Here is a 461,373-nt window from a genome sequence, read left to right as displayed (position 1 = left end):
GCCGACCCCTACCTGCTCGGGATCTCCTCCGGCGCCTCGCTCGGCGCCGTCGCCGTGATCGTCCTCGGCAGCGGGCTCGGCCTCGAAATGGCCTTCGGGAGCGCCGTCGGCCTGACCATCTCGCTGGCCGCCTTCCTCGGCGCGCTCGCCGCCTTCTCCCTGGTCTGGCTGCTGGCCCGGCGCGGTGGCGGCTTCTCCCCGCTGCGCCTGGTGCTCGCCGGCATCGGCATCGGCCAGTTCCTCACCGGCTTCACCAGCTACCTCGTCCTGCAGACCGGCGACGAACAGCAGACCAGGGGCGTGCTGTTCTGGCTGATGGGCAGCCTCGGAGGTGCCGTCTGGAGCCAACTCGCCGTCCCCGCCCTTGCCGTGGCCCTCGGGCTGGGCCTGCTCCAGGCCCGCGCCCGGGGGCTCAACGCGCTCCTGATGGGCGACGAGACGGCGGCAGGGCTCGGCGTCGACGTCACCCGCCTGCGCCGCGAGATCTTCGTCGTCACCAGCGTGCTGACCGGCGTCCTGGTCGCCGTCTCCGGCGCGATCGGCTTCGTCGGCCTCATGGTGCCCCACGTCTGCCGGCTGCTGGCCGGCGGCGACCACCGCCGGCTGCTGCCGCTCTCCGCCCTGACCGGGGCGGTGCTGCTGGTGGTGGTCGACACCATCGCCCGCACCGCGCTGGACACCCAGGAACTGCCGATCGGCGTGGTCACCGCCCTGCTCGGCGCGCCCACCCTGCTCTACCTGCTGGACCGACGACTGGAGCGGAATTGAGGATCGCGGTCGAGGATCTGAGCGTCACCCTGTCCGGGCGGACGGTGGTGGCCGGCGTCCACCTGGTCGCCAAGGAGGGGGAGATCGCCGGGCTGGTCGGGCCGAACGGCAGCGGCAAGTCCAGCCTGCTGCGCACCGTCTACCGGCACCTGAAGCCGAGCGCCGGACGGGTCCTGCTGGCCGGCCGGGAGCTGGCCGGGCTGAGCCCGGCGGAGTCCGCCCGGCACATCGCCGCACTGCCCCAGGAGCGCGGCGGGGACTTCGAGCTGACCGTCCGTGAGGTGGTGGCGATGGGTCGCACCCCGTACAAGCGGGCGTTCGCGGCGGACGACGCCGAGGACCACCGGATCGTCGCCGGGGCGCTGGAGCGGGTCGGCATGACGGACGCGGGCGGGCGGCGGTTCGCCGAGCTCTCCGGCGGCGAGCGCCAACGCGTCCTGCTGGCCAGGGCGTTGGCCCAGCAACCGGACGTCCTGGTGTTGGACGAACCGACCAACCACCTGGACGTCCGGCACCAGGTCGAACTTCTCGCGTTGCTACGGGAGCAGCGCCGCACCACGTTGGTGGCGTTGCACGACCTCAACGCGGCGGCCTCGGTCTGCGACCGGCTGCACGTGCTGCACCGCGGCACCCTGGTGGCGTCCGGGGCGCCGCGGGACGTCCTGACCGCCGAGCTGCTCGCCGAGGTGTTCGGCGTGCGGGCGGCGGTGGTCGAGAATCCGCTCACCGGTGACCCGTTGATCGCGTTCGACCACCGCACGCCCGCGTCCTCGGGCGAGATGATGCAGCGTCAGGAGGTTTCGTAGTGGCTGGGGCGGCCGTTGCGCTCGACCAGGCGGCCGACCTTCGCGGCGTCCTCGCTGCGCAGCAGCTCCCAGCCGCCGTCGGCCCGGTGGAGCACCGAGGAGTGCCACGGCGTCATCCACGCGTCGGCGGCCTCCAGCAGCCGGATGCCGAACTTCGGCACGCCCGCCTTCTGCGGGTGGATGGAGAGCCGGAAGGAGCGCGGGTGCTGCTCGGCGACGAGGTCGCCCCAGGCCCGGCTGCGCTGGATGACGCCGTAGGCGCGCCGGCGGCATTCGCGCTGGAGGGCGGACTTGCTGCCCTCGAAGCCGAACGTGTCCTCGGTGAGGAAGCGGGTGATGCCGCGGTAGAGCTTCAGCGTCTCGTCGTCGGTCATCACCTGCTCGCGCAGCTCCTCCTTGGTGGGCGCGTACCGGGCGTGCACCCGGGCGCGCTTCTCGTCGAAGGGCAGGTCGCCGAGGACGGCGCGCAGGTCGAAGGTGGCGAGGTGGCTCAGGCCCTCGCGTTCGATCATGGCGGTCAGCTCGTCGGAGTACTGGTCGATGTGGTCGTCGGGGACGTGGATCAGGTCGCCGAAGATGTGGCCGTCGGAGCAGATCAGGATCTGCGCGCCGGGCTGGTAGAGCTTGCCGATCTCCTCGCAGAGACCGTTGAGGAAGGTGAGCGAGAGGCGCTCTCCCTCGTCTGGCAGGTGGCTGAGCACCTTGGCGAGGTTGGGCGACTTGCACGGGAAGCCGGGCAGGGTGAACAGGATCGGGTCGCCGCTGGAGAGGAAGTCCGCAAGCTGCTCCAGCTGGATCGGGAAGTCGGCGGGCGTGACGTGCACGCCGGGGTCGGAGGCCCGGCGGTGCGGCAACAGCAGATCGAGGATCCCGGCGGATATCCGGGCGATCTCCTGCGGGTCCGTGACGGCGCCGGGCGGTGTGGCGCCGGCCGGCGTGACGGTGGCGGACGGGGACGGGGACGTGGTCCGGGCGGTGGTGGTCGGGCCGGACGTGGTCCGGCCGGTGGTGCTCCGGTCGGCCGCGCTCTGATCGGCCGTGGTCTGGGAATCGCTGGAAACGGTGCCGGCGGGCGGCATGGTGGTCCTCCACGGAACGGTGTACGGGCTTCAGGGCAGGCGTAGCCACGCCCCGGCATCGGTCGCCGGGACGCTGAGGGGGGTGCCGGGGAGTGGTGGGGCCGGTCAGACCCGCTTGTCGTAGGCGACCGGCAGCCTGTTCACCCCCCGGGCGAGGACGGCGGGCACCCAGGCGAGCGAGTCGATCTCCTCGCCGGGCCCGGTGGCGGGCCGCAGGCCGGGCAGCCGGGTGAGCAGAGTGGCGAGGGCGACCTGGAGTTCGACCCGGGCCAGGGCGGCGCCGGGGCAGTAGTGGATGCCGTGCCCGAACGCCAGGTGGGCGTTGGGGGTGCGGTCGAAGTCGAGGACGTCGGCGTCCGGGAACTGCTCGTCGTCGCGGTTGGCCGCGCAGAGCGAGACGATCACGGAGTCGCCGGCCGGAACGGACGTCCCGTGCAGATCGCTGTCCTCGGCGAAGAAGCGCCAGGTGGTGAGCTCGAACGCGGCGTCGTGGCGCAGCAGTTCCTCCACCGAGCGGGTGAGCAGGCCCGGGTCGGCGGCGATGCCGTCGCGCAACCGGGCCAGCTGGTCGGGGCGGCGCAGCAGGGTGATCAGCATGGTGGTGATCTGGTTGGTCACCGGCTCCTGGCCGGCCACCAGCAGCTGGAACACCATCGAGTCGAGCTCCTCGCGGCTCAACTCGCCCGCATCGCACGCGGCGACGAGCCGGCCGAGCAGGTCGGCGTCCGGCCCGGCCGGGTCGTAGTGGGCGCGCTTGTGTGCCACGACGTCGGCGATGTAGGTCTGCAGGCCGCGCAGCCGGCCCTCGTAGGCCGGGCGGCCCGGGTCCAGCGGCCCGACCGGCTGGACGACCTTGCCCCAGTCCCGGTCGAAGCGGACGGCCAACTCCTGTGGCAGGCCGATCGCTTCGGCGAGTACCCGGAACGGGAAGTGCGCCGCGAAGCCGGCCACCAGGTCGGCGCCGCCGGTCTCCGGGAGCTCGTCGACCAGGGAGCCGGCCAGCTCCTCCAAGCGCGGGCGAAGGGTCTCCGCCCGGCGCGGGGTGAAGGCGTCCAGCACCAGCCGGCGCATCCGGGTGTGCTTCGGCGGGTCCTGGTGCAGCAGGTGGACCTGGAGCTGCGAGTGCTGCGGCTCCGGCATGATCGACGCGAGCTTGCGCCAACCCTCGTTGCCCAGCTCGTGGTTCTTGCCGAGACGGGGGTCGTTGAGGGTCTCGTGCGCGGCCTTGTAGCCGGTCACCAGCCAGGCGGTGATCCCGCTCGGGAACTTCACCCGGTGGACCGGGCCGGCCTCGCGCATCCGCCGGTAGAGCGGATAGGGGTCGCTCTTGTACTCCGGCCCGTACAGCGGTACCGGGTCGGGGAGTTCGTCGTATCCGAACGGGCAGCGCGGCGTGTCGTCGGCCGGCCTTCCCGCGGTCGGATCGTGGACGGTGTCGGTCATTGCGTCTGTTCCTCCGGTCGAGGTGTGGTGCGCGCGGGCGGGTCGTCAGGTGCCCGCGCGGTTGGTGCGGTGGTGCAGGGAGAGGAGGGCCACGGCCTGGACGGCGGCCAGCGTGGCGAGGACGAGCCCGGCCCGGACGCCCGCGGTGACGGAGTCGCCGAACAGCGTGGCGGCGGTGGCGAGGGCGGGTCCGAGGGCGAAGCCGAGGCTGCGGGCCAGTTGGACGGCGGAGCCGGCGGTGGCCAGTTGCTGCGGTTTGGCGGCGGTCATCACCAGGGCCTGGACCGGGCCGCCGTTGAGGCCCATGCCGGTCCCGGCGAGCGCGAGCCGCCACGCGATGTCGAGCGGCGACCAGTCGGTGTCCAGCGGGACGAGCAGCAGCATGCCGAGGGCGGTGACGGTCGCACCCGTCAGGGCGGTCGGCCGGGCGCCCCAGCGGTCGGCGAGCCGTCCGCCGAACCGGCCGGCCAGCACCATGCCGAGCGGGAAGGCCAGCATGGTCAGGGCGGTGGTGGTGGCGCTGATCCCGTCGTCCCGGCGCAGGTGCTGGGCGAGCAGGTAGTGGGTGGCGGCGAACCCGGCGGCCAGTGAGAGCACCGAGCCGTTGACCGCCGCGGTGCCGGACTCCCGCAGCACGGCGGCGACCGGCCGTCCGCCGGGGCGGCGCAGCCAGAGGACGACCAGCGGTGCGGCGGGCAGCGCGAGCAGCAGCCAGACCGGCGCGTCGGGCGCGAGGGTGAGGCCGAGCAGAACGGCGGCCACCGCGGAGCCGATCAGCGCGGCGTCGCCGAGGGAACCCCGGTCGGGCAGCCGCAGCCTGCCGCCGTGCGGCGCGTTGCGGTGGGCGATCACCAGGGCGGCCAGGCAGATCGGCAGCTTGACCAGGAAGATGGCCCGCCAGCCGACGTGGTCGAGCAGCAGGCCGCCGACCACCGGCCCGGTGACGGCGCCGAGCGGGCCGAGCGTGGCGGGCACGCTCATCGCCCGCCCGCGCAGCTCCGGCCGGACGGCCGTGGCGGCCAGCACCGGCATCAGCACGAACAGCACCGCGCCGAACGCGCCCTGCGCCAGCCGTGCGGCGACCAGCCAACTCGCCCACGGTGCCACGGCGGCGAGCACGCTGCAGAGCGCGAAGCAGCCGACCGCCAGCAGCAGGGCGGAGCGGGTGCCGACCTGGTCGAGCCAGCGCCCGGCGGGCAGCAGCAGGGCCACCAGCGGGAGCTGGTAGCCGAGGACGGCCCACTGCGCGGTGGTCGGGGAGACGTGCAGGCCGTCCGCGATGTCGGTGAGGGCCAGGTTGACCACGTTCATGTCGAGCATCGCCACGAACGAGAGCAGTCCCGCGGCCACGACCAGGATCCAGCGGTCCTCCGGCTGGGCCTGGTCCTTGGTCAGCCCACCGGTGGCCAGTGGCTGTTGCGCGGACATGGCGCTCCTCCGATTCCCCGTGCCGTCCCGGACGCCACCTCGGCGGCGGCGTCCGGTACAGCAGTCGGAGGCAGGAGGGGTCCAGTTCCGAACACTTGAAGGAATTTTCCCGGTCGGCCCGGAATACTGCGGTCGTGGCCGATCCGGACCGCGCGGCCGGCCCGGTCGCCGGGAACGTCGGCGCTCCGTTCCGGACATCGCCGCGGTCGGGAAATAGCCGCGCCCGGCCCGGGGTTGCAGTCAGGCACCACACGGCGTGACGCCGGCCCGACCCGACCCCCGGCAGGGGTCCGAAAGGACAACCATGAAGATCGGCATCATCGGCGCGGGCAACATCGGCGGCAATCTCACCCGGCGCCTCACCGCACTCGGCCACGAGGTCTCGGTGGCCAACTCGCGCGGCCCGCAGACCCTCGGCGCACTCGCCGAGGAGACCGGCGCCACCCCGGTCACCGTCGCCGAGGCGGCCCGCGGCGCGCAGGTCGTGGTGGTCACCGTGCCGCTGAAGAACGTGCCCGACCTCCCGTCCGGGCTGTTCGACGGGGCCGCCGAGGGCTTCGCCGTGATCGACACCGGCAACTACTACCCCAAGCGCGACGGCCGGATCGGGGGCATCGAGGACGACGGCCTGACCGAGAGCCGCTGGACGGAGCAGCACCTCGGCCACCCGGTCGTGAAGGCCTTCAACGGCACCTACGCCCAGGACCTCCTGGACCGGCCCCGCCCCGCGGGCGACCCGGAGCGGATGGCCCTGCCGGTCGCCGGGGACGACGAGGCGGCCAAGCGGATCGTCCGCGCCCTGATCGACGAGCTGGGCTTCGACACCGTCGACACCGGCGGTATCGACGAGTCCTGGCGCCAGCAGCCCGAGACCCCCGTCTACGGCCTCCGGGCCGGGGTGGAGGAGGTGGCCAAGGCCCTGGCGGCCGCCTCGCCGGAGCGGCCGCAGTCGTTCCGGGCGTAGCCGTACGCGGGCCCACCTGGCCCGCCTGTCGCGCCGGCCGGGGTACCGGCGGCCGGGGTGGCGGTGCGTCGGCGCCGCCACCCCGGCGCGGGCGTGCGTGATGCCGTCAGCAGGCCGCCGCCAGCTCGGCGGCCGGCCCCGGCGGGGGAGCCTCGCCGCGTTCGGCGGCGCGGAGCCGGGCTATCAGCTCCTCGCGGGCCCGGGCCACCCGGGAGCGGACGGTGCCGACCGGGCAGCCGGCCACCTCGGCGGCCTCGGCGTAGCTCAGCCCGACCACCTGGGTGAGCACGAAGGCCTCCCGGCGCTGCGCCGGCACCCGGTCGAGCAGGTCCCCGAGCGCGATCCCGTCCTCGAACCCGGCGGCGGGCAGCGTGCCCTGCCGCTCGGCGGCCTCCTGCCAGTCGGGCAGGGCGGCGCAGCGCGGCCGGGCGGCCGCCGTGCGGTAGCGGTCGATGACGGTCCGCCGGGCGATGGACAGCAGCCACGTCCGGGCCGAGGAGCGGCCGGCGAACCCGGGCAGGCTGCGGAGGGCGCGCAGGAAGGTCTCCTGGGCGAGGTCGTCGGCCGACTGCACGTCGGTGAGGTGGGCGACGAACCGCCACACGTCCCGCTGGGTGGCCCGGACGAAGGCCTCGACGTCGGCGGCCCGGCCCTCCCGGGCAGCCAGGGCCAGCGTGGTCAGCTGCTCGTCATCCACGGCGGCCTCCCGTGTGGTATCCCGTAGGACGTCCCGTGCGGGCGTTCCCGCCGGCGTCCGGGGCGGGTGGTGTGCCTGTGGTTCCTGCGGCGCCACCCACCCGGCCGGTCCGATGTGCCGGGTGATGCGGGACGATGGTCGGATGAGATGCGCCCAGTTCCGTACCGCTCTTTCCGCCCGCCTCGACGGTGAGGCGGCCGGTGTGCCGGACCGGCGGGTGGACAAGCACGTCGCCCGGTGCGAGGCCTGCCGGGAGTGGCTGGAGCGGGCGGAACGGCTGCGCGGCGCGGTGCCGGGGGCCGGTGCCGGGGGCCCGTCGGCGGACTGGTCGGCGAAGCTCCTCGCGAGGCTCGGCGAGGCCGGCGGCCTCGGCGGGAACGGCATCGGTGCGGACGGGCCCGGTGTGGGTGACCGTCCCCGGTAGGGAGACGACGGGCGGATCGACGAGGACGGTGGCGCCGGACGAGGCCGGTGCGCCGTCGTGGTCAGGCATGGAAGGTCCTGAGGGGAGGGCTGGGGAACGGCCGCCGCGGGCGGCACGCTCGGCGTCGGTGGGGCCCGGCCGGGTACGCCGCGGCGCCCCGGTGGGGCGGCGGCAGGCAGGCGCGGGCCCGGGCCCTGGCGGCGTGGCCGGTCGGCCACGGAACGGCGCAGGGCGACCTGCCCACCGCGCAGCGGACGCCGGGAGCGGCGTCGGGTGTCGGACGGTGGGCGCGTCAGCAGGCGGGGGCGGCGCACGGCGGGCCGCGCCGGATCAGGGCGTGCGAGAGCAGCACCAGCCGCGGCGGGCGGACCCGGTGGGCGGCGGGTCCGGGTGGGGCCGGCGGCCGGAAGCCGCTCGGCCGGCACCACAGGGCGAGCAGCGGCGCGAGCAGCGCACCCGCCAGGACGGCGCCCAGCGCGCCGAGCAGCTCGAACAGCCGGGCCAGCGCCGTCTCGCCGCGCCAGAGCAGCAGCGCGCAGGCGAGCGCGGCGAGCACATGGGCGGCGAGCATCCCGACCGACATGCCGTGCGCCGCCATGTCGTGCCCGGACATCCCCGAGCCACCGGACACCCCGGGCATCCCTGGCATCCCGGACATGCCCGAACCGCCGGAGCCTCCGGACATCCCGGGCATGCCGGCCGTCCCCGCCATGCTCTGGTCGGCCGTCCCGGCGGACACCGCCCCGCCGTGTGCGCCCAGGTGGTGCGACCCGGCGGGCGGCCGGAGGTTCCCGGGGGGCGGGACGTCGGGGTCGATCCCGGCCATCCGGGCCAGGTCGGCCGGCGAGATCCCGGCCGGCGCCCGTTCCGGGTTGCAGAGCAGCAGGCCCGCCCAGTCCGTCGAGCCGAGCCGCGCCAGCCCGCTGCCGGACGCGAGGGCCCCGGCCTGTTCGAAGGTCAGGTGCAGCGCGGTCTGCGCCGCCACCATCCAGACGCTGATCGGCCCCAGCCCGCGGCGGCCGCCGGCGAGCAGCCAGGTGAACCCGAGGGTGACCGCGAACGCGCCCGCGAGCACCGGCGCGGAGACCCCGGAGCCGGCCATGGCGACGTGCGCCGTGGCGGCCAGCGCCACGCAGAGCGCAGCGAAGACCACGGCGCGCAGCGAGCGGATCCGGTCGGTCATCACGATGACACTCATCGTCGCACCCGCCCCGCCCGGCCCGTACCGCCCCCTCGGTTATTGGCCGGTTCCGCCCCCGTGAGAGCATGCCCGGCCGCGCCGTTCGGGCACCGCGCGGCGCAGCGCCGGCGGTCGGACGACCGACACGGGGCCGGCGAGGACGGAGAGGCGGGCCCGGCCGGTGTACGGGTTGATTCTCCTGATCCTCCGACGTATGCCCCGGCCTTCGGGCCAGGGAGGAATTCGGGCTTCGGGAGCAGGGTTCGCCGGCACACGATCAGAGGCCTTGCTCATGGCTGGAGTTCCTGTAAGGCGACCACCACCGTGAGAATGGCGTACAAGTGCCGCGCTACCCGGACTCCGGGCAGGCGGCCGTGCTGCGCCGTACGTTCGGGTGTGTGCGCCTGGTATGGAACAGGACTCTTGCCGACCGGCATGCCCGGTACCACGGCGAGGGGAGGTCCACCTCGTACAAGGAGACCGACGCGGCGCTGACCGGTTGGAAGAAGACCGAGGAGCTGGCGTTCCTGTCCGAGGTGTCGTCGGTACCGTTGCAGCAGACGCTGCGCCACCAGCACGCCGCCTCGTTCGCGAGGGGGGAGGAAGTCGAGACTATCGCGAGGACGATCTCGCGGCGGTGGTCCACCTGACGGAAGCCACGGCCGGGCTCGGCCAGGAGCCGGTGTTCTCCCTCGGGAGTGAATCGGCGCGCTGACCTCCCGCCAGCCCGCTGTGGGCGGACGTGGACCTCGACGCGCTGGTCGGCGCGAGCGAGCTGTTCACCCCGGCCGACATCGAGTACGCCGCCCGGGTGGCCGCCCAGGCCGCCTTCGAGCGGGACCTCACCACGCCGGACGGCGTCGCCGACGGCGTCGAGGGTGCGAGCACCGCCGACTACCTGGCGGCCATCGGCCAGGCCCAGCCGACCGTCACCCCGCCGATGATCGGGAGTTCGGCGCGGACATCACGTCCCACGCCCGGGTGTGACTGCCGTTCCCGAGACGCGGCCGTTCCCGAGACGCGGCCGGTTCCGAAACGTTGCCATCCGCGAAAAGCCGGTAATCATAAGGTAATTGCGGTTTGACACCGTCCCTGTCGGTGCTGACTAGATGTGGGCCTCACCAGCACGCGGACTTCCGGAGCCACTTCCGGAGCCTTCCCGGTGGGCACCGACAGGACAGGAGGCCCGGCATGGGCACAGCGACCGCACCCGAAACCCCCGCGGCCGACCTCGCCGACCCCCGTTTCTGGCAGCTCTCCGCCCCCGACCGTGCCGCCGCCTTCGCCGAACTGCGCCGCCTCCCCGGCCCGGTCCACTTCGGCGAGCGGGCGGCCGGCCGGTCCGGCGGCCGGGGCTTCCACGCCCTCGTCCGGCACGCCGACGTCGTCGAGGCCAGCCGCACCCCCGCCGTCTTCCTCAGCGGTCCCGGCGTCACCACCCCCGAACCCGCCCGCTGGGTCCGGCTGCTCTTCGGCGACTCGATGGTCAACCTGGACGACCCCCGCCACGCCCAGCTGCGCCGGATCGTCTCCCGCGCCTTCACCCCGCGCCTGATCGCCAAGGTCGAGGACGACATCCGCGAGGTGGCCGCCCGCCTGGTCGACCGGGTGGAGCGCGACCGGCCCGAGGACTTCGTCGCGTCGGTCGCCGCCGAACTCCCCTTCCGGGTGATCTGCAACATGATGGGCATCCCCGAGGAGCCCCGCCGCGCCATCCTCGACCAGGTCAACCACGCCTCCGAGCACACCGGCGTGGCCCGCCCGCTGCGCAGCCGGCTCCGGATGCCCGGGCGCGGGCTGCGCGCGCTCGCCCGGATGCAGGGCATGGTCGCCGACCTCGGCCGCGAACGCCGCCGCCGCCCCGCGGACGACCTCATCTCCGCCCTGGTCACCGCCGATGTCGACGGCCGCCGGCTGACCGGGCGCGAGCTCGGCGCCTTCTTCTCCCTGCTGCTGGTGGCCGGCGTCGAGACCACCCGCAACGCGCTCGCCCACGGCCTGCACCTGCTCACCGCCCACCCCCGGCAGCGCGCCCTGCTGCTCGGCGACCCCGACCGCCACCTCGGCGGCGCGGTGGACGAGATCGTCCGCCACGCCACCCCGATCATCCAGTTCCGCCGCACCCTGGCCGTCGATCACCGCCTCGGCGGCCCCGACGGGACCCTGCTGCGCGCGGGGGAGAAGGCGGTGCTCTTCTTCGGCTCCGCCAACCGCGACGAGGCCGTCTTCACCGACCCGGACGCCTTCGACATCACCCGCACCCCCAACCCCCACCTCGGCTTCGGCGGCGGCGGCCCGCACTACTGCCTGGGCGCGTACCTGGCCCGGCAGGAGATGAAGGTGCTCTTCCGCGAACTGTTCACCCGCCTGCCGGAGGCCCGCTCGGTCGGCGGGCCGGAGCTGGTCCCGTCCACCTTCGACAACCGGGTGCGCGCACTGCGGTTCGCGTTCTAGGGGCGCGCCCCACGGCTACCCGGCCGGCTCCCAGACCGCGTTGTCGTGCGCGAACAGCACCCGGCTCGGCGCGAACTGCGCGAGCCGGTCGACCCAGGCCCGGTAGCCGGGCAGCGGCGGCGCGACGCCCTCGGCGGCCGCCTGCCGGGCCAGCACCGCCGAGCCGTACTCGGAGGCGAAGTCGTACGCCTGGCCGGCCAGCACCACCGGGCCGCCGTCCGGCCGCTCCACCACCAGCGACTGGTGCCCGGCGGTGTGCCCGGGGGTCGGCACCACCCGCACGCCCGGCCAGACCTCCGCCTCGCCGTCCAGCTCGCGGTAGGCCACGCCGGGGAAGTCCACCAGCGCGTCGACGGTGTAGTCGCCGCGCCGGGCCGTCGCCAGCTCCACCGCCTGCACCAGCACCGGCGTACCGGCCAGCAGCGGGTTGCCGCCGCAGTGGTCGAAGTGGAGGTGGCAGTTGACGACGAGGCCGATGTCGGCGAGCGCGACCCCGGCCGCCGCGAGCGCCGCCGGCAGCGGCCGCCGGACCGGCCGGTAGTGGGCCTCGGTCTCCGGGTCGGCGGTCTGCGGATCGCCGCCGCCCACCCCGGTGTCGAAGAGCAGCAGCCCCTCCGGCCGCCGCACCAGGTAGGCGAACACCGGCTCGACGCGCGGCTCGGGGCCGCCCGCGGTGGGCCCGCCCGCGTTCGGGCCGCCCGTCTCGGACGCGGGACGGACGAAGTAGCCGAGGTCGAGACGGCGGATCGTGCTCTGCATGGCGTGGCCCCCTGGAAACGGTCCGGGAGCTGCGGTCGGCCCCCGCCGTTCGCACCCTACCCGCCGGTCGGGATGCCCCGGTCGGCCTTCACCTGCTTCATCGTCAGGTGCGAGTTCACCTGGGCGATCCCGGGCAGCCCCGAGAGCACGTCGGTGATGAACCGCTCGTACGCCGTGATGTCCGCCACCGCGATCCGCAGCAGGTAGTCCGGCTCGCCGAACAGCCGGTGCGCCTCCACCACGTCCGGCAGCTCCGCCACCCGGCGCTCGAACTCCGCCACCGTGGCCCGGTCCTCGTGCCGCATGGTGATCGTCACGAAGGGCTGGAAGCCACGCCCCACCGCCGCGCCGTCCAGCAGCGCCCGGTAGCCGCGGATCACGCCGTCCTGCTCCAGCTGCCGCACCCGGCGCAGACAGGGGGAGGGGGTGAGGTCCACCCGGGCGGCCAGCTCGGCGTTGGTGAGCCGGCCGTCCTGCTGGAGCTCGTGGAGAATTCTGCGGTCGATGCGGTCCATGGCGCAATATTCTGCCAAAGAGTGGCCCTGACCAGCGCGAAGTGGCCATCGCGTGCCGCCCCGCTCCGGCTACCTTCAGTAACCGGAACGCCCGCGACGAACACGACAGGTCAGCACCATGGACACCCACGCCCTCCTCCTCTTCCTGGGGGTCGACCTGCTGCTGGTCTGCACCCCCGGCCCCGACTGGCTCTACATCGCCGCCCGCGGCCTCGGCCAGGGCCGCCGCGCGGCGTTCACCGGCGTCACCGGCGTCTGCGCCGGCTACGCCGTGCACACCCTGCTCTCCAGCGCCGGCCTCGCCGCCGCCCTGCGCGCAGTCCCCGCCGTCCTGCCCGTCCTGCGCCTCACCGGGGCCGCGTACCTGGTCTTCCTCGCCGCCACCATGCTGCTCGCGCTGCGCCGGGGCGGCTCGGCCGTCCTCGCCGAGTCCCGCCCGCAGCCCACCGCCATCGTGCTGCGCCAGAGCATGCTCACCGCCTTGCTCAACCCCAAGGGGCTGCTGCTCTACCTCTCCCTGGTGCCGCAGTTCGTCGACCCCGCCGCCGCCCTGCCGGTCGGCGGCCAGGTGCTCGCCCTCGGCTCGCTCAACGTGCTGGCCTGCGCAGTCGTGTACGGCCTGGTCGCCCATGCCAGCGGACGCCTCGGCGGCCGGTTCGGCTCCACCCCGCAGGCCGCGCGCCGGATGACCGTCGTCTCCGCGGTGCTGCTGATGCTGGTGGCGGGCGTCACTGCGGGCGCCTGAGAACGGGAGCAGAATGCGGGCATGACAGAGCGTCCGATGCCCCCGGTCGACCAGCCCGCCCCCCACGACGCGCCGACCGCGCACGCGTGGGACGCCCTCGGCGGGCCCGCCGGGCTGCTGGAGCGGGTCTCCTTCCACGGCCCCGACCGCGTCCTGCCCGCCCGGCTCCCCGTCCGCCGGCTGGCCCGGGCCACCGTCGCCGCCTGTTCGCTGGCCGCCGCCGAGCTGTCCGCCCTGCGGGCCGGCGGCGCCGTCCCGGAGGTGAGGATCGACCAGGGAGCCGTCGCCACCGCCTTCGTCAGCGAGCGCCATCTCCAGATCGACGGCCGCACCCCGGTCAGCTTCGCGCCGCTCTCAGGCTTCTGGCAGGCCGCCGACGGCTGGGTCCGCACCCATGCCAACTACCCGCACCACCGCGACCGGCTGCTCGGCGTCCTCGGACTGCCCGCCGACGCCGGGCCCGAGCAGCTCGCCGGGACGCTTCGGGAGCACCCGGCCGCCTGGATCCAGGACCGTGCCTACGCGGCGGGGGCGCTCGCCGTCGCCATCGCGCCGCCTGGTGACACCACGCACCCCCTCGTCGAGATCCGGGTGGCCGACGCCGCCGCCGCCCGCCCGCTGGCCGCCGCACCGCTGCCCGCCGCCGGCGTCCGCGTCCTCGACCTCACCCGGGTGATCGCCGGCCCCGTCGCCACCCGCACCCTCGCCCTGCTCGGCGCCGACGTCCTGCGCGTCGACTCGCCCCGGCTGCCCGAGGCCGAGGACGCCCACGCCGACACCGGCTTCGGCAAGCGCTCCACCCGCCTCGACCTCGCCGACCCGGCCGACCGCGCCGCGTTCGAAGTGCTGCTCGCCACCGCCGACGCCGTCGTCACGGGCTACCGCCCCGGCGCACTGGACGCCTACGGCCTCGCCCCCGACGCCCTGCTCGAACGCCGGCCCGGCCTGATCGTCGCCCAGCTCAACGCCTGGGGCTGGACGGGCCCCTGGGCCGGGCGCCGGGGCTTCGACAGCCTGGTCCAGGCCGGCGTCGGCATCGCGGCCGTGGAGGCGGGTGACGGTGCCGGGGCTCTCGGTCGCGCCGGGCGCCCCGGCGTGCTGCCCGCGCAGGCCCTCGACCACGGCACCGGCTACCTGATCGCGGCCGGCGTCCTGCGCGCCCTCACCGACCAGCGCACCGGCCGGCCCGGCGGCCGCCACCTGCGCTACTCCCTGGCAGGCACCGCCTCCTGGCTCCAGCACGGCATCATGCCCGCCCCGCCGCTGAACGACCTGCCCTACGAGCCCGAGCGCTGGCTCGCGGAGACCGACTCGCCGTACGGCCGGCTGCGCCACGCCCTCCCCCCGGTCTCCTACACCGGCGCACCCACCGACTGGACCCGCCCGCCCGGGCGCTGGGGGACGGACGCGCCGGCCTGGCGCTGACGAATCCGGTGCGGCGCCGACGGGTGGGCCCGGCGCGGACGAGGCGGTGCGGTGCGGACGAGGCGGTGCTGTGCGGTGCGGTGCTGATGCCGTCCCAGGTGCCCGGGTGTCGGAGGCATCTGGCAGCATCCCTCACATGCCTGCACACGCCACCGACTTCACCTGGTTCGAGGACCGCTACCCCGACCTCGCCGAGGCCTACTGCCTGACGCACGTCCAGGGGATCTCCGCCGACGATCTGCTGCGGCGGTTCGACGCCGCCCCGGGCCGTCGGGTCACCGGCCTGGCGGCGGTCGTGGAGGCCTGGGAGGAGTTCGACGACGGCGAGGACGAGCACGCCCCGGACGGCGACGAGGAGCTGATGCTCGTCGCCGTCACCGAACTCGACGGCTGGGCCGTCGCGGTCGAGGTCAACGGCTACCTGGGCTCCCTGTGGGACGTGCTGCCCAGGCTCGCCGAGGGCACCCGCCTGGTCTCGCACTTCCGCAACTGCAACGCGGTGGACAGCTTCCACTGGCAGGAGGGGGCGCTGAACCGGCTGCATTTCGAGCCGCTCTTCCCCACCCAGCGCGACGGCGAGGACGCCGAGGCCCCGGGGGTGGCGGAGCTGCTCGCGCACTGCGGCTTCGACCTCACCGACGCCGACCACGCCGGGCCCAGGCTGCACACCGAGGCGGCGTTCGCGCTCGCCGAGCGGCTGACGGACGTCCGCCTCACTCCGGAGCGCCTGGACGCGGCGGGCTTCCTGCTCGGCTACGCCCCGCAGCCGTAAGCGGCCGTAGCGGCCGTTTGCGGGCGCGCGCAGAGGTGGGTGGCCGGGGTCCCCGGCTTCGGGGTCAGACGCCGGAGGGAATCTGCTTGGCCCGGGAGCGGACCTGGAAGGCCGTCACGATCTCGATCAGGCCCAGGATCACCAGCCAGCACCCGGCCAGGACGGTGAGGGCGGTGATCGACCCGACCGGCCAGACCATCAGCAGCACGCCCGCCAGCGTGTTGGCCACGCCGGCGAAGGCCTGCCAGCCGCGGGCGGGCATGGCGTCGTCCGAGATCGCGGCGGCGAGCTGGGTGATGCCCCGGAACAGCCAGCCGATGCCGATCCAGATCGCCAGCAGCAGCAACGACTGCGCCGCGCTGCGGAAGCAGAGCAGGCCGAGCAGCACGCAGATGGCGCCGCTGATGAACGCCAGCACCCGCATGGCGGTACTGGCGTGCGTGCCGAAGGCGGCGACCAGCTGCACGATCCCGATGATCAGCAGGTAGAGGCCGAACAGCACGCCCACCACCAGGAGGGTCTGCTTGGGCCAGACGAAGACGACGATCCCGAGCGCGAGCGAGGCGAGCCCGGCGATCAGCAGCACCTGCCAGGCGGCCTTGGCGAGCAGCGCGAGCGGGCCCTGGACCGGGGAACCGTTGGGGGTGATGATCGGGGAGACCACGGTGGCGTACTCCTGACGGCGGGTGACGGGCGGGGGCGCCACGGGCCCGCATCGGCCTCTGCGGGCCGGTGCGCGCCTGTGACGGGCGGGCGCTCCTCATGATCGTCACGGGAGGGGTCGGCCGCCCGTCGGGTACGCCCGTTCGAGGGACGGCACGGGTCGGGCACGGGCGGGCACGGGGCTGGCCCCGGGCGCGGGGCCGCGGATCCGGTGACCCGGGGCGCGAACTGATCTCCCCTCAGTCATCCCGGGGCCACCTTCCGCTCACACGCGGTAGATATCATCCCTCGATATGACTTCTGCAGGGTGGGGGACCCTTCCGGTCGAGCCGGTCAGCCAGCACTACATCGTCTGTGGCGGCAACGCGCTCGCCCACCGCTTGATCGTCGAACTCGTCGAACACTACGAGGTCCCGGTGGTGGTGCTGGTCCCGGACCGCGCGCGCGAGCACGCGCCGCAGATCGAGCAGCTGCCCGGTGTCGCCGCCGTGGTCGAGTACAGCAGCCTCACCGAGGAGGCGCTGCGCGCCGTCCGGGTCGAGACCGCCCGAGGGATCGCCCTGGTCGACGGCAGCGACCAGGAGAACATCCACGCCGCGTTGAGCGCCCAGGAGCACAACCCCGACATCCGCATCGTGCTGCGGATGTTCAACCAGCGGCTCGGCGAGAACATCGAGCGGCTGCTGAAGAACGGCGCCGCGCTCTCCGGCTCCGCCACCGCGGCGCCCGCGTTCGCGGCAGCCGCCCTCTCCCGCCCCAACTCCGTCCAGGTCGGCGACCGCTTCCTGCACATCGCCTACGACGACGACATCGACTCCGGCCGGATCTGCATCGTCGCCGACCAGATCGACCGGCAGGACCTCACGCGGATCCGGCTGCTGCCCGAGCAGGAGGGCGACTCGGCCCCCTTCGTCCGGCTGGCCTCCGAGTTCGGCGACGAGGGACCGGTCCGGCGGGGTGGAGCCGTGGGCGGCCTCGGCGGAGCCGGCGGCGGGGGAGATGGGGGAGAGGGCAGGGGAGAGGGCGGGGGAGTTCCTGCGCAACGGGAGCCGGAGCCCGAGGAGACCGGCGGCGTGGCCGCGCTGCAGGCCCTGCCCAGCGAACCGCCGGTCCGGATCGCCTGGGCGCGCCGACTGCGCTGGCGGCTGCTCGACACCCTGCGCTACTTCACCAGCGCCCGGCTCCGGCTGGTGCTGATCACCGCGCTCGCCGCGGTGCTGATGGCCTTCGGCCTGCTCTGGTACCTCAACCGGGACTTCGGCTGGTCGCTCTACGTCTCGCTGCTCGACCTGGCCGGCGCGGCCCAGCCCGACCAGCCCGCCGACGCGGCCTCGGGCGCCGGCACCGGCGGCCTCTGGCAGCGGGTCGCCCAGGTGGTGATCACCTTCTGCGGCATCACCTTCGCGCCGGTCGCCACCGCCGTCATGGTCGAGGTGCTCGGTTCCGGCCGGCGCGGCCAGCACCGCAACCCCGGCGCCGGCACCCGGGACCACGTCATCGTGGCAGGCCTGGGCAACGTCGGCACCCGCGTCGTCGCCCAACTGCACGGTCTGGGCGTGCCGGTGGTGGGGCTGGAACGTGATCCGCAGGCGCGCGGCATCTCGGCGGTCCGCGCGCTCGGCGTGCCGGTGGTCGTCGACGACGGCCCGCTGGCGGAACAACTGCGCCGGGCCCGGCTCCAGCACAGCCGGGCGGTCGTCGCGGTCAGCGGGGACGACGCCACCAACCTGGAGGCGGCACTGGAGGCGCGTGCGGGGCGGCCGGACGTCCGGGTGGTCGTCCGGCTGTTCGACGACAACTTCGCGAGGCACGTCTACGCCACGCTGGACAACGCGGCCTCCCGCTCGACCTCCTACCTGGCCGCGCCCGCCTTCGCCGCCGCCCTGATGGGGCGGGAGGTGCTGGGCACCCTGTCGGTCTTCCGGCACGTGCTGCTCATCGCCGAACTGCGGGCCGAGGACGGCAGCGGCCTGATCGGCATGAACCGGCACGACCTGGAGGACCCGGGCGGCGTCCGTGTGGTCGCCGTCCGCCTGGCCCGCAGCCCGCACACCTACCAGTGGAACTACCCCGACCGCACCCAAGCCCTCGTCCCCGGCGACCGGATCGTGGTGGCCGCGACCCGTAGCGGCCTGGCCCGGCTCAACACGGCGCTGGCGAGTGAGGAGTGACGGGCCGGGCGTCGACGGGTCGCGGCCGGCAAGTCCCGGTGGACGGACGGCGGCTGACGGACTTCAGCATCCGTCAGCCGCCATCGGTGGCGCGTCACCCGACGGCGGCCGGCCGACGGCGGCCGGTCGCCGTCGCCGAACCGCTGCCGGTCGCCGCCGTTCCGGTCAGCGGTGGGTGAAGGAGGCGGGCCGCTTCTCGGCGAAGGCGGCCATGCCCTCCTTCTGGTCGGCCGTGGCGAACGCGGCGTGGAACAGGCGCCGCTCGAAGCGGACGCCCTCGGCGAGGGTGGTCTCGAAGGCGCGGTTGACGCTCTCCTTCAGCATCATGGCGGCCGGGGCCGACATCTCGGCGACCTTCTCGGCGACGGCCAGCGCCTCGGCCAGCAGCTGGTCGGCCGGGACGATCCGGGAGACCAGGCCGGCCCGCTCGGCCTCCTCGGCACCCATCATCCGGCCGGTCAGACAGAGCTCCATCGCCTTCGCCTTGCCGACCGCACGGGTCAGCCGCTGCGAGCCGCCGATGCCCGGGATGACACCGAGCTTGATCTCCGGCTGCCCGAACTTCGCGGTGTCCGCGGCGAGCAGGATGTCGCAGAGCATCGCCAGCTCGCAGCCGCCGCCCAGCGCGAAGCCGGCCACCGCCGCCACCACCGGCTTGCGCAGCTCGCCGAGCCGGTCCCACGGGCCCAGCCAGTCGTCCAGGTAGACGTCGGGGAACCGGTTGCCCTGCATCTCCTTGATGTCGGCGCCGGCCGCGAAGGCCTTCTCCGAGCCGGTGATCACCAGGGCGCCGATCTCCGGGTCCCGGTCGAAGGCGGTGGCGGCCGCGACGACCTCGTTCATCAGCCGGGTGTTCAGCGCGTTCAGCGCCTCCGGCCGGTTGAGCGTGATCAGCCCGACCCGGCCCTTGCGCTCGACCAGGATCGTCTCGTAGGTCTCGGTGGTCTCGGTCATCGCCGTTGACTCCCATGTCCGCTGCTCGGCACCGCTCAGGGGGCGCCCTGACCGCCCAACAATCTCCGAAGCACCCCTGCTCGCGCCAGTCTTGCCATGCGAGACGGTCGTCACGGATCGTGCCGCCCGCCGCCGTCGACCACGGGCGGACCCGCACGCGCCGTACGGCTCGGTGGCCGCACGCCGGAGCGCTCGGCGGCCCGCCGCGGCGCGAGCGGCGACGGTGACCGACCGCCCCCGGGGGCCCGGCCCCGCCCGATCAGGCCAGGCCCAGCTCGTCGCCCTCGAACGGCGCGAAGTGGCGGGCGACCTCCGCCTCCGAAACCCCGGCGAGGTCGGCGGGCGACCAGCGCGGGTTGCGGTCCTTGTCCACCACCTGCGCGCGGATGCCCTCGACCAGGTCGTGCCCGGCCAGGGCCGCACAGGAGATCCGGTACTCCTGGTCCAGCACCGCCTCCAGCGTGGGCAGCGTGCGGGCCCGCCGCAGCGCGGCCAGGGTGACCTTGACGGCCGTCGGCGAGTTCCCGAGCACCTGCTCGGCCGCCTCCTTGGCCTCCGGGAGCCCCGTGTCCAGCAGCCGCGCGACGATCTCCTCGACGGTGTCGGCGGCGTAGCAGGCATCGATCCACTCCCGCTGCGCCGCGAGCGCGGCGGTCGGCGCCGCCTCGGCATGAGCAGCGACGGCGGCGGCGACGGCGGTGGCGACGGACGCGGCCGGGTCCGCTGCGGTGGTCAGCTCCGCTAGCAGCGCGGGGACGGCCGCCGAGGGCACGAAGTGGTCCGCGAAGCCGCAGAGCAGCGCGTCCCCGGGCCCCATCGAGGCGGAGGTGAGCCCGACGTGCGTGCCCAACTCGCCGGGGGCGCGGGCCAGGAGCAGGCTGCCGCCGACATCCGGCACCAGGCCGATCCGGGTCTCCGGCATCGCCACGGTGGAGCGCTCCGTGACGATCCGCACCGCGCCGTGGGCGGAGAGACCGACGCCGCCGCCCATCGTGATGCCGTCCATCACGGCCACGTACGGCTTCGGGTACCGGGCGATCAGGGCGTTCAGCCGGTACTCGTCCCGGAAGAACGCCCGCGACCCGGCCCCGCCCGCCTTGGCGTCCTCGTGGATCGCCCGGATGTCCGCCCCCGCGCAGAGCCCGCGCCCGCCGGCCCCGGTCAGCACCACGACGCGCACGGCGTCGTCCGCCGCCCAGCCCTCCAGCGCCGCGTGGACGGCCGTGATCATGCCGTGCGTCAGCGAGTTGAGCGCCCGCGGCCGGTCGAGCACGATCCGCCCGACGCCGCCGTCCCGGTGGACCTGCACCTCTGCACTCATCGGGCCCGCTCCCGTTCCTCGTCGCCGCGTGTTCGAAGATCCTCGCCGCCCACGGTACAAGGTCCTGTCCGGACAGGGGCCGGGGTGGCGGGCGTGCGAAGGGCGGCACCGGGAGTCCGGCGCCGCCCTTCACCCACCGCGGCCCTTACGGCACGACCCGGCCGGTCACCTCGCCGAAGCCGACCACCGTGCCGTCGCGGCCGGGGGCGGTGGCGGTGATGGTGACCTCGTCCCCGTCCTCCAGGAAGGTGCGCGTGGTGCCGTCGGGGAGCTTGAGCGGCTCCTCGCCGTTCCAGGTGAGCTCGATCAGCGCGCCCCGGGTCTCGGGCGCGGGGCCGCTGACGGTGCCCGAGGCGAAGAGGTCGCCGGTGCGCAGCGAGGCGCCGTTCGCCGTCATGTGGGTGAGCTGCTGCGCCGCCGTCCAGTACATCGAGGCGAACGGCGGGCGCGAGACCGGGTGCCCGTTCAGGCGGATCTCCAGCCCGAGGTCCAGGCCCCAGGGTTCGCCGCCGCGGTCGTCCAGGTAGGGGAGCGGCTCGACGTCCCGGGCCGGCGGGGTGACCCGCGCGTGCTCCAGGGCGTCCAGCGGCACGATCCACGGCGAGACCGAGGTGGCGAAGGACTTGCCGAGGAACGGGCCGAGGGGCACGTACTCCCAGGCCTGGATGTCCCGTGCCGACCAGTCGTTGACCAGGCAGACGCCGAACACGTGCTCGCGGAATTCGTCCAGGGTGACGGGCGTGCCGAGCGTGGACGGGGCGCCGACCACGAAGCCGACCTCCGCCTCGATGTCCAGCCGGCGGGTCGGGCCGAAGGACGGCACCGCGTCGGCGGGCGCCTTGCGCTGCCCGTGCGGGCGGACCACCGGGGTGCCGGAGACCACGACCGTGCCGGCCCGGCCGTGGTAACCGATCGGCAGGTGCTTCCAGTTGGGGGTGAGCGGGTCCGAGCCCGGGCGGAAGATCCGGCCCAGGTTGGTGGCGTGGTGCTCGGAGGCGTAGAAGTCGACGTAGTCGGCGACCTCGAACGGCAGGTGCAGCCCGACCTCGGCCACCGGGACCAGCAGCGGCGAGAGAGCCTCCCGGAACGACTCGTCGGTGAGCCAGTGCGTCAGCGACGCGCGGACCTCCGACCAGACCGGACGGCCCGCACCCAGCAGCGGGTTGAGGGTGTCGGCGTCCAGCAGGGCGGACGGCGCCCCGGCGGCGCGGGCGGCGGCGCCGGCGTCGAGGACGAACTCCCCGATGCGCACGCCGATCCGCCGGCGGCCGGGCCGGTTGGCCGCCGTGAAGACGCCGTACGGCAGGTTGTGCACGCCGAACGGCGAGTCCTGGGCGCTGGCGAGCCAGCTGCGGGGCGTGGTCAACGGTCCTCCTGGGGCGTGGGGCTGGGGCCGGCCCCGGGCGACAGCAGGCCGAGGGCGGCCAGGTCGTCCAGGGGCTCGGCGATGCTGCAGGTGCCGAACGCGGTGAACGAGTTCCGGATCACCGTAACCTGACGGTCGGTCAGTTCGCGGACCGCCTTGGCCAGCACCTCGCCCGAGCGCTCCGCCAGCACCTCGGCCGCGGCCCGCCGGTCGGTCTCCAGCGCGGCCAGCAGGACGTTCAGGAAACCGTGGTGCTCGAAGCCGGTGACCGGGTCGGTGTGCCGGACGGCGTTGTGCAGCCCGGCCGTGCACTTGTACGGCAGGCCGCGTTGCGCGCAGCCGGTGAGGAAGCCGGCCAGCTCGTCCTCGTCCGGGAAGGCGCCGGCCAAGACCCCGCCGGTGCGGAACTTCGCCCGGTACGGGCTGTCGACCAGAACGTCCAGCACCTCGCCCAGGGCGTCACCGCCCAGCAGTTCGCGCGGCAGCTCGACGGCAGCCGGCACGTCCGGTGGCAGCAGCAGGTCGAGGGCGGCCACCGCCTCGTGGGCGTCCCGGGTGGCCAGCTCGACGCCGGCCAGTTCGAACGGCGCGGCGGCGGCGAGCGCGGGGCCGAGCTCGGCACTGCCCCCCGGCAGTACGAGCCCGATCCGGAGAGCGCCGCCCGCGCCGGCCGGGGCCGCCGCGGCCAGCTCGCCCAGCCGGCCCGCGCCGCAGAGCAGCGGGCCGACCGCCTCGGAGTACCACGCGGAGCGGTGCGCGCGGTGCGCCGGCACCGCCTCGGCGAGCGGCAGGTTCCCCGGCGGGAACACCGCCGCGTCGTCGAAGAGGCCCTGGAAGAGCGGGGGGACGGCGCCGTCGGATCCGGTGGGGGCGCCGCTCATCGCTGCGGCCCCCGGCCCGACCACGTCCAGGCGTAGTTGGAGTCCTCGCTCGCCCGGCCGCCCTCGCCGAGCTCCAGCGGGCGGAAGGTGTCCACCATGACGGCGAGCTCGTCGAAGAACTCCACGCCGATGCTGCGCTCGTACGCACCCGGCTGCGGGCCGTGGGTGTGGCCGCCGGGGTGCAGCGAGATCGAACCCTGGCCGATCCCCGAGCCCTTGCGGGCCGCGTAGTCGCCGCCGCAGTAGAACATGACCTCGTCGCTGTCCACGTTGGAGTGGTAGTACGGGACGGGGATCGACAACGGGTGGTAATCCACCTTGCGGGGTACGAAGTTGCAGATCACGAAGCCGTTGCCCTCGAACACCTGGTGCGCGGGCGGCGGTTGGTGGATCCGGCCGGTGATCGGCTCGTAGTCCCGGATGTTGAGCACGTACGGGTAGAGGCAGCCGTCCCAGCCGACCACGTCGAACGGGTGGTGCGGCACGGTGTACCGGGTGCCCGAAATGCCGTTCGCCCCCCGGTGCTTGACCAGCACGTCCACGTCCGTGCCCTCGACCAGCAGCGGGCCGGACGGGCCGCGGAGGTCCCGCTCGCAGTACGGGGCGTGCTCCAGCAGCTGGCCGTACTTGGAGAGGAAGCGCTTCACCGGGGTGATGTGGCTGTTCGCCTCGATGCAGTACGCGCGCAGCGGCTCGTCGCCGGACGGCACCCAGCGGTGGGTGGTCGCCCGGGGGATGACCACGTAGTCGCCCTGGCCGACCTCCAGCGTGCCGAACACCGTCTCGACCGTGCCCGTGCCGGACTCCACGTACACGCACTCGTCGCCGAGCCCGTTGCGGTACAGCTCGCTCGGGGCCCCGGCGGCGACGTACGAGATCCGCACGTCGGCGTTGCCGAGAACGAGGCGCCGGCTGCCGACGACGTCCGCGGACTTCCACTCCTGGCCCGCGAACAGCTCGTGCAGCTTGAGGTGGCGGGGGAGCAGGGGATGGTTGGCCACCGTGGACTGGTCCGGCAGCTCCCACGGCAGCGCGTCCACGACGGCCGAGGGGATGCCCCGGTGATAGAGCAGCGAGGAGTCCGAGGAGAACCCCTCCTCGCCCATCAACTCCTCGTAGTACAGCCCGCCCTCGGGTGTGCGGTGCTGGGTGTGCCGCTTGGGCGGGATGCTGCCCAGCTGCCGGTAGTACGCCATCGTCCTGCTCCTCCTGGCCCGTCCGTCGGTTCCTTGCCGGTCACCGCGTGACCGGCTCTGATCAGGGGTGGTGATCAGAGGTTGCCGCGACGGTCCTGCTCGCGCTCCAGGGATTCGAAGAGCGCCTTGAAGTTGCCCTTCCCGAAGCCGAGCGAGCCATGCCGTTCGATGAACTCGAAGAACACGGTCGGCCGGTCGCCCTGCGGCTTGGTGAAGATCTGCAGCAGGTAGCCGTCCTCGTCGCGGTCGACCAGGATGCCGCGCTTCTTCAGCTCCTCGACCTCGACGCGCACCTTGCCGATCCGGGCGCGCAGCTCCGGGTCGTCGTAGTACGAGTCGGGGGTGGAGAGGAACTCCACGCCGTTGGCACGCAGCTGGTCGACGGTGGAGAGGATGTCGTTGGTGGCGAGCGCCAGGTGCTGGCAGCCCGGGCCGCCGTAGAACTCCAGGTACTCGTCGATCTGCGACTTCTTCTTGGCGATGGCCGGCTCGTTGAGCGGGAACTTCACCCGGTGGTTGCCGCTGGCCACCACCTTGGACATCAGGGCCGAGTACTCGGTGGCGATGTCGTCGCCGACGAACTCCGCCATGTTCACGAAGCCCATCACCCGGTTGTAGAACGAGACCCACTCGTCCATCTTGCCGAGCTCGACGTTGCCGACCGCGTGGTCCAGCGCCTGGAACAGCCGCTTCGGGTGCCCGGCCGGGCGGGTCACCCTGGTCTGGGCGGCCACGAAGCCCGGCAGGTAGGGGCCGTGGTAGCGGGAGCGGTCGACCAGGGTGTGCCGGGTCTCGCCGTAGGTGGCGATCGCGGCGCGGCGCACGGTGCCGTGCTCGTCGGAGACGTCGTTCGGCTCCTCCAGCACCCTGGCGCCCTGGGCGCGGGCGTGCGCGATGCACTTGTCGACGTCCGGCACCTCCAGCGCCAGGTCGACGACGCCGTCGCCGTGCCGGCGGTGGTGGTCCAGCAGCGGGCTGTCCGGTGCGACACCGCCCTTGATGACGAAGCGGCAGGAGCCCGAGCGGAGGACGAAGGCCTTGCGGTCGCGCCGACCGGTCTCCGGACCGGAGTAGGCGACCAGCTCCATGCCGAACACGGCCTGGTAGAACTGCGCCGTCTGGGTGGCGTTGCCCACCACGAACACGATGGCGTCCTGCGCGATGACAGGGAACGGGTCCGTGGCGGGGTCGTGCTCGACGAGTCCGACGAGGCGGCGCAGCTGCTCGGCGTCGAGACCGGCCTCGCGTTCCTCGGGGGTGAGCTCAAGGGCGTGGGACTGCGGGGTCATCGGTCGTTCCTCCACATTGAGGCCTCGGCATTGAGGCATCCGCTTGAGGCGGCCGCGCCGCATAGGGTGGGCGGTGCGGCTGAGCGGAGAGCTTGCTCCTTGCGGGGTGGTTGGGCAACAGGTCGGCATTTCACTGTTCAATGTGTACAAGCTGATCAGGAAATCCTGGGTTCGGCTGGGCAAAATGTGCTGCTGATCGGGGTGACGGCGTAATCTGCCGACACCGGCTGGTCGGCCGGTCGGCCGGGACGGCGGTGCCGGCCCGGCGTGCCTGGTCAGGCGGGTCCGCCCGGTCAGGCCGGCCGGACCGGTGAGCCGGGTGGCAGGTGGCGCAGGAACCAGTCGCGGGCCAGCTCGGCGACCCGGTCCAGTGTGCCCGGTTCCTCGAACAGATGGCCCGCGTGCGGCACCACCGCCAGTTCACTCTCGCAGCGAAGCCGGGACCGCGCCTGCCGGTTCAGATCGATCACCGCGCCGTCCCGGGCGCCCACCACCAGCAGCGTCGGCGCGGTGACCGCGGCCAGCCGCCCGGGACCGGCGAGGTCCGGACGCCCGCCCCGGGAGACCACGGCGCGCACGTCGTCGCCCAGCCGGGCTGCCGTCCAGAGCGCGGCGGCGGCGCCGGTGCTGGCGCCGAAGAGGCCGAGCGGGAGCTCCTGCGTCTCCTCCTGGTCCGCGAGGCGTCCGGCGACGGCGGTCAGCCGGGCGCCGAGCAGGTCGACGTCGAAGACCTTCCGCCGGTCCGGCTCCTCGGCCTCGGTGAGCAGGTCGAACAGCAACGTCGCCAGGCCTGCCCGGTTGAGGTACGCGGCGACGAAACGGTTGCGCGGGCTGTGCCGGCTGCTGCCGCTGCCGTGCGCGAACACCACCACGCCCGCCGCCCGCGCCGGGACGGTCAGCCGCCCCGCCAGCAGGACGCCGGCGGCCGGTACGGTCAGCTCACGGTCCACCTCGACGGGCGCCGGCGGGTGGCCGCCACGCGCCTCGGCGAGCAGGCGCAGCACCTCGTCGTCCCCGGTCTGCGAGAAGTCGGCGTAGAACTCGCCGATCGCGAAGAACGGCGACGGCGTTCCGACACAGACCAGCTCGTCGGCCACGTCCGAGAGCCGGTCGGTCCAGTCCCCGGGTGCCACCGGGACGGCCAGGACCACCCGGTCCGCGCCCCTGGCCCGGACGATCCGGCAGGCCGCCCGGGCGGTGGAGCCGGTCGCGACACCGTCGTCGACCACGACCACGGTGCGACCGCGCAGGTCGGCGGGCGGGCGGTCGCCCCGGTAGCGGCGGGCACGGCGCTCCAGCTCGGCGCGCTCCGCCTGCTCCACCCGGGCGAGCTGCTCGGCACTGACCCCGGCGAGGCGCATCACCTGGTCGTTCAGCACCCGGACGCCGTCCTCGCCGATCGCGCCCATGCCCAGCTCCGGCTGGTAGGGCACGCCCAGCTTGCGGATCACGCAGATGTCGAGCGGGGCGCCGAGCGCTGCCGCCACCTCGGCGGCCACCGGCACACCGCCGCGCGGGAGGGCGACGACGACGGTGCCGGGGCCGCGCAGGTGGCCCAGGCGGGCGGCCAGCTTGCGGCCCGCGTCGGTGCGGTCGGTGAAGTGGGTATCGGTGACGTGCATGGCGCGGCCTCCGAGTTCCACCGTACGTCGGCGGGGCGGAGGTGGGGCGGGGGTGCAGGTGGGGCCGGCTGCGGTTGGGCGGGGGCCGGGCCGGGCGGGGCCGGGGTGGGCGGGGCCGGGGTGGGGCGCGGGTGGCCTTCGGCGCGGGCATGTCCCGTGCTCAGCCCGGGACGCGGATGGGCCCGGTCGCCCGTGCGCCCGGGACACCGGGCACCGGAATGTGGGGTCGGACCGGCCGTCCGGTGGGCGTCTCGCCCGGCCGGGCGGCCGCGTCCGAACCGGCTGCGCCCGCCCGCACCGAGGCGAGGCCCGAACGGACCGACGCGAGGCCCGGACGGACGTGTGCAGCCCGGACGGGACGCGCCCGAAGCAGCAGCCCGAGCAGAAGGAGTCACGCCGTGACCCTCCACCGTCCGCACCGACCGCCCGGCGACCCCGCCGCCGTGCACGACCCCGCCGCCGTGCACGGCCACGCCGACGGCCCGGTCCCCGCCCACGGCCCGGTCCTGCCGTACGGACCGCACGCCACCGGCGAGCCGGTCACCGGCCGGACGGTGGGCTCCGCGCTGCCCGTCCGCCACCAGGTCCGCTTCGTGCCCGGTGTGCTGGATCCGGGCAACCCCGCCCTGGCCCGGGTCGGCGGACCGCCCGGGCGGCGGCTGGTCGTCGTGGAGGCCCGGGTGCACGAGCTCTACGGCCACCACCTCCACCGTTACCTGGCCGCCCGGGGCGTCGAGTACGAGACGCTGGTCCTGCTCGCGCACGAGCAGGTGAAGACCATGGACTCCGTGTTCCGGGTCGCCGACCGGATGGACTCCTTCGGCACCTCCCGGCGGGGCGAGCCGGTGATCGCGATCGGCGGCGGCGCGCTGACCGACGCCGTCGGCCTCGCCTGCAGCCTCTACCGGCGCTCGACGCCGTTCGTCCGGGTGCCCACCACGCTGATCGGCCTCGTGGACACGGGTGCCGGCGCCGGGGCGGGCGTCGGCCACGGCCGGCACAGGAACCGGCTCGGCACCTACCGCCCCGCCGTCGACACCCTGCTCGACCCGGCCTTCCTCGCCACCCTCGACCGCCGGCACCTCGGGAACGGGCTCGCCGAGATCCTCAAGGTGGCGCTGATCAAGGACCGGCACCTCTTCGAGCTGCTCGAACGGCACGGCCGCGACCTCCTGGACGAACGGTTCCAGGGCAGCCCGCGCGCCGGCGCCCAGGTGCTCACCCGGGCCGTGCGCGGCATGCTCCGTGAGCTGCAGCCCAATGCCCGGGACCACCAGCCGGAACGGCTGACGGACTACGGCCACTCGTTCAGCCCGACGGTCGAGCTGCGCGCGCTGCCCGAACTGCTGCACGGCGAGGCGGTCTGCGTCGACATGGCGCTCACCACGGTGGTCGCCCAGCGGCGCGGGCTGCTCGGCACGGAGCAGGCCGAGCGGATCCTGAGGCTGATGCGCCGGCTCGGACTGCCGGTCTGGCACCCGCTGATCGAACCGGTCACGCTCGCCGAGGCGCTCGCCGACACCGTCCGCCGTCGTGACGGCCGGCAGCGGTTGCCACTGCCGGCGGGGATCGGGTCGGGCGTGTTCGTCGACGATCTGACGGGTCGTGAACTTGCTTGCGCTGCGTGGTGGTTGAGGGACCGGTCGACCGCAACCCCGGCCGGTGAGGAGTACCCGGAGACGGAGGGGTGTGAGGTCCGTGCGTAGCGCGGTCGTGGTCGCTGACACCGGCACACCGGCGGACGTCCACGGTGTGCCCGGCGCGGCCGGGGTCACGCGGTCGGCCTGCCTGGCCCGCCGCGCCGGGCTCGCCGGGGCCTGGGAGGCCGTCGAATGGGTGCGCATCCCGCCCGGCGGGGTCAGCGGGGAACACCTGCACACCCGCACCCGGGAGATCTCCGTCGTGCTCGCGGGCAACGGCGTGGTCACGCTCGACGGCCGCCCGTACGCCGTCGGCGCCGGAGACGCGGTGCTGACGGCGGTCGGCACCCGGCACTGCCTGCGCAACCTCGGAGCGGGGGCACTGGAGCGGCTGGTGATCGAACTCCCGGCGGAGTTGGACGGCGACGCTCTCGTGGGCAGCACGGTGATCCGGGACCTGCGGCGCACCGGCCCGGTGGACCCGTCCGCCCTCCTCGGCGGTCCGCTGCGCCTGCTGCAGTCCGCCCGCCTGGCTTCCAGGGAGCGGGCCGGCCACACCGCCGACGGGGTCGAGCACACGCTCTTCGTCACGGCGGGGAGCGGCCGGGCCGCAGCTGGGGACGTGCGGGTGCCGCTGCGGCCGGGGACGGCGCTCACCCTGCCGCTCGGCAGTTCGGCGGACCTGGCGGCCGGCCCGGACGGGCTGGAGTACGTCCATGCGGAGCTCGTGGCGGAAGGGGCGGCGGCCGCAGACGGCTGACGGATGTCAACCGGTCGATGCCGGACGACGGATCGCAACTCCCGCCGTCGGTCATCTGCCGGTTTCTGCGGGTGCCCGCTCCCGGTGCTTCCCGTCCGGTCGCTCCCGGCCGCCTCCGGCCCGTCCCGGCCGCCTGCCCTGTCCCGGTCGCTCCCGGCCGGGCCCGGGACCGGCCGGGACGGGAACGGCGGCTCAGGTGCCCGGGGCGCCGGGCGGCCCATGGTCGAGGTCACAGACCCCGTGGGAGGAGGACCATGATGGGCCGCACCGCCGAACTCGACCGCCGCATCCAGGCCGGACCCGCGAACTTCGCCCTCCTGGTGCGCGGCGGCGAAGCGTCCTGGACGGAACTCGCCGACCGCCTGGCCGAGTTCGAAGCCGATCGATTCATCCTGGTGACCGACGGCGCTGCTCCCGCCGACCATCTCGCCCGGGTCCGGACCATCGCCGAGGCGCAGGCCCCGTGCACCGTCCTCGCACCGTCCGATCGGCCGGCGGCGCGACCGGCGTCCGACGGCCGGACCGTGGTGATCGCGATCGGTGGCGAACGGGCCTGCGGCGTCCCGGCCGACGTCCGCCTGCCGACCACGCTCGCGGCAGCGTGCGGCCCCGCGCTCGCGCTGCTGCGCCCGCCCGCCGGCGGGCACCGGGCTCCCCGCACCGCGCCCGCGCTGGTCTGGGTCCGCAGCGATGTGCTGGCCGGCCGTCCCGCTCCGGAGACCCGGGCCGGCATGGTCGAGGTGATCCGCCACGTCCTCGCCGTCTGCCCGGCGCAGTACGAGGTGCTCGCCAAGGTGCTGCGCCCGGACGGCCGTTACTCGCCGCAGGCCATTGCCGCCTGCCTCGCCCTCTGTGCCGACGCCCGTGCCGCGCTGGTCTGCTTCGATCCGTTCGAGACCGGCCCGGCCCTCGCGCTCGACTACGGGCGGAGTCTCGGCACTGCGGTGCACGTCATCGCCGCCGCCGCCGGCGCCGGTGGTGCCGACGTCGGTGCCCCCGGTGCCGGCGTTGCCGCGCTCGCGCCCGGCGACGCCGAGGCCCTGGGGCTGCTCCTCGCCGCCCACATCGCCGTCCACCGCGGCCTGCTGGACGGTGCCGGGGCATGGGCCCACCACGCACTTCTCGCCCGCAACGGTTCGGCGACGGCCCTGCCTGCGCTCCCCGTCCGGTCCGCCGGGACCGGCGCCCGCACCCCGGCCGCCGTACTCGCCGCCACCGCCGGGCCCGGGCTGCTGCTGCTCGCCGGCCTGGGGCACCCGTACTGTGCGCGCGGCCGCCTGCTCACCCCGGTCGACGCCACCGAGCTCCGGGCAGCCGTCGAGGGCCTGGGCCGGACCGCCGTTCCGCACAGCCGCGTCCCCGCTCAGGAGCCGCTGGCCGCCGCCACCGGATGACCGGCGGGCGGGGAACGGGCGGCACACGGGGAGCAGGACGGGACCGGCTCCCCGTGTGGCCGGGACGGCGGGCGCGACACCGTGGAAACCAGAGGCGGACCGGCACGGACCGCCGGAGACCAGAAGGAGTCCCGTCATGACGGGAACGGTCATCACCGACCTCCGCCGCCGCGGCGCCGTCGACCCGAGCCGGGTCCTGACCGGCCCGCTGCGCGCGATCGGCCTGCAGTGGCTCGACCCGGGCCGCAGCACCGAGGTCGCCGCCGAGGGCGTCGAGCACGCCCTCTACATCACCGCGGGCTCGGGCACGGCCACCGCCCCGGACGCCGATGCGGAGGCGGGCCCCGATGCCGGAATCCCGCTGCTCGAGGGCACCGCGCTGACCCTCCCGCTCGGCGCCCGGACGGCCCTCACCGCCGGTACGGCGGGCCTGGAGTACTTCCACGCCGTCCTCGCCGTCACCGGGCTCCCGGCCGGCGCCGAGGCCCCCGGGCACTCCGAAGCCCCCGACCACCCCGACCACCCCGACCACCCCGAGCGTCCGAAAGGAGGCGAGCCCAGGTGATCGTCACCACCGCCTCGGCCGCCGCCGCCGTCATCCTCGGCCCGCACGGCGAACGGATCCGGCTGCGCTGCCTGGCCCGCCGTTCGATGCTCAGCAGCGCCTGCGAGTCCTTCGACCACCTGCGGCTGAGCCCCGGCGCCCACCACGTGATACCCGGGCAGGCCGAGGCCGAGACCGTCCTCTACCTGCTGCGTGGCTCCCTCCTCGTCGGCCAGGCGACCGACGAGCCGGACCACTTGGCCGTCGGCGGTGATCTGCTGCTGGCCCGCCGGGCAACGTCGCTGCACCTCGACGCCGGACCGCTCGGCGCCGAACTTCTGGCCCTCACCCTCGCCGCACCCCGCCGCGCCGCGGCTGCCAGGGACGCCCTGGCCCGCCGCCGCGCCGAACGACGGACCCGCCCGTGAACGCCCGGGCCTGAACTCCGGCCTCACCCGCCCAAACGCCCGCCGTCCCGACCGCCGCTCCCGCCCTGGGACCGGAACGGGACGGCGGGCTCATGTGCCCGGGCCGGGCCCCCGCGCACAGTGGTGGAAGAGCGGCCGATCGGCTCGACCACTCGGAAGATCTGGAGCTATCCCCATGACTGCAAACACCGCAACGAAGGCACTGCGCGTGGCGTCCCTGCTGGTGGGTGTCACTGCGGCGGGCGCGGCGATCAGGTGTGCTGTGACCGCTTCGTCGAGTACGTCCGACGCGACAGCCATCGGCAGCCAGCCGGCCAAGCCGCCGGATGCCACGGCCCTGCGCGCGGCCCGACAGTGCGGGCCCGGCGACAAGCCGCCCTGCTGACCGACCGAACATTCCCTCACGGGGCTGCCCCCGGTACCGGACCTGGTACCGGGGGCAGCCCCTGTGAAGCGGGCCGGGCCGTGGGCGTCGTGGTGGACCGGGCCCACGGTCCGCGTGCCCGCGCCCGGCCGAGCGGTTTCGTACAGCCGGCCGGACGCTCAGGCGGCCGCCCGCCGCCCGCCGCCCGCCGCCCGCCGCCCGCCGCCCGCCGCCCGGCCGGGCGGTCAGGGCGTGGTGGGGTAGCGGGGCAGTACCGCGAGCACCCGGGTGCCGTGGTTCAGCGGCGCGACGGTGCAGCAGCCACCGATCTCGGCGGCGCGGTCGGCCATGGACCGCAGCCCGACACCGCCACCCACCTCCGCCCCACCCACCTCCGTCCCACCCGCCGCAGCCACGGCCTGCGTAGCACCAGCGGCCGCAGCCCCGTCCGCCGCAGCCCCGTCCGTCGTGGCTTCGATCGTGGCGTCGTCGGTGCCACCCGGGCCGCCGGAATCCGCGCCGCCCGCCGGCGGCTCTCCGCCCGCGATGCCGACGCCGTCGTCCTGGACGGTGAGGGTCAGCTTCTCGCGGTCCACCGAGACGCAGACCTCGGCGGACCGCGCGCGGGCGTGCCGCAGCACGTTGTTGAGCGCCTCCGCCGCGATGCGGTACACGGCCACCTCGACCGCGGCGGGCAGCTCCGGCAGGGGGTCCGGCCGCACCGTGACGTTGATGGACAGGCCCGCGCCGCTGAACGTGGTACCCAGCTGCCGGACCGCCCGGGTCAGCCCGAACTCGCCGAGCTGCGCGGGCCCCAACCGGTCGGTGATCCGCCGGACCTCCTTGATGGTCATCGCCAGGTCGGACGAGATGCCGCGCAGGCTGCCCGCGAGCCGGTCGTCCTCATCGAGCCCGATGCCGGCGCTGTCGACCCGCAGCCGCAGCCCGGCCAGGGCGGGCCCGAGGCCGTCATGGATGTCCCGGCGCAGCCAGCGCCGCTCCTCCTCGCGTGCGGCGACGATCTGCTCCCGGCTGGCCTGGAGGTCCTCCAGCAGCCGGAGGGAGGCAACCGCCGGCGAGGCCTGGTCGGCGAGCGAGCGCAGGATGTCCACGTCGCTGCGGTCCAGCTGCTCCTCGCCCGCCCGGAGCCCGACGGTCAGCTCACCGATGACGGTGCCGTTGTGGACGAGCTCGAAGCCCTGCCTGGTCCCGTCCAGCCGCCCGACCGCGGCCAGCCGGCGCGAGCCTGCCCGCGTGCTGACCGTCAGGGCGACTCCGGGCAGTCTCAGCTCCTCGGCGACGGTCGAACAGAGCGCGACGGGTAGCCGCTCGGGGTCGACCACCTGCCGGACGCGTTCTGCAAGCGTCCGCAGCACCTGGTAGGGCTGGGCACGCTCGCCGTAGTACAGCCGGTCGACCAGCCCGCACGCCCACCGGGCCGCCCGTGGCAGACCGGAGCCCAGCGCGAAGACGAGAACGATCAGCAGCAGGGCCGCGGCGCCGCGCCCGGGCACCAGCCAGCTCGACAGCAGACCGGCGAACACCACGAACAGCGTGGTCAGCCCGGTGGCGAGCAGGAGCCCGCTGAGGATCCGGCGGGCGGCCCGGTCGAGCTTCCAGCCGCCGTCCTTGATGACCAGAACGGCGACGGCGACGACCCAGAACGCGCTGGCCGCGGCCCAGAGCACATAGGCGCGCCAGTAGTCCTCCGCGGCCGTCCGGGTGTAGAAGTCCTGCATGGCGGCCCACCACAGATAGGCGGTGAGCATCAGGCCGAGGTGCAGGCGGTTCCTCGGGGCCGATCTGAGCAGCCGGGCCAGCAGCACGGCCCCCGCGAAGGCGACCAGGGCGTAGAAGACCTGCTGGTCGTACGCGCCCACACGGTCGTAGAGCCACGCCAGCGCCCGGGCCGGCGGGGCGCCCGCCACCGGGTTGGCGCGGTCGAACATCCGGTCCTCGCCGATCTCCGACAGGTAGATCGTGATCTGCCAGAGTGCGACCGCACCGATGTACCAGTACCACCGGCGGTCCGTCAGCCGCCCGGAGGGGAGCCAGAGCGGCAGGACGAAGAACAGCGTCTCGCGGACCGTGTCGCAGACGGCGTCGAGCACGGTCACCGCGCCCACGATCCCGGGGTCGCCGACCTCGACCCAGACGGCCGCGGCCGCCGCGTCGGGGGCGATCGAGGCGAGCGCGTAGATCAGCATCACCCAGCCGAGCGGGCTGCCGGGCCGGTGCGCGTGCAGCAGCATGCCGGCCCCGGCGGTGGGCAGCGCGTAGGCCAGTACGAGCAGCTGGTTCCGGGGCACCACCACGGCCGGACTGCCCAGATGGGCGAGAACGTAACAGCTCCACAGGGTGGCGAGGGCCAGGCACAGGCACGTGACGGCGGCGGCCGCCGCGAGCTGCCGCTGGGCACCGGTGCGGCGGGCGGCGGGCCGGCGGGTGCGGGCGGGCGGCCGGGGCCGGGGAGAGATCACCGTGATCATGGCACCGCCTCGAAACGGGCTGGGGTGTGGTCCGCCGACGGCCGTTCGCCGGGCACTGGTGGCAGTCTCGTCGGCCCGCCGTCCCGGGCGCATGGGGCAGCGGTCTCGTCCTGCGTGCCGGAGGTCCGGACGGGCGGGCGACACTCCGAGCATGTCACGGAAAGTCACTCGACCATCGCTGGTAGTGTCGGCCAGGTGGACCAACAGCACCCCGCCGCCCAGCCCGCTCCGCAGCCGGCCCCCGGCCCCTGGGACGAGCCGCAGGACGCGCCACGGGACGAACCCGCGGAGCAGCCCGCCCACGCGGCCGTCCGGCAGCCCGGCGGCGAAGGGCCGGACGGGTACGACGGCTGGCCGGGCTCCGGGCCGACGGGTGCACAGGCCCGCGACCAGGCGGAGGACCCCTCCGGGAAGCCGTCAGGGGACCCGCCCGGGGAACCGGACGGCTCACCCGTCCGGGTGCTGATCGTCGACGACCACCCGCTGTTCCGCGAGGGCCTCAAGGCCGCACTGCAGAGCGCCGAGGGCATCGCCGTGGTGGCCGAGGCCGAGCGGGTCGGCGCGGTGCCGGACGCGGTCGCCCGGCACCGCCCGGACGTGGTGGTCATGGACCTCTCGCTGCCGGACGGCTCCGGGCTGGAGGCCGCCCGCCTGCTCGCCGCCCAGCCGCCCGCCCCGCCGGTGCTGATGCTCACCATGGCCGACGACGACGGCAGCCTGCTGGCCGCGCTCCAGGCGGGAGCGCGCGGCTACCTGGTGAAGGGCGCGGGCCGGGAGGAGGTGCTGCACGCGGTGCGGACGGTCGCGGCGGGTGGTGCCGTGTTCGGCGCGGACGTGGCGGGCCGGATCACCGCGCTGCTGGCGGGGGCCCGGCTGCGCGAGGCGGGCCAGCTGTTCCCCGCGCTGACCGCCCGCGAGGCGGAGGTGCTGGACCTGGTGGCGCGGGGGCTGGACAACCGGCGGATCGCCCGCGAGCTGGTGGTGGCGGAGAAGACGGTCCGCAACCACGTCACCCACATCTTCGAGAAGCTGCACGTGGCGACCCGCGCGGAGGCGGTGGCCCGGGCGCGCGACATGGGCCTCGGCGACAGCTGACCCGGCCCGGACACCCCGCTCGGCCGGCGCCCCGGACGGCGACCCGGGCGGGGACGCCGGCCGCGGCCCGGACGGCGCCCCGGACGGCGACCCGGTCGAAGCGCGGCCCGGAGCAGCGGCCGGGGCCACGACTGCACCGCAGGCCGGATCCGGGGCCGGGACCGGCCTGCCGTCCCGCGCGCCCGGGACGGCGGGCCGCCGAGGATGCGGGGAAGGGGACCCGTTCGGGTACCCCCGCAGGCGCCCGTACGGAGGCTCACACGGAGGCCCACATGAGCGAACCGGCCACGGCCACCATGAGCCGAGCCACCGCCGACCGGCCGGGTCAGGCCGGCCTGACCTGGGCCTACTGGGCCTGCGGGCTGACGCTGGCCAGCGGCCTCGGCTGGGTGGTGCTGGCCCTGACCCGCCAGGACGCCGCCTGGGCCGAGCCGTTCTTCCTCCACGACGGCGAGACGGTGCTGCTCGGGTTCGCCTTCGGGCTCTCCGGCCTGCTGATCCTCGCCCACCGCGCCGGGCCGGACGAACCGGCACTCGCCGCCGCACCCCCGCGCGCCGCCACCGCCGCACCCCCGCGCGCCACCGCCGCCGCACCAACCCCCGAAGCCGCCCGCCCCGCCCCCGGGGAGCCCCGCCCCATCGGCCGCAGCCTCGGCGTGACCATGCTCGCCGCCGGCCTCGGCGGCTGCCTCTCCCGCTTCTTCCTGCTCGCCACCGCGTCGGCCGGCGCCGGCCCCGTGCCGGAGGCCGTCGGCGCGGCGATGCTGCTCGCCTCGGTCACCCTGTTCATCTTCCTGTCCCTCGCGCTCCCCCTCTGGCTGCCCGAGGGCCGGCTTCCCGGCGGTTGGGGGCGCCTCTTCGTCGCCGCGATCGCGGTGTGGAGCGCCTGCCACGCCTGCGTGGTGCGGCTCGGCGTGCCCCTGCCCTACTTCGGGGACGTCCTGGTGCCCCAGGGGGAGGGGCTGCCGCTGGACGAGTGGCACGTCACCCTCGTCTCCTGGGCCGTCGTCACGGGCAGCCTGACGGTGGCCGCGGTGCGGTGGTGGCGCTCGGCCCGCCCGCACCGGACGGTCGCCCCGGTGCTCGTCCCATACCTGATCTGGCTGATCACCACCAACATCGCGCTCCGGATGGGAAGTTCGGAGAGTTTCGGTGCGTTCGCCTACTTCACCGGCTCCGCACTCTGGATGCTCGGCGCCGTCGGCTACGCCTTCACCCGCGACCGCTCCCGCTACCTCGACCGTGCCACCCGCCGGATGCTCAGCGTGCTCGCCCTCACCGCGATGCTGATCTCGGGCTACCTCGGCATCGGGCTGCTGCTGCGCCGCGCGCTGCCCCAGGCCAGCACCGCCGGTGCCCAGCTCCTCGCAGCCGGCGCGCTCGCCATCGGCGGACTTCTCGGCCCGACCACCCGCTGGGTGCTCCGCGCCGTCGACCGCTTCTACTACGGCGACCGGGCCCGCCCCTACCAGGTGGTGCGCGAGCTCGCCGAACGGCTCAGCCGGGCCGTCAGCCCGGCCGACGCGCCGCCGCTGCTCTGCGACACGGTGGTCAACGCCCTCGGCCTGCCCGGCGCCCGGGTCGTCCTGCACACCCGCAACGGCCCGCACGAAGTCGCCTCGGTCGGCACCGTCGCTCCCAACAGCCAGGTGTTCCCCCTCAGTTACGAGGGCGCCGTGATCGCCGACCTCTACGCGCCGCCGCGCGTCGGCCAGCCCGTACTGGACGCCCAGGACCACGAGGTGCTGCGCTTCCTCGCCGACCAGGCCGCGCCGGCCATCGCCTCGCTGCGCATGTACGAGGAACTCCAGGCCGGGCGACGGCAGATCGTGCTGGCCCGGGAGGAGGAACGCCGTCGGCTGCGGCACGACCTCCACGACGGGCTCGGCCCCACCCTCTCCGGGCTGCGGCTCGGCGTCGACACCGCGCGCGCGGCCGTTCCCGAGGACTCCCCGGCCGCCCGGTCGCTGCGCGCGGTCTCGGCCGGGATCGGCCAGGCGATCGTCGAGCTGCGCCGGATCACGGAGGGTCTGGCGCCGGCGGCGCTGGCGAGCGACGGGCTGGCGGGCGCGTTGCGCCGGCTGGTCGCCGGGCTGGACGGGGACCACGTCCGGCTCGCCCTGGTGCTCGACCCGGACCCGCCGCCCGCACTGCCGGCCGCCGTCGAGGTGGCGGTGCTGCGGATCAGCGGCGAGGCGCTGAACAACGTGCTGCGTCACTCGGGCGCCACGGAGGCCCGGTTGACGCTGCGGGTCCGCCCGGACGAGGTGGTGGTCGAGGCCCGCGACGACGGCCGCGGTTTCCCGGGCCCGGGCCGTGCCGGCGCCACCGACGGCCGGGCCGAGCCGTCGCCCCTCCCGGTGGCCGATGCAGCGCCCGGTCACCGGCCCGGCGACGGGCCCGGCGAAGCGTCCGGGGCGACGACCGACCACCGGGCGGGTTCCGGTCTCGGTCTGCGCTCGATGGCCGAGCGGGCCGAGGAATTGGGTGGCGGTTTCACCGCCGTCAACCACGACGGCGGCGCCATCGTCCGGGCGGTACTGCCGCGGACGCCGGCCGCCTCCGAGGTGGGTGCTCCGAGCGTGGGCGCGCGCAGCGCGTCGGAGTTCGGCTGACGGACGACGACTGCCGGATGTCACGATCCGTCAGCTGTTGTCCGTCATGCGCCTGCCGTCAACCGTGCCGCCGCCACGCCCGGCCCTCTTGACGGAACCGAGGGTTGCCTTAATCATCATGGTCGCGTCAACTTCGCGGGCGCGCCCCTGTTCTTGCTCTGCACATCGACCGGACCCCTACTCCGGCCGGCCCCTGACTCCACCCGTCGCCCGCGAGGTTCCGCACTTTCCGTTCTGCCCCACCAGAAACCGGAGCCTCCCTTGACCGAGCGCGCCTCGCGGCGATCCCGCCTGCGCCGATCCGCCCTGTCGACCGGGGCGGTCGTCACTCTCGCCGCCGCCCTGTTCGCCCCCGCCGCAGTCGCGGCCCCCACGGCGGCCCCCACGGCGGCCCCCGCCGCACCGGCCGCCGGCACGGCGGCTGCCGCCGCCCCCGACATCCCGGTCGCCAACGTGAAGGCGCACCTGGCCCAACTGCAGTCGATAGCCACCGCCAACGGCGGCAACCGCGCCCACGGGCGGGCCGGCTACAAGGCCTCGATCGACTACGTGAAGGGCAAGTTGGACGCGGCGGGCTTCACCACCACGCTGCAGACCTTCAGTTACAACGGCTCGACCGGCTACAACCTGGTCGCCGACTGGCCGGGCGGGGACACCTCGCACGTCGTGATGGCCGGAGCCCACCTGGACTCCGTCACCGGAGGCCCGGGCATCAACGACAACGGCTCCGGCTCGGCCGGCATCCTGGAGACCGCGCTGGCCGTCTCCCGGGCCGGGCTCAAGCCCGCCAAGCACCTGCGCTTCGGCTGGTGGGGCGCCGAGGAGTACGGCATGGTCGGCTCCAAGAACTACGTCAACAGCCTTCCCTCCGCCGAGCGTTCGAAGATCGACACCTACCTCAACTTCGACATGATCGGCTCGCCCAACCCGGGCTACTTCACCTACCGGTACGACACCGCGCTGGACGCGCTGTTCCGCGACTACTTCGCGGGCCTCGGCATCGCCACCGAGCAGGACTTCGAGGGCGACGGCCGCTCCGACCACGCCCCGTTCCAGGACGCCGGCATCCGGGTCGGAGGCCTCTTCAGCGGCGCCGACTACACCAAGACCAGTGCCCAGGCGGCCAAGTGGGGCGGGACGGCGGGCCAGCCGTTCGACCGCTGCTACCACTCCTCCTGTGACACCAGCGCCAACATCGACGACACGGCGCTTGACCGGATGAGCGACGCCATCGCCTACGCGGTCTGGACGCTCTCGGCCGGCGACACCACGCCGCCCACCGGCACCGTCTTCGAGAACACCGCCGACGTCCAGATCCCCGACTACGGCTCCGCGGTGACCTCCGACCTCGCGGTGACCGGGCAGACCGGCAATGCGCCCGCCGCCCTCAAGGTCGGCGTCGACATCAAGCACACCTGGCGCGGCGACCTCGTCGTCGACCTGGTCGCGCCGAACGGCACCACGTTCCGGCTGAAGAACTCCAGCGGCAACGACTCCGCGCCCAACGTCCAGACCACCTACACGGTCAACGCCTCCGCGGTGCCCGCCAACGGCACGTGGAAGCTGAAGGTCCAGGACGTGGCCCGGCAGGACACCGGCTACATCGACAGCTGGAAGCTCACCTTCTGACGCTCTCGCGGCAGGAGCGCGAAGCAAGCCGCACGAGGTGAAGGGGTGCCGGCCGCCGCCGGCACCCCCGCTCGCGGAGCCGCTCGAGCCGCCGAGGCCGTCGCGGCCACGGCGGCCGAAGCGGCCGTAGCGGCCAGGACGGCCGCTACGGCCACGACAGCCCTGTGACTGCTACGGCTGCATCTCGTAGGCGCCGGAGAGCGCCTCGACCCGGGCCCACACCTTCGCCGCCCGCTCGCCGTCCGCGACCGGGCGGCGGACGTGCGCCAGCGCCCAGGCGGCCTGCGCCTCGGTCGCGGACGCCTTGCCGTGCAGCTCGGTGGCGTGCGCGGAGAAGTCCCGCACCAGCGCGTCGAAGATCTGGTCCAGGACGTCCGCCTCCAGCCCGGTCAACTCGGCCTGCTCCAGCACCAGCTGGCCGTAGACGATCAGCGCGAACAGCTGGCCGATCTCGAGCAGGAAGTCCAGGTCCGCCTGCTGCTCCGCGCTCGGCGCGTGCTGGACGAGGAACTCGCAGAAGCCGTCGGCCTGTTCGCGGAACCGGGCGACGTTCGGGACGTGCGCGTGCGCGTCGTACGCGGTGCGCCAGTCGTGGAAGCGGATCGCGCCCAGACCGCGGGCCGGGCCCTGCTGGAACAGGAACTCGTCGTCGGCCGCGTCCAGCCGGCTCGGAACCGGCGCGTACTCGGCCGGGCTGAACAGGTAGTTGGCCATGAACTTGAGGATCAGCGCCAGGTTGACGTGGACGGTGCCCTCCAGCTTCGGAAGGCCGCGGATGTCCTTCGCCGCCTTGTCGAAGTAGGTGTCCGCCTCGAAGCCCTTGGCCGCGATGACGTCCCACATCAGGTCGATGACCTTCTCGCCCTCCGTGGTGACCTTCATCTTGGTCATCGGGTTGAAGAGCAGGTAGCGACGGTCCTCGGGTGAGGCGGTGCGGAAGTAGTCCACCGCGCGGTCGGAGAACAGCTTCATCGCCACCAGGCGGGCGTACGCGTCGGTCAGTTCACGCCGCACGTGCGGGAAGTCGGTGACCTTCTTGCCGTAGAGCACCCGGTTGTGGGCGTGCGTGACGGCCTCGTACATCGCGTGCTCGCAGATGCCGACGGAGGCGGTGCAGAGGTTGAACTTGCCGACGTTGACGGTGTTCAGCGCGGCGTCGAAGGCGGCCTTGCCGGTGTGCAGCACGTCCTCGGCGCGCACCGGGTAGTCCTCCAGCCGGAACTCGCTGACGTACATCTGGGCGTTCACGACGTTCTTGACCAGGTGGTACGCCTCGTGGCGGCTGTCGGCGGCGAAGAAGACGTAGCCCTCCGGGCCCTCGACGTCCGAGCGGCGGCCGAACACCGAGACCAGGCCGGCGACGTTGCCGTTGCCGATGTAGTACTTGGGGCCGGTGGCGGTGAAGCCGCCCTCGCCGTCGGGGGTGAGGATCATGTCCGTCGAGTAGATGTCGGCGCCGTGGCTGCGCTCGGAGAGGCCGAACGCCATCACGTGACCCTCCGCCAGCAGCTGGGCGGCACGGGCCCGGACGGCCTCGTTCTCGCTCTGCCAGACCGGGCCGAGGCCGAGGATGGTGACCTGCCAGGTGTACCAGTAGCCGAGGCCGTAGAAGCCGAGGATCTCGTTCAGCTCGGCGATCCGGGCGGTGTCCCAGCGCTTGGCCGGGTCGGCCGAGGACGGGGTCAGGAACTCCGCGAACAGGCCTTCCTTCGCGGCGAATTCGAGGAAGTCGGCGTACCAGGTGCGGTCGATGTAGGTGTCGATCAGCGCCTTCTTGCCGCGTGACTCGAACCAGTCCACGGTCGCGCGCAGCAGTCGGCGGGTCGGCTCGTCGAACTGCGCGGGGTCGTACGTACGCGGGTTGAAGAGCATCACGGGCTCCCGGGGGTCGAGGGATTCGAGGGGTGTGGGGACGGTGTGGGGTACGGGGTGCCCTGGGGCACGGGGCGGCCCGGGGCCTGGGCGGCCCGGGCCTACGGCCGGTGGTCGCCGGAGCCGCCGGGGCTGCCGGGGCTGCCGGGGCCTGCTTGGTCGGCGGCGAGGCGGTGCAGGGTGGCGAGCACGTCGTCCAGCCAGGCGAGGGTCATCCGCTCGTACTCGATGCCGCCGCGCAGCACCACGTGCTGGAGCTGCTGCCGGGGGTCGAGCACGGCGGGGGAGGGGAAGTCGCGCTGCTCGCCGTGCAGGTAGCGGGCGAGCAGGGCGGCGTGGCCCTCGCGGTGGCGTTCGACCTCGGCGATCAGCGCGGCCGGGTCGTCGAAGGCAGCGGCGCGGATCTTGACCGCCAGCTCGTGCCGGACGGTCTCCGGTTCGACCGGCTCGCGCAGCCAGCCGGCCAGGGCGGTGCGGCCCGGCTCGGCGGCCGAGTACACCTTCTTGTCCGGCCGGCCGTCCTGGGCGACCTCCTCGGCCGAGATCCAGCCGTCGGCCTCCATGCGTCGCAGCACCCGGTAGATCTGCTGGTGGGTGGCGGTCCAGAAGCGGCCGATCGAGCGGTCGAACCGCCGGGCCAGCTCGTAGCCCGAGCCGGGCTGCTCCAGCAGCGAGACGAGGATCGCGTGCTCCAGTGCCATGACCGGCATCCTGCTATGCAACGAGTTGCATACACAAGGGCGCCCCGCCCGGGTGAGACGCAGCTCACCGCTTCGTCGGCGCGGCGGGAAACCCGACAGGGTAGCTTCCGAGGCAAAAAGGTGCAAAACGGTAGATCGGCGCCAGAATGGGTAAGGGCGCGCTAGCGCCTTCCATGTTCCGGACGTAGGAGGTGGTATCGGTGTCTACCCAGATTCCGATGGGCATGGAGCACCATCCGGACATCGTCGAACTACGGGAGCACTACGAGCGGGTCACGCTGACCCCGCAGGCCCAGGGCATCGAGGCCCTGGCCGTTCTCGCCGGTCTCTTCCTGGCGGCCTCGCCATGGATCGTCGGCTTCACCGCCTTCAGCACGCTGACCGTCACCTGCCTGATCGTCGGCCTGGCGTACTGCCTGCTGATGGCCGGATACGGCTCGGCGTACGAGCGCACCCACGCACGGGCCTGGGCCGCGACCCTGCTCGGCGCGTGGACGATCATCTCTCCCTGGGTGGTGTCCGGTGAGGTGGACCGTGGCAAGAACATCGTCACCTGCCTGATCGCGGGCGGCGTGATGTTCCTGCTGGGGCTCGCCGCGATCTCGATGGCCACCATGACATCGAACGGAGCGTCGATGAGGCGCGGCCGGGCCGGCCGGGCCAGGAGCTGACCTCACGGGAAGCCCGGACGGGCAGCCCGGACCGGGGCGCGGAACGGCGAGGCCGCCGTCCGCGCCCCGGCACGTCCGCCCCTGCGGGGCGGCACTGCGGCCGCCCCGCCGCCTCGGGCTACGGCCGGGTCATCCGCAGCACGTCCAGCGCCTCGTCCAGCTGCTCCCGGGTGAGCAGCCCCTGCTCCAGGTAGCCCCGCTCCAGCACCACCTGACGGATCGTCTTCCGCTCGGCCAGCGCCTGCTTGGCGACCTTGGCGGCCTCCTCGTAGCCGATGTACCGGTTGAGCGGGGTGACCACCGACGGCGAGGACTCCGCGTACTCGCGGGCCCGTTCGGCGTTGGCGGTGATGCCGTCCACCGTCCGGTCGGCCAGCAGCCGGGCGCTGTTGGCGAGCAGCCGGACCGACTCCAGCACATTGCGGGCGATCACCGGGAGCATCACGTTCAGCTCGAAGTTGCCGCTCGCGCCCGCCACCGTGACGGTCGCGTCGTTGCCGATCACCTGCGCCGAGACCATCAGCACCACCTCGGGCAGCACCGGGTTCACCTTGCCGGGCATGATCGACGAACCCGGCTGGAGGTCGGGCAGGTTGATCTCCCCGAGACCGGTTCGCGGGCCCGAGCCCATCCAGCGCAGATCGTTGGCGATCTTGGTGAAGCCGACCGCGACGGTGCGCAGCTGGCCGCTCAGCTCGACCAGGCCGTCCCGCGCACCCTGCGCCTCGAAGTGGTCGCGGGCCTCCGTCAGCGGCAGGTCGGTGGCCCGGGCCACCTCCTCGATCACGGCCGCGGCGAACCCGGGCGGGGTGTTGATGCCGGTGCCCACCGCCGTGCCGCCGAGCGGCAGTTCGGCGACCCGGGGGAGCGTCGCCAGCAGCCGCTCCCGCCCGTGCCGCACCTGCGCCGCGTACCCGGCGAACTCCTGGCCCAGGGTGACCGGGGTGGCGTCCATCAGGTGCGTCCGGCCGGACTTCACCACCTGCGCGAACTCCGCCGCCTTGCGCTCCAGCGCCTCCGCCAGGTGCTCCAGTGCGGGGATCAGGTCGTGGGTGACGGCGGCGGTGGCCGCGATGTGGATCGAGGACGGGAACACGTCGTTCGAGGACTGGCTCGCGTTGACGTGGTCGTTCGGGTGGACGGGCCGGCCCAGCCGCTCCGAGGCCAGCGTCGCGATCACCTCGTTGGTGTTCATGTTGGACGAGGTGCCGGAGCCGGTCTGGAACACGTCCACCGGGAACTCGGCGTCCCAGCGGCCCTCCGCGACCTGCTCCGCGGCGGTCGCGATCGCCTCCGCCGTCTCGTCGTCCAGCACCCCGAGCCGGGCGTTCACCCGCGCGGCGGCCGCCTTGATCCGGGCCAGCGCCGCGATGTGGGCGCGCTCCAGCCGCTGGCCGGACACCGGGAAGTTCTCCACCGCCCGCTGCGTCTGCGCCTGCCACTTCGCCGCGGCCGGCACCCGGACCTCGCCCATCGAGTCGTGCTCGGTCCGGTACTCCTGCTCGTCGCCCATCGCGCGCTGCTCCTCCCGGCCGGCCCCGGGGGGCGGCCTTGGTCTCGGTCGTGCTGTCGGTACCGGTACCGGTACCGGATTCGGTCCCCGATCACGACAGCCGCGCGCGGTCCCCGGGTATTTCCGCCCCCGGGGCGGCGTCCGGCCCCGGCCGCCCCTGCGCTGCGGGGTCACCGCACCACGGCGCCACCGCTCCTGAGGGCCAGGACAGATCGTGGCGGACGACCGCGCCCGGCTCGGCCCCGGCCCGGGCGACGAGGGCGCCGCCCGGCGCCCAGAAGCCCGACCCGCCCGAGGTCCGCGGGTACTCGCCGCTGGCCCCGGCCGAGGTGGCCAGCACGCCCCACACCCTGTGCGCGGCGGCCCGGTCGCGGACCTGGCCGTCCCGCCGGGCGAGCGCCACCGGGTCGTCGCCGTACAGGGTGGAGGCGACGTAGACGGCGATGCCGAGCGCGGCCAGCTGCTCGGCGTGCTCGGGGAACGCGGCGTCCGCGCAGATCGCCAGGCCCAGCCGCCGGCCTTCCAGTTCCAGCACCGCGGGCTTCTCGCCGGGGGTGAAGCGGTCGCCCTCCGCTCCGTGCAGCCGGGTCTTCCGGCAGACGACCTCGGCGCAGACGGGCTGGGCGACGGCAACGGTCAGGGGCTCGGGCGCGGGCACGGTGGGGCATCCGAGGGGGTGATCAGGGGTGGAGATCACGATCAACCTAGGGGCCGTCGGGGAACCGGGCAAGCTTCATTCGAAAAGGTGAAGATCGCGAGCCGGAGGCCCATTGGCGGCGGCCCGGCCCGTCCGGCTTCGTACGCTCGTACGCGGATCGGGGGAACGGTCACGACGGCGCTCGCGTGCGGCGTGCGGCGCAGGACGCGCGGCCCGCGGCACCCGTCGCCACGCAGGGGGCGGGCATGACAGCACCAGGGCACCACCGCGGCGAGCACCACGGCGGCGGGCACCACGGCGGCGGGCACCACACCGGCGAACGCCACGACAGCGAACGCCACGGCGGCGGGCACCACACCGGCGAACGCCACGACGGCGAACGCCACGACGGCGCCGACGGCAACGGGCCCCGCAGGGATCGCAGGAGCAGCACCGGCCTGAGCCGGCGCGAACTGCTCGGCGCCTCGGCCGCGCTCGGCGGGGCCGCCTGGCTGCTGCGCGGCACGATCGGCCCGGACCACGCGCAGGCCGTCACCCCGGCGCCGCCCGGACTGCCCGCCGGTACCGAGCTGTACCAGCGGGTCTACCAGAACTGGTCCGGCGAGGTCCGCACCGACCAGCTCTGGACCTGCGCCCCGCGCACCCCCGAGGAGGTGCCCCTGCTCGCCGACTGGGCCCACGCCAACGGCTGGCGGCTGCGCGCCCAGGGACACCGGCACACCTGGGCCCCGCTCACCGTCGCCGACGGCACCCCCGAGAGCGCCCGCCTCCTGCTGCTCGACACCACCCGCCACCTCACCGCGATCACCGCCGACTCGCCGGACACCGTCCGGGTCCAGACCGGCGCCACCATGGAGGACCTGCTCGCCCACCTGGCCGGCCGCGGCCTCGGCGTCGCCAACTGCCCCGCGCCCGGCGAGCTGACCGTCGGCGGGGTGCTCGCCATCGGCGGCCACGGCACCGCCGCCCCGGCCGCCGGCGAGACCCGCCCGGACGGCCAGGGCTACGGCTCGCTGAGCAACCAGGTCACCCGGCTGACCGCCGTCGTCCACGACCCCGGCACCGGCCGCTACACCCTGCGCACCTTCGACCGCGCCGAGGCCGACAGCGCCGCGTTCCTCGTCCACCTCGGCCGGGCCTTCCTGACCGAGGTGGTGCTCCGGGCCGGCGCCGACCGGCAGCTGCGCTGCGTCAGCCGGCTGGACATCCCGGCGAGCGAACTCTTCGCCCGCCCGGGCACCTCCGGCCCCCTCGGCCGCCGACCGCGCACCTTCGCCGACTTCGTCGAGCGCGACGGCCGTGCCGAGGCGATCTGGTTCGCCTACACGGACCGCCCTTGGCTGAAGACCTGGAGCGTCGCCCCGGAGCGCCCGTTCGCCTCCCGTGCCGTCGAGGAACCGTACAACTACCCCTTCTCCGACAACATCCCGGAACCGGTCGCCCGGCTCGCCGGCCAACTCGTCGCCGGCTCCTGGTCGTCGGCCCCGCTCTTCGGCCAACTCCAATACCTGGTAGCCACGGTGGGGCTCACCGGGGACCTCACCGACGTCCTGCTCTCCGGCGGTCTGATCCGCGACCTGCTCACCGGCGAGGTGCTCACCCACCTGCTCGCCGGGGGCCTGCGCTCCGACCTCTGGGGCCCCTCCCGCACCCTGATGCAGTACGTCCGCCCCACCACCCTGCGGGTCACCGCCAACGGCTACGCCGTCCTCGCCCGGCGCGCCGACCTCCAGTGGGTGCTCGCCGAGTTCGCCGACCGCTACCGGCAGTTGCTCGCGGACTACCAGGCGCGCGGCGAGTTCCCGGTGAACGGCGCGGTCGAGATCCGGGTCACCGGCCTGGACGACCCCGCCGCCTGCGGTGTCCCCGGCGCCCGGCCGCCACTGCTCTCCGCGCTGCGCCCCCGGCCCGACCGGCCCGAATGGGACACCGCCGTCTGGCTCGACGTCCTCGCCTTCCCCGGCACGCCCGGGCTGCACAGCTTCGCCCGCGAGCTGGAACAGTTCCTGCTGCGCACCTTCGACGGCACCCGGGCCGGCCTGCGCGTCGAGTGGTCCAAGGGCTGGGCCTACACCTCCGACGCCGCCTGGGCCGACCCGGACGTGCTCGGCCGGGTCATCCCCGCCAGCCACCGCGACGGCGGCGGCCCCGGCTGGGACGAGGCGATCGCCGTACTGGATCGCCACGACCCGCACTGGGTCTTCGGAAACCCTTTCCTGGACCGGCTGTTGACGAACTGACGGTCGGTCCATCCGGCGCGGGCCGCCCGGCGGCGGGGAGCGCCGCTCCGGTCAGACGTGCTCCATCACGATCACGGCCAGTGTGCCGGGCTCCAGCGCGCGGAAGACGTGCGGGGCGTCGCCCGGGTAGCTCACGTAGTCGCCCGGGCCCAGCTCGACCGGCGCCTCCGACGGGCCGACCAGCGCACGCCCCGCGCCGATCAGGAGGTGCTCGACCGTGCCCGGCATGTGCGGATCGGAGGCGCGGGTCTCGCCCGGCTGCGCCTCGATCCGGTAGATGTCGCGGCGGGCGTTGGGCGGGCAGGAGGCCAGCAGGGTGGCGGCGTAGTCGGCCCGCTCGGAGTGGGTGACCGGCCCCTCGCCGGCCCGGATCACCCGCACCACCGGCCGCGGCGGGTCGACGAGCCGGCTGAACGGCACGTCCAGCGCGACGCCGAGCGCCCAGAGCGTCTCCACACTGGGGTTGCCGGCGCCGGACTCCAGCTGGGAGAGCGTGGACTTGGCGATCCCGGCCCGCCGGGCCAGCTCGGCCATCGAGAGTCCGACGCGCTCGCGCTCGCGCCGGATCGAGGCGGAGATCAGGCCGATCAGCTCCGAACCGGACGTGGACGGCCCGCCGTTGTCGCCCGAGCCGCCGCCCGGCCTGCTTGCGCCGCTCGCGCCGGTGGCCGTCCCCCGGGCGCCCGCCCCGCCGGCGCCGCTCGCTCCGCTGCCGCCGCCGGGGCCGGTTCCGCCGCTGCCCACACTCATCCGCGTTCGCTCCACAGGTCCATGTGTTCGCCTTGACGAACGACAGCCATCGGGTTCACTCTACTGGACATGCGTTCGCTCCTCCGAACACTCGACCGTTCCACGCTGCGTGACATCGCCCTGGTCTGCGTGGCCGACGCCCTGGTCGGTGCCTCCTTCGGTGCCATCAGCGTCTCCGGCGGCCTGCCGCCCTGGGTGCCGATCGCCATGTCCGTGCTGGTCTTCGCGGGCGGCTCCCAGTTCGCGGCCGTCGGCGTGGTCCTCTCCGGCGGCGGTGCGCTCGCCGCCGTCGCCACCGGCCTGGTCCTCAACGCCCGCCTGCTGCCGTTCGGCTTCACCGTCGCCGGCGTCCTCGACGGACCCTGGTGGCGGCGGCTGCTCGGCGCGCAGCTGCTGACCGACGAGTCGGTCGCCTTCGCCCTGCTCCAGCCCGACCGGCGCCGCCGTCGGGCCGCGTTCTGGCTCTGCGGGGTCGCCCTGTTCGTGGTCTGGAACGCCGCCGTCGTGCTCGGCGCCGCCGCCGGCGGCCTCATCGGTGACACCGACGCCCTCGGGCTCGACGCCGCCTTCCCCGCCGTCCTGCTCGCGCTCGTCCTGCCCTCGCTCACCGACCCGCGCACCCGCGCCGCCGCCCTGGCCGGCGCCGCCGTCGCGGTCGCCGCCACCCCGTTCTTGCCGGCCGGCCTGCCCGTCCTGCTCGCCCTCCTCGGCCTGGTCTTCGCCGGCCGGGGCCCGGCCCGCCCGGCCGGGGAGCAGCCCGCCGGTCAGGCACCCGTGCCGATCGCCGAAGAGGTCCGCTGATGCCCCTGCTCGCCGTCCTCCTGCTGGCCGCCGGCACCTACGCCTTCCGGATCGCCGGTCCCGCCCTCGGTCACCGGCTCACCCTCTCCGACCGGCTGCGCCACCTGCTCGCCGTGGCCGCCGCCGTGCTGCTGGTCGCCCTCGTCGCCACCGGCGCCCTCACCCGGGGTCACGACTTCGCCGGCTGGGCCCGGCCCGCCGGCGTACTGGTCGCCGGGCTGCTCGCGCTGCGCCGCGCGCCGTTCCCGGTCGTGGTGGTGGCGGGCGCAGCGACCACGGCGGTGCTCCGGCTCTGCGGGATCGCCTGACGCGGCGCCCACGGCCAGGGTGCGGCCCGCCGCCCTGGCCCGCCCTCGTGACGCACCGTCCCGCCCTGGCGGACCGCCTTGACCCGGCGCACCGTCCCGCCCTGGCGGACCGCCTTGACCTGGCGCACCGTCCCGGCCGCTGTCGGGCGGGGCGGCCCCTCGGGGCCGACCGCCTGGGCGCAGGCCCGGGTTCAGCCGGTGGCGCCTTCCGTCAGACGCTCCTGCTGGATCTCGGGCCGCTTGCTGTCCCAGAGCAGCTCCCAGACCTTGAACACGCAGTGGTAGTCCCGCATGCTGCCCTTGGAGATCAGCAGGTAGGTGTCGCCGTCCCGGAGCAGAGTGCGCTGGCGGCTGTTGAACGGGTGCTGCGGCGTGTACGTCGGCACGAGCCGCTTCAGCTCGGCGAGGGCCTCCTCGCGGGTGCCCTCGATCTCGGCGAGCACGTTGGTGCCCCAGATCCGGTCGTTGCCGGCGCCCTCGGTCTCCTGGACGACCAGTGCCCAGCGCGTCATGGCCCACCCCTCACTTCAGCTGCCGGAGCCTGCGAAAGCGATCATCCTATCGAGGTGGGGGAGGCCTTTCGGCGGGAAGTGCCGCCGGTGTGAGCGCCCTGACGAGGAGCGTGGTCGGGCGCGGGATGCCTCCGGTCCCGTGGCGTCCGCCGGTTCCGTGGCGTCCGACGGTTCCTCCGTGGTCAGCCGGTCGACTGTGGACATGCTCACTCCCTCGCCTCCGGCCGCCCGGAGCCCGGCCGCGTGCGGAATACTCGCCGGTACCCGCCGCGGCCGGTACCCCCGCCGGCCCCGGAGCGGGAGCGCGACCGGCCCGGACCGGTACCCGCCGAGACCACAAGGACGACAAGGAGCTTCGATGGCGAAGCAGCCCCGGATCGACCCGGCCGACCTCCTCGCCGTCGGTGACCTGCTCACCGACGAGGAACGACTGATCCGCGACACCGTACGGAAGTTCACCGAGGAGCGGATCCGCCCGCACCTGGCCGACTGGTTCGAGCGCGGCGTCTTCCCGGCCCGCGAACTCGCCCCCGAACTCGGCGCCCTCGGTGTGCTCGGCATGCACCTCGACGGCTACGGCTGCACCGGCTCCACCGCCGTCGCCTACGGGGTCGCCTGCATGGAGCTGGAGGCCGCCGACTCCGGGCTGCGCAGCTTCGTCTCCGTCCAGGGCTCGCTGGCGATGCGCTCGATCCACGCCTACGGCTCCGAGGAGCAGAAACAGCGCTGGCTGCCCGGCATGGCCGCCGGCGAACTCATCGGCTGCTTCGGCCTCACCGAGCCCGACTTCGGCTCCGACCCGGCCAACATGCGCACCCGCGCCCGCCGCAAGGGCGCCGGCGAGGGCGCCGACTGGGTGCTCTCCGGCTCCAAGATGTGGATCACCAACGGCAGCATCTCCGACGTCGCCGTCGTCTGGGCGCAGACCGAGGACGGCGTCCGCGGCTTCCTGGTCGAGCCCGGCACCCCCGGCTTCACCGCCACCGACGTGCACGGAAAGCTCTCGCTGCGCGCCTCGGTCACCAGCGAGCTGGCCTTCGACGAGGTCGTGCTGCCCGCCGACGCCGTCCTGCCCGGCGTGACCGGCCTGCGCGGACCGCTCTCCTCCCTCAACGAGGCCCGCTACGGCATCCTCTGGGGCACCGTCGGGGCCGCCCGCGACTGCTACACCGCCGCGCTCGACTACGCCAAGAGCCGCGTCCAGTTCGACCGCCCGATCGCAGGCTTCCAGCTCACCCAGCAGAAGCTGGTCGAGATGATGCTGGAGGTGGAGAAGGCCTACCTGGTCGCGCTGCGGATCGGCCGCCTGAAGGACGAGGGCGCGGCCCGCCCGGCCCACGTCAGCTTCGGCAAGCTCAACAACGTGCGCGCCGCGCTGGAGATCGCCCGCAGCGCCCGCACGGTGCTCGGCGCCAACGGCATCACCACCGAGTACCCGGTGCTGCGGCACGCCAACAACCTGGAGTCGGTGCTGACCTACGAGGGCACCAGCGAGATCCACACCCTTGTCCTCGGCGAGGCCATCACCGGCGAGTCGGCCTACCGCTGACCGCCGCTCCGCCCCCGAAAATCCGGTGGCCGGGCCGACGTCGGCCCGGCCACCGTCCCTCCCCATGACCAGCCGGACGCCCCTCACCTCCCCGACCACGACCCTCTGGCGCCCCACCGGGCCCGAGGAGTTGGCCCTGCCCAGCGCCGTCGCCCTCGACGTCGGCCCGCTGCTCGACCCGTACGACGCGGCCGAGCGCTGGGCCGTCGTCGAGGCCGACATGCCGTGGTTCGCCCACTCCTACGCGGCCGACCCGGCCCGCGTCCTGGACGTGGTCCTGCGCGCGGCCGGCCCGGTGGCCGCGCTGCGCCCCGCCGACCGGCGGTTCGTCCGGCTGACGGCTGACGGCTGACGGATGACAGACGCCGGCATCCGTCACCCGTTCGCTCGCCGTCGCCCGACGCTCCACCCGCCGCCGTCCGGACACCCGCCGTTCCCTCCGGTGACACCGGTCGGTACCCCGGGCAGTGCAGCATGTCGCGGTCGGCGGCGCCTGTGAGGGTGCGGCCGGGCGCACCGCGAAAGGAACCCCCACATGTCCATGCCTCCGCCGCCCCGACCCCGGGTCCTCGTCGTCGGGATCGACGGCGTCCGGTACGACCTGCTGGAGCAGGTCCCGATGCCGCGGCTGGCGGAGGTGGCCGAGGCCGGGTTCCTGGCCCCCGTCACGGTGGCGGAGTCCACGCCCACCATGTCCGGACCCTGCTGGGCCACCATCGTCACCGGCGTCGAGCCCGCCAAGCACGGCGTCTGGGGCAACCACCTGGCCGGCAACCGGCTCGACGTCTTCCCCGACTTCGCCACCCGCCTGGCCCGGCAGGACCGCCGCCGCACCTTCGTCGCCGCCGGCTGGGACCCGCTGATGATCAACGAGTCCGGCGGCCCGCTGTTCCGCGCCCCCGGCCGCCTCTCCTACGTCGCGCCCGCCGAGGACACCCCCGAGGCGTGGGAGGCCGTGGACGAGGAGGTCACCCGGGAGGCCGTGCACGTCCTCTCCACCGCCGACCCGGAGGCGTCCTTCGTCTACCTCGGCGCCGTCGACGAGACCGCCCACTTCCTCGGCTGCGGCGAGGAGTACCGGGCGTCCATGCGCACCGCCGACCAGCGCCTCGGCCGGCTGCTCGACGCCGTGCGCGGCCGGTCCGGCCACGCCGACGAGGCGTGGACGGTCATCGTCGTCACCGACCACGGCCACGTCGACCCCGGCGGCCACGGCGGCCGCACCCCCGAGGAGCGCACCGCCTGGGTGGCCTGCGCCGGTCCCGGCATCCCTGCGGCCCCGCCCGTCGGAGAGATCCGCCACCCGGACGTCGCCGCCCAGGTGTACGCGTCCCTCGGACGGCCCATCGACCCGCACTGGACGCTGGACGGCCGCCCGTTCCCGGTGGCCAGGCCCGTCCCGGCAGGTGCCTGAGAGCGCCCTCAACGGGCCCGCCGGGCGGATCGCCCGTCCCGGGGAACCCTGAGGCGGGGGCGCCGTGTGTCCCCCTGAAGGGGGAGACCGTCCCCCTACGGTCGGAGGGAGGGTCGCGACCTCCAGGTGACGCCCCGGCTGTCCACGGCGGGTCAGGATGGAGTCACCCCGACGGACCGGACGGCACCGCCGCCCGGCACGGGACCGCGAACACGCGGCGGACGGGCACGGCGCGGCCGGACGAGCGGCAGGCACTGCGGACACCGGCAGCGGTGGTACCGAACAGGAGAGGGCAGGGCGGGGCATGAACGGCATCGTGAGCAAGGTCGCACTCGGGATCGCGGGCACGGGCATGGCCGTCGCCGTCGCGGCCGTCGCGGTCGGCCCGCGGGTCTCCGAGTGGTACGACGGCCGCCACCAGGAGCAGGTCACCTACGCCACGGGCAGCGACGCCAAGGCCGGCCGGCACGCGACGCCGGCCTGGCTGCCCGACAACGCGTCCTCCGTCCGGTACCTGATGTCCACCACCGGCGACGACCGCCTGCTGAGCGCCACCCTTCCGGACGGCCGGCTGCCCGCCGGCTGCAACACCGTCGAGCCGGGCCGCAGCGCCCGGCCGGCGCCGGCCGCACTGAAGGCGGGCTGGTTCCCGGCGGGCGTCACCACGAAGGTCACCGGCACCTGCGGCCACTACAACGTCACCCTGACCGGCAACCAGCTGTACGCCTGGCAGGACGGCGCCGCCGTCCAGGCCGCCCAGCGCGCGGGGCGGCAGCCCAAGCACTGAGCCGGGCGACGGGCCGGGCGACGGGCCCGGCCGGGCGGCGGTGAGCCGCGCGGCCGTCCCCGGGTATCGCGAGCCCGGTCCGCCGGGGTAGGACGGAGCGAGGACAAACCCGCGCCCGCCCCGTGAGGAGCCCCATGCCTGGTCCGACCGCCGGCCCCGCCGGTGAGACGTCGACCGCCTCCACCAGCCCCGCCGGCTCCGGCCGCACCGGCAGTGCCCCCGGCCGCGCCACCGTCGCCGTCCTCGGCGGCCTCGTCGCCCTCGGCCCGCTCACCACCGACCTCTACCTGCCGGGCCTGCCCGCGATCGCCGAGGACCTCGCCGTCGAACCGGCCGCCGTCCAGCTCACCCTCACGGCCTCGATGTTCGGCGTCGCCGCCGGCCAGCTGATCTTCGGACCGCTCAGCGACCGCTTCGGCCGCCGCCCGCCGGTGCTCGCCGGACTCGCCGTCTACACCGTGGCCGGCGTCGTCTGCGTCATCGCCCCCACCCTGCCCGTCCTGGTCGCCGCCCGCTTCGTCCAGGGCGCCGCCGGCGCGGCGGGGCTGGTCATCGGCCGCGCCATCGCCCGGGACCGCTTCCAGGGCGTCGCCATGCTGCGCTTCCTCGCCTCGATCAGCCTGATATCCGGCCTCGCACCGATCCTCGCCCCGCTCTTCGGTGCGCAACTGCTCCGCGTCACCTCCTGGCGCGGCACCTTCGGCGCCCTCACCGCCCTCGGCCTGCTGCTCACCCTGATCGCCCTCGCCGCCCTGCGCGAGACCCTGCCGCACGCCGACCGCCACCGCGGCGGGCTCACCGGCACGCTGCGCACCATGGGCCGGCTGCTCGGCGATCCGCCGTTCCTCGGCCTCGTCCTGACCAGTACCTTCGCCTTCGGCTCGCTGTTCGGCTACATCAGCGGCTCCTCGGTGGTGCTCCAGCACGTCTACCACGTCTCGCCGCAGACCTACAGCCTGCTCTTCGGCCTCAACTCGCTGGCCATCGTGGGCGTCACCCAGCTCAACGGCCGCGTGCTGGCACGTCGCTTCACCGCCGGCGCCCTGATGCTCACGGGGCTCTGCGCGGCGGTCACCGCCGGGGTGGCCCTGGTCCTGGTCACCGCCGTCTGGGACGTCGGGCTGGCCGGGGTCTGCCCGGCCCTGTTCGTGCTGATGGGCAGCCTCGGCGTGATCCTCCCCAACACCGCCGCCCAGGCCCTCAGCCTCGTCCCGCCGCAGTCCGCCGGCTCGGCCTCGGCCCTCCTCGGCACCGGCAACTTCCTCTGCGGCGCGCTCGTGGCCCCGCTCAGCAGCCTGGGCGGCCGGCCGTCGGCGGTCCTGCTCGCCACGGTGGTCCTCGTCTGCGCCCTCCTCGCCGCCGGCTCCTGCCTCGTGCTCTGCCGCCGCGAGCCGGTGCCGGCCGGTGCGACGCCCGCGTCGGCGGGCTGAGGGGAGCGGCCGGCGCCGACGCGCCGCCGGGGGCGCCGCGACGGGTGGTCGCGGCACCCCCGGCGGGGTGGCCGGTCACTGCGGGACGGGCCCTACCGGCAGGGTCAGGCGATGGCGAAGTCGTCGCCGTAGACGTTGCCCTGGCCGTACCAGCCGTGCAGGTACACCGTGACGGTGCCGGAGGCGCCGGTGGTGAACGGGACGGCCAGCCTGGTCCAGCCCGAGGCGTTGGCCCAGGTGCCGGCGGTGGCGCCGCCGCTCACGCCGAGATAGGCGTAGTTGCCCTGCACCCAGCCGCTCAGCGTGTACGAGGTGTTGGGCTTGAGCGTCACGGTCTGCGCGCACTGGCCGGTCTGGCCGGCGCCGGCCGCCGCCTGGAGGGCGTAGGAGCCGGAGTGCGCCGGGGTGGAGACCGCCGCGCCGCCGCTCTGGCAGGTCCAGGGGGAGAGGCCGCCGGTCTCCAGGCCGCCGTTGACCAGGCCGCCGGGCGGGGTGCCGCCGGTGACGGTCAGGTTGTAGGTGCCGGTGTGGCTGCCGGAGGGGGCGTTGCCGGTGATCGTCAGCGGGTAACTTCCCGCTGCGGTGGCGGCGGTGGTGGTGATGTTGAGGGTGGCGGTGCCGCCGGCGGTGACGCTGCCGGGGGTGACGGTGGCGGTCACGCCGGAGGGGGCGCCGGTGACGGTGAGGTTGAGGCTCTGTGCGGATCCGGCCGCCACGGCGGTGGAGATGGTCGCGCTGGTGGACGAACCGGCGGTCACCGTACCGGAGTTCGGGTTCACGGCGACCGAGAAGTCGTTGCCGACCGGGGTGTTGCCGGTGAACGGCGCGAAGATGTGCGTGAAGTCCCAGGTGCCCTGGCCGATCCCGGAGCAGTCGTCCCGGCCGCCGGTGCCCGGGCAGCCGCCGTTGTCACGCTGGAGGGCCCAGAAGGAGAGCGTGTTGATGCCCTTCGAGACGGCCCAGTTGTACACCGTGGTGGCGTTGGCGACGGTGAAGGTCTCGGCCGCGCCGAAGTCGTCGATGCCGACCATCTCGGTGATGCCGATCGAACCCCACAGCTGGGCGGGGGTCTTGGCCGGGTAGAGCTTGGCCAGCTGGTTGTAGAGGCCGGTCGCCGCGGTCTGGGTGTCGGCGGCCATGTCGTGGGCGGCGTTGTCGTAGTAGTCGAAGGTCATCAGGTTGACGACGTCGATCCGGGCGTTGTTGCCGACCGCGTTCTTCAGCACCGCCAGGCCGCTGGGGGCCAGGCCGCCGGTGGTGGTCGGCAGCGTGTAGGAGAACCGGACCGAGCGGCCGTTGGCGGCGGCCCAGTCCTGCACCAGCTTGATCGCCTTGTTGCGGCGGTCGATGCCGGCGGTGTTGGTCAGCGAGTTGTCCTCGATGTCGAGGTCGATCCGGCTGATGTCGTAGGTGGTGATGACGTTCTCGAAGGCGGCCGCGATCTGGTTCACGTCCGTGCAGCTGTCGGCCAGTTCGGTGCCGGTGTTGTCGGCTGTGTAGCCGCCGAAGGACGGGATCACGTCGCCGCCGCCCGCCCGGATGGTGGCGATGTCGGTACCGAAGGAGGAGGGGGCGACGGGCAGCCCGGTGTCGCCGTTCCAGTACGGGGTGCACGAGCCCTTGGTGGCGGCCTGCAGGAACGCCATGGTCAGGTGCTTGGCGCCGGACTGGGCGGCCAGCGCGGCCGGGCTCTGGCCGGTCCAGGACTCGAAGTACGGGGCGAACACCCGGCTCGGCAGCGGGGTCGCGGCCTCGGCCGGTCCCGTGCCGGCGGCGGCCAGCCCGGCCGATGCGACCAGCGTGGCACAGGCGGTCAGGGCGGCCTGGATCGTTCTGCGTAGACGCATGGTTTCTCCGACAGACTTGGTGGGGCAGGACGTTGGTGAACTGCTGAACTGCGCTGCGGGAGTGCCGGTGCGCCGACTTTCCCGGTTGCCGACGTGCGGAGTCGCCGACGTGAGGTGCGGCCGGCATGCGGAATCGCCGACGTGCGGTCTCGCCGACGTGCGGAGGTGGGGGCGTGCGGGAGCCGTGGCGGGGCGGGCGTGCCGGTGCGCGGGCACGCGTACGCGTTCGGGGGCGGAGCAGGGCAGGGCAGGGCAGGGCCTCAGCCGCCGGTGGTCACACCCCCACAGTGCATCCCGGTCGGATCGACATGCATATGATTGGACTAGACCAGTCCCCTGTCAAGACTCCTGACAGTTCGTCAGCGGACAGCAGACGGGAGGCCTCCTGGAATCCAGGAGGCCTCCCGTTCGTCACTGCCGTGGTCGGAGCCCGTCGGCGGTGCACCCGTCCTTGTCGCCCCTGCAGGGGAGTTCGAACCCTGCGGGGGTGTGGTGTGCCGTGGCTGCGCGCAGGTCGTCGCGCGCGGCCACGGCCCGCCCGGCGCTCAGGACACCGGGCTGCACGAGGGGTGCGGATCCGGGCCGATCAGGCCGGAGGGCAGAGGGTGGCGCGCAGGGCATCGAGGATCTTTTCGGCCTTCTCGGCGCCGAAGCCCTGCGGGTGGTCCGGCGCGGTGAAGCGCTGGTTGGCCAGCTCGACCAGCTTGGCGCGGTCCTTGGGGAACTGGTACATCGACTGGCACTGGTTGCGGGCCCGGTCGACGGCCTGGTCGGGCTTGCCGCCGACGATCGCCGGGTCGATCGCGTTCAGTGCGGTGACCAGCTTGGCGGTGACGTCGTCGCCCGGCTTGGCGGGCAGTCCGGCGTCGGTCGGCGGGGCGGGCTTGGGCGGCGCCGGGGTCTCGGCGGCATCGGGGGCGCCGGGCGACGAGGCCGCTCCGGGCGACGATCCGTCGGGGGCGCCGGGGGTAGGGGTGGCCGGCGTGGTCGCGGTGGGCGGCGCGGTGGTGTCGCCGGTGGCCGGGGCGCTCGCGGCGCCGGAGGCGGGCGTGGTGGCGGCAGGGGCGGTGGGGGTGCCGCTCGCGGAGGCGCCGGTCGCGGTGGTGCCGGAGCCCGAGCTGGAGCAGGCGGCGAGGCTCACCGCGGCGAACGCCGTGAGGGTGGCGGCGAGGAGACGAGTGCGCATTCCGCCACACTGTCATGTTCGCGCCGCCCAAGGGAAGATCCTCAGACGTGGGAAAGGGGCCCGGGAAAGCAGGTGGGGGACGGGAGCGGACGGGGCAGGGGTCACGGGAGCGGGAGGCAGGCGCCGGTAGCGGCGTCGGGGAGCACGGGGGCGACGGCGCGGGCGGCGGAAGCGGGAGCGCGGCGGCCCGGGGGATCACCCCCGGAGCCGCCCCGCACCTGCCGGGCCCGGCCCGACCGGGCTCAGCCCAGCCCGTTGGTCTTCAGCCACTCCTTGGCCACCGCCGACGGGTCCTCCTTGTCGATGGCGACCTTCCGCATCAGTGACAGCAGCCCCGCCGTGTCCAGCTTGGCCGACACGGCGTTGAGCGCGGCCGTCGCGGTGGCGTCCACGCCCGCCTTGTTGACCAGCGGCGTGACGTTCTGCGCGCCGAACAGGCCCTTCGGGTCGGTCAGCGGCACGAGCTTCAGCTGGGCGATCTTCGGGTCGGTGGAGAACACGTTGCCGACCTGGATCGAGCCGTCCTTGACCGCGTTGGCGGTGGTCTCGCCGGTGGGCTTCCACTCCTTGAAGGTCAGCCCGTAGACGTCCTTGAGCGGCTGCTCCTGGCGGGACTTGAACTCCGGCGGGCCGCCGATGGTGAACTCGCCCGCCTTGGCGGCCAGGTCGGTGATGCTCTTCAGGTTGTACTTGTCGGCGCTCTCCTGGCTGATGCTCAGGGTGTCCTTGTCCTCGGCGGGCGAGGAGTCCAGGAGCCCCAGCGAGGCCGGCAGGGTCTTCGCCAGCGCGGCGTTGACGTCCTCCTTGGCCGGCGAGGACGCCGTGCCGCCCAGGTAGGTGAGGAGCGCGCCGTTGTACTCGGGCAGCACCGTCAGGCTGCCGTTCTGCAGCTGCCCGTAGAGCACCTCGCGGCTGCCGATGTTGAACTTCTCCTCGACCTTGACGCCCTTGGCCTTCAGCGCCTGCGAGTAGATCGAGCCGAGCAGCACGTTCTCGGGGAAGTTCGCCGAGCCGACCACCACGGTCGAGCCGGAGCCTGCGGAGCCGCCCGCGCCGGACGCGGCCGTCGACGAGGAGCCGCCGCCGAGCGGGTCGCCGCCGGAGGAGGAGCAGGCGGTGGCGCCGAGGGCGAGCGCGGCGAGGGTGGCGAGAGCCAGGGCCCGGCGGCCGCTTCTGCCGCGTGCGGAAGTCGACATGGTGATGTGTGTCCTTTCGAGTGCGTGAACGAGGATCAGTCGGCCCGGCGCTGGGCACGCAGCCCGGGCGGGAGTGCGTACCGGGCGAGCAGGGCGAAGAAGAGCTGGACGCCGACCGCGAGCAGCACCACCAGCAGTGCGCCGCCCGCCGTGACGGCGTAGTTCCGGGTGGCGAGCCCGTCGATGACGTAGCGGCCGAGGCCGCCGAGGCCGACGTACGCGGCGACCGTGGCCGTCGCGATCACCTGGACGGTCGCGGTCCGGAAGCCGGCCAGCAGGGTGGGCAGCGCGGAGGGCAGGCAGACCTGCCGGAGCACCTGCGGGTGCGTCAGCCCGACGCCGCGCGCCGCGTCCCGGACGTCCGGGTCGGTGCCGCGCACCCCCTCGACGGCGGCCACCAGCAGCGGCGGCGCGGCGAGCGCGACCAGCGGCACCAGGACGGCGGTGTCGCCGACCCCGGCCAGCAGAACCGCCAGCGTCACCAGCCCGAGCGTGGGCAGTGCGCGGGCGGCGCCGGCCAGCGAGGTCACGGCGGCCGCGCCGCGCCCGGTGTAACCGATCAGCAGGCCGAGCGGGACGGCCAGCAGGGCCGCCCAGAGCAGCGCCTCGCCGGAGAGCAGCAGGTGCTCGGTGACGCGGTGGGCGATGGAGTCCGGCCCGCTGCGGCGGTCCGGGGAGGAGAAGAAGTCCCCCAGCCAGGAGAACCAGTTCACCGGACGGCCCCCTTCTCCCGGACGGCCCACGGCGCGAGCAGCCGCCGGGCGCCCAGCAGCAGCAGGTCGACGGCCAGTGCCAGCAGGACGATCAGCACGATGCCGGCCACGATCGGGGTCGGGAAGGTGCGCTGGAAGCCGTCGATGAACAGGTAGCCCAGCCCGCCGCGGCCGATCAGCGCGCCGACGCTGGCCAGCGAGATGCTGGAGACCGCGGCCACCCGCAGCCCCGCCACCAGGTACGGCACGGCGGCGGGCAGTTCGACGGCGGCCAGCCGGTGCCACGGCCCGTAGCCCATCGCGGTCGCCGCCTGCCGGACCGGTTCGGGGACGGCGCGCAGCCCGTCCACCGTCGTCGGCAGCAGGACGGCCACGGCGTAGAAGGTGAGCGGGATCATCACGGTCGCCTGGGTGGCCAGCCCGGTGTAGGGGATGAGCAGCACGAAGACGGCCACCGAGGGCAGCGCGTAGACGACGTTGAAGACGGCGGCGAACGGCTGGTAGAGCCGGGGGAAGCGCGCGCAGAGCAGGCCGAGCGGGACGGCCAGCAGAAGGCCGATCAGCACCGGGAGCAGGGCGATCACCGCGTGGTCGGCGAGCAGGTCGCCGAGGTAGCCGAGGTGGTCGCCGATCCAGTACCAGCGGACGAGCGGTTCATCGTCCACCGCCGACTCCGTCCGTCGCGGTCCAGGTGGCTCCGTCCGGTGGGATCGAGGTGGTTCCGTCCGCCGGGGGCCGGGGGGCCGCCTTCGCGGGGGCGGGCGCCGCCGCCAGCGCGGTGAGGACGGCCTCGCGGCTCGCCGTCCCGGTGGCCCGGCCGTCGGTGTCCAGCGCGACGGCGACCCCGGCGGGGGAGAGGACGGTGGCGTCGAGCGCGCTGCGCAGGGTATCGGTCTCGGGCCGGTAGCCGGCCACCGGGTGCAGGGTGGCGGTGGCCGCGTCGCGGTCGATCCAGCCGATCGGGCGGCGCTCGTCGTCCAGTGCCAACTCCCAGCCGCCGTAGCGCAGTCCGTCGGACACCGGGCGGACGGTGACGGCGGTGGCGGGGCGCAGCCCGAGGCCGCGCAGGCCGCGGTCACGGCCGAGGAAGGCGGCCACGCCGTCGTCGGCGGGTGCGGTGAGCAGTGTGTGCGGGTCGGCGAGCTGGGCGATCCGGCCCTGTTCGCGCAGGACGACGACCTGGTCGCCGAGCCGCACGGCCTCCTCGATGTCGTGCGTCACGAACAGCACCGTCTTGTGCAGCTCGGACTGGAGCCGCAGCAACTCGTCCTGGAGCCCGGCGCGGACCACCGGGTCGACGGCGCTGAACGGCTCGTCCATCAGCAGGACCGGCGGGTCGGCGGCCAGGGCGCGGGCCACGCCGACGCGCTGCTGCTGGCCGCCGGAGAGTTGGAACGGGTACCGCTTGCCGGTCTCGGGCGCCAGCCCGACCAGCTCCAGCAGCTCGGCGGCCCGGGCGCGGGCCTTCTTGCGGTCCCAGCCGAGGAGGTAGGGGACGGTGGCGATGTTGTCGATCACCCTGCGGTGCGGGAAGAGCCCGGCCTGCTGGATCACGTACCCGATGCCGCGGCGCAGCTTGGCGGGCTCCAGCTGGGCGACGTCCGTGCCGTCCAGCAGCACCCGGCCCGAGGTCGGCTCGACCATCCGGTTGACCATGCGCAGCAGGGTCGTCTTGCCACAGCCGGAGGGGCCGACCAGCACGGTTATCCGGCCGGTGGGGACGTCGAGGTCCAGGCTCCCGACGGCGATGGTGCCGTCGGGGTGGCGCTTGCCGGCGCCGTCGAATCTGATCACGGGGAGTTTCCTCGTCTCGGTGCCCCGGGGTGGCGGCGCCGATGGTGGCGGTCTGTCGGTCGGTGGCGGTTTGTCGACACTTGACGGTGCGTAGCGCATCCGTCGGTCTGTCATATCAACTGCCCGGACGTTCTTCCGCCCGCGTGGCTGCCCAGCATCGGACCGGCGGAAACTCCGATCAGACTATGACCTGGATCATCTCCTGTCTCCGGCGTACCACTCGGGCGGGCCTCTCCGGCGCCGGACGACCGGCTGGTGAGGCTGGTGGGGCCGGTGGGGTGGGGCCGGCCGGTCCGGGGCCGACGGCCACGGTGGCCCCGGCCCCGCTCGGGCCGCGTCCGGCGGCCCCGCCGTGTCGAGCCCGGCTGAGCCCGGCCCCGTCCGGCCGGACCCGGGGCCTCAGCCGCCGGGCCGGGTCGGCAGCCCCGCGGCGGCCCAGCCGACGAAACCGCCGTCCAGGTCCGTCGCCCGGTGCAGCCCCAGCTCGCGCAGCGAGGCGGCGGCCAGACTGGAGGCGTAGCCCTCCGAGCAGACCACGACCACCTCCACGTCGTACCCCGCCGCCTCCGGGATCCGGTGGCTGCCGGTCGGATCGAGCCGCCACTCCAGCACATTGCGCTCGATCACCAGCGCCCCCGGGATCTCCCCCTCGGCCGCCCGCTGCGCCGCCGGCCGGATGTCCACCAGCAGCGCGCCGTCCAGCTGCGCCTGGTAGGCCTCCCGGGCCCGGGGCCGGTGGACGCCCTCGCGGGCACGCTCCACCAGGTCGTCAATCGTGGTCACCACTGCTCCGGTCCGTCCTGCGAGGTGCGGACCAGGCCGCCGGCCCGCAGGTCGTAGTGCGCCATCGAGCTCAGCGGCGGCGAGTAGGCGTGCAGGGTGACGGCCGGCCCTGAGGCCGTGTTGCGGACGTCGTGCACGTATTCGGGGCCGAACGCCCGGGCGGTGCCGGCCGGCACCCGGCGGATCAGCAGGCCCTGCTCGGGCCCGCGGAGCGAGAGCTCCTCCAACTCGCCGAGCGCGACGGTGAAAGCGCCGCGCGAGCCGCCGTGGTCGTGGAACCCGGTGGACTGGCCCGGCAGCCAGCTGATCAGCCAGACCTCGTGGTCCTCGTCGGCCGCCAGCCGCCGGTACCAGCGCTCGTCGGTGGAGAGCCGGACGTGCTGGATCCACCGGTCGGGCTGCTCGGCCAGCTCGCGGACGATCGTGCGCAGGGCGTTGGGCGTGAGCGGGGCGCGGGTCTCCTCGGCGGCGGCGGGCGCCGCCACCGCGGTCGCGGTGGTGGTGGACGTCGTGGTGTCTGCGATGTCGGCCGCGGCGTCGGCTGCGAGGTCCAGGCTCATGTGGGCGTCCTCGGGGAAGGCGGAGCGAGCGGAGGGCGGGTGGCCGTGCCCGGGCGCGGATGCAGGTGTGCCGCGGACGAGCGGGCGGGCACGGGTGCGCCGGGCGGGGCGCGTCAGGAATGCGGGTGCGGGTGCGCGGTGCGGGCCCTGGAAGACGTCACAGGGTGGGACCGGCGGGGAAAGGCAGGGTCAACAGGCACAGATGGAACTCGCCTGGCGTCGCAGATCGACGTGCAGGCGGCAGACCAGAGTGGTGCCGGAGTCCATGCGCCGGATCCTTCCCGACGGGAAGGGCACGAGTCAAGCGAGTCCGTCACCCCTGCGTGGCGCTCCGGGGTGCGGGCGGGGCCGGCGCCGGGACGTGCGGCGGGGCGTGGGGGTTGTTCGGCGGGGCGTTCTGCTCGGTGCCCGGCTGCACGGTGGGCGCCGCTGCGCCCGGGGGCGGCGGCGCGGGGGAGGGCGCACCGGGGCCGGTGCCGGCCAGTGCCGCCTTGATCAGGGGCGCGGCCTGCTCGCCCAGGTGGCGGCCCAGCGTCTGGTAGGCGTCGAACTGCCGGTGGTCGAACCACTGGTCGCTGGTGGAGTCGTTGGGGAAGGCCGGGTTGGCCACCGCGTACGAATGCAGCTCGTAGGGCATGTCGGCGGTCAGCACGGCCTGGACGACGATCAGCGTGCCGAGGTTCCCGCCGCCCCCGCTCCCGCCGCGGGAGCGCTCGCCGTCCTCGCCGCCCCCGCCGTTCTCGCCGTTCTCGTCCGGGACGGTGAGCGCGTCCGGGTAGTGGATGGACCCGGTGATCACCGTTCGTGCGGAGAGACGCTCGGCCAGGCGTGCCGCCAGGCCGTGCAGCGACTGCCCGTCCGCGCTGCCGGGGATCAGCAGTTCGGGTTCGTGGAGGGTGATGGTGATGCCCAGCTCCTCGCGGGCGAGCGTGATCGCCGCCGCCAGCGTGGCCGCGTAGGAGGTGTCCCCGCTGGCGTCGATGCAGACCGCGGTGCGGACGCCGTGCCGGAGCAGCTCGACCAGCCCGAGGTTCTCGTAGTGGCCGCCGTCGGTGGTGAGCAGGAACCGGCCGTCCATCGGGAACCGCCCGCACAGCTCGCGCAGTTGGTACGGGAGCCGGCGGACGGCGGGCTGCGGCGCGCGCCGCCAGTCGCGGTCGGGTGCCCAGAGCGGTCCGAGGACGGCCGGGTTGGGCAGCCAGCTGCCGAGCCGGGCGTTGGTGACCGCGAACAGGCCCTGGTAGGCGCGGGACTGACGCCCCATCGCCGAGGAGAACGCGGCGCCCGAGACGGCCATCGCGGACTGCACGGTGAGGTCCCGGGCGATGTGCCGCCGGGTGCGCCGCTCCAGCAGGTCGGTCCGGGCGTAGCCGACGTCCGGCCCGCCCACGTAGTCGTACGAGAAGGTGAACGAGACGGCCCGGCGCCCGGGCGGCGTACGGGAGTTGCCGGAGAGGTTGGCCGCCGCCGCGAACACCACCTGCGGGAAGCCGGGGTGCCGGGCGCCGTAGTGGCTGAGCCGGGTCTGCTCGCGGAAGAAGTGGTACGGCCGGGCCAGCACCTCGCCGTCCTCGGTGGAGCGGCGGACGGCGAACGCGGAGGCGAGCCGGCGCCGGTAGAACGGGTGCAGGCCCATCCAGGTCTGGTCGAGGTTGAGCCCGACCGATCCGAGCACGAGCGGCAGCAGCACCTGGGCGGCGGCCGGCCAGGCGTGCCCGGTGGCGACCGCCCAGCCGAGGGCGAGCAGCGCGCCCGCAGACAGCGTGGCCAGCGCCGACCAGACGAGCAGGTACTCGGCGATCCGGCTGCCGATCCCGCCGCCGATGCGGCCGGCGCCGTGCACCAGCCCGCCGAGCGCCGCCGCGCCCTGCTCGACGGCCCGGCGCCCGTGCCAGAGGATGCCGAGCAGCACCGCGAGGTAGCTGAGCAGGACGGTGAGGCTGATGCCCGCGCCGGTCTGCCGGGCGCCGACCGCGAGCGCCGCCTGGAGCCGGACCGCGCCCCAGGCGAGCCCGGGCACCACCAGGACGCCGGCGGCCAGCAGCGCCGCCAGCGCCAGCGCGCCGTGGGAGAGCCGGCGCAGCGCGCGCGGCAGCAGGGTGTTCCAGCCGAGCAGCGAGAAGGCCAGCAGCCAGAGCAGCCAGCAGGCGACGGCGGCCGCGAGCAGCCCGAGCAGCGCCAGTAGGGCCGGCGCCCGGACGGTGAGCGGGCCGGGCGCGCCGGCCCCGCCGGTGCGCAGGCCGGCGGCGGCCAGGCCGCCGAGGTCGGCCAGCGGCACGAGGTGGTAGAAGCGGCTGAGCCCGAGACCGATCACCAGGACGGTGGCGAGCAGCAGGGTGAGCGCCGCGACCAGGCCGCGCAGCAGCGTCCCGAGGGCGACCAGCCACTGCCCGGCGCCGTCCGCCAGGTACTTGGCGTGCCGGCGCAGGTGGTCCTCCTCCGGGGAGCCGGGCTCCAGGACGTCGTCCGCCGTCAGGCCGGAGACGGCGTGCACCGGGCCGCCGGGCGCCGCGTCGCTGAGCGCCAGTTGCAGCGCGCCGACGGTGTAGCCGCCGCCGGAGACGGACACCAGGTAGCGGGCCTGTTTCAGCCAGGGCCGCAGCTCCTGGAGGGCGCCGAGGGTGATGCAGGCGGAGCGGATGCCGCCGCCGGAGACGCAGAACCCCAGCCGGGCGTGCTCCCGGCCCGGCGGCACCACGGCGCCGTTGCGCCAGCGGGCGCGGTGGTCGAGCGGCGGGCCCGCGCGGCGGCCGGGCGGCCAGTGCCCGCCGCGGGCGGTGGCCACCGGCCAGGGCGGGACCAGTGCGGGCGCCCCGGGGGTCACGGGGGGATCGGGGGGATCGGCGGCGGCCTCGGCCGGGTGGCGCAGCAGCGCGCGCAGTGCACGGTGGAGGGTGACGCCGACGATGACCAGGGCGATCGCCGCGGCCGGCAGGAGCAGCAGCCACCTGACGGCGGCGAGCGCGGACGCGGCGGCGAAGAGGGCGTCGGAGCCGGCCGCGTCCACCCCGTCCAGCCCCGCGCCCAGCAGTGCGTTCCCGGTGAGGCCGCAGGCACCCGCGAGCAGCCCGGCGCCGCCGCAGGCGAGCGCGGTGAGCCGCCAGTGCGGCCGGGTGAGCACGTACCGGCCCAGCAGCCCGGCCGCGGCGAGTGTCAGGGTGCAGCCGCCGAGCAGCCACCAGCCGGCCGCCAGGGCCGAGCGGTACGCCGGGAGCTGCCCGCCGGCCACGGCCTCGGCGGCCGCCCGGGTGCCGGCCAGCTCCAGGGCCACGCCCCGTACGGCGGGGGCCCAGTGGCGGTACAGCAGCCACCCCAGTGCGAGCGGCACCGGCACGCCGAGCGCGAGCAGCAGGCCGGCCCAGGGCGGCACCGGGCGGCGCGGAACAGACGCGGAGAGCTCCTCGGACACCGCCACCACGACCACCTCCCCGTGCACCCCCCGGGACCCGGCCGCCCGGGGCGGCGCGGATCACTGTCGGCCACTGCCCGGTGACGTACCGGAGCAGCATCATGGCGCGTACTACCCCGATACGCAGTACCCCGCACAGGATTCACCCGGATGAGTAAGGAGAGTCCTAGCGGGGTAGATGACCGTTTCATCCCATCTACTCGACCCTGCGTGTCCGCGTGAGAAGACCGCCCCAGCCGCGATGCGTCCGACGTATTGTCAGGCCACCGAGGCCGGGCCTACGGTCTACGCACCACGTTCTACGCACGTAGATGCGTTGGCCGGCACACGTGTGAACCCGCAGCCAGAACCGCCCCGTCAACCCTCAGACCGCAGGCCCGACCCCCCCGGCCGGGCCACGGAGTTGCGGAGGTACCCATGTCGCAGATCGTCCGCGCCGCCCTCGTCCAGACCCGGTGGACCGGGGACCAGGAGACGATGATCGCCCTCCACGAGCGGTACGCCCGTGAGGCCGCCGCCCAGGGTGCGAAGATCATCGGATTTCAGGAGGTGTTCAACGCCCCCTACTTCTGTCAGGTCCAGGAGCCCGAGCACTACCGCTGGGCTGAGGCCGTGCCCGACGGCCCCACCGTCCGCCGGATGCAGGACCTCGCCCGCGAACTCGGCCTCGTCGTGGTCGTCCCCGTCTACGAGGAGGACCAGCCCGGCGTCTACTACAACACCGCCGCCGTGATCGACGCCGACGGCCGCTACCTCGGCAAATACCGCAAGCACCACATCCCCCAGGTCAAGGGCTTCTGGGAGAAGTACTACTTCAAGCCCGGCAACCTCGGCTGGCCCGTCTTCGACACCGCCGTCGGCAAGGTCGGCGTCTACATCTGCTACGACCGCCACTTCCCCGAGGGCTGGCGCGCCCTGGGTCTGGCCGGCGCCCAGATCGTCTACAACCCCTCCGCCACCAGCCGCGGCCTCTCCGCCTACCTGTGGCAGCTCGAACAGCCCGCCGCCGCCGTCGCCAACGAGTACTTCGTCGCCGCCATCAACCGGGTCGGCACCGAGGAGTACGGCGACAACGACTTCTACGGCACGTCCTACTTCGTCGACCCGCGCGGCCAGTTCGTCGGCGACGTCGCCTCCGACAAGGAGGAGGAGCTCGTCGTCCGCGACCTCGACCTCGACCTCATCGAAGAGGTCCGCCGGCAGTGGGCGTTCTACCGCGACCGCCGCCCCGAGGCCTACGGGCCCCTGACCGAGGCGTGAGAGGGGCCGCACCGTGACCACCCGTACCGTCATCCGTGGCGGCCTCGTCATCACCGCCGCCGACGAACTCCACGCCGACGTCCTGGTCGAGGGCGAACGCATCGTGGCCCTCGCCGCCACCGGCAGCGACGCCGCCCTCGCCTGGACCGCCGACACCGTCATCGACGCCACCGGCCACTACGTCATCCCCGGCGGCGTCGACGCCCACACCCACATGGAGCTGCCGTTCGGCGGCACCGCCGCCTCCGACACCTTCGAGACCGGCACCCGCGCTGCCGCCTGGGGCGGCACCACCACCATCGTCGACTTCGCCGTCCAGCCCGTCGGCGGCTCCCTGCGCGAGGGCCTCGACGCCTGGCACGCCAAGGCCGACGGGAACTGCGCCGTCGACTACGCCTTCCACACCATCGTCTCCGACGTCAACGACGGCGTCCTCAAGGAGATGGACGCCCTCGTCGACTCCGGCGAGTCCACCTCCTTCAAGCTCTTCATGGCCTACCCCGGCGTCTTCTACAGCGACGACGGACGCATCCTGCGCGCCATGCAGCGCGGCGCCGCCAACGGCGGGCTGATCATGATGCACGCCGAGAACGGCATCGCCATCGACGTGCTGGTCGAACAGGCCCTCGCCGCCGGCCGGACCGCCCCCCGGTACCACGGAGAAGTCCGCCGCGAACTCCTGGAGGCCGAGGCCACCCACCGCGCCATCAAGCTCGCCCAGGTCGCCGGCAGCCCCCTCTACGTCGTCCACGTCTCCGCCGCCTCCGCGCTCGCCGAACTCACCCGCGCCCGCGACGACGGCCACAACGTCTTCGGCGAGACCTGCCCCCAGTACCTCTTCCTCTCCACCGACAACCTCGCCGAGGAGGGCGCCGACGGCTTCGAGGGCGCCAAGTACGTGTGCAGCACCCCGCTGCGGCCCCGCGAACACCAGGCCGCACTCTGGCGCGGCCTGCGCACCAACGACCTCCAGGTGGTCTCCACCGACCACTGCCCGTTCTGCTACGTGGGCCAGAAGGAGCTCGGCCGCGGCGACTTCTCCAAGATCCCCAACGGCCTGCCCGGCGTGGAGAACCGCATGGACCTCCTCCACCAGGCCGTGGTCGACGGACACCTCACCCGCCGCCGCTGGATCGAGATCGCCTGCACCACCCCGGCCCGGATGTTCGGCCTCCACCCGCGCAAGGGCACCATCGCCCCCGGCGCCGACGCCGACCTGGTCGTCTACGACCCCACCGCCGTGCAGACCGTCTCCGCCGCCACCCACCACATGAACGTCGACTACTCGGCCTACGAAGGCCGTCGACTCACCGGCCGCGCCCGGACGGTGATCTCCCGAGGCGCCGTCGTCCTCGACGACGGCCGGTGGCTCGGCCGCGCCGGCCACGGCACCTTCCTGCGCCGCGACACCTGCCAGTACCTGGTCTGACCCCGGTCCGACCTCCGCCGCCGCCCGGGGCCGGGCTCTCCGGCCCCAGGCCCGGCACACCCGCCCGGTCCGGCAGACCCACCCGGCCCCGGCCGCACGCCCGCCCGGGCCCGGAGCCCGGCACCTCCCGGGCACACCTCCCCGCCCCCGAAGCCCCTGGAGCCCTCATGGACATCGGCCTCGTCCTGCAGACCGACCCGCCCGCCCGCCTGCTCATCGACCGCATGATCCGCGCCGAACGGGCCGGCTTCACCCACGGCTGGACCTTCGACTCCTGCGTCCTGTGGCAGGAACCCTTCGTCATCTACAGCCGTATCCTCGCCGAGACGACGAAGCTGACCGTCGGCACCATGGTCACCAACCCCTCCACCCGCACCTGGGAGGTCACCGCCTCCCTCTTCGCCACCCTCAACGACATGTACGGCAACCGCACCGTCTGCGGCATCGGCCGCGGCGACTCCGCCATGCGCGTCGCCGGCCGCCGCCCCGCCACTCTCGCCCGGCTCTCCGAAGCCATGCACGCCATCAAGGAACTGGCCGAAGGCCGCACCGTCGAGGTCGACGGCACCGACATGCACCTGCCCTGGGTCCGCCCCGGCGCCCGGCTGCCCGTCTGGATGGGTGCGTACGGACCGAAGGCGCTCAACCTGACGGGGCACCAGGCCGACGGGTTCATCCTCCAACTCGCCGACCCCTACCTCACCGAGTTCATGATCAAGGCCGTGCGCAACGCCGCCGCCGAAGCCGGCCGCGACCCCGACGGAATCACCATCTGCGTCGCCGCCCCCGCCTACGTCACCCCCGACGACTCCCCGCAGGCCCTCGCCCACGCCCGCGAACAGTGCCGCTGGTTCGGCGGCATGGTCGGCAACCACGTCGCCGACCTCGTCACCCACTACGGCGAGCACTCCGACCTCGTCCCCGACGCCCTCACCGACTACATCAAGGGCCGCCAGGGCTACGACTACAGTCACCACGGCCGGGCCGGGAACCCCGACACCGCCTTCGTCCCCGACGAGATCGTCGACCGCTTCTGCCTCATCGGCCCGGTCGAGGCCCAACGCGAACGCCTCCACCAGCTCCGCGCCCTCGGCGTCGACCAGTTCGCCGTCTACGCCATGCACGACGCCGTCGAAGCCACCATCGACGCCTACGGCACCGACGTCATCCCCCAGTTGCGCGAAGACACCCGTCAGTGACCGGCGCCGCCGCGATAGGGGGCGGCTCCGCGCAGCCGGCACGCCAGCTCCAGCACGCCGACGGCCGGGTCGAGTTGGACCCGGCCGCCCCGGCCCTGCCCGCCAACGGCTACACCAACGACGACCTGCGCCCCGTCCCCGTCGGCCGCCGCACCTGGACCACCTACAACTTCCTCGCCCTCTGGGTCGGCATGGCCCACAACATCCCGTCCTGGACCCTCGCCTCGGGCCTCGTCGCCCTCGGCATGGACTGGAAACAGGCCGTCCTCACCATCGCCCTCGCCAACCTCATCGTGCTCGCGCCGATGCTGCTCACCGGCCATGCGGGCACCAAGTACGGCATCCCCTTCCCGGTCTTCGCCCGAGCCTCCTTCGGCCTGCGCGGCGCCAACCTGCCCGCCCTCCTGCGGGCCGCCGTCGCCTGCGCCTGGTTCGGCATCCAGACCTGGATCGGCGGCGAGGGAATCTTCCTGCTCGCCGGCAAGCTCTTCGGTGAATCCTGGCGCACCGCCGCAGAGTTCGGCGGCTACCCGTGGACGCAGTGGCTCTCCTTCCTGCTGTTCTGGCTGGTCGAGATGGCCGTCATCGCCCGCGGCATGGAGACCCTGCGCCGCTTCGAGAACTGGGCCGCGCCCTTCGTCATCGTCGGCGCCCTCGCCCTGCTCGTCTGGATCACCGTCAAGGCGGGCGGCTTCGGCCCGCTGCTCGACCAGCCCTCCCGGCTCGGCTGGGACGGCGACTTCTGGAAGGTCTTCTTCCCCGCCCTCATGGGCATGATCGGGTTCTGGTCGACCCTCTCCCTCAACATCCCCGACTTCACCCGCTTCGGCGGCAGCCAGCGCGCGCAGATCCGCGGCCAGGCCCTCGGCCTGCCCACCACCATGACCCTCTTCGCGCTGCTCTCCGTCCTCGTCACCTCCGGCTCGCAGGCCGTCTACGGCGAACCCGTCTGGGATCCGATCGCGCTCGCCGCCAGGATGGAGAACCCGGTCGGCATCCTGTTCGCCCTGCTGACCGTCCTCGTCGCGACCCTCTCCGTCAACATCGCCGCCAACGTGGTCTCGCCCGCCTACGACCTCGCCAACCTGATGCCGCGCCTCGTCAACTTCCGTACCGGGGCGCTGATCACGGGTGTCATCGGGATCGCCGTCCTCCCCTGGAAGCTGATCTCCGACCCGCACGTCTACATCTTCACCTGGCTCGGCGTCGTCGGCGGCCTGCTCGGCACCGTCGCCGGTGTCCTCATCGCCGACTACTGGCTCCTGCGTCGCACCCGCCTCCACCTCGCCGACCTCTACCGCCCGCACGGCGCCTACTGGTACACCGCCGGCTGGAACTGGCGCGCCGTCACCGCCCTGCTGGCCGGCGGCCTCCTCGCCGTCGGCGGCTCCCACGGCGGCCCCTTCCCGGCGGACGGTCTCGTCCCGTTCCTCGAACCCCTCGCGGACTACGGCTGGGCCGTCGGTCTGACCTCGTCCCTGGCCCTCTACACGGCACTCACCGTGACGACGGGGCGCGGCACCCGCGCGTGACCACGGGCGCCGCCGCCCGCCGGGCGGCGCCACCGGTGGCGCGTCCTCCGTGGGGGGTGGCCTCCGGTTTCGTGGGGTGCCGTCGGTCCGGCGGGGGTGGTGGCATCCGGTTCGGCGGGGTTCGGCGGGGTGCCGTCCGTTCGGCGGGGCGCCGTCGCGGGAGGCCCGGCGGGCTCAGCCGCCGAGCCGCTCGACGGCGGCGAGGACCTTCGCCGTGCCGCCCTCGCTCGCGAGAGTGGCGGCGACCGAGCGGGCGCGGGTGCGGTAGCGGGGATCGTCGACGGCCTGCCGGACCGCGCCGGCCAGGCGGGCCGTCGTGAGCGCGGGGAGGGGGACGGGCCCCGGCGTGGTGCCCAGGCGGGCGAGACGGGCGGACCAGAACGGGGCGTCCAGCTGGGCCGGGACGGGGACGGCCGGTGTGCCGGCGCGGAGCGTGGCGGCGGTGCTGCCGGCCCCGGCGTGGTGGACGACGACGGCCGCGCGGGGGAAGAGCCACTCGTGCGGGGCGCCGTCGATGGTGAGGACGGTGTCGCTGTCCGGTGCGCCGAGGCCGCTCCAGCCGGACTGCAGGACGACACGGACGCGGGTCGCCCGGGCGGCGGCGAGGACGGTGGCGGTGACGCGCTCGGGGTCGGGGACGACCAGGCTCCCGAAGCCGACGAAGACGGGCGGCGGCCCGGCGGCGAGGAAGTCGGCGAGCCGGGGCGGGGGTTGCCAGCCGGGGTCGGGTCGCGGCCACCCGTAGCCGGCGACGTCGAGGCCGGGACGCCAGTCGGCGGGGCGCGGGACGACGGCGGGGGAGAAGCCGTGCAGGACGGGGTGGTGGCGCCGGGCGCGTGCGATGCTGCGCGCCGGCAGGCCCAGCCGGCGCCGGAGCCGGCGCACCGCGGGGGCGAAGAGGCGGTCGGTGGTGGCCTGGACGGCGTGGCCGGCGAGCAGGTTCCCGGTGCGGCCCAGCGACCGGGTGCCCGTCACGGCTGGGGCGAACTCCCGGGTGGGGAAAAGGGGTTGGAGGCAGAGGCCGAGGGTGGGGATGCCGGCGGCCTCGGCGGCGACGTGGCCGAGAGCGGAGGTGGTGCTGGTGGTGAGGAGGAGGTCGGCGCCCAGCTCGGTGGCGGCGGCGATGCCGTCGCCGAGGGCGGGCATGAAAGCGCGTCCGAGGCGCAGGAGTTGGAGGACGGCGAGCGGTCCGGCGCCGGCCTGGAGGAGGCGCCGGCCGCGGGTGGAGGCGAGTTCGGCGCGCGGGTCGACGGGGAGGGCGCGGAACTCCAGCCCGGCCGCGCGGACGGAGTCGGCGAAGGTGGTGTGGGTCGCGACGGCGACCTGATGGCCGGGCGCGTGGAGCCGGTCGCCGAGTCCGGTGACGGGGGTGACGTCGCCGGGGAGCCGGCGGTGGCGATCAGGATGCGCCTGGCCGCAGTATCGCGGCCCGGGCCGCCCAGGGGGGCGGGTGCCACGCCCGGCGCACCGGAACCGCAGGGGCGCACCGGTGCGTCCTTCGCAGCAGGAGCGGCCCGGACGGGACCGCCGTCGTGGTGCCGTGGAGGGTGGGAGGACGCATGGGTATCGTCGCTTGGATCGTGCTGGGCCTGGTGGCCGGGGCCCTGGCCAAGTTGCTGCTGCCGGGGAGGGACCCGGGAGGCCTGGTCGTGACCACCCTGATCGGCATCGCCGGGTCCTTCGTCGGCGGCTGGATCTCCTCGCACTTCCTGCACCGGCCGGTGGCCGCGCACTTCTTCGACCTGGCCACCTGGGCGTCGGCGATCGGCGGGGCGCTGGTGCTGCTGATCCTGTACCGGATCCTCTTCGGCAACTCCCGCCGCTGACGCCGCCCGCGGGCAGGGTGCGGAGGCCTCGGCCGGGTGCGTCGGTGCGGTGGCCTCTCGGTGCGCTGGCCTCGGCCGGGTTCGGAGGCCACGGGCCGGATGTGGTGGGTCGGATGCGGGGCGAGCGCGCCCGCGGGTCGGATGCGGTGGCCTCGGGCCCGGTCCCGCCCGGTGCCGGCGACGGCCTGGCCGGGGCACACCTCGGCGACCCAGGCGGGCAGTTCTTCGCGGGCGGCCAGCCAGGCGGCGGGCGCGTCCGCGACACCGGTCCGGGCGGCGACCACGCCGGCCGCGATCGCGCACGTGGTGTCCATGTCGCCCCAGCCCTCCAGGGTGTGCCAGATCGCCTCGGGCAGGGAGTCCGACTGCCCTGCGGCGGACCAGAGGGCGAACGGGACAGTGTCCGGGGCGGAGATCTGCAGGCCCGAGCCTAGAACGGTGGCGGCATGCCGTACGGAGGTGTGCTCGGGCAGGCGGGCGGCGATCCGCAGCCCGGAGCGGACGTCGCTGTCCGGCAGCCGGCCGGCCACCTCGGTCGGCAACTCAACGCGGGAGGGTGGTTGTCGGCCGCGACTGCGGGTGGCGAGCGCCGCCGCGAGGGCGACCACAACCGCTCCCGTCGCCGCTTCCGGGTGGAAGTGCGTGGTGAGCGCCTGCAGTTCGGCGTGCCGGGCGACTGTGCCGAGGTCCTCCGCGAACCAGGCGCCGAGCGGCGCGGCCCGCATCGCGGCGCCGTTGCCGTGCGAGCCCTGGCCGCCGAACTGCCGCGCGGTGACGGCCCGCCAGTCGGCGCCGCGGTCGATCTCGCGCAGCACGCCGTGCATCGACGGGCCGTACTCGCGCCCGTGGTCGGAGACGTACCCCTCGGCGAACTCCGGGGCCAGCGTGTCCGGTACCACCTCGCCGTTCCGGATGAGGTGGCGCACCAGGGCGAGCGCCATCGTGGTGTCGTCCGTCCAGTGCCAGGGGGCGGGCCGGGGCAGGCGGGCCGTGACGGCGGCGGGTGCCTCGTCGGGCGGGACGGAGAACCAGCGGTCGCCGAAGGCGTCGTCGAGGGCGAGCCCCTGAAGGCTGTCCAGGGCGGGTCCGGTGGCGCGCATGGTCGTCCTCCCGGTGAGATCAACTGTGCGTGCCGGTCTGCCCGGCCGTGGCGCGGGTCGGCGAGTGGATCAATGCCCCGGCGCAGCGCCGGGGCGGGGCCCTGCGTCCCGCCGGGAGGTCCCGCCCGACGACCTGTCCGGCGTCGTGTCCGGCGGCTTGTTCGGCGGCCTGCTCGGCGTCCTGCCCTTTCTTGACGGTCCTATGGGGTGCGGAGGCCGCCGAGGATGAGCTCCCAGAGGGCCTCGAAACGCTCCTGGGCGTGCGGGTCGGCCCACTCGGAGGCGTACGCGGGGTCGTGGAAGTGGGCGGTCGCCTCGAAGACGGCGCGGGCGGTCGAGCCGATGTGGGCGAGCCTGAACTCCTTGGTCCCGACACCGTCCTGGATGATCCGGCCGATCTGGCCGACCAGCGTGTCGAGGTGCGTCTCGACGGTGCGGCTGGTCTCGGCGACCAGCGTCATGTAGGTGGCGAACAGCTGCGGGTCGTCGAGCGCCTTCTTCCGCTTGGCGGCGAACAGCGTCTCCAGCCAGCGGTGCAGCCGCTCGACGGCCGGGCCGGACTCGGTGGCGATGAACTGCAGGTCGCTGTGGGCCTGGTCGAGCCAGCGCTGGGTGACGGCCTCGCGCAGCGCGGCCTTGCTCGGGAAGAAGCGGTAGACGCTGCTGTGGCTGACACCGAGGGTGCGGGCGACGTCCACGACCGTGGCCTTGGCCGGGCCGAACCGCCTGAGGACGTCCTCGGTCGCGCTCAGGATCTGCTCGGGGGTGAGTGCGCTGTCCGTGGTCACGGCGAGGTACGTCCTTACGGTGGTGCGCCCGCCGGCGGGTGGCGGACGGTGCTGCGGCTGGCGGTGCTGCGGGTGGCGGGGGCGGTGCGTGCTGCGAGTTGTCGGGGCGCTTGTCGTACCGGCCCGGCCCGCCCCGGCCGCGGTGCGTCGGCCGGGGCGGGTGCCGCGGTCAGTGCTCGCTGTCGAGGTGGGCCATCTGAGCGGCAGCGTACCTCTCCCCGGCGGCGGACCCGGCGGGGACGGCGGCCTCGATGGCGGCCAGGTCGGCCTCCGTGAGCGTGAGGTCCAGGGCGCCGAGGGCCTCGGTCAGCCGGTCACGGCGGCGGGCGCCGACCAGCGGGACGATGTCCTCGCCACGCGAGGCGACCCAGGCGATCGCGACCTGGGCGACGCCGGCGCCCCGTTCGGCAGCGACCGTGCGCAGCGCCTCCACCAGCTTGAGGTTGTGGGTGAGGTTGTCGCCCTGGAAGCGCGGGCTGTGGCCGCGGAAGTCGGCGCCGGCCAGGGCGCGGTCGTTGTTCCAGTGGCCGCTGAGCAGGCCGCGCGACAGCACCCCGTACGCGGTGACGCCGATGCCCAGCTCGCGGGCGGCGGGCAGGATCTCGTCCTCGATGGAGCGCGAGATGAGCGAGTACTCGATCTGCAGGTCGCTGATCGGGTGGACGGTGGCGGCGCGGCGCAGGGTGTCGGCGCTGACCTCGGACAGGCCGATGTGGCGGACGTACCCGGCTTTGACCAGGTCGGCGATCGCGCCGACGGTCTCCTCGACCGGGACGTCCGGGTCGAGGCGGGCCGGGCGGTAGACGTCGATGTAGTCGGTGCGCAGGCGGCGAAGCGTGTAGGCGAGGGCGGTCTTGGTGGCGGCCGGGCGGGCGTCGTAGCCGAGCCACTGGCCGCCGGGGCCGCGCTGGGCGCCGAACTTCACGCTGATCTGGACGCTCCCGCGGTCGCGGCCGCGCAGTGCGTCGTGGATCAGCAGCTCGTTGTGGCCCATGCCGTAGAAGTCGCCGGTGTCGAGCAGGGTGACGCCGGCGTCGAGCGCGGCGTGGATGGTCGCGATGCTCTCCGCCTCGTCGGCCGGGCCGTAGAGGTCGGACATGCCCATGCAGCCGAGGCCGAGGGCGGAGGTGGTGAGGCCGGTCGAGCCGAGGGCGCGCTGGTGGATCCGGGGGGTGGTGGACACGGGGTGCTCCTGACGGGGAGGGGTGCGGCGTGGGCGTGGGCGCCATGGCCGGGGTGTGGCGATGGGCCGGGGTGTGGCGATTCCGGGGTGGTGGGTGGCCGAGTCCAACCATGGCACGACGACTGACAGAATTCAAAATCTGTCAGTCGTTATCTGTTTTCTGTTACCTGTCACCTGTCACTCGGTGACCGAGGGGATGCCCGCCGTCCGCGTGCTCCCCCCTCCGCCCCGCCGCCTCAGACCGCCGCCTCGCTCGCCACCGCGCCACCGCACACGCCGCTCCGGTCGCAGTACGGCTGACCGGAGCTGCGCCCGCAACCGCACAACATCGCCCTCGGCGTCTCCCGCACTCCGCCCCCGGCCTCCACCACCCGCAGCTCCCCACGCACCAGCAGCCGCCCGTCCGGCATCCGCCGCACTGACGTCGGCCGGGCCGGCTGCTCCGTCCCGCCGTCCGCCAGCCGGTAGCGGAGCGCACCCGTCGGGCAACGCCGCACCACCTCGGCGACCACCCCCGGCTCCGCCGCGTCCGGCGTGATCCACGGTCGTCGCGCCGTGTCGAACACCGACGGCAGCCCGCGCACGCACTCGGCCGCGTGCCGGCAGACCTGCGGGTCGAAGGTCACCGCGATCCCCGCGGCCTCGTACGTCTTCGCACCCGGCCGGCCGGGTCCGCCGGCCGTCCCGGCGCCCATCAGTCGCTCACCCGGCTGCGGTTCTCGTACGCGAGGTCCGCGTACTCGGGGTGGCGCAGCATCCACGCCTTGATGAACGGGCACGTCGCCAGCACCGGCAGCCCGCGCTCACGGGCGTCCTCCAGAGCCGCCCGGGCCAGCGCGCCGCCGACCCCCTGCCCCTCGAAGGCCGGCTGCACCACCGTGTGCGGGTACACCACCAGGTGGTCGCTGCGCATGTACTCGGCGAAGCCGGCCAGGGCGTCGTCCGCCCAGGCCTCGAAGCGGCTGCTGGCTTCGGCGTCTCGAACCGTGACGGTCATCGGAGGCTCCTCGCTGCCGGACGCGGAGCCGGGGCCGGCCCCGGTCCATCATCGAGCGCCGCTCACCGCCCCGCCCGTCGACCCGGCCGTCGACCCGGTCGGCGCCGTGCCGGCCGGCTGCCGCACCCGCCCGGTGACCGGCGCGCGCAGCAGGTGGGCCCGGGCCGGCGGCAGGTTGCGCCACACCGTCCGGCTCCCCAGCCCGTACGCCGCCTCGAACCGTCGCAGCAGCCGCACCACCGCCCGGTGCCGCGCCCCGTGCCGGGTCCCCGACACCAGAGTCCGGGCAGCCGTGGTGCCCAGGTACCCGAAGTAGGTGAGCTCCCCGCCCGGCACCAGCAGCCGCAGATAGAGGTCCAGGATGTGCTGCACCTGCGCCGGTTCGAAATTGGTGAACGGCAGGCCGGAGACGATCACGTCGTACCGCTCACCTCCTGTGCCGGTGGCGGTCGCGGTGCCGGTAGCGCTGGTGCCGGCGCCTGCGTGCCCGCCACCGTCCCCGGCCTGGTTCCACGCCTCCGCTCGGCCCTCCGCTCGGCCCTCCGGAAGCTCCTCCACCCGGCAGGCCGACAGCCGCAAGCCGACCTCCGGCCCGCGCCGGGCCAGCTCCGCGTCGGCCCGCAGCCGGTCGGCGAACCGCGGATTCGCCTCGACCATGTGCAACCGGTCGCCCGGCCGCAGCACTTGGGCCAGCCGCCGGGTCACCACTCCCGTCCCGGCGCCGACCTCCAGCACCGACAGCGGCCGGTCCGGACGGCTGGTCACCGGGACCACCAGGGCGTTCACCAAGTCCGGCCCACTCGGCGCCAGTGCGCCCGTACCGTGGAACGTGCGCAGCGCCTCACCGAGGAACAGCAGCCGGTCACCGGTCGGCCGGCCGGGACCGTCACCCGAGGGCCGCGGCGGGGAGCAGGGGCGTGGGCCGAGCTGATCCGTCGTCATGAAGCCGAAGCTAGAGCCGCCCGGAGCCGCCCGAATCGGCCGAAACGAGACGCCCACCCCCGACGAAAGTCGAGGGTGGCATTGGTCTTTGGACAGGGGACCAGAGGTCAGGGCGGCCCATACCATCGGCCCAGGCCGACGGGAGGAGACCGCGTGACCACAGGCCGCCCGCAGGACACCGGCCACCCCGGCCAGCCGCGCCACCCGCACCACCCCGACCACTCAGGCCACCCGCAGCACCCCGGCCCGCGCCCGCCCGCCACCGCCCTGCTCGGCTGGTACGCGCCCGACCGCCGCCGCTGGGCGGAGACCCTGCTCCTGCTCACCGTCCTCGCCCTCGCGGCCGAGGAGACGTACACCCAGTGGGTCGTCACCGACGCGCCCTGCCGACCGCTGCGCACGGCCGCCGCCGCCCTCGCCGCCCTCTCCCTCGTCCTCGCCCGCCGCCACCCGGTCGCCTCCGCCGTCCTTCCCGTCGTCACCGCAGGCCTGCTCAACCGCGCCTTCCCTGGCCTGTTCAGCGTCTACTACCTCGCCTCCACCGGCCGGGCCGGGCCCGCCATGGCCGGCGGAGCCGTCATCGCCGTCCTCAGCGCGGTCCGCGCCGACTCACTCCTCGGCTGGGCCGGAACCACCGGCTCACAACTGCTCGTCGAGGCCGCCGCCCTCTCCCTCGGCCTCTGGCTGCACGGCCGCCGCGTCCTGATCCACACCCTGCACGCCCAGGTCGACGCGCTGCGCCGCGAGCGCGAACTCCGCGCCGAACAGGCCCGCTCCGCCGAACGCGCCCGGATCGCCCGGGAGATGCACGACGTCCTGGCACACCGCCTCAGCCTGCTCGTCCTGCACGCCGGCGTCCTGCGGGACCAGGCCGCCGCGGGCACCGCCGCCGACGACCCCGACCGGCTCGCCCACCGGCTCGAACTTCTCCGCTCGACGGCCGCCTGCTCCCTCGACGACCTGCGCGACGTCCTCGGCGTCCTCCGCTCCGAACCCCGGCTCCCGGACGCCCCGCCCCACCCGGCCGCTACGCCCTACGCACCGGACGAGCGCCACCCGACCGCTACGCCCTACGCGCCGGACGAGCGCCACCCGCCGAACACGCCCCAACCTCCGGACGAGCCGCGTCTGCCCGCCGTACCGACCTTGGCGGCCGGACTGCGGTCAGCAGGCCGGTCCCGGCCACTCGACCGATCCGGTCCGCTCGCGCCCGATCCCCGGCACACCCCGGCCGCCCCGGCACCGCACCGTCCGGCCGAGGCCGTACCAGCCCGGTCGCGCTCCGCACGGGTGCCCGAGGCCGTACGCACACCCGTGCCCGCGCCGGTTCCCGCGCCCGCCCTGCGGGACCTCACCGAACTCGTCGGAGAGGCCGCCGCAGCCGGGCAGACGGTCGAACTCGCCCTCGACGGTGACCCGGAGACCGTCCCGACCACCCACCGCCTGGCCGTCCACCGCCTGGTGCAGGAGGCACTGACCAACGCCCGCAAGTACGCGTACGCCGCACCCGTCACCGTCCGCGTCCGCTACGGCGCCCCGGCGACCACCGTCGAGGTGTGCAACGGCCCTGGCCGGCCGGCACCGTCCGGGGCCTGCACCGGCGGTGGGTACGGGCTGGTCGGGCTCGCCGAACGGGTCGGCGCGCTCGGCGGACACCTCGACGCCGGCACCGACGGCCACGGCGGCTTCCGCCTCGCGGCCCGCCTCCCGTCGCCCGAGCGCCCGCCCACACCGCCACCCCGGGCCCGGCAGGCCCCGCAGCCGCACACCGCGCAGCACACCGCGCCGCTGAGCGGGCGGCACACCCGGCCGCAGGCCCGGCCGGACTGCTCGCCGACACCACCCGGAGAGGGCACATGATCCGCACCATGGTCGTCGACGACGACGCGTTGGTCCGCCTCGGCCTCGTCGACCTGCTCACCCAGGACCCGGCCCTCACCGTCGTCGCCGAGGCCGCCGACGGACACCAGGCCGTCGAGCTTGCCCGCCGCCAACGGATCGACGTCGCCCTGATGGACATCCGGATGCCCCGGCTCGACGGCATCGCCGCCACCCGCCGCCTGCGCGAGCTGCCAGACGGCCCGCGCGTCATCGCGCTCACCACCTTCGACCTGGACGAGTACGTCTACCGGGCGCTCGCCGCCGGCGCCGACGGCTTCCTGCTCAAGGACACCCCGCCCGCCGAGATCGCCCGCGCCGTCCACATCGTGGCGGACGGCCACGGCATGCTGCACCCGGCCGCCGCCCGCCGCCTCATCGACCGCTATCACCGCAGCGGCGCCCCGCGTTCGGTCGCCGCCCGAGGCCGCGTCGCCGGGCTCACCCCGCGGGAGACTGACGTGCTCCGAGAACTAGCCCGTGGACTGTCCAACGCCGAGATCGCCGGTGTCCTCGGGATGCGCGAGAGCACGGTCAAGGCCCATGTCAGCCGGATCCTCACCGCGCTCAGGGTCGGCAACCGCGTCCAGGCCGCCCTGCTCGCCCGCGATGCCGGAGTTGTCGACGACGGCGACTGACGGCGGAGACGGGCGACCAACGACCGGTGACCAACGAGGAACGAGGAACGAGGAACGACGGAGACTGACGAGTGCGACGGACGAGCGCGCCTGATGACTGTGACTGATGACTGTGACTGATGACCTGGGCCGACGGCAGCGGCGGACCACACCGGCGGCCGGGCACCGGTCCACGGCGCCGGCCGCCGCCCCTCCTGTCAGGCCTCTCCGCCGTCACCACCCGCGACCCGCTGCCTGGTACCGAGCGTTGAGCCGGAGTCACCCATCCGGCGTGGAAATGCCGTGCCTTGGCCGTTTGCGCTGCCGAACCCGGGCGCGGGGTCCATGGTGGAGATGGGCGCGATCCGGCGACCGCGCTCGCGCGCCGACCCAGGCCCGCGCGCCGTACGCCTGCCACCCTTCTCCGGCGGGCGCCCGAGGCGGGCCCGGCCTCCGGCACGCTGGGACAGGGCCACCTCGCAGGAAACCGAACGGTTCTTCTAGGCTCACATCTCGGCTTCCCTGCGGCGGTGCAGTCACTGCGCCCGCCGCATCGAAGCCGCCGTCCACGGGGCTCCGGGCCGACCGGGGCTACCGGATCGAGCGAGGAGGACGCAATGCCAAGCATGCCGCCCAGCCGTTCCACCGCACTTGGGCCAGACGGGCCGCCCTGGCGGACCGTACGTCTGGCCGGGGCCGCACGTCCCGGTTGGTCCGGGCACCCGGGCTGGTCCGGCCGGCCGGTGCGGCCGCTGAATACCGGCGGCGGCCGCGGAGGCGAGCGTTGAGTCCCCAAGCCGTCCGGCCGCCCGTCACACCGACCGTGACCATCGAGCCCGCACTCGCCCCCGACGTCATCGCCACCGCCACCGCTGCCCCACCGGCCTCCACACCCGCGCCCGCGCCCGTTCCGGCCCTCGGCGCAGGAGCCGGCAGCGCAACCGCCGGCACCGTAACCGCCGCCACCGCCACGGCCGTCCCACCCACCACCGCCGCGGTCACCATCACCACGACCGCCGGCGCCACGGCAACCGTCACCACCACGGCAACCGCCGCCACCACGACCGCCACCGCCGTCGTGCTGCCACCTCTCCCGGCGAACACTCCCGCTGCCGCCCCACCCACCGCCGGCGGTGACAGCCAGCTCAGCCCCACCGCCGCACTCCCCGGACTGCCCCAGGCCATCAGCACACGCGCCCGCACCCTGGCCGGCGCCGTCCGCCGCCGCTGCGCCGACCTCGCCCGGATGGAGTCGCCCAGCGGCGACGCCCCCCGACTCAACGCCCTCGCTGAGGAGTTGGCCGCCGGGTTCCGCGCCACCGGCGCCACCGTCCATCGCGAGCCCGGCCCGGCCGGCGACCACCTGGTCCTCCAATGGGAAGGCCAGGACGAGACCCTGCCGCACCTCCTCGTGGTCGGCCACCACGACACCGTCTGGCCGGCCGGCATCCTCAACGACTGGCCGGTCACCGAACAGGACGGCACGCTCAGCGGCCCCGGCGTCGTCGACATGAAGGGCGGACTCGCGGCCCTCGAAGGCGCGTTCGCCCTGCTCGCCGACCTCGGCCAGCGCCCGCACCGCACCGTCCGGCTGATCGTCGTCTCGGACGAGGAGGTCGGCAGCCCCGACGGACGCCGCCTGGTCGAACGCCAACTGCGCGGTGCGGCCGCCGTACTGGGCCTCGAACCGCCCCACCCGGACGGCCGGCTCAAGACCGCCCGCCGAGGCAGCACCCGGGTGCGCCTCACCGTCACCGGACGCGAGGCGCACGCCGGAAACGACGCAGCCCAGGGCGTCTCCGCCGTCGACGAACTCGTCGACCAGCTGGTCGCCGTCCGCGGACTCGCCGGCCGGCCCGGCACCGAACTCAACACCGGACGGATCAGCGGCGGCACCCGTGCCAACGTCATTGCCGGCCGAGCCGAGGCCGAACTCGGCCTGCGCTTCGCCACCGCCGAGGCACAACGCCGCACCCTCGACAGCCTGGCCCGTCTCACCGCGCTGCGCCCGGGGGCGCGGGTGCGGACGGAGGTGCTGTCCAGCCGGCCGGCCTGGCAGGAGCGCTCCGCCAACCCGTTGCTGCGGCACGTCCGGTCTCTCGCCGCGGTGCTCGGGCAGCAGTTGGACGGTGCTCCGGCCGGCGGGGCAGGGGACACCAACCTGCCCGGATCGCGCGGGCTGCCGACGCTGGACGGCTTCGGCGCGGTCGGCGCCGGGGCACACGCCCGGCACGAGCACATCCGGATCGATCAGCTGGCCCCCCGGATCGCCCTGCTGGCGGCGCTTCTCGCCGTACCGCTGCCACGTCTGCGGGACCGGTCGGAGGGCTGACGCGGTCCGGAGTCCGGAGTTAACGGGCCCGTCGTCCGGCGCAGGCCGGGCGGCGGGCCCGCGTCGTCGTGCGGTTCCGTCGGGGCGGCGGGCCGGTGGCCGTGGGCTACTGGCCACTGTCTGCCGGTCACTGTTGAGCGGCCAGCGGCCACCGGATCACCGGCCGTTAGAGCCGACCGCCGCCGCCCTCGGAAGGGTGGTCGAGCAGCGGGAACAGGCGGGTCACCGCGGCCACCGGGCGGGTACCGGGGGCGGGCCCGCGGCGTCGGTAGGGGGCGAGCAGCGCACGGACGGCGGCGCCGAGATCGGCCAGCTCCTCGGGGGTGAGGTGAAGGACGTCGCTGGACGCCTCGTCGCGCTGCCACTCGGCGGGGGCCTGCGCCCGGTGGGCGAGCCACTGGCGGTAGCTGGTGTCCTCAAGATCCTCTGCGAGGTCCTCCGCGAGACCGGCGGCCGGGCCGGGGGTGCCCCGCCGTGACGACGGCGGAGACGGGGCGGGGGAGCCCGGCTCGGCGGCGCTGCCGGGGGGCATCAGCGATCCCTCCCACCTGAGCCGCCACGGGCGGGCCCGGCCGTCGACGGTGGGTGCCTCCTCGATCAGACCGTAGCGGGCGAGCTGACGCAGGTGGAACGAGCAGGTGCCGGAGCTCTGGTGCAGATGCTGAGCTGCCTGGTTGGAGGTGATCTTCCCCCACTCGGCGATCAGGTCGAGCAGCGCCAGCCGGATCGGGTGGTGCGGCAACGGCCGGTTCGGCGGCATCTCCAGCGGTTTCGGCTCCCGTGCCTCCGCAGGGTTCGCGGCATCCAGCGGGCGCGTGGGCTCGGTCGGCGGCGTCTCGTCGGTGGTCACTTTGCAAAGATGCCTGTTTGCAAAGTCTCTGGCAAGCCATCGGGGGAGGAACTACCCCGGATCACCACGATTCCCCTCATCCACTATTTGCAAAGTCACACTTTGCAAAGTATGGATAGGCGCACTGAAAGCTCAGGAGAGGGGAGTCCGGCCATGGCCGAACAGTCGTCCACGCAGGGGCCGCATGGGCCGCATGGGCCGCAGGAGTCACTGGCAGTGCGGTCACTACTGGAAGTGCAGGCACCACGGGCAGCACGGCCACCGCAGGCACTGGAGGCGCCACTGGCACCGCACGCGTCGCGGTCGACCCGGGCGCCGCGGGCGGAGCGCGGGTCGGTACGGGTGCAGGGGGAGTGGGTGGCGGCTTACCCGGAGGTGCCGCCGGAGGCCCTGCGCGGGGAGGTGCGCCGGATCACGGTGGTGGGCGAAGAGGTGCTGCACCGCAGGTGCCGGGCGGTGAGGGAGGAGGAGTTCGGCACGCCCGAGCTGTCGCGGCTGGTGGACGACATGTTCGCCGCGATGTGGGTGGCCGAGGGCGCCGGTCTTGCCGCCAACCAGATCGGCGTGGACCTCCAGATCTTCGTCTGGGACTGCTTCGACGAGAACGGCGTCCGGCATGTCGGGCACATCCTCAACCCGGTGCTGGACGAGCTGCCCGCCGATGCCCGCCGGCTGGCCGAGGCCGAGGAGGGCTGCCTCTCCGTCCCCGGCCCGCACCTGGAGCTGGCACGTCCGGACGTCGCAGTGGTGCGCGGCCGCGACCTGGGCGGCAGCCCGCTGGTCGTCGAGGGGCGGGGCTACTTCGCCCGCTGCCTCCAGCACGAGACCGACCACCTCCACGGCGGCCTCTACATCGACCGGCTCTCGCACCGTGGCCGCCGGACCGCGCTGCGCCGAATGGAGGACCGCAGGGAGAAGGTCTTTGCCAAGCGCGCTGCCCGCGCAGAAGAGCTGGCCCGCCTGCGCCCGTCTGTCTAGGCGACCTGGGGGCCGGGCGCGCAGGGGTCCAGTCGCACGAGGGGGTCCAGTCGTACGAGGGTGGGGCGCACCGGCAGGGAAACCCACGGCAGGGAAACCCACGGCAGGGAAACCCACGGCAGGGAAACCCACGGCAGGGAAACCCACGGCAGGGAAACCCACGGCAGGGAAACCCACGGCGACGACCGTGCGCGGCCCATGCCCGGCCCACGTCGAGGGCTACGCGCAGGGCCCGCCCCGGCCTGCCCTCCCGGCCCACCGGGGCCCCGGTCCGGAGCCCCGATCCGGAGTCCCGGCCCGGGGTCCGCGGCGTACGGCGGCCTGATTCCCTTGTCAGGCCGCCGTCTCACCACGCACAATGGAACCGACCGAACGGTCAGTCGGTAGCGCGGGCGGCAGCGGAACCAGCCGCCATCAGCCCCGCGCCGCACGACAGCAGGCGGCACGCAGCAAGGCAGCAAGCCGCAGGACGCGAGAGGGGACCGTGGTGACAACAGAGGTGGCCGAGCCGGTCCCCGAGCAGGTGCAGGAAGAGCGGTTCGAGGCGGTCGTCGCCGCCGAGCAGCGGATCGAGCCCCGGGACTGGATGCCCGACGCCTACCGGGCCACCCTGATCCGCCAGATCGCCCAGCACGCCCACTCCGAGATCATCGGCATGCAGCCCGAGGGCAACTGGCTCACCCGGGCCCCGTCGCTGCGCCGTAAGGCGATCCTGCTCGCCAAGGCCCAGGACGAGGCCGGCCACGGCCTCTACCTCTACGCCGCCGCCGAGACCCTCGGCGTGGACCGGGCCGAGTTGACCGAGAAACTGATCTCCGGCCGGCAGAAGTACTCCTCGATCTTCAACTACCCGACCCTCACCTTCGCCGATGTCGGCGTGATCGGCTGGCTGGTCGACGGCGCCGCGATCTGCAACCAGGTGCCGCTCTGCCGCTGCAGCTACGGCCCGTACGCCCGCGCCATGGTCCGGGTCTGCAAGGAGGAGTCGTTCCACCAGCGCCAGGGCTACGAGCTGCTGATGACGATGATGCGCGGCACCGAGGCCCAGCGCCGGATGGTGCAGGACGCGGTGGACCGCTGGTGGTGGCCGTCGCTGATGATGTTCGGCCCCTCGGACGGCGACTCGCCGAACACCGCCCGCTCGATGGCCTGGCGGATCAAGCGGCACACCAACGACGAGCTGCGGCAGCGCTTCGTCGACATGACCGTCCCGCAGGCCGAGCACCTCGGCGTCACCCTCCCCGACCCCGAGCTGCGGTGGAACGAGGACCGCGACGGCTGGGACTTCGGTGAACCGGACTGGTCCGAGCTGACCCGCGTCATCCAGGGCCAGGGCCCGTGCAACGCCCAGCGGATCGAGCGCCGCCGCGCCGCCCACGAGGACGGCGCCTGGGTCCGCGAGGCCGCCACCGCCTACGCGCAGAAGCGCCGCGCCGAAGCCCGGCCCGAGACCGAAGCCCGGCCCGAGACCGTCGCCCCGAACCACGCCGACGCCCCGAACCACGCCGATGCGCAGCGCCACGCGGAACAGGAGAACGGAAAGTGACAGAGTCCAAGGCCGGCTGGCCGCTGTACGAGGTGTTCGTGCGCCCCCGGCGCGGGCTGAACCACGTCCACGTCGGTTCGCTGCACGCGCCCGACGACCGGATGGCGCTGCTCGCGGCCCGCGACCTCTACACCCGGCGCAACGAGGGCGTCAGCCTCTGGGTGGTCCGTTCCGACGCGATCACCGCCTCCACCCCGGACGAGCGGGACCCGTTCTTCGAGCCGAGCGGCGACAAGGTCTACCGCCACCCGACCTTCTACGACATCCCCGAGGATGTCCCGCACATCTGACGGGGAGCAGCAGAACCATGACCGACGACACCGTGACCGGCCGCCACACCGGGCGTGACAGCCACACCGGCCCAGAAAGCCAGGGCCACCTCAGCAGCGACGGCCACCACGGCCACGAAAGCCACCACGGCCACGACGGCCACGAGGACGACCACGTCTACCTGAGCCTCTCCGAGGCGTCCCCCGGGCCCGAGGGCGAGGGCCGCTGGGCGTACGGGACGGGCTTCGCCGACCCGCTGCTCGGTGTGGACACCACCGTCCCGGCCGGCCTGGACGGCGCCGACCTCGCCGCCTACTGCCTGATGCTCGGCGACGACGCGCTGATCCTCGCCCAGCGGTTGATCGAGTGGTGCACCCGGGCTCCGGAGCTGGAGGAGGAGGTGGCGCTCGCCAACCTCGGCCTCGACCTGCTCGGCCAGGCCCGCCAGCTGCTCACCCGGGCCGGCCAGGCGGACGGCTCCGGCCGTACCGAGGACGACCTCGCGTACTGGCGCGAGGAGCACGACTTCCGCAACGTCCGCCTGGTCGAGGCGGCGAACGGGGACTTCGCCCACTCCGTCGCCCGGCTGCTGCTCTTCGCGACCGCGCGCGGTGCGCTGTACGAGGCGCTGGCCGGCCATCGCGACCCGGTGTTGGCGGCGGTCGCCTCCCGCGGCGTCAAGGAGCTGGCCTACCACCGCGAGTACGCCACCGCGTGGACGCTGCGGCTCGGCGACGGCACGCCGTTCTCGGCGCAGCGGATGCAGGCCGGTCTGGACGCGGTCTGGCCGCTGATGGACGAGTTGTTCACGGCGCACCCGGTGGAACTGCGGGTCGGCGTCGACCCGGGGACGCTGCGCGAACCGGTGCTGCGGGAGCTCGCCGCCGTGCTCGGCGAGGCCGGGCTGGCCGTGCCGCAGGCGCCGGCGCTGGCCACGGTCGGTGGCCGGGCCGGGCGGGACGGCGTGCACACCGAGGCGCTCGGTCCGCTGCTGGCCGAGTTCCAGGTGGTGGCCCGCGCACACCCGGGGGCGACGTGGTGACCGTGCTCAGTGACGCCTGGAAGGTCGCGGCCACGGTGCCGGACCCCGAGCTGCCGATGCTCACGCTCGCCGACCTCGGGGTGCTGGCGGAGGTCGAGGTGGGCGGCGAGGTCGTGACCGCCTGGCTGACCCCGACCTACTCGGGCTGCCCGGCCGTCGCCGAGATGGCGGCCGACGTGGACCGGCGGCTGCGCGCGGCCGGCTATGCGGACGTCCGGGTCCGGCTGCGGCTGGATCCGCCGTGGTCCACCGACCTGATCACCGCGGAGGGCCGCCGCAAGCTCGCCGAGGCGGGCATCGCCCCGCCCGGACCCGTCTCCGGGCGCCGGACGTCCCCGGGTCTGCTGGCCCTCGGCCCGACCCGCCACGTCGTGGCCTGTCCGCTCTGCGGCGGCACCGACACCGAGGAGCTGTCCCGTTTCGGCTCGACCGCCTGCAAGGCGCTGTGGCGCTGCCGCGACTGCCGCGAGCCCTTCGAACGCGTCAAGGAGATCTGAATGGCCGCCGCCGATGCCGCCCCCGCGCCCGCCGATGCTGCCCCGGCCGTCGCCCCCGTCGAGGCCCCTGCCCCGGCTGCCCGCCCCGCCCGTCGCCCGGCCTTCCACCACCTGCGGATCGCCGAGGTGGAGCGGCTCTGCGAGGACGCCGTCGCGGTGACCTTCGAGGTGCCGGACGGGCTCGCCGCGGAGTTCGCGTTCCGGCCCGGGCAGACGCTGACGCTGCGCCGGGTGGTGGACGGCGCCGACGAGCGCCGGTCGTACTCGATCTGCGCTCCCGTCGGCGGTCCGCTGCGGATCGCCGTCCGTGAGGTGCCGGGAGGTCTGTTCTCCCGCTGGCTGGTGCGCGAGGCGGTGCCGGGCGAGGAGGTCGAGGTGCTGACCCCGTCCGGCCTCTTCACCCCCGAGCTGGGCGAGCCCGCCGACCACGTGCTGCTCGCGGCCGGTTCCGGCGTCACCCCGATGCTCTCCATCGCCGCCTCGGTGCTGGCCGCCGACCGCACCTCCACCGTCACCCTGCTCTACGGCAACCGGCGAAGCGACACCGTGATGTTCGCCGACGAGCTGGCGGACCTCAAGGACCGCTACCTCGGCCGGTTCCAGCTGGTGCACGTGCTCTCCCGGGAGACCAGGGATGCCGAGCTGCTCAGCGGTCGGCTGGACCCGGAGCGGGTCGGGGCGCTGCTGAAGGCGCTGGTGGACGTGGAGCGGGTCGGCCACTGGTGGCTCTGCGGCCCGTTCGGGATGGTCGCCGGGGCGAAGGAGCTGCTGGCCGGGCTGGGCGTGCCGGGCGCGCGGGTGCACCAGGAGCTGTTCCACGCCGAGGACGAGCCGGCCGCCGAGCGCGCCGACGGACGGGGGCCCGAGGCGGCCGGCGACGGCGCGCGCAGCGAGGTCACCGTCGTCCTCGACGGGCGCGGCAGCACACTCTCCCTCCCGCGCGACCGGTCCGTCCTGGACGGCGCGCAGCGCTCCCGCCCGGACCTGCCGTTCGCCTGCAAGGGCGGCGTCTGCGGCACCTGCCGTGCCCTGGTGACCGAGGGCGAGGTGGAGATGCGCCGCAACTTCGCCCTGGAGGAGAAGGAGCTGGCCGCCGGCTACGTGCTGACCTGCCAGGCCCGTCCGCTCACCGACCGGGTGACGATCGACTACGACCGCTGAGCCGGCACGGCGGCCTTCCGGGCCGGGGCGCCGAGCAGGGCGACGAGGTCGTTGACGGCGGCCCGGCCCGCCCGGTTGGCGCCGATGGTGCTGGCCGACGGGCCGTAGCCGACCAGGTGGACGCGCGGGTCGGCGGTGGCGGCGGTGCCGGTGAGGGCGATGCCGCCGCCGGGGGAGCGCAGGCCGAGCTGGGCCAGGTGGCCGACCTCGGGGCGGAAACCGGTGGCCCAGACGATCGCGTCGACGGCCAGCTCGTCCGCCCCGGGGCCGTCGCCCCAGGCGACGCCGTGCTCGGTGAGGCGGTCGAACATCGGGCGGCGGTGCAGCGCGCCGAGCTCCTCGGCGCGGCGGTAGGCGACGGACGGGCCGAGCCCCGTCACGCTCACCACGCTGCGCACCGGAAGGCCCTGGCGGACCCGCTCCTCGACCTTGGCCACCACCGCGCGGCCGTACTCGGGGGTGAACGGTCCCTCGTGGTAGACGGGCGGGGTGCGGGTGACCCAGACCGTCTCGCCGACGGCCGCGACCTCAGACAGCACCTGGATCGCCGAGGCGCCGCCGCCGACCACCAGGACGCGTTTTCCGGTGAACTCCTGCGGCCCCCGGTACTCGGCGTAGTGCAGCTGCCGGCCGGCGAAGTGGCCGGGGTAGTGCGGCAGGAAGGGGCGGGTCCAGGTGCCGGTGGCGTTGATCAGCGCGCGGGTGGACCAGGTGCCGTCGTCGGTCTCGACCAGCAGCCGGGCGTCGCGCCGGTCGGACTCGGAGCGGACCGCCCGGACGCGGACGGGGCGCACCACCGGGAGCGCGTGTTTCGCCTCGTACGCCGCGAAGTACCCCGGGACCACCTCGCGGGCGGGGGCGTCCGGGTCGGGCTCGGGCAGCTCGAAGTCGGGCAGGTCGTGGAAGCCGTGCACGGTGGCCATCCGCAGGGACGGCGAGCGGTGCGCCCAGGCACCGCCGGGGGCGTCGTCGGCGTCGAGCAGGACGAAGCCGCCGTCGGTGTCCGCCCGGTGGGGGGCGAAGCCGCGGCGGCGCAGGTGGTAGGCGGCGGACAGGCCGGCCTGCCCGGCGCCCACCACCAGGACGTCGACCCGCCGTGTTCCGGCGGCGGCCGGCGACGTGACGGCGGCCGCAGCCTCGCCGGCGGCCGTGGTCGCGGAGGCCGGAGCTCCGCCGGCCGAAGCGCCATCGACAGGGGCTCCGTCGGCCGGGGTCCCGCCCGCTGCCTCGCCCTCGTTGGTTGCACCGTAAACAGTCACGCCGGTGAAACATCGGTCGGGAGGGGAGTGTTCCCCGCCGCACGGGCGGGCCCGGCGACGGGGGTCAAGCGGCGGGGCACAGCCGGCCGGGGCAGCCGGCCGGGTGGGGCGAGCAGCACGGCCGGCCTGGTCGGGCAGCCGACGAGGGCAGCCGGTTCGGGCGGCCGGCTCAGGTGGCCGGGGAGATCACCACGGCGGTGCCGTAGGCGCAGACCTCGGTGCCGACGTCCGCAGCCTCGCTGACGTCAAAACGGAACATGAGCACCGCGTTGCCGCCGCGCGCCTTGGTCTGCTCGACCAGCCGCTCCATCGCCTCGTTGCGGCTCTCCACCAGGGTCTTCGTCAGACCCCGCAGCTCGCCGCCGACCAGCGACTTGAGCGAGGCCCCGATCTGGCTGCCGAGGTGCCGGCTGCGGACCGTCAGGCCGAAGACCTCGCCGATCACGTGGTCGACCCGGAAGCCGGGGATGTCATTGGTTGTCACGACCAGTACCTGGGCGTCCGGGCGCTGCCCGCCGCCGTATTCCTCGATGTTCGCCATGGGCCCATCCTGCGGGCCGGCCGGCCTCCGGGCCCAGAGGCGTGGCCGGGCCCGGGCGGAGAAGGGCGGGAAGAGGCCACCGGGCGGGCAGGGGAAGGGATGCGGAGGGCCCGCCGAGGCGTGCGGAGAAGCCGGGAAGGGTCGGGAATGGCCGGGAAGGGTGGGGGGAGCGGCGGGAAGCTCGGACAGACCGGTGATCGGGCGCCCGAAAAGCCGTACCGTAGCCCCATGGGCGAGCGAAGCGATCATCCACAGGGGCCGGGCGCGGCGGAGGACTCCGGCGCGCAGGAGATCGAGGCGACGGTGGTGCTGGGCCTGCGGATCTCCGACTGGCCGGCGTTGCGTGCGGCCGCGATCGCGGCCGTGGAGGAGCTGGACTTCGACGGCATCGACCCCGCGGGCCAGCGCCGCGAACTGCTGCGCGAGGTGGCCGAGGACGCCAACGCGGCACTCGGCGCGCTGCTCCACCCGGACCGGCTGGTGGCCGCGATCCCGGGTGTCGAGGCGATCGGCGGCACGCTGGAGATCAGCGTCACAGAGGACTTCGCGCCGGACTTCGCCGAGCTGTTCCCGCTGGACGGCGGCGAGGACGAGGACGGCGGCGGCGGAACCGGCGACTGGACCCTCACCCCGCGCACCGCCTGTCTGCTCCACGCCCAGCTGCTCGGCCTGGCCGACGCCGCCTATGACGACCTGGAGGAGCACGAGGACGAGCCGGTCACCGACGGCGATGAGGCGGACTGGACGGTCTTCGGCCGGTTGCCGCAGCGCACCTGGCGTCTGCACCGGGCCTGGCGCCGCACGATGGCTCGCTCCTTCGACGACCTCGCCGACGACCTCGCGCTCGGCGAATGGCCGCTGCCACGCTGCCTGGCCGAGGAGATCGCGCTGCGGATGGCCCTGGTGGACGCCCGCGCGCTCCTCGGTGCGCAGCCCGAGTCGGTCGCCGACATGATGGGTGACCTTCCGGCCGACCTCTACGACTACGACTGGGACGGCTGCCACGACGAGCTGTTCGGCGTCTTCGGGCCGGACGACGGCGATCCGGAGCTGACCGCCGAGCAGCGCACCGAGCTGCTGCTCGCGGCCACCCACCCGGAGGGCTGGTTCCTGGTGTACGAGGACGCGGAGGAGCGGGACCCGCAGCGCGGCTACCGGCGCTGACGGCGGGCGACCGGAGGGCGTGGCGGCCGGGCGACCTGTCGGCTGTGTGACCCAGGCGGCCGGGCGACCTGGCGACCTGCCGGCCGGCCGTTGCGGTGGGCGGCGTCCCGGTGCAGCGCGGGCGACAAGGCCGGCGGCTAGGCTGCGAGCATGTCCGATATGTCCGATATTGATGTGTTCGGCGGCGAGCTGGAGGCGGCCGACGATCCGGCACTGGCCCGTATCGCGCTGGGCTTCGACGGCGTCCAGGCCGCGCAGCGCGGGCGGACGGCGCAGGCTCGGGAGAGCTTCGAGCGGCTGTGGGAGGCGCTCGGCGAACGTGACGTGTTCCACCGCTGCGTGCTCGCCCACTACCTGGCCGACCTGCAGGACGACCCGCGCGCCGAGCTGGAGTGGGACCGGCGGGCGCTGGCCGCCGCCGACTCGCTGACCGCCGAGCAGGCCCAGACCTACGAGTCCGCCCTCCAGGTCCGCGCCTTCTATCCGTCACTGCACCTCAATCTGGCCTCCGACCACCTCAAGCTCGGCGAGCCCGACCAGGCGCGCGAGCAGTTGGAGCGCGCCGTACGGAGCCTGGACGCGCTGCCCGAGGACGTCTACAGCGCCGGCATCCGGTCGGCCGTCGACGAACTGCGGCAACGTCTGCGCTGAGGCACTCGGGCGGCGAGGCGCCGGGGTGCCCCGCCGACGTGCCGGGGTGCCGAGGTGCCGAGGTGTCGAGGTGTCGAGGTGTCGACCTGCCGACGTGCCGGGGTGTCGATGTGGCCAGGTGTCGACGTGGTGAGGCTTTCGCCGGGCTGTCCGGTGGCGCCTGTGCCGGATGTTCCAGGGGGGTGGGCGGGGGCGGTTGTTCACCGTTTTTGTTCAATGGCCGAGCCCCGAACCCGAACAACCCCGGTGCGCTACACCTGGAGCGCTGCACCGACCGGCGATGGGGAGAGTTCGGCAGATGACGACGCTGTGCATCGGAAACAACCGCACCGAGGAGATGGTCGGGGACCTCACCGGGATGACGCCGCTGGAGCGGCTCTTCGCCGGGTGCGGGGCCCAGCGGATGCTCTGGTTCGCGGAGGACCACGACGTCCTGGTGCTGCCCTGGGCGCCGGACCCGGCGTACCTCGGTTACGTCACCGGACTGACCGGGACCAGGGCGGAGAGCCTGACCGTGGTGGTGCCGCCCTCGGGCGGCGAGGGCGACGACATCCTCACCCCGGACCGGCTGGCCGACCCGGGTTTCCGTGAGGAGCTGCGCCGGGCGCTCGCCGGGCGACGAGTGGACAAGGTGCTGGCGATCTCGCCGAACGCCGCCGTGGCCGACCTCGCCGTCGCGCTCGGCGCCGAACACGCCTTGCCGGGGCACGCGTTCGCCGCGCAGGGAGGCAATGCGCTGGTCAACAGCAAGGCGGTCTTCCGGGCCCTGGCCGCCGGCGCCGGGGTGCCCGTCCCGCCGGGGACGGTCGCCACCTCACCCCAGCAGGTGGAGGCGGCGGTCAACGGCCTGCTGGAGCAGGGCCACAGCGTGATGATGAAGGTCGAGTACCAGGCCGGCGGCTTCGGCAACGAGATCCTCAGCCGGGACGAGCAGGTCACCCCCGCCGGCGCGCAGCGGGCCGTGTCGCTGGCGGACCGGGCTGCGGTCGCCTCGTACGTCGCGGAGCGCTGGGAGTGGCTGACCGGAGGTCGCAGCCAACGCGTCGTCGTCGAACGGTACTTCACCGATGCTGTGCCGCTGTACGCGGAGTTCGCGATCGGCGGGCACGGCTCGGTGCTGTCGGGCTGCGGGGAGATGGTGATGGACCCGGTGGTGGTCGGCGAGATCACCCCGCCGGTCACCCCGGACGCCGGCACGCTGGCCGAACTCGTCGACCTGGCCGCCCGGCTGTGCGAGTCGCTTCGGGTGCTCGGCTACCGCGGCACGCTCAGCGCGGACGCCTTCCTCACGCCCAAGGGCGAGCTGTACTTCAGCGAGACCAACGGGCGGCTGACCGGTTCGACGCACCTGCACGACGCGCTGTTCGCGCGCCTGGTCGGTGCCGAACACCGCACCGCCCGGGTGATCCTGGAGCTGGCCGGCCTGCACGTGCCGTCCTTCCCGGAGGCCGTCGCGGCGGTCGAGCGGGCCGGACTGGCCTTCGATCCGGCGACGCGCACCGGCGTGGTGTTCAGTGCCGACTTCGGCCCCGCCGACGGCTCGGTGATGTACTGCGTGATCGCCGAGGACGCGGCGGCGGCCAGGGCGGCGGAAGGCCGGCTGCTCGGACTCTTCGCGCAGTGACCGGCGCGGCTGCTGTCGCGCCGCCGGTGATGCGGGCGGCGGTGATCCACCGCTACGGCGGGCCGGAGGAGTTCCGGACGGAGACCGTGCCCGAACCGGGAGCCGGGCCCGGCCGGGTACTGATCGACGTCACCCTGGCCGGCCTCAACTACGCCGACCTGCACTGCCGCGCGGGCGAGTACCAGCGCCACCCGCTGCCCGCCGTGCTCGGCGCGGACGTGGTCGGCCGGCGGCGCGGCGACCGTCGGCGGGTCGCCGCCCTCCTTCGCAAGGGTGGCGGATACGCCCAAGTGGTGCGCGCCGAAGAGGCGCTCACGGTGGAGGTGCCGGACGGCGTCAGTGACGAGCAGGCGCTGGCGCTGCTGGAGCAGGGGGCCACGGCTTACGGCGCGCTGACCCTGCTCGGGCGGCTGCGGCCGGGCGAGCGGGTGGCGGTGACGGCGGCGGCCGGCGGAGTCGGGCACCTGGCGGTGCAGCTGGCCCGGGAGCTGGGCGCGGGGCGGGTCGTGGGCCTGGCCTCGACGGCGACCAAGCGGGAGTTCGTCCGCTCGCTCGGTGCGGACGCCGTACTCGACCCGGCCGACCCGCAATTGGCCGCCCGGCTGGGCGAGTCGGGGGGAGTGGACCTCTTCGTGGACTCGGTCGGCGGCGCGGTGCTGCGCTCCGGTCTGGCCGCGCTGGCGCCGTTCGGCCGGCTGCTCTGCGTCGGGGCCCGCGGCGGCCCGGAGGAGTCCTTCTCGGTGGCCGAGTTGGCGGACGGTTCGGCCGGTGTGCTCGGCTTCTGGCTGCAGCACCTGCTGGACGACCGGACGCTGTTCGCCGGCGTCGCCGAGCACCTGTTCCGGCTGGCGCAGGAGCGGCGGCTGGTCGCGCGGATCGACCGGGTCGTCCCGCTCGACGGCGTGGCCGGCGCGCACCGGGCGATGAGCGGGCGCGAGACGATGGGCAAGGTGCTGGTGGACGTGCGGCGGGAGTCCCGCGACGGGGCGACGGCACAGAAGCCGGTACCCCGTAACCGGTGATAGGTGACAGGCGGCAGTGAGCGGCCGGCAGCTGACGGACGGTGAGATCCGTCGGCTGCCGGCCGTCATGCGCGGTCGTCGTTCGCCGGCCGTTCGGCGTCGTCTCAGTAGCCCGTGACCTCGTCCAGGCCGTGGCCGCGCAGCGGGACCAGGAAGCTGCGCTCGAAGACCACCACCACCTCGCCGGTGGACTTGGTCCCGGTGGTGCGGCAGCTGACGATGCCCTGCCCGGTGCGGCTCTTCGAGAGCCGCTTGGCCAGCGTCTCGGTCTCCGCGTAGAGGGTGTCCCCGGTGAACACCGGATGGGTCATCCGGATGTTCTCCCAGCCCAGGTTGGCGATGGTCCGCCCGCTGGTGGAGCGGGCGGTCATGCCGCCGACGATGCTGAGCGTCACCAGGCTGGAGACGATCGGCCGCCCCCAGGGCGTGTGCTCGCTGTACGCGGCGTCGATGTGCAGCGGGGCGTCGTTCATGCTGAGCATGCTCATCAGCACGTTGTCCAACTCGGTCACCGTCCGCCCCGGGCGGTGCTCGATCACGTCGCCGACCGTGAACTCCTCGTAGTAGCGGCCGACCACCTCGCGGTAGCGCCGCTCGCCGATCAGCCGGTAGCCGGCCGGCTCGGGTTCGTCCATGATGCGCTGCTCCCAAGTGTCAGAGGTCGGAGGTCAGTTCCTTGACGTGACCGGCGAACTCGGTGATCAGGCGCTCGTCCATGTCGGAGCGCAGCATCAGCCGCAGGCCGGCCTCGCCCTTGGGGACGATCGGGAAGAACACCGCCGAGCTGTAGAAGCCGCGCTCGAAGAGCTGGGCGGAGAGCTTGACCGCGCGCTCGGCGTCACCGACGTCGACCCGGCGCACCGGCAGGCCGTTGCCGGCGAAGGTGGTCGGCAGCAGCTCGTCGAAGAGGTCGATGTTGCGGTTCAACCTGGCCTGGAGTTCGGCGAGTTCGGGCGACCGGTGGATGGCGGCGCTGCCCAGCGAGGCGCCGACCAGCGGCAGTGCGACGTTCTGCGACCAGCCGACCGGCCCGGCGTGCCGGTGCAGGAACTCGAACTGCTCCCGGTTGCCGAGCATCGCGATGCCGCCGCCGGTGCCGAAGCCCTTGCCGAGGCTGGCGGCGATGACGGTCAGCGGGTTCATCTCCAGCCGGGAGCGGACGAATCCCTCGCCGCGCTCACCCATGATGGAGAGCGAGTGCGAGTCGTCGATGTAGAGGAACAGGCCGTAGCGGTCCTGGAGTTCGAGCAGGCCGTCGAGGGCCGCCGCGCCGCCCATCGAGTACGCGCCGTCGGCCACATACGCGACCCGCGGGTACTTGCGGCAGATGTCCTCGAGGTAGTTCAGGTCGTTGTGCGGGCAGTTGAGCACCAGCGACTCGTCCGCGCAGATCGGCTTCACGTACGCCATGCAGAAGTGGCAGAACCGGTCGAAGACCATCACCCGGGGCCCGCCGCCGGTGCCGTCGCAGGTGCCGTCGAGGTGGCCGGAGGCGATCAGCGGGAGGATGCCGGCGGTCAGCGCGGTGCACGAGGCGCCCGGCAGGATGTGCGCGCCGAACAGCTCGCCCAGCTCCTCCTCCAGCTGGACCAGCAGGTTGTGCCGGATCCGGGTGGTGGAGGTGACCAGCCAGGTGCTCCGGGATTCGGTGAGCGCGTCCACCGCACCGGCCGCGACCTGCGGGTGGTTGTTCAGGCCCAGGTACGCGCAGGAGACCATGTTGGCGAACTCGTGGCCGGTCTCCCGGACGATCAGCCGGTTGTTGGACTCCGAGTCCACCTTGATGCCGATCAGGCCGTTGGCACCCGCCGCCTGCCAGACCGGGTCGGCGGTGGCGAGCATCTTTTCGGCGTTGCGGTACCGGCGTGGGCCCTGGATCGATTCGGCTGCTGCGGTCATGGTCGCTTCTCCCTGATATCGGTCGGTGCGATCGGTGCGGTCGGCGCGGCTGCTGCGGGGAGCCCGGGCAGTGCGGCCGGGACGGGTGACGCGGGCGTTGCGGGTGGTACGGGCGGTACGGGCGGCTCCGGTGGGGCGAACTGCTCGATCAGGCGCTGGGAGGCCTCGAAGAACGGCATGCCGACCATCACCCCGTCCACGACGGTGACCGATCGGCCGTTCTCCCGCCCCGCCTCCACCACCCGCCGGGCCCGCTCCAGCAGTTGCTCGTCCGGGCTGAACGCCTCGTTGATCACCGGGAGCTGGCGCGGGTGGACGGCGATCTTGCCGCTGAAGCCCAAGTCCCTGGCGAGCGCGGCCTCCCGTCGCAGTCCGTCGATGTCGGCGACCTCGAAGAACGGCGCGTCCATCGCCTCCACCCCGGCGGCGCGGGCGCTGTTGACGACTCGGCCGCGGGCGTGCGCCAGCGCCTCCCAGGAGAGCCGGGCGCCCACCGCGAAGGCGTAGTCGGCGGAGCCGAAGACCAGCCCGCGGAGCCGGTGTCCGGCCGCCGCGACGGCGGGCGCGTGCTCGATCCCGAGCGGCGTCTCCACAACGGCGAGGAACTCCGTCTCCGGACAGTCCGGTCCGAGCGCACCGGCTGCGATCTCGATGTCGCGGGGGGACTCCGCCATCGGGATCAGGACGATGTCCGGCTTCACGCGGTAGCGCGTGATGGCGATCAGATCGCGCAAACCGTCCGCGCCGGAAAGAGAGTTGATACGGACCGCGCTCCGGGCGAGTTTGCTGGACGGCAGGGCGAAGAACTCCTCGGCGAGCCGGCGGGCCTCCTCCTTTCGTGCGGGCGGGACCGAGTCCTCCAGATCGACCATGGCGATATCGGCCCCGGACTGGTGGCTCTTGGCGTACCGCTCCACCGCCATCGCGGGTGTGGACAGCAGGGAACGGCAGTACCGCGTGAACTTCATGGAAATCTCCGAAGTCAGCGAAGTCTGCGGCTCCCGGTTCTATCCCACCGGCTTTGTTCGGCGCCGTGCGGCTGGACATTGAACATCAACTCGGAACAACCGGCCCGAAGGTCCCATTGTTTGACGCCAACTGTCCTGCGCATGATGAATCTTGGGGGATGTGCGTGAAGGTCACCACTTCAACGGAGAAGGGGACTGCTGTGCCGCGTCGGGAGAGTCCACTGGACCAGGGGGACGGACCGCTGCTGCGGTTCGCCGGCGACCTACGGGCGCTCAGGGAACGCGCCGGGACACCGCCCTACCGTCAACTCGCCGTCCGGGCGCACTGTTCGGCCGCCAGCCTCTCCGTGGCCGCCGGAGGGCGCAGACTGCCCAGCCTCGCCGTCACCCTCGCGTACGTGCAGGCGTGCGGCGGCGACGTCCGCGAGTGGCAGCACCGCTGGCAGCTGCTCGCCGCCGAACTGGCCGCCGACACCGCCGCCCGGCGCCGGGCCCAGGACGCCGGACGCGCCCCCTACCCGGGTGCGGCGGCGTACGAGGCGGCGGATGCGGAGCGGTTCTTCGGGCGCGAGGCGCTGTTGGACCAGCTCGTCGGACTGCTGGGCGAGCGGCGGCTGGTGCTGGTCACCGGGCCGTCCGGGGTGGGCAAGTCCTCGCTGGTCAGGGCCGGGCTGCTGGCCCGGATCGGGGGCCTGGGCGGAGCCGGGGGCCCGGGCGGAGGTGACGGCCCCGGTGGCTGCGCGGGGCCTCGCGGTGCGACGGGCCTTCGCGGCGGGGCCGGTGCGGGGAGGCCGGGCGCCGGCGCGGTGCCGGTGGCGCTGCTCACCCCCGGCGAACGGCCGATGGAGGCGTACGGGCCCGCGATCGCCCGGCTCGGGCAGCGAGCCGGGCAGGTCCGGGGCGTGCGAGCCGGCCTGGACGCCGCCGGGTGCGAGGGGTACGAGCGGGCGCGGGGCGGCGATCCGGTCCTGGTGGTGGACCAGGGCGAGGAGCTGTGGACGCGGTGCGGGGACGCCGGCGAGCGCACGCGCTTCCTGGACGCCCTGGTGGCGGCCGCCGACGGTACCGCCCGCGGCGTCGGGGGCGGCGAGGGCTTCCGGTGCAAGGTGGTCCTGGTGGTCCGGTCCGACCGGAGTGCCGCGCTGCGGGCCGAGCACCCAGGCCTGGCCGCCGCCTGCCACGACGCCGTGCTGACCGTGGGCGCACCCGCGCCGGACGAGCTGCGCCGGGCGATCACCGAGCCGGCACTGCGGGCCGGTTGCACCGTCGAGGGCGCGCTGCTCGCGGTCCTGATCTCCGCCGTGGCCCAACAGCCCGGCGCGCTGCCGCTGTTGTCTTCGGCCCTGCTGGAGACGTGGCGGCGGCGCAGCGGCAACGCGCTCACCCTGGCCGGGTTCCAGGCCACCGGCGGGTTCGAGGGGGCGCTCGCGCGGACCGCCGAGGCGCTGTTCGACGGGCTGGGCGCGGCCGACCGGGAACGGGCGCGGGCGGTGTTCCTGCGACTCGGCGGCGAACCCGCCCCGGGCGCCGGCGGCGAGGGTGCGCGAAAGCCGGTCGGGCGCGGCGAGTTCGACGGCCCCGGAGTGCCCGCGATGCTCGAACGGCTGGTCCGGGCCCGGCTGGTGGTACTGGACCGGGACACCGTGGAGCTGTCCCACCACGCGCTGCCGCAGGCCTGGCCCAGGCTGCGGGACTGGCTGGCCGAAGGCCGGGAGGAGCGCGGCGAGCAGCGGCGGCTCACCGTGGCCGCGCGGAGCTGGGCGGCAGCCGACCGTGACCCCGAACTGCTCTACCGAGGCGCCCGCTTGGACCAGGTGCGCCGGCGGATGGCGTCCGGTGAGCTGGCCTCGGGCGGGGTCGAGCGGGCGTTCTTGGCGGCGGCGCTTCGTGCGGCCGCCGCCGACCGCCGCCGGGCCCGGCGGCAGAGCCTGGCGCTGGCCGGGGTGGCGGCGGCCGGCGGGGCGCTGCTGACGCTGGCGGGCGGGCACCGGATCCGGCGCGCCTGGCGGCTTTGATCGGCCTCGGGGAAAAGGAAGTTGAACAACGGCGTTGTTGATCGGCGGGCCGATCGGCCGGGGCCGGGAATGTCGATCACCTGCTTGCGCGGCCGTCGGGCGGCCGGGTAGCTTGGCGATCGATCCCGGCTCAGGCAACCTGTGAATTCGCCTGCCCGGCCGGGGATTTCCCGTCCATCGTGATCGGCCGGCGCCGCTGCGGTGGTTTACCGACGTTCGAGGCCATTCCGCCGCCGGAGCGGCGTTTTTCGGTAGCCGCTTCCTGTGGGTGTTCGCGCTGTGCCCTGCTGTGCCCCGCCGTGTCCGATGCTCCTTCGGTTCCCGCCACTTCTTGCCGTTACCCGCCGTTCTTGCCGTTCCTGGCGGCTGCTCGCCGGGGGTTGTCGTTCCTCGCCGGTTCCTCCAGCTCTCCGTCGTGCGGATCGGCTCCCGCAGTCGGGGGCCGACCCGGTCTTCCAGCCGTCCCTACCGATCCCGAATCCGCGTCAAGGGGGAGTCATGTCCAGTTCGGCCAGCCCGGCCCAGCCGGCCCGTCCGGTGCACAGTTGGGACGAGTTCACCACACTGCGTGAGGTGGTGGTCGGCACCGCGGTGGGCGCACGGCTGCCCGAGCAGTCCGACCCCTCGTCCTGGCTGTCCTGCTTCCCGAAGACCAGCGCCGCCGAGCTCGCCACGATCCCGGTCGGCGCCTACCCGCAGCAGGTGATCGAGGAGACGGAGGAGGACCTGGCCGCGCTGGCCGCCACCCTTCGCGGGCTCGGCGTCACCGTGCGCCGGCCCGACATCGTTGACCACAGCGCCGAGTTCGCCGCCCCCGAGTGGCGCGCCGACGGCGGCTTCCACTCCTACTGCCCGCGTGACCTCACCCTGGTCGTCGGCGAGACGGTGATCGAGGTGGCGAGCCCGATGCGCCACCGCTACTTCGAGGTGTTCGGCCTTCGTGACCTCTTCCAGGAGTATCTGCGGGGCGGGGCACGGTGGCTGGCCGCACCGCGTCCGCGACTGGACGACACGCTCTTCGAGTTCGACACCGACGGGCTGCCCCTGCTCGGTGAGGCCGAGCCCGTGTTCGACGCCGCCAACGTGCTGAGGCTCGGCCGCGACGTGTTCTACCAGGTGTCCCGAAGCGGCAACGAACTGGGCCTGAAGTGGCTGGAGTCCACCCTCGGACTGCTCGGCGACCTGCGGCTGCACCCGCTGCGCGGCATCTACGGCTACACCCACATCGACAGCACCATCGCTCTGCTACGGCCGGGCCTGGTGCTGCTCAACCCGGAGCGGATCAGCCCCGAGACGGTGCCCGAGCCCCTGCGCGGCTGGGACATCCTCTGGTGCCCGCCCGCCGAGCCGGCTGCGGACTCGCCCGAGCATGCGCTCAGTGAGAGCTGGATCAGCATGAACCTGTTGATGGTCAGCCCCGACACCGCCATCGTGGAGTCCGGCCAGCAGAGTCTGGTCAAGCAGCTGGAACACGCGGGCATCACCGTCCTTCCGCACCGGCTCCGTCACTCACGGGTGCTCGGCGGGGGCTTCCACTGCGTGACCCTGGACATCCGGCGGGACGGCGGGGCGGAGGACTACCTTTCCTGACGCTTACCTTTCCTGACCCCTACCGGTGCCGGCCTCCCCGGCCTCCCAGGTCGGCTCGACCGGATCGGTCCTTCCGTTCCTCCCGGCCCCCCTGACGATCTCCACCTGGCGTGATCGCGGCGGGGTGGGGGCTGGCATGCTTGACGGGTGACTTCTCCGTTCGACGCCCCCGTCCCTGACCCTGCCCCCGAGGACCGCGACGCCCGGCCGCAGTACGTGCTGCCGCTCGTCGTCCGGCTGGAGCGGGCCACCCCGCCCGGGCGGACCGACGCGCTGGAGACCTCGGCGCGAGCCGTGCTCACCCTGCTGGCCGACCCCCGGGTCACCGAGCCGGACGGCGAGTGGGCGGAGCGGGTCGCGGCCTGGGAGGACGCCCGGATCCGCAAGGTGGTCCGGCGGGCGCGGGGCGGCGAGTGGCGCCGGGCCGGCGAGCTGCCGGGGATCACGGTGAGCGGGCGCGAGGCGGAGGTGCGGGTGTTCCCGCCGATCCCGCTCGACGGCTGGCCCAAGGACCTCGTCAAGCTCCAGGTCTCCGGCACCGACCTCGAGGAGGCCGGCCCGGTCGGCGCTCCCGAGCCCGGCGTGCCCGTGCTCTGGCTCAACCCCGAGCTGGAGATGAGTGCCGGGAAGACCATGGCCCAGACCGGTCATGCCGCCCAGCTGGCGTGGTGGCGGCTGGACGACGCGCAGCGCAAGGAGTGGGCCGAGACCGGCTTCGCGCTGGCGGTTCGCACGGCCGACCCGGCGGCCTGGGCGGAGCTGGTCGCGAGCGGCCTGCCGCTGGTCCAGGACGCGGGCTTCACGGAGATCGCCCCGGGGAGCTGCACCGTGGTGGCGGAGCACCCGGCCCTGCGCGGGTGAGCGGGAAGCGTCGGCGGAGGGCGCCGGGCGGAGGGATCGCCGCAGACGGCTGACCGGGCGCAGACAGCACGCGGGGGACCGCCTGGCGGGCGGCCACCGGGCGTCCGCAAGGGAGGATCCGCCCGGGTTCAGGCCTCGTAGCGGCGTATCGAGCGCAGGCCTCCGTACGCCGCGGCGGCGGCCCAGAGGGTCATGATCAGCAGGCCGGTCCAGTGCCCGTAGTGGACGGTGGGGTCGGGCTGGGTGCGCATCGCGTACAGGCCGGCCCGGTCCGGCAGGAACTGGCCGGCCTCGCGTACTCCGGGGATCGCGGCCAGCACGGTGGTGCCGAGGAAGGCCATCGGCGTGAGCAGGCCGAGTGCGGCGGTGAAGTTGCGCAGCATGGCGGTCAGGCCGAGGCAGAGCACCACCAGCAACGGGTGGTAGAGCACGCCCGCCAGGAAGCTGCGCCCCATGCCGGGGACGGAGAGGTCCAGGCCGACTGTGGCGGCGACCGCGAGGAACGAGCCGGCCGTGGAGACCAGTCCGAGCAGCAGCCCCAGCCCGGCGCCGAGGGCGAGCTTCGCGCCGTAGAGCCGCCCGCGCCGGGGCACGGCGGTGAGCGAGGCACCGATCATGCGGGTGTTGAACTCCTGGCCGATCAGGAGGATGCCGAGGCAGGCGACGGCGACGTGGCCGAACAGCAGGCCGTAGTAGATCCCGCCCGCCTGGTCCTCGCCCGGAGTGTGGTCCGCCTCCCCGTACGCGGCGTTGACCGCGAGGGTGATGCCGACCGTGAGCCCGACGGCGACGAGCGGCACGATCCACTGGGAGCGGAGCGTGGTGAATTTGATCCGCTCGGACCGGAGTACGGCGGTGGCGGTGGTCATCGGTAGCGTCCCTTCCCCGGGCGCCGGAGGGCGCAGGCGGGTGTCGTCGCGGCAGGCGGCGAGCAGCGTGTGTCAGAGCGGGGCGTTGGCGGAGCAGCGTGGTGGCAGAGCGGGGTGTGACGGCTGCGTGGGGCGTGGCGGCGGGGCCGCCCGGTTCACGCCTCGTACCGGCGTATCGAGCGCAGGCCTCCGTACGCCGCCGCCCCGGCCCAGAGCGCCATGATCAGCAGGCCGGTCCAGTGCCCGTACGCGGTCTTCGGGTCGTCGGCGTAGTGCAGCGCGTACTGGCCGGCCCGGTCGGGGAGGAACTGGACCACGTCGCGGACGCCCGGCACCCCGCCGAGGAGCGGGGAGAGCAGGAAGACCGTCGGCACCAGCAGGCCCATCGCGGCGGTGAGGCTGCGAAGCATGGCTGTCAGGCCGAGGCAGAGCACCACCAACAGCACCGGGTAGAGCACCCCGGCGGTGGCGCTGCGGGCGAAGGCGGGCCCGTCCCAGTCACCGGAGGCGAAGGCGGCGTACCCGGCGAAGGAGCCGGCCGTCGCGAGCAGGCCGACACCGAGAGCGGTCAGTGTGCCGAGGGCGAGCTTCGCGGCGTAGAGCCGCCCGCGCCGGGGGACGGCGGTGAGGGAGACACCGATCATGCGGGTGTTGAACTCCTGCCCGATCAGCAGGATCCCGAAGCAGGCCAGTGCGGCCTGGCCGAAGTTGAGCCCGTAGTGGATGCCGGTGCCCGGGTCGTCGGTCAGGGTCGGGTCCTCGTCGCCGATTGCCGCGGCGACGGCGGTGCCGAGGCCGGCCGTGAGCAGGACGGAGAGCAGCGGGGTGAGCCAGAGCGAGCGGAGGGTGGTGAGCTTGATCCGCTCGGCCCGCAGGACGTTCCCTCCGAGAGCCGTGGAGGTGCTCATGCCGCCACCGCCCGGTACTCGACGCTGTCGGCGGTCATCCGCATGAACGCCTCCTCCAGGGAGTCCTGTTGGACTGCGATCTCGTACAGCACCACGCCGTTGGCCGCCGCCAGTGCGGCGATCTGCTCGGGCTCGGCGCCGGTGATCTCCCAGGCGCCGCCGTCCGCTGGTTCGGCCGCCAGGCCGGAGCCGCGGAGCAGCGCGTCGAGCTTGGCGCCGTCCACCGCGCGGACCCGGATCCGGGTGCGGCCGTGCCGGTCGATGAACTCCGAGGTGGCGGCGTCCGCCAGCAGCCGGCCCCGGCCGATCACCACCAGGTGGTCGGCGGTGAGCGCCATCTCCGTCATCAGGTGCGAGGAGACCAGGACCGAGCGGCCTTCGGCGGCGAGGTCGCGCAGCAGCGTGCGGATCCAGCGGATCCCTTCCGGGTCGAGGCCGTTGACCGGCTCGTCCAGCATGAGGACCGGCGGGTCGCCGAGCAGCGCGGCGGCCACGCCGAGGCGCTGGCGCATGCCGAGCGAGAAGCCGCGGATCCGGCGGCCGGCCGCGTCGGCGAGGCCGACCTGGGCGAGCACCTCGTCGACCCGCCGGTCGGACAGGCCGTTGCTGGCGGCGAGCCAGCGCAGTTGGCCGCGGGCGGTGCGGCCGCCGTGCACGGCGTGGGCGTCGAGCAGCGCGCCGACCTGCCGCAGCGGGTCGGCCAGCCCGGCGTACGGGCGGCCGCCGACCAGGGCGTGGCCGGCGGTGGGCCGGTCCAGGCCGAGGATCAGCCGCATGGTGGTGCTCTTGCCCGCGCCGTTCGGCCCGAGGAAGCCCGTCACCACGCCGGGCCGGACCTCGAAACCGAGGTCGTCGACCACGCGCGTCCCGTCGTACTCCTTGGTGAGGCCCTGAACCTGGATCACGGCTGCCCTCCCTGTCCTGTCGCTGTCGGTCCCGCTGCCGGCGACCCGCTCGTGGGCGGGCCGGGCCGGTCGTGGGCGGTCGTGGGCGGTCTGGCCGGCGCGCCCGTGGTCGGTGCGGACCGGCCGGCCCGGGTCCGGATGGTCCGGCGCGGCAGCCGCCCGGTTGTCGATGGCCCCATTCGACCGGAGCGGACCTCCCGGCGGATCCCGCCGGGGAGGGGACTTGACTCCCTCTCGGGAGGGAGGGCCCCGTACTACGCTGACCTGGCAGGATGGCGGGATGCCCCGAATATTCGCGCCCTTGCTGAGCGCCGCCACCTACGCGCGGTGGCTGCACCTGGCCATCGGATGGATCTTCGCCGGGGTCGTCCTGATGATCTATCCGGGGACGTACGCCTTCGGCCCCGGCGGGATCCTGCTGCGGGCGGTCCCGATGGACGTGGCGCTGCTGGTGCTGGCCGCCCTGCTCCCGGCGATGCGCCGCGCGGAGGGTGTGCAGGCGCGGCTGCTGTTGATGCCCGAGCGCGAGCAGGACATCGCCGCCGAGCCCGCCCGCAGCTGGGCCGACCGGCGCCGGACGGCGGCCTGGCTGGTCGGACGGGTGGCTCTCGGCTCGCTCGTCGGGATGTTCTCCGTGGTGGTGCCCGCCGCCGCCTTCGACCTGCTGGTCCGTCCCGCGCCGCAGCTGCCGGGCGGCCTCCGGCTCCCCGCCGCGGACGGGCTGCCGTGGTACCCGCTGCTGGCGCCGGTGCTGCTGTTCGCCCTCGGCTGGCTGGTCGTCTGGGCCGGCCGCCTCCAACTCGCCATGGCGCGGAGGCTGCTGGGGCCGTCCCCGGCCGAGCGGCTGGCCGCCGCCGAGCTGCGGGCCGAACGCCTGCTGGAGCGCAACCTGTTGGCGCGGGAACTGCACGACTCCATCGGCCACGCCCTGACCGTGACGGTCATTCAGGCCGGTGCGGCGCGCGAGGTGGGCGACGGGGCGTTCGTCGCCAAGGCACTCGAAGTCATCGAGGAGACCGGGCGGCAGGCGATGGCGGATCTGGAGCGGACCCTCGCCCTGCTCCGGGACACCGGCGAGGCAGCCGACCCCGCCGAGGCCGGCGGCGCCCGCGGCATCGGTGGCGCCCGCGGCATCGGCGGGGCGCACGGCACGCCCCAGGCCGGCGACGCCCGCGAGCGGCCCGGCATCGAGCAGCTGCCCGCGCTCCTGGACACCGCGCGCTCGGCCGGCAGCCCGGTCGAGGCGTGGATCGACGTGCCGTCCGGGAGACTGCCCGGGGTGCTCTCCCGCGAGGGATACCGCATCGTCCAGGAGGGCGTCACCAACGCCCTCAAGTACGCGCCCGGAGAGCCGATCAGCGTCCGGGTCGCGCTGCGGGACGGTCGGTTGGAGCTGCGCTGCGCCAACGCCCTGGCCGGGGCGGCGCCTGCCCGCGGCACACCGCGCCGGGGCGGCAAGGGACTTCGCGGCATCCGCGAGCGGGCCGTGCTGCTCGGCGGCGAGGCCTCGGCCGGCGCGGAGTCCGGCGAGTGGGTGCTGGCCGTGCGGGTGCCCCTACGCTTGGGTGCGTGATGATCGACATTCTGCTGGCCGACGACGAGGAGCTGGTCCGGGCCGGCCTGCGGGCCGTACTGGAGGCGCAGGGCGACCTCCGGGTGGTCGCAGAGGCGGCCGACGGGGCCCAGGCGGTGGCCCTGGCCCGTGAACTGCGGCCGCACGTGGTGCTGATGGACGTCCGCATGCCGGGGGTGGACGGTCTGGCGGCCACCCGCGAGCTCGTCCGGGACGGCGCCACGCCCGGCGGGTGGGCGCCGAAGATCCTGGTCGTCACCACCTTCGAGATCGACGACTACGTCTACCAGGCCCTGCGCGCGGGCGCCGACGGCTTCCTGCTGAAGCGCTCCCGGCCGGCCGAGATCGCCCACGCCGTCCGGTTGGTCGCGGCGGGCGAGTCGCTGCTCTTCCCCGCCACGATCCGCCGCCTCGCCGCCGGCCAGGGCAACCGGGCGGCCCGGGACGCCATGGCCCGCGCCGCCCTGACCGACCGTGAGGCCGAGGTGCTGCGCCTGGTGGCGCAGGGCCTGACCAACGGCGAGATCGCCGATCAGCTGTTCCTCGGCGTGCAGACGGTGAAGACGCACGTCAGCAGTGTGCTGGCGAAGCTCGGTGCCCGGGACCGCACCCAGGCGGTGATCGCCGCGTACGAGTCCGGATTCGTGGAGCCGGCGCAGTAGTCCTGCGGACCCGGGTGGCCCTGCGGACCCGGCTCGCCCCGCGGACCCGGTAGCCCCGTGGGGCGGCGGGCTCAGGCCGGGTACGCGTGCGTCTGGGTCGCCTTGACCGTCGCCCACACGATGGTGCCGGGGGCGAGGTCGAGATCGGCGGCGGCGGCCGGGGTGAGGTCGGCGGCCATCGGGAGGGCCCCGGCCAGGTCGGCGCGGACCTGGTCGCCGTGCAGGTCCAGGCCCGCGACCTCCATCTCCCAGACGTTGCGCGCGCTGGACCGCGGCTTCTCCCGGTGGAGCGTCACGGCGGACGGCGGGAAGGCCACGAAGGCGGGACCGGTCAGCTCCTCGCTGGTGGCCAGTTCGGTGCCGTCCGCCAGCGTGACCCGGTGGCCGTCGGCGCTGCCCTGGTACAGGTTGAGGCCGACCAGCCGGGCGATGTAGTCGGTGCGCGGCCGCCGGGCGATCTCGGCGGGGGTGCCGGACTGCACCTCGCGCCCGTTCTCGATCACCACCAGCCGGTCGGCCAGCACCATCGCGTCCAGCGGGTCGTGCGTCACCAGGACCGCCACCGCCTCGAACTCGGCGAGATGGCGGCGAAGTTGGGAGCGGACGTCGAGCCGGGTGCGGGCGTCCAGGGCGGCCAGCGGCTCGTCGAGAAGAAGGAGCCTGGGCCGGACGGCCAGCGCCCGGGCGAGCGCCACCCGCTGCGCCTGACCGCCGGAGAGACGGCCGGGGCGGGCGGCGGCGTGCTCGGCCAGGCCCATCCGCTCCAGCCAGCCGGCCGCCTCGGCGCGGGCCTCACGCTTGGGGCGGCCCTGGCAGCGCGGGCCGAAGGCGACGTTGTCGAGCGCGCTGAGGTGCGGGAACAGCAGGTAGTCCTGGAACACCACGCCGACCGGGCGCTCCTCGGCGGGCGTGTGCAGGCGCTCGGCCGGATCCTCCAGGACGCGGCCGTCCAGCCGCAGGTGGCCGCCGGTGAGCGGGAGCAGCCCGGCGAGTGCGCGCAGGGCGGTGGACTTGCCGGCGCCGTTCGGGCCGAGCAGGGCGACCACCTCGCCGGGGGCGGCGGTGAGTGCGAGGTCGAGGCGGAAGGCGGTGCGGTCCACCCGCAGCCGGGCGTCGAGGGCGGGGGCGGCGGCAGTCACGGTGTGGGTGTCCAGGGGGCAGCGTGGTCGAGTGGGGCCCGGCGCGGAGGGCGGAGGGGGAGTCCGGCGGGTCGGACCTCCCGCTCCTGCGGTGGTGGCGCAGGCCGCGACGGCGAGAACGGCGGCAGCGTCGACGGCGGCGACACCGGCACCGGCCGGGCGGACGGCGGTGACACCGACACCGACACCGGCCGGGCGAACGGCGGTGACACCGGCACCGGCCGGGCGGACGGCGGCAGCGGCCGCAGGGCGCTCACGGGGCGGACATCCAGCGTTCGCGCAGACCGACCAGTACGGCGACCGAGACCACCAGCAGCACGAGCGAGAGGGCGATCGCCGCCTCCGGATCGGACTCCATGGCCAGGTAGACGGCGAGCGGCATGGTCTGCGTCCGGCCGGGGAAGTTGCCCGCGAACGTGATCGTCGCGCCGAACTCGCCGAGCGCGCGGGCCCAGGCCAGGACGGCGCCGGCGGCGATGCCGGGCGCGATCAGCGGCAGGGTGACCCGGCGGAAGGCGGTCAGCCGGGAGGCGCCCAGGGTGGCGGCCGCCTCCTCGTAGCGCGGGTCGGCGGCCCTCAGCGCGCCCTCCACACTGATCACCAGGAACGGCATCGCCACGAACGCCTCGGCGATGATCACACCGGTGGTGGTGAACGGCAGGGTGATGCCGAAGGCGGAGTCCAGCCAGGAGCCGACGATGCCGCGCCGGCCGAGCACCAGCAGCAGTGCCACACCGCCGACCACCGGCGGCAGCACCAGCGGCAGCGTGACCAGCGCCCGGACGAGCCGTCGCCCCGGCAGATCGGTGCGCGCCAGCAGCCAGGCCAGCGGCACTCCGAGCACCAGCGACACCCCCGTGGCCGCTGTGGCACAGACCAGCGAGAGGCGCAGGGCTTCCCACACCTCGGTGCTGGTGAGCTGGTCGGAGAGGCTGCTCCAGGGCGCCCGGACCAGCAGCCCGACCACCGGCAGGACGAGGAACGCCAGCCCGAGCAGCGCCGGGAGCAGCAGCACGACCGGGACGCGGTTCGCGCGCCGCCGTCGGGGCGGCCGGTCCGCCGCCAAGGCTGCCACCCCGGCGGCGGACCGGTCGGTACGGCGGCTCACGGTGCCCGGAACCCGGCCGCGGTCAGGACCTGCTGGGCCTCGGGCGACTGGATGTAGGCGACGAAGGCGGCGGCGCCGTCCTTGTTGGGTGCCTTGGCCAGCGCGGCGATCGGGTAGTCGTTCACGGCCTTGTCGGCCTCGGGGAAGTCCACGCCGTCGATCTTCGCAGCATCGGCCTTCACATCGGTCTTGTAGACCAGCGACGCATCGACCTCGCCGAGCTCGACCTTGGTCAGTGCGCCCTTGACGTCCTGCTCCAGGGTGACCGGCGTGAGGTCGACGCCGGCGGCCTTGAGCGCCGTCAGGGCGGCGGCCCCGCACGGCACCTCCTTCGCGCACAGCGCGACCTTGGCACCCGGGGCGGCGAGGTCCTTCAGCGCCGCGACGTGCTTGGGGTTGCCCTTGGGGACGGCGATGGTGAGCGTGTTCCTGACGAAGGTCTTGGGTGTGCCGGTGGCGCCGCCCGCGTCGGTGACCGTCTTCATGGTGGCCGGGCTGGCGGCGGCGAAGACATCGGCCGGGGCACCGGAGTTGATGCTGCCGGCGAGGGCGGAGCTGCCGCCGAAGTTGAACGTGACCTTGGCGCCGGGGTTGGCGGCCTCGAACTTCTTGCCGAGGTCGGTGAAGCTCTCCTTGAGCGAGGCCGCGGCGAAGACGGTGATGCCGCCGGTGGCCTTCGGCGCGCTGCTGCTGCCGGTGGAGGTGCTCGTGGACGCGCTGCCGGGGGAGGCGTCCGAGGCCTTGGTGTCGCCGTCGCTGCCGCAGGCGGTGACCCCGAGGCTGAGAGCGAGGGCCGCGGCGGCGGCGACGGCGAGTCTGCGGGGGTGGGCGGCGCGGGTGCTCATGAGTGTTTCCCCTCCTGGGGGCGCCGGAAGGGGCGCGGGGATGCAGCCGCAGCTGCGGCCTCTACGGCGATCATAGTGCCGCAAATACCAGCTGAAAATCGTCTGTCGCATTGCACAGGCAAGGACCGCCGCTGATCAACGCCCGGCTGTCGGAAGGCTCAAACCGAGTGGGCGCCGCTGCGCCGGCGGGCCCCGGATTCCACCTCGGACCGCCGGAGGAATCCCTGGAAGACCCCTCCGGCAACTCCTCCGGCAATCCCCTCCGGAAACCCTGGAGAACCCCTGGGGAAAACCGTTCGCGCACGGGTGCCCCGAGAGGCCAGAGTGGTCACCGTCCGTACCCGCGCAGGTCGTCGGTCCGACTCGCGCGCACGACCTGTCCGTACGGCCTGCCACACCCGGTTCGCACGGGGTGTGGCAGGTCCGCACGCGGTACGGGCACCTGGTACGCACCGCCGGCCGACCGGCCGAGCCAAGGGGAGGAGCACACCCATGTCCACACTGCGCGTCACCGCCGAGCGGCTGACCATCCTGGCCCATCCCAACGCGGACGCCCTCGAACTCGCCCAGGTCGGCCTCTACCGTGCCGTGGTCGCCAAGGGCGCCTACCGCACCGGTGACCACGCCGTCTACATCCCCGAGCAGGCCGTGCTGCCCGCCGAGCTGATCGAGGAGCTGGGCCTGACCGGGCGGCTCGCCGGGAGCAAGGCCGACCGGGTCAAGGCGGTCCGGCTGCGCGGCGAGCTGTCGCAGGGCATCGTCTGCCGGCCCGGCGCGCTGGCCGGCACCGACCTGGCCGCCGCCGCCGCGAGCGGCGAGGACTTCGCCGACGTCCTGGGCGTCACCAAGTGGCAGCCGCCGATCCCGACCTCGATGAACGGCGACGTGGTCCGCGCGCCCGACCTGCTGCCCTGGGTGGACATCGAGAACCTCAAGCGCTTCCCCGGCATCTTCGAGCCCGGCGAGCCGGTCGTGCTGACCGAGAAGCTGCACGGCAGCTGCTGTCTGGTCACCTACCACGCCGGAACCGGCGAGGTGCAGGTCTCGTCCAAGGGCATCGGTGCCCAGGGGCTGGCCCTGGCCGAGGACGAGCGCAACCTCTACTGGCGGGCGGTGCGCGCGCACCGCATACCGGAGGTGGCCGCCCGGCTGGCGGAGCGGCTCGGGGCCGAGCGGGTCGGCATCTTCGGCGAGGTCTTCGGCGCCGGCGTGCAGGACCTCACCTACGGCGAGTCCGGCCGCACCGAGCTGCCCGGCTATGCCGCGTTCGACGTGTCGGCCGTGGTGGAGGGGCAGCTGTGCTGGCTGCCGGCCGCCGAACTGCTGGACGGCGGGCTGCCGGTGGTGCCCGAACTGTGGCGCGGGCCGTTCGACCCGGACACCGCGCTGGCGTTCGCCCAGGGGCGGGAGACCGTCTCCGGGCGCGAACTGCACCTGCGCGAGGGTGTGGTGATCCGGCCCGTGACGGAGCGCTGGAGCCCGGTGGTGGGCGGGCGCGCGATCGCCAAGGTGGTCAGCGACGCCTACCTGACCCGCAAGGGCGGCACCGAGTACGAGTGACCGGGCCGCTCCCGGCGCCGCCGGCGCGGGCGGGGTGGTCGCGGGCGGTCCGCGGCCACCCCGGGGCCCCCTTCTCCGGTGACGCCGTGTCAGTTACGTTGGGGGGTCGCCATTGAAGGAGGCCCCTCATGACCACGGTGAAAGCCCGGGTGCCCGGCCCGTCCGGACACCCGCTGATCGGCTCGATGCTCGACCTCACCCGCCGGCCGCTGCGGACCTACCTGGCCGCGCGGCGCGACTACGGCGACGTCGTCCGGTTCACCGCCGGGCCGCCCGGGCTGCGGGCCGAGTTCTTCGTGGTCTTCTCCCCGGAGGGCGCCCACCAGGTACTCGGCAGCGAGGCGGCCAACTTCCGCAAGGAGAGCGCCTTCTACGACGAGCTGCGGACCAGCGTCGGCAACGGCCTGCTCACCAGCCAGGACGACGACTACCAGCGCCAGCGCCGGCTGATCCAGCCGCTGTTCACCCGTCGCCGGGTCGACGGCTACGTGGACGCGATCGCCCTGGAGGCGCGGGTGCTGGCCGAGCGCTGGAAGGCCGTGCCGGACGGCGTGGTGGACGCGGCGGACGAGATGTCCCGGTTCGCGCTGCGCACGGTCTCCCGGATCCTGTTCGGCGCCGACGTCGAGGCGGCGGTGGATGTCGTGCACCGCAGTTTCCCGGCGCTCGGGGAGTATCTCCTGGACCGCGGCTTCTCGCCCGTGCGCACCCCGCGCAACTGGCCGACCCCCGCCAACCGGCGCGGCGCCGAGGCGCAGCGGGAGCTCTACGGGATCTGCGACCGGATCATCGCCGAGCGCGCCCTGCGTCCGGACGGCGCCGGCGGCAAGTCCGACGACCTGCTCGCACTGCTCACGCTCGCGCGCGGCGAGGACGGCGAACGGCTCGACCCGGACGAACTGCGCGACCAGGTGCTGATCTTCCTGCTGGCCGGGCACGAGACCACGGCCACCTCGCTCGCCTTCGCCCTCCACCTGCTGGCAGGGCACCCGGAGCAGCGGCACCGGGCCCAGGAGGAGGCCGACGCGGTGCTCACCGGCCGCGAGCCGACCGCCGCCGACCTGGAGGCGCTGCCGTACATCACCCGGGTGCTCAAGGAGGCGATGCGGCTCTACCCGGCGGCCTCGGTGATAGGACGGCGGGCGGTGGCCGAGTCCGTGATCGGCGGGCACGTCATCCCGGCGGGCGCGCAGGTGATCCTGGCGCCGCTGGTCACCCACCGGCACCCCGACCACTGGGAGCAGCCGGAGCGCTTCGACCCGGACCGCTTCCTGCCCGAGCGGGAGAAGGAGCGCCACCGCTACGCCTGGTACCCGTTCGGCGGCGGCCCCCGCGCCTGCATCGGTCAGCACTTCTCGATGCTGGAGTCGGTGCTGGCCCTGGGGGTGCTGCTGCGCGACTTCGACTTCGAGGTGATCGACCGCCGGGTGGCGCTCGGCCAGGGCATCACGCTGCGGGTGGACAGCCCGATGCGGATCCGGCTCGCGCCGCGCTGACGGGGTGTGGGGCCGTCGGCTTGTGGGTGATGGCTGACAACTGGCCGCCGGTGGACGGGAGTTGTCAGCTGGTACGCATGGGCGCAGGACCGACCCGTTCGAACACAGCGCCTGCACGCCGTGGGCAGCTTTTCACATCTTCGCGTAGCTCATTCCGGACCCCGATAGCGTCCCACGCACCCCGGACCGGAAGCGCACGTGTGTCTCGCATATGACGGGTGATCGATCCTCCGGGCTGGTCCTGACCGGCCCGGCCGGGACCCTTCACCGTCCGCCGGGTGGGCGAGTACCTGTTCACACCACCGCGCAGCGCGGACGGCCGGTGAGCCGGGTGCCGCATCCGGGCGAACAGCCGTACCGGCAGCCTCACGAGCCGCTGCCCAACACCCCGCTGCCCAACACCCCGCTGCCCAACACCCCGCAGCCCAACACCCCGCTGCCCAACGCCACGCCGTCCGGCACCATGCAGCCCAGCACCCCGCCGCTCGCCAGGAATCCGCTCGCCGCCGCCTACCGCTCGCGCTGGTACGACAACGAGGCCGGGCCGCTGGTCCGCCCGTGCGCGATGACCAGGGGGCGGACCAGGCCCACCGGGCGGGAGTTCGACCTGATCGCCCTGGTCGTCAGCGATGTCCCGCGCCCGGCGGACTTCCCGGACGCGCCGGACGCGCCGGTCGGCCCCGAGCAGGGCCTGATCCTGGACCTCTGCCGTGGCAACGCCCTCTCGGTGGCCGAGATCGCCGCCGACCTCGACCTGCCGCTCGGCGTGGTGCGGGTGCTGCTCGGCGATCTGTGGCGGCCGGCTGCATCCGGGTCAGCCGCCCCGTCCCACCCGCACTGCTCCCTGACGAGCGCATCCTCCAGGAGGTCATCCATGGACTCCGCGCACTCTGACCGCCCTTACGCCGACAGCCTGTACGGGGACGGCCCGCCCGAGACCGGGAGGCAGACGGGCCCGAGAACGGGCGCGAGAACGGCGGGGGCCGGGACGGGGCCGAGGACGAGGGCTCCTCGGACACCCCCGTGCTCGCCCTGAAGATCCTGGTCGCGGGCGGATTCGGGCTCGGCAAGACCACCCTGGTCGGGTCGGTCAGCGAGATCCGCCCGCTGCGCACGGAGGAGAGGTTCACCGAGGCCGGGCGGGGCGTGGACGACACCGGTGGGGTCGAACAGAAGACCACCACGATGGCGGCCATGGACTTCGGCCGGATCGCATCCACGAGGGCCTGTCCGTCCATCTCTTCGGTACGCCGGGGCAGGACCGGTTCTGGTTCCTCTGGGACGAGCCGGCGCAGGGCGCGCTCGGGGCGGCGGCGATGCTCGCCGACACCCGGCGGCTGACCGACTGCTTCCCCGCGGTGGACTTCTTCGAGCACCGGGGCATCCCGTTCGTGGTGGCGGTCAACCGTTTCGCCGGCACCCGTGACTTCGGGACGGAGGAGGTCGCCCGGGCGCTGGACCGGGAGTCCGGCACCCCGGTGGTGCTCTGCGACGCGCGCCGCCGCGCCTCGGGCAAGCAGGTACTGATCAACCTGGTCGAGCACGCCGGCCGGCGGGTGCATGCCGCCCGCCTGCTGGCCGACGCCGGCGCGGCCGTGAGGTAGGCCACGGCAACGCCCCGGCCCGGCAAGGGCGGAGAGGGGTGCCACCCGTGCGGGCGGCACCCCTCGGTGCTGTCGGACCCCTCCAGTCGGTCGATCGGTCGGTCAGCGGGTTCTGTCGTCGGAGCGCGCCTGCCGGAGTGTCGCCGCCGGTGGTCGGTCAGCCGCGGGTCTGGAAGACGATCCGGGTCCAGCTGGAGCCCGGGCAGTTGCCCCAGACCGCCCACGGCTGGGACCGGGCGCCGATCCAGAGGCCGGTCGTGGACGTGCCGTTGGCACAGTAGGTGATGGTGCGCAGCTCGCCGGAGTAGATCCGGCAGTTGCCCTCCCAGCGCCAGCCGTAGTCGGCGGTGATGGTGCAGTGGTAGGAGGCGGTGATGGCCTCGGGCGACGCGACGCCCGAGCCGGCGGAGATGCTCTGGTCGGCGGCGGGCGTGGCGGCGGCGGACGGCAGGGTCGTGGTGCCGAGCACGCCGAGGGCGGCCGCGGCCACCATCCCGAGCCTGGCGATGTTCCGGGCGATGCAACCTGACATGGTGATCTCTCCTCGCTCGTGCTGCCTGCCCCGTCCGGGTTGGGGGTCTGAATCGGTAGTTCCCGTGCCCCGTCGAGGCGATGACGCATTGCACACGAATGACTGCGCACGGTGAGACGACGAACTACGATGTGATGTGGGTCACAGTCCGGCTGGCGATCGGATCGTCGGCCGTGCTTTCGGGGTGCCGATTTCCGAGGGGGCGGCATGGAATTCACCGGTCGGCGCCGGGGTGGGCGGGATCCGGGCATCGCCGCCGCTCCCGGGGTGGAGGTTCGTGCGGCGGTGGCCCAGGGCGAGATGGAGCTCGGCGTGCCGGATCGCAGCCCACCGGATCGCAGTGTGCGGGATCCGGGTCCGGCCGATCCCGAAACGGCGGAATTCAACCGGGTGTTCACGGAAATGCTGCCGCGGCTCCACCGGGCGGCGCTCTCGCTCACCGGAAGTCCGTTCGCGGCCGGGGACATCGTGCACGACGCGTATCTGCGCATCGCCCGCAGGCCCGAGCGGTTTCTCCGTCATCCCCAGCCCTATGCCTACGCGTTCACCACCATGGCGAACATCGTGCGCGACCAGTGGCGCAGGGAGAGCCGCCGGGTGGTCGTTCCGGAGCCGGCCGAGGGGGAGCGCGCCCGGGCCGACCCGCTCGGCGGGGGGCTGGGGGAGTTGCAGGCTCGCTGGGAGGTGGTCCGGCTGCTGCGGTTCCTGACCGCCAAGCAGGCCCGCGTGGTGGTGCTGGTCGACCTCGGCGGGTACACGGTCGACGAGGCGGCGGTCCTGCTGGGCGTGCACCGCTCCACGCTGGCGGTCACCCGGCGCCGCGCGCTGAGCCGGCTCCGGGCCGTCCTCGAACGCGAACGCGAGCGCGACCGGGCGGACGGCAGCGACCTGGGTGGCAGTGGCAGTGGCAGTGGCAGTGGCAGTGGCAGTGGCCGCGACGGCGCCGGCGGCCGCGCTGCGACGAGGCCGCCGTCCCGGCCCGACGCACCGAGCTGACGACAAGTCAGGTGATGCGCCGCCCCGGCCCGTACGCTGCGATCCGTGATCACGTACGAGGAGCACCGGCTCCGCACCCTGGTCGAGGGCGGCCGCTGGCCCGAACTGCTGGGCGCCTACCGCCAGGCCCGGGCCGCCGCCGTGTCGCGCGCGGGCGAGGGCCGGGCGGCGGCCGCGACCGCACCGCTCGGGCACCTGATCGCGTACGCCGCGCCGCCCGAGCTGGCCGTGCGCCTGTTCGACCCGGATGGCGGACCCGGCACCGCCGCCGGGGTCGCGGACCATGACGCCGGGCCGCTCTGGGAGGTGCTGGCCACCCGGCACTCGTGGCTGCGGCTGGCCCCGCTGCTCGGCCCGGTGCCGGTGCGCCGGCTGGTCGCCCACACCCGGGTGCTGATCGGCGAGGACCTCTCGTACGGCGCCGAGCCGGACCCGGAGGGCGTCCCGCTGGTGCTGGAGCCCTGGGAGTCGGCGGGCTGGGGCGAGGGCACGCGGGTCCGGGACTACCTGCCGCGCGGCGGCTCGCGCAGTGCACTGCTGACGCTGCCCGCCACCCGGGAGGGCCTGGGCCCGGTGCTGCTGCCCGAGCCGGGAGCCCGCCTGCGCGGTCAGCGGGCGACGCGGGCGTTGGCCGCGCTGGCGGAGTGGGCGGAGGTGGCCTGCGTCCGGGGTCCGGCGCCGCAGGCGGCCGGGCAGCTGGCTCCGGGCCGACGGGTCACCGGCGGGTACCTGCCGTTCGCCATCGCCTACCCGGTGCTGGTGCAGGCGGCCGCGGCGGACCGGGCGCACGGCTCGGCGGACGGCAGGCTCGCACTCTGGCGGGCGCTCTGCGCGATGGCCGGCGGCGACGGGCCGAACCGTGCGGAGGTGAACGCGCTGGTGGCCCGGATGCGCTGCTTCACCTGGTGTGACCCGGCGGACGGCCTGCGCCACGTCCACGTCGCCATGGAGGACCCGGCGAGCGGCCTGAGCTGGGCGGTCAGCGGATCGGACGAGCCCTGACGCGTGCGCGCGGGGCCGCGGGAGAGGACAGCGGGCGGGGGCCGTGGGGGGAGGGGCGCGGGGTCGCGGGGACAGGGCCGCGGGGACAGGGCCGCGGGGACAGGGCCGCGGGGCGATGGCGCGAGGTCCGGGCAGGCCCGGTGTGCGACGGGCCCCGGCCCGGCGCCGCCCGGGGGATCGGGCTGCGGCACCGGGCCGGGGAGTAGGGGGCGCAGGAGTGGGAGCGGAGGTCAGACGGCCGTCGGGCTCGGCGCTCCACCCTGCGGCGGGATGGTCTCCGGTGGCGCGGGAGCGGCGTCAGGAGCCTCTGCGGCCCCGGACGGGGCCGGGCCGCCGTGCGCGTCGACCAACGTCCGCTCGTCGAACGGCACCTCGCCCGCCAGCACCTGCCGGGCCCGCTCGCGGTCGAACTCACCGGTCCAGTGCCCGATCAGCACGGTGGCCACGGCGTTGCCCGCGAAGTTGGTGAGCGCCCGGGCCTCCGACATGAAGCGGTCGATGCCGACGATCAGGCCGACCCCGTCCACCAGCGCCGGCTTGTGCGACTGCAGCCCGCCGGCCAGGGTGGCCAGCCCGGCGCCGGTGACCCCGGCCGCACCCTTGCTGGCGATGATCATGAAGACCAGCAGCGAGGCCTGCTCGCCCAGCGACATCGGCTTGTCCATCGCCTCGGAGATGAAGATCGAGGCCATGGTCAGGTAGATCGCGGTGCCGTCGAGGTTGAAGCTGTAGCCGGTCGGGACGGTGATGCCGACGACCGGGCGGCTGACGCCCAGGTGCTCCATCTTGGCGATCAGCCGGGGCAGCGCGCTCTCCGAGGAGGAGGTGGAGAGGATCAGCAGGAACTCGCGGCCGAGGTAGCGCAGCAGCGTGAACACGTTGACGCCCGCGACCAGCCGCAGCAGCGCGCCGAGCACCACCACCACGAAGAGCGCGCAGGTGATGTAGAAGCCGATCATGATGACGGCGAGGCTCTTCAGCGCGGCCGTGCCGGTGGCGCCGACCACCGCGGCCATCGCCCCGAAGGCGCCGATCGGGGCCACCCACATGATCATCGACATGACCCGGAACACCAGTCGCTGCACGTGCTCGATCCCGCGCAGCACGGGCGCGCCGGCCGGGCCCATCGCCTGCAGCGCGAAGCCGGCCAGCAGGGCGACCAGCAGGGTCTGCAGCACCTTGCCCTCGGTGAGGGCCGAGAGCATGGTGGTCGGGATCATCCCGAGCAGGAAGTCGGTGGTGGACTGGGCCGCCCCGGCGGCGGCCTGAGCGTGTCCGGACTTGGCCAATGCGGCGGTCAGGTGCAGTCCGCCGCCGGGCTCCAGCAGGTTGCCGACCACCAGGCCGATGCCCAGCGCCACCGTCGACATGGTGAGGAAGTAACCGAGGGCCAGACCCCCGACCTTGCCGACCTTGGCGGCCTTGGTCACGGAGCCGATGCCCAGCACGATGGTGCAGAAGATGACGGGGCTGATCATCATCTTGATCAGGTTGACGAAGCCGGTCCCGACCGGCTTCAGCTCGACCGCGAACTTCGGTGCGGCCAGGCCGACCACCACGCCCGCGACCACGGCCACGATGACCGCGAGATAGAGGTAGTGGGTGCGGTCCTTCCGTCTGACCCCCGCCTGCGGTCCTGCTCCGGTGATCGACATCTGCGGCTCCTTCGCCCTGCAGTCCTGGCGGCCCCGGGTGGTGGGCCGCTCCGACTATGTGCTGCGCAGTGACGGAGGTCACGTTTGCGTTCATAGAGTTCACGTACGCCCGCGCCCCTCGGGCCGGCCACCCGCGTCCCGTGGCTCGGCTGCCCGCGTTCCTCCGCGTTCCTCCGTGCGCCGCCCGTGCCCCGCAGGTCGGCTGCCCGCGTTCCGCCGCCCACCTGGACGTCGGGCCGCCGTGGTGCACACTGGCAGGCATGTCCCCGCGCATGCTCCCCACGCCGCGCCGGCTGGTGCGCAGCCTGGCCGGACAGCTCTTCGTTGTCCAGGTGGTCATCGTCGCCGCCGTGGTGGCCGGGGGTGCCGTGCTCGCGTACCTGTTCACCGCCGGCCGGGCCGAGGACGCGGCCCGCGCCCAGGTCACCGCCGTCGCCCGGTCGGTCGCCGACTCGCCGTCCGTGCGGGCCGCCGTCGCCGGGCCCGACCCGACCGCCGTCCTCCAGCCGTACGCCGAGCAGGTGCGGGCCGACACGGGGGTCTCGTTCATCACGGTGATGGACACCGCCGGGGTGCGGTGGACCCACCCGCTGCCCGAGCAGATCGGCAAGACCTTCCTCGGCCACATCGACTGGGCGCTCGCCGGGGAGACTCGCAGTGAGACGTACACCGGCACGCTCGGCCCGTCCGTCCGGGTGGTCACGCCGGTGCTGGACGAGCGGCACCGGGTGGTCGCGCTGGTCAGCGCGGGCATCACGGTGAAGTCCATCTCCGCCCAGCTGAGCGGTCCTCTGCTGGCCCTGGCCGGTGTCGCGGTGGCCGCGCTGGCGCTCGGCGGGGTCGGCACCTACCTCGCCAACTCCCGGCTGCGGCGGCACACCCACGGCATGGGACCGGCCGAGCTCAGTCACCTCTACGAGTACCACCAGGCCACCCTGCGCTCGGTGCGCGAGGGGCTGGTGCTGCTGGACCGCCGCCACCGGGTGGTGCTCTGCAACGACGCGGCCCGCGAACTCCTCGGGCTGACCGGAGACTTGGAAGGCCTCCCGGTCGACGGTCTGGGGCTGCCGGAGGCACTGGTGGCGGCCGTGCTCGGGGCGGAGCCGGTCCGGGACGAGGTCCACCTCACCGCCGAACGCGTCGTGGTGCTCAACACCTCCACCATCGGCACCGGCCTCGGCCGGGTTCTCACCCTCCGCGATCACACCGAACTGCAGTCGTTGAGCGGAGAGTTGGACTCCGTCCGCGGCTTCACCGAGGCGCTCGGCGCACAGGCGCACGAGGCTGCCAACCGGCTGCACGCCGTGGTCTCGCTGATCGAACTCGGGCGCCACCAGGAGGCGGTGGAGTTCGCGACCGCCGAACTCGCCCTCGCCCAGCAGCTCACCGACCGCGTGGTCGCCGCCGTGGGCGAGCCGGTACTGGCCGCGCTGCTGCTCGGCAAGGCCGCCCAAGCCGCAGAGCGGGGAGTCGAGTTGACGCTCACCGCGGACAGCCGGATCGACGACGGCGTGCTGCCGTCCGGCCTCTCCGCCCGCGACCTGATCACCGTCCTCGGCAACCTGATCGACAATGCGGTGGACGCGGCCATCGCCGGCGCCGCCGAGAGCCCCGATCCACCCGAGGTCACCGTCACCGCCCGGATCGACGCCCTCCTGCCCGAGAGTGCCCGGACCGATGCCGCCGCGCCCGACGCCGCCCGGCCCGAGGGCGAGCACCTGTTGCTGCGGGTCGCCGACACCGGCACCGGCATCGACCCGGCCGCCGTGGAGGACGTGTTCCGGCGCGGTTGGAGCACCAAGCAGGACGGCCGCGGGCACGGGCTCGGGCTCGCCCTCGTGGCCCAGGCCGCCCGGCGCAACGGCGGCACCGTCGAGGTCGGCCGGGACCGCGGCGCGGTGCTCACCGTCCGGCTGCCGCTGAGCCGGCTGCCCCGCCGGCGTGAGGCGGTGGCGTCGTGAGCCGCTCCCCGGGCCGGCCGGACATCGCGGCCCGGCCCGACATCTCCGTCCTGGTGGTCGAGGACGACCCGGTGGCCGCCGCCGCCCATACCCTCTACGTCCAGCGCGAACCGGGCTTCCGTGCCGCCGGCACGGTGCACAGCTGTGCGGACGCGCTGCGCTTCCTGGACCGCGCCCGCGCCGCCGGCCGGCCCGTCGACCTCACCCTGCTCGACCTCTACCTGCCGGACGGGCACGGCCTCCAGCTCTGCGGCACCCTGCGCGCGGCCGGCCACACCACCGACGTCATCGCCGTCACCTCTGCCCGCGACCTCGCGATGGTCCGCCAGGCCGTCTCGGCGGGCGTCGTCCAGTACCTGCTCAAGCCCTTCAGCGCCGCCGCCCTGCACGACCGGCTGGAACGGTACGCCCGCTACCGCGACACGCTCGCCCGCACCGGCCAGGCCACCGGCCAGGACGAGGTCGACCAGGCCCTCGCCCTCCTGCGCACCCCCGAACGCACCGCCCTCCCCAAGGGGTTGAGCGCCCCCACCCTGGACACCGTGGCCACCGTTCTGCGCGACGCCCGTACCGGCCTCTCCGCAGCCGCCGCCGGCACGGCGGCGGGAGTCTCCCGCATCACCGCCCGCCGCTACCTCGAACACCTCGTCGACACCGGCCTCGCCGCCCGCGAACCCCAGTACGGCAGCGTCGGTCGGCCCGAACTCTGTTACCGCTGGACGGGCGGGGGCGGGGGCGGGGGCGGGTAGGGGCCGGCGGAGGACGGTGGCCGAGGGCGGCCGGGTGCCTGCTAGCGGGCCACGAATTCGGTGAGCAGCGCCTGGACCTCGTAGATGTCGACGCCCTTGGTGAAGTTCTTCGAGATCGGCAGCGCCGCGCCCGAGACCCATATCTTCAGCTCGGCGTCGAGGTCGAAGGTCCCGGCGGTCTCCACGGCGAAGTGGGTGATGCTGCGGTAGGGGATCGAGTGGTACTCGGTCTTCTTGCCGGTGATGCCCTGCTTGTCGATCAGGATCAGCCGCCGGTCGGTGAACAGGAAGGTGTCGCGCACCAGCTGGTAGGCGGCCTGCACCTGCTCGCCCTGGCCGAACAGCCGGGAAAACTCCTTCTGGGCCTCGGCGTTGTCCACCCGGTGTGCGTTGCCGAAGAGCGCCATGCGAGGTCCTTCCGTCGGGCACCCGGCTCGGGTGCGTCGGGCACCGAGTCTGGCACGGCGGCGATCCCGGTTCGGAGTGGCCCCTGGTCGGAACGGCCGGGCGATCCCGGGTCGGAGCGGGCCCCTGGTCGGAACGGCCGGGCGAGGTCGGCCGGGTGGCCCGGACGGTGGCCGGGTGGCCGTCCCGCGGCTACCGGCGTCCGGCCCGCACGAGGTACTGGTCCTCCGTGTCCGTGTAGCTGTCCAGCCGCCAGCCGGCGGCGGTCAGCAGGGGGCGGAGGTTGGGCTCGGCGCGGAGGTCGCCAGGGGTGAGCTCGCGGCCGTGGCGGGCGGCGAGGGCGGCGCGGCCGATGGGGTGGAAGAGGGCGAGCGTGGCGCCGGGGCGGCTGACGCGGGCGAGTTCGCGCAGAGTGCGCGCCGGGTCGGGGAGGTGGGAGATCAGGCCGGCGGCGAAGACGGCGTCGAGGGTGGCGTCGGGGAGCGGGAGGCGGGCGCAGTCGGCGAGCAGCAGGGTGGCGGTGCCGGGGTGGCGGGCGTCGGCCTCGTGCAGCATCTCGGGGGTGACGTCGGCGCCGAGCACCCGGCCCTCGGGGCCGACCGCCGCGCGCAGTAGAGGGAGCGCGCGGCCGGTGCCGCAGCCTGCGTCGAGTACGGAGTCGCCCGCCCGCAGGCCGAGTCCGGCGATCGCGGCGGCGTAGCGGGGGCCGTCGTCGGGGAAGCGGGCGTCCCAGCCGGCGGCGCGGGCCGCGAAGAACTCGCGGGTGCGGGCCAGTTCGGCGGCGTACGGGGAGGTCGGAGGCGTGGACGGCGACATGCGGCGAGCGTAGCGCCCGGCCGTAACCTCCGGCCCGGCCGATCGTTGGGGAATCGGGCTCCCCGTCACTCGCTCGGGTGGTTCTCGTGCCCCGCGGCGCTCCCGCCCAGGTCAGGGAAGTAAAGTTAGGCTTACCTAACTTCTTGGGAGTCCGTCTTGACGCTCGCCGCCGTCCCCGCCACCGGGTCCGCTGCCGTCCCCGCCCAGGCCCAGGGCGGGGACGCCATTCTGCGCCGCCAGCGCGTGCGCGAGTCCGCCGCCCGCACCTACGCCCGCTCGTTCCCGATCGTCCCGGTGCGCGCCAACGGCATGACGGTCGAGGGCGCCGACGGACGGCGCTACCTGGACTGCCTCTCCGGCGCCGGCACCCTCGCGCTCGGCCACAACCACCCGGTCGTCCTGGAGGCGATCCGCCGCACCCTCGACAGTGGCGCGCCGCTGCACCTGCTGGACCTCGCCACCGCCGAGAAGGACGACTTCACCACCGCCCTGTTCGAGAGCCTGCCGCGGGAGTTCGGCGAACAGGCCCGGGTGCACTTCTGCGGGCCCGCCGGGACGGACGCCGTCGAGGCCGCGCTCAAGCTGATGCAGACCGCCACCGGCCGCTCCGGCGCCCTCGCCTTCACCGGCGCCTACCACGGCATGACCGCCGGCGCCCTCGCGCTCACCGGCAACGTCGCTGTCAAGGAGCCGCTGCCGGGCGGCGGCGAGGTGGTCCGGCTGCCCTACCCGTACGGCTACCGCTGCCCGTTCGGGGTCGGTGGCGAGGCGGGTGCCGGCCTCGCCGCCACCTATGCCGAGCGGCTGCTGGACGATCCCTCGGGCGGCGTGGTCCGGCCCGCCGCGATGGTCCTGGAGGCCGTGCAGGGTGAGGGTGGCGTCGTCCCCGCCCCCGACGAGTGGCTGCGCGCGATGCGCCGGATCACCGCCGAACGCGGCATCCCGCTGATCGTCGACGAGGTGCAGACCGGGGTCGGCCGCACCGGCGCGATGTGGGCGGTCGAGCACAGCGGGATCGTCCCGGACGCCATGGTGCTCTCCAAGGCGATCGGCGGCAGCCTGCCGCTCGCCGTCGTCGTCTACCGCGCGGAGTACGACGGCTGGCGCCCCGGCGCGCACACCGGCACGTTCCGCGGCAACACCCTCGCCATGGCGGCCGGCGCGGCCACCCTCCGGTACGTCGCCGCGCACGGGCTGGCCGACCGGGCCGCGCTGGTCGGCGCCCGGATGACCGAGCGGCTCCGCGCGCTGGCCGGCGAACTCCCGGTGATCGGCGACGTGCGCGGGCGTGGGCTGATGATCGGCGTCGAACTGGTGGACCCGGCCGCCGAACCGGACGCCTGCGGGGCGCGCCCGGCCGCGCCCGCGCTCGCCATCGAGGTCCGTGAGGCCTGTCTCGCGCGCGGGCTGATCGTCGAACTCGGCGGTCGGCACGACGCGGTGCTGCGCCTGCTCCCGCCGCTCACCATCACCGACGAGCAGGTCGACGCCGTCCTCGACCGGCTCGCCGACGCCATCGCGGCGGCCGCCCGGACCGGGGGCGCCACCGGGGCCGGGAGTGCCACCGGGGCGGGCCGCGCGCCCGCCCGTGCCGCCGACGGCACGGCCGTCGCCGCGGCTGTTGCGGAGGCCCGGTGAACGGCCCGGGCTCCTCCGGGGTGCCGGAGCAGCCCGAGGAGCCCGGCCTCCCCGACGACCTGGCGGCCCCGCCCGACGCGCTGGCCGGCGGCGTGGCGGGCCCGGCCGCGCTCGGACCGCTGCTGGCCACCGTGCTGGACGCGCTGGACGCCGGCGCCGCCCGCCGCGGCGGCCCGCTGCCCGCCGGGCACCCGGCCGGGATCGCCGCAGCCGTCACCGACGGGCTGGCCGCCGCCCACGGCCCGCAGGCGCTCGCCACCCTCACCGAACTGCTCACCCACGGCGCCGCCGACCCCGCCGACCCGGCCTGCGCCGCCCACCTGCACTGCCCGCCACTGGCCGTCGCGGCCGCCGCCGACCTCGCCGTGAGCGCGCTCAACCCCTCCCAGGACTCCTGGGACCAGGCCCCCGCCGCGACCGCGCTGGAGACCGCGCTGCTCTCCGAACTCGCCGCCCTGGTCGGCTACGACCCGGCCCACGCGGCCGGCGTGCTGACCTCCGGCGGTACCGAGTCCAACCTGATGGGCCTGATGCTGGCCCGGGACCAGAAGCTCGACGGCATCGTGGAGCTGGACGGAATCCCGGCCGGCGCCGCACCCCGGATCATCGCCTCGCAGGCCGCGCACTTCTCCGTCCAGCGCGCCGCCGCCCTGCTCGGCCTCGGTGAGCGCGCCGTGATCCCCGTCCCGGTCGACCGCGAACTGCGGATGGACCCGGACGGGCTGGCGCGGGCCCTGGCCGAGACCAGCTGGGCCGGCCGGACCCCGATCGCCGTCGTCGCCACCGCCGGCACCACCGACACCGGTGCGATCGACCCCCTGCACACCGCCGCCGACCTCGCCGCCCGATACGGCGCCTGGCTGCACGTCGACGCCGCCTACGGCGGCGGCGCGCTGCTCTCCGACCGGCTCGCCCCGCTGCTCGACGGCATCGCCCGGGCCGACTCCGTCTCCCTCGACTGGCACAAGCTCGGCTGGCAGCCGGCCGCCGCCGGGATCTTCCTGGTGCGTCGCGCCGAGACCTACGTCTCGCTCGCCCGCCGCGCCGAGTACCTCAACCCGGCCGACGACGAACAGGCCGGCTACCCCAGTCTGTTGGGGAAGTCGCTGCGCACCACCCGGCGGGCCGACGCCTTCAAGATCGCCGTCACCCTGCGCACCCTCGGCCGCGCCGGACTCGGCCGGCTGGTCGACGCCTGCCACCAACTGGCCCTGGACGCCGCCGAGGCCGTCCGCGCCGAACCCGAACTGGAACTCCACGCCGAACCCGCCCTCACCACCGTGGTGTTCCGCTACCGCCCGCCCGGCGGGCAGGACGGAGCCGCGCTCGACGCGGTCAACGCCGAGGTGCGCCGGACCCTGCTGCGCACCGGCCGCGCCGTCGTCGGCCGGACCGAACTGCCCGGCGAGGGCCCGGGCCGGGTCCGCCTGAAGCTGACCCTGCTCAACCCGCACACCACCGCCGCCGAGGTCGGCGAACTGCTGCACGCGATCGTACGGACCGGGCGGGACGTCCGGCCGGCGTAGCGCCGGGCCCCGGGCAGTCGTGTGCCTGGTGCGGTTGCGCCGGGCCGAAGCGCGCCGCATTCCAAAACAACGCCTTTTCCCCGGAGGGATGTTGGAGGAAGGCACACTGGCGTGACATGCTGTCCGGGGGATATTCGGCCGCTCCCGAAAAGGCTCCGTGGACATACGTTGTTCGGCGCGGGCGCCGTCTCGACGTCCTCCTTCCTGCTGCACGCGATCATCTACCTGGCCCAGCAGCCGGCCCTGGCCGAGCGGCTGCGGCGGGAGCCCGCGCTGATCGGCCGCGCGGTGGACGAGCTGCTCCGGGTCAACCTGTCGATCGGCGACGCACTGCCCCGGATCGCGCTGGCGGATGTGCGGCTCGGCGAGGTGGAGGTGAAGCAGGGCGAGCTCGTGCTCGTCCTGATCGAGGGCGCCAACTACGACCCGGCGGTCTTTCCGGATCCGGAGAAGATCGACTTCGACCGGGCCGACAACCCGCACCTGGCCTTCGGTGGGGGTCGCCACTTCTGCCCGGCCTCGGCGCTCGGCCGCACCCATGCCGCGCTCGCGATCACGGCGCTGGTCGAGCGGCTGCCGGGCCTGCGGCTCGCCCTGCCGGTCGAGCAGCTGGCCTGGCGGTCCGGGTTCATCAAGCGGCTGCCGGTCGTCTGGTGAGACCGGCGACGGCCGAGGCCGGTCGGCAGGTGGGAGGACCCGCCTTCCGGTGAGGCCGGAGGCCGGAGTCGCAGGCCGGGCGCCCGCAGGGCGAGGGCGGTGCCGGGAGGGCCTATCGGCCGAGCAGGATGTCGCGGGTGCGCTCCCAGCACTCCGGGTCGGCGGCGACCAGCAGGCCGTCCTCGCCGCCCGGAGCCTCCGGCCGGTAGGGGCTGCCGTCCAGGCGGGCGGAGACGCCGCCGGCCTCGGCGACCAGCAGTGAGCCGGGGGCGTGGTCCCAGGGGAGGGTGCGCCAGTAGAGGATGAAGTCGAGGGCGCCCTCGGCGATGTCCGGATACTCGATCCCGGCGGCGTGCCGGCCGGGGGTGACCTCGCCGAACGCCGTGGCGTTGGCCTCCACCTGCCGGCGCCGGGCCGGGTCCAGGAAGCGGCTCTTGACGGAGCCGCACCACTTGGCGGGTTCGCCGGGCGCGGGCGTCCGGGTGAGGCGGTGGCCGTTGCGCCAGGCGCCGGAGCCCAGCTCGGCGGTGTAGCCGGTGGCGGTGGCGGGCTGCCAGATCCAGGCGGCGACGGTCTGGCCCGAGCGGACCAGCGAGGCCATCACGGCGTACTCGGGGCGGCCGGCGATGAAGTTGGACGTCCCGTCCACCGGGTCGACCAGCCAGACGGCCGGCTCGGAGTGCAGTGCCCGGGCGAGCCCGGGGTCGGCGGCGACGGCCTCCTCGCCGACCACCGGGACGGGCAGCAGCTCGCGCAGCCGCCGCTCGATGATCACCTCGGCCTCGCGGTCGGCGATGGTGACCACCTCGCCGGGGGCCTTCTCCATCACCTCGCCGGCGGCAAGCGCCCGGAACCGCGGCTCCACCACCTCGGCCGACGCCTCGGCGAGTATCTCGGCCACCCTGTCCATCAGCACGTGCGCGCTCCCTTCGCTGGCTACCACTCTCGCACGCTTGTGCGGTGGTGACCTGCGGCAGCCCCCTCGGGCGGGGGGCGGGCGACGGCTGCCGGTGGTCGACCGGGTGACAGCATTCAAAATCTGTCGGCTGAAGATTGTTCGCCGCCGTCCCCGTCCCCGTCCCCGTCCGCCAGCCGTGAGCCGCCGTCCGCCAGCTGCCGGCCGTCACCCGCCCAGGTAGTGGAACCCCGGCCGGGGGTGCATCAGGAAGTGGTGGTGCGAGATGTTCCACCCGTACGCGCCCGCCATCGCGAAGAGCACCCGGTCCGCCGTCCGGAGGCCGTCCGCGCTCGTCGCGGCGCGGGCGAGGACGTCCTTCGGGGTGCAGAGCTGGCCGGCCAGGGTGGCGCGGCCGGCGGTGACCGAGGGGCGCGGCCAGGGGTGTGGCCAGGCGTCGACCGGCAGCACGGCGAAGGGCTGGTCGTGGCCGCGGGTGGCCGGGGTGCGCAGGTGGTGGGTGCCGCCGCGGACCACCGCGAAGTCCTCGCCGTGGCTCTGCTTCACGTCCAGCACCTCGGTGGCGTACCAGCCGCAGTAGGCGGTGAGGGCGCGGCCCGGTTCGATCCGCAGGGTCAGGCCGGGGTGCCGGTCGAGCAGCTTGCCCAGGCCCTCGCCGAACTCCGCCCAGTCGAAGCGCGCCCCGGGGTCGTCGTAGTCGACGGCCATGCCACCGCCCACGTTGACCTCGTCCAGCGTGAACGCGTGCCGCTGCGCCAGCCGGGCCGCCCAGCCGACGATCTGCTCGGCGAGGGCCAGTTGCCCGGCCGCCGCCAGCCCGCTGGCCAGGTGCGCGTGCACGCCGCGCAGCCGCAGCCGCGGGCGGAGCGGGGCGAAGGGGCCGAGCGGATCGGTCAGCAGGCGGGCGCAGGCCTCGGCGCGGTCCGGGTCCAGGCCGAACGGGGTCGGCCGGCCGCCCATCGCGAGCGCCACCGCGTCCAGCGCGCCCGAGCCCACCGGGAGGTTGACCCGCAGCAGCACGTCCACGGAGGCCTGCGGCCGGTCGTCGGTCAGGACGGCGGCGAGCCGGTGCAGCTCCTGTTCGCTCTCCACGTGCCAGCGGTGCACCCCGGCGTCCACGGCGGCCGTGATCTCGGCGGGCGTCTTGCCGGGCCCGCCGAAGGCCAGCGGCGCGCCCGGCACGGCCTCCCGGACGTGCGCCAACTCGCCGCCGCTGGAGACCTCGTAGCCGTCGACCGCGTCCCGCAGCGCGGTCAGCACGGGCGCGTCGGGGTTGGCCTTGGCGGCGTAGTACAGCTCGACGCGCGCGGGCAGCGCGGCCCGGACGCCGGCGGCGTGCGCGCGCAGCGCCGCGAGGTCGTAGACGAAGGCGGGCAGGGCGTCCGGTGCCAGTGCGGCGACGTGCCGGCGGACGGCGTCGGTCATCGGGGTCTCCTCCACACGGTCGGGGGCGGTCATCGGGCACTCCAGGCCGGCGTCCGCGGGGCCGGCGTCCGCACGCCCGGCGCCGGCAGGTGCGCGGCCTCAGCGAGGACGGTGCGGGCGAGCGGGGACGGCAGCCGGACGTAGCCGGCCTCACGGTCCGGGCGGCGCTCCCAGCGGGTCAGCAGGTTGGCCTTGGCGGGCAGCGGCACCCCGGCGAGCAGGGCGCGCAGCCTGGGCGGGCGGCCGTGGGAGGCGGCGTACTCCTCCAGGACGCGCCGGACGGCCTCCCAGAGCGCGCCCTCCGCCTCCGGGTGGAGGTCGGCGAGGGCGGCCAGCAGTTCGGCCACGTGGTTGACCAGCAGGCAGTAGACCACGCGGTCCCAGCCGCGCTCGGCGTCGTAGGCCATCGGGCCGGCCACCTCGGGCGGCAGCGCGGCGAGCAGGGCGGCGTTCTGGTCCGGGACGAGCTTGGTGCCCTCCAGGTCGCGGAAGAGCACCTGGGCCGGCCGCCCGGCCGCGTCCACGCCGATCAGCACGTTCTGCAGGTGCGGTTCCAGCACCACGCCGTGGTCGAAGTAGGCCGCGAGCACCGGCGGCACGAGCAGCCGAAGGTAGGCCGTCCACCAGTCCAGGGCGTCCTGCACGGTCGCGTCCGGCCCGAGCAGCGCGGAGACGTGGGCGGAGCTGGTCGGGTGCTCGTCGGCGACGGCGGCGGCCAGCAGCGGGGTGACGCCGGGGCGGAGGACGTCCGCGAAGCCCTCGCGGACGATCAGGCCGAACCCCTCGTAGAGGGCGCGGTCCGGGAGGCCGTCCGCGCCGGGCAGGGCGAGCGTGCGGAAGGCCGGTTCGCGCAGCATCGCGGCGTCGGGGAACCGCTGGGCGAGGTCGGCCAGCGCGGGAGCGAGCAGCCGGGTCAGGGCGACGGCGCCGGTCAGCTCGTAGGCGGCGTTCTTGCGGAGGCAGTTGGTGATGCGCACGTTGAGGCTGAACTTCAGGAACGCGCCCGCGCCGTACAGGGTGCGGACCGAGGCGGTGGCGGTGAACGGCTCGCCGCCGGGGCCGAGGTCCAGGATGTCGCCGCGCTCCAGCGCACCGCGCAACAGCGGGTGGTCGGTGAGCAGTTGGTACTGCCAGGGGTGGGCGGGCAGCAGCCGGTAGCCGGCCGGCACCTCGTGCGCGCCGTCCGGCAGGCCGTCGAGGAGCCTGGTCGCCGTCCGGTCCGCCGAGCCCTCGGCGATCAGCTCCTCCCGAACGGCCAGGTACCGCAGGCGGAACGCCGCGCGCGACTCAGGCGCGTACGACGGCCAGTCGCCGCGCTCGGCAGAGCGGGACTTGGGCGCGGGGTGGAACCGGTGGCCGAAGAGCAGGGCCTGCTCGGACTCCAGGTAGCGGTCCGCGCCCGGTGCCGGGCGGTACTCCAGGGCGTTCCGGACGACCTCGTGACTGGACGTCAGCTGGCCGAGGAACTCCTCGTTCGACGTCCCGGTGCGCAGCTCCAGTTCGTCCCGGACGTACCCGGCCAGCGTCCGCCAGTCCAACTCGGTCCAGACGTCGCCCCGTTCCTCCTGCACCGGGCCGGTGAAGCGGTGTGCGCCGAGCAGTGAGGTGCGGCGCAGCGCGATCCGGAGCAGGGCGCCGCGCCGCGGGAGGCGCAGCAGCAGGCGGCCGTCGGTGACGGCGGTCTGGTGCTCGGGCGCGGAGACCTCGCGCAGCAGGCAGTTGAGCAGGGTGTGGGCCACCGCGTGGTCGGCGGTGGGGAGTTCGTGGGTCATCGGTGACTCCAACGCTTGCGGGAGGGGGCGGCGAGCAGTACGGCCGCGGCGGCGGCCAGCAGTGCGGCGGCGGTGCCGGCCAGCACGGGGGAGGCGGCGCCGAACCGGCCGTTGGCCAGCGCCGCGACGGCGCCGGCGGCCACGGCGCCGCCCTTGGAGATGAATTCGAGGGTGCCGAACATCCGGCCCGGTGCCCGGCCGCGGGCGGCCTCGGCGGCCAGCACCGAGAGGCAGACCAGGCCGAGTGTGAGCCCGGCGCCGAGTAGCAGCCGGACGGCGACGAAGGCTGCCAGCGAGTGGGCGACGGCGTGCCCGGCCAGGCCCAGCGCGACGAAGCCGAAGCCGAGCGCGATGCCGGTGTGCGGGCGGGTGAGGAAGGCGGTGTGGGTGCGGGCGGCGAAGGCCAGGTAGCACAGGTGGGGTATCGCGAACAGTATGCCGGTCGTGGTCCCGGAGACGCCGGGCAGCCGCTCCTGCGCCAGGGATATCAGATAGGGGAAGGAGATCACGGTCGCGAAGACGAAGGCGAACTCGAAGGTGTAGAGCACGGCGAGCGGCGCCCGCCCGGCCGGCCCGGCGCCCGCGACGGGCGGCCCGTCGCCGGACGGGCCCTCCTCCTCGCCCGGCCGGCCCGGCCGGCCCGGTTCCGGCAGCAGCGAGAGCAGGACGGCGGCCGCCAGCGGCAGGGCCGCCATCAGCAGGTACTGCCGGTGCGGGTCGATCCACGGCGAGAGCACGCCGACCAGGATCGGCGCGGCGACCAGCGCGGCCCGCGCGCTGCCCTGCATCAGGGTGAGCGCCCGGGACAGCTGCGAACCGTCGAGCGCGGCGGCGAGGTAGCCGTTGGTGGCGGCGAAGGTGCCGCCGAGGAAGCCCTGGAGGACGAGGGCGAGGGTGAAGGCGGGCAGGCTGTCGGCGGCGCCGGCCAGCAGGAACGAGACGGTGAGCCCGAGTTGGGCGCGGAGCAGCAGCCGCTTGCGGCCGAACCGGTCGGCGAGCCGCCCCCAGAGCGGGGCGCCGAGGCCGCTGAACACCGTCGGCACGATGTAGAGCACGCCGGCCCACCGGCCCTGGGGGTCGCCGAGCGTGGGCAGGATGGCGGTCAGGTACGGCGGCAGGCCGAGCGCGGCGAAGGAGGCGACGAAGTAGCAGGCGGCCACCGCGTGCACCTGGCGCCGGCCGAGCCCGTTGGTGCGGGCGGTGCCGCTCCCGGAGTGCGCGGCGAGCGCGTCGACCGTCATCGGAGCCTTCCCGGGGGGGAGGAGGCGGGCGGCAGCAGGTAGTTGGGGCCGTCGGTGTAGTGCTTGTTGATGTCCGAGGCGCCCGAGCGCTGCTTGGTGAGCAGGGTCCCGGCCGTGACCATGGCCTTGACCGGCAGCCGTTCGGCGTCCAGCAGCGCGGTGCGCAGCGGTTCGCCGGCCGGTCCGGTCCGGTCGACGGCCTCGGCCAGTCGCTTGCGCAACAGGGCGAGCAGGTCGGCGAGTTCGCCGCGGCCGTGCGCGGCCAGGCCGAAGGCGAGGGCGCCGGTGCAGAGGTGGCCGGTGATGGTGGTGAACAGGTCGGTCAGCGGCCGGTCGTCGCCGCCGAAGATCCTGGCGTCGTCGAACTCGTCGCGTCCGGGGGCGAGTTCGCCGAGCGTGGCGGCGAGCCGGGCGGTGTGGACGCGCGGTCCGTCGTCGTCCTTGTAGAGCAGGCGCAGGCCGCCGTCCTCGTCCAGCACCAGGGAGGTGTTCTGCTGGTGGGATTCCAGGGCGATGCCGTAGCCGAAGAGGGTGGTCTGCCAGTCGAGCAGCAGCTCCAGCAGGGCGTCGAAGAGGGCGACGGGGTCACCGCCGTGGAAGCGGTCGGCGAGGTGGTCGATCACCAGGCGGCCGCCGGGGGCCGGGGCCAGCAGGGCGGCCAGCGGCACCGTGACGGATCCGCCGGGCTGGGCGGGGTAGCGGCGGAGCAGCACGGCGAGCAGCTCGTGCCCGGCGTGTGCCCAGCTCTGCTCGTCGGCGTGCAGGATCCGGCCGGCGAAGCGCGGTTCGCGCTCCAGCACGGCCTCGATCAGCCGCTGGCCGGCGGCGCCGTCGAGCAGCGTGCCGGGCTTGATGGTGCGGCGGTTGAGCCGGCCCAGGGTGGCGGTGGCGAGCGGGAGTTTGAGGTGGTGGACGGGGTCGTCGGCGACGGCCACGGTCCGCATGGAGAGGGTGGGCAGCACGGTGAGGTACGGCCGGCCGGCGAGCACGGCGCGGCCCGCCAGGCCGGAGGCGTCCAGGGCCTCGGCCAGTGGTGCGCCGACGGTGAGCGGGTGGACCGGCAGGGTGGCCCAGGCCGCGTCGCCGCCCGGGAGGTCGAGGCCGAGCCGGGTCGGGGCGGGCCACCAGCCGGGCAGCGGCCGGTCGCCGTGGGTGGTCAGCTCCCCGGCGGGCACGGCGAGCCAGCGCAGTTCGAAGAACGGGTGGAACTCCGGTGCGTAGGAGCGCAGTTGCGCGTCGGTGAGGCCGGACCGGCCGCGCGCGGTCGGGTAGACCGGGTGGTCGAGGTAGGCGGCGAGGGTGTCGTGGCCGAGGGCGGCGGCGGGGCCGGTCCAGTGCGCCGGGTCCGAGCCGTACAGGTCGGTGAGCGCGGCGTGCACCCCGGCCCGGGCGCGGTCGTGCAGCTCCATGGTGGCGAGGGTCTGCCGGCACTCCTCGGCGAAGGCCGTCCAGCCGGGCCGGTCCTGCGCCTCGGCGAGGCCGGCCAGGGCGGTCACGACGGGGTCCAGGCCGGCGAGCCGGGCGCCGTCCAGCTCCAGCAGCGGCAGCCGGGCGGCGTACTCGCTCTGGAAGCCGTCGGCGTCGACGGGCAGTGCCAGGCGGGCGTCCGCGAGGACGAGCCAGCGGCCGTCCGGCCGGTCCTCGGCGGTGCTGCGGGTGCGCAGCCCGAGTACGTCCTCGCGCAGCAGGGCGGAGAGCACCCGGAGCACCAGGGCGTCGGACGCGGCGGGGGCTGCGGACCGCTCGGGCACGGCAGCGGCGCCGGAACGCTCGGACGTGGCGGGGGCTCCGGAAGTAGCGGAGGCGGCAGGATCCCTGTCGGCAGACGTGGTCACGGCGTGATCTCCCAGCGGTTGGCCGCGACGAAGCGGGCGACGGCGGCGGCCACGGCGGTCTGCTCGGGGCCGACGGCCCAGATCACGCCCAGGTAGTCCCGGTTGGTGCGGTAGTGCTCGTGCCGTTCGCCGAGCGGGCGCAGCGGCCGGTAGGCGAGCCGGACGCCGTCGCGCTCCTCGTCGTACGGGCCGGGGGCGGCGGTGAGGGTGCCGGCGCGGTCGGCGCAGACCACCTCGTTGCGGGCGCGCAGCGGAGTGGCGGCGCAGCGCTCGGCGAGGTCGGCGGGCAGTTCGCGGCCGAGGTGGGCGGTGAGGATGTGCTCGAACAGCGGTATGCCGAGGATCTCGGCGAGCATGAGGTCGCACTGGTCGCCGATGGCGCGGTAGTTGACCTCGATGATCCGGGCGCGGCCGTCCGGCTGGACGACGAACTCGGTGTGGCAGGCGCCGAGTCCGACGCCGATCGCGTCGAGCTGGGCGAGCACCTGCTCGACCACCGCGTCCGGGTGGGCGGGGACGAACTCCAGCACCTCCTCGATGAAGTGCGGGGGCGGGGAGAGCCTGGTCCGGAAGCCGCCGAGGACGTGGCGGCGCCGCCCGTCGCCGAGCGTCTCCAGGGTGCACAGCTGCCCGTCCAGGAACTCCTCGACGACCAGCGCGGCGCCGGGCCGCCGGTGCTGGATCTCCTTGCAGCGCAGCACCAGCTCGTCGGCGTCGGCGACCAGCGTGACGTCCTCGCTGGCGACGCCCTCCCGCGGCTTCACCACGACCGGGTACGGAAGGTCCGCCTCCCCCAGTACGGACGGGTCCTGTCCGGGGTCGAGCTCGACCGAGCGGACGGTGTCCACGCCGGCGGCGGCGAGGTGGCGGCGCAGCTCGCCCTTGTTCTTGGCCCGCAGCGCGGCCTTCCAGTCCTTGGCCGGCAGCCCGAAGTACCCGGCGACGAGGGCGGTCTGGGTCTGCAGGTGGTCGCTGTTGCTGAACACGGCGAACGGCGCACCCGCGGCCCGGCCGGCGCCGGTGTCGGTGTCCGCTCCGGTGTCGGCGATGGTGACGGCTCGGGCGGCACCGGTGACGGGACCCGCGGTCCGGCCGGCGTCGGGCCCAGGGGTGTGGTGCCGGGTGATCAGTCCGATCACCTCACGGAAGTCCCGGACGTCGCACTCCACCACCTCCGGCGCGGACTCCAGCTCGGCGTAGGCACGTCGGTGGGGTTCGGCGTGGTCGGTGAGCACCGTGACCTCGAGCCCGAGCCGGGCGGCGGCCGGCAGGAACCCTTGGGTGACGGAGTCGGTGGGGTTGAGGGCGAGCAGGTAGAGCCGCATGTCGGCGCGGGTCCTCTCCATGGGGTGGGGGAGCGGGGCGGTCCCCGGGGGGCGGGCTCCGCATGGCCCGCCCCGAACGTCAACGGGTACTGGCCGGCTGCTACTTGGGCGCGTCGACGCCCGCGGCCCCGGCGATGTCGCCGAGCATGGCGTCGGCGGCCTGGACGCCGATGCCGGACATCCAGGTCTCGTCCGGCACGTTGAAGACCTTGCCGTTCTTGACGGCGTTCAGGCCCTGCCAGACCGGGGTGCCCTGGACCTCGCTCTCCTTGGTCTTGGTCGGGTCGTCGGCGACGGTGACGAAGACCAGGTCGGCGTCGGCCTGGTTGATCTGCTCGGCGCTGACCTCGATGATGTTCTGGTCCACGTCCTGGGAGGCCGGGCGGGCCAGGCCGACGTCCTTCAGCACGACGCCGCTGTAGGACGACTTGGCGTACAGGCGGGTCGGGCCGGCCACGAAGCGGACGACCGAGGCGGTCGGCTCCTTGCCGCCGTTCTTGGCCTTGATCGCCTCGCCCAGCTTGGCGGCGCGGGCCTCGTATTCGGCGAGCGCATTCTTGGCCTCGGCCTCCTTGCCGAGCGCCTGTGCGTAGAGGGCGAGGTTCTCCTTCCAGGGGAAGCCGGTGGTCTCGGCGAGCACGGTCGGCGCGATGGCGTTGAGCTTGTCGTAGACCTTGGCGTGCCGGACCTTCGAGGAGAGGATCAGGTCGGGCTTGAGGGAGGCGATCAGCTCCAGGTTCGGCTCGTTCATCGGGCCGACGTCCTTGGTGTCCTTGATCTTGTCCTTGAGGTAGTTCGGGAACCCGCCCTCGGTCCTCATGTGCGGGGAGACCGCGCCGACCGGCGTGATGCCCAGCAGGGTGACGTCGTCCAGCTCGCCGCTGTCCAGGACCACGACGCGCTTGGGCTGGGCCTTGATCTGGGCGGTGCCCGCGGCGTGGCTGACGCTGCGGGGGAAGACGGCGGCGGACCCGGCGGCCGCGGCGGCGTCGCCGGCCGGCTTGGCGGCGTCCTTGGTGTCACCGTTGCTGCCGCAGGCGGCGAGCAGGGTGGTGGAGAGCGCGGCGGCGAGGACGGCGACGGGGAGCCTGCGGGCGCGGCTGGAGCGGTTCAAGGCGGTTCCTTGTCTCTGGGGCGGGGTGGTCGGACGCGTCCGGCGGGTGCCCGGACGGATCCGGGCGCCGCCGGACGGATCCGGGCGGGGCGGGGGCGGCCCGCGGGTGAGCGCGGGCGGCCGGAGGAGGGGGGCCGTCAGCTGGTGACGGCGGCGGTGCGCGGCCTGGTCCGGGCCCGCGGCACGACCAGCGGCGTGCCGGTCTCCGGGTCGGGTACGACCAGGCAGGGCACCTGGAAGACCTCCTCCACCAGGTCGGCCGTCAGCACCTCGGAGGGTGCCCCGGCGGCGGCGAGGCGGCCGTCCTTGAGCACGACCAGGTGGTCGGCGTACCGGGCGGCCTGCCCGAGGTCGTGCAGCACCATGACGACGGTGCGCCCGGCCTCGGCGTGCAGGTCGGAGACCAGGTCGAGGACGTCCAGCTGATGCCGGAGGTCGAGGAAGGTGGTCGGCTCGTCGAGCAGCAGCAGGTCGGTGTCCTGGGCGAGGGCGAGCGCGATCCAGGCGCGTTGGCGCTGGCCGCCGGAGAGCCGGTCGACCTGCTGGTCGCGCAGCTCGGCGGTGCCGGTGCGGGCGAGTGCGTCCTCGACGGCCGCCTGGTCGGCCTTGGACCAGGGGCTGAGCATCCGCTGGTGCGGGAAGCGGCCGAGCCGGGCCAGCGACTCGACGGTGATCGCCTCGGGGGTGACCGGCTGCTGGGGCAGCAGCCCCATCCGCTTGGCGAGTGCCCGGGCGGGCATCCGGTGGATGTCGGAGCCGTCCAGGGTGACGGTGCCCGCGGCGGGGTCGAGCAGCCGGACGAGGCCGCGCAGCAGGGTGGACTTGCCGCAGGCGTTGGGGCCGACGATCGCGGTGACGGCGCCGCCGGGCAGTTCCAGGTCCAGCCCGTCCACGATCACCCGGTTGCCGTAGCGCAGGTGCAGTCCGTGGGCGGCCAGGCGGTTGGCCGGCGCGCCGGCGGTCCCGACGGCGGCGGTGGTGGTCCCGTCGATGGTGGTGGGGTCGGCGGTCATCAGCTGCTCCTCTGGGGAAGCCGGCCCTGGCGGATCATCAGCACCAGGAGCCAGGGCGCGCCGAGCGTGGCGGTGACGGCACCGACCGGCAGGCCGTGGACGGGGATCACGTGGAGCACGAGGAGGTCGGAGGAGAGCAGCAGCACGGCGCCGGTGAGGGCGGTGAGGCCGAGCGTGCCGAGGGTGGGCGGGCCGGCGAGCAGCCGGACCAGGTGCGGCACGGCGAGGGCGACGAAGGCGACCGGTCCGGTGAGGGCGGCGGCGAGCGAGGCCAGCGTGATGGTGAGCAGCAGGAGCAGCACCCGGTCGCGGCCCGGGTCGAGGCCGAGCCCGCCGGCCGAGTCGTCACCGAGGTCGAGCACGGCGACGCGCCGCTGGGCGAGCAGCACGGCGAGCGCGGTGAGCGCGATGGCGGCGCCGCCGATCCGGACCTCGGTCCAGTCCCGGCCGTAGAGCGATCCGGTGGTCCACTGCATCGCGGAGGAGGCCAGCTCGGCCGGGAACCGTACGATCATCAGGTTCACGGCGGCGGCCAGGCCCTGCTGGACCGCCAGACCGACCAGCACCAGCCGGGTCACGGCCATCCGCGAGCGCCAGGCGAACCCGCCGAGCAGCAGTGCGGCCAGCAGACCGCCGCCGAGCGCGGCGAGCGGGATCAGCTCCTGCGAGGCGCCGGTGGCGAGCATCAGTACCGCGCCGAAGGAGGCGCCGCCGGTGACGCCGATGGTGTCGGGGGAGGCCAGCGGGTTGCGGAAGAGCCGCTGCAGCATCGAGCCGGCCACCGCCAGCCCGGCACCGGCGATCAGCGCCGAGACCACCCGGGGTGCGCGGAACTCCTGGACCACCAGCACGTTTCCGGCGTCGCCGAGCCCGGCCAGGGCGCGCAGTGCGTCCCAGACGGACATCTTCACCTGGCCGGTGCCGAGTGCGATGCCGGTCAGCAGGACGAGCAGCGCGGCGGCCACCAACGACCAGGCGGCGGTCCTGGCCCGGCGCCGGGCCATGGTGGTGCCCGCCGGGGGGTTCGGGGTGAGGACGCTCATCGGGCCACCTTCCGGGCCAGCACCGCGAGCAGCGGCGCGCCGAGGAAGGCGGTCACGATGCCGACCTCGATCTCGGACGGCCGGGCCACCACGCGCCCCAGCACGTCGGCGGCGAGCAGCAGCACCGGACCGGCGATCAGGCAGCCGGGCAGCAGCCAGCGGTGGTCGTTGCCGAGGAGCGGCCGGACGAGGTGGGGCGCGGCCAGCCCGATGAAGGCGACCGGCCCGGCGACGGCGACCGCGCCGCCCGCCAGCAGCACGACGGCCAGCCCGCCGAGCACCCGGATCCGGGCCACCGGCACGCCGAGCGACTGCGCGGCCTCGTCGCCGAGCGCCAGCGCGTTGAGTGCGGGGGCGACGGCGAACGCACCGACCAGGCCGAGGACGAGGAACGGCAGGACGGGCGTCAGGGTGTCCAGGTGCCGCCCGGCGATCGAGCCGGCCAGCCAGAACCGGGCCTCGTCCAGGGTGCGGTGACTGGCCAGCATCAACGCCGACGTCCACGAGGTGAGGACCACGGTGAGCACGGTGCCGCCGAGTGCCAGCCGGACGGGGTCGAGATCCCCGCCGCGCCGGGACATCGCGTACGCGGCCACGGCGGCGACGGCCGCGCCGGCGAAGGCGAACCAGACGTACTCGACCGGCCGGGTGAGCCCGAAGGTGTAGATCGCGGCGACGACGGCGAAGCTCGCGCCCGCGTTGATCCCGAGGGTGATCGGCGAGGCGAGCGGGTTGCGGGTGACGCCTTGGGCGACCGCCCCGGCGACGCCGAGGGCCGCGCCGAGCACCAGGCCGATGATCGTCCGAGGGACCCGAAGGCCCGTCACCACGTCGGCATCGCCGCCGGATCCGGAGCCGGTGAGGGCGTCGATCACGGTGGAGAGCGGGATGGCGCGGGAGCCGAGCACGAGGCTCAGCGCGGCGCACAGCACGAGTGCGGTGACTCCGGCGGCCAGCAGCAGGGGCCGCCGGAGCGCCGAGGTCCGAGGCGGGGCCGGGGCCGTGGCGGCCGGTGGGTCGGTGGTGAACACGAGACAAGATATTAGGTTAGGCAAACCTAATCTCGTCAAGTCCGGCCGGAGCGATCCGAGTGGGGTGGCGCAGTCGGAGCGGCCTCCGGATGTCTATAAGGTGAGCCTCACCTTATCCGATCTCGGGAGTGCCGATGATCTTGGGACCTGCACCCATGCCCGCCACCAGCCGGAGCCCCTCTCCTCTCCGGGCGGACTACCGGCGGCTGCTGGACCTCTGCCCCGTCCTGCAGGTCACACTGATCGCGGACGGCGAACCGGCCCCGACGCGTGCTCAGGGCTGGTACTCCGCCGCCGAACTGGCCGCGGACCCCACGGCCCTGGAAGCCGCGCTGGCCGGCGAGGCCACCCGGATCGCCCCGGTCGCCGCCGAGCACGGCACCGCCCCGCGCCCGCACGTCGCCGCGTCCCGGCTGCTGCACCACTACCTGTGGTCGGTCTGCGTCCTGATCGCCGGACCCTGGCACCTCGCCCGCCGCGTCCCCGTGATCGACGGATCGGACCTCTGGCTGCACGCCCCCACCGGCGTCCTCGCCCTGCGCCCGCGCGCCCACGTCACGCTCCCGGGCGAGGACGAACTCCGTGCCGAACTGCGCGCCGCCGTCGTCACCCACGTCGAACCGCTGCTCACGGCCTTCGCCGCGCCCACCCGCCGTGGCGCCCGGGCACTCTGGGGCATGGTCACGGATGACCTGGCCTCCGCGATCTGGTACCTCGGCCGGATGCTCGACGCGCAGGCCGGCGTCACCGCGCCCGCCGGCGGTGCTGGCGGTGCTGGCGGTGCTGGCGGTGCTGCCGGAGCCGGGGAGGCCGTCGCCACCGGGGAGGCCGAGGCGGTCGCCGCCGCCGGGGCCGTCCTCCCCGGCGGCACCCAGCCCCTCCTCGGGGCCGCCGCCTTCCGTACGCTGTGCGGCCCGGACGGCCGGAGCCACCCCACCCGGACCCGCCTCGGCTGCTGCCTCTACTACGCGATCCGCCCCGACTCCGCCTGCGTCACCTGCCCCCGGACGCCCGACGAGGAGCGCCTGCAGCGGCTCTGACGCCTGCTCACATCGCGACCGGTACGATCGGTCACATGATCGACTCCATCACTCACGTCCGGGTCGCCCGCCCCTCCCGGGACCTCGCCGCCGCCGAGCGCTTCTACGTCGACGGCCTCGGCCTCTCCGTGCTCTGGCGCACCACCGAGCACGTTCCCGGTGAGCACGACCTGCTCATGGTCGGCTTCCCCGGCGGCAGTTGGCACTTCGAGCTCACCCACGACCCCGACCACCCCGTCGAGCCGGCCCCGACCGTCGACGACCTCTTCGTCCTCTACCTGGGCGCGCCCGTGGACGAGGCCCTCGTCGCCCGGCTGGAGGTCACCGGCGGCACCCGCGTCCCCGCCCACAACCCGTACTGGGACGAGTTCGGCGTCACCGTCAGCGACCCGGACGGCTACCGCCTGGTGCTCTGCACGCGCACCTGGGCCGCCTGACTGCCTGACGGCCCGGGCGTCGGAGTGCCCGACCTCCCGCTCATCCCGGGTGCCCGCCCGGCCGGTGCCTGCCCGCCCGGCCGGTGGGCCGTCCGCCCGGAGTTCAGTCCAGCCGCCCGTCCACATCCACATCGTCGAAGAGTGCGAGCATCTCGCCGAGCACCTTCACGCAGGCGGTCACCTCGGCGTCGGTGAGGCCGCCACCGGCCTGGCGCATCAGCGCGCGCTCGCGCGTGGTCACGGCGGCGATGGCGGCCCGCCCGTCGTCGGTGAGCCGGATCAGCGAGGAGCGCCGGTGGGCCGGGTTGGGGACGGCCTCGACGAGCCGGTCGGCTGCCGCCTCGTTCACCATCCGCTGCACGAACTGCCGGCTCAGTGCCTGCGCGCGGCCCATCTGCGGGACGGTCATCGGGCCGTGCTCGCCCAGCAGGTTCAGCACGGCCCGCACGCCGACCGAGAGGCCTTCGGCGGGTGCGGCCTGCTCGACCTTGCGCAGCACCCGGCGGTAGAGCGGGCCCACCAGGTCGAACACCTCGGTGAGGCGGTGGGCGAGTTCGTCGGGTTCCAGCGGGTGTTCCTGCATGGGCACCATCATGACACCCTGGTTGCCATTCTCCGGTCAGGATGGCACCTTGGTTGTCATGACTGACGCCGCTGGAACCCCTGACGCCGCTGTCACCAACCTCTCGTCGTTCACGACCGGCGACGGCGAACTCGCCTACCGGGACGCCGGGACCGGCCGGCCGGTGGTCCTGCTGCACGGCGGCTTCCTGGACCACCGCATGTGGGACGCCCAGCTGGCCGCCCTCACTCCGGAGTACCGGGTCATCGCGCCGGACGTCCGCGGTCACGGCAAGTCCGCCAACGCCACCCGCCCGTTCCGCGCCTGCGACGACCTCGCCGCCCTGCTGCGCCACCTCGGCACCGGGCCCGTCCCGCTCGTAGGTGTCTCGATGGGCGCGGGCATCGCCGTCGACACCGCCCTCGAACACCCGGACCTGGTCCGCGCGTTGGTGGTCAGCGGGGCGGGCACCAGCGAGCCCGACTTCCAGGACCCCTGGACCCTCGGCGTGTTGGCCGAATGGAGCCGGGCGCTGGCCGCGGGCGACGTCGACGGCTGGGTCGACGCCTTCCTCAAGTTCCTTCCCGGACCGCACCGTTCAACCGCCGACGTCGACCGCGACGTGCTGGAACTCCAGCGCGCCATGGCCCTCGGCACGCTCCTCAAGCACACCGCCGACGAGCCGGACCACCGGGTGCCCGTCACCGGCACCTGGGCCCGCGCGGCCACCATCGCCGTTCCCGTCCTCGCGATCAACGGCGCGCTCGACAGCGCCGACCACCTGGCCATGCCCGCCCGGCTCATCGCGGCCGTCCCCGACGGGCGCACCGTCGAGCTCGACGGCACCGCGCACTACCCCAACATGGAGCGGCCGGAGGAGTTCAACGCGCACCTGACGTCGTTCCTGCGCGCCGTCGCCCGCGGCTAGTCCGCGCCGCGCGGGCGGCTGCGCCCGGCCCGGGCCGCGGCGGGAATTGCATGGACGGGCCGCACCCGGGCGTCGATAATCTCCGGGCCGGATGCGGCGACCTCCCGCCCGCCCGGCCGTCCCAACCGCCCAGCAGCACCGAGGAGACCCGACCGTGACGATTGCCGTGCGTGGTACGAGCGTGGACATCCCGGCGGCGGACGGCATCGCCGACGCCTACCTGGCCCACCCGGACGACGGCCGCGCGCACCCCGCCGTGCTGCTCTACATGAACGCCTTCGGACTCCGCCCGTTCCTGGAGTCGCTGGCCGAGCGGCTCGCCGCCGAGGGCTACACGGTGCTGGTGCCCAACGTGTTCTACCGGCTCGGCCGCGCGCCGGTCGTGGCGCTGCCCGAACGGCCTGAGCTGATCAACCCGGCCACCGACCCGACCCTGTTGGAACAGCTGGGCCCGATCATGGCGTCGTTCACCGCCGAGCAGGCGGTCCGTGACGCCGGCGCGTACCTGGACTGGCTGGCCCGCTCGCCGCTCACGGTCGACGGGCCGGTCGGCATCACCGGCTACTGCCTCGGGGCCCAACTCGCGCTGCGCACCGCGGGCGCCTGCCCCGACCGGGTCGCGGCGGCGGCGGGCTTCCACGGCGGCATGTTCGCCACCGACGAGGAGGACAGCCCCCACCTGGTCGCCGGCAAGGTCACGGCGGAGCTGTACTTCGGGCACGCCGACCAGGACCCGTCGCTTCCGGCCGACCAGATCGACCGCCTGGCCGAGGCCCTGGCGGAGGCCGGCGTCCGGCACACCTGCGAGGTCTACGAGGGCGCGTCGCACGGCTTCACCCAGGCCGACACCGCCGCCTACCATCCGGAGGCGGCCGCCCGGCACTGGGACGCGCTGCTCGCCCTGCTCAAGCGCGCGTTCTGACGCCGGGGCGGCCGAGAAACAGAAGGCCGTTCGGGTGGACGTCCCGCTCCTCGGCGGGGCGGCCGTGTCAGTGGCCCGTGCCAGACTCCTGCCCATGTCCCTCGCCGACCTCCCCCTCGATCAGTGGCGCTCCTACGACCTCCCCGCCGCCCGAGGCGTCGCCCGGGCGGCGGCCGACGCACACTGAGATGATCTTCCGTTCGTCGGGGCGGAGGTCCCGTCCGGCTCACTGCGCCCGACGGCCCGCAGCCCGACGCCTCGCAGCCCGACGGCCCCCGGTCGGCAGCCCACCCGTGTGGCACCCGGCCGGCAGCCCGCCCGTGTGGCACCCGGCCGTCGGGCCCGGGTCACTCGGCCAACTTCCGCCCGTAGGCCAGCAGGAGCAGCTCCCGGGCCGGCCGGGCCACCTCGCGTCCGCCGCTGCCGTACGACCAGTCGAGGTCGGTGGCGCGCAGCTCCACTCCGTCCAGTCGTGCGCCGAAGAAGCGGAGGCTGCGCGGGGTGACGGCGTCCAGGAGCAGGCGCAGACGGTCGGCGGGCACCCGGCGGTCGAGGCCGAGCGGGACGGTGATGTCCAGACCGTGGACGACGTCGTGCCCGAGCGCGGCCGTGAACCCGCCGACCGGCGGAGTCCACGGGTGACCGGCGTTCTCCCGCAGGGCGTCGGCGAGTTGGCGCGGGCCGAGCGCCGCGGCGTCGCGCCGGGCGGTGCGGTCCGTCATCCGGTGCAGGCTGCCGCCTGCCCGCGCGAGTTCGAGCGCGGTGCGGGGGAGTGAATAGCGGAACCCCAGGCTCATGTGCGCGGCGACCTCGCGCACGCGCCATCCGGCGCAGAGCGAGGGGGCGTCCCACTGCGCTTCGGTGAGGCTGTCGAGGACGTCGGCGAGTTCGCGGCGCTCGGCGGCGATGGCGGCCCGGACGGTCGATGCGGTGCTGCTTCCCATGATCACCAGGCTGCCCGGGCCCGCACCATAAGTCCAAGAGCCGGTTCTTATGATCGCTAGCATTCCTGGTTATGGAGCTTCGTCAGTTGCAGTACCTGGAGGCCGTGGTCGAGGAGGCCAACTTCACCCGGGCGGCGGCGCGCCTGCACCTCGCGCAGCCCGGCGTGAGTGCCCAGATCCGGCGGCTTGAACGGGAGTTGGGTCACCGACTGCTCGACCGTTCGGGTCGGACCGTCACCACGACCGAGGTGGGCGAGGCCGTCCTCCCGTACGTCCGGGCGGCGCTCGCGGCGGTCGAGGGCATCCGGCAAACCGCCGACGAGTACGCGGGGTTGGTGCGTGGACAGGTCACGATCGGATTGGTGTCGGGGGCGGCGACGGAGGAGTTCGCCGTCGCCGAACTCCTCGCCGGCTTCCACCGCGACCACCCCGGCGTCGAGATCTCGCTGAGCGAGTCCACCTCCGAGCAGATGCTCGCCGCCCTGCGTCGCGGCGAGCTGGACATCGCGATCGCCGGGGTGGCGGAGGAACGGCCGCCGCGGGGCCTCGAATTCCAGGTGGTGGTGGACACCCCGCTGGTCGCCGCCACCGCCGCCGGCGACCCCCTCCTCGCCGCCGACCGTCTCCCCGTGGCCTCCCTCGCCGACCGCCCCCTGATCAGCCTCCCGCGCGGCACCGGCCTGCGCGTTGCCCTCGAACGCGCCTGCGCCCAGGCCGGCATCCGGCCGCGCATCGCCTTCGAGGCGTCGTCGCCGGCCCTCCTCGCCCAACTCGCCTCCCGGGGCCTGGGGGTGGCGGTAGTGCCGGACCTCCCCGCCGAGTACGCCGCCGCCCTGGGCCTCGAAACCCGGCGGCTCACCGACCCGGCGCCCCGCGGCCGCATCGCCCTCGCCTGGCAGACCGACGGCCCGCCCCGCCCGGCGGCGCGGGAACTGCTGGCCCGGCTGCGCCAGGCGTTCCCGGCGGTGGGGGCGGGCTGATCGCGCTCCGAGCCGCTCCGCCGTGCCGGCCGGCCACGGCCGAACGCTCGGCGGGCCGGTCCGGCCCGCGTTCGGAACCTTCGGGGGCAGGCTGAGACCCGGGAGCGTCCGAAGGCGCGGAGCGGCAGCGGTATCTCGCGCGGAGCACCGGTGCAGGCCGGACTGATCTGCGCGAGCTGGTGAGGCGGCGGAACACCTGAAAAGCTGCATTGCATGGCTATAGCAAAGAAGGGAACGCGGGTCATTGTCGTCGACGGGGAGCGTTATCGCTGGGTGGTCGCGCCCAACGACGAGCCCGGCGCGGCGATCGTCGTCCTGCATGAGGAAGTCGATGGACAGCGCATGGTGACGTGGGTTGAGCACGGTGTGGTGGTCGCACCGGGGTTGGTTGCCGGAGCCATTCGAGACGCGTTGCTCTACCACGGTTGGACACCCCGGCTACGTCGCAGGCAGCTCACGTTGCGGTGTCCGGGCGGGAATCCGGCCCCTGCAAATCTGAGGCTGAGCGCTTGGCCGCCCGCGGCTTGAGGGAGCGGCTCGTCGACGGTCGGCTCGGTCAGGCAGCAGCGGGCGCGGGCCGCTCGATCAGCCGACCGCACTCAAAGCGGGCTCCAACGCGGACCAGGGCGACGAGGTGGTCACGGACGGCGCTGGCGAGCCAGGTGTCGAGGCCCGTGCCGCGATGAGCACGGTCGACGTAGACGTCGCAGAGCCACGCGAAGGCCGCCAGATCGGTGACGACGCGCGCGTAGGCGACCTGTGAGTCGGAGGAGTCGTGGACCCCGAAGCTGACGGACGCGCTGACGGCCTGTTCGACGGTTGCGCGGGTACGGCCGAGGGCCCAGAAGGCGTCGGTCGACAGCCAGTGGTGGACCGGTCCACGTCGAGGCGGCCGGGGTCGGTGTCGACGTCGTACCGTCTTCCCTGCGAGCGATCACGCACATGGACGGGGCATCGTACGACGGCCCTCCGGAGCCGGCGGTGTCCCCTCGCGGACGTTCCGGGACCGGACGGAAAATCACGTGGAACCCATCGGCTGCCTTGCGAACAATGGCCCCATGGTCCATCAGATCGACGTACCCCGACCTGACGATGCAGCCCCCGTGGGCCGGACGCAGTTGAGGGCCTGGCTCCAGACCTACCCCAACGAGGCAGCGGAGATCGACGAGGCGTGGATCCACGAGCACCGCGGATCCACTGTGACGGCGGAGGGCATCGACCAGTGGCGGGAGTTCATCGAGGGGGCCTTGCGGCAGCCGGATCTGTTGTTCTGCCGTGTCGTTCGCTCGGGAGGGGAGATCGTCGGGTTCCTCTGCGGCCGCCGGGACGACGTGGTCACGCTCGGGCCGATGTACCTGCTCGACGAAGCCCAAGGCCGAGGCACCGGCGGCCGGTTGATGGGCGAGTTCCTGGAGTGGGCACGCGGCGCTCCCATGCGCCTCTGGGTGACCGACTACAACGAGAAGGCGATCCGCTTCTACCAGCGGTACGGATTCAGGATCACCGGTGAGCGTGAGCTCTGGCGCGGCAGGCTGCCCAACGTGCGCATGGCTCGTGAGCCTGAGCCCGGAGAAGGCCGGATCGTCAGCGGCGCCCCGCAGGAGGCCTCCCGGTGCCCCGCGGAGTAGCGCAGGCAGAGGGGCGTGGGAAGTCGGACCGGCCGACTTCCCACGCCGGGGAGCGTCTCAGCGGATGGCCGGACCGGTGTGGGAGCGCCAGTCGGTGATGCGTCTGCGGATGCCGGGCACCATGGGGAGGGCGTCGATTTCTGCGGGCTCGAACCAGGCGACTTCGTGGGACTCGTCGGACGTCCGGAGAGATCCACCCATCGGGCGGCCGAGCAGGCAGATCGAGAACTCCTGGCGGACCTCGCCGTCGTCAGGACGCCGTGGCACCGGGTGGCCCCCCGGCCGGCCCCCCCGGCCGGCCGCAGGGCCGCGTCAGTCGGTCAGCGCCCGCAGGTCGCGCCGCAGCGCGAGCAGCGCGGAGACCTCCGCCAGCCAGCGCGCGAACAGGTGCTCGCGGGCCACGTCGGCGCCGGTCGCCGCGGCGGCCTGCAGCCAGTCGCGGACCAGCGCGCGGCCGGCCGCGCCGATCACCGGCTCCGGCAGCGCCAGGGCGGCCGCGAAGCCGCCGGCCCGGACGTGCCGGGCGAGGAAGCCCAGTGGGTACGGGCCGACGCCCGCCGCCTCCGCGCGGTGGGTGGCGGCGATGGCGGCCTCGGTGAAGAGGGCCTGGCGCGGGCCGCCGGCGAGCAGCAGGCCGCGGGTGATGGCGGCGGGCACGTCGAGGTCCGCCAGTTCGGCATCCGGCCGGACGGTGGTCATTTCGGCAGCTCCAGGGCGGTCGGCTTGTTCAGGGGGTGTTCGCCGGGGGTCAGTCCGCCGAGCTGGCTGTTGACGAACTGGTCCTCGGTCACCCAGGAGGTGAAGCCCCAGGGGTTGTAGATCTGGAGCTTGTCGCCGTCCCGGCCGATGATCATCATCTGATGGCCCTCGTCCTTGTTGCGGACGCTGATCGGGACGGGCAGGCCCTCGTCCACGGACTTCTCGATCCGGGCCAGCGCCGCTCGCCGGTCCTCGTCGCTCTCCAGCTCCACGTGCTCGTAGTCGGCGCCGGTGGCCTTGCCGAGGTCCTTGTCGGCCAGGTAGGTCTGGGCATCGGGGCCGAGACCGCTGTCCTCCTTGGGGTAGGTCTTCCGGCCGTCGACCTTCTGACCCGCTATGTACTCGTCCACGTAGGTCTTCTGCAGCCGCTGCTCGAAGTTGTCGGTGGAGTCCGAGCCGGGGGTGTCGGGCGTGCCGCCGGTGGTGAGCTGGTACATCAGCAGCGGGTCCAGCTTGGCCTGGGCGATCACGGTGGACGCGGCCACGCAGTCGTTGACGTCGCGCTGCGAGTAGACGCCGTACCCGTTGATGTTGACCTGCTTGCCCTGGTAGGTGAGGTCGATGTTGTCCGAGGACTCGCGGTTGATGTCCTTGGTGCTGGTCGCGGGCACCAGGTGCTGGGCGAGCCAGGCCGGGTCGTCGCCGTGCGGGTGGATGCCCTCGTCGAACTTCTGGATGTCGGCCACCGAGTGCCCGGCCGCCAGCGCCTTCCAGAGATAGGCGGCCTCCTCGGGGGACTTGGCTCCGGCCAGCAGGGCGCGGAACGCCGCCTGGTCGGCGCCGGGCATCACACCGAGGGTCTGGGTGGCCCGGTCGAGCTGGCCCGGCGTCAGGATGTAGCCGTCGTCCTCGCCCGCGCCCGGGTTCTTCTCGGTGGCCAGCACCACGGCCGCCAGCGGGTCGATCGAGCCCAGGCCGGCGCGCGAGGCGCGGGCCTTGGAGGTCAGCTGGTTCAGCTTGCTCGCGGTGCTGGTGGCGGAGCTCTCGACCCGCCGTGCGGCCGCCAGTCGGGCGCCCACCCCGGACAGCGCGGTGTTCCGCGCGTCCGGATCGAAGCCGCCCGGGTCCTGCCTGGCCTTCTCCCCGGCCTCCTGCAGCTGGCGGCACCCGTCGGCGTCGGTCCTCTTTGCCGACTCCAGTTCGTTGGCCCAGGCGTCCAGCAGCGTGGCCGCCGCGGCCAGGGTCTCCTTGGAGGTGGTGGTCTCCGCCGACATCGCGTGGATCGCCTGGGTGGCGTGCTCGGCCACCGAACCCGTCCAGACCGCGGGCAGCTGGTTGGTGGCGATGCCCGCGAGGTCCTGCGAGGCCTGGCCGAAGGAGGCGGCCGCCTGCGCGTAGTCCTTCGCGCGCGCCCGCACGGCGCCCGGGTCGCCGGCCGGCTCGGGGACGGCGAGCGCGTCGTTGATGCCCTCCAGCAGGTGCAGGTTGGCGAGCATGAACTGCACCTGCTCGATGTTGTGCTGGGCGTGCTCCAGATCTTTGACCTTGCTCACCGGCCACCCGCCGGCACGAGCGAGGCGGTGACGGCCTTCTCCGCGTTGCGGTAGTTCTGCGTCGTCGTCGACATCTTCTGCGACAGCTCGTCGAGGGCGCGCTGGGTGACCTCGATCTCCTTCGACCAGGCGGCGTCGAAGGCGGCCCACGCCTGGTCCATGCCGAACTCGCCGAAGGCCGTGGACGCGTAGCAGACCGAGCCCGCGTAGGCGGTCTTGGCCGTCGCGATGTCGGTCGCCGTCTTGCCCAGCTGGTCGCTGACGCCGCTCAGACCGGCCAGGCTGACGCCGTATCCGCCCGCTCCACCCGCTCCCGACCCTGCTGCTCCTGCGCCTGTCCCGCCGCTCATGGTTCCCCGTTCCCCCGTCTCCGGGACGTCTTCACGTCGTCCGGTACGTCCGCCGCTACGTTCCTCGGAACGTCCGCCGACGCATCCGCGGTGTGTCCGAATGGCTCGATGCCCGAGCCTGTGGTGCGGCGCGGACATCGGTGGCTGAGCCTAACGTGTGCCGGAGGCCGGGGTGTTACGCCCGCGAGGGCTGCACCGGCTCCTCGTCTTCTTCACGCAGACGGTGCGTCGGCTCCATTTCCTTCGGGGAATCTTTGCCTGCGCTTGGGGCGCTCTTGGGTATCGGGCCGCCACCCGTCGCGGCGCCTCCTCCACCACCCGGCGAAACGTCCGGCGGGACGTCCGACGGAGTGTCCGGCAGAACGTCCGAGGGCGTGGCCGATGACGTGGCCGGCGGAACGTCCGACGGGTCGTCGCGGCGGTGGTAGCGGTGGTCGGTGGCGGTGAACGCGGCGAGCAGCAGGGCGGCCACCGCGGCGGCGACCGTGATCCGGAACGGCGCGGTGGGCCCGACGTTGTCGGCCGCCCAGCCGCCGAGGAACGTCCCCGCCGACTGGGCCAGGATGATCGCGCTGACCAGCGCCGCCATCGCCTCGCCCAGGCGGGCGGTCGGCACCGTCCGCTCCACCAGCCCGAACATGGTGATCATCTGCGGCGCGATCGCCACGCCCAGGCACCCGATCGCGGCGGCCAGGGCGGCCACGCTGCCGCCGGAGAACAGGAGCAGGACGGAGGCGGAGCAGAGCAGGACGGTCCCCGCCCGCAGGCGCAGCGGCAGCTCCCAGCGGGCGGGCAGGGCGGCGGTGGCGATGCCCGCGAAGGCGCTGGTGAAGCCCATGAAGCCGTAGAGCAGTCCGGCCGCGCCCGGCTGCCCGAGGGTGTCCGTGGTGGCCGTCACCCCGACCTGCACCGAGCCGAAGCAGGCGCCCAGCAGTGCCACCCCGGCCAGCAGCAGGACGTAGGGCGCGCTCGTCAGCCGCCCGGAGGGCCGCACGTCGGCGCCGGCGCCGACGGCCCCCCGGGTCGCCGTCGGGTGCAGCGCGAAGAGGGACGCGCAGACGCCGACCAGCGCGGCCGCCGCCAGCAGGCCGGCGGCGGGGGAGGCCAGCGTGGCGAGCAGGCCGACCAGCGCCGGACCGGTGGTGAAGCTGACCTCGTCGACGATGCCGTCCAGCGAGAGCATCGAGGACGTCAACTCGGTTTCCCCGTCGGCCAGTCGGACCCAGCGACTACGGGACAGCGGGCCCACCGGCGGAACGGAGAGGCCGATCAGCGCGGCGGGTGCGATCTGCCAGGGCAGCGGGAGCCCGGCCTCGGAGGCGGTGACCAGGGCGACGATCGCCACCGCGTTGACGGCCGCAGCGACCAGCCCGACCGTCCGCTGCCCGCGCCGGTCCGCGAGCCGGCCGACCAGCGGACCGCCGACCGCCTGCCCGACGGCCAGCGCCCCGGCGACCACCGAACCGCGCCAGACGCTGTCGGTGTTCCGGGTGACCAGCAGCAGCGTGCCGATCGGGCACATCGCATTCGGCAGCCGCCCCAGCAGCGACCAGAGCAGCACCCCACCACCCGTCAGCCGCGCCGCTGAACGGAACCTCGTGACCACGGACATTCCTCTGAGCCCCCACACGGAGCCGGGTGGGCGCCCGCCTCCCACCACCGGCCCGGCCTGGTGAGTGTGCGACCCGCGGGTGAGTTCCGACCGTACGGCTCGGACGATCCTCCAGGTAACCGTGTGATCACCCCGCGCAGTCGGCGCCCGGTCCTCGATCGTGTTGGAGGACCGGCCAACGGGGCCGGCGCCGAGTCGTTTCAGCCGATGAGGTCCTTCCGGATCTGGTCCAGGATCAGGCCGGCGCCGGTGTAGCCGATGCCCAGCATCCAGAGACCGTCGTCCACCGGGAAGACCCGGCCGCTGCGCACCGCGTCCAGGTTCTTCCAGAGCGAGCCCTCCATGACCTTCGCCCGGTCGGACTTGGCCGCGTCGCCGTAGACCGAGTAGAAGATGACGTCCGCGGCCGCCTGGTCGACCTGCTCGGGGCTGATCTCCATCGAGAAGCCGGGCTTGTCCTGGTTGGCGGGCCGGCCGAGGCCGAGGTCCTTGAGGATCGAGCCGACGAAGGTGTCGTTCAGGTAGAGCCGGGTGGGCGCGCCCGCCAGGAAACGGGCCATCTCCACCCTGGTGGCCGCCGCCTTCTCCGGCCCGCCGAGTGCGGTGACCAGCTCCGCCGCCTTGGCCCGGTACGCCGCCTCCGCCGCCGTGGCCTCGCTCTGGCGGCCCAGCGCCTCGGCGTGCAGCCGGACGTTCTCCCTCCAGGCGGGCCCGGTGGTCTTCGTCAGTACGGTCGGCGCGATCTTGGAGAGCTCGTCGTACCGCTTGTCGTCGCGCACCTGGTTGCTCAGGATGAGGTCCGGTTTCAGCGCGGCGACGGCCTCCAGGCTGGGCTGGCCGATCGTGCCGACCCGCTTGATCCCGGCGAGCCGGGCGGCCGGCAGGTACCCGGACAGCGGCGCGCCCTCGGCGACGGCGGTGGCGCCGACCGGGGTGAGGCCGAGGGTGACGGCGGAGTCCAGCGCGTCGGTGTCCAGTACGACGACGCGGGCGGCGCGCGCGGGCACGGTGCTCTCACCGCGCGCGTGGCGGACGGTTCGGGGGCCGGTCGCGGCCGGCGCGGAGGTGGAGCCGGCGGTCGCGTCGCCGGCACCGTTCGAGCTGTCGGCGCCGCCGGAGCTGCTCGACCCGCAGGCGGCCAGTGCGAGCGCGGAGGCGAGGGCGAGCAGGCTGCGGCGGGTGAGGGCGGGAGCGAGATCGGCGGGCAGGGCAGGGGGCATCGGGCGACTCCGTTCAGGGGCGGCGAGGCGCCCCGATCCCTGCCCGGCGGCGGGCGCCGCTACGCCTCGGGGGCGGGTCGCGCGGGGGCGGGCGGTGGCGTTCGGCCGCCCGCCGCCTCCCCGGGATCCCCGGGCTTCCCGCCCTCCTGGTCCTTCCCGCTCTCCCCGTCCGCGGCCTCTCCGGGCGCCGCGCCCTCTCCGCCCTCCCCGTCCTCCCGGCACTCCATCCGCTGCCGCCGCAGCTCGTCGTACTCGGCGTGCACCCGCCGGTCCATCGCCAGGGCGAACTGGGCGTCGGTGACCGTCCGGGCGAGCGGTCGTACCCGCAGGATCTGCTCGGTCAGCCGGGCGGCCTCGCCGGGAGGCAGCGGGGCGTCGGCGGCGAGCGCGCCGAGGATCCGGTCGCGGACCAGCGCGGTGAAGATCTCCGCGATCGCGTCCACATGTTCCTGGGTGCGCCGGCTGGCCTCCAGGACGACGGAGAGCGGCACGCCCTCGGCGACCAGTGCCGTGGTCGCGTCCATCAGCCGGCGGCTGACATGGGTGATCCCGTCCTCCTCCACCGTGATGTAGCCCTGGGCGATCGCCTCCGCGGTGGTCCCCTCGGTGAGCTGGCCGCCGAAGGTGGCCGTCAGTTCGGCCCAGTCGAGGTGGACCGGGGTCTCGTCGGACCAGGGGGCGACGATCGCGGCCTCCAGTCCGATCAGCTCGGCGACGTCCCGGCCGCTCTCGCCCGCGCCGATCAACTCGGCGATCCCGCCCAGGGTGTGGCCGCGTTCCAGCAGTTCGGCGATGACCCGCAGGCGGGCCAGGTGGGCCTCCCCGTACCAGGCGATCCGGCCCTCCTTGCGCGGCGGCTGGAGCAGCTTGCGCTCGCGGTAGAAGCGCAGGGTGCGGGTGGTGATGCCGGCCGCCTCGGCCAGTTCCTCCACCCGGTACTCGCGTTTTCTGTCGTCCGCAGCTGCTCTGGGCTTGTCCACGGCGCTCAGCATAGGACGGGAGATTGTCGAAGCGCGGTGGCCGGACTCCTTCCCTCCGCCGGCGGCACGAGCTAATCTGCCAATCGCGCCAGTGATTGCTGGCATGGTTATCGCGACGGCGTCACGGCACCATGAAGGCGGCGCGTCGCTGCAGTGCGCACCTCAGGCCCCCCACCCCCAGGAGGACGCCGCATGGCATCCACGACCAAGCGCCCCCGCCCCGGCACGTCCGGCCAGGAGTCCCCGGCCGAGGCCGCCCAGCCCGTCCCGCACGTCCGGGTGGCGGTCATCGGCTCCGGTTTCGGCGGCCTCGGCGCCGGTGTCCGGCTGCGCCGCGCCGGCATCACCGACTTCGTGATCCTGGAGCGCGCCGACTCGGTCGGTGGCACCTGGCGGGACAACAGCTACCCCGGCTGCGCCTGCGACGTCCCCTCCCACCTCTACTCCTTCTCCTTCGCGCCCAACGCCGACTGGCCGCGCAGCTTCTCCGGCCAGCCCGACATCCGCGCCTACCTGGAGAAGGTCACCGACGTCTTCGGCCTCCGCCCCCACCTGCGCTTCGACACCGAGGTCACCGAGGCCCGCTGGGAGGCGGAGCACACCCGCTGGCGGATCACCACCACGGCCGGCGAGTGGACCGCCGACGCCGTCGTCTCCGCCGCCGGGCCGCTCGCCGACCCGCAGATCCCGAACCTGCCGGGCCTCGATGCCTTCCCCGGCAAGGTGTTCCACTCCTCCCGCTGGGACCACGACTACGAACTCGCCGGCCGGCGGGTCGCGATGGTCGGCACCGGCGCCTCCGCCGCCCAGATCATCCCCTCGATCCAGCCGAAGGTCGGCAAGCTGACGGTCTTCCAGCGCACGCCCGCCTGGGTGCTGCCGCGCCGCGACCGCGAGATCACCGAGATCGAGAAGTGGCTGCACGGCCGGCTGCCCGTCACCGCCAAGCTGCGCCGCGGCGCCCTGTTCGCCCTCCGCGAGCTCCAGGTGGACGCTTTCGTCCGCCGTCCCGGCCTGCTGAAGGTGGTCCAACAGCTCGCCGAACGGCACATCGCCCACGGCGTCGCCGACCCGGCGCTGCGCGCCAAGCTCACCCCGGACTACCGGATCGGGTGCAAGCGCATCCTGCTCAGCAACACCTACTACCCGGCCCTCGCCGCCGCCAACACCGAGGTGGTCGCGTCCGGCCTGCGCGAGGTGCGCGGCTCGACCCTGGTCGCGGCCGACGGCAGCGAGCACGAGGTGGACGCGATCGTCTTCGGCACCGGCTTCCACGTCACCGACATGCCCATCGGCGCCCGGGTGTTCGGCGTCGACGGCACCAGCCTGGCGGAGCACTGGAAGGACGGCATGGAGGCGCTGCGCGGCTCCACCGTCCGCGGGTTCCCCAACCTCTTCTTCGTCATCGGCCCCAACACCGGGCTCGGCAACAGCTCGATGATCCTGATGATCGAGTCCCAGCTGAACTACCTGATCGACGCGCTCACCACGCTCGGCTCGATCGGTGCCACCGCGATGCAGCCCACCGAACGCGCCCAGCGGCACTGGAACCTCGAACTCCAGCACCGGATGGACCGCACCGTCTGGACCACCGGCGGCTGCCGCAGCTGGTACCTCGACCCGAGTGGCAGGAACACCGTGCTCTGGCCCGGCTCGACCACCTCGTTCCGCCGCGCCACCCGCAAGGTCGACCTCGGCGAGTACGAGCTGATCATGCGCACCACGCCGAAGCCCCGGACGGCCGCGGTCGAGGAGGTCGTGGCATGAGCCCCGCGATCCCCGCCGACTGCGTTGCGACCACCCCCGTCGAGGAGTTGGACGTCCGCGCGGCCGACGGCATCCGGCTGCACGTCGAGATCCACGGTCGGCCGGCCGCCCCGACCCTCGTGCTCGCCCACGGCTGGACGTGCTCAACGGCCTTCTGGGCGCCGGTGATCCGCCAACTCTCCGACCGGTACCGGGTGGTGGCGTACGACCAGCGCGGCCACGGCCGCAGCGAGGTCCCGCCCAGCCGGCTCCGCTACTCCACCCGCGCGCTCGCCGAGGACCTCTCCGCGGTGCTCGCCCGGACCGTTCCGGCGGGGGAACGCGCCGTCCTCGCCGGCCACAGCATGGGCGGCATGACCATCATGGCCGCCGGCGGGCGCCCCGAGGTCGCCGGGCGGACGGCCGCCGCGGTGCTGGTCTCCACCGGCCCGTCCGACCTGGTGGCCGAACTGCGGGTGCTGCCCGACGCGGTCCGCGCCCCGCGGCTTCGGCGCCTCCTGCACCGCCAGGTGCTGCGCTCCCGGCTCCCGCTCGGACCGGTCGGCCCGGTGAGCCGCGCAGCCCTCAAGTACGGGACGATGGGGCCGGGTTCACCGGCCGGCCGGGTCGAGGCGACGGCCCGGATCGTGCACGCCTGCCCGACCGCCGTCCGGGCCGCGTGGGCCGGCGTGCTGGACGTCCTCGACGTCCGGGCCGGGCTGGCGGCGCTCGCCGCGCCGACCGCCGTGGTGGTGGGCACCGACGACCGCCTGACCCCGCCGGTGCACGCCCACCGGATGGTCGCCGCACTGCCCGACCCGCAGGGCCTGCTCCTGCTGCCCGGCGTCGGCCACATGGCGCCGCTGGAGCGGCCCGCCGAGGTCGCCGCCGAGATCGACCGCATGGCCGCCGCCCACCTGACGGCGACCCGACTTCCCAGCCCGCAGAGGAGCCTGACCGCATGAGCGTCGTTCCGCCGCTGTCCGCACAGGTCGTTGTCGTCACGGGTGCCGCGCGCGGCGTCGGCGCCGCCCTCGCCCGCAAGCTCACCGCGCAGGGCGCCAAGGTCGCGCTGCTCGGCCTGGAGCCGGCCGAGCTCAAGGCCGTCGCCGCACTCTGCGGCCCCTCCGCCACCGCCTGGGAGGCCGACGTCACCGACGTCGAGGCGCTCACCGAGACCGCCCGGCTGATCAAGGAGCACTACGGCCGGATCGACGCCGTCGTCGCCAACGCGGGCATCGCCATCGGCGGCCCGCTGCTGGAGAGCGACCACAAGGCGTTCAGCCGGGTGATCGAGGTCAATCTGCTGGGCAGCGTCGCCACCGCCCGCGCCTTCCTGCCCGCCCTCGCCGAGAGCCGCGGCTACCTCCTCCAGATCGCCTCGCTCGCGGCGCTCACCCCCGCGCCGCTGATGAGTGCGTACTGCGCGAGCAAGGCCGGTGTCGAGGCCTTCGCCCACTCGATCCGCGCCGAGGTCGCCCACCAGGGCGTCAAGGTCGGCGTCGGCTACCTGAGCTGGACCGACACCGACATGGTGCGCGGCGCCGACCAGGACGCCGTCCTCAAGCAGATGCGCTCCCGCCTCCCCTGGCCCGCCAACAAGACCTACCCGCTCGGTCCGGCCGTGGACCGCCTGGTCGCCGGTATCGCCCGCCGCTCCGCCCACGTCTACGCCCAGGCCTGGCTGCGCGGCATGCAGCCGGTCCGCGCCGTCCTGCCCCTGGTGATCGCCGCCGTCGGCTCCCGCGACATCGCCAGGCTCGCCCCGCAGCTCGCCGCCACCGCCGCCACCCGACTGCGCCCGGTCGGCGCCGGGGGAGCGGCCGACAGCGCAGCCCGCTCCGAGAGGAACTGAGCCGACGCTCACGGACGGCGGACGGCCGCCACCCGACGGCGAATCTGCCGGCCGCCTTCCGTCAGTGCCGTCCGCGCGGCAGTTCGTCCCCGAAGGCGGCGTACGGGTTGCTGAAGAAGGTGGGGAGGGCGCCGGGCGGCAGGCGGGGGAGCCGTAGGTGTGGGTGGTCAGGTGCAGCAGCCGGATCGGTGCGCCGGCCCTCCGGCTCCCCGGTCCCGGTCCGCCGCTCCGCGGGGCGGGCGCGCGTGGCGGATGGCGGTACCCGTCGCCGGGCGCAGTCGGTACGGTCAGGGGCATGACCACTGCCTTGATCACCGGCGCGACCGCCGGCATCGGAGCCGCTTTCGTGCGCCGGCTCGCCCGGAGCGGCTACCAGCTCGTCCTGGTGGCCCGGGACACCGAGCGGCTGGAGCGCGCCGCCGCCGACCTGCAAGCGAAGTACGGCGTCGACGCCGAGGTGCTGACCGCCGACCTGGCCACCGATGACGGCATCGCCGCCGTGGAGGCGCGGCTGGCCGACGCCGGCCGCCCGGTGGACCTGCTGGTGAACAACGCCGGCTTCGGCAACAAGGGCGCGTTCCTGACGGTCCCGCTCCAGGACGAGCTGGACATGCTGAAGGTGCACGTGGAGGCGATCCTCCGGCTGACCACCGCGGCCCTGCCGGGCATGCGCGAGCGGGGGCGCGGGGCGATCGTCAACGTCGCCTCGGTGGCGGCCTTCCTGCCGCGCGGCACGTACGGCGCGAGCAAGTCGTGGGTCGTGAGCTTCACCCAGGGCGTGCAGCGCGACCTCGGCGGCGCAGGCGTGCGCCTGATGGCGCTCTGCCCGGGCTTCACCCGGACCGAGTTCCACCAGCGGGCCGGCATGGGGACGGGCAACATCCCGTCGTGGGGCTGGCTGTCCGCCGAGCGGGTGGTCGACGAGGCCATGCGCGACCTGGCCCGCGGCCGCTCGGTGTCGGTCCCGGGCAAGCGCTACAAGATCGCGGTCGCCATCGCCCGCCTGCTGCCGTCCGGCAAGCTCGGCGGGGTCTCCTCGAAGGCGGCGCGGACCTACCGGACCACCTAGCCGGCCGGCGCACCTCGGAAGCGGACGGGCGGCCGGCTTCGGCGGGCCCTGCATCGACGGGCGGCCGGCTTCGGCGGGCCCTGTGCGGACGGGGTGGTCCGCATCGACGGGCGGCCCGCGTCGGCGGCTGCCCGTGCGGACGGGCGGACCCGGCGGGGGTCGCGCAGGCCGGCCCGGGCGGCCGCACAGCATCCACGGGAGTGGGAATAGGGCGAGCCTCACTATTAGCTTCGCTAACTATGAGCTATTCTCGCTATGCTCGCCGCCGCGGCCGCCCGACCGCCATGCCCGCGGCACCCGCCGTGCCCGCGAACCCCGCGGCACCCGCCACATCCGTGACACCCGTGGCACCGGCGAACCCCGCGGCACCCGGCACGCCCGCGAACCCCGCGGCGGCCGCGACACCCGCCAAGCCCGCCGCGCGCCCGCGCGTCCGACCCAGGGAGGCCCGCCCTTGAGGCCCGACGGCATCCGATGGACCCCGCCCGCCCGCGCCGAGGACGAACCCCGCCCGCCGGCCCAGTGGCACCGCATCCTTACGCTGTTCCGCCCGTACTCGGGCCGCCTCACCGTGGTCGGCCTGCTGGTGGCGGCCTCCGCGGTGGTCTCGGTGATATCGCCGTTCCTGCTGAGGGCCGTGCTGGACACCGCCATCCCGCAGGGCCGCACCGGCCTGCTGAGCCTGCTCGCGCTCGGCATGATCGCCGCCGCCGTGGTCAACAGCATCTTCAACGTGCTGCAGACGCTGATCTCCACCACCGTCGGCCAGCGCGTCATGCACGACCTGCGCACCGCCGTCTACAGCCACCTCCAGCGGATGTCACTGGCGTTCTTCACCCGGACCCGCACCGGCGAGGTGCAGTCCCGGATCGCCAACGACATCGGCGGCATGCAGTCCACCGTGACCTCCACCGCCACCTCGCTGGTCTCCAACTTCACCAGCGTGATCGCCTCCGTGGTCGCCATGGTCGCACTGGACTGGCGGCTGACCGTGGTCTCGCTGCTGCTCCTGCCGCTCTTCGTCTGGATCAGCCGCCGGGTCGGCAACGAGCGCAAGAAGATCACCACCGAGCGGCAGAAGCAGCTCGCCGCGATGAGTTCGGCGGTGCAGGAGTCGCTCTCGGTCAGCGGCATCCTGCTCGGCCGCACCATGGGCCGCTCCGACTCGCTGGCCAAGGAGTTCACCGGGCAGTCCGACCAGCTGGCCGAGCTCGAGGTGCGCGCCAGCATGGCGGGGCGCTGGCGGATGAACACCATCCAGATCGTGATGGCCGCCATGCCGGCGGTGATCTACTGGGCGGCCGGCCTGGCCGCCGCCGACGGTGCACCGATCGTCTCGGTCGGCACCCTGGTCGCCTTCGTCTCGCTCCAGCAGGGGCTCTTCCGCCCGACGATCAGCCTGCTCTCCACGGGCGTGCAGGTGCAGACCTCGCTGGCGCTGTTCCAGCGCATCTTCGAGTACCTCGACCTCCCCGTGGAGATCGCCGAGCCCGAGCGCCCCGTCGCACTGGAGGAGCTCCGCGGCGAGGTGCGCTTCGAGGGCGTCGACTTCCGCTACGACCCGGAGCAGGAGCGGCCGACGCTCTCCGGCGTCGAACTCAAGGTGCCGGCCGGCAGCTCACTCGCGGTGGTCGGCGAGACCGGCTCCGGCAAGACCACGCTCAGCTACCTCGTCCCGCGCCTCTACGACGTGACCGGCGGCCGGGTCACCATCGACGGCGTCGACGTCCGCGACCTCTCCTTCGACACGCTGTCCCGGGCGGTCGGCGTGGTCTCCCAGGAGACCTACCTCTTCCACGCCTCGGTCGCCGACAACCTGCGCTTCGCCAAGCCGGACGCCACCGACGCCGAACTGGTCGCCGCCGCCGGGGCCGCACAGATCCACGACACCATCGCCGACCTGCCCGACGGCTACGACACCCTGGTCGGCGAGCGCGGCTACCGCTTCTCGGGAGGGGAGAAGCAGCGCCTCGCGCTCGCCCGGACCATCCTGCGCAACCCCCCGGTGCTGATCCTGGACGAGGCCACCAGTGCGCTGGACAACCGCACCGAGCACGCCGTCCAGCAGGCCATCGACACCCTGGCGGCCGGCCGGACCACCATCACCATCGCCCACCGGCTCTCCACCGTCCGGGCCGCCGACCAGATCGTCGTCCTGGACCGCGGTGAGGTGGCCGAGCTGGGCACCCACGACGAACTGGTCGAGGCGGACGGCCGGTACGCGGCGCTGCTGCGCCGCGAGGCACCGTTGCCCGCGGCGCTGGGGCGCGTGTAGCCGGGTCCCGGGAGCCGGCCGGGAGCCCGCCGCCGCCTCGGCCGCGCCCGCCGGCTCGGGCGCCTCGGAGACCTCCAGGCGGCCGCAGGAGCCTCAGGCGGCCTTGGGGACCTCGTTGTAGGTCTCCGCGACCTCCTGGCCGGAGAGCTCCTGGATCGCCCGCATCACCTCGTCGGTGACGTGCCGGCGGGCCTTGAGCGAGCGGGCCTGGCCGTGCAGCTCGTCGAAGTGCAGCGGCTCGCCGAAGCGGACCGTCACCTTGCGGATGCGAGGCACGCGCTTGCCGACCGGCAGGATCTGCTCCGGCCCCTCCAGCGCCACCGGGACCACGGGGACGCCCGCGGTGAGGGCCAGCCAGGCCACGCCGGTCTTGCCGCGGTAGAGGCGGCCGTCGAGGGAGCGGGTGCCCTCCGGGTAGATGCCGAAGGCCTTGCCGTCCTCCAGGATCTCCAGCGCCGACTCCAGCGAGGCCTGCGCCGAGCGGTAGGTGCCGCGCTCGACCGGCACCGCGCCGATGGCCTGGAAGAAGCCCTTGGACAGCGCGCCCTTCAGCCCGGTGCCGGTGAAGTACTCGGCCTTGGCCAGGAAGTGCACCCGCCGCGGGGCGGTCATCGGGATCACGACGCTGTCGATGAAGGAGAGGTGATTGCTGGCCAGGATCACGCCGCCCTTGCGCGGCACGTTCTCCAGGCCCTCGATGGTGGGCCGCCAGATCCCCCGCGCGAGCGGTTTCAGCACCAGCTTGGTGACGAGATCGAGCATGGTCCCTCCCAGGACGTGCACGCCCGGGGGGTGTGCCCGGGCCTGAACAGACGACGATCGGTGGTCGATCAATCCCCGGCCGGGCCGGGAACAGACCCGCAGACTACGACACCCACCCCCGAGCCCGTCCACTCCCGCCAGCCGTGGCGCTCGCCACGGCGGGTAGGGTACGGCCGTCGGAAACGCACATCAGCAGTTCATCAGGAAGGGCCCACCCATGGCAGACGTCGACACCATCCGCGCGGCGTTCGACAAGTACGACGTGGACGGCAACGGCCGGATCACCGCCGTCGAGTACGCCAAGGTCGCGCGCGAGCTCGGCGACCTCACCACGTCGATCTCGGTGGCCGAGGCCATCATCAAGCAGATGGACACCAACCACGACGGCGAGCTGACCTTCGAGGAGTTCCTGGCCGCGCGTCAGGGCTGAGTCGGGTCGGGCCGGCCGAGACCGGCCGAGTCGGTTCGGGCGGGGCTCCGGGACTCCCGGGGACCCGCCCGTCGCCCTTCCGGGCCCAGCCTCGGGGCCACCTTCGTTGCCCGTACCGAGGGGCCGGCCCGGGCTCAGCGCCTGCTCGGAACCCGGCCACCCTCGGGGCCGCGTGGCTCAGCCCCGGGTCGGGAACACCCGGCGGACCACGCGCTCCGCCGCCCCACCGTCGTCCCAGGGGCAGAACCGCTCGCGGAACCGCGCCCGCGCCGCCGGCTCCGGATCGCCCGCCAGCAGCGCCTTCGCGAGCCCGTCGGCGTCCACCGTCACCGCGCCCGGCGGCTGTTCGAACAGGTCGAAGTAGACGCCGCGGTTCTGCCGGTACTCGTCCCAGTCCGGCGCGAAGATCACCACCGGCCGGTCCAGCACCGCGTAGTCGAACATCATCGACGAGTAGTCCGTGACCAGCACGTCCGCCGCAAGGTAGAGGTCCTCCACGGTCGGGTGCGCGGAGACGTCCACGATCTCCGCCGCGTCCGGGCCCGCCACCAGGTCGCCCGGGCCGCCGGTGTGGAAGTAGTGCGTGCGGACCAGCAGGGTGAAGCCGGGCCCGAGCCGACGGGCCAGCTCGCGCACGTCCACCAGCGGGACGTAGCCGCCCTTGCCCTCGCGGTGCGTCGGCGCGTACAGCACCGCCGTACGGCCCGGCGCCAGGCCGAACCGCTCGCGCATCGCCGCCACCTCGGCCCGGGTGGCGTCGGCCAGCCGGTCGTTGCGCGGGTAGCCGGTGTCCAGCATCTCGTACCGGCCGGGGAAGGCCCGGGCGAAGTGCTCGCTGGTGTGCGGGTTGGAGGAGACCAGGAAGTCCCAGCGGTCGACGGCTTCCTGCAGCCGGTCGAAGTCCATCCCGTCGGCCGCGACCGGGTGGTCCCTGAGGTCCATCCCCATCGCCTTCAGCGGCGTGCCGTGCTGCGTCTGGACGTGCACCGTGCCCGGCCGCTTCGCCATGGTCCGCGGGAAGTTGACGTTGTTGACGAAGTACTTGGCGGTCGCCATCGCCTTCAGGTACGCGGGTGTGTTGACGATCACGTACGGCACGCCGGCGGGTAGCGTGGCCGCCTGGGTGCGGTTCTCCACCACCCAGACGCCCCGGACGTCCGGCGCCAGCTCCTTCGCCTTCTCGTAGATCGCCGCCGGGCTGCACGCGTAACCCCGGTGCCAGTACGCCGCGTAGACCGCCAGGTGCTCGTCCAGCGGCAGCCGGCGGAACGCGTTGTACGCGGTGAACCGGGCGCTGCTGCGCACGCCCTTCTTGACCCCCTTCTTCACCGCCGGCGCCACCGCGCGTGCGCCGCGCTTGAGTTCGCGCGGAAGCCGCCCGGTGCGGCGCAGCTCGGCGTACGCGATCCGGGCGCCGCGCGCCGCCAGCCGGTACTGCACGCCGCGCAGGCCGGCCGGGAACCGGTAGTCGGCCGGGCGGTGGCGGGTGAAGTGCTCGGCGATCCGGCGGAAGAAGTCCTTGCGCCGGTCCTCCGGGACGAGCCCGGGGGTGTCGTAGACGGTGAGCGCCTGCTTGACGGTCCGGTCGAAGACGAGGGTGCGCAGCGAGTCCGGCACCGGGCGGCCGGGCCGGTCCGGGCGGTCCAGGAACGCGAAGATCGCGTCGTACTGGGCGAAGGCGTCGGCGTGCTTGGGGGAGGCGGTGGAGGTGATCGCGCCGGCCCGCCCGCGCCGGTAGAAGTAACAGGGGCGGTCGAGGTAGCGCAGCCGCTCGGCGGCGAGCAGCGCAGGGTAGGTGACCGAGATGTCCTCGTAGAAGCCGCGCCCGAAGGAGACACCGAGGCCGAGCAGGAACTCCCGGCGGAACACCTTGTTCCAGACCGACATCACGGTCTGGAACAAGGCCGGGTGATCGGCGAGGGTGGCGCCGTCGGCCAGCGGGGAGCCGACCAGCACGTGGCGCCAGGGGTTGGGCTCGGTCCCGCCGTCCGGGTAGACGTGGGTGAAGCCGGTGAGCAGCACATCGGCGGGGGTCTCGCGGCGGCGCTCCCCGTCGAGTTCGTCGAGGAGGGCGGAGACCGTGCCCTCGGGCAGCCAGTCGTCGCTGTCGACGAACCAGACGTACTCGCCGCGCACCTCGGGGAGGGCGGCGGTACGGGCGCCGCCGAGACCCTGGTTCTCGGTGAGATGCAGCACACGCAGCCGGTGGTCGCGGGCCGCGTACTCGTCCAGGATCGCGCCGCAGCGGTCGGGGGAGAGGTCGTCGACGGCGATCACCTCGAAGCGGGACTCCCCGGCGGGAGTGGCTTCCAGGATCGAGTCGAGGCAGCGGGGCAGGTAGCGCTCCACTCCGTGGACCGGGAGCACGATGCTGAGGAGGACTGGCACGCTGGGTGAGTCTACCGAGCGCGACGGCGTCCGGGGCCGCTCGAGGCCGGGGCCGGGACCGGCCGGGTCCGGGGCGTGGGCGGCGGTCGCGGCGGGGGCAGGGTCCCTGGGGGCCGGGGCCGGGGCCGGGGCCGGGGCCGGAACCGCCGGTGCCGGGCCCCGTACGGGGCGGCACCGGCAGCCTGGTGGCGGCCCGGCCGACCCTCTACGGCCGGCCGCCGGTCCGGGCAACCTCCCGAGCCTGGCCACCGCAGCGTCGAGGCGGCCTGGCAGTGGCTCGGGGGAGCCGGAGATCATCATCGACCCTCATCGATGTTCATCAGTCGAACACACAGGTGAGCGGGAAGCGACCCTGTGCGGTCGATGAAGATATTGCTTGGAGGTTTCGCCCGAGTCAATCCCTCGATTGTGTTCACTTCCTGAACTGATTGTCATAGGGATTTGTCGAGGTAACTCCGCAGGGTGATGTGCGGCTGTCAAGGGCGGGCGCGGTGTGCGGACCGTGACCGGCGGTGACCCTGCGCGCCCGGCGCGTGCCTCCCGGGCAGGCGCCGGGTCCGTGCACCTGTGGCTCCGATGACGTTCTGCGGGTCGTGCACCCTCATTGATGCCTAGTCGTGACCGGGACGGGTGGCCCCTGGTGCGCCGTCAGTTGACGCCGCGCGATACGGTGGCGGGACACCAGGACGGTTGCGCGAAGGCCGTCAGTCACGGATAGTCTTCGCCTCACGGCCCTGGCGCCTCGTAGGGGTGGGAAAAACTGATGGAACACATGCAAGTGCGGACTCGGCCCCGCGTGCCGGCGATCCAGTGCGGTGTCGGCGCGACCGGCCGTCGGATCGAGCGTCACCTGGCTGTGCTCGGCGCGCCCGCACTCCCGGCGGTGGACACCGCCGAGGCTCTCGGGTTGATAAGGGAGCTGACGCCGCGCGGCGCCGGCGCCCCCACCGCGCCGCGCCGCCACGTGCGGGTGTCGCTGCTGGCGCCGTTGCGTCGGCTGCGGCGGAGCCTGTTCGGGAGTCGCGGCTAGGTCCTGCCCGGTCGATCTTGCCGGGCGCTGATCCGCCAAGATCGACCGGACGGGACCCGGGGCAGTACGCCGCCCCGCGTCGACCGGCATCCGGCCCGACGGACCTCAGGGACCGTCGGGTCTTTGGTGTGTCCGCGGGCGAACGGCGGGGGCAGGGGCGACGGGGTGGGCCCGGGGGTGGTCGGTGGGCCCGGGGCGGTCGGTCGGTTCGGGGGATGACCCCGGGGATCGGGTCGGCCCGGCGGCTGTCCGAACCGGTCAGCCTACGACACCCTGCCTCCCAGGCAAGGAGAGTCGGCGAGGCGGGCCGGCGCACCCCCGGGCGTGGGTGAGGATGACGGCATGGCGGACAACACCCACTCCAGCCCCTTCCACACCACCACCATCGAGATCACCACGGGCAGCCGTGAGGTCGCACTCGACATCACCGACCGCTGCGCCGAGTTCCTCAACGACCGGGCCGCCGGGCGCGACGGCCTGCTCAACGTCTTCGTGCCGCACGCCACGGCCGGCATCGCGGTACTGGAGACCGGTTCGGGCAGCGACTCCGACTTCCTCGCCGTCCTTCGCGACCTGCTCCCCGCGGACGACCGCTGGCGCCACCGGCACGGCAGCCCCGGCCACGGGCGCGACCACGTCGTCCCCGGCCTGGTCGCCCCGCACGCCACGCTGCCGGTGATCGGCGGCCAACTCGCGCTGGGCGTCTGGCAGTCGGTCGTCCTGATCGACACCAACGGCGACAACCCGCACCGGACGGTCCGGCTGTCCTTCCTCGGCTGACGGGCGTGACGGGCGTGACGGGCTGAGGGGTTGAGGGGCTGTCGCGGTCGCCTCGGTGGGCCCGGTGGCCCGGCTTTCGCGCTGGCCGGGGTGGCCCGGTGGCCTCGGCTACCCGGCTTCTGTGGTTTCTGTGGCTTCGCCCAGGGCCGGGGAGAGGTCGGCGACGGCGGGAAGGCCGGCGACGGCGGGAAGGCCGGTGACGGCGGGAAGGTCGGTGACGGCGGCGGCCACCGCGGCGAGATAGCGCTCGATCGCCAGGTACTGGCAGAGCACCGCCACCGGGCGGCCGAGCCGCGCGTACCAGGCGGCGAGCCGGGCGAACGCCGTGACCTCGAACCAGACCTCGCCCGTCGCGTCCATGCTCACCAGGAACGCCTCCTCGCCGCACTCCGGGTGCCCGGGCAGCGTCCCGTAGGCGAAGCCGATCCGGTCCGGCTCGTCCACCGTCCAGATCACCCGGCAGGGGATCACCACGCGGGGCCACCGCAGCCGGGGCGGGCTCAGCCGCAGCAGGACGGTCGCGCCCTCCTCGGCCGACGCGTACGGGTGGACGGCGAAGCCGGTGCCGAGCTGGCAGCCCCAGCCGAGCACATACCGCCCGGCCCGCTCCAGCACGGCGGGCCCGTGACCGAGGTGGACGCGCCGCCGCAGCTGCGCGTACCCGGCCGGCAGCCGGGGCCCCCGGGTGGCGCCCACCTCGGGGTAGCTCGGCGAGGCGGCGCGGGCGGAGGCCAGGATCTGGGCGAGGTCGGCAGGCACGGGGCCACCGTACGGGAGGCCCTGGACCGGGAACGCCGCGGGTCCGGTCCGTCGCCGGGGCGCCACGGGTGGCCTTGCGGCCGGGTGCGTGAGCGGAGTAGGAAGGCGGCATGAGCAGCGAAGCAGCGGCGGCGGGCGACTCGGTGGCGGTGGACGCGACGGTGGGCGTGACGGCAGCTGTGAGGGCCGGCAGCGCGGCGGCGGACGACTCGACTGCGGACGGCGCGGTGACGGCCGGCTCGGTGGCGGACGACTCGACTGCGGACGACTCGACTGCGGACGGCGCGGCGATGGACGGCTCGGTGGCGGACGGCGACGGCCTGGTGTGCGTCCTGGCCCCGGCCGGGGCCGAGGTGGCGCAGGCCGCGCTGGCGCACGATCCCGGGCTGACCGGTCCGCGCGCGGACTGCGTGCTCTGCGGCGAGCCGACCGAGCTGCCCGCCGACCACCCGGGCACCACGCTCTGCCCGGTCTGCGCCTGGCAGCAGGCACAGCGGATCGCCTGCTCCGGCTGACCCCGCCGGTACCTGCCCCCACCCTTTCCTACCTGTCCGTCGTTCCCGGGATCCGGGATCCGGGATCCCCCTCTCCTCAACTCCTCGTCAGGCGTCCTCCCGGCCGGCCAGGGCGAGGGTGGAGCCGTTCCGGCCCTTGCGGACGAGCAGCTGCGCCGGGATCCGGGACCTCAGGTCGGCGACGTGACTGACGATGCCGACCGCGCGGTCCCGCTCCCGGAGGCCGTCGAGGACGTCCATCACCTCCTCCAGCGCCTGTTCGTCCAGCGTGCCGAAGCCCTCGTCGATGAAGAGCGTGTCCAGCGGCATGCCGCCCGCTTCGTCCGTGACCACGTCGGCCAGGCCGAGGGCGAGGGCCAGCGAGGCGAAGAAGCTCTCGCCGCCGGAGAGCGTCGCGGTGTCCCGCTCGGTGCCGGTCCAGGCGTCCACCACGCGCAGGGCCAGGCCCGAGCGCTTGGTGCCGGTGCCCCGGTCGTCGCTGTGGACGAGGGTGTACCGGCCGCCCGACATCCGCACCAGCCGGTCGCTGGCCGCCGCCGCCACCTGCTCCAGGCGTGCCGCCAGCACGTACGACTCCAGGCGCATCCGCAGCCGGTTCTCCGCCGAGGTGCCGGCGGTGAGCGCGGCGAGCCGGTTGATCCGGCCGAACCGGTCCAGGGCCGGGGCCAGCGAGGCGGCCAGCTCCGACAGCTCCCGGCCGATCGCCGCGAGCGCCCCGCCACGCTCGCGGGCCGCCTCCTGCGCCGCGTGCGCCCGGCGCAGCCGGTCGACGGCCGCGTGGAGCCGGGACTGCGCGCCCGGAACGTCCGCCGGGGGGCGGGCCGCGGCCGCGGCCAGCTCCGGCTCGGTGAGCTGCTGCTGCGCCGAGGCCAGCTCCGCGTGGTACCGCTTGAGCCGGCCGTCGAGCTGCTCTCGCTGCTCCCGCGGCAGCAGGACGGCAGCGGCCTCCTCCGGGCCCGGGAACCCGGCCGCCTCGGCGGCCCGGGCCAGCTCCCCGGAGGCCTCCTCCAGCCGCCCGGCGGCCGCCCGGGTAGCCCGCGCCGCCTCGGCGACCGCCGCCACGGCCCCGGCGAGGCGGGCCAGCGCCGCGGCCCGGTCGGCCACCGAGGGCGCGTCTCCCCGGGCGGCCGCGACCCGGTGGTCGAGCCCCTCCCGCTCGGTGCCGAGCGCCTCGATCCGCGCGGTGAGCGCCGCCGTGCGCTCACCGGCGTCGCGCAGCTCGGCGAGCCGGCGGTTCCGGTCCTCCGTCAGCCGCTCGATCTGGCGGGTGACGGGGCCCAGCCCCTCCGCCGACCGCAGCGCCTCCCGGCGCTCCCGCTCCAGCGTGGCGAGCGCCTCGGCGAGGGCCCCGACGCTCTCGGGCCCGGCCGCGCCGGCGGCGGCCGCCTCGCGCACCCGGAGGTCCGCGAGCTCGCGTTCGGCGGCGTCGGCCGCCTGCTCGGCCGCCGCCTGAGCGGCACGGGCACGCTCCTCGTCCGCCGCGCCGACCTGCCCGCCGGCCGGCCTGGCCGGCTCCGGGTGCTCCGGCGAACCGCAGACCCGGCAGGCCTCGCCCGACCGGAGCTGCTCCGCCAGCTCGGCGGCCATGCCGGTGAGCCGGCGCTCCCGGATGTCCTGGCTGTGCTCGCGGGCGTCCAGCGCCTCGGCGCGCCGGGCGAGCGCGCGCGGCTCGGCCGCCCCGATCTCCGCCCGGAGGCCGTCCCGGCGGCGGGCGGCGGCCAGTCGCTCCGTCATCTCGCCGTGCCGGACGTCCAGTTGCTCGACGCGCGTGCCGGCCTCCCGGGCGGCGGTCTGCTCCTCCTGAAGCGTGGCGAGCCGGCCGTCGAACTCGGCCAGCCAGTCGGCCGCCTCCTCGGCGAGCTCCTCGGCCCGGCGCCGGTCCGCGTCCAGCGAGGCCTGCTCACGGCCGAGCGCCGCGCACCGCCGCTCGTCGGCCTGGGCCGCCTCCAGTCGGACGACCTCGGCCCGCAGCCGCTGTTCGGCCGCGGCCAGCTCCTCGACCCCGGCCCGGGCCGGCTCGGCGCCCTCGCCGCCGGGTGCGCAGGCCAGCGCCTCGCGGCGGAGGCGCTCCTCCTGGGCGGCCAGCCGGTGGGCCTCGGCGGCGGCTCGGCGCAGGTGCAGAACCGACTCCACCCCGACGGCCGCCTGGGCGTCGGCCAGCCGGCGGCGGTCGTGCTCGACCGCCGGACCGCTCGCGGTGAGGCGCGCCGCGTCCTGCGCCGCCGCCTGGTGGCGCCGCTGCCGGCCGGCCAGCTCCTCGGCGGCGGCCCGGGCGAGCTGGGCCGCGCGGTGGCCGGCCTCGGCTCCGGCCAGCGCGGCGTCCGCCACGGCGAGCTGCTCGGCGGCGCCGCTGCGCAGGATCGCGGCCCAGCCGAGCACGCCTGCGGTGAGGTCGGCGGCCTGGGCCGGCCCGTCCTCGCCGGGCACCCAGCCGGTGGCCGGCTCGGCCTGCGGGCCGGCCGCCTGCTCGGCTTTGCTGGCCAAGTCCCGCAGCCGGCGGCGCCCGGCCTGGACGGCGGCCTCCTGGGCCCGCCGCTGCTCGGCCAGCCAGGACTCCACGTGCTGGAACCGCTCGGTGTCGAACAGCCGCCGCAGCAGCTTGCTGCGCTCCTCCGAGTCGGCCTTGAGGAAGCGCGCGAAGTCGCCCTGCGGCAGCAGCACCACCTGGCAGAACTGGTCCCGGCTCATCCCGACCAGGCGGTGGATCTCCTCCCCGGCCTCCTGGTGCGACTTGCTGACGGCCCGCCAGCCGGGTGTGCCGTCGCCGCTGCCGGAGCCGTCCGCGGACCACTCGCGCAGCAGCGTCTGGGCCCGCTCGACGGTCGTCCCCGTGCCGACCTTCTTCGGCCGCAGCTGCTCCGGGAGGCGGGTGATCTGGAGCCTGCGCCCGCCGAGCGTCAGCTCCAGCCGGACCTCGGTCAGCCGCCGGGGGTCGGCATGGTCGCTGCGCAGCCGGTTGACCCGGCGCGTGCCGGGCACCTCGCCGTAGAGCGCGTAGCAGACGGCGTCCAGCACGCTGCTCTTTCCGGCGCCCGTCGCCCCGCGCAGCAGGAAGAGACCTCCGGCGGCGAGCGCGTCGAAGTCCACCGTCTCGGTGCCGGCGAACGGGCCGAAGGCGGTGACGGTGAGTTGGTGCAGCCTCATCGGGGAAGCTCCGCCTTCCGGTCGCCGGTCTCCCGGACGGTCTCGAAGCCCTCGCGCAGCCAGCCCAGCTCGTCCGGGTCAGGCTCGGCGCCGGGGCGGACGTGTCGCAGGAAGCCCTCGGCGATATCCAGGTCGGCCCGCCCGCTCACCCGCGCCGCGTACGACGGGGAGGGGACGGTCCCGCTCTCCTCGGGGTCGAACAGCAGCTGGAGGGTGTGCGGGAAGCGCCGGCGCAGCTGCTCCATCGGCTCGCCGGGGCGGCCCGGATCGGTGAGCGTCGCCTGCACCCAGGACTGCTCGTACTCGGCGTACCTCTCGTCGGTGAGCAGCTCGTCCAGCCGGCCGCGCAGGCAGGCCAGCGGGCGCGGCTGCGGGCAGTCGGCCCGCTCGGCGGTGACCGAACCGTCCGCGGCAAGGTCGACCAGCCACATCGTCTTGCGCTGCCCGGCCTCGGAGAACGAGTAGGCGAGCGGGGAGCCGCTGTAGCGCAGGTGGGGGGCGAGGGTCTGGCAGCCGTGCAGGTGGCCGAGCGCGGCGTAGTGCACGCCGTCGAAGACGGATGCGGGCACGGAGGCGACGCCGCCGACCGCGATGTCCCGCTCGCTGTCGCTGGGGGCGCCACCGGTGACGAAGGCGTGCGCCAGCACCACCGCGCGGGTGCCGTCCGGGCGGGCCGCGAGATCGGCCCGGACGGCGTCCATTGCCGCGCCGAGCACCGCCGCGTGGCCGCCGCGCGCCAGCCCGAACTGCTCGCGGACCAGGGTCGGCTCCAGGTAGGGCAGCCCGTAGACGGCCACGGGCCCGTGCTCGTCGGCCAGCAGGACGGGCACCGCGCACTCGCCCGGGTCCGTCCGCAGGTGGATGCCGGCCCGGCCGATCAGGCCGGCGCCCACGCCCAGCCGGCGGGCCGAGTCGTGGTTGCCACTGATGAACACCGTGGGCACGCCCAGCCCGGCCAGCCGGTGCAGCACGTCGTCGAACAGGGCGACCGCCTCGAGGCCCGGCAGCGCCCGGTCGTACACGTCGCCGGCGACCAGCACGGCGTCGACGCGCTCGGCCCGGACCACCGCCACGAGGTGGTCCAGGAAGGCGCGCTGGGCGTCGTGCAGGCTCTCCCGGTGGAAGGAGCGCCCGAGATGCCAGTCGGAGGTATGCAGCAGTCGCATGGTCCCCGACCCTAACGTCCGGCACTGACAACGCGGCGTGAACAGGGGACCCGGGGGTCCCGTCCGGGGCGGCCGGTGGTCGCTCTCGGTGGATTGTCGGTGACGGTGTGTATGGTCGCGATCGCCGGCGCCGCTCGGGAGCGACCGGCACGACCTCGTGGGAGGAACCATGTCCGTGCAGTCCCAGTTCTTCGACCTCGCCGAGCCCGTGGTGCGGCGGGTGCGCGCCAATGCGGGGGCGGCCGCGGGCAGCCGCCCGGTGCCGCCGCCGCCCGGGAGGGTCTCCGGGAGGCGGCCCGGGAGGGTGTCGGCGCGGCGGCCGGGCCCGGGCGGGCCGGGCGGCGGCGGTCCTTCGGGCGGTCTGCCGGGCGGTCCGCCGGGCGGTCCGCCGTCCGACGGGAGGGGTGGCGGCCGGCCTCCGCGCGGCGGTGCGGGCGGCGGGGGCCGGGGCACTCCCGGCGGCGCCGGTGGCCCGGGCGGGCCCGGCGGCAGAGCGCGGCAGCGGGGCCGTGCGCGCGGCGCGCCGCCGCCGCTGCCGGTGGCGGTCGCCCTGGCCGTCCGTCAGGCCGACTTCTCCGGCCTGGCCCGCCTCGGACTGTTCGGAGGCCTTGCCTTCCGGGAGTACCTGCGCCGGACGGAGTCCCAGCTCAGAGCCCTGTGCGGGCAGGGGGTCGAGGTGCACCTGAGGGTGCTCGACCCGGCCGACTACGAGGACTACTGCGAGGCCCTCGGCTTCGATCCCGCGGGAGCGGCCGCGTGCGTCGCCTACGCCGCCGACCCGGAGCTGGCCGGCGAGCCCTTCGTCTACGCGGGGGAACGGCTGACCGAGCTGCTCCCGGCGCTGGCCGACGACCACCGGGCCAGGGTGCGGATCACCGTCGGCTGCACCGCGCTGCTGGACGCGCTCGGGGAGGGCCCGGCCGGGCGGCCGGGGCTGGTGGCGGTGATGACGTACGTCACCTCCGTCTACCTGGCGCTGGCCGAGGGCGCCGGCGAGGGGCGCCACCTGCTGACCCTGCGCTGCCACGGCCCGGAGGACGGCGAGCAGCTCACCGCCGCCGCGGACGTCCGGGTCCGGGGCGGCCGCCTGCTCGACGCCGGCCGGGACACCGAGGCGTTCTGCGTCACGCTGGCGGCGGGCGTGGCCGTCGGTGGCGCGGGCGCGCTGCTGCTGCATGGCGACCCGGCCGCGCCCGGCGGCCAGGCGGTGCGCGGCTGGGCCCTGGAGGGCGGCCGGTTGGCGCCGATGAGTGCCCAGGAGGTGTTCGACTCGCTCGCCGACGACGTGGGCCGGGGCATGCCGTTCCCGCCGGGCGCCGTCCCGCTGCCGGGCTTCGCGCTGCCGGGCGCGGTGCCGCCCGACGGGCCGCGGGGCGCCGGGCCACCGGGTGCCGGCGGGGCGCGTGAGGAGGGTGGTGAGGCCGTGGGCTGACCAGGTACTTCGGGCCTCCGTGTCCACCAAGCGGCGCTGGGGACTGTTCATCGACCGCCTGTTCGGGGAAGATTTCGGGGAAGATCAACAGCAGGAGCCGGCGGTACCCCACGCCGCCGCTCCGGCCGCTCCGCCCCGAACCGCGCACCGCAGGTCCTCCCCGCGCACCGCCGGTCCGGCGAGCCCGACACCGAAAGGGGGGACGCATGAGCCGGATCGAGTACAGCGCGGAGATCGCCGAGCTGCTCGGCAAGGTGCGACGGCGTCCCACCGCAGGCTGGCCCTGGCGGCCGGCCGAGCGGGTGCCCGACGGGCTGCCGGTCAAGCAGTCGTGGGGCTGGCTGTTCGCACCGGACGGCCGGGTGCTGACCCTGGTCAACCCCAGGGACGGCATCGTCTCGCTCCCCGGCGGCTCGCTGGAGCCCGAGGACGCCGGTGATCCGGGCTCCGCCCTGGCCCGCGAGGCGGCCGAGGAGGCCCAGGCGCTGATCGGCACGCCGCACTACCTCGGCTACCTCTACGACCGGGTGGGCTCGGCCAACGGCGGGCACGAGTGTGCACGGGTCCGGATGGCCGCGGCGCTGCGGGCCGTCGGCCCCAGCGCGCCGGACCCGGCCTCCGGGCGGCACTACCGGCGGTTGCTGGTCGCGCCCGGCCTCGCGGTCGAGCTGCTCGGCTGGGGTGCGCCAGGCCTGCGGCAGGCCCGGGCGGCGGTGTCGGCCGGCGTCCGGTGGCTCGGCGTGCCCGCGGCCGCCAACGAGACGATCGAGGAGCTGCCGGACGAGGGCTGCGAGGTCTTCCCGGGCGCGGTCTTCCCAGGAGTGGTCCACCTGGGCGGGGCCGCCGCCCAGCCCGGCGGAGCCCAGCCCGGTGCCGCTCATTCCGGCGCGGTTGGCCCCGGCGCCGTCAACCCCGGTGCCGTCCGACCCAGTTCGGTTCACCCCGGCACGGCCCACCCCGGCGCGTCCTACCGGGGCGCCGGTGCGACCCGCCCCGGCGGGGAGTGAACCTCCGACCGGACGCCGCGCGTCGCCCCCGGCGGGGCAGCACACCTGATCGGCGGTCAGGGCTTCGAGCCGCGCGCAGTCCACGCCGCCGCGCCGCCGCGCCGGCACGCCGGTGGGCCTCGCCGGTGGACCTCGCCGTCGGATCGGGACGGCCCTCCGGCCGAGTGTGGTCCTCCGAATGAGTGACTTGCCGTGGGGCGCCCCAGGGTGCTCCGCGGGTGCCTGACCGGCGCACTTTCCCCTGCCTGCAGGCTAGTTCACCTCACGGTCGTCAGACTGACCGTCAATTGCCTTGGCATGACCACTTCCCGGGATACCTACTGCCTGGTATCAAATTCTGTGACTCACGTCACTCCCTGGAGGTGTCATGCTGCGCCCCACTCGCTCCATGTCCGTCGCCGCCTTCGCGGCGCTCCTCACCCTGTCCACCCTCTTCACCGCCTCGTCCGCCCACGCAGCCGGCGTCAACTACGCCGCCCTGGGCGACTCCTACGCCTCCGGTGTCGGTGCCGGCAGCTACACGAGCGAGAGCGGAAGCTGCAAGCGGAGCACCAACGCCTACCCCTACCTCTGGAAGAACGCGCACGCGCCGTCGTCCTTCTCCTTCGTCGCCTGTTCCGGCGCCAGAACCGGTGACGTTCTCAACAACCAGCTCTCGGTGCTGAACTCCGGCACCACGCTGGTCAGCATCAGCATCGGCGGCAACGACGCGGGCTTCGCCAGCACCATGCAGACCTGCGTGCTGGACTCCGACAGTGCCTGCCTCAACGCCGTCGCCACCGCGAAGAACTACGCCACCAACACCCTGCCCGGCCTGCTCGACCAGGTCTACGCGGCGATCCACGCCAAGGCCCCCAACGCCCACGTGGTCGTTCTGGGCTACCCCCACCTCTACAAGATCGGCGGAAGCTGCATCTTCGGCATCGGCGACACCAAACGCTCCGCCATCAACAGCGCGGCGGACGTCCTGGACGGCGTCATCGCCAAGCGTGCCGCCAACGCGGGCTTCGCCTTCGGTGACGTCCGGAGCATCTTCACCGAGCACGAGATCTGCGGTTCCGGCACCACCTGGCTGAACAGCACCACCCTGCCCATCGACGAGAGCTACCACCCGAAGGCCTCCGGTCACTCGGGCGGCTACCTGCCGGTGTTCTCCGCGCAGGTGTAACCGGACCGGAGCCGGGCGCCCGCCGGTTCCGGCTCCGCCCGCCGGTTCCGGCTGCGCACCGCCGGTCCCCCCCACCCCGGCAATGGGGCGGGGGCCGGCGGGGCGCGGCGACTCAGCGCCTCGGCGGGAACGGGATGCCGGCGAGCACCGGCAGCAGCTCCTGCTCCTCGTGGTCCAGGTGCGCCTCCAGCTCGGCCGACATCCGCGCCAGCTCCGCCCGGAACCGCTCCGGTTCGGCCACCCCGATCCCGGCGAGCAGCCCCACCAGCTCGTCCTTGATCCGGCCGACCGAGCGGTGTTCCTCGCCCAGCCGCGCGAGCGTCCCCCGCAGCTGCGGGTGGCTCCGCGCCAGCGCGGGGAAGATCGCCGCCTGCTCGCCGGTGTGATGGTGGGTCAGCCCCTCGCAAAGCGCGAGGCAGTGCTGCCGGATCTGCAGCCCGAGGCCCGGCGGCCGGCCGTCGCCCGCGGGTCCGGCCGCGAAGTGCGCCTCGGTCTCCGCCCGGACGTGCCGCAGCTGGGCGCGCAGCCAGGTGTGCGCCTCCAGCAGCTTGTCCGCGAGGGTGGCCACCTCACGCGGCTCGGTCGCGGACTGCTCCAGCACCACGACCGGCAGCAGCCGTGCGGTCTGCGCCTGGTAGTCGCCGTACCCGGGCGCCACCCGCGCCACCGCCTCGAACAGCCGGTCCCGCCGGGCGCCCTCGGCCGGCACCGCGACCGCATCGAACACCTCCGTCCCGAGCTCCACCCGCACCGCCGGCCGGGCGAGCAGGTTGCGGTACCACTGCGGGTGCTCCGGAGCCCCGGCCGCCGAGGCGACGACCAGCAGCAGCCCGTCCGCCCGGACGTAGCCGAGCGGCACGGTGTGCTCCTGTCCGGACCGGGCGCCGACGGTGGTCAGCAGGAGCAGGTCTCCGCCCTCGAAGGGGCCGCCGACCTTGGCCGCGTTGGCGCGGAATTCCTCGATGATCGCTTGATTGAAAGACATGGGCATACTCCTGTGGATTCTCCGGACGTGAACATGGGGAGCGAAAGGCCACAGGCGGCGCTGTAGAGAGCTGCACGGATCGGCACAGACGTGCGGAGCGGTGCAGCAATGCGTGAGCAGGTGGGAGGCCGGAGCCCGGAGGCTCAGCAGCCGAGGACGAAAGCCGTCACGCGGACGCCGCCGAAGCTGCTGAGGTCAGACAAGGGAAGCGGAGTAGGTGCTCATCGCGCATCGTCCCTCTGTGGAAGGTGCTTGCCCGGCTGTCGGCCGGCCCAGTTCTCTTTGGCCGACGCCGCGCTGCACGCCTCACATTAGAGCCACCCGCCCCGTCACCTGTCAACGAGCAAGATCGCCAGGGGCGTCGGCCGGTGCCGCGAAAAGCCGGGTGCCCGGCCCGCGGTGGCTGGCGGATGATCCCGGCATGGAACGTCATGTCGATGTGGACGCGGCGGCCGAGGAGTCGGCTGCACGGGTCGACCGGTGGCGGGCGGCCGGCCTGGTGGTCCGCCCGGTCACCTGGCGGGACGGGCTCGCCCGGTGGCCGCAGCCCCTGGAGACGGACCGGGCCCGGGTGGCCGATCCGGATTCCGTCGGGATCCACCTCTCCGGCCCGGCGGAGACCGAGCTGCTGGTGGTCCTCTTCCGGGGCGGCTGGGCCGACGTCGACCATCTGTCCGGTGGTGAGGTCGGCGCGATCCCGGCTCAGGGCATCACCTCGGCCCGCGTCTTCGGCGGGCTGCTCGACGGCTGGGTGTGGCAGGTCCTCGGTGTCCGGCCGTAGTCGCCGTCAGGCCGGGGGTGCCGCGGGGCCGTTCTGCCGGTCCCCCCGGGATCGGCGGAGCGGCCCCGCAGCGGTCAGTGCAGGTAGGAGGCCAGCCCGGCGGGCTTGAGGCCGGCCGCGTCGGCGGCGGCGAGGGCGCGCTGGAGGTCGGTGGCGAGGGTGTCGGTCCAGTGCATCAGGACGACGTCGCCGGGCGACAGGGTGCCCTCGTGCCAGATGTCGGAGGCGCCCCAGCTGAAGTCGGCGTCCGCCGTCAGGACGGTGCGGATGCCGCAAATGGCGGCGGCCTGCAGGGTGTCGGCGTTCCACGCGAAGTACGGCGGGCGGAAGACGGTCGGGGTGGTGCCGAAGGCGCGGGTCAGGGAGTCCCGGGCGTCGCAGATCTCGACCTGCTGCTCGGCGGGCGAGAGCGTGGTCAGGTCGGTGTGGGAGATGCTGTGGTCCTGGATCGACGAGCCGGGGACGGCGGTGACGCGCCGGAAGAAGTCGGGGTCGGTGGCGGCCGGCATCGGCAGCGGGAAGGCGGTGATCGGCAGCTTGTGGTCGGCGATGAACCTCTCCGCCTCGGGGGTGCGCTGCCAGCCGTCGTCCACGGTGAAGAAGACCACCTTGTCGCTGGTCGGCACCGAGCCCGAGCCGGTCGCGGGGGTGGGGGCCGGGCCGTCCACCCGGACGTCGTCGACGGCGAACGGGCTCTGCTGGTACCAGCCGTGGACGTAGAGCCGGACGGTGCGCGCGCCGGGGCCGGTGGTGAACCGGGTGGTCAGCTGCTGCCAGCCGCCGTCGGTGGTCTCGGTCCAGGCGGGGGCGACGTCGCGGCCGGTACCGGTGGCGCCCAGGTAGACGAATGTGCCGCGGACCCACGCCGAGGCGGTGTACGTGGTGTCGGGCTGAACGGAGACGGTCTGGGCGCACTCGCCGTTGGAGTCGTCGCCCGCTGGGGTGACGGCCAGGGCGGAGCCGCCCGAGTGCGGGGCGGCGGTGGTGAGGGCCGCCTCGGCGGGGCCGCCGGTGCAGCGCCAGCCGGGGACGCTGCCCCAGTCGGCCAGCGAGGAGGCGGGGATCTCGAACCCGGGGTTGGTCGCCAGGTTGACCGTCGGGGCGACGGGTGCGGCAGGCGCGGCAGGCTCGGCGGACGCCGGGGCGGCGAGGCCGCAGACGGCGAGCGAGGCGCAGGCGGCCAGCGCGGACAGGCGTGAGGACCGGCGCGAGATCGCGGACAGGCGTGAGGACATGGACACGTGAGGACTCCTGCGTGGGGCCGTGGGGCCGTGGGGCCGTGGGGGCCGTGGGGGACCACGCCCGTGGGGAGGGCGGGTGGAACGGGGTGGAGCGCTCCCCGAGGGATGGGAGCCGTCGGCGTGCCGCACGCGGACCGTGGCAGAACAATGGACTGGACCACTCGGATCGTCAAGGGAATGACGGGTGAACCGCGCGCTCCCGCGTGCCGAAGCAGCAGATGTCATCCGCCATGCGGCAAAAGGGACGAGACGCACCGTCAGGGGGCGTACAGATCCTCGATGTCCTGCCCGTAGTACTCCGTGATCGCCGAGCGACGCAGCTTCAGGGACGGCGTCAGCAGCCCCTGCTCCACACCGAACTCCCTTGGCAGCAGCCGGAACGCGCGGATCGACTCGGCGCGCGAGACGGCGGTGTTGGCGGCGCCCACCGCCCGCTGGATCTCGGCGTGCAGTTGCTCGTCGGTGAGCACCGCCCGCTGGTCCAGCTGCTCGCGGCCGTGTGACTTCAGCCAGTGCGCCAGCGCCGCCGGGTCCAGCGTGATCAGCGCGGCCACGTACGGGCGGTCGTCGCCGACCACCAGGCACTGGGAGACCAGCGGATGCGCCTGGACCCGCTCCTCCAGGGCGCCCGGGGCGAGGTTCTTGCCGCTGCTGGTGACGATCAGGTCCTTCTTGCGGCCGGTGATGGTGAGGTAGCCGTCGTCGTCCAGGCTGCCCAGGTCCCCGGTGCCGAACCAGCCGTCGTACAGCGCCTCGGCCGTGCACTGCGGGTGGTTGAGGTAGCCGTCGAAGACGCCGGAGCCGCGGACCCAGACCTCGCCGTCGTCGGCGATCGCCACGGTGGCGCCGGGCACCGGCCGGCCGACCGTGCCGAGCTTCTGCCGCCCGGCCGGATTGGCGGTGATCGCGGCGGAGGTCTCGGTGAGGCCGTACCCCTCGTACAGGTCGAGACCGATGCCGGTGAAGAAGAGGCCGAGCTCCCGGCCGAGCGAGGAGCCGCCGCACATCACACCGCGCACCCGGCCGCCGAGCACCGCGCGCAGCCGCTGGTAGACGGTCCGCTCGTACGCAAGGTGGCGCAGCCGCAGCTTGGGCCCGGGGCCGGGGCCGCGGCCGAGCGTGCGCTGCTCGCGGGCGGCGGCCCACTCGACGGCCACCTGCCGGGCCTGCTCGAAGAGTTCGCCGCGCCCGGACTCCTCGGCGGCCCGCCGGGCCCGCTGGAAGATCTTCTCGAAGATGTACGGGACGACGTGCAGGAAGGTCGGCCGGTAGGAGGCCATCGCGGGCAGCAGGGCCTCGGTGGTGACGTCGGGGACGTGCCCGATCCGGAAGCCGCCGCGGACCGCCGCGACCTGCACCATCCGGCCGTAGACGTGCGCCAGCGGGAGGAAGAGCAGGGTCGACGGCTGGCTGCCGCAGCCGGTGTCCCGGAGGACGTCGCCCCAGCCGTCGAGCAGGGCGTCGGCCGCGGCGGCCAGGTTGGCGTGGGTGAGCAGGCAGCCCTTGGGCCGGCCGGTGGTGCCCGAGGTGTAGACGACGGTGGCGATGTTCGCCGCCGCGACGCCGAGCCGCTGGCGGTGGACGAGCGAGTCCGGCACGCCGCGCCCGTCCTCGGTGATCGCGGCGACGCAGCCGCGGTCCAGCTGCCAGATCCCGGTGAGGTCCGGCAGCGCGTCGCAGACCGCGCCGACCGTCATGGCGTGGTCCTCGTCCTCCACCACGCAGGCCACCGCCTGGGTCTCGGCCAGGATCCAGCGCACCTGCTCGGCCGCCGCCGTCGGGTAGACCGGGACGGGGATCGCGCCGATCGACCAGAGTGCGTAGTCGAACAGCGTCCACTCGTAGCGGGTGCGGGACATCATCGCGACCCGGTCGCCGTAGCGGACGCCGCGGGTGAGCAGGCCCTTGGCGAGCGCCAGCACCTCGTCCCGGAAGACCGTCGCGGTGACCTCGCGCCATTCCCGGCCGGAACCGTCCAGGCGGGCCAGCTGGATCAGTCCGGGCGTGCGTTCGGCGGCGTCGTAGAGCGAGTCGGCCAGTCCGCCACTGGCCGGGGGGCCGGCCGGTGCGGGGGTGGTGAACTCGCGCACATTGCCCCCGATCCCGTTGCGGCCCCTGCCTGCCGGGCCCGTTCGGGCGTCCGGATCGGCGGCGCGCTGACCGGTCGGGCAGGTGGGAGCGAAACTATCGGATTGCTCTGTCACTGCCCAGGGTTGTGACCATGGCGCCACGAGATCGGCACCGGCTCGTAGGGAAAGTGCCGTAGCGGGCCGCGGCCGGGGCGGCGTGGGACGGGCGGGGGAGTGGGTGAATCCGGGACGTCAGGGATGATCCGGACGGGATCGGGGCGAGGGCGGGGGGAGGGCGGGTTCGACCCTCGAACGAGTGGTCAGGGCGTAGTAGGCTCTCGCAGACCTGCGGCCGGGAGCTCCCGGCCAGGCCTGATGTGCCGACCGACCGCCCGCCCGACCCGCCCTGCAGTACCGTCGTTCCGCCTGTTCCGCCCGTATTGTCGTCCCGCCCGTCCCGTCGTCCCGTCCGTCCCTCGAACCGCTCCCCGTCCGCGCCTGGCACTTCCCGACCGAGGACTCCATGCGTCTGCGCAGCAGCTCGATCCGCGCGAAGATCATCGCGCTGCTCCTGGTGCCCATCGTCGCCCTGACCGCCCTGTGGGCCTACGCGACGCTCGCCACCACCGGAGACGTCTGGAGCCGGCTGGAGGTCAGCAGTACGTACAAGGAGTTCGGGACACCGGTCGACCAGTACGCGGCCGACCTGCAGAACGAGCGCCGCGCCGCCGTCCAGCGGCTGGCCGACCCGGCCTCGCGGGCCGCCCGGGACGCCTTCGAGCACGCCCAGGCCGCCACCGACCAGGGCCTCGCCGTGCTGCGGCAGAAGAAGGACAGCAGCGGCGGCCGGCTCGACACCGCGCAGCGCGGGCGCTACGTGCAGATCCTCGCCGCCGCGGACCAGCTCGCCCCGCTGCGTGGCCAGGTCAACCGCGCGGCACTCAACTGGGAGTTCGCGCTCGGCCAGTACAGCGACCTCGTCAAGCCCACCTTCAGCTTCCGGTCCGCCTTCGTCGCCCGGCAGAGCGGCCAACTTCCGCGCCAGGGAACGATCCTGATCGAGCTGGCGCGCGCCCGTGAGTACCTCGCGCAGGAGGACGCGGCGATGGAGGGGCTGCGCACCGCCACCGGGCGGCCCACGGCCGAGCAGTACCAGGTCGCGCTGGACGCCCTGCACAACCAGCAGGCGCTGTTCACCGTCTACATCGCCGAGCTCGAACCGGCCGACCAGACCGACTACATCGCCCTGCGCGGCGGCGAGGCCTGGGCGGCGCTGGCCCGCGCCGAGGCGGACTTCGTCGGCGCGGGCGGGCCGGACCGGGTGGTCCAGGCGATCAACGGCGACTCCTGGCGGGAGACCGCGGACCGGGCCCTGGGCGACCTCGCCGCGATCAACAGCCGCCTCGCCGTGGCGATCGGCGACCGCGAACGCTCCTACGCCATCGGCATGCTCTGGCGCGGCGGCATCGCCGGTGCGATCGGCCTGATCGCCGTGGTGCTGTCGGTGATGATCTCCTACCGCATCGGCCGCGGCATGGCCCGCGAGCTGATCGGCCTGCGCAACGCGGCCAACGAGCTGGCCGGCACCCGCCTGCCCTCGGTGATGCTGCGGCTGCGCAGGGGCGAGGCGGTGGACGTCGCGGCGGAGGCACCCGAGCTGGAGTTCGGCCCGGCCGAGGTCGGCCAGGTCGGGCGGGCGATCAACGCCGTGCAGCGGGCCGCCGTCGAGGCCGCCGTCGAACAGGCCGACCTGCGGCGCGGCGTCTCCGCGGTCTTCGTCAACCTGGCCCGGCGCAGCCAGGTGCTGCTGCACCGCCAGCTGACCCTGCTCGACACCATGGAGCGCCGCACCGAGGACCCGGCGGAGCTGGAGGACCTCTTCAAGGTCGACCACCTCACCACGCGGATGCGCCGCCACGCCGAGGGCCTGATCATCCTGGCCGGCGGCTCGCCGGGCCGGGCCTGGCGCAAGCCGGTGCGGATGGTGGACGTGGTCCGCGCCGCCGTCGGCGAGGTGGAGGACTACGCCCGGGTGACCGTCCGGCCGTTCCCCGGCACCGGCCTGCTCGGCAGTGCGGTCGCCGACGTCACCCACCTGGTGGCCGAACTGGTCGAGAACGCCGCCGTGTTCTCCCCGCCCAACACCCAGGTGACCGTCCAGGGCGAGGTGGTGGCGCACGGCTTCGCGCTGGAGGTCGACGACCGCGGCCTCGGGCTGAGCGAGCAGGCGCTCGCCGAGATCAACGAACGCCTTGCCGTGGAGCAGGAGTTCGACCTCGCCGACACCGACCGGCTCGGCCTCTTCGTGGTCAGCCGGCTGGCCCGCCGGCACGGTATCCGGGTCCACCTGCGGCCCTCGCCGTACGGGGGGACGACGGCGGTGGTGCTGATCCCGCGCGAGCTGCTGGCGGAGGCGCCGGACGGACTGCCGGAGCCGCCCTCGGGAGGGGGCGTCGCCGCTTCGGGTGCTTCGGGTGCCACCGGCGCTGCCGGTACGGCGCAGCGCGCGGTGCCCGCCCGGCGGGGCCAGCGCGACCTGGTCGCGGTGCCGGCGCTGAGCGACGAGGGCGACGACGGCCGTGCCGGCGGCGCGGCGGGTGGCGGCCCGGTCGCCGCGGCCGGCCAGGGCGGGCGGCACCGGGTGAGCGGCGGGCCGCGCCCGTCGGCGCCCGAACCGGCCCGCACTCCGGGCGGGCTGCCGAGGCGCTCCCGGACCAAGAGCGGTCCGGTGCTGGTGCCGACGCCCGGCGACGAGGACTCTCCGGGCACCGGCCGCCACCGCCGCGATGAGGCGGCCGCGACTGCCCCGGCGGCCGTACCTGCGCCTGCCGCTGGACCCGTCCCGGCGCCCGCCGCCGTACCTTCGCTTGCCGCTGCGCCTGCCCCGGCCGCCGCAGCTGTCCCTGCCGCTGTACTTGCGCCCGCCGCCTCCGGCCCTGCCGGCGCCGCTCCGGCGGGCGGCGCGCCCGCGGGCCCCGGCCCGCTGCCGCGCCGGGTGCGCCAGGCGAGCCTCGCGCCGCAGTTGCGCGAGCGCGCCGCCCAGGACGCCTCTCCGGGCTCGGGTGGTGCCGAGAGCATCCGGGAGCGCTCGCCCGAGGAGGCGCGGGCGACCTTCGCCTCGTTCCAGCGCGGCTTCACCCGTGGACGCGGCGCCGGAGTCACCACCGGCACCGGCACCGGGACCGCGCCGGCGAACCCGCCCGCCCGGCCCGTCGCCGTACCCGCCTGGCTGCCCCCGGACCCGGCCCGACGGGCGATCAGCCCGGCGCCCGCCCCGGCCGCGCTGCCCGCCCCGCCCGCGACCGGCTCGGCGCCGCTGGCCCGCCGCATGCCGTCCGCACCCCCGGCGCCGCGCGCGGCCCGGACGCCGTCGTCGACACCCTCACCAACCGCAGTACCCGCACCACCTGCAGTGTCTGCACCACCCGCACCACCCGCTCCAGCGGAAGGAACAGATTCATGACCACTTCGACGCAGTCATCCGGGGACCTCAACTGGCTCCTGGACGACCTGGTGGGTCGCGTCGCGGCCCTGCGGCACGCGGTGATCCTGTCCAGCGACGGGCTGGCCACCGGCGCCTCCCGCGACCTCGACCGCGAGGACGCCGAGCACCTCGCCGCCGTGGCGGCCGGCTTCCACAGCCTGGCCAAGGGCGCCGGCGGCCACTTCAAGGTCGGCGGCGTCCGCCAGACCATGGTGGAGCTCGACGAGGCGTTCCTCTTCATCACCGCGGCCGGCGACGGCAGCTGCCTGGCGGTGCTGAGCGAGGCCGAGGCCGACATCGGCCAGATCGCCTACGAGATGGCCCTGCTGGTCAAGCGGGTCGGCGAGCACCTGGCCGCCGAGCCACGCACCGAAGTCGCCCCGCCGGGGAGATGAGCGGCCCGATGGCGGAGGAGGAGCCGACGCGCGAACAGGACGACCCGGGCGGGGACGAGCCCGACGTCGACCTGTTCCGGGCGCGCACCCCGGTCGACGACCGCTGGTTCGACGACGACGCCGGGCCGGTGGTGCGGCTCTACTCGATGACCCGGGGCCGCACCCGGCCGGTCGAGGACGGTCTGTTCGACCTGATCTCGCTGGTCACCGCCGCCGAGCCCGGGCCGTCCGCGGGCGCCGTGCCCGCGCACGTGCTCGACCCGGAGCACCAGACCATCCTGGCCTGGTGCCGCCGGGAGCCGCTGTCCGTCGCAGAACTCGGCTCCTACACCGACCTTCCGGTCAGTGTGGTCCGCGTCCTGCTCGGTGACCTCTACGACGCCGAGCTGATCAGCGTCACCCGACCCGTTCCGCTCGCCGAGCTGCCGGACGAGCGCCTGCTGCGAGACGTGATCAATGGACTCCGTGCGCTCTGACCACCCGCCCCGCGAGGAACACGAGGGACACCGGGGACACCGGCAAGCCGAGGGACGGGGGCACGCCGGTGACCCGCAGTGGCGGGGCGGTCCGGGTGTCGCCGTGAAGATCCTGGTCGCCGGCGGCTTCGGCGCGGGCAAGACGACGCTGGTCGGCTCGGTGAGCGAGATCCGTCCGCTGCGCACCGAGGAGGAGCTGAGCGAGCTCGGCCGCCCGGTGGACGACACCTCGGGCGTGGAGGCCAAGCGCACCACCACCGTGGCGATGGACTTCGGCCGGATCGACCTGCGGCCCGGGCTCGCCCTCTACCTGTTCGGCACGCCGGGCCAGGACCGGTTCTGGTTCGTCTGGGACGAGCTGGCGCGCGGTTCGCTCGGCGCCGTGGTGCTCGCCGACACCCGGCGGTTGGCGGACTGCTTCCCGTCGGTGGACTTCTTCGAGCAGCGCGGTATCCCCTTCGTGGTGGCGGTGAACTGCTTCGACGGCACCGAGGCGTTCACGACGGAGGAGGTCCGGGACGCGCTCGATCTGGACCCGGGCATCCCGGTGGTGCTGTGCGATGCGCGCCGGCGCGAGGACGGGAAGGAACTCCTGGTCACGCTGGTCGAACACGCCGCGGACCGACGCCGGGGCGCTCCCGCACGGGTCTGACGGAGGGGCGGGCGACGCTTCGACGGGCGACGCTTCGACGGACGGACGGACGGACGGACGGACGGACGGACGGGCGGTCGGGCGGTCGGGCGGTCGGTCGGGCGGTCGGGCGGTCGGTCGGTCGGGCGGTCGGACGGGGCTCGGGAGTCCGCCGTCTCATCCGGGCGTCCGCATCCCGGACGTTCTGTGGCCGGGAGGTTGCCTTGACCGGCACGGCGTGGAAGGCTCTGTCCTCGAAGGCCGCCCGGACCTGCTGTCGGGATGTCCCGGGGCGCCCGAAGGGGCACCGCGCAGGACGCCGCAGTGCAGGCACCGGGGCGCACCACGGCAACGATGTACCGCATGCCGCAAGGGATGTCCGAGAAGGGCGTCCGGCAAGGGATGTCCGGCTATGGCGTTCGGCCAGGACGTTCGGCCAGGACGTTCGGGAACCAGGGGAGGGGCAGCACCGTGACCGTCGACCAGCGACGCGCAGCAGCCGCACCCGCCCGCACTCCGGTCACCCCGGCGCTGACGATCCGCCGGTACATCGACCACGCGTTGATCTGCAGCGCCTGTTGTCGGTGACGGACCAGCCCGTCCCCGCTGTTCCGACGGATCTCCCGGCCGGCCCCGCGTGCCCCGCCCCCTCCGGTAGCGGTCGCCGGGTCACCGCCCCATTCACCTCCTGACGATCCGTCAATTCGTCGACCCGGCCTTATCGGACAGCGCCCCGTCCGGCCTACGGCCGTGGCCAAGGCCCGCCTCGCGGAGAGCACCAGTGAACCTCGTCTTCCCCACCTCCACCCCCGTCGCCGTCGCCGGCACCAGAGCCGTTGCCGGTCCCGTCCGCGTGCCGGGGGCGATGCACCGCGTGCGGAGCAATGGTCCGTTCGCATGGTTGAATGGGCGCATGAGCAACGTCGTGGACAGCAGCCGAGGTCACCTCGACCTCGAGCCGTTCTGGCCGTCCCGGCAGCCGCACCTGTTCGACCAGACGTGTCCGGGTTCGCCCAGCGCGTCCCGGCACTCCGCCCGCTGACTTCTGATCAGCCCCCGGCAGTACGCCCGGTCGACGCGCAGACGACTCCACCCCGTCCGTCACACGCGCGAAATGAGCGGCACCATGTCTTCTTCCTCCACGGCCACCCTTCCCCTGCCCGCCGCGACCCCGCACCTGCGCGCGGTCCGCTCCGTCCCCTCAACCGCCGACCGATGGCACGGCCAGCACCAGGCCGGTCCGCAGCACGCCATCAGCCCGCAGCACTCGTCCGTCCAGCAGCGCCCGGCGGCCACCCCGTCGCACACCGCGGCAGCGGCAGTGGCCGCGGTCGCGCCGGGAGCCCCGGCCCCGCAGGCCCTGCTCGCCGCACTGCCGGAGGGGGCCACCGTGGTCGCCGCTCTCCCCCAGGGTGCGCTGCCGCAGGCCCTGCTGGCCCAGTACGGCGCCCAGTTCGGTGCGCAGCTCGGTGCGCAGCTCGGCGGTGCGAACGGCCACTCGATGGTCGGGTACCTCGTCCTGGTGCCCGCCGAGACCGGGTCGGCTCCGGCCGACTCGCCCTCCGTCGGTGCGACTGCGACGGTCTCCGCCGCTACCGGTGGCGTCCGGGTGCCGTCGGCGGTCCCGTCCAACGGGCCTGCTGTCGTCCGCCCGGTCCGGCCCGCCGGCCGCGGCATCACCGTCGACGTGGAGCGCCGCAACGCTTACGTCGATGGGCGGTTGCTCGACCTCACCTACCTGGAGTTCGAGCTGCTGGCCCACCTGACCGAGCACCCGCAGCGCGTGCACACCCGCGACCACCTGGTCTCCGCCGTCTGGGGTTACGGCCACGTCGGCGACGGCCGCACGGTGGACGTGCACGTGGCGCGCCTGCGTCGCAAGCTCGGATCGGCCCACCGGGACAGCATCGTGACGGTCCGTCGGGTCGGCTACAAGTACACCCCGGTGGCGTGAAGCCGGGCGCGGACACGCGCGCGAGCCGCCGCTGAACCCTGCCGGTGCGGGCCGGGCGTTCCCCCTGAACGCCCGGCCCGCACCGTCGTTCCAGCCCGGCCGGGAGTGCCGGCCCGGCCCTGTCGTTCAGGCGCGCTGGTCCGGTGGCAGCAGCAGGACGGCCAGTGCGCCCGCGCAGGTCCGCGCGTGCCCGAGGAACCAGTCCAGCCGGTCGTCGGTGAGGTGCGCCGGGGTCGAGCGGACGGCCAGCGCGAACCGGGCCTGCCCGCCGCTGTCCAGTACCGGCACCGCCACGGTCCGGACCCCGGTGGCCGACTCGCCGTCGTTGAGCGCGAAGCCCGCGGCGCGGACCTTCACCAACTCCTCGGCCAGCAGATCCGGTTCGGTGATCGTCCGGTCGGTGAACGGTTGCAGCGGGCCGATCGCCGCCGCCCCCGGGTCGCCGGGGCGCGGCCAGGCCAGCAGGACCTTGCCCAGCGCCGTCGAGTGCAGCGGCCGGCGCAGGCCGAGCCCGGTGTCCGGGCGGACCGAGGCACCGACCAGGATCACCGCGTGCGGACCGCTGCGGATCGCCAGGTCCGCGGTGGCGCCGGTGCGCCTGGCGAGCAGGCCGAGCTCGGGAGCGGCGAGGTGCAGCCCGCGCTGGTGAAAACTGAGTTGGCCGAGTTCGGCGACGGCCGGGCCGAGCCGGTACCGGGCGGTCTGCTCGTCCTGCTCCAGGAACGCGGCGCTCACCAGGGTGCGGGCCAGCCGGTGCGCGGTGGAGACCGACAGTCCCATCCGGCGGGCCAGGTCCGAGGCGCTCAGCTCGGGGCCGTTGTCGTGGAAGCAGTGCAGCAGCCCCAGGGCCCGCTGGACGGCCTGTGCGCCGGCCGGCGGGCTCTGGACGGCGGTGGCGGCCTCGGCCATGGCACCTCGCGTTCTGTCCGGCGCTCCGGCCGGTTCACCGAAGTCGGTCCCCAGAGTAGGGCAGCCGATGCTTCGGAATTGTGTCGATGGCGTTGCAATGGAATGGCGTTCACGAACAAGCGATCCCATCATGTGGCAAAAGCTTGCTTCGTGCTCCCGCGCCGTGGAACGCTCGGCGCATCGCTCCGGACAGCCCCGCCCAATCGTCCTGGTCCGCTCCGGCGGCGGGATCGCCGCGCCCGGGCAGCTGCGCAGCCTGCGGCTCGCCGTTCCACTTGATGGGATCGGCATCGATTTCTGGCGGGCGATGGCACTGGCCGGCCTGCACGGTGCACTGTCGGTGGCCGGACTCACCCCGGACGACGCGGAGCTGGTGGACCTCCCGGCCCTGCCCGCTGGCGGGCAGTGGGCGGCCGAGCCGGCCGCGCTGCGCGACGGCGCCGTGGACGCCGTCTACGTCAAGGGGGCGCTGGACGCCGCGCCGGACCGCCGCGCCCGGGTCAACAACGGCACGCCGCGCCCGGTCACCGTCCACCAGCGGCTGCTGGACGACCGCCCGGAGCTGGTCGCCCGCTTCCTCGCTCGCCCAGAAGCCCGGCTTCAAGCTGTTCGCCCAGACCGCACCCGACGGGGTGGGCGAGGGCATCCTGGTGAAGAACGACGCGCCCATCAAGCCGGGGTGCGCAGGAGGATCGTCCGCACGGGGACTCCCGGGGTCTCGAAGGACGTGTGCGGACGGTACAACGCCCGGCGCCCGGCGGGTCACGGCCCCGGCGTGCGCGGCCTGCCCGGCTGCCCGGTCGGAGTGCGGTCGCGGGGTGGACCGAGGAGGGGCGGGCCACCCCGCGCGACCCCGCCGGGCCCCGCGCAACCCGCCGGGGCCCGCCCGGAGTTCAGCGGCTGAGGGCGTCGATCTCCGCCAGCTCCTCGGCGGTCAGCGGGCCGCCGTTCAGCGCGTCGATGTTCTGGTCGAGCTGCTTGACGCTGCTGGCGCCGATGATCACCGACACCACACGCTCGTCCCGCAGCACCCACGAGAGCGCCAGCTGGGCGAGGGTCTGGCCGCGACGTTCGGCCACCTTGTCCAGGGCCCGCAACTGCTCCAGCTTGGCGCCGGTCAGCGCCTCCTCCTTGAGGAAGTGGCCGACCGACATCCGCGAACCCGCCGGCACCTCGCCGGAGAGGTAGCGGTCGGTCAGCAGGCCCTGGGCGAGCGGCGAGTAGGCGATCAGGCTGGTCCCGGTGTCGCCGACCGCGTCGAGGACGTCGTCCTCCACGGACCGGTTGAGGATCGAGTACGCGGACTGGTTCATCAGGACCGGCGTGCCCAGGTCGCGGAGGATCGCCACCGCCTCCCGGTGCTGCGCGGCCGGGTAGTTGGAGATGCCCGCGTACAGGGCCTTGCCCGAGCGCACCGCCGAGTCCAGCGCGCCCATGGTCTCCTCCAGCGGAGTGTCCGGGTCGTGGCGGTGCGAGTAGAAGACGTCCACGTAGTCCAGGCCCATCCGGCCCAGCGACTGGTCCAGACTGGCCAGCAGGTACTTGCGGCTGCCGCCGTCGCCGTACGGGCCCGGCCACATGTCCCAGCCCGCCTTGCTCGCGATGAACAGCTCGTCCCGGTACGGGCGGAAGTCCTGCGCGAACAGGTAGCCGAAGTTGCGCTCGGCACTGCCGTACGGCGGGCCGTAGTTGTTCGCCAGGTCGAAGTGGGTGATGCCCCGGTCGAACGCGCGGCGCAGTACCGCCCGCTGCACGTCGAGGGGCTGGGTGTCACCGAAGTTGTGCCACAGACCCAGCGAGACGGCGGGCAGCTGGACGCCACTGCGGCCGGCCCGGCGGTAGGTCATCGAGGCATAGCGGTCATCCGCGGCGAGGTAGGTCATGGCGGACATCCTGCCAGTCCGGCGGCCGGGATCAAGCTCTTGCCCCGCTCCCGACCGGTGCCTGTGCTCGCGGGGGATCGTGTGTGTGCGAGGCGAAGGGGGGAGCGGGGGTGTCCGACCGTGCCGCGCCCCTGCGCTGTTGTCGCCCCGGCAGCCTCCGCGGCCCGCGCCCCGCCGCGCGCTGACACCGCCCGAGAGGCGACCTACGCCCGAGAGCCGACCTCCGCGCGTCCCTGCCCCCCGGTGCTGCCCCCGTGCGAGCGCTGATCATCGGCAAGGGCAACGACCCGCGCCACTTCGACCTGTTCGGCCTGCCGGAGGAGCGCCAGTGGGACGCGCTGGCCGAGAACTACGGACTGCTGCACCGGCTCTGGCGTGAGGAGAAGGTCAGCTGGGACGGGTCCACCCGGCCGCCGCTCACGGAGGTGACCACCTCGCCGCGCCCGTTCCAGGATCCGATCCCGGTCCGGTACGGCAGCGCCACCAGCGAGCAGTCCACCGATCTCGCCGCCCGCTCCGGGGGCCCGCTGTTCTCCGCCAACTCCTTTCACCCGCTGGCGAAGTACAAGGCGCTGGTCGACCACTACCGCGAGCGCTGGGAGCACCACGGTCACGACCCGAGGGACGCCAGGGTCGGCACCGGCTTCGGCGGCCTGTTCATCGCCCGGCGCTCGCAGGATGCCGTCGAGGGCTTCCGCCCTTACTGGGACGCACTGTTCAACTCCGCGGCCGGCAAGCACAACAACTCGCCGTTCACGTCGCTGGAGGACGCGGTGGAGCGCGGTTCGGCGCTGGTCGGCAGTTCGCAGCAGGTGATCGAGAAGATCCACCGCTACCACGAGGCCTTCGGCAACGAGGTGGTCGGCATCGGCGTGGACTTGCTCACCGAGGAGGTGCAGCGCGAGCAACCGGAGCTGTTCGCGAGCGAGGTCCCCTCGGTGATCCGCCGTGAACTGCCGTGACCACCAGTGGACATGACGCTCCGGCATCGTCGGCCCGGGCGCGGCTCCGGCCGCCGCCGCCCGATCGTTCCTCCGGGTGGCGCGCGCCTCCCTGGCGCGGTGAATGCCGCGCTGGGTCCCGGGGGCGGTGATCACGCGGGGCCGTGGACCGCCGGGTGGCGGCCCACGGCCCATCGGCGTTTCACGAGCCCCGGGCTTCTGTACCCACTGGTATGGACACTGTACCTACAGGTATGTACAGTGATCCGCATGGCAGCAACCCAGGACCGCCTCATCGAGAGCACCCAGGAACTCCTCTGGGAGCGCGGCTACGTCGGCACCAGCCCCAAGGCCATCCAGCAGCACGCCGGCGTCGGCCAGGGCAGCATGTACCACCACTTCACCGGCAAGCCCGGCCTCGCCGCCGCCGCCCTGCGCCGCAGCGCCGAGCAGATGCGGGCGATCGCCGAGGCCGACCTGGCCGGCCCCGGCACCGCCTACGACCGGATCGCCGCCTACCTGCACCGCGAACGCGAGGTGCTGCGCGGCTGCCGGTTGGGGCGGATGGCCCAGGACCCGGACGTCATCGCCGACCCACAGCTGCGCGCACCCGTCGAGGAGACCTTCGACTGGCTGCGCGGCCGTCTCGCCGAGGTGGTCGCCGAGGGGCAGGCCGCCGGTGAGCTCACCTCCGCCGCCGACCCGGCCGACACCGCCGCCGCCGTGGTCGCCGTCGTCCAGGGCGGGTACGTCCTCGCCCGGGCCGCCGGCACCGCCGAGCCGTTCGAACAGGCCGTCCGCGGCGTCCTCGGCCTGCTCGCCGCCCACCGCATCGGCTGACCGGCCCATCGCCCCGGCCGAAGCACCTGCGTGAAGCACCGGCCCGGCGCACCCGCCTGAGCTGCCTGCCCGAGACGCTCGCCTGGGCCACCCGCCTGGGCCACCCGCCTTGGAGCACCCGCCGCCCGCCGGGCCGGCCGACGCGTCCGGCCCGGAGTCACGACTCGGGGAGACCGCCCGTGCACGCCATGCAGTACGAGATCATCCTCCCGGCCGACCACGACATGGGGATCATCCGTCAGCGAGTCGCCGACAAGGGCCACCTGCTCGACGCCTTCCCCGGCCTCGGCCTCAAGGCATACCTGATCCGCGAGCGCGGCCGGGCCGGGTCGCCCGTCAACGAGTACGCCCCGTTCTACCTCTGGCGCACCCCCGAGGGCATGAACAGCTTCCTCTGGGGGCCGGGCTTCCGCGGCCTGAGCCAGGACTTCGGCCGCCCCGCCGTCCGCCACTGGCTCGGCACCGGCCTGCGCCGCGGCCCCGCCCGGGACGCCCCGGTCACCGCCACCCGCCATGCCACCCGCCACATCGAACGCCTCCCGGAGGGCGCCGACCCGGCCGAGGCCGTGGAGGCCGCCCTCGCCGCCCTGCCCGACCACCCCGCCCTGCACACGGCCGCGGTCGCCGTCGACCCCAGCCGCTGGGAGCTGCTGCGCATCGCCCTCTGGGACGGCGCGGCCCCCGAGGCCGAACCCGGCACCCGCTACGAGGTGCTGCACCTGTCCAGCCCCGAACTCGACCGGCTGCCCGCCGGGCGCCACTGGTGAAAGGACCACCCCCTCCGATGGACTCCACCGCGCTCACCCCCACCCCCTTGGACCGCGCCGCCGGCTACGCCCTGCTGAACGAACTCGCCGGCCCGCAGACGCAGGCGACCACCCTCCAGGGGCTGGACGAACTGGCGCCCGGTTTCCCCGACTGGATCGTCACCAGCCTCTTCGGCGGCACCTACCAGCGGCCAGGCCTCGCCCTGCGTGACCGTCAGATCGCCAACCTGGCGGCCCTGACCGCCCTCGGCGGTGTCGAACCACAGCTCGCCGACCACGTCCGCAACAGCCTGCGGATCGGTGTCACCCGGGAGGAGATCACCGAGGTGCTGGTCCACCTCGCGCCCTACGTCGGCGTTCCCAAGGCGCTGGCCGGCCTGCGGGTCGCGGCCGCGACCTTCGCCGAGTCCGCATGACCGGCGCCGTCGCTCCGGGCGCCGCCGTCCGCGCCGACCGCACCGTCCTCGGCGACCGCACCGTCCGCACCGTCCTCGGCGACCTCGACCCCGCCGAGCTCGGCGTGTGCGACGCCCACGACCACCTCTTCCTTCGCAGCCCCCGCCTCCCCGGCGAGGAGCTGGACGACGCCGCCGCGGCCGAGGAGGTCCTGCGCGTCTTCGCGGCGGCCGGCGGCCAGGCATTCGTCCAGTGGACCCCGCACGGCATGGGCCGCGGTGGCGACGCGCTCGCCGGGCTCTCCCGCGCCACCGGCGTCCACCTGGTCGCGGCCACCGGCCTGCACCAGGCCGTCCACTACGAACCGGCCGTGCTGGACGCGCTGTACGAGGGGCTCGGCGAGCTGTTCACCGCCGAGCTGACCACCGGCCTGCGCGACGTGCCGGGCGGCGTCCGGGCCGGACTCGTCAAGGTGGCCGGCGACTACCACGGCCTCGGCGACCACACCCGCCGCGTGATGGCGGCCGCAGCCGAGGCCCACCACGCCACCGGGGCCCCGATCGCCGTGCACCACGAACTCGGCACCGCCGCGTCCGACGTCCTGGACCTTCTCTGCGACCGGTACGGCGTGCCCCCGCAGCGGGTGATCCTCGGCCACCTCAACCGGTTCCCCGACCCACGGCTGCACCGGCACCTCGCCGAGTCCGGCGCGTACCTCGCCCTGGACGGCCCCTCCCGCGCCCACCACGCCACCGACCACCACCTGTTCGACACCGTCGCCGCCCTGGTGGAGGCCGGCCACGCCCCGCAACTCCTCCTCGGCGGCGACACCACCACCCGCACCGCTCGCCTGGCCCCCGGCCCGGCGCACCTCCTCACCGCCCTCGCCCCGCGCCTCGCCCGTGAGTTCGGCCCCGAGCTGCCCGAGCTCCTCCTGACGGCCAACCCGGCCCGGGCGCTGGCCGTGGCCTGGCGCTCCTGAGCGGGCGGGTCCTCCGGCACCGACGTGCCGCGTCCTGTCCCCGCGGCCGGTTCAGCGGCAGAGTGCGTCGAGGTCCTCCGAGAACGTGGCGAACTCGGTCTGCGCCTCCGCGATGATCTCGCGGGCGGGCCGGCGCGCGGTGGTGGCGTGGCGCTCGGCCAGGTCGGCCAGGACGGGGGAGGGACGGGACTCCCACTCCTCGTGGACGGCGGCCTCCAGCGGGCCGAGGCCGTCGGCCAGCACCCAGAGGAAGTCGGAGAGGCTCCCGGCCACCACCCCCCGCTCGCCCTCCGAGCCCAGGAAGACCACCGGCTGGTCGGCGAGCGGGCGGCCGGGCCGCACCAGCCAGAGTGCGGCCAGGCCCCCCGTGCCGTCCTGCCCGAACACCCGGTAGGCGGCACCGTCGAGCTCGCGGTTGGCGGTCCAGGACCGGATCCAGTCGGTGGTCTCCTCGGCGGAGTCGAAGACGTCGTACGGCTCGAAGTCGACGCCCTCGCCCTCCTCGCCGTACTCGAACTCCACCCGGGCCACCTCGGCCAGGGCGGGCGGGAAGCTGCGGTCGTCGCCGGTCGTCGTCGCGGTCATGCCCGCACGCTAGCGCCTCCCCCCGGCAGCCCGATCCGCCGCCCATCGGCCGCCGCGGGTCGCCCGCCGCCCCGCCACTCAGGCCCCGCTGCTCACCGACCGACGTGCCGACCCGCCGGCGTGCCGACCACCGGCCCGTCGGCCGCCGCCCGGTGGCCGGATTCCCGTGCCGGGGTTTGAATCTGAGCAACCACGGCACCCGTAGCCCGGCGGAGAGGCGGATCCGAGGATGTACCGATGGCTCGCCCCGGCCAGGATCGCCTTCGCGCTCCTCACCGTCGTCGCACTCGGCTTCGCGGGCCACCGCGCCGCGACCGGCATCACCGGACTGCCGAACTTCTTCAGCTACTTCGGCAACCTCAGCGCCATGGCCGCCGCGGTCGTCCTGCTGCTCGGCGGAGGGGCCGCACTGACCGGCCGGCGCCCGGTGCTCGGTACGGTGCGGGGCGCGGTGCTGCTCTGCACGACCGTCACCGGGCTTGCGTACGGACTGCTCCAGGTGCCCTACCCCGTCGACATGATGGTCCCGTGGGTCCACCACGTCGTGCACCAGGTGGTGCCGGCCGCAGTGCTCGCCGACTGGCTGGTCGACCCGCCGGAGCGCCGGATCCGCCCGGTGGAGGCGGCCGGCTGGCTGGTGCCCCCGCTGCTCTACCTTGCCTACACGCTGCTCCGCGGCGTGGTGGTCGACCGGTACCCGTACGTGTTCCTCGACCCCACCATCCCGGGCGGCTACTGCCGGGTCGCAGGGGCGTCCTTCCTGACGACCGGGGGCTTCGCCCTGGTCGGGGCCGTGCTGCTGTGGGCGGGCAACACCCTCGGCGACCGCCGGGACGCCCGTACCGGCACCGCGCCGCCCGGCCGCCGCGCCCACGCCCGGCCGACGTGAGCAGGGGCCGGAGGCGCGCCCTGGTCGCGGCCCGACGACCGCGGGCCGGCGGCGGCGAGCCACGACCGAGAGCCGGGTGGTCCGAGCCGACGGTCCGAGGACGGGTCGGCCTCAGCCCCCGAGGGCATGCAGGATCGGCAGGCCCAGGGTGCCCAGCCAGCCGGCCAGTGCGGAGAGCGGTCCGAGCAGGCCGGTGCCGGCGGCGACGAGGGCGCCGGCGGAGCTGAGCAGCTTGGTGACCCGGGTCAGTCGGCCGGCGACCGCCTCGCGGTCCGGCTCCGGCCGGGCGACCTCCGCATCGATCGAGTCCAGTTCGGCCCGGACCTCGGGCGCCACCGCCGGCGGCAGCTGCGCCTGCTCGACGGCCGTACGGAGTTCGCCGACCAGCCCGCGCACGTCCTGCCCGTCCGCCGTGAAGTGGCCGGACTGACCGCCGTGGACGGTCTGGTCGCCGGCGACGTTGTTGATCACGCCGCCCTGCTGGCTGCCGATGTTGAAGACCATGGCCGGGCCTCCCGTGATGGACTCGGTGCGGTGGCTCGATGCGACGGCTTGACGCCGTGGCTTGATGTGTCGGCCTGATGCGACCGCCCGGGCCGGCGGCCATCGACGGGGGCGACGCGGTGGCCTCAGCGCGGCGGGGGCGGCACGTTCAGCCGGCGTGACTCCTCCTCCTCGAAGCGCCGGCGCCGCGAGGTGGTCACGACGTGCAGGACGATGCCGACGATCAGCAGGACGCCGCCGATCGCCGCCGCCGCGAAGCCGAGGGCGCCGACCGGTACTCCGCCGACCTTCGGCCCGAGCAGGTCGGGTACGGAGAAGTCGGGGTTGGCGGACTGGGCAGCGTTGTTGGTGTGGACGATGAAGCTGACCAGCGCCCAGCCGTAGACTCCGCCGCCGATCACGAGCAGCAGGAAACCGGCCATGACCAGGTGCCGTGCCCTGGTGCGGGTGGCGGCGATCTCGCGGAAGAAGCTGTCCCGCCGCGCCTGCATCACGTAGTTGTACTGGTTCCCGGCGACGTTGCTGAGGTTCCCGGCCTGCTGTTGCTCGACATCGAACCGGTGCCCCGCCGCGGGCTGCGGCCGCTCGGGTTGCGCAGGGCGTGCCGGAGGCGGCGGCGCCGGGTGGGACGGCGACGGTGCCTGCTGGGACGGCTGCGGCCACTGGGGCCGTGGTGGCTGTGACGGCAGTGGCGGTGCTGGTGCCTGCCGGCCCGGCGGCTGGACGCCGGCGACGGTGGCCGTCAGCCCGGCCGCGCCGACCCCGGGGACGGTCACGGCGGTGTCGCGCGGCTCCTCGTAGTGCACCTCGAACGGGCCGAAGTCCAGCACGTCCCCGGTGTGCAGCTCCTGCTGCCCGAGCACCGGGTGACCGTTCAGCCGGGTGCCGTTGGTGGACGCCAGATCCTCGACGGTGGTGTGCCCGCCGGACCGCCACACCACGGCATGGCGCCGGCTGACGCCGGGATCGCCCACGTGGATCTGGCACTCGGAGTCCCGGCCGACCGTCATCGGCTGATCGGCGAGGACGAAGACCTGCCCCTGGAGCTGGTCGGGGCTGTCGACGACGAGACGGGGTAAGGCTTGCTCTCGCGAAGGCGGGCTCATGGCACTACCTCCTGCCGGGTGAGACCGGTGAACCGGTGAACCGGTGAACCACTGACGGCGGCGGACCGGTCCGCCCGCCCGTCGGCTCGGGTGCCTTCCCTTCCAGTAAAGGCCACCCCCGCTCTCCGGAACAGCCCCGACCGGGGTCGCCGTCCGGGAAACCGCCGACCGGCCGGCTCGGGTACCGGGCGCCGGGCACCGCCGGGCTCCGCTCGCGGCCCTTCGACGGCCGGCTGTGACGGGCCGAAGCGGTCGAGACCGGGGCCGTCGACCGCTTCGGCCTGCCGCCATTGACCCGGCGGGCAGCGGGTCACATGTGGGTGCCGCCGTCGATCCGGATCTCGGTGCCGGTCACGAAGGCGCCGTCGTCCGAGGCCAGCATGGCGATCACGCCGGCCACCGTCTCCGGACCGGCGAAGCCCTGGCCGAGGGCGGGGGAGAGTTTGGCGAGCAGGCTGAAGTCGGCGTCCGCCGGCAGGCCGGGGTTGTTGGTCATGCCGCTGTCGATGCTGCCGGGGGCGACGCAGACCGCGCGCAGTCCCTGCTTCGAGTACTCCGACGCGATCGCGTGCGTGAAGGACTGGATACCGCCCTTGGTCGCGGCATACGCGGCCATGTAGGGGTGGGCGAAGGTCGCGGAGGTGGAGCTGAAGTTCACCACCACGCCCTTCCCGCCGGTGAGCAGGGCGGGGAGTGCCTCGCGGGTCATCAGGAACGTGCCGGTCAGGTTGACCGTGATCAGCTTGTTCCAGAACTCCAGCGTGGTCTCGTGGGTGTGCGAGGAGCGCAGGATCCCGGCCGCGTTGACCAGGACGTCCAGCCCGCCGAGGCCGGCCACCGCCTCGGCGACACCCGTCCGGACGGCGGCCTCGTCCGAGATGTCCAGCACCGTGATCGTCAGACGGTCGGCGGTGCCTGCGGCGGCCGCCCGGTCCAGGGTGGCCTTCAGACCGTCCTCGTTGACGTCGACCGCGACGACCCGCCCGCCCTCGGCGAGGATCCGGTGCACGGTGGCCTGGCCGATGCCCGAGCCGCCGCCGGTGATCAGGACGTTCCGTCCGCTGAAGCGCTCCATGGGTACTCCGTTCGTTCGTGGTCTCGCGACCTCGCCTGACACGGTACGCCCAAGTGGCACAACGTGCCAATGAGGCTCAATGTGCCACATCGAAACGGCGGGTCACCGCGCTGCGCTGCGCCGACGTGACCGGCCGCGCCACCACGACCCGCGATGCCACCCGGGCACGCCGCGCCACCACGACCCGCGACGCCACCCAGGCGCGCCGCGCCATCGCGACACGCCACGCCATCACGGCACGCCGCGCCGAAGTGACACGTCGCGCCACCGCGCCCGCCCGCCCGCGTACGCTGACCACCGTGACCGGACGCCCGACCCTGAACCAGCGCCGCCGTGACGCCACCCGGCTGGAGATCGCCCGCAACGCCGCCGAACTCTTCGCCGAGCGCGGCGCCGAGGCGGTCACCGCCGAGGAGATCGCCCTCGCCTCCGGCATCTCGCTGCGCACCTTCTACCGCTACTTCTCGGTGAAGGAGGACGCCGTCGCCCCGTTGCTGGCGGCGGGCGGGCAGCGTTGGGTCCTGCTGTTCGCGGAGAGCTCGGCCGAGCTGCCGGTACGTGAGGCGCTGGAGCGCTCGGCGGTCGAGTCGCTGACCCCGCCCGACGACCAGGCCGCCGAGGCCATGCACTGGACCCGCGACCTGCTCCGGGACCCGAGCCTCGCCGACGTCTGGCAGCGGGTGCACGGCGACTCGGAGGAGCGGCTGCGCGAGGTGATCGCCTCCCGTTGCCCGCACGGGACGGACGCGCTGGAGATCCGGCTCGCGGCGGCGGCCGCGACCACCGCCATTCGGGTGGCGTTGGAGGAGTGGGCCTTCTCACAGGCTCCGACCACCGGCCCGGGTTCGCCCCAGGAACTGGGCGCCCGCTGCATGCGCGAACTGACCGCAGGTCTGCGCCTCTGGGCGCTCGTCAGCTGACCGGGCGCCAGTTCACCACCGGAACCGGCCCGTGCCCGCACCACGGCCGCGCACCACGGCCCAGCTGCGCCACGGCCCACCTGCGCCACCGAATGCCTCGCGTCACGCCAGGAGCGCCCGATGCGCACCCGCCCGCATCACCCGCCGCCTCGCCGCGTCGCACCTCCGCAGCGCACCACCGCACGCCCCCACGTCATACTTCCGGACCCCGTCCCACCCGCGGATCCCCGCTGGTCGGCGGGTTCGGAAGGCCTCCGTGGACCGCTAGGGTTGTTGACCGAGCCTCGGCGACGGCCCCCGCTGCGGACGGGGGAACCGGGGCGGCCGTCCCGAGTGTCCTGGCAACTGGCCGCCGGTGGTCGGGGCAGGGGACGTACGAGGCGTGGGAGCAAGTAGGACATGGGTCTGACGAGCCACAAGGTGCTGGCGCTGACCGTCTTGATCGCGGTCGTGATGATGGCCGGCACGGTCTGGCTGTGGCCGAGACTGGCGAAGCAGACCTGGCAGGCGGTGTTCGGCCGGATCGGCGCGCTGCTCGCCACCCAGCTCACGGTGCTCGCCGCACTCGGCCTGGTGGCCAACAACTACTTCGCCTTCTACAGCAGCTGGGACGACCTGCTCGGCACCGGCGACTCCGGCCCGGTGGTCATCCAGAACAAGGCGGACGCCTCCGGCCGGCTCACGGTGGAGACCATCGGCCACGCCTCCGTCCAGGGCGGCGGTGCGCTCGGTCGCGAGCCCAAGCAGTCCGGCGAGATCCGCGAGGTGCGGATCGACGGGGCCACCACCCGGCTCTCCACCGAGGGGTACGTCTACCTGCCTCCCCAGTACTTCCAGCCGGAGTACGCGCAGCGGCAGTTCCCGGTGGTGATCGTCAGCACCGGCTTCCCCGGCATCGCCAAGAACCTGGTGACCCGGCTGAACTACCCGGGCGCGGCGCTCAAGCTGCTCCAGGAGGGGAAGATGCAGCCGACCGTGATGGTGCTGGTGCGTCCCTCGCCCGCGCTGCCGCTGGACACCGAGTGCGAGGACATCCCGGGCGGCGCCCAGTCGGAGACGTACTTCACCAAGGACGTCCCGTCGGCGCTCCAGGCGAGCTACCGGGTCTCCGCCGACCCGCGGGCGTGGGGCTTCATGGGCAACTCGACCGGCGGCTACTGCGCGCTCAAGCTCGCCATGCGGCATCCGGAGGTCTTCCCGACCGCGGTCTCGCTCTCCGGCTACTACCAGGCCGCCGACGACCCGACCGTCCCCGACCTCTTCAAGGGCAGCGAGCAGCGGCGCAACGAGGCCGACCTGATGTGGCGCCTCAAGAACCTGCCGCAGCCCAAGGTGTCCGTGCTGCTGGCCGGGACCAAGGAGGGCGACGGTAACTACCGGCGCGAGACCGAGGCGTTCGTGGCCGCGGTGCAGAGCCCGATGAAGGTCTCGTACAGCATGCTGCACACCGGCGGCCACAACTTCGAGACCTGGAGCAAGCTGCTGCCGTCCTCGCTGGAGTGGCTCTCGCAGCACCTCCAGGTGCCGGGCCAGCCGGTCTGACGGGCCGCCGGTCCGGCCGGTCCGGCAGGTCCACCGGCTCAGAGCACCGGCTCAACCCACCTGCTCAGCGCACCGGCTCAGGCCACCGGCTCCAGCGTGCCCCTGTGCAGCTCGCCGACCCGGCCGCCCTCGCCCTCGTACGTCCAGAACGCACGCACCGTCAGCTTGCCGAGGTCCATCACGTGGCTGACGGTGATGCCGCTCTGCTCGGTCCAGCTGACGAAGTACAGCTCCGGGCCCACCTCGGCGACGTGCAGCGCCACGTCCTCCCACTGGCCGGCCGACTCGCCGAGGCCCTCCCAGCGCAGCCGCTTGCCGTCGGCCGAGTAGGCGTTGCGGAAGGCCGCGCCGTTGTCGACCTGGAAGAGGTAGGTGCGGCCGGCGAAGGCGGGAAGGGGCGCGGTCATGGCGGGACGGGTCCTCGTCTCTCGTCTGGGCGGTACGGCACTGCGGGTGGAGCTCCAACCTATCCGACGGGTGACCTCGGCGGCGGCCCTGCGGCCACTCCCGCCACGGCACAGACCGCCACGCCGCCCGCCCACCGGGTGTGACACCGGCACATGGGCGGCCCGGCGGCCCGGCCGTACCGTGCAGCTCCGGCCCACCGGGACGTGGGCCTGCCCCAGCCCGCCCTACGGCCCACCGGCCCGACCAGGGAGCCGCCGATGCCCGCCACCTCGCGCCTCACCACCGGACGCCCGTCCGACAGACGACCGCCCACCGCCCCGCGCCCCACCGCCCGTCGTTTGTCCGCCGCCCTCACCGCCGCCCTCACCGCCGCCCTCACCGCCGCCCTTACCGCCGCCCTCACCGCCGCCCTCACCCTCGCCGCCCTCCTCCTCGCCGCGCCCCCACCCGCATCGGCGGCCACCGCCGCCCCCGCCACCGCGTCCCTCACCCTGGAGGCCGCCTTCCCCGCCCCCGGCAACGGCTGGGCCAAGGTCGAGCGCTATCTGGACACCACCACCGGCTTCCGCGCCGAGCAGTACCCGCCCGGCGGGCGCGGTGACCAGGACGGCGCCCGCCTCACCTACTTCGGCGGCGTCCGCCAGCCCTACTCCGGGCGTTTCCTGCTCTACTCCGCCGCCGGCTGGGACACCGGCAGCCGTGCCACCCCCGTCCTGCTCGTCCACGGCGCCAACGACAACGCGGACCGCGCCTGGGCCGACCCGAGCGAGAGCGGCACCTGCGGCGCGTCCGCCTGCCCCTCCACCGGGCTCGCCCGGTACCTCGCCGGCACCGGCCGCCGCGTCTTCGCGATCGGGTTCGCCCACAAGCAGGGCGACAACCTGCTCCAGGCGCAGGCCGTCGGCGACGCGATCGCCCTGATCCGCGCCCGGCTCGGGGTGCCCCAGGTGGACGTGGTCGCGTGGAGCAAGGGCGAGGTCGCGGCCCGCGCGTACGTGTCCTCGGTGCGTCCGTCCTGGGGCCGGGCGTACGCGGGTGACGTCCGCCGTCTGGTCACCCTCGGCGGGCCGAACGGCGGCCTGGACTACGTGTACGCGCACGGCTGGGCGTTCTCGCTGGCCACCTGGCCGGCCTGTGGCGGCACCGCCAACGTGCCGTCTCCGCACCTGTCCATGGCCTGCTACGGCACTTCCACCGCCCAGCCCTGCCTCGGGGTGCTGCCCAGTGGCGGGTACGACTGCTACCCGGGCCAGCGCCAGCTGCTCGCCCGCTGGGACGCCACCTACGGGGTGGACGGCTCCGCCCAGGACTGGTGGACGACCTACTACGGCGGCCAGGGCTACTACACCTCCGGCCAGGGCATCCAGGCGGCCATCGACGCCGGCTCGCTGATCGGGCCGCTCCAGCAGGCGGGCGTCCCGGCGGCGGTCCGCACCTACCTGCTGGCCGGCGGCTCGGCCGACATCCCGGGCGTGCTCAACGAGAACCGCGGGCCCAGCGACGGCATCGTCCTCACCCGCAGCGCCCTGGACACCACCGGGGTCGGCACGGTCGGCGGCACCCGGCTGCTCACCGGGCTCAACCACCTGGAGCTGGCCTGGTCCCCGGACGCGATGAGCCAGGTGGACGGCTGGCTCGGCTGACCGGCTGACCGGCCGGCCCGCACCGGCCGAGCCCCCGTACCGTCGTTGATCGACTTCACTGTGCGCCGCGCGAGAACACCCCTCGTCGAGTTGTCGGCCCCCGGGGGGCCTGCCTAGCCTGCACAGGACGTCCGCTTCGCGGATCTCCGCCGTCGGGACGCCGAGTCCTGTCCACCCGCCGGCCGGCAACCGAGCACCACAGCGGACGGGAGCGGGGGACCCAGGTCAGTGCCCGGCCCGTGCGCTCCCCGCGCCCGGGCCGAGGCTAGGGGTGAAGCCGCTTCACAGGCGGCCGGGCAACCTCAGCCCGAACCCGACAGCTCACCTCGCAGGCGTCGCAGAGGAGACTGTCATGCAGAAGCGTGCCCGGCGCAGCGCGCCGCGCCATGCCCGCCCCACCCACCGCGGCCGCAACGCCGCCTTCGCCGTCACCGGCACGCTCGCCGTCAGCGGTGCCGGACTGCTCGGTGCCCCGGCGGTGAGCGGGGCCCAGGCGGCCGCCGCGCCGACCGTCACCCAGGACAAGCTCGGCCCGGCCACCATGGTCGCGGGCAGGTCCGCCGCCCCCTCGCCGCCGCCCGCCCCCACGGCGACCCCCTCGCTGAGCGTCACCAGCACCGCCCCCGCCACCGGCGCGCCCGTCGCGGGCAAGAAGCTCACCTGGTCAGAAGACTTCAACAGCCTCGCCCTGGGCTCCCGCTGGACCGCCGACAGGAGCAGCTCCTACCAATACGGCGATCACAATCCGAACGACAACAAGCTCGACTGGCTGAACAGGAACAACGTCATCGTCTCCGGCGGCGTCGCCACCTTCACCGCCAGGCCGGGCACGCACACGCTGGAGAACGGCAAGCAGGCCTGGGACACCGGGCTGCTCACCACCGAGTACTCCAGCGAGGGCTTCAAGGTGAAGACCGGCGACTACATCGAGACCCGGGTCAAGCTCCCGGCCGGCACCGGCGCCTGGCCGGCGCTCTGGACGTGGAACGGCACCAGCGGCACCCACGGGGAGATCGACTCCTTCGAGTACCACCCCGACAACCCGAACCTGCTGGAGCTGACCAACCACATCAACCCGGGCAACCTGTACTACACGGACGCCAAGGCGATCACGAAGGGCGGCTGGGTCACCATCGGCACACACTGCGGGGCCGGCTCGGTCGACTGGTACGTCAACGGCACCAAGGTCTTCTCGGACGGCAAGGGCGTCGGCGCCGACTGGTCGGCGTACCCGATCCTCAACCTGTCCCTGAGCGCGGGGCAGTACCACCCCGCGCCGCAGGGCACGGCTCCGATCACCTTCGCCGCGGACTACGTCCGGGTGTACCGCTAGGAGCTACGGCATGGCGGTCTGTACGACCCGGATCTCGAACGGCCGCTTGTTGTTCGCCTCGTTCCGGTCGTCGTCACTGCGCACCGCCACCCAGCCCCCGGCCAACGTACTGGGGGCCGGGACGGCGGTGGCGATCCGGACCGGGATCAGTGCCGTCGCGGTCCGGAACCTCGCCAGCCCGGCCGGGAAGGTGCAGCGCACCCGGTGGCCGTTCTGGAACGCGTAGCAGTTCTCCGGGAGGAACGGGCCCTCGGGCGTCACGCCCCCGGGCAGGGTGATCACCACGGTGAACGGCGAGGCGGTCCGGTCCGGGCCGGTGTTGAGGACGCGGGCGTGCACCGTGGTGGTGCCGCCGGGTGCGGCGGCGTCCGGGTTGATGCGGAGCACCTTCAGGTCGGAGTCGGAGGTCGCGGGCCCGCCGGGTGCCGCGACCTCCGCCGCCGGATCGCCCCCGGGCTCCGGGCCGGCGCCCGGACACGCCCACGCGGGCCCGGCGGCCAGCGCCGCCAGCGCGCACCCCACTGTCAGTGACCTGCCGAAGAAACCCCGTACGGACCCACTGTGCGACATCGCCGCTCACCCTGCCCTCTGCGTTCCGGCGCCCCGCACCGTCGCGGGGCGCGTCCGCACCCAGCGTGACCGACCGGTCCGCCGCGGCCGGGGTAACCCGCCCTCGGGCCGCTCGAACGGGCGAACGCTTCCACGGGAAGACGGCCGGGCCGACCTCCCGTGCGCGAAAGCCCCGGTGATGTCGCGTCAGGGGGCCAGGACCTGCCCCAGCCGGGCCGCGATGTGGTGCATCACCGGCACCAGGGAGGCCGCGCCGGCCTGCTCCTCCAGTGCCCGGATCCGGGCCTCCGGGCCGGAGACCGAGAGCGCCGTCGGGGTCGGCGCGCCAGGCACAGCGAGGGCGATGCAGCGCACCCCGATCTCCTGCTCCTGGTCGTCCACCACGTAGCCGCGCTCGCGCGCCTCGGCCAGTTGGTCCAGCAGCTCCTGCGGGTCGGTCACCGTGAACTCGGTGTGGGCGGGCAGCGGGTTGGGGCCCAGGACGGCGCGCGCCTCGGCCTCGGGCAGCTGGGCCAGCAGGGCCTTGCCGACCCCGGTGCAGTGCGGCTGCACCCGGCGGCCGACCTCGGTGAACATCCGCATCGAGCGCCGCGACTGCACCTGCCCGACGTAGACCACCTCGCCACCCTCCAGCACGGCCAGGTTGGCCGTCTCGCCGGTGGCCTCCATCAGCTCGGCCAGGTAGGGGCGGGCCCAGCTGCCGAGCAGCCGGCCGGCCGTCTCGCCGAGCCGGATCAGCCGCGGCCCGAGGGTGTAGCGACGCGCGGTGTCCTGGCGCACATAGCCCTGCTGGACGAGGGTACGAACCAGTCGGTGGATGGTGGGCATCGGAAGCCCGGAGGTGGTGGAGAGCTCGCTGAGCGTCGCCACGCCGCCGGAGTCGGCCAGCGCCTCCAGCAGCTGGAAGGCGCGCTCGACGGACTGCACACCGCCGCTCGCGCGGTCCGTGCCCGTCGTCGATGCTGTGTCGGGGGTCGCAACCACCGGCGTTCCCTTCGATGTCGGGGGAGGAGTAGAGTCCCTGCGATCACCTCAACAAACCGTTGAAATTCTGTATCGCGGAAACTAGTCTCCACCTTACAGAATCGAACCCGCCGGTAGTCGGGTTCAGATCGGTTCAGATCAAGGAAGTTCCCACCGGAGCTCCCTTCGCCATGCTCAACCGTCTTAGGAGTGTCCTGCTCATGGCTACAGATCAGGGACCCGCCGGCGCCTCCCCCGCCGCTCCGGTCGTCACTGTCGCCGGTCCGCGCGTCCATCGGGCGGAGGAGGTGCTCACTCCGGAGGCGGTCGCCTTCGTCGTCGGGCTTCACCGCGCCTTCGAGGACCGCCGACAGGAGCTCCTGGCCCGCCGCAAGACCCGCCGCGCAGAGATCGTCCGCGCCGGCACCCTGGACTTCCTCCCCGAGACGGCCGCCGTGCGCGAAGGCGACTGGACGGTGGCCGAGGCCCCGCGCGCGCTCCAGGACCGCCGGGTCGAGATCACCGGCCCCACCGACCGCAAGATGGTCATCAACGCCCTGAACTCCGGCGCCCGCGTCTGGCTCGCCGACTTCGAGGACGCCACCGCCCCGACGTGGGACAACGTGGTCAGCGGTCAGATCAACCTGATCGACGCCTTCGAGGGCCGGATCGACTTCACGTCCTCGGCCGGCAAGGCCTACACCCTCAAGCCCGCCGCCGAACTCGCCACCGTCGTGGTCCGCCCGCGCGGCTGGCACCTGGACGAGAACCACCTGCTGGTCGACGGCCTGCCGGTGGCCGGCGCCTTCCTCGACTTCGGGCTCTACTTCTTCCACAACGCGGCCCGGCTGATCGCCCGCGGCCCCGAGGACCCGAACTCCGGCCCGTACTTCTACCTGCCGAAGACCGAGAGCCACCTCGAGGCCCGGCTCTGGAACGACGTCTTCATCCACGCCCAGGCCGCCCTGGGCATCCCGCACGGGACCATCCGGGCCACCGTGCTGATCGAGACCATCACGGCCGCGTTCGAGATGGAGGAGATCCTCCACGAGCTGCGCGAGCACGCCGCCGGGCTCAACGCCGGCCGCTGGGACTACCTGTTCTCGATCGTCAAGAACTTCCGCGACGCCGGCGAGCACTACATCCTGCCCGACCGCAACACCGTCACCATGGCGTCCCCGTTCATGGCCGCCTACACCCGGCTGCTGGTGCAGACCTGTCACCGCCGCGGCGCCCACGCGATCGGCGGCATGGCCGCGTTCATCCCCAGCCGCAAGGACCCGGCGGTCAACGCCGCGGCCCTGGAGAAGGTCAAGGCCGACAAGGACCGCGAGGCCGCCAACGGCTTCGACGGCTCCTGGGTCGCCCACCCGGACCTCGTGCCCGTCGCCCGCGCCTCCTTCGACGCCGTCCTCGGCGACCGCCCGAACCAGAAGGACAACCCCGGCCCGGCCGAGCCCGTCACCGCCGCCCAGCTGCTCGACATCGCCGGCGCCGGCGGGACCTGCACCCGCGCGGGCCTGCACAACGCCGTCCAGGTCGGCGTCCGCTACATCGAGGCCTGGCTGCGCGGCCTCGGGGCCGTCGGCATCTTCAACATGATGGAGGACGCCGCCACCGCCGAGATCTCCCGCTCGCAGATCTGGCAGTGGATCAACAACGGCGTCGTGCTCTCCGACACCGGCGAGAAGGCCACCGCCGACCTCGTGCGCCGCCTGGTGGCCGAGGAACTCGCCGGGCTCCGGGCCGAGCTGGGCGAGGACGCCTACGCCGGTGGGCGCTGGCGCGAGGCCGCCAGGCTCTTCGAACAGGTCGCCCTGGCCGAGGAGTTCGCGGACTTCCTGACCCTCCCCGCGCTTCCCCTGCTGGGCTGAGCCCCAATCTATCCAGTGCGGAGGAGGCTGCCGCCTGCCAGGCTGTAGCACTCCTCCCCCCCATTGCTCCGTTCCGTACGGCGACGAATCCACCTGTCCTCTCGTCGCCGTACGGAACGGCCCCTTCGCCCGAGGAACCCCCATGCCCCGCATCTTCTTCAACGGCCAGGCCATGGTCGGCGGCCCGTTCCACGCGTCCGTCGCCGACGCCCTGATCGGCCCGGTCCGCACCGCGCCCGGCTACCGCTTCTTCTCCATCGGAGACGTCTGCCCCGGCCTGCACCCGGACCCCGCCGCCGGCACCGCGATCGAGGGCGAACTGTACGACATCACCCTCGAACACCTCCGCGACGTCATCCTCCCCGGTGAGCCGCGCGAGCTGGAGCTCGGCGTCGTCGAGCTGGCCGACGGCTCCGCCTGCCTCTCCATGCTGCTGGCCCGCGGCGAGGCCGACCGCGGCGTCCACCGCGAGATCACCCACCACGGCGGCTGGCGCGCCTACCTCGCCACCCTGGGCCGTACGGCCTGAGCACGGAGCACCCCTGGGCCGTACGGCCTGAGCGGCCGAGCACCCCTGGTCAGGACTCCCGTCCGAGCAGGGCGTCGCCGAGTCGGCTGCGGCGGTAGAGGACACTGCGGCCGTGCCGGGTGCGGTCGAGGAGGCCGGCGGCGGCGAGCGCGCCGAGATGGCGGCTGACCGCGCCCGGGGTGACGCCCAGACGGTGGGCGAGTTCTGTGGTGCTGGCGGGGGTCTCCAACAGGACGAGCAGCCTGGCCCGAGGCGAACCGATCAGCCCGGCCAGCGGCCCGCCCGGCCCGCCCCGGTCTCCACGGAGACCCGCGTCCAGGCCCTCGGCCATGGTGGCCTTGCCACGCGCGGGGTACGCGATCAGCGGCGGCCCCACCTGGCTGATGTCGGTCTGCGCACCGAGCCCGGACAGCGTCGGGATCAGCACCAGCCCCCGCCCGGCGACGTCCACCGAGGCGCCCACGGCCCGCACGGCCGGATGGGGATCGGTGAGCCGCAGCACCCCGCCACGCCAGGAGAGCCGGACGTCGAGATCGGCGAAGAGCCCCTCCGCGCCGCGCTCCGAGAGCATCCGGCCCCGGTAGGCGATGTCCGCCTCCAGCACCGACCGCGCCCTCGGCCACCAGGCCGGGGCGAGGCAGCGCGTCCAGTACGCTTCCAGCACCTCGGCCACCCGTGCGGTGAGCGCCGCCGGGTCGTCGATGAGCCCGGCCAGTACGGGCGGCAGCGGGCTCCCGTCGCCCCCGTACGCGGCGAGCACGTCGGAGCGCACGACCTCCGGCGGTGTGGCCGCCAGCCGCGCGAGTTCGGCGTGGAAGTCCGGGCGGGGGGCCGCCGGACGGGGGGTGAGGAAGTCCGGCACGAAGCCGACCGGCGCGATCAGCGACTCCAGCAGCGCGGTGTCCAGCGTCTCGTACCGGGAGCGCCAGCCGGTGATCCACGGCTGCTGCTCCGGATAGCGGGCGGCGGACCGGCGGGCACGAAGGCTCAGCACCGCCTCCTGGAGCGGCGAATAGGCGAACCAGGTGGCGGCGAGGTCGTCAACGCCGAAGCGGAACTCGAACATTGACCGTAACGGTAAAAGAATTCCGCCCGCCCGGGAAGCCCGCTGTGCTTCTGCCATGACCTCCACCGCGGTGCGCCCCGCTGTTTCCGGCCGCCTACTGCCGGACGATCCGCTCCTGCGCCGGCTCGTCCTGATGAGCCTGGTGAACACCGTCGGCAACGGGCTCTTCATCACGGTGAGCGTCCTGTTCTTCACCCGTTCCATCGGGCTGACGCCCGGCCGGGTCGCGCTCGGGCTCACCGCGGCCGGCATCTGCGGCGTGCTCGCCGGGGTGCCGATGGGGCGGGTGGCCGACCGGGTCGGCAGCAAGCGGCTGCTGATGGTGGTCGGGCCGCTGGAGGCCGCGGCGGTGCTCGGCTACGCGTTCGTGCACTCCTTCGCCGCCTTCGTGGCACTGGCCTGTGCGGCAACGGTGCTGGAGCGCGGCGCGGTGGCGGTGCGCAGCGCCCTGCTCGCCCGGGCGCTGCCCGCCGAGAGCCAGGTCCGCGCCCGGGCGCTGCTGCGCTCGGTGATGAACGCGGGTCTCGTCGTGGGGTCCGGTGGCGCGGCGCTCGCCCTGCAGGCCGATGCGTACGCCGGCTACGTGGCCGTGCTGGCGCTGGACGCCGTGAGCTTCCTGGGTGCGGCGGCGCTGCTGGTCGGCCTGCCCGTCCCGGACGCGGCGACCCGCCCGGCCGGTGCCGCGGGCGGGCAGGCGAAGCGGCGTACGGCGCTGCGGGACGGCCGGTACGTGCTGGTCACCGGGCTGCACGCGGTGCTGGAGCTGCAGCTCGCGGTGCTCAGCGTGGGCCTGCCGCTCTGGATCGTGCTCGCCACGGACGCGCCGGCGGCGGTGGTCTCGGCGGTGAACGTGGTCAACTGCCTGCTGGTGGTGGTGTTCCAGGTCCGGGCGAGCCGCGGGGTCACCGAGGTCGTCTCGGCCGGGCGGGCCTGTGCGCGGGGTGCGCTGCTGCTGGCAGGGGCCTGTCTGGTGTACGCGGCGGCGCAGTCCGGTCCGGCGGCCCTGGCGGCCGGGGTGGTCCTGGCGGGGGCGCTGGTGCACAGCCTCGGCGAGCTGCTGACCTCGGCCGGCGGTTGGACGCTCAGTCTGGACCTGGCCGATCCGGAGGCGCACGGCGAGTACCAGGGGGTGTTCATGAGCGGTCAGGCGGCCGCGCACGTGATCGGCCCGCTGGTGATCACCGTGACGGTCGTCGACCACGGCGGTTCCGGCTGGGCGGTGCTGGCGGGGCTGTTCGCGCTGGCCGGTCTGGCCATGCCGGCGGCCGCCCGCGCGGCCGCCCGTCACGCCGCCCGCGACGCCGCCCCCGACGCCGCCCCCGACACCGCCCGCGGGGCGGAGCGCGCCGGGTAGGCCGGCCGGCCCGCGCCCCACGGGGGTGGGAGCGGGCCGGCCGGTGTACGCGGGCACGCCACAGCCCCGGACCCTCGCCGTGGGTCCGGGGCTGTGTTCCGTGGGCCGTCCTGAGCGACGGCGCACGGAGTCCGGGTGACGCACCGTCCCTGGGCGGCCCGGAGTTCAGGGGTACTGCGAACGGGGGCTAGACGGGGCGGGCGGCCAGCTCCTTGGCGGCGCGGGCGCAGGCCTGGGCGATCCGGTCCTCGTTCACCGTGGTCAGCAAGCCCTTCTCGACCACGGCGTTGCCGTTGACGAAGAGGGTGGCCAGCGGCGGCAGCGCGCCGAGGGTGAGGGCGGCGATCGGGTCGGCGATCGAGGAGTGCATGATCCCGTCGATCTTCCAGAGCGCGAGGTCCGCGAGCTTGCCGACCTCGATCGAGCCGATCTCGTTCTGCCGGCCGAGCACCCGGGCGCCGCCCATGGTGCCCAGGCGCAGGGCCTGCCGGCCGGTGAGCGCGGTCGGGTAGCCGTGCAGGCGGTTGATCAGCAGCGCGTTGCGCAGCTCGGTGCCGAGCTCGCCGGACTCGTTGGAGGCGGTGCCGTCCACGCCGAGGCCGACCGGGACGCCGGCCTTGAGCATGTCCGGGACGCGGGCGATGCCGGCGGCGAGGCGGGCGTTGGAGGACGGGCAGTGGGCGACACCGGTGCCGGTCTCGGCGAACTTGGCGATGTCGGAGTCGTTCATGTGGACGCAGTGCGCCATCCAGACGTCCTCGCCGAGCCAGCCCACCGACTCGAAGTAGTCGGTCGGGCCCATGCCGAACAGTTCCTTGCAGAACGCCTCTTCCTCGGCGGTCTCGGAGCCGTGGGTGTGCAGCCGGACGCCCTTGCGGCGGGCCAGCAGGGCGGCCTCGCGCATCAGTTCGGTGGAGACCGAGAAGGGCGAGCAGGGCGCGATGGCGATCTGCAGCATCGAGTCGAAGGAGGCGTCGTGGTAGGTGTCGACGGCCGCCTCGGAGGCGATCAGGATCTCCTCGGTGTTCTCGACCGCGTGGTCCGGCGGCAGGCCGCCGTCCTTCTTGCTGCGGTCCATGGAGCCGCGCAGCGCGGTGAAGCGCATGCCGAGCTCCTGGACGGCCTCGATCTCGGCGCCGAGGATGTCGCCGCCGTCCTTCGGGAACACGTAGTGGTGGTCCGAGGCGGTGGTGCAGCCGGACTTGAGCAGCGCGGCGGCCGAGCCCTGGGCGGCGGCATGGACGAGCTTGTCGTCGATGCGGGCCCAGGTCGGATAGAGCGCGACCAGCCAGTCGAAGAGGATGTTGTCCTGGGCGAGGCCGCGGGTGATCCACTGGTAGAAGTGGTGGTGGGTGTTGACCAGGCCGGGGGTGACGAGGTGGCCCTCGCCGTTGATCCGGCGTACCACGTTGTCCAGCCACTGCGGGGCGGGGCCGTCGCCGACCGACTCGATCTTGTTGCCGAGGATGACCACGTGGCCGCGGGCGTACTCGGTGTCGTTGGCGTCGACCGTCGCGATCGCGACGTTCTCGATCACGATCCGCTGGTCGGCGGGCGGAGGCTGGACTGCCATGGGGAACTCCTATGGGGGAGGCCGGGCGGGCATGGGGCGCATGCCCGCCCGGTGGGTCAGGACGGTGTCGCCGTCGGCACCGTGGTGCCGGATGTCCCGTCGGCCGGCGACCGGCGGGCGACTCCGACGTGGTGGAAGAGCAGGTTGAGCAGGACGGCCATCACGCAGCCGGCCGAGATCCCGGAGTGCATCAGGGTGCGGACGGCTTCGGGGAACGCGTCGTAGAAGGCCGGGACGGCGATCGGGATGATTCCGACGCCGAGCGAGACCGACACCAGGATGGTGTTGGAGCTGGACTCCATTCCCGCCTCCGCGAGGGTGCGGATGCCGCTTGCCGCGACCGTGCCGAAGAGCACGATCCCGGCGCCGCCGAGGACCGGCTGCGGTACGAGGGAGACGACCGACCCGAGCACCGGGAAGAGCCCGAGCAGGATCAGGATGCCTCCGCCGGCCGCGACCACGAAACGGCTGCGGATCTTCGTCAGCGCCACCAGTCCGATGTTCTGGGCGAAGGCGCTGGCGGCGAACCCGTTGAAGACCGGGCTGAGTGCGGTGGCCAGTCCGTCGGCCCGCAGGCCGGCGGCGAGCACGGGCTCGTCGGCCTCGCGGTCGACGATCTTGCCGAGCGCCAGCATGTCGGCGGTGGACTCGGTCATCGAGACCACCATGACGATGCAGAGCGAGACGATCGCGGCCGCGTCGAAGGCGGGGGCGCCGAAGTGGAACGGGGAGGGGAGCGCGAAGATCTTCGCGTCCTGGACCGCGCCGAAGTCGGCCAGGCCCAGCGGGAAGGCGAGCAGGGTGCCGATCGCCAGTCCGAGGAGCAGGGAGAGCTGCTGCCAGAAGCCGCGCAGCAGCCGGTTGCAGAGCACCACCGCGACGAGGGTGATCGCGGCGAGGCCGATGGCCCGCATGGAGCCGTATCCGGGGGCGCCCGGCGAGCCGCCGCGCGCCCAGTTCACCGCCACCGGGAGCAGGGACACCCCGATGAGGGTGATCACGGTGCCCTGGACGACCGGTGGGAAGAACCTGATCAGCTTGCAGAAGTACGGTGCCGCGAGGAAGCACAGGATCCCCGCGACGATCACCGCTCCGAAGATCACCGGGAGGGCGTCCTTCGGCCCGTGCTCCTTGGCGATGGCGATCATGGGCGCGACGCCCGCGAACGAGACGCCGTTCACGAACGGCAGCCGCGCTCCGATCTTCCAGATGCCGAGGGTCTGGAGCAGGGTGGCCAGCCCGGCGGTGAACAGGCTGGCCGATATGAGCAGGGCGAGCTCGGTGGGGGAGAGCCCCACGCCGGCGCCGACGATGAGCGGGGGAGCGACGACTCCCGCGTACATCGCGGCGACGTGCTGCAGGCCGGTGGAGACGAGCTTCACCGGTGGCAGCAACTCGTCCACGGGGTGGGTTTCCGGTCCGGACGGCTTGCCGGGGAGGCTGCTTGACGCACCGTCCGGACCAGAAGGTCTTGCAGGGGTGGAACCGCCGTCGGTGTTGCCGGTGTTGCTGGGTGCCATGTCGAGCCCCTCTTGTGCCCGTGGCTCGCGACGCGCCCGTGGCGCTGGAGACTGGCTGGTACTGCCTCGGCCGAGGGCGGGACGGCGGTGCAAGGGTCCCTCGGCCGGCCTCTCCAGCACCCGGGGCCGGCCGCCGTGAGGCGGGCACGATCTCCGGTGGGTGGGGGATGGAGAAACAAGTGGTGCGGGTACAGCGGGTGGTGCGGGTACTGCGGGTGGTGCGGGTACTGCGGGTGGTGCGGGTACTGCGGGTGTTTCCGTCCGTCCGGCATCGGCCGGCCGCGGGGGGCCGGAGGGTGCAACCGTGCCGGGCGGGGGCATGGGGGTGGAGAGGTCAGGCGACCGGGATGACGGGTACCACGCCCTCGCGGTGCACGGTGCCCTCGATCAGGCCGTACATCCGGTCGGCGGCGTAGTACACCTCGTTGTCGTTCTTGAGGCCGAACGGCTCCAGGTCGACGAGGAAGTGGTGCTTGTTGGGGAGCTCCAGGCGGACCTCGTCCACCTCGGCGCGGTTGTTCAGGACCCGGGTCCCCATCGCGTGCAGGGTCTGCTGCAGCGAGTACGAGTAGGTCTCGGCGAAGGCCTCCAGCAGGTGCCGCCGCACGTGGGTGTAGGAGCGGTTCCAGTTGGGCTGGGCGTCGCCGTCACGGCCGCTGAAGCCGTACTTCCACCGCGCCGTCACCTGGGTGGCGAGGATGCGGTCGTACGCCTCCTGGAGGGTGGTGTACTTGTCCTTGATGTAGCCCCAGAACTCCGAGTTGGTGGAGTTCATCACGATGAGGTCCTTGAGGCCCGAGATGACCTGGACGGTCTCGCCGTCGTAGACGATCTCGGTGGTGCGGGTCTCCTGCCCGTTGCGGACGAAGGAGTGGCCGACCTCCTCGGAGCCGATGAAGCGGGCCGAGTTGTCCGGCGTCTTGATCCGGTCCCAGACGTACTCCTCGATCCGGATCCGGGCGCTGTGCACCACACCGCGCTCGGTGTCGTCCACGAAGTGCCGCGCCAGGATGATGCCGAACTGCTCCGCCGACTCGATCCCGTACTCCTTGGCGAAGGCGTACACGGTGTTCTTCGTCGTGTCGGTGGGCAGGCAGTTGGCGTTCGACCCGGTGAGGTGGACGTCCTCGAACTCGCCCTGGAGGGAGACCGAGACGTTCAGGTCCTTGATCTCGTGACGGGTCGAGTCACGGTAGATCCGGACGATGCGGTTCTCCGCCTTGCCGTACTGGTTCTGACCGAGCACGTGGGCCATGACTTGGCTCCCAATCAATCAAGCGGTCTAGCTTCCGCGGTAGACCGAGTATCCGAACGGGTTGAGCAGCAGCGGCACGTGGTAGTGGTGCTGCGCGGGCGCGACCGTGAAGACGATCGAGACCTCGGGGAAGAACGGCGTCCCGTCCGACCGGCCGGCGTAGTACGCGGCGGTGTCGAAGAGCAGCCGGACGACCGAGCCCGCCTCCACGGCCGGCAGGTCCTTGGCCCGGCCGTCGGAGTCCGTGGCGGAGGTGCCGAGCACCTTCCAGCCACCCTCGGTGTGCAGTGCGAGCTCGACCGGGACACCCTCGGCCGGGCGGCCGAGGCTGGTGTCGAGCACGTGGGTGGAGATGCCAGTCATGGGTGAAGTGACCTTACTGATGGCAGATGTGACTTTACGTCGGAAGAGACTGACGTTACGTCAGAAGTGACGTCAGGCCTCGTCGAGCAGGCGGTTGATGCGAATGTCGTTGATCTTGCGCAGCTCGCCCCGGACGATCTCCGCCTCGGTGGCGGCGTCGTTGGGGAACCGCTCGCGCAGGGCGGCGAGCATGGTGTCCGCGGTGCGCCCGGTCGCGCAGATCAGGAACACGTGGCCGAACTTGGCCTCGTAGGCCGCGTTGGCGTCGCGCAGTTCGTCGAGGAGTGCGGTGTCCACTCCCCTGATGCCGGCCTGCTCGCGCTCGGAGGTGGCGTCGCCCGACTTGGGCTTGCCGATCCGGGCGTGGCCGGCCATCGCGTCGTGCAGGTCCGCGGCTGTGAGCGTGGCCATGGCCGACGCGTTGGCGTCGAGCAGGGCCTCGCGGTCGGACCACGGGCGGGCCGCCGCGACGGCGTCGGCCCAACGGGGGCTGGAGCAGACCTCCAGCAGGATCGTCCTCAGCTCGGCGGCGTCGGCCGCCGCCAGGGCGTCAAGGGCGTGGGGGTGGTTGGTCACGAGTGGACCTCCTGAAGAGTGGTGCCACCCGCACAAGCTAGATCCACCCACCCGGGCCGTCAACACTTTGTTGAACGGTTGGTGGTTACGTTTTGAACCGGCCCCGGTTGCCAGGCCGTTTCGTGTGCGATGAGACAAGTGTGCCCCGCCGGGGGCTGGTGAAGACTGGCCGGGCCGGCAGGGCTCACCCGGGCACACCCCGTCAGAGTGTGTCCGGCCGTGCTCAGCCGGACTTCGAGCCGTCCTGGCGGTTGAGGTAGTTGTACACGGTGAACCGGCTCACGCCCAGCGCCGTGGCGACCGTCTCCACTCCATGGCGGACGGTGAAGGCGCCTCGCTCCTCCAGCAGGGCGACCACGCGCTGCTTCTCCCAGCGGTCCAGCTCGGACAGCGGACGGCCGTCGAACTGGCGGGCCATCTCGGCCAGCAGCCGGTCCAGCGCACTGCTCAGGTGCGGTAGCCGGACGGCCAGTGCCGGGGCGCCCTCCCACTCGAGGACGACGTCCTCGGCCTTGGCCTCGTCCAGCGGGACGGGCGTCGCACCGACGGCGGCCAGCAGTGGCTTTATCGCCGCGGAGAGCGGGTGTTCCAGGTGATCGGTCATGGCGTACCGCCCTCCTCGCCGAGGACGCTGACCTGGACGGAGATCCGGGTCGCACCCGCGTCCAGGGTCTCCCGGAGCAGCTTGGTCACGGCGGCCAGGACCTCCTCGGCCCCGCCTTCCGCGCCGGTGCCGAATGGGCCGACCGAGACGGCCAGGCCGGCCTCGTCGACCACCTTCCGGGCCGCCACGGCGTGCTCCGGGAACGTGTCCAGTTCGAACGGTTCTGTCGTGAACTCCACCATCAATCGCACCTGCTCACTCTAGCGAGCGGGTGCGGGCGAGGTCAGGGGCTGGTCGATCGAACAGCGGCCGGGCCTGGGGTGGAGTGGTTTCGGTCGGCTTCAACAAATTGTTGCGGCAGTCTTGACACCCACTCGGCGGTGCGGACATGCTTCCACCGAGCAGAATCCCTCTTCCGGATCGTGGAAGTTGCGGATGACGGAAGAGAGTGAGAGGTGATTGACGTGACGGCCGCCGCCCAGCACAGCTTCACGGTCAACCTGTCGATCCTGTTCAGCGAGCTGCCGCTCCTGGAGCGCCCGGCCGCTGCCGCCGCCGCCGGCTTCACCGCCGCCGAGCTGTGGTGGCCGTTCGGTGAGGAGCACACCCCGTCGCAGGCCGAGCAGGACGCGCTCCGCAAGGCCTTCACCGACGCCGGCGTGCAGCTCACCGGCCTCAACTTCCTGGACGACCTGACCAAGGGCGCCCGCGGTACCGTCTCCGTACCGTCCGAGCAGGAGCGCTTCCGGGCCAACGTCCCGGTCGCCGGCGAGCTCGCCGCCTCGCTCGGCACCAAGGCGCTCAACGCCCTCTACGGCAACCGGGTCGAGGGCGTGGACCCGGCCGAGCAGGACGCCCTCGCGCTGGAGCACCTCGTTCTCGCGGCCAGGGCCGCCCACGAGATCGGCGCGATCCTGCTGGTCGAGGCGCTCAACAGGCCGGAGTCCCCGGACTACCCGCTGGTCTCCGCCGCCGCCGCCGTCGAGGTCGTCGACAAGGTGAACGCCGCGACCGGCCTCGGCAACGCGAAGTTCCTCTGCGACCTGTACCACCTGGCCAAGAACGGTGAGGACCTGGCGGCCGTCATCGACACCTACGCCGACCGCTTCGGCCACGTGCAGATCGCCGACAACCCGGGCCGCAACGAGCCCGGCACCGGCGAGCTGGACTTCGAGGACCTCTTCTCCCGTCTCACCGCCGCCGGCTACACCGGCCGGATCGGCCTGGAGTACCGCCCCTCCACCGGCGTCAGCGCCGACAGCTTCGAGTGGCTCCCGCGCGAGCTGCGTCCGTCCAGGTGACGCGCGCCGCTCGGTAGGCCCTTCGGCACCCACACCCCACCACGTACAAAGGAACGACGCGATGAGCCGCAAGATCGCCTTCATCGGCCTCGGCATCATGGGCAGCCCGATGGCCGCCAACCTCGTCAAGGCCGGTCACCACGTCACCGGCTTCAACCTCACCCAGCCGCAGATCGACGCCCTGGTCGCGGCCGGCGGCCACGGTGCGACCAGCATCGCGGACGCGGTGAAGGACGCCGAGGTCGTCATCACCATGGTCCCGGCCGACCCGCACGTCGAGCAGGCCATCCTGGGCGAGGGCGGTGTGCTGGAGAACGTGAAGCCGGGCACCCTCGTGATCGACATGTCGAGCATCACCCCGCAGACCTCGATCAGGGTCGAGGCCGCCGCGAAGGAGAAGGGCGTCCGCACCCTGGACGCCCCCGTCTCCGGTGGCGAGGCCGGTGCCATCGAGGCCGTGCTGTCGATCATGGTCGGTGGCGCCGCCGAGGACTTCGCCGAGGCGAAGCCGCTGTTCGACGCGCTGGGCACCACGGTCGTCCACGTCGGCCCGGCCGGTGCCGGCCAGACCGTCAAGGCCGCCAACCAGCTGATCGTCGCCGTCAACATCCAGGTCCTGGCCGAGGCCGTGGTCTTCCTGGAGAACGCCGGCGTCGACCTCGCCGCGGCGCTGGACGTGCTCGGCGGCGGCCTGGCCGGCTCGACCGTGCTCAACCGCAAGAAGGCGAACATGCTGGGCCGCGAGTTCGCCCCCGGCTTCCGCATCGACCTGCACCACAAGGACATGGGCATCGTCACCGACGCCGCCCGTGCCGTCGGTGCCGCCCTGCCGGTCGGTGCGGTCGTCGCCCAGCTGGTCGCCTCGGCCCGGGCCAACGGCGACGGCTCCCTCGACCACTCGGCGCTGCTGCGCGGCGTCGAGCGGCTGTCGGGCCGCGAGGTCGAGTAGCCCGTCCTCCCCCCGGCCTCAGGCCGGGGACCCGAGCCCGCCGCCGCCCCTTCGGGCCGCGCGGCGCGGACACCCCGGTGGCCGGGATGGTGAGACCCCGGGCACCACGCCGGGGCGGTGACACCCGCCCCGGCCCCAGAGACTCCTCCTGGTGGCGTGTACCTAACCGGTCGTGCCCGCGCCACCAGGAGGCCAGGCCCGATCGGCAGGTGGGCTGGGGCTCATCCGCCTCCTGCCGATCGTCCAGACCGGTGACGCACACTCCCTGTCGGGGGCACTTCGGTCGTGCCTGTTGTGCGTCGCCCGGCCCCCTCCCTCGCCGAGGGGAGCCTCTCGTACGTCGGAAGCGGGACGAGGGGAACGGCGGGGAGGGGGCCGCACCCACCCACCCGGGGCACAGCGGTCCACAGGGGTCCCTCGGCGGACCCCGGGGCACATGCTTGACGAACCATCGCCAGACCCGTCCGGAAGTGAGGCCCACGCCATGCCCGCCACCCCCGCCCAGGGCCATGTGGTCGTAGCTCCCGACAAGTTCAAGGGCACCCTGGAGGGTGCCGAGGTCGCCGCCCGGATCGCCGCCGGCATCCGACGGGCCGCGCCCGGCACCGACATCCGTGAACTGCCCGTCGCCGACGGCGGTGAGGGCACCCTGGCCGCCGCGCTGGCGGCCGGGTTCACCCGGATCCCGGCCAAGGTGGCCGGCCCCACCGGCCTGCCGGTGGACGCCGCGCTCGCCGTCAGGGGCGACACCGCCGTGGTCGAGCTGGCGCAGTCCTCCGGGCTGGCCCGGCTCCCCGGCGGCCGGACCGCCCCGCTCGCGGCCGGCTCCTACGGGGTCGGCCAGCTGATCGGCAGGGCGGTCTCGCTGGGCGCCAAGCGGATCGTGCTCGGTCTCGGCGGCAGCGCCTGCACCGACGGCGGCGCGGGCATGGTCCAGGCGCTCGGCGTCTCGCTGCTGGACGCCGACGGCACCGAGCTGCCGCCGGGCGGGGCCGCGCTGCGCAGGCTGGCCCGGCTCGACCTCGGCCCGCTGGCGGACTCGCTGACCGGGGCCGAGGTCGTGGTCGCCTGCGACGTGGACAACCCGCTGCTCGGCCCGCGCGGCGCGACCGCCGTGTACGGCCCGCAGAAGGGAGCCGACGGCGACGACCTGGTGATCCTCGAGGAAGGCCTGTCCCGCTTCGCCGACGTGGTCGGCGAGGCCGTCGGACGGGACTTCCGTGACGCCCCCGGCGCCGGGGCCGCGGGCGGGGTGGGCTTCGCCGCCCTCGCCCTGCTCGGCGCCACCATGCGACCCGGCATCGAGCTCATGCTCGAACTGCTGGGTTTCGACGAGGCCGTGCGTGGGGCACGCCTCGTCGTGACCGGTGAGGGCTGCCTGGACGCACAGACGCTCCATGGCAAGGCGCCCGCCGGAGTCGCCGCGGCGGCCGCCCGGGCGGGGGTTCGGGTGGCCGCCGTGGCAGGGCGGCTGGAACTGTCGGAGAGCGAGTGGCGGGCCGCCGGGTTCGCCGCCGCCTACGCCCTCACCGACCTGGCCGAACAGCCCGGGGACAGCATGACCAAGGCCGCGGAGCTGGCCGAGGTCGCGGGGGAGCGGCTCGCGGCCGCGCTCCTGGGCGGATGAACGACCCGCCCGCCTCTCGTGCGTTCCTCCATTGACGTTTTGTTGAAGGCGGCCCTAGGCTCCCGGCAATCCTTCGACGAAGCCCCCTTCCTTCTTCAGACCACTCCCCTCAGGTTTTCGGAGGTCCCCCATGCCCTTCAGCGACACCGTGGTGATCCGCTCCCGCCGGGTGGTCCTGCCGGACGGCGAGCGTCCCGCGGACGTGCTGATCCGGGACGGGCGGATCGAGCAGATCGCCGCGCACGGGTCCCTCCTGGCCGGCGACCAGCATCTGACCGACCTCGGCGACACCGCCCTGCTCCCCGGCCTGGTCGACACCCACGTGCACGTCAACGAGCCCGGCCGGACCGAGTGGGAGGGTTTCGCCACCGCGACCCGGGCCGCCGCTGCCGGCGGCGTCACCACCGTCATCGACATGCCGCTCAACTCCATCCCGCCCACCACCACGGTGGAGGGCCTGGAGGCCAAGCGGAAGATCGCCGACGGCCAGGCCTGGATCGACCTCGGCTTCTGGGGCGGCGCCGTCCCCGGCAACGTCCCCGACCTCGAACCGCTGCACCGCGCCGGTGTGTTCGGCTTCAAGAGCTTCCTCGCGCCGTCCGGCGTCGACGAGTTCCCGCACGTCGAGCAGGCCGACCTGGAGGCCGCGCTGGCCGAGCAGGCCCGGATCGGCGCGCTGGCGATCATCCACGCCGAGGACCCGGCGGTCCTCGCCGCCGCCCCGCAGCAGCCCGGCGTCCACTACCGGGACTTCCTCGCCTCGCGCCCCGACGACGCGGAGACCACCGCCGTCGCCCGGCTGCTGGACACGGCCCGCCGCACCGGCGCCCGCGTCCACATCCTGCACGTCTCCTCCGCCGCCGTGCTGCCGCTGCTGCGCCGGGCCCGCGAGGACGGCGTGCAGGTGACCGCCGAGACCTGTCCGCACTACCTCACCCTCGCGGCCGAGGAGATCCCGGACGGCGACACCGCCTTCAAGTGCTGCCCGCCGATCCGGGACGAGTCCAACCGCGACGCGCTCTGGGCGGCCCTGGCCGACGGCGAGTTCATCGCGATCGTCTCCGACCACTCGCCGTCCACCCCGGACCTCAAGCTGCTGCCCGAGTTCGGCGGCAGCGGGGACTTCGCCGCGGCCTGGGGCGGCATCGCCTCCCTGCAGCTCGGCCTGCCGGCGATCTGGACCGAGGCCCGCCGCCGCGGCCACACGCTCGTCGACGTCGTCCGCTGGATGGCCGGAGGGCCGGCGAGCCTGGTCGGCCTCACCGGCACCAAGGGCGCCATCGCCGTCGGTCACGACGCCGACCTGGTCGCCTTCGACCCGGACGCCGACTTCGCGGTGCACGCCGCCGAACTTCACCACCGCAACCCCGTCACCCCGTACGCGGGCCGGACGCTGACCGGCGCCGTGCGCACCACCTGGCTCCGCGGCCGGGTCGTCGACGTCACGGCCGAGCCGTTCGGCCGCCAGATCACCCGCCCGGTCATTCGCCACGAGGAGTCTCAGTGAGCACTGCCAACCCCCCGAGCGCTCCGTTCACCGAGCTGGTCAACCTGGCCTCCCGGCTGCTCGGCGCCGGCGTCGTCGCCACCAACGAGGACACCTTCGCCGACGCGGAGAACCTGCTGGTCGCCAAGCCCGCCGAGTTCCGCGCGCACACCTTCGGCCACAAGGGCCAGATCATGGACGGCTGGGAGTCCAAGCGCCGCCGCGGCGTCAGCGCCGACCAGCCGCACCCCACCGACGACGACCACGACTGGACGATCGTGCGGCTCGGCGTCGGCGGCGTCATCCGCGGGCTGGTCGTCGACACCGCCCACTTCACCGGCAACTACCCGGAGAGCGCCTCGGTCGAGGCCGCGGCCGTCCCCGGGCACCCGTCGCCGGAGGAGCTGGCCGGCGCCGAGTGGGCCGAGCTCCTGCCGCGCACCCCGCTCCGGGGCGACACCGCGCACGAGTTCGCCGTCGACAACGCCACCCGCTTCACCCACGTACGCCTCAACATCTTCCCGGACGGCGGCGTCGCCCGGCTCCGCGTGCACGGCGAGGTCCTGCCCGACCCGCGCGAACTGGACGGCCTCACCTTCGACCTGGCCGCCCAGGAATACGGCGGCGTGGCCGAGGCGGCGTCCGACCGCTACTTCTCCTCCCCGCACAACCTGAACGCTCCCGGTCGCGCCTCCGTCATGGGCGAGGGCTGGGAGACCCGGCGTCGGCGCGACAAGGCCAACGACTGGGTACAGATCGCCCTGGCCGGGGGCGGCGAGGTCCTGGCAGCCGAGGTGGACACCACCCACTTCGTCGCCAACGCCCCCGGCTGGGCCGACCTGGCCGGCTACGACGCCTCGGCGGGCGGAAACCCGTCCGAAGCCGCGGCACCCTCGAACGACGCGGACGGCTGGTTCGAGATCCTGCCCCGCACCCGCCTCCAGCCCGACACCCGGCACCGCTTCCGGCTCGACGTGGGCCGCCCGGTCACGCACGTCCGGATCAACGTCCACCCGGACGGCGGCCTCGCCCGGCTGCGCCTCACCGGCCGTCTCACCGAGGCCGGCCGCGCCGCCCTCGCGCTGCGCTGGTTCAACGCCGTCCCGGCCGCCGAGGCCTCCGCGGCGCTCACCGACGCCGGTCTGAGCGCCGACGAGGCCGCCGAACTGGCCGCCGCCCGCCCGCTGGCGGACCGGAGCGCGGCCGCCGCCGCCGTCGCCGCGCTCCGGCCGACCGACGGCCCGGACGGCGAGCACTCGTCCCGCCGCCGCTCCGCCGTCTGGCGCCTGCTCGGCATCTGAGCGGTCCGGGCCGAAGCGGCACCCCGGATCCGAGCATTCGTCACCTGAGGTCCAGTCACCTCACTCTCCACGCAACGCCTTTATCGACACCTGAAGGACCCTCCATGTCCAAGATCCTGACCACGGAGTCCGGCGCGCCCATCGCCGACAACCAGAACTCGGCGTCGGCCGGCGAGTACGGCCCGCTGCTCATCCAGGACCAGCAGCTCCTGGAGAAGCTCGCCCGGTTCAACCGCGAGCGCATCCCGGAGCGCGTCGTGCACGCCCGCGGCTCCGGCGCGTACGGCTACTTCGAGGTGACCGACGAGGTCTCGCAGTACACCAAGGCCGCGTTCCTCTCCGAGGTGGGCAAGCGCACCGAGCTGTTCCTGCGCTTCTCCACCGTGGCCGGCAACCTGGGCTCCAGCGACGCCGTCCGCGACCCGCGCGGCTTCGCGCTGAAGTTCTACACCGAGGAGGGCAACTACGACCTCGTCGGCAACAACACCCCGGTCTTCTTCATCAAGGACCCGCTGAAGTTCCCCGACTTCATCCACTCGCAGAAGCGCGACCCGTACACCGGCGTCCAGGAAGCCGACAACGTCTGGGACTTCTGGGCCCACTCGCCGGCCTCCACCCACCAGATCACCTGGCTCTTCGGCGACCGCGGCATCCCGGCCTCGTACCGCCACATGAACGGCTACGGCTCGCACACCTACCAGTGGGTCAACGAGCAGGGCGACGCCTTCTGGGTGAAGTACCACTTCAAGACCAACCAGGGCATCCGCTCGCTGGACGGCGACCAGTCCGCCGAGGTGCTCGGCGCCGACGCCGACTCGCACCAGCGCGACCTGCACCAGGCCATCGAGCGCGGCGTCTTCCCGTCCTGGACCCTCTACGTCCAGCTGATGCCGGTCGCCGAGGCCGCGGAGTACCGCTTCAACCCGTTCGACCTCACCAAGGTGTGGCCGCACGCCGACTATCCGCTGGTCAAGGTCGGCCGCCTGGTGCTGAACCGCAACCCCGAGAACGTCTTCGCCGACGTCGAGCAGTCCGCGTTCTCGCCGAACAACTTCGTGCCCGGCATCGGCCCGTCCCCGGACAAGATGCTCCAGGGCCGCCTGTTCGCCTACGCCGACGCCCAGCGCTACCGCCTCGGCGTCAACCACACCCTGCTCGCCGTCAACGCCCCCCGGGCCACCGAGGCGAACAACTACGGCCGTGACGGCTTCTCCGCCGTCAACAAGTCCGGCCGCGGCAAGAACTACGAGCCCAACTCGTACGACGGCCCCGCCCAGACCGACAACGCGCTCGCCGCGCCGGTCGGTCTGGACGGCTACACCGGCACCTACACGACGCCGGCGCACACCAAGGACGACGACTTCTTCCAGGCCGGTGAGCTCTACCGGCTGATGTCGGCCGGCGAGAAGACCCGCCTGATCGACAACATCGCGGGCTTCCTGGCGCAGGTCTCGCGCGACGACATCGTCGAGAAGAACCTCGCCCACTTCCACGCGGCCGACGAGGAGTACGGCGCCCGCCTGGAGGCCGCCGTCGCCAAGCTCCGCGCCGGCGAAGAGGGCTGACGTTCCGCCGGACCACCCTCACCGGCCGCCGGGGCCCGCACCCCGGCGGTCGCGACCGGGCCTCTCCCCCAGGGCAGTGGGGGAGGGGCCCGTCCGTCGTGCGCCGGCCCGGCGTACGGCGCGTGCCGCAGGCGTCCGCCGGTCCGCCCGAAGCACGCCGCCGCCCGGTCGTCCAGCACCTTCACCGAATATTCGCGGACGGCAACTGCCGGGGCCTCGAGGTGGCTAGGCTGGAGGACGCCCGCCGGTCGCTCCGCGGGCGGACATCGGAAGGGGACGACATGTCGACACCAGCCCCGGGTCGTCACGCCGCACTGGACCAGGGCATGCCCGGTCCGTTCACCTCCTTGCAGTACGCGCTCAGACTGCTGGAGGCCGTCGACCGGCACCCCGGCGGTGCCACCCTGGTCTCCCTCGCCAGGGAGACGTCCCTGGGCCTGCCGACGGTTCGCCGGCTCGCCGAGATCCTGGAGATCGAGGGCTATCTCCAGTGCCAGGACGGCGGTTGGGTGCTCGGCGGCACCTTCGCGCTGCTCGGGCAGGGCAACCGGGAGCAGCTGGTACGCGCCCGGCTCGACCGCAAGCTCGCGGACCTGCGCGACGAGTTGGGTGCGGCCGTGTACTTCAGCCGCTACCACGACGGCGAGTTGTCGGTGGAGGCGGTCTCCGCCGCCGACCACGCGCCGGCGGTGCAGGAGTGGGTGGACTTCCGGGCCACCGCGCACGCGAGCGCGATCGGCAAGTGCCTGCTGAGCCAGCTCGACCACGACGCCCGCCGGGACCACCTGTCCCGGCACCCGGTGGCCCGGCTGACCTCGCGGACCGTCACCGACGCCGACCAGCTGATGCACCGGCTGGAGCGCCAGCCGGCCACCGTGCCGGTGCTGGACATCCAGGAGTACGCGCTCGGCACGGTCTGCGCGGCCGTCCCGGTGATGGCGGGCAGCACGGTGGGCTGCCTGGCCACCTCGATGCCGGTGGACAACGTGCACCGGCTGAAGGCGGCCGCCGAGCTGTTGGCGGCCCGGGCGGCGCCGCTGATGCTGGCCATGGCCGTCTGACCGCCCGTCCGAGGTCACCCGCGTGTTCGGGCCGGGCGGGATGGAGCCGGTCCGGCCCGCCGGAGGTCGTCCCAAGCCGCCCGGATCCCGGGGCGGCGGCACGAGGTTCGGCCGGCGTCGGACGTCAGGGCGTCCCTACCCCGGACGGCCCGTGCGCACGGCCTCGGCCTCGGCGAGGGCCGCTGCCGACGGCGGGCGGCGGGTGTTGGCGGGGCAGCGCGCGGCCCGGGAGGGGAGCGGGCGCTCCAGGACGACGGCGTGTCCGCGTCCGGTCACGGCCACGCCTGCCCCCCGCGGGGCGAGGGCGTGCCGGGCGATCACCGCTCCGCCCGTCGTGGAGATCGACAGGTGCGGTTCGTCCAGGCGCCAGCGGACCTGCACGGTGGCGCCGGACAGTTCGGGCGGGACCGCGTAGACGTTGCCACGGAAGGGGACCACGTTGTGAGCGGTAACTGTACGAGTGACGCAGATCCGCGCGGGGAACGGGACGCTCGGCAGGTCCAGGAGGCCGTTCGCGCCGGCGCGTCCCTCGTCCGGTACCCCGTCGGCCGGCCGGACACGGTCCATCCTCGCGGCGAGCTCGTCGAGGTGGTCCTCTGCCGCCAGCAGAGGGGTCTCGTGGCGCAGGTTGCGCCACCAGTGGTGAGTGGTGGCGCGAAGGCCCTCGTCCGGTCCTCCGTCGCGGTCCTCCCAGCAGGGCGGGCAGGCGATCGCGACGTGGTAGTACTTGGCGACCTTGTTGAAGGCCGGGGTCACCCGGCCGGTCTCGGGACAGCAGGCCGCGGGCGTCCGGTGGAACCGCCATCGCGTGCCGGTGCCACCCAGCCGTCTCAGCAACTGGTCCATGGCCTCCACGACCTGCGGGAACTCCTGGTTCTCGGCCATGACCGCGCGCCAGCGCCCCGTGCGGGCGAGCGAGCCCACCAGCAGGTGGGCGCGGCCGCCGTTGCCCCAGTGGGTCGGGGCGCCGGGCAGGGTGAGCCAGTCGAAGCGCACCTCCTCGCTGGCCGGCCGGGGCGGGACGGTGCTGTGATCGCGGGCGATGCGCCGGCAGTGCGGGCAACGCGGCCGCAGTTGGTGCTGTCGCAGCGAGCGGGTGAAGGTCGAGTAGCCGCCGGGATAGCCCAGCTCGACGATCTCCTCGAACAGCGTGCTCGCCGACAGGTGCGGGTCATCGGCCAGCCGCTGGCGACAGTACGGCGAGAACCGGGTGAAGCCGTCCTGCGGGCGGCTCCGCACGCCCGCGATCCGCCCCCCGTCGAGGTAGGAGCGCACGGTCTTGCGGTCGCGGCCCAGGTGGCGGGCGATCGCCGAGATCGACCACCCCTGTGCGCGACGTGCACGAACCTCCTCGAATTCCTCCTTGGTGAGCATCCAAACCCCCTTGCAATCCGTTCTCCTGCCCATGCGGACTCTGAAGCAATGGCGTCTCCAACGAGGCGGGAAATATAGCACGATGCTGGACAGTCCGCCCTGCAGAAAGGTTTTTGCAGTCTGGCGGTGGGGCTGGGGGATTTCGCGGAGCGTGATTGTGGGCCGACGGGGCAAGGCGTGTGCCGGAATCCTGCCACTCCTCTGACCAGCGCCTATGGTCGCGTGGGGGAGTGAGGAGTGGCTCGGCGCGCCTGGGGATTTTCATCGAGCATCATTGCCATGAATGCGGCACGGTGCTTTGGTCTGGTCCATTCCTGGGTCTGGGGCGGCCGGGCGGGGATAGGGGCTGGTGGAAAGCGGGGGGAGTCGGCGGCGTGCAGCCGGGGAACTTCCCTGAGCGATATCCCGTTGAATATAGAAGGACGCCCGAATGTCGTACATTCCGGCCGGGCCGCGCCTCGTTGACGGGGCATGACTGCAATGTGTCGTCCACCCGTCCCACCAGCACGTGACCCCGTCTGCAGGCTGGGTATGTGGCTCTTCGTCCCCGACCGGCCGAACGTCGTGGGTGACCTGCGCATCGGCTACCTGTCCCGCAACGGCGAGCGGGTCGTCCTGAAGAACTGCTCGCGCATCCTGGCCGAGTTCGTGCGGACGATCCGTCAGCTGGAGGACGACTTCGTCGCGCGGTCCGGTTCTCAGCGGGCGGAGGGCGGAGCATGACGGCCCCGATCGGATGCGGGAGGGCGATAGCCGGCGGACCCGCGAGGCGTCGGCTGTCCGGAGCGTCCCGTGACCTATGACCGGACAGGTGAGTTCTACGCCCCGCACGGTTACGGCGCCACCTGGTACGGATCCGCGGAGGACTACCAGCGGGCCGCGGCCTATGAGCAGCACGGTTGGCACGTCGACGGTGAGGTCTCCGGCGGCCCCTGGTTCGCCCCCGACCTCGAAGTCATGGACACCTGGGAGTCGGTCGGGCTGTTCGTTCCTCCGCCCCGCGTCGCGACCGAGGAGCCGTCACCGGCCGCGCCCGGCGTCGCCGCCGTGCCGCCCGCGGGGCCACGGCGGCGGCCGAGGCCGCCCGGGGGCTCGTGGGCACGGTTGATCGGCCCGTTGTTCGGGGTGATGACGGCGGCCACGTTCACCGCCGTGTGCCTTCTGGGCTGGGCCCTCTCCTACGACCCGCTGCAGGGTCTGGCCATCTCCAGGGTTCCGCACGGCCTGTCGGGACTGTGGCCCGTCGTCGTCATCGGCCCGTGGCTCGTGGGCTGTCTGTCGGTGCTGCGGGCAGCCCTGGACGGTCGTCGGGCCGTGCACTCCTGGATCGTGGTGACCTTGTTCGCCGGTGTCGCGACCTGGCTGTGCGCGGTCGGCGTGTCGCGAACGATGCCGGACCTCGTGGTCGCCGGCCTGCCGCCGATCACCGGGGTGGTCTCGCTGCACCAGCTGGTGCGTCAGATCATCGGCAGTCGCGAGTCGTGCCGGACCTCGCCGCGGCAGAAGGGGCGGCGGGCTTCCCACAAGGCCTCCGGCAAGGTGCGCGTCTGAACGGCTTGCATCCATCGGACTGCCCGGGCCATTCGCAGCGCCGGCGGCACACCGACCGCACTCGGGGTGGGTCGGCCGGCCTTCCCGGCAGGTGCTGACAGCACCGGGCTGTGGTGGCACGGTGCGGACGGTCGCGGCTCCCGCCCGGGTGGCGGGTCGCGACCGCTTGGTGTCGATACGTCGGCAGATCGACGAGGGCACGGAGCCGGCGGGCCGCCGCCCGGCAGTCGGCCGCGGACCTCGACGCCGGAGGTCCGGTGGCAGGGGTGTGCGGCCCGGTCCGAGGCGTCGGGGGAGTCGTCGGCGTGGGCTTATTAGACGCGCTGTCGATAAGGTTGGCCGAAACCATTGTGGCCTGCTGTACCCATGGGTAAGTTGCTCTGGAGCCGAGCCGCCACCCGCAGGTCAGGAGGGCCCTCCCATGCCCAGCACCACCCCCGTCCCCGCCGTCGCCGCCCCCGCCCCCCGCGTGCACGACAGCCTCGTCCTGGAGCCCCGCGACGTCCGCTTCGACTGGGCCGGGCTGCCGCTGCACTGGATCCCGGACGAGCCGATGGCCACCCACATCGTCAACGTCCTCCACCTCCTCCTCCCCGAGGGCGAGCGCTGGTTCGTCAAGGTGTTCAAGGAGGCGCTGCCGCTGATCAGGGACGAGCAGCTGCGCGAGGAGGTGCTCGGCTTCATCGGGCAGGAGGCGATCCACGCCGAGGCGCACCAGGAGGTGCTGGACCACCTGATCGGCCAGGGCCTCGACCCGCGCCCGTACGTCCGGCAGGTCTCCTGGCTGTTCCGGCGCGTGCTCGGCGACAAGCCCGGACTGTCGCCCGCCCGGCGGCGCGAGAACATCATCGAGCGGGTCGCGTTCGTCGCGGCCATCGAGCACTTCACCGCATTCCTCGGCAACTGGGTGCTCAACTCCCCGGGCCTGGACCGTGCCAAGGCCGACCCGACCATGCTGGACCTGCTGCGCTGGCACGGCGCGGAGGAGGTCGAGCACCGCAGCGTCGCCTTCGACCTGATGGTCCACCTCGACCCGGGCTACCTGCGGCGGATCCGCGGCATGGCGGTCTCCGGCCCGCTGCTGGTCCACCTCTGGGTGCGCGGCGCCCGCTTCCTGCTGGCCGCCGACCCGACCCTGGGCGGCCGGCTGCGGCCCAGCTGGCGCGAGGCCGGCCGGATCGCCAAGCGCGGGCTGCTGCCCGATCCGGTCAAGTCGGTCCGCTCCGGCCTGCGTTACCTGCGGCCCGGCTACCACCCGACCCAGGAGGGCTCCTCCAGCCAGGCGCTCGGCTACCTCGCCACCTCCCCGGCCGCCCGCGCGGCCGCCGCCGGCTGACGACCGGCAGCCGTCGCCGCCGCCCTCCCGCCGCCAAGGCCCCAAGGACCGAAGGACCCGCCGGATGGACCTGCACAACCCGCCCCCCGACCTCTACGGCCGCCCCCGCGCCGACCGGTTCATGCGGCGCCTCACCGCCTTCGGCGACCGCTACGGCCCCGCGCTCGGCTCGCCGCTGCTGCGCCGCAGCCCCCGCCGCCCGCCCCGCCGCCCCACCCCGCCGCTGCAGCTGGTCGTCACCGCCCGCCGCCAGGTCGCCGCCGACGCCGTCGAGTTGAGCCTCGCCGACCCCTCCGGCGGCCCGCTCCCCGCCTGGCAGCCCGGAGCGCACCTGCGGCTGGCGCTCCCCTCCGGCCGCGAGCGCCACTACTCCCTCTGCGGGGACCCCGCCGACCGCACCGCCTACCGGATCGCCGTCCGCCGGCTGCCCGAGGGCGGCGGCGGCTCGGTGGAGATCCACGACACCCTGCACCCCGGCACCCGCCTCACCGCCCGCCGCCCGCGCAACGGCTTCGCCTTCTGCGCCGAGCCCGCCGTCCTGCTGCTGGCCGGCGGCATCGGCGTCACCCCGCTGCTCCCGATGGCTCGCGAGGCGCAGCGCCACGGCCTGGACTGGCAGCTCGTCCACGTCGGCCGCACCGCCGGCACCCTCCCGTACGCGGACGAGCTGCGCGCCCTCGACCCCGACCGGGTGCACCTGCGTACCGACGACGTGCACGGAGGCGTGCCGACCGGCGCCGAGCTGCTCGCGTACGCCCCGCGCGGTGCCGCCGTCTACTGCTGCGGCCCGGCCCCGATGCTGGCCGCCGTCCAGCGGGCACTGGACGGATCGCCCTCCGCCGCTCTGCACTTCGAGCGGTTCGGCGCCGCGCCGGTCACCGGCGGCGAGCCGTTCACCCTCCGCCTCGGCACGGACGGCCCGGTGCTCGACGTCCCCGCCGACCGGTCCGCCCTGGACGTGCTCCGCGAGGCCCGGCCCGACCTTCCCTACTCCTGCCACCAGGGGTTCTGCGGCACCTGCGAGGTCCGGCTGCTGTCCGGCACCCCCCACCACCGCGACCGCCGTCTCACCCCCGAGCAGCGCGCCGCCGGCGCCCTGCTGCCCTGCGTCTCCCGGGCCGCCGAGGGCGAGACCCTCGTGCTCGACGTCTAAGGAGCCCCCGATGGCCCAGCCCGCCTTCCCGTTCACCGAGCACGACCTAGCCCGGTTCCGGGAGACCCAGCAACTCGCCTACCACTGTGCCGAACAGGTCGCCGCCTGGATCGAGCCGGGCGTCACCGAGCGGCAGGCCACCGCCGAGCTGCGCCGCTGCCTGGTCGCCGCCGGGGTGCAGGACTTCTTCCACGTCCCGTTCGCCTGGTTCGGCGACCGGACGGCGTTCCGGCACTTCCACACGCCGCTGCAGTTCTTCGCCGGCGGCCGCCGGCTGGAGGAGGGCATGCCGTACGTCCTGGACTGCGCGCCCGTCGTGGACGGCTACACCGCCGACATCGGATACGGCGGCAAGGTCGGCGAGAACCCGGTCTGGGACCGGCTCGCCGCCGACCTGCGGGTCTACCGCGAGCTGATCCTCGCCGAGGTCCGCGCCCGCAAGCCGCTCGACGAGGTGTACGCGGCGGTGGACGCGCAGATCGCCGCGCACGGCTACGACAACCGCCACCAGGTCTACCCGGGCCGGGTGATCGGCCACCAGGTGACCCGGACGACCGCCCGCGGCCCGGCCGGGGTCAACCTCTTCGGCTTCGGGGTGCGTACACTCCAGACGCTCGGCCGTGAGCTGATCAGTGAGCGCCTGCACGGCCGTTCGCCGCTCTGGGCGGACGGCCGGGCGTCCCGGCACGCGCCGACCCCGGGCCTGTGGGCGGTGGAGCCGCACATCGGGTTCCGCGAGGTGGGCATCAAGTTCGAGGAGCTGCTCGTGGTCACCGAGGACGACGCGTACTGGCTCGACGACGACCTGCCGCACGTCCGCCGCTGGACGGCGGCGGCCGGGAGCGAGAGCACGGCGGCCGCCTCCGGGACCGCGTCGGCCCGGACCGTCGCACCGGCCGAGACCCAGACCGAGACCGCGGCCGGTGCGCCCGAGACCGCCCAGGAGGCGACCCGATGACGACCACCCGCCGCCGGACCGTCCACTCCGGCGGGCTGCCGCTCGCCGTCTTCGAGGACGGCGACCCGGCCGCGCCCACCGTCCTGCTGGTGCACGGCTACCCGGACACCCACGTGGTCTGGGACGACGTCGCCGCCGACCTCGCCCGTGACCACCACGTCGTCCGCTACGACGTGCGCGGCGCCGGGGAGTCCGGTGCCCCGGCCTCCCGCGAGGGGTACCGGCTGGAGCAGCTCGCCGCCGACCTGTTCGCGGTCGCCGACGCCGTCAGCCCGGACCGCCCGGTCCACGTGGTCGCCCACGACTGGGGCTCGCTGCAGTCCTGGGAGGCCGTCACCTCGCCCGGCGCCGAGCAGCGGATCGCCTCCTACACCACCATGTCCGGGCCCTGTCTCGACCACATGGGGTACTGGCTGCGCGACCGCTACCGCCGCCCCACCCCGCGCCACCTGAAGCAGCTGCTCTCCCAGGGCGTCCACTCCTGGTACATCACCGCCTTCCACCTGCCCTACCTCGCCCCCGGCATCTGGCGGCTCGGCCTGGCCCGCTCCTGGGGCCGGGTGCTGCGCGACCTGGAGGAGGTCACCCCGCGGCCCGGTCACCCGCAGCCCACCCTGCGGCGGGACGCGGTGCGCGGCATCGAGCTGTACCGCGCCAACATGCGGCCCACCCTGCGCAGCCCGCGCGAGCGGCCCACCGAGGTGCCGGTCCAGCTGATCACCCTGACCAAGGACCACTACGTCGGCGAGTTCCTCTCCGAGGGCCTGGAGCGCTGGGTGCCCAGGCTGACCCGCCGCTCGCTGCACGCCACCCACTGGTCCGCCCTGCTGGAGAAGGGATCCGCCGTGGCCGGCATGGTCCGTGAGTTCACCTCCGCCGTCGACGCCGGGCAGAGGGCCGACCGGGCCGGTCTCGGCCGGCTGGTGGTGGTCACCGGTGGCGGCAGCGGCATCGGCCGCGCCACCGCGCTGGCCTTCGCCGAGGACGGCGCCCGCGTCGTCGTCTGCGACCTCGACCTGGACGCGGCCCGCCGCACCGCCGAACTGGCCTCCCTGATCGGCCCGCCGGCCCACGCCTACCGGGTGGACGTCAGCGACGGCGCCGCCGTGGACGCCTTCGCCCAGCAGGTCGCCGAGGACCACGGCGTCCCCGACGTGGTGGTCAACAACGCGGGCATCGGCCACTCCGGGACGTTCCTGCAGACCACCGAGGAGGAGTGGCAGCGCGTCCTGGACGTCAACCTCTGGGGTGTCATCCACGGCTGCCGCGCGTTCGGCACCCTGATGGCCGACCGCGGCGCCGGCGGCCACATCGTCAACCTCGCCTCGGCCGCCGCCTACCTGCCGTCCAAGGCTCTCACCGCCTACGCCACCAGCAAGGCCGCCGTCTTCATGCTCTCCGACTGCCTGCGCGCCGAGCTGGCCGGCCACGGCATCGGCGTCTCCACCATCTGCCCCGGCATCGTCAACACCAACATCACCCGCACCTCCACCTTCTCCGCGACCAGCGCCGCCCAGCAGGCCGCCAAGCAGGCCCGTGCCGCCAGGCTCTACGCCCGCCGCGGTTTCCCGCCCGAGAAGGTCGCCGCCGCGATCCTGCACGCCGTCCGCACCGGCAAGCCCGTCGTCCCGGTGACTCCCGAGGCCAAGGCCGCCCGTCTCCTCAGCCGCCTCTCCCCGGGCCTCCTGCGCCTCGCCGCCCGCCTCAACGTCACCTGAGGCCGGCCGGCGGCAGGTTCCTGCCAACATCCCCCGCGCGACGGCCCGGCCCCGGCCGGGCGTCGTTAGGCTCCGGCGAAGATCATGACGAGGGGACAGATCAAGTGAACAAGCGTCTGGTTTCCGCTGCGCTCTCCGCGGCGGGCCTGGTCCTGGCGGTGGCTCCGGGGGCCTCCGCCGCACCCGCCGCCGGGACGACGAACGCCAGGTCGTGCGAGGGCGTCACGCTCTCCGGATCGCTGCCGGTGCCGCCCGCCGGCCTCGCGGTCCAGCAGACGGTGACGATCGGCGAGGACTGCAAGCCGCAGGAGGGCCCGGTGACGTACGTCCCGGCCACCACCACCCCCGTCGCGAAGTCCGTGAAGGCCGCGGCCGCCGCGGGCGCCACCACGGGCAAGCGGCAGATCAGCAGCTGGAACCAGATGTTCGACTGCTGCAACATCCGGATGACCGGGCTGTACACCACGTCCGACTGGAACACCGCCGACGGTCGCGTCACCAGCGCCACCACCGTGGCGCGCCAGGAGTTCAACCGCGAGCCGTGGGACGCCGGCTGGTCGGTGAAGTCCGCCACCAGCAGCGACGACTGCACCACCGACTGCGCCGTGGTCAACTCCCAGGCTCACGCCGACTTCGGCTACAAGGGCATCTTCGACGTCACCGGTGGCTGGTACGGCAACACCCACCACACGTACCTGACGCTGAACCCGGACCTCACCAGCAGCTGCACCTTCGACGTGCAGCTGAAGCACACCTTCATCGGCTGGAACTGGCAGCACGGCTGTCAGTGAGGCGCCCGCCCACGGCCTGACCTGACGGCGCGTGCCCCGGGGCCGGTGACGTCGACTCCACCCGGACTCGACACCACCGGCCCTCGCGGTTGGGGAACGCCCTTCCGCCTCGTACCGTGACAGGACGTCGACGCCGCGCTCCTCACCGGGGCGTCGGCGTCGCAGCAGGAGACGGGCAGCCACGAGGGAAGGCACGCGCATGGAGCAGCCGCTCAAGGGCAAGGTCGCACTGGTCGCCGGGGCGACCCGGGGCGCCGGGCGGGGGATCGCGGTCCAGCTGGGGGCCGCGGGCGCCACGGTGTACGGGACGGGCCGCAGCGCCGGGGGTCACCGGTCGGAGTACGGGCGGGAGGAGACGCTGGAGGAGACGGCGGCGCTGGTGACGGCGGCCGGCGGGCAGGGCATCGCGGTGCGGGCCGACCACCTGGTGCCCGCCGAGGTGGCGGCCGTGGCGAAGCGGATCGAGGCCGGGCACGGCGGGCTGGACATCCTGGTGAACGACATCTGGGGCGGCGAGCAGCTCTTCGAGTGGGAGCGCCCGGTCTGGGAGCACGACCTGGACAACGGGCTGCGCCTGCTGCGCCTGGCCGTCGAGACGCACGCGATCACCAACCACCACCTGCTGCCGCTGCTGCTGCGCCGGCCGGGCGGGCTGGTGGTGGAGATGACCGACGGCACCGCCGAGTACAACGCGACCCGCTACCGGAACTCCCTCTTCTACGACCTCGCCAAGTCCTCGGTGCTGCGGATGGCCTTCGCCCTGGGGCACGAACTCGGCCCGCGCGGGGCGACGGCGGTGGCGCTCACCCCCGGCTGGCTGCGTTCGGAGATGATGCTGGAGCACTTCGGCGTCACCGAGGAGACCTGGCGCGAGGCGACCGGGAAACAGCCGGACTTCGGCATTTCGGAGTCGCCCGCGTACGTCGGCCGTGCGGTGGTCGCGCTGGCCGCCGATCCGGAGGTGGCGCGTTTCAACGGCACCTCGCTCTCCAGCGGCGCCCTGGCGAAGGAGTACGGCTTCACCGACCTGGACGGCAGCCGCCCGGACGCCTGGAGCTACCTGGTGGACGCCGAGCAGGCGGACGGCCCGCTGGACCCGTCCGGCTACCGCTGAGCGGCGGGCGGCGCCACGGCGCCGGTGCCGGGGGCGTGCGGTGAACGCGGCGTGCGGCGAGGCGGCCCGGCGGTGACGATGGGTGGAAACCGGGGACACCCCCACCCGCCGACCGAAGGAGCACACCCATGGCCACCGGCACCGTGCAGTCCTACCACGCCGACCACGGCTACGGCCTGATCACGCCCGACGAGGAAGGGCCCGCGCTGTACGTCTACTACGACTCGATCGTGGCGGAGGGGGACCGGGAGCTCACCGAGGGCCAGCGGGTGGAGTTCGACCCGACGGAGCAGGAGGGCCGCCCGGTCGCCGAGCGGGTCCGCCGGTTGTAGGAGCGGTCCGGCCGCCTACGATCAGGGCGGGGCCGCCTACCTGGTCTGGATGGGCGTCGCCATGCTGCGCAACCGCGGCGGCGGGGCCGGGCCGGAGGAGGGGCTCGCGGACGGGGGCCTGGCGCACGGCTGGCGGCGCGGCACGCTGACCAACCTGCTCAACCCCAAGGTCGGCGTCTTCTACGTGGCGGTGCTGCCGCAGTTCATCCCGGCGGGTGCGCCGCACTTCGCCGCCGGCGTGGCGCTGACCTGCGTGCACGTCGTGGAGGGACTGCTCTGGTCGGCGGTGCTGGTGGGCTTCGCCCAGGCGGTTCGCGGCTGGCTGCGCCGGCCGGCCGCGCGCCGGCTGCTGGACCGGGTGACCGGTGCGGTGGTGATCGGCTTCGGGCTGAAGCCGGCGGCCTCGAACTAGGGCGGACAGGGCCTGGCTCGGCGCCCCGGGCCTGGCGGTGTCGCTCTCCTCGGCGCGGCCTCCCCCCGGCGCACGGCGAGTCCGCAGGGCGGGTCCCGAGCCCGGCCCGCCTCCGGCCCCGCGACGTCACCCGCCTGGTGGCGCCGGGATGGACGCGGGGGCGCGGTGGGGGCTGCATGGGAGACGGCAACCCCCACACCGGAGCCCACCAGGCAGGAGCACCCCCCATGGCGATCATCGCGACGTTCGAGTTCCCCGGCGTCACCCGGGCCCAGTACGACGAGGCGACGGACCGGCTGACCGGCGGCGCCGGGCTGAACAAGCCGTCCGACTGGCCGGTGCGCGGGCTGCTGCTGCACGCGACGGGCCCGACGCCGGACGGCGGGTGGCACGTCACGGACGTCTGGGAGTCCCGGGAGGCGTTCGAGCACTTCGCGGCGGTGCTGATGCCGATCCTGCAGGAGGTCGGCATCCCGACGACCCCGCCGCTGATCTGCGAGGCCTACAACGTGGTGAGCTGAGCCGGGCCCCGGAACCGCGCCCCGGGACGTGCGGCCGGCCCGGCGCTCAGGCCGCGTGCGGCTGCGGGGTCTCGGCGCTCCGCTTCGCGGGAGCGCCCTCGCGGGCGTCCGCCGGAGCGTCCTCGGCGCGGGCCAGGTCGTGGTGGATCGGCCCGTTGCCGGCGCTCAGCGGCAGGCAGCTGCCGCCGCGCCGGTGGGCGACGATCTCCGCGGCGACCGAGACGGCGGTCTCCTCGGGCGTGCGGGCGCCGAGGTCCAGGCCGATGGGCGAGCGGAGCCGGCCGATCTCCGCCTCGGTGAGGCCGACCTCGCGCAGCCGGGCCTCGCGGTCGCGATGGGTGCGGCGCGAGCCCATCGCGCCGATGTAGCCGACGGGCAGCCGCAGGGCGCGCTCCAGCAGCGGGATGTCGAACTTGGCGTCGTGGGTGAGCACGCAGAGCACCGTACGGCCGTCGATCCTGTCGAGCTGCGAGTCCAGGTAGCGGTGCGGCCAGTCGACGACGACCTGGTCGGCCTCGGGGAAGCGCCGCTCGGTGGCGAAGACCGGGCGGGCGTCGCAGACGGTGACGTGGTAGCCGAGGAACCTGCCGATCCGCACCACGGCGGCGGCGAAGTCGATGGCGCCGAAGACCAGCATCCGCGGCGCGGGCACGTAGGCCTCGACGAAGAAGGTGACGGTGCCCTGTTCCCGCTCGTCACAGGGGCGGCCGTCCAGGCCGAGCACGACCCGGCCGGTGCGCCCGGCGTCCAGCATGGCCCGCGCCTCGGCGACGATCGCGCGCTCCAGCCCGACGAGCAGGCGCCGCGCGACGGGGGTCCCCCCGGCCGGAGTCCGGGGGAGCGTCGCCGGAAGGCCGGTGGCGGGCGACGCGAGGGCGGTCGTCGGCGAGGGGGAGAGGGCGCCGTGGTGGGTGTCGGCGGTGACGGCGACGGTGGAACCGACCAGTCCGCCGGGGCCGGCGATGACCCGGGCGAGCGCGACGGGGGTGCCGGAGGCGATGTAGGTGATGCCGGCGTCGAGCGCCGGGTCGGCGCCGGGGACGACCGGCTGCACGAAGACGTCCAGGATGCCGCCGCAGGTCAGGCCCACGGCGAAGGCGTCCTCGTCGCTGTAGCCGAAACGTTCCAGGACGGGTTCGCCGGACTCGATGGCGGCCTGGCAGAGCTCGTACACCGCGCCCTCGACGCAGCCGCCGGAGACGCTGCCGATCGCCTCGCCGGCCGCGTCGACGGCGAGCGCGGCGCCCGGGTCGCGCGGGGCGCTGCCGGAGACCCCGACCACGGTGGCCACGGCGAAGGAGCGCCCGGACGCGTGCCAGGCCTGCAGCTGCTCGGCGATGTCCTGCATGTCGGGAGCTCCTTACGGGGTGCGGGGGAACGGGAGGTGCCGCCGTACGGGAAACGATTCCCGTACGGCGGCGGTGCTGCTAGTGGACGCCCAGCCAGGACTTGATCGGGGTGAGCGCGAAGTAGATCACGAAGACCACGGCCAGGATCCACATCAGCGGGCCGGGCTCGCGCCACTTGCCGGTGCCCGCCTTGATGACCGTGTAGGAGATGACGCCCGCGGCGACACCCGCCGTGATGCTGTAGGTGAACGGCATCAGGGTGCAGGTGAGGAAGGCCGGGATGGCGACCTCGCGGTCCGACCAGTCGATGTGCCGGGCCTGGCTCATCATCATCGAGCCGATGACGACGAGGGCGGCGGAGGCGACCTCGGTCGGGACGATCGCCGCGAGGGGCGAGAAGAAGAGCATGAGGGCGAACACGCCGCCGGTGACCGTCGAGGCGAGGCCGGTGCGGGCGCCGTCACCGACACCGGTGGCCGACTCGACGAACACGGTCTGGCCGGACGCTCCCGACAGGCCGCCGATGGCGCCGCCTGCGCCGTCGACGAAGAGGGCCTTGGAGAGACCGGGCATCCGGCCCTTGTTGTCGGCCAGGCCCGCCTCGGTGCCGACGCCGATGATGGTCGCCATCGCGTCGAAGAAGCCGGCCAGCACGAGGGTGAAGACCGCGACCGAGGCGCTGATCGCGCCGAGGCCCTTGCCGCCGAAGGCGCCGAACACGTCGACGTCGCCGAAGAGGCTGAAGTCGGGGGAGGAGACCGGGCTGCCGGGCCACACCGGGGCGGAGCTGACCCAGGTCTTCGCCGGGAGGTCGGCGACCGCGTTGATGACGAAGGCCAGCACGGTGCCGCCGGCGATGCCGATCAGGATGGCGCCGCGGACGTTGCGGGCCAGCAGCACGAAGATCGTCAGTACGGTGAGGCAGAAGACCAGCACGGGCCAGCCGGCCAGTTCACCGAAGGGGCCGAGCGCGAGCGGGGTGGGACCGCCGGTGTGCACGAAGCCGGCCTTGACCAGGCCGATCAGCGCCACGAAGAGGCCGATGCCGATGGTGATGGCGTGCTTGAGCGGCAGTGGGATGCCGTTCATGATCTTCTCGCGCAGCCCGGACACGACCAGGAGCACGATCAGCAGGCCGTAGACCACACAGAGACCCATGGCCTGGGGCCAGGTGGTGTGTGGCACGACCAGCGCGGATATCACGCCGGAGACGGAGAGGCCGGCGGCGACCGCCAGGGGGACGTTGCCCACCACGCCCATCAGGATCGTGGTGACCGCGGCGGCGAGCGCCGTCGCGGTGGTGAGCTGCGCGTGGTCCAGCTTGAGACCGTTGACGTCGGCGCCGCTCAGGATGATCGGGTTGAGCAGCACGATGTAGGCCATCGCCATGAAGGTGGTGAGGCCGCCGCGGATCTCGTTGCCGATGGTCGAGCCTCGGGCGGAGATCTTGAAGTACGCGTCGAGGGCGTTCTTCGGCTGCGGTGCCGGGACCGACGTGGGGGTGTCGTCCTCGGCGGGTCTGTCTTCAGTGGTGCCGGGCTCCGTGGGGATCCTGGTCATGTCCACTCCCAAGTGTCAAAGGGGGTTGGGGTGGGCGAGCCGACCTGACAGCCAGTCAACGAAGTTGGCAGAGGGGGACGATTCGACTCACTGGGCGCACTCTGTGGCAGTGCTGCGGTGCTGGGGGCACCCCCTGCCGAAGGCTGGGGGAAGGTGGTGCGCACCGCTGCAGAACCCCGGCGTGGGAGAGGCAGCGGGATGGTGCGTTCGCGTTGCTTCTGGTGGTGCATCGATGGTGCTCTTCACTGCTCGGGTGGTGCTGCCCCGGGGCGGCGGGGAAGTGCTCGATGTTCTCCTCGCTTGCGCTCGGAGAAGACTGTCGCCGCCCCGGGGAGGTGTGCGGAGATCCGGGGCTAGAGGGAGCCGGGGGTCTCGGTGGTCAGGTGCTCGGGCCGGACGGGGATCCGGTCGAGCGCCAGGCCGGTGGCGTTGCGGATGGCGGCCACGATCGACGGCGTCGCCGACACGGTCGGGGCCTCGCCGACCCCGCGCAGCCCGTACGGGGCGTTGGGGTCGGGCAGTTCGAGGATCTCCACCGGGATCGGCGGGGTGTCCAGGATGGTGGGGATCAGGTAGTCGGTGAAGGAGGCGTTGCGCACCTTCCCGTCCTTGACCACGATCTCCTCCATCACGGCCAGGCCGAGCGCCTGGGTGCAGCCGCCCTGGATCTGCCCGACCACGGAGAGCGGGTTGAGCGCCTTGCCGACGTCCTGGACGGCGGTCAGCTCGACCACCTTCACGAGGCCCAGCTCGACGTCCACGTCGACCACCGCGCGGTTGGCGCAGAAGGTGTACTGGACGTGGCCGAAGCCCTGCCCGGTCTCCTTGTCGAAGGGGACGGTCGGGCGGTGGTGGTGTTCGCGGGTGAGGTCGATCGCCTCGTCACCGAGCAGGTCCACCATGGAGACCAGCGGGCCGGCCGACGCGGAGACGACCTTGCCCCCGACCAGCGACAGGTCGTTCTGGGACCAGCCGTAACGCCGTCGGCCCTTCTCGATCAGCGCCTGCTTGACCGCCTCGGCGGCCAGCTTCACGGCGCCGCCGGTCATGTAGGTCTGGCGCGACGCGGAGGTCGAACCGGCGGATCCGACCTCGGTGTTGGCCGGGTGGATGGTGACCTGCTCGACGCCGAGCTCGGTGCGGGCGATCTGGGCGTGCACGGTGACGCCGCCCTGGCCGACCTCGGCCATCGCGGTGTGCACCATGGCGACCGGCTCGCCGCCGATGACCTCCAGGCGGACCCGGGCGGTGGAGTAGTCGTCGAAGCCCTCGGAGAAGCCGACGTTCTTGATGCCGACCGAGTAGCCGACGCCGCGCACGATGCCCTCGCCGTGCGAGGTGTTGGACAGTGCGCCGGGGATCTGCCGGACGTCCAGGTGCTCCGTGTCCAGCGGCGGCGGGAGCGGCATGTCCTTGACCCGCTGGAGCAGGTCGGCGACCGGGGCCGGCGAGTCGATCTGCTGGCCGGTGGGCATGTGGTCGCCCTCGGCCATCGCGTTCAGCTGGCGCAGCTCGACCGGGTCCATGCCCAGCTCGGCGGCGAGGCGGTCCATCTGCGTCTCGTAGCCGAACGCGGCCTGGACGGCGCCGAAGCCGCGCATCGCGCCGCAGGACGGGTTGTTGCTGTACAGCGCGATGGCGTGCATCTTGACGTTCGGGATCACGTACGGGCCGTGTCCGAGCGAGGCGGCGTTTCCGACCACGGCGGGCGAGGCGGAGGCGTAGGCGCCGCCGTCCAGCACGATCCGGGCGTCGGCGAAGACCAGCTTGCCGTCGCGGGTGGCGCCGTGCTCGTAGGTCATCCTCGCCGGGTGGCGGTGCACGTGGCCGAAGAAGGACTCGTCGCGGGAGTAGACGATCTTGACCGGCTTGCCCGTGTGCTGGGCGAGCAGGCAGGCGTGGATCTGCATCGAGAGGTCCTCGCGGCCGCCGAAGGCGCCGCCGACGCCGGCCAGCGTGAGGCGGACCTTCTCCTCCGGCAGGCCCAGCACGGGGGCCATCTGCTGGCGGTCCACGTGCAGCCACTGGGTGGCGATGTAGAGGTCGATGCCACCGTCCTCGGCCGGCACGGCCAGGCCGGACTCCGGGCCGAGGAAGGCCTGGTCCTGCATGCCGACCTCGTAGGTGCCCTTGACGATGACGTCCGCCATCGCCCGGACCTCGTCGGTCACGCCGAGACCGGAGACCAGCTTCTGCTCGTGGCAGATGTTGCCGTACCCGTGCGACTTGTACTCGTGCGGCTCGTGCACGTAGCCGTGGGTCTCGGGGTCGAGGCACTGCTCCTCGGTGGTGATCGGGGTGAGCACCTCGTACTCGACCTTGATCTTCTTCACCGCGCGGCGGGCCGTCTCCGGGTGGTCGGCCGCGACCAGCGCGATCGCCTCACCGTGGCAGCGGACCTTGTCGATGGCCAGGGCCGGCTGGTCCTGGATCTCCAGGCCGTAGTACTTCGAGCCCGGGATGTCGTCGTGGGTGAGGACGGCGTACACGCCCGGCACCTTGAGCGCCTCGGAGATGTCGACCGAGAGGAGGTTGGCGCGGGGGTGCGGCGAGCGCAGCGCCATACCCCAGAGCATGTCCTCGTGCCACATGTCGGACGAGTACGCGAACTCGCCCTTGACCTTCAGGTTGCCGTCCGGGCGCAGCGGCGAGCCGCCGATGCCGTCCTTGGAAGCCTGGTTGATGTTCTGGAGGTTCTTCTGCCCCTGGATGGTACGAGTGCTCATGCGGCCACCTCGCTGCGCTCGGCGGGCGCTTCGCACAGCGCGCCGCCCTTCATGATTCGCTCGCGTCGCTCGCTCATGCGGAAGTCCCCTTACCGGCGCACTTGCGGGCGGAAGCCAGCCGCACCGCGTCCATGATCTTCTCGTAGCCCGTGCAGCGGCAGAGGTTGCCCGACAGCGCCTCGCGGATGTCGTTGTCGCTCGGCTGGGCGTCGTTCTCCAGCAGGGCGTCGGTCTGCACCAGCAGGCCGGGGGTGCAGAAGCCGCACTGGACGGCCCCGGCGTCGATGAACGCCTGCTGGACGAGGCCCAGCTCGCCGTTCTCGTCGGTCAGGCCCTCGACGGTGCGGACCTCGCGGTCCTGCACCTGGCCGGCGGCGACCAGACAGGAACAGACCGGAACCCCGTCGAGGTAGACCGTGCAGGAGCCACACTCGCCCTGCTCACAGGCGTTCTTCGAGCCCGGGAGGCCGACCCGCTCGCGCAGCACGTAGAGCAGGCTCTCGCCCTCCCACACGTCGTCGGCCTCGACCGGCTTGCCGTTGGCGGTGAAAGTGACCCTCATGCCGCGCTCCTGATCTGCTTGCTGTAGTCGTTCCAACACCAGGTGAGGGTGCGGCGGGCCATCACGGCCAGCGAGTGGCGCCGGTAGTCGGCGGTGCCGCGGACGTCGTCGATGGGCGAGGCCGCCGCCTTCACCAGCTCGCCGAACTGCTGGACCACCTCGGCGCCCAGCAGGTCGCCGGACTCCCAGAGACCGCGCTCGGCGAGCACGCCCTGCAGGTACTCCTCGGCCTCCACGGCGCGGCGCGGCGTGGGGGCAGCCGAACCGATACCGGTGCCGACGGTGCCGTTCTTCGGGTGAAGGGCGAAACCGAAGGCGCAGACCGCGATCACCATGGCGTTGCGGGTACCGATCTTGGAGAACTGCTGGGGGCCGTCCGCGACGGGGATGTGCACGGCCCGGATCAGCTCGTCGGACTCCAGGCTGTTGCGCTTCACACCGACGTAGAACTCGTCGATCGGGATCAGCCGGGTACCGCGCACCGAGGCCGCCTCGACGAACACGTCGCGGCCGGCCGCCAGCAGTGCGGGGTGCGCGTCGCCGGCCGGGGAGGCGCCGCCGAGGTTGCCGCCGACGCCGCCGCGGTTGCGGATCTGCGGCGAACCGACGGTGTGGGCCGCCAGAGCCAGGCCGGGCAGCGGCCCGGACAGCTCGTCGATGATCCGGGTGTAGGGGACCGAGGCGCCGAGCTTGACGACGTCGCCGTCGTTCGACCATTCGGTGAGCTCGGTGATGCGGTTCAGGTCGAGAATCGCGGATGGCCGGTGCACGTCGAAGTTCATCTCGACCATGACGTCCGTACCGCCCGAGATGGGCAGCGCGGTCGGGTACTCAGCCTTCGCCGCGAGTGCCTCGTCCCAGGTGGCGGGCCGAAGGAACTCCATGCGGGTGTCTCCTCAAGTCGTCGCCGGCCGGACGGGTGGGCACAGTGCCCGGAACTCGGTGTTCGGACCTCGCAAACCGCTTCGTTGCCTCGGCGTCGGATCCTGGTCACCGGGATGTGTCCGGCGGCGTGTGGCCAGTGAACCTCTGTGACGGGGCCCACTGGCAGTCACCGATGGCATGAAGCCCCGGCTGTGGTCCCGCCCGGCATCCTGTACGTTCCTCTAAGGCGGACAATCTCGCAGCCCAGCCGTTCACCGGGTGCTACCTACGACCGTAATCCGGCCGTGATTTCCAAGCTACGGCCCCGTGATCCCGGCACCGGTCGGTACGTAACGCCGAGCACAGATGTTCGGGCACACTGTCTCCCCGGACCGAGCGCTCGGGCCCCCACCACCTCACCCCCAGCCCGATAGGAGTCCCGGATGCGTGTCCGTGACCTGCTCGCCCCCGGAGCCCCGCGACTGCGCCTGCTCGCGGCCGAGGAAGAGCTGGACCGCCAGGTCAGCGGCGTCATGACCACGGACCTGCACGACCCCGGCCGCTACCTGCACGGCGGCGAGCTGGTGCTCACCGGCATGCTCTGGCGCACCGGGCCGGCCGACTCCGAGCGGTTCGTGCGGACCATCGTGGCCGGCGGCGCGGTCGCCCTCGCGGCCGGGGAGGCCGAGGTCGGCCCCGTCCCCGAGGACCTCGTCGAGGCCTGCCGGCGCCACCGCATGCCCCTGTTGGCGGTACCCGACGACATCGCTTTCGGCACCGTCACCGAGTTCATCGGCCGGCAGGTCTCCGCCGACCGCGCCGCCGACCTCGCGGCCCTGGTCGACCGGCACCGCCTGCTGGTCTCCGCGGCCGGCGGCGGCGGCCTGGACGCCGTCCTCGACCTGCTCGGCGGCGACCTCGACCTCGACTGCTGGGTGCTCACCCCCACCGGCGCGGTGATCGCCGGCCCGGCCGACCGGCTCTCCGCCGAAGACCGCGACCAGCTGGTCCGCGCCCACCTCGGCGCCCAGCGCCAGCGCCGCCGCCCTCCGCACCGGGCCCGGCTGCTCACCGGCTCCTACTCGCTGCTGCCCGCCTCCGCCACCCCCGACGCCGAGTCCCCGCTCGCCGACTGGATGCTCGCGGTGGCCGGCGACGTCACCGAGTGGACCGGCAAGCGCCAGCAGCTCGCCGAGAACCTGGCCCGGCTGGTCGCCGCCGAGCGGCAGCGCCGTGACGAGGGCCGCCGGCTGCGCCGCCGCCTCGCCGACGAGGTGCTCACCCTGCTCCAGCGCGACGCCGACCCGGCCGAGATCAGCCGCACCCTGTACGCCTCCTCGGCGATGGCCGCCCGCTACGAGAACGCCGAGCCCAAGCCCCAGGCGCAGGACGGCTCCTGGCTGGTGCTCAGTGCCGAGGGGACGGGCCTGCCGGAGGGGACGGTGCGGTCCGTCCTGGAGGAGGCGCTGGGCGGGACGACCGACCGCGCGCTGATCGCCGGGGCCGGCACCGGCGCCGTCGTGGTGCTGCCCGCGCTGGACAGCACGGTGCCCGCCGACACGCTGCGCGAGCTGCTCTCCCCGCTGGAGGCCGGCCTCGGCTCGGAGGGCCGGATCACCCTCGGCGTCTCCGCCCCCGCCTCCGAGGCGGGCGGCCTGCGCGGCGCCCTGGAGGAGGCCCGGCACGCCCGCCGGATCGCCGCCGCCCGGGTCGGCCGGGTCTGTGTGGCGGGCCCGGAGGAGCTGGCCTCGCACGTGCTGCTGCTGGCCGCCGTCCCGGACGAGGTCCGCCGGGCGTTCCGCAGCCGGCTGCTGGACAAGGTGATCGCCTACGACATCGAGCACCAGGCGGACCTCGTCCGCACCCTGGAGGCGTTCCTGCGTTCGGACGGCTCGTGGACGAGGTGCGCCGCCCAACTGCACGTCCACGTCAACACGCTGCGCTACCGGATCGGCCGGATCGAGGAGCTGACCGGCCGGGACCTCTCCCGGCTGGAGGACCGGGTGGACTTCTACCTGGCCCTCGAACTGGCCTGATCCCGTGGGGCGTTGACGCCGAAGGGCCCGCCGCTGACGCCCGCGGCGGGCCCTTCGTCACACTCCGTCAGGGCTGGGCGGGGATCAGACCGGTGATCCACTCGAAGACGCCCGGCACCATGTTCTTCCAGACGTCGCTGGAGTGCGGCCCGGTGGTCTCCTGGACCTGCACGGTGGTCGGCGCCTTCGCGACCGCGGCGATGGCCTGGCCGTCCTCGTAGCCGTCACCCTTGTTGCCGGAGATGTAGAGCGCCACCTTCGGCGGCTGGGCGGCGTTCTTGACGATGTTGACCGGGTTGTTCGCCTCGCGCAGCTTCTGGTCCTTGCCGACCAGCGAATCCTTCTCGGTCGCGGGGTCGTTGTAGCCGGAGAGGCTGACGCCGGCCCGGTAGCGGTTGGGGTGGGCGAGGGCGAGCTTGGTGGCGCAGTGGGCCCCGGCCGAGTACCCGGCGACCGCCCAGCGGTCCGGGGCCGCGTCGGCACGGAAGTTGTCCAGCACCATCTGCGGGACGTCCCGGGTCAGCCAGGTGTCCGCGTTGACCTTGCCGGGCACGTCGGTGCAGCCGGCGTCGGTGCTGTTGCCCAGCAGCAGGGTGCGCGGGGAGACGAGGATGAACGGGGCGACCTTGCCCTGCTGCATCAGTGGCTTGAGCTGCTCGGAGACCTTGAGCGTGCCGTACCAGGTGGAGGAGGAGCCCGGGAAGCCCGGGATCAGCTCGACGACCGGGAACTTCTTGTCCTTGAACGCGGGGTCGTGGTACTGCGGCGGAAGCCAGACCAGCACCTCGCCGTCGACGCCGGACAGCTGGCCCTTGAGGTCGGTCTTCTGGACGTCGTTCGGCACCTTCGGGTCGTCCACGCCCCGGAACTGCTGCGTCACCTTGGGCGGCTGCTTGGCGTCCCCGCTGCCGGCCTGGCCGGCCGTGCCGCCGGTGCCCGGGTCCGCCGGCGGTACCGAGGGCACCGCCCGGACGTGCTTGCCGGTGCCGAGCAGGTCGTCCCAGCTGCCGTAGATCAGGTTGGCGTTGTTGACCATGACGAAAACCATCAGCACGGCCGTGACCTGGCAGAAGACGATCATCGCCAGCCGGGACAGGATCTGCAGCGGCCGGGGTCCGCGCACCTTGCCCCAGAGCAGCAGGGCCGCTGCGATGGAGATCGGCACGAGAATGACCGTGCAGAGGAAGAATGGCGTGCCTGTCAGTTGCATCAAGTTCTCGTATCCGGGTTCAAAGCCGTCCCGGGCCCCACTCGCCCGGAACTCGCTCCAATGGCATCGGACGGCCTGGAACGGGGATCGGTTGCCATCCGAATCTGTGCGGAACCTGAGAGGAACATCACGTTTCCGTGATGATCCCTTTTCAGGTCCGCCCTAGTCTGCCACCCTGACGGCCCGCGCCCGGACGATGCGCCCAGCCGACTCCCAGGATCACCCCCGCCAGGGCACGATACCGCCCGTACGGAGCCGGCCGGAGGGCGAGGCGGTGCAATCGCCGCACGAGCGGGCAGCGAGACTATGGTCATGAGCACAACCCGTTTTCGCGCATCCCGCCGGATCTGGCCCGTCTGCGCCGCCCTGGCCCTGCTCGCGGCCGTCGCCGGATGCAGCAGTACCGGAGGCCTCCGCGCCGAGCAGGCCAGAGCCAAGGCCTCGGCCGCCGCCGGCGGCGCCGTCACGACCCCGCGCTGGAAGGTCGCCATGGTGACCCACGCGGGCGCCGGCGACGCCTTCTGGGACACCGTGCGCAAGGGTGCCGAGCAGGCTGCGGCCAAGGACAACATCACCTTCCTGTACTCCAACGACGCGCAGACCCAGAACCAGGTCCAGCTCGTCCAGGCCGCCATCGACCAGAAGGTCGACGGCCTGCTGGTCACCCTCGCCAAGGGCGACGCGCTCGGCGACGTGCTCGGCAAGGCCAAGGCCGCCGGCATCCCGGTGATCACCATCAACTCGGGCCAGGAGTACTCCGCCAGGTTCGGCGCGCTCACCCACATCGGCCAGGACGAGTCCACCGCCGGCCAGGCCGCCGGCGCCGAGCTGGCCGCGCGCGGGCGCAAGAACGTGCTCTGCGTGATCCACGAGCAGGGCAACGTCGGCCAGGAGCAGCGCTGCTCCGGCGCCCAGTCCGGCGCTGGACTGGCCGGCGGCGCCTTCCAGGTGCTCTACGTGGACGGCGTCAACATGCCCGACGCCCGGGCCGCCGTCGCCGCCAAGCTCCAGGCCGACCCGGCCATCGACACCGTGCTGACCCTCTCCGGCCCGATGGCCGCCACCGGCCTCCAGGCCATCCAGGACGCCCGCCGCACCGTCGAGCTGGACACCTTCGACCTGGGCACGCAGGTGGTCGCCGGGCTGAAGTCCGGCAGCGTCGGCTTCGCCGTCGACCAGCAGCCGTACCTCCAGGGGTACGAGGGCGTCGACCTGCTCTGGCTCTACCGCTCCAACCTCGACATGCTCGGCGGTGGCAAGCCGGTGCTGACCGGCCCGCAGATCCTCACCAAGGACAACGCCGACGCGCTCGCCGAGTACGTCGCGAGGGGGACGCGTTGAGCACCACGGACCTGCTCGCCCAGGACCGCCCGGCGGCGCTGCGGCGGCTGCTCGCCCGGCCCGAACTGGGCGCGCTGATCGCCGCCGCCGCCGTCTTCCTAGTCTTCGCCGCCGTTGCCGAACCCTTTCTGCGGGTCTCCTCGCTGGGCACCGTGCTCTACGCGGCGTCGACCATCGGAATCATGGCCGTACCGGTCTCGCTGCTGATGATCGGCGGCGAGTTCGACCTCTCGGCCGGCGTGCTGGTCACCACCGCCGCGCTCACCTCGTCCATGGTCAGCTACCAGCTCACCGCCGTGACCTGGGTCGGGGTGGTGGTCTCGCTCGCCGTCACGCTGTCCGTCGGCGGCTTCAACGGCTGGATGCTCAGCCGGACGAAGCTGCCCAGCTTCATCGTCACCCTCGGCACCTTCCTGATGCTCACCGGCGCCAACCTCGGCGTCACCAAGCTGATCTCCGGCACCGTCTCCACCAAGCCGATCTCCGACATGGAGGGCTTCGCCTCCTGCCGCTGGCTGTTCGCCTCCGAGGTCACCGTCGGCGGGCTGACGATCAAGGCCACCGTCTGGTGGTGGCTCGGCCTGCTGGTGATCGGCAGCTGGGTGCTGCTGCGCACCCGCTTCGGCAACTGGATCTTCGCGGTCGGCGGCGACGCGGCCGCGGCCCGTGCGGTCGGTGTGCCGGTCGCCCGGACCAAGACCGTGCTCTACCTCGGCGTCGGCTTCTGCGCCTGGGTGCTCGGCCAGCACCTGCTCTTCTCCTTCGACACCGTGCAGTCCGGCGAGGGCGTCGGCAACGAGCTGATCTACATCGTGGCGGCCGTCATCGGCGGCTGCCTGATCACCGGCGGCTACGGCTCGGTGGCCGGCTCCGCGCTCGGCGCGCTGATCTTCGGCATGGTCAGCAAGGGCATCATCTACGCCCAGTGGAACCCCGACTGGTTCAAGTTCTTCCTGGGCGCGATGCTGCTGATGGCCGCCCTGCTCAACTCCTGGGTCAAGCGCCGCGCCGAGAGGGGACCGCGATGACCGAACTGCTCTCACTCGTCGGCGTCGGCAAGACGTACGGCACGGTCCGCGCACTGGAGGACGTCTCGCTCACCCTGCGGGCCGGCGAGATCAGCTGCGTGCTCGGCGACAACGGCGCCGGCAAGTCCACCCTGATCAAGATCATCGCCGGGCTGCACCGGCACGACGAGGGCACCTACGCGATCGGCGGCGAGGAGGTCCGCCTGGACTCCCCGCGCCAGGCCCTCGACCGCGGCATCGCCACCGTCTACCAGGACCTCGCCGTGGTCCCGCTGATGCCGGTCTGGCGGAACTTCTTCCTCGGCTCCGAGCAGGGGTACAAGCGCTGGGGCGGCCTGCGGCTGGACGCCGACGGGATGCGCGCCACCACCCGCGAGGCGCTCGCCAGGATGGGCATCGACCTGCACGACGTCGACCGGCCCATCGGCACCCTCTCCGGCGGCCAGCGCCAGTGCGTGGCCATCGCCCGCGCCGTGCACTTCGGCGCCGAGGCGCTGATCCTGGACGAGCCGACCGCCGCGCTCGGCGTCAAGCAGTCCGGCGTGGTGCTCAAGTACGTCACCGCCGCCCGCGACGCCGGCCTCGGGGTCGTCCTGATCACCCACAACCCGCACCACGCGTACCTGGTCGGCGACCACTTCACCCTGCTCCGGCGGGGCCGGATGGCCGGCAGCCACCCCCGGGCCGAGATCGGCCTCGAACAGCTCACCACCGAGATGGCCGGCGGCTCCGACCTCGCCGAACTCTCGCACGAGCTCGCCCGACCGCAGTCCGACGACACCCCAGAGGAGCGCCCGCAGCCGTGACCAGCCCCAACGCCGCCACCCGGCCGCCGGTCCTGCCCACCCTGCTCGGCCTCGGCCCGCGTGCCGAGCGCCGCCGCCGCGCCCTGCCCGCAGGCCTCCTGCGGCTGCCCACCATCGGCGTCGACATCGGCGGCACCAAGGTCGTCGCGGGCGTGGTGGACGGCGAGGGCAAGGTGCTGGAGAAGCTGCGCACCGACACCCCCGACAAGAGCAAGAGCGCCAAGATCGTCGAGGACGTCATCGTCGATCTGGTGCTCCGGCTCGCCGACCGGCACGACGTCCACGCGGTCGGCATCGGCGCGGCCGGCTGGGTCGACGCGGACCGCTCCAAGGTGCTCTTCGCCCCGCACCTCAACTGGCGCAACGAGCCGCTCCAGGAGGCGCTCAGCGAGCGGCTGCGGTTCCCGGTGATCGTCGAGAACGACGCCAACGCCGCCGCCTGGGCCGAGTGGCGCTTCGGTGCCGGGCGCGGCGAGGACCACATGGTGATGCTCACCCTCGGCACCGGCATCGGCGGCGCCGTCGTCCGCGACGGCTACGTCGACCGCGGCAAGTACGGGCTGGCGGGCGAGTTCGGGCACATGCAGGTGGTGCCCGGCGGCCACCGCTGCCCGTGCGGCAACCGGGGCTGCTGGGAGCAGTACTCCTCCGGCAACGCCCTGGTCCGCGACGCCCGCGAACTGGTCGCCGAGGAGTCCCCGGTGGTCCAGCCGCTGCTGGCCCGGGCCTGCGGCGCCGTCGAGGGCATCACCGGCCCGCTGGTCACCGAGGCCGCCCGGGCCGGCGACCCGACCGCCACCGAACTCCTCTACGAGGTCGGCACCTGGCTCGGCGTCGGCATCGCCAACCTGGCCGCCGCCCTCGACCCGGGCCGCTTCGTCATCGGCGGAGGCGTCTCCGAGGCCGGCGACCTCCTCCTCGCCCCCGCTCGCGCCGCCTTCCGCCGTACCCTCACCGGCCGCGGCTTCCGCCCCGAGGCGGCGATCGTCCACGCCGCCCTCGGCAACGAGGCCGGCCTGGTCGGCGCCGCCGACCTCGCCCGTCAGGTCGCCCGCCGCTTCCGCACCATCAAGCGGCGCCGGGTGGAGCGCTCGGTGCCGTAGGGCGCGTCCGACCGTTCCCGCCCGGCGCGCGGCGCCAGGGGCCCGCGCACGGGGAGGCCGGCCGGTCCGGCCTCCCCTGCGCGGGTGCCCGAGGTGTCAACTACCCGTTGGTAGCGGTGCGGCCCTGTTGTCGGGGCCATGGCTCCTGTGAAACAACGGAGTTGACGTCGACTCGGGAGGCCTTTCCGGATGAGAGCTCTGGCCCGCATCGCCCCGCCGCTCCTGCTCGCCACCGCCCTGGTCTGCTCCGCCGCGGGGCCGGCCGGCGCGGCGGGACCACCAGTGCAGTCCCCGCCCAAGGTGCCCGAGGCGGTGGGCTGGGGCGGCGCCGTGGCCAGCGTGGACGCCGACGCCACCGCGGCCGGGATCGAGGTGCTCCGCAAGGGCGGCAACGCCGTGGACGCCGCGGTCGCCGTCGCGGCGGCGCTCGGTGTCACCGAGCCGTACTCGGCCGGGATCGGCGGGGGCGGGTACTTCGTCTACTACGACCACGCCACCGGGCGGGTCTCCACCATCGACGGCCGGGAGACCGCCTCCCGGACGGCCGACGAGGGGCTGTTCCTGGAGGGCGGCACGCCGCTGCCGTTCGCCGACGCCGTCACCAGCGGGCTCTCGGTCGGCGTGCCCGGATCCCCGGCGACCTGGGAGACGGCCGTCCGGCTCTGGGGCAAGCGCTCCTTCGCCGACGCGCTGCGGCCCGCCCAGCGGATCGCCGACCAGGGCTTCACCGTCGACCAGACCTTCCAGGACCAGACCGCGCTCAACCAGGCCCGGTTCAAGGACTTCCCCGACACGGCGAAGCTCTTCCTGCCCGGCGGCAACCTCCCCGTCGTCGGCTCCACCTTCCGCAACCCCGACCTCGCCGCCACCTACCGGCAGCTCGGCAAGGAGGGCACCAAGGCGCTCTACGAGGGCGACCTCGCCGGCGACATCGTCCGGACCATCCAGCACCCGCCGGTGGACCCGGCCTCCGGCCGCAACGCCCGCCCCGGCAAGGTGGACGCCGCCGACCTGGCCGGCTACCAGGTCCGCCGGCAGCAGCCCACCCACGTCGCCTACCGCGACTACGACCTCTACTCGATCGCCCCGTCCAGCTCCGGCGGCACCACCGTCGGCGAGGCGCTCGGCATCCTGGAGGACGGCGAGGTCGGCCGGTACGACGGCACGCAGTACTACCACCACTTCCTGGACGCGTCCCGGATCGCCTTCGCCGACCGCAACCGCTGGGTCGGCGACCCGGCCTTCAACGACGTGCCGGCGAAGGAGCTGCTCTCCGCGCGGTACGCGGCCGCCCGGGCCTGCCTGATCAGCCCCGACCGCGCGCTCACCAGCCCGCTCGCCCCCGGCGACCCGCGCCACCCGGCCGCCTGCGCGAGCGCCGGTCCGGCGCCCGCCGCCGAGCCCTACGAGGGCCTCAGCACCAGCCACCTGACGGTCGCCGACCGCTGGGGCGACATCGTCTCCTACACGCTCACCCTGGAGCAGACCGGCGGCAGCGGCATCACCGTCCCCGGCCGCGGCTTCCTGCTCAACAACGAGCTGACCGACTTCAACTTCACCCCGCTCACCCCCGGGGTGCCCGACCCCAACCTGCCCGGCCCGGGCAAGCGCCCCCGCTCCTCGCTCTCGCCGACCATCGTGCTGCGCGACGGCGAGCCCGTGCTGGCGGCCGGCTCGCCCGGCGGCGCGACCATCATCACCACCACCCTCCAGGTGCTGCTCGGCCGCCTCGACCGGGGCCTGAGCCTGGAGCAGGCGATCGCCGCGCCGCGCGCCAGCCAGCGCAACACGGCCGCCACCCAGGCCGAGCCGGCCTTCCTCGCCCTGCCCGAGCGGGCCCGGCTGGAGGCGCTCGGCCACGTGTTCGCGAGCACGCCCGAGATCGGCGCCGCAACCGGCGTCGAACGCCTGCCGGACGGCCGCTGGGTGGCGGCCGCCGAACCGGTCCGCCGTGGCGGCGGCGCCGCGGCGGTGGTGCGGCCCGCACCCTGACGCCGGCCGGTTTGTCGGTGGGCGGCGGTAGATTCGGGGTGGGCGTCCTTCCGGGCGCCCGCCCGTCGTCCGAACCACTCGTCCGACCCCCGTCCGAAGCACCCGTCCGAACCACCGGGAAGGCCGCCCGCCGTGACCGTCCGCATCGCCACCTGGAACATCAACTCCGTCACCGCGCGGCTGCCCAAGCTCCTCGAATGGCTGGAGAGTGCCAAGCCGGACGTGCTCTGCCTCCAGGAGCTCAAGTGCGCCGCGGACGCCTTCCCGTACGAGCCGGTGCGGGAGCTGGGCTACGAGACGGCCGCGCACGGCACCGGCCGGTGGAACGGCGTCGCCATCGTCTCCCGGATCGGCCTGGACGACGTCGTGCGTGACCTCCCCGGCCAGCCCGGCTACCTGGCCGACGACGCCCTGCTGCCCGATGTCGAGCCGCGCGCCATCGCCGCCACCTGCGGCCCGGTCCGGGTCTGGTCGGTCTACGTCCCCAACGGCCGCGAGGTCGACCACGCCCACTACCGCTACAAGCTGGAGTGGCTGGAGGCCCTGCGCCAGGCCTCGCTGGAGGACGCCGCGGGCCCGCGCCCGTTCGCCGTCCTCGGTGACTTCAACATCGCCCCGGCCGACGAGGACGTCTTCGACGTCGCCGCCTTCGAGGGCCTCACCCACGTCACCCCCACCGAGCGCGCCGCCCTCACCGCCCTCGCCGAGGCGGGCCTCCAGGACGTCGTGCCGCGCCCGCTCAAGTACGACCGCCCGTACACCTACTGGGACTACCGCCAGCTGGCCTTCCCGAAGAACCGGGGCATGCGGATCGACCTCACCTTCGCCAACAAGGCCTTCGCCGACGCCGTGACGGACAGCTACGTCGACCGCGAGGCCCGCAAGGGCAAGGGCACCTCCGACCACGCCCCGGTCGTGGTCGACCTCGACCTCTGAGTCACTCCCGGTAGCGGGTGGTCCCCCGAACGGTCCAGAGCGGTGGCCGGGCGGGCGCCGGGTGCCTACCGTCGGTGAATGACTGGGTGTAGTTGTTCGATCACGTGGACATCGGAGTCCCCGGCTGCGCCCGAGAATCCCGGAGGTTCCGGTATGCGCCCCACGCGTACGGCCGCCGCCGCCCTGATCGGCGCGACGGTGCTGACCGGCCTGACGGCCCCCATCGCGCTGGCCAAGGACGGCGCCGCCACGGTCAGCCCGTCCCAGGCCGCACCGGGCCAGACCGTGACGGTCACGGTCTCCTGTGAGAAGTCCGACAAGCCCAACGCCAAGACCATCACCGCCAACTCCCAGGCCTTCGAGGGCGGCCCGGCCACCCTCACGCTCGGCTCGGACGGCAAGCACACCGGCTCCGCCCGGCTGGCGGCCAAGTACAGCGGCGACAACAAGGTCGACGGCACCTGCCCCGACGGAGCCGCCTTCTCCACCAGTGTCACGGTCACCACTGTGACCACGTCCACGACCACGTCGTCGCCGGCCGGCAGCCTCGGCGAGTGGGGCCAGGCGGCCGGGGAGTGGGCCGGCTCGCTCGGCCAGTCCGGCGCGGGCAGCCAGCAGATCGCCCCGCACGGCGCGGTGAAGACCGGCCTGGGTGGTTCGGTCGCCGCCAACCCGGCCGAGCTGGCCGGCGGCGCGGCGCTGGTCATCGGCGGCATCGGCGGGTTCTGGCTGCTACGGCGGCGGGGAGGCGCCGACTCCGCCTGAAGGGCCGCCGCGCGTGCGGCTTCGACGGTGCCGCCGGACGTCACGTCCGGCGGCACCGTCGTGTTCCCGGGTGCCGCTCAGGCGATGGCCGGCAGCGCCTGCGGGGATCCGCTGTCCTCCGCGGCGCTCAGTGCGCCGGTGGCCAGCAGGTACTGGGCCAGGATGTACGTGGCCATGATCCAGAACTGATGCCCCGGCAGCTCCCGCCACTTCGCGAGCTTGGTGGCGATCAGGGTGTCGGAGAGCAGGAAGAGCGCCCCGCCCAGACCCGTCCGCCACCCCAGCCCGGCCGAGGTGACGGCCGTCGAGGCGAGCAGCAGGCTGTACCCGGCCACCGGGACCTGGAGGTCGCCGAGGTCCGGCCAGAGCCGGCCCACCATCGTCGCCCAGGCCGTCGCGTACGCGGCCGCGACCACCAGCGCCCGCCGCCGGTCGGTCAGCGCCCCCTGCCGGACGAACATCGTCACGAAGCAGACGTGCGCCGCCGCGAAGGAGCCCATGCCGGCCAGGAACGCGGTGTCGTTGCCGAGCTGCAGCAGCACGTCGCCGCCCCCGCTCAGCAGCAGCGCGGGCGCCAGCAGCTTCGGCGCCTCCCGGCCGGCCGCGGTGGCGGTCGTGACGCTGTGCGCGGCCAGCAGCGGCATCAGGGCCGGCTTGGTGGCGTGCCGCAGCACGGGCGTGTCGGTGAGGAGCGCGCCCAGGTGGGCCGCCGAGGTGGCGGCGAAGCCGGTGAGCAGCCCGGTGGCGGCGCGCAGGCGCCCTGGTCCGCGGCCGCCGAGAACGGCGCGGGTGGTCGTACGGATGCTCATGCGGCGGTGTCCTCCGGGGGTCCGAGTGGGGCGGGGCCTGGGTGCCGGGGCCGGCGGCCCGTTCGTCCGCACCCTAGGCGACCGGGCCCGCGCCGGGGAAGAGCTTGTTACCGGCGCGTAGCACCGGCCTTGCCCGCGGGGTGACGCGGCGGCGGGCGCGGCGGTCGGCGGGCGGTGGGCGCGGCGCTCGGCGGGCGGTGGGCCGGCCGATCCGCCGCCCGGTCCGGTTGCTGCCACCGGGGCCGCGTCCACCGTCTAGTCTGGTCCACGACATGGAGCAGCAGGAGTACGCGGCCGACACCACGCAGGTGGCCGGCGGCACGTCGGACGGACGCACGGGCGGGGCGGGGCGGAGCACCACCGTCGCCGTCGTCGCCGTACGCGAAGCCGGTCCTGACGCTCCGCAGGTGCCGGGCCCGGCCGCCGACGCCGGCGGACTCTCGCCCGACCCCGGGCTGCTCCGGCTCGCCCAGTGGTTCGCCGAGGCCGGCCCCGGGGCCGCCGACGACCTCTGCACCGCCTCCTTCGGCCTCTACCCCGCCCGCCACTTCGGCGTCCCCGCCGAGCCGGCCCCCGGTGCCGCACCCGGCCCTGCCGAGGCCGAGGTCAGCTGGTGGCACGGCCCCACCGCGCACGCGCCCGCCGCGCTGCGCGCCCGTGAGGCCCGCCCGGCGCGCGGTCCGCGCCGGGCCCGGCGGGACGCCGGCGCGCCGTCCGCCGCTCTCTCAGGGGCCAAGCCGGGCATGCCCGGTAAGCACCGCAAACCCGAGCGCGCCCGCTCCGCCGCCGGGACGCAGGATCGCTCCGCTGCCGCCGAGCGCCGGATCGCCGCACGGCTGCTGCTGGCCCACCCGCTGGTCACCGCCTCCGGGCCGCACGCCGAGGGCTTCCCGCTGATCCGCCGTCACCGTGACTGGCTCACCGAGCGGTTCGACACCCTGCTCGGCTACCGCCTCGTGGTCGGTCCCTGGCACGCCCGGCTCTGCAAGGCCGGCCTCGGCCCCGGCACCGGCCGCCGGCTCGAACACCCGGGCACCGGCGCCCCGTTCACCCCCGGCGGATACGCCCAACTCGCCCTCGCCCTGGCCCTGCTGGTCGACGCCCCCGAACAGCTCCCGCTCGGCCGGCTGCTGGCCGCGATGCGCTCCGCCACGCCGGGGCCGGACCGCTGCGCCGCCCCCGCCGACCTCGCCACGGCCCTGGCCGCGCTCGCCGAGTGGCAGGTGCTCGACGGCATACCCGCCGACCTGGCCGAGGAGAACACCGTCCTGACGGTCGACCGCGAGCTGGCCCGCGCCGTCCCCGCCGGCCCGCCCGCCCTCGCCGCCGACGCCACCGACCTGATCCGCCGCGCCACCCAGGCCGATCCCGGCACCGCCGTCCGCCGCCGCCTCGCCGAGACCCCGGCCGTGCTCGCCGCCGACCTGCCCGAGGACCAGCGCGCCTGGCTCCGTGACCACCACCACACCGGCCCCGCCGCCCTCGCCGACTTCCTCGGCCTGGAGGCCGAGGTGCGGGCCGAGGGCGTCGCCCTGCTCGACCCCGCCGACGAACTCACCGACCTCGCGCTGCCGGGCCCCGGCACCGTGGCCCAGGCCGCCCTGCTGCTGGTCGAGCGCCTGGTCGAGGAGGTCCGCCCGCTCCCGGGTGAGACCACCGACGCGGACGTCCCGGTCCCCGACGCCCTGATAGACGGCGTCCTCGGCGACATCGCCGACGAGTACGGCCTCCCGGCCGGCTGGCGCCGCGACTACCTCGCCGACCGCACCGCCCTGCGCCGCGACACCCTCGACCTGCTCCACCGGATGGGCCTGCTCACCCCCACCCCCCGCGGCACCCGCCCGCCGGGCTGGCTCCTCCGCGCCCCCGCCGCCCGCTATGCCCCCGCCGCCGACCTCCTCCCGCCCCCGGGAACCGGCCGCCACTCCCGCCGGGACCAGCCGGTGACGATCCCCGCCCCGGCCGGGCCGAGGGAGGAACAGCGGGCGTGAGGATCAGAGGCGGGCCACCTTCGGGCGTCCGCCGGAGATGCGTTCGGTGTCGTCGACGTCGGCCGGGACAGGCCCTCGGAGTCGAGAACGTCGGCGAGGTCGGTGTTCGGCCGGCCTGCCGTTCCTGATCCGGCGCGCCAGCCTCGCGGGCGGCGAACCAGGCCTCGTGCTCGCGTCGCTCGGATTCGGCCTCGGGCAACGCTTCCTCGGGGACCGGCCGTACTCGGACTCCCATCGGTCCACCAGCCCGTTCAGTCCGTCCCGCTCGGCCTGGTGCTCTGTGGCCTGCTGACATGACGGCTGAACTCGCGCGGGCCGACCTTTGTCCGGATCTGCTCCGCGAGCTTCCCGGGCAGGGTCACGGTGTACATCCTGGTCGTGGCCGTATCGGCGACCCCACCGTGCGTGCATGTGTCCCTGATCACATCACCGTCTGGCCGTCGCCGTCACCGGGCCGTGTTGGACGGTTTCGACGGTGGCGCCGACGCCGAGGGTGCCGAGGGCGATGGAGGCGAGGACGGCGGCGCAGGCGAGGTAGCGGCGGTGCCGCTGGGGGAGCGGGAAGCGCGGATCCTGGAGGGTCGCCGGAGGGTTGGCGTTCATGTCAGGGAGCGTTCCAGGGTGGTGTGAACGATCGCTACGCGTGGGTGAAGTCCGGATGGGGGGCGGGCGTCGGTTCGTGCCGACAGGGCCGCAGGTGAGCGGGTCCCGCCGGGGCGCGGGAGGGGCCTCGGCGGGGTCGGACCGCCCAGGGCCACGAGGCAGCCAGGTGCGCGGGTGCCCCGCGCGGCGGTGGCCCGTCAGGCGGCGGCGTACATGCGCCGCGCCGGCTCGGCGGTCGGGCGCGCGGCCTGCTCGGGGCTCACCCGGGTCGTCGGCTCGGCGGTGTCGAGGTAGTGGGCGAGGGCCTGCCGGCTGCGGGCCAGGTCGTCGATCCGGGCGTCGAGTTCGGCGAGCTCGCCGCGCAGGGTGGCGAGCAGGTCGGGGCAGGCCTCCAGGGCGGGGAGGGGGCCGCTGGCGCACGGCAGGATCTCGGCGATCACCCGGGTGGAAAGGCCCGCCGCCAGCAGGCCGCGGACCTGCCGCACCCGGACCAGGGCGTCGTCGCCGTACTCGCGGTAGCCGGCGGCCGACCGCTCCGGGAGGATCAGGCCCTGCTCCTCGTAGTACCGCAGAAGGCGGGTGGACACCCCGGTCAGGCCGGCGAGTTCTCCGATGCGCATGATCATCGGAACGTCCGCCCGCCCGCCGCTGTTCCCGCCCGTCGCCGGGGGGCCGGCTACTCCGGGAGGCCGGTGAGGAAGTCCATGACGAGCTTGCGCAGTTCGGGCAGCAGCTCGACGAAGGCCATGTGGCCGGCGGCCAGTTCGGCGAGCCGGGCACCCGGGATGCCCTCGGCGAAGACGCGGTGCTGGCTGGGCTGCACCAGCATGTCCTCGGTGGGGCTGATCACCAGCGTCGGCACCGCGACGGAGCCCAGATCGCCACGGACGTTCACCTCGCCCACCACGGTGAACTGCTGCCGGACGCCGTCCGGGAGCGGGGTCAGCAGGTTGTCGTACAGACCGGCGAGCTCCTCGGGGGTCAGCGAGGAGACCCAGGTCGAACCGAAGAGCACCGAGAGCATGAAGCGGGCCATCAGCTCCGGGTGGTCGCTCAGGCCGACCACCAGCTCGGCGGTCATCCGCAGGCGGTGGTCACCGCCGGCCACCGGGGCTATCAGCAGCAGCGAGCGGACCCGCTGCGGGTGGCGGTTGGCGGCGCGGACGGCGACGGCGCCGCCCATCGAGTAGCCGGCCAGGTCGAAGGTCTCCAGGCCCTCCTCGACGGCGGCGGCGACCAGCCGGTCCGCCAGCTCGTCCAGGGTGGGCGCCTGCGGCTCGTACGGGGAGTCGCCGGAGCCGGGGAAGTCCGGCGCGACGACGGTGCGGTGGGCGGCGAGGTCCTCCAGCAGCGGGCCCCAGTTGTTGATGCCGCTGCCGCCCGCGCCGTGGGCGAGCAGCAGGCCGGGGCCGGAGCCGAGGACGGTCCGGGCGAGCGGGGCGGGGGTGGCCGGCTTCTCGGACATGACAGGGTGGCTCCTCTACGGCCGTGGGTGGGTCGGTCACTCACGACAGTACGTGTTCACACCGATGTGAAGGTCAATAACTCGGCCCAACTCCCTTCGGGGCACGCCGAGGTGACACACCGGAGCGCGGGCCGGCCGCCGGACGCGCCGGAGCGTCGACAGGCGGGCAGGAGGGAGCGTGCCTCGGCGGTGCGGAGGGGGCCTCCCGCCGAACGCTGGGGCCTCGTCGACCGCCCGGAACGGGCGACCCCGCTGTCGCACGGACGGAACGCCGGGGTCCGGCTGTGGCGGCAGCCGGGCCATGGGGCAGGATGGCAGTCCGTTCGGAATACGTACGTCCGCTCCAACGCGGCTGCGCACGACACGACCTGGCAGGCGACAAGGTGACGACACAGCACGTACGGCGGCCGGCGGCGGCCCGTTCCCTCGCCCTCCACGCTGCGGGGGCGGGACGGTGACCCGGGACCTGGTCCTGCACGACTGGGTGGTGGCCGGCATCGCGCTGGCCTCCGGCTGTGTGGCCGGTCTGGTGCTGCGGGCGCTGATGAAGTGGCTGGGCAAGCACGCGAGCAGGACCAAGTGGAGCGGGGACGACATCATCGTCGACGCGCTGCGCACCATCGTCCCCTGGGCGGCCGTGATCGCCGGGGCCGCGGTGGCCGCTTCGGCCCTGCCGCTCACCGCGCGGATCGGGGGGCTGGTCGACCGGTCGCTGACGGCCGTGCTCATCGTCATCGCGACGCTCAGCGCGGCCCGGGTGGTGGCCGGGCTGGTGCAGTCGGTGGCCGCGTCCCGGACGGGCGTCGCGGCGTCCGCGACCATCTTCGTCAACATCACCCGCATCGTGGTGCTGTCGATGGGCGTCCTCGTGGCTCTGGAGACCCTCGGGGTGTCCATCGCCCCGCTGGTCACCGCCCTCGGGGTGGGCGGTCTCGCGGTCGCGCTGGCGTTGCAGGACACCCTCGCCAACCTCTTCGCGGGTGTGCACATCCTCGCTTCGAAGACGGTCCAGCCGGGTGACTACATCCGGCTCACCAGCGGGGAGGAGGGGTACGTCGTCGACATCAACTGGCGCAACAGCGTGGTGCGCAACCTGTCGAACAACCTGGTGATCATCCCCAACGGTCGCCTGGCGCGGACGAACATGACGAACTACTCCCAGCCCGAGCAGAAGCTGTCGATCCTGGTCCAGGTCGGGGTCGGCTACGACAGCGACCTGGAGCACGTGGAGAGGGTCACCCTCGACGTCGTCGACAGCGTGATGGCCGACATCAGCGGTGGCGTGCCCGACCACGAGGCCGCCGTCCGTTTCCACACCTTCGCCGACTCCAGGATCAACTTCACGGTGATCCTGGGCGTCGGCGAGTTCAGCGACCAGTACCGGATCAAGCACGAGTTCATCAAGCGCCTGCACCAGCGGTACCGGACGGAGGGTATCTCGATCCCCGCGCCCACGCGCACGGTCTCGCTGCAGCAGGACGGGGTGGGCGAACCCTCCTCCCTCCCGGCGGTTCCGCACCAGTGGGAAGCGTCGTCCAAGATGCTGGCGGACCGGCGGCGGTAGTCGGAGCGGGGGCCGGCTAGGCCGTTTCTTTCCGATCATCGGATCGCTGGTCGAGTTTCGTGCGCTGATCCGACAAGATCCGAAAGAGAGGCCCTAGCCGGCGGGCTGGACCTCGTACGGGGCCGGGTACGGCGTCTCGTACGGGGTCAGCACCAGCCGCACCACGTCCTCCAGCCGCCGCCGGGCGTCGCCGAGCGTGGTGCGGCCGGTCACCCAGGCGGTCAGCTCGCCCTGCCAGGCGTGGCCCACGATGTGCCGCACGAGGTCGCTCGCGGCCGCCGGGACTTCGGCCATCACCGCCTGGAGCGCGGTGCTGTCGGCGCGGGCCATTCCCTGCAGGGCCTCGCTGGCGAAGGGGTCGGTGGAGGCGGCGACGGCCACCCGGAGCCGGGCCAGCTCGGGCTGGCGCTGGTAGGCGCGCATGCCGCCGCGGACGAAGCGCACCGCCCGGTCGGTGGCGCCCAGCCCGGCCCGGGGCCCGCGCAGCTCCGCCACCAGGTCGGCCAGGAGCAGCCGGTGCCACTCCGCGATGGCCGCCGCCAACAGGTGGTCCTTGGAGGAGAAGTAGCGGTACGCCGTCCCCAGGGCGACTCCGGACCGCTCGCAGACCTGCTTCATCTGCAGCCGCTCGACGCCGATCTCGTTCACCAGGGCGAGTGCGGCCGCGATCAGGGACTCGCGGCGTTCGAGCTGACGCGGAGACATCGTCTCCACCGGCCGTGGTGACAGGTCAACCTTGGTCACCCGCACCATGATACGGCCCGGGGCCGCCCAGGAGTATGACGCCGACCGGCCGCCTCTCGTTCGCCCGCCGTGCACCGGGGCGCAGGCGGGGGGCGGCCGCCGGTCAGCGCAGCCGGGCCGAGCGGTCGCGGACCAGCGCCTCCTGCACCGCCGAGGCCACCAGCCGGCCGTCCCGGTCGTAGAACTCGCCGAAGGACAGCCCCCGCCCGTCCGAGGAGGACGGGCTGCGCTGGGCGAACAGCAGCCACTCGTCGGCCCGGAACGGGCGGTGGAACCACATCGCGTGGTCCAGCGAGGCCAGGATCAGCCGCGGCGCCTCGGTGCGCTGGAAGAAGTTCGGCTGGATGTGCAGCCCGGCCGTCGAGGCCAGCGTGAGGTCCGAGAGGTAGGTGAGCGCGCAGACGTGCAGCAGCGGGTCGCCGTCGGGCAGCGGGGAGCCGGTGCGCAGCCAGACGAACTGCTGGGGCATGCCGGGCACGGCCGGGGGCACGCCGGGCGCGTCCGGCGGGACGAACCGCAGCTCCAGCGAGCCGAAGCCGCTCGTGCGGGTCAGTGCCGCGCGGTCCGCCTCGTCCCAGAGCGAGAGCGCGTCCGGCAGTTCCTCGGGCCCGGGCAGGGCGGGCATCTCGCGGTGGCGGTCGGCGGAGGGCTCGGGCCGCTTGAAGGAGGCGGAGAGGGTGAAGATCGCGTCGCCGCCCTGGACCGCCGTCACCCGGCGGGTGGCGTACGACATGCCCTGGCGGACCCGGTCGACCTCGTAGCGGATCGGGCGGGTCGGGTCGCCGGCGAGCAGGAAGTAGCCGTGCAGGGAGTGCACCGGGCGGTCCGGCCCGACGGTCAGCCCGGCGGCGGTCAGCGCCTGCGCGGCCACCTGGCCGCCGAAGGCACGCATCGGGGCGCCGGCATGGCACCGGCCCCGGAACGTGTTCTCGTCCAGCCGCTCGATCCGCAGCAGCTCGGCGAACGGGCCGGCGGTATCGGTGGCCCGTCTTTCCTGTTCGGTCACGTCGGTCACCGGCCCATAGTGGCAGAAGCCAACGGTCCGGCGGTGTGACCTGGGTAACCCTTTCGGGTTAATCCCGGCCTAGAACCTGTTTCAGTACCAGGCAGCGGCCGACGCGTTGTCAGTACCCCCTCCTAGCGTGCTCGGCATGTCGCAAGCCGCACACGCGTACGCCTATCTGCGCCCGTCCGCCGTCCTCGACGGCTCCGACGGCCCGCGCCTCGCCCTGGAGACCTCCGGCGGCGCCACCCCGCTCGGGGCGGTCGCCAACCCGCGCTTCTTCGCGGGCTTCCTGGCCGACCCGGCACCGGCCGCCGCCGCGCTGCTCGCGGTCGCGGACGTCGCCGCCGCCCGCTACTACCAGCCGCAGCTGCGCGCCTCGCTCGACCCGGTGGTGACCGCCAACGGCGACCGGCTGCGGTTCGAGTCCTTCTCCGGCTGCTGCGGCGTCTACGCCCGGCTCGACGTCCTCGGGGCCGGGCTCGACGGCGACGAGATCGGCCACGGCACCACCAACGTCGACGTCAACAACCCGCTGCGCGAGGCGCTCACCCGGATCGCCCCGGGCGACCCGCTGCACCTCGCCGTCGGCCCGGACGCCCTGGAGGTCACCACCTTCGACGGGCCGGTCGTCGAGAAGAAGGTGCCGCTGCCCGAGCGCTGGCTGCGCGGTTTCGCCGAGACCCAGGTGACGGCCGCCGGCTTCGACCTGCGCGCCGAGCTGCCCGCCGCCGAGGCCGTCCGCTTCCTGCGCTCGCTGCCGCGCGGCGGCGGCCGGGCCCGGGCCGCCGCAGGCTGGGTCGTCCCGGCCGGCCGCACGCTGCGCCCGACCACCCGGCCGGTGCCCGGTGCGGTCTGCCTGCCCGGCCCGGAGCGGCTGGCCGCCCTGCAGAGGGTGCTGAGGCACGCGCTGGCGCTGCGGGTCTACGGGCCGGTGGCGGGCGACGGCCCGGCCGCCTCGGCCTGGGAGGTGGTGCTGCCCGGCATGCGGCTCACCCTCACCCTGTCGCCCGACGCCTCGCGCGGCTTCTCCGGCGAGGGCGGGGTGCTGGGCGCACTGGCCACCGGCACCGCCGAGCAGGACGCCGAGCTGGTCGCCGTCCTGCTGGCCTGGGAGCCGCGGGTCGAGGTCGCCGAGCTGGCCGAGCAGTCCGGCCTCACCCCGGCGCGGGTGCGGGCCGCGCTCACCCGGCTCGGCACCGCCGGGCAGATCGGCTACGACACCGCCGAGGCCGCGTACTTCCACCGGCAGCTGCCGTACGACGCCGGCCGCGCCGAGGCGCGGAACCCGCGGCTGCGGGCCGCCCACGCGCTGGTCGCGGCGGGCGCCGTCCGGCTGGAGGCGGGCGGCGCGCTCGCCACCGTCACGGTGGACGACCACCTCCAGCGGGTCCGGACGGACGCGGCGGGGGCGCTGAGCTGCACCTGCCTCTGGTGGGCCAAGTACCGGGGCGGGCGCGGGCCGTGCAAGCACGCGCTGGCGGTCGGGATGGTCCGGGAGAACGCGGCGAGTGCGGCGGACGCGACGAGCACGAGGGGAGTGGGCGCATGAGTGGCGTCGAGCAGCTGGTGACGGCGGTCCGCGAGGGGCGGACGCCGCAGGTGCCGGCCCTGGTGGCGGGGCTCGGCCCGGCCGAGCGGCGGGCCTGTCTGCCCGCGCTCAAGGAGTTGCGCAAGAAAATCCGGGGCGAGTGGTCGAGGGAGGCGATCGCGCAGGCCGGGGCGCTGCTGGTGGCCGGCGCCGGCTGCCACGCCGGGCCGGCCGGGGCCGCGACCTGGATCAGCGGGCGGGACTTCGCCGGCCGCTCCTTCGCCCGCCACCCGGCACTCGCCCAGGTGGTCGGCGCGCAACCGGTCGAGTGGCAGGTCGAGGTGGCCACCCGGCTGGCGGCGCGCCGCGGGTCGGGCTGGAACTGGGACCTCTACCCGTTGATCGAGGACGTGGTCCGGCGGACGGGCTGCCCGGTGCCCGACACGGAGGCCTTCACCGCCGAGTGGCTGGAGCAGCTCGCGAGCGGTGACGACAACCGCGGCTGGGTCCGGACGCTGCTGGAGCGCCTGCGCGAGGACGACTTCACGCCGGTGCTGGTGCCCCGGGTGTTCGAGCTCGCGGACATCGGCTGGCGGCTCGAACGCCGGTTCACCGAGCGGCCCGGGGACTGCTGGCCGGAGGCGGTCGCCGCGCTGGCGGCCGCTGGCGAGCTGGACCGGGCCGAGCTGCTCGACCGGTGCCTCGCCCGGCTGGTGCGCGGTGGCAAGCCGGCCGACCAGCGGGCCTTCCTCGCCGTCCTGGCCGCCCTCGCGCCCACCCCGGAGGAGTACACCGCCCGGCTGCGCAGCCTGGTCGCCCTGCTGGACGGGCTCTCCGCGGTGGCCGGCCACGCCCAGCAGACGCTGGCCGGGCTGGACGCGGCCGGGCTGGTCGGGCCGGAGGTGCTGACGGAGGCCTCGGCGGTGGTGCTGTTCCGGACGGAGAAGAAGCTCGTCCGTGCGCAGCTGGGCTGGCTCGACAAGGCGGCCCGGCGCTCGCCCGAGCGGGCCGGCCCGGCGGTGCTGGCGGCGGCCGAGGCCTTCGGGCAGCCCGACACCGCCCTCCAGGAGCGGGCGCTCAACGTGGTGGCCCGTCACCTCGGGGCGGCCGGCGAGGCGGTGCTTCCGGAGCTGCGGTTCGCCGCCGAGGCGCTCAACCCGGCCCACCACGCGCGCGCCGGCGAATTGCTGGGCGCGCCGGTCGGCGGCGACGACCCGGACACCGGGTGGAGCGAGCTGCTCCCGCCCGTCCCGCAGCCGAGGCCGCTGGGGGAGCCGCTCGCCACCCCGGAGGAGGTCGCCGAGGAGCTGTCCGTGCTGATGCTCTCCGGCCGGGTGGACGTCGCCGTCTTCGAACGCACCCTGGACGGCCTGGTCCGGCACGCCCACCGCGACCGCGCGGCGCTCGCCGAGGCGCTGGAGCCGGTCCTGAGGGTGCACCAGTGGAGCGGCGTCGGCCGGTGGCAGGACTGCGGGCCCGGCGAGGTCCTGTACGTCGCGGCCGCCGTCGCCGGGCAGACCCCGCCTCACCGGCTCCGGGACTTCCTCGGCGGCGGGGGCAGATCGCCGCTGCGCGGTCAGGCCGGCACCGTCCACGGTCATGTGCTCGCCGCCCGGCTGGAGGAGGCGGCCTGGCAGGTGACCGCGACCCGGCCGCCGTTCCTGCTCGCGACCCCGACCGACGCCACCGGCGCGCTGGACGCGGCCGTGCTGGTCTCGCGGCTGGCCGGCTACGAATCGGCGGGAGTGACGCCCGGCCAGGTCGACCTCCAGGCGGCCCTGCTGCGGCTCGCCCCGACCACCCACGAGGCGGTGCTCGCCGCGGCCGGGCGGCTTGCCTCGCCGGCCGGGCGCTGGGCGGCGCAGTGGTTGCGCGAGGGCGGCCTACCCGGTCAGTCCTCGGAGCGGGTGGTCTTCGAACCCGGCCGGGGGGCGAAGAGCGTCCGGCCGTACTGGGAGCGCTGGTGGGAGGGGCTCAAGCGGGTCTCCGTGGCCCAGCCCGGTCTCGGCGCCGGACCGAAGGGCCCGGCCGGGCAGCGCCTGGACGCGAGGTTCCGGGCCCTGTTCGACGGCACCGAGCCCAGCGTGGCGCGGGCCCGGAAGCAGGACGAGTGGCTCTGGCAGCCCACCGTGCACTGGGTCGCCATGCTCCCGCACCACCGGGAGGAACAGGCCGCCCGCTGGCTCGACTGGTTCGCCGACTCCGCCGACCGGGAGCGGCGGGGCGCGGCCGCCCTGCTGCCCGTCCTCGCCGAGGCCGGCGGCCCGGCCGGCCTCGCCCTCCACCTCGCCGTCGCCTACGGCCTGGGCGCACGCTCCCCCGAGGACCGCACGGCCGCGGTCGACGCCCTGCTGGTCCTCGCCGCCCGCGGCGATCTCGACGGCGCCCTGCTCGGCCGCGAACTCGGCGAGCTGGTGGCCCGTGGCACCGTCAAGCCGAACCGCCTCGCCGCGGCCGTCGCCGTCGCCGCCGACACCGGTGCCTACGCCACCGTCTGGTCCGTCCTTGCCCCCGCCCTCCCGGCGCTCCTGGCCGGCGAGCCCGCCCGCGGCACCGTCGACCTCCTCGCCGTGGCCACGGACGCCGCCCGCCGCTGTGCGGCCCGCGGCCCGATACCCGAGGTGGCCGCGGTGGCGGCGCGGGCGGGGTCGGGCCGCCTGGTGAAGGAGGCACGTTCGCTGCGCGACCTGCTCGCCGGCTGAGGGACCGGCCGGCTGAGGGACCGGCCGGGTCCGAGGTGGGCCCGGGCGCGGGGCCGGCGGACCCGGCTCACCCGGCCGGGCGGCCCGTCCGCGTGACGGGGCCGTCTAGGGTGAGCGGGGTCATCAGCCGTCGCACCGTCCGGAGCACCCGTGCTGCACCTGCGCCTCATCGTGCCCCCCGACCTCCGGGACACCGTGTTGACCTGCCTGGACGGCTCGGTCGGCGTGACCCATGTGGTGCTGCTGCCGGATGCCGCCGTCCGGCCCGCCGGGGACGTGGTGCTCTGTGACGTGGCGCGGGAGTCGGCGGACGAGGTGCTGGGGGCGCTGCGGGAGACCGGGCTGACCGAGCGCGGGGCGATCGACGTCGAGGAGATCGAGCTGACCCTCTCGGCCGCCGCCGACGAGGCCGAGCGCCTCGCGCCCGGGGAGGGCGCCGACGCACTGGTCTGGGAGGCGGTCTCGGAGATCACCCACGAGGAGTCCACCCTCACCGGGGTCTACCTGGCCTTCCTCACCGTCGCGACGATGCTGGCCGCCTGCGGTGCGGTGCTGGACAGCGCGGTCCTGGTCGTCGGCGCGATGGCGGTGGGCCCGGAGTTCGGGCCGCTGGCCGGTCTCTGCGTCGCGGTGGTCCAGCGCCGGCCGCGGCCGGCGCTGCGTTCGCTGAACGCGCTGGTGGCCGGGTTCGCGGTGGCGATGGCGCTGACGGTCTGCTTCACGCTGCTGATGGACGGCCTGGGGCTGTTCAGCCAGGGGCAGTTCGACGGGGCCCGGCCGAACACCTCGTTCATCTGGCAGCCGGACGCGACCTCGTTCGTGGTGGCCTTCCTCGCGGGGATCGCCGGGCTGCTCTCGCTGACCTCCTCGAAGGCCGGGATGCTGGTCGGCGTCGCGATCTCGGTGACCACTGTGCCGGCCGCCGCCAACGCGGCGGTCGCGCTCGGGTACGGCGACTTCCGGCAGTTCTGGGGCTCCAGCTTGCAGCTGTTGCTGAACATGCTGGGCATCGTGGTGGCCGGGGTGCTGACGCTGCTGGTGCAGCAGGGCGCCTGGCGGCGGATCCGCCGCCGGGCGAAGGGGGAGCCGGCGGCCCGGGGGACGGCCGCCTGAGGGACTCACCGTCCGCGGGCAGCGCGGAGGGTGAGTGCGGGGAGGACGAGCGCGGGAGCGGCGACGCGGGGAGGACGAGCGCCGGAACGGCGGACGAGGGGAGGGGCCCGGAGTTCGCGTGGACTCCGGCCCCTCCCGGTGCGCCGGGCCGCGTCAGACGGTGACCCCGTCGTCCTCGGCCGCCGCCTTGGGCCGGGTCGCGGGCGCGGCCGCCGCCGCACCGCCTGCCGCCGGGTCGCCCGCCGCCGCCCCCGCCGGCGCGGTGCCCGCTGCGGCCCCCGCCGGCGCAGTGCCCGCCGGCGTGCCGCTCGCCTCCGCTCCGGCCACCGGGGCGAGGCCGTCCGGGACGACCAGCGTCGCGTCGTCCTGCGGCAGCGCCGCGACCGCCCGCCACCAGAGCCGCAGCGCGGGTGGATCGGCCGGTTCGAAGGGCTTGCCGGGGCGGGGTACCGCCAGGCGCGCGCCGAGCGCCTGGGCCGCGGCGACCACCCGCTCGGCGGGCTCCTCCCACGGGTGCGGCGCCAGGTTGAAGGTGCACCAGTGGATCGGCAGCAACAGCTCGCCGCCGAGGTCGAGGTGGGCCCGGACGCCCTCCTCCGGGGTCATGTGGACCTCGGGCCAGAAGTCGCAGTACGCGCCGACCTGCATCATCGTGGCGTCGAACGGACCGAGCCGGCGGCCGATCTCGGAGAACCCGGGGAAGTAGCCGGTGTCGCCGCTGTGGAAGACCCGGTGCCCGCCGCCGGCCACCACCCAGGACGCCCAGAGGAAGAGCGCGCTGGTGCGCGGGCCGCGGCTGCAGTAGTGCCGGGCCGGAGTGGCGGTCAGGGTGAGCCCGGCGACCTCGGCCGACTCCCACCAGTCCAGCTCGACGAGCCGGTCGGCGGGAACGCCCCAGTGCTCCAGATGGGCGCCCACGCCGAGCGGGACGGCGAAGACCGCGCCGGTGCCGATGAGGGCGCGGATGGTGGCCATGTCGAGGTGGTCGTAGTGGTCGTGCGAGACCACCACGACGTCGACCGGGCCGAGTTCGGAGAGCGGGAGCGGCACCGGGTGGAGCCGTTTGGGGCCCGTCCAGCCGAAGGGGGAGCAGCGCTCGCCCCAGACCGGGTCGAACAGCACCCGGCGGCCGTCGATCTCGGCCAGTACGGTGGCGTGGCCGAGCCAGGTGAGCCGCAGGCCGGAGGCGGGCGGTGCGGCGAGGTCGACCGGGAGCAGCCGGTGCAGCGGCACGGCGGCGGTGGGCATCCGGCGGGTCTTGTCGGCCGCCAGCTGGGCGCGGGTGATCTCCAGCGGGGTGCGCTCGTAGACGAGCCGGCGGGTGGGCAGCGGGTTGCGGAAGGCGCCGTCGGCGAACTGCGGCGAGCGGTGGATCCGGGAGAGCCGCTCGCCCCGGGGCTCGGCGCCGAAGGCGTCCGTCCGGACCCGGTGCCAGGCCGCGCGGGGCAGTCCGGAGAGCGCCGGCGGGCTGGAGAACTGCGAGGTCAGACCGGCTACGCGGGAGTACCACGGGGCAGGGCGGGGCACGGCACCTCCAAGGACGGCTACGGCTACCGGGCATGCCGGGGCGCGTACCCACGGCAGCAGGCCGATGCAGTACGACAACCATCTCGTCGGAGGTTACTCGCAGTGGGCCGCCCGGACCCGGTGGGCGGCCCCGTGCGTGCCGTTCGGCGTACGGAACGGGGGAGCGGCGAGGGCGCGGCCGGGCGCGACCGGCCGGCTAGGCGTAGAAGCGGGTGATCGTCTCCGCGACGCAGTGCGGCTTGGCGCTCTCCGCGCTGGTGATGGTGAACCGGACCACGGCCTGGACGCCGCCGGGCACCTCGGTGGCCGAGACGAGCTCGGCGGTGGCCCGGATCGCCGTGCCGACCGGCACCGGCGCCGGGAAGCGCACCTTCTCCGAGCCGTAGTTGAGCGCCATCCGCACGCCCTCGACGCCGTAGCACTCCTTGGCCAGCACCGGGATCATCGACAGCGTGAGGTAGCCGTGCGCGATCGTCGAGCCGAACTGGCTCTCCTTGGCCCGCTCCGGGTCGACGTGGATCCACTGGTGGTCCCCGGTGGCCTCGGCGAACAGGTCGATCCGCTCCTGTTCGACGGTGTGCCACTGGCTGGTGCCCAGTTCGGTGCCGACGGCCGCGGTGAGGTCGGCGAGGGAGGCGAAGGTCGTCACGGAACGCTCCTGGTGGCAGGTGGGGGTGCGGACTCCGGCAGAGTATGCCTACTCGCCGGTCACCTGTCAGGGGTCGGCCGGAAAACGATCAGGGCCGGAAAAGGATCAGGGCCGGAAGCGATCGGGGTCGGAAGGGACCAGGACCGCCAAGGGCCCGGCCGGGGCCGGGCAGGCGTCAGGAGCGCTGTGCCGTCCGGCCGGCAGGCAGCAGCTGACGGCCGCTGACCAGCTCCGGCACCAGGGCGACGAACAACGGCTCCGGGTCGCCGGTCCAGGGCCACAGCTCGGAACGCAGCGCCAGCCGCACCTGCTCGGGCTCGCGCACCACGTCCGCCCGGCCGTGCACCAGCACGCTCCACCCGGTCCGGGTGACCGGGTCCAAGCGGTCGGCCTGGAACGCGACGACGGTGCCGTCAAGCCCGCGCGCGGTGGTGCTGCCCCGGCGCACGGCCAGCAGCAGGCGCCCGTCCGCGGCGACCTCGAAGGAGACCGGCAGGACGGCCGGCAGCGCGTGCTCGGTGTACACCACGCGCCCGACGGGCACGGTGCTGAGCAGCCGCAGGCACTCGCCCTCGCTCAGGGGCTCCACACGCTCGTCACGGTCCATGCCTCCGATCGTCCTCTTGCCGGACTGTGGGCCGATAGGGCCCATGGTCCCGGACCGGGCGGGCCCGGAGCCCCGTCGCCGGGCCCGCGGGGCGGTAGCTTGTCCGCGGCGGTGCGGAACGTCCCGGGGGCACGGGCGCCTCGCCGCGAGTACGACACGAACGGCTGTCCGACGGGAACGGCTGTCCGACCCGTGCGGCCGTGCGAGAGGTGTGGCCGTACGACAGAAAGCGCGGTACGGCGGGGAACGGCCGTACGGCAGGAGCCGCGGGCCGGGGCGGCCGCGGGAACGGCAGGACCGGACGCACGGCCGGACGGAGCGTGCGGTGGTGCGGCGGGCGGCCCCGGGTAGGGCGGGGCCGGCGAGGAGGGGGCGGTGCGGGTGGTCAGTGGGATCGATCTGGTGGTGATCGGGGCGGACGGCGGTCCGGACCGCGGCTTCGGCGGGTCCGCGCTCGCCGCGGCCGGGGCCCGGCTGCTCGCCGACGTGCTGCCCGGGATGTGCTTCGACGCCGGCGCGGCCGGCTGCCGGGTCGCCGTGGTGGACCCGGGGGCGGACGCCAACACCATGCTCACCGCGGTGCGCGAGGCGGCCGCCCGGCCCGGCCGGTGGCTGCTGGTCTGCCTGGTGGGCCAGCTGGTCGCCGATCCGCGCGGCCGGCGGCTGGCCCTGGTCACCGGCGGCTCCACCGCCGACAACGCCTACCGGCGCGGGCTGGCCTGGGACTGGGTGGTCAGCGCGATGGTCCACGGCGACCAGGGGGAGGCGCTGCTGCTGGTCGACGCCGTCGCCGACCGGGAGACCTGGGCCGCGCTCGAACGCGGCGGGGGCGAGGACGGTGCGGGCGAACTGCTCAGCTACCCGCGGGTGCCGCTCTGGGGCCGGGTCGGCCGTTACACCGCCGGTAGACGGGGCCGGGACGCCGTGCTGCCCGGGGGCGACGGATCGTTCAGCCGTGCCCTCACCACCGTGCTCCAGCAGGGGCTCCCCGGTGCGCCCGCCGCCGTCGCCCCGCTCGACCTCCAACCGGCCGTCGCCGCGCTGCTCGACGGCGGCGGTCCCGGGACCGGTACCGCCCCGAGCGGTGGCACGCCGGGCGCACGCCTGCTCGTACCGCCGCAGGGCGGGCGCCTGTTGATGCGAAATCGGGCCGCGGTTCGGGGCGCATTGGCCGGATTGTCGCTTTCCGAAGAACTGTTGGCCGTTCTGTGGCGGGAAAGTGCCCCGACGGATCCGCCTTCCGCGTAAGGTCAGGGGCCCGGGGTGTTGCCGTGAAGGGGTGGGTTGGCGAAGAATCGATGCCCTCGCAGCAACACAGGCGGGACGGCGGAATTCTTCTGGCGACCACGGACCACGGACGGGGTCGGTCGCGATGAGGTGGGGCGATGCGGCGGCGCGGAAATGTGTTGCGCCCTGGGGCGGTTGGGGTCGCTGGGCTGGTTCTGGCGATGCTGCTGAGCTCCTGTGCGGCCAGTGGTGACGCCGGTTCCGTCGATCGTCTCGGGTCGGGTGCGCCCACTGTTGCGGGAGTGAACCCGGTAACTCCTTCGGGTGGTTCCGCAAACATCGGGATCGCGTCGACCGACGGGCCCGAAGGGGCCCAGGGGCGGCTGGCGTTGAGCACCTATCAGGACTGGTGGCAAGCTCAGACGGAGGAGTTCGGCCGTACCGATTCGGACGGGTCCCGGCTGCAGACGTACTCCTCCGGGACGGCGCTGCGTGACTCCCTCGTCAATCTCCGTCAGCTGCGCGACGCCAAACTGGTGATGATCGGAAGTCCGAGGAATTCCCCGGTGGTGAAGACCGTCGACCTGAAGTCGGATCCCCAGACCGCCGTGATCGAGGACTGCCTCGATGTGACGGGCTGGCACCAGGCCGACGTCACCACGCACGCGGTAAAGGATCCACAACAGCGGCTGACGCGGTACCTCGCGACCGTTTCCCTGCGGAAGTTCCAAACGCGTTGGCTGATCAACGAGTTCAAGCGGGAGGTGAACCGATCGTGCTGAAACTCGAACGGCGAATCGTGATCCGCGCGCTGTTGTCCGCCGGATTACTGATGGCCCCGGCGGCGCCCGCGATGGCGGACGAACCACCGGCCGGTGATGTCACGCACTGCGCGGTGAACGTCATCTGCGAGGGGACCAAGACGCCGGGGAGCACGCCGACCCCGGGCGGCGGCAACGGCGGGACGGGCGACGGGGGCTCCGGCGGCCCGCAGCTCTGCCGCTGGAACGGCGAGGACTGGCCCTGCCGAGACCCGGAGCTGGGCTGGTTCAGCAGCGCGACCGGCTGCTACTACCGGACGGTCACCCCGCAGCCTTCGGCCGACGACCCGGTCTGGGCCGGGCACAAGCCCACCGAGGGCACCGTCTACGCCGAGACCTGCCGCTTCACCGACGGCAGCATGGGCACGACGGCTCCGAAGTTCTTCGCCCAGGCGCCCGCCGAGCCGCCGTTCGACCCGGTGGCGGAGGCCGAGAAGCTCATGTTCGAGCAGATCACCCTGCCGTTCCCCGAGCCGGGCATCGCCCCCGAGGGCACGGCCGTGGTCGGCGTGCCGGTCTGGCTCTGGCTGACCAACGCCAAGGCGCCGGCGCCGAAGTGGGTGAGCAACGGCACCGTCACCGTCACGGTCACCCCCCGGCTGGAGTCGGTGGTCTGGGACCTCGGCGACGGAGCGAAGGAGACCTGTGACAAGGAGGGCGCGGCCGGAACCCCGTACGACCCGACGTACGGCGCCGCCAAGTCGCCCACCTGCGGCCACGTGTTCTCGACCGGCTCGGCCACGAAGGCCGACGGCACCTTCGCCGGGACGGTCACGGCCAACTGGGTGGGCGAGGTGACCGTCACAGGCAGCAACCAGAAGGTCGCCCCGATCAAGGTGCCGCTCTCCGCCAACCTCGCCATGCGGGTGGCCGAGGTGCAGGTCCTCAACTGAGCCCGGCGGCAGCGCCGCAACACAGCAACGTGCCAGAACGACGTGGGAGGGGCCGGAACCCGGTGGAGAACCGTACAGACAGCGACGCCGGGGGTGTCCGTGGTCGTGCCTGAGCAGGGACCGGCCACGCCGCACACCCCGGGGCGCACGCTCCGGGCCCGGCGGAGGCGGCCGGCGGTGCTGGCGATGGCGGTGGCGCTGATAGCCGCCGGCGGGCTCGGCGGCGCGGCGCTCTACAACAGCACCGGGCAGCGGGTCGCCGTGCTGGCGCTCGCCCATGACGTGCCGTACGGGCAGGTGCTGACCGAAGCGGACCTGGTGGAGGCACGGATCGCGAGCGACCCGGTGCTCAAGCCGGTGTCGGCCAAGGACCGCAAGGACGCGGTCGGGATGCGGGCCACCACCGACCTCAAGCGCGGCTCGCTGCTGCTGAAGGCGGACCTCGCCCAGGCGCTGGCCGTGCAGCCGGGCCAGCTGATCGTGGGCGTCTCGGCCAAGCGCACCCAGCTGCCGGCGACCAGGCTCCAGCCCGGCCTGCCGATCGTCGTGGTCTACACGCCGGACACCGGCCGGCCGGACTCGCTGGCCGCGGTGGTCGTCACCGTCGGCCGGGTGGACACGGACGGCAGCCAGGTGGTGGACGTGGCGGTGCCGGCGGCGGACGCCTCCCGGCTGGCCTCCTGGGTGGCCAGCGGCCGGATCCAGGTGGTGCTGTCGCCGCGCGGCGCGGCCGGCGTCACGCCCCCGGCGTCTTCCACGCCCTCGGGCACGGCGGCGCCCTCCGGCGCCGCGACCGGCGCCGCGTCGGCGTCGCCCGGGGCGGGTGGGGCCTGAGATGGCGGTGATCGCGGTGGTCGGCGGCCCCGGGGCACCGGGCGCCACCACGACGGCCCTGGCGCTGCTGCTGGCCTGGCCGTTGCAGCCGGGGCGCCGCATCCTGCTCGTGGAGTGCGACCCGGACGGCGGCGCGGTGCTGGCCGGTGCGCTGGAGGGCCGGGTCGAGGCGGTCTACGGGCTGCGCAACCTGGCCGTCGCGGACCGGCGCGGGCTGCTCGCCCAGGCGCTCTGGGAGCAGCTGATCGACCTCTCGCCCGAGGGGAACGCCGAACGGCTACTGCTGCCCGGCCTGACCGACCCGACCCAGGCGCCCGGGCTCGCCTACACCTGGGAGCCGCTGATGGAGGTGCTGCACGGGCTGGAGCAGCAGGGCTACGACGTGATCCTCGACCTCGGCCGCTCCGGCGCCACCGGGACCAGCGCCGTCCTCGCCCGCCGGGCCGACGTGGTCGCGGTCACCGTGCGCAGCACCCTGCGCGGGCTGAGTGCCGTCCGGCCGCGGCTGTCCGCGCTCACCGAGGACCTCGCCACGGCCGGCACCGGCGCGGACGCGCTGGGCCTGCTGCTGGTCGCCGAGGGGCCGTACTCGGGCGCGGAGGTCTCGCGGGAGTTCGGACTGCCGGTGCTCGGGCTGCTGCCGCATGCCGTGCGCACCGCCCGGGTGCTGTCGGACGGCGGGGACATCACCGACCGCCGGTTCATCCGCTCGGAGCTGATGCGGACGGCCCGCTCGGCGGCGGACGAGGTGCAGCTGCTGGTGCGCCGCCGCCGGCAGCGGCTGGCGCCCACGGCGGCGCCCGCACCCGCACAGCTCGCCGCGGCGCCCCAGGCCGACGCCGGGGCGCAGCCGCTCACCTACGCGCCGCCGTCGGCGCCGCAGCCGTACGGCCAGGTGCCGCCGCCGGTGCCGCCGGTGATCGCCACCGGCCCGGTGGCGCCGCTGGCCGGGTTCGCGCCGCAGCCGGCCGCGCCCGCGCCCTTCCCGTCGCACGTCCAGCCGCAGCAGCCCGGGCCGCCGTACGCGGGCCCGGCGGACGGAGGCCCGCCGTCCGCAGGCCCGTCGTCGGCAGCGCCGACCACCGGAGGCCTGCCGGACGCAGGCACGCCGTACGCGGCCGCGTCGTACGCCGGGCCACCGTACGGGCCGCCGGACGGTGGGCAGTACGGCCACGGGCCCGCGCCGGAGTACGGCCGCGTCCAGCCGGAGCAGCCGGAGCAGTACCGGTCGGCGCAGCCGTACGGCCAGGGCCCGCAGCAGTCCCACCTCGGCCACGGGGAGGTGCTCCGTGCGCGGTAGCCCCCTGCACCAGCACCCGGCGGCGGCCGACCCGGCCGCACTGCCCTGGACGGCGCCCCAGCCGGTCGTCCAGCCCGGCCCCGTCGCGCCCGGCCCCGTCGCGGGCGCCCAGCAGGGCGGCGCCGCGACCCCCACCGCCGTTCCGTCCCAGCTGCCCTCCCTCGACCGGCGCGGCGCCGGCACCCGCCCGGCCGTCGACCCGCAAGTGGCGCGCGAGCTCAAGCGCCAGGTCGCGGCCGAACTGCACCAGCAGATCACCCGGCTCACCGCCGCCTCCGGTACCGAACCGGACCGCGCCACCCGCCGCCAGCGCGGCCGGGCCCTGATCGAGGAGGCCGTCGCCCGCTGGTCCGACGCCTACGCGCAGACCCACGGCATCCCGCCCACCCGCGACCAGGACCGCGCGCTCGCCGAGGCCGTCTTCGACCTGCTCTTCCGGGCCGGCCGGCTGCAGCCCTACCTCGACGACCCGGAGATCGAGAACATCCTGATCAACGGCTGCGACGACGTCTGGGTCTCCCGGGTGCACCAGCCGCTGCGCCAGGTCCCGCCGGTGGCCGACACCGACGCCGAACTGGTCGAGCTGCTCCAGGACCTCGCCCGCCAGCACGGCGGCGGCGAGCGCAGCCTCTCCACCGCGAGCCCGACCCTCGCGCTGCGCCTGGAGGGCGGCATGCGCCTCCAGGCGCTCACCGAGGTGACCCCGCGCCCGTACGTGGCGATCCGCCGCCACCGGGTGGCCTCGGCGACCCTGCCCGAGATGGTCCGGCTGGGCACCCTGGACTCCACCCTTGCCGCCTTCCTGGCCTCGGCGATCCGGGCCCGGAAGAACGTGATGATCACCGGCACCCAGGGTGTCGGCAAGACCAGCCTGCTGCGCGCGATGGCCGCCGAGATCCCGCCGGACGAGCGGATCGGCACCCTGGAGTCGGAGTTCGAGCTCTGGCTGCACACCCTCGGCCACCTGCGCCAGGTCGTCCCGATGGAGGCCCGGGAGGGCAACGGCGAGCGCGTCGAGGGCCGGATGGCCGGTGAGCTGACGATCGGTGACCTCATCCCGGCCGCACTCCGGATGACGCTGTCACGGATCATCGTCGGCGAGGTCCGCTCCGGCGAGGTCGTCCCGATGCTGCGCGTCATGACCAACGGCGAGGGCGGCTCGATGTGCACGCTGCACGCCCGCGGCCCGCACATGGTGGTCGACCGCATCGCCGAACTCTGCCTGGAGTACGGCTCGCACATGACCGACGCGCTCGCCTACCGGCTCACCGCCAACGCCGTGGACCTCATCGTGCACGTGTCGATGGTCGACGAGACGGCCGTCGGCGGCCGGCGCCACCGCTTCGTCTCGCACGTTCTGGAGGTGACCGGCCTCGGCGAGAGCGGCCGGCCCGCCCTCAACACCGTGTTCGGCCCGCGCCCCGAGCTGGGCGAGCCGCGCGCCGTCCCGCACACCCCGCCGAACTGCCTGGACGACCTGCGCCGGGCCGGCTTCGACGCCGCGCTGCTCGGCTCCCGGTACGGGAGCTGGGCCGAGCCGCTCCAGCTGCGGATCGGCGGTGGCCCCCGGTGATGCTGCTCTTCGCCCTCTGCGGCCTGCTGGTCGTGCTCGGCCTGGCCGCCCTGGTGGTCTGGGCGCGCGGCAGCGAGCCCGTGGACGAGGACACCGAGGCCGACGGGCCCAGCCCGCTGGCCGGCCGCCTCCACGTGTTCTGGTACGGCGCGCCCGGCACCGCCCCGGCCCGGGTGGTGCGGCTGCGCCGGGTCCAGCTGCCGCTGGCGCTGGCCGGCGCGCCGCTCGGCTGGCTGTTCACCGGCATCCCGCTGACCGCGCTGCTGGTACCGTGCGCCGTCTTCGGCCTGCCCTGGCTGTTCGACACCACCCGCCCGGACACCCACCGGATCGAGCGGCTGGAGGCGCTCTCCGAGTGGACCCAGCGCATCGCCGACGTGCTGCTGCTCGGTGTCGGCCTCAACCAGGCCATCGTCACCAGCCGCCGCACGGCGCCCGCCGCGATCGAGGACGAGGTCGGGGAGCTGGCCGCCCGGCTCCAGGCCCGCTGGCGGCCGGAGGAGGCGCTGCGCGCCTTCGCCGACAGCCTGGCCGACGCCACCGCCGACAAGGTGCTCGCCGCGCTGCTGCTGCGGGCCGGGGACAGCGGCCCCGGCCTGGCCCGGGCGCTCTCCGACATGGCCGACTCGGTCCGCGAGGAGGTCCGCCAGCGCCGCACCATCGAGGCCGACCGGGCCAAGCACCGCACCACCATCCGCTGGCTGGTCGGCATCATCGTGCTGGTCGTGGCGCTCGGCTCGTTCAACACCGAGTACACCCGGCCGTACAGCACCGTGCTGGGGCAGATCGTGCTCGCGGTGGTCGCCGCGCTCTTCGTGGCGATCATCGCCTGGATGCGCGCGCTGGCCTCGCACCCGCCGGTGCCTCGGCTGCTGGAGGCCGACCGGCGCAGCCGGACCGGTGGCCGTGGCCGCTCCGGCCGGCCCGCGGACGCCGGTCCGGGCCCGGACGGCTCCGCCGACGATCAGTCACTTCTCGGGGAGGCCCGATGATCTCGCCCTGGTCCGTGCTGGTCGGCGCGATCGCGGCCGGCGGCGTCGCCCTGCTGATCTCCGAACTCCGGCCCGCCCCGCCCGACCTGAGCCAGGCCCTGGACCGGCTGCACCGCACGCCCGCCGACCGGACACCCCACCCGGACGAGCGGCCGCGCTGGTTCGACCGGATCGGCGAGCGCTCGGTCGGCCTGCGCGGCGTGCGCATCCCGTACCGGGAGCTGTCTCTGATCGGCCGCACCCCGGCCCGGTTCATGGCGCACAAGCTGCTGTTCGCCGTGATCGGCCTCGTCCTGCCGGCCTACCTGGAGGCGATGGCGCTGCTGCTGGACATGGGCCTGCCGTTCGCGCTGCCGCTGGTCGTCGGGCCGCTGCTGGGCGGGCTGTTCTGGTTCGTCCCGGACGCCATCGTGCGCGGCGAGGCCAAGGAGGCGCGCACCGAGTACATGCACGGCATCGCTGCCTACCTGGAGCTGGTCGCGCTGGAGCGGGCCGCCGACCTCGGGCCCGCCGAGGCTCTGCGCCGCGCCGCCTCGGTCGGGCGCGGCCCGGTCTTCCGCCGGATCCGGGACGCCCTGGACCGCGCCGCCACCGACCGGCTGCCGCCGTGGGCCGGACTGGACGCGCTGGCCGTCGAACTCGGGCTGACCCCCTTGCAGGACGTCGCCGACATCATGCGGCTCTCCGGCACCGACGGCGCCGCCGTCTACGACACCCTGCGGGCCCGGGCCAAGGGCCTGCGCGGCGAGCTGCTGGCCGAGGACCTCGCCCGGGCCAACGCCGACAGCGAGCGGATGGTCGCGCCCGGGGCCGCCCTGACCCTGCTGATGACCGTCCTGATCGTCTTCCCCGCGCTCCACCAGATGCTCGCCTGAGCAGGCCGCACGGGGCGTGCCTCACCGACCGAGCAGCTGACACCACACCCAACCCCGGGAGTTCCCGATGTACGACCAGTTCAGGTCCCTGGCCGGCCGGTTGATCCGGCCCACGCTGCTACCCGTCCAGTTCGCGCTGCTGCTCTTCCAGTTCCGCGTCGGCCGGGTGAAGGCCGCCCGGGCGCGCGGCGACCGCGGCGCGATCAGCATCGAACTCGCCCTCGCCATCATCGCGCTGGTCTTCGTCGCGGGCGCCGTCGCGGTGGCGCTGTACGCGCTGAAGGACAAGGTCGTGAAGAAGGTCGAGCAGGACCCGAACCTCCCGGGCGGGGGCGCGGCCACGTGAGGCACCGGCCCCGTCGCCGCGGCGACCGGGGGTCGGTGAGCCTGAGCCTGGCCATCGTCTTCCCGGTCGTCCTGGTGCTGATCCTGCTCGTCGTCCAGGTGTCGATGTGGTGGTACTACCGCCAGGTCGCGCTCACCGCTGCCCGCGAGGGCGTGGACGCCGGACGCGTGCAGGGCAACCGCAGCGACGAGGCCAAGGACGAAGCGGCGACGAGGCAGGCCGAGGACTTCCTCGGCCGGCAGGGCGTCCGCGAGTACCGGGTGACGAAGGCCGGCAGCACACCCGAGCTGATCAGGGTGACGGTGGAGGTGACGGCGCCCTCCGTCGTCCCGTTCCTCAAGCCGACCGTCACCCAGTACGCCGAGGCGCCGCGCGAGCGGTTCCTGCCGCCGAAGGTGGTGCCGTGAAGCGGGCGGGCGGTCTCCGGGGCCCGGGGCGGCGGTTCGCGGCGTGGCGGGCCGCCCGGTCGGCGCGCGGGCGCGACGGCGGCGGAGTGGCGATCGAAGCGGCGATCGTCGCCCCGGGCGTCGTCGCGCTGATCCTGGTCACCGTCGCCGCGGGCCGGGTGCAGACCGCGGCCGGCACGGTGGAGGCGGCGGCCCGCTCGGCCGCCCGGACGGCGTCGCTGGTGCGCAGCGCCGACGGGACGGACGCGCTGGTCGAGCGGACCGCCAGGGCCACCCTCCAGCAGCAGGGCGTCGACTGCCGGAGCAGCAGTGTCAGCTGGAAGCCCGGCCGACTGGAGAGCCACGGGGCCGTGATGGCCACCGTGGAGGTGACCGTGGTGTGCGAGGTCGGCCTGAGCGACCTCGTGCCCGGGCCCGGCATGCCCGGGACGAAGAGGCTCGTCGGCACCTTCGTCTCGGTGGTCGACCGCTACCGGGGTGGGTGAGACGGGTGGTGCGGACGAGGTTTCCGGGCGGGGATTGGGGACGCCCCGGGCGGGGGAGACGCAAGCGGAGGGCTCCCGGGGGCGGGCAGGCAGGAGTGCGGAGCGGTTCCGATGGGGACCGGTGGGGAGACGAACGTGCGGGAGGGGGCGTGATGGCGCGCAGACCCGGGGGAGAACGGCGGCGGGGCCGTGGGGGCCGGGGGTGGGCGCGAGGCCGGTCCGACCGGGGCTCGATGGCCATCTTCGTGGCGATCTGCGCGGCCTTCCTGGTCCTGGTCATCGCCCTCGTCGTGGACGCCGGAGGCCGGTTGCGCGTCGCCGAGCGCACCGACGCCTATGCCCAGGAGGCCGCCCGGGTCGGCGGCCAGCAGCTCGACGAGGCCGCCGTGCTCCGCGGCGAGGGGTACCGGGTCAAGGAGCAGTACGTCAAGGACGCCGCCGACAGCTATCTCGCCCTTTACCACCTCAAGGCGGCGGCCGTGGCGTTCTCACCGGACGGAACGGCCGTCACCGTCACGGTGGAGGCCGACTACAAGCCGGCCCTGCTGGGCGAGCTCGGCAAGCAGAAGGTCACGGGCAAGGGGAGTGCCACCCTCGTCCACGGAGTCGAGAAAGCGGAGACCGACTGATGGTCGCGCCACGTGCCAAGGACCAAGCCCGCGACGGACGTTCGGCCCGCCGCGGGCCCGCTCGCCGGGCCGGAGCGCCGGCGTCCGGCCGTCCGCCGGCGCCGCTGCCCTCGCGCCGCGGCGGCCGGGGCGGCGCCCTGCTCACCGCCGTCGCGGCGCTGCTCACCCTGCTCGCCCTGCTCGTCGGCGTGCCCGCGCTGCTGCTGTACGGCACCCAGGCCGTCGCCGCGATGGGCGACGTCGCGCCGGACGGCGTCGGGCAGGCGCTGACCGGCCCCGACGACGGGCGGCTCTTCCTCTGGCTGCTGGTGGTGGTCGGCTGGCTGGGCTGGCTCTGCTTCGCCGTCTCCGTCCTGCTGGAGATCCCGGCCCAGCTGCGTGGGCGGATCGCCCGGCGGATCCCGGCCTTCGGCTGGAGCCAGCGGCTGGCCGCCGGCCTGGTCGGCTCGGTGATCGCGCTGCTGCCGGTGGCCGGATCGTCCTTCGCCGCCACCCCCGACCGGGCCCATGCCGCCTCCGCCCCCGCCCAGTTGACCATCGGCGCGCAGCGGGCCGCACTGCCCGCCGCCCAGGCCGCGCCCGCACTCGCGCCCGCCGCCGACCAGCACCCCACGTACACCGTCCGGGACAGCCGGCCCGCCGACAGCCTCTGGTCCATCGCCGAGCGCCAACTGGGTTCGGGAGAGCGGTGGGTGGAGATAGCCAAGCTCAACGACGGCCGGGTGATGGATGGTTCGGGCGTCCGCTTCGACGCCGAGCGGCCGATCCAGCCCGGGTGGGAGCTGCTGATGCCGGGCGACGCCAAGGCGGACGCGGCTGCGGCCCAGGCCCAGGCCCAGGCGCCGGCGCCCGCCGTGCCGCAGGCGGGGACGGCCGGGAGTGCCGGGCACGCTACGGTGACGGTGGCGGCCGGGGACAGCCTGTCGGCCATCGCCCAGCGGGAGTTGGGGGATGCCGAGGCCTGGCCGAAGCTGTTCGAGGCGAACAAGGGTGTCCAGGCGCCGGACGGGGAGCGGCTGACCGACCCGGACGTGGTGGTGCCGGGGATGGTGCTGACGGTTCCGGGGGCTGCTTCTCCGGCTCCCGCTCCGGTACCGGATCCGGCTCCTGCTCCTGCTCCTGATCCGGCTCCTGCCCCGGCGCCTGTACCGGCACCCGGGGCGTCCACCACGCCCGCGCCGCCCGCTTCGCCCCCCGCCACCCAGGCGCCCACCCCGCCGCCCACCCACGCCCCGGCCCCCGCCGCGCACGCCGAGGCGGCCCCCAGCGACGACTACACCGTCGCCCTCGCCACCTCCACCGTCAGCGTCCTGCTCGCCGCCATGATGATCGGCACCGTCGCCCGCAAGCGCGGCACCCAGCTGCGTGCCCGCCGGCCGCGCCACCGCATCGCCCTGCCGGCCGCGCCCGCCGCCGCCTTCGAGGCCGAGCTGAAGACCCGTCAGGACGACCGCGGCCTCGACCTGCTCGACCGTGCCCTGCGCACCCTGGCCCGCAACACCGTCCGCGGCGGCAAGCGCCTGCCCGCCATCGTGGCCGCGCGGGTCACCCCCGGGCACACCGTCGAACTCCATCTCTCCGGCCCGGCCGCCCCGATCGCGCCGTTCCGCGCCGCCCACGCCCCCAACGTCTGGTGGTGCGCGGCCGACTCCACCGAGCTGCTCTCGCCCTCCCAGGCCCGCAAGTCCGCCGCGCCCTACCCGGCCCTGGTCACCCTCGGCACCGCGCCGGACGGTTCGGTCGTCCTCGCCGACCTGGAGACCGTCCGGCTGCTCCACCTCTCCGGCCACCCGGACGACGCCCGCGACGTACTGCGCACCCTGGCCGTCGAACTCGCCCACAGCCCCCTCGCCGACCGGCTCCACCTGCACCTCGTCGACCTCGCCGAGGAGCTGCCGATCAGCGGCCCGGCCGCCGAACGGGTCCACCATCACCCCACCCTGGAGGCGGCGCTCGCCGCCCTCGGCCCGCGCACCGCAAAGGCCCGCGCCACCCTGGTCGCCGCGGAGGCCGCCAGCCCCCGGGACGCGCGCAGCCGCGGCCAGGCCGACGCGTCCTGGGTGCCGGAGATCGTGCTCTGCGCCCACCAGCCCGGCGGCGACATCCCCGCCGAGCTCGGCCGCCTGCTCGACGCCCGACCCCGCACGTGCGTCGCCGTGGTCACCCGCGCGCCCGAGCGCGGCACCGGCCCGGTCGCCCGCTGGACCCTGCCCAGCACCGGCCAGGCCACCATCCCCGGCCTGCACCTCACCCTGGAGCTGCAACGCCTGACCGGCCCGCAGTACGAGCAGGTCTCCGAGCTGCTCCGGGCCGCCGACGACACCACCCAGCACCCCGCCCCCGCCTGGACCCTGGACGGCCCCGGCATCGACCTCGAACCGGCCGAACTCCCCGTCCCCGTACCGGTCCTGGCGGCGGTCGGTGCCGGGTTCCTCGGTGCTGCGGGCGTCGCCGGCGGTGCGGGAGAGGAGATCGGCGGCTCGGACGCGGCCGGCCCGCGTCTGCTCGCCCGGGTCATCGGTACGGGCGCCAGCCCGTTCGCCGGCACCGACCCGGCCGCGCCTGCCGGGTTCGCGGCGGGTGCCGCGGGTGGCCCGGGGGCGCGCTTCCTCGCCAACGGCCTCGGCCGGCAGAGCGGAGCGGGCCCGGTGGCCCTGTCCGGAGCCGGAACCGCAGCCGGAACCGGAACCGCAGCCGGAACCGGAACCGGAACCGGAACCGCAGCCGGAACCGGGGCCGGGGCCGGAGCGGGGGCCGACGAGGACGCGGACCTGGACGAGACCACGCAGAACCTTCGCCTCCCGGCCGGGCCCGACGTGGTGGTGCCGGTCCAGTCCGTCCAGCTCGTCCAGCCGGTACCGCCCGCCGCGCCGGCGCCGGAGCCCGTGACGCCGGAGCCCGCCGCGTCCGGGCCCGTGACGTCCGGGCCCGTGACGTCCGGGCCGGTGGCGCCCGCCCCCGAGCGCGCGCCGGAGCCCGTGCCGACCCACGACCCCGCACCCGCGCCCACCGGCGTCGACCCGCGCCTCCCCGCCCGCCCCGAGCCGTCCCCTGAGCCGCTCCCCGAGCCGTCCCCGGAACCCTCCGCCGAGCCGACGCCCCAGCCGGCTTCCGCGCCGACGGCCCGTACCACCCCGGCCCGCAGCGACTGTGACGACCTGCTCGCCATCCTCCGGTCCCCGGAGGCGCACGCCGTGCGCACCGCCCCCCGGATCCGGCTGCTCGGCCCGGTCGACGTGGCCGGCGCCGCCGGTACCGCCGAACCGGCCGTCCTGCCCCGGCTCACCGAACTCGCCGCCTACCTCGCCCTGCGACCCGGCGCCGACCACAACGCCCTCGACCACGACCTCCACCCCGGCGCCGCCCACCTCGACCCGCACCCCACCGCCGCCGACGCCAAGAGCCCGCTGCCCGCCAAACTCGCCGACCTGGCCGCCTGGTTCGGCAGCTCGGCCGAGGGCCGGGCCTTCCTGCCCACCGACACCCCCGACGGCTACACCTTCGCTCCGACCGTCACCTGCGACTGGGACGAGTTCCGCAGCCTCTACCGCCGCGGCATGCGCAGCACCAGCGCCACCGCCGACGCGGCCCTCGCCCACGCCCTCGCCCTGGTCCGCGGCGCCCCCTTCGCGGAAGCCCCGCCCGCCGCCTACGGCTGGGCCGAGGCCGAACGGCAGGACATGATCGCCGCGATCGTCGACACGGCCCACGAACTCGCCGCCCGCCGCCTCCAGTACGGCGACCACCGCAATGCCGAGGCCGCCGTCTTCCGCGGCCTCGCCGTCGCCCCGGACGTCGAACTGCTGCACCGCGACCTCTTCTACGCCTACGCCTCCGCCGGCGCCCGCGACCAGCTCCTGCGAGCCGTCAACCGCCTCGACGCCCTGAGCCGCCGCACCGGCCGCGACCTCGACGCCGACACGGTCGCCCTGCTCCGGGACCTCCTGTCGGGGGCGTGACGCGGGGCACCGGTCGACCTACCGTGCGGCCCGGACCGCGCTCACCTTCATATGCGGGACGGTCTCTTGGGGCACGCTCACTCCATGCGACGGGCGTGACCGTGGGAGGTCGAACCTCCAGGACGACCGCCGTTCCGGCCACGGATCGCTACGCAGGGTGACCGCGTTGCCGGGTTCGGCGCCCCGATGCGGCGTGATCACCCAGCCGACCGGCACCAGCCAGTCGATGTCCCCGGCCTCGTCCTTCTCCGCCTGGATCGCACGGAGCTTCCGCGGGAACGTGCCGTCCACCGCCCACCTGCGGAAACGCGTGTACAGGGTCAAGCCACGAGCCGTAGCGCTCCGGCACGTCCCGCCAGGACGTGCCGGTCTGCGGCTTCCACACGATCCCGTTCGGCATCGCCCGGTCGTCCGACCGCGGCCGGCCCGCCACCCCGAAGCGGGAGGGAACCGCGACAACGCAGCCCACTCGGCATCCGAAAGCTCATGACGACGCACGCGACGGACACGATCTCTCATCCCTTGATCATTTTTGAAGGCGAACCCTAGGATTTGCGGCATGGCGACACGACTTGTGCAGATCAACATGAAGGCCCAGGACGACTCCGCGCTCGGCCGGTTCTGGGCGGAGGCACTCGGTTGGGGGCTCGACAGCGAGGGGCCCGGTGTGACCAACCTCGAACCCGTGGGCTTCGCCTACCCCGACCCCGTGGCCGTCTGCATCGACATCATCGCCCGCCCGGAACCCAAGACGGTGAAGAACCGGGTGCACCTTGATCTGGCCACCACCTCGACCGCCCATCAGGCGGATTTGGTCGCACGCCTGAAGGACCTCGGCGCGACGCTCGCCGACGTGGGTCAGGGCGACGTCCCCTGGACGGTCATGGCCGACCCGGAGGGCAACGAGTTCTGCGTCCTGGAGCCCCGCCCGGTCTACCAGGGCACCGGGCCGATCGCCGCGGTGGTGGTCGACTGCGCCGACCCACGAGCGATGGCCCGGTTCTGGGGCGAGGCGATGGACTGGACGCTGCACGAGGTCACCGACGACCACGCGACCATGCGCTCCGCCGAAGGCGTCGGCCCCTACCTGGAGTTCATCCGCACCCCCGACACCAAGAGCGTGTGGAACCGCGTCCACCTCGACGTCCGCCCCTACCCGGGTGACGACCCGGCGGTGGAGGAAGCCCGACTGCGCGCCCTGGGTGCCACCGACCCCGGCATCGACCAGTCGGCGATCTCCTGGACGGTTCTGGCCGACCCGGAAGGCAACGAGTTCTGCCTCCTCAGCCCTCTCTGACCTCGAGCAGCGGCTCCGCCCTCACCTCGACGGGACGGGTTGGACCGGCTGGGGAGTGCGTTTGGCGGCGCGGCTGACGATGGCCGTCTCGACGTGGGTGATGCCCAGGCCGACCAGGTCGCGGGAGAGGAAGCCGTAGAGGGTCGTCAGGTCCGGGAAGTACGCGGCCGCGTGCAGGTTGGAGGGGCCCGACGTCGCGAACGCGCCGTGCACCGCGGGGTGGTCGGCCAACGCCTGCCCGGCGGCGGCCAGATGGTCGGGGGCCACGTGCAGCAGGAGCTTGGCCTCGATGGCCAGCCCGAGGCGGCGGGGATCGACCAGGACCTGCGTGATCAGACGGCCCTGGGCGGTCAGTTGGGCCAGGCGCCGGCGCACCGTGCTCTCCGGGCGGCCGGTGCGCGCGGCCAGGGCCGCCGCGGGCAGGCGCGCATCGGGTGTGAGGGCGTCGATCAGGGACTCTTCCAGGGCATCGGTGTCGACGCCGTACGGGCCCGGGGAGCCGGAGGCGACCGCACCGGGGACGGGCCCGCCCGCGCCGAGCGCCGTGCGTTCGGCCGCGGTCAGCACCTGGTGGCGCCACTCGGAGGTGAGCCGGAAGACGTGCAGGATCGTGGCGCTCTCCAGGGACGTCACCGCCTGGGTGGACGGCAGCTGGCGGAAGACCAGCGGGTCGCGTGAGCCCGGCTCGGTGCGGGCGACCGCGAAGATCTCGTCACCCGACGTGGTGACGTCGATGAAGGGGATGTCCTCGCGCGCCGCGAGCGCGGCCACGATGGTGTCGAGCTTCCCCCGCAGGACCCGGATGCGCAGGAACAGGGCCCCGGCCGAGCCCCCGTTGCGCGGTCGCGCCACGGGTGAGACCACCACGCGCACGGTGCCGTCGGCGCCCAGTGCCTGCAGGCGGCGGCGGACCGTGGCGGGGCTGAGCCCCAGCACGTCGGCCGCCCGCTCCGCGGTGAGGCGGCCGTCGCACTGCAACGCGGCCACCAGCCGCTGATCCAGGAGGCTCAGTACGGAATTCGCCGATGCGTGCGCCATGAAGGCAAGTTTCGCCCATTCCGTCGCCCTGCGGAGCCTGTTCCGGCGGCAACGCCCCAAGCATGGTGTCATCCACTCCGCCCCGTCCCCCGGCGCACGTCGGGGGCCCGCGACACGGAAGGAGCAGCCGATGATCCTCGACCCGCGCATCTGGTTCCCCGGCCTGACCGGCTGACCGGTCGACCGTCAGCACCTCCGGCGCCGCGACCGGCGGCCCGCAGCAGCGGGCCTGCGGTGCGACAACACCGCAGGCCCGCGGTTTCCCAACAGCCCGAGAACGACGGATCCCCACGGAGGCTCACGTGCCCGCAGTCGAGCAACGGAAGAAAGTACGCTTCCCCAGCGGCGACACCTCGTGTGTCGCCTGGCACTACCCGGGGTCCAACGGCGGCTGCGTGATCATGGCCGGCGGAACCTCGGTGACGAAGGAACCGGCCTCCGACCTCTTCGCCGCACGGTTCAACGACGCCGGTTTCGCCGTCCTCGCGTTCGACCACCGGCGGTTCGGAGAGAGCGGGGGCACACCGCGCCAGATCGTCCGCTTCGACGAGCAGGTCGCCGACTGGCACGCCGCGATCGCCTGCGCGGCCGGCCTGCCCGACGTCGACCCGGACAGGATCGCGCTCTGGGGCTTCTCGCTCGCGGGCGGCCACGTCTTCCGGGTCGCGGCCGACCACCCGCGACTCGCCTGCGCGATCGCCCAGACCCCGCTGGTCGACGGCCGCGCGGTCGCTCCCCACGCGCTGCGCTCCATGACGCCCCTCGCGCTGCTGGGGCTCTTCGGCCGGGGCGTCGCGGACGCACTCGGGGGCCTCGTCGGGCGTCCGCCGATCCTCGTCCCGACCTCCGGACCGCGCGGCGCCGTCGCCTCGCTCACCACACCCGATGCGACGGACTGCGACCGGGCCCTCGATCCCGACCGCCGCCACACGAACTGGGAGCAGACGGTGGCCGCACGGATCTCCCTGCGGATCGGCGGGTACCGGCCCGGCCGCGATGCCGCCCGGATACGGTGCCCGCTGCTGGTGGTCGTCTGCGACCAGGACCAGAGCGTGCTCCCCGGCCCCGCCGTCCGGGCGGCCCGGAACGCGCCGGAGTCCGCGGTGGTGCATCTGCCGGGCCGTCACTACGCCCCGTTCCTCGAAGCGCACGAACAGGCCGTCACGGCGGAGGTCTCGTTCCTGCGGAAACACCTGGATCCCGGCGATCCAGGATGAGGCGGGTCACGGCTGCCGGTGATCCGCCGACGCAGGCGGTGATCGTCGCGCACGGAGTCCGACGTTCTCTCAGGAAGCCGTGCCCACGGAGCCGCGGTCCCTGAACGGGGCGGTGGCGGTGCGGGTGCCGGCGTGGACACCCTGTCGCACAACGACCGGCGGTGCAGTGACGGTTGACGACGGCCTGGCACGGGGGTGCAGGCCGGGGGACCAGCACTGCGGCGGATGCCGGCCGGACGTACGGATCGGCCGAGACGAGCCCGACCGGGCCGCGCCGACCCCGGCCGATACGAGGCCGATCCGTACCCGCGCAGCCCGGAGGCCGCGGGCCGCGTCCGCCGGACCGCGCACCCGGACGCGGCGCCAGGTCGTGCGCGCACGGACCGGTCGCCCCGGTCGGCCACCGTACAGGGCCCTGCTCGGCCCGACGTCCGGACGGCGGGCCGCCGCGGGCAACTGGGCATCGAGGCAGGGCCGTTCGCCCTTCGGCCGGCGGGGCGGCCCGGTGGCGCCGGCGGTGCGGGCGCCGTCCGACCCGGCACCGGACGCGGACGCCCGCCGGTCCGGGGGCGCCGGCGGCCAGCGGCGGGCGGGCGGCGGGTCGTCGGCGAGCCCCGGAGGGCGGGCGGGACGGAACGTGCGCGACGCCGCCCCGGCCCTGATCACCGCCCCGGCCTGGCTCGGGCGTGCCGGGATCTCGTAGGGTGGCGCTGACGGATGTGGTGGCAGGCACCACGGGGCAAGGCAGTCAGACGCCGCTGGACGGCGGGGCGGGGCGGTGACCAGAGATGGCGGAGACGACGGCTGTCCCCGGCGGTCCCGAGCCCGCGGCCGACGCGGCCCCCTGGGACGCCGTGCCGCCGGGCCCCCCGCGCAACCCGTACGAGGAGCACCTGCCGGGCCCGGCCGCCCTGTACGAGCCGCCCGTCCCGGCCTCGGCGCCGGTACCGGCCCAGGCGCCGCCCGCGCCGATGACGCCGCCGACCGGATGGACCGTCACCGGCATGTCCGTCGTGGCCCCGCCGCCGTCGGCGACCCCGCTGCCGTTCAGCGTCCCGCTCCTCGCGACCACCCCCGCCCACGGCGTCCCCGTCGGGGCGGCGGGTGGCGCGGCCGGCCCGGGCGGTCTCGGGGCCGCGCCGCGCGGACGGATGCTGGTCGTCGAAGGCGGCTACGGCAACTCCGGCCGCCGCACCTGGGGCCGCGGCGGACCGACCCAGGCACCCGTGCTCTCCGCGATGCTCGCCGCCGTCTCCCCGCAGGTCCTGCTCGCGGCCGACGCGGTGGACGCCGTCCACCTCCCCGGCGCCAGCGACCCGCACACCGTGCTCGCCCATCTCCGCGCCGCCGCCCGCCACCCCGGCCCCCTTCTCGTCCACCTCGGCGGCCACCTGCTCGCCGACAAGCGCGGCGGCCAACTGCACCTCACCCTGCGCGACTCCAAGCCCGGCAGCGTCCGGCAGGACGGCCTCGCCTGGCAGTCCATCGCCGGCGAACTGCGGCACCGGCCCGCCGAGTGGCAGACCCTCGTGATCGCGGACCTGAGTGCCGACCAGAACGCCTGGCCGTTCCTCCAGGGCACCGTCTCCCCGCTCTCCGACGGCCTCCCGCTCTGGGCGGTGGTCAGCCCCGACCCGGAGCAGATCGGCACCTTCACCCGCGCGCTGATCGAGGCCCTGCACGGCGGCCGCCCGGGGGCCGACGCCGTCCTCGCCCCCGAACAGCTCCGCCAGCAGGTGTACTCGGTGCTGCGCCCGGACGTCCTCATCCTCGCCACGCACGCGCCGAACCGTCCGTTCTTCCGCAACACCGCCCGCCGCACGGACGGCCCGGCCGTGGACCCCGCCGCCTACGAGGGCCCGCGCCCGGCCGCCGTGCTGCCCCGCCCGCCGGCCCGGCACGACGACGGTCCGCGCGAGGCCGTTCCGAGGGACGCCGTTCTGCGTGACGCCGTTCCGCGTGACGCCGTCCCGTTCGTCCCGAGGCCCGTCGTCACGCTGGACAAGCCCGCCGCGGCCGCGTTCGCGGGGTCCGCGCCCGCCGCCGTGCCCGTGCCGCCGTCCGGCGGCCCGGTGAACCTGTTCAAGCCCGGCGTCCCGCCCACGCCGCCGCCCCCGCCCCACCCCGTCGACCTGCGCAAGGCCTACGCCTGGCGGCCCACCTCGGACGGCGTCGTCACCCTCGACAAGCGCATCCCGGCGGACGCCACGCCGGCGGACGCCACGCCGACCGACGCCGCCACCCCGACCGAAGGCGTCGCCGAGGGCGTCGTCCTCGAGGACGCGGTGCCGGCTGCTCCGGCCGGCGTTGCCCCGGCCGGTCCTGCGCCCGCCGAGGTGGCTCCGACCGGGCCTGAGGTGGCGCCGACCGAGCCCGAAGCTGCGCCGGCCGGGCCCGAGCCCGGGGTTGCCGGACCGGACGCCTCCCAGCCCCGCGAGGACTACCGCGAGGTGATCGGCCGGATCGTCCGCAGCGCCGACGCCGGGGACCACGGCGCCGCCACCGACCTCGCCTTCGCCCTCGAACTGGAGGCGATCGCCGAGCACGGCGCCGTCTCCGAACCGGTCCTCCAGGTCCGCCAGGTCCGCGCCCACGTGTGCCGCCTGGCGGGGAAGACGATCGAGGCGGCCGACATCTACCGCGAGGTGGCCCTCACCCTCCTCCGGTCCCAGGGCGCGGAGCACCCGGAGACCCAGCAGGCCGCCACCAACGCCGAAGCCTGCTGGCGGGCGATCCCGGACCGTGCGGAGGCCCTCCGCATCGCCCCCGAGATCATCGAACTGCGCGCCTACCTCCCTGGCCCCGACGGCCGGAAGCTCCGCGCCGCCGAACGCCACCTCGCCCACCTGGCCGCCACCGACCCCGCCTGACCCCCGCGCACAGGGAGTCGGAGGGTCCGGCCTTTCGTGTGCGTGGACCGTGCCCGAGCCGGGGGAGCGGAGTGGGAAGTCGGCCGGGCCGACTTCCTGTGCGGGTGAGGCGGCCGGACGTGCCGGAGGGGGAGCCGGTGGGCCGGCTCCCCCTCCGAGAGGTGGTGCGGTCAGCGGCCCGCGAGGGCGTGGACGAACTTGGTGCCGTCGATGGTGCCGAGGCCGCTGGCGAGGTCGTAGCCCTTGGCGGCCTGGTAGCCCGTCACCTTGTCCCAGGAGTTGTCGCCGGCGGTCACGTCGACCAGCCCGCTCCACTGCTGCGGGAGCAGGTTGAGGCCGTAGAGGCGCCAGTTGAGCTGGCCGAGGCGGTGGCCGGCGAGCTGGTCGGCGAGGGCGACGACGCCCGAGAAGATCGGGGTGGCCTCGCTGGTGCCGCCGGTGAGGTGCCAGCCGACGGAGGTCGGGTCGTAGGACTCGTACGTCCAGGCGCCGCCGTCCACGGCCGCGCTCATGCTGATGTCCGGGGTGCCGCGGTGGTTGCCGGTGACCCCGGCGACGCCGGTCTGGTACCACGGGCGCTCGAAGATGCCGGACACGCCGCCGCCGCCCGCGCCGTAGTTGTCGTGCCAGACCTTGTCGGGCGCGGTGCGCTTGCCGGCGTCGTCCAGGCTGAGCTGGGTGCCGCCGATGGAGGTGACCAGCGGGTCGCTGGACGGCCAGGAGTTGACCTTGTACGGGTAGAGGTCCTCGCCGTTCTCCTGGGCGTCGGTCGCGCCGTTGTCGCCGGAGGCGGCGAGCACGGTGACGTCGCGGTCGGCGGCCTCCTTGAAGGCGTAGCGCAGGTCGGTGAGCGACTTGAAGTTGCCCTTGTCGAAGCCGGGGAAGGTGTTCTCGGTGGCGCCGAAGCTCTGCGAGATCACGTCGGCGCGGCCGGACTTGATGATGGCCTTCTCGGCGTCCATCATCTCGGGCAGGCCGGTGGTGCCCTCGGTCTCGGCGACGCCGGTCTCGACCAGGACGATGTGCGCGTCGGGCGCGATGGCGTGGGCGTACTCGACGTCGAGGGTGGTCTCACCCGCCCAGCCGGTGTGGTCGGCGTTGGTGGGGTCGAACGGCGGGACGTTGCCCCACTTGACGACCTCGACCTGGGTGTCGGGGATGCCCCACTGCTTGTCGAAGACCTCCAGGTCGTGCTGGATGGTCGGCGAGCCGAAGGAGTCGACGATGACGATGGTGCGGCCCTTGCCGGTGATGCCCTGCTGGTACAGCGGGTCGAGGTTGTAGGCGGTCCGGTACTGGAGCGGGGAGTAGCAGTGGATGCCGATCTGGCTGACGCACTGTGAGGTGGGCAGTGGCGCGGTGCGCCCGGTGGCGCTGACGTGCCCGGCGGAGGCGGGGCGGACGTGCACACCGGCCAGGCTGCCGGAGGCCGTGGCGCTCACGGCCGGTACGGAGAGCGTGCCGGCGGTGAGGGCGGTGGCCCCGGCGGCGAGCAGGGCCAGGGCGCGGCGGAGGGTGGCGGGGCTGCCCATGGGACTCCTTGGGACGCAGGGCCCGACCTGTTTCGGTCGGGTCGGTCCGGCCATCCCATCGAGCGCCACATGATCATGCCATAGTCATTTCGTACTGCCGGCATGGTCACGCCTGGCCACCGGAAAAGGTAAAGGCCGTCCCAGGTGAAGGTAACCCACCACCGGGGACGGCAGCCTGACGAAACGTCAGTAGCGGTCAGCGTGCCCCACCGTTGACGTACAGTGTCTGCCCGCTGACGTACGAGGCGTCCTCGCTGGCCAGGAAGGCGACCACCGAGGCGATCTCCTCCGGCTGCCCGACCCGCCGCAGCGGCGTCCGGGCGGCGACCTCGGTCTGGTGGTCCTCGGCCGAGGCGCCCACCCGCTCGGCGGTGGCGGCGGTCATCGCGGTGGCGATGTAGCCGGGGGCGACGGCGTTGACGTTGATGTTGAACGGGCCCAGCTCGATGGCCAGGGTGGCGGTCAGCCCCTGGATGCCGGCCTTGGCGGCGGCGTAGTTGGCCTGGCCCCGGTTGCCGAGCGCCGAGCGCGAGCTGAGCGAGACGATCTTGCCGTACTTCTGCGCCACCATGTACTTCTGCGCGACGTGGCTGCAGTTGTAGGCGCTGGTCAGGTTGACCGTCAGCACCGCGTCCCAGTCGGACTTGGGCATCTTGAAGAACAGGTTGTCCCGGGTGATCCCGGCGTTGTTCACCAGGACGTGCACCCCGCCGAGGTCCTGCGCCACCTGCGCGAACACGGCCTCCACCGCGTCGTAGTCGGCCACGTCGCAGCCGTACGCCCGCGCGGTGCCGCCCTTCGCGGTGATCTCCTCGACGGTGCCGGCGGCGCGCTCGGCGGTGAGGTCGACGACGGCGACGGCCGCGCCCTCCTCCGCCAGCAGCCGCGCGGTGGCCGCACCGATACCCTGCGCCGCGCCGGTGACGACGGCGACCTTGCCTGCGAAGCGAGTCACAGCTGCTCCTTCGATCAATGGGAAATGGGGGACGATCGTGGGCTCGCGGCGCTCAGGCCGATTCCACGAGAACGGCGGTGCCCTGGCCGACGCCCACGCACATGGTGGCCAGTCCGCGGCGGGCGCCGCTGCGGCGCATCCGGTGCAGCAGGGTGGTGAGGATGCGGGCGCCGGAGCCGCCCAGGGGGTGGCCGAGTGCGATGGCGCCTCCGGTCGGGTTCACCAGCTCCGGATCGATGCCCAACTGGTCGACGGAGGCGAGTACCTGGGCCGCGAAGGCCTCGTTGAGCTCGGCCTCCTCCACCGCGTCGACCGACCAGCCGACCCGGCCGAGCGCCTTGCGGGTGGCCGGCACCGGGCCGATGCCCATGACGTCCGGGTGCACCCCGGCGGAGGCACCGGCGACGTAGCGGCCGAGCGGCTGGAGGTCCAGTTCGCCGAGCGCCTCCTCGCTGACCAGCACCAGGCCGGCCGCGCCGTCGTTCATCGGGGAGGCGTTGCCCGCCGTCACCGTGCCGCCCGCCCGGAACGCCGGCTTCAGCCGGGCCAGCTTTTCGAGGCTGGTGTCCTCGCGGATGCTCTCGTCCTGGCCGACCGTCACCCCGTCCGGCCGCTCGACCGGCACGAGTTCGGCGTCGAAGTGGCCGTCCTTGCGGGCGGCGGCGGCACGCTGGTGGCTTCGGAGCGCGAAGGCGTCCTGCCGCTCGCGGCTGATGCCGTAGCGGGTGGCGACCTCCTCGGCGGTCTCGCCCATGGAGAGGATGCCGTGCAGGTCGGCCATCCGGGGGTTGGTGAGGCGCCAGCCGAGCCGGGTGTCAAACGTTTCGATCTTGTGCGGCAGCGCCTCGTCGGGGCGGGGGAGGACGAAGGGGGCGCGGGTCATCGACTCGCAGCCACCGGCCACCACCACGTCGGCCTCGCCGGAGCCGATGGCCCGGGCGGCCATGGTGACGGCCTCCAGGCCGGAGGCGCAGAGCCGGTTGACAGTGGCGCCGGGGACGGTGTCGGGCAGGCCGGCCAGCAGGACGGCCATCCGGGCGGCGTTGCGGTTGTCCTCGCCGGCCTGGTTGGCGGCGCCCCAGTAGACGTCGTCGATCCGGGCGGGGTCGAGGGCGGGCACGTCGGCGAGCAGGGCGCGCAGTACGGTGGCCGAGAGGTCGTCGGGGCGGACCGTGGCGAGCGCTCCGCGCAGCCGGCCGATGGGTGTGCGGCGGGCTGCGGCGAAGTAGACAGGACGCACGTCGTCGGGCTCCTTATCAGCGGGAACAGCGGAACAGCGGGGAGAACAGGAACAGCGGGAACAACAGGAGCAGCGGGAACAGTGGGACTAGAAGGCGTTGACGCCCGTGAGCGCGCGCCCGATCAGAAGCTTGTGGATCTGGCTGGTGCCCTCGTAGAGCGTCATCACCCGCGCGTCGCGCAGGTACTTGCCGACCGGGTACTCGTCGATGAACCCGTAGCCGCCGAAGACCTGGAGCGCGTTGTTGGCGGCCCGGACGGCGGCCTCGCTCGCGTAGAGCTTGGCGACGGAGGACTCGGTGGCGAAGGGCAGGCCGCGGTCGATGTGGTCGGCGACCTTCCAGGTGAGCAGGCGGGAGGCCTCGACGTCCACGGCGATGTCGGCGAGCAACTCCTGCACCAGCTGGTGCGAGGCGATCGGCTTGCCGAACTGCTCGCGCTCGCCCGCGTACCGGACGGCGGCGTCCAGACAGGCCCGGGCGATCCCGACGCAGCCGGCGGCGACCGACATCCGGCCCTTGGCGAGCGCGGCCATCGCCACGCCGAACCCCTTGCCGACTTCGCCGAGCCGGGCGGAGTCGGGCACCCGGACGTTGTCGAAGGTGAGTTCGGCGGTGGCCTGGCCGCGCAGGCCGAGCTTGCCGTGGATCTCCGTGCGGGTGAAGCCGGGCAGGTCGGTGGGGACGAGGAAGGCGGTGACGCCCTTGTGGCCCGCCCCGCCCGTCCGCGCGAAGACGAGGGCGACGTCGGCCCAGGTCCCGTTGGTGATGAACATCTTGGTGCCGCTGATCAGCCAGTCTCCCCCACCCTTCGGGCGGGAGGTGCCCCCATCGTCCCGGACCGCGCGGGTGGTGAGGTTGGCGGCGTCCGAGCCGGTGCCGGGCTCGGTCAGCGCGAAGCAGCCGAGGGCTTCACCGGAGGTGAGCCGGGGCAGCCAGTGCCGCTTCTGTTCCTCGCTGCCATAGCTGTTGACCGACTTGGCGACCAGGCCGAGCGAGACCGAGACGATGCCGCGCACGGCGGAGTCACCCCGGCCGAGCTCCTCCAGGGCGAGGCAGTAGGCGAGATGGTCGCCGCCGCTGCCGCCGTACTCCTCGGGGAGGGTGAGCCCGAGCAGGCCGAGTTTGCCGAGTCTGCCGATGATCGCGCTGTCGACGGACTCGGCGCGGTCCCACTCGGCGGCGTACGGGACGATCTCGCGGTCCGTGAAGGCGGCCGCCAGGTCACGGAGGGCGGCCTGCTCCTCGGAGAGCTCCAGGTTCATCGGGACCCCGTTAAACTAGCGCTGCAAGTTTTATGGGGGGACTGTAGCCCCGACCGGGGCGCACTGGGAAGAGGCGCCTGCCAGAATCGGTCCCCGCCCACTCGAACGCATCCACCGGTCCGAGCCCGGCCCGCACCGACCGACCCGCCCGTGCACCGACCCCGACCCGTCTACCGACCCGCCCGCGCACCGACCCCGACCCGTCTACCGGCCCGCCCGCGCACCCGCTCCGCCCGCACCCATCCCGCCCGAACCCACTCGACCCGGAGGCACCGCGACGATGGCCCGCCCGCGCACCCCCCTGCTCAGCCGCGAGCGCATCGTCACCGCCGCGCTCCAGCTCATCGACGCCGAGGGCCTGGCCGCGCTCTCCACCCGCCGCCTCGCCACCGAGCTGTCGGTCAGCGGGCCGTCGCTCTACAACCACTTCGCCACCAAGGACGAACTGCTGGACGCGGTGGTGGACAGCGTGATGGGCGAGGTCGACCTGTCGATGTTCGGCCGGGAAGCGGCTTGGCCGGAGGCGCTGCGCGGCTGGGCTCGCTCCTACCGCGCCGCCCTCGCCGCGCACCCCAACATCGTCCCGGTGCTGGCCCAGGGCCCCGGGCGGCGGCCGAACGCGCTGAGGCTGGCCGACGCCGTCTTCGGCTGCCTGGTCGAGGCCGGCTGGCCGCGTGGGCAGGCCACCCGGATCGGCGCGCTGATGCGGTACTTCGTCGCCGGATCGGCGCTCGCCTCGTTCGCGGCGGGTTTCCCCGAGGACGCCGGGGTGTACGACGCCGCCGACTACCCGCACCTCGGCGAGGCCCACCGGCTGGCCGAGCACCGGAGCGCGATCGACGAGGGCGCGTTCGAGACCGGGCTCGAAGCGCTCCTCGACGGATTGCTCCTACGGTACGAACGCACCGTCCCGCACCGCTGAGCGCCCAGTCGCCGACCCACCCGGCCGACCCACCCGGCCGACCCACCCGGCCGACCCACCCGGCCGACCCACCCGGCCGACCCACCCGGCCGACCCACCCGGCCGCGCCCCGGGGCCTCGCCCCGTCCGCGCGACTCACCAGGGCTCGCGGGCCACGAAGGCCGGCCGCAGCGACGGGTCCACCGGGTCGTAGTACCGGTGGTAGACGGGGGTCAGCCCGCCGGAGACCGGCGGCACGATCCAGCTCCAGTCGGTGGGTGTGGCCCGGCCGAGCCGCTTCTCCTGGGCGACGTGCTTGAGGAACCGCTCCGACTCGGTGTGGTGGTCGGCCATGGTCACCCCGGCCTCCTGGAACGAGTGCAGCACCGCGACGTTGAGCTCCACCAGCGCCCGGTCGCGCCAGAGCGTGCGGTCGCTGGAGGTGTCCAGCCCGATCCGCTCGGCGACGGTGGCCAGCATGTCGTACCGGTCGGCGTCGGCGAGGTTGCGGGCGCCGATCTCGGTGCCCATGTACCAGCCGTTGAACGGTGCGGTGGGGTAGCGCACACCGCCGATCTCCAACGTCATGTCGCTGATCGCCGGCACCGCGTACCAGCGCAGGCCCAGGTCGGCGAACCAGTCGTGGTCGGGGTGGACGAGCTCGACCTCCAACGTGGTGTCGTCCGGCAGCTCGTACCACTCGGGGCGCTCACCGGGCCGCTCCTGGACCAGCAGCGGCAGGACCTCGAACCGGCCCTCGCCGCCCTTCCACCCGAGGTCCCGGGCGCGGGCGGCCAGTTGGGCGCCGGCCGGGTCGCCGATCCAGCCGCCGTCCGCGCCGGGGTGGCCGGCGTAGCGGATCAGCTGCTGGTTGAGGATGCGGGCGGCCGGACGGCCGGGCCGGTCGGGGGCGAAGACCGAGATCACCGGGCGGATCCGGCCGCCGTTGCCGGCCACCCGCAGGTGCTCGAAGCACTCGGCGGCGATGTCGTCGGCCGAGGCGAGGTGCCGCAGGTCGCGGACGACCAGGCTGCGCCAGTACAGTCGGCCGATGCAGCGGGCCGCGTTGCGCCAGGCCAGCTTGGTGCCGTACGCGAGCTCGGCGGGCGTGTGCTCGTAGGTGCCGGTGCGGTCGATCTCGTCGAGGACGGTCCGCACCCGCCCGGCCGGGTCCCCGGCGGCGGGCTGCTCGCGGTGGAACTGCCGGACGAACGCTTCGGCCTCGGCAGGATCGGTGAAGTGGCCGGGGCCGGTGAAATGACCGGGGCCGGTGAAGTGGCTGGGGCCGGTGAAATGACCGGGGCCGGTGAAGTGGCCGGCCTCGATGACGTGGGCCGCCTGCGGCGCCTGGTCGCGGGGGGTGAGCGAGCCGGTGCCGTGGTCGGTCAGCCGCCCGACCGGGTGCCCGGATGTCTGGGCGGGCGCCGGCCCGGCGGGCTCGGGCGCGGGGTGCGCATGGGCGTACGGACAGCCGGCGGCAGGCGCTGCCACGGGTCTGCGGGTGCTGCGGGTGCGAAGCCGGTTGAAGATCAAGGACTCATCCCTCCTGGCCACCAGGAGTACCGGAGGTGTGCGCCCCGCCGCAGAGAGTGAACGATTCGGCCCCCGCACCCGCGCCGGGGCGCTAGGGTGCGGGGGCCGAAGGTCGGACTGTCGGATCAGCCCATGGCTTGCGTCAGCCCATGTCCTCCAGCCGGATGCCCTTGGTCTCCTTCATGAACCGTGCCACGAAGAGGATCGACAGGGCCGCGAAGGCCGCGTAGACCAGGTAGGTCACCGAGAGGTTCCAGCGCGAGAGCGACGGGAACGAGACGGTGATCGCCCAGTTGGCGATCCACTGCGCGGAGGCGGCGACGGAGAGCGCGGCGGCGCGGATCCGGTTGGGGAACATCTCGCCGAGCATCACCCAGACCACGACGCCCCAGGACATCGCGAAGAACAGCACGAACGCGTTGGCGGCGATCAGGGCGACGGTGCCCTGGAGGTCCGGGAGGGTGACGTTGTCGCCGCTGCCGGTGGCGGAGGAGAACGCCCAGCCGCAGGCGGCCAGGGCGACGGCCATGCCGGCCGAGCCGATCAGGGCGAGCGGCTTGCGGCCGATCCGGTCGACCAGCAGGATCGCGACCACCGTGCCGAGGATGTTGATGACCGAGCCGATGAAGCTGATCAGCAGCGAGTTGCTCTGGTCGATGCCGACCGACTGCCAGAGGATCGACGAGTAGTAGAAGATCACGTTGATGCCGACCAGCTGCTGGAACACCGAGAGGCCGATGCCGACCCAGACGATCGGCAGCAGGCCGAAGCGGCCGCCGAGCAGGTCGCGGAAGCGCGGCTGGTGGTCGGAGTCGATCAGGCCCTGGATCTCGGCGATCCGGGCGTCCGTGTCGGCGTTCCTGCCCTCGACCTCGGCGAGCACGGCGCGGGCCTCGTCCAGGCGGCCGGCCGAGATCAGGTAGCGCGGGGACTCGGGGATCATCGAGGAGAGCACGAAGTAGACGGCGGCGGGCAGGACGCAGATGCCGAGCATCCACTGCCAGGCCTCCAGGCCGAGCAGGTGGCCACGGGTCTCGCCGCCGGCGGCGTCCGCCAGCACCCAGTTGACCAGCTGGGAGATCGCGATGCCGAGCACGATCGCGGCCTGCTGGAAGGAGGCGAGCCGGCCGCGGTACTTGGTCGGCGCCACCTCGGCGATGTAGGTCGGGGCGATCACCGAGGCGATGCCGATGGCGGCTCCGCCGAGGACCCGCCAGCAGGCGAGGTCCCAGGCGGAGAACGGCAGCATCGAGCCGACCGCGCTCACCGCGAAGAGCAGCGCGCCCGCCTTCATGACCTTGATTCGGCCGTACCGGTCGGCGAACCGGCCGGCCACCGCGGCGCCGACCGCCGAGCCGAGCAGCGCCGAGGAGACGATCAGGCCGGTCACGCCGTCGCCGACGCCGAACTTCTCCTGGATGCCCGAGACGGCCCCGTTGATCACGGAGCTGTCGTAGCCGAACAGGAACCCGCCGAGGGCCGCGGCGGCGGTGATGAAGACGACGAAGCCGAGGCGGTCGGTGGATCGGGCCTCCGCCGCCGAGGGCTCCGTCGGCTCCGTGGGCTGCTGGGTGACGCTCACGATCTTGACTCCTGGTACTCAACGCTGAGCTTGGTGCCGAGATCGTAACCCGTCAATGTTCAAGTGTTGTACGTGGGATGCCCATCAAGTCCCTTTTGATATTAGTAAAGTGAACTGTCAAACCCGGCCTTCCATCGGCGAGGCCAGCGACAGTCCGAACCGTCCCTCGTCGTCCGTCCACCAGTGGCTCAGCCGCAGGCCGGCCGCCGCCAACTCCTCCGCGACCCGCTCCCGGCGGAACTTCGCCGACACCTCGGTGCGCAGCTCCTCGCCCGCTTCGAAGTGGACCGGCAGGTCGAGCACCGGGATCTTCACGGTCTGGGAGCGCAGTGAGCGCAGCCGCATCTCGATCCACTCCTGCTCCTCGTCCCAGAGCGCCACGTGCTCGAACGCGTCCGGGTCGAAGTCGGCGTTCAGCTCGCGGTTCAGCACGTTGAGCACGTTCCGGTTGAACTCCGCCGTCACCCCGGCCGCGTCGTCGTAGGCGGCGACCAGTACGCCCGGGTCCTTCACCAGGTCGGTGCCGAGCAGCAGGAAGTCGCCCGGGTCGAGGGCGGCGCGCAGGCCGCGCAGGAAGACGGCCCGCTCGGCGGGGAGCAGGTTGCCCAGGGTGCCGCCGAGGAAGGCGACCAGGCGCGGGCCGCCGTCCGGGGGCAGCCCGAGCCGGGCGGTGAAGTCGGCGAGCATGCCCTGCACCGTCAGCCCCGGGTACTCCTCGGCGAGCGCCTTTCCGGCGGAGGTCAGCGCGCTCTCGCTGACGTCGACCGGGACGTAGGTGTGCAGAGTGCCGAGGTCGCGCAGGGCGTCCAGCAGCAGCCGGGTCTTCTCGGAGGAGCCGGAGCCCAGCTCGACCAGGGTGCGGGCGCCGGTGGCGGCGGCGATCTCGCCGGCCCGGGCGGTCAGGATGGTCCGCTCGGCGCGGGTCGGGTAGTACTCCGGCAGCCGGGTGATCTCCTCGAACAGCTCGCTGCCCCGGGCGTCGTAGAACCACTTCGGCGGGAGCCACTTCGGTTCGGAGGTCAGACCGTGCTGCACGTCGTGCCGCAAGGCGGTGCTGAAGTGGTCGGCGGGCAGCAGACGGGTGAGATCAAAGGTGCTCATGACAGATGGGTCCTCGGTTCAAAAAGTGAAGGGGAGAGGGAGGAAGGCTCAGGGCGCCCGAACGGCTCCGAGCGGCTCGACCGTGATGCCGTCCGGGCCTGCCAGCAGCAGCGAGCGGTCCGGGACGGCCGTCCAGTCCGGGTGGTCGTCGTACGGCTCGGAGGCCACCACCACCCCGAGCCCGGGCAGGGTCCGGTGGTGCAGGGTGTCGCCCCAGCTGGTCGCGGCGATGGCACGGCCGTCGGTGAGCAGCAGGTTGAGCCGGCCGGTGGTGTGGGCGGCCACGTCCGCGACGGTGCCGGCCACGGCCTCGCCGAGGCCCGCGCCGGCGCGCAGCCGGTGCAGCGCCAGGCCCCAGAGCAGTGCCGAGTCGGTGCGCGCCACCAGCTCCAGCAGCTCGGCCGGCGGCAGCAGCCCGGCCAGGGCGTCGAGCTTCTCCGGCCAGCCGGCCACCGCGCCGTTGTGGCTGAACAGCCAGCGCCCGCCGGCGAACGGCGCGGCCGCCTCCTCGCCCGCCGCGCACCCCTCGGTGGCCGAGCGGACGGCCGCCAGCAGCGCCCGGGTGCGGATCACCCGGGCGAGGTCGGCGAACGAGGAGTCCGCCCAGATCGGCCCGGCCCGCCGGTGGCGGGCCGGCACCTCGTCGCCGTCGGCGTACCAGCCGAGGCCGAAGCCGTCCGCGTTGACCGTGCCGTACTGCTGCGTCCGCGGCGCCCAGGACTGCCGGTAGAGCCCGAACGGCGGCTCGACCAGCAGCTCCCTCGGTGCCAGTGGCTCGCCCAGGTAGGCGATGTGGCGGCACATCAGTCCGTCTCCACATCGGCGGCGGTGCGGAACCCGGCGAAGATCTGGCGGCGGATCGGGTAGTCCCAGTTGCGGAAGGTGCCCCGGCAGGCGACCGGTGCGACGGCGAAGCAGCCGCCGCGCAGCACCTTGTACTCGGGCCCGAAGAAGACCTCCGAGTACTCCTTGTACGGCCAGGCCCGGAAGCCCGGGTAGGGGTGGAAGTCGCTGGCCGTCCACTCCCACACGTCTCCCATCAACTGCCGTACCCCGTCGGGTGATTCGCCGTCCGGGTAGCTTCCGGCCGGGGCCGGGCGGAGGTGGCGCTGGCCGAGGTTGGCGTGCTCGGGCGCGGGCGACGCGTCGCCCCACGGGTAGCGGCGGGAGCGCCCGGTGGCCGGGTCGTGCCGGGCGGCCTTCTCCCACTCCGCCTCGGTCGGCAGCCGCCGGCCGGCCCATCGGGCGTAGGCGTCGGCCTCGTACCAGCTGACGTGCAGCACCGGCTCGTCGGCCGGCACCGGCTCCAGCAGGCCGAACCGGCGGCGGAGCCACTGGCCGCCCTCGCGGTGCCAGAACAGCGGGGCGGTCAGCCCGGCCTTCTGCCGGTGCTCCCAGCCCTCGGCGGTCCACCAGCGCGGGTCGTCGTAGCCGCCGTCGGCGATGAACCGCAGGTAGGCGCCGTTGGTGACGGGTGTGGTGTCCAGCCGGAAGGCCGGCAGCTCGACCCGGTGCGCCGGTCGTTCGTTGTCCAGCGCCCACGGCTCGGTGTCGGTGCCCATGGTGAACGGGCCCGCCGGGATCACCACGTCGGCGGGCAGCGTGGCGGCGTCCGCGGGGGCGGGCGGCGGCGGGGGAGCGGCCAGGGCGGGCTCTCCCCTGCGGAGCTGATGGGTGATCAGCATCGTCTCGTCGTGCTGCTGTTCGTGCTGGGCGATCATGCCGAAGGCGAACCCGGCTTCCAGCAGTGGCGCGCCCTCCAGCGGACTCTCGCCCAGCAGGTCGAGCACCCGGCCGCGCACCTCGTGCGCGTACGCGCGGGCCTCGTGCGGCGGCAGCAGCGGCAGGCTGGGGCGCTCGGCACGCGGGTGCTCGAAGGCGTCGTAGAGCGGGTCGATCTCGGGGTGCATCGGATCCCGGCCGCCCACGTTGCGCAGCAGCCAGAGCTCTTCCTGGTTGCCGATGTGCGCGACGTCCCAGACCAGCGGGGACATCAGCGGTGAGTGCTGGGCGGTCAGGTCGCGGTCCTCGACGCAGTCGGTGAGCGCGGCGGTGCGGGCGCGGGCGGCCAGCAGCTCGGCGGCGATCGTCTCCCGGAGGGCCTCCGGCGACAGGGTCTCCAGCGGCGCGGCTGCCGGGGCGGGGGCGCCGGTCGGGCGGGCGTCGTCGATCATGGTGCGGCCTCCTCCGGGGGAGTGCGTCGGGTGCCGGAGCGCAGGGCGTCCAGCTGGTCGTCGGCCGGGCAGCGGCCGCGCGCGGGGTAGCGCTCGGCGAACTCGGCGACGGCGGTGCGCAGCCGTCCGGCGCCGGGCAGGCGGCCCAGCGCGGCGTCGGCGGCGGCGAAGCAGGCGAGGGTGGCGCGGCGCAGCTCGGGGTCGGCGACGGCCAGGGTGGCGGCCCGGCGCCAGGCGTCGCTGCGCGGCGGACGCGGGCCGTCGGCGCACTCCAGCGGCTCCAGCGCGGCGAGTGCGGCCTCGGCGGCCACCGGGTCGTCCAGCAGTGCGGTGACCAGGGCGGCGGGGACGATCCAGCCGTCGCCGGGCTGCGCGTCGATCATCCGCAGCTCCAGGTGGCCGCGCGGGCGGACCGGCGGGAACAGCGTGGTGCGGTGGTAGTCCAGGTCGGCCAGGGTGGGCGGGCGCTCGCCGGCGCCGCGCAGCCAGTCGGCGAACGTCATCCCGGCCGGAGCGGTCCAGGGCAGCCCGTCGGGGCGGCGGATGCAGAGCACCTCGGCGTCCAGCACGTACCGGGTCCAGGCCTCGCGCGGGTCGCCGTGGTCGGGGGCGGGGGCGAGCGTGCGGGTGGGGTCCATCCGGGACCAGACGGTCTGCCGGGTGGACCGGTGGCCGGTGGGCCTGCCGTCCAGCAGCGGGGAGTTGGCGAAGGCGGCGACCAGCACCGGACCCAGCCGGTGGGCGAGGCGCCAGCGCCGGTCCAGCGCGTGCGGACCGTCCGCGGCGCCGGCATCCAGGCAGACCTGGACGGACGCGGTGCCGGTCATCATGATCCGGCCCCAGGGGCCGGCCGAGTTGAAGAACCGTTCCATCGCCAGGTAGCGCGGGTGGTCCAGCACCATCTGGCGCGGACGGGCGAGGGGGTCGGTGCCGGTGCCGGTGAGGCGCAGGCCCTGGGCGGCGAAGGCGGCCCGCAGGGCGGCGAGATCGCGTCGGGTGTCGTCGACGCAGGCGGTGAGGCCGTCGGCGGGCGGGGAGCTGAGCTCGACCTGTCCGCCGGGTTCGAGAGTGAGGCGGGCTCCGGAGGGGAGCGACGTCCCGTCGGAGCCTCCGAGGGGCAGCGCGTCCAGTGCGGCGTGCAGCCGCTCCGGTTGGACGGGGCGGGTGGGACATCGGTCGTCATGGACGAACCACTCCACCTCGACACCGATCAGCCGGGGCGGTCCGATCTTGAAACAGACGCCGGCCATGTGGCGGCGTGCCGCCGATTCGGTGAGCGGTGTCACCCCGCTCGGGGGCGGGTCCGTGCTGGGGCGGGCGGTCGGGCTGGTCGGGCGAACGGGTGTCACCGGACTCACCATCCTCGGGATCACGATTGCGGCCCGGTCTACCCTGCCCAGTCTGCTACGGACCATGCGGGGGCGCTCCGCAAACATCTCGTGAAGAGATGTCGTTGCAGGTCAGAGGCGGTGCAACCGGGTGATCCGGGGCTCCGGGGGAGTCTCGCCCGGGCCCCGGCGGAGCCACGCCCAGGCTCCCGGCATCCCCTCGGCCGGGCCTCGGGCGGGTCTCAGCGGAGCCGGGCCAGCCGCTCCAGGACGGTCTCCAGGACAGGGCCCGGCAGCGCGTAGTTGAGCCGCAGCGCGCCGTGCCCGCCCGGCCCGAAGTCGGCCCCGCCGGAGGCCTCCAGACCGCACCGCTCCAGCAGCGCCGCCCGCGCCCCGGCCGGCGGCAGGCCCAGCGCGACGGCGTCCACCCAGAGCAGGTACGAGGCCTCGGGCGCGGAGGCGACGGCGCCGCCGAGCAGGCCGGTCAGCCGGTCCCGGGCGGCCGCCAGGTGCGCCAGCAACGCGTCCAGCCACGGGCCGCCGTGCTGCAGCGCCGCCTGCTGCACCTCCTGCTCCAGCAGCCCGCCCTCCCAGAGGCCGTACCCGGCCATCACGTCGGTGAGTCGCTCGCGCAGTGCGCCGTCCGGGACGAGCGCGAAGCAGCTGGGGATGCCGGAGGTGTTGAAGGTCTTGCCCACCGAGTTGAGCGTGACGGTCCGCTCCCGGTACGGGCCCGCCACGGCGACGGCCACCGGGTGCCGGTGCCCCGGGTGGGTGAGGTCGCCGTGCACCTCGTCCGAGACCAGCACCGCGCCGGCCTCCGCCGCCGCCCCGGCGAGCGCGCGGACCTCGCCCTCGTGCCAGACCCGCCCGGACGGGTTGTGCGGACTGCTGAGCAGCACCGCCCCGGCCCGGCGCCCCGCCAACGCGGCCACCGGCAGCCGGTATCCCGCGTCGTCCCGGGGCAGCGGCACCTCCTCGTACGGCAGCGCGGCGGAGCGGCAGAGCTGGGCGAAGCCGCCCCATTCGGGGGCCGGGAACAGCACCGGGCCGGCCGGGCGCACCGCCTCCAGCAGCAGCCGGACGGCGGTCCGCGGGCCGGCCGGCAGCAGCACCACCCATGCCGGATCCACCGTCACCCCGTGCCGCTCCCGGTACCACCGCGCCACCAGCGCCCGCCCGGCCGGGTCGCACACCGTGTACCCGTACGCGCGGTGCCCGGCCCGGTCCGCCAGGGCGCGGGCGACGGCGGCCGGGCCGGGCAGGTCCATGTCGGCGAGGCCCATCGGGATCACCCCGTCCGCCCCGCCGGCGGCCCGCGCCCACTTGCTGCTGCCGGTGCCGGCGCGGTCGAAGGGGCGGTCGAAACCGAAGTCCTCGGGCGGAGCGCTCACGGCAGGGGCCTCCCGGTACGGCGGCGGGCGAAGACGTCCACATCCACGCTAGCCGCATCGGACGATCACTCGAACCGGGCTGCCCGGAGCCGGTGGCCGCCTGGATGACGACCAGCTGTTCGGGCGCCGCCGCGGACCGGCGGCGCACCGGCCCGGGCGCACGCCGTACGCTGCGGCCCTGGCACGGCGTACGGGCAGGACGGGGAGGTCAGCCGTCGGCGGCCCGCGCCGCGCCCCTGCCCAGGTACCCGGCCAGCCCCCGCCGCCCCCGCCACATCATCGCGGCGTGGTTGGCGCGGAAGACGGGGTGCAGGGGGAGGGCGAGCCGGCGCAGCAGGGGCTTGGCCGGCCGGGTGTCCTCCTCGAAGAGCACGCGGCTGCCCGCGCCGTCCGCGGCGCCCGGGCCGTCCGGGGTGACGGTCCAGCGGGACCAGCCGGTGAGGTCGCCGTGCATGGCGGCCTCCAGCACCCCGGCGGCCGGGTCGCGCCGGACCCTCTCCAGCCCGATGACCAGCCGGTACGGCAGCAGCGCGCGCACCTCCACCTCGCCGGCGTCCGGGCCGGTCTCCCGGGCGGTGCGGATCTCGGGCCACCAGAGCGGGTAGCTCCGCACGTCCTCCAGTGCCGCGTACACGGCGGCCGGCGGCGCGGGCAGTCGCCAGGCGCCGCGGAATCGGTAGTGGTTGGGGTCCACCTGCCGAACGGTACTCCCGTCCGCCCGCCGGGCAGGGCCCCTGCGCGTCACTCCGGTTCGGCCAGCGTGAACGCCGTGTTGACCAGTGCGACGTGGGTGAACGCCTGCGGGGTGTTGCCGAGCTGGCGGCGGGAGCGCGGCTCCCACTGCTCGGAGAGCAGCCCGAGGTCGTTGGCGAGCCCGACCACCCGGGCGAACAGTTCGCGCGCCTCGGCCCGCCGCCCGGTCGCGGCGAGCGCGTCGGCGAGCCAGAACGAGCAGGCCAGGAAGGCGCCCTCGCCGCCGGGCAGGCCGTCGGTGCGCTGGTGGGCCTGGTAGCGGCGGACGAGGCCGCCGTGGTCGAGGCCGTCCCGGACGGCGTCCACGGTCCTGATCACCCGCGGGTCGTCCGGCGGCAGGAAGCCGCTCTTGACCACGAACAGGGTGGCCGCGTCGAGCCCCTGCCCGCCGTAGTGCTGGACGAAGACGCCGCGCCGCCGGTCGTAGCCGTGCGCGCAGACGTCGGCGTGGACGGCGTCGCGCATGGCCCGCCAGCGGTCGACGGGCGCGGTCAGGCCGGTGGCCTCGGCGAGCCGGACGGCGCGGTCGGCGGCGACCCAGGACATCACCTTGGAGTGGACGAAGTGCTGCCGCCCGCCGCGGACCTCCCAGAGGCCCTCGTCGGGCTCCCGCCAGTGCTGTTCCAGGTACTCCATCAGGGCCCGCAGCAGGGTCCAGACGTGCCGTTCCATCGGCAGGCCGGCCAGCAGTGCGAGGTGCAGGGTGTCCACCACCTCGCCGTAGACGTCGAGTTGGAGCTGGTCGACGGCGGCGTTGCCGAACCGGACCGGCCGGGAGTCCTCGTAGCCGGGCAGCCAGTCGGCGACGGTCTCGCCGAGGACGCGTTCGCCGGCGACCCCGTACACGGTCTGCAGGTCGCCCGGGTCGCCGGCGATGGCGCGCAGCAGCCAGCGGCGCCAGGCGGCGGCCTCTTCGCGGAACCCGCCGCGGAGCAGGGCGGAGAGGGTCATCGAGGAGTCGCGCAGCCAGCAGAACCGGTAGTCCCAGTTGCGCATCCCGCCGATCCATTCGGGCAGGGAGGCGGTGGGTGCGGCGACGATCCCGCCGGTGGGGGCGTAGGTGAGCGCCTTGAGGGTGATCAGCGAGCGCAGCACGGCGTCCCGCCACTCGCCGCGGTACCGGCAGCCGGCCGCCCACCGCTGCCAGTCGCGCAGGGTGGCGAGCAGGGTCTCCTCGGGGTCGGTGCGCGGGGTGGCGGTCAGGTGGGAGGGCTGCCAGGTGAGCACGAAGGGGATGCGGTCGCCGGCGGTGACGGTGAAGTCGGAGGCGGTGATGCCGTCCACGCCGTAGGTGTGCACGCCGGGCGGGACCCGTAACCAGACGGAGTCCGGCCCGGCGACGGCGATCCGGTGCCGGCCGGTGCGGCGTACCCAGGGTTCGATCCGGCCGTAGTTGAACCGCAGCCGCAGCTCGCCGCGGACCGGGACGGTGCCGCCGAGGCCCTCCACGATCCGGATGAGTTGCGGGGTGCGGCTGTCCGGTCCGCGCTGGGGCATGAAGTCGGTGATCCGCACCGAGCCGCCGGGTGTGCGCCACTCACTTTCCAGGACGAGGCTGTCGCCGAGGTAGCGGCGGGCGGAACACTGCGTGCCGCCGACGGGGGCGAGCCGCCAGGCGCCGTGCTGCCGGTCGCCGAGGAGGCCGGCGAAGCAGCTGGGGGAGTCGAACCGGGGCAGGCAGAGCCAGTCGACAGATCCGTCCCGGCCCACCAGGGCAGCGGTCTGCAGGTCGCCGATCAGGGCGTAGTCCTCGATGTGTCCGGCCATCGGCTCCATTGTCCGGCCCGGCCGCCTTCCCGGCAGGGCGGGGAGCCGGCCCCGGGCGCGGGCGGGCGCCGGGCGGGTGCCGGGTGGCCCGGGGCGCGGGCGACTCCCGGGCGGACGCGGGCCGGAACGGAGGCGGACCTCCGGCAGGACGGGAGAGCTCCGCTTGCACCCGTTCGGCGTGCAAGGGAGGATCTTTTGTGCTTGTAGTCTCATCAGTCGCAGCCGTCCCTTCAGACAGCTGGCTTCCCGGAACCGGAGTGAAGGAGTCCCTAGGATGCGGCGACCGAACTGGGTACCGGAGGGCACGGACCTGGACAAACCGAACGCCGCGCGGGTCTACGACTACTATCTCGGTGGTTCGCACAACTTCGAGGTGGACCGGGAGATGGCCCGCAAGGCGATCGCCCTCTGGCCGGAGCTGCCCCAGATCATGAGGTCCAACCGGGCCTTCCTGCGCCGCGCCGTGCAGTTCGTCGCCGAACGGGGCGTCACCCGCTTCCTGGACATCGGTTCCGGCATCCCGACCTTCGGCGCCGTGCACGAGATCGCCCGGGCGATCCGCCCCGAGGCCGAGGTGGTCTACATCGACCGCGACCCGGTCGCCGTCGCGCACAGCCGGCTGCTGCTGGAGGACGACCCGAAGAGCTCCGTCGTCCAGGCCGACCTGCGGGACATCGACGACCTGATGGCCCGCCCCGAGGTGCGGTCCCTGCTGGCGGCCGGCGAGCCGGTGGCTGTGCTGCTGGTGGCCGTCCTGCACTTCGTCAGCGACTCCGAGGACCCGTGGAAGCTGGTCGAGGTGCTGCGCGACGCCCTCCCGCCGGGCAGTGCGCTGGTCCTCTCGCACGCCTCCCTGGAGGGCCGCCCGGACCAGGCCGAGGACCACCAGAAGCTGTACAGGATGACGCCCACTCCGCTGACCATGCGCACCCACGAGCAGATCACCGCGATGTTCGCCGGCTTCGATCTGGTCGAGCCCGGTGTCGTCTACCTGCCGCAGTGGCGGCCCGACCAGCCGGAGGCCGTCGGCCAGCACCCCGAGCGGATGACCGGGGTGGCGGGCGTGGGGTTCCGCCCGTGAGTGATGCGCCGGTGCCGAGCAGTGCCGAACGGTTCCACGAGGACTGGTCGCGGCTGCTCTCCGGTGACCATGGCACGGCGGTCCACCCCGGCCTGCTCGGCCTGCTCGTCTCCCGGACCGCCGCGCTGCTCCACCGTGCCCAGCAGGACGAACCGTTCGAGCCGCACCTGGCCGCGCAGGCCGGTGCCGAACTGGTGGACGCGCACTTCACCGACCCGGTGGTGCTGGCCCGGGCCGTGGAGCTGCTCCAGGAGCAGCCGGTCACCGACGACCGCGGGCCCGCGCTCTGCGGCGCCTTCGCGGCCGGCTGGGCGGCTGCCCTGCGCGAGCGGACCCTGCGTGAGCAGGAGGCCATCCGCACCGCCGCCGACATGGCCCGCAAGGAGGCCGAGCGGGCGCTGCGCGCCTCCGAGGCGCGGTTCCGCGCGCTGTTCGAGAGCGCGGCGATCGGCATCGGCATCGGCGACACCGACGGCAACATCCTGGCCGTCAACAGGGCTCTCCAGGAGCTGTTCGGGGCCGGCCCGGAGGACATGGAGGGCCGCCGGGTCGGCGACCTCGTCCACCCCGAGGACGCCCCGGGCGTCTGGGAGGCGTACGAGGACCTGATCAGCGGCAAGCGGGACTACTTCCAGGTCGACAAGCCGTACTACCGGCAGGACGGCGAGGTGGTCTGGACCCACCTGACCGTCTCGCTGATCCGTGACGACGACGGCGTCCCGCAGTACCAGGTGGCGATGCTGGAGGACATCACCGACCGCTACCGGCTCCAGGAGCGGCTGCGCCACCAGGCCACCCACGACCCGCTGACCGGCCTGCCAAACCGGGCGGCCTTCTTCGAGCGGCTGGAGAAGCTCTTCGAGGAGCCGGACCCGGGTGCCCGGTTCGGCCTCTGCTACGTGGACCTCGACGGCTTCAAGGTGGTCAACGACAGCCTCGGCCACGACACCGGAGACCAGTTGCTCTCCGCCGTCGCCGCCCGGCTGAAGGCCGCCCTGACCCCGCTCGGCCACCTGGTCGCCCGGCTCGGCGGCGACGAGTTCGTCGTCCTGCTGGAGAACTGCCGGGGCGAGCAGGAGGCCGTCGCCGCCGCCAAGACCGTGCTGAAGGCGCTGGCCGGGCCGGTCCTGATCGGCGATCACAAGCTCGCCGTCGGCGCCAGCGTGGGCGTGCTGGAGCGGCGCGTCTCGACCACCACCCCCGGCGCCGCCGTCCGCGCGGCGGACCTGACGCTGTACCGGGCCAAGGAGGCCGGCCGCGGCCGCTGGACGCTCTTCGACCCCAAGGAGAACGCCCGGGCGGTCAGCCGCTACGCCGTGTCCGTCCGGATGCCGGCCGCACTCGACCGCGGCGAGTTCTTCATCGACTACCAGCCGTTGTACGCGCTGGCCGACGGCCGGCTGGCCGCCGTCGAGGCGCTGGTGCGCTGGCGCCACCCGCAGCTGGGGGTGCTCGGCCCGGACGAGTTCGTCACCACCGCCGAGGAGACCGGCCTGATCATGCCGCTCGGCCGCTGGGTGCTGGAACAGGCCTGTGGCCAGGCGGCCGACTGGATCAGGCGGTTCGGCGACGACGCGCCGCAGCTGAACGTCAACCTGGCGGTCCGTCAGGCCCGCAGTGCCGCCCTGGTGACCGACCTCGCCCGGATCCTCGAATCCACCGGCCTGGAACCGGCCCGGCTCCAGCTGGAGATCACCGAGTCCACCGTGGTCGGCCCGGAGGACGAGGCGCTGCGCACTCTGCACGGGCTGGTCGACCAGGGCGTCTCGCTCGCCGTGGACGACTTCGGCACCGGCTGGTCCAACCTGGCCTACCTGCGCGACCTGCCGGTCTCGGGGCTGAAGATCGCCGGCTCCTTCGTGGGTGACCTGCACGATCCGGCCAAGGACGAGGAGACCGGCTGGCGGATCGTCAGCGGCCTGGTGTCGATGGCGCACGCGCTGGGCCTGACCGTCACCGCCGAGGGCGTGGAGACCTTGCGGGACGCCGAGCGGCTGCGCACCATCGGCTGCGACTGGGCGCAGGGCTGGCACTTCGGGCGGCCGGTGCGGCCGGGCGAGATCGCCCGCCGGATCGCCGAGGAGCCGGAGGGCCGGCCGGTCGGGGGGTGAGGGCCGGTCGGGATCGAGGGCCGCTCGGGGGCTGAGGGCCGGTCGGGATCGAGGGCCGCTCGGGGCTGAGGGCCGGTCGAGATCGAGGGCCGCTCGGCCTGCGGTGCCCGTGCCGGGGGCGCCGACGGGCATATGCCGAATCGGGCATAAAGAACCAATTATGACAAACCACTTGACGTGATGCCGGTTACCTGGGCACGATGAGGCCCTGGCACACCCCGCACCCCCGTGCGGGAAGCACATTCGGCCAGTTCGACAGACCGGCGCTTCGGCGCCCAGAGAGCCGGCGGCGCGCACCCCCATTCGGCCGCTCGAGTCGCTCTCCACGTTTTCGGCAGTCCCCTCCGGGGACTTCCCTCCGGGGCCCCGCCCACCCCGCGCATCCGTCGCGCACCGGGCCCGCCCCGTTCCATCAGGGGCCGCGCCGCGCCCGGCGCCCGCCCGCCGCCTCCCCCCGAGAGGCCGTTCTCGATGAGCACCACCATGCCCCCCAACGTCGTTCCGTACCCGAACCATGACGGCCGGCCACAGCGCCGCGCCGAGGACCGGGTCGCCGTCCAGCGGCCGATGCGCCGGGCCGGGGACGGCGTCGCCAGCAAGCACGGCGTCACGCTGGTCGTGCCCGCCCAGAACGAGGCTCGCAACATCCCCTGGGTGTTCGAGCAGATTCCGCGCTGCGTCGACGAGGTCATCCTGGTCGACGGCTCGTCCAGCGACGCCACCGTTCCGATGGCCCGGCACTGCCTGCCGACCGTCCGCAGCGTCGAACAGAGCGGACCGGGCAAGGGCAACGCCCTGCGCACCGGCTTCGCCGCCGCCACCGGCGAGTACATCGTCATGATGGACGCCGACGGCTCCATGTGGCCCGGCGAGATCCCGCACTTCCTGCACTTCCTCGACCACGGCTTCGACTTGGTCAAGGGATCCCGGTGCATCGCCGGCGGCGGCTCGCTGGACTTCACCAGGGTCCGGTCGCTCGGCAACCGCGCCCTGCTCGCCGTCGTCAACCGCCTGTACGACGCGAGCCTCACCGACCTGTGCTACGGCTACTGTGCCTTCCGCCGCTCCTTCCTGGATGCTCTCGACCTGCGCTCCACCGGCTTCGAGATCGAGGCCGAGATGATCGCGCACGCCCTGCGCTCCGGACTGCGGATCGCCGAAGTGCCGAGCCTGGAACTCCCCCGCCGCAGCGGTCGCTCCCACCTCCACGCCATCTCCGACGGCCGCCGGGTGCTGAGGACCCTGATCTCCGAGCGTCCCGGCGCCCGGGCCTCGGCGGCCGCCCCCGCGGAGGAGCGATGATGAATGGCCCCGACCGGCGCACCGCAGCTGCCTGCCCGCGCCCTGCCGCCCGCGACTCGCTCTACACCCCCGTCCGCGTCGTCGACCTGGACCTGGACGAACCGGGCGAGCTGCGCTCCCCCGGAGGTCTCGGTGCCGACGCCCCGGACGGCCGCGTGTTGGCGTTGGTGCGGCTGCACGGACACCCGCTCGGCTTGGTCACAGCCACCGGAACAGCAGGCGACAGTGCCGCGCTGCGCCGGGCGCTGGTCGACGCCGCTCACCGGGAACTGCGTGTTCCCGCCCTGTCCACCGCGACACCCGCGGCGCGTCCCGGTCGGGTCGGCCGCGCCCGGGTGCCTGCGGGCCCGCCGACGGTCTCCGTGATCGTCTGCACCCGGGACCGCGACGAGATGCTGCCGCGCTGCCTGGACTCCCTGGTGCGGATCGGCCATCCCCTCGTCGAGGTGATCCTGGTGGACAACGCCCCCAGGAACGACGCCACCGAGAAGCTGGTCCGATCGCGCTACGGTGACCGGATCCGGTACGTGAGGGAGCCCCTGCCCGGCCTGTCCCGGGCCCGTAACCGCGGCCTCGCGGCCGCGCGCGGTGAGCTCTGCGCCTTCACGGACGACGACGCCATCGCCGACTCCCGCTGGGTGAACGCCCTGGTGGAGGCGTTCCAGTCGGACGACCGGATCGCCTGTGTGACCGGCTTGGTGCTGCCCGCGGAGCTGGACACCAAGGCACAGTTCCTCGTGGAGCAGTACTGCGCTCCCAGCCGGGGCTTCGAGGCCCGCAGCTGGTCGCTCCCGGCGCCCCAGGACGACCCGCTGGTCCAGTTCTCCGTCGGCCGGTTCGGGATGGGGGCCAACATGGCCTTCCGCACCGCGGTGCTCCGGGCCCTCGGTGGCTTCGACCCGGCCACCGGCACCGGGACACCCTCGCGGGGCGGGGAGGACCTGCTCTCCTTCCAGCAGGTCCTGGCCGCGGGGTACACCGTGGCCTACCAGCCCGACGCGATCGTGTGGCACCGGCACCGGCGGACCATGGAGGCGCTCGCCCGCCAGGTGCGCGGGTTCGGGGTCGGGTTCGGCGCCTACCTGGCGGCGGCGGTGTCCCACCGGCCGAGCCTGCTCGCCGAGCTCGTCCGGAGGCTGCCCTACGGCGTGTGGCGCTGGCACGTCAGCCACCGGGTCGGCGCCCGAACCGGGCCGGCCGACGACGACACCCTGCGCGGCCTCCGCAGGCTGGAACGTAGCGGGCTGCTGTACGGCCCGTTCTGCTACCTGTTCACCGTCTGGCAACAACACCATCCCAGGACTGGAGGTCGGCTGTCATGACCACCCCGATCGAGCTGCCGCCCGCGCCCGTCGAGGTCGCCGAGCTGGATCTCGAACGCCCTGACGAACTGCACCGTCCCGGCCGGGGTGACGTGTTCGCCCCGAACGGCCGGGTGCTGGCGCTGATCCGCCGCGGGGGACAGCCCCTCTGCCTGGTGACCGCCGAGGCCGCGCCCGGTGACCCGGCCGCACTCTGCCGGGCACTGGCCGCCGCAGCGGCCAGCGAGCCGGACCCGCGCGCACCCTCCGCGGTGCGGCCGGAACCGCCGGCCCACGCCCCGCTCGTGAGCGTCATCGTCTGTACGCACAACCGCGTCGACCTGCTGCCGCGCTCCCTGGACGCCCTCCTGGCCGGCACCTACCGGCACGTCGAGGTCATCGTGGTCGACAACGCCCCCTCCGACCGGGCCACCGAGCTGCTCGTCGCGCTCCGCTACCCGGGCCGGGTCCGGTACCTGCGCGAGCCGGTGCCCGGCCTGGCCCGTGCCCGCAACCGCGGCCTCGCCGTCGCGCGCGGAGAGATCTGCGCCTTCGCCGACGACGACCTCCTGATCGACGAGGGCTGGGTGGCCGCCCTGGTCGACGGCTTCCGTTCGGACCGGCAGGTCGGCTGCGTGACCGGCCTGGTGCTGCCCGCCGAGCTGGACACCCGGGCGCAGATCGCGCTGGAACGGTACTGCGGCTACGCCAAGGGCTTCACCAGCCGCAGCTGGTCGCTCGGCGAACCGTCCGACGACCCGCTCTTCCCCTTCGCCACCGGCCGGCTCGGCACCGGGGCCAACATGGCCTTCCGCACCGGCCTGCTCCGCTCGATCGGCGGCTTCGACCCCGCGACCAGCACCGGCACCCCGGCGCGCGGAGGAGAGGACCTGCTCTCCTTCCTCCAGGTCCTGACCTCCGGCCACACGGTCGTCTACCGGCCGGACGCACTGGTGTGGCACCCGCACCGCCGCTCCATGGAGGCGCTGACCACCCAGGTCTTCGGCTTCGGCGTCGGCTTCGGCGCCTATCTGGCCGCAGCCACCCGCCGCCAGCCGCGCCTGCTCGCCGCCCTGCTCGCCCGAGTGCCGCACGGGGTCCGGCAGACCCTGCACCGCGGTGACCCGGCCGCCGCCCGCCGCGACCCGCTGATGGCCCACCTCGGGCGGCTCGAACTCCTCGGCCTGCTCTACGGGCCGGTCTGCTACCTGCGCAGCGTCCGGTTGCAACGCCGGGCCGACACCTCGGTGAGGCCGTGATGTCCATCCTCGACCACACGCGCTCCAGGCGGCGGACGGCAGCCGCACGGCCGTGCTCCTGCCCGGTGGCGCTGCCCTGCGAGTGCTCCTACCCGGCACTGCTGCGGGCCCGGATCAGGGCGGGCGCCCAGAGCCTTCGCGCGGACTCCCTGATGCACAACGGCCACGTACTGGCGGCGAGTTCGATCGTCGCAGCCGGACTCGGCGCGTTCTTCTGGATACTCGCCACCCGCTACTACAGCGTCGAGGCCGTGGGGCGCAGCTACGCGGCCCTGTCGGCCGCGATGTTCCTGGCCACGCTCGGCAGCCTCAACCTCGGGGACGCGCTGGTGCGCTTCGTCCCGGCCGCCGGCCGGCACACCCGGCACCTGGTGCTGCGGTGCTACGCGATCAGCGTCGGTTTCAGCGCCGCGGTCGCGGTCGGCTTCCTGCTGCTGGTCCCGATGGTCGCCCCCAACCTCGGCTTCCTGGACTCGCCGGTGCTCGCGGTCGCGTTCGTCGCGGCCACCGCCGGCTACGCGGTCTTCGTGCTCCAGGACGGCGCGCTCACCGGCACCCGCAGGACCGGCTGGGTCCTCGGCGAGAACGCCGTCTTCGCCGTCGCCAAGTCACTGCTGCTCGCCGGATGCGCGGCCCTGGCCGTCGGCACCGGCATCCTGGTCGCCTGGGCGGTGGCCATGGTCGTCTCGATCGCGCTGGCCAACGTGGTGCTGTTCCGCAGGGCCGTGCCGGCCCACGAGGCGGCCGGCGACGCCGACGCCGAACCGCCCCAGCGGGTCCTGCACTGGGCCGGCGCCGACTACATCGGCAACCTCTTCAGCTTCGCGAGCTACAGCGCCGTCCCCCTGATCGTGCTCGCCCAGCTCGGACCGGAGGGCAGCGCCTACTACTCGCTCGCCTTCGTCATCGCCTCGACCCTCTTCGTCGCGACGTTCAGCATGGGCCACTCGCTGGTGGTCGAGGGCGCCCGCGACCCGAAGCGGCTCGCCGAGTACGCCCGGCGCATGCTGCGCCACACCGGTCTGCTGCTGGTCGGCGCCGTGCTGGTGATCGAGATCGGTGCGCGCCGGATCCTGGGCGTGTTCGGCCCCGAGTACGCCGCGCACGGCACGGCGGTGCTGCGTCTGCTCGCCCTGTGCGCGCTGCCGATCGCGGTGACCAACGTGGTCATCCAGGTGGCCCGGGTCCGCCGCGCGCTGCCCTGGATGATCGGGGTGCGGATGGCCTCCGCCACGATGATCGTCACCCTGGTCGTCCTGCTGCTGCCGCGCCACGGACTGATCGGCGTCGGCCTCGCCTGGGTGATCTCCGAGTACACGATGGCGGCCGCACTGCTGCCCGTCCTCCGGCGCTGGCTGCGTGCGATGGAAGGAGACCAGGACCATGACCACTGACCAGTCCTCCGGCCGGAACGACGACCGGACTCCCGAGCGCGCCGCCGACGGCCGTGCACCGAGCCTGACCGTCGTGATCTGCGCCTACACCGTCGAGCGCTGGGACGACCTGTGCGCCGCCGTCGCCTCCGTGCGCGGCCAGCACCACCCGCCCGCCGAGGTGCTGCTCGTCATCGACCACTGCCCCGAGCTGCTGCACCTCGCCCGGGAACACCTGTCGGCCGACGCGCGGATCCTCCCCAACCGGCAGCGGCGCGGTCTCTCGGGCGCCCGCAACACCGCCCTGGCCGCGGCCCACGGCGAGCTGATCGCCTTCCTGGACGACGACGCCACCGCCGACCCCGCCTGGACCGCGCGGCTCCTCACCGGCTACCGGACACCCGGGGTGCTCGGCGTCGGCGGCCACGTCCGGCCCTGGTGGCAGAGCGGCCGGCCGGACTGGTTCCCGCCCGAGTTCGACTGGGTGGTCGGCTGTTCCTACCGGGGACTGCCGAGCCGGCCGGCCGGGGTGCGGAACCTCATCGGCGCCAACATGTCCTTCCGGCGTGCCGAGGCACTGGCCGCCGGCGGCTTCCGGACCGACCTCGGCCGGGTCGGCCGGCGTCCGCTCGGCTGCGAGGAGACGGAGCTCTGCATCCGCCTCGCCGCCCGCCACCCCGGCGGCGTGCTGCGCTACGAGCCGGCCGCGGCGGTCCTCCACCGGGTGCCGCCGGCCCGCACCACCCTCTCCTACTTCGCCGCACGCTGCTTCGCCGAAGGCCGTTCCAAGGCCGCGGTGGTGCGGTACGACGGCGCCGCCGCCGGCCTCGCCAGCGAACGCGCCTACCTGCGGCACACCGTGCCCGCCGCGCTGCTGGACAGCCTGCGGCGGCGCCGGCCCGCCACGGCGGCGGCGCTCTGCGCCGGCGTCACCCTGACCGCCGCCGGCTACCTCACCGGGTTGGCCGGCGGCTGGGCCGAACGGACCGCGTCCCGTCGGACCGGCGCGGTCCGTCCGGCCGCCCGTGACCGGACCACTGGCGCCGAGCCCACCACGGCCCGGCCCGCCGGGGTCCGGCCGACCAGGGACGGGCCATGAGCGCGATACCCGTCTTCCTCTACCACTCGGTCTCGGACGACCCGCCGTCCTGGCTCGCGCCGTACACCGTCACGCCCCGCGTGTTCCGCGAGCAGCTGGACCGGATCAAGGACAGCGGCCTGTCGCTGGTGCCGCTGCGCCGGCTGGTCGCCGCCCTGCGCGGCGGTCCGCCGCTGACGCCCGGCGCCGCGGTCCTGACCTTCGACGACGGGTACGCCGACTTCTACTGGACGGTCGCCCCGATCCTCTCGGAGGAGGGCCTTCCCGCCACCCTCTACATCACCACCGGCGCCGTCCACCCGCCCGGCGCGCGGGGCACCGGAAGTCTGCTGCCGCCGGCACCGATGCTGAACTGGCGCCAGATCGGCAACCTCGACGCGCTCGGCGTCGAGATCGGCGCCCACTCCCGGACCCACGTCCACATGGACACGGTCTACGGCCGGCGGCTGACCGACGAGATCGCCAGCTGCAAGACGGTCCTGGAGGACATCCTCGGCCACGAGGTCGCCTCCTTTGCCTACCCGCACGGGTACTCCGGTGCGGAGGTGCGCCGCAAGGTCGCACAGGCCGGCTACACCTCCGCGGCCGCCGTCGGCAACGCCTTCAGCTCCCCGGCCGACGACCCGCTGCGGATCGCCCGGCTGATGGTCCGCTCCGACACACCGCCGCAGGTGTTCGACGACTGGACGAAGCGCCGGGGCGCCCCGACCGCGCCCTTCCACGAGAGCACCGCCACCCGGGCGTGGCGGGCCTACCGCCGCCTGCGCGCAGCCCTCGGCACCTCGGTCGGCGAACCGCCGAGGACTCGCGGTCAGGAGAGATCACAGTGACCGACGCCCTGGAACGTGAAGACGTCCGACCCGACCCGCGGCCACCGGCCCACCGCTCGACCTCCCACCGCAACAAGGGCCGGCGGACCCGCCGGCTCCGCGCAGCCCTCTCCGAGGCCGGCTGGTCCGGCTGGGTGGTCCGGTGCGCGCTGCCGGCCGCGCTGGTGCTCTGGCTGCTGGCCCTCTCCCGGGTGGACCTCTCCCGGATGGGCGACCTCGGCCTGCTCCAGGCCCTGCCGCCGGCCTACTTCGCCGCACTGGGCCTGCTCACCCTCGGCTTCGTCACCGCGCTGCGCGCCCCGCGGATCCGTCACCGCTGGCCCGCCGCCTACGTCCTGGCGCTGATCCTGGTGATCCATGCGACGCCCAGCCTGCTCTACCCGACCCTGCGGTACGCCTGGGCCTGGAAGCACGTCGCGATCGTCGACGCCATGCTGCGCCACAACGGGTCGGTGCCGGGAGCGGGCAAGCTCGACGTCTACAACCAGTGGCCCGGCTTCTTCGACCTCCATGCGGTGATCCTGCGCGCCACCGGCCTGGACTCCGTCCTGGGCTACGCCTCCTGGTACCCGGTGATCACCAACCTCCTGCTGATCGGCCCGCTGCTGATGCTGTACCGGAGCATCACCACCGATCACCGACTGGTCTGGGGCGGGGTCTGGCTCTACTACACGACCGCCTGGGTCGGCCAGGACTACTTCTCCCCGCAGGCCTTCGCCTACGTGCTGTCCCTCACCGTGATCGCGCTGGTCATGCGCCGCCTGGCGGTGGCGCGCTCGCTCGCGGCGGACTCACGCGAACCCCGGGAGCGAAGGGCAGGACCGCCCGGAGCCCGGGCCCTGTCGGCGGCCGACGAGGCGTCGGCCCGCGGTGGCTGGCGGGCGGCGCCGTTCGCCCTGGTCCTGGTGCTGATCGCCGCGATCGTCTCCTCGCACCAGCTGACCCCGATCATGCTGGCCGTGGGCATGGCCCTGCTGGCCCTGGGCCGCCGCAACCGCCGCACCGTCCTGCCGGTACTGGCCGCCGTGGTCGGGCTGACCGTGCTCTGGGACGCCACCGTGGCCCGGCCGTTCGTGTCGGAGCACCTGACCAGCCTGGTCACCGCCCTGGGCTCGCCGGACCACAACGCGGTGGCCGGCCTCGCCCACCTGGGGCAGGCCGCCCCCGGCCAGATCCTGACCTCCTGGGCCGACCGGTCCCTGACCCTCGCCGTCTTCCTGCTCGCCCTGGCCGCGTTGGTCCGCCACCGCTGGGTGCGCCGGGTCGGCCTGCTGCCCCTGCTGGTGGCGCCGCTCGTGCTGCTGCTGGCCAACGCCTACGACGGTGAGATGCTCTTCCGGGCCTACCTGTTCGCCCTCCCCGCCGCCGCCTTCCTCGCCGCGACCCTGCTCTGGAGCCCGCGCGCCGCCCGGCCGCCCGGCCCGTCGCCCGACGCGCCGTCCGATCCCCAGTCAGGCCCGCCGGCCGACGCCTCGTCCGTTCCCCCGGCCGCCCGGCCCATCGGCCCGCTGCGGACCGGTGCCACCGCCGTCGTCCTGCTCGGCCTGCTCTCCGGCCTGCTGTTCGGCTACTTCGGCAAGGAGAGCATGAACTACTTCACCCCGCAGGAGGCCGCCGCGCTCCGGTACGTCGCCACCACCCCGCCCGGCTCCCGGGTCATCTCGCTGACCTCCAACGAGCCGGGAGGCGAGATGCGCTACGACGACCACGACCGGCTCGTCCTCGGCGACGCCGCCGGCGAGGACCTCAAGCGTCTGGCGGACAACCCCGGCGACGCCCTGAGAACGGCGCTGGAACGCCCGAACGTGGCCGGCGGACCGAGCTACGTGATCCTGACCCGGGCCCAGATCGCCGAGTGCGAGCTGACCGGGCTGCTGCCGGTCACGGCCACCAAGGCCTTCGCGGCCGCCGCGGCCACCTCGTCCGAGCTGCGGCTGGTGTTCTCCAACGCGGACGCCGTCGTCTACCAGTACGTCCCGCCCGGCGGCGGACACGTCGACACCACCCCGGCCGGAGGGAGGACACCGTGACCGTCCGACCGTGGACCCTGCCGCGCCTGCTTCCCGCACTGTCGGGCTGGATCGCCCTCGCCGCCCTGCTGCTCCAGGCCGGGAACCCGCTACGGGCCGTCGCCGCCGGCATCTTCCTGCTCGTCGGTCCGGGCGCGGCGGCCGTGGCCTGGGCCCGGCCGGGCCCGTCCTGGCGCGAGCGGGGACCGGGCCGGCTGAGCGCCGCCGCGCTGACCGTGACGCTGAGCCTGGCGCTGACGATGCTGGTGGCGGAGGCGCTGTTCTTCAGGCACTCCTTCACGGTCGGCCGGACCGTCCTGGCGCTCGCCCTGCTCACCACCCTCCTGACGCTGCTCCCGCGCCGTCTCCCCGCCGCCCCCGCACCCGTGTCCGGCGGGCCCGTCCGCCGTTTCCGGAGCCCGCGCCGGCCGTCCGCCCGGGCCACGGGCCGGTGGCGGCTGCTGCTGGTGACCGGAGTGCTGCTTCTGGCCGCCGCCTGCGGCGCGTCCAACGGCGCGGGCGTCGGTGCGGCGGAGCTCCACCCCCAAACCGCTGCGCCCACGAGCCCGACCGCCATCCTGCCGCCGGTCGGGGCGGACCAGCCGCCCGCGACCGGCCCGTGGCACCAGGTCTTCCGGGACGACTTCAACGGCACCGTGCTGGACGGCTCCAAGTGGACCACCTGCTACGACTGGAACGTCCGTGGCTGCACCAACACCGGCAACCACGAGGACGAGTGGTACCTCCCGGGCCAGGTCGCGGTGGCGGACGGCGCGCTCACGCTCACCGCCCAACGCCAACCGACGCCCGGCAGCGACGGGAAGACCTACCCCTGGACCTCCGGGATGATCTCCACCGGCCGCGACCACTGGGACGGCACCCCGCGGCACATCTTCACCCACGGGTACTTCGCGGCCGCGATCAGGACCACCGACCAGCCGGTCGGCATGTTCCCGGCGTTCTGGCTGCTCTCCGCCAACACCCGGGGCGGGCTGCCGGAGCTGGACACCGTCGAGTTCATCAACAGCAACCAGTACGCCGACCTCAACCTGCACGCCGAGGCCCCCGACGGCACCAACATCGACGCCCACTACGCCCACGGGCCGCTGGACTACTCCCTCGGCTACCACGTCTTCGGTCTCGACTGGGAGCCGGACGCCGTCACCTGGTACGTCGACGGCGTACAGGTCTTCCAGGTCACCGACCCGGCCGCGATCCCGACCACCCCGATGGAACTGATCCTCAATCTTGCCGTGGGCTACCAGCAGTCGCCCCCGCCCGGCGTCGACAAGACGCAGGTGCAGGTCGACTGGGTCGGCGTGTGGCAGCACTGAACGCACGATCAAGAGGAGGTGCGACACATGAACCGGGACGATCACACCAACCCGGCCAGGCTGGACCTGGACCGGGATACCGCGGTCCTGCTCGTCAAGGTGGGGAGGTATCCGCTGGCGCACGGCCCCGTCGGCGTCGTGCGGTCGCTGGGCCGCGCCGGGGTGGCCGTCCACGCGATGGTCGAGGACCGGCTGACCCCGACGGCGCTCTCCCGCTACCTGACGCGCGCTTTCGTCCGGCCCACCAACGGGTGCGAGAGCACCGGCCAGCTGCTCTCGGCCGTCCGGGGCGTCGGCCGGGCGATCGGCCGCCGGTGCATCGCCCTGCCCACCGACGACGAGGCCGCCGTCCTGCTCGCCGAGCACGCCGAGGAGCTCGCCCCGTACTTCGTCCTGCCTCCGGTGCCCGCCGGGCTCCCACGGCGACTGGCCAACAAGGCCGCCATGCACGCGATCTGCGAGGAGCACGGCATCCCGGCACCCGTCACCGTCGCCCCGGGCGACCACGACGAGCTGCTGAAGGCCGCCTGGACCTGTGGCTACCCGCTGGTGCTGAAGAACCTGGAGCCGTTCACCCGGCTCAGCCGCCCCGTCGTCCCGAACACCACGATCGTGCACGACGAGCGGGAGCTGCTGGCCAGTTGCCCGCCGGAGGGCCGGTTCTCGGTCCTGGCCCAGGAGTACCTGCCGCCGGAACGCTCCGAGGACTGGATCACGCACCTGTGCTGCGGCCCCGGAGGCGAACCACTCGCCGTCTTCACCGGGCGCAAGCTGCGCTCCTACCCGCCCGCGGGCGGATTCACCACCAGGGCCGTCGCACTGCCCAACCCCGAGCTGGCAGAGCTGGCCACCGGCCTGTGCCGCGCGATCGGTTACGGCGGCATCGCCGATCTGGACTGGCGCCTGGACCTGCGTGACGGACGGTACAAGCTCCTCGACTTCAACCCCCGTACCGGCGCCCAGTTCCGGCTGTTCGAGACCGAGAACGGCCTGGACGTCGTCCGCGCCCTGCACCTGTCCCTCACCGGCCGCCCGGTCCCGCCCGGGCCGCAGCTGAACCGCTTCTACGGGGTCGGGCAGTTGGACGTGCTCTCGGCCGCGGTCACGGTCTGGCGCGAACGGCGGCCGTTGCCCGATCTCCGGCCCCGCCGGTCGACCGAGCGCGCCTGGCTCTGCGGCGACGACCTCGCACCCGCCGCCGCCATGGCGGTCCGCTTCGGCGGCCAGGGGACACGGCGCGTGGCCGATTACGTGTGGCACGGGATCGCCGGGCGTCTCACTCCTGGAGGCTCGACATGATCTCTCCCAGCCCGGTACCCGTCGCGATCGTGGGGGCCGGGCCGTACGGGCTGTCCGTTGCGGCCCACCTGAAGGCAAGGGGCGTGGCCGTGCGTGTCCTCGGCGTGCCGATGGGCAGCTGGCGGGCGCGGATGCCGGCGGGGATGTTCCTGAAGTCCACCCCGCGGGCGTCCTCGATCTCCGACCCCGAGGGCCGCCACGGCCTGAACGACTTCCGCGCAGCCGAAGGCCGTGCGTGGGTGGGCGACCGGTACGCGGTGCCGCTCGACGAGTTCGTCCGCTACGGGGACTGGTTCCAGCAGCGGTGCGTGCCCGAGGTGGAGCGTGCCGCCGTGACCCTGGTCGAGGCGGCGCCGAACGGCTTCCGGCTCTCCCTGGACACCGGGGAGGCGTTCACCGCCCGGACGGTGGTCCTGGCCCACGGCTTCCCGCCCTACGCGAGGATTCCCGCCGAACTGCGGCCGCTGGCCGGGGCCGGCCTCGCCTCGCACACCTCGGAGCACGCGGACCTGGCGAAGTTCGCCGGCCAGCGGGTGGCGGTGATCGGAGCCGGACAGTCGGCGCTGGAGAGCGCCACGCTGATGCACGAGGCGGGCTCCGAACCCGTCCTGGTCGCGAGGACCGCGCACCTGGTCTTCGGCGACCCGCCCGACTCCGACCGGCCGGACGACCGGCCGTGGCCGCAGCGGGTGGCGAAGCCGGCCACGCCGCTGGGGCCGGGCTGGTCGTTCGCCGCGTTCAGCCGGGCCCCCCAGGCCTTCCGGTACCTGCCGGACCGCACCAGGGCCGACCTGGTCCGGACGATACTCGGACCGTCCGGGGCGTGGTGGCTGCGCGAGCGGACGCTCGGCCGGTTCCCGCAGCTCACCGGGCATGAGGTGGTCTCGGCCGAGGAGGTCCGCGGCCGGGCGCGGCTCCGCCTGCGGGGCCCGACCGACACCCTGGAGGCCGACCAGGTCCTGGCGGCCACCGGCTACCGGGTGGACGTCGAGCGGCTCGACCTGCTGGCGCCGGGACTGCGCCGGGCGGTGACCTGCCGGAACGCGGGCGCTCCCCGGCTGTCCCCGGGCTTCGAGTCCTCCGTACCCGGGCTCTACTTCACCGGTCTGTCCGCCGCCGACACCTTCGGGCCGGTGATGCGTTTCGTCTGCGGCACCGGCTTCGCGGCCCGGGCGATCAGCCGGTCGGTCGCCACGGCCGTACGGCGGTGACCGGCCGCCGTACCGGCCCCTGTGCCCCTTATCACAGACGGCCGGTCCAGGCACCTCCAAGGGCCGTCCCACCAGGAGTTTTAGGAATGTGCACGATCGATGCCGCGGTTCCGGCCGCGGCATCGGGCTTGCGTACGGACCGAGTCCTCGTTCAGGCTGCTGCGGGTCCACAGCCGGGGGGGAACGAAAGGTCCTCCACGCATGCCCAAGCATTCGAAGCACCGTCGCAGCACGTTCACCGGCAGACGCCGGATCGCCGTCCTCGCACTCGCGCTCGCCGCCAGCGGGACCGGAGTGGCCGCATGGGCCGCGCCGGCCGCCCCGGCCGAGCCGGTGGTGGTCGACTCGCTGTCGGTCACGCCGGCCGCTCCCGGCGCCGACGCCCCGGTCACCGCCACCGCCAAGCTGCACGCCACCAAGCGGACCTCGGTGCAGGCGCTGACCATCGCCGTGCGCTCGGCCGACGGCGCGAACTACGACTTCGGCGGGGCGGCTCCGGCGACCCTGACCACGGCGCAGCGGACGTTCACGCCGCAGAGCCGGGCCTTCCCGGCGGGCAAGTACACGTACTTCGTGGCGTACAAGATCGACAACCGCTGGCACAACCTGGCCCCGGTCGGTGCCTTCACCTCGGGCACCGCCCCGACTCCGGCGCCGAGCCCGTCCTCGACGCCGACCGCGTCGCCGTCGGCCACCGCGTCGCCGTCGTCGCCGTCCGCCACCGCTTCGCCGTCATCCCCGTCGGCCACCGCGTCGCCGACGTCGCCGTCCGCCACCGCGTCGCCCACCCAGCCGTCCGGTTCCTCGGCCGCTCCGCTCGGCATCCCCGGCAGCTGGCGTCCGGTTTTCGCCGACGAGTTCAACGGCAGCTCGCTCGACAGCTCGAAGTGGAACCCCAACTGGTTCGGCTGCGCCACCTGCACGACGCCTCCGGTGAACGGCGACGAGTCCGCCGCCTACGCCCCGTCCCAGGTGTCCGAGAGCGGCGGGAGCCTGCATCTGACGGCCGCCCAGAAGCCGGCCACGGTGAACGGCAAGAACTACGCGTACACCTCGGGGCTGGTCAACACCAACGGCAAGGCCCAGTTCACCTACGGCGCGTTCGAGTCCCGGATCTACCTGCCCGCGGCCGGTTCGCAGGTCGCGAACTGGCCGGCCTTCTGGACCGACGGCCAGAACTGGCCGGCCGACGGTGAGCTGGACGTGATGGAGGGCCTGAGCGGTCAGGCCTGCTACCACTTCCACTCCCCGTCCGGCGGCCCCGGCGGCTGCGCTTCGGGCAACTACAGCGGCTGGCACACCTTCGGCGCCGACTGGCAGCCGGGCTCGGTGACCTACTACTACGACGGGGTGAAGGTCGGTCAGATCACCAGCGGCATCACCTCCTCGCCGATGTACCTGATCCTCAACAACGCGGTCTACGCCTCGGGCCCGACCGCCACCCCGGCCGACATGCAGGTCGACTACGTACGGGTCTGGCAGCACTGACCCGACCGGTCCGGCACCGTCCGTCCGGCACCGTCCGTCCGGCACCGCAGAGCCACTCCGCGGTGCCGGACGGACGTGTCTGCCCGTCGTGTCCGCCGTCGTGTCCGGCCGACGTGCCGATGTGCCGTGGTCGGTGCCGGGACGGTGGTGTCCGGGTGTGCCGGACGGGCGTCGCCGGCTCAGCCCACGAGCCGGGAGAGCTCGATCGAGTGCCCGGTCCGCTCGACCTTGGCCCGCAGGTAGCGCACGTTGCTGTCGTTCAGGTGCACGCCGGTCGGCACCCGGTGCTCGACGGTGATGCCGAGGGCGGTCAGCTGCGCCGCCTTGTCCGGGTTGTTGCTCAGCAGGTCGATGCCGGTGACGCCGAGGGCGCCGAGCATCTGGGCGGCGGCGGTGTAGTCGCGGCCGTCCTCGGGCAGGCCGAGCGCGGTGTTGGCGTCGTAGGTGTCCAGGCCGGAGTCCTGGAGGGCGTAGGCGTCCAGCTTGTTGTAGAGGCCGATGCCCCGGCCCTCCTGGCGCAGGTAGAGCAGGTAGCCGCCGGCCTCGGCGATCCGCTCGACCGACTCGCGCAGCTGCGGGCCGCAGTCGCACCGGTCCGAGCCGAAGACGTCGCCGGTCAGGCACTCCGAGTGCAGCCGCACCAGCGGCGTCCCGCCGTCGGCGGTCCCCCCGTTCGTGGTCCGGCTCTGCGCGGTGCTGCCGAAGGCGAGCACCAGGTGTTCGGCGCCGTCGGCCAGGCCGTGGAAGGTGAAGACCTCGGCCTCGGCGCGGTAGCCGTCCGGGAAGGTCAGCGGGATGCGCACCCGGGAGCGCACCGTGGCGGTGCCGGGCTGCGGCGTGACGTGCTGCGGCATGGACGGGGCCTCCGTGGGCGTGTGGTGGTCGGTTCCTGACCGTACTAGGTCGTTCCAATTTGAACAACTGGCTTTCGGGTGGCCGCGGCGTTGGCAGTGGCGGTGGAGCTGCGACGGCGGCACCGTGGCGGCGGAGGCTCGCAACACCACGGAATGCGCGGGTGTTCCCGCCCGGCCCATCCGTCTCACGGTGTGGGCGGTGTGGGCGGTGCGGCGATGCGGGCCGCGGGGCGCACGGCGGCGCGGGCGTACGGCCCACGGCTGCCGGCCGGCCCCGGGTCGGGGAGCGCGGCGCCGCGTCCACCTCCGCCCGGGACCGGCGTCAGGGCGCGGGCGGGGAGTCCGCGCCGACGGTGTGGTCGTTGCTCCGGCGGCGGAGTTCAGGGGTGATCTCACGGATGCGAAGTGCCACTGCCCCACCACTGTGGTGTCAGCGGGGGCGGGGGACGGCCAGTAGGTCCGTGGCGCGAGGGGTCTGCTGGTACAGGACGTGTTGTCCGGTGCGGGTGCGGGTGATCAGTCCGGTGCGGTGCAGGATGCCGAGGTGGTAGGAGACCGTGCTGGTGGCGAGGAAGTGACGTTCGCTCAGCTCCGCGGTGGTGCGGGGGGTGTGCAGGTCGGACAGCAGGCGTGCCCGGGTCACCCCGAGCAGGGCGTGGACCGTCGGCCCGGTGCGGGTCTCCGGCCCGGGCCGGCAGGGGTAGGCGAACATCGGCTGCCGCGTGGCGGGTCCCGGTATCGAGTCGATGACCACACGTAAGTCTGTGGTGAAAAGCGAGGGAGTCAGAACCAGCCCGGTGCTGCCGGAGGTCCGGCCTCGGAAGCGGCTGACCAGACTCAGTTGATCGTCGCTCCAGAGCACTCTGGGGTGCAGGGTGGCCAGCATGCCGGACAGGCCGTGGCGGGCGATCGTCTGCGCCCGGTGGCCGATGTCCACCTCCATGCGCGTACGCAGGGCCGACCACTGCGGGGCGACGGCCCACTCCCACAGCTGGTGCAGCTCGGCCGCCACCCGCCCGGCGAAGTCCTGCTCGCCCCGCTCCAGGGCGTCGCGCAGGACCACGGGAACCACCCGGCCCGCCAGGCGCTCCTCGCTGACACCCTGGGCCATGACCTGCAGCTCCCAGCGCAGACGGGCGGAATCCGTGGTTGCGACCGTGTGCAGCTCCTCCTGCAGTCCGGTCGCCGGGGTCTGAGGCTGCGGTGTCAGGAAGTCCGGCACGTAGTCCCACGACCCGCTGAACAGCGAGCCCAGCAGAACGAGCTTCCGGTCGCGGACTGTCTCCTGGATCCTGCCCCGCCAACCGCCGCCGCCCGGCCGCTTGTTGTCACGCAGGAGGCGGAGCGCGCCGATCGCGGTGCTGAGCGGCGAGATCGCGAACCGGGTGTTCGCGAGGACGGTGCGGTCCATGTCGAGGTAGAGCACGGCACCCCCCGAAGTGAGCTGCCGGCCGCCCGAGCGTCCGGCGTCATGAGTGTTCGAACCTGATCGAACCACTCGAGGGCCAGACCCGTCATCCGGTTCTCTTCATTCGGGAACGGACGGCACGACGCCGATCGCGTCGACCGTCCTCCCTCCCACCGGTCGTCAGGGATGGGCGCACACCCGGATCTGCACGGATGGGGATGGATGCTCCGCGGCGAGCGCCCGGAGCCGTTCGAAGGGGAACGGCGATTGACTTCGCTCAAGCGTGCTGCGGTGTCCAACGGCAACGCCTGACACCTCCGGGGGTTCACTCACGACGCCCCCGGTCCCCGAAGAGTGATCTCGACTCCAAGAGCCCCCGAGCCGGTGTGCGGACTTGCCCGGGAAACGGGCATCCCGTAGGGCTCGAGGGCACAGCGGGTCGAGGCAATCAGCCACCGAACACCAGGAGACACTGATGATCAGGAAGCGCACCGCCGTCCGCCTCGCCGCTGTCGCCGCCGTCGCCACGGTCGGCTTGGGCCTCAGCGCCGGGATGGCGTCAGCCGATACCACCTTCACGGCCAACGTGCCCGGTTGTGCCGGGGGCATGCAGGTCAGGTTCTACAGCGGGCACGACCACGTGCAGGGCTACGTGACCTCCACCATGGGCGATGCCTGCAAGGTGGTCCTCTCGCAGTCGAACGGCGGAGGGGCCAGCGCCTGGACCAGCAGCGGCACGGTCAGGACCCAAGAACTCCTGGACGCCGGAATCACCTCGTACGTCGTCGTGTGCAACCTGGACCTCGGCCGGTGCGCCACCAGCGCCTCGTACTGACAGCCGTCGCCGGTTCCGTCATGGTCCGGTCCCCCGGGGCGGGACCATGACGGAACCGTGACGCACCCCGCGCGGTGTTCATCCGGGTTCTCCCGCCCGTCCGGCCCCGCGCTGCGGGTGGCCGGCCCGCCGGCCCCGCAGCCGCATCGGACGGTAGGTCACTTCGCCGCTCCCGCCGGCCGCCGCCGTGCGGTGGCTCACTGGCTTGCGGGAGAACGAGCTGAGTCTCCCCGCAGGCCCTGCCGTACCCGACCGGAGCGGGCACAGGATGTCGGGTGCGGCAGGGTGGGTCCTTCCTACGGTGGTGATCAGTAAGAGGAAGGACGGGGCCGGGATGCTGGAACACCTGAACCGGGCGATGGAGCGGATCGAGGGGCACATCGAGGAGCGCCCGGGTGCGTCCGTCGACGTGGCCGAGCTGGCGCGGATCGCGATGACGTCGGAGTACCACTTCCGGCGGATGTTCTCCGCGCTGGCCGGGTTGCCGCTGTCGGAGTACGTGCGGCGCCGGCGGCTCACCCTGGCCGGGGCCGAAGTGCTCTCCGGGGAACGGACGCTGCTCGACGTGGCGGTCCGGTACGGCTACACCTCGGGGGAGGCGTTCGCCCGGGCGTTCCGGGCGATGCACGGCGTCGGGCCGGGGGAGGCCCGGCGCGAGGGTGCGGCGCTGCAGTCCCAGCCCCGGATGTCCTTCCGACTCGTCATCGAAGGGAACAGCAGCATGGAATACCGCATCGTGGAGAAGCCCGACTTCCGGCTGGTCGGCCGGCGGGCCAGGGTCCCGCTGGTCCACGAGGGGGTGAACCCGGCCATCGCCGAATTCATCAAGGGGATCGGCCGGGACACCATCGACCGGATCTCCGCCCTCTCGGGCCAGGAGCCGGACGGCATCCTCTCGGTCACCGAGTTCTTCTCGGACAGCCGGGAGGAGGGGGTCGAGCTCGACTACTACCACGCGGTGGTGGCGGGTACGGACACGGTCGTCCCGGACGACCTGGACGTGCGCGAGGTGCCGGCCGGCACCTGGGCCGTCTTCTCCAACACCGGGACCTTCCCGGAGGCCCTCCAGGAGATGTGGCGGGACGTCTACACCCAGTGGTTCCCCTCCAATCCGTACGAGACCCGTCCCGGCCCGGAGATCCTGCGCACCCGCTTCCTGCCGGGGGGCGAGGCCGAGGCGCAGCTCTGGATCCAGGTGGAGCGGGCTGTGCGGTGAACCAGCCTGGGCCGGTAGGGAGTTGGCCGCTTCGGCAGCCCCCCGCCGGCCCGGTGGCCTGTTAGGGTCCGCGCATGATGAAGCGCGTGCCCTACCAAGGGGCTGAGAAGGAAAGCCTGTTCGTGGCTCTCGACCGGCACCGCGACGCGGTGCTGTGGAAGCTCGAAGGTCTCGACGACGAGCAGCTCCGGCGGCCGATGACCCCGTCCGGGACGACCCTGCTGGGGCTGGTGAAGCACTTAGGGGGCGCCGAACTCGGCTGGTTCTGCGAGGCGTTCGGCCGTGAGACCGGTCCGCTGCCCTTCGATCTGGACGAGGATGCGGAGTCCGACATGCGGATCCGGCCGGACGAGTCCACCGCCGACGTCCTCACCTTCTACGCCCGCGCCCGCGGCGCCGCCGACCAGGTGGTGGAGGAGCTGGAGCTGGACGACCTCGGCCGCGCCTGGTTCGGCGACGAGGTGTCGCTGCGCTGGGTCCTCATCCACATGGCCACCGAAACCGCCCGCCACGCCGGACACATGGACATCCTCCGCGAACTGCTCGACGGCCGGGCGGGCGACCACAGTCGGGGGTGAGGAGTGACGGCCGGCGCCTGACAGATGACAGCTGATGAAATCTGTCAGCCGTCGGCCGTCATCCACCCGCCGCCACCCGCCGCCGCTCGCCACCCGCCCGTTCGGCGCAGCAGCCGGGGCCGCGGCCCCGGCCGGACCGCATGCTGGGGCGGGGGGAGGGGGTCCTACCGAGGAGTGGATCGAGGATGGCCAATGCGTTCGGGTTCGTCGGGTACGGCGGGCCGGAGAATCAGGAGTTCCTGGACCGGCCGGTGCTGGAGCCGGGCCCGGGGCAGCTGGGGATCACGGTACGGGCGGCCGGGGTGAACCCGGTGGACTGGAAAGTCCGGCGCGGGTGGCTCGGCAAGGACCGCGAGCTGCCGGCCGTCATGGGGCAGGAGGCCGCGGGGGTGGTCGAGCGGATCGGGCCGGGCGTCACGGGCTTCACACCGGGGGACGAGGTGTTCGGGGTCGCCGCGGCCGGGGCGTTCGCCGAGCAGACGCTGCTGCTGGCGGCGATGAGCGCGGTCAAGCCCAAGGGGCTCGGCTTTGCCGAGGCCGCGACGCTGCCGGTGGCCGCGGCGACGGCCGACGACGGGGTCCGGGACGTCGGGGTGGGCTCCGGCCGGACACTGCTGATCCTCGGCATCGCCGGCGGCGTGGGCAGCGCGGCCGCGCAGATCGCCCGCAGCCGGGGGATCCGGGTGGTCGGCACGGCGAGCGACGCCAACCGCGGCTACGTGGAGTCGCTGGGCGCGGTGCAGGTGCGCTACGGCGACGGGGTGGCCGAGCGGATCAGGGCAGCCGTGCCGGACGGGGTGGACGGCATTCTCGACCTGGTCGGCGGGGACGACGTGCGGGCCGCGGCCGAGACGCTGGCCGACCGGTCGAAGCTGGTCTCGACCGTCGACCCGGCCACCGCGGCGGAGCTGGGAGGCCGCTTCATCACCCGCTCCACCACCCCGGCGACGCTCGCCGCGCTGGCCGACCTCGTGGCCGCCGGCGAACTGGACGTGCACATCACCGCCCGCCACCCGCTGGCCCACGCCGCGGAGGCGCTGGCGCTGGTCGAGTCGGGGCACGCGCGCGGCAAACTGATCCTCGAAATCGGCTGAGAGCAGGGCGAGATGAAGCAGAACAAGGTGACCACCGGCGGGCCCTGCTGGGTGGAGCACGGCAGCGCGGACCCGGAGGCGGCCAAGCGGTTCTACGGCGAACTGTTCGGCTGGCAGCCGGAGCGCGACGACCGGCCGGAGGCCGGCGGTTATACCTTCATGAAGCTGGACGGCGCGGTCGCCGCCTCCATCACCCCGCTCTACGGGGAGGGCCAGCCGACGGCCTGGAGCGTCTCCTTCGCCGTCGAGGACGCCGACGCCGCCACGGCCAGGATCACCGCGGCGGGCGGGAGCATCGTCGTCGCACCGATGGAGGCGCTGGACTTCGGACGGTTCGTGATCGCGGCGGACCCGTCCGGCGCGGTGTTCGGGCTCTGGCAGGCACGCCGGCTGACCGGTGCCGAGGTGCTCAACGAGCCCGGCGCGCTCGGCTGGGTGGAGCTGCTGACCCGGGACCCGGAGGGCGCCCGGGCGTTCTACCCGGCGGTGTTCGGCTGGACGGTCCACCCGTCCGAGCGGTACACCCAGTGGGGCCTGGCCGGGGAGGACTTCGGCGGCATGCTGACGATGGACGACCGCTTCCCGCCGCAGGTGCCGCCGCACTGGCTGCCGTACTTCGCGGTCGCGGACGTGGACGTGAGCGCGTTCCGGGCCGGGAACCTCGGCGCGGACGTCCTGATGGCGCCGACCACCGTGCCGGACGGCCCGCGGATCGCGGTGCTGCGCGACCCGCTGGGAGCGGCGTTCGGTGTCTACCTGGCCGGCGAGGACGGTTGACCGGCTTCACCCGGTACCGAGCGGTTTCGCCCGGCGAGGAGGGCTGAGCTGCTTTGCCCGGCACCGAGTGCCGAGCGACCGGCCCGGCGAGGACGGCTGACCGCCCGGCCCGGCGGGCCGGCCCGCCGCGCCGGGCCGCCGGGTCAGCCGGTCCGCCTGCGCCACAGCACGACGGTCGCCGCACCCGCCGTGACCATCAGGGCCGCCGTCGGCACCACGTCGCCGACCCGGTCGTACCAGGTCAGCTCGGTCGGCCCGGTCAGCGGCAGCCGGACCGTCAGAGCGCCGGTGCGGTCGGTGCCGAGCCGGGCCAGTTCGCGGCCCTGCGCGTCGAAGGCGGCGGAGACCCCGGTGAGCGAGGCCTGGACGGCCGGGCGGCCGGTCTCGGCGGCCCGGATCGCGGCCAGCGAGACGTGCTGCTCAGGCGCCCAGGTGCGCTGGAACGTCGAGGTCGAGGACTGGTAGACCAGCACCCGGGCGCCGTCCCGGGCCGCCGTCCGGGACATGTCGGGGAAGGCCGACTCGAAGCAGATCAGCGCCCCGACCGGCAGCGGCGCGCCGCCGCGGTCGGTGGCCGGGAGGACGTGGAACGCCGTCCCCGGCGCCCGGTTCTCGCCTGCGGCCCGGCTGACGCCCGCGATCCAGCCGAGCAGCGGGCGCAGCGGGATGTACTCGCCGAACGGCACCAGCCGGATCTTGCGGTAGCGGTCGACGGTGCCGGCCGGCGAGACCAGCACCGCGTCCTTGGAGATCCGCCCGTCCGCCTTGCGGGCGTCCTCGCCGGCCAGGATCTCGGCGCCGGCGGCCGCGGCGAGCCGACGCAGCCGGTCCAGCGCCGCCGGGTCGCGGTCGAGGTCGGCGGTGGTGCTGGACTCGCCCCAGACGACCAGGTCCACCGGCCGCCCGTCGAGCGCGGTGGTGGCGGCGGCACTGGCCTCGAACCGGGCCTGCGGGTCCTCGACGATGCCGGGCTGGACCAGTGCGACGGTCAGTGCCCCGTCCCGGGCGGGTGCGGCGCGCAGCGAGAACAGCACGGGACCGGCCGCCAGCACCAGTACGGCGGCCAGCGCCGCCACGGCGCGCGGGCGCCGGCCGGTGGCGGTCAGCATGATCAGCACCCCGGTGTTGACGGCCACCACGGCGGCGCTGACCAGCCAGATCCCCCCGGCCGAGGCCAGCGCCAGGACGGCCGGGTGCTGCCACTGGGTCGCGCCGAGCAGCGCCCACGGCCCGCCGAGGGCGTGCCAGGAGCGCGCGTACTCGGTGGTCAGCCAGACCGAGGGGACGACGACCAGGGCGAGCAGGGCCCGCCGCGCGGTCAGTGGCGGGTGCAGCAGCCGCCACACGGCATACCCCACCCCCGCCTGCAGCGCCCCGAACAGCACCGCGAGCACCGGCAGGGCCGGCCCGACGGAGGGGATCAGCCAGTACATCGCGGTGAGGATGAACCCCGCGCCGAACCACCACCCCCGCACCGCCGCCTCGCGCGCCCCGGGTGCCCGCTGCATCACCAGCAACCCGGGCACCAGCGCCACCCAGGCGAGTGACGCCAGCCCGGGCGCGGGGAAGGCGAGTACCGGCGCCGCCCCGGCCGCCAGCGCCCCCACCCGGGCGCGGTAGCGGTGGCCGGGAAGGCCACGGTCCCGGGCAGCGGACGCCCCCAGGGCGGGAGGGGTGAGCGTGAGGCGGCGCGACATGCCCCGTATTGTCCGCTCGGGAGGCCGCTGCTGCCAGGGTTCGGCACGCGATGTTGACGCCGGTGACGCGCGCGGCCGCCGCCCCCCCGGGGCCGGGGGGCGGCGGCCGCAGCGGACGGGTGTCAGCCCTCGTCGCCCTCGAGGTCGCCCTCGGTCTCCAGGAAGGCGGCCTGGAGCTGCTCGATCAGCTCCGGGTCGGGCTGCTCCCAGAGGCCGCGGCTCGCCGCCTCCAGCAGGCGCTCGCTGATGCCGTGCAGGGCCCAGGGGTTGGCGCCGGCCAGGAACTCGCGGTTGACCGGGTCGAGGACGTACTCCTGGGTGAGCTTCTCGTACATCCAGTCGGCTACGACCCCGGTGGTGGCGTCGTAGCCGAAGAGGTAGTCGACGGTCGCCGCCATCTCGAAGGCGCCCTTGTAGCCGTGGCGGCGCATCGCCTCGATCCAGCGCGGGTTGACCACGCGGGCGCGGAAGACGCGGGCCGCCTCCTCGGTGAGGGTGCGGGTGCGGACCGTCTCCGGGCGGGTCGAGTCGCCGATGTAGGCGGTCGGGGCCTTGCCGGTGAGGGCGCGGACGGTGGCGACCATGCCGCCGTGGTACTGGAAGTAGTCGTCCGAGTCGGCGATGTCGTGCTCGCGGGTGTCGGTGTTCTTCGCGGCGACGGTGATCCGCTTGTACGCGGTCTCCATCTCCTCGCGGGCCGGCCGCCCGTCGAGGCCGCGCCCGTACGCGTAGCCGCCCCAGACGGTGTACACCTCGGCGAGGTCGGCGTCGGTGCGCCAGTCGCGGCTGTCGATCAGCTGGAGCAGGCCGGCGCCGTACGTGCCCGGGCGGGAGCCGAAGACGCGGACGGTGGCCTTGCGCTCGTCGCCGTGGACGGCCAGGTCGGCCTGGACGTGGGCGCGGACGTGGTTGTGCTCGGCGGGCTCCTCCTGGGCGGCGGCCAGGCGCACCGCGTCGTCCAGCAGGGCGACCACGTGGGGGAAGGCGTCCCGGAAGAAGCCGGAGATGCGCAGGGTGACGTCGATGCGCGGGCGGCCCAGCTCCTCGAGGGAGATCGGCTCCAGGCCGGTGACCCGGCGCGAGGCGTCGTCCCAGACCGGGCGGACGCCGAGCAGGGCGAAGGCCTCGGCGATGTCGTCGCCGGCGGTGCGCATCGCGCTGGTGCCCCAGAGCGACAGGCCGACCGAGGGCGGGAAGGCGCCGTCGTTGTCGGCCGTGTAGCGCTCGACCAGCGAGGCGGCGAGCGCCTGGCCGGTCTCCCAGGCGAGCTTGCTGGGCACGGCCTTCGGGTCGACGGAGTAGAAGTTGCGGCCGGTCGGCAGCACGTTGACCAGGCCGCGAAGCGGCGAGCCGGACGGCCCGGCGGGGACGAAGCCGCCCTGGAGGGCGTGCAGCACCGCGTCCAGCTCGTCGGTGGTGGCGGCCAGGCGCGGGACGACCTGGGTCGCGGCGAAGGCGAGCACCTCGTGGACGGCCTCCGGCAGCCCGGCGGCGACCTTCTCGACCGCCCCGGCCGCCCAGTCCTCGGCCTCCATCGCCTCGACCAGGGCGCGCGCCTGCGCCTCGGCGGCGTCGGTGGCGCCCAGGGACAGCGCGGCCTCGTCCAGGCCGAGCGCCTCGCGCAGGCCGGGCAGGGCGCTGACGCCGCCCCAGATCTGCCGGGCGCGCAGGATGGCCAGCACGATGTTGACCCGGTCGGTGCCGGCCGGCGCCTGGCCGAGGACGTGCAGGCCGTCGCGGATCTGCGCGTCCTTGATCTCGCAGAGCCAGCCGTCGACGTGCAGCAGGAAGTCGTCGAAGCCGTCGTCCTCGGGGCGCTCGTCCAGGCCGAGGTCGTGGTCCAGCTTGGCGGCCTGGATCAGCGTCCAGATCTGGGCGCGGATCGCGGGCAGCTTGGCCGGGTCCATCGCGGCGATGTTGGAGTGCTCGTCCAGCAGCTGCTCCAGGCGCGCGATGTCGCCGTAGGAGTCGGCGCGGGCCATCGGCGGCACCAGGTGGTCGACCAGGGTGGCGTGGGCGCGGCGCTTGGCCTGGGTGCCCTCGCCCGGGTCGTTGACCAGGAACGGGTAGACCAGCGGCAGGTCCCCGAGGACGGCGTCCGGGCCGCACTCGGCGGAGAGCGCGGCGGTCTTGCCGGGCAGCCACTCCAGGTTGCCGTGCTTGCCGAGGTGGATCACCGCGTCGGCGCCGAAGCCGCCGTCGGCCTGCGCGGCCGCGATCCAGCGGTAGGCGGCCAGGTAGTGGTGGGAGGGCGGGAGGTCGGGGTCGTGGTAGATCGCGACCGGGTTCTCGCCGAAGCCGCGCGGCGGCTGGATGAGGACGAGCAGGTTCCCGGAGCGGATCGCGGCCAGCACGATGTCGCCGTCCGGGTTCTGCGAACGGTCGACGTACAGCTCGCCGGGGGCCGGGCCCCAGTGCTCCTCGACGTGCGTGCGCAGCGCCTCGGGCAGCGTGGCGTACCAGCGGCGGTAGTCGGCGGCGGGGATGCGGACCGGGTTGCGGGCCAGCTGGTCCTCGGTGAGCCAGTCCTGGTCGTAGCCGCCGGCCGCGATCAGCGCGTGGATGAGCGCGTCGCCCTCGTGCTGGTCCTCCGCCACGGTGTCCAGGCCGGGCAGGTCGGTGCCGAGGTCCATGCCCTCGGCGCGCAGGCGCTCCAGCAGGCGCATGGCGCTGGCCGGGGTGTCCAGGCCGACGGCGTTGCCGACCCGGGCGTGCTTGGTCGGGTACGCGGAGAGGACGAGCGCGAGCCGGCGCTCGGCGGCCGGGATGTGCCGCAGCCGGGCGTGCCGGACGGCGGTGCCGGCCACCCGGGCGGCGCGCTCGGGGTCGGCGGCGTAGACGGTGAGGCCGTCCTCGTCCAGCTCCTTGAAGGAGAACGGGACGGAGATCAGCCGGCCGTCGAACTCGGGGACGGCGATCTGGGTGGCGGTGTCCAGCGGGGAGAGGCCGTCGTCGCTGGCCTCCCACTGGGCGCGCGACCAGGTCAGGCAGAGGGCCTGAAGGATCGGCCGGTCCAGGGCGGCGAGCGCGCCCGCGTCCCAGGCCTCCTCGTCGCCGCCGGCCTGCGCGTCGGCCGGGCGGGTGCCGCCGGCGGCGAGCACGGTGGTGACGATCGCGTCGGCCTCGCCGAGCGCGGCCAGCAGGTCGGCCTCGGCACCGCGCAGCGAGGCGCAGTAGTAGGCCCGGGCCTGCGCGCCCTGGTCCTCGATCGCCCGGCAGAGCGTCTCGACGAAGGCGGTGTTCCCGCTCATGTGGTGGGCGCGGTAGTACAGCACGGCGACGGTCGGGCCGTCGGTCGTACGGGCCTCGCGGACCAGCGGGCCCCAGGCGGGGGCGGAGGCCGGCGGGGCGAAGCCGTGGCCGGTGAGAAGCACGGTGTCGGAGAGGAAGGCGCCCAGCTCGGCCAGGTTGGCCGCGCCGCCGTGGGCGAGGTAGGCGTGCGCCTCGGCGGCGATGCCGGCGGGCACGGTGGACAGCTCCATCAGCTGGGCGTCGGGCGCCTGCTCGCCGGTCAGCACGATCACCGGGCGGGGGCCGGCCAGCAGCGCGTCCAGGCCCTCCTGCCAGGCACGGCGCCCGCCGAGCAGGCGGACCACCACCAGGTCGGTGCCCTCCACCAGGGCGGGCAGTTCCCCGGGCGAGAGCCGGGCCGGGTTGCCGAGGCGGTAGCGGACCGGCCCCTCGGAGGCACGGGCACTGAGCAGGTCGGTGTCGGACGTCGACAGCAGCAGAATCATGCGAAGGCCCTCCCGGCCTCGATGGCGGGCATGGGCACAGGCGTGCGGCGGCGCATGGCTTTCAAGCCTTCCTCGGGGTCCGCGCCCCGGGCCGGTGGAGAACGGCAGGAGTTCCTGGCTCCCACGGCCTCCCGGAACTCCGGTGAACCGTGGTCACAGTGGCGGGACCGCACCGGGCTTGCACCGGTTTCCTCCCCTGCGCCGTCGCTGGCGTGTGGGCGGCCCGCGGGGGCCGCCCGGCAGCATCGTACGGGGTGCGGCTGACCTGGGGGAGTGCGTCCGAACGTGTGACCCAACGGACGGAGGCAACCGATCGGATCATCTGTATGCTCGCGGCCATGCCACCGACACCCGACGCCACCACGCCGGGCGCCGCCGCGCCCGACCGGGGGCGCGCGGACGCCTGTCCGGGGGCCCTTCGTCTGCACACCGCCGACGACGGCGCCCTGGCCCGGGTCCGCCTGCCCGGCGGTCTGCTGACGACTCGTCAGGCGCTGGCACTGGCCGAGGCCGCCGAGGCGCTGGGCGACGGCGGGGTGGAGACCACCTCGCGCGGCAACGTCCAGCTGCGCGGCCTGGCTTCGGGCTGCGGGCGGGCGCTGGCCGAGCGGCTGCGCGCCGCGGGGCTGCTGCCCTCCGAGACGCATGAGCGGGTCCGGAACATCGTCGCCTCACCCGGCCCCTCGGGTGGCCGCGCGGACGTGCGGGCCTGGGCGCGGGAGCTGGACGCCGGGCTCTGTGCGAGCGGCTGGGCCACCGGGCTCTCCGGCAAGTTCCTCTTCGCACTGGACGACGGGCGGGGCGACGTCGCCGCACTCGACGCCGATGTGACATTGATCGCAGGCTCGGACGACGGGCCGGACGGCACGGCGCTGCTGCGCCTCGGCCGGGCCGTCACCGCGCGCGCCGTCCCCCTGGCCGGCGCGGTGGACGCCGCGCTGGCCGCCGCCCGGGAGTTCCTGGACGCGCTGCGGGAGAGCGGGCAGCAGGCCTGGCACCTGCGCGAGGTGCCCGACCTGCTGCCGCCCGGTACCGTCCCGCTCCCCGCGCTGCCCGGCACGCCCCCGCCGCTCGGCGCGCTCCCCGGCGGGCTCTCCGTCGGCCTGCGCTTCGGCCGGGCCACCGCCGCCCAGTGGCGCGCGCTGGCCGGGGCGTCGGCCGGAGAACTGCGGCTGACCCCCTGGCGCGGCGCCGTTCTGCCCGGGGCGTCCGCCGACCGGCTGTCCGCGCTGGCGGCCGCCGGGTTCCGCGCCGAGCCCGGCACCGCCTGGGACGGCGCGAGCGCCTGCACCGGACTGCCCGGCTGCGCCAAGTCCCTGGCCGACGTCCGCACGGACGCGGCCCGGGCGTTGGACCTCGCGCCGGTGCCGGGCGGCGGGCTGCGCGTGCACTGGTCCGGCTGTGAGCGGCGCTGCGGCCACCCGGCCGGAGCATGGGTGGACGTGCTCGCCACCGGGCAGGGCTACCGGGTGACGGTGGACGCCGCCACCGTGGACGTGACGAACGAGGAGATGGCCGAGGCGGTCGCCGAGGCCCGGAGGACCACGAAGTGATCGAGTACGAGAAGGACGGCGCGTCCATCTACCGCCAGTCCTTTGCCACCATCCGGGCCGAGGCCGACCTCGCCGCCCTGCCCGCCGACGTGGCCCAGGTCGCGGTGCGGATGATCCACGCCTGCGGCATGACCGACCTGGTCGAGGACCTGGTGTACTCGCCCGGCGTGGTCGCCTCCGCACGCGCTGCGCTGCACGCCGGTGCGCCGATCCTCTGCGACGTCAACATGGTCGCCAGCGGCGTCACCCGCAAGCGGCTGCCCGTCGACAACGAGGTGCTCTGCACCCTCACCGATCCCTCGGTGCCCGAGCTGGCCCGGAAGATGGGCAACACCCGCAGCGCCGCCGCCATGGAGCTGTGGCTGCCCCGGCTGGAGGGCGCGGTGGTCGCCGTCGGCAACGCGCCGACCTCGCTGTTCCGCCTGCTGGAGCTGATCGAGGCGGGCGCGCCGCGCCCGGCCGCGGTCATCGGTGTCCCGGTCGGCTTCATCGGCGCGGCCGAGTCCAAGGAGGCCCTGGCCGTCCACCCGTCCGGCCTGGAGCACCTGGTGGTGCGCGGCCGGCGCGGCGGCAGTGCGATGGCCGCCGCCGCCATCAACGCGATTGCGAGTGAAGAAGAGTGACGCCGCACCAGGCCCCGACCGGTCGGCTCTACGGGGTCGGGCTCGGCCCCGGCGACCCGTCCCTGGTGACCGTCCGCGCCGCCGAACTCATCGGCAAGGCCGACGTGGTGGCGTACCACAGCGCCCGGCACGGCCGCTCGATCGCCCGGTCCATCGCCGAGCGGTATCTGACGGGTGGTCAGATCGAGGAGAAGCTGGTCTACCCGATCACGGTCGAGACCACCGACCACCCCGGCGGCTACCGGGGCGCGCTCGACGACTTCTACGAGGAGGCCGCCGCCCGGCTGGCCGCCCACCTGGACGCCGGCCGCGACGTCGTCGTCCTCGCCGAGGGTGACCCGTTCTTCTACGGCTCCTACCAGCACATGCACAAGCGCCTCGCGCACCGCTACCCGACCGAGGTCGTCCCCGGCGTGACCTCGGTCAGTGCCGCCGCCGCCCGGCTCGGGCAGCCGCTCACCGAGGCGGAGGAGACGCTCACCGTCATCCCCGGCACGCTGCCCGAGGAGGAGCTCACCGCGAGGATCGCCTCCGCCGACTCTGCCGTGATCATGAAGCTGGGCCGCACCTTCCCGGCCGTCCGCCGCGCCCTGGAGCGGGCCGGCCGGCTGGACGACGCCCAGTACGTCGAGCGCGCCTTCATGGACGGCGAGCGCACCGCGCCGCTGGCCGGGGTGGACGCGGGGACCGTCCCGTACTTCTCCGTCGCGGTGCTGCCGAGCAAGGTCGCGCCGCTGGAGCCCGAGGTGAAGCCCTCCGAGGGGCTCGGCAGCGTCACGGTGATCGGTACCGGCCCGGCCGGTCCGCTCTGGCTCACCCCCGAGGCGCGCGGCGCCCTCGCCGCCGCCACCGACCTGGTCGGCTACACCACCTACCTGGACCGGGTGCCCGTCCGCCCCGGCCAGCAGCGGCACGGCTCCGACAACAAGGTGGAGTCCGAGCGCGCCGAGTTCGCCCTCGACCTGGCCCGTCGCGGCCACCGGGTCGCGGTCGTCTCCTCCGGCGACCCGGGCGTCTTCGCGATGGCCACCGCCGTGCTGGAGGTCGCCTGCGAGGAGGCCTACCGGGACGTACCGGTGCGGATCGTCCCCGGGATGACCGCCGCGCACGCGGCCGCCTCCCGCGCCGGCGCCCCGCTCGGCCACGACTACGCCGTGGTCTCGCTCTCCGACCGGCTCAAGCCCTGGGACGTGGTCGCCAAGCGCCTGCGCCTCGCCGCCGAGGCCGACCTCGTGCTCGCCCTCTACAACCCGGGCTCGCAGTCCCGCACCACCCAGGTCGGCCTGGCCCGCGACCTCTTGCTGGAGTACCGCGCACCGGAGACCCCGGTGGTGATGGCCCGCGACGTCGGCGGCCCGACCGAGCGCGTCCGCACCGTCCGCCTCGCGGACCTGGACCCGGCCCAGGTCGACATGCGCACCATCCTGCTCATCGGCTCCTCCCAGACCCAGGCCGTCGAACGCGGAAACGCCACCGAGGTCGTCTGGACCCCCCGCCGCTACCCGGAGGCGTGAGCGCCCGGAGGGGGAGGTCGGCCCGGCCGACTTCCTGCTCCGGCCGGGCCGGTGCGCCGCCGGCCGCCGGGCGGGGGAGGATGGGGGCGTCCAAGAGCCGGTGTGCGGAGCAGGGAGCGGTCGTGGGTGAGGTCGGTGTCGGTGGTCGGGCCGGGCAGCTGAGGAGCAGTGGCCTGCGGCACGGGTGGACGACCGGCGCCTGCGCCACGGCGGCGACCAAGGCGGCGTACCAGGCGCTGCTGACGGGGGCGTTCCCGGACCCTGTGGTGATCACGCTGCCGAAGGGGCAGCAGCCCGGATTCGCTCTGGCGGCCGAGGAGTTGGTGGCCGGGGAGTTGCCGGCCGATGGCGTGCCGGTCGGGGCGTCGCCGGTCGGGGGGGCGCCGGCCGAGGGTGCCGCGGTTGCGCCGGCCGGGCCGGACGGGTCGCGCGGGCGGCGGGCCATGGCCGGGGTGGTCAAGGACGCCGGGGACGATCCGGACGTCACGCACGGCGCGCTGATCCGCTCGACGGTGTGGGCGGGCGAGCCCGGCAGCGGGGTGGTGTTCCGGGCCGGCCCCGGGGTGGGGACGGTCACCAAGGCCGGGCTGCCGCTCGGTGTCGGCGAGCCGGCCATCAACCCGGTGCCCCGGCAGATGATCCGCGACGCGGTCGCCGAGGTGGCCGCCGGATTCGGCGGCGACGGGGACGTCGTGGTGGAGATCTCCGTCGACCACGGGGAGGAGATCGCCCGCTCCACCTGGAACCCCAGGCTGGGCATCCTCGGCGGCCTCTCCATCCTCGGGACGACCGGGATCGTCGTCCCCTACTCCTGTTCCGCCTGGATCGACTCCATCCGGCGCGGGGTCGACGTGGCCCGGGCCGCCGGGCGGACCCACGTCGCGGGCTGCACCGGCTCGACGTCCGAGAAGGTCGCCGTCGCCGTGCACGGGCTGCCCGAGGACGCGCTGCTCGACATGGGCGACTTCGCCGGGGCCGTGCTCAAGTACCTCAAGCGCCACCCGGTACCGCGCCTGACCATCGCGGGCGGCTTCGCCAAGCTCTCCAAGCTCGCCGCCGGCCACCTCGACCTGCACTCGGCGCGTTCCCAGGTGGACAAGGGGTACCTTGCCGGGCTGGCGCGCGCGGGCGGCGCGGGCCCGGAGCTGGCCGACGCGGTCGCGGCCGCCAACACCGCGCTGGAGGCGATCCAGCTCTGCCGCGCGGCCGGTGTCCCGCTGGGCGACCTGGTCGCCGAGGCGGCCCGCGCCACCGCACTGGGCGTGCTGGTCGGTTCGCCCGTCGCGGTGGACGTCATCTGCATCGACCGGGCCGGCACCATCGTCGGCCGCGCGGAGCCCGCTGGGCCGTTGATCCCTGGGCCGTTGAGCCCGCTGGCCCGTTGAGCCCTGGGCCGGTGCCTGCTCCTCCGGATCCCTCATCGACCCCCTGAACCGTTGCCATGATGTGAAGATCTGACGCTCATACGGGGTGAGAAACGGACAAAAGTAGCGCCACGTACAGGATCGATTCTGGTGCTATCTCAAGCATGAGATATGGTCTGCCGGGTGACAGGCGACTACCTCACCCGTATCGGCACCCTCATCCGTACCGCGCGTCAGCACCGTGGTTGGTCCCAGGCTCAGCTCGGCGAGGCCCTCGGCACCAGCCAGAGCGCGGTCAACCGCATCGAGCAGGGCAAGCAGAACGTCAGCCTTGAGATGATCGCCCGCATCGGCGAAGCCCTCGACAGCGAAATCGTCTCCCTCGGCTACGCCGGCCCGATGCACCTGCGGGTCGCCGGTGGCACCCGCCTCTCCGGTGCGATCGACGTCCGCAGCAGCAAGAACGCCTGCGTGGCGATCCTCTGCGCCTCGCTGCTGACCACCGGCCGCACCACGATCCGCCAGGTCGCCCGGATCGAAGAGGTCTACCGCATCCTTGAGGTGCTCACCAGCATCGGCGTCAAGAGTCGCTGGACCAACGACGGCCGGGACCTCGAACTCACCCCGCCCGCCGAGCTCGACCTCGCCGCCATGGACGTCGAGGCCGCCCGCCGCACCCGCAGCGTGCTGATGTTCCTCGGCCCGCTGATGCACCGCGCCGACCGCTTCGCCATCCCGTACGCCGGCGGCTGCGACCTCGGCACCCGCACCGTCCAGCCGCACCTGACCGCGCTGCGCCGCTTCGGTCTGGAGGTCGCCACCACGTCCGGCGCCTACCACGCCTCCGTCCAGCCCGGCGCGCCGATGGACCGCCCGATCGTGCTGACCGAGCGCGGCGACACCGTCACCGAGAACGCCCTGCTCGCCGCCGCCCGGCACGACGGCGTCAGCGTCATCCGCAACGCCTCGCCCAACTACATGGTCCAGGATCTCTGCTTCTTCCTGGAGCGGCTGGGCGTGAAGATCGAGGGCATCGGCACCACCACCCTCACCGTGCACGGCGTGCCCGAGATCACCTGCGACGTCGACTACACCCCCGCCGAGGACCCGGTCGAGGCGATGAGCCTGCTGGCGGCCGCCGTCGTCACCTCCTCCGAGCTGACGATCCGCCGGGTGCCGATCGAGTTCCTGGAGATCGAGCTCGCGGTGCTGGAGGGCATGGGCCTCGACTACGACCGCACCCCCGAGTACCGGGCCCACAACGGCCACACCCGCCTGGTCGACCTCACCGTCCGCCCCTCGAAGCTGACCGCGCCGGTCGACACCATCCACCCGATGCCGTTCCCCGGCATCAACATCGACAACGTGCCGTTCTTCGCCGCGATCGCCGCGGCCGCCCACGGCACCACGATGATCCACGACTGGGTCTACGACAACCGCGCCATCTACCTCACCGAACTCACCCGGCTCGGCGCGGACATCAAGCTCCTCGACCCGCACCGCGTGCTCGTCCAGGGCCCGACCCGCTGGCGCGCCGCCGAGATGGTCTGCCCGCCCGCACTGCGCCCGGCGGTCGTCATCCTGCTGGCGATGCTCGCCGCCAAGGGCACCTCGGTGCTGCGCAACGTCTACGTCATCAACCGCGGTTACGAGGACCTCGCCGAGCGCCTCAACTCGATCGGCGCCCAGATCGAGACCTTCCGCGACATCTGACCGGACGTCACCTCGCCGACCGGCCTCACTCGTTGAGGCCGGTCAGCAGCTGTGCGGTGTCGAGCCCGGTGGTCAGGTACTGCACGAACAGCGAGTTGTTCAGCGCCCACGGCGAGCGCCGCTCGCGGATCAACTCCACGGCGCGGTCGGCTTCGTGGCCGAGTTCGACCAGGGCCTGGGCCACCACCAGGCCGGAGCGGTTGTAGCCGGAGTGGCAGCGGACCAGGGTGGAGCGCCCCTGCCGGACGGCCTCGGCCGCGTGCGTCGCCGCCTCCTGCACGGCGTCGAGCTGCCTGGGGGAGAGCGGCCCGTCGGGCACCTCTCTGACCAGATGCTCCACCCCCGGCTCCGGGCCGTGCCCGGGCCGGGTGAAGAGGCTGACCACCAGGTCGAACTCCCGCCCCACGACGACCGGTTCCAGGGCCCGGCCGGGCGGGGTGGTGAAATGCCCGCCCATCCAGAGCCCGGGCCCGATCTCGTTCCATGCCCCCGGTGATCCGGGGGTGTCGCGTTCCTTGTGGCGGGCCGGCATCGGCTCTCCCCTGTTCTCCGGGTGTCGGCCCGCGGCTACTCGCCGGTCTCGCCGTCGAGGTGTTCGCGGAGCAGGTCGGCGTGGCCGTTGTGGCGGGCGTACTCCTCGATCATGTGGGCGATGATCCAGCGGAGCGAGAACGCCTCCTCGCCGCGGTATCCGAGGACGTCCAACGACTCGGCGGCGGCGACGAGTTCCCGGGAGTGGTCGCACTCGCCGCGCCAGGCGGCGAAGGCCTCCTCCGGGTCGGCGGTCTCGACGTCGAACTCGGCGAAGCCACCGTCGGGGTGCGTCCAGATGCCGGGCTGCGCCTCGTTGTTGAAGGTGTTGCGGAACCAGCCGCGCTCGACCTCGGCGAGGTGGCGGACCAGGCCGAGCAGGGAGAGCCCGGACGGTTGCAGGACGCGCTCGCGGAGCTGCTCGGGGCGCAGGCCGGCGCACTTCATCGCGAGCGTGTCGCGCTGGAAGTCCAGGAAACTGGCCAGGGTGGCGCGTTCGTCGGCGGTCTGCAAGGTCCGGGTGCGCTGATCGTCGTCCATCGCGCCATGATGGCAGCGTCGGGGGCGCGGCGGGCGCAGTTCCGGAAGCCGCGGGGGCTATCGGGAGGTGAGGCCGCGCCCGGCCAGCCAGTCCAGCACCGCCGGCACCGAATCGGCCGCCGGAACGCCGGCCGGGAGCGGCGGGCGCTCCACGACCACCACCGGCAGGCCCAGTTCGCGGGCGGCGGTGAGTTTGGGGGCGGTGGCGGCGCCGCCGCTGTCCTTGGTGACCAGGACGTCGATCCGGTGGTCGCGCAGCAGCGCCCGCTCGCCGTCCAGCGTGAACGGGCCGCGGTCCAGCAGGACGTCCAGGGCGGCGGGCACCGGGAGCTCGGGCGGGTCGACCGAGCGCGCGAGGAAGTGCAGGCCGTCGAGGTGGGCGAAGGTGCCGATTCCCTGCCGGCCGGTGGTGAGGAAGATCCGGCGGCCGAGGGCGGGCAGCAGGGCGGCGGCCTCGTCCAGGGAGCCCACCCGGTGCCAGTGGTCCCCGTCGACCGGCGCCCAGCCGGGGCGGCGCAGCGCCAGCAGCGGCACACCGGTCGCCGCGGCGGCGAGGGCGGCGTTCTGCGACATCGCGGCCGCGAACGGGTGGGTGGCGTCCACGAACGCGTCCACCGCCTCGTCGCGCAGCCAGGCGGCGAGCCCGTCGGGCCCGCCGAAGCCGCCGATCCGCACGTCGCCCGCCGGGAGCCGCGGTTCGGCGACCCGGCCGGCGAGCGAGCTGGTGACCCGCAGGCCTGGCCGGCCGGCCAGGGCGCCGGCCAGGGCCCGCGCCTCCGTCGTCCCGCCGAGGACCAGGACGTGCCGGGCCGGGACGTGCCGGGCCTGATCGTGCCGGACCGGGACCTCTCGGACCGGGACCTCTCGGACCGGGTCGTGCCGGTCCGGGGAGGCCGAGGGCTGCGGGACGGGTGCCATCACGCCCCGCAGGGCTCGTGCGGGCGCTCGCGGCCCGCCGAGTAGAGGTGGCTGTCGCGGAACTGCTCGGCGGCCAGCGTGCGGCCCACGATGATCACCGCGGTGCGGACCACGCCCGCCTCCTTCAGCTGCCCGGCGATGGTGCCGACGGTGCCGCGCAGCACCAGCTCGTCCGGGCGGCTGGCCATCGCGACCACCGCGGCCGGGCAGTCGGCTCCGTAGTGCGGGAGCAGCTGCTCGACCACGTCGTCCACGTACCCGGCGGCCAGGTGCAGCACCAGCAGGGCGCCGCTGCGGCCGAGGGTGGCGAGGTCCTCGCCCTCGGGCATCGGCGTGGCGCGCTTGGCGATCCGGGTGAGGATGACGGTCTGGCCGACGGTCGGCACGGTCAGTTCCCGCTTCAGCGCGGCCGCGGCGGCGGCGAAGGCGGGCACGCCCGGCACCACCTCGTACGGCACGCCGGCCGCGTCCAGCCGGCGCATCTGCTCGGCGACGGCGCTGAACACGGACGGGTCGCCGGAGTGCAGCCGGGCCACGTCCTGGCCGGCCTCGTGGGCGGCGACCAGCTCGGCGACGATCTGGTCCAGGTTGAGCTGCGCGGTGTCGACCAGGCGGGCGCCGGGCGGGCACTCGTCCAGCAGTTCGCGCGGCACCAGGCTGCCGGCGTAGAGGCAGACCTCGGCGCGGGCCAGGATGCGCGCGCCGCGCAGGGTGATCAGGTCGGCGGCGCCCGGGCCGGCTCCGATGAAGTGGACGGTCACGAGGCGTTCTCCTGGGGGGTGTCGGGCTTGACGGCGGACCACTGGGTGACCGGCATCGCCTGGCGCCAGCCGGTGAAGCCGCCCACCGGGACGGCGTGCGCGACGGCCAGCCGCAGCAGCTCGCCGCCGTACCGCCGGTACCACTCGGTGAGCAGGGCCTCGGACTCCAGGGTCACGGTGTTGGCGACCAGCCGGCCGCCCGGCGGCAGCGCCGCCCAGCAGGCGTCCAGCAGGCCGGGTGCGGTGAGGCCGCCGCCGATGAACACGGCGTCGGGGGTGGCCAGGCCGGCCAGGGCGGCGGGCGCCGCGCCGGTGACCACCTGCAGCCGGGGCACGCCGAGCGCGGCGGCGTTGCGGGCGATGCGAGCGGCCCGGACGGGGTCGCGCTCGACGGTGACCGCCCGGTTGTCGCGGTGGGCGCGCAGCCACTCGATGGCGATCGAGCCGGAGCCGCCGCCGACGTCCCAGACCAGTTCGCCGGGCGCGGGGGCGAGAGTGGCGAGGGTGGCGGCGCGGACGTGGCGCTTGGTCAGCTGGCCGTCGCTCTCGTAGGCGTCGTCGGGCAGGCCGGGGACGAGCGAGGTCCGCGGGCCGGGGCCGAGTTCGACCGCGATGACGTTGAGCGGGTCGCCGGCCGGGTGCGGCCAGCCGTCCGCGGGCCCGTCCAGCTGCCGCTCGCCCGGGCCGCCGAGCTGTTCCAGTACCCGCAGCCGGGCGGCGCCGAATCCGCGCGCGGTGAGCAGGGCGGCGACGGCGGCAGGGGTGGCGGCGTCGGAGCTGAGGACGAGCAGCCGGCGGCCGGGGTGCAGGGCCGGGGCGAGGGTGTCGAGGGGGCGGCCGACCAGGCTGACCACCTCGGTGGCCTCCAGCGGCCAGCCGAGCCGGGCACAGGCGTAGGAGACGGAGGAGGGGTGCGGCAGCACGCGCATCCGCTCGGCACCGGGCGTCCCGGCGAGGATCTCGGTGAGGGTGCGGCCGATGCCGTGGAACATCGGGTCGCCGCTGGCCAGCACCGCGATCCGGCGGTCGGCGTGCTCGGCGAGCAGCCCGGGGACGGCCGGGCGCAGCGGGGACGGCCAGGGCACGCGCGCGGCGGCGACCTCGTCGGTGGGGAGCAGGGCGAGCTGCCGCGGGCCGCCGATCACCACCTCGGCCTCGCGCAGCGCCGCCCGGGAGGTACCGGCCAGGCCGGGCCAGCCGTCGGCCCCGATCCCGACGACGGTGATCGGGGGTGGCAGCTCGGGCACCGGGAGGCTCCTCGTTGGTCGGCAGTGGTCCGCAGGCGTGGTCGGGGAAGCCTACCTGGCGGTCCGCGACAGGCTCCTGACCAGGGTGTGCGGGCCGGCCCGGCCGGGGCGCGGGGGCTGCCCGGCCCTGGGGTGCGGGCCCCGGCGGACGGGGTTAGCGTCGTCCGGGGGCCTCAGCACGCAACGGAGGACACCATGTCCGGGTCAGCGGTGCCGCACACCACCAGCAACGCCGGCATCCCGGTGCCGAGCGACGAGCACTCGCTCACGGTGGGCCGGGACGGCCCGATCCTGCTCCACGACCACCACCTGATCGAGAAGATGGCCCAGTTCAACCGCGAACGGGTGCCCGAGCGGGTGGTGCACGCCAAGGGGGCCGGGGCGTACGGCGTCTTCGAGACGACGGAGGACGTCAGCCGGTACACGAAGGCGATCCTGTTCCAGCCGGGCAAGCGGACCGAGATGCTGGCCCGCTTCTCGACCGTGGCCGGGGAGCAGGGCAGCCCGGACACCTGGCGCGACCCGCGCGGATTCGCGCTGAAGTTCTACACCGAGGACGGCAACTACGACCTGGTCGGCAACAACACGCCGGTCTTCTTCGTCCGCGACACCATCAAGTTCCAGGACTTCATCCGCTCGCAGAAGCGGCGCCCGGACAACGGCCTGCGCGACCACGACATGCAGTGGGACTTCTGGACGCTCTCGCCGGAGTCCGCCCACATGGTCACCTGGCTGATGGGCGACCGCGGCATCCCGAAGTCGTACCGGCACATGAACGGTTACGGCTCGCACACCTACATGTGGATCAACGCGAGCGGCGAGCGGTTCTGGGTCAAGTACCACTTCAAGACCGACCAGGGTGTCGACTTCCTCAGCCAGGCGGACGCCGACCGCCTCGCCGGCTCCGACCCCGACCTGCACCGCCAGGACCTCTGGGAGGCGATCGAGGGCGGCAACAACCCGTCCTGGACGCTGTTCGTCCAGGTGATGCCGTTCGACGAGGCGCCCGGCTACCGGTTCAACCCCTTCGACCTGACCAAGGTGTGGCCGCACGGCGACCACCCGCTGATCAAGGTCGGGACGATGACACTCACCCGCAACCCCGAGGACTACTTCATCCACATCGAGCAGGCCGCCTTCGAGCCCGCCAACCTGGTGCCCGGCATCAGCGTCTCGCCGGACAAGATGCTGCTCGGCCGGATCTTCTCCTACCCGGACACCCACCGGTACCGGATCGGCCCCAACTACGCGCAGCTGCCGCCGAACCGGCCGCACGTCCCGGTCCACTCCTACGCCAAGGACGGACCCATGCGGTTCGACCCGGCCCGCACCGCCGCGCCGTACGCGCCCAATTCCAAGGGCGGCCCGGCGGCGGACGTGAGGGCCCACGACGACCCGGCCGCCGGCTGGCAGACCTCCGGTGACATGGTGCGCGAGGCCTACTCGCTGCACGCCGAGGACGACGACTGGGGGCAGGCGGGCACGATGGTCCGCCAGGTGCTGGACGACGCGGAGCGCGACCGGCTGGTCTCCAACATCGTCGGCCACCTCAAGGCCGGCGTCGGCGATCCGGTGCTGGAGCGGGCGGTGCAGTACTGGCGCAATGTCGACCAGGCGCTGGGCGATCGCGTCGCCTCGGGCGTGGGCAAGGCCTGACACGTCGCTGCCGTGACGCCCGCGCTTCTCCTGACGATGCGCTTCTCCTGACGTCGCTCCGTCCTCGGTGCCACGCTGTCCTCATTGCCGTATCCAGTCCCCGGACGGGATCAGTGCCGGCTGCGCGCGCAGGCGGGCGGCGACGGCCGGGCCGGCCAGGTAGACCCAGGCGTCGCGCGCCTCCCCGTCGGCCGTCCGGACGGCCAGCCGCTTGCGGACGTACTCGCCGGTGTCGTCCGCCCGGCAGTCCTCCAGCCGGTCGAGCGCGGCGAGCGCGGGGCCGTAGGCGCCGGGGCGCAGGGTGATCAGCTCGCCGACGATCCGGCGGCCGGGCGTCGCGTCCGGCACGGCGAACGGGAACCCCGGGCCGTCGTGCAGCGCGGCCCCGGCGAGTACGGCGGGCCGGACGTCGGCGCAGCGCCCGGCGAGGTGGACGGCGTGGTTGCGGCCGCCGGTGCGGAGCGTGCCGTAGACGAAGAACGGCAGGGCGCCGGCGGAGGAGGCGTCGGGCGGATCGGCGGGCATGGGCACCTTCCGGCGGTCGGTCGTCATCTGTCAGCCGTCGCGGCTCCGGCGCCTCCGGGAGCCCCGAGGGGCGCCCACCGTAGCGCCTGCGGCGACCTCCTGGTGATACACACTGGCGCGCGGACCCGCTGATGCGCTGTCATGGCGGGTGAACTGCCAGCACCGTCCAAGGGGGACACCCATGACACCTCCCGCCTCGCGGAAGGCGGCCGCGTTCGCCGCCGACTCCGCCGCCACCGGTTCCTCCGCGGGCACGCCCGTCGACGCGGTGGCGTCGCCCGCGACGGCCTCGGCCGCGCGGCTGGGCGGGGCGGTCTGGCTGGCGCTGGGCGTCGTGTACGTGGTCTGGGGATCGACCTACCTGGCGATCCGGATCGCGTTGGAGACGATGCCCTCCTTCTTCTCCGCCGGGGCGCGCTTCGTCCTCGCCGGGCTGCTGCTGGCCGGCTTCGTGCTGTTCCGCCAGGGGTGGTCCGCCCTCCGGGTGAGCGTCCGGCAGCTGGGCTCCTCCGTGCTGGTCGGCGCGCTGCTGCTGACCGGTGGCAACGGCCTGGTGGTGCTCGGCGAGAACTCGATCTCGTCCGGGCTGGCCGCGCTGCTGGTGGCCGCCGTCCCGCTCTGGATGGTGCTGCTCACCGCGTCGACCGGCGACCGCCCGAAGCCGGTCGAGCTGGCCGGCGTGCTGTTCGGGCTGGCCGGCCTCGCGGTGCTCTCGGCGCCCGCGATCGGCGGGGACATCGCACCGGGCGGCGTGGTCGCGGTCATCTGCGGCACGCTGACGTGGGCGGCGGGCTCCTTCGCCGCCAAGCGCATCCCGATGCCGGGCAACGTCTTCGCCGCGAGCGCCTACCAGATGCTCGCGGGCGGGCTGGGCAATGTGCTGATCGGGGTGGTGCGGGGCGAGCAGCACGGGCTGGATCCGGATGCCTTCTCCGGGCGGTCCTGGCTGGCGCTCGGCTACCTGGTGGTGGTCGGTTCGGTGATCGGCTTCACCACGTACGCCTGGCTGCTGCAGTCCGCCCCGCTGACCCTGGTCGCCACCTACGCCTACGTGAACCCGGTGGTCGCGGTGCTGCTGGGCTGGCTGGTCCTGGCCGAGCCGCTGACCGGCCCCACCCTGCTGGGTGGGGCGATCGTGGTCGCGGGCGTCTGCCTGGTGGTGAGCGTCAGCCGGCGGCCGGCCCGGTCCGCTTCGCGTAGGTGAGGACGACGGTGCCGTTCTCGAACGGGCGGCAGCCGGCCAGGGTGAAGCCGTGCGGCGCGAAGTCGGCGCGGAAGAGCGGGACGCCCTGGCCGGCCACGACCGGGTACTGCTTGACGATCAGCTCGTCGACCTCCGGCAGCAGCTGACCGGCCAGCTCGGCGCCGCCGCAGAGCCAGATGCCGAGCCCGTCCTCCTGCTTGAGCTTGCGCACCAGGGTGAGCGGGTCCTCGCCGGTGACCTCGACCGCCGGGTCGGGGCTGGTCAGCGTGCGGGAGAAGACGATCTGCCGCAGGTGGGCGTACGGGTTGGTGAGGCCGAGGGGCAGCCCCGCGGCGTAGGTGCTGCGGCCCATCAGGACGGTGTCGAAGCGGGAGACGGGCACGTCCGCGACACCGAAGGCCGCGCGGCCCGGCGTGGGCAGGGCGTCGGCCTGCTCGGAGGTGAGGTACTCCAGGAACTCGCCCTCGACGTACGGCATGAGGAAGTCGAAACCGCCGTCGGGTGCGGCGATGAAGCCGTCGATGGAGGCGCCGACGAAGTAGGTGAGCTTGCGCATTCACGTCCTTGGGGTTGGTCGGTCGAAGGCTCTGCGCCTTGAACAACGACAGTTATAGTACTCCGGGTGTAGTGGTTGCAAGAGATTTCCTGAAAGAGGATCAGAGTCATGGTTCAGAACCCCGCCCGGCGCACCGCCCTCACCGACGCCGCCATCGACGTCCTGGCGCGCGAGGGCGCCCGCGGCCTCACCTTCCGCGCGGTCGACGCCCAGGCGGGCGTGCCGGCCGGCACCGCGTCCAACTACTTCGCCAACCGCGACGACCTGCTCAACCGGGTCGCCCGCCACATCCACCACCGCCTGACCCCCGACCCGGCCGTCCTCGCCGAGCTGCTCCGCGCCCCGCGCGACCGCGCCCTGGTCACCGCGCTGATGCACGACCTGTTGCGGCGGATCACCGCCGAACGGGCCGGCTACCTGGCCATGCTCGAACTGCGGCTGGAGGCCACCCGCCGGCCCGGCGTGCGCGACCAGCTCACCGGCACGATCCGCGAGCAGCTGGAGGCCAACATCGCCTACCACCTGGGCGAGGGCTTCCCCGGCGACCGCGAGACGGTGGTCGTCCTCTACCTCGCGATGACCGGCCTGATCATCGAACACCTCACGCTGCCCGAGGTGTTGGAGGAGGAGGGGCTCGCGGCGCTGATCGACACCATGGTCGAGCGCATCGTCCCCGCGAGCTGACCGGTCGGCTGCCGGCACCGGTGTCGGTCCTCGGCGGAGGCCCGGGTCAGGGCGCCGGCCGCAGCACCGGTCGCAGCAGGTCGAGCACCCCGGTGAGGTCGCCGTCCTCGCGGATCAGCACCCCCATCGACCGCAGCCGCGCCAGGCTCTCGGCGTAGGCGGGGTGGGCGGCCTGTGCCGCGCTGAGCACCGGCCGGACGGCCGTCGGCACGCCGAGCCCGTACGCCTCGCAGAGGATGCCGAGGGCGAGCGTGTCGGAGATGCCGGCGGCCCACTTGTTGACGGTGTTGAAGGTCGCGGGTGCCACGGCGATCGCGTCCGGCGGCGGCAGCGGCTTCGGCTCTCCCGGCTTCCGCCAGGCGGAGCGGATCGGGTAACCGGTCTGCTCGGCGACGGCGGCCTCGTCGATGAAGCCGAGCGCTTGGGGGGTGGCGACGACGCCGACCCCCCAGCCCTCGGCCTGGGCGGCCGAGATCAGCCTGCCGGTCTCGGGGACGAGTCCGGAGGCGCAGAGGACGACGTAGAGGAAGGGCACGGGCGGGCTCCCAACTGTGTGACGGTCGCGCCCATCATCGCCACCCGCCCGGCGACCCATCGACCCATCGACCTGCCGACCTGCGAGCCCGCCGACCTGCCGACCCGCGACCCCGCAGACCCGCCGTGCCCGTCGACGCACGGGCCCACCCGCCTCAGTCGAACCGGATGTGCCGGATCCCCGTCCATGCCCGCCGCAGTCGGCCGCGCAGCTCGCCGTCCGTGTTCGGTGCGAGCGTCAGCCCGGCGGAGGTGGCGATCCGGTCGGCGACCTGGGCGACGGTGAGGTGGTCGGTGGGCACGTGCTCGCCGAACTCCGCGCCGCGCAGCCGGTCCAGGCAGTGGTCGAGTCTGGCCACGGCGAAGCTCTCCCGGCGCAGCGGCGCGTCCTTCCCGGCGACCAGCTGCACCGCGTGCCCGAAGCCCCGCTCGCGCAGCCGTCGGAGCACCTCCGCACGATCGGCCAGCAGCGCGAAGTGCCGTACGTCGTGGCCACGTTCGCGCAGCCGTCCGACCGTCTCCGCGAGGTAGGCCGGTTCGACCACCGTCATCGGTGCGATCACCGTCCCCCGGTGGTCGGTGAGCGTGCGGTCCAGGACCTCGAACACGCCCTGCCGCCAGGCCGGGAGGTCCTGGAAGTCGCCCCGCAGCGGCTTCGGCGTCATCCGGTGCAGACCGAAGCCGACCTGCTCCGGGTCGCAGATCACGCTCCCGGGCAGTCTGCGCCGCAGCTCGTGCGCGGTCTGCGTCTTGCCGCCGCCGAAGGGCCCGTTGATCCAGATCAGCATGGGCCGACAGCCTAGGCGGTGGCGGTACTGCCCGGTGCGCCGGCGGGGACCCGCTCTACCTGCTCCGCCTCACCTCGCGCATCGTCGAGGAGCGGCTGGTCGCCGACCTCGTCCACACCTGGCCGGCGTTGTCGCACAGGGATGCGCACGGCATCGTCGACGCCTTCGCGCGCGGCGTGGCGGACGCGGCCGGGGTGCCGGCTACGCCCTGCGCCAAGGCGCCGCTGTCGACCTCCGGCCAGGTGCTGCACCCGGGCCGGGTGTCATCGGGCCCGGTCGCCATGCTCCGGGAGCAGACCGGCGCCTCGGATGCGGTCGAGTGGGTTCGTATCCGGGACAGGGAGTGGTTCACCGAGTACCACGAGCTCCGGCTCGGCGGAATGACCGTCCGCGACGGCCTGCGACCAGCACAAGATCGCGAAGTCACACTGGAGTACTGGGTGTGCCCCGGCGGGTGCGGGGGCGGTCGCGTGAAGGGGGCGGTCGGTGGAGAAGGCGGCCAGGCGAGAGGGGCCGCCAGGTGGGAGGGATGGTCAGGCGGAACGGGGAGGCAGGCGGAACGGGGAGGCAGGTGGAACGGGGAGGCAGGTGGAACGAAACGAGAGGACTCAGCGCCCGGCGCGCGGGTCCAGGGCGTCCCGGACGGCGTCGCCGAGCAGGTTGAAGGCGAGCACGAACAGCAGCAGGGCCACGCCCGGGAAGAACATGTAGGTCGGGTCGGCCTGGAACACCTCGGAGCCGCGGGCGATCATTCGGCCCCAGTCCGGGACCGGTTCGTCGATGCCGACGCCGAGGAACGAGAGCACCGCCTCGGTGGCGACGAACGTCGGCACCGCCGTCGTGGCGTGCACCAGCAGCTGCGCCCGCACATTCGGCAGCAGTTCGCGGAAGGCGATATGGAATCCGCTTGCTCCCAGGGCCCGGGCGGACTGCACGAAATCCCTTTCCCGAAGGGACCGGACGGAGGAATGCAGGGAAAGCGCGAGTTGAATCCAGCCGAACGCGGAGAACACCAGGATCAGTACCAGGAACTGCATCCACTCCGGCTCGGCACTGCCCGGATCGACCAGCCGGGACTGGATGACCGGGCTGAGCGCGAGCAGCAGGAGCAGCGTCGGGAAGGCCGGCAGGACGTTGGAGAGGAAGCCGAGGAGCCGGTCGGTGATCCCGCCGGGGTAGCCCAACGCGACGCCGGCCAGCACGCCGAGGGCGGTGGTGACGGCCGCGGCGGCGAAGGTGATCAGCAGCGAGGTGCGGATGCCGTAGAGCAGCTGGGTGAGGACGTCCCGGCCGAGCCCGGGCTCCAGGCCGAACCGGAAGTCGCCGGAGATCCCGCCGTTCGGCGCGATCGGCAGTCCACCGTCGCTGAGCAGGCCGGGCGCGTTCTGGCTGTAGTGCTCGGCCGGGTTCCTGCCGTACAGGGCGGCGATCGGCGGTGCGGCGAGCGCGAGCAGGAGGAAGAGCAGGACGACGGCGAGCGCGGCCGTGCCGCCCCGGTCGCGGCGGATCCCGCGGAGGAGGCTCTGCGGGGCGGGCGCGGCCTGGCGTGCCACCCCGGCCGACTCTGTGACTGTCTCGACCACTGCCATGAGAGGCGTACTCCCCGAATTCTCCGCCGCCCCGTGGGTGAGGGTGCGCTGGTGTGCATTTCCGGGCCGGTCTTCGGGAGTTTCCCGGCGGTCGGCCGAGCGCCATCAGACCGGATGCCGGCGGACTTCCGCAAATCATTCCGGCCCGAACTCCGGCGCAATGTTTCGGGGAATGTGACGGCTTCATTCCGCTGCGATACCGCTGTTGCAGAAGAACGGACATAGCAGGGCAAATGCTTGGCTCGTCCCGCATTCTGAGATCTCTGCCCCGGTCCGTCCGGTGTTGATAGCATCCGGGTGAGCCGCGACTGGCGCGCAGGGATGGAATCAACCATCGGGGAGCGGCTCCGTGGACCTTCACGTCACAGTTGCCGAGCGCCTGGGCCGTCCGAACTCGTCACGAGGAGACTGCCTTGGCCCAGTACCCCCACACCGCCGCCAGTGCCACCGCCAACACCGCCTTCCGCAGCGCGCTGGACACCGTCCGCGAGGTCGAGCCGCGGATCGCCGCCGCCATCGGCCAGGAGATCGAGGACCAGCGGGCCTCGCTCAAGCTGATCGCCAGCGAGAACTACGCCTCCCCGGCCGTCCTGCTCGCCATGGGCAACTGGCTCAGCGACAAGTACGCCGAGGGCACCGCCGGCCGTCGCTTCTACGCCGGCTGCCGCAACGTCGACACCGTCGAGACCATCGCCGCCGAGCACGCCCGCGCACTCTTCGGTGCCGACCACGCCTACGTCCAGCCGCACTCCGGCATCGACGCCAACCTGACCGCCTTCTGGGCCGTCCTCTCCCAGCGGGTCGAGAGCCCTGCGCTCGAGCGCGCCGACGTCCGCAACGTCAACGACCTCACCGAGCGGGACTGGGCCGAGCTGCGCCAGGAGCTCGGCAACCAGCGGATGCTCGGCATGTCCCTGGACACCGGCGGCCACCTCACCCACGGGTTCCGGCCCAACATCTCCGGCAAGATGTTCGAGCAGCGCAGCTACGGCACGGACCCGGCCACCGGCCTGATCGACTACGACGCGCTGCGCGCCACCGCCAAGGAGTTCCGCCCGCTGATCCTGGTGGCCGGCTACTCGGCCTACCCGCGGCTGGTCGACTTCCGCAAGATGCGCGAGATCGCGGACGAGGTCGGCGCGACCCTGATGGTCGACATGGCGCACTTCGCCGGCCTGGTCGCGGGCAAGGTGCTGACCGGCGACCACGACCCGGTGCCGCACGCCGACATCGTCACCACCACCACCCACAAGTCCCTGCGCGGCCCGCGCGGCGGCATGGTGCTCTGCACCTCCGAGCTGGCCGAGCACGTCGACCGTGGCTGCCCGCTGGTTCTCGGCGGCCCGCTCCCGCACGTGATGGCCGCCAAGGCGGTCGCCTTCGCCGAGGCCCGCCGCCCCGAGTTCCAGATCTACGCCCGCCAGGTCGTCGACAACGCGCAGGCCCTCGCCGAGGGGCTGCTGCGCCGCGGCGGCAAGCTGGTCACCGGCGGCACCGACAACCACCTTGTCCTCGCCGACGTCTCCGGCTACGGCCTGACCGGCCGCCAGGCCGAGGCCGCGCTGCTGGACTCCGGCATCGTCACCAACCGCAACTCCGTCCCGCAGGACCCGAACGGCGCCTGGTACACCTCCGGCGTCCGCCTCGGCACCCCCGCGCTCACCACCCGCGGCCTCGGCACCGCCGAGATGGACGAGGTCGCCGCCCTGATCGACACCGTCCTGCGCGGCACCACCCCCACCACCACCTCCACCGGCGCCCCCTCGAAGGCCCAGTACGCCCTGGACGCCGCCCTCAGCGAGGGCATCGCCAAGCGCGCCGCCGACCTCCTCGCCGGCTTCCCGCTCTACCCGGGCGTCGACCTGATGTGACCCGCCTGGGGGTGCGCGCATCGCCGCGCGCACCCCAACAGGCTTAGTACTGCAGCGACTTGTACGGCAGGAACTCCTCCCGGCAGGCCGGCCCGGTCCGCGGCCGAGGCCGGAGGCCCTGTCACCGCCGAGTGGGGCGGGCGGGTGGGGGCGCCCGCCGTCGAGCCGGTCCGGCCGGCGCCCGGCCGGGCCGTCAGCGGGGCGTCCCCGCCCGGCTTGACGGCGACCGGAACGGTCGGCCGCGTGCCGGCACCGCCTCGGCCGTGATCAGGTGCAGCGGGCGGTTCGACGGCGTGATCGCCGCGGCCACACCGGGCCGGCTCGCCGACAGAGCACCACCGAGCCGCCGATCCGCTCCTCGAAGGGGTCCTCGGCGAGCAGCGACAGGTACGAGCCGGCGACAGGCTCGCGTGGCGTGTCGGCCGCCGCCGCGGCGCCGCTGACATCCGCCGTGGCGCCGCCGACGTCCGCCGCGCCCGCCGGCCGGGGCGATGCGATCACCTGTTCGACGGCCGGTCGGGCGCCGGTTCCGACCCGGCACCCAGGCCGCCGTCCGAGTCGCCTGCCCGGCAGAGGCCTCACCGGCGATCGACTGTGAGTGATTTCCGTGCAAACTCTCCTCAACTCCGCCCGGTGGCAGGTAGATTGCAGCCCAATTGGGCGCGGGGTACCAGCGGTGGCACGAAATCCGAGCGGGTTCTCGCCGTGCCGTGTCGACGGCTGCTCCGGATGATGGGAGGAGGCCTCCGCCTCCCGCCCCGCGTATCCGTGCCCTGAGAACGTCCCCCATGGTCGTCCGTAGCGTGTAAGGAGCAACCTCGTGAGCGACGCCGCGTTGAGCACCGAGCAGCACCGGCCCGCCGAGCCTGCTGTGCTCGATGACGTCCCCGGCTGGTTCTGGGATCACGACCGCCACCTCTTCGAATGGTTCCTCGCCCGCCAGGAGAAGGCGGGGGTCACCGGGAACCTCCTGGAGATGGGCGCCTACCTGGGGCGCAGCGCGATCGTGATCGGCGGCCACTTGCAACCCGCCGAGACGTTCACGGTGTGTGACCTCTTCGACTCGGACGCTCCGGACGACGAGAACGCCGCCGAGATGACCATGTCCTACCGCAAGACGCTGACCCGGTCCGCGTTCGAGTCCAACTACCTCTCTTTTCACAAGTCGCTGCCGGAGATCATCCAGGCGCCCACCTCCAGCCTGGCCGGCGGCCGCATCCCGGCCGGTGCGTTCCGCTTCATACACATCGACGCCTCGCACCTGTACGAGCACGTGGTGGGGGACCTCCAGGTGGCCCGGGCGGCGCTCCAGCCGGAGGGCGTGGTGGTCCTGGACGACTACCGTTCCGCCCACACCCCCGGTGTCGCCGCCGCCACCTGGGAGGCGGTGTTCAACCACGGCCTCAAGCCGATCGTGCTCACCGAGTGCAAGTTCTACGGCACCTGGGGCGACCCCGAGCCCGCCCAGCGCGACCTGCAGGACCGGATCGGCCTGGCGGAGGGCTGTCACCTCAGCGCCGAGACCCTGAACGGGCAGCAGGTGCTGCGGCTCAACGGCACCTCGGACGGCATCGAACCGTTCCGCCCCTCCCGGCACCACGACCGGCTCGCCGCCGAGGCCGCCCGCCGCGAGGCCGAGGAGGCCCGCCGCGAGGAACTGCGCGCCCAGGAGGAGGCCGCCGAGGACCTCGCCACCCGTCGGGCCCGCGCCGCCGAGCGCCGGCGGCCGACCAACGTGGCCAAGCGCGTCGCGGGGGACCTCCTCCCGCCGGTGGTCACCTCCGCCATCCGCCGCGCCCGCCGGGGCTGACGCCCCCTTCTCCACCTGCACCGAGAGCTGCGTGGCCCGGAAGGCCGCGCGGCTTTCGGTGTTCCTGGGCTTACGCCTGAGGTGTTCCTGCGCATGGTCTTGAGCGGTGTTCCTCGGCGTGCTCGCGTCCAGCCCCGCTGCCCTCTCCACCCTCGCCCCCGCCCTCGCCCCCGCCGCCGTCCCCGCCGCCGCCCCCGCCGCCGGACCCGGAGTCGCCGCACCGAACCGCCCGTGCCGCTCCACCCCGCCCCTCGCACACCCGCCTCCACGGCAAAGCGCCGGCCGAGAGAACTCGACCGGCGCTTTGCGTGGCAGACGTCAGATGCCTCAGACCCGCGAGGGCTCGCCACCCTGGTGCGGGATGGTGGCGGTGCCGTCGGCCTCGGCCGCGTCGGCCAGCTCGCGCTTGACGTCGGCCAGCGAGGGGTTGGCCCACGCGCTGGCGACGCCCCAGCGGTAGAAGGCGAGGCCGATCCCGGCGACGACCAGCAGGTCCCAGCCCTCGGGCAGGTAGCCCTGGCCGCCGTAGTCGGTCGACCCGGCCCAGGAGACGGCGGCCATCACGAAGAGGTAGGCGATCATCCAGGCGCCGGCCTTGAGGTGCGGCTTGAGCTCGGCCCACGGCTTGCGCAGCTCGTACCAGGCCCAGATCGGCAGGCCGGCGGCCATCAGCAGGATGACCTTGCCGGTCAGCGGCCAGCGGGCCCAGTAGAGCACCAGGGAGCCGAAGACCATGGCGACGGGGGCGATCACCGGCATCGCGCGCAGCCGGACGGGGCGGGGGAGCTCGGGGGCCAGGCGGCGCAGCGCCATCACGGCCACGGGGCCGGTGATGTACGAGATCACGGTGGCGACCGACACGATCTCGGCGAGCGAGCCCCAGCCGCGGAAGACGGCGAGGAAGAGGAAGGCGATCAGCAGGTTGAGCAGCAGGGCCGGGCGCGGGATGCCGGTCTTCGCGTCCACGCGGCCGAACAGCTTCGGCAGGTGGCCGTTCTCCTGCACGCCGTGGATCATGCGCGAGGTGGTGGCGGCGTAGATCATGCCGGTGCCGCTGGGGGAGACGAAGGCGTCCGCGTACAGCAGCAGGGCCAGCCAGTTCATGCCCCAGGCGATCGACAGGTCGGCCAGCGGGGAGGTGTAGCCGAGGCCGCTCCAGCCGTTCGACAGGTCGGCGGCCGGGACGGCGCCGAGGAACGCGACCTGCAGCGCGACGTAGATCACCAGGGAGATCAGGATCGAGCCGATCACCGCCTTGGGCAGCGACTTGCCGGGGTTGCGCGCCTCACCGGCCAGGTTGAGCGGGGACTGGAACCCGTTGAACGCCCAGACGATGCCGGAGACGGCGACGGCGGTGAACACCGCGCTCCAGCCGTTCGGGGCGAAGCCGCCGTGGTCGGTGAAGTGGGCGGTGTCGAAGTGCGCCAGCAGCAGGGCGCCCGCGGTCAGCGTCGGGACGACGACCTTGAACACGGTGATCGCGGTGTTGGTCTTGGCGAACAGCGTGATCGCGAACCAGTTCAGCGCGAAGTAGCCGACCAGCAGCACGCTGGCCAGCGCGACCCCGCTGAGGGTCAGTTCGTTCCCGTCGTAGAGGCCCTGCGCCCAGCCGAAGTGCCAGGAGCTCATGTACTGGACCGAGGCGGTCGCCTCGCCCGGGATCACCGAGACGATCGCGATCCAGTTGGCCCAGGCGGCGAGGTAGCCGGCCAGCGAGCCGTGCGAGTACTGCCCGTACCGCACCATGCCGCCGGCCTTGGGGAACATCGAGCCCAGCTCGCTGTAGGTCAGCGCGATGGTGAGGGCCACCGCCGCGCCGATCACCCAGGCGACGATCGACGCCGGCCCGGCGAGCCGTGCCGCCCGCTCCGCACCGAACAGCCAGCCCGACCCGATGATCGAGCCCAGCCCGACGGCCGTCAGGCTGATGGTGCCGAGCGAGCGGCGATAGTGCTGATGGGATGCCGTCGTCGGCTCAGGCGCGCTCAACGTCTCGGTCCTCTGTCTCGTCGGGGTTCTCGTCAGGTCCTCGTCCGGTTCCGGGCTCAGCTCATGGGTCCGGACAAACGCACAGCAGACTATGGTGCGAAAACGGACCAAAGCCTCAGATAAAGCTCAGATCGTTCGATCGTTGCCATCTCGTGTCCGACTATCGGAGCCAGATGTCCGCAGGTCAGCGGCCATGGAGGGCTTACGAGGGGATGCGGGAAGGGGGAGCGGGGCTCCCACCGGCAAGCCGCCGACAAGCCGCCGCCAACCCGCCGGGGAAACGCCGGGGAAAACGCCGACGGGGCCGGGGAGGCCTGGGCGGCCGGAAAAGAGAAATTCCCCGTGGGAACTCTTTCGAGTTCCCACGGGGAATCGCGGTGTCCGAGGGGGGACTTGAACCCCCACGCCCGATAAAGGGCACTAGCACCTCAAGCTAGCGCGTCTGCCATTCCGCCACCCGGACGGGGTGTGTGCTTCGGGGGCTTTTCTCTCGCCCCCTCGGCGACAGAGAGAACATTACCAGGCTTCCGGAGTGCTTCTCACCTGCGTTTCCCCGGCGGGGACCGCCGGGGTGGCAGGGATGGATCGCGAAGGTGAGCGAATCGGTGGTTCGAGGGCGAGAAGCGGTCGGGTTGCGACCGGCTGACGGTCGGAACCGGTCGCGGGTGATCCGACACGGCCAAGTTGTCGACGGTGCCACGGAGCCGGGGGCGGCTCTCCTAGCCTCTGTGGACCGAGGGCGCCATGAGCGGAACGCCTGATTCCCGGGGTCGCGGACGAAGGGCGGCTGGACGTGGAGCTGGAGCAGATCAGCGGGGCGGCAGAGGCCGAGCCGAGACGGGTGGCGGCCGGGCCGGCCGAGGGGGTGTGGCAGTTCGCGGTACCGGCCGCGGAGGCCTCGGTGCCCCTGACCCGGCACGCGGTGCGGGACCGGCTGCTCGCCCAGGGCATGGCCGGGGTGCGCTACCAGGAGCTGGTGGACGACGTGCTGCTGATCGTCTCCGAGCTGGTGAGCAACGCCGTGACGCACGCCGCCGAGCTGTCCCCGGAGGTGACCACCGAGCTGGCGGTCCGCGGCGGCTGGGTGCGGGTGTCGGTCGAGGACGGCGACCCGTACCGGCCGAAGGCGCTCGAGACGGACACCGGGCGGACCGGCGGGCGCGGGCTGCTGCTGGTGAAGAGCGTGACGCTGCAGGCCGGCGGGGTCTGCGATGTGGAGCGGACGGGGGAGGGCGGCAAGGTCATCTGGGCCTCACTGCCCATCCCCCGCGAGGACATGGAGTAACGCGCAGGGCGTGGAGTGACGTCGGGGAGAGGAGACGGCCGGCTGCCGGTCCCGCCCGTCCCGGCGACGGCCCTGGCCTCCACTCCCGGTCCCGGCCCCCGCTCCGCCTTTACCAGTCCCGGCCGGCGATCTCGCGGATGCCGGGCAGTGCCGCCTCGAAGACCGTCTGGAACCAGACCGAGAACGGCCGCTCGGCCTGCAGTTCCCGCAGCTCCTGCGCGGTGACGAAGGCGATGTCGTCGACCTCCTCCGGGTCCGGCTGCACCGGCGCGGTGACCAGGCCGACGAACAGGTGGTTCCACTCCCGCTCGATCAGGCCGGAGGCCTCGTCCGGCAGGTCGTACCGGACGGTGCCGGCCTCGCAGAGCAGCGCCGGCGCGACGCCCAGCTCCTCCGCGGTTCGCCGGGCGGCCGCCACGAACGGCGGCTCGTCCGGATACGGGTGGCCGCAGCAGGTGTTCGACCAGACACCGGGGGAGTGGTACTTGCCCAGGGCGCGGCGCTGGAGCAGCAGCCGGCCCTGCCGGTCGAAGAGGAACACCGAGAACGCCCGGTGCAGCCGGCCCGGCTGCTGGTGGGCCCAGAGCTTCTCGGCGGTGCCGATCGTGACGCCCTCGTCGTCGACGAGCTCCAGCAGGATCCCGGTCCCCTCGGACGCCCCGGCCTCGGGGGTGGACGTCACGTCGGCCGTCACGTCGGTCTCCACGTCGAGACCGGTGTCGATCTCGGAGGTGAAGTGCGTCGGGTTGGTCGGCAGACTCTGGGGCATGAGGCCTCTTTCGGGGGCAATGGGAGCACCGGTGGCGTCGTGCCCCAGTCTGCCGTACGGGTGGCGGTCCGCAGGGGTCCCACACACAACCGGGCGGATCATGACCGATCCCGGCACATTCCTGGTGTCGGAATGGGCGCCGGATTAGCAGATCCGTTCGGGATTCGTTCGGCGCGCGTTCGATCCGGCGGCATACGTACGGAGAACCGACACTTCGGCGCCACCTCTCCTTCACGACCGTCCCCGACCGCCGTGCTCACCGCCCCCCCTGGGCCCGGACGCCGCCCCCGGCCGCGTTCGGGCCGGTCGCCGCGGTCGCCTACCATCACATACGACACGGTGCCCGCATTCTCACCGGCATCGGCGTGCCATCCGACGGCCCGCGGCAGCGCACCGCCCACGGAGCGGCACGGCCCGACGGACCGGCACGGCCCGACGGATCAGCACAGCACGACGGATCAGGAGACCCCCGCATGATCGGCCTCGTTCTGGCAGCCGGCGCCGGCCGCCGGCTGCGCCCGTACACCGACACCCTGCCGAAGGCGCTGGTGCCGGTCGACGGGGAGCGGACCGTCCTGGACCTCACCCTCGGCAACTTCGCCGAGGTCGGCCTGCGCGAGGCGGCGATCGTCGTCGGCTACCGCAAGGAGGCGGTGTACGACCGCAAGGCGGCGCTGGAGCAGAAGTACGGCGTCAAGCTCACCCTGGTCGAGAACGACAAGGCCGAGGAGTGGAACAACGCCTACTCCCTCTGGTGCGCCCGCGAGCTCTTCGCCGAGGGCCTGCTGCTCGCCAACGGCGACACCGTCCACCCCGCCTCGGTCCAGCGCACCATGCTGGAGGGCAACGCCCGGCTGGCCGCCGAGGGCCGTGAGCCCGGCATCCTGCTCGCCCTCGACACGGTGAAGAAGCTCGCCGACGAGGAGATGAAGGTCGTCGTCGACCCGGCCGCCGGCATGCGGCGCATCACCAAGCTGATGGACCCGGCCGAGGCCACCGGCGAGTACATCGGCGTCACCGTGATCAACCCCGCCGCCGCCGCCGACCTCACCGACGCGCTGCGCGCCACCTACGAGCGTGACCCGCAGCTGTACTACGAGGACGGCTACCAGGAGATGGTCGAGCGCGGCCTGCGGATCGACGTGCAGCCGATCGGCGAGGTCTCGTGGGTCGAGGTCGACAACCACGAGGACCTGGCGAAGGCGCGGGAGATCGCGTGCCAGTACTGACCCGGCTGGTGCCGTCGCCGGTCTTCGTCGAGATCCGCTCGGGCGCGCTGGACGCGCTCGGCGGCATCCTCGCCGACCAGCGGCTCTCCGCCTCGGGCCGGATCGCGGTGGCGATCAGCAACGGCTCGGGGGCGGTGCTGCGCGAGCGGCTGGAGCCGGCCCTGCCCGGCGCCGACTGGTACAACGTGGACGACGGCAGCCTGGACAGCGCGGTCCGGCTGGCCGAGGCGATGCGCGGCGGGCACTACGACGCCATCGTCGGCCTCGGCGGCGGCAAGATCATCGACGCCGCCAAGTACGCCGCCGCCCGGGTCGGCCTGCCGCTGGTCGCGGTCGCGACCAACCTCGCCCACGACGGCATCTGCTCACCCGTCTCCACCCTCGACAACGACGCCGGCCGGGGCTCCTACGGGGTGCCCAGCCCGATCGGCATCGTGGTCGACCTGGACGTGATCCGGCAGGCCCCGCCGCGGTTCGTGGCGGCCGGCATCGGCGACGTCATCTCCAACATCTCGGCCTGCGCCGACTGGGAGCTCTCGCACGCCGAGACGGGCGAGCCGGTGGACGGACTGGCCGTCGCGATGGCCCGTTCGGCGGGCGAGAACCTGCTGCGGCACCCAGGAAACCTTCGGGATCAGGACCTCCTCACGGCGCTCGCTGAAGCCCTGGTACTGTCCGGCATCGCGATGAACATCGCGGGCAGCACCCGGCCCTCCTCGGGCGCCTGCCACGAGATCTCGCATGCCCTGGACGTGCTGTATCCCAAGCGGTCCGCCCAGCACGGAGAGCAGGTCGGCCTCGGGGCCGCCTTCGCCAGCTTCCTGCGGGGCGAGCGCGAGCTGACCGGCCTGATCGTGGAGCGCCTGGCGCGCCACGGACTGCCGGTGACCGCAGCTCAGATCGGCTTCACCGAGGCGGAGTTCACCGAAGCGGTGCACTACGCTCCGAACACCCGCCCGGGCCGCTTCACCATCCTTGAACACCTCGACCTCTCCCCTTCCGCAATCAGGGACGCGTACGCCGACTATGTCCAAGCCGTCAACAGCTGACCCTTCCACGAAGGGCTCCTCCCCGGCCCCGGTGGACCTGACCCGCCGCCCCTCGATCGAGGAACTGCGCGCGGTGATCCACCCGGAGGGCATGCTCCAGCGCCGCAGCGCCGAGCACTGGGCCGGCCGCCTCTACATGCGGAAGATCTCGCTGCGGATCACCCGCGTGCTCTCCACCGTGACGGCGATCACGCCCAACGGCCTGACCTACCTGATGATGTTCACCGGCATCCTGGCCGGTGTCGCCCTGGTCGTTCCCGGCCTCGCCGGTGCGGTCCTCGGCGCCCTGCTCATCCAGGTCTACCTGCTGCTGGACTGCGTGGACGGCGAGGTGGCCCGCTGGCGCCGGCAGACCTCGCTCACCGGCGTCTACCTGGACCGGGTCGGCCATTACATGTCCGAGGCGGCCCTGCTGACCGGCCTCGGGCTGCGCGCCACCGACCTGCTCCACCGCGGCGGCGGCTCCCACTGGGAGTGGGCCTTCCTCGGCACGCTGGCCGCGCTCGGCGCCATCCTGATCAAGTCCGAGACCGACCTGGTCGACGTGGCCCGCGCCCGCAGCGGCATGACGGCGGTCGAGGACAGCGCCTCGGTGCCGCGCTCGGCCGGCATCGCCAAGGCCCGCCGGGCGGCGTCCCTGCTGAAGTTCCACCGGCTGGTCGGCGCGGTCGAGGCCTCGCTGTTCATCCTCGCCGCCGGCGTCGCGGACGCGGTGCACGGCGGGCTGTTCTTCACCCGCCTCGCGGTGGTCGTGCTGGCCGCGATCGCCACGCTGCAGACCGTGCTGCACCTGCTGAGCATCGTCCTCTCCAGCAGGCTGCGATGAGCGCCGTGGGCACGACCACCGACACCTTCCGGCTCGGCGCGGTCATCATCACGATGGGCAACCGCCCGGACGAGCTGAACGCCCTGATCGAGTCGGTCCGCGCCCAGGAGGGCCCCGCGGTCGAGCTGGCCGTGGTCGCCAACGGCGCCCCGCTGCCGCCGCTCCCGGCGGACGTGCGCGCCGTCGAGCTGCCGGAGAACCTCGGCATCCCGGGCGGCCGCAACGTCGGCATCGAGCTGTTCGGCAAGAACGGCCGGGACGTCGACGCCGTCCTCTTCCTGGACGACGACGGCCGACTGCCGGGCACCGACTCCGCCCGGCTGCTGCGCGAGGCCTTCACCGCAGACCCGGAGCTCGGCATCGTCAGCTTCCGGATCGCCGACCCGGACACCGGCGTCACCCAGCGCCGGCACGTGCCCCGGCTGCGCGCCAGCGACCCGCTGCGCTCCTCCCGGGTGACCACCTTCCTGGGCGGCGCCAGCGCCGTGCGCTGCGCGGTGTTCGAGCAGGCCGGCCAGCTGCCCGCCGAGTTCTTCTACGCGCACGAGGAGACCGACCTCGCCTGGCGCGCGCTGGACGCCGGCTGGGCCATCGACTACCGGGCGGACGTGGTCCTGCACCACCCGACCACCTCGCCGGCCCGGCACGCCTCGTACTTCCACAACGTGGCCCGCAACAGGGTGTGGCTCGCCCGACGGAACCTTCCGGCCCTGTTCGTGCCTCTCTACCTGGGAACCTGGTTCCTGCTCACCCTGGCCCGCCGCCCCTCCCCGGAGGCGCTGAAGGCCTGGTGGGGCGGATTCCGGGCGGGCTGGCGCGAATCCTGCGGTACGCGGCGGCCCATGCGATGGCGTACCGTTTGGCAACTGACCAGGCTGGGCCGGCCACCGGTCATCTGATCGTATGGTTGGGCGGCTGTGCGGTGATTTGAACCGTACGGTTCAGACGTCGTACGGTCGTCCGATCGCAGCGGCCGGTGACCACACACCGGCCGGACTCCCCCGTGATCCGAGTGGATCCCCCTCGGCGCAAGGCCGGCGGACCCCCGCCGACCGGCCCGCCCCGACGATCCCGCGCGAAGGACGAATGTGTCGACAGTGAGTGAACCCGTCAGCCTCTCGGCCCCGAGGGGGGCAGACGCGGGCCTGACCCCCAAGCAGCTTGCGGACAAGTACGGTCTGGCGGTGAGTGGCAGACGGCCCGGCCTCGTCGCCTACACCAAGCAGCTCTGGGCCCGGCGGCACTTCATCTGGGCGTTCGCCACCGCCCGCCTGGTGGCCCAGTACACCGACGCCAAGCTCGGCCAGCTCTGGCAGGTCGTGACCCCGCTGCTCAACTGCGCGGTGTTCTACCTGGTCTTCGGCGTGATCCTGCAGAGCAAGGACAACTTCCCGGCCGGCACGTACACCGCCTGGCTCTGCATCGGCGTCTTCGTCTTCCAGTTCACCCAGAACGCGGTGCAGTCCGGCACCCGGGCGATCTCCGACAACCTCGGGCTGATCCGAGCGCTGCACTTCCCCCGCGCCTCGCTGCCGATCGCCTTCACGGTGATCCAGCTCCAGCAGCTGCTGATCTCGATGGTGGTGCTGGTCGGCGTCGTGCTGGCGAGCGGGATCGCGCCGGGCCGGACTTGGCTGGCGGTGGTCCCGGCCCTGCTCCTGCAGTCGATGTTCAACACCGGCGTGGCGCTGGTCATGGCGCGGATCGGCTCCAAGACCAGCGACATCTCCCAGCTGATCCCGTTCGCGATGCGGGCCTGGATGTTCCTCTCCGGCGTGATGTTCAGCATCCAGGACAAGATCAACGGCTGGCCGCCGTTCTGGCAGAAGGTGATGCAGCTCAACCCGGCCTCGGTCTACATGGACCTGGTCCGGCACGCTTTCGCCCCGGTCATCTACAACAAGCACCAGGCGCAGTACCAGGAGCTGCCGCCGCACCAGTGGGTGTACGGGATCGGCTGGGCGGTCGGGATGTTCGTGATCGGATACGTCTTCTTCTGGAAGGCCGAGGAGGAGTACGGCCGTGGCTGACACCGACCTGGGAAAGGGCCAGACCGTGCAGGACACCGAGGTGGCCCGCGAGCCCACCGTCGTCGTCGACGACGTGCACATCGTCTACCGGGTGCACGGCGCGGGCTCCGGCAAGGGCAGCGCCACCTCCGCCATCAGCCGCATCATCAGCCGTAAGCGCTCCGCGGGCGTGCGCGAGGTGCACGCCGTGCGCGGGATCAGCTTCACCGCCTACAAGGGCGAGGCGATCGGCCTGATCGGCTCCAACGGCTCCGGCAAGTCGACCATGCTGGCCGCCATCGCCGGCCTGCTTCCGACCGAGAAGGGCGGCATCTACACCAACGGCCAGCCCTCGCTGCTGGGCGTCAACGCGGCGCTGATGAACGAGCTGACCGGCGAGCGCAACGTGGTGCTCGGCTGCCTGGCGATGGGGATGACGCCCGCCCAGGTGCGGGAGCGCTACAACGACATCGTCGAGTTCTCGGGCATCAACGACAAGGGCGACTTCATCTCGCTGCCGATGCGCACCTACTCCTCCGGCATGGGTGCCCGCCTGCGGTTCTCCATCGCGGCGGCCAAGACCCACGACGTGCTGCTGATCGACGAGGCGCTGGCCACCGGCGACCAGGCGTTCCAGCAGCGCAGCAAGAAGCGGATCGACGAGCTGCGTGGGTCCGCCGGCACCGTCTTCCTGGTCAGCCACGACAACAACTCGATCCGCGAGGTCTGCGAGCGGACCATCTGGATCGAGGCCGGCGAGCTGGTGATGGACGGCCCGACCGAGGAGGTCGTGGGCCGTTACGAGCGCGGCGAGCGCCCGTAGCGCCTGCCTGGCCCGAACGGAGGGCCGGTGACCGGGTCAGCCCGGCCGCCGGCCCTCCGTCGTGCGTGCGCCCCCGTGCCCGCACGCCCGGCCGGTCGCGCGCCCCTCGCGCGCCCCGGGGGGTACCCCGGGTGGCCCGCCGCTGCGCGGGTGAGCGGCCCGCGCGCCGGGTGGGGCGGTCTTTCCCGGCGAGGTCGGTGGTGTCAGGCTGTAAGTCACGGGGGTGGTGTGTCGGACGGGACTCCCGGTATCGGACGCGTGTCCGACTCGGGCCGGTCGTGCGGAGCGGTGTAGAACGGGGGAGTGACAGCAGTGTCGGCTTCGGCCCAGCCCAGTAGTGAGCCAGCGGACCGTTCAGCGGGGGTGACGCTGGACAAGGCGAGCGCGGAGAACTTCCCGGTCGCCCCGTTCTTCCTGCCCGCCGCCTGGCGCGACGACCTGATGGCGGTCTACGGCTTCGCCCGTCTGGTGGACGACGCCGGCGACGGCGACCTGGCCGACCCGGCCGGCGCCGCCCGTCTGCTCGGGATCGCCGAGCGGCCCCCTGGCGGGGCTCCGGCGACGACCCCGGCCACCCCTTCGGCCCAGAGCGGCCCGCCCGGTCCTGCGGAGGTGGCGTTCCGCCTCGCGCTGCTCGACGGGCTGGAGCAGGACCTCGACCGGGTGTTCGTGGCAGCGCTGCACCCCGGGACCGCCGAGGGCCCCCGCCACCCGCTGCTGCGCGCCCTCGTCCCGCTGGTGGACCGGCACGGGCTGACCCCGGAGCCGTTCCGCCGGCTGATCGAGGCCAACCGGGTGGACCAGACCACTGCCCGCTACGCCACCTACCAGGACCTGCTCGGCTACTGCACGCTCTCCGCCGACCCGGTGGGCCGCCTGGTGCTGGCGATCGCCGGCGTCTCCACCCCGGAGCGGATCGAGCTGTCCGACGCCGTCTGCAGCGCCCTCCAGGTGGTCGAACACCTCCAGGACGTCGCCGAGGACCTCGCCTGCGGCCGGATCTACCTCCCGGCCGAGGACCTGGCCCGCTTCGGCGTCACCGAGGAGGAGCTCGCCGCCCCGACCGCGAGCGGCGCCGTCCGTGAGCTGGTCGCCTTCGAGGTCGCCCGGGCCCGCACCCTGCTCGACCGCGGCGCGCCATTGGTAGGTACGGTTCGGGGGAGGCTTCGACTGCTCCTGGCGGGATTCACCGCCGGCGGGTACGCGGCCCTGGCAGCCATCGAGGACGCCGGGTACGACGTGCTCGCCCAGCAGGCGAAGCCCGACAAGCGCCGCCTCGCAGCGAAGGCGGCGGCCATCTTCGCGAAGGGAAGGTGAACGCCCGAGTGGCGGCATCACCACTGGCGTCGGCGCAGGTCATGGCGGCGTACCGGTACTGCGAGGCAGTCACCGGACTGCAGGCCCGCAACTTCAGCTACGGCATCCGCCTGCTGCCGGAGCCGAAGCGGCTGGCCATGTCGGCCCTGTACGCCCTGGCCCGCCGGGTCGACGACATCGGCGACGGGGACCTCCCCGCCGACCGCAAGGCCGAGGCGCTCCTGCGCACCCGCGAGCTGCTGGACGAGGTCCGCGCCGGCGCGGTCGCCGAGGACGACACCGACCCGATCAAGATCGCCCTGGCGGACGCCGCCCGGCGCTTCCCGATCCCGCTCGGCGGCTTCGACGAGCTCATCGACGGCGTCGAGATGGACCTCAAGGGCGCCGAGTACCAGACGTACGAGGAGCTGCAGGTCTACTGCCGCTGCGTCGCGGGCGCGATCGGCCGGCTCTCGCTCGGCGTGTACGGCTGCGACGACCCGGAGCGCGGCGCGCACTACGCCGACACCCTGGGCCTGGCCCTGCAGCTCACCAACATCCTGCGCGACCTGCGCGAGGACGCTCTGAACGGCCGCACCTACCTGCCCTCCGAGGACCTCGTCCGGTTCGGCTGCGAGCAGGGCTTCGCGCTGCCCAAGCCGCCGGTCGGCGCGGACTTCACCGGCCTGGTGGCGTTCGAGGCCGCCCGGGCCCAGGCCGCCTTCGAGGAGGGCCTGCGGCTGCTGCCGATGCTCGACCGCCGCAGCCGGGCCTGCACTGCGGCGATGGCCGGCATCTACCACCGGCTGCTCGGCCGGATCGCCGCCGACCCGGAGTCGGTCCTGCGCGGCCGGGTCTCGCTTCCGGGCTGGGAGAAGGCGTACGTCGCGCTTTCCGGGCTCGCCGGGGGGCGTTCTTGATTCTCACCGCAGTTCTGTCACGCTGTGTCAGCGGGGAATCACTGCTGGGTGGTCCTGTGCTGTCCACCGTGACGGGCACGAAGTCGACCACGAGCGCTCCGGGCGGGACAGGGCCGGGCGCAGGACACGAGGGGGAGGGCCGATGACCGGGCGAGCCGATGCCGCGCGCCCGGCCGCTGTCGTGGTCGGCGGCGGCCTGGCGGGCATCACCGCCGCCCTGCGGCTGGCCGAGGCGGACCACCGGGTCACCCTGGTCGAGGGGCGACCCCGGCTGGGCGGGCTGGCCTTCTCGTTCCAGCGCGGCGAGCTGACCGTCGACAACGGCCAGCACGTCTACCTGCGCTGCTGCACCGCCTACCGCGGCCTGATCGAGCGGCTCGGCGCGGCCCGGCTGGTGCACCTCCAGGACCGGCTCGACGTCCCGGTGCTCGGTGTCTCCGGGCCCGCCGGGGCGTCGGTGCGCACGCTGGGCCGGCTCCGCCGGGCCGGCCTGCCCGTCCCGCTGCACCTGGCCGGCAGCCTGGCCCGCTACCCGCACCTGGGCCCGGCCGACCGGGCCCGGGTGGTCCGCGGCGCGCTGGCCCTCCAGGGCCTCGACCTCGCCGATCCCGCGCTGGACGCCGTCTCCTTCGGCGACTGGCTGCGCGGCAACGGGCAGAACGCGCGGACCATCGCCGCGCTCTGGGACCTGGTCGGTGTCGCCACCCTGAACGCCCGGGCCGACCAGGTGTCCCTGGCCCTGGCCGCGATGGTCTTCAAGACCGGCCTGCTCTCCGACCCGGGCGCCTCCGACATCGGCATGGCCGCCGTCCCGCTCGGCACGATCCACCACGACCGGGCGCTCGCCGAGCTGGAGCGCGCCGGCGTGAAGGTGCTGCTGCGCGCCCGCGCGGCCGAGCTCAAGCCCGCCGCCCCGCAGCACGCCGTCCGGCTGGAGGGCGGCGAGCTGCTCACCGCCGACACCGTGGTGCTGGCCGGTGCCCAGGACACCGCGGCCGCCCTGCTGCCGCCGGACGCCGTCGACGGGCAGCAGCGGCTCGCCGGCTTCGGCACCGCGCCGATCCTCAACGTCCACGTGATCTACGACCGCAAGGTGCTGCGCCGCCCCTTCTTCGCCGCGCTCGGCTCCCCGGTGCAGTGGGTGTTCGACCGCACCGCGCACTCCGGCCTGGCCGGCACCGAAGCGGGGCGGGCCCACCCCGGCGCCCAGTACCTGGCGCTCTCGCAGTCCGCCGTGCAGGACGAGATCGACCTGCCCGTCGCCGAGCTGCGCCGCCGCTACCTGCCGGAGCTGGCCCGGCTGCTCCCCGCCGCCGGCGGGGCCGAGGTGCTGGACTTCTTCGTCACCAGGGAACGCACCGCCACCTTCGACCCGGCCCCGGGCACCGCTGCCCTGCGCCCGTCCGCCCGGACGAAGGTCCCCGGCCTGCTGCTGGCGGGCGCGTGGACGGCCACCGGCTGGCCCGCGACCATGGAAGGTGCCGTCCGCAGCGGCCACGCCGCGGCCGACGCCGCGCTCGCCGGCGCCGGCACCCGCCTTCCGGTGGACCGCGCCGACGGGAGGTGGCCCAGGTGACGCAGGGCCCCGCCGCCGGTGACCCCGCGAGAGCCGCCGGCCCCGCCGCCCGTACCGGTCTCATCGACATCGCCAGCGCCCGGCCGTCCCGTGCGGCCCGGCACCACCAGGGAGAGGGAACGCACGTGGAGTCACGCACCGGCACTGCCGTCGGAGGCACGGCGCACGCCGAACCGGTCTCGGTGCCGGAGCTGCTCGCCCGCAGCCGCACGCTCTGCACCCCACCGCTGAAGGCCGCCGTCGCCCGTCTGGCCGCACCGATGGACACCGTCGCGGCCTACCACTTCGGCTGGATCGACCGGGACGGCACACCGTCCGCGGGGGACGGCGGCAAAGCCGTCCGCCCGGCCCTGGCGCTGCTCTCCGCCCAGGCCGTCGGCGCCCCGGCCGAGGCCGGAGTGCCCGGCGGGGTGGCTGTTGAACTGGTGCACAACTTCTCCCTGCTCCATGATGATCTGATGGACGGTGACGAGACCAGACGGCACCGGGCCACCGCCTGGACGGTCTTCGGTCCGGCCCAGGCGATCCTGGTCGGCGACGCCCTGGCGACACTCGGTACGGAGGTGCTGCTCGACGCCGGCACTGCCGGTGCCGTCGGCGGGGCGAGCGCCACCGACGCCGCACGCGCCGTCCGGCTGCTCACCACCGCCACCCGCGGGCTCATCGACGGCCAGGCCATGGACGTCGCCTTCGAACAACGCGACAGCGTCACCGTCGCCGAATGCCTGGAGATGGAGGGCGGCAAGACCGCCGCCCTGCTCGCCGCAGCCTCCGCCATCGGCGCCGTTCTGGCCGGCGCCGACGACCGCGTCTCGGACGCCCTCCAGCGCTACGGCCACCACCTGGGCCTGGCCTTCCAGGCCGTGGACGACCTGCTCGGCATCTGGGGCGCCACCGAGGTCACCGGCAAGCCGCACTGGGGCGACCTGCGCCAGCGCAAGAAGTCCCTGCCGGTCGCCGCCGCCCTCGCCGAGGGCGGCGCCGCCTCCCGCCGGCTCGCCGGAGAGCTCGCCGACCCGAAGGGCCGCGGCGAGGAGAGCGAGCCCGAGCTGGCCGCCCGCGCCGCCCTGATCGAGGAGGCCGGCGGCCGCGCCTGGACCCAGGAGGAGGCCCGCCGCCAGCACACGACTGCCCTCGCCGCCCTGGACGAGGTGCCCATGCCCGACGCGGTGCGCGAGCACTTCGTCGCGCTCGCCGAATTCGTGGTGGTACGAGAGAGGTGACGTTACGTTGACAGCAACCGCGGACGGCCGGCTCGACCCTGAGTACGATTCCGAGCCGGTCGCGGTGGGCGACCGCCCCCCGGCGCTGCTGAGCGCCGGGCGGTGGCAGCCCGCAGGGGCCGAGCCGGCCGGACCGGCCGACCGCCCCGACCAGCAGCAACACGGGCCGGCCTCGGCCGAGGAGGCGCTGGCCCGCGCCACCACCCACCTGCTCTCACTGCAGAGCTCCGAAGGCTGGTGGAAGGGCGACCTCGAAACCAACGTCACCATGGACGCCGAGGACTTACTGCTCCGACAGTTCCTCGGGATCCGGACGGAGGACCAGACCAAGGCCACCGCCGAGTGGATCCGCTCCCAGCAGCGGGAGGACGGAACCTGGTCCACCTTCCACGGCGGACCGGCCGAGCTCTCCACCACCGTCGAGGCGTACGTCGCCCTCAAGCTGGCCGGCGACGACCCGAACGCCCCCCACATGCTCGCCGCCGCCCGCTACGTGCGGTCCGCCGGCGGCATCGCGGCCGCCCGGGTCTTCACCCGGATCTGGCTCGCCCTCTTCGGCTGGTGGCCCTGGGAGCGGCTGCCGGAGATGCCGCCCGAGATCATCTTCGTGCCCAGGTGGCTCCCGCTGAACATCTACGCCTTCGGCTGCTGGGCCCGGCAGACCATCGTTCCGCTGACCATCGTCTCGGCCCACCGCCCGGTCCGCCCCGCGCCCTTCCCGCTCACCGAGCTGCACACCGACCCCGAGCACCCCTTCCCCGAGCGCCCGCTCGCCCCCGCCACCACCTGGGACGGCCTGTTCGAACGCCTGGACAAGGTGCTGCACGCCTACCACCACCGGGCGCTGCGCCCGCTGCGCCGGCTCGCCCTCTCCCAGGCCTGCCGCTGGATCGTCGAACGGCAGGAGGCGGACGGCTGCTGGGGCGGCATCCAGCCGCCCGCGGTCTACTCGCTGATCGCCCTGCACCTGGAGGGCTACGAGCTCGACCACCCGGTCATGCAGGCCGGGCTCTCCTCCTTCGACCGCTTCACCGTGCACACCGAGGACGGCCGCCGCTGGCTGGAGGCCTGCCAGTCCCCGGTCTGGGACACCTGCCTGGCCACCATCGCCCTCGCCGACGCCGGCGTGCCGGCCGACCACCCCGCACTGGTCTCCGCCGTCGACTGGATGCTCGCCGAGGAGATCACCCGGCGCGGCGACTGGTCCGTCCAGCGGCCCTCGCTGGCCCCCGGCGGCTGGGCCTTCGAGTTCGAGAACGACACCTACCCCGACATCGACGACACCGCCGAGGTGGTGCTCGCGCTGCGCCGGGTCGCCCACCCCGACCCCGCCAAGGTGACCGGAGCCGTCGACCGGGGCGTCGGCTGGAACCTCGGTATGCAGTCCAAGAACGGCGCCTGGGGCGCGTTCGATGTCGACAACACCAGCACCCTGCCGAACAAGCTGCCGTTCTGCGACTTCGGCGAGGTGGTCGACCCGCCGTCCGCCGACGTCACCGCCCATGTGGTGGAGATGCTCGCCGAGGTCGGCAAGGGCAAGGACCCGCGCACCCGCCGGGGCGTGGAGTGGCTGCTGCGCAACCAGGAGGCCGACGGATCCTGGTTCGGCCGCTGGGGCACCAACTACATCTACGGCACCGGCTCGGTGCTGCCCGCCCTGGTCGCCGCCGGCGTCCCGGACGAGCACCCGGCGATCCGCCGCGCCGTCCGCTGGCTGGAGGACCGGCAGAACACCGACGGCGGCTGGGGCGAGGACATGCGGTCCTACGAGGACCCGGCCCGCTGGGCCGGGCGCGGTGACTCCACGGCCTCGCAGACCGCCTGGGCGCTGATGGCGCTGCTCGCGGCCGGCGAGGGCCCGGACGGCCGGGCCAACCCGGCGGTCGAGGGCGGCGTCGACTGGCTGGTCCGCACGCAGCTGCCCGAGGGCACCTGGGACGAGCCGCAGTTCACGGGGACGGGCTTCCCGTGGGACTTCTCCATCAACTACCACCTGTACCGGCTGGTCTTCCCGGTCACCGCGCTCGGCCGGTACCTGCACGGAAGCCCCGCCACCGGCCGGGACGCGACCGGCACCCCGGCGATCGGGGCGTCCCGGTGAACCGTGCTCCCCTGCTGGTGCTCTGCGCGCTCGGCCCCGAGGTCTGGGCCCTGCGCGGAGGGGACTGGCACGGCGCGGCCGGGGGCCCACCGGTGCTGGTGCGCACCGGCGTGGGCCGCCGGCGGGCCTCGCACGCCGTCCGACGGCTGCTCACCTCGGCCCCCGGCGGCTACGGCGCCGTCGTGGTGGCCGGCTTCGGCGCGGCCGTCGCACCGGGAATGGCGCCCGGTGACGTCATCGTCGCGAACGGGGTGCGCGATGCCGAGGGGAACCTCTTCGCCGTCGACTCCGGCCCGGAACTCACCCGGGCCCTCAAGGTGCTCGGCCTGACAGCCCACAACGGCGTGCACCACACCGCCGACCACGTGGTGCGCGGCCTGGAGCGGCGCGCCCTGCACCTGCAGGGCGCGCTCGCCGTCGACATGGAGGCCGCCGCCGTCCTCGCCGCCCTCCAGGAGCTCCGTCCGGCCCTGCCCGCGGCCGTGCTGCGGGTGGTGGTCGACACCCCCGAGCACGAACTGCTGCGCCCGGGCACCCTGCCGGCCGGCGTCCGGGCCTGGCGGACGCTGCGGGCCACCGTGCCCGCCCTGGTCGACTGGCACGAAACGAACCAGCCGGTCCGGCCTCGCCCGGCGCCCGGCACCAGCAACCACCCCACATCCTCGACGCTCCCTCAGGAGGCGAGCTAGCCATGGCCATGCCGCTGCGCCAGACCGTGCGAGTCGGCACCTACCTCATGCAGCAGAAGCTCAAGCGGCGGGAGAAGTTCCCGCTGATCGTCGAACTGGAACCGCTCTTCGCCTGCAACCTGGCCTGTGAGGGGTGCGGCAAGATCCAGCACCCGGCGGGCGTGCTGAAGCAGCGGATGCCGGTGGCCCAGGCGGTCGGCGCGGTGCTGGAGTCGGGTGCCCCGATGGTCTCGATCGCCGGCGGCGAGCCGCTGATGCACCCGCAGATCGACGAGATCGTGCGCCAGCTGGTCGAGCGCCGCAAGTACGTCTTCCTCTGCACCAACGCGCTGCTGCTGCGCAAGAAGCTGGACAAGTTCAAGCCCTCGCCGTACTTCACCTTCACCGTGCACATCGACGGGCTGCGCGAGCGGCACGACGCCTCGGTGGCCAAGGAGGGCACCTTCGACGAGGCCGTCGAGGCGATCAAGGAAGCCAAGCGGCGGGGCTTCCGGGTCACCACCAACAGCACCTTCTTCAACACCGACACCCCGCAGACCATCATCGACGTGCTCGACTACCTCAACGACGACCTCAAGGTCGACGAGATGATGATCTCCCCGGCATTCGCCTACGAGAAGGCCCCCGACCAGGAGCACTTCCTCGGCGTCGAGCAGACCAGGGAGCTCTTCCGCAAGACCTTCGCCGGCGGCAACCGGCGGCGCTGGCGGCTCAACCACAGCCCGCTCTTCCTGGACTTCCTGGAGGGCAAGGTCGACTTCGAGTGCACCGCCTGGGGCATCCCCAACTACTCGCTCTTCGGCTGGCAGCGCCCCTGCTACCTGATGGCCGACGGGTACGTGCCCACCTACCGCGAACTGATCGAGAAGACCGACTGGTCGAAGTACGGCCGCGGCAAGGACGCCCGCTGCGCCAACTGCATGGCGCACTGCGGCTACGAGCCGACCGCCGTCCTCGCCACCATGGGCTCGCTCAAGGAGTCCCTGCGCGCCGTCACCGAGACCATCGGCGCCAACCGCGGTCACTGACCGCACCCCGTCCGGCACGGGAACAGCCTCCCGTGCCGGACGACCCCGCCCAGGGGGGCCGCCACACAGCTCCGAGTCCTGAGGTGAACACATGTCACTGCTCTCCAGCGTCAAGTCCCCGGCCGACCTGCGGAAGATGCCGGCCGCCGACCTCCCGCTCCTCGCCGACGAGATCCGCGACTTCCTGATCGACGCCGTCACCAGGACCGGCGGCCATCTCGGCCCGAACCTCGGCGTGGTGGAGCTGACCATCGCCCTGCACCGGGTCTTCGACTCGCCCTACGACCGGATCGTCTGGGACACCGGCCACCAGAGCTACGTCCACAAACTGCTCACCGGCCGCCAGGACTTCTCCGGACTCCGCAGCAAGGGCGGGCTCTCCGGTTATCCCTCGCGCGCCGAGTCCGAACACGACCTCGTCGAGAACTCGCACGCCTCCACCGCCCTCTCGTACGCCGACGGGCTCGCCAAGGCGGCCCAGCTGCTCGGCCAGCCCGACCGGCAGACCGTCGCGGTGATCGGCGACGGCGCGCTCACCGGCGGGCTCGCGTGGGAGGCGCTCAACAACATCGCCGAGGCGCGGGACCGGCCGCTGGTCATCGTCGTCAACGACAACGAGCGCTCCTACGCCAGGACCATCGGCGGCCTCGCCAACCACCTCGCCACGCTGCGCACCACCCAGGGTTACGAGCGCTTCCTCGCCCTCGGCAAGGGCGCGCTCCAGCGCACCCCGCTGGTCGGGCAACCGATCTTCGACGCGCTGCACGGCGCCAAGAAGGGGTTCAAGGACGCCTTCGCCCCGCAGGGCATGTTCGAGGACCTCGGGCTCAAGTACCTCGGGCCGATCGACGGTCACGACCTCGCCGCCGTGGAGCAGGCACTGCGCCAGGCGCGCGGCTTCGGCGGGCCGGTGATCGTGCACTGCCTGACCGTCAAGGGCCGCGGCTACCAGCCGGCCGAGCAGGACGAGGCGGACCGGTTCCACGCCGTGGGCCCGATCGACCCGTACACCTGCCTGCCGATCTCGCCCAGCGGCGGGGTCTCCTGGACATCCGTCTTCGGCGACGAGATGCTCGCGCTCGGCGCGGAGCGGCCGGACGTCGTCGCGATCACCGCCGCGATGCTCCAGCCGGTGGGCCTGGCCAAGTTCGCCAAGGCGTACCCCGAGCGGATCTTCGACGTCGGGATCGCCGAGCAGCACGCCGTGACCAGCGCGGCCGGGCTGGCCACCGGCGGGCTGCACCCGGTGGTGGCCGTGTACGCCACCTTCCTCAACCGGGCCTTCGACCAGGTGCTGATGGACGTCGCCCTGCACCGGCTCGGCGTCACCTTCGTGCTGGACCGCTCCGGGGTGACCGGGCCGGACGGTGCCTCGCACAACGGCATGTGGGACATGTCGATCCTCCAGGTCGTCCCCGGCCTGCGGCTGGCCGCACCGCGCGACGCCGACCAGCTGCGCGCGCAGCTGCGCGAGGCGGTGGACGTGGCGGACGCGCCGACCGTGGTCCGCTTCCCGAAGGCCGACATCGGGCCGGCCGTCCCCGCCGTCGAACGGATCGGCGGCGTGGACGTGCTGCTGCGGACCGGGGAGCTGCCGGAGATCCTGCTGGTCGCCGTCGGCACCACCGCGGCCGCCGGGCTGGACGCGGCCCGGCTGCTGCTCGCCGAGGGGTTCACCGCGACCGTCGTCGACCCGCGCTGGGTCAAGCCGGTCGACCCGGCGCTGCCCGTGCTGGCCGCCGCACACCGGCTGGTCGTCACGGTCGAGGACAACGGCCGGACCGGCGGCGTCGGCGCCGCGATCGCCCAGGCGCTGCGGGACGCCGAGGTGGACGTCCCGGTCCGGGTGCTCGGCCTGCCGCAGGAGTTCCTCGGGCACGCCGCCCGTGGCGAGATCCTGGAGGAGACCGGCCTGACCGGCACCGGGGTCGCCGCCCAGACCGCCGCCTTCGCCAAGAACCTGCTACCGACCCGAGGAGCGAACCAGCGCCATGCCGGCTGACCCCGACGCACCCGAAGCACGTACCGAAGCCAGCACCGGGGCTCGTTCCGGGGCCCACTTCGACCTGGCCGCCCTGATCGCCGAACGCGGCGCGGAGCGCTACGAGTTGCACAGCCGCTACCTCAACCCGCAGCTGCCGCGGATGCTGCACACCATCGGCTTCGACAAGTACTACGAGCGGGCCCGGGGCCCGTACTTCTACGACGCCGAGGGCAATGAGTACCTCGACATGCTGGCCGGCTTCGGCATCTTCGCGCTGGGGCGCCACCACCCGGTGGTGCGGTCGGCCGTCCAGCAGGTGATGGACCTCGACCTGCCCGACCTCGTCCGCTTCGACTGCTCGCCGCTGCCCGGCCTGCTCGCCGAGCGGCTGCTCTCCTACACGCCCGGGCTGGACCGGGTCTTCTTCGGCAACAGCGGTACCGAGGCGGTCGAGACGGCCCTCAAGTTCGCCCGCTACGCCACCGGTCGCCGCCGGATCCTCTACGCGGACCACGCGTTCCACGGGCTGACCACCGGCTCGCTCTCGGTCAACGGCGAGAGCGGCTTCCGCAAGGGCTTCGACCCGTTGCTGCCGGACACCGCCATCCCGCTCGGCGATCTCGTGGCGCTGGCCAAGGAGTTGAAGAAGGGGGACGTCGCGGCGCTGATCGTGGAGCCGATCCAGGGCAAGGGCGTGCAGGCGCCGCCGCCCGGCTGGCTGCGCGCCGCGCAGGAGCTGCTGCACGAGCACAAGGCGCTGCTGATCTGCGACGAGGTGCAGACCGGGATCGGCCGGACCGGCGAGTTCTTCGCCTACCAGCACGAGGAGGGCGTGCTGCCCGACCTGGTCTGCGCGGCCAAGGCTCTCTCCGGCGGCTACGTGCCGGTCGGGGCGACGCTCGGCAAGAGCTGGATCTTCGAGAAGGTGTACTCCTCGATGGACCGGGTGCTGGTGCACTCGGCCAGCTTCGGCTCCAACGCCCAGGCGATGGCGGCCGGACTGGCGACCCTGGAGGTGATGCGGGACGAGAAGGTGGTGGAGAACGCCCGCCGGGTCGGTGACCTCTTCCGGGACCGGCTGGCCGCGCTGGTCGACAAGTACGAGCTGCTGGCCGAGGTCCGCGGCCGCGGGCTGATGATCGGCATCGAGTTCGGCCGCCCGAAGTCGCTCAAGCTGCGGACCGGCTGGACGGCGCTCCAGGCGGCGCGGAAGGGCCTGTTCGCCCAGATGGTGGTCGTCCCGCTGCTCCAGCGGCACCGGATTCTCACCCAGGTTTCCGGCGACCACCTGGAGGTGATCAAGCTGATCCCGCCGCTGATCATCACCGAGCGGGACGTCGACCGGTTCGTCGACGCCTTCACGGACGTGATGGACGACGCGCACCGGGGGAGCGGCCTGATGTGGGACTTCGGGCGGACGCTGGTGAAGCAGGCGGTCGGCAACCGCTGAGCCGCCGTGGCGGCGGAGTGGGAGGCCGGCCCGGCCGGCTTCCCACTCCGTGGGAGATACCGCCTCAGAGCTCGGTCCGGCGGCGCCGGATGACGACGACGAGATCGACGACGGCAAACACGGTGAGGATCCCGCAGGCCACCGCGAAGCCGGTGAGGGTCCCCCGGCTGGGGGCACCGACGACGGGGGCGTTCGCGGCCCAGACCGCGAAGGCCACGGTGGTGAGGGCGAACAACGGCGTGAAGGTCAGGGCGAGCAGATAGCGCAGCTTGAGATCGCTGCGGGCGGTGGCGGGCTCGGTGCCGCTCCGCCACCGGCGCGGGGTGGTGGCGCGCATGCCCGGTCACCTCCTCCTGAAGTCCGGCTTCCGCCGCGGTTCACGTGGCCTTCCGGTCTACGATTCCAGCGTACGTCCGGGGCACGAGACGGGGAGGGGCCATGACGGAGACGGACGCGGAGGGCTACGCGGGGCTGCGGGTGGAGCGGGCCGAGGAACTGGCCCGCCGGCACGGCTGGGCGTCGGTCCGGGTGCTGCTCCCGGGGGCGATGATGACCATGGACCACCGGGAGGGGCGGCTCAACCTCGCGGTGCGCGACGGGGTCGTGGAACGGAGCTGGGAGGGGTAGCGGCCGTGGCGGCCTGGCGCGGGCGCTCGCGGCGGGCCGTCAGGCCCTCCGGCAATTCGCTCGGCGCTTGCGGGCCGGTCGCCGTAATCCAGCAGGTCGGCGGCGTTCTCCGGGGAATTCGGAATTCTCCGAGAATGCGTCGATGCGGCTGGAATCCGCGCGCTCGGGGGCGGTTTTCCGATATTCTCCCGTCGAATGTCAGTACAGTGTTGGGGAATCTTTTCCCAAGGGCGGGCAAAGCGAACGGAGTGGGAGACCGGCCGGGCCGGTTCCCACTCCGTGGTAACCCTGTGTAGGTTCGGTGCCTCAGTCGAGCGGGCCGCCGGCCACGTAGATGACCTGGCCGGAGACGAAGCCGGCGCCCTCGCTCGCCAGGAACGAGATGGTGTGCGCGACGTCTTCGGGCAGGCCGACCCGCTGGACCGGGATCTGAGTGGCGGCGGCGTTCTTGAAGTCCTCGAAGTCCATGCCGACCCGCGCGGCGGTGGCGGCGGTCATGTCGGTGGCGATGAAGCCGGGGGCGACCGCGTTGGCGGTGATGCCGAACTTGCCCAGCTCGATGGCCAGGGTCTTGGTGAAGCCCTGGAGACCGGCCTTGGCCGCCGAGTAGTTGGCCTGGCCGCGGTTGCCCTGGGCGGAGGACGAGGACAGGTTGACGATCCGGCCGAAGCCGGCGTCCACCATGTGCTTCTGGATCGCGCGGGTCATCAGGAAGGCGCCGCGCAGGTGGACGTTCATGACCGTGTCCCAGTCGGACTCGGACATCTTGAAGAGCAGGTTGTCGCGCAGCACGCCGGCGTTGTTGACCAGGACGACCGGGGCGCCGAGTTCGGCGGCGATCCGGTCGACCGCGGCCTGTACCTGGGCGGCGTCCGAGACGTCCGCGCCGACCGCGACGGCCCGCCCGCCGGCCGCGGTGATCCGGTCGACGGTGTCCTTGCCGGCCGCCTCGTCCAGATCGAGGACGGCGACGGCGTAGCCGTCGGCCGCCAGGCGCTCGGCGGTGGCGGCGCCCAGTCCGCGTGCGGCGCCGGTCACGACGGCGACCCTGGGGGCGGTGGTCTGCTCGGTCATGCTCGCTCTCGTCTCTCTCGGATGTCTCTGAGGTCTGGCTCGGAGCCTCGTCCGGCGGTCCCGCGGGCGGCCGGGTGGGGGCTCGTCCCGGGGCGGACCGCCGGATGGCCATACCCTACCGGCGAGTAAGGTGCGCGGCCAGGGCGGAAGTCGCAGGTGACCGAGGGTAAGGACCGACCGGTCGGCTTTCTCCTGCGAACGGGTTACTGCCGGGTCGGCCGGCGCGTAAATATGCCAATGTTGCCGAACCTGCGTCTACTATCCGCCCCCGCCTGCCAGCGAGGGCCCGCCGTTTGTATAGTGTCCGCCAGCAGCCACCGGCTGCACGGCTGGAGCGCCCTCCCTCACAGCGGGACGCCCACTCGCCGTTACTGCCCCACCCGGGTGTCCCACACACACCGGGTGTGACATCGGGACGGATACATGGTGCTGGGGGAGATCCCGACGACCCGCGTGTCCGCGCGACTGCAGCAGTCGCCCGGTCACCTCATCCGCGTTGCACAGCAGGTTCACACCCGTCTGTGGTCCGAACACGTCGGAGCCGATCTCACGGCTCCGCAGTTCGCCGTACTGCTGGTCCTCGCCCTCGAACCGGGTGCTGACCAGCGGACGGTCGGCGAGCGCGCCTCGCTGGACAAGGCCACGATGGCCGAGATGGTCGCCCGGCTGGTCCGGCGTGGCCTGGTGCTGCGACGCCGCGACCCGGCCGACGGCCGGCGCAAACTGCTCGCTCTCTCGCAGAGTGGCGCCCAGGCGGTGCGCGAGGCCACCGGCGGTGTGGTCCGCGTGCAGCGCACACTCTTCGAGCCGCTCACGGCCGAGGAGCAGCTGGAAATCGTCCGTGTGATGGCCAAGATAGCCAGGCTGGAGCCCGCTGCGGTCGCCGTCCTCACCGACGCGCGGCCGATGCTGGACGCCCAGCGGGCGATCGGCTACCTGATCAGGGTGAGCCAGCAGGTGCACACCAAGCTCTGGTCGGAGCACGTCGGTTCGGAGCTGACGGCACCGCAGTACGCGGTGCTCGACGCGCTCGAGCTGGAGCCGGGCGCCGACCAGCGCACGGTCGGCGAGCTGGCCTCGCTGGACAAGGCCACGATGGCCGAGATGGTCAGCCGGCTGGTCCGGCGCGGCCTGGTCCAGCGCCGGCGCGACCCCTCGGACGGGCGGCGCAACCTGCTGTCGCTCTCGCCGGCGGGTCAGGACCTGCTGCACCGTTCGGCCGCGGGCGTCGCCCAGGTCCAGCGGCTGCTGCTGGCTCCGCTGGACGAGCACGAGCACGAGCCCGCGCTCGCGCTGATCGCCAAGGCGGGTCGGCTCTAGGCTTCGCGCTCCGAGCTTCCGCCAAAACGATTCGCCAACGCACTGAAGGCCGCCGACCCGGAAGGGGGAAGGCGGCCTTCAGGCTTGACTGCCGCTCGGTGCCTGACTGCCGCTCGGTGCTCGACTGCCGCTCGGTGCTTGACGACCCCTCGGCTCGACGGCGCCGTTCGACCCCGTCCGGCGCGACTCTGTTCAACGGCCCCGGAGTCGGCCGGAGCGTGCCCGACGGCGGTGCCGGACACGCTCCTGGGCGGGCACGTCAGTTCCAGTCGAACTCCTGAGGGTCCGGGCCGATCCGCTTGCCGGTGGCGATGCCGGCGATCGCGGCGAGGTCGGCCGCGTCCAGCTCGAAGCCGGTGACGTCCAGGTTCTCCTTGATCCGGGACGGGGTGACCGACTTCGGGATCGCGATGATGCCGCTCTGCAGGTGCCAGCGGAGCACCACCTGGGCGACCGTGCGCCCGTGCTTCTCGGCGATCTTCACCAGGGCCTGCTCGGAGAGCAGCTCTTTGCCCTGGCCCAGCGGGCTCCAGGCCTCCGTGGCGATGCCGTGCTCGGCGTGGAAGGCGCGCAGCTCGTCCTGCGGGAAGTACGGGTGCAGCTCGACCTGGTTCAGCACCGGCTTGACCGAGGCCTCGGCGAGCAGGCGGGTGAGCTGCTCGGTACCGAAGTTGGAGACGCCGACCGACTTCACCCGGCCGTCGGCGAGCAACTGCTCGAAGGCCTTCCAGACGTTGAGGTAGCTGCCGTGCATCGGGCGCGGCCAGTGGATCAGGTAGAGGTCCACGTAGTCGAGGCCGAGCTTGGCCAGCGAGGCGTCGAACTCGCGCAGCACCGCGTCCCGGCCCTGCTCGCCCGTCCAGTCGCGGGTGCCCGAGTTCCACAGCTTGGTGGTGATGTAGAGGTCCTCGCGGGCCACGCCGCCGGCGAGGGCCTCGGCGACGGCCTGGCCGGTGCCGGTCTCGTTCTCGTAGATGGCCGCGGTGTCGATCGAGCGGTAACCCGTCTGGATGGCGGTGCGGACGGCCGCCGTGGCCTCCGCGTCCGGGACCTGCCAGACGCCGAAGCCCAGCTGCGGGATCTGCGAGCCGTCGTTGAGGGTGACGGTGGGGATGCTGCTCACGGGACGGGGTGCCCTCCTGGTCGACCATCTGCTTCCAGTGGGGCAACCTGTGCGGTGTCCCGGTTTGTTCCCGGACCGGAAAAGAACTTTCTGACGCGGTGTACCAGCGCGTGCAGCAGGCCGCGGGCGGGTGACGCGGGGGTGGCAGGCGGGCCCGGGGCGGGGGTGGCAGGCGGGCCCGGGGCGGCTTCGGGGCGGCTGCGGTGGGGGGCGTGAGCGGGGCGTGCGCCGCCGAAAACCTGTTGCGTAGGTCACATTCGGGTTGGCAGGCTCCCTGTCATGACCTCCTGACCAGCCCGGCCGTGACCATACCGGCCGCACCTTGCCCCCTCGCATCCGCGCGCGACCCGCGCCCTCTGCGCCCCCGCCCGTACCACCCGCAACGGAGCGTCATGCCGCTCAAGACCTTGCCGCTGGCCGATCCCGGCGGCCCAGACCTCTCCTCCCCCCTCGCCTTCCTGCGCTGGCTCCAGCGCAGCCAGCGGCGCGGCCAGGTGCTCGCCACCTGCTGGGCGCTGCTCGAGATGGGCTGCCAGGCAGCCCTGCCGGTGCCGCTCGGCCTGGGCGTCCAGGCCGCCGTCGACGGTGACGCCGGCGGCATCTGGCGGGCCGGCGCCGCCGCGCTCGCCCTCGCCGCCGTGGCCGCGCTCGGCACCGTCCTGCTGCACCGCCAGGCGGTGTGGAACTGGATCCACGCCGCCACCCAGGTCCGCCAGCTGGTGGCCCGCCAGGCCTCGCACCTCGGCACCGGGCTGTCCCGGCGGATCGCCACCGGCGAGATCGTCGCGGTCGGCAGCGGCGACGTCGAGAAGATCGGCTGGTACGTCGAGCTGGTCGCCCGGGTCCGCGGCGCGGTGATCGTCTGGCTGGCCGTCAGCTCCGCGGTGCTGGTCACCGAGCCGGTGCTCGGCCTCGCCGTCCTGCTCGGCGTCCCGGTGCTGGCCGCCGCGGTCTGGCCGCTGCTCGGCCCGTTCGAGCGGCGCTACACCGAGCAGCGCACGCTCGGCGGCAAGGCCACCGAGCTGGCGGCCGACACCGTCGCCGGGCTCCGGGTGCTGCGCGGCATCGGGGGCGAGGAGCTGTTCCTCGCCCGCTACCGGGCGGCCTCCCAGAAGGTCCGCGCCGCCGCCGTCCGCTCGGCCCGGGTCTGGTCGCTGATGCAGGCCCAACAGGTGCTGCTGCCGGGCCTGTTCGTGGTCGGCGTCACCTGGTACGGCGCCCATCTGGCCGCCACCGGGCGGATCGGCATCGGCACCCTGATCGCCGTCTACGGCTCCACCGCGTTCCTGGCCGCGCCGCTGCGCATCCTCGGTGAGGCGGCACACGCATGGAGCGTCGCCCGGGTCTCCGCCGGGCGCGCCGTCCGGGTGCTCTCGCTCAGCCGGACCACCGGCACCCCGGACGCGGAGCTGACCAGGCCCGGGCAGTCCGACCTGTACGACCCGGCCTCCGGGCTCACCGCCCGGGCCGGCGAGCTGACGGCCGTGGTCTGCGGCGACCCGGACGTCGCCGGCGAGCTCGCCGAGCGGCTCGGCGGGCACGTGCCTCCGGCCGACGGGGATCAGCCGCAGCCGTCCGCGCGGCTCGGCGGCACCGAGCTGGACGCCGTCCCGCTGGCCGAGGCACGGGCGGCGGTGCTCGTCCACGACAAGGAGCCCGTGCTGCTCTCCGGTACCCTGACCGCCCTACTCGACATCCCCGCCTCGGGCCGGGTCACGCCCGCCGAGGCGCTGGCCGCCGCCCGTGCCGAGGACGTCCTGGACGCCCTGGTCGACGGCTCGCCCGACTGCGGAGGGGATGCCATGCGGGCCGGGATCACCGAGCGCGGCCGCTCGCTCTCCGGCGGCCAGCGCCAGCGGCTGGCGCTCGCCCGATCGCTGCTGGCCGATCCTCCGGTGCTCGTCCTGGACGAGCCCACCAGCGCGGTCGACGCGCACACCGAGTCCCGGATCGCGGCCGGGCTCCGCAAGAACCGCGAGGGGCGAACCACCGTGGTGTTCGCGACCAGCCCGCTGCTGCTCGACCGGGCGGACCGGGTGGTGCTGCTCCAGGGCGGCCGGGCCGTCGCCGCCGGTCGGCATCGTGAGCTGATGCAGACCGAGCCCGCCTACCGCGCCGTGGTCACCCGCGAGGAGGAGCCGGCCACGGTCGGGGAGAGCGTGTGAACGCCACCACCCCGCAGCCGACCCCGCTCTCGCACCTGAACCCGCACCCGACCCTGCCGCACCCGTCGCTGCCGCACCCGGCTCCGCGGCGGGCGGCACCGTCGGGGAGCGCCGCACCCGTCCGGCCACCAGACCAACCGAGGAGCACCGTATGAAGCCCCCCGTCCAACAGGAACAGGGGCCGGCCACCACCCTTCCGGTCGGTTCCCCGGCCGCCGTCCGCGCCTACCTGCGGCTGCTCGCCCGGCGGCACCGGGCCGGGTTCTCCTCGGTGGTGGCGCTGCACTCGGTGGCCACCGTCGCCGGGCTGGTCGGGCCGTGGGTGCTCGGCACCGTGGTCGAGTCGCTGGCCACCGGCACCGCCGAGTCGACCATCGCGGTCGCCGTCGGCTGGTACCTGCTGGCGCTGGTCGTACAGTCGGCCTTCACCTGGTGGTCGAGGCTGCGTGGCAGCATCCTCGGCGAGCGGGTCCTGGCCGACCTCCGGGAGGACTTCCTGGTCCGCTCGGTGACCCTGCCGACCGGGGTCCTGGAGCGGGCAGGCACGGGGGACTTGGTCTCCCGCGGCACCACCGACATCGACCGGCTGGACAAGTCGGTCCGCGAGGCGGTGCCCGAGCTGGCCGTGGCGGTGGTCTCGCTGCTGCTGGTCCTGGGCGCCCTGGTGGTCACCTCGCCGCTGCTCGCGCTCACCTCGCTGATCGGCCTGCCCCTGCTGCTGGCCACCTCGCGCTGGTACTTCCGGCGGGCCCCGCAGTCCTACCGGAACGAGTCGGCCGGGTACGCCGCGGTGAACACCGTGCTGGCCGAGACGGTCGACGCCGGGCGGACGGTCGAGGCGCTGCGCCTCGGCGACGAGCGGGTCCGGCTGACCGACCGCAAGCTCGGCGAGTGGCTCGCCTGGGAGCGGTACACCCTCTGGCTGCGTTCGGTCTGGTTCCCGACCATCGACGCGGTCTACACCCTGGCCGTGCTCGGCACGCTGGTGCTCGGCGGGCTGTTCACGCTGCGGGGCTGGATCACCGTCGGCCAGCTGACCGCCGGGGTGCTCTACGCCCAGGCGCTCACCGGCCCGGTCGACCTGATCCTGCGCTGGTACGACGAACTGCAGATCGGGCAGGCCTCGCTGGCGCGGCTGGTCGGGGTCCGTGAGGTGCCCGAGCAGGAGAGCGACGAGGAGGCCCGGCCGGACGGCCGCCGGGTCGAGGCGAAGGACGTCCGGTTCGGCTACCGCGAGGGCGCCGACGTCCTGCACGGCATCAGCCTGGCCGTCGCCCCGGGCAGCCGGGTCGCGCTGGTCGGGCCGTCCGGTGCGGGCAAGTCCACCCTGGGCCGGCTGCTGGCCGGGATCTACGCACCCGGCCGGGGCACCGTGACGCTCGGCGGGGCGGCGCTGGCGCGGATGCCGGCCGAGCGGGTCCGGGCCCAGGTCGCGCTGGTCAACCAGGAGCACCACGTCTTCGTCGGCACCCTGCGGGACAACCTCCGGCTGGCCGCGCCGGACGCCGACGACACCCAGCTGCGCGCCGCGCTGGACGCCGTGGACGCCGGCGAGTGGGTGGACGCGCTGGCGGAGGGCCTGGACACCGAGGTCGGTTCGGGCGGCGCCGCACTCACCCCGCCGCAGGCGCAACAGCTGGCCCTGGCCCGGCTGGTGCTGGCCGACCCGCACACCCTGGTGCTCGACGAGGCCACCTCGCTGCTGGACCCGCGGGCCGCCCGGCACCTGGAGCGTTCGCTCTCCCGGGTACTGGAGGGCCGGACGGTGATCGCCATCGCCCACCGGCTGCACACCGCGCACGACGCGGACGTGATCGCGGTGGTCGAGGGCGGGCGGATCAGCGAGTACGGGAGCCACCCGGAGCTGGTGGCGGCAGGCGGCCCGTACGCCGCCCTCTGGCGCTCCTGGCGGGACGAGCCCTAGCCGTGGCCGGCACCCGCTGACCGGCGCAAACCCGCACGGGGGCAGGCTTGCCCCGTGCGGGTTAACCCCGGGCGCGTGAGCCGACAAATCAACCGATCGGCCCGCAGACTGCGCGTGTGACCAAGATTTCAGACGGCTCGTCCGGCGCCAAGCGCAGTGAGATCGGTGGCATTCCCACCCGGTACATCGGGATCGGCGTCCTCGTCGTGCTCGCGGTGTGGTTCCTGTTCGCCAACCTCGACAAGGTCAGGATCCAGTTCTGGGTCTTCACCGTCACCGCGCCGCTCTGGATCGCCCTGCTGGCCACCCTGCTGGCGGGCGGGGCAGTGGGCTGGCTGATGAAGGGGCGGCGCGGAAAGTGACCGACGCCCGCGAGGCGGCTCCCGAACCCGCGCGCGTGGCGTCGTCCTTCACGCCGCTGATCGAGCTGCGCGGTGTGAACAAGCACTTCGGGGACCTGCACGTGCTGCAGGACATCGAGCTGACGGTCGGGCGCGGCGAGGTCGTCGTGGTGATCGGACCGTCCGGTTCGGGCAAGTCCACGCTCTGCCGGGCGATCAACCGCCTGGAGCCGATCGAGTCCGGCACCATCGCGATCGACGGCCGGCCGCTGCCCGAGGAGGGCAAGGCGCTGGCCCGGCTGCGCGCCGAGGTCGGGATGGTCTTCCAGTCCTTCAACCTCTTCGCGCACAAGACCGTGATGCAGAACGTCTCCCTGGCGCAGATCAAGGTCCGCGGCCGGCCCAGGGCGGAGGCCGACGCGAAGTCCCGGGCGCTGCTGGAGCGGGTCGGGCTGGTCGCGCACGCCGACAAGTACCCGGCCCAGCTCTCCGGCGGTCAGCAGCAACGGGTGGCGATCGCCCGCGCGCTCGCCATGGACCCGAAGGCGCTGCTCTTCGACGAGCCCACCTCCGCGCTCGACCCCGAGATGATCACCGAGGTGCTGGACGTCATGCGCCGGCTCGCACACGAGGGCATGACCATGGTGGTGGTCACCCACGAGATGGGGTTCGCCCGGGCCTCGGCCAACCGGGTGGTCTTCATGGCCGACGGACGGATCGTCGAGGACCGCGCCCCCGAGGACTTCTTCGGCGCCCCCGAGAGCGAGCGTGCCCGGGACTTCCTGTCGAAGATCCTGAAGCACTGAGGCCGCGCCGTGAAGAAGATCGTGACCCTCGCGGTCCTGGCCGTGCTGCTGGCCGGCTGCGGCAAGGCCGGCACTCCGCCGCCGAAGGGCCCGCAGCCCAGCGCGCTGCCCAGCTATCAGGTGGAGAGCGGTACCGGCATCACGGGCTCTCCCACCCTGGACGCCGCCCGCGGTCGTGGCCACCTGGTGGTCGGCGCCAAGGAGGACCAGCCCTACCTGGGGCAGAAGAACCCGGCGACCGGGCAGTACTCGGGCTTCGACATCGAGATCGCCAAGATGGTCGCCGCCGACCTCGGCTTCACCCCCGAGAAGATCGAGTTCAGGACGATCGCCTCCGCCAACCGTGAGACCGCGCTGCAGAACGGTCAGGTGGACTACTACGTCGGCACGTACACCATCAACGACAACCGGAAGAAGCTGGTCGGCTTCGCCGGCCCGTACTACCTGGCCGGCCAGTCGCTGTTGGTACGCAGGAACGACAACGCCATCCACGGCCCGCAGGACCTCAGCGGCAGGAAGGTCTGTTCGGCGGCCGGCTCGACCCCGTACCAGCGGATCCAGAAGGACTATCCGCAGGCCAGGCTGATCGGCTACGACAGCTACTCGGCCTGTGTGGACAACCTGATCACCTCCCAGGTGGCCGCGGTGACCACGGACAACACGATCCTGATGGGCTACGCGGCCAAGGTGCCCGACGAGCTCAAGGTGGTCGGACCGCTGTTCTCCCAGGAGCCGTACGGGATCGGGACGCCGAAGAACGACACCGTGCTGCGCGGCGCGCTGAACGACGCCCTGGCGCACCGCGAGGAGAACGGCGACTGGAAGAAGGCCTACGACGCCACCCTCGGCCTCTCCGGGGTCCCGGCACCCACCCCGCCGCCGATCGACCGGTACTGAGAGGGCTGCTGTGAAGACGCTGATCGACAACTGGTCGACCTACTGGCACGGGTTCCTGGGCACCCTCTCGCTGTTCGTCGTGAGCGCCGTGCTGGCGCTGGTGCTCGGTGTGCTGATCGCGAGCTTCCGGGTCTCGCCGGTGAAGCCGCTGCGGGTCTTCGGCGCCGCGTGGGTGACGCTGCTGCGCAACACCCCGCTGACGCTGCTGTTCTTCATCGTGGTGCTGGGCCTGCCGCGGTTCGACATCACCCTGCCGTTCTTCGTCTTCGCGGTTCTCGCGCTCGGCTGCTACACCTCGGCGTTCGTCTGCGAGGCGATGCGATCGGGCGTCAACACGGTGCCGACCGGCCAGGGTGAGGCGGCCCGCAGTCTGGGGATGACCTTCGGCCAGACGATGGGCATGGTGGTGCTGCCGCAGGCGTACCGGTCGGTGGTCGGGCCGATCGGCAGCGTGATGATCGCGCTGGCCAAGAACACCGCGATCGCCGGCGCGTTCAGCGTGACCGAACTGCTGGGCACCTACCGGACCATCAACGAGCTGGGGTACGGCATCGTCTGGACCTTCGTCTGGATCGCGGTCGGCTACCTGATCATCACCCTGGCCGTCAGCGCCGTCTTCAACCTGCTGGAACGACGTGTGGCGGTGGCGCGATGACGGCGGAATCCTCGGCGCTCTACGACATTCCCGGCCCGAGGGCGCTCGCCCGGCACCGGACGTACGGCCTGGTCGCGCTGCTGGCGATCGCCGCGCTGATCGGGTGGATCGTCTACATGCTGTTCCATACCCAGCAGTTCACCTACGAGAAGTGGATGGCCTTCGAGTACCAGGGCGTCCAGGACCTCCTGCTGCGCGGGCTGGCCAACACGCTGAAGGCCTTCGGCTGGACGGTGCTGTTCGCACTGCCGTTCGGCGCGCTGTTCGCGGCCGGGCGGCTCTCCGACCACCGGGTGGTGCGCCGGCTCTCCACGCTGGTGGTGGAGTTCTTCCGGGCCATGCCGCTGCTGGTGATGATCTTCTTCATCTTCGTCGCGCTCAAGGTGGAGCCGCTCTGGGCGCTGGTGGCCGGCCTGGTGCTGTACAACGGCTCGGTGCTGGCCGAGGTGTTCCGGGCCGGCGTGCTGGCGGTGCCCGCCGGGCAGCGCGAGGCGGCGTACGCGCTCGGCATGCGCAAGACCCAGGTGATGGCGTACGTCCTGGTGCCGCAGGCCAACCGGGCGATGCTGCCGGCCATCATCAGCCAGCTGGTGGTGGCGCTCAAGGACACCTCGCTGGGCTTCCTGATCACCTACGAGGAGTTCCTGCATGCGGGCAAGCTGGTCGCCACCAACCTGGACTACGACCTGCCGTTCATCCCGGTGGTGATGGTGATCGCGCCGATCTACATCGGCATGTGCCTGCTGCTCTCCTGGCTGGCCCGCTGGGTCGAGCGCCGCAGCAGGCGCAGCCCGAGCGTGCGCGGCGGGGCGCCGGTGGCCAAGGCCGAGGTGGTGATGGGGCTGCCGCCGTCCGTCCAGCGGTGAGCAGTAAGCAGTAAGCAGTAAGCAGCAAGGGTAGTGAGGAGTGGCGGCGGGCGCGGGCGCTCGACGGTGGGAGAGGCGGGGTGGGCGGTTCGTCCGTAAACCATAGGTACGCTCGGGGTAATGTCAGCGGCCTCCAAAGTCTGCTTATGATTGCCGGACAGCACGGGCGCGGGCGGGCGGAGGGGCAGTGGAGCCGGTATTCGACTCACGGCACATCAGGACCTTCCACGAGGTCGTCCGGGCGGGCTCCTACTCGGCGGCCGCCCGCGAACTCGGCTATACCCAGCCCGCCATCACCCAGCAGATGAAGGCGCTGGAGCGCTCCGTCGGGGTGCCGCTGTTCACCCGGGCCGGGCGCGGTCTGCGGCTCACGGAGGCTGGCGAGGCGCTCTCCCGGCACGCCGAGCTGATCCTCGGCAGTCTCTCCGCCGCCCAGCAGCAACTCGCCGCGCTCGCCCGGCTGCGGGCCGGCCGCGTCCGGGTCTGCGCCTTCCCCAGCGCCAACGCCACCCTGATACCCGAGGCGATGGCGCGGCTGCTCGCCGAGCACCCCGGTGTCCGGGTCGAACTGCTGGAGGCCGAGCCGCCGGACTCCGTGCAGCGCCTGCTGCGCGGTGAGTGCGACATCGCGCTGGCCTTCCGCTACCCGGGCGCGACCACCGAGGTGCCGGACGGGGTGGACGAGATTCCGCTGATGGAGGACCTCCTCACCGTCCTGCTGCCGGTCGGCCACCCGCTGGGCCGCAGGCACGCCGTCCGGCTGGTGGACCTGGACGGCGAGCGCTGGATCGCCGGCTGCCCGCGCTGCCGGGCCAACCTGCTGCACGTCTGCGCGGAGGAGGGCTTCGCCCCCGACATCGTCTTCTCCACCGACGACAACCTCGCCGTGCAGAGCCTGGTCGCCGCCGGGGTCGGGATCGCGCTGATGCCCGCGCTGGTGCTCTCCTTCATGTGCCACCGCAAGGTCACCGGGCGCGCCGTCGAGCCGCACCTGCGCCGGCAGGTCTGCGCGTACGTGCTGCGCGAGCACCGCCGGATTCCGGCCACGGCGCTGGTGCTGGACCACCTGCGGTCGGCGGCCGCGGCGCGGGTGGGCTGCTGAGCGGCGGGCTGTGGGCAGGCTACGGGACACGGCTACGGGACGGCTGCCGGGCGGCTGCTGAGCCGCACTGATCGATAAGCTCGCGTTGGGGTAGAGCTAACAAACCCTCGTTGGACGTGATAGGTCGCCCGGCCCGAACCTGCTGTCATGACACCCTCCGCCACGGTCGGCAGCGACCGGCTCACCGAGCGTATGACGGCCCTGGTCGGCGAGATCCGCGCGGTCGTGGACCGCGGCCTGCCACCCGAACTCACCGCCTACCTGGTCGGCGAACGCCTCGCCCCGCACCTGGGCGACGACGACCTGCTCACCGACGCCCAGCGCGAGGGCGACCCGGACCACTACCGCCAGCACGTCCTGCACGCCGAGAGCGACGGCAGCTTCTCGGTCGTCGCCCTGGTCTGGCTGCCCGGCCAGCAGACCCCGATCCACGACCACGTCTCCTGGTGCGTGGCCGGGGTCCATCGCGGCCAGGAGAGCGAGACCCGCTACCGGCTGGTCTCCGACGGGCGCACCGCGCACCTGGTCGAGACCGAGCACGTGGTCGGGCCGGCCGGCACCGTCGCCGCCTTCGCCCCGCCCGGCGACATCCACCTGGTCCGCAACGCCTGTACGTCCACCGCCATCTCGATCCACGTCTACGGCGCCGACGTCGCCCGGCTGGGTACCAGCATCCGGCGCGTCTACCGGCTCCCCGCCGACGAGCAGCGGTGATCGCGCCGTGGCACTGACCGTCCGGGAGCGGCGCGTCCGCACCCGCCTGCTGCCCCCGCTCGGCGGGGACGCCCCCGGCCTGCTGCTCGCCGCCCTCGGCGTGGCCGCCGCGCTCGGCGTCCACCAGGCCGTCCCCGCCGTGCCCAAGCTCACCGCCGCCGTGGTGCTCGGCATCGCCGCCGCCCACCTGCCCGGGCTGCGGCCGGTGGTCCGCGGCGTCGCCCGGCCCGGCCTCTCCACCGCCGGGCGGCGGCTGATGCGGCTCGGCATCGTGCTGCTCGGCCTCAAGCTCAGCCTGGACGACGTGCTCGGGCTCGGCTGGGCCACCGTCGCGATGGTGCTCGCCGTGGTCGCGGCCACCTTCGCCGGCACCTGGTGGCTGGGGCGCCGGCTCGGCCTGCCCGGCGACCAGCCGCTGCTGGTCGCCACCGGGTACTCGATCTGCGGGGCCTCAGCGATCGGCGCGGTCAGCCAGGCCGCCGGCAGCGAGGAGGAGGACGTCGCCGCCTCCGTCGCCCTCGTCACCCTCTGCGGGACCCTCGCGATCGCCGTCCTCCCGCTGCTCCAGCAGCCGCTCGGGCTCGGCGAGGCCGAGTTCGGGCGCTGGGTCGGCGCCAGCGTGCACGACGTCGGGCAGGTGGTCGCCACCGCGCAGACCGGCGGGGCGGGGGCGCTGCGCGAGGCGGTGCTGGTCAAGCTGATGCGGGTGGTGCTGCTGGCGCCGCTGGTCGCCGGGGTCGCCGTCGCGGTGCGGCGGGCGCGCAAGGGCCCGGAGGGTACGGAGGGCACGGCCGCGGCCGCCGGCAAGCGGCCGCCGATCGTTCCGTTGTTCGTGGCCGGGTTCCTGGTGATGATCGCGCTGCGCTCCACCGGGGTGCTGCCCGACCGGGCGCTCACACTCGCCGGGGACGCCCAGGAGCTGCTGCTGGCGGCCGCCCTGTTCGGCCTCGGCAGCGCCGTGCACCTGCCCACCCTGATGCGCACGGGCGGGCGGATCGCGCTGCTCGGCCTCGGTTCCTGGGTGATGGTGGCGGGGGTCAGCTACGCGGGGGTGCTGCTCACGACATGACCGGACCGCGGCCGGCCTCCGCTATTGTCGGGCGGGTAGTCCGCACACCCGAGTACGCAGAGGAATCCGGATGGCCACCGCACTGCCCGCACGGGACGGCAACGACGCCGTCGTCACGCTCGACCGGCGGGAGGGCCCGTTCGGCGAGGTGGTGTTGCGGCAGCGCGGCCGGCACTTCGAGATCATCGCCAACGGCTGCTTCCTGATGGACACCGCCGACGGGCGCTCCGAGCGGCTGCTGATCCAGGCGGCGCTGGACGAGCTGGGCCGGACTGGCGTGGTGGTCGAGCGGCCGTCGGTGCTGATCGGCGGGCTCGGCGTCGGCTTCTCGCTGGCGTACGCGGTGGCCGAGCGGCGGTGGGGGCGGATCGCGATCGTCGAGCGCGAGAACGCGATCATCGACTGGCACCGGACCGGCCCGCTGGCCGCCTTCTCGGCGGGCGCGCTGGAGGACGATCGGGTGGCGGTGCTCCACACCGACCTGCTGGAGTACCTGGCGGGGGCGGACGGCGAGCGCTACGACGCGCTCTGCCTCGACATCGACAACGGCCCGGACTGGACGGTCACCGACTCCAACGCCGGGCTGTACGGCGCGGACGGGCTCGCGGTGCTCCGGCACCGGCTGCAGGTGGGCGGGGTGCTGGCGGTCTGGAGCGCGCAGCCCTCCCCGGCCTTCGAGCAGGCGCTGCGCGCGGCGGGCTTCTCGGACGTGGTGACCTACGAGATCCCGGTCGCCCGGGGTGTGCCGGACGTGGTGCACCTGGCCCGCCGCGACGACTGAGCGGGCGACGGGCCAGGCACCGTTTCCGGCCGAACCGGCGCGCTACTTCAGGCCGTTGTCCACCGCGGCCATCAGCTCGCCGTTGCCGGTGTCACCGTCGAAGGCCCAGACCATCGCGCCGGCAAGCCCCTGGGACTTGATCCAGGCGGTCTTCCGGGCGATCTCGGTCGGGTCGTCGTAGGTGTAGAACACCGAGCCGTTGTAGAGGTAGGCGAAGCCGGCCACCGGATCGCGGTAGAGGGTGTAACCGCCGCTCGTGGCAAGGTCCTTGAGCTTGTGGTAGTCCTCGAACCCGGCCTCGTAGCTGCCCGGCGCGGGGCCGGTCGCGCTCTGGAAGAGGCCGTTGGTGGTGCCGCGCGGCACACCCGTCCAGCCGCGTCCGTAGAACGGGATGCCCAGGGTGAGCTTGCTCTTGGGGGCGCCGCCGTTGACGTAGGCGTTGATCGCGATCTCCGAGCTGAACTGCCGGTCCGGGGTGGAGGGGTCGCCGGCGGCGAGCTTGAGCGCGGACTGCTGGTTGGTGCTCATCTCCCAGCCGCCGTGGTAGTCGTAGCCCTGTACGGTGGCGAAGTCGAAGGCGCCGAAGAGGCCGGGGACGTCGACCCCCGCGGTGATCTTCGCCGGGTCGGCCGGGAGGAAGGCGCTCAGCGTGTAGTGCTTGCCGGTGGTGGCACCGAGCGCGTCCAGCTGACGGCGGAACTCCTGGGCCAGAAGCGTGTAGTTGGCCTTGTCGGTGGGCCGGAAGATGTTCCCGTCGTGCCCGCCGGAGGCCGGCCACTCCCAGTCGAGGTCGATGCCGTCGAAGATGTTGGCCGCGCTGCCCGCGCCGCCGCGGCCGTCGATGACCGGCAGGTTGCCCTTGATGTACATGTCGATGCAGGAGCCGACCAGCGCCTTGCGGGAGGCGTCGGTGGCGGCCGCGTCGGAGAACCACTTGCTGTACGACCAACCGCCCAGCGAGATCTGGATCTTGAGGTTTGGGTACTTGGCCTTGAGCTGCTTCAGCTGGTTGAAGTTGCCGGCCAGCGGCTGGTCCCAGGTGTCGGTGGTGCCGGCAACCGAGCTGCCGGCGTCCCAGTCCCTGCCGAAGTCGGCCCAGGCGTCACCGGCGCCGTCGCCCGCGTTCGGGTCGTTGTCCGGACCGGCCGCCTTGTTGGTGATGAAGCACTGCTTGGTGGTCGGGTGGATGTTGGCGAAGGCGTAGTTGAGCGTGGTGAGCCGGCCCGCCGAGCCGGAGGTGTCGAGCTTCTTCACGCTGTAACCGCGGGCGTAGATGCTCCACTGCGTGAAGTAGCCGATCTTCAGCGCGCCGGGGTTGGTGCCGCCGGGCTTGGTCTTGCCGGTCGCCGGGGCCGAGGCGGGGGAGACGTTGCCGGCCGCGTCGCGGGCCTTCACGGTGAAGGTGTACGAGGTGTCCGGCGCCAGGTTGCCGACGGTGGCGGACGGCGTGGTGACGGTCGCGGCGAGGGCGGTGCCGTTGTAGACGTCGTAGGCGGTGACGCCGACGTTGTCGGTGCTGGCCGCCCAGGTCAGCGAGATGCTGTTGGCATCCGACCCGGTGACGCCCGGGGTGCCGGGGGCGGTCGGCGCCTGCTTGTCCGGGTCGACGGGCGGCTTGGTGGTGACGCTGACCGGGCCCGCGGCTGCCGAGTGGTTGCCCGCGGCGTCGAAGGCCTGGACGGTGAACTGGTAGGCGGTGCCGGCGGTGAGGCCCTGGACGGTGAGCGCGGTGGTGCCGCCGTCGGTGGTGGCGACCTTGGTGGCGCCCTGGAACACGTCGTAGCCGGTGACCCCGACGTTGTCGGTGCTCGCCGTCCAGGACAGGTCGACGGTCGTCTGGGTGGCGTTGCCGGCCGTGAGACCGCCCGGAACGGTCGGCGCGGTCTGGTCCCCCCCGGTGCCGTCGCACGGCCGGCCGTTCAGCTTGCAGTTGAGCAGCGGCTTGTAGCTGCCGGAATAGGCGATGTTGAAGCCGAAGTTGTACGAGCCTCCGGGCGGCAGGGTGGCGGCCCAGCTCGGGTTCTTGACCGTGACGTGCGAACTCGCGGTGGTGTAGCTCGCGTTCCAGAGCGAGGCGACCGTGTTGCCCGACGGCAGGTCGAACTCCAGCGTCCACCCGTTGACCGCGGTGCTGGAGCCGTTGGAGATGGTGTACCCGCCCTCGTAGCCACTGCCCCAGTCGCTGCCCTTGGTGAAGGTCGCGGTGGCGGACCCGCCGGCGTGGGCGGCGGTGCTGGGGAGGGAGACGGCGAGCAGCGGGACGAGCAGTGTCCCGGCCGCCAGCAGGGGCAGCTTGATCCGACGTCTGCGCATGGATGTGGCTCCTGTCCCGGGGCCTCCGGGCATGCCGGGTCGCCCCGTTACCTGTGGGGAGGTGTCAGGTGCGTGGAGCAGCGTGCGGGCGCTCCGGCCGTGGGGCGGCGCGGAGCGGGAGACCTCGGGCCGTCGGGGTGCCGCGGAGGATCCTGTGTTCCCCGAGGGTAGGGAGCCGGCCGGCAACTGGCAATAGGTCTGTACCAGTTGGCGGGCGTGGGCACGACCGCGCGGGTGCGGGAGCGCGGTCGACCGGGGGGTGCGGCCGGCGGCGGCTGATCGCGCGTTCGATCGGGACGAGGGTGGAAGCGCACGGAGGGCCGCCCACGCGGGGCGGCTCTCCGTGCGCGGCAGGCCTCAGCCGAAGGGGCTGTTCTCCGGGGCGACGGCCGGCGGGGCCTCGGCGGCGTCCGTCGTGGTCGTCCCGGACAGCGACGGGCTGAAGGCGAAGGGGTTGAAGTCCGGCGGCGGGATCGTCACCGGCGTGCCCTTCGGCTTGCCGTCGTCCTCCTGCGACCCGTCGGTCGGCACGGCGACCGTGGTCGCGGTCGTGCTCGGCGCGGGGACGGCCGGCGGGGTCGAGGGCGGCGGCGGGACCGCCGCGGCCTGCGGGAGGGTGGTGCCGAACGGGTCCTTCGGCTGGTCGGCCGTCACCGTGCCGAACGGGTCGGTGACGGGGGCGGCGGCCGGCGCGGCCGCGGGGGCGTCCGTCGTGGTCGTCCCGGACAGCGACGGGCTGAAGGCGAAGGGGTTGAAGTCCGGCGGCGGGATCGTCACCGGGGTGCCCTTGGGACGGTCGTCCTCCTCGGCGCCCGGCACGGCGGTGTCGGTGAGCGTCGGGGGCAGCACGCCGAACGGGTCGAAGTCCGGTGGCGGGACCGCCACCGGGGTGCCCGTGGGCGTGCGGCCCGGATCGTCGGCGGGGTTGTCGGCCGGTCCGTCGTCCGGGATCAGGATCGGCTGGGCCGGCGTCGGGTCGGCCACCCGGGCGAAAGGGTTGAAGTCGGCCGGGGGGACGCGTACCGGGGTACCGCGCAGGTGCACCGGCAGTGGCGTCGCGTCGGCCGGGGCGGGCTCGGTGAAGACCGTCGGCAGCGGCGGGAGGTCCGCGGAGGCCTCATCAGCCGGGACGCCGCGGGCCGGGGTCGGGGTGAGCACCGGGGCGGCGGTCTGCACGGGGGGAGCCGGGACGGCCGGGGCGGTGAGCTTCCCGGCGACGCCGTCCCAGCCGAACTGCACGCTCGTCAGCAGCTCGGCGAAGACCTCGGTGTACAGCTCCCAGTCCTGCTGCTGGCCGGTGGTGAGCTGGACGCAGAGCACCGAGACGCCGTCCGGCAGCGGGACGAACGCCTCCACCACCGCGGTGACCGTCCAGCGCCGTCGGCCGTCGGCGGCCAGCGGGCCGGGCACCGGGACGCTGCGGCCCTCGACCAGGACGGCGGCCGGGCCGGCCGGCAGCAGCACCGTCCAGACCTCGGCGTGCCGGCGGACGGTGGCCAGCTCGGTCGCGAGCCCGGTGATCGGCAGCGGGTGCTGGGCGAGCGAGACCACCAGGGTGGCGTCGCTGGGGCGGCCGTCCGTCTCGACGGCGCAGACGCCCGCGTAGACGGTGCCCGAGGCGGTGAAGGCGTCCGCCAGGGAGGCGGCGACCACCGCGAAGTCGCGGCGAGGCTCCGGGCCGGTGCCGCTGAACAGCTCCTCGGCGACCTCGGCCAGATGGGCGGTCAGCTCGGCAGCCGCCGCAGCGGTGGCCGGGTCGACGCCCTGGACGGTGACCGCGCCGCCGGCGGCCGGGCCGGCGGGCACCGTGCGGGCCGAGACACCGGGCGGGCCGCCGGGGGAGGTCAGCGGGTGGAAGCCGGGCGGCACGACGAGGCGGACCTCGGCGCCGGCGCCGGTGGCCAGCTCGACCGGCTGCCGGGTCTGCTGCCCGGAGGCGAGGGCGGCCAGCGCGGCGGCGAAGGGCGGGCGGAGCTTGGGGTCGGCGGCCTCGCCGGCCACCGGCAGCTCGAACAGCGCGGCCGAGAGGGTGCCCCGGTCGGCCACCGCACCGCGCACCGCGCCGCCGCCGTACCGGGCGTGCAGCGCATCGGCGGCCAGTGCGGCCACCTGGGCGCCGGTGCCGGGGCGGGCCGTCCCGGCGGTGACGACGGTGCCCAGCCGGTCGACCGCGTCGTACACCGGGCCGTTGGGGGCGAGCCGCAGGTTGAACAGCGTCTCCGCCGCAGGGTGCGTGCCGCTGCGCAGCGCGGTGAGCGAGGCCGCCGGGTGGCGCGAGGCCTGCGGTGCGAAGAGGGCGTCGGTGAGCGCGCCGAGTGTCGCGGAAACCTGCTCCGCGGCGGCGAAGGGGTTGGCTTCCGTAGTGAACTGGCCGTCCTGGGTCAACTGATGAGCCCCCGCTCTGCTCCGTCTGCGTTCGGTGGTCCGGGCGCGCCGGTGACCGGCGTGCCGTCAGATCCGTGGACATTCCTATCAGAGGCCGAGGTCGGGGCAGAACCGGCGGCCATGCGCAGGGCCCGCCGGCCGTCAGTTCGCGGGCCCGGCCGCCAGCTCGGCGACGGCGTCCGCGAGGCCGGGGACGGTGAACAGGGCGGCGAGGTCGCGCACCAGCCGCCCGGTCGGGCCGTCGGGGCGCTCCCCGGCGAAGAACCCGGCGAGTTCGGCGGCCAGCGCGGGCTCCCGGGCGGCGGTCAGGGTCAGTGCGGCCACGAACTCCTGGACCAGGTGGAGCTGGAGCTCCTCCAGCGGCACCGAGCGCTCGGCCAGCCACTCCAGGGAGGTGATCTCGGCGTTGGCGATCCAGGCGCGCACGGTGAGCCGCAGGCCCGGGCTGGGCGAGGGAACGGCCAGGTGGGCCAGGATCTGGTCGGCCGCGGCCCGCCGGACCTCGTCGATCACCGCGGACGTCCCGGCGCTGGCCGCCACCGAGCCGCCGCGCAGCAGCGCCGCGAAGCCGGGGCCGTGGCTCTGCACGAAGTCCAGGTAGCGGCCCATCACCCGGTGCAGCCGCTCGGAGAGCGGGCCCTCGGCGGGCTCCTCGAACCGGCCGGCCAGCTCCTGGCCGGCCCTGCGCAGCGACTCCTCGTACAGCGCCTGCTTGCCCGGGAAGTAGTGGTAGACCAGGGGCCGGGAGGCGCCGGCGGCGGCCGCGATGTCGTCGATCGACACCTCCTCGGGCGGGCGGCGGCTGAACAGCTCCAGTGCGACGGCGATCAACTGCTCGCGCCGCTCGTCGACGCTGAGCCGCCGGCGGGGCTTCTCGGCGGCCTTTCCGGCACCCTTTCCCGCACTCGTGGCGGCGCCCTTCTCGGTGCCCTTGCCGGTAGCCGGCCCGGCGTCGGGGCCGGGGCTCCGGCGGGTGCGCGCGGACGTGGGCGACGCCGACGGCGTACGGGAGGCCATGCGCGCCACCCTATCCGGCCGCGCTACCCGCGCAGTTCCTGGTAGCGGCGGTACGCCTCCAGCCCGTCGGGGACGAACTCGTCGCGGGCCAGCCGCTCGTCCAGCTCCGCCGGGGTGAGCCAGGCGTGCCAGGCGACCTCCGACTCCTGCGGTGACACCGGGCCGTCCCACTCCGCCTCGTACAGGTCGCACCACCAGGAGAGGCCCTCCTGGCGGAACAGGAACTTGAACAGCGGCCGGGGCTCGATCCCCCGCACGCCGAGCTCCTCCTCGGCCTCCCGGACGGCGGCGCTCGCGTACGTCTCGCCGGCGCCGACCACGCCGCCGACGAACATGTCGTGCATGCCCGGGGCGAACAGCTTGGTGTCGGTACGCCGGTGGACGAAGATCCGCCCGGCCGGGTCGCGGACCAGGATGAAGACGCAGCGGTGCGTCAGCCCGTCCCGGTACACCTCCCCGCGCGGGGCGGTCCCGATCACCCGGTCGTGCTCGTCGACGACGTCCAGCAGCTCTTCGGCAGGGTTGGTCATGACGGACAGGTTAGGGTTTCCGGGCCCGGTCCGAACGGTTCGAACGCGGGACACTGGACCAATGTCGGACGAGTCTGGGCGGCGCGCGGTGGTGGAGATCTGGGGCGAGACGGCCGAGGGCTTCGAGCCGGTACGGGACGCCTTCGCCCGCAACTTCGACGAGTACGGCGAGCTGGGCGCGGCCTTCGCGCTGTACGTGCGCGGGCGCAAGGTGGTCGACCTGTGGGGCGGCGACGCCCGGCCGGAGGTCGGCGGACGGCCCGCGCCGGCCGTGCCGTGGACGGCCGACACCGCGCAGGTGCTGCGCTCCGTCACCAAGGGTCTGACCGCCACCACCGCGCTGCTGCTGGCCGACCGCGGACAGCTCGACCTGGACGCCCCGGTCGCCTCGTACTGGCCGGAGTTCAAGGCCGCCGGCAAGGACCGGGTGCCGGTGAGCTGGCTGCTCTCGCACCAGACCGGCGTGCCCGCACTGGACGTGCCGCTGCGGCTGGAGGACGTGCTGACCTGGGAGCCGGCGGCCGCTGCCGTCGCCGCCCAGGCGCCCGCCTGGGAGCCGGGCACCGCGCACGGCTACCACCCGTACACCTTCGGCTGGCTGGTCGGCGAGGTGGTCCGGCGGGTGAGCGGGCGCACCGTCGGCCAGTACTTCGCCGAGGAGATCGCCCGGCCGCTCGGCCTCGACCTGTGGATCGGGCTGCCGGCCGGCGCCGCGCCGCGGGTCGGCAGGCTGGTCGACCTGCCCGCGCCGGAGGCCGCCCGGACCGGGCCGAGCGGGCTGCGGCTGCGCCCCAAGCAGTCGGTCCGGGACGCCTACCAGGACCCGGCCTCGCTGACCGCCCGGGCCTTCGCCTCGGTGCGGCCCGGGGTGGACCTCAACGACCCCGCGGTGCAGGCCGCGGAGATCCCCGGGGCGGGGGGGATCGGCACCGCCCGCTCGCTGGCCCGGTTCTACGCGGCGCTGGTCGGCGCGGCCGACCGGCACGGTTCCGGGGCGGGCGAGGCCCTGCCGCCGCTGCTCGGTGCGGAGGTGCTGACGCGCGCGGCCGGGCCGGTGGTGAGCGGGCCGGACCGGGTGCTGATCGTCAACTCGACGTTCGGCCTCGGCTTCTTCCGGCACGGCCCGACCGCGCTGATGGCCTCGCCGGCGAGCTTCGGCCACCCGGGCCGGGGCGGCTCGCTCGGCTTCGCCGACCCGGACCTCGGGCTGGGCTTCGGTTACGTCACCAACGGCATGCAGCCCGGGGTGACGGGCGACATCCGCTCGCGGAACCTGATTCGCGCGGTGCGCGGCTGCCTCGGGCTGCCCGCCTAGGGCTCGGGCTCGCCGGCCCGGCCCGGGCCGGGCCGGCGTCGGGCAGAGCCGTGCCGCGTGAGGCCTGCCGGTGTCAGGCAGGGCTGGCGTCAGGCCTGGCCGGTCTCGAAGCGCGAGATCTTCCCGTTGTCGACGACGAAGCGCCAGGCGGTGCGCATCTCACCCCAGGTGTCGTTGCTGTAGTTGGCGACCAGCGCGTGCCCGCCGTCGGACTCGGACTGGACGTCCATGCGGCCGCGGCTGGAGAAGATCTCCCGCTCCGTCCAGTCGTCGATGTCCCGGTCGGATCCGTCGTCGGACATGGTCGCGCCCGGGGCGAGCAGCGCCTGGAAGGCGGCCCGGTTGCCGGCGTTGACCGCGGCGACGAAGGAGCGGACGGTCGGGTCGGACAGTTTGGCGATGGCGATGGTCATGGGGTCTCCCAGGGGGACGACGGGTATGGACTTCCTGTTTATTGCGTCGCCCGGGCGTGTCCGGGAATGTCGGCGGCGAGTCGGATATTTTCCAAATTCGTGTGCTTAGATCCGGCTATGGGTGATTTGCACGGAGAAGGGAGGCGCGTATGGGGCCGGCCGAACTGCTCGTCCTGACGTTCCCGCAGCAGACCATCACCGTGGAGGCGGCCACCGCACTGGGCAAGATGCGCACCGCGGGCGACATCCGCGTGATCGACTCCCTCGTGGTGACACGGCACCCGGAGGGCGAGGCGACCTACGGCGAACTCGCCGACTTCGCGCACCTGTGCGGTGTCGTCCCGGACGGGAACGCCGTACTGCCGCTGATCGGGTCGGAGGACGCCCAGGAGGCGGCGGAGCTGTTGGCGCCGGGGACGGTGGCGCTGCTGGTGCTGATCGAACACGTCTGGGCGCAGGAGGCCGCCGAGGCACTGCGCGCGGTCGGGGGGCGGATCGCCTCGGGCGTCCGTATCCCGCCGGAGCACATCGACGAGGCCGTCCGCGCAGCCCAGGCGCACCGCGCGGCCGGGAAGTGAGGACGCCATGTTCCGACCGGACCACGGGGAGTGGTGGCGGAGTGGGAAGTCGGCCGGTCCGACTTCCCACTCCGCGTTCTCGGGCGCCGGCCTCACCGGGTGAGGCCGGACACCCCACGCTCCCGGGGGTGGCCTAGAAGAAGCCGAGGGCGTCGGGGGAGTAGCTGACCAGCAGGTTCTTGGTCTGCTGGTAGTGCTCCAGTACCGCCTTGTGGTTCTCCCGGCCGATGCCGGAGTTCTTGTAACCGCCGAATGCCGCATGCGCCGGGTAGGCGTGGTAGCAGTTGGTCCAGACCCGGCCCGCCTGGATGGCCCGCCCGGCCCGGTACGCGGTGCTGCCGTCCCTGGTCCAGACGCCCGCGCCCAGGCCGTACAGGGTGTCGTTGGCGAGCGCGATGCCGTCGTCGAAGTCCTCGAAGCGGGTGACCGAGACGACCGGGCCGAAGATCTCCTCCTGGAAGATCCGCATGCTGTTGACGCCCTCGAACACGGTGGGCGTCACGTAGTAGCCGCCGGCGAGCGACCCGCCGAGGTCGGCGCGTTCGCCGCCGGCCAGCACCTTGGCTCCCTCGGCCTGCCCGATCTCGATGTAGGCGAGGATCTTCTTCAGTTGGTCGTCGCTGGCCTGGGCGCCGACCTGGGTCTCGGTGTCCAGCGGGTTGCCCTGACGCATCGACCGCACCCGCTCCAGGCCGTCGGCCAGCAGCCGGTCGTAGACCGCGGACTGGATCAGTGCCCGGCTCGGGCAGGTACAGACCTCGCCCTGGTTGAGGGCGAACATCGCGAAGCCCTCCAGCGCCTTGTCGTAGAAGGCGTCCTGCTCGGCCGCGACGTCGGCGAAGAACAGGTTGGGGCTCTTGCCGCCGAGCTCCAGCGAGACCGGGATCAGGTTGGCGCTGGCGTACTGGGAGATCAGCCGGCCGGTGGTGGTCTCGCCGGTGAAGGCGATCTTGCGGATCCGGCTGCTGGAGGCCAGCGGGCGGCCGGCCTCCAGTCCGTAGCCGTTGACCACGTTGACGACGCCGGGCGGCAGCAGGTCGGCGATCAGCTCGACCAGCACCAGGATCGACGCCGGGGTCTGCTCGGCGGGCTTGAGCACCACCGCGTTGCCGGCGGCCAGGGCCGGGGCGAGCTTCCAGACCGCCATCAGGATCGGGAAGTTCCACGGGATGATCTGGCCGACCACGCCCAGCGGCTCGTGGAAGTGGTACGCCACGGTGTCCTCGTCCAGCTGGGAGAGGCCGCCCTCCTGGGCGCGCAGCGCGCCGGCGAAGTAGCGCAGGTGGTCGACGGCGAGCGGCAGGTCGGCGGCCAGCGTCTCGCGCACCGGCTTGCCGTTCTCCCAGCTCTCCGCGACGGCCAGCGCCTCCAGGTTCGCCTCCACCCGGTCCGCGATCCGCAGCAGCACCTGGGCGCGTTCGGCGGGCGGGGTGCGGCCCCAGGCCGGCGCGGCGGCGTGGGCGGCGTCGAGCGCGGCCTCGATGTCCTCGGCGGTGCCGCGGGCGACCTCGGTGAAGACCTCGCCGGTGACCGGGCTGGGGTCCTCGAAGTACTCGCCGCGGACCGGAGGAGTCCACCGGCCGCCTATCCAGTGCTCGTACCGCGAACGGTAGGTGACGATGGATCCGGGGCTGCCGGGGGGCTGGTAGACCGTCATGTTCTGGGTGCCTCCTCGTTGTCGGGGCACCGCCGCGGCACGCGGGCCGGGCGGTGCGCCGGACCGCGGACGGGTGGCCCGGCGGCCCGGCGGAGGGAACGGACACGCACATGGGCCGGGCGCCGCCGGGGCGCCCCGCCGGTTGGCACCCTAGCCGTGGACGGCCGCTTCGGCTACGGTCCGTACTGCAGCCGTCCACGGAGGGTGCGGTGTTCCGGCCGTTTTCCGCCGCCGGGCTCACGTGGGCCGGGCGCGCCCGGAGGTGCCCCGGGCAGGCCCCGGACGTGCCCGGAGGTGCTTGGGGTGGGCCTGGACGTGCCCGGAGGTGCTTGGGGTGGGCCTGGACGCGCCCAGCTGTGTCCCTGGCAGGCCCGGGTGGGGGCCGGGCGGGCCGAGCCGGGCCCGGGCGGGTTCAGGCGGCGAGGTAACGGCCGGTCCGGGACTCCCAGTTGAGGTATCCGGCGAGCCAGGTGACCAGGCCGTCGGCGTAGCGCTGGGCGACGGCCCGTTCGACCCGCGCCAGGCCCAGCTCCCGGTGGACGTCGGGGAGCCGGTCGTACAGCTCGCGGCAGCGCTCGACCATCAGCTGGGCCTCGTCCATCACCACCGCGCAGGCCTCCTCGGCCGAGCAGTGGCGCTCCCGTTGCACGATCATCACCAGGTTGTTGACGTCTCCGCGCGGTTCCTCCAGAGGGAACGAGCGGACGTCGTTGCTGAGCGAGGGGATGTCGGCGGCGAGCTGGCGGATCTGGCGGAGCACCGGGTGGTGGAGGACGGCGGCGGGCACCTCGTAGTGGCCGAGGCGCTCCACCATGTCGAAGATGGTCTCCATCGCGGCGGTGCCCCGGCGCAGGGCCAGGTAGCCGTCGCGGTCCGGCGGCCGCTCGGAGATCCGGCCGGCGGCCTCGGCGGGGTGGCTGGCCAGGTACCACTCCCAGTTGTAGGCGGCGCGCGCCTGCCAGCGTGCGGGCATGCCGCGCACGCTGCGGTCCCAGAGGTCCGCGAAGGCGGTCTCGACGGCGGAGCCCGGGTCGGGGCGGGCGCCGTGGAGGACGGCGATGAGCCGTTCGCAGATCGGGGCCACCTCGGCGGGCCGGCGGCCGAGGGGGCCGTCGAACTGGTCGTCGAAGAGGAAGTAGAAGCCCATCAGGTCGGCGGCCAGGGCGAGTTCGTCCGGCCCGGAGTCGGGGTAGCCGAGGGCGGCGAGGTCCACCACGTCCCAGTGCGCGTAGGAGGGGTGCGCGGGGTCGGGGAGCAGCGGGTGCCGGGTCAGCCACTCGCGGTGCAGTTCGGTGGCATACGGCCCGTGGGGACTGCGACGGTGCGGGAACGGAATCTGAAGTGAGGTGTCGTCAGACATCGGACTCCCGGTGCGGCGGAGGGTGGGGGCGCTGGTGGTGCTGGTGCTGGTGCTGGGCGTGGGGGAGTTGGGGGCGGGACTCGACAGCGTGGATCGCAAATGGCAAGATCAACTAGCCTGGAGGGCCGTAGAGTATCCGATGCAATGATCGGACGTTAGGGATATAGGGCAATTGCCCTTGGCAAGCGGTCCGAACCCTCAATCTCCGTCCCAGCCTGGGCGAACACCGAACAGCACGCCCCCCGCGGCGCTAATCTCGGCTCCACGAGCAGGGTACGGCGAGGCGGAGGCACGACGGTGACCGAGCAGGGACACGAACTTCGGGCGGGGGCGGGTACCGGAGGGCGGGAGTCGGACGCCGCACCGAGCCGGGTCAGGCTGCGCGACCGCGATGCCGAACTCCGGTCGGCCGAGGCCGCGGTGGAGAAGCTCTGCCGCGAATTCGCCGCCGGCGGCACCGAGATCGGCGAGCTGCTCACCTTCTCCGGCCGGCCCGGCATCGGCAAGACCAGCCTGCTGCACGAGGTCCGCCGGATCGCCAAGCTCCGCGAGGGCGCCACCGTCCTGTTCGCCCGCGGCGGCGAGCGCCAGTCCAACGAGCCGTACCACGTCCTGCGCCAGCTGCTCCAGCCCGTCCTCGGCGGCCTCGCCCCGTCCGAGTTCCGGCAGGTCATGGGCACCTGGGAGGAGGTCGTCGGTCCGGCCATGGGCCTCAAGCAGCCGAAGGCCGGTGCCCGCCGGCTCGACCCGCAGGGCGTGCGCGACGGCCTCGACTACGTCCTCACCCAGCTCGCCCCGCGCCGGGCGCCGCTGGTGATGATCGTCGACGACCTGCACTGGTCCGACCTCGAATCGCTCGCCTGGCTCTCCCAGTTCGCCCTCCGCGCCAGCGAACTGCCCGTCCTGCTGGTCTTCGCCTACCGGGACGACATCGCGGACTGGCAGCCCGAGGCCCAGGAGCACCAGGCCGCCGTCACCGCGCTCGCCACCCGCCGGCACGAACTCGGCCGGCTCACCCTGGTCTCCGTCACCGACATGGTCCGCGCCGAGCTCGGCGACAAGGCCGAGGACGCCTTCTGCTACGAGTTCTGGAACGTCGTCAGCGGCAACCCCTTCGAGGCCGTCGCCCTCCTGGGCCAGGTCCGTGACCAGCAGCTCGACCCGGTCGAGGAGAACTCCCAGCAGCTGCGCGAACTCGCCGTCGACGCCACCGGGACCACCCTCACCGGCTGGCTGGAGCGGCTCGGCGCCAGCACCCTGCGGTTCGCCTGGGCCTGCGCCATGCTCGGCACCGACATCCGGCCCGACCTCGCCGCCCGGATCTCCACCCAGACCCCCGAGGGCTCCCGCGAGTCCATCAAGCAACTGCGCAAGCAGCGCGTCCTCACCCAGACGCCCAACGGGAACCTCGAGTTCGTCCACCCGCTGATCGGCAGCTCGATCTACAACACGATGAAGGAGTCCACCCGGACCGGCATGCACGGCGTGGCCGCCGCCGAGATCGAGAACGCCGGGCTCGGCCTGCTCGCCGCCTCCCGCCACCTGGTCGAGACCTTCCCCGGAGAGGGTGACGACCGCACCGTCCGCAAGCTGCGCCGCGCGGCGAGCGAGCACCTCCTGATCGGCGCCCCGGAGGCCGCCCAGCGCTGCCTGCACCGCGCCCTCGCCGAGCCGCCGGACGACGACATCCGCGCCGAGGTGCTCTACGAGCTGGGCTGCTCCGCACTGCTGACCGACCCGATGGCCACCGTCAACCAGCTGAAGCTCGCGCTCGACCCCGAGGAGGGGCCGCTGCGCCCCTCGCTCCGCGTCGACGCCACCTTCCGGCTCTCCGAGGTGCTGGCGCACAGCGGCCAGCTCGGCGAGGCCGCGCGGGTCTGCCAGGAGGAGGCCGAGCAGACGGTCGACGATCCGGCCGGGCGGCTGCGGCTGGAGGCCGCCTCGTTCATGTGGCACGCCTACCGCAAGTCCGAGGAGGACGGGCCGGCCCGCTCCGCGCGGCTGGGCGCGCTCTGCCGCAGCCTCACCGGCCGCGAGGCCGCCGACCGGGCCGTCCTCGCGCTGCGCGCCTGGGACCTCACCCTGCGCGGCGAGTCCTCCGCCGAGGTGCTGCGCCACGCGGACCAGGTCCTCGACCAGGGCCGGCTGCCCAAGGGCCTCGGCTGGACCGACAACACCTGGGGCTTCGAACTGCCCGCCACGCTCGGCCTCGCCTACACCTACAGCGACCGCATCGCCCAGGCCGAGCGGCTCTTCGGCGACGCCATCGTCCAGTTCGAGATCGCCGGCTGGAGCGGTGCCCACCGAGGGTTCGCGTACTTCCTGATGGGCCTGGCCCGGTTCCGGCGCGGTCTGCTCGCCGAGGCGGAGGACTTCCTGCGCCGGGCCCTGCGGCTCTCCGAGCGGATCGGCCCCAAGCTGCCGCTCGCCTGGGACGCGGTCGGCGTCCTGGTGGACACCCTGATCGCCCGCGGCCGCATCGACGAGGCCTGGGACGTCGCGATCGGCTTCGGGTTCGGTCCGCCCTACCACGCCACCGCGATGGTGCTGCCCGACGCGGCCTCGCTCTACGGCAAGCTGCTGCTCGCCAAGGGGCGCAAGGCCGGGGCCGCCGCCGCGCTCACCGAGGCCGGCGCCCAGCTGGACGCCCGCGGCTGGCACAACACGGTCTGGGCGCCCTGGGCCGGCCACCTCGCCATTGCGCTCGCCGAGGACGAGCCCGAGCGCGCCCGCGCGTACGCCCAGCGCTCCGTCCGGGACGCCCGCCGGTTCGGCACCGCCTCGGCCATCGGCACCGCGCTGCGGCTGCACGCCGAGATCGAGGACGGCCAGCAGGCGGTCGAGCTGCTGGAGGAGGCCGTGCGCCACCTCGGGCAGTCGCCCGCCGGCTACGAGCACGCCGTCGCCCTGGTGGACCTCGGGGCCGCGCTGCGCCGGGTCGGCCGGCTGGAGGACGCCCAGGAGTTCCTCTACCAGGGCATCGAGCTGGCCCAGCACTGCGCCGCCGACGGCCTGGTCGACCGGGCCCGCCGCGAGCTGGCCAACTACGGCCTGCGGCCCAACCGCCTCGGCGACGTCCGGGAGATGCTCAGCCAGCCCGAGTGGGACGTCGCCCGGCTCGCGGTCCGGGGTGTGCCGCCGCAGCGGATCGCCGAGGAGCTGGGCGTCCACCTCAGCCTGGTCAGCCGTCGGCTCGCGGCCGTGTACCGCAAGGCGGGCAGCGGCCCGGACGGCCTCGCCTCGGCGCTCGGCCTGCCGCCCGAGCAGCGCGACGGTACGCCGGAGCGGCGCGAGGGCCAGACGCAGAGGCGTGAGGGCGCGGCGGAGCCGCAGGGTGGAACGGCGGAGCGGCCCGAAGGCACGCCGGAGCAGCGTGACGGTACGTCGGAGTAACGGCGGCCTTTTCGAGGGGCCGGCGGACGGCGGCGCGCGGGGCGGCGGGAGCGCCCGCGCCGCTGCCCCGCTGACTACGCTGGCCCACGGGGCCGCGAGCCCCGGACGGACCCGGTACCAGGGGGTCGCGGTGTGCCGCGGCCGCCAGTGAGGAGCAGGCCATGGCGACGCCCCCGGCGAACGGGTCGCAGGAGACCAGCGTGCGGCGCGAACCCCTCGAACCCTCGGGCGCGGGCGCCGCGATCGAGCGCTGGACGCTGCGGGCCGGCCCGTACGAGGCGAGCGTGCTCACCCTCGGCGCCACCCTGCACACCCTCATCGCCCCCGACCGCGCCGGCCGGCCCGCGCAGCTGCTGCTCGCCGGCGACCGGCTCGCCGAGATCCTCGGCCCGGCCCGGCACTACGGCACGGTGGTCGGCCGCTACGCCAACCGCATCGACGCCAGCAAGGTGACCATCGACGGCGAGGAGCACCCGCTCGCCCCGACCGGCGGCGGCGTCACCCTGCACGGCGGCCCGGACGGCTTCGCGCACCGGATGTGGGAGGCCCAGCCGCTGCCCGACGGCGTCCGGCTGCACCTGCACAGCCCGGACGGCGACCAGGGCTTCCCCGGTGCGCTCGACGTGACCGTCGACTACACGCTGAGCGCCGCCGGCGAGCTGGTGATCGATTACCGCGCGACCACCAGCAAGCCGACCGTCCTCAACCTCACCAACCACGCGTACTTCAACCTCGCCGGCGAGGGAAGCGGCGACATCCTCGGCCACCTGCTGACCCTGGACGCCGACGAGTACACCCCCGCCGACCACCGGCAGATCCCGTACGGGCGGACGGAGCCGGTGGCCGGCACGCCGTTCGACTTCACCACCGCGCGGCCGATCGGCAAGTCGGTGCACGACGAGCACCCGCAGCTGACCGGGCCCGGCGGCTACGACCACAACTGGGTGCTCCGCCCGCGCCCGGCCGACGGCACCCCGGCCCGGGCGGCGCTGCTGGAGGACCCGGCCAGCGGCCGCACCCTGGAGGTGCTGACCACCGAGCCGGGCGTGCAGGTCTACACCGCCAACAAGTTCCAGGGTGCGGTGACCGGCGCGAGCGGTGTGCCGTACGGGCCGTTCGCGGGGATCGCGCTGGAGACCCAGCACTTCCCCGACTCGCCGCACCACCCGGCCTTCCCGAGTACCGAGCTGCGCCCGGGCGGGGAGTTCCGCTCGACCACCGTGCTGCGGCTGGGGATCAGCTAGGTCCTGTCCGGCCGACCATTCGACGCGCGCCCGGCAAGACCGGCGGGACGCCCTCACCGAGCTCCCTGCGCATGCAGAGCCGGGGCCAGCGGTCGAGCCCGTGCTCGGCCTCGCGGCGGCGGATCTCCCGCAGGCCGGGGGTGACCTCGGCGCCGTCGAGCGGCCGGAAGCCGAAGCGGGCGTAGTAGGGGGCGTTCCAGGGGACGTCGGCGAAGGTGGTGAGGGTGAGGGCGGGCGCGTCGGTGCCCGCCGCCAGGTGCTCGATCAGCGCCCGGCCGATGCCGCGGCGAGCGTGGCCGGGGTGGACGGAGACCTGCTCGATGTGGAGCGCGCCGTCCACCGGCTCGGCCAGCAGGTAGCCGACGGGCGCGCCGCCGTCCTCGGCCAGGGCGACCAGCACGGTGCCCTCGTCCAGGTAGTGCGCCAGCTCGTCGACGGTGGGCGGGTCGTCCTCGGCGATCTCCGGCATCCCGATGGTGGCGTACGGTGCCCCGGCGGCCCGTTCCAGCTCGCCCAGCAGCGGCAGTTCTTCCCTGGTGGCGACTCTGATGCGCATGGGGACCAGTCTGCTGCAAGACATTTCCGCAACGCAGCGTATTAATGGCGGGGGTCTATACCGGGGTGAACCGGACAAACCGCAGCGGAAGCGCCGCCTGTGAACTACCGTGCGGCCACGTCCAGGACACGCGGGCGTAACGATCCCCATTTCTTGCAGAAACTTGCTGCAAGGACTTTCGGTGATGATTGCGCCGCTGTTAACTTCCTTCCGAGCCCGACGGCAGCAACGGTGCGGTCGGCACGAGGCAGCCATTATGCGCCTGTCTCACAACATCTCGGGCACCCCCACCCTCCCAAGGAGTTCTCATGCGGCGTGGCATCGCGGCCTCTGCCCTCGTTGTGGCCCTCGCGGTCTCGATGGCTGCCTGTGGCAGCAGCGGCTCCAGCTCGGACGGCAAGGCCGACGGGCCGGTCACCCTCACCTACTGGGACACGTCGAACGCCACCAACGAGGCCCCGAACTACCAGGCTCTCGTCAAGAAGTTCGAAGAGGCCAACCCGAACGTCAAGGTCGACTTCGTCAACGTGCCGTTCGACCAGGCGCAGAACAAGCTTCAGACCGCCATGGGGGCCAAGGGCGCTCCGGACGTGTTCCGCTCCGAGGTCGGCTGGACCGCCGCCTTCGCCAAGGCCGGCTACCTGGAGCCGCTGGACGGCACCGCGGCCGCCGCCGACGCCGGCGCCTTCCAGCCCAGCCTCGTCCAGCAGGCCAAGTACGAGGGCAAGCTCTACGGCGTCCCGCTGGTCACCGACACCCTGGGCCTGCTCTACAACAAGGAGCTCTTCACCAAGGCCGGCATCACCGCCGCCCCCAAGACCTGGGACGAGCTGAAGACCGCCGCGGCCGCCGTCAAGGAGAAGGCCGGCGTGGACGGCTTCTGGCTGAAGGCCGCCGACGGCTACTACGCGATGCCGTTCCTGTTCGGCGAGGGCACCGACACCGTCGACGCCGCCGGCAAGAAGATCACCGTCACCTCGCCCGAGGCCGTCAAGGGCATCGAGACGTACAAGACGATGTTCACCTCGCCGGGCACCGCCAAGGCCGACGTCACCACCGACGCCTACGCGCACATGATGGACGCCTTCAACAGCGGCAAGGTCGCGGCGATCATCCAGGGCCCCTGGGAGATCACCAACATCTACAAGGGCACCGCGTTCGCCGACAAGAACAACCTCGGCATCGCCCCCGTCCCGGCCGGCTCCGCGGGCAAGGCCGGCGCCCCCACCGGCGGCCACAACATCTCCGTCTACGCGGGTTCGGACAAGGCCCACAAGGCCGCGGCCGAGAAGTTCGCCGCCTTCATGACCTCTGCCGAGAGCGAGTCGTTCATCGCGCAGAAGAACTCCACCCTGCCGACCCGCGCCGACGCCTTCACCCCCGAGGTCAAGGCCGACCCCGGCATCGCCGGCTTCCAGGCCGTGCTCACCAGCGCCCGGCCCCGCCCCGAACTGCCCGAGTACAGCTCGCTGTTCGCCTCGCTGGGCACCAACCTCGGCAAGGTGGTCCAGGGCACCGGCACCCAGGACGGCCTGAACACCGTCGCCACCGACTACGCCAAGCTCCTCCCGGGCTTCGCGAAGTAGTACCCCTGAAGCCGTCCGGCCCGCCGCCACCTCCCCGGCGGGCCGGACGGCCGGATCCGTAGCAGCAGTCGCCGTAGCGAGGCGGCGGACCTCCCCGAGAAGGTGTCGAACATGTCAGTCGCCGTGCAGGGCGCCACCGGCCAGGGCAGCCGGGAGCGCGATCCGCGTCCGGGCCTGATGGAGCGCCTCAAGCGCTCGTACGCCAAGCACTGGTACGCCTACGCGATGATCGCGCCGGTCGTGCTGGTGCTCGGCGCACTGGTGCTCTACCCGCTCGCCGAGGGCATCTGGCTTACCCTCACCGACGCCAACAGTCTCAACGCCGCCCGCAAGATCGGTGTCAACGAGATCCCGGCCAGCTACCACTTCGTCGGCTTCGACAACTACGCCGACATCCTCTGGGGCCCGGGTTCGTACGACCGCTTCTGGTCGCACTTCGTCTGGACCATCGCCTGGACGGCGCTCTGCGTCTGCCTGCACTACACCATCGGCCTCGGCCTCGCCCTGCTGCTCAACCAGAAGCTGCGCGGCCGCGCGGTCTACCGCATGCTGCTCATCCTGCCCTGGGCCGTGCCGACCTTCGTCACCGTCTTCTCCTGGCGCCTGATGCTCGCCGACGGCGGCGCCGTCAACGGTCTGCTCTCCGCCCTGCACCTGCCCGAACCCGGCTGGCTGGACGACCCGCTGGCGCAGAAGGCCGCCGCGATCCTGGTCAACACCTGGGTCGGCGTGCCGTTCATGATGATCTCGCTGCTCGGCGGCCTGCAGTCGATCCCGGCCGAGCTGTACGAGGCCGCCGAGATGGACGGCGCCACCGCCTGGCAGCGGTTCCGCCACGTCACCCTGCCGGGGCTGCGCACCGTCTCCTCCACCGTGGTGCTGCTCGGCGTGATCTGGACGTTCAACCAGTTCGCCGTCATCTTCCTGCTGTTCGGCGCCAACGGCGCGCCCGACGCCCAGCTGCTGGTCACCTGGGCCTACCGGCTCGGCTTCGGCCAGCAGCCCCGGGACTACGCGCAGTCCGCCGCGTACGGCGTGATCCTGCTGTCCATCCTCATCGTCTTCACCTCCTTCTACCGGCGCTGGCTCGCCCGCAACGAGCAGGCCAACGGCTGACGCCGACCGGTAACCAAGCGACTCACGAAGGCAGGTAACCCCGATGAGCACCACCACCGAACGACCCACCGTCCTCGCCGCCCCGGCGGCGGCCGCCAAGCAGGTCAAGTCCCGTCGTCGCGGTGAGTCCAGCCCGCTCGGCAAGGCGCTGGCCCACGGCACCCTGATCCTGGCCAGCCTGATCGCGCTGTTCCCGGTGGTCTGGATCCTCTACGTCTCGCTCGGCCCGGACAAGACGGACTACCTCCACCCCGGCGAGATCCTCGACAAGATGACCTTGTCGAACTACCACACGGTGCTGTTCGACACCGACTTCTTCACCTGGTTCGGCAACGCGTTCCTGGTCTCCGGCGTGACCACGGTGTTCGGCGTGCTCATCGCCGCCACCACCGGCTACGCCGTCTCCCGGATGCGCTTCCCCGGTCACAAGCCGCTGATGTGGTCGCTGCTGGTCACGCAGATGTTCCCGATCGCGGTACTGATCGTGCCGATGTACACGATCCTCTCCGAGCTCGGCCTGCTGGACAGCTACGCCGGCCTGATCCTGGTCTACTCGACGACCACCGTGCCGTACTGCGCCTGGCTGCTGAAGGGCTACTTCGACACCATCCCGGTGGAGATCGACGAGGCCGGCCGGGTCGACGGGCTCACCCCGATCGGCACCTTCTGGCGGCTGGTGCTGCCGCTCGCCCGTCCGGGTCTGGCGGTCGCCGCGTTCTACTCCTTCCTGACCGCCTGGGCCGAGGTGGCCTTCGCCTCCACCTTCATGCTCAGCTCCGACAAGTACACCCTGGCCGTCGGCCTGCAGACCTTCGTCAGCGAACACGACGCCCAGTGGAACCTGATGGCGGCGACCGCAGTGCTGATCGCGATCCCGTCCTCGGTTCTCTTCTACCTGGTGCAGCGTCACCTGGTCACCGGCCTGACCGCCGGTGCCTCCAAGTCCTGACCTGCCGCTCTCTAGTCCCAAGGGATACCGTCCATGACCCAGAACCTGGCCGACACCTCCCGGCCCGCCGCCGACGCCACCGCTCACAAGGCCAGCGCCGGAGCGTCCAGAGGCTGGTGGCGGGACGCGGTCATCTACCAGGTGTACCCGCGCAGCTTCGCCGACTCCAACGGTGACGGCATGGGTGACCTGCCCGGCATCCGCAGCCGCCTGCCCTACCTGCGCGACCTCGGCGTGGACGCCGTCTGGCTGTCGCCGTTCTACGCCTCGCCGCAGGCCGACGCCGGCTACGACGTGGCCGACTACCGCGCGGTGGACCCGATGTTCGGCAACCTGATGGACGCCGACGGGCTGATCCGCGACGCCCACGCGCTGGGCCTGCGGATCATCGTGGACCTCGTCCCCAACCACTCCTCCGACCAGCACGAGTGGTTCCAGCGTGCCCTGCGCGAGGGTCCTGCGTCCCCTCTGCGCGAGCGCTACCACTTCCGTCCGGGCAAGGGCGAGAACGGCGAACTGCCGCCCAACGACTGGGAGTCCATCTTCGGCGGCCCGGCCTGGACCCGCTCGCAGAACCCGGACGGCACCCCCGGCGACTGGTACCTGCACCTGTTCGCCCCCGAGCAGCCCGACTTCAACTGGGAGAGCCCGGCCGTCGCCGACGAGTTCCGCTCGATCCTGCGGTTCTGGCTGGACATGGGCGTCGACGGCTTCCGGATCGACGTCGCGCACGGCATGGTGAAGGCCCCCGGCCTGCCCGACCTCGGCGGCGCCGACCAGCTCAAGCTGCTCGGCAACGACGTCATGCCGTTCTTCGACCAGGACGGCGTGCACGAGATCTACCGCAGCTGGCGCAAGATCCTCGACGAGTACCCGGGCCAGCGGATCGGAGTCGCCGAGGCGTGGACCCCGACCGTCCAGCGCACCGCCAACTACGTGCGTCCCGACGAGCTGCACCAGGCCTTCAACTTCCAGTACCTGGGCACCTCCTGGGACGCCGCCGAGCTGCGCGAGGTGATCGACGTCTCGCTCGACTCGATGCGCCCGGTCGACGCCCCCACCACCTGGGTGCTCTCCAACCACGACGTCACCCGGCACGCCACCCGGTTCGCCAACCCGCCCGGCCTCGGCACCCAGATCCGCACCGCCGGCAACCGCGAACTCGGCCTGCGCCGGGCCCGCGCCGCCACCCTGCTGATGCTCGCGCTGCCCGGCTCCGCCTACGTCTACCAGGGCGAGGAGCTCGGCCTGCCGGACGTCACCGACCTGCCCGACGAGGTCCGCCAGGACCCGTCGTTCTTCCGTCAGGCCGGCCAGGACGGGTACCGCGACGGCTGCCGCGTCCCGATCCCGTGGTCCGGCACCGAGGCCCCGTACGGCTTCGGCCCGGTGGCCGGCGGCCCGAGCTGGCTGCCGCAGCCCGCTGAGTGGGCGCAGCTCAGCGTCGAGGCGCAGACCGGCGATCCGACGTCCACGCTGGAGCTGTACCGCAGCGCGCTGGCCGTCCGCCGCGCGCAGGCCGACCTCGGCGCCGGCACCGGCGTGGAGTGGCTGGACAGCCCCGAGGGCACCCTGATGTTCCGCCGCGGCTCCTTCGTCTGCACCGTGAACACCACCGCCGAGCCGGTCCGGATACCGGCCCCCGGCCGCCTGTTGCTCTCCTCCACGGACGCCGTGGTGGACGCCGGCGAGACGGTGCTCGCTCCGGACAGCACCGACTGGTGGGCGGTCTGACGTGGTTGCAATAGGCTCTGGGACCGTGACTACGGCGCGACTATCAGACATCGCGGCGCAGGCGGGGGTCAGCGAAGCCACCGTCTCCCGCGTACTCAACGGCAAGGCGAACGTCTCCGCCACCACCCGGCAGACCGTGCTGGCGGCGCTGGACGTGCTCGGCTACGAGCGGCCGACCCGGCTGCGCCAGCGCAGTGCGGGCCTGATCGGGCTTATCACGCCGGAGCTGAGCAACCCGATCTTCCCCGCGCTCGCGCAGGTGATCGAGCAGGTGCTGAGCCGGCACGGCTTCACGCCGGTGCTCTGCACCCAGACGCCCGGCGGCTCCACCGAGGACGAACTGGTGGAGATGCTCGTCGACCGGGGCGTGGCGGGCATCGTCTTCGTCTCCGGCCTGCACGCGGACACCACCGCCGACCACGACCGGTACGCCCGGCTGACCGGCCGGCAGGTGCCGTTCGTACTGATCAACGGCTTCAGCGAGAAGATCGACGCGCCGTTCATCTCGCCGGACGACCGGGCCGCGATGTGGATGGCCGTCCAGCACCTGACCGAACTCGGCCACGAGCGGATCGGCCTGGCCGTCGGGCAGCGCCGGTACGTGCCGGTGCTGCGGAAGATCGAGGGCTTCACGGCGGCCATGCGCGAGGTGCTCGGCAAGACGCAGGAGGAGGCCGAGGCGCTCGTCCACCACACGCTGTTCAGCGTGGAGGGCGGGCATGCGGCGGCCGGCGCGCTGCTCGACAAGGGCTGCACGGCGATCGTCTGCGGCAGCGACATGATGGCGCTCGGCGCGATCCGCGCGGTGCGCCAGCGCGGGCTCCTGGTGCCGCACGACGTCTCGGTGGTCGGCTTCGACGACTCGCCGTTGATAGCGTTCACCGAGCCGCCGCTGACCACCATCCGCCAGCCGGTCGAGGCGATGGCCACCGCGGCCGTCGACGCCCTGCTGGAGGAGGTGGGCGGGGACGCCGCCCAGCGCGGGGAGTTCATGTTCCAGCCGGAGCTGGTGATGCGCGGCTCCACGGGCGCCGGCGCCCGCTGAAGGACAACGACCGGGGCCCGGAGAGCGGATTGCTCTCCGGGCCCCGGTCGTTGCGTTGTTCAGCCGTCCTGGGCGATCGGGCGGTCCGGGCTCACCCGCCGGTCGTCGGCGGCGTCGCCGGTCCGGGTCTCCGTGCGCCGGCCCCGGGCCAGGTAGTCGCGCAGGACCAGCTCGACGGCGTCCTGCGGGTTCTTGGTACCGGCGAGCATCATCACGTCGATGGCGAGATTGGCGTCGAGCGTGACGGTGATCTGGGCCATGGAGACTCCTTCTCGGGTGCGAAGCAGCAGCATGCCCGCTGCGCGCCGATTCCACCACGGTCTTCGCCACCCCGCTCGCCGCCGTCGGCGGGCAGGCCCGGGGCGTGTCCGACGATTCGCGTCGCACGCCCGGCGGGAACGGTCGGACACGGCGCAGCCCCCGGGGAGGAGCGACCGGACTCTCCCCGGGGGCTGCGGCGTACCGGTGCGGCTCGGGAGCCGCACCTGCGGGTCAGACCCGGCCGGCGAAGTCCGGGGCCCAGTTGGCGATGGTCTGGGTGCGCACGCCCGAGCTCGGGTTGGCGGCCTCGACGTACTTGCCGTCGCCGATGTAGAGCGCGACGTGGTACACGCCGGAGTCCTGGCCGTTGTTGGACCAGAACAGCAGGTCGCCCGGCTTGAGGGCGTCCAGCGAGACGTGGGTGGAGGCGGCGGCCTGGTCGGCGGCGACGCGCGGCACGGAGATGCCCGCGGCGCGCAGCGCGGCCTGGGTCAGGCCGGAGCAGTCCCAGCCGCCGTTGCCGGTGCCGCCGTAGACGTACGCCTGACCGACCTTCGACTCGGCGAAGGCGACCGCGGCGGCCATGCTGCCGGTGGCGGCCTGCGCGGGCGCCTGGGTGCCGGCCTGGGCGGCCGGGGCCTGCGCGGCCGGGGCCTGCGCGGCCGGCTTGGCGGCGGTGGTGCCGGCGGCGGCCTGGCCGGAGTTGCCGGAGGAGCGGTTGAACCAGTCGAAGTTCTTGCCGGACTCGTCCGAGGCCTGGTCCTTGGCGCGGTCACCGAAGGTCAGGTGCTGGCCCGGGTAGATGACGTGCGGGCCGTCGGTCAGGGTGGAGCGGTTGAGCTCGTACAGCCGCTCCCAGCCGCCCTGGACGTGGTTCTTGTCGGCGATCGAGGCGAGCCAGTCGCCGGCGACCACGGTGTAGTCGTTGGAGGCGGCCTTGTCCTGCCACTTCTGCGACCAGTTGTGGCCGCCCTGCGGCTTGGCGGAGTCGGTGGAGGCCGGGGCCTGGTCGGCCTTCGGCGCGGCCGGCTTGGCGGCGGCCTGGGGCTGCGCCTGGGCGGCCGGCTTGGCGGCCGGGGCCGGGGTCTGCGCGGCGGGCTTGGCGGCGGTGGTGGTGTCGACGGCGGCGGGGGTGCCGCCCTTGGTCAGACCGGCCTGGACGGAGCAGACGGGCCAGGCGCCGGGGCCCTGGACGGCGAGCACCTTCTCGGCGATCGCGATCTGCTGGTCCTTGGTGGCGAGGTCGGCGCGGGCCGCGTACGCGGTGCCACCGAACGCGGCCCAGGTGCTGTTGGTGAACTGGAGGCCGCCGTAGAAGCCGTTGCCGGTGTTGATGCTCCAGTTGCCGGTGCTCTCGCACTGGGCGACCTTGTCCCAGGTGGCGACGGAGGCGGCGGAGGCGGTGCCGGTGGTCAGGCAGGGGACGGTGAGGCCGATGCCGACGACGCCGAGGGTGGCGATCGCGCGACGGGTACGGCCGGACAGGCGGGTGCCGTTGGTGGGCAGCATGAAGATGCGGTCCTCTCCCACGCCTGCGAGGTGAGCTGTCGGATTCGGGCTGGAGTTGCCCGGCCGCGCTGTGGACGCGGCTTCACCCCTAGCCCTGAACCGGTACGCGGACCGGTCCGGGGCGACTTACCTGTGGTTCCCCCGCTCCTGCCGTGGTGCGTTTCTGCGCTGCCAGCGCACCCGACGGCAGGACTCGGCGTTGCGGATGAGCTGGGTCCGTGTGGCCACGAACGGGGAGCACGTTAAGCAGACTTAAGTTCAAACCGCAAACATGTGTGATGCTCGTCACGGTTTGCGGAACGCGCGCCGTATGGCTGTCCATCATGATCAGAAATGACCGTTTTCGCGCAACGCCCGTCGGGGTCAACGCAACTGCCTATGCTTCAGAGGGTCAGGACTGACGCGGCCGTCTGGGGGAGGGCTACGCAACGATGGCCATGGACGAGGAGCCGGACGCCGGTCGGCCGGCGGAAGAGCGTCGCCGGGTGTACCGCGGGGCAAAACGGCGCAGACCGGACATCCCGCCCGCTGGCCCCCGAACTCCCGTGCGCCGCCGGACGATGCTGCGCTGGCTCGCCGTCGGCACGGTGTTCGCGGCGGTCAGCGGCGAGGAGATCCTGCGCCGCTCGCTGGGCGGCCCGGAGGCGGCGGGGACGCACCCGGACGGGACGGGCCCGGGCACGGTGGGGACGGACCCGGACGCGGCAGGGATGGACCACGGGGCGCCGCCTCCCGCCGGCACCCCGGACGGCACCCCCGCCGCACCCGGGCAGCCCGCCGCGGTGCCCACCGTCGACCAGGGCGGCCGCCGCTGGTCCGACCCGGCCGGCTGGGGCGGCAGGACACCAGGCCCGCAGAGCGCCGTCCGGATCACCGACAAGGTGCTGCTCGACACCGACGCCACCGTTGCCTCGCTGCTGGTCGAGCCGTCGGGCACGCTCACCTTCGCCGCCGACCGCACCGTCACCCTCGCCTCGGCGGGCAACGTGGAGGTCCGCGGCATCCTCGCCCTCGCCCCCGACGGCGCCGCCGTGCACACCCTGCGCTTCCCGGCCGTCGACGAGAAGCGGTTCCAGGGCGACGGCATGAAGGTGGTCGACACCGACGTCGGCCTCTGGGTCACCGGCGCCGGGTACCTGCGGCTGGACGGCGCCGCCAGGACGGCCTGGGTCCGCGCCGCCGGCGAGCTGCGGGCCGGCGACACCAGCGTCACCCTGGCCGCCCCGCCCGCCGGTTGGCAGCCCGGCGACGAACTCGCCGTCACCCCGACCGGCCCGCCGGACGAGGACGGCTTCTCCACCCGCTACGACCTCGTCCCCGTCCGGTCCGTCAGCGGATCCACCGTCACCCTGGGGGCACCGCTGAAGTACGCCCACCCGCGGGTGTCGGCCGGAGGGGGCGTCACGGTCGGTGCGGAGGTGCTCAACCTGACCCGCAGCGTCCGGGTCGAGGGCAGCGCCGCGGGCCGGGCGCACGTCCACGTCACCAGCTCCCGCCGGGCGGACGTCCGGCACGCCGCCCTGCGCTGGGTCGGCCCGCGCGCCGAGACCAAGGAGACCTGGAAGGGACCGGACGGCGCCGCGCCGGTCACCGCCCCCGTCCTCGGCCGGTACGGGCTCCACTTCCACCTGCTCGGCGACGCCGCCCGCGGCACCGTGGTCGAGGGCGTGGTGGTCCGCGACGCCGGCAACCACGCGTACGTCCCGCACGCCAGCCACGGCATCACCTTCCGCAGCTGCATCAGCCACGACACCTGGGAGGACGCCTACTGGTGGGACGGCCCGCTGGACACCCGCACCCCGCAGCGGCCGTCGGACGACATCGTCTACGAGTCCTGCGTCGCCTCCCGCACCGTGCTGGAGCCCAATCCGCGCGCCTACCGGCTGACCGGCTTCAACCTGGGCGCCGGGACCGGCGGCAAGGCGCTGGACTGCGTGGCCGTCGGCGTCCAGGGCGCCAACGGGGCGTCCGGCTTCGAGTGGCCGGAGAACAGCGAGGGGGTCTGGACCTTCCAGCGCTGCCTGGCCCACAACAACCTTCAGGACGGCATCTTCGTCTGGCTGAACGCCCAGCACCATCACGTGGTCACCGAGTTCGCGGCCTACCACAACGGCGGCTGGGGCATCGAGCACGGCGCCTACCTGAACGACTTCGACTACACCGCGAGCGTGCTGCACGGCAACGCCGCCGGGGGAGTGCTGCTGCACTCGCTCGGCCGGGAGAAGGGCAGTCTGTTCGACGGGCTGCTGATCGACGCCGCCGGACGGAGCGACTTCGCGGTCGCCACCGCGCATCACGAACTCGCCGGGGAGTCCGTCACCTTCAGCCGCAGCCGGTTCACCGGCTACCGGCGGGCCGGGGTCGCCTTCCGGGCCACCCCCGACGGCAAGCCGGACGACATCCTGGTGCTGGACTGCGAGTTCGGCGGCAACGAGCTCTGGGTCGACCCGGAGTCCGGGCCGCCCCGGAACATCCTGCTGCGCCGGGCCGGACAGTCCGAGGTGCTCCAGGTGCGCAAGGCGGACGGCGGCGGCACCGCAGAGCCGCAATGGAACGCGAGCACCGCGCCGGTGGCCGACTTCGCCGTGCAGTCCCGGCCCGTGCAACTGCCCGCCCTGCGCCTCCGGGACGCCGCCGCGCCCACCGCCCGGGTGGGCGGCTGACCTGACGGGCGGGACGGCCGAAGAGGCCCGGAACGGCTGCGTTCCGGGCCCCCTCGTACGGACTGTTGCCGCGGGCCGTTACTGGGCGGCGTGCCGCCCGCCACCCTCCTCGGCAGCGGCCTCCTCGGCCGTCGCCTCGGGGTCGGCGGCCGGCAGTACCGCCAGGTAGGTGGAGGCGATCAGCTGGCCCACCGTCGGGTACGCGCCCAGCGGCGCGGCCGACGGGCAACCGGTCTCCTCGGCGGCCGTGGCGAGCAGTTCGGAGTCCGCCTCCGGGCCGATCACCAGCGGGGCCAGCGCCGGGTTCTGGGAGCCCATCTCCCGGAGGTGGGCGACGGCCGCGGCCACCGAGCCGGGCAGGTCGAGCGCGGCGGGCACGACCGGCACGGCCAGGCGGGCCGCCAGCAGCATGCCGGTGATCCCGGCGGCGTCCGCCGCCTCCTGGCCGCCGACGGTGGTGAGTACCACGCCGTCCGCGGCGGTCGCGATGGCGAACAGCCGGGCACGGTCGGCGCGGGCCAGCCCGGCCTCGGAGAGCCGGACGTGGACGGCCTCGGCCAGCAGCGGGTGCGGGCCCAGCACGTCGGTCACGTGGGCGCCGTACTCGGCGGCGAGTGCGTGCAGGTCGGAGAGGAACCCGTGCGGACCGGGGAGCAGAGGCACCACGACCGGAGCGGACAGGCCCGCCTGGGCGGCGTGCGCCAGCAGTTCGGCGACGGTGTGCTCGTTGCCGGCGGAGTCGCCCTCGCTCACGTCGCCCGGGAGGTAGCCGGCCGCCGTCTGCACGCCGTTCTGCTCGCTGCGCACGATCGAGAGCAGTTCCTCGACGACGGAACGGGACTCGGGGCCGGCGGTCGCGGGCACCGCGAGCACCAGGGCCGGGGACCCGGCCGGGATCTCGGGGCGCTCGGGGCGGCGGTGGCGCCCCCGCGCACGGGAGCCTGGGGTGCGGACGGGCAGTGGCGCGCCCGGGATGGCTGCGGTGCTCATGGCGGAGATCGTAGGACATCCGGGCGCCCGGCCTGCAGTCGGCTGCCGAACCGGGACGGGCGGCTTGCCCGAAAAACGGACATACGCTGCCGAATCCCCGCGTGGCCACGGACATCTTCCTAGACGTGCTTGACGGGCCCCCGCGTTGCACCCCCGGCGCGTGAGATGTCTCACAGGCCGCGAGGCGTCTGACGGAGGGTCACGGGGGCGCGACTCCCGGCGTTCGAAGATCAACATTCAGCGGGGAGCCGCCTACGGGCGGTTATCGGCGGCTTGCCGATTCAGTCGGCTATGTCCGCTTACGTGCCGTCAGGTGGCGGGGTCGTGAAGAGTTGCAGTTTGGTGGCGAACGGCCCGTGCACCTGCAACGTCCCGTGCTGATGCACGTGCACTGGAGCTATCATCACGTCAAGTGAGGCGTTGTGCCGGGCCGGTACGGGGCCGGCCCAGCCGTTCGGCTGTGTGCCGGGGCGCCGAGCTGGACGGCCACTCCGGAGCTCTTCGGGAGATTTCTATGCACAACACGTACGACGTGTACAACGGGATGGCGGCTGCGGACCTCGAGGACGTGGTCTGGCAGAAGAGCCTGCACAGCAACTCTCAGGGCAACTGCGTCGAGTTCGCCGCCCTCCCGGGGGGCGAGGTGGCGATGCGCAACTCGCGCTTCCCGGACGGTCCGGCGCTGATCTACACCCGGGCGGAGATCGCGGCGCTGCTGCTGGGCGCCAAGGACGGGGAGTTCGACCACCTGGCGGTCTGACCGGCCGCCGCCTTCGCCATCGGGGGGCCGTCGTGGGTGCTGACACCGCGACGGCCTTTGTCTTGTGCGCGTCCTCGCCGGCTCACGCCGCCGCCCGGTGCGAGCCGTGAAGGGCGATGCGTGAGGCCTGACGCGCGCCCGGGGTGAATGTGGTCCCACCCCAGGGCCTGCGGGCCGGCCGGCAGGCCGGGCTGGTCGGTGCACCGGCCCGGGCGTCCTCCTGCTAGGCCGAGCGGCGGTGCCGGCCGCCGAGTTCGGGGATGGCGTCCGCCGCACTCTCCTCCGCCTCGAACATCGCCCAGACCACCTTGCCGCCGCCCAGCGGGTGCCAGCCCCAGGAGCGGCTGAAGGAGTCCACCAGGTGGAGTCCGCGGCCCGACTCGGCGACGAAGTCCGCCTCCCGGGCCACCGGGCCCGTGCTGCTGGGGTCGCTGACCGCACAGACCACCTGCGGTGCGCGGTGCACCAGGCTTATTCGGATCGGCAGCCGCCCGTCGGTCGTGGGCCGGCCGGAGAAGTCGAAGTCGTCGGACGCGTTGCACGCCGAACCGGGGTGCGCGCCGATCGCGTGCCGCAGGGCATTGGTCACCAGCTCCGAGGCCACCAGCGCGACATCGTCGAACAGCTCGCCCAGGCCCCAGCGCTGAAGAGCGGTTCTGGCGAAGTCGCGCGCGGTTCTGACGGCTTCGTAGCGAGGGGCGAGCGTACAGGTGACCACATGGGGATCGACTGCCAAGGCCGTACCGGTGCTCATGAAGAGCTCCTCCCATAAGGGGGCGGACACGGCTGGACCCGCCGGGGTCATGCCGGTCACCTCCGACTCGCTCGGCCGCACGGCCGCCCCCTCGACCAGGCGCGCGCGCACGAACGCCCGGTGGCGCGGGGGCGCTGCCGGGCTGGTGCACGGAGTCGCGCGTGGGGTCGACGCGGAGCCCGCGGGATTGCCAGGGATGTGCAGGTGCACGTGCACCATGGTCCTCTGCGCTCACTGCAGATGCAAGAGTCGATTCACGTGCAGTCGTTCAAATGGCATATGCAAGCGCCGAATGCACGTGCATCCTGGTGCGAGGGGTGCAGAACTGATAGGAACATCCGTCAGTATCGGCACCGTGAGCGCTCAACTGATGGCAGACTGTGCGCTGTTTGCCCTAGGTGGAGGTTTCGACCGCATGACCACAGTTCAGCCGGGCGGCGGCTCGATGGTCCGCCGGATCCTCCTCGGCTCCCAGTTGCGCCGGCTCCGCGAGGCGCGGGGCATCACGAGGGAGGACGCGGGCTACGCGATCCGCGCCTCGGAGTCCAAGATCAGCCGCATGGAGCTCGGCCGCGTCAGTTTCAAGGAGCGGGACGTCGCCGACCTCCTCAGCCTCTACGGCGTCGACGACGGCGTGGAGCGCGAGGCCCTGCTCGGCCTCGTCCGCGAGGCCAACAAGTCCGGTTGGTGGCACAGCTTCAACGACGTGCTGCCGGGCTGGTTCCAGACCTACGTCGGCCTGGAGGAGGCCGCCGCGCTGATCCGTACGTACGAGGTCCAGTTCATCCCCGGACTCCTGCAGTCCGAGGAGTACGCGCGGGCGGTGTTCGGCCAGAGCCGGCCGGTGATCAGCGAGGAGGAGGTCGAACGCCGGGTCAGCCTCCGGCTGCGCCGCCAGAAGCTGCTCACCGAGGGCGACAGCCCCCGCCTCTGGGCCGTCATCGACGAGGCCGCGCTGCGCCGTCCGGTCGGCGGGCCCGAGGTGATGCGCGGTCAGGTGCAGTACCTGATCGACGTCGCCGAGCAGGCCAACGTGGTGATCCAGGTGATGCCGTTCCGCTTCGGCGCGCACGCCGGGGAGTCCGGGGCCTTCACCATCCTGCGCTTCCCCGAGCAGGACCTCGCCGACGTGGTCTACCTGGAGCAGCTCACCAGCGCGCTCTACCTCGACAAGCGGGACGACGTCGACGCGTACATCCAGGTCATGGAGCGGCTCTGCGTGGACAGCCTCACGCCCGAGCGCACCATCGACCTGCTCGCGTCGATCCTGAAGGAGCGCTGACACCCCGCCGCACGGCACGCTCGGCGCGCAGCGCGCCGACGACCGCCCGGTCCCGCTCAGCCGCGGGCCGGCGGCCGTTCGCGCTCCGGCGGTGTCTGCTGTGGCGGCCGGCCCAGCCGCCAGTCCAGGTCGTACCGGCGGAACAGGTCGGCCCGGATCGGGGCCAGCGGCAGCTCGGCCCCGGGCAGCAGCACGCCGATGCAGCCGCCCATCAGCGCGCTGCGCAGCACCGCGTGCTCGGCGGCGGGGTCCGGCGCGCCCCAGTCCCGCAGCAGCCCCTGGAGGATCGCGCCGAGCTGCTGCTGCTCGGGGTCCTGGACGAACGCGCCGGTGTCCGGATCCATGATCAGCGCCAGGTGTGAACGCATCACCCGGGGGTGGTCCATCGCCAGCCCCAGCACCGCGTCTATGGCCCGGGCCAGTCGGGCCTCCGCCGTGGAGCCGGGCGCCAGCTCGCCCAGCGCCGCCGACAGTGCCTGGTGCATCATCCGGTGGGTGGCCGACTGCATCAGCAGCCGTTTCCCGTCGAAGTAGTAGGAGAGCAGCCCGCGGGCCAGCCCGGCCCGTTCGGCGATGTCGGTCAGGGTGGTGCCGGCGTACCCGTGCTGGTCGACGAGTTCGACGGTGGCGCGCATGATGCGCCGGCGGGAGCGTTGGCGCATTTCCTCATTGACCGAATCCCCGCGAGGTGCCATCGTGTCTGCTCCGTACGTTCGTTGGCTCCCGGCCAATATACTGGCGGCCGAACCGTGGCATCCGCACGCGGCGGGCGCGCACGGGCCGGCTCGTACGGAGGTGCCGACTCCACCAACACGGGGGTTTGGTGGAGTCGGCACCCGCCGGGAACGAGGGATCGGCCCGGGCGTCGTTCAGCTCTTGGTCAGGACCTCGCCCCGCCGGTTGTCCAGGTCGACTGACGGATAATCATAGTCGGGTACCGAGACGGTAGTTGCCGTCTTCCGTCGGTCGAGCACCGCGCCCACCGCGGCGACCACGAAGCCGACCAGTGCGACCGCGGTGACCAGGAGCAGGGCCGGCCGGTAGCCGTCCAGCTGGGCCGCAGGGCTCTCGCCGCCGCCGCTGCCGGCGGTGATCACCGCCGTGACCGCGGCCAGCACGATCGCGCTGCCGACCTGGAAGGCCGTGTTGACCAGGCCCGAAGCCAGCCCCTGCTCCTCGTCGGCGACGCCGTCGGTGGCAGCGATGTTCACGGACGGGAACGCGAGCGCGAAGCCGATCCCGAGCAGGATCATGCTGGGGAGCATCAGCTCCGGGTACGAGCTGTGCTCGTCCAGTCGCAGGAAGACGGTGTAGCCGAGCACCAGCGCCAGTACGCCGATCGGTAGCAGCCGCCCGGTGCCGAAGCGGTCCACGATCGCCCCCATCCGGGTCGCCGAGAGGGCGACCAGGGCGCCGGCCGGCAGCAGGCCGAGGGCCATCTCCAGGGCCGACCAGCCGAGCAGTCGCTGCAGGTAGAGCGTGACGATGAACTGGAAGCCCGTGTACGAGCCGAAGATCGTGAACGCGATCAGGTTGGCCCGGGCGGCCGAGCCGTTGCGGAAGATCCCGAGCCGGACCAGCGGGTGCGCGGCGCGGCTCTCGGTGACCAGGAAGGCGGCGGCCAGCGCGGCCACCACGGCCAGCGAGCCGAGGGTGCGCAGGCCCGCCCAGCCGGCACCCTGCGCTTCGGTGACGGTGAAGACCAGCAGCAGGACGGCGGCCGTGCCGGTGATCGCGCCCAGGACGTCGTACCCGCCCTTGGCCCGGTCCTCGGCGGGGCGGGGGAGGATCCGGACGGCGAAGGCCAGGGCCAGCAGGGCGACCGGGACCGGCATCAGGAAGGTCCAGCGCCAGCCGACCGAGGTGAGCAGGCCGCTGAGCACCAGGCCGAGCGAGAAGCCGCTGGCGCCGCAGGTGGTGTAGATCGACAGGGCGCGGTTGCGGGCCGGGCCCTCGGCGAAGGTGGTCGTGATGATCGACAGGCCGGCCGGCGCGGTGAAGGCCGCGGCGACGCCCTTGAGGAAGCGGGCGGCGATCAGCAGGCCGCCGTCGTCGACCAGGCCGCCGAACAGGGAGGCGGCGGCGAAGACGGCGAGGGCGGCCAGGAAGACTCGGCGGCGGCCGAGCAGGTCGGCGGCGCGTCCGCCGAGCAGCAGCAGGCCGCCGTAGCCGAGGACGTAGCCGGAGACCACCCATTGCAGGGCGGAGGTGGAGAGGTGGAGCTCGGAGCCGATGGACGGCAGGGCGACGCCCACCATGGAGGTGTCCAGGGCGTCCAGGAACATCGCGGCGCAGAGCACGATCAGCGTGCCCCAGAGGCGGGGAGTCCAGTGAAGCCCGCCGGTTGATGAACCGTCAGTCGGATTGGTGGTCGCGGTGGTCATGCGGAGGACACTACATGCACATGCATTCAATGCAAGTGAATTAGATGTGGCCGCATAAGGTTCATGCGCACGTGCTACCGTGGCGCCGTGGCTGAACTCGACTCCGACGCGGATGCGGCGCTGGTCGCGTCCTGGCGCGACCTGCTGGCCCGGCATGCCGCCACCGCCTGCCTGCTCGACCGGGAGCTGGGCGAGAAGCACGGGCTCGGCATGAGCGAGTTCGAGGTGCTGGAACGCCTGGTCGAGGAGCGGAACGCCGACAACTCCCACACCCTGCGGGTGCAGGAGCTGGCCGACACCGTGCACCTGAGCCAGAGCGCGCTCTCCCGGCTGATCGGCCGCCTGGAGAAGGCCGGCCTGGTCACCCGCACGATGTGCCCGGACGACCGGCGCGGCATCCAGGTCGCCCTGACCGAGGAGGGCTGCCGCCGCTACACCGAGGCCCGCCCGCTGCAGCGTGAGGTGCTCGCGCTCACGCTCGGCGGTCCGCTGGAGGGCGGCTGCGCCGGACCGCGCTGAGGACGGGGCCGGATCCGGCCCCGTCCGGGGACGCTCAGAACAGGGTCGAGAGCCCCGGCGCGGCGGCCAGCAGGACGGTGGCCGCGGGGGCGGCCAGTGCCGCCACGGTGAGCCGCAGCCGGTGAGACACGGGCAGCCGGGGCCGCCCGGCGAGCAGCCGGTCCACCCGCTTCGGCGACTGCGCCAGCCCGGGCGGGCAGGAGCCGAACACCCCGCTCCCCAGGTTGAGTTCGGCCAGCGCCAGGGCGGTGGTGTGCCGCCCGTGCCGGCGCGCCGCCCGGTCGTCCGCCGCGAGCTCCACCAACTCGCCCACCTGGTCCCGGAAGGCGCTGAACACGCCGACGCCGGGGAAGCCCGAGGCGAGCGCCTGGGAGCTCTGCGACAGCCAGTGGTGCCGGGCCCGCACGTGCCCGCGCTCATGGCTCAGCACGGCCGCCAACTCCCGGTCGGTGAGTTGTTGGAGAGCCCCGGTGGTGACCACCAGCCGGGAGTTGTGGCCGGGCAGCGACCAGGCCTCGGGGCGGACGTTCTCCAGCACCACCAGCCGCTCCCGCCGACTCCGCAGCGCGTCGATCGACTCGGGCAGCTCGGGGGCCCGCGTGGCCAGTTGGGCGTGCCGCCGGTTGCGCAGCGCCTTCGCCGAGCGGACCTCCCGGGTCAGCGCCAGCACGGTCTGCACCCCGCCCGCCGCCAGCACCGCGGCGCAGAGCCGCCCCCAGCCCTCGGCGCCCTGCAGCCCGTACGCGGCCTCCACGCCGTGCGGCGCGCCTGCGAACACCAGCGCCCGCAGCTCGGGCAGCGCGGCCGAGGCGGCCAGGAGGAGGCTCAGCGCGCAGCACAGCAGCACGGCCACCACCAGGCACTGCCAGACCAGCAGGGCCAGCACGGGTTCGCTCTCGGCCCAGCGGGCCCGGGCCAGCAGCCGGGGCGCCACGGTCGAGAGCAGCAGTCCGAGCAGCAGCAGGCCGAGCAGGGCCGTCATGGCATGGGCTCCCCGAGTACGCACGGAACGCGACAGCGCTCTGCTGGCCAACCTAAGCGGTGGTGGCGCCCGGTGGAACGACTTTCGGCCACCCAGTGACCAACGCCACGCGCGGTGCGACGGGGGCTCGCGTCACATCGTCAGGAGCATGGCGAACATGCCGATGCCCATCGACAGCCGACAGGCCTGCGGCAGGCCGGCGGTGGCCGCCCCCGCGCCCCCGGCGGCCCCCGGCGGCCCCCCGGTCGGGGTGGCCAGCAGCCGGGTGCCGGCCCAGAGCGAGTAGCCGCCGAAGTAGAGCAGCAGCGCGCCGGTCAGCAGGGGCGTCCCCGCGCTCGCCGCGTGGTGGTGGCCGCCGTGCCCGGACGCCGCGCCCATGGCCAGCGCCATGTACGTCATCGCGAGCCCGCCGATCGCGTGGTGCAGCCGGTGCGCCCGCCGGGCCGGGGTGTCGGGACCCGCCCAGACGGCGGCCAGCAGGAAGGCCGCCGCCGGGGCGCCGAACACCAAGGCCCAGACCGGGGCCGGCACGGCGCTGCCGGAGACGGCCATCGCGGCCATCCCGAACCCCATCAACGCCTCGGCGGCGTTCGACTCGTAGGCGTGCAGCCGACCGGTCGCGGGCCCGCCGGCGCAGGGGGAGCGGCGCAGCCGGGTGAGGCAGTAGCCGCCGGCGGCCGCGGTGAGGAGGGCCAGCAGCCAGCTGACCAGGACTGGTCCGTGCAACGGCGGCCTCCCGGGCGGCGCGGACGGGCGTACCGTCCACGATCACCGCTCGGAGCCGCGTGCAGCAGGGCGCGCACAGGGGCGCACGGTGGTGCCCGCCGGAGTGAGGACTCCCGGCGAGCACCCCCGCGGTCATGGGTTCAGCCGCCCCGAGGCGATCACCCGACTGAGGAACCGCCTGGTCCGCTCCTGCTGCGGATCGCCGAACACCTGCTCCGGCGGGCCCTGTTCGAGCACCACCCCGGCGTCCAGGAAGCAGACCTGGTCGGCCACCTCGCGGGCGAAGCCCATCTCGTGGGTCGAGATGACCATCGTCATGCCCTGCTCCTTGAGGTCCCGCACCACCGCGAGCACCTCACCCACCAGCACCGGGTCAAGCGCCGCGGTGATCTCGTCGAGGAGCAGCAGGCGCGGCCCGGTGACCAGCGCCCGGACGATGGCGACGCGCTGCTGCTGGCCGCCGGAGAGCCGGTCCGGGTACTCCTTCGCCTTGGCCGCCAGGCCGAGCCGCTCCAGCAGGGCCAGCGCCTGCGCCTCGGCCTCGGCCCGCGCGACCTTGTGCACCCGGCGCGGCGCCAGGGTGATGTTCTCCAGCACCGTCAGGTGCGGGAACAGGTTGTAGGACTGGAACACCACCCCGATCCGGCGCCGGACGGCGTCCTCGTCGGTCCGCGGGTCGGTGATCTCCTCGTCGTCCAGGAAGACCGCGCCGTCGTCGATCCGCTCCAGCAGGTTGGCGCACCGCATCAGCGTGGACTTGCCGGAGCCGGACGCCCCGATCAGCGCCGTCACGGAGTGCTCGGGCACCGCGAGGTCGATGTCGCGCAGCACCACCTGGGCGCCGAAGCTCTTGCGCACCGACTCCAGCCGCAGCACCGCGGGCCTCGGGTACTCGGAGGTCGTCACACCGCACCTCCCTGGTGCTGACGGCGGTTCATCCGGCGGGTCAGCCAGTCGGTGAACCGGGTGAGCGGGACGGTCAGGACGATGAAGACCAGGCCCGCCACGAGGTACGGGGTGTAGTTGAAGGACCGGCCGGTGATGATCTTCGCCGCGTAGACCGCGTCGATCGCCCCGCCGATCGAGACCAGGCCGGTGTCCTTCTGCAGGCTCACCAGGTTGTTCAGCAATGGCGGCACGACCCGTCGGACCGCCTGCGGCAGCACCACGTACCGCATCGCCTGGGCATTGCTCAGCCCCAGCGACCGGGCGGCCGCCCGCTGGCTCGGGTGCACCGCGTCGATGCCGGCCCGGAACACCTCGGAGACGTACGCCGAGTACGTGAGCACCAGCGCGGCACCGCCGAGGAGGATGGGGTCGCTGGTCACCCCGGCCAGCCGCAGCGCCGGCACACCGGTGATCATCACCAGCAGGCAGATGATCATCGGCAGGCCGAGGAAGAAGTCGACGTACGCCGTGGCCAGCAGCCGCACCGGAAGGAAGACGGGCCCGCGCAGCGTCCGCAGCACCGCCAGCAGCAGGCCGAGGACGAGGATCAGCGCCCCGCACCCGAGCATCAGCTCCAGATTGATCCGCAGACCCTTCAGCACCTCGGGCAGCGCCTGGCGCGCGTAGTGGGCGTTGAAGAAGGTCTTCCGGGTCGCCTCCCAGCCGGGGGAGTTGACCACCACCAGGTACAGCGCCACGGTCGTCGCCAGCGTCGACACGCCGGCGATCAGCGCCGAACGGCGGGCCCGCTGCCGACGGTACGCCTCGTGGGCCAGCCGGCGCCCGGACGGGCGGTAGCCGTCGTCCGGCCCGTCCTTCTCCTTCTTCTTCCGCAGGACGGTCACGGGCTCCGTGCTCATCGCGGGCCCCCTGTCCGTCGCGTACTCGCCGCTCACCGCGGGGTCCGTGTTCATCGCGTGGTCGGTCACTTCAGCACGGGTGCCGCGACGGCGTCGGCGAGCCACTGCTGCTCCAGCTTCGCCAGGGTGCCGTCCGCCCGCAGCGCGTCCACCGCCCGGGTGACGCAGCCGGTCAGCCTGGAACCCTTGTCCAGCACCAGGCCGAACTGCTCGCCCTGCGGCGAACCTTGTGCCGAACCCTGGGCCGAAGGCTGCGGCGCGCCCTCGAACTGCCCGACCACCTGGGCGTCCGTCACCTCGGCGCCGGTGATGTAGAACGCCGTCGGCAGGTCCACCACCAGGGCCTCGATCTGGCCGTTCTTCAGCGCGGCCTTCGCGAGGTCGTTGGAGTCGAAGACGGCCGGCTGGGTGCTGGGCCTGATGGTGTTGGTGACCACGTCCAGGCTGGTGGTGCCGACCTGGGCGCCCAGCTTGGCGCCCTTGAGGTCGGCGATGCTCTTGGCCGAGGAGGCCTTGGAGCTCTTCAGCGCGATCACGGCCTGCCGCACGTCGTAGTAGCCGGACGAGAAGTCCACCGCCTGCTTGCGCTCGGCGCTGATCGAGACCTGATTGATGTCGAAGTCGAAGTCCTTGGCGCCAGGCGTGGTGGCCTTGCCGAACGGCGCGACCACCCAGGACACCTTGTCCTTGGGGTAGCCCAGCTTCTCGGCCACCGCGTACGCCACCGCCGACTCGAAGCCCTTGCCGTTCTCCGGCTGGTCCTCGGCGAACCACGGGTCGTAGGCCGGCTTGTCGGTGCCGACGGTCAGCGTCCCTGCGGTACGGGTGGCCAGCGCGCCCGGCGCGCAGCCGCCGGCCGTCCCCGACGCGGTCGCGCCCGCGTCGGACGCGGTGTCCTGCGGGGCACAGGCGGCCAGCGCCGCGGCGGCGACGACCAGCAGGGCGGCGAAGGGCTTGCGGAGGGAGGTCATGACAGGGCTCCTGATGAGGGACCGGGCAGGGCGGGGAACGGCGAGGGGCGGCGGCCGGGCACTGACGGGGGCCGCACCCAGGCGGGTCACTTCCCCCCGGTGGCGGCGCCGGAACACAGGCGGCATGGTCGGCGTACGGGGCCACGTCCGCGGCGCCCCCCGAGCCGGATCAGCAGCAGCGGCAGAGGCCGCGCGCACAACCGCAGGCGTGACAACACGAGGGCGCCCGGAGCTGGTCGATGTGGCGCCGGGCCACCAGGGTCACCGCCGGGAGCATGGCGGGAGGTTCGCATCCCCACGGCGCTTCTGTCCAGAAGATCCAGATCCCCGTCCACATGCCGGACATCCGGCCGTCGGCCGGCGCCTACGCCCTCCACGGGACATCCGTCGGCAGGGCCCCCCTTGAACAGGAGAACCTTTCGTACTTATGGTGGTCTCGTTGAAAACCCTCCTGTCGAAGTGAGTCCACGATGCAGAATCTTTCGCCAAGGCTCGCTGTGGCGGCCGACGCCCCGGTCTCGCCCCGCGCCGGTCACCCGGCCTGGCTGCGTCTGAAGGAAGCCGTCGAGGCCCTGCGCCCGCTCCAGTCCAAGGACGGCTCGATCGACCTCGCCGCCGTGCAGCGGCACGCGGTCGACCCGCTGGTCGCCACCGTCCGCGGCGCCGTCGAGGAGCTCGCCCCGCTCTTCCCGCACGACGCCGACTACCTCGCGGCCGTCGACGCCGACCTCGCGAAGTGGGCGGACACCGGCTACCGGGAGCCCGACTTCCTGGACTCGCTGCTCGCCTTCCAGCCCGCCGACCAGCGCGAGGACGGCCTGGAGCACCTCGTCGTCTTCCCGATGTACACCCAGAACGGCAACCCGGACCGCAACCTGGAAGCCGTCCTGCTGCGCGTCGTCTGGCCCGACTGGCTGGCCGAGCTGGAGCGCACCCGCTTCGACAACCCGATGTTCGTGCCGATCACCTTCACCGACTTCACGGCCGGCTACGACACCAACTCCGCCGTGCTCTTCCCCGAGACCGTGGCCGTGCGCAAGGCGCCGGAACGTTTCACCTGGGGCGGCATCTTCTGTGACCGCGAGGCCGCCCGCTTCCGCGCCGTCACCACCAGCGCCGTCCAGCAGCTCGGCCTGGAGATCCCGGCCGACGCCGAGGGCCTGCTCGGCGACCAGCAGCGCGCGCAGGAGACCTTCGTCCTGTGGGACCTCGTCCACGACCGCACCCACAGCCACGGCGACCTGCCGTTCGACCCCTTCATGATCAAGCAGCGCAGCCCGTTCTGGATGTACGGCCTGGAGGAGCTCCGCTGTGACCTCACGACCTTCAAGGAGGCCGTGAAGCTGGAGGCCGAGGGCAACGAGCACGCCCGCGACGTCCAGTACGCGATCCTCTTCGACCGGATGTTCCGCTTCCCGGTCAGCGGCGACCGCGTGCGCAACTACGACGGGCTCGGCGGCCAACTGCTCTTCGCCTACCTGCACAAGCACGACGCGCTGCGCTGGCGGGACAACCGCCTGACCATCGACTGGGAGCGCGCCCCGCAGGTCACCAACGCGCTCTGCGGCGAGATCGAGACCCTCTACCGGGACGGCATCGACCGTCCCAAGCCGGCCCACTGGATCGCTGCCTACCAGCTGGTCTCCCGCTACCTCACCCCGCACCCCGCCTCCACCTGGGCGAAGGGCCCCGACGCGCTGCCGCTCGACATCACCGACGGCAAGGCGCTCAACAAGGCGCTGTGCGACGCGGTTCTGCCCGACGAGTTCCCGCTGAGCATGTTCTACGAGGCCCTCTCGAAGAAGCTCCGCAACGTCATCGCCTCCACCACCGGCATCACCGGCGCGGGTATCCAGGGAGCTGCCGCATGAGCGCACACCTCGCAGGCAAGGTCATCGCCGTCGCCGGAGCCAGCGGCCCGGCCGGCCAGGCCGTCCTCCGCCGCCTCGCCGCGGACGGTGCCACCGTGATCGGCGCCGACATCGACGCCCAGCGGCTGGAGAAGGCCCTCGACGCCGTGCGCGCCGCCGTCCCCGGCGCCCGGGTCAGCGGGCAGGTCATCGACCTGCTCGACCCGCAGGAGGTCCACGACTGGGCCGACCACCTGGAGGCCGAGCACGGCCACGTCGACGGCCTCTTCCACCTGGTCGGCGGCTGGCGCGGCAGCAAGAAGTTCTTCGACACCCGGATCGACGACTGGGACTTCCTCCACGACACCGTGGTGCGCACGCTCCAGCACACCTCGCTGGCCTTCCAGCCGGCCCTGGTCCGCAGTGAGTCGGGCCGGTACGCGATGATCTCCGCCTCCGCGGCCCACAAGCCCACCGCCGGCGGCGCCGCCTACGCGGCCGCCAAGGCCGCCACCGAGGCCTGGACCCTCGCCATGGCGGACTCCTTCAAGAAGGAGACCACCGCCGAGGACGGCGAGCCCACCGCCGCGGCTGCGATCCTGGTGATCAAGGCGTTGGTCAGTCCCGAGATGCGGGCCGAGAAGCCGGACGCGAAGTTCACCGGCTTCACCGACACCGCCGACCTCGCCGAGAACCTGGCGGGCCTCTGGGACCGCCCCGCAGCAGACCTGAACGGACAGCACCTGTGGCTGACAGCCCGATGACCGATTCCACCCGCACGGACGCGGTACGGCGGCACGACCCCGCCGTCCGCGGCTTCGCCAGCGACAACTACGCCGGCGTCCACCCCGAGATCCTGGCCGCCATCGCCCTGGCCAACGGCGGCCACCAGGTCGCCTACGGCGAGGACGACTACACGTCGAACCTCCAGGACGTCTTCCGCCGCCACTTCGGTGACACGGCCGAGGCCTACCCCGTCTTCAACGGCACCGGCGCCAACGTCGTCGCCCTCCAGGCCCTGCTCCCGCGCTGGGGCGCGGTGATCGCGGCCGAGTCCGCCCACATCAACGTGGACGAGGGCGGCGCCCCCGAGAAGATGGGCGGCATCAAGCTGCTCACCGTCCCCACCCCGGACGGCAAGCTCACCCCCGAGCTCATCGACCAGCAGGCGTGGGGCTTCGGCGACGAGCACCGCGCGCAGCCGCTCGCGGTCTCGATCACCCAGAGCACCGAGCTCGGCACCCTCTACACGGTGGAGGAGATCCGGGCCATCGTCGACCACGCCCACCAGCACGGCATGCTCGTGCACGTGGACGGCTCGCGCCTGGCCAATGCCGCCGCCTCGCTCGGCGTGCCGCTGCGCGCCTTCACCACGGACGTGGGCGTGGACGTGCTCTCGTACGGCGGGACGAAGAACGGCCTGCTCTTCGGCGAGGTCGTGGTCGTGCTCAACCCCGAGAAGGTCCGCAACATCAAGTACCTGCGCAAGACCTCGATGCAGCTGGCATCGAAGATGCGCTTCGCCTCGGTCCAGTTCGAGGCACTGCTCACGGGGGACCTCTACCTGCGCAACGCCGGCCACGCCAACGCGATGGCGAGCCGGCTGGAGGCGGCCGTCCGGGACATCGACGGCGTGACCGTCGTGCGCCCGGTCCAGGCCAACGCGGTCTTCGCGATCCTCCCGCGTGAGGTCAGCGAGCGGCTGCAGAAGCGTTACCGCTTCTACTTCTGGAACGAGCACACCGGCGAGGTCCGCTGGATGTGTTCCTTCGACACCACGGAGGCCGACATCGACGCCTTCGCGGCCGCCATCGCCGAGGAGATGGGCCGCGCCTGACGCGTGCCCGAACCGCTGATCGCCCCCGCCCGGATGCCCGGGCGGGGGCGATTTGCATGTGGCGGGGCGGTCCCCGTACAGTTCCGGAGTCGCACCGAGAGGGGCGGCGGAAAGCAAGTCCGATGAATGAAACTCCGGAAAACGGAGCGGAAAACGTCTGATAAGCTTCAAACACGAAAGAACGAAGCGCCCGGAGGGCCCGCTGGAAGGCGGTCCGAAGGAAGTGTCCGTTCCTTGAGAACTCAACAGCGTGCCAAAAGTCAACGCCAGATATGTTGACATCCCCGGCCTCGGTCTTCTGACCGGGGTTGGAGATTCCTTTTGAAGTAAAACACTAGCGAGGACGCAGTGCGCGGGATCACCCTATTCCGGTGGTTGCCGTGCCGCTCGACGCGAGTGCGGCTCGCGCTCTTAATTGAGCACTGACGAGCAGACATTCACGGAGAGTTTGATCCTGGCTCAGGACGAACGCTGGCGGCGTGCTTAACACATGCAAGTCGAACGGTGAAGCCCTTCGGGGTGGATCAGTGGCGAACGGGTGAGTAACACGTGGGCAATCTGCCCTGCACTCTGGGACAAGCCCTGGAAACGGGGTCTAATACCGGATATGACCTGGGACCGCATGGTCCTGGGTGTAAAGCTCCGGCGGTGCAGGATGAGCCCGCGGCCTATCAGCTTGTTGGTGGGGTAATGGCCTACCAAGGCGACGACGGGTAGCCGGCCTGAGAGGGCGACCGGCCACACTGGGACTGAGACACGGCCCAGACTCCTACGGGAGGCAGCAGTGGGGAATATTGCACAATGGGCGAAAGCCTGATGCAGCGACGCCGCGTGAGGGATGACGGCCTTCGGGTTGTAAACCTCTTTCAGCAGGGAAGAAGCGCAAGTGACGGTACCTGCAGAAGAAGCACCGGCTAACTACGTGCCAGCAGCCGCGGTAATACGTAGGGTGCGAGCGTTGTCCGGAATTATTGGGCGTAAAGAGCTCGTAGGCGGCCTGTCGCGTCGGATGTGAAAGCCCGGGGCTTAACCCCGGGTCTGCATTCGATACGGGCAGGCTAGAGTGTGGTAGGGGAGATCGGAATTCCTGGTGTAGCGGTGAAATGCGCAGATATCAGGAGGAACACCGGTGGCGAAGGCGGATCTCTGGGCCATTACTGACGCTGAGGAGCGAAAGCGTGGGGAGCGAACAGGATTAGATACCCTGGTAGTCCACGCCGTAAACGTTGGGAACTAGGTGTTGGCGACATTCCACGTCGTCGGTGCCGCAGCTAACGCATTAAGTTCCCCGCCTGGGGAGTACGGCCGCAAGGCTAAAACTCAAAGGAATTGACGGGGGCCCGCACAAGCAGCGGAGCATGTGGCTTAATTCGACGCAACGCGAAGAACCTTACCAAGGCTTGACATATACCGGAAACGGCTAGAGATAGTCGCCCCCTTGTGGTCGGTATACAGGTGGTGCATGGTTGTCGTCAGCTCGTGTCGTGAGATGTTGGGTTAAGTCCCGCAACGAGCGCAACCCTTGTTCTGTGTTGCCAGCATGCCTTTCGGGGTGATGGGGACTCACAGGAGACTGCCGGGGTCAACTCGGAGGAAGGTGGGGACGACGTCAAATCATCATGCCCCTTATGTCTTGGGCTGCACACGTGCTACAATGGTCGGTACAAAGGGCTGCGATGCCGCGAGGCGGAGCGAATCCCAAAAAGCCGGCCTCAGTTCGGATTGGGGTCTGCAACTCGACCCCATGAAGTTGGAGTTGCTAGTAATCGCAGATCAGCATGCTGCGGTGAATACGTTCCCGGGCCTTGTACACACCGCCCGTCACGTCACGAAAGTCGGTAACACCCGAAGCCGGTGGCCTAACCCGTAAGGGGAGGAGCCGTCGAAGGTGGGACCAGCGATTGGGACGAAGTCGTAACAAGGTAGCCGTACCGGAAGGTGCGGCTGGATCACCTCCTTTCTAAGGAGCAATATGCCGCTTGCAGGCGAATGTTCTGCACGGTTGCTCATGGGTGGAACGTTGACTATTCGGCACGAGTGAAGAGCACCTGCTAGTACTGCCTCCGGGCGTGGAAGACGGGCTTGCGATTGACTTGTGTCGGGCACGTTGTTGGGTCCTGAGGGAACGGCCGTATGGCTGTTGCTTCAGAGATGCCGGTCCCACTGAAGAGATCCGTTCGGGTCTTGGGGGTGGGTGACTGGTCGTTGTTTGAGAACTGCACAGTGGACGCGAGCATCTGTGGCCAAGTTTTTAAGGGCGCACGGTGGATGCCTTGGCACCAGGAACCGATGAAGGACGTGGGAGGCCACGATAGTCCCCGGGGAGCCGTCAACCAGGCTTTGATCCGGGGGTTTCCGAATGGGGAAACCCGGCAGTCGTCATGGGCTGTCACCCATACCTGAACACATAGGGTATGTGGAGGGAACGCGGGGAAGTGAAACATCTCAGTACCCGCAGGAAGAGAAAACAACCGTGATTCCGGGAGTAGTGGCGAGCGAAACCGGATGAGGCTAAACCCAGGTGGTGTGAGACCCGGCAGGGGTTGCCACTTGGGGGTCGTGGGATTTTTCTTGACCGGTCTGCCGGCCGGTCGGCGAGTCAGAAACCGTATGGATAGTCGAAGGACATGCGAAAGGTCCGGCGTAGAGGGTAAGACCCCCGTAGACGAAATCTGTGCGGCTCGTTTGAGAAACTCCCAAGTAGCACGGGGCCCGAGAAATCCCGTGTGAATCTGGCGGGACCACCCGCTAAGCCTAAATATTCCCTGGTGACCGATAGCGGATAGTACCGTGAGGGAATGGTGAAAAGTACCGCGGGAGCGGAGTGAAATAGTACCTGAAACCGTGTGCCTACAAGCCGTGGGAGCGTCGGACATGCAGCTTGCTGTGTGTCTCGTGACTGCGTGCCTTTTGAAGAATGAGCCTGCGAGTTTGCGGTGTGTAGCGAGGTTAACCCGTGTGGGGTAGCCGTAGCGAAAGCGAGTCCGAATAGGGCGTTTGAGTTGCACGCCCAAGACCCGAAGCGGAGTGATCTAGCCATGGGCAGGTTGAAGCGGAGGTAAGACTTCGTGGAGGACCGAACCCACCAGGGTTGAAAACCTGGGGGATGACCTGTGGTTAGGGGTGAAAGGCCAATCAAACTCCGTGATAGCTGGTTCTCCCCGAAATGCATTTAGGTGCAGCGTCACGTGTTTCTTGCCGGAGGTAGAGCACTGGATAGGCGATGGGCCTCACCGGGTTACTGACCTTAGCCAAACTCCGAATGCCGGTAAGTGAGAGCGTGGCAGTGAGACTGTGGGGGATAAGCTCCATGGTCGAGAGGGAAACAGCCCAGAACACCGACTAAGGTCCCTAAGCGTGTGCTAAGTGGGAAAGGATGTGGAGTCGCAGAGACAACCAGGAGGTTGGCTTAGAAGCAGCCACCCTTGAAAGAGTGCGTAATAGCTCACTGGTCAAGTGATTCCGCGCCGACAATGTAGCGGGGCTCAAGCACATCACCGAAGTCGTGTCATTGCAGCAATACCCCCAACGGGGGCTGTGATGGGTAGGGGAGCGTCGTGTGCCGGGTGAAGCGGCGGTGGAAACCAGTCGTGGACGGTACACGAGTGAGAATGCAGGCATGAGTAGCGATACAAGAGTGAGAAACTCTTGCGCCGATTGACCAAGGGTTCCTGGGTCAAGCTGATCTGCCCAGGGTAAGTCGGGACCTAAGGCGAGGCCGACAGGCGTAGTCGATGGACAACGGGTTGATATTCCCGTACCCGCTTTGAAGCGCCAACGCTGAACCTCTTGATGCTAAGCCCGTGAAGCCGGCCCGGAGTCTTCGGACAAAGGGACGTGGTGGAGCCGGTGACCCAATGGGGTAGTAGGTGAGCGATGGGGTGACGCAGGAAGGTAGTCCAGCCCGGGCGGTGGTTGTCCCGGGGTAAGGGTGTAGGACGAACGGTAGGCAAATCCGCCGTTCACATAGTCTGAGACCTGATGCCGAGCCGATTGTGGTGAAGTGGATGATCCTATGCTGTCGAGAAAAGCCTCTAGCGAGTTTCATGGCGGCCCGTACCCCAAACCGACTCAGGTGGTCAGGTAGAGAATACCGAGGCGTTCGGGTGAACTATGGTTAAGGAACTCGGCAAAATGCCCCCGTAACTTCGGGAGAAGGGGGGCCATTCCTGGTGACGGCACTTGCTGCCAGAGCTGGGGGTGGCCGCAGAGACCAGCGAGAAGCGACTGTTTACTAAAAACACAGGTCCGTGCGAAGCCGTAAGGCGATGTATACGGACTGACGCCTGCCCGGTGCTGGAACGTTAAGGGGACCGGTTAGCTTGGATTCGTCCAGGCGAAGCTGAGAACTTAAGCGCCAGTAAACGGCGGTGGTAACTATAACCATCCTAAGGTAGCGAAATTCCTTGTCGGGTAAGTTCCGACCTGCACGAATGGCGTAACGACTTCTCGACTGTCTCAACCATAGGCCCGGTGAAATTGCATTACGAGTAAAGATGCTCGTTTCGCGCAGCAGGACGGAAAGACCCCGGGACCTTTACTATAGCTTGATATTGGTGTTCGGTTCGGCTTGTGTAGGATAGGTGGGAGACTTTGAAGCAGCAACGCCAGTTGTTGTGGAGTCGTCGTTGAAATACCACTCTGGTCGTGCTGGATGTCTAACCTGGGTCCGTGATCCGGATCAGGGACAGTGTCTGGTGGGTAGTTTAACTGGGGCGGTTGCCTCCTAAAGGGTAACGGAGGCGCCCAAAGGTTCCCTCAGCCTGGTTGGCAATCAGGTGTTGAGTGTAAGTGCACAAGGGAGCTTGACTGTGAGACTGACGGGTCGAGCAGGTACGAAAGTAGGGACTAGTGATCCGGCGGTGGCTTGTGGAAGCGCCGTCGCTCAACGGATAAAAGGTACCCCGGGGATAACAGGCTGATCTTCCCCAAGAGTCCATATCGACGGGATGGTTTGGCACCTCGATGTCGGCTCGTCGCATCCTGGGGCTGGAGTAGGTCCCAAGGGTTGGGCTGTTCGCCCATTAAAGCGGTACGCGAGCTGGGTTTAGAACGTCGTGAGACAGTTCGGTCCCTATCCGCTGTGCGCGTAGGAGTGTTGAGAAGGGCTGTCCCTAGTACGAGAGGACCGGGACGGACGAACCTCTGGTGTGCCAGTTGTCCTGCCAAGGGCATGGCTGGTTGGCTACGTTCGGGAGGGATAACCGCTGAAAGCATCTAAGCGGGAAGCCTGCTTCGAGATGAGCACTCCCACCTCCTTGAGAGGGTAAGGCTCCCAGTAGACGACTGGGTTGATAGGCCGGATATGGAAGCCCTGTGAGGGGTGGAGTTGACCGGTACTAATAGGCCGAGGGCTTGTCCTCAGTTGCTCGCGTCCACTGTGTTGTTCTGAAACAACGACCCCCATGCCTGGTCACGGTATGGGTGCGGCCGACAGTTTCATAGTGTTTCGGTGGTCATAGCGTGAGGGAAACGCCCGGTTACATTCCGAACCCGGAAGCTAAGCCTCACAGCGCCGATGGTACTGCAGGGGGGACCCTGTGGGAGAGTAGGACGCCGCCGAACAAGCATTCACAGAGAACCCCCGATCCGTCACGGATCGGGGGTTCTCTGCATTTCCGGGACACCGACAGGTCGCCGGCTCTAGCCTGGCGCGGTGACAACTCGAAACCGAACCACCCGTACCGGTGCGGCTGCTCTCGTGGCTGCCGGCCTCGTGTTCCTCGCCGCCTGCGGAAACGACGGCTCCAGCAGTGGTGGAAACAGCGCCGCCGGCAAAGCGAGCCACGTCGGCTGGTACCGCACGGTCGGCGACCTCTGTGCGGCGGTGGGTGATCCTGGCCTGCCGGGGCAGCTGAGGAGCTCCATACCGGTGACGAGCGACGGGATCGCGAGCGACCCGTCCAAGACGATCAGCTGCAGCTACGACGGCGGGACGGCAACGGAGGACTGGCGGGTGAGCATCGACGTGACGGTCTTCGAGGCGGCCCGCGGCTGCCACTGGCTGGAGGTCGAGGCGGACATCGCCAAGTCCCCGCTGGGCGGGCCCAAGCCGACCGAGACGCGAAAGTTCGAGAAGACCGACGGCGGGGGGCTCGGCCAGGAGGGCTACCGTGTGGCGGTCCGGCATCCGCTCACCGACACCATCCCCGGGCCGGTCGACCAACTGACCTTCAAGTCGGGAATCTGCGACGGGAACCTGCGTGTGACGGTCGACGTCGACTACGGCGCGGGCGCGGAGATGTCCGCGGATTACCCGGGCGCGCTCGACAAGGCGGAGCAGGCGTCACAGAAGAAGGCCGCCGAACTGCTCAAGCGGACGCGGGACAAGCTGTACGAGCGTGCGATGAGCCCGCAGCCGACGGCTTCGTGACAGGCCGGCGCCCCGGCTAGGGGGCCACAGCCGTGCCCCAGGCTGGCCGGCTTTCCCAGCGGTCGGTGGTGCTGGTGATCGGGGCAACGTTCGAGCCGTCGCTCTTCATGGTGAAGAGCTCGGCGTTGCCGTTGGCCGGGGCCTGGGTGAAGGCGATCGAGGTGCCGTCGGGGGAGTAGGCGGCGGCGCCGTAGAAGACGTCGGACGGGCCGGGGGTGAGGGCGCCGATGGCGGTTCCGTCGGGGTGGACGGTGTAGATGCCGCCGCCGGGGGTGCCGTCGGAGCCGGCCGGGTAGGTGGTGAAGACGATCTGGCTGCCGTCGGGGGACCAGTTCGCCCGGTCGCCGGCGCGCAGCTCCCAGGGGGTGAGCTGGCGCAGGCCGGTGCCGTCGGCGTTGACGAGGTAGAGGGCGCGGCTGTTGGCGGGCTGGCCGGTGGCGCTGGTCTGGTAGGAGAAGACGATCTGCTTGCCGTCGGGCGACCAGGCGGGGTTGGTGACGCTGCCGGAGTACGGCTTGTCGTTGGTGAGGAAGGTCAGCCGCTGGACGTTGGTGCCGTCGGGGCTCATGGCGTAGAGGTCGCTGTACTGGATCTGGTCGGCCGTCGAGTCGGTGGCGCCCCAGGTACGGCTGAAGGCGATCTGCGTGCCGTCGGGGGAGAAGGCGGGGGTGACCTCCGCCTCGTTGGTGCAGTCGGGGGCGCCGGCCTCGCAGAGCGGGCCGATCTGGTGGGCGTTCGCGCCGTCGGCGCCGATCGTCCAGATCCGGCCGGGGGACTCGCCGTCCGTGCGGTCGAAGGCCAGCGTGGTGCCGTCGGGTGACCAGTCGGGGTGGTCGTCGCGGGTCTGGGCGGGCGGCTGGGTGAGCTGGTGGTCGCCGCTGCCGTCGGAGGCGACGGTGAAGAGGGCGCTGGTCGTGTGCGCGCTGTCGAGGAAGATCCGGCCGGCGATGAGGCCGTTGTGCCGGGTGGCCGTGACGGCTCCGGCGGGTGCCACGGCGTCGGAGGTCGGGACGGAGACGGCGACGGCGGGCTCGGGTGTGGGGCTCGCGGAGGGGGGCTCGGACCGGATCTCGCTGAGCGGGATCTCGCCCGGCTCGGCGCCGCACCCGGTGAGCAGGGCGCCGGCCAGGAGAAGGCCCGCACCTGCGCGGGCGCGGGCGCGGGCACGGGCCGTGGTGGTGAGTGGCAGCTGCCGTTTGCCGGTCATCGCCGTGTCATCTCCGTCTCTGGTGCAGGACAGGGCCCCGAGGGAGCTGTCACTGTGGCAGATCGGGAGTGCGGACGGGCGGGCGACACGCGACGCTCCGGCATCGGCCGGTCACACGGAGTATGAAGAGCCGACCGTCCGGTTGACCGATCGGGCACGGATGGATCGAGCGTGGACCGGTCGGTGCCGCGCACAGGAGGGTGCGCACAGGCGGGTTCGGCGGGGCCGGGTACGGAGGGCCTCAGTACGGACGGACCGGGGACGGACCGGGTGGGCCGGCCCCCGACGGGCCGCTGACCGGTCGGTCAGTCCCTGGCCGCGCGGCGTTCGGCCCGGGCGGTGGCCTCCGCCTCGTCCTCGGCCTCGGCGATCTCCAGGGTGGGCGCGGTGCCGCCGAGCTGGGCGGGCATCCACCAGGTGTCGTCCGGGCCGCTCGGCTTGCCGGGGTACTCGCGCTGGGCGATGTCCAGCATCTCGCTCATCGCGGCGCGCAGCCGACGGGTGACCATCACGGGCTTGTCGCCGGGCTCCAGCACGATCGGCTTGCCGATCATGATGGTGACCGGGACGTGCCGCTTGGTGAGGGTCTTGGGACGGCCCTTGGTCCAGAGCTGCTGGGTGCCCCAGAGGATGACCGGCAGCAAGGGGGCGCCGGAGTCGGAGGCCATCCGGGCGGCGCCGGTCTTGAATTTCTTCAGCATGAACGAGCGGCTGATGGTCGCCTCGGGGAAGACCCCGACGACCTCGCCGGCGCGCAGCGCGCTCACCGCGGCCTCGTAGGCGGGCTGGCCGTCGGTGCGGTCGACCGGGATGTGCTTCATGCCGCGCATCAGCGGGCCGGAGATGCTGTGCCGGAAGACGTCGTCCTTGGCCATGAAGCGGGTCTTGCGCTTGCCGCCGCGGTAGGCGCCGAGGCCGGCGAAGAGGAAGTCCAGGTAGCTGATGTGATTGCTCACCAGGACCGCTCCGCCCTTGGCGGGGATGTTCTCGGCACCGACGATCTTGATGCGCACGTCGAGCGCGCGGAAGACGGTCAGTGCGGCGCCGATTACCGGCGGGTACACGAACTCAGCCACGGTCAGTCCTGACTTCCCACGGGCTCTGGCGGCCCGGTACGGCGGTACCCGGGCCGTGCGGTGGGGGCCGACCGGAGGCGCGGCACGCCGCGGCGGCCACGGGTGATACACGGAGATGATCCCCCGAACGGGTGCCCGCTGTCACCTGAACCGGGTCGCCGGGCGCGATCCGGCGGTGTGATCTCCGTGATGGGTCGGACGGGAACCTTCCGGTGGTGCCGGGCGACAGCGGGCGGAAGCCGGTCGCGCGGCGGGCTCAGGCGGCGGGGTCGAGGCGGCCCTGGGCGCGGCGGACCAGCAGGTACATCTCGCAGCCGAGGCAGTAGCCGAAGGCGGCGTTGAGGAAGGCCGCGGCCAGCGCGAAGCCGGTGGCCAGCAGGCCGAGCCAGGTCACTCCGGTGAGGAATCCGAGCGTGCCGACCACGGCGAAGGCCAGGCCGACCCCCTGGGCGAAGCGCGGCGGGCGCTCGTCCTCGGTCTCGGTGGGCGGTGCCAGCCGGGGGCGGACGAGCGTGCGGTACAGCCCGCCGTACGGGGAGCGGTGCAGGCCCCCGACGGCGCCGAGGGCGAAGACGACGGCCTGGAGGGCGAGCAGAAGCCAGCTGCCGGTGATCAGGACGGCGATGAGGACGAGGGTGGTGAGCACGGCGGCGAAGCGCGGGCCGCGGGGGTCGATCTGCACGAGGCTCCGGGGGTGGGCGCGGGGAGAGGGTGACGGCGGGGCGCGTCAGCGACAGCGCGAGGCCGCGGCCCGGCACAGGTCGACCACACGGCGGGTGGTCAGCAGCAGCTGTGCGGGGCGGTCGGAGTCCACTCGGCGATCGTACGGCGGTCCGGCCCCGGCGGTCGACCTGCTTGCGGTCGCCGGGCGGCCCTGGCGCAGACTGGGGGGATGACCGGGTTGGTGGTGTGCGTCGTCGTGCTCGCGGTGGCGAGCGCGTTCGGGCTGCTGCGGGCCAAGCGCGACGGGAGGCTGCGGGTGCGCACGAAGGACGGGGCGGTGCGGCTGTCCGTGGAGGAGCTGGGCGAGCCGCTGGGCGAGCGGGCCACGCTGGTCCAGTTCTCGACCGCCTTCTGCCAGCCCTGCCGCGCGACCCGCCGGGTGCTCGGCGAGGTGGCGGGCATGGTCGAGGGGGTCGTGCACGTCGAGCTGGACGCGGAGGCGCGGCTGGAGCTGGTCCGCCGGCTGGAGATCCTGCGGACGCCCACCGTGCTGGTGCTGGACGCGGGTGGCCTGGTGGTGCGCCGGGCGGCCGGGCTGCCGCGCAGGGCGGACGTGATCGCGGCGCTGGGCGAGGCGGTCTGACCGGCGCCACCGGCGCACTGCGCCGCTCCGGCGGGGGACGTGCGCACCGACGTGCCGCCCCGTCAGGTGGTACCGGGGGCGGGCTGGGGCAGGATGGGCGCTGACGGCAAGTGCAGGCCGTCCCGCCGCTCGTCCGGATCCGGGGGTCTCCGGGGCCGTCGCGGGTACCGCGCGGGGCGTCCGGCCGGGCCCGGCGGCGTAAGCTACTGGCCAGTAGTGACCACTGAGCTACCGGCGAGTATGCTGCCAGGAAGTTCCGGACCGGCACGGGAACACGCTGCCCGGAGCGGGTGCGTGCCGTGTTCGCGCCCGCTTGCACAGCCGCAGCCGCCGGACGAGACCAGTACAGGAGACAGGCCGTGAGCTTGAGGATCGTTGTCTGTGTGAAGTACGTGCCGGACGCGACGGGTGACCGTCGTTTCGCGGACGACCACACCACCGACCGGGAGGGCGTGGACGGCCTTCTGTCGGAGCTGGACGAGTACGGCGTGGAGCAGGCGCTGCGGATCGCGGAGGCGAACGAGGGCGCCGAGGTCACGGTGCTGACGGTCGGCCCGGACGATGCGAAGGACGCGCTGCGCAAGGCGCTGTCGATGGGTGCGGACAAGGCCGTGCACGTGAACGACGACGACATCCACGGTTCGGACGTGATCGGGACGTCGGCGGTGCTGGCGAAGGCGCTGGAGAAGACCGGGTTCGACCTGGTGATCGGTGGTATGGCGTCGACGGACGGCACGATGGGTGTGCTGCCGGCGCTGCTGGCGGAGCGTCTGGGTGTGCCGCAGGTGACGCTGCTGTCCGAGGTGTCGGTCGAGGGTGGTGTGGTGAAGGGCCGCCGGGACGGTGACGCGGCGACCGAGCTGGTGGAGGCGACGCTGCCGGCGGTGGTGTCGGTGACCGACCAGTCGGGTGAGGCGCGTTACCCGTCGTTCAAGGGGATCATGGCGGCGAAGAAGAAGCCGGTCGCGTCGCTGGACCTGGACGACCTGGGGATCGAGGCCGGCGAGGTCGGTCTGGCGGGGTCGTGGACGGCGGTCGAGTCGGTGGCGGCGCGTCCGGCGCGGACCGCGGGCACGGTCGTCAAGGACGAGGGCGAGGGCGGCAAGCAGCTCGCCGCCTTCCTCGCCGACCAGAAGTTCATCTAATCCCACGCGTTCGCGTTTCCAACGATCGATCAGGAGCAACGAATCATGGCTGAGATCCTGGTTCTCGTGGACCACGCCGACGGTGTGGTCCGCAAGCCGGCCCTGGAACTGCTGACCCTGGCCCGCCGGATCGGCGAGCCGTCGGCCGTCGTCCTGGGTGCCGGTGCGGCCGCCGCCGACATCGCCGCCAAGGTCGGCGAGTTCGGTGCGGCCAAGGTGTACGTCGCCGACGGCGCCGAGTTCGCCGACCAGCTGGTCGTCCCCAAGGTCGACGCGCTGGCCCAGATCGCCAAGGCCACCGAGGCCGCCGCGGTGCTGGTCACCTCCTCCGGCGAGGGCAAGGAGGTCGCCGCCCGCGTCGCGCTGCGGATCGGCTCCGGCATCATCACCGACGCCGTCGACCTGGAGGCCGGCGCGGACGGCCCGGTCGCCACCCAGTCGGTGTTCGCCGCGTCCTTCCAGGTGAAGTCCAAGGTGTCGCACGGCGCCCCGGTCATCACCGTCAAGCCGAACGCCGTCGCCCCCGAGGCCGCTCCGGCCGCCGGCGCCGTCGAGAACGTCACCGTCGCCTTCACCGGCAACGCCGCCAAGGTCACCTCGCGCACCCCGCGGGTCTCCACCGGCCGCCCCGAGCTGACCGAGGCCGCGATCGTGGTCTCCGGCGGCCGCGGCGTCGGTGCCGCCGAGGGCTTCGGCGTCGTCGAGGAGCTCGCGGACGCGCTCGGCGCGGCCGTCGGCGCCTCGCGTGCCGCCGTCGACGCCGGCTGGTACCCGCACAGCAACCAGGTCGGCCAGACCGGCAAGCAGGTCTCCCCCCAGCTCTACATCGCGGCCGGCATCTCCGGCGCGATCCAGCACCGGGCCGGCATGCAGACCTCGAAGACCATCGTGGCCGTCAACAAGGACGCCGAGGCCCCGATCTTCGAGCTGGTCGACTACGGCGTGGTGGGCGACCTCTTCGAGGTGCTGCCGCAGCTCACCGGCGAGGTGAAGGCCCGCAAGGGCTGATCCGCCGCGTGCGTCACAACCGCAGGGCGCGTCCGGGACCTCCCGGGCGCGCCCTGCGGTCTTGCCGGGGTCTGCCGCCCGGCCCGTAGAGTCGGCCCCACGACCGGCCACGACACGGCCGGCGGGGACGGGGCCGGTCACGACAGGGCCGGCGAGGACAGGGCCGCACACCGTGAGCAAGGGCGAGGGCAGAGGCATGACACTCCTGACGGCACTTCAGGGCGACTTCGGCGATTCCGGTGACGCGCTGCGGATCGACGGCCGCGAGCTCTCCCGCGAGGAGCTGCTCGGCGCGGCCACCGCGGTGGCCGACCGGGTGACGGGCGCCCCCGCCCTGGCGGTGCTGGCCCGGCCCACCGCCGAGACCGTCGCCGCCGTGGTCGGCGGGCTGCTGGCCGGCGTGCCCGTGGTACCGCTGCCGCCCGACTCCGGCCCCAAGGAGCGCGCGCACATCCTGCGCGACTCGGGTGCCGCCCTGCTCGCGCACGCGGCCGCGGACACGGTGCCGCAGGACGCCGGGGTGGCGGCGCTGCCGGTCGACCTGACGGAGCGTTCCGCCACCACCTACGCCGAGCCCGCGGCGGACGCCACCGCGTTCGTGCTCTACACCTCGGGCACCACCGGCGCGCCCAAGGGGGCGATGATCCACCGCTCGGCCGTCGCCGCCGACCTGGACGCCCTCGCCGAGGCCTGGGCGTGGACCGCCGACGACACCCTCGCGCACGGACTGCCGCTCTTCCACGTGCACGGCCTGGTGCTCGGCGTGCTCGGCGCCCTGCGCACCGGCAGCCGGCTGGTGCACACCGGGCGGCCCACCCCGGGCGGGTACGCGGCCGCCGGCGGCAGCCTGTACTTCGGCGTGCCGACCGTCTGGTCCCGGCTGGCCGCCGACCCGGAGGCCGCCGGGCAGCTGGCCTCGGCCCGGTTGCTGGTCTCCGGCAGCGCCCCGCTGCCCGTGCCGGTCTTCGGGAAGCTGACCGCGCTGACCGGCCACGCCCCGATCGAGCGGTACGGCATGACCGAGTCCCTGATCACCGTCTCCACCCGGGCGGACGGCGAGCGCCGCCCCGGCAGCGTCGGCCTGCCCGTGGCCGGCGTGCGGACCAGGCTGGTCGGCGAGGACGGCGAGCCCGTCGCGTCCGACGGCGAGAGCGTCGGCGAGCTGCAGGTCGCCGGGCCGACCCTGTTCGCCGGCTACCTCAACCGGCCGGACGCCAACGCCGAGTCCTGGACGGCGGACGGCTGGTTCCGCACCGGCGACGTCGCGGTGATCGGCGAGGACGGGTTCCACCGGATCGTCGGGCGGGCCTCGGTCGACCTGATCAAGAGCGGCGGGTACCGGATCGGCGCCGGCGAGGTGGAGGCCGCCCTGCGCGACCACCCGGCGGTCGCGGACGCCGCCGTGGTGGGCGCTCCCGACGACGACCTAGGCCAGGCGGTGGTCGCCTATGTCATCCCGGACGGCGCGGTGACGGGGGAACAGCTGACGGCGTTCGTGGCGGAGCGGCTCTCGGTGCACAAGCGGCCCCGGAAGGTCGTGCTGGTGCCCGAACTGCCCAGGAACGCCATGGGAAAGGTGCTGAAGAAGCAGCTGCTGGCGGAGTCGGCACACGGGTGACGGGAGGTCACCCCGTGGTCGTCCGGACGGTCGTCGGGTGACGGACGCTCACCTGATCGACCGTCTCCCTGCTCACCATCCGTGAACCCTTCCTTTGGCGCACTCCACTGCGCGCCGTGAGCGGACGCGTGCCTACCGTGACACGCAGGCAGAAGCGAATCCCTGGACGACATGTGGCGGCTTCCCGGTCGCAGGACCGGAAGCCGTGGCATGTCGGCCGGGGGGTCTCTGCAGTTCCCGCTCAGCAAAGGAAGACAGCAGGATGACGACCGTCAACACCGGCGCACCGGGCGCCGCCGACGACCCGACCGGGCAGCACGCCACCACCGACGCGCGGCCCCGCGCCGCCCGTCCTTCCCGGGCGGGGCGGGTCCGCCGGGGGATAAGCATGGTGGCCGTGATCGCGGCCGGAGCCGGCGTGATCGGCCTCGGCACCAGCGTGGGCAGCGCAGCCGCCGAGCCCGCGCCGGCCCACGCCGGCTGGGACGGCTCGCGGTACTGGTTCAAGAACAGCCAGGGCCAGTGGCGCTGGACCACGCACTACGACGTCTACCAGGCCCGCACCGGGGGCTCGTCGTCCTCGGCGGCCTCGACCTCCTCGGGCTCCTCGTCCGGTGGGATCAAGCAGGGCTGGGACGGCTCGCGGTACTGGTTCAAGAACAGCAAGGGCGAGTGGCGCTGGACCACGCACTACGACATCTACCTCGACCGCACCGGCGGCGGGTCGTCGTCGGGCTCGGGCTCCTCGACCTCGGCGTCCGCGGACTCCGCGGCGCCCGCGGCGGACGGGGACGTCGAGACGGCCGTGCTGTTCGCGCTCGCCCAGCTCGGCAAGCCGTTCATCACGGCCGGCAACGGGCCGGACGGCTACGACTGCTCGGGGCTGGTCCAGCAGGCCTTCCGGCGCGGCGGGATCGACCTGCCGCGGGTGGCCAACGACCAGTACGCGGCGGCCACGCCGGTCCGCGCCAGCGAGCTCCGGCGCGGCGACCTGCTCTTCTGGTCGACCGATGGTACCGCCCGGGGCATCCAGCACGTGGCGATCTACCTGGGGAACAACCAGTACGTGGAGGCCGCCCGGCCGGGCACCAACATCCGCATCTCCGGCATCAGCAGCGGCTACTACCCCACCCACATGGGCCGGCCCTGAGGCCTGCGCGCGCCGGTGCCACCACGCCCGGGCCGGTCGGGAGGCACATCGCCTCCCGACCGGCCCGGGCGTTCGGTGTGAGGGTTCGGGGTGGGCGGTGCGCAGGAAGTCGGACGGGCCGACTCCTGCGCGGAGGGGTCGGGTACGGAGGGGGCGCGCAGGGCGCAGAGGGGGCGCGTACGGAGCGGGTGAACGCCGGTGATCGGGGGCGTGCGGACCGGCGGTCGCGAGGGTGTGCGGCGGGTAGGGTAGGCCGCCTGGCCTGGGCACATGCCGCTGTCACGGGGCGGGGCACAGTTCGGCGGGAGGGCCCGCTTCCGAGGCATGGGGACCGGCGCGGCGGGGGTACCACCTCGGGTGGCGCCGGCACGGCTGACGGGGGCGCCGCCCGGTGCGAACGGTACCGGGGGAAGTCGAGGGGCAGGGGACGTTGTGATCGTCTGGGTCAATGGCACGTTCGGCGCGGGCAAGACGAGTGCCTGTCGTGAATTGGTGGAGCTGCTGCCCGGCAGCATGCTTTTCGACCCGGAGCTGATCGGGTTCGGGCTGCGCGGGATGCTGCCGGCCGACCGGCTGGCGACGGTGTCGGACTTCCAGGACCTGCCGGCCTGGCGCCGGCTCGTCCCCGAGACGGCGGCCGCGCTGCTCGGCGAGGTGCCGGGCCCGCTGGTCGTCCCGATGACGCTGCTGCGGGAGGAGTACCGGGACGAGATCTTCGGTGCGCTCGCCTCGAACGGGATCACGGTGCACCATCTCGTGCTGGATCCTGAAGAAACGATCCTGCGTGAGCGGATATCCCGGCGCGAGGAGGTCCCCGGCGATCCGGAGCACAGCGCGCGCATCCGGCAGTGGTGCCTGGAGCAGGTGCCCCGCTACCTGACCGCCCGCCGCTGGCTCGGCCGAGACGCCCGGCTGGTCGACAACGGCACCCTGACCCCGCGCGAGACCGCCGCCCGGCTCGCCCAGCTGGTCCGGGACGGCTCCGCCCGCTGTCCGATCGTGCAGACCCCCGACCCGACCGGCGACACCGTGGCCTCCGCCGTCCTCTTCTTCGACGAGCAGGACCGGGTGCTGCTGGTCGACCCGGTCTACAAGCCGGACTGGGAGTTCCCCGGCGGCGTGGTCGAGCGCGGCGAGGCGCCGACCGACGCCGCCCTGCGGGAGACCGCCGAGGAGCTGGGGCTGCGCCTCGACCCGGCCGCGCTGCGCCTGCTCGCGGTCGACTGGGAACCGCGCACCGGCCCGCGCCGCGGCGGCCTGCGGCTGGTCTACGACGGCGGGCTGCTGGATGCCGACGCCCGCCAGAGCCTGCTGCTCCCGCAGGAGGAACTGCGCGGCTGGCGCTTCGTCAGCCTGGAGGAGGCCGCCGGCCTGCTGCCGCCGGGCCGCTACCGCCGGCTCGCCGCCGCGCTGGACGCCCGGCGCAGCGGTGAGCTGCGGTACCTGGAGGCCGGGCGGCGGGCCGCGCTTGGCCTGGCGAGAGCGGCCGACGCGGCGTAGCGGCGGGGGCGGTGCGGGGGCCGGGCCGGTCCGGGGTGGCGGCCCCGGGCTCGTTGTGTCGCGGCGGCCGGGGGATGCCAGGGCAGGCCGCACCGGTGGACCGGTGACGGCAGGATAGGGGCATGCCGTTCACCTTGAGCCATCCGGCCGCCGTCCTGCCCCTGCTGCGCGCGGCGGGGGCGCGCGGGCCGCTGGTCGCCTCGGCGTTGGTCGCCGGGTCGATGGCGCCCGATGTGCCGTTCTTCGCGGATTCGCTGCTGTCCGGCCTCTACGGGCAGGGCGGGCTGACCCATCAGTGGTGGGCGGTGCCGACGGTGGACGTGGCGATCGCGGGCGTGCTGGTGGCGGGGTGGCACGGGCTGGTGCGCGGGCCGCTGGTGGGGTTGCTGCCCGACCGGTGGGCGGGTGCGGCCGAGGCGCTGACGGCCCGTCGGAGCGGTGCCACGAGGGCGGGCGGCGTCGTGGGCGCGGCGTGGTTCGCCGGTTCGGCGGCGCTGGGTGCGGCCACTCACGTCGGCTGGGACGCCTTCACCCACGAGGGCCGGCTGGGTGTCACGCTGCTGCCGGTCCTGGACCGGACGGTCGCCGGGCTGCCGCTGTACACCGTGCTGCAGTACGGCAGTTCCGCGCTGGCGCTGGCCGCCCTGGCCGGGCACCTGGGGCGGGCGGCCCGGGCGGTGGAGCCGGCCCGGCCGCAGGTGGTGCTCCCCGCGGGGGTGCGGCGGACGGCCGTCGCGGCGCTGGGTGCGGCGATGGCGGCCGGGGTGGTGCACCGGCTCGCGCCGCTGCGGCGGAACCTGATCCCCGAGTTCTGCTTCGGGGCCGGAGCGGGCCTCGCGGTCGGCGCCGTCGGCTACGCGCTGGTGCACGCCGCCGCACGGCGGCTGGGGAGGTGGGGCGGCACCCGCCCGGGCGATCGCGAGCGCGAGCGGGTGCCGGTGTGACCGCCGGGCGGCCTCAGGCCTTGCGCAGCTCCGCGTAGCGGCGCAGGAAGAGCGCCTCGGTGAGCGCCATCCGCTCCAGCTCCAGCGGGTCGACGCTCTCGTTGACGGCGTGGATCTGCGTGGTCGGCTCCTCGACGCCGATCAGCACGATCTCGGCCTGCGGGTAGAGCGAGCGCAGCGTGTTGCAGAGCGGGATCGAGCCGCCCTCGCCGGACGCGACCATCGCGGTGCCGAAGGCCTCGGCCATCGCCTCGCCCATCGCCTCGTACGCCGGGCCGGAGGTGTCCGCGCTGAAGGGCGCGCCGTTGCCCTGCCGCTCGATCCGGATCTGCGCGCCGAACGGCACCTGGGCCTCCAGATGGGCGACCAGGGCGTCCTGCGCGGCGGCGGTGTCCGTGCCCGGCGGCACCCGCAGGCTGACCAGTGCCTTGGCGGCGGCCTGGACGGAGGAGGTCGCGCCGATCACCGGCGGGGCGTCGATGCCGAGGACGGTGACCGACGGACGGGCCCAGAGCCGGTCGGCGACGGTGCCGGTGCCGGTCAGCGCGACGCCGTCGAGCACCTTGGCGTCGGCCCGGAACTGCTCGTCCGCGTACTGCACGCCGGACCACGTCTGGTCGCTGACCAGCCCGGCCACCGCGACGTCGCCGTGCTCGTCGTGCAGCGAGGCCAGGACCTTCACCAGGGCCTGCAGGGCGTCCGGGGCGGCGCCGCCGAAGGCACCGGAGTGCAGGTTGCCGGCGAGCGTGGTGATCGCCACCTCGACCACCGTCATGCCGCGCAGCGAGGCGGTGACGGTGGGCAGGCCGGCCGCGAAGTTGCCGGTGTCGCCGATCACGATGGCGTCGGCGGCGAGCAGCGCGGGGTGCGCCTCGGCGTACCGCTCCAGGCCGCCGGTGCCCTGCTCCTCCGAGCCCTCGACGATGATCTTCAGCCCGACCGGGTAGGCGTCCCCGTACACCTCGCGCAGCGCCCGAAGGGCCGTCAGGTGCATCAGGATGTTGCCCTTGCAGTCGGCGGCGCCGCGCCCGTACCAGCGGCCGTCGCGCTCGGTCAGCTCGAAGGCGGGGCTCAGCCAGGCGGACTCGTCGAGTGGGGGCTGCACGTCGTAGTGGGAGTAGAGCAGCACGGTCGGTGCGCCGGCCGGGCCGGGCAGCTCGGCGTAGACGGACTGGGTGCCGTCCGGGGTGTCCAGCAGCTGCACGTTCGTCAGGCCCTCGGCGGCGAAGGCGTCGGCGACCCAGCGCGCGGCCTTCTCGCACTCCTCGAC

397 protein-coding genes, 1 tRNA gene, 3 rRNA genes, 7 pseudogenes and 4 riboswitches (2 of these 412 cut by a window edge) are annotated in these 461,373 nt (G+C 73.7%); of the genes and pseudogenes, 233 read left to right on the top strand and 175 right to left on the bottom strand.

Annotation, left to right across the window (positions count from 1 at the left end):
- Both OG286_RS09995 and OG286_RS09990 read left to right on the top strand, forming a co-directional pair.
- A protein-coding gene (locus tag OG286_RS09995) for a FecCD family ABC transporter permease (protein ID WP_405365073.1) crosses the window boundary here: on the top strand, positions 1–768 show its 3' portion. Its footprint begins 315 nt before the window's first position; 768 of the gene's 1,083 nt are visible here — the last part of the coding sequence; its start codon lies off the left edge, out of view; it ends in the stop codon at positions 766–768.
- A complete protein-coding gene (locus tag OG286_RS09990) occupies positions 765–1,574 on the top strand; it encodes an ABC transporter ATP-binding protein (protein ID WP_405365071.1) in 810 nt (269 codons plus the stop codon). The genes OG286_RS09995 and OG286_RS09990 overlap by 4 nt, the downstream gene beginning before the upstream one ends.
- Here OG286_RS09990 and OG286_RS09985 read toward each other — a convergent pair.
- The 3 genes from OG286_RS09985 to OG286_RS09975 form a co-directional block, all read right to left on the bottom strand.
- Entirely contained in the window at positions 1,559–2,653 is a 1,095-nt protein-coding gene (locus OG286_RS09985; RefSeq protein ID WP_396319767.1) for an L-tyrosine/L-tryptophan isonitrile synthase family protein, read from the bottom strand. The genes OG286_RS09990 and OG286_RS09985 overlap by 16 nt on opposite strands.
- A gap of 105 nt (positions 2,654–2,758) precedes the next feature.
- Positions 2,759–4,096, bottom strand: coding sequence for a cytochrome P450 (locus OG286_RS09980; RefSeq protein WP_405362197.1), 1,338 nt, complete (start codon positions 4,094–4,096; stop codon positions 2,759–2,761).
- A gap of 45 nt (positions 4,097–4,141) precedes the next feature.
- Positions 4,142–5,524: an MFS transporter gene (locus OG286_RS09975; RefSeq protein WP_396319769.1), complete on the bottom strand. Its 1,383-nt coding sequence runs from the start codon at positions 5,522–5,524 to the stop codon at positions 4,142–4,144.
- A gap of 256 nt (positions 5,525–5,780) precedes the next feature.
- Here OG286_RS09975 and OG286_RS09970 point away from each other — a divergent pair, with 256 nt between their 5' ends.
- Positions 5,781–6,488, top strand: a complete 708-nt coding sequence (locus OG286_RS09970) for an NADPH-dependent F420 reductase (RefSeq protein ID WP_396319770.1) — start codon at positions 5,781–5,783, stop codon at positions 6,486–6,488.
- 106 nt (positions 6,489–6,594) lie between these two features.
- Here OG286_RS09970 and OG286_RS09965 read toward each other — a convergent pair whose 3' ends face one another.
- Positions 6,595–7,185 carry a sigma-70 family RNA polymerase sigma factor gene (locus tag OG286_RS09965; RefSeq protein ID WP_396319771.1) on the bottom strand — a complete coding sequence of 197 codons (591 nt, stop codon included), beginning with the start codon at positions 7,183–7,185 and terminating at the stop codon, positions 6,595–6,597.
- A 142-nt stretch (positions 7,186–7,327) separates the two neighbouring features.
- On the opposite strand from OG286_RS09965, the gene OG286_RS09960 reads away from it, so the two are divergent.
- Positions 7,328–7,609 (top strand): zf-HC2 domain-containing protein, encoded by a 282-nt coding sequence (locus OG286_RS09960; RefSeq protein WP_396319772.1) that lies wholly within the window; start codon positions 7,328–7,330, stop codon positions 7,607–7,609.
- A 292-nt stretch (positions 7,610–7,901) separates the two neighbouring features.
- On the opposite strand, the gene OG286_RS09955 is transcribed toward OG286_RS09960, so the two are convergent.
- Positions 7,902–8,807 carry a hypothetical protein gene (locus tag OG286_RS09955; RefSeq protein WP_396319773.1) on the bottom strand — a complete coding sequence of 302 codons (906 nt, stop codon included), beginning with the start codon at positions 8,805–8,807 and terminating at the stop codon, positions 7,902–7,904.
- A 323-nt stretch (positions 8,808–9,130) separates the two neighbouring features.
- On the opposite strand from OG286_RS09955, the pseudogene OG286_RS09950 reads away from it, so the two are divergent.
- The 3 genes and pseudogenes from OG286_RS09950 to OG286_RS09940 all read left to right on the top strand — a co-directional run.
- Positions 9,131–9,373, top strand: a pseudogene (locus OG286_RS09950) (helix-turn-helix domain-containing protein); the annotation flags it as partial.
- A 158-nt stretch (positions 9,374–9,531) separates the two neighbouring features.
- Positions 9,532–9,873 (top strand): hypothetical protein, encoded by a 342-nt coding sequence (locus tag OG286_RS09945; RefSeq protein ID WP_405365069.1) that lies wholly within the window; start codon positions 9,532–9,534, stop codon positions 9,871–9,873.
- Between the two features lie 107 nt (positions 9,874–9,980).
- Complete coding sequence (locus OG286_RS09940) at positions 9,981–11,243, top strand: cytochrome P450 (RefSeq protein WP_396319776.1); 1,263 nt, start codon at positions 9,981–9,983, stop codon at positions 11,241–11,243.
- 15 nt (positions 11,244–11,258) lie between these two features.
- Here the strand turns inward: OG286_RS09940 and OG286_RS09935 are convergent, their stop codons facing one another.
- The gene (locus OG286_RS09935) at positions 11,259–12,002 is read right to left on the bottom strand and encodes an N-acyl homoserine lactonase family protein (RefSeq protein WP_396319777.1); all 744 of its coding nucleotides are present in this window, start codon (positions 12,000–12,002) and stop codon (positions 11,259–11,261) included.
- Positions 12,003–12,058: 56 nt separating this feature from the next.
- On the bottom strand, positions 12,059–12,517 hold the full coding sequence (locus OG286_RS09930) for an Lrp/AsnC family transcriptional regulator (protein WP_396319778.1): 459 nt from the start codon (positions 12,515–12,517) through the stop codon (positions 12,059–12,061).
- A 118-nt stretch (positions 12,518–12,635) separates the two neighbouring features.
- On the opposite strand from OG286_RS09930, the gene OG286_RS09925 reads away from it, so the two are divergent.
- The 3 genes from OG286_RS09925 (at position 12,636) to OG286_RS09915 (ending at position 15,459) form a co-directional block, all read left to right on the top strand.
- Positions 12,636–13,262, top strand: a complete 627-nt coding sequence (locus tag OG286_RS09925) for a LysE family translocator (RefSeq protein ID WP_396319779.1) — start codon at positions 12,636–12,638, stop codon at positions 13,260–13,262.
- A 21-nt stretch (positions 13,263–13,283) separates the two neighbouring features.
- The gene (locus OG286_RS09920; RefSeq protein ID WP_396319780.1) at positions 13,284–14,687 is read left to right on the top strand and encodes a CoA transferase; all 1,404 of its coding nucleotides are present in this window, start codon (positions 13,284–13,286) and stop codon (positions 14,685–14,687) included.
- A gap of 136 nt (positions 14,688–14,823) precedes the next feature.
- On the top strand, positions 14,824–15,459 hold the full coding sequence (locus OG286_RS09915; RefSeq protein WP_396319781.1) for a DUF6461 domain-containing protein: 636 nt from the start codon (positions 14,824–14,826) through the stop codon (positions 15,457–15,459).
- 64 nt (positions 15,460–15,523) lie between these two features.
- Here the strand turns inward: OG286_RS09915 and OG286_RS09910 are convergent, their stop codons facing one another.
- The gene (locus OG286_RS09910; protein WP_396319782.1) at positions 15,524–16,165 is read right to left on the bottom strand and encodes an HdeD family acid-resistance protein; all 642 of its coding nucleotides are present in this window, start codon (positions 16,163–16,165) and stop codon (positions 15,524–15,526) included.
- Positions 16,166–16,415: 250 nt separating this feature from the next.
- Here OG286_RS09910 and OG286_RS09905 point away from each other — a divergent pair, with 250 nt between their 5' ends.
- On the top strand, positions 16,416–18,293 hold the full coding sequence (locus OG286_RS09905; protein WP_405365067.1) for an NAD-binding protein: 1,878 nt from the start codon (positions 16,416–16,418) through the stop codon (positions 18,291–18,293).
- A 165-nt stretch (positions 18,294–18,458) separates the two neighbouring features.
- Here the strand turns inward: OG286_RS09905 and OG286_RS09900 are convergent, their stop codons facing one another.
- From OG286_RS09900 to OG286_RS09870, 7 genes are all read right to left on the bottom strand, one after another.
- Positions 18,459–19,247: an enoyl-CoA hydratase gene (locus OG286_RS09900; RefSeq protein WP_396319784.1), complete on the bottom strand. Its 789-nt coding sequence runs from the start codon at positions 19,245–19,247 to the stop codon at positions 18,459–18,461.
- Positions 19,248–19,506: 259 nt separating this feature from the next.
- Positions 19,507–20,568 carry an enoyl-CoA hydratase/isomerase family protein gene (locus OG286_RS09895; RefSeq protein ID WP_396319785.1) on the bottom strand — a complete coding sequence of 354 codons (1,062 nt, stop codon included), beginning with the start codon at positions 20,566–20,568 and terminating at the stop codon, positions 19,507–19,509.
- 145 nt (positions 20,569–20,713) lie between these two features.
- Positions 20,714–21,934 carry a fumarylacetoacetase gene (fahA, locus tag OG286_RS09890; protein WP_405365065.1) on the bottom strand — a complete coding sequence of 407 codons (1,221 nt, stop codon included), beginning with the start codon at positions 21,932–21,934 and terminating at the stop codon, positions 20,714–20,716.
- On the bottom strand, positions 21,931–22,815 hold the full coding sequence (locus OG286_RS09885) for a hypothetical protein (RefSeq protein ID WP_396319787.1): 885 nt from the start codon (positions 22,813–22,815) through the stop codon (positions 21,931–21,933). The genes fahA and OG286_RS09885 overlap by 4 nt, the downstream gene beginning before the upstream one ends.
- Positions 22,812–24,011: a homogentisate 1,2-dioxygenase gene (locus OG286_RS09880; RefSeq protein WP_396319788.1), complete on the bottom strand. Its 1,200-nt coding sequence runs from the start codon at positions 24,009–24,011 to the stop codon at positions 22,812–22,814. The genes OG286_RS09885 and OG286_RS09880 overlap by 4 nt, the downstream gene beginning before the upstream one ends.
- A 74-nt stretch (positions 24,012–24,085) precedes the next feature.
- Positions 24,086–25,300 carry a 4-hydroxyphenylpyruvate dioxygenase gene (gene hppD / locus OG286_RS09875; RefSeq protein WP_396319789.1) on the bottom strand — a complete coding sequence of 405 codons (1,215 nt, stop codon included), beginning with the start codon at positions 25,298–25,300 and terminating at the stop codon, positions 24,086–24,088.
- Between the two features lie 293 nt (positions 25,301–25,593).
- Complete coding sequence (locus OG286_RS09870; protein ID WP_405365063.1) at positions 25,594–26,922, bottom strand: phosphoribosyltransferase family protein; 1,329 nt, start codon at positions 26,920–26,922, stop codon at positions 25,594–25,596.
- 398 nt (positions 26,923–27,320) lie between these two features.
- Here OG286_RS09870 and OG286_RS09865 point away from each other — a divergent pair, with 398 nt between their 5' ends.
- From OG286_RS09865 to OG286_RS09845, 5 genes are all read left to right on the top strand, one after another.
- A complete protein-coding gene (locus tag OG286_RS09865; RefSeq protein WP_396319791.1) occupies positions 27,321–28,628 on the top strand; it encodes a sedoheptulose 7-phosphate cyclase in 1,308 nt (435 codons plus the stop codon).
- A complete protein-coding gene (locus OG286_RS09860; protein WP_396319792.1) occupies positions 28,621–29,322 on the top strand; it encodes a cupin domain-containing protein in 702 nt (233 codons plus the stop codon). Before OG286_RS09865 ends, OG286_RS09860 begins: the two co-directional genes overlap by 8 nt.
- A gap of 254 nt (positions 29,323–29,576) precedes the next feature.
- A complete protein-coding gene (locus OG286_RS09855) occupies positions 29,577–30,716 on the top strand; it encodes a hypothetical protein (RefSeq protein ID WP_405365058.1) in 1,140 nt (379 codons plus the stop codon).
- A 136-nt stretch (positions 30,717–30,852) separates the two neighbouring features.
- On the top strand, positions 30,853–31,281 hold the full coding sequence (locus tag OG286_RS09850; RefSeq protein ID WP_405365056.1) for a hypothetical protein: 429 nt from the start codon (positions 30,853–30,855) through the stop codon (positions 31,279–31,281).
- A complete protein-coding gene (locus OG286_RS09845; protein ID WP_405362214.1) occupies positions 31,278–31,688 on the top strand; it encodes a hypothetical protein in 411 nt (136 codons plus the stop codon). Before OG286_RS09850 ends, OG286_RS09845 begins: the two co-directional genes overlap by 4 nt.
- A gap of 609 nt (positions 31,689–32,297) precedes the next feature.
- Here OG286_RS09845 and OG286_RS09840 read toward each other — a convergent pair.
- Positions 32,298–34,541 carry a sensor histidine kinase gene (locus OG286_RS09840; protein WP_405365054.1) on the bottom strand — a complete coding sequence of 748 codons (2,244 nt, stop codon included), beginning with the start codon at positions 34,539–34,541 and terminating at the stop codon, positions 32,298–32,300.
- A gap of 459 nt (positions 34,542–35,000) precedes the next feature.
- Here OG286_RS09840 and OG286_RS09835 point away from each other — a divergent pair, with 459 nt between their 5' ends.
- From OG286_RS09835 to OG286_RS09825, 3 genes are all read left to right on the top strand, one after another.
- Complete coding sequence (locus tag OG286_RS09835) at positions 35,001–35,636, top strand: response regulator (protein WP_396320141.1); 636 nt, start codon at positions 35,001–35,003, stop codon at positions 35,634–35,636.
- A 272-nt stretch (positions 35,637–35,908) separates the two neighbouring features.
- Entirely contained in the window at positions 35,909–38,251 is a 2,343-nt protein-coding gene (locus tag OG286_RS09830; protein ID WP_405365052.1) for a sensor histidine kinase, read from the top strand.
- Between the two features lie 342 nt (positions 38,252–38,593).
- Positions 38,594–39,880 (top strand): M28 family metallopeptidase, encoded by a 1,287-nt coding sequence (locus OG286_RS09825; RefSeq protein ID WP_405366043.1) that lies wholly within the window; start codon positions 38,594–38,596, stop codon positions 39,878–39,880.
- A 171-nt stretch (positions 39,881–40,051) separates the two neighbouring features.
- Here the strand turns inward: OG286_RS09825 and OG286_RS09820 are convergent, their stop codons facing one another.
- Both OG286_RS09820 and OG286_RS09815 read right to left on the bottom strand, forming a co-directional pair.
- Entirely contained in the window at positions 40,052–41,752 is a 1,701-nt protein-coding gene (locus OG286_RS09820) for an acyl-CoA dehydrogenase family protein (protein WP_405362219.1), read from the bottom strand.
- Between the two features lie 101 nt (positions 41,753–41,853).
- On the bottom strand, positions 41,854–42,453 hold the full coding sequence (locus tag OG286_RS09815; protein ID WP_405362221.1) for a PadR family transcriptional regulator: 600 nt from the start codon (positions 42,451–42,453) through the stop codon (positions 41,854–41,856).
- 200 nt (positions 42,454–42,653) lie between these two features.
- Here OG286_RS09815 and OG286_RS09810 point away from each other — a divergent pair, with 200 nt between their 5' ends.
- Positions 42,654–43,124, top strand: coding sequence for an SPW repeat protein (locus tag OG286_RS09810; RefSeq protein ID WP_396319800.1), 471 nt, complete (start codon positions 42,654–42,656; stop codon positions 43,122–43,124).
- Positions 43,125–43,242: 118 nt separating this feature from the next.
- On the opposite strand, the gene OG286_RS09805 is transcribed toward OG286_RS09810, so the two are convergent.
- Together OG286_RS09805 and OG286_RS09800 are read right to left on the bottom strand one after the other, a co-directional pair.
- Entirely contained in the window at positions 43,243–44,637 is a 1,395-nt protein-coding gene (locus OG286_RS09805) for a class II fumarate hydratase (protein ID WP_396319801.1), read from the bottom strand.
- A 91-nt stretch (positions 44,638–44,728) separates the two neighbouring features.
- Positions 44,729–45,295, bottom strand: coding sequence for a carbon-nitrogen hydrolase family protein (locus OG286_RS09800; protein ID WP_405362223.1), 567 nt, complete (start codon positions 45,293–45,295; stop codon positions 44,729–44,731).
- Positions 45,296–45,540: 245 nt separating this feature from the next.
- Between OG286_RS09800 and OG286_RS09795 the strand changes: the two genes are divergently transcribed.
- The gene (locus OG286_RS09795; RefSeq protein WP_405365050.1) at positions 45,541–47,535 is read left to right on the top strand and encodes a cholesterol oxidase substrate-binding domain-containing protein; all 1,995 of its coding nucleotides are present in this window, start codon (positions 45,541–45,543) and stop codon (positions 47,533–47,535) included.
- Between the two features lie 51 nt (positions 47,536–47,586).
- On the opposite strand, the gene OG286_RS09790 is transcribed toward OG286_RS09795, so the two are convergent.
- On the bottom strand, positions 47,587–48,123 hold the full coding sequence (locus OG286_RS09790) for a helix-turn-helix domain-containing protein (RefSeq protein ID WP_396320143.1): 537 nt from the start codon (positions 48,121–48,123) through the stop codon (positions 47,587–47,589).
- Between the two features lie 231 nt (positions 48,124–48,354).
- Between OG286_RS09790 and OG286_RS09785 the strand changes: the two genes are divergently transcribed.
- Together OG286_RS09785 and OG286_RS09780 are read left to right on the top strand one after the other, a co-directional pair.
- On the top strand, positions 48,355–49,086 hold the full coding sequence (locus OG286_RS09785) for an AzlC family ABC transporter permease (RefSeq protein WP_396319804.1): 732 nt from the start codon (positions 48,355–48,357) through the stop codon (positions 49,084–49,086).
- Complete coding sequence (locus OG286_RS09780) at positions 49,086–49,394, top strand: AzlD domain-containing protein (protein ID WP_396319805.1); 309 nt, start codon at positions 49,086–49,088, stop codon at positions 49,392–49,394. Before OG286_RS09785 ends, OG286_RS09780 begins: the two co-directional genes overlap by 1 nt.
- A 191-nt stretch (positions 49,395–49,585) precedes the next feature.
- Here OG286_RS09780 and OG286_RS09775 read toward each other — a convergent pair whose 3' ends face one another.
- Entirely contained in the window at positions 49,586–49,906 is a 321-nt protein-coding gene (locus tag OG286_RS09775; protein WP_396319806.1) for a hypothetical protein, read from the bottom strand.
- A gap of 358 nt (positions 49,907–50,264) precedes the next feature.
- On the opposite strand from OG286_RS09775, the gene OG286_RS09770 reads away from it, so the two are divergent.
- The 5 genes and pseudogenes from OG286_RS09770 to OG286_RS09750 all read left to right on the top strand — a co-directional run bounded on the left by OG286_RS09770 (position 50,265) and on the right by OG286_RS09750 (position 55,086).
- The gene (locus tag OG286_RS09770) at positions 50,265–51,455 is read left to right on the top strand and encodes an acyl-CoA dehydrogenase family protein (protein ID WP_405362226.1); all 1,191 of its coding nucleotides are present in this window, start codon (positions 50,265–50,267) and stop codon (positions 51,453–51,455) included.
- Between the two features lie 136 nt (positions 51,456–51,591).
- Positions 51,592–51,807: pseudogene (locus OG286_RS09765) on the top strand (DUF4343 domain-containing protein); the annotation flags it as partial.
- A 183-nt stretch (positions 51,808–51,990) separates the two neighbouring features.
- A complete protein-coding gene (locus tag OG286_RS09760; protein ID WP_405362228.1) occupies positions 51,991–52,869 on the top strand; it encodes an alkaline phosphatase family protein in 879 nt (292 codons plus the stop codon).
- A gap of 316 nt (positions 52,870–53,185) precedes the next feature.
- Positions 53,186–53,656 (top strand): hypothetical protein, encoded by a 471-nt coding sequence (locus OG286_RS09755; protein ID WP_396319810.1) that lies wholly within the window; start codon positions 53,186–53,188, stop codon positions 53,654–53,656.
- A 134-nt stretch (positions 53,657–53,790) separates the two neighbouring features.
- Positions 53,791–55,086 (top strand): multidrug effflux MFS transporter, encoded by a 1,296-nt coding sequence (locus tag OG286_RS09750; protein ID WP_396319811.1) that lies wholly within the window; start codon positions 53,791–53,793, stop codon positions 55,084–55,086.
- Between the two features lie 104 nt (positions 55,087–55,190).
- Here the strand turns inward: OG286_RS09750 and OG286_RS09745 are convergent, their stop codons facing one another.
- From OG286_RS09745 to OG286_RS09700, 10 genes are all read right to left on the bottom strand, one after another.
- Complete coding sequence (locus OG286_RS09745) at positions 55,191–56,933, bottom strand: glycosyl hydrolase family 18 protein (RefSeq protein ID WP_405362231.1); 1,743 nt, start codon at positions 56,931–56,933, stop codon at positions 55,191–55,193.
- A 586-nt stretch (positions 56,934–57,519) separates the two neighbouring features.
- On the bottom strand, positions 57,520–58,119 hold the full coding sequence (locus OG286_RS09740; protein WP_396319813.1) for a hypothetical protein: 600 nt from the start codon (positions 58,117–58,119) through the stop codon (positions 57,520–57,522).
- 242 nt (positions 58,120–58,361) lie between these two features.
- Positions 58,362–59,315, bottom strand: a complete 954-nt coding sequence (locus tag OG286_RS09735; protein ID WP_396319814.1) for an ABC transporter substrate-binding protein — start codon at positions 59,313–59,315, stop codon at positions 58,362–58,364.
- Positions 59,316–59,350: 35 nt separating this feature from the next.
- Positions 59,351–60,028 carry an ABC transporter permease gene (locus OG286_RS09730; protein ID WP_405365048.1) on the bottom strand — a complete coding sequence of 226 codons (678 nt, stop codon included), beginning with the start codon at positions 60,026–60,028 and terminating at the stop codon, positions 59,351–59,353.
- Positions 60,025–60,693, bottom strand: coding sequence for an ABC transporter permease (locus OG286_RS09725; RefSeq protein WP_396319816.1), 669 nt, complete (start codon positions 60,691–60,693; stop codon positions 60,025–60,027). Before OG286_RS09725 ends, OG286_RS09730 begins: the two co-directional genes overlap by 4 nt.
- The gene (locus OG286_RS09720) at positions 60,683–61,822 is read right to left on the bottom strand and encodes an ABC transporter ATP-binding protein (protein ID WP_396319817.1); all 1,140 of its coding nucleotides are present in this window, start codon (positions 61,820–61,822) and stop codon (positions 60,683–60,685) included. The genes OG286_RS09725 and OG286_RS09720 overlap by 11 nt, the downstream gene beginning before the upstream one ends.
- A gap of 399 nt (positions 61,823–62,221) precedes the next feature.
- Complete coding sequence (locus OG286_RS09715; protein ID WP_405365046.1) at positions 62,222–62,608, bottom strand: rhodanese-like domain-containing protein; 387 nt, start codon at positions 62,606–62,608, stop codon at positions 62,222–62,224.
- On the bottom strand, positions 62,602–63,165 hold the full coding sequence (locus OG286_RS09710) for a cysteine dioxygenase (RefSeq protein ID WP_396319819.1): 564 nt from the start codon (positions 63,163–63,165) through the stop codon (positions 62,602–62,604). Before OG286_RS09710 ends, OG286_RS09715 begins: the two co-directional genes overlap by 7 nt.
- A gap of 189 nt (positions 63,166–63,354) precedes the next feature.
- Positions 63,355–63,432, bottom strand: coding sequence for a putative leader peptide (locus OG286_RS09705; RefSeq protein ID WP_101948289.1), 78 nt, complete (start codon positions 63,430–63,432; stop codon positions 63,355–63,357).
- Between the two features lie 46 nt (positions 63,433–63,478).
- Complete coding sequence (locus tag OG286_RS09700) at positions 63,479–66,583, bottom strand: hypothetical protein (RefSeq protein WP_405365044.1); 3,105 nt, start codon at positions 66,581–66,583, stop codon at positions 63,479–63,481.
- Positions 66,584–66,991: 408 nt separating this feature from the next.
- Between OG286_RS09700 and OG286_RS09695 the strand changes: the two genes are divergently transcribed.
- From OG286_RS09695 to OG286_RS09680, 4 genes are all read left to right on the top strand, one after another.
- Positions 66,992–67,834 (top strand): nitrilase-related carbon-nitrogen hydrolase, encoded by an 843-nt coding sequence (locus OG286_RS09695; RefSeq protein ID WP_396319821.1) that lies wholly within the window; start codon positions 66,992–66,994, stop codon positions 67,832–67,834.
- Between the two features lie 13 nt (positions 67,835–67,847).
- The gene (gene hydA, locus OG286_RS09690; protein ID WP_396319822.1) at positions 67,848–69,263 is read left to right on the top strand and encodes a dihydropyrimidinase; all 1,416 of its coding nucleotides are present in this window, start codon (positions 67,848–67,850) and stop codon (positions 69,261–69,263) included.
- 167 nt (positions 69,264–69,430) lie between these two features.
- Positions 69,431–70,462: a TIGR03842 family LLM class F420-dependent oxidoreductase gene (locus OG286_RS09685; protein WP_405362239.1), complete on the top strand. Its 1,032-nt coding sequence runs from the start codon at positions 69,431–69,433 to the stop codon at positions 70,460–70,462.
- A gap of 14 nt (positions 70,463–70,476) precedes the next feature.
- The gene (locus tag OG286_RS09680; RefSeq protein ID WP_405366042.1) at positions 70,477–71,994 is read left to right on the top strand and encodes an NCS1 family nucleobase:cation symporter-1; all 1,518 of its coding nucleotides are present in this window, start codon (positions 70,477–70,479) and stop codon (positions 71,992–71,994) included.
- A 174-nt stretch (positions 71,995–72,168) separates the two neighbouring features.
- Here OG286_RS09680 and OG286_RS09675 read toward each other — a convergent pair whose 3' ends face one another.
- A complete protein-coding gene (locus tag OG286_RS09675) occupies positions 72,169–73,140 on the bottom strand; it encodes a glycosyltransferase (protein ID WP_405365042.1) in 972 nt (323 codons plus the stop codon).
- A gap of 413 nt (positions 73,141–73,553) precedes the next feature.
- On the opposite strand from OG286_RS09675, the gene OG286_RS09670 reads away from it, so the two are divergent.
- Positions 73,554–73,820: a GlsB/YeaQ/YmgE family stress response membrane protein gene (locus OG286_RS09670; protein ID WP_396320145.1), complete on the top strand. Its 267-nt coding sequence runs from the start codon at positions 73,554–73,556 to the stop codon at positions 73,818–73,820.
- A gap of 257 nt (positions 73,821–74,077) precedes the next feature.
- On the opposite strand, the pseudogene OG286_RS09665 reads toward OG286_RS09670, so the two are convergent.
- The 6 genes and pseudogenes from OG286_RS09665 to OG286_RS09640 all read right to left on the bottom strand — a co-directional run.
- Positions 74,078–74,920, bottom strand: a pseudogene (locus tag OG286_RS09665) (ADP-ribosylglycohydrolase family protein); the annotation flags it as partial.
- 200 nt (positions 74,921–75,120) lie between these two features.
- Entirely contained in the window at positions 75,121–75,708 is a 588-nt protein-coding gene (locus OG286_RS09660) for a TetR family transcriptional regulator (protein WP_396319825.1), read from the bottom strand.
- A 169-nt stretch (positions 75,709–75,877) separates the two neighbouring features.
- Positions 75,878–76,873, bottom strand: a complete 996-nt coding sequence (locus OG286_RS09655; protein WP_405366041.1) for an aldo/keto reductase — start codon at positions 76,871–76,873, stop codon at positions 75,878–75,880.
- Positions 76,874–77,127: 254 nt separating this feature from the next.
- Complete coding sequence (locus OG286_RS09650) at positions 77,128–77,586, bottom strand: (4Fe-4S)-binding protein (protein WP_396319827.1); 459 nt, start codon at positions 77,584–77,586, stop codon at positions 77,128–77,130.
- Positions 77,586–77,888 carry a GNAT family N-acetyltransferase gene (locus OG286_RS09645; RefSeq protein WP_396319828.1) on the bottom strand — a complete coding sequence of 101 codons (303 nt, stop codon included), beginning with the start codon at positions 77,886–77,888 and terminating at the stop codon, positions 77,586–77,588. Before OG286_RS09645 ends, OG286_RS09650 begins: the two co-directional genes overlap by 1 nt.
- Positions 77,889–77,936: 48 nt before the next feature.
- Positions 77,937–78,830, bottom strand: a complete 894-nt coding sequence (locus tag OG286_RS09640; RefSeq protein ID WP_405365040.1) for a class I SAM-dependent methyltransferase — start codon at positions 78,828–78,830, stop codon at positions 77,937–77,939.
- 153 nt (positions 78,831–78,983) lie between these two features.
- On the opposite strand from OG286_RS09640, the gene OG286_RS09635 reads away from it, so the two are divergent.
- The 3 genes from OG286_RS09635 to OG286_RS09625 all read left to right on the top strand — a co-directional run bounded on the left by OG286_RS09635 (position 78,984) and on the right by OG286_RS09625 (position 83,657).
- Entirely contained in the window at positions 78,984–80,690 is a 1,707-nt protein-coding gene (locus tag OG286_RS09635; RefSeq protein ID WP_405365038.1) for a sensor histidine kinase, read from the top strand.
- Positions 80,687–81,346, top strand: a complete 660-nt coding sequence (locus tag OG286_RS09630; protein ID WP_396319831.1) for a response regulator — start codon at positions 80,687–80,689, stop codon at positions 81,344–81,346. Before OG286_RS09635 ends, OG286_RS09630 begins: the two co-directional genes overlap by 4 nt.
- Positions 81,347–82,148: 802 nt before the next feature.
- Positions 82,149–83,657 carry a M20 family metallopeptidase gene (locus OG286_RS09625; protein WP_396319832.1) on the top strand — a complete coding sequence of 503 codons (1,509 nt, stop codon included), beginning with the start codon at positions 82,149–82,151 and terminating at the stop codon, positions 83,655–83,657.
- 166 nt (positions 83,658–83,823) lie between these two features.
- On the opposite strand, the gene OG286_RS09620 is transcribed toward OG286_RS09625, so the two are convergent.
- Positions 83,824–84,507: an ArsR/SmtB family transcription factor gene (locus OG286_RS09620; protein WP_405362247.1), complete on the bottom strand. Its 684-nt coding sequence runs from the start codon at positions 84,505–84,507 to the stop codon at positions 83,824–83,826.
- Between the two features lie 342 nt (positions 84,508–84,849).
- On the opposite strand from OG286_RS09620, the gene def reads away from it, so the two are divergent.
- From def to paaE, 6 genes are all read left to right on the top strand, one after another.
- On the top strand, positions 84,850–85,485 hold the full coding sequence (gene def / locus OG286_RS09615; protein WP_396319833.1) for a peptide deformylase: 636 nt from the start codon (positions 84,850–84,852) through the stop codon (positions 85,483–85,485).
- Between the two features lie 484 nt (positions 85,486–85,969).
- Positions 85,970–87,031 (top strand): 1,2-phenylacetyl-CoA epoxidase subunit PaaA, encoded by a 1,062-nt coding sequence (paaA, locus tag OG286_RS09610; RefSeq protein WP_396319834.1) that lies wholly within the window; start codon positions 85,970–85,972, stop codon positions 87,029–87,031.
- Positions 87,028–87,321: a 1,2-phenylacetyl-CoA epoxidase subunit PaaB gene (gene paaB / locus OG286_RS09605; protein WP_218199217.1), complete on the top strand. Its 294-nt coding sequence runs from the start codon at positions 87,028–87,030 to the stop codon at positions 87,319–87,321. The genes paaA and paaB overlap by 4 nt, the downstream gene beginning before the upstream one ends.
- A 17-nt stretch (positions 87,322–87,338) precedes the next feature.
- On the top strand, positions 87,339–88,343 hold the full coding sequence (gene paaC / locus OG286_RS09600) for a 1,2-phenylacetyl-CoA epoxidase subunit PaaC (protein ID WP_405362250.1): 1,005 nt from the start codon (positions 87,339–87,341) through the stop codon (positions 88,341–88,343).
- A complete protein-coding gene (gene paaD / locus OG286_RS09595; RefSeq protein WP_405362252.1) occupies positions 88,337–88,840 on the top strand; it encodes a 1,2-phenylacetyl-CoA epoxidase subunit PaaD in 504 nt (167 codons plus the stop codon). Before paaC ends, paaD begins: the two co-directional genes overlap by 7 nt.
- Positions 88,841–90,001 (top strand): 1,2-phenylacetyl-CoA epoxidase subunit PaaE, encoded by a 1,161-nt coding sequence (paaE, locus tag OG286_RS09590; protein WP_405365036.1) that lies wholly within the window; start codon positions 88,841–88,843, stop codon positions 89,999–90,001.
- On the opposite strand, the gene OG286_RS09585 is transcribed toward paaE, so the two are convergent.
- On the bottom strand, positions 89,989–91,083 hold the full coding sequence (locus tag OG286_RS09585; protein ID WP_396320147.1) for an NAD(P)-binding domain-containing protein: 1,095 nt from the start codon (positions 91,081–91,083) through the stop codon (positions 89,989–89,991). The two genes, paaE and OG286_RS09585, sit on opposite strands and share 13 nt — an antisense overlap.
- A gap of 346 nt (positions 91,084–91,429) precedes the next feature.
- Positions 91,430–91,801: a YbjQ family protein gene (locus OG286_RS09580; RefSeq protein ID WP_396319839.1), complete on the bottom strand. Its 372-nt coding sequence runs from the start codon at positions 91,799–91,801 to the stop codon at positions 91,430–91,432.
- A 228-nt stretch (positions 91,802–92,029) separates the two neighbouring features.
- Between OG286_RS09580 and OG286_RS09575 the strand changes: the two genes are divergently transcribed.
- From OG286_RS09575 to OG286_RS09560, 4 genes are all read left to right on the top strand, one after another.
- Positions 92,030–92,965: a hypothetical protein gene (locus OG286_RS09575; RefSeq protein WP_396319840.1), complete on the top strand. Its 936-nt coding sequence runs from the start codon at positions 92,030–92,032 to the stop codon at positions 92,963–92,965.
- A 150-nt stretch (positions 92,966–93,115) separates the two neighbouring features.
- On the top strand, positions 93,116–93,616 hold the full coding sequence (locus OG286_RS09570) for a hypothetical protein (RefSeq protein ID WP_396319841.1): 501 nt from the start codon (positions 93,116–93,118) through the stop codon (positions 93,614–93,616).
- A gap of 298 nt (positions 93,617–93,914) precedes the next feature.
- On the top strand, positions 93,915–95,240 hold the full coding sequence (locus tag OG286_RS09565) for a peptide ligase PGM1-related protein (RefSeq protein WP_396319842.1): 1,326 nt from the start codon (positions 93,915–93,917) through the stop codon (positions 95,238–95,240).
- Positions 95,237–96,262 (top strand): zinc-binding alcohol dehydrogenase family protein, encoded by a 1,026-nt coding sequence (locus OG286_RS09560; RefSeq protein ID WP_396319843.1) that lies wholly within the window; start codon positions 95,237–95,239, stop codon positions 96,260–96,262. Before OG286_RS09565 ends, OG286_RS09560 begins: the two co-directional genes overlap by 4 nt.
- 104 nt (positions 96,263–96,366) lie before the next feature.
- Here OG286_RS09560 and OG286_RS09555 read toward each other — a convergent pair whose 3' ends face one another.
- From OG286_RS09555 to OG286_RS09545, 3 genes are read right to left on the bottom strand one after another with little or no spacing between them, the layout of a single operon-like run.
- On the bottom strand, positions 96,367–96,897 hold the full coding sequence (locus tag OG286_RS09555) for a MaoC family dehydratase (protein ID WP_396319844.1): 531 nt from the start codon (positions 96,895–96,897) through the stop codon (positions 96,367–96,369).
- A gap of 19 nt (positions 96,898–96,916) precedes the next feature.
- Positions 96,917–98,161: an aminotransferase class I/II-fold pyridoxal phosphate-dependent enzyme gene (locus OG286_RS09550; RefSeq protein WP_396319845.1), complete on the bottom strand. Its 1,245-nt coding sequence runs from the start codon at positions 98,159–98,161 to the stop codon at positions 96,917–96,919.
- The gene (locus tag OG286_RS09545) at positions 98,158–99,129 is read right to left on the bottom strand and encodes an HpcH/HpaI aldolase/citrate lyase family protein (RefSeq protein WP_405365033.1); all 972 of its coding nucleotides are present in this window, start codon (positions 99,127–99,129) and stop codon (positions 98,158–98,160) included. The genes OG286_RS09550 and OG286_RS09545 overlap by 4 nt, the downstream gene beginning before the upstream one ends.
- A 200-nt stretch (positions 99,130–99,329) precedes the next feature.
- Here OG286_RS09545 and OG286_RS09540 point away from each other — a divergent pair, with 200 nt between their 5' ends.
- The 3 genes from OG286_RS09540 to OG286_RS09530 all read left to right on the top strand — a co-directional run bounded on the left by OG286_RS09540 (position 99,330) and on the right by OG286_RS09530 (position 103,595).
- Positions 99,330–101,144, top strand: a complete 1,815-nt coding sequence (locus tag OG286_RS09540; RefSeq protein ID WP_396319847.1) for an ATP-binding protein — start codon at positions 99,330–99,332, stop codon at positions 101,142–101,144.
- A 498-nt stretch (positions 101,145–101,642) separates the two neighbouring features.
- A complete protein-coding gene (locus tag OG286_RS09535) occupies positions 101,643–102,734 on the top strand; it encodes an inosamine-phosphate amidinotransferase 1 (protein WP_396319848.1) in 1,092 nt (363 codons plus the stop codon).
- A gap of 147 nt (positions 102,735–102,881) precedes the next feature.
- On the top strand, positions 102,882–103,595 hold the full coding sequence (locus OG286_RS09530; RefSeq protein ID WP_405362263.1) for an aminoacyl-tRNA hydrolase: 714 nt from the start codon (positions 102,882–102,884) through the stop codon (positions 103,593–103,595).
- A 128-nt stretch (positions 103,596–103,723) separates the two neighbouring features.
- On the opposite strand, the gene OG286_RS09525 is transcribed toward OG286_RS09530, so the two are convergent.
- The 3 genes from OG286_RS09525 to OG286_RS09515 all read right to left on the bottom strand — a co-directional run bounded on the left by OG286_RS09525 (position 103,724) and on the right by OG286_RS09515 (position 106,277).
- Complete coding sequence (locus OG286_RS09525) at positions 103,724–104,464, bottom strand: hypothetical protein (protein WP_396319850.1); 741 nt, start codon at positions 104,462–104,464, stop codon at positions 103,724–103,726.
- A 155-nt stretch (positions 104,465–104,619) separates the two neighbouring features.
- Complete coding sequence (locus OG286_RS09520) at positions 104,620–105,372, bottom strand: hypothetical protein (protein ID WP_405362265.1); 753 nt, start codon at positions 105,370–105,372, stop codon at positions 104,620–104,622.
- Positions 105,369–106,277 (bottom strand): ATP-binding cassette domain-containing protein, encoded by a 909-nt coding sequence (locus OG286_RS09515; protein WP_396319852.1) that lies wholly within the window; start codon positions 106,275–106,277, stop codon positions 105,369–105,371. Before OG286_RS09515 ends, OG286_RS09520 begins: the two co-directional genes overlap by 4 nt.
- Positions 106,278–106,557: 280 nt before the next feature.
- Between OG286_RS09515 and OG286_RS09510 the strand changes: the two genes are divergently transcribed.
- Together OG286_RS09510 and OG286_RS09505 are read left to right on the top strand one after the other, a co-directional pair.
- Positions 106,558–107,850, top strand: a complete 1,293-nt coding sequence (locus tag OG286_RS09510; protein ID WP_405365031.1) for a histidine kinase — start codon at positions 106,558–106,560, stop codon at positions 107,848–107,850.
- Positions 107,850–108,512 carry a response regulator gene (locus OG286_RS09505; protein ID WP_405363850.1) on the top strand — a complete coding sequence of 221 codons (663 nt, stop codon included), beginning with the start codon at positions 107,850–107,852 and terminating at the stop codon, positions 108,510–108,512. The genes OG286_RS09510 and OG286_RS09505 overlap by 1 nt, the downstream gene beginning before the upstream one ends.
- A 71-nt stretch (positions 108,513–108,583) precedes the next feature.
- Here OG286_RS09505 and OG286_RS09500 read toward each other — a convergent pair whose 3' ends face one another.
- The 3 genes from OG286_RS09500 to modA all read right to left on the bottom strand — a co-directional run bounded on the left by OG286_RS09500 (position 108,584) and on the right by modA (position 111,604).
- Complete coding sequence (locus OG286_RS09500) at positions 108,584–109,651, bottom strand: ABC transporter ATP-binding protein (protein ID WP_405365029.1); 1,068 nt, start codon at positions 109,649–109,651, stop codon at positions 108,584–108,586.
- Between the two features lie 253 nt (positions 109,652–109,904).
- Positions 109,905–110,759: an ABC transporter permease gene (locus tag OG286_RS09495; RefSeq protein WP_405365027.1), complete on the bottom strand. Its 855-nt coding sequence runs from the start codon at positions 110,757–110,759 to the stop codon at positions 109,905–109,907.
- Positions 110,756–111,604: a molybdate ABC transporter substrate-binding protein gene (gene modA / locus OG286_RS09490; protein ID WP_396319856.1), complete on the bottom strand. Its 849-nt coding sequence runs from the start codon at positions 111,602–111,604 to the stop codon at positions 110,756–110,758. Before modA ends, OG286_RS09495 begins: the two co-directional genes overlap by 4 nt.
- A gap of 492 nt (positions 111,605–112,096) precedes the next feature.
- Between modA and OG286_RS09485 the strand changes: the two genes are divergently transcribed.
- The 4 genes and pseudogenes from OG286_RS09485 (at position 112,097) to OG286_RS09470 (ending at position 116,264) form a co-directional block, all read left to right on the top strand.
- Positions 112,097–113,164 (top strand): RNA ligase (ATP), encoded by a 1,068-nt coding sequence (locus OG286_RS09485; RefSeq protein WP_396319857.1) that lies wholly within the window; start codon positions 112,097–112,099, stop codon positions 113,162–113,164.
- Positions 113,165–113,292: 128 nt separating this feature from the next.
- Entirely contained in the window at positions 113,293–114,660 is a 1,368-nt protein-coding gene (locus OG286_RS09480) for a cytochrome P450 (protein ID WP_405362275.1), read from the top strand.
- Positions 114,661–115,123: 463 nt separating this feature from the next.
- Positions 115,124–115,554: pseudogene (locus tag OG286_RS09475) on the top strand (DUF742 domain-containing protein).
- Between the two features lie 129 nt (positions 115,555–115,683).
- Positions 115,684–116,264: pseudogene (locus OG286_RS09470) on the top strand (GTP-binding protein).
- 157 nt (positions 116,265–116,421) lie between these two features.
- On the opposite strand, the gene OG286_RS09465 reads toward OG286_RS09470, so the two are convergent.
- Positions 116,422–116,796, bottom strand: a complete 375-nt coding sequence (locus OG286_RS09465; RefSeq protein ID WP_396319859.1) for a hypothetical protein — start codon at positions 116,794–116,796, stop codon at positions 116,422–116,424.
- A 390-nt stretch (positions 116,797–117,186) separates the two neighbouring features.
- On the opposite strand from OG286_RS09465, the gene OG286_RS09460 reads away from it, so the two are divergent.
- Both OG286_RS09460 and OG286_RS09455 read left to right on the top strand, forming a co-directional pair.
- The gene (locus OG286_RS09460) at positions 117,187–117,792 is read left to right on the top strand and encodes an RNA polymerase sigma factor (RefSeq protein WP_405365025.1); all 606 of its coding nucleotides are present in this window, start codon (positions 117,187–117,189) and stop codon (positions 117,790–117,792) included.
- A 45-nt stretch (positions 117,793–117,837) separates the two neighbouring features.
- The gene (locus OG286_RS09455) at positions 117,838–118,794 is read left to right on the top strand and encodes a hypothetical protein (RefSeq protein WP_405365023.1); all 957 of its coding nucleotides are present in this window, start codon (positions 117,838–117,840) and stop codon (positions 118,792–118,794) included.
- Positions 118,795–119,024: 230 nt separating this feature from the next.
- Here the strand turns inward: OG286_RS09455 and OG286_RS09450 are convergent, their stop codons facing one another.
- Entirely contained in the window at positions 119,025–120,449 is a 1,425-nt protein-coding gene (locus OG286_RS09450) for a cation:dicarboxylate symporter family transporter (protein WP_396319862.1), read from the bottom strand.
- 260 nt (positions 120,450–120,709) lie between these two features.
- Between OG286_RS09450 and OG286_RS09445 the strand changes: the two genes are divergently transcribed.
- A complete protein-coding gene (locus OG286_RS09445; RefSeq protein WP_405362280.1) occupies positions 120,710–122,410 on the top strand; it encodes an ATP-binding protein in 1,701 nt (566 codons plus the stop codon).
- The gene (locus OG286_RS09440) at positions 122,407–123,159 is read left to right on the top strand and encodes a response regulator (protein ID WP_405362282.1); all 753 of its coding nucleotides are present in this window, start codon (positions 122,407–122,409) and stop codon (positions 123,157–123,159) included. Before OG286_RS09445 ends, OG286_RS09440 begins: the two co-directional genes overlap by 4 nt.
- Positions 123,160–123,200: 41 nt before the next feature.
- Here the strand turns inward: OG286_RS09440 and OG286_RS09435 are convergent, their stop codons facing one another.
- Both OG286_RS09435 and OG286_RS09430 read right to left on the bottom strand, forming a co-directional pair.
- On the bottom strand, positions 123,201–123,566 hold the full coding sequence (locus OG286_RS09435) for a PH domain-containing protein (RefSeq protein WP_396319865.1): 366 nt from the start codon (positions 123,564–123,566) through the stop codon (positions 123,201–123,203).
- Between the two features lie 190 nt (positions 123,567–123,756).
- Complete coding sequence (locus OG286_RS09430) at positions 123,757–124,380, bottom strand: class I SAM-dependent methyltransferase (protein WP_405362284.1); 624 nt, start codon at positions 124,378–124,380, stop codon at positions 123,757–123,759.
- Between the two features lie 156 nt (positions 124,381–124,536).
- Here OG286_RS09430 and OG286_RS09425 point away from each other — a divergent pair, with 156 nt between their 5' ends.
- From OG286_RS09425 to OG286_RS09415, 3 genes are all read left to right on the top strand, one after another.
- Entirely contained in the window at positions 124,537–126,018 is a 1,482-nt protein-coding gene (locus OG286_RS09425) for a diaminobutyrate--2-oxoglutarate transaminase (protein WP_405362286.1), read from the top strand.
- Positions 126,015–127,544, top strand: a complete 1,530-nt coding sequence (locus tag OG286_RS09420; protein ID WP_396319868.1) for a pyridoxal phosphate-dependent decarboxylase family protein — start codon at positions 126,015–126,017, stop codon at positions 127,542–127,544. The genes OG286_RS09425 and OG286_RS09420 overlap by 4 nt, the downstream gene beginning before the upstream one ends.
- Positions 127,545–127,712: 168 nt before the next feature.
- Positions 127,713–128,201: a cytochrome P450 gene (locus OG286_RS09415; protein WP_396319869.1), complete on the top strand. Its 489-nt coding sequence runs from the start codon at positions 127,713–127,715 to the stop codon at positions 128,199–128,201.
- A 112-nt stretch (positions 128,202–128,313) separates the two neighbouring features.
- Here OG286_RS09415 and OG286_RS09410 read toward each other — a convergent pair whose 3' ends face one another.
- The 10 genes from OG286_RS09410 to OG286_RS09365 form a co-directional block, all read right to left on the bottom strand.
- The gene (locus tag OG286_RS09410; RefSeq protein ID WP_396320150.1) at positions 128,314–129,111 is read right to left on the bottom strand and encodes an inositol monophosphatase family protein; all 798 of its coding nucleotides are present in this window, start codon (positions 129,109–129,111) and stop codon (positions 128,314–128,316) included.
- Positions 129,112–129,324: 213 nt separating this feature from the next.
- Positions 129,325–130,575 (bottom strand): type III PLP-dependent enzyme, encoded by a 1,251-nt coding sequence (locus OG286_RS09405; protein WP_396319870.1) that lies wholly within the window; start codon positions 130,573–130,575, stop codon positions 129,325–129,327.
- Entirely contained in the window at positions 130,572–132,314 is a 1,743-nt protein-coding gene (locus OG286_RS09400; RefSeq protein ID WP_396319871.1) for an IucA/IucC family protein, read from the bottom strand. Before OG286_RS09400 ends, OG286_RS09405 begins: the two co-directional genes overlap by 4 nt.
- Positions 132,311–133,555, bottom strand: a complete 1,245-nt coding sequence (locus OG286_RS09395) for an MFS transporter (RefSeq protein ID WP_405365021.1) — start codon at positions 133,553–133,555, stop codon at positions 132,311–132,313. Before OG286_RS09395 ends, OG286_RS09400 begins: the two co-directional genes overlap by 4 nt.
- Positions 133,552–135,306: an IucA/IucC family protein gene (locus OG286_RS09390; RefSeq protein ID WP_405366040.1), complete on the bottom strand. Its 1,755-nt coding sequence runs from the start codon at positions 135,304–135,306 to the stop codon at positions 133,552–133,554. Before OG286_RS09390 ends, OG286_RS09395 begins: the two co-directional genes overlap by 4 nt.
- 80 nt (positions 135,307–135,386) lie before the next feature.
- Complete coding sequence (locus tag OG286_RS09385) at positions 135,387–136,715, bottom strand: acetyl-CoA carboxylase biotin carboxylase subunit family protein (RefSeq protein ID WP_396320151.1); 1,329 nt, start codon at positions 136,713–136,715, stop codon at positions 135,387–135,389.
- 100 nt (positions 136,716–136,815) lie between these two features.
- On the bottom strand, positions 136,816–137,829 hold the full coding sequence (locus OG286_RS09380; protein ID WP_405362290.1) for an ABC transporter substrate-binding protein: 1,014 nt from the start codon (positions 137,827–137,829) through the stop codon (positions 136,816–136,818).
- 137 nt (positions 137,830–137,966) lie between these two features.
- Positions 137,967–138,842, bottom strand: a complete 876-nt coding sequence (locus OG286_RS09375; RefSeq protein ID WP_396319875.1) for an ABC transporter ATP-binding protein — start codon at positions 138,840–138,842, stop codon at positions 137,967–137,969.
- A complete protein-coding gene (locus tag OG286_RS09370) occupies positions 138,842–139,885 on the bottom strand; it encodes a FecCD family ABC transporter permease (protein WP_396319876.1) in 1,044 nt (347 codons plus the stop codon). Before OG286_RS09370 ends, OG286_RS09375 begins: the two co-directional genes overlap by 1 nt.
- The gene (locus tag OG286_RS09365; protein ID WP_396319877.1) at positions 139,882–140,916 is read right to left on the bottom strand and encodes a FecCD family ABC transporter permease; all 1,035 of its coding nucleotides are present in this window, start codon (positions 140,914–140,916) and stop codon (positions 139,882–139,884) included. The genes OG286_RS09370 and OG286_RS09365 overlap by 4 nt, the downstream gene beginning before the upstream one ends.
- Positions 140,917–141,071: 155 nt before the next feature.
- On the opposite strand from OG286_RS09365, the gene OG286_RS09360 reads away from it, so the two are divergent.
- Entirely contained in the window at positions 141,072–141,956 is an 885-nt protein-coding gene (locus OG286_RS09360; RefSeq protein ID WP_405365019.1) for a (2Fe-2S)-binding protein, read from the top strand.
- Between the two features lie 35 nt (positions 141,957–141,991).
- Positions 141,992–142,393, top strand: coding sequence for a VOC family protein (locus tag OG286_RS09355; RefSeq protein WP_405362295.1), 402 nt, complete (start codon positions 141,992–141,994; stop codon positions 142,391–142,393).
- Between the two features lie 103 nt (positions 142,394–142,496).
- Here OG286_RS09355 and OG286_RS09350 read toward each other — a convergent pair whose 3' ends face one another.
- Positions 142,497–142,976: a MarR family winged helix-turn-helix transcriptional regulator gene (locus OG286_RS09350; protein WP_405362297.1), complete on the bottom strand. Its 480-nt coding sequence runs from the start codon at positions 142,974–142,976 to the stop codon at positions 142,497–142,499.
- 58 nt (positions 142,977–143,034) lie between these two features.
- Here OG286_RS09350 and OG286_RS09345 point away from each other — a divergent pair, with 58 nt between their 5' ends.
- On the top strand, positions 143,035–143,883 hold the full coding sequence (locus tag OG286_RS09345) for an alpha/beta fold hydrolase (protein WP_405362299.1): 849 nt from the start codon (positions 143,035–143,037) through the stop codon (positions 143,881–143,883).
- Between the two features lie 154 nt (positions 143,884–144,037).
- A complete protein-coding gene (locus OG286_RS09340) occupies positions 144,038–144,805 on the top strand; it encodes a dienelactone hydrolase family protein (RefSeq protein ID WP_405362301.1) in 768 nt (255 codons plus the stop codon).
- Positions 144,806–145,152: 347 nt separating this feature from the next.
- Here OG286_RS09340 and OG286_RS09335 read toward each other — a convergent pair whose 3' ends face one another.
- Positions 145,153–145,749 carry a maleylpyruvate isomerase family mycothiol-dependent enzyme gene (locus OG286_RS09335; RefSeq protein WP_396319883.1) on the bottom strand — a complete coding sequence of 199 codons (597 nt, stop codon included), beginning with the start codon at positions 145,747–145,749 and terminating at the stop codon, positions 145,153–145,155.
- 71 nt (positions 145,750–145,820) lie between these two features.
- Between OG286_RS09335 and OG286_RS09330 the strand changes: the two genes are divergently transcribed.
- Entirely contained in the window at positions 145,821–146,729 is a 909-nt protein-coding gene (locus OG286_RS09330; RefSeq protein WP_396319884.1) for a LysR family transcriptional regulator, read from the top strand.
- 631 nt (positions 146,730–147,360) lie between these two features.
- On the opposite strand, the pseudogene OG286_RS09325 reads toward OG286_RS09330, so the two are convergent.
- Positions 147,361–147,673, bottom strand: a pseudogene (locus tag OG286_RS09325) (GNAT family N-acetyltransferase); the annotation flags it as partial.
- A 114-nt stretch (positions 147,674–147,787) separates the two neighbouring features.
- Here OG286_RS09325 and OG286_RS09320 point away from each other — a divergent pair.
- Positions 147,788–148,357 (top strand): GNAT family N-acetyltransferase, encoded by a 570-nt coding sequence (locus OG286_RS09320; protein ID WP_405362304.1) that lies wholly within the window; start codon positions 147,788–147,790, stop codon positions 148,355–148,357.
- 57 nt (positions 148,358–148,414) lie between these two features.
- On the opposite strand, the gene OG286_RS09315 is transcribed toward OG286_RS09320, so the two are convergent.
- The 7 genes from OG286_RS09315 to OG286_RS09285 all read right to left on the bottom strand — a co-directional run bounded on the left by OG286_RS09315 (position 148,415) and on the right by OG286_RS09285 (position 154,771).
- Positions 148,415–148,624 carry a hypothetical protein gene (locus OG286_RS09315; protein WP_396319886.1) on the bottom strand — a complete coding sequence of 70 codons (210 nt, stop codon included), beginning with the start codon at positions 148,622–148,624 and terminating at the stop codon, positions 148,415–148,417.
- 45 nt (positions 148,625–148,669) lie between these two features.
- Complete coding sequence (locus OG286_RS09310) at positions 148,670–149,056, bottom strand: hypothetical protein (protein ID WP_396319887.1); 387 nt, start codon at positions 149,054–149,056, stop codon at positions 148,670–148,672.
- Positions 149,053–150,609, bottom strand: coding sequence for a hypothetical protein (locus OG286_RS09305; protein ID WP_405365017.1), 1,557 nt, complete (start codon positions 150,607–150,609; stop codon positions 149,053–149,055). Before OG286_RS09305 ends, OG286_RS09310 begins: the two co-directional genes overlap by 4 nt.
- Positions 150,606–150,959 carry a type VII secretion target gene (locus tag OG286_RS09300; protein ID WP_396319889.1) on the bottom strand — a complete coding sequence of 118 codons (354 nt, stop codon included), beginning with the start codon at positions 150,957–150,959 and terminating at the stop codon, positions 150,606–150,608. The genes OG286_RS09305 and OG286_RS09300 overlap by 4 nt, the downstream gene beginning before the upstream one ends.
- 175 nt (positions 150,960–151,134) lie before the next feature.
- Positions 151,135–152,565, bottom strand: a complete 1,431-nt coding sequence (locus tag OG286_RS09295; RefSeq protein ID WP_405365015.1) for an MFS transporter — start codon at positions 152,563–152,565, stop codon at positions 151,135–151,137.
- Between the two features lie 206 nt (positions 152,566–152,771).
- Positions 152,772–153,791, bottom strand: coding sequence for an ABC transporter substrate-binding protein (locus OG286_RS09290; protein ID WP_405365013.1), 1,020 nt, complete (start codon positions 153,789–153,791; stop codon positions 152,772–152,774).
- 59 nt (positions 153,792–153,850) lie between these two features.
- Positions 153,851–154,771: a MerR family transcriptional regulator gene (locus OG286_RS09285; protein ID WP_405362313.1), complete on the bottom strand. Its 921-nt coding sequence runs from the start codon at positions 154,769–154,771 to the stop codon at positions 153,851–153,853.
- Between the two features lie 192 nt (positions 154,772–154,963).
- On the opposite strand from OG286_RS09285, the gene OG286_RS09280 reads away from it, so the two are divergent.
- The 5 genes from OG286_RS09280 (at position 154,964) to OG286_RS09260 (ending at position 161,716) form a co-directional block, all read left to right on the top strand.
- On the top strand, positions 154,964–156,538 hold the full coding sequence (locus OG286_RS09280; RefSeq protein WP_396319894.1) for a flavin-containing monooxygenase: 1,575 nt from the start codon (positions 154,964–154,966) through the stop codon (positions 156,536–156,538).
- Positions 156,535–157,482, top strand: a complete 948-nt coding sequence (locus OG286_RS09275) for an alpha/beta fold hydrolase (RefSeq protein ID WP_405362315.1) — start codon at positions 156,535–156,537, stop codon at positions 157,480–157,482. Before OG286_RS09280 ends, OG286_RS09275 begins: the two co-directional genes overlap by 4 nt.
- Positions 157,479–158,372: an SDR family oxidoreductase gene (locus OG286_RS09270; protein ID WP_396319896.1), complete on the top strand. Its 894-nt coding sequence runs from the start codon at positions 157,479–157,481 to the stop codon at positions 158,370–158,372. The genes OG286_RS09275 and OG286_RS09270 overlap by 4 nt, the downstream gene beginning before the upstream one ends.
- Positions 158,373–158,667: 295 nt before the next feature.
- Positions 158,668–159,441 carry an SDR family NAD(P)-dependent oxidoreductase gene (locus tag OG286_RS09265; RefSeq protein WP_396319897.1) on the top strand — a complete coding sequence of 258 codons (774 nt, stop codon included), beginning with the start codon at positions 158,668–158,670 and terminating at the stop codon, positions 159,439–159,441.
- A gap of 454 nt (positions 159,442–159,895) precedes the next feature.
- Complete coding sequence (locus tag OG286_RS09260; protein WP_405362318.1) at positions 159,896–161,716, top strand: ABC transporter ATP-binding protein; 1,821 nt, start codon at positions 159,896–159,898, stop codon at positions 161,714–161,716.
- 93 nt (positions 161,717–161,809) lie between these two features.
- Here OG286_RS09260 and OG286_RS09255 read toward each other — a convergent pair whose 3' ends face one another.
- Positions 161,810–162,478, bottom strand: coding sequence for a lysophospholipid acyltransferase family protein (locus tag OG286_RS09255; protein ID WP_396319899.1), 669 nt, complete (start codon positions 162,476–162,478; stop codon positions 161,810–161,812).
- A 217-nt stretch (positions 162,479–162,695) separates the two neighbouring features.
- Here OG286_RS09255 and OG286_RS09250 point away from each other — a divergent pair, with 217 nt between their 5' ends.
- Positions 162,696–162,908 (top strand): EF-hand domain-containing protein, encoded by a 213-nt coding sequence (locus OG286_RS09250; RefSeq protein WP_396319900.1) that lies wholly within the window; start codon positions 162,696–162,698, stop codon positions 162,906–162,908.
- A gap of 177 nt (positions 162,909–163,085) precedes the next feature.
- On the opposite strand, the gene OG286_RS09245 is transcribed toward OG286_RS09250, so the two are convergent.
- Positions 163,086–165,296: a CDP-glycerol glycerophosphotransferase family protein gene (locus OG286_RS09245; protein ID WP_396319901.1), complete on the bottom strand. Its 2,211-nt coding sequence runs from the start codon at positions 165,294–165,296 to the stop codon at positions 163,086–163,088.
- A gap of 763 nt (positions 165,297–166,059) precedes the next feature.
- Here OG286_RS09245 and OG286_RS09240 point away from each other — a divergent pair.
- Positions 166,060–166,326 (top strand): hypothetical protein, encoded by a 267-nt coding sequence (locus OG286_RS09240; protein WP_396319902.1) that lies wholly within the window; start codon positions 166,060–166,062, stop codon positions 166,324–166,326.
- A gap of 342 nt (positions 166,327–166,668) precedes the next feature.
- Positions 166,669–167,106 carry a YjbQ family protein gene (locus OG286_RS09235; protein ID WP_396319903.1) on the top strand — a complete coding sequence of 146 codons (438 nt, stop codon included), beginning with the start codon at positions 166,669–166,671 and terminating at the stop codon, positions 167,104–167,106.
- A gap of 108 nt (positions 167,107–167,214) precedes the next feature.
- Here the strand turns inward: OG286_RS09235 and OG286_RS09230 are convergent, their stop codons facing one another.
- A complete protein-coding gene (locus tag OG286_RS09230) occupies positions 167,215–167,865 on the bottom strand; it encodes a DUF1990 family protein (protein WP_405362322.1) in 651 nt (216 codons plus the stop codon).
- A gap of 290 nt (positions 167,866–168,155) precedes the next feature.
- Here OG286_RS09230 and OG286_RS09225 point away from each other — a divergent pair, with 290 nt between their 5' ends.
- Positions 168,156–168,380 carry a hypothetical protein gene (locus OG286_RS09225; protein ID WP_396320152.1) on the top strand — a complete coding sequence of 75 codons (225 nt, stop codon included), beginning with the start codon at positions 168,156–168,158 and terminating at the stop codon, positions 168,378–168,380.
- Positions 168,381–168,467: 87 nt separating this feature from the next.
- Here the strand turns inward: OG286_RS09225 and OG286_RS09220 are convergent, their stop codons facing one another.
- Together OG286_RS09220 and OG286_RS09215 are read right to left on the bottom strand one after the other, a co-directional pair.
- Entirely contained in the window at positions 168,468–171,524 is a 3,057-nt protein-coding gene (locus OG286_RS09220) for an AAA family ATPase (RefSeq protein ID WP_396319905.1), read from the bottom strand.
- Positions 171,521–172,690 (bottom strand): exonuclease SbcCD subunit D, encoded by a 1,170-nt coding sequence (locus OG286_RS09215; RefSeq protein ID WP_405362325.1) that lies wholly within the window; start codon positions 172,688–172,690, stop codon positions 171,521–171,523. Before OG286_RS09215 ends, OG286_RS09220 begins: the two co-directional genes overlap by 4 nt.
- A gap of 538 nt (positions 172,691–173,228) precedes the next feature.
- On the opposite strand from OG286_RS09215, the gene OG286_RS09210 reads away from it, so the two are divergent.
- The 3 genes from OG286_RS09210 to OG286_RS09200 all read left to right on the top strand — a co-directional run bounded on the left by OG286_RS09210 (position 173,229) and on the right by OG286_RS09200 (position 176,297).
- The gene (locus OG286_RS09210) at positions 173,229–174,122 is read left to right on the top strand and encodes a hypothetical protein (protein WP_396319907.1); all 894 of its coding nucleotides are present in this window, start codon (positions 173,229–173,231) and stop codon (positions 174,120–174,122) included.
- A gap of 206 nt (positions 174,123–174,328) precedes the next feature.
- Positions 174,329–175,129: a hypothetical protein gene (locus OG286_RS09205; RefSeq protein ID WP_405365011.1), complete on the top strand. Its 801-nt coding sequence runs from the start codon at positions 174,329–174,331 to the stop codon at positions 175,127–175,129.
- 367 nt (positions 175,130–175,496) lie between these two features.
- On the top strand, positions 175,497–176,297 hold the full coding sequence (locus tag OG286_RS09200) for an SGNH/GDSL hydrolase family protein (protein ID WP_396319909.1): 801 nt from the start codon (positions 175,497–175,499) through the stop codon (positions 176,295–176,297).
- Positions 176,298–176,409: 112 nt separating this feature from the next.
- On the opposite strand, the gene OG286_RS09195 is transcribed toward OG286_RS09200, so the two are convergent.
- Complete coding sequence (locus OG286_RS09195) at positions 176,410–177,288, bottom strand: nitroreductase/quinone reductase family protein (RefSeq protein WP_405362330.1); 879 nt, start codon at positions 177,286–177,288, stop codon at positions 176,410–176,412.
- 415 nt (positions 177,289–177,703) lie between these two features.
- On the opposite strand from OG286_RS09195, the gene OG286_RS09190 reads away from it, so the two are divergent.
- Positions 177,704–178,063 (top strand): hypothetical protein, encoded by a 360-nt coding sequence (locus OG286_RS09190; RefSeq protein WP_396319911.1) that lies wholly within the window; start codon positions 177,704–177,706, stop codon positions 178,061–178,063.
- Between the two features lie 74 nt (positions 178,064–178,137).
- Here OG286_RS09190 and OG286_RS09185 read toward each other — a convergent pair whose 3' ends face one another.
- Complete coding sequence (locus OG286_RS09185) at positions 178,138–179,298, bottom strand: polysaccharide deacetylase family protein (protein WP_405362332.1); 1,161 nt, start codon at positions 179,296–179,298, stop codon at positions 178,138–178,140.
- Positions 179,299–179,561: 263 nt separating this feature from the next.
- Positions 179,562–181,394, bottom strand: a complete 1,833-nt coding sequence (locus OG286_RS09180) for an AMP-dependent synthetase/ligase (protein ID WP_405365009.1) — start codon at positions 181,392–181,394, stop codon at positions 179,562–179,564.
- A gap of 502 nt (positions 181,395–181,896) precedes the next feature.
- Between OG286_RS09180 and OG286_RS09175 the strand changes: the two genes are divergently transcribed.
- From OG286_RS09175 to OG286_RS09150, 6 genes are all read left to right on the top strand, one after another.
- Positions 181,897–184,836: a nitrate- and nitrite sensing domain-containing protein gene (locus OG286_RS09175; protein ID WP_405365007.1), complete on the top strand. Its 2,940-nt coding sequence runs from the start codon at positions 181,897–181,899 to the stop codon at positions 184,834–184,836.
- Entirely contained in the window at positions 184,833–185,252 is a 420-nt protein-coding gene (locus OG286_RS09170) for a roadblock/LC7 domain-containing protein (RefSeq protein ID WP_396319915.1), read from the top strand. The genes OG286_RS09175 and OG286_RS09170 overlap by 4 nt, the downstream gene beginning before the upstream one ends.
- Positions 185,249–185,728: a DUF742 domain-containing protein gene (locus OG286_RS09165; protein ID WP_396319916.1), complete on the top strand. Its 480-nt coding sequence runs from the start codon at positions 185,249–185,251 to the stop codon at positions 185,726–185,728. Before OG286_RS09170 ends, OG286_RS09165 begins: the two co-directional genes overlap by 4 nt.
- A gap of 103 nt (positions 185,729–185,831) precedes the next feature.
- Positions 185,832–186,380 (top strand): GTP-binding protein, encoded by a 549-nt coding sequence (locus tag OG286_RS09160; protein ID WP_396319917.1) that lies wholly within the window; start codon positions 185,832–185,834, stop codon positions 186,378–186,380.
- An 892-nt stretch (positions 186,381–187,272) separates the two neighbouring features.
- Positions 187,273–187,401: a hypothetical protein gene (locus OG286_RS09155; protein ID WP_396319918.1), complete on the top strand. Its 129-nt coding sequence runs from the start codon at positions 187,273–187,275 to the stop codon at positions 187,399–187,401.
- 84 nt (positions 187,402–187,485) lie between these two features.
- Positions 187,486–188,313, top strand: a complete 828-nt coding sequence (locus tag OG286_RS09150) for a winged helix-turn-helix domain-containing protein (protein WP_405362337.1) — start codon at positions 187,486–187,488, stop codon at positions 188,311–188,313.
- 126 nt (positions 188,314–188,439) lie between these two features.
- Here OG286_RS09150 and OG286_RS09145 read toward each other — a convergent pair whose 3' ends face one another.
- The gene (locus tag OG286_RS09145; RefSeq protein ID WP_405362339.1) at positions 188,440–189,222 is read right to left on the bottom strand and encodes an IclR family transcriptional regulator; all 783 of its coding nucleotides are present in this window, start codon (positions 189,220–189,222) and stop codon (positions 188,440–188,442) included.
- A 163-nt stretch (positions 189,223–189,385) separates the two neighbouring features.
- Here OG286_RS09145 and OG286_RS09140 point away from each other — a divergent pair, with 163 nt between their 5' ends.
- The gene (locus tag OG286_RS09140; RefSeq protein ID WP_396319922.1) at positions 189,386–190,126 is read left to right on the top strand and encodes a hypothetical protein; all 741 of its coding nucleotides are present in this window, start codon (positions 189,386–189,388) and stop codon (positions 190,124–190,126) included.
- Here the strand turns inward: OG286_RS09140 and OG286_RS09135 are convergent.
- Positions 190,116–191,105 carry an aldo/keto reductase gene (locus tag OG286_RS09135; RefSeq protein ID WP_396319923.1) on the bottom strand — a complete coding sequence of 330 codons (990 nt, stop codon included), beginning with the start codon at positions 191,103–191,105 and terminating at the stop codon, positions 190,116–190,118. The genes OG286_RS09140 and OG286_RS09135 overlap by 11 nt on opposite strands.
- 254 nt (positions 191,106–191,359) lie before the next feature.
- Here OG286_RS09135 and OG286_RS09130 point away from each other — a divergent pair, with 254 nt between their 5' ends.
- The 5 genes from OG286_RS09130 to OG286_RS09110 all read left to right on the top strand — a co-directional run bounded on the left by OG286_RS09130 (position 191,360) and on the right by OG286_RS09110 (position 195,031).
- Positions 191,360–192,067, top strand: coding sequence for an LLM class flavin-dependent oxidoreductase (locus tag OG286_RS09130; RefSeq protein ID WP_405365005.1), 708 nt, complete (start codon positions 191,360–191,362; stop codon positions 192,065–192,067).
- A gap of 249 nt (positions 192,068–192,316) precedes the next feature.
- Complete coding sequence (locus OG286_RS09125; RefSeq protein WP_405362344.1) at positions 192,317–192,886, top strand: TetR/AcrR family transcriptional regulator; 570 nt, start codon at positions 192,317–192,319, stop codon at positions 192,884–192,886.
- Between the two features lie 179 nt (positions 192,887–193,065).
- Positions 193,066–193,653, top strand: coding sequence for a DUF4865 family protein (locus OG286_RS09120; protein ID WP_396319926.1), 588 nt, complete (start codon positions 193,066–193,068; stop codon positions 193,651–193,653).
- 17 nt (positions 193,654–193,670) lie between these two features.
- Positions 193,671–194,069 carry a carboxymuconolactone decarboxylase family protein gene (locus OG286_RS09115; protein WP_396319927.1) on the top strand — a complete coding sequence of 133 codons (399 nt, stop codon included), beginning with the start codon at positions 193,671–193,673 and terminating at the stop codon, positions 194,067–194,069.
- Positions 194,066–195,031, top strand: a complete 966-nt coding sequence (locus OG286_RS09110) for a phosphotriesterase (RefSeq protein ID WP_405362346.1) — start codon at positions 194,066–194,068, stop codon at positions 195,029–195,031. The genes OG286_RS09115 and OG286_RS09110 overlap by 4 nt, the downstream gene beginning before the upstream one ends.
- Before the next feature lie 51 nt (positions 195,032–195,082).
- Here the strand turns inward: OG286_RS09110 and OG286_RS09105 are convergent, their stop codons facing one another.
- A complete protein-coding gene (locus OG286_RS09105; protein ID WP_396319929.1) occupies positions 195,083–195,616 on the bottom strand; it encodes an SMI1/KNR4 family protein in 534 nt (177 codons plus the stop codon).
- Between the two features lie 229 nt (positions 195,617–195,845).
- On the opposite strand from OG286_RS09105, the gene OG286_RS09100 reads away from it, so the two are divergent.
- Positions 195,846–196,505, top strand: a complete 660-nt coding sequence (locus OG286_RS09100) for a Pr6Pr family membrane protein (RefSeq protein ID WP_405362350.1) — start codon at positions 195,846–195,848, stop codon at positions 196,503–196,505.
- A gap of 111 nt (positions 196,506–196,616) precedes the next feature.
- Here the strand turns inward: OG286_RS09100 and OG286_RS09095 are convergent, their stop codons facing one another.
- From OG286_RS09095 to OG286_RS09085, 3 genes are all read right to left on the bottom strand, one after another.
- Positions 196,617–197,009, bottom strand: coding sequence for a hypothetical protein (locus OG286_RS09095; protein WP_396319931.1), 393 nt, complete (start codon positions 197,007–197,009; stop codon positions 196,617–196,619).
- Between the two features lie 125 nt (positions 197,010–197,134).
- Positions 197,135–198,115: an FHA domain-containing protein gene (locus OG286_RS09090; RefSeq protein WP_405362352.1), complete on the bottom strand. Its 981-nt coding sequence runs from the start codon at positions 198,113–198,115 to the stop codon at positions 197,135–197,137.
- Positions 198,116–198,425: 310 nt separating this feature from the next.
- Positions 198,426–199,190, bottom strand: a complete 765-nt coding sequence (locus OG286_RS09085; RefSeq protein ID WP_396319933.1) for an SDR family NAD(P)-dependent oxidoreductase — start codon at positions 199,188–199,190, stop codon at positions 198,426–198,428.
- Positions 199,191–199,489: 299 nt separating this feature from the next.
- Between OG286_RS09085 and OG286_RS09080 the strand changes: the two genes are divergently transcribed.
- Both OG286_RS09080 and OG286_RS09075 read left to right on the top strand, forming a co-directional pair.
- Positions 199,490–200,110: a TetR family transcriptional regulator gene (locus tag OG286_RS09080; protein WP_405362356.1), complete on the top strand. Its 621-nt coding sequence runs from the start codon at positions 199,490–199,492 to the stop codon at positions 200,108–200,110.
- A 399-nt stretch (positions 200,111–200,509) separates the two neighbouring features.
- Positions 200,510–201,652, top strand: coding sequence for an alpha/beta hydrolase (locus OG286_RS09075; protein WP_396319935.1), 1,143 nt, complete (start codon positions 200,510–200,512; stop codon positions 201,650–201,652).
- Positions 201,653–201,729: 77 nt separating this feature from the next.
- Here the strand turns inward: OG286_RS09075 and OG286_RS09070 are convergent, their stop codons facing one another.
- On the bottom strand, positions 201,730–202,059 hold the full coding sequence (locus OG286_RS09070; protein WP_396319936.1) for a MoaF-related domain-containing protein: 330 nt from the start codon (positions 202,057–202,059) through the stop codon (positions 201,730–201,732).
- Between the two features lie 258 nt (positions 202,060–202,317).
- Here OG286_RS09070 and OG286_RS09065 point away from each other — a divergent pair, with 258 nt between their 5' ends.
- Positions 202,318–203,703 carry an esterase/lipase family protein gene (locus OG286_RS09065; protein ID WP_405365002.1) on the top strand — a complete coding sequence of 462 codons (1,386 nt, stop codon included), beginning with the start codon at positions 202,318–202,320 and terminating at the stop codon, positions 203,701–203,703.
- 236 nt (positions 203,704–203,939) lie between these two features.
- Positions 203,940–204,053, top strand: a riboswitch (cyclic di-AMP (ydaO/yuaA leader).
- 2 nt (positions 204,054–204,055) lie between these two features.
- On the top strand, positions 204,056–205,036 hold the full coding sequence (locus OG286_RS09060; protein ID WP_396319938.1) for a beta-glucanase: 981 nt from the start codon (positions 204,056–204,058) through the stop codon (positions 205,034–205,036).
- Positions 205,037–205,039: 3 nt separating this feature from the next.
- Here OG286_RS09060 and OG286_RS09055 read toward each other — a convergent pair whose 3' ends face one another.
- Both OG286_RS09055 and OG286_RS09050 read right to left on the bottom strand, forming a co-directional pair.
- On the bottom strand, positions 205,040–205,606 hold the full coding sequence (locus OG286_RS09055; RefSeq protein ID WP_405365000.1) for a hypothetical protein: 567 nt from the start codon (positions 205,604–205,606) through the stop codon (positions 205,040–205,042).
- A 186-nt stretch (positions 205,607–205,792) separates the two neighbouring features.
- The gene (locus tag OG286_RS09050) at positions 205,793–206,590 is read right to left on the bottom strand and encodes an IclR family transcriptional regulator (RefSeq protein WP_396319940.1); all 798 of its coding nucleotides are present in this window, start codon (positions 206,588–206,590) and stop codon (positions 205,793–205,795) included.
- Positions 206,591–206,790: 200 nt separating this feature from the next.
- Between OG286_RS09050 and aceB the strand changes: the two genes are divergently transcribed.
- Together aceB and OG286_RS09040 are read left to right on the top strand one after the other, a co-directional pair.
- Positions 206,791–208,443, top strand: a complete 1,653-nt coding sequence (gene aceB / locus OG286_RS09045) for a malate synthase A (RefSeq protein ID WP_405362364.1) — start codon at positions 206,791–206,793, stop codon at positions 208,441–208,443.
- A gap of 142 nt (positions 208,444–208,585) precedes the next feature.
- A complete protein-coding gene (locus OG286_RS09040; protein ID WP_396319942.1) occupies positions 208,586–208,972 on the top strand; it encodes a gamma-glutamylcyclotransferase in 387 nt (128 codons plus the stop codon).
- Between the two features lie 49 nt (positions 208,973–209,021).
- On the opposite strand, the gene OG286_RS09035 is transcribed toward OG286_RS09040, so the two are convergent.
- Positions 209,022–210,038, bottom strand: coding sequence for a helix-turn-helix domain-containing protein (locus OG286_RS09035; RefSeq protein WP_396319943.1), 1,017 nt, complete (start codon positions 210,036–210,038; stop codon positions 209,022–209,024).
- A gap of 55 nt (positions 210,039–210,093) precedes the next feature.
- On the opposite strand from OG286_RS09035, the gene OG286_RS09030 reads away from it, so the two are divergent.
- Complete coding sequence (locus OG286_RS09030; RefSeq protein ID WP_405364998.1) at positions 210,094–211,392, top strand: MFS transporter; 1,299 nt, start codon at positions 210,094–210,096, stop codon at positions 211,390–211,392.
- Positions 211,393–211,579: 187 nt separating this feature from the next.
- Here the strand turns inward: OG286_RS09030 and OG286_RS09025 are convergent, their stop codons facing one another.
- From OG286_RS09025 to OG286_RS08995, 7 genes are all read right to left on the bottom strand, one after another.
- Positions 211,580–212,965 carry an 8-oxoguanine deaminase gene (locus OG286_RS09025; protein ID WP_396319945.1) on the bottom strand — a complete coding sequence of 462 codons (1,386 nt, stop codon included), beginning with the start codon at positions 212,963–212,965 and terminating at the stop codon, positions 211,580–211,582.
- Positions 212,966–213,021: 56 nt separating this feature from the next.
- Complete coding sequence (locus OG286_RS09020; RefSeq protein ID WP_405362370.1) at positions 213,022–214,485, bottom strand: nucleobase:cation symporter-2 family protein; 1,464 nt, start codon at positions 214,483–214,485, stop codon at positions 213,022–213,024.
- 334 nt (positions 214,486–214,819) lie between these two features.
- Positions 214,820–215,740 carry a factor-independent urate hydroxylase gene (pucL, locus tag OG286_RS09015; protein WP_396319947.1) on the bottom strand — a complete coding sequence of 307 codons (921 nt, stop codon included), beginning with the start codon at positions 215,738–215,740 and terminating at the stop codon, positions 214,820–214,822.
- 27 nt (positions 215,741–215,767) lie between these two features.
- Positions 215,768–216,103, bottom strand: coding sequence for a hydroxyisourate hydrolase (gene uraH / locus OG286_RS09010; protein ID WP_396319948.1), 336 nt, complete (start codon positions 216,101–216,103; stop codon positions 215,768–215,770).
- 72 nt (positions 216,104–216,175) lie between these two features.
- Complete coding sequence (gene uraD, locus OG286_RS09005) at positions 216,176–216,679, bottom strand: 2-oxo-4-hydroxy-4-carboxy-5-ureidoimidazoline decarboxylase (protein WP_396319949.1); 504 nt, start codon at positions 216,677–216,679, stop codon at positions 216,176–216,178.
- Between the two features lie 223 nt (positions 216,680–216,902).
- Positions 216,903–217,283 (bottom strand): helix-turn-helix domain-containing protein, encoded by a 381-nt coding sequence (locus OG286_RS09000; protein ID WP_396319950.1) that lies wholly within the window; start codon positions 217,281–217,283, stop codon positions 216,903–216,905.
- Positions 217,280–217,534 carry a thiamine-binding protein gene (locus OG286_RS08995; RefSeq protein WP_396319951.1) on the bottom strand — a complete coding sequence of 85 codons (255 nt, stop codon included), beginning with the start codon at positions 217,532–217,534 and terminating at the stop codon, positions 217,280–217,282. The genes OG286_RS09000 and OG286_RS08995 overlap by 4 nt, the downstream gene beginning before the upstream one ends.
- Positions 217,535–217,738: 204 nt before the next feature.
- Here OG286_RS08995 and OG286_RS08990 point away from each other — a divergent pair, with 204 nt between their 5' ends.
- From OG286_RS08990 to OG286_RS08960, 7 genes are all read left to right on the top strand, one after another.
- Entirely contained in the window at positions 217,739–218,584 is an 846-nt protein-coding gene (locus OG286_RS08990; RefSeq protein WP_396319952.1) for a TIM barrel protein, read from the top strand.
- A 61-nt stretch (positions 218,585–218,645) separates the two neighbouring features.
- Positions 218,646–219,533: a 2-hydroxy-3-oxopropionate reductase gene (locus OG286_RS08985; RefSeq protein WP_396319953.1), complete on the top strand. Its 888-nt coding sequence runs from the start codon at positions 218,646–218,648 to the stop codon at positions 219,531–219,533.
- A 484-nt stretch (positions 219,534–220,017) separates the two neighbouring features.
- On the top strand, positions 220,018–221,160 hold the full coding sequence (locus OG286_RS08980) for a glycerate kinase (RefSeq protein ID WP_405362376.1): 1,143 nt from the start codon (positions 220,018–220,020) through the stop codon (positions 221,158–221,160).
- A gap of 130 nt (positions 221,161–221,290) precedes the next feature.
- The gene (allB, locus tag OG286_RS08975) at positions 221,291–222,667 is read left to right on the top strand and encodes an allantoinase AllB (protein ID WP_396319955.1); all 1,377 of its coding nucleotides are present in this window, start codon (positions 221,291–221,293) and stop codon (positions 222,665–222,667) included.
- On the top strand, positions 222,664–223,947 hold the full coding sequence (gene alc, locus OG286_RS08970; RefSeq protein ID WP_396319956.1) for an allantoicase: 1,284 nt from the start codon (positions 222,664–222,666) through the stop codon (positions 223,945–223,947). The genes allB and alc overlap by 4 nt, the downstream gene beginning before the upstream one ends.
- A 104-nt stretch (positions 223,948–224,051) precedes the next feature.
- On the top strand, positions 224,052–225,512 hold the full coding sequence (locus OG286_RS08965; RefSeq protein ID WP_396319957.1) for a catalase: 1,461 nt from the start codon (positions 224,052–224,054) through the stop codon (positions 225,510–225,512).
- A 281-nt stretch (positions 225,513–225,793) separates the two neighbouring features.
- Positions 225,794–226,573: an IclR family transcriptional regulator gene (locus OG286_RS08960; protein WP_396319958.1), complete on the top strand. Its 780-nt coding sequence runs from the start codon at positions 225,794–225,796 to the stop codon at positions 226,571–226,573.
- Positions 226,574–226,708: 135 nt separating this feature from the next.
- Here OG286_RS08960 and OG286_RS08955 read toward each other — a convergent pair whose 3' ends face one another.
- The gene (locus OG286_RS08955; protein WP_405362381.1) at positions 226,709–227,947 is read right to left on the bottom strand and encodes a Mu transposase domain-containing protein; all 1,239 of its coding nucleotides are present in this window, start codon (positions 227,945–227,947) and stop codon (positions 226,709–226,711) included.
- A gap of 531 nt (positions 227,948–228,478) precedes the next feature.
- Here OG286_RS08955 and OG286_RS08950 point away from each other — a divergent pair.
- The 11 genes and pseudogenes from OG286_RS08950 to OG286_RS08900 all read left to right on the top strand — a co-directional run bounded on the left by OG286_RS08950 (position 228,479) and on the right by OG286_RS08900 (position 237,833).
- Entirely contained in the window at positions 228,479–228,670 is a 192-nt protein-coding gene (locus tag OG286_RS08950) for a hypothetical protein (RefSeq protein ID WP_396319960.1), read from the top strand.
- 69 nt (positions 228,671–228,739) lie between these two features.
- Positions 228,740–229,498, top strand: coding sequence for a DUF2637 domain-containing protein (locus OG286_RS08945; protein ID WP_405362383.1), 759 nt, complete (start codon positions 228,740–228,742; stop codon positions 229,496–229,498).
- Between the two features lie 421 nt (positions 229,499–229,919).
- Positions 229,920–230,834, top strand: coding sequence for a metal-dependent hydrolase (locus OG286_RS08940; RefSeq protein ID WP_405364995.1), 915 nt, complete (start codon positions 229,920–229,922; stop codon positions 230,832–230,834).
- Positions 230,835–230,898: 64 nt separating this feature from the next.
- Positions 230,899–231,987: a PDR/VanB family oxidoreductase gene (locus OG286_RS08935; protein ID WP_405364993.1), complete on the top strand. Its 1,089-nt coding sequence runs from the start codon at positions 230,899–230,901 to the stop codon at positions 231,985–231,987.
- 10 nt (positions 231,988–231,997) lie between these two features.
- Complete coding sequence (locus tag OG286_RS08930) at positions 231,998–232,945, top strand: M24 family metallopeptidase (RefSeq protein WP_405362389.1); 948 nt, start codon at positions 231,998–232,000, stop codon at positions 232,943–232,945.
- On the top strand, positions 232,942–234,663 hold the full coding sequence (locus OG286_RS08925) for an SDR family oxidoreductase (RefSeq protein WP_396319965.1): 1,722 nt from the start codon (positions 232,942–232,944) through the stop codon (positions 234,661–234,663). The genes OG286_RS08930 and OG286_RS08925 overlap by 4 nt, the downstream gene beginning before the upstream one ends.
- 104 nt (positions 234,664–234,767) lie before the next feature.
- Positions 234,768–235,454, top strand: coding sequence for a hypothetical protein (locus tag OG286_RS08920; RefSeq protein WP_396319966.1), 687 nt, complete (start codon positions 234,768–234,770; stop codon positions 235,452–235,454).
- 199 nt (positions 235,455–235,653) lie between these two features.
- On the top strand, positions 235,654–236,568 hold the full coding sequence (locus tag OG286_RS08915) for an SDR family oxidoreductase (protein WP_396319967.1): 915 nt from the start codon (positions 235,654–235,656) through the stop codon (positions 236,566–236,568).
- Between the two features lie 128 nt (positions 236,569–236,696).
- Positions 236,697–236,900 carry a cold-shock protein gene (locus OG286_RS08910; protein ID WP_405362395.1) on the top strand — a complete coding sequence of 68 codons (204 nt, stop codon included), beginning with the start codon at positions 236,697–236,699 and terminating at the stop codon, positions 236,898–236,900.
- A gap of 37 nt (positions 236,901–236,937) precedes the next feature.
- Positions 236,938–237,312 (top strand): annotated as a pseudogene (locus tag OG286_RS08905) (LysE family translocator); the annotation flags it as partial.
- A 227-nt stretch (positions 237,313–237,539) separates the two neighbouring features.
- Entirely contained in the window at positions 237,540–237,833 is a 294-nt protein-coding gene (locus OG286_RS08900; RefSeq protein ID WP_396319970.1) for a hypothetical protein, read from the top strand.
- A gap of 46 nt (positions 237,834–237,879) precedes the next feature.
- On the opposite strand, the gene OG286_RS08895 is transcribed toward OG286_RS08900, so the two are convergent.
- The 5 genes from OG286_RS08895 to OG286_RS08875 all read right to left on the bottom strand — a co-directional run bounded on the left by OG286_RS08895 (position 237,880) and on the right by OG286_RS08875 (position 244,914).
- Positions 237,880–239,181, bottom strand: coding sequence for an XdhC family protein (locus OG286_RS08895; protein WP_405362397.1), 1,302 nt, complete (start codon positions 239,179–239,181; stop codon positions 237,880–237,882).
- Between the two features lie 79 nt (positions 239,182–239,260).
- On the bottom strand, positions 239,261–240,742 hold the full coding sequence (locus tag OG286_RS08890) for an NCS2 family permease (protein WP_405362399.1): 1,482 nt from the start codon (positions 240,740–240,742) through the stop codon (positions 239,261–239,263).
- Between the two features lie 353 nt (positions 240,743–241,095).
- A complete protein-coding gene (pucD, locus tag OG286_RS08885) occupies positions 241,096–243,468 on the bottom strand; it encodes a xanthine dehydrogenase subunit D (protein WP_396319973.1) in 2,373 nt (790 codons plus the stop codon).
- Between the two features lie 73 nt (positions 243,469–243,541).
- Positions 243,542–244,030, bottom strand: a complete 489-nt coding sequence (locus OG286_RS08880; RefSeq protein WP_396319974.1) for a (2Fe-2S)-binding protein — start codon at positions 244,028–244,030, stop codon at positions 243,542–243,544.
- Positions 244,027–244,914: an FAD binding domain-containing protein gene (locus OG286_RS08875; RefSeq protein ID WP_396319975.1), complete on the bottom strand. Its 888-nt coding sequence runs from the start codon at positions 244,912–244,914 to the stop codon at positions 244,027–244,029. Before OG286_RS08875 ends, OG286_RS08880 begins: the two co-directional genes overlap by 4 nt.
- A gap of 423 nt (positions 244,915–245,337) precedes the next feature.
- Between OG286_RS08875 and OG286_RS08870 the strand changes: the two genes are divergently transcribed.
- Complete coding sequence (locus tag OG286_RS08870; RefSeq protein WP_396319976.1) at positions 245,338–246,930, top strand: PucR family transcriptional regulator; 1,593 nt, start codon at positions 245,338–245,340, stop codon at positions 246,928–246,930.
- Positions 246,931–246,997: 67 nt separating this feature from the next.
- Here the strand turns inward: OG286_RS08870 and OG286_RS08865 are convergent, their stop codons facing one another.
- On the bottom strand, positions 246,998–248,095 hold the full coding sequence (locus OG286_RS08865) for an alpha/beta hydrolase (protein ID WP_396319977.1): 1,098 nt from the start codon (positions 248,093–248,095) through the stop codon (positions 246,998–247,000).
- A gap of 357 nt (positions 248,096–248,452) precedes the next feature.
- On the opposite strand from OG286_RS08865, the gene OG286_RS08860 reads away from it, so the two are divergent.
- The 7 genes from OG286_RS08860 to OG286_RS08830 all read left to right on the top strand — a co-directional run bounded on the left by OG286_RS08860 (position 248,453) and on the right by OG286_RS08830 (position 256,111).
- Entirely contained in the window at positions 248,453–249,481 is a 1,029-nt protein-coding gene (locus OG286_RS08860) for a sugar ABC transporter substrate-binding protein (protein WP_396319978.1), read from the top strand.
- Positions 249,478–250,509, top strand: coding sequence for an ABC transporter permease (locus OG286_RS08855; protein WP_396319979.1), 1,032 nt, complete (start codon positions 249,478–249,480; stop codon positions 250,507–250,509). The genes OG286_RS08860 and OG286_RS08855 overlap by 4 nt, the downstream gene beginning before the upstream one ends.
- A complete protein-coding gene (locus tag OG286_RS08850) occupies positions 250,506–251,315 on the top strand; it encodes an ATP-binding cassette domain-containing protein (protein WP_396319980.1) in 810 nt (269 codons plus the stop codon). Before OG286_RS08855 ends, OG286_RS08850 begins: the two co-directional genes overlap by 4 nt.
- Positions 251,312–252,418: an ROK family glucokinase gene (locus OG286_RS08845; RefSeq protein WP_396319982.1), complete on the top strand. Its 1,107-nt coding sequence runs from the start codon at positions 251,312–251,314 to the stop codon at positions 252,416–252,418. Before OG286_RS08850 ends, OG286_RS08845 begins: the two co-directional genes overlap by 4 nt.
- A gap of 189 nt (positions 252,419–252,607) precedes the next feature.
- A complete protein-coding gene (gene ggt / locus OG286_RS08840) occupies positions 252,608–254,410 on the top strand; it encodes a gamma-glutamyltransferase (RefSeq protein WP_396319983.1) in 1,803 nt (600 codons plus the stop codon).
- Positions 254,411–254,542: 132 nt separating this feature from the next.
- Positions 254,543–255,346 (top strand): exodeoxyribonuclease III, encoded by an 804-nt coding sequence (locus OG286_RS08835; protein WP_396319984.1) that lies wholly within the window; start codon positions 254,543–254,545, stop codon positions 255,344–255,346.
- A 153-nt stretch (positions 255,347–255,499) separates the two neighbouring features.
- Entirely contained in the window at positions 255,500–256,111 is a 612-nt protein-coding gene (locus tag OG286_RS08830) for a hypothetical protein (protein WP_396319985.1), read from the top strand.
- A 77-nt stretch (positions 256,112–256,188) separates the two neighbouring features.
- Here the strand turns inward: OG286_RS08830 and OG286_RS08825 are convergent, their stop codons facing one another.
- Positions 256,189–256,920: a lysoplasmalogenase gene (locus OG286_RS08825; protein ID WP_396319986.1), complete on the bottom strand. Its 732-nt coding sequence runs from the start codon at positions 256,918–256,920 to the stop codon at positions 256,189–256,191.
- 272 nt (positions 256,921–257,192) lie between these two features.
- Between OG286_RS08825 and OG286_RS08820 the strand changes: the two genes are divergently transcribed.
- Positions 257,193–258,911 carry a DUF2398 family protein gene (locus OG286_RS08820; protein WP_396319987.1) on the top strand — a complete coding sequence of 573 codons (1,719 nt, stop codon included), beginning with the start codon at positions 257,193–257,195 and terminating at the stop codon, positions 258,909–258,911.
- A gap of 426 nt (positions 258,912–259,337) precedes the next feature.
- Here OG286_RS08820 and OG286_RS08815 read toward each other — a convergent pair whose 3' ends face one another.
- The 3 genes from OG286_RS08815 to OG286_RS08805 form a co-directional block, all read right to left on the bottom strand.
- On the bottom strand, positions 259,338–259,514 hold the full coding sequence (locus OG286_RS08815) for a hypothetical protein (RefSeq protein ID WP_396319988.1): 177 nt from the start codon (positions 259,512–259,514) through the stop codon (positions 259,338–259,340).
- A gap of 197 nt (positions 259,515–259,711) precedes the next feature.
- The gene (locus OG286_RS08810; RefSeq protein ID WP_405362406.1) at positions 259,712–260,140 is read right to left on the bottom strand and encodes a MerR family transcriptional regulator; all 429 of its coding nucleotides are present in this window, start codon (positions 260,138–260,140) and stop codon (positions 259,712–259,714) included.
- Between the two features lie 50 nt (positions 260,141–260,190).
- On the bottom strand, positions 260,191–260,979 hold the full coding sequence (locus tag OG286_RS08805) for an alpha/beta fold hydrolase (protein WP_405362408.1): 789 nt from the start codon (positions 260,977–260,979) through the stop codon (positions 260,191–260,193).
- Between the two features lie 454 nt (positions 260,980–261,433).
- Here OG286_RS08805 and OG286_RS08800 point away from each other — a divergent pair, with 454 nt between their 5' ends.
- Positions 261,434–262,543, top strand: a complete 1,110-nt coding sequence (locus OG286_RS08800) for a mechanosensitive ion channel family protein (protein WP_396319991.1) — start codon at positions 261,434–261,436, stop codon at positions 262,541–262,543.
- A gap of 93 nt (positions 262,544–262,636) precedes the next feature.
- Here the strand turns inward: OG286_RS08800 and OG286_RS08795 are convergent, their stop codons facing one another.
- Both OG286_RS08795 and OG286_RS08790 read right to left on the bottom strand, forming a co-directional pair.
- A complete protein-coding gene (locus tag OG286_RS08795; RefSeq protein WP_396319992.1) occupies positions 262,637–263,287 on the bottom strand; it encodes a TetR/AcrR family transcriptional regulator in 651 nt (216 codons plus the stop codon).
- A gap of 103 nt (positions 263,288–263,390) precedes the next feature.
- Positions 263,391–264,302 carry an acyl-CoA thioesterase gene (locus tag OG286_RS08790; protein WP_396319993.1) on the bottom strand — a complete coding sequence of 304 codons (912 nt, stop codon included), beginning with the start codon at positions 264,300–264,302 and terminating at the stop codon, positions 263,391–263,393.
- A gap of 136 nt (positions 264,303–264,438) precedes the next feature.
- On the opposite strand from OG286_RS08790, the gene OG286_RS08785 reads away from it, so the two are divergent.
- The 3 genes from OG286_RS08785 to OG286_RS08775 all read left to right on the top strand — a co-directional run bounded on the left by OG286_RS08785 (position 264,439) and on the right by OG286_RS08775 (position 269,636).
- Entirely contained in the window at positions 264,439–265,842 is a 1,404-nt protein-coding gene (locus OG286_RS08785; protein ID WP_396319994.1) for an SWIM zinc finger family protein, read from the top strand.
- Positions 265,839–268,523, top strand: a complete 2,685-nt coding sequence (locus OG286_RS08780; protein ID WP_405364990.1) for a DUF6493 family protein — start codon at positions 265,839–265,841, stop codon at positions 268,521–268,523. The genes OG286_RS08785 and OG286_RS08780 overlap by 4 nt, the downstream gene beginning before the upstream one ends.
- Before the next feature lie 150 nt (positions 268,524–268,673).
- Positions 268,674–269,636: a DUF389 domain-containing protein gene (locus OG286_RS08775; RefSeq protein ID WP_396319996.1), complete on the top strand. Its 963-nt coding sequence runs from the start codon at positions 268,674–268,676 to the stop codon at positions 269,634–269,636.
- Positions 269,637–269,789: 153 nt separating this feature from the next.
- Here OG286_RS08775 and OG286_RS08770 read toward each other — a convergent pair whose 3' ends face one another.
- The 3 genes from OG286_RS08770 to OG286_RS08760 all read right to left on the bottom strand — a co-directional run bounded on the left by OG286_RS08770 (position 269,790) and on the right by OG286_RS08760 (position 272,419).
- Positions 269,790–271,085 carry an MBL fold metallo-hydrolase gene (locus tag OG286_RS08770; protein ID WP_405363855.1) on the bottom strand — a complete coding sequence of 432 codons (1,296 nt, stop codon included), beginning with the start codon at positions 271,083–271,085 and terminating at the stop codon, positions 269,790–269,792.
- Positions 271,086–271,359: 274 nt separating this feature from the next.
- Complete coding sequence (locus OG286_RS08765; RefSeq protein WP_396319997.1) at positions 271,360–271,812, bottom strand: MaoC family dehydratase; 453 nt, start codon at positions 271,810–271,812, stop codon at positions 271,360–271,362.
- 175 nt (positions 271,813–271,987) lie between these two features.
- Complete coding sequence (locus tag OG286_RS08760; protein WP_405364988.1) at positions 271,988–272,419, bottom strand: pyridoxamine 5'-phosphate oxidase family protein; 432 nt, start codon at positions 272,417–272,419, stop codon at positions 271,988–271,990.
- Positions 272,420–272,794: 375 nt separating this feature from the next.
- Between OG286_RS08760 and OG286_RS08755 the strand changes: the two genes are divergently transcribed.
- The 13 genes from OG286_RS08755 (at position 272,795) to OG286_RS08695 (ending at position 286,760) form a co-directional block, all read left to right on the top strand.
- A complete protein-coding gene (locus OG286_RS08755) occupies positions 272,795–273,667 on the top strand; it encodes a hypothetical protein (protein ID WP_396319999.1) in 873 nt (290 codons plus the stop codon).
- Positions 273,668–273,867: 200 nt separating this feature from the next.
- Complete coding sequence (locus OG286_RS08750; RefSeq protein ID WP_396320000.1) at positions 273,868–274,428, top strand: hypothetical protein; 561 nt, start codon at positions 273,868–273,870, stop codon at positions 274,426–274,428.
- The gene (locus tag OG286_RS08745) at positions 274,422–275,360 is read left to right on the top strand and encodes a hypothetical protein (RefSeq protein ID WP_396320001.1); all 939 of its coding nucleotides are present in this window, start codon (positions 274,422–274,424) and stop codon (positions 275,358–275,360) included. Before OG286_RS08750 ends, OG286_RS08745 begins: the two co-directional genes overlap by 7 nt.
- A 105-nt stretch (positions 275,361–275,465) precedes the next feature.
- A complete protein-coding gene (locus OG286_RS08740) occupies positions 275,466–276,194 on the top strand; it encodes an SAF domain-containing protein (RefSeq protein ID WP_396320002.1) in 729 nt (242 codons plus the stop codon).
- 1 nt (position 276,195) lies between these two features.
- A complete protein-coding gene (locus OG286_RS08735; protein WP_396320003.1) occupies positions 276,196–277,494 on the top strand; it encodes a hypothetical protein in 1,299 nt (432 codons plus the stop codon).
- Complete coding sequence (locus OG286_RS08730) at positions 277,484–279,067, top strand: CpaF family protein (protein WP_396320004.1); 1,584 nt, start codon at positions 277,484–277,486, stop codon at positions 279,065–279,067. The genes OG286_RS08735 and OG286_RS08730 overlap by 11 nt, the downstream gene beginning before the upstream one ends.
- Complete coding sequence (locus OG286_RS08725; protein ID WP_405364985.1) at positions 279,067–280,059, top strand: type II secretion system F family protein; 993 nt, start codon at positions 279,067–279,069, stop codon at positions 280,057–280,059. Before OG286_RS08730 ends, OG286_RS08725 begins: the two co-directional genes overlap by 1 nt.
- Positions 280,056–280,934 (top strand): hypothetical protein, encoded by an 879-nt coding sequence (locus OG286_RS08720; protein ID WP_396320006.1) that lies wholly within the window; start codon positions 280,056–280,058, stop codon positions 280,932–280,934. The genes OG286_RS08725 and OG286_RS08720 overlap by 4 nt, the downstream gene beginning before the upstream one ends.
- Before the next feature lie 67 nt (positions 280,935–281,001).
- Positions 281,002–281,280 (top strand): hypothetical protein, encoded by a 279-nt coding sequence (locus OG286_RS08715; protein WP_396320007.1) that lies wholly within the window; start codon positions 281,002–281,004, stop codon positions 281,278–281,280.
- 35 nt (positions 281,281–281,315) lie between these two features.
- Positions 281,316–281,687, top strand: a complete 372-nt coding sequence (locus OG286_RS08710; protein ID WP_396320008.1) for a TadE/TadG family type IV pilus assembly protein — start codon at positions 281,316–281,318, stop codon at positions 281,685–281,687.
- An 86-nt stretch (positions 281,688–281,773) separates the two neighbouring features.
- Positions 281,774–282,172 (top strand): TadE/TadG family type IV pilus assembly protein, encoded by a 399-nt coding sequence (locus OG286_RS08705; RefSeq protein ID WP_396320009.1) that lies wholly within the window; start codon positions 281,774–281,776, stop codon positions 282,170–282,172.
- A 233-nt stretch (positions 282,173–282,405) separates the two neighbouring features.
- Positions 282,406–282,801 carry a hypothetical protein gene (locus tag OG286_RS08700; protein WP_396320010.1) on the top strand — a complete coding sequence of 132 codons (396 nt, stop codon included), beginning with the start codon at positions 282,406–282,408 and terminating at the stop codon, positions 282,799–282,801.
- Positions 282,801–286,760 (top strand): BTAD domain-containing putative transcriptional regulator, encoded by a 3,960-nt coding sequence (locus OG286_RS08695; protein ID WP_405364983.1) that lies wholly within the window; start codon positions 282,801–282,803, stop codon positions 286,758–286,760. Before OG286_RS08700 ends, OG286_RS08695 begins: the two co-directional genes overlap by 1 nt.
- Positions 286,761–286,908: 148 nt before the next feature.
- Here the strand turns inward: OG286_RS08695 and OG286_RS08690 are convergent, their stop codons facing one another.
- A complete protein-coding gene (locus OG286_RS08690; protein ID WP_405366039.1) occupies positions 286,909–287,193 on the bottom strand; it encodes a transposase in 285 nt (94 codons plus the stop codon).
- Positions 287,194–287,319: 126 nt separating this feature from the next.
- On the opposite strand from OG286_RS08690, the gene OG286_RS08685 reads away from it, so the two are divergent.
- The gene (locus OG286_RS08685; RefSeq protein WP_396320013.1) at positions 287,320–288,057 is read left to right on the top strand and encodes a VOC family protein; all 738 of its coding nucleotides are present in this window, start codon (positions 287,320–287,322) and stop codon (positions 288,055–288,057) included.
- A gap of 21 nt (positions 288,058–288,078) precedes the next feature.
- On the opposite strand, the gene OG286_RS08680 is transcribed toward OG286_RS08685, so the two are convergent.
- Positions 288,079–289,095 (bottom strand): Lrp/AsnC family transcriptional regulator, encoded by a 1,017-nt coding sequence (locus OG286_RS08680; RefSeq protein ID WP_396320014.1) that lies wholly within the window; start codon positions 289,093–289,095, stop codon positions 288,079–288,081.
- A 302-nt stretch (positions 289,096–289,397) separates the two neighbouring features.
- Here OG286_RS08680 and OG286_RS08675 point away from each other — a divergent pair, with 302 nt between their 5' ends.
- Both OG286_RS08675 and OG286_RS08670 read left to right on the top strand, forming a co-directional pair.
- Positions 289,398–290,312: an alpha/beta hydrolase gene (locus OG286_RS08675; RefSeq protein WP_405364981.1), complete on the top strand. Its 915-nt coding sequence runs from the start codon at positions 289,398–289,400 to the stop codon at positions 290,310–290,312.
- Between the two features lie 788 nt (positions 290,313–291,100).
- On the top strand, positions 291,101–293,182 hold the full coding sequence (locus OG286_RS08670; protein ID WP_405364979.1) for a hypothetical protein: 2,082 nt from the start codon (positions 291,101–291,103) through the stop codon (positions 293,180–293,182).
- Positions 293,183–293,352: 170 nt separating this feature from the next.
- Here the strand turns inward: OG286_RS08670 and OG286_RS08665 are convergent, their stop codons facing one another.
- From OG286_RS08665 to OG286_RS08650, 4 genes are all read right to left on the bottom strand, one after another.
- Positions 293,353–294,714 (bottom strand): S8 family serine peptidase, encoded by a 1,362-nt coding sequence (locus tag OG286_RS08665; RefSeq protein WP_405362433.1) that lies wholly within the window; start codon positions 294,712–294,714, stop codon positions 293,353–293,355.
- 196 nt (positions 294,715–294,910) lie between these two features.
- Complete coding sequence (fabG, locus tag OG286_RS08660) at positions 294,911–295,669, bottom strand: 3-oxoacyl-ACP reductase FabG (RefSeq protein ID WP_396320018.1); 759 nt, start codon at positions 295,667–295,669, stop codon at positions 294,911–294,913.
- Positions 295,670–295,721: 52 nt separating this feature from the next.
- The gene (locus OG286_RS08655; protein WP_396320019.1) at positions 295,722–296,909 is read right to left on the bottom strand and encodes a thiolase family protein; all 1,188 of its coding nucleotides are present in this window, start codon (positions 296,907–296,909) and stop codon (positions 295,722–295,724) included.
- An 87-nt stretch (positions 296,910–296,996) separates the two neighbouring features.
- Complete coding sequence (locus OG286_RS08650) at positions 296,997–298,172, bottom strand: acyl-CoA dehydrogenase family protein (RefSeq protein ID WP_396320020.1); 1,176 nt, start codon at positions 298,170–298,172, stop codon at positions 296,997–296,999.
- Between the two features lie 280 nt (positions 298,173–298,452).
- Between OG286_RS08650 and OG286_RS08645 the strand changes: the two genes are divergently transcribed.
- On the top strand, positions 298,453–299,094 hold the full coding sequence (locus OG286_RS08645) for a TetR/AcrR family transcriptional regulator (protein ID WP_396320021.1): 642 nt from the start codon (positions 298,453–298,455) through the stop codon (positions 299,092–299,094).
- Between the two features lie 135 nt (positions 299,095–299,229).
- Here OG286_RS08645 and OG286_RS08640 read toward each other — a convergent pair whose 3' ends face one another.
- The 9 genes from OG286_RS08640 to OG286_RS08600 all read right to left on the bottom strand — a co-directional run bounded on the left by OG286_RS08640 (position 299,230) and on the right by OG286_RS08600 (position 310,705).
- Positions 299,230–300,564 carry a nitric oxide synthase oxygenase gene (locus OG286_RS08640; RefSeq protein WP_396320022.1) on the bottom strand — a complete coding sequence of 445 codons (1,335 nt, stop codon included), beginning with the start codon at positions 300,562–300,564 and terminating at the stop codon, positions 299,230–299,232.
- 184 nt (positions 300,565–300,748) lie between these two features.
- Positions 300,749–302,191: a sugar porter family MFS transporter gene (locus OG286_RS08635; protein WP_405363857.1), complete on the bottom strand. Its 1,443-nt coding sequence runs from the start codon at positions 302,189–302,191 to the stop codon at positions 300,749–300,751.
- Between the two features lie 114 nt (positions 302,192–302,305).
- On the bottom strand, positions 302,306–303,289 hold the full coding sequence (gene egtD / locus OG286_RS08630; protein ID WP_396320023.1) for an L-histidine N(alpha)-methyltransferase: 984 nt from the start codon (positions 303,287–303,289) through the stop codon (positions 302,306–302,308).
- Between the two features lie 48 nt (positions 303,290–303,337).
- On the bottom strand, positions 303,338–304,093 hold the full coding sequence (gene egtC, locus OG286_RS08625; RefSeq protein ID WP_396320024.1) for an ergothioneine biosynthesis protein EgtC: 756 nt from the start codon (positions 304,091–304,093) through the stop codon (positions 303,338–303,340).
- Positions 304,093–305,463, bottom strand: coding sequence for an ergothioneine biosynthesis protein EgtB (gene egtB / locus OG286_RS08620; RefSeq protein ID WP_405362440.1), 1,371 nt, complete (start codon positions 305,461–305,463; stop codon positions 304,093–304,095). The genes egtC and egtB overlap by 1 nt, the downstream gene beginning before the upstream one ends.
- Positions 305,460–306,812: an ergothioneine biosynthesis glutamate--cysteine ligase EgtA gene (egtA, locus tag OG286_RS08615; protein WP_396320026.1), complete on the bottom strand. Its 1,353-nt coding sequence runs from the start codon at positions 306,810–306,812 to the stop codon at positions 305,460–305,462. Before egtA ends, egtB begins: the two co-directional genes overlap by 4 nt.
- A gap of 221 nt (positions 306,813–307,033) precedes the next feature.
- Entirely contained in the window at positions 307,034–308,185 is a 1,152-nt protein-coding gene (locus OG286_RS08610) for an aminotransferase class I/II-fold pyridoxal phosphate-dependent enzyme (RefSeq protein WP_396320027.1), read from the bottom strand.
- 208 nt (positions 308,186–308,393) lie between these two features.
- The gene (locus OG286_RS08605) at positions 308,394–308,879 is read right to left on the bottom strand and encodes an SRPBCC family protein (RefSeq protein ID WP_405362443.1); all 486 of its coding nucleotides are present in this window, start codon (positions 308,877–308,879) and stop codon (positions 308,394–308,396) included.
- Positions 308,880–308,926: 47 nt separating this feature from the next.
- On the bottom strand, positions 308,927–310,705 hold the full coding sequence (locus OG286_RS08600) for a glycoside hydrolase family 15 protein (protein WP_396320029.1): 1,779 nt from the start codon (positions 310,703–310,705) through the stop codon (positions 308,927–308,929).
- Positions 310,706–310,979: 274 nt separating this feature from the next.
- On the opposite strand from OG286_RS08600, the gene OG286_RS08595 reads away from it, so the two are divergent.
- The 13 genes from OG286_RS08595 to OG286_RS08535 all read left to right on the top strand — a co-directional run bounded on the left by OG286_RS08595 (position 310,980) and on the right by OG286_RS08535 (position 328,402).
- On the top strand, positions 310,980–311,786 hold the full coding sequence (locus tag OG286_RS08595; RefSeq protein ID WP_396320030.1) for an SAM-dependent methyltransferase: 807 nt from the start codon (positions 310,980–310,982) through the stop codon (positions 311,784–311,786).
- Positions 311,783–313,897 (top strand): putative bifunctional diguanylate cyclase/phosphodiesterase, encoded by a 2,115-nt coding sequence (locus OG286_RS08590; RefSeq protein WP_396320031.1) that lies wholly within the window; start codon positions 311,783–311,785, stop codon positions 313,895–313,897. The genes OG286_RS08595 and OG286_RS08590 overlap by 4 nt, the downstream gene beginning before the upstream one ends.
- A gap of 471 nt (positions 313,898–314,368) precedes the next feature.
- Positions 314,369–315,199, top strand: a complete 831-nt coding sequence (locus tag OG286_RS08585; RefSeq protein ID WP_396320032.1) for a glycosyltransferase family 2 protein — start codon at positions 314,369–314,371, stop codon at positions 315,197–315,199.
- Positions 315,196–316,521, top strand: a complete 1,326-nt coding sequence (locus OG286_RS08580; protein WP_405362448.1) for a glycosyltransferase — start codon at positions 315,196–315,198, stop codon at positions 316,519–316,521. The genes OG286_RS08585 and OG286_RS08580 overlap by 4 nt, the downstream gene beginning before the upstream one ends.
- Positions 316,518–317,759, top strand: a complete 1,242-nt coding sequence (locus OG286_RS08575) for a glycosyltransferase (RefSeq protein ID WP_405362450.1) — start codon at positions 316,518–316,520, stop codon at positions 317,757–317,759. The genes OG286_RS08580 and OG286_RS08575 overlap by 4 nt, the downstream gene beginning before the upstream one ends.
- Positions 317,759–319,153 carry a lipopolysaccharide biosynthesis protein gene (locus OG286_RS08570; protein WP_396320035.1) on the top strand — a complete coding sequence of 465 codons (1,395 nt, stop codon included), beginning with the start codon at positions 317,759–317,761 and terminating at the stop codon, positions 319,151–319,153. Before OG286_RS08575 ends, OG286_RS08570 begins: the two co-directional genes overlap by 1 nt.
- Positions 319,143–320,231, top strand: a complete 1,089-nt coding sequence (locus tag OG286_RS08565; RefSeq protein ID WP_405364976.1) for a glycosyltransferase family 2 protein — start codon at positions 319,143–319,145, stop codon at positions 320,229–320,231. The genes OG286_RS08570 and OG286_RS08565 overlap by 11 nt, the downstream gene beginning before the upstream one ends.
- Positions 320,228–321,061: a polysaccharide deacetylase family protein gene (locus OG286_RS08560; RefSeq protein WP_405362454.1), complete on the top strand. Its 834-nt coding sequence runs from the start codon at positions 320,228–320,230 to the stop codon at positions 321,059–321,061. Before OG286_RS08565 ends, OG286_RS08560 begins: the two co-directional genes overlap by 4 nt.
- Positions 321,058–323,091 (top strand): glycosyltransferase, encoded by a 2,034-nt coding sequence (locus OG286_RS08555; protein ID WP_405364974.1) that lies wholly within the window; start codon positions 321,058–321,060, stop codon positions 323,089–323,091. The genes OG286_RS08560 and OG286_RS08555 overlap by 4 nt, the downstream gene beginning before the upstream one ends.
- Positions 323,088–324,404 (top strand): family 16 glycosylhydrolase, encoded by a 1,317-nt coding sequence (locus OG286_RS08550; RefSeq protein WP_405362458.1) that lies wholly within the window; start codon positions 323,088–323,090, stop codon positions 324,402–324,404. Before OG286_RS08555 ends, OG286_RS08550 begins: the two co-directional genes overlap by 4 nt.
- Before the next feature lie 27 nt (positions 324,405–324,431).
- Entirely contained in the window at positions 324,432–325,703 is a 1,272-nt protein-coding gene (locus tag OG286_RS08545; RefSeq protein ID WP_405364972.1) for an ATP-grasp domain-containing protein, read from the top strand.
- Entirely contained in the window at positions 325,700–326,914 is a 1,215-nt protein-coding gene (locus OG286_RS08540) for an NAD(P)-binding domain-containing protein (RefSeq protein WP_405364970.1), read from the top strand. Before OG286_RS08545 ends, OG286_RS08540 begins: the two co-directional genes overlap by 4 nt.
- 201 nt (positions 326,915–327,115) lie before the next feature.
- Positions 327,116–328,402, top strand: coding sequence for a family 16 glycosylhydrolase (locus OG286_RS08535; protein WP_405364968.1), 1,287 nt, complete (start codon positions 327,116–327,118; stop codon positions 328,400–328,402).
- Between the two features lie 179 nt (positions 328,403–328,581).
- Here the strand turns inward: OG286_RS08535 and ribA are convergent, their stop codons facing one another.
- On the bottom strand, positions 328,582–329,256 hold the full coding sequence (gene ribA / locus OG286_RS08530) for a GTP cyclohydrolase II (RefSeq protein WP_396320043.1): 675 nt from the start codon (positions 329,254–329,256) through the stop codon (positions 328,582–328,584).
- 430 nt (positions 329,257–329,686) lie between these two features.
- Positions 329,687–330,682: an ArsR/SmtB family transcription factor gene (locus OG286_RS08525; RefSeq protein WP_405364965.1), complete on the bottom strand. Its 996-nt coding sequence runs from the start codon at positions 330,680–330,682 to the stop codon at positions 329,687–329,689.
- Between the two features lie 457 nt (positions 330,683–331,139).
- On the opposite strand from OG286_RS08525, the gene OG286_RS08520 reads away from it, so the two are divergent.
- From OG286_RS08520 to OG286_RS08500, 5 genes are all read left to right on the top strand, one after another.
- Complete coding sequence (locus tag OG286_RS08520) at positions 331,140–331,499, top strand: hypothetical protein (protein ID WP_405362470.1); 360 nt, start codon at positions 331,140–331,142, stop codon at positions 331,497–331,499.
- Between the two features lie 334 nt (positions 331,500–331,833).
- Positions 331,834–332,715 (top strand): GyrI-like domain-containing protein, encoded by an 882-nt coding sequence (locus OG286_RS08515; protein WP_396320046.1) that lies wholly within the window; start codon positions 331,834–331,836, stop codon positions 332,713–332,715.
- A gap of 74 nt (positions 332,716–332,789) precedes the next feature.
- Positions 332,790–333,293, top strand: a complete 504-nt coding sequence (locus OG286_RS08510) for a DinB family protein (RefSeq protein WP_405364963.1) — start codon at positions 332,790–332,792, stop codon at positions 333,291–333,293.
- 185 nt (positions 333,294–333,478) lie between these two features.
- On the top strand, positions 333,479–334,387 hold the full coding sequence (locus OG286_RS08505) for an NADP-dependent oxidoreductase (RefSeq protein WP_396320047.1): 909 nt from the start codon (positions 333,479–333,481) through the stop codon (positions 334,385–334,387).
- A 12-nt stretch (positions 334,388–334,399) separates the two neighbouring features.
- Complete coding sequence (locus OG286_RS08500) at positions 334,400–335,164, top strand: VOC family protein (protein WP_396320048.1); 765 nt, start codon at positions 334,400–334,402, stop codon at positions 335,162–335,164.
- A gap of 143 nt (positions 335,165–335,307) precedes the next feature.
- On the opposite strand, the gene lnt is transcribed toward OG286_RS08500, so the two are convergent.
- Complete coding sequence (lnt, locus tag OG286_RS08495; RefSeq protein ID WP_405364961.1) at positions 335,308–336,861, bottom strand: apolipoprotein N-acyltransferase; 1,554 nt, start codon at positions 336,859–336,861, stop codon at positions 335,308–335,310.
- Between the two features lie 122 nt (positions 336,862–336,983).
- On the bottom strand, positions 336,984–340,598 hold the full coding sequence (gene cobN, locus OG286_RS08490) for a cobaltochelatase subunit CobN (RefSeq protein ID WP_405364959.1): 3,615 nt from the start codon (positions 340,596–340,598) through the stop codon (positions 336,984–336,986).
- A gap of 108 nt (positions 340,599–340,706) precedes the next feature.
- Positions 340,707–340,792, bottom strand: a riboswitch (cobalamin riboswitch).
- A gap of 132 nt (positions 340,793–340,924) precedes the next feature.
- Here cobN and OG286_RS08485 point away from each other — a divergent pair.
- From OG286_RS08485 to OG286_RS08465, 5 genes are all read left to right on the top strand, one after another.
- On the top strand, positions 340,925–342,151 hold the full coding sequence (locus OG286_RS08485; protein ID WP_405364957.1) for a cobalamin biosynthesis protein CobG: 1,227 nt from the start codon (positions 340,925–340,927) through the stop codon (positions 342,149–342,151).
- Complete coding sequence (locus OG286_RS08480) at positions 342,148–342,774, top strand: precorrin-8X methylmutase (RefSeq protein ID WP_405362483.1); 627 nt, start codon at positions 342,148–342,150, stop codon at positions 342,772–342,774. The genes OG286_RS08485 and OG286_RS08480 overlap by 4 nt, the downstream gene beginning before the upstream one ends.
- Positions 342,771–344,288, top strand: coding sequence for a precorrin-2 C(20)-methyltransferase (locus OG286_RS08475; protein ID WP_405364955.1), 1,518 nt, complete (start codon positions 342,771–342,773; stop codon positions 344,286–344,288). Before OG286_RS08480 ends, OG286_RS08475 begins: the two co-directional genes overlap by 4 nt.
- A gap of 80 nt (positions 344,289–344,368) precedes the next feature.
- Positions 344,369–345,673 carry a cobalt-precorrin-5B (C(1))-methyltransferase gene (locus OG286_RS08470; protein WP_396320054.1) on the top strand — a complete coding sequence of 435 codons (1,305 nt, stop codon included), beginning with the start codon at positions 344,369–344,371 and terminating at the stop codon, positions 345,671–345,673.
- Positions 345,674–345,835: 162 nt separating this feature from the next.
- Positions 345,836–347,365 carry a UDP-N-acetylglucosamine 1-carboxyvinyltransferase gene (locus OG286_RS08465; protein WP_396320055.1) on the top strand — a complete coding sequence of 510 codons (1,530 nt, stop codon included), beginning with the start codon at positions 345,836–345,838 and terminating at the stop codon, positions 347,363–347,365.
- A 25-nt stretch (positions 347,366–347,390) separates the two neighbouring features.
- Here OG286_RS08465 and OG286_RS08460 read toward each other — a convergent pair whose 3' ends face one another.
- From OG286_RS08460 to cbiE, 5 genes are read right to left on the bottom strand one after another with little or no spacing between them, the layout of a single operon-like run.
- Positions 347,391–347,897 carry a protein phosphatase gene (locus OG286_RS08460; protein WP_396320056.1) on the bottom strand — a complete coding sequence of 169 codons (507 nt, stop codon included), beginning with the start codon at positions 347,895–347,897 and terminating at the stop codon, positions 347,391–347,393.
- Between the two features lie 35 nt (positions 347,898–347,932).
- Positions 347,933–348,436, bottom strand: a complete 504-nt coding sequence (locus tag OG286_RS08455; RefSeq protein WP_396320057.1) for a DinB family protein — start codon at positions 348,434–348,436, stop codon at positions 347,933–347,935.
- Positions 348,437–348,493: 57 nt separating this feature from the next.
- Positions 348,494–349,354: a cobalt-precorrin-6A reductase gene (locus OG286_RS08450; RefSeq protein ID WP_396320156.1), complete on the bottom strand. Its 861-nt coding sequence runs from the start codon at positions 349,352–349,354 to the stop codon at positions 348,494–348,496.
- A complete protein-coding gene (cobM, locus tag OG286_RS08445; protein ID WP_396320058.1) occupies positions 349,354–350,115 on the bottom strand; it encodes a precorrin-4 C(11)-methyltransferase in 762 nt (253 codons plus the stop codon). Before cobM ends, OG286_RS08450 begins: the two co-directional genes overlap by 1 nt.
- A complete protein-coding gene (cbiE, locus tag OG286_RS08440) occupies positions 350,112–351,362 on the bottom strand; it encodes a precorrin-6y C5,15-methyltransferase (decarboxylating) subunit CbiE (protein WP_405362489.1) in 1,251 nt (416 codons plus the stop codon). The genes cobM and cbiE overlap by 4 nt, the downstream gene beginning before the upstream one ends.
- 195 nt (positions 351,363–351,557) lie before the next feature.
- On the opposite strand from cbiE, the gene OG286_RS08435 reads away from it, so the two are divergent.
- On the top strand, positions 351,558–353,018 hold the full coding sequence (locus OG286_RS08435; RefSeq protein WP_396320060.1) for a catalase: 1,461 nt from the start codon (positions 351,558–351,560) through the stop codon (positions 353,016–353,018).
- Positions 353,019–353,099: 81 nt separating this feature from the next.
- On the opposite strand, the gene OG286_RS08430 is transcribed toward OG286_RS08435, so the two are convergent.
- Positions 353,100–353,570, bottom strand: a complete 471-nt coding sequence (locus OG286_RS08430; protein WP_405362493.1) for a gamma-glutamylcyclotransferase family protein — start codon at positions 353,568–353,570, stop codon at positions 353,100–353,102.
- A 154-nt stretch (positions 353,571–353,724) separates the two neighbouring features.
- On the opposite strand from OG286_RS08430, the gene OG286_RS08425 reads away from it, so the two are divergent.
- Positions 353,725–354,747 (top strand): EamA family transporter, encoded by a 1,023-nt coding sequence (locus OG286_RS08425; protein ID WP_396320062.1) that lies wholly within the window; start codon positions 353,725–353,727, stop codon positions 354,745–354,747.
- Here the strand turns inward: OG286_RS08425 and OG286_RS08420 are convergent.
- Entirely contained in the window at positions 354,710–355,303 is a 594-nt protein-coding gene (locus OG286_RS08420) for a dihydrofolate reductase family protein (RefSeq protein ID WP_396320063.1), read from the bottom strand. The two genes, OG286_RS08425 and OG286_RS08420, sit on opposite strands and share 38 nt — an antisense overlap.
- Positions 355,304–355,411: 108 nt before the next feature.
- Between OG286_RS08420 and OG286_RS08415 the strand changes: the two genes are divergently transcribed.
- Complete coding sequence (locus OG286_RS08415) at positions 355,412–355,987, top strand: TetR/AcrR family transcriptional regulator (protein WP_396320064.1); 576 nt, start codon at positions 355,412–355,414, stop codon at positions 355,985–355,987.
- Positions 355,988–356,033: 46 nt separating this feature from the next.
- Here OG286_RS08415 and OG286_RS08410 read toward each other — a convergent pair whose 3' ends face one another.
- The 3 genes from OG286_RS08410 to OG286_RS08400 form a co-directional block, all read right to left on the bottom strand.
- Positions 356,034–356,522, bottom strand: a complete 489-nt coding sequence (locus tag OG286_RS08410) for a flavoprotein (RefSeq protein ID WP_396320065.1) — start codon at positions 356,520–356,522, stop codon at positions 356,034–356,036.
- Positions 356,523–356,676: 154 nt separating this feature from the next.
- Positions 356,677–357,309 carry an AAA family ATPase gene (locus OG286_RS08405; protein WP_405364952.1) on the bottom strand — a complete coding sequence of 211 codons (633 nt, stop codon included), beginning with the start codon at positions 357,307–357,309 and terminating at the stop codon, positions 356,677–356,679.
- Between the two features lie 608 nt (positions 357,310–357,917).
- Positions 357,918–358,898, bottom strand: coding sequence for an ABC transporter permease (locus OG286_RS08400; protein WP_396320067.1), 981 nt, complete (start codon positions 358,896–358,898; stop codon positions 357,918–357,920).
- A 294-nt stretch (positions 358,899–359,192) separates the two neighbouring features.
- Positions 359,193–359,290: riboswitch (ZMP/ZTP riboswitch) on the top strand.
- Between the two features lie 21 nt (positions 359,291–359,311).
- Here OG286_RS08400 and OG286_RS08395 point away from each other — a divergent pair.
- A complete protein-coding gene (locus OG286_RS08395; RefSeq protein ID WP_396320068.1) occupies positions 359,312–360,769 on the top strand; it encodes a glycine hydroxymethyltransferase in 1,458 nt (485 codons plus the stop codon).
- A 267-nt stretch (positions 360,770–361,036) separates the two neighbouring features.
- Here the strand turns inward: OG286_RS08395 and OG286_RS08390 are convergent, their stop codons facing one another.
- Positions 361,037–361,270, bottom strand: a complete 234-nt coding sequence (locus OG286_RS08390) for a hypothetical protein (protein WP_396320069.1) — start codon at positions 361,268–361,270, stop codon at positions 361,037–361,039.
- A gap of 319 nt (positions 361,271–361,589) precedes the next feature.
- Between OG286_RS08390 and OG286_RS08385 the strand changes: the two genes are divergently transcribed.
- On the top strand, positions 361,590–362,579 hold the full coding sequence (locus OG286_RS08385; protein ID WP_396320070.1) for a class I SAM-dependent methyltransferase: 990 nt from the start codon (positions 361,590–361,592) through the stop codon (positions 362,577–362,579).
- A 327-nt stretch (positions 362,580–362,906) separates the two neighbouring features.
- Here the strand turns inward: OG286_RS08385 and OG286_RS08380 are convergent, their stop codons facing one another.
- Positions 362,907–364,568: an APC family permease gene (locus tag OG286_RS08380; protein WP_405364950.1), complete on the bottom strand. Its 1,662-nt coding sequence runs from the start codon at positions 364,566–364,568 to the stop codon at positions 362,907–362,909.
- A gap of 378 nt (positions 364,569–364,946) precedes the next feature.
- A tRNA-Leu gene (locus OG286_RS08375) sits at positions 364,947–365,031 on the bottom strand.
- Between the two features lie 336 nt (positions 365,032–365,367).
- Here OG286_RS08375 and OG286_RS08370 point away from each other — a divergent pair.
- Positions 365,368–365,853, top strand: coding sequence for an ATP-binding protein (locus tag OG286_RS08370; protein ID WP_396320157.1), 486 nt, complete (start codon positions 365,368–365,370; stop codon positions 365,851–365,853).
- A 109-nt stretch (positions 365,854–365,962) separates the two neighbouring features.
- Here OG286_RS08370 and idi read toward each other — a convergent pair whose 3' ends face one another.
- Positions 365,963–366,622 (bottom strand): isopentenyl-diphosphate Delta-isomerase, encoded by a 660-nt coding sequence (gene idi, locus OG286_RS08365; protein ID WP_396320072.1) that lies wholly within the window; start codon positions 366,620–366,622, stop codon positions 365,963–365,965.
- A gap of 473 nt (positions 366,623–367,095) precedes the next feature.
- On the opposite strand from idi, the gene OG286_RS08360 reads away from it, so the two are divergent.
- From OG286_RS08360 to OG286_RS08290, 15 genes are all read left to right on the top strand, one after another.
- Positions 367,096–367,851 carry a sugar phosphate nucleotidyltransferase gene (locus OG286_RS08360; protein WP_396320073.1) on the top strand — a complete coding sequence of 252 codons (756 nt, stop codon included), beginning with the start codon at positions 367,096–367,098 and terminating at the stop codon, positions 367,849–367,851.
- Positions 367,839–368,900, top strand: a complete 1,062-nt coding sequence (locus OG286_RS08355; RefSeq protein ID WP_405364948.1) for an iron-containing alcohol dehydrogenase family protein — start codon at positions 367,839–367,841, stop codon at positions 368,898–368,900. The genes OG286_RS08360 and OG286_RS08355 overlap by 13 nt, the downstream gene beginning before the upstream one ends.
- A 91-nt stretch (positions 368,901–368,991) precedes the next feature.
- Positions 368,992–369,726 (top strand): CDP-alcohol phosphatidyltransferase family protein, encoded by a 735-nt coding sequence (locus OG286_RS08350; RefSeq protein WP_396320158.1) that lies wholly within the window; start codon positions 368,992–368,994, stop codon positions 369,724–369,726.
- Positions 369,723–370,625, top strand: a complete 903-nt coding sequence (locus OG286_RS08345) for a glycosyltransferase family 2 protein (protein WP_396320075.1) — start codon at positions 369,723–369,725, stop codon at positions 370,623–370,625. Before OG286_RS08350 ends, OG286_RS08345 begins: the two co-directional genes overlap by 4 nt.
- Before the next feature lie 189 nt (positions 370,626–370,814).
- Positions 370,815–371,756 (top strand): ABC transporter permease, encoded by a 942-nt coding sequence (locus OG286_RS08340; RefSeq protein WP_396320076.1) that lies wholly within the window; start codon positions 370,815–370,817, stop codon positions 371,754–371,756.
- Positions 371,749–372,558 (top strand): ABC transporter ATP-binding protein, encoded by an 810-nt coding sequence (locus OG286_RS08335; protein WP_396320077.1) that lies wholly within the window; start codon positions 371,749–371,751, stop codon positions 372,556–372,558. Before OG286_RS08340 ends, OG286_RS08335 begins: the two co-directional genes overlap by 8 nt.
- A 363-nt stretch (positions 372,559–372,921) precedes the next feature.
- Positions 372,922–373,875, top strand: coding sequence for a squalene synthase HpnC (gene hpnC, locus OG286_RS08330; RefSeq protein WP_396320078.1), 954 nt, complete (start codon positions 372,922–372,924; stop codon positions 373,873–373,875).
- 41 nt (positions 373,876–373,916) lie between these two features.
- On the top strand, positions 373,917–374,774 hold the full coding sequence (hpnD, locus tag OG286_RS08325; RefSeq protein ID WP_396320159.1) for a presqualene diphosphate synthase HpnD: 858 nt from the start codon (positions 373,917–373,919) through the stop codon (positions 374,772–374,774).
- 142 nt (positions 374,775–374,916) lie between these two features.
- Positions 374,917–376,350, top strand: coding sequence for a hydroxysqualene dehydroxylase HpnE (gene hpnE, locus OG286_RS08320; protein ID WP_396320079.1), 1,434 nt, complete (start codon positions 374,917–374,919; stop codon positions 376,348–376,350).
- Positions 376,351–376,475: 125 nt separating this feature from the next.
- Positions 376,476–377,573 carry a polyprenyl synthetase family protein gene (locus tag OG286_RS08315; protein WP_396320080.1) on the top strand — a complete coding sequence of 366 codons (1,098 nt, stop codon included), beginning with the start codon at positions 376,476–376,478 and terminating at the stop codon, positions 377,571–377,573.
- Positions 377,574–377,580: 7 nt separating this feature from the next.
- A complete protein-coding gene (gene shc, locus OG286_RS08310) occupies positions 377,581–379,674 on the top strand; it encodes a squalene--hopene cyclase (RefSeq protein ID WP_405362503.1) in 2,094 nt (697 codons plus the stop codon).
- Complete coding sequence (locus OG286_RS08305) at positions 379,671–380,363, top strand: 1-hydroxy-2-methyl-2-butenyl 4-diphosphate reductase (RefSeq protein ID WP_396320082.1); 693 nt, start codon at positions 379,671–379,673, stop codon at positions 380,361–380,363. The genes shc and OG286_RS08305 overlap by 4 nt, the downstream gene beginning before the upstream one ends.
- A gap of 2 nt (positions 380,364–380,365) precedes the next feature.
- A complete protein-coding gene (gene hpnH / locus OG286_RS08300; protein ID WP_396320083.1) occupies positions 380,366–381,391 on the top strand; it encodes an adenosyl-hopene transferase HpnH in 1,026 nt (341 codons plus the stop codon).
- A gap of 91 nt (positions 381,392–381,482) precedes the next feature.
- Positions 381,483–383,393 (top strand): 1-deoxy-D-xylulose-5-phosphate synthase, encoded by a 1,911-nt coding sequence (gene dxs / locus OG286_RS08295; protein WP_396320084.1) that lies wholly within the window; start codon positions 381,483–381,485, stop codon positions 383,391–383,393.
- Positions 383,383–384,825: an aspartate aminotransferase family protein gene (locus OG286_RS08290; RefSeq protein WP_396320085.1), complete on the top strand. Its 1,443-nt coding sequence runs from the start codon at positions 383,383–383,385 to the stop codon at positions 384,823–384,825. The genes dxs and OG286_RS08290 overlap by 11 nt, the downstream gene beginning before the upstream one ends.
- 64 nt (positions 384,826–384,889) lie before the next feature.
- Here OG286_RS08290 and OG286_RS08285 read toward each other — a convergent pair whose 3' ends face one another.
- Positions 384,890–385,162, bottom strand: a complete 273-nt coding sequence (locus OG286_RS08285) for a DUF6343 family protein (protein ID WP_396320086.1) — start codon at positions 385,160–385,162, stop codon at positions 384,890–384,892.
- 101 nt (positions 385,163–385,263) lie between these two features.
- On the opposite strand from OG286_RS08285, the gene OG286_RS08280 reads away from it, so the two are divergent.
- Positions 385,264–385,452: an I78 family peptidase inhibitor gene (locus OG286_RS08280; protein ID WP_396320087.1), complete on the top strand. Its 189-nt coding sequence runs from the start codon at positions 385,264–385,266 to the stop codon at positions 385,450–385,452.
- Positions 385,453–385,758: 306 nt separating this feature from the next.
- Here OG286_RS08280 and fabG (OG286_RS08275) read toward each other — a convergent pair whose 3' ends face one another.
- Positions 385,759–386,526, bottom strand: a complete 768-nt coding sequence (gene fabG / locus OG286_RS08275; protein WP_396320088.1) for a 3-oxoacyl-ACP reductase FabG — start codon at positions 386,524–386,526, stop codon at positions 385,759–385,761.
- A 453-nt stretch (positions 386,527–386,979) separates the two neighbouring features.
- On the opposite strand from fabG (OG286_RS08275), the gene OG286_RS08270 reads away from it, so the two are divergent.
- Complete coding sequence (locus OG286_RS08270) at positions 386,980–387,846, top strand: MarR family winged helix-turn-helix transcriptional regulator (protein ID WP_396320089.1); 867 nt, start codon at positions 386,980–386,982, stop codon at positions 387,844–387,846.
- 259 nt (positions 387,847–388,105) lie between these two features.
- Here the strand turns inward: OG286_RS08270 and OG286_RS08265 are convergent, their stop codons facing one another.
- A complete protein-coding gene (locus OG286_RS08265; protein ID WP_396320090.1) occupies positions 388,106–388,969 on the bottom strand; it encodes an aldo/keto reductase in 864 nt (287 codons plus the stop codon).
- A gap of 392 nt (positions 388,970–389,361) precedes the next feature.
- On the opposite strand from OG286_RS08265, the gene OG286_RS08260 reads away from it, so the two are divergent.
- The 11 genes from OG286_RS08260 to OG286_RS08210 all read left to right on the top strand — a co-directional run bounded on the left by OG286_RS08260 (position 389,362) and on the right by OG286_RS08210 (position 400,289).
- Complete coding sequence (locus OG286_RS08260) at positions 389,362–391,134, top strand: ABC transporter transmembrane domain-containing protein (protein WP_396320091.1); 1,773 nt, start codon at positions 389,362–389,364, stop codon at positions 391,132–391,134.
- 151 nt (positions 391,135–391,285) lie between these two features.
- Positions 391,286–393,058, top strand: coding sequence for an ABC transporter ATP-binding protein (locus OG286_RS08255; RefSeq protein ID WP_396320092.1), 1,773 nt, complete (start codon positions 391,286–391,288; stop codon positions 393,056–393,058).
- Between the two features lie 116 nt (positions 393,059–393,174).
- Positions 393,175–393,420 carry a LapA family protein gene (locus tag OG286_RS08250; RefSeq protein ID WP_396320093.1) on the top strand — a complete coding sequence of 82 codons (246 nt, stop codon included), beginning with the start codon at positions 393,175–393,177 and terminating at the stop codon, positions 393,418–393,420.
- Between the two features lie 35 nt (positions 393,421–393,455).
- Complete coding sequence (locus tag OG286_RS08245; RefSeq protein ID WP_396320160.1) at positions 393,456–394,205, top strand: amino acid ABC transporter ATP-binding protein; 750 nt, start codon at positions 393,456–393,458, stop codon at positions 394,203–394,205.
- 9 nt (positions 394,206–394,214) lie between these two features.
- Entirely contained in the window at positions 394,215–395,102 is an 888-nt protein-coding gene (locus OG286_RS08240; RefSeq protein ID WP_396320094.1) for a glutamate ABC transporter substrate-binding protein, read from the top strand.
- Between the two features lie 10 nt (positions 395,103–395,112).
- Positions 395,113–395,757: an amino acid ABC transporter permease gene (locus OG286_RS08235; protein ID WP_396320095.1), complete on the top strand. Its 645-nt coding sequence runs from the start codon at positions 395,113–395,115 to the stop codon at positions 395,755–395,757.
- The gene (locus tag OG286_RS08230; protein ID WP_396320096.1) at positions 395,754–396,623 is read left to right on the top strand and encodes an amino acid ABC transporter permease; all 870 of its coding nucleotides are present in this window, start codon (positions 395,754–395,756) and stop codon (positions 396,621–396,623) included. Before OG286_RS08235 ends, OG286_RS08230 begins: the two co-directional genes overlap by 4 nt.
- Positions 396,624–396,810: 187 nt before the next feature.
- Positions 396,811–397,725 carry a LysR family transcriptional regulator gene (locus OG286_RS08225; RefSeq protein WP_405362515.1) on the top strand — a complete coding sequence of 305 codons (915 nt, stop codon included), beginning with the start codon at positions 396,811–396,813 and terminating at the stop codon, positions 397,723–397,725.
- 147 nt (positions 397,726–397,872) lie between these two features.
- Positions 397,873–398,439, top strand: a complete 567-nt coding sequence (locus tag OG286_RS08220; protein WP_396320098.1) for a cysteine dioxygenase — start codon at positions 397,873–397,875, stop codon at positions 398,437–398,439.
- 13 nt (positions 398,440–398,452) lie between these two features.
- The gene (locus tag OG286_RS08215) at positions 398,453–399,508 is read left to right on the top strand and encodes a YeiH family protein (RefSeq protein ID WP_396320161.1); all 1,056 of its coding nucleotides are present in this window, start codon (positions 398,453–398,455) and stop codon (positions 399,506–399,508) included.
- A gap of 70 nt (positions 399,509–399,578) precedes the next feature.
- A complete protein-coding gene (locus OG286_RS08210; RefSeq protein ID WP_396320099.1) occupies positions 399,579–400,289 on the top strand; it encodes a spermidine synthase in 711 nt (236 codons plus the stop codon).
- A gap of 42 nt (positions 400,290–400,331) precedes the next feature.
- On the opposite strand, the gene OG286_RS08205 is transcribed toward OG286_RS08210, so the two are convergent.
- From OG286_RS08205 to OG286_RS08190, 4 genes are all read right to left on the bottom strand, one after another.
- Positions 400,332–402,602 (bottom strand): glycoside hydrolase family 18 chitinase, encoded by a 2,271-nt coding sequence (locus tag OG286_RS08205; RefSeq protein WP_405364944.1) that lies wholly within the window; start codon positions 402,600–402,602, stop codon positions 400,332–400,334.
- A gap of 357 nt (positions 402,603–402,959) precedes the next feature.
- The gene (locus tag OG286_RS08200) at positions 402,960–404,987 is read right to left on the bottom strand and encodes a hypothetical protein (RefSeq protein ID WP_396320101.1); all 2,028 of its coding nucleotides are present in this window, start codon (positions 404,985–404,987) and stop codon (positions 402,960–402,962) included.
- Between the two features lie 141 nt (positions 404,988–405,128).
- Positions 405,129–406,004: a TetR/AcrR family transcriptional regulator gene (locus OG286_RS08195; RefSeq protein WP_396320102.1), complete on the bottom strand. Its 876-nt coding sequence runs from the start codon at positions 406,002–406,004 to the stop codon at positions 405,129–405,131.
- Positions 406,005–406,027: 23 nt separating this feature from the next.
- Positions 406,028–406,534: an NUDIX hydrolase gene (locus OG286_RS08190; RefSeq protein ID WP_396320103.1), complete on the bottom strand. Its 507-nt coding sequence runs from the start codon at positions 406,532–406,534 to the stop codon at positions 406,028–406,030.
- Between the two features lie 61 nt (positions 406,535–406,595).
- Between OG286_RS08190 and OG286_RS08185 the strand changes: the two genes are divergently transcribed.
- Complete coding sequence (locus OG286_RS08185) at positions 406,596–407,849, top strand: serine hydrolase domain-containing protein (protein WP_405362521.1); 1,254 nt, start codon at positions 406,596–406,598, stop codon at positions 407,847–407,849.
- 89 nt (positions 407,850–407,938) lie between these two features.
- On the opposite strand, the gene OG286_RS08180 is transcribed toward OG286_RS08185, so the two are convergent.
- Entirely contained in the window at positions 407,939–408,262 is a 324-nt protein-coding gene (locus OG286_RS08180; protein WP_396320105.1) for a nuclear transport factor 2 family protein, read from the bottom strand.
- 149 nt (positions 408,263–408,411) lie between these two features.
- On the opposite strand from OG286_RS08180, the gene OG286_RS08175 reads away from it, so the two are divergent.
- Entirely contained in the window at positions 408,412–408,840 is a 429-nt protein-coding gene (locus tag OG286_RS08175; RefSeq protein WP_396320106.1) for a DUF6325 family protein, read from the top strand.
- Between the two features lie 133 nt (positions 408,841–408,973).
- Here the strand turns inward: OG286_RS08175 and OG286_RS08170 are convergent, their stop codons facing one another.
- Both OG286_RS08170 and OG286_RS08165 read right to left on the bottom strand, forming a co-directional pair.
- On the bottom strand, positions 408,974–410,497 hold the full coding sequence (locus OG286_RS08170; RefSeq protein WP_396320107.1) for an aldehyde dehydrogenase family protein: 1,524 nt from the start codon (positions 410,495–410,497) through the stop codon (positions 408,974–408,976).
- A 412-nt stretch (positions 410,498–410,909) separates the two neighbouring features.
- Entirely contained in the window at positions 410,910–411,857 is a 948-nt protein-coding gene (locus OG286_RS08165; RefSeq protein WP_396320108.1) for a terpene cyclase, read from the bottom strand.
- 297 nt (positions 411,858–412,154) lie between these two features.
- On the opposite strand from OG286_RS08165, the gene OG286_RS08160 reads away from it, so the two are divergent.
- Together OG286_RS08160 and OG286_RS08155 are read left to right on the top strand one after the other, a co-directional pair.
- Positions 412,155–415,250, top strand: a complete 3,096-nt coding sequence (locus OG286_RS08160) for an ATP-binding protein (protein WP_396320109.1) — start codon at positions 412,155–412,157, stop codon at positions 415,248–415,250.
- 161 nt (positions 415,251–415,411) lie between these two features.
- On the top strand, positions 415,412–416,494 hold the full coding sequence (locus OG286_RS08155) for an aldose epimerase family protein (protein WP_396320110.1): 1,083 nt from the start codon (positions 415,412–415,414) through the stop codon (positions 416,492–416,494).
- On the opposite strand, the gene OG286_RS08150 is transcribed toward OG286_RS08155, so the two are convergent.
- Entirely contained in the window at positions 416,487–417,050 is a 564-nt protein-coding gene (locus OG286_RS08150; protein WP_405362524.1) for a GNAT family N-acetyltransferase, read from the bottom strand. The two genes, OG286_RS08155 and OG286_RS08150, sit on opposite strands and share 8 nt — an antisense overlap.
- Positions 417,051–417,358: 308 nt before the next feature.
- Here OG286_RS08150 and OG286_RS08145 point away from each other — a divergent pair, with 308 nt between their 5' ends.
- From OG286_RS08145 to OG286_RS08125, 5 genes are all read left to right on the top strand, one after another.
- Positions 417,359–418,636, top strand: coding sequence for an extracellular solute-binding protein (locus OG286_RS08145; RefSeq protein ID WP_396320112.1), 1,278 nt, complete (start codon positions 417,359–417,361; stop codon positions 418,634–418,636).
- Between the two features lie 111 nt (positions 418,637–418,747).
- The gene (locus OG286_RS08140) at positions 418,748–419,752 is read left to right on the top strand and encodes a carbohydrate ABC transporter permease (RefSeq protein WP_396320113.1); all 1,005 of its coding nucleotides are present in this window, start codon (positions 418,748–418,750) and stop codon (positions 419,750–419,752) included.
- Between the two features lie 43 nt (positions 419,753–419,795).
- Positions 419,796–420,701, top strand: a complete 906-nt coding sequence (locus OG286_RS08135; protein WP_396320114.1) for a sugar ABC transporter permease — start codon at positions 419,796–419,798, stop codon at positions 420,699–420,701.
- A 33-nt stretch (positions 420,702–420,734) separates the two neighbouring features.
- A complete protein-coding gene (locus OG286_RS08130; protein ID WP_396320115.1) occupies positions 420,735–422,435 on the top strand; it encodes a glycoside hydrolase family 13 protein in 1,701 nt (566 codons plus the stop codon).
- A 25-nt stretch (positions 422,436–422,460) separates the two neighbouring features.
- The gene (locus OG286_RS08125) at positions 422,461–423,480 is read left to right on the top strand and encodes a LacI family DNA-binding transcriptional regulator (RefSeq protein WP_396320116.1); all 1,020 of its coding nucleotides are present in this window, start codon (positions 422,461–422,463) and stop codon (positions 423,478–423,480) included.
- A gap of 59 nt (positions 423,481–423,539) precedes the next feature.
- Here the strand turns inward: OG286_RS08125 and OG286_RS08120 are convergent, their stop codons facing one another.
- The gene (locus tag OG286_RS08120; protein ID WP_396320117.1) at positions 423,540–423,740 is read right to left on the bottom strand and encodes a hypothetical protein; all 201 of its coding nucleotides are present in this window, start codon (positions 423,738–423,740) and stop codon (positions 423,540–423,542) included.
- Between the two features lie 232 nt (positions 423,741–423,972).
- The gene (locus tag OG286_RS08115) at positions 423,973–425,271 is read right to left on the bottom strand and encodes a transglycosylase family protein (protein WP_396320118.1); all 1,299 of its coding nucleotides are present in this window, start codon (positions 425,269–425,271) and stop codon (positions 423,973–423,975) included.
- A riboswitch (cyclic di-AMP (ydaO/yuaA leader) is annotated at positions 425,258–425,418 on the bottom strand. It overlaps the preceding gene by 14 nt.
- Positions 425,419–425,795: 377 nt before the next feature.
- Between OG286_RS08115 and OG286_RS08110 the strand changes: the two genes are divergently transcribed.
- Positions 425,796–427,913 carry a hypothetical protein gene (locus tag OG286_RS08110; RefSeq protein ID WP_405364942.1) on the top strand — a complete coding sequence of 706 codons (2,118 nt, stop codon included), beginning with the start codon at positions 425,796–425,798 and terminating at the stop codon, positions 427,911–427,913.
- Positions 427,914–427,991: 78 nt separating this feature from the next.
- Here the strand turns inward: OG286_RS08110 and OG286_RS08105 are convergent, their stop codons facing one another.
- Positions 427,992–428,903 (bottom strand): sirohydrochlorin chelatase, encoded by a 912-nt coding sequence (locus tag OG286_RS08105; protein WP_396320120.1) that lies wholly within the window; start codon positions 428,901–428,903, stop codon positions 427,992–427,994.
- 514 nt (positions 428,904–429,417) lie between these two features.
- Between OG286_RS08105 and OG286_RS08100 the strand changes: the two genes are divergently transcribed.
- Entirely contained in the window at positions 429,418–429,663 is a 246-nt protein-coding gene (locus OG286_RS08100) for a DUF397 domain-containing protein (RefSeq protein ID WP_396320121.1), read from the top strand.
- 223 nt (positions 429,664–429,886) lie between these two features.
- Here OG286_RS08100 and OG286_RS08095 read toward each other — a convergent pair whose 3' ends face one another.
- Positions 429,887–430,417: an ATP-binding protein gene (locus tag OG286_RS08095; RefSeq protein WP_396320122.1), complete on the bottom strand. Its 531-nt coding sequence runs from the start codon at positions 430,415–430,417 to the stop codon at positions 429,887–429,889.
- Positions 430,418–430,832: 415 nt separating this feature from the next.
- Between OG286_RS08095 and OG286_RS08090 the strand changes: the two genes are divergently transcribed.
- Complete coding sequence (locus OG286_RS08090) at positions 430,833–431,699, top strand: helix-turn-helix domain-containing protein (RefSeq protein WP_396320123.1); 867 nt, start codon at positions 430,833–430,835, stop codon at positions 431,697–431,699.
- Positions 431,700–431,755: 56 nt separating this feature from the next.
- Here OG286_RS08090 and OG286_RS08085 read toward each other — a convergent pair whose 3' ends face one another.
- Both OG286_RS08085 and OG286_RS08080 read right to left on the bottom strand, forming a co-directional pair.
- Entirely contained in the window at positions 431,756–432,361 is a 606-nt protein-coding gene (locus tag OG286_RS08085) for a TetR/AcrR family transcriptional regulator (RefSeq protein WP_396320124.1), read from the bottom strand.
- 207 nt (positions 432,362–432,568) lie between these two features.
- A complete protein-coding gene (locus OG286_RS08080; protein ID WP_405362532.1) occupies positions 432,569–434,083 on the bottom strand; it encodes an MFS transporter in 1,515 nt (504 codons plus the stop codon).
- Between the two features lie 87 nt (positions 434,084–434,170).
- On the opposite strand from OG286_RS08080, the gene OG286_RS08075 reads away from it, so the two are divergent.
- Positions 434,171–434,602: a MarR family winged helix-turn-helix transcriptional regulator gene (locus OG286_RS08075; protein WP_405364940.1), complete on the top strand. Its 432-nt coding sequence runs from the start codon at positions 434,171–434,173 to the stop codon at positions 434,600–434,602.
- A gap of 34 nt (positions 434,603–434,636) precedes the next feature.
- Here the strand turns inward: OG286_RS08075 and OG286_RS08070 are convergent, their stop codons facing one another.
- The 5 genes from OG286_RS08070 to OG286_RS08050 all read right to left on the bottom strand — a co-directional run bounded on the left by OG286_RS08070 (position 434,637) and on the right by OG286_RS08050 (position 439,089).
- The gene (locus tag OG286_RS08070; RefSeq protein ID WP_405364938.1) at positions 434,637–435,584 is read right to left on the bottom strand and encodes a M56 family metallopeptidase; all 948 of its coding nucleotides are present in this window, start codon (positions 435,582–435,584) and stop codon (positions 434,637–434,639) included.
- Positions 435,585–435,716: 132 nt separating this feature from the next.
- Positions 435,717–436,310 (bottom strand): DUF5134 domain-containing protein, encoded by a 594-nt coding sequence (locus tag OG286_RS08065; RefSeq protein WP_396320128.1) that lies wholly within the window; start codon positions 436,308–436,310, stop codon positions 435,717–435,719.
- Between the two features lie 132 nt (positions 436,311–436,442).
- On the bottom strand, positions 436,443–437,216 hold the full coding sequence (locus OG286_RS08060; RefSeq protein WP_405362537.1) for an amino acid ABC transporter ATP-binding protein: 774 nt from the start codon (positions 437,214–437,216) through the stop codon (positions 436,443–436,445).
- Positions 437,213–438,118: an amino acid ABC transporter permease gene (locus tag OG286_RS08055; protein WP_405362539.1), complete on the bottom strand. Its 906-nt coding sequence runs from the start codon at positions 438,116–438,118 to the stop codon at positions 437,213–437,215. The genes OG286_RS08060 and OG286_RS08055 overlap by 4 nt, the downstream gene beginning before the upstream one ends.
- 65 nt (positions 438,119–438,183) lie before the next feature.
- Complete coding sequence (locus tag OG286_RS08050; protein ID WP_405362541.1) at positions 438,184–439,089, bottom strand: ABC transporter substrate-binding protein; 906 nt, start codon at positions 439,087–439,089, stop codon at positions 438,184–438,186.
- A 470-nt stretch (positions 439,090–439,559) separates the two neighbouring features.
- On the opposite strand from OG286_RS08050, the gene OG286_RS08045 reads away from it, so the two are divergent.
- The 7 genes from OG286_RS08045 to OG286_RS08015 all read left to right on the top strand — a co-directional run bounded on the left by OG286_RS08045 (position 439,560) and on the right by OG286_RS08015 (position 449,149).
- On the top strand, positions 439,560–440,960 hold the full coding sequence (locus OG286_RS08045) for a DUF6421 family protein (protein ID WP_405362543.1): 1,401 nt from the start codon (positions 439,560–439,562) through the stop codon (positions 440,958–440,960).
- The gene (locus OG286_RS08040; protein WP_396320133.1) at positions 440,957–441,703 is read left to right on the top strand and encodes an SDR family NAD(P)-dependent oxidoreductase; all 747 of its coding nucleotides are present in this window, start codon (positions 440,957–440,959) and stop codon (positions 441,701–441,703) included. The genes OG286_RS08045 and OG286_RS08040 overlap by 4 nt, the downstream gene beginning before the upstream one ends.
- Positions 441,700–442,776 carry a threonine aldolase family protein gene (locus OG286_RS08035; protein ID WP_396320134.1) on the top strand — a complete coding sequence of 359 codons (1,077 nt, stop codon included), beginning with the start codon at positions 441,700–441,702 and terminating at the stop codon, positions 442,774–442,776. Before OG286_RS08040 ends, OG286_RS08035 begins: the two co-directional genes overlap by 4 nt.
- Before the next feature lie 436 nt (positions 442,777–443,212).
- A 16S ribosomal RNA gene (locus tag OG286_RS08030) occupies positions 443,213–444,736 on the top strand.
- A gap of 281 nt (positions 444,737–445,017) precedes the next feature.
- A 23S ribosomal RNA gene (locus OG286_RS08025) occupies positions 445,018–448,139 on the top strand.
- An 85-nt stretch (positions 448,140–448,224) separates the two neighbouring features.
- Positions 448,225–448,341: ribosomal RNA gene (gene rrf, locus OG286_RS08020) — 5S ribosomal RNA — on the top strand.
- The 16S, 23S and 5S rRNA genes sit together here, the layout of an rRNA operon.
- A 91-nt stretch (positions 448,342–448,432) precedes the next feature.
- The gene (locus OG286_RS08015; protein ID WP_405362546.1) at positions 448,433–449,149 is read left to right on the top strand and encodes a hypothetical protein; all 717 of its coding nucleotides are present in this window, start codon (positions 448,433–448,435) and stop codon (positions 449,147–449,149) included.
- A 16-nt stretch (positions 449,150–449,165) separates the two neighbouring features.
- Here OG286_RS08015 and OG286_RS08010 read toward each other — a convergent pair whose 3' ends face one another.
- From OG286_RS08010 to OG286_RS08000, 3 genes are all read right to left on the bottom strand, one after another.
- Complete coding sequence (locus tag OG286_RS08010) at positions 449,166–450,356, bottom strand: TolB family protein (protein ID WP_405364936.1); 1,191 nt, start codon at positions 450,354–450,356, stop codon at positions 449,166–449,168.
- Positions 450,357–450,661: 305 nt separating this feature from the next.
- Positions 450,662–451,432, bottom strand: a complete 771-nt coding sequence (locus OG286_RS08005; protein WP_396326162.1) for a lysophospholipid acyltransferase family protein — start codon at positions 451,430–451,432, stop codon at positions 450,662–450,664.
- A 256-nt stretch (positions 451,433–451,688) separates the two neighbouring features.
- Positions 451,689–452,114, bottom strand: coding sequence for a DUF4395 domain-containing protein (locus OG286_RS08000; RefSeq protein WP_396326161.1), 426 nt, complete (start codon positions 452,112–452,114; stop codon positions 451,689–451,691).
- A 210-nt stretch (positions 452,115–452,324) separates the two neighbouring features.
- On the opposite strand from OG286_RS08000, the gene OG286_RS07995 reads away from it, so the two are divergent.
- From OG286_RS07995 to OG286_RS07965, 7 genes are all read left to right on the top strand, one after another.
- Entirely contained in the window at positions 452,325–452,738 is a 414-nt protein-coding gene (locus tag OG286_RS07995) for a thioredoxin family protein (RefSeq protein WP_396326160.1), read from the top strand.
- A gap of 359 nt (positions 452,739–453,097) precedes the next feature.
- Entirely contained in the window at positions 453,098–453,883 is a 786-nt protein-coding gene (locus OG286_RS07990) for an electron transfer flavoprotein subunit beta/FixA family protein (RefSeq protein ID WP_405359364.1), read from the top strand.
- 45 nt (positions 453,884–453,928) lie between these two features.
- The gene (locus tag OG286_RS07985; RefSeq protein WP_396324803.1) at positions 453,929–454,891 is read left to right on the top strand and encodes an electron transfer flavoprotein subunit alpha/FixB family protein; all 963 of its coding nucleotides are present in this window, start codon (positions 453,929–453,931) and stop codon (positions 454,889–454,891) included.
- 196 nt (positions 454,892–455,087) lie between these two features.
- On the top strand, positions 455,088–456,509 hold the full coding sequence (locus OG286_RS07980) for an acyl-CoA synthetase (RefSeq protein WP_405364934.1): 1,422 nt from the start codon (positions 455,088–455,090) through the stop codon (positions 456,507–456,509).
- A 262-nt stretch (positions 456,510–456,771) separates the two neighbouring features.
- A complete protein-coding gene (locus OG286_RS07975) occupies positions 456,772–457,659 on the top strand; it encodes a C40 family peptidase (protein WP_396324805.1) in 888 nt (295 codons plus the stop codon).
- A gap of 432 nt (positions 457,660–458,091) precedes the next feature.
- Positions 458,092–459,159 carry an NUDIX domain-containing protein gene (locus tag OG286_RS07970; RefSeq protein ID WP_396324806.1) on the top strand — a complete coding sequence of 356 codons (1,068 nt, stop codon included), beginning with the start codon at positions 458,092–458,094 and terminating at the stop codon, positions 459,157–459,159.
- 122 nt (positions 459,160–459,281) lie between these two features.
- On the top strand, positions 459,282–460,103 hold the full coding sequence (locus OG286_RS07965) for a DUF4184 family protein (protein WP_405362552.1): 822 nt from the start codon (positions 459,282–459,284) through the stop codon (positions 460,101–460,103).
- Positions 460,104–460,116: 13 nt separating this feature from the next.
- Here the strand turns inward: OG286_RS07965 and OG286_RS07960 are convergent, their stop codons facing one another.
- A protein-coding gene (locus OG286_RS07960) for a dipeptidase (RefSeq protein WP_405362554.1) crosses the window boundary here: on the bottom strand, positions 460,117–461,373 show its 3' portion. It continues 111 nt past the right edge of the window; 1,257 of the gene's 1,368 nt are visible here — the last part of the coding sequence; the start codon falls outside the window, past its right edge — the gene reads right to left on this strand; the stop codon is at positions 460,117–460,119.

This window comes from Kitasatospora sp. NBC_00039, assembly GCF_045160625.1.
Classification (GTDB): domain Bacteria; phylum Actinomycetota; class Actinomycetes; order Streptomycetales; family Streptomycetaceae; genus Kitasatospora.
This window is presented reverse-complemented; position numbering and strand designations above follow the sequence as displayed.

Coding starts and splice junctions, on each gene's coding strand:
- OG286_RS09985 (WP_396319767.1), bottom strand. CDS start 2,653: ATGCCGCCCGCCGGCACCGTTTCCAGCGATTCCCAGACCACGGCCGAT.
- OG286_RS09980 (WP_405362197.1), bottom strand. CDS start 4,096: ATGACCGACACCGTCCACGATCCGACCGCGGGAAGGCCGGCCGACGAC.
- OG286_RS09975 (WP_396319769.1), bottom strand. CDS start 5,524: ATGTCCGCGCAACAGCCACTGGCCACCGGTGGGCTGACCAAGGACCAG.
- OG286_RS09960 (WP_396319772.1), top strand. CDS start 7,328: ATGAGATGCGCCCAGTTCCGTACCGCTCTTTCCGCCCGCCTCGACGGT.
- OG286_RS09955 (WP_396319773.1), bottom strand. CDS start 8,807: ATGAGTGTCATCGTGATGACCGACCGGATCCGCTCGCTGCGCGCCGTG.
- OG286_RS09940 (WP_396319776.1), top strand. CDS start 9,981: ATGGGCACAGCGACCGCACCCGAAACCCCCGCGGCCGACCTCGCCGAC.
- OG286_RS09935 (WP_396319777.1), bottom strand. CDS start 12,002: ATGCAGAGCACGATCCGCCGTCTCGACCTCGGCTACTTCGTCCGTCCC.
- OG286_RS09930 (WP_396319778.1), bottom strand. CDS start 12,517: ATGGACCGCATCGACCGCAGAATTCTCCACGAGCTCCAGCAGGACGGC.
- OG286_RS09925 (WP_396319779.1), top strand. CDS start 12,636: ATGGACACCCACGCCCTCCTCCTCTTCCTGGGGGTCGACCTGCTGCTG.
- OG286_RS09920 (WP_396319780.1), top strand. CDS start 13,284: ATGACAGAGCGTCCGATGCCCCCGGTCGACCAGCCCGCCCCCCACGAC.
- OG286_RS09915 (WP_396319781.1), top strand. CDS start 14,824: ATGCCTGCACACGCCACCGACTTCACCTGGTTCGAGGACCGCTACCCC.
- OG286_RS09905 (WP_405365067.1), top strand. CDS start 16,416: ATGACTTCTGCAGGGTGGGGGACCCTTCCGGTCGAGCCGGTCAGCCAG.
- OG286_RS09900 (WP_396319784.1), bottom strand. CDS start 19,247: ATGACCGAGACCACCGAGACCTACGAGACGATCCTGGTCGAGCGCAAG.
- OG286_RS09895 (WP_396319785.1), bottom strand. CDS start 20,568: ATGAGTGCAGAGGTGCAGGTCCACCGGGACGGCGGCGTCGGGCGGATC.
- OG286_RS09885 (WP_396319787.1), bottom strand. CDS start 22,815: ATGAGCGGCGCCCCCACCGGATCCGACGGCGCCGTCCCCCCGCTCTTC.
- OG286_RS09880 (WP_396319788.1), bottom strand. CDS start 24,011: ATGGCGTACTACCGGCAGCTGGGCAGCATCCCGCCCAAGCGGCACACC.
- hppD (WP_396319789.1), bottom strand. CDS start 25,300: ATGACCCCGCAGTCCCACGCCCTTGAGCTCACCCCCGAGGAACGCGAG.
- OG286_RS09870 (WP_405365063.1), bottom strand. CDS start 26,922: ATGCACGTCACCGATACCCACTTCACCGACCGCACCGACGCGGGCCGC.
- OG286_RS09855 (WP_405365058.1), top strand. CDS start 29,577: ATGATGGGCCGCACCGCCGAACTCGACCGCCGCATCCAGGCCGGACCC.
- OG286_RS09850 (WP_405365056.1), top strand. CDS start 30,853: ATGACGGGAACGGTCATCACCGACCTCCGCCGCCGCGGCGCCGTCGAC.
- OG286_RS09840 (WP_405365054.1), bottom strand. CDS start 34,541: ATGATCACGGTGATCTCTCCCCGGCCCCGGCCGCCCGCCCGCACCCGC.
- OG286_RS09830 (WP_405365052.1), top strand. CDS start 35,909: ATGAGCGAACCGGCCACGGCCACCATGAGCCGAGCCACCGCCGACCGG.
- OG286_RS09820 (WP_405362219.1), bottom strand. CDS start 41,752: ATGCTCTTCAACCCGCGTACGTACGACCCCGCGCAGTTCGACGAGCCG.
- OG286_RS09815 (WP_405362221.1), bottom strand. CDS start 42,453: ATGGCACTGGAGCACGCGATCCTCGTCTCGCTGCTGGAGCAGCCCGGC.
- OG286_RS09805 (WP_396319801.1), bottom strand. CDS start 44,637: ATGGGCGACGAGCAGGAGTACCGGACCGAGCACGACTCGATGGGCGAG.
- OG286_RS09795 (WP_405365050.1), top strand. CDS start 45,541: ATGACAGCACCAGGGCACCACCGCGGCGAGCACCACGGCGGCGGGCAC.
- OG286_RS09785 (WP_396319804.1), top strand. CDS start 48,355: ATGCGTTCGCTCCTCCGAACACTCGACCGTTCCACGCTGCGTGACATC.
- OG286_RS09780 (WP_396319805.1), top strand. CDS start 49,086: ATGCCCCTGCTCGCCGTCCTCCTGCTGGCCGCCGGCACCTACGCCTTC.
- OG286_RS09775 (WP_396319806.1), bottom strand. CDS start 49,906: ATGACGCGCTGGGCACTGGTCGTCCAGGAGACCGAGGGCGCCGGCAAC.
- OG286_RS09770 (WP_405362226.1), top strand. CDS start 50,265: ATGGCGAAGCAGCCCCGGATCGACCCGGCCGACCTCCTCGCCGTCGGT.
- OG286_RS09760 (WP_405362228.1), top strand. CDS start 51,991: ATGTCCATGCCTCCGCCGCCCCGACCCCGGGTCCTCGTCGTCGGGATC.
- OG286_RS09750 (WP_396319811.1), top strand. CDS start 53,791: ATGCCTGGTCCGACCGCCGGCCCCGCCGGTGAGACGTCGACCGCCTCC.
- OG286_RS09745 (WP_405362231.1), bottom strand. CDS start 56,933: ATGCGTCTACGCAGAACGATCCAGGCCGCCCTGACCGCCTGTGCCACG.
- OG286_RS09740 (WP_396319813.1), bottom strand. CDS start 58,119: ATGCGCACTCGTCTCCTCGCCGCCACCCTCACGGCGTTCGCCGCGGTG.
- OG286_RS09735 (WP_396319814.1), bottom strand. CDS start 59,315: ATGTCGACTTCCGCACGCGGCAGAAGCGGCCGCCGGGCCCTGGCTCTC.
- OG286_RS09710 (WP_396319819.1), bottom strand. CDS start 63,165: ATGAGCCTGGACCTCGCAGCCGACGCCGCGGCCGACATCGCAGACACC.
- OG286_RS09705 (WP_101948289.1), bottom strand. CDS start 63,432: ATGGACTCCGGCACCACTCTGGTCTGCCGCCTGCACGTCGATCTGCGA.
- OG286_RS09695 (WP_396319821.1), top strand. CDS start 66,992: ATGTCGCAGATCGTCCGCGCCGCCCTCGTCCAGACCCGGTGGACCGGG.
- OG286_RS09685 (WP_405362239.1), top strand. CDS start 69,431: ATGGACATCGGCCTCGTCCTGCAGACCGACCCGCCCGCCCGCCTGCTC.
- OG286_RS09675 (WP_405365042.1), bottom strand. CDS start 73,140: ATGCCCGCCCTCGGCGACGGCATCGCCGCCGCCACCGAGCTGGGCGCC.
- OG286_RS09670 (WP_396320145.1), top strand. CDS start 73,554: ATGGGTATCGTCGCTTGGATCGTGCTGGGCCTGGTGGCCGGGGCCCTG.
- OG286_RS09650 (WP_396319827.1), bottom strand. CDS start 77,586: ATGGGCGCCGGGACGGCCGGCGGACCCGGCCGGCCGGGTGCGAAGACG.
- OG286_RS09645 (WP_396319828.1), bottom strand. CDS start 77,888: ATGACCGTCACGGTTCGAGACGCCGAAGCCAGCAGCCGCTTCGAGGCC.
- OG286_RS09640 (WP_405365040.1), bottom strand. CDS start 78,830: ATGACGACGGATCAGCTCGGCCCACGCCCCTGCTCCCCGCCGCGGCCC.
- OG286_RS09630 (WP_396319831.1), top strand. CDS start 80,687: ATGATCCGCACCATGGTCGTCGACGACGACGCGTTGGTCCGCCTCGGC.
- paaC (WP_405362250.1), top strand. CDS start 87,339: ATGACCGACGACACCGTGACCGGCCGCCACACCGGGCGTGACAGCCAC.
- paaE (WP_405365036.1), top strand. CDS start 88,841: ATGGCCGCCGCCGATGCCGCCCCCGCGCCCGCCGATGCTGCCCCGGCC.
- OG286_RS09580 (WP_396319839.1), bottom strand. CDS start 91,801: ATGGCGAACATCGAGGAATACGGCGGCGGGCAGCGCCCGGACGCCCAG.
- OG286_RS09575 (WP_396319840.1), top strand. CDS start 92,030: ATGGGCGAGCGAAGCGATCATCCACAGGGGCCGGGCGCGGCGGAGGAC.
- OG286_RS09570 (WP_396319841.1), top strand. CDS start 93,116: ATGTCCGATATGTCCGATATTGATGTGTTCGGCGGCGAGCTGGAGGCG.
- OG286_RS09565 (WP_396319842.1), top strand. CDS start 93,915: ATGACGACGCTGTGCATCGGAAACAACCGCACCGAGGAGATGGTCGGG.
- OG286_RS09555 (WP_396319844.1), bottom strand. CDS start 96,897: ATGGACGAACCCGAGCCGGCCGGCTACCGGCTGATCGGCGAGCGGCGC.
- OG286_RS09550 (WP_396319845.1), bottom strand. CDS start 98,161: ATGACCGCAGCAGCCGAATCGATCCAGGGCCCACGCCGGTACCGCAAC.
- OG286_RS09545 (WP_405365033.1), bottom strand. CDS start 99,129: ATGAAGTTCACGCGGTACTGCCGTTCCCTGCTGTCCACACCCGCGATG.
- OG286_RS09535 (WP_396319848.1), top strand. CDS start 101,643: ATGTCCAGTTCGGCCAGCCCGGCCCAGCCGGCCCGTCCGGTGCACAGT.
- OG286_RS09525 (WP_396319850.1), bottom strand. CDS start 104,464: ATGACCACCGCCACCGCCGTACTCCGGTCCGAGCGGATCAAATTCACC.
- OG286_RS09520 (WP_405362265.1), bottom strand. CDS start 105,372: ATGAGCACCTCCACGGCTCTCGGAGGGAACGTCCTGCGGGCCGAGCGG.
- OG286_RS09510 (WP_405365031.1), top strand. CDS start 106,558: ATGCCCCGAATATTCGCGCCCTTGCTGAGCGCCGCCACCTACGCGCGG.
- OG286_RS09505 (WP_405363850.1), top strand. CDS start 107,850: ATGATCGACATTCTGCTGGCCGACGACGAGGAGCTGGTCCGGGCCGGC.
- modA (WP_396319856.1), bottom strand. CDS start 111,604: ATGAGCACCCGCGCCGCCCACCCCCGCAGACTCGCCGTCGCCGCCGCC.
- OG286_RS09485 (WP_396319857.1), top strand. CDS start 112,097: ATGTCCACACTGCGCGTCACCGCCGAGCGGCTGACCATCCTGGCCCAT.
- OG286_RS09480 (WP_405362275.1), top strand. CDS start 113,293: ATGACCACGGTGAAAGCCCGGGTGCCCGGCCCGTCCGGACACCCGCTG.
- OG286_RS09465 (WP_396319859.1), bottom strand. CDS start 116,796: ATGTCAGGTTGCATCGCCCGGAACATCGCCAGGCTCGGGATGGTGGCC.
- OG286_RS09450 (WP_396319862.1), bottom strand. CDS start 120,449: ATGTCGATCACCGGAGCAGGACCGCAGGCGGGGGTCAGACGGAAGGAC.
- OG286_RS09445 (WP_405362280.1), top strand. CDS start 120,710: ATGTCCCCGCGCATGCTCCCCACGCCGCGCCGGCTGGTGCGCAGCCTG.
- OG286_RS09435 (WP_396319865.1), bottom strand. CDS start 123,566: ATGGCGCTCTTCGGCAACGCACACCGGGTGGACAACGCCGAGGCCCAG.
- OG286_RS09430 (WP_405362284.1), bottom strand. CDS start 124,380: ATGTCGCCGTCCACGCCTCCGACCTCCCCGTACGCCGCCGAACTGGCC.
- OG286_RS09410 (WP_396320150.1), bottom strand. CDS start 129,111: ATGGACAGGGTGGCCGAGATACTCGCCGAGGCGTCGGCCGAGGTGGTG.
- OG286_RS09405 (WP_396319870.1), bottom strand. CDS start 130,575: ATGACCGCCCCCGACCGTGTGGAGGAGACCCCGATGACCGACGCCGTC.
- OG286_RS09400 (WP_396319871.1), bottom strand. CDS start 132,314: ATGACCCACGAACTCCCCACCGCCGACCACGCGGTGGCCCACACCCTG.
- OG286_RS09395 (WP_405365021.1), bottom strand. CDS start 133,555: ATGACGGTCGACGCGCTCGCCGCGCACTCCGGGAGCGGCACCGCCCGC.
- OG286_RS09385 (WP_396320151.1), bottom strand. CDS start 136,715: ATGCGGCTCTACCTGCTCGCCCTCAACCCCACCGACTCCGTCACCCAA.
- OG286_RS09375 (WP_396319875.1), bottom strand. CDS start 138,842: ATGACCGCCGACCCCACCACCATCGACGGGACCACCACCGCCGCCGTC.
- OG286_RS09370 (WP_396319876.1), bottom strand. CDS start 139,885: ATGAGCGTCCTCACCCCGAACCCCCCGGCGGGCACCACCATGGCCCGG.
- OG286_RS09360 (WP_405365019.1), top strand. CDS start 141,072: ATGCCCGCCACCAGCCGGAGCCCCTCTCCTCTCCGGGCGGACTACCGG.
- OG286_RS09355 (WP_405362295.1), top strand. CDS start 141,992: ATGATCGACTCCATCACTCACGTCCGGGTCGCCCGCCCCTCCCGGGAC.
- OG286_RS09350 (WP_405362297.1), bottom strand. CDS start 142,976: ATGCAGGAACACCCGCTGGAACCCGACGAACTCGCCCACCGCCTCACC.
- OG286_RS09345 (WP_405362299.1), top strand. CDS start 143,035: ATGACTGACGCCGCTGGAACCCCTGACGCCGCTGTCACCAACCTCTCG.
- OG286_RS09335 (WP_396319883.1), bottom strand. CDS start 145,749: ATGGGAAGCAGCACCGCATCGACCGTCCGGGCCGCCATCGCCGCCGAG.
- OG286_RS09330 (WP_396319884.1), top strand. CDS start 145,821: ATGGAGCTTCGTCAGTTGCAGTACCTGGAGGCCGTGGTCGAGGAGGCC.
- OG286_RS09320 (WP_405362304.1), top strand. CDS start 147,788: ATGGTCCATCAGATCGACGTACCCCGACCTGACGATGCAGCCCCCGTG.
- OG286_RS09310 (WP_396319887.1), bottom strand. CDS start 149,056: ATGACCACCGTCCGGCCGGATGCCGAACTGGCGGACCTCGACGTGCCC.
- OG286_RS09300 (WP_396319889.1), bottom strand. CDS start 150,959: ATGAGCGGCGGGACAGGCGCAGGAGCAGCAGGGTCGGGAGCGGGTGGA.
- OG286_RS09290 (WP_405365013.1), bottom strand. CDS start 153,791: ATGCCCCCTGCCCTGCCCGCCGATCTCGCTCCCGCCCTCACCCGCCGC.
- OG286_RS09280 (WP_396319894.1), top strand. CDS start 154,964: ATGGCATCCACGACCAAGCGCCCCCGCCCCGGCACGTCCGGCCAGGAG.
- OG286_RS09275 (WP_405362315.1), top strand. CDS start 156,535: ATGAGCCCCGCGATCCCCGCCGACTGCGTTGCGACCACCCCCGTCGAG.
- OG286_RS09270 (WP_396319896.1), top strand. CDS start 157,479: ATGAGCGTCGTTCCGCCGCTGTCCGCACAGGTCGTTGTCGTCACGGGT.
- OG286_RS09265 (WP_396319897.1), top strand. CDS start 158,668: ATGACCACTGCCTTGATCACCGGCGCGACCGCCGGCATCGGAGCCGCT.
- OG286_RS09255 (WP_396319899.1), bottom strand. CDS start 162,478: ATGCTCGATCTCGTCACCAAGCTGGTGCTGAAACCGCTCGCGCGGGGG.
- OG286_RS09250 (WP_396319900.1), top strand. CDS start 162,696: ATGGCAGACGTCGACACCATCCGCGCGGCGTTCGACAAGTACGACGTG.
- OG286_RS09240 (WP_396319902.1), top strand. CDS start 166,060: ATGGAACACATGCAAGTGCGGACTCGGCCCCGCGTGCCGGCGATCCAG.
- OG286_RS09235 (WP_396319903.1), top strand. CDS start 166,669: ATGGCGGACAACACCCACTCCAGCCCCTTCCACACCACCACCATCGAG.
- OG286_RS09225 (WP_396320152.1), top strand. CDS start 168,156: ATGGACGGCTCGGTGGCGGACGGCGACGGCCTGGTGTGCGTCCTGGCC.
- OG286_RS09220 (WP_396319905.1), bottom strand. CDS start 171,524: ATGAGGCTGCACCAACTCACCGTCACCGCCTTCGGCCCGTTCGCCGGC.
- OG286_RS09215 (WP_405362325.1), bottom strand. CDS start 172,690: ATGCGACTGCTGCATACCTCCGACTGGCATCTCGGGCGCTCCTTCCAC.
- OG286_RS09205 (WP_405365011.1), top strand. CDS start 174,329: ATGAGCCGGATCGAGTACAGCGCGGAGATCGCCGAGCTGCTCGGCAAG.
- OG286_RS09200 (WP_396319909.1), top strand. CDS start 175,497: ATGCTGCGCCCCACTCGCTCCATGTCCGTCGCCGCCTTCGCGGCGCTC.
- OG286_RS09195 (WP_405362330.1), bottom strand. CDS start 177,288: ATGCCCATGTCTTTCAATCAAGCGATCATCGAGGAATTCCGCGCCAAC.
- OG286_RS09190 (WP_396319911.1), top strand. CDS start 177,704: ATGGAACGTCATGTCGATGTGGACGCGGCGGCCGAGGAGTCGGCTGCA.
- OG286_RS09185 (WP_405362332.1), bottom strand. CDS start 179,298: ATGTCCTCACGCCTGTCCGCGATCTCGCGCCGGTCCTCACGCCTGTCC.
- OG286_RS09175 (WP_405365007.1), top strand. CDS start 181,897: ATGCGTCTGCGCAGCAGCTCGATCCGCGCGAAGATCATCGCGCTGCTC.
- OG286_RS09170 (WP_396319915.1), top strand. CDS start 184,833: ATGACCACTTCGACGCAGTCATCCGGGGACCTCAACTGGCTCCTGGAC.
- OG286_RS09165 (WP_396319916.1), top strand. CDS start 185,249: ATGAGCGGCCCGATGGCGGAGGAGGAGCCGACGCGCGAACAGGACGAC.
- OG286_RS09155 (WP_396319918.1), top strand. CDS start 187,273: ATGAGCAACGTCGTGGACAGCAGCCGAGGTCACCTCGACCTCGAGCCG.
- OG286_RS09150 (WP_405362337.1), top strand. CDS start 187,486: ATGTCTTCTTCCTCCACGGCCACCCTTCCCCTGCCCGCCGCGACCCCG.
- OG286_RS09145 (WP_405362339.1), bottom strand. CDS start 189,222: ATGGCCGAGGCCGCCACCGCCGTCCAGAGCCCGCCGGCCGGCGCACAG.
- OG286_RS09135 (WP_396319923.1), bottom strand. CDS start 191,105: ATGACCTACCTCGCCGCGGATGACCGCTATGCCTCGATGACCTACCGC.
- OG286_RS09125 (WP_405362344.1), top strand. CDS start 192,317: ATGGCAGCAACCCAGGACCGCCTCATCGAGAGCACCCAGGAACTCCTC.
- OG286_RS09115 (WP_396319927.1), top strand. CDS start 193,671: ATGGACTCCACCGCGCTCACCCCCACCCCCTTGGACCGCGCCGCCGGC.
- OG286_RS09110 (WP_405362346.1), top strand. CDS start 194,066: ATGACCGGCGCCGTCGCTCCGGGCGCCGCCGTCCGCGCCGACCGCACC.
- OG286_RS09105 (WP_396319929.1), bottom strand. CDS start 195,616: ATGACCGCGACGACGACCGGCGACGACCGCAGCTTCCCGCCCGCCCTG.
- OG286_RS09100 (WP_405362350.1), top strand. CDS start 195,846: ATGTACCGATGGCTCGCCCCGGCCAGGATCGCCTTCGCGCTCCTCACC.
- OG286_RS09095 (WP_396319931.1), bottom strand. CDS start 197,009: ATGGTCTTCAACATCGGCAGCCAGCAGGGCGGCGTGATCAACAACGTC.
- OG286_RS09090 (WP_405362352.1), bottom strand. CDS start 198,115: ATGAGCCCGCCTTCGCGAGAGCAAGCCTTACCCCGTCTCGTCGTCGAC.
- OG286_RS09085 (WP_396319933.1), bottom strand. CDS start 199,190: ATGGAGCGCTTCAGCGGACGGAACGTCCTGATCACCGGCGGCGGCTCG.
- OG286_RS09075 (WP_396319935.1), top strand. CDS start 200,510: ATGGGTCTGACGAGCCACAAGGTGCTGGCGCTGACCGTCTTGATCGCG.
- OG286_RS09070 (WP_396319936.1), bottom strand. CDS start 202,059: ATGACCGCGCCCCTTCCCGCCTTCGCCGGCCGCACCTACCTCTTCCAG.
- OG286_RS09065 (WP_405365002.1), top strand. CDS start 202,318: ATGCCCGCCACCTCGCGCCTCACCACCGGACGCCCGTCCGACAGACGA.
- OG286_RS09060 (WP_396319938.1), top strand. CDS start 204,056: ATGCAGAAGCGTGCCCGGCGCAGCGCGCCGCGCCATGCCCGCCCCACC.
- OG286_RS09055 (WP_405365000.1), bottom strand. CDS start 205,606: ATGTCGCACAGTGGGTCCGTACGGGGTTTCTTCGGCAGGTCACTGACA.
- aceB (WP_405362364.1), top strand. CDS start 206,791: ATGGCTACAGATCAGGGACCCGCCGGCGCCTCCCCCGCCGCTCCGGTC.
- OG286_RS09040 (WP_396319942.1), top strand. CDS start 208,586: ATGCCCCGCATCTTCTTCAACGGCCAGGCCATGGTCGGCGGCCCGTTC.
- OG286_RS09035 (WP_396319943.1), bottom strand. CDS start 210,038: ATGTTCGAGTTCCGCTTCGGCGTTGACGACCTCGCCGCCACCTGGTTC.
- OG286_RS09030 (WP_405364998.1), top strand. CDS start 210,094: ATGACCTCCACCGCGGTGCGCCCCGCTGTTTCCGGCCGCCTACTGCCG.
- OG286_RS09025 (WP_396319945.1), bottom strand. CDS start 212,965: ATGGCAGTCCAGCCTCCGCCCGCCGACCAGCGGATCGTGATCGAGAAC.
- OG286_RS09020 (WP_405362370.1), bottom strand. CDS start 214,485: ATGGCACCCAGCAACACCGGCAACACCGACGGCGGTTCCACCCCTGCA.
- pucL (WP_396319947.1), bottom strand. CDS start 215,740: ATGGCCCACGTGCTCGGTCAGAACCAGTACGGCAAGGCGGAGAACCGC.
- uraH (WP_396319948.1), bottom strand. CDS start 216,103: ATGACTGGCATCTCCACCCACGTGCTCGACACCAGCCTCGGCCGCCCG.
- OG286_RS09000 (WP_396319950.1), bottom strand. CDS start 217,283: ATGACCGATCACCTGGAACACCCGCTCTCCGCGGCGATAAAGCCACTG.
- OG286_RS08985 (WP_396319953.1), top strand. CDS start 218,646: ATGAGCCGCAAGATCGCCTTCATCGGCCTCGGCATCATGGGCAGCCCG.
- OG286_RS08980 (WP_405362376.1), top strand. CDS start 220,018: ATGCCCGCCACCCCCGCCCAGGGCCATGTGGTCGTAGCTCCCGACAAG.
- allB (WP_396319955.1), top strand. CDS start 221,291: ATGCCCTTCAGCGACACCGTGGTGATCCGCTCCCGCCGGGTGGTCCTG.
- OG286_RS08965 (WP_396319957.1), top strand. CDS start 224,052: ATGTCCAAGATCCTGACCACGGAGTCCGGCGCGCCCATCGCCGACAAC.
- OG286_RS08960 (WP_396319958.1), top strand. CDS start 225,794: ATGTCGACACCAGCCCCGGGTCGTCACGCCGCACTGGACCAGGGCATG.
- OG286_RS08955 (WP_405362381.1), bottom strand. CDS start 227,947: ATGCTCACCAAGGAGGAATTCGAGGAGGTTCGTGCACGTCGCGCACAG.
- OG286_RS08950 (WP_396319960.1), top strand. CDS start 228,479: ATGTGGCTCTTCGTCCCCGACCGGCCGAACGTCGTGGGTGACCTGCGC.
- OG286_RS08940 (WP_405364995.1), top strand. CDS start 229,920: ATGCCCAGCACCACCCCCGTCCCCGCCGTCGCCGCCCCCGCCCCCCGC.
- OG286_RS08935 (WP_405364993.1), top strand. CDS start 230,899: ATGGACCTGCACAACCCGCCCCCCGACCTCTACGGCCGCCCCCGCGCC.
- OG286_RS08930 (WP_405362389.1), top strand. CDS start 231,998: ATGGCCCAGCCCGCCTTCCCGTTCACCGAGCACGACCTAGCCCGGTTC.
- OG286_RS08925 (WP_396319965.1), top strand. CDS start 232,942: ATGACGACCACCCGCCGCCGGACCGTCCACTCCGGCGGGCTGCCGCTC.
- OG286_RS08915 (WP_396319967.1), top strand. CDS start 235,654: ATGGAGCAGCCGCTCAAGGGCAAGGTCGCACTGGTCGCCGGGGCGACC.
- OG286_RS08910 (WP_405362395.1), top strand. CDS start 236,697: ATGGCCACCGGCACCGTGCAGTCCTACCACGCCGACCACGGCTACGGC.
- OG286_RS08900 (WP_396319970.1), top strand. CDS start 237,540: ATGGCGATCATCGCGACGTTCGAGTTCCCCGGCGTCACCCGGGCCCAG.
- OG286_RS08895 (WP_405362397.1), bottom strand. CDS start 239,181: ATGCAGGACATCGCCGAGCAGCTGCAGGCCTGGCACGCGTCCGGGCGC.
- OG286_RS08890 (WP_405362399.1), bottom strand. CDS start 240,742: ATGACCAGGATCCCCACGGAGCCCGGCACCACTGAAGACAGACCCGCC.
- pucD (WP_396319973.1), bottom strand. CDS start 243,468: ATGAGCACTCGTACCATCCAGGGGCAGAAGAACCTCCAGAACATCAAC.
- OG286_RS08880 (WP_396319974.1), bottom strand. CDS start 244,030: ATGAGGGTCACTTTCACCGCCAACGGCAAGCCGGTCGAGGCCGACGAC.
- OG286_RS08875 (WP_396319975.1), bottom strand. CDS start 244,914: ATGGAGTTCCTTCGGCCCGCCACCTGGGACGAGGCACTCGCGGCGAAG.
- OG286_RS08870 (WP_396319976.1), top strand. CDS start 245,338: ATGCGTGTCCGTGACCTGCTCGCCCCCGGAGCCCCGCGACTGCGCCTG.
- OG286_RS08860 (WP_396319978.1), top strand. CDS start 248,453: ATGAGCACAACCCGTTTTCGCGCATCCCGCCGGATCTGGCCCGTCTGC.
- OG286_RS08850 (WP_396319980.1), top strand. CDS start 250,506: ATGACCGAACTGCTCTCACTCGTCGGCGTCGGCAAGACGTACGGCACG.
- ggt (WP_396319983.1), top strand. CDS start 252,608: ATGAGAGCTCTGGCCCGCATCGCCCCGCCGCTCCTGCTCGCCACCGCC.
- OG286_RS08830 (WP_396319985.1), top strand. CDS start 255,500: ATGCGCCCCACGCGTACGGCCGCCGCCGCCCTGATCGGCGCGACGGTG.
- OG286_RS08825 (WP_396319986.1), bottom strand. CDS start 256,920: ATGAGCATCCGTACGACCACCCGCGCCGTTCTCGGCGGCCGCGGACCA.
- OG286_RS08820 (WP_396319987.1), top strand. CDS start 257,193: ATGGAGCAGCAGGAGTACGCGGCCGACACCACGCAGGTGGCCGGCGGC.
- OG286_RS08815 (WP_396319988.1), bottom strand. CDS start 259,514: ATGAACGCCAACCCTCCGGCGACCCTCCAGGATCCGCGCTTCCCGCTC.
- OG286_RS08810 (WP_405362406.1), bottom strand. CDS start 260,140: ATGATCATGCGCATCGGAGAACTCGCCGGCCTGACCGGGGTGTCCACC.
- OG286_RS08805 (WP_405362408.1), bottom strand. CDS start 260,979: ATGTCCGAGAAGCCGGCCACCCCCGCCCCGCTCGCCCGGACCGTCCTC.
- OG286_RS08785 (WP_396319994.1), top strand. CDS start 264,439: ATGTCGCAAGCCGCACACGCGTACGCCTATCTGCGCCCGTCCGCCGTC.
- OG286_RS08780 (WP_405364990.1), top strand. CDS start 265,839: ATGAGTGGCGTCGAGCAGCTGGTGACGGCGGTCCGCGAGGGGCGGACG.
- OG286_RS08760 (WP_405364988.1), bottom strand. CDS start 272,419: ATGGACCGTGACGAGCGTGTGGAGCCCCTGAGCGAGGGCGAGTGCCTG.
- OG286_RS08750 (WP_396320000.1), top strand. CDS start 273,868: ATGCTGCTGAGCTCCTGTGCGGCCAGTGGTGACGCCGGTTCCGTCGAT.
- OG286_RS08735 (WP_396320003.1), top strand. CDS start 276,196: ATGGCGGTGATCGCGGTGGTCGGCGGCCCCGGGGCACCGGGCGCCACC.
- OG286_RS08725 (WP_405364985.1), top strand. CDS start 279,067: ATGCTGCTCTTCGCCCTCTGCGGCCTGCTGGTCGTGCTCGGCCTGGCC.
- OG286_RS08720 (WP_396320006.1), top strand. CDS start 280,056: ATGATCTCGCCCTGGTCCGTGCTGGTCGGCGCGATCGCGGCCGGCGGC.
- OG286_RS08715 (WP_396320007.1), top strand. CDS start 281,002: ATGTACGACCAGTTCAGGTCCCTGGCCGGCCGGTTGATCCGGCCCACG.
- OG286_RS08700 (WP_396320010.1), top strand. CDS start 282,406: ATGGCCATCTTCGTGGCGATCTGCGCGGCCTTCCTGGTCCTGGTCATC.
- OG286_RS08695 (WP_405364983.1), top strand. CDS start 282,801: ATGGTCGCGCCACGTGCCAAGGACCAAGCCCGCGACGGACGTTCGGCC.
- OG286_RS08685 (WP_396320013.1), top strand. CDS start 287,320: ATGGCGACACGACTTGTGCAGATCAACATGAAGGCCCAGGACGACTCC.
- OG286_RS08680 (WP_396320014.1), bottom strand. CDS start 289,095: ATGGCGCACGCATCGGCGAATTCCGTACTGAGCCTCCTGGATCAGCGG.
- OG286_RS08670 (WP_405364979.1), top strand. CDS start 291,101: ATGGCGGAGACGACGGCTGTCCCCGGCGGTCCCGAGCCCGCGGCCGAC.
- OG286_RS08665 (WP_405362433.1), bottom strand. CDS start 294,714: ATGGGCAGCCCCGCCACCCTCCGCCGCGCCCTGGCCCTGCTCGCCGCC.
- OG286_RS08650 (WP_396320020.1), bottom strand. CDS start 298,172: ATGAACCTGGAGCTCTCCGAGGAGCAGGCCGCCCTCCGTGACCTGGCG.
- OG286_RS08645 (WP_396320021.1), top strand. CDS start 298,453: ATGGCCCGCCCGCGCACCCCCCTGCTCAGCCGCGAGCGCATCGTCACC.
- egtD (WP_396320023.1), bottom strand. CDS start 303,289: ATGAGCACCTTTGATCTCACCCGTCTGCTGCCCGCCGACCACTTCAGC.
- egtC (WP_396320024.1), bottom strand. CDS start 304,093: ATGTGCCGCCACATCGCCTACCTGGGCGAGCCACTGGCACCGAGGGAG.
- egtB (WP_405362440.1), bottom strand. CDS start 305,463: ATGATCGACGACGCCCGCCCGACCGGCGCCCCCGCCCCGGCAGCCGCG.
- OG286_RS08600 (WP_396320029.1), bottom strand. CDS start 310,705: ATGGCCGGACACATCGAGGACTACGCCCTGATCGGCGACCTGCAGACC.
- OG286_RS08595 (WP_396320030.1), top strand. CDS start 310,980: ATGCGGCGACCGAACTGGGTACCGGAGGGCACGGACCTGGACAAACCG.
- OG286_RS08585 (WP_396320032.1), top strand. CDS start 314,369: ATGAGCACCACCATGCCCCCCAACGTCGTTCCGTACCCGAACCATGAC.
- OG286_RS08580 (WP_405362448.1), top strand. CDS start 315,196: ATGATGAATGGCCCCGACCGGCGCACCGCAGCTGCCTGCCCGCGCCCT.
- OG286_RS08575 (WP_405362450.1), top strand. CDS start 316,518: ATGACCACCCCGATCGAGCTGCCGCCCGCGCCCGTCGAGGTCGCCGAG.
- OG286_RS08570 (WP_396320035.1), top strand. CDS start 317,759: ATGTCCATCCTCGACCACACGCGCTCCAGGCGGCGGACGGCAGCCGCA.
- OG286_RS08565 (WP_405364976.1), top strand. CDS start 319,143: ATGACCACTGACCAGTCCTCCGGCCGGAACGACGACCGGACTCCCGAG.
- OG286_RS08560 (WP_405362454.1), top strand. CDS start 320,228: ATGAGCGCGATACCCGTCTTCCTCTACCACTCGGTCTCGGACGACCCG.
- OG286_RS08545 (WP_405364972.1), top strand. CDS start 324,432: ATGAACCGGGACGATCACACCAACCCGGCCAGGCTGGACCTGGACCGG.
- OG286_RS08540 (WP_405364970.1), top strand. CDS start 325,700: ATGATCTCTCCCAGCCCGGTACCCGTCGCGATCGTGGGGGCCGGGCCG.
- OG286_RS08535 (WP_405364968.1), top strand. CDS start 327,116: ATGCCCAAGCATTCGAAGCACCGTCGCAGCACGTTCACCGGCAGACGC.
- ribA (WP_396320043.1), bottom strand. CDS start 329,256: ATGCCGCAGCACGTCACGCCGCAGCCCGGCACCGCCACGGTGCGCTCC.
- OG286_RS08520 (WP_405362470.1), top strand. CDS start 331,140: ATGATCAGGAAGCGCACCGCCGTCCGCCTCGCCGCTGTCGCCGCCGTC.
- OG286_RS08515 (WP_396320046.1), top strand. CDS start 331,834: ATGCTGGAACACCTGAACCGGGCGATGGAGCGGATCGAGGGGCACATC.
- OG286_RS08510 (WP_405364963.1), top strand. CDS start 332,790: ATGATGAAGCGCGTGCCCTACCAAGGGGCTGAGAAGGAAAGCCTGTTC.
- OG286_RS08505 (WP_396320047.1), top strand. CDS start 333,479: ATGGCCAATGCGTTCGGGTTCGTCGGGTACGGCGGGCCGGAGAATCAG.
- OG286_RS08500 (WP_396320048.1), top strand. CDS start 334,400: ATGAAGCAGAACAAGGTGACCACCGGCGGGCCCTGCTGGGTGGAGCAC.
- lnt (WP_405364961.1), bottom strand. CDS start 336,861: ATGTCGCGCCGCCTCACGCTCACCCCTCCCGCCCTGGGGGCGTCCGCT.
- cobN (WP_405364959.1), bottom strand. CDS start 340,598: ATGATTCTGCTGCTGTCGACGTCCGACACCGACCTGCTCAGTGCCCGT.
- OG286_RS08485 (WP_405364957.1), top strand. CDS start 340,925: ATGCTCGCGGCCATGCCACCGACACCCGACGCCACCACGCCGGGCGCC.
- OG286_RS08470 (WP_396320054.1), top strand. CDS start 344,369: ATGGGGGCGTCCAAGAGCCGGTGTGCGGAGCAGGGAGCGGTCGTGGGT.
- OG286_RS08460 (WP_396320056.1), bottom strand. CDS start 347,897: ATGCCGGCCCGCCACAAGGAACGCGACACCCCCGGATCACCGGGGGCA.
- OG286_RS08455 (WP_396320057.1), bottom strand. CDS start 348,436: ATGGACGACGATCAGCGCACCCGGACCTTGCAGACCGCCGACGAACGC.
- OG286_RS08450 (WP_396320156.1), bottom strand. CDS start 349,354: ATGGCACCCGTCCCGCAGCCCTCGGCCTCCCCGGACCGGCACGACCCG.
- OG286_RS08435 (WP_396320060.1), top strand. CDS start 351,558: ATGTCCGGGTCAGCGGTGCCGCACACCACCAGCAACGCCGGCATCCCG.
- OG286_RS08430 (WP_405362493.1), bottom strand. CDS start 353,570: ATGACGACCGACCGCCGGAAGGTGCCCATGCCCGCCGATCCGCCCGAC.
- OG286_RS08425 (WP_396320062.1), top strand. CDS start 353,725: ATGACACCTCCCGCCTCGCGGAAGGCGGCCGCGTTCGCCGCCGACTCC.
- OG286_RS08420 (WP_396320063.1), bottom strand. CDS start 355,303: ATGCGCAAGCTCACCTACTTCGTCGGCGCCTCCATCGACGGCTTCATC.
- OG286_RS08415 (WP_396320064.1), top strand. CDS start 355,412: ATGGTTCAGAACCCCGCCCGGCGCACCGCCCTCACCGACGCCGCCATC.
- OG286_RS08405 (WP_405364952.1), bottom strand. CDS start 357,309: ATGCTGATCTGGATCAACGGGCCCTTCGGCGGCGGCAAGACGCAGACC.
- OG286_RS08400 (WP_396320067.1), bottom strand. CDS start 358,898: ATGGCAGTGGTCGAGACAGTCACAGAGTCGGCCGGGGTGGCACGCCAG.
- idi (WP_396320072.1), bottom strand. CDS start 366,622: ATGCCCCAGAGTCTGCCGACCAACCCGACGCACTTCACCTCCGAGATC.
- OG286_RS08360 (WP_396320073.1), top strand. CDS start 367,096: ATGATCGGCCTCGTTCTGGCAGCCGGCGCCGGCCGCCGGCTGCGCCCG.
- OG286_RS08350 (WP_396320158.1), top strand. CDS start 368,992: ATGCTCCAGCGCCGCAGCGCCGAGCACTGGGCCGGCCGCCTCTACATG.
- OG286_RS08345 (WP_396320075.1), top strand. CDS start 369,723: ATGAGCGCCGTGGGCACGACCACCGACACCTTCCGGCTCGGCGCGGTC.
- hpnD (WP_396320159.1), top strand. CDS start 373,917: ATGGCGGCGTACCGGTACTGCGAGGCAGTCACCGGACTGCAGGCCCGC.
- hpnE (WP_396320079.1), top strand. CDS start 374,917: ATGACCGGGCGAGCCGATGCCGCGCGCCCGGCCGCTGTCGTGGTCGGC.
- hpnH (WP_396320083.1), top strand. CDS start 380,366: ATGGCCATGCCGCTGCGCCAGACCGTGCGAGTCGGCACCTACCTCATG.
- dxs (WP_396320084.1), top strand. CDS start 381,483: ATGTCACTGCTCTCCAGCGTCAAGTCCCCGGCCGACCTGCGGAAGATG.
- OG286_RS08290 (WP_396320085.1), top strand. CDS start 383,383: ATGCCGGCTGACCCCGACGCACCCGAAGCACGTACCGAAGCCAGCACC.
- OG286_RS08285 (WP_396320086.1), bottom strand. CDS start 385,162: ATGCGCGCCACCACCCCGCGCCGGTGGCGGAGCGGCACCGAGCCCGCC.
- OG286_RS08280 (WP_396320087.1), top strand. CDS start 385,264: ATGACGGAGACGGACGCGGAGGGCTACGCGGGGCTGCGGGTGGAGCGG.
- fabG (WP_396320088.1), bottom strand. CDS start 386,526: ATGACCGAGCAGACCACCGCCCCCAGGGTCGCCGTCGTGACCGGCGCC.
- OG286_RS08260 (WP_396320091.1), top strand. CDS start 389,362: ATGCCGCTCAAGACCTTGCCGCTGGCCGATCCCGGCGGCCCAGACCTC.
- OG286_RS08255 (WP_396320092.1), top strand. CDS start 391,286: ATGAAGCCCCCCGTCCAACAGGAACAGGGGCCGGCCACCACCCTTCCG.
- OG286_RS08230 (WP_396320096.1), top strand. CDS start 395,754: ATGACGGCGGAATCCTCGGCGCTCTACGACATTCCCGGCCCGAGGGCG.
- OG286_RS08220 (WP_396320098.1), top strand. CDS start 397,873: ATGACACCCTCCGCCACGGTCGGCAGCGACCGGCTCACCGAGCGTATG.
- OG286_RS08210 (WP_396320099.1), top strand. CDS start 399,579: ATGGCCACCGCACTGCCCGCACGGGACGGCAACGACGCCGTCGTCACG.
- OG286_RS08205 (WP_405364944.1), bottom strand. CDS start 402,602: ATGCGCAGACGTCGGATCAAGCTGCCCCTGCTGGCGGCCGGGACACTG.
- OG286_RS08195 (WP_396320102.1), bottom strand. CDS start 406,004: ATGGCCTCCCGTACGCCGTCGGCGTCGCCCACGTCCGCGCGCACCCGC.
- OG286_RS08190 (WP_396320103.1), bottom strand. CDS start 406,534: ATGACCAACCCTGCCGAAGAGCTGCTGGACGTCGTCGACGAGCACGAC.
- OG286_RS08185 (WP_405362521.1), top strand. CDS start 406,596: ATGTCGGACGAGTCTGGGCGGCGCGCGGTGGTGGAGATCTGGGGCGAG.
- OG286_RS08180 (WP_396320105.1), bottom strand. CDS start 408,262: ATGACCATCGCCATCGCCAAACTGTCCGACCCGACCGTCCGCTCCTTC.
- OG286_RS08175 (WP_396320106.1), top strand. CDS start 408,412: ATGGGGCCGGCCGAACTGCTCGTCCTGACGTTCCCGCAGCAGACCATC.
- OG286_RS08170 (WP_396320107.1), bottom strand. CDS start 410,497: ATGACGGTCTACCAGCCCCCCGGCAGCCCCGGATCCATCGTCACCTAC.
- OG286_RS08165 (WP_396320108.1), bottom strand. CDS start 411,857: ATGTCTGACGACACCTCACTTCAGATTCCGTTCCCGCACCGTCGCAGT.
- OG286_RS08155 (WP_396320110.1), top strand. CDS start 415,412: ATGGCGACGCCCCCGGCGAACGGGTCGCAGGAGACCAGCGTGCGGCGC.
- OG286_RS08150 (WP_405362524.1), bottom strand. CDS start 417,050: ATGCGCATCAGAGTCGCCACCAGGGAAGAACTGCCGCTGCTGGGCGAG.
- OG286_RS08145 (WP_396320112.1), top strand. CDS start 417,359: ATGCGGCGTGGCATCGCGGCCTCTGCCCTCGTTGTGGCCCTCGCGGTC.
- OG286_RS08140 (WP_396320113.1), top strand. CDS start 418,748: ATGTCAGTCGCCGTGCAGGGCGCCACCGGCCAGGGCAGCCGGGAGCGC.
- OG286_RS08135 (WP_396320114.1), top strand. CDS start 419,796: ATGAGCACCACCACCGAACGACCCACCGTCCTCGCCGCCCCGGCGGCG.
- OG286_RS08130 (WP_396320115.1), top strand. CDS start 420,735: ATGACCCAGAACCTGGCCGACACCTCCCGGCCCGCCGCCGACGCCACC.
- OG286_RS08120 (WP_396320117.1), bottom strand. CDS start 423,740: ATGGCCCAGATCACCGTCACGCTCGACGCCAATCTCGCCATCGACGTG.
- OG286_RS08105 (WP_396320120.1), bottom strand. CDS start 428,903: ATGAGCACCGCAGCCATCCCGGGCGCGCCACTGCCCGTCCGCACCCCA.
- OG286_RS08100 (WP_396320121.1), top strand. CDS start 429,418: ATGCACAACACGTACGACGTGTACAACGGGATGGCGGCTGCGGACCTC.
- OG286_RS08095 (WP_396320122.1), bottom strand. CDS start 430,417: ATGAGCACCGGTACGGCCTTGGCAGTCGATCCCCATGTGGTCACCTGT.
- OG286_RS08090 (WP_396320123.1), top strand. CDS start 430,833: ATGACCACAGTTCAGCCGGGCGGCGGCTCGATGGTCCGCCGGATCCTC.
- OG286_RS08085 (WP_396320124.1), bottom strand. CDS start 432,361: ATGCGCCAACGCTCCCGCCGGCGCATCATGCGCGCCACCGTCGAACTC.
- OG286_RS08080 (WP_405362532.1), bottom strand. CDS start 434,083: ATGACCACCGCGACCACCAATCCGACTGACGGTTCATCAACCGGCGGG.
- OG286_RS08070 (WP_405364938.1), bottom strand. CDS start 435,584: ATGACGGCCCTGCTCGGCCTGCTGCTGCTCGGACTGCTGCTCTCGACC.
- OG286_RS08055 (WP_405362539.1), bottom strand. CDS start 438,118: ATGAGCACGGAGCCCGTGACCGTCCTGCGGAAGAAGAAGGAGAAGGAC.
- OG286_RS08050 (WP_405362541.1), bottom strand. CDS start 439,089: ATGACCTCCCTCCGCAAGCCCTTCGCCGCCCTGCTGGTCGTCGCCGCC.
- OG286_RS08045 (WP_405362543.1), top strand. CDS start 439,560: ATGCAGAATCTTTCGCCAAGGCTCGCTGTGGCGGCCGACGCCCCGGTC.
- OG286_RS08040 (WP_396320133.1), top strand. CDS start 440,957: ATGAGCGCACACCTCGCAGGCAAGGTCATCGCCGTCGCCGGAGCCAGC.
- OG286_RS08035 (WP_396320134.1), top strand. CDS start 441,700: ATGACCGATTCCACCCGCACGGACGCGGTACGGCGGCACGACCCCGCC.
- OG286_RS08010 (WP_405364936.1), bottom strand. CDS start 450,356: ATGACCGGCAAACGGCAGCTGCCACTCACCACCACGGCCCGTGCCCGC.
- OG286_RS07995 (WP_396326160.1), top strand. CDS start 452,325: ATGACCGGGTTGGTGGTGTGCGTCGTCGTGCTCGCGGTGGCGAGCGCG.
- OG286_RS07985 (WP_396324803.1), top strand. CDS start 453,929: ATGGCTGAGATCCTGGTTCTCGTGGACCACGCCGACGGTGTGGTCCGC.
- OG286_RS07980 (WP_405364934.1), top strand. CDS start 455,088: ATGACACTCCTGACGGCACTTCAGGGCGACTTCGGCGATTCCGGTGAC.
- OG286_RS07975 (WP_396324805.1), top strand. CDS start 456,772: ATGACGACCGTCAACACCGGCGCACCGGGCGCCGCCGACGACCCGACC.
- OG286_RS07965 (WP_405362552.1), top strand. CDS start 459,282: ATGCCGTTCACCTTGAGCCATCCGGCCGCCGTCCTGCCCCTGCTGCGC.